This is a genomic window from Streptomyces sp. Ag109_G2-15, from assembly GCF_900215565.1.
GTDB classification, from domain to species: Bacteria; Actinomycetota; Actinomycetes; order Streptomycetales; family Streptomycetaceae; genus Streptomyces; species Streptomyces diastatochromogenes.
The window spans coordinates 1477341-1938713 of sequence record NZ_OCNI01000002.1; the positions used below are offsets into that span (position 1 = coordinate 1477341).

Annotated in this window: 375 protein-coding genes, 3 tRNA genes, 11 pseudogenes and 1 riboswitch (1 of these 390 cut by a window edge); of the genes and pseudogenes, 176 read left to right on the plus strand and 213 right to left on the minus strand. The window is 71.0% G+C overall.

Annotation, left to right across the window (positions count from 1 at the left end):
- Positions 1-415: 415 nt before the first annotated feature.
- Positions 416-489 (minus strand) — tRNA-Pro (locus CRP49_RS43050).
- Between the two features lie 99 nt (positions 490-588).
- Between CRP49_RS43050 and CRP49_RS43055 the strand changes: the two genes are divergently transcribed.
- The gene (locus CRP49_RS43055) at positions 589-1098 is read left to right on the plus strand and encodes a DUF309 domain-containing protein (RefSeq protein WP_097258774.1); all 510 of its coding nucleotides are present in this window, start codon (positions 589-591) and stop codon (positions 1096-1098) included.
- Positions 1099-1148: 50 nt separating this feature from the next.
- Positions 1149-1928, plus strand: coding sequence for a precorrin-6A synthase (deacetylating) (gene cobF, locus CRP49_RS43060; protein ID WP_179852037.1), 780 nt, complete (start codon positions 1149-1151; stop codon positions 1926-1928).
- 40 nt (positions 1929-1968) lie between these two features.
- On the opposite strand, the gene CRP49_RS43065 is transcribed toward cobF, so the two are convergent.
- Entirely contained in the window at positions 1969-2724 is a 756-nt protein-coding gene (locus CRP49_RS43065; protein WP_097258775.1) for a cobalt-precorrin-6A reductase, read from the minus strand.
- A gap of 60 nt (positions 2725-2784) precedes the next feature.
- Between CRP49_RS43065 and CRP49_RS43070 the strand changes: the two genes are divergently transcribed.
- The gene (locus CRP49_RS43070) at positions 2785-3564 is read left to right on the plus strand and encodes a TIGR01458 family HAD-type hydrolase (protein WP_097258776.1); all 780 of its coding nucleotides are present in this window, start codon (positions 2785-2787) and stop codon (positions 3562-3564) included.
- Here the strand turns inward: CRP49_RS43070 and CRP49_RS43075 are convergent.
- The 3 genes from CRP49_RS43075 to CRP49_RS43085 all read right to left on the minus strand — a co-directional run bounded on the left by CRP49_RS43075 (position 3553) and on the right by CRP49_RS43085 (position 7166).
- Positions 3553-4326 (minus strand): sulfite exporter TauE/SafE family protein, encoded by a 774-nt coding sequence (locus tag CRP49_RS43075; protein WP_097258777.1) that lies wholly within the window; start codon positions 4324-4326, stop codon positions 3553-3555. The genes CRP49_RS43070 and CRP49_RS43075 overlap by 12 nt on opposite strands.
- Before the next feature lie 67 nt (positions 4327-4393).
- Entirely contained in the window at positions 4394-5905 is a 1512-nt protein-coding gene (locus CRP49_RS43080; protein WP_097258778.1) for a long-chain fatty acid--CoA ligase, read from the minus strand.
- A gap of 73 nt (positions 5906-5978) precedes the next feature.
- Positions 5979-7166 (minus strand): thiolase family protein, encoded by a 1188-nt coding sequence (locus CRP49_RS43085; RefSeq protein ID WP_097258779.1) that lies wholly within the window; start codon positions 7164-7166, stop codon positions 5979-5981.
- A gap of 156 nt (positions 7167-7322) precedes the next feature.
- Here CRP49_RS43085 and CRP49_RS43090 point away from each other — a divergent pair, with 156 nt between their 5' ends.
- Complete coding sequence (locus CRP49_RS43090; RefSeq protein WP_097258780.1) at positions 7323-8183, plus strand: alpha/beta hydrolase; 861 nt, start codon at positions 7323-7325, stop codon at positions 8181-8183.
- A 120-nt stretch (positions 8184-8303) separates the two neighbouring features.
- The gene (locus tag CRP49_RS43095; RefSeq protein ID WP_097258781.1) at positions 8304-9101 is read left to right on the plus strand and encodes an SAM-dependent methyltransferase; all 798 of its coding nucleotides are present in this window, start codon (positions 8304-8306) and stop codon (positions 9099-9101) included.
- A 52-nt stretch (positions 9102-9153) separates the two neighbouring features.
- Here CRP49_RS43095 and CRP49_RS43100 read toward each other — a convergent pair whose 3' ends face one another.
- Positions 9154-10014: a Cof-type HAD-IIB family hydrolase gene (locus CRP49_RS43100; RefSeq protein WP_097259334.1), complete on the minus strand. Its 861-nt coding sequence runs from the start codon at positions 10012-10014 to the stop codon at positions 9154-9156.
- Positions 10015-10160: 146 nt separating this feature from the next.
- Between CRP49_RS43100 and CRP49_RS43105 the strand changes: the two genes are divergently transcribed.
- The 7 genes from CRP49_RS43105 (at position 10161) to CRP49_RS43135 (ending at position 17754) form a co-directional block, all read left to right on the plus strand.
- Positions 10161-11006, plus strand: coding sequence for an SAM-dependent methyltransferase (locus tag CRP49_RS43105; protein ID WP_373560432.1), 846 nt, complete (start codon positions 10161-10163; stop codon positions 11004-11006).
- Positions 11007-11045: 39 nt separating this feature from the next.
- Positions 11046-12449, plus strand: a complete 1404-nt coding sequence (locus CRP49_RS43110) for a glutamine synthetase family protein (RefSeq protein WP_097258782.1) — start codon at positions 11046-11048, stop codon at positions 12447-12449.
- A gap of 2 nt (positions 12450-12451) precedes the next feature.
- The gene (locus CRP49_RS43115) at positions 12452-13600 is read left to right on the plus strand and encodes an amidohydrolase family protein (RefSeq protein WP_097258783.1); all 1149 of its coding nucleotides are present in this window, start codon (positions 12452-12454) and stop codon (positions 13598-13600) included.
- Between the two features lie 42 nt (positions 13601-13642).
- Positions 13643-14170: an NUDIX hydrolase family protein gene (locus CRP49_RS43120; RefSeq protein WP_179852086.1), complete on the plus strand. Its 528-nt coding sequence runs from the start codon at positions 13643-13645 to the stop codon at positions 14168-14170.
- Between the two features lie 184 nt (positions 14171-14354).
- Positions 14355-15155 (plus strand): hypothetical protein, encoded by an 801-nt coding sequence (locus CRP49_RS43125; protein WP_097258785.1) that lies wholly within the window; start codon positions 14355-14357, stop codon positions 15153-15155.
- A gap of 125 nt (positions 15156-15280) precedes the next feature.
- On the plus strand, positions 15281-16615 hold the full coding sequence (locus tag CRP49_RS43130) for a PP2C family protein-serine/threonine phosphatase (protein ID WP_097258786.1): 1335 nt from the start codon (positions 15281-15283) through the stop codon (positions 16613-16615).
- 71 nt (positions 16616-16686) lie between these two features.
- Positions 16687-17754 (plus strand): MASE1 domain-containing protein, encoded by a 1068-nt coding sequence (locus tag CRP49_RS43135; protein ID WP_097258787.1) that lies wholly within the window; start codon positions 16687-16689, stop codon positions 17752-17754.
- Here the strand turns inward: CRP49_RS43135 and CRP49_RS43140 are convergent.
- Positions 17733-17809 (minus strand) — tRNA-Pro (locus CRP49_RS43140). The genes CRP49_RS43135 and CRP49_RS43140 overlap by 22 nt on opposite strands.
- A gap of 124 nt (positions 17810-17933) precedes the next feature.
- Here CRP49_RS43140 and CRP49_RS43145 point away from each other — a divergent pair.
- Both CRP49_RS43145 and CRP49_RS43150 read left to right on the plus strand, forming a co-directional pair.
- The gene (locus tag CRP49_RS43145; protein ID WP_097258788.1) at positions 17934-18641 is read left to right on the plus strand and encodes a transketolase; all 708 of its coding nucleotides are present in this window, start codon (positions 17934-17936) and stop codon (positions 18639-18641) included.
- Positions 18642-18673: 32 nt separating this feature from the next.
- Positions 18674-19594 carry a transketolase family protein gene (locus CRP49_RS43150; RefSeq protein WP_097258789.1) on the plus strand — a complete coding sequence of 307 codons (921 nt, stop codon included), beginning with the start codon at positions 18674-18676 and terminating at the stop codon, positions 19592-19594.
- A gap of 16 nt (positions 19595-19610) precedes the next feature.
- Here the strand turns inward: CRP49_RS43150 and CRP49_RS43155 are convergent, their stop codons facing one another.
- From CRP49_RS43155 to CRP49_RS43205, 11 genes are all read right to left on the minus strand, one after another.
- Positions 19611-19970 carry an MmcQ/YjbR family DNA-binding protein gene (locus CRP49_RS43155; RefSeq protein ID WP_097258790.1) on the minus strand — a complete coding sequence of 120 codons (360 nt, stop codon included), beginning with the start codon at positions 19968-19970 and terminating at the stop codon, positions 19611-19613.
- Positions 19971-20000: 30 nt separating this feature from the next.
- Positions 20001-20531, minus strand: a complete 531-nt coding sequence (locus CRP49_RS43160) for a GNAT family N-acetyltransferase (RefSeq protein ID WP_097258791.1) — start codon at positions 20529-20531, stop codon at positions 20001-20003.
- Complete coding sequence (locus CRP49_RS43165; protein WP_097258792.1) at positions 20528-21100, minus strand: helix-turn-helix domain-containing protein; 573 nt, start codon at positions 21098-21100, stop codon at positions 20528-20530. The genes CRP49_RS43160 and CRP49_RS43165 overlap by 4 nt, the downstream gene beginning before the upstream one ends.
- Positions 21101-21146: 46 nt before the next feature.
- A complete protein-coding gene (locus CRP49_RS43170) occupies positions 21147-22049 on the minus strand; it encodes a LysR family transcriptional regulator (protein ID WP_097258793.1) in 903 nt (300 codons plus the stop codon).
- A gap of 31 nt (positions 22050-22080) precedes the next feature.
- On the minus strand, positions 22081-23274 hold the full coding sequence (locus CRP49_RS43175; protein ID WP_097258794.1) for a glycine C-acetyltransferase: 1194 nt from the start codon (positions 23272-23274) through the stop codon (positions 22081-22083).
- Between the two features lie 26 nt (positions 23275-23300).
- Positions 23301-24329 carry an L-threonine 3-dehydrogenase gene (tdh, locus tag CRP49_RS43180; protein WP_097258795.1) on the minus strand — a complete coding sequence of 343 codons (1029 nt, stop codon included), beginning with the start codon at positions 24327-24329 and terminating at the stop codon, positions 23301-23303.
- A gap of 192 nt (positions 24330-24521) precedes the next feature.
- Complete coding sequence (locus tag CRP49_RS43185; protein WP_097258796.1) at positions 24522-25097, minus strand: GAF domain-containing protein; 576 nt, start codon at positions 25095-25097, stop codon at positions 24522-24524.
- 61 nt (positions 25098-25158) lie between these two features.
- Positions 25159-25758, minus strand: coding sequence for an ATP/GTP-binding protein (locus CRP49_RS43190; protein WP_097258797.1), 600 nt, complete (start codon positions 25756-25758; stop codon positions 25159-25161).
- The gene (locus CRP49_RS43195) at positions 25736-26107 is read right to left on the minus strand and encodes a DUF742 domain-containing protein (protein ID WP_094217538.1); all 372 of its coding nucleotides are present in this window, start codon (positions 26105-26107) and stop codon (positions 25736-25738) included. Before CRP49_RS43195 ends, CRP49_RS43190 begins: the two co-directional genes overlap by 23 nt.
- 2 nt (positions 26108-26109) lie before the next feature.
- A complete protein-coding gene (locus tag CRP49_RS43200) occupies positions 26110-26544 on the minus strand; it encodes a roadblock/LC7 domain-containing protein (RefSeq protein ID WP_094217537.1) in 435 nt (144 codons plus the stop codon).
- A 77-nt stretch (positions 26545-26621) separates the two neighbouring features.
- Positions 26622-28784, minus strand: a complete 2163-nt coding sequence (locus CRP49_RS43205) for an ATP-binding protein (protein ID WP_107487143.1) — start codon at positions 28782-28784, stop codon at positions 26622-26624.
- Positions 28785-29229: 445 nt separating this feature from the next.
- Here CRP49_RS43205 and CRP49_RS43215 point away from each other — a divergent pair, with 445 nt between their 5' ends.
- Entirely contained in the window at positions 29230-29706 is a 477-nt protein-coding gene (locus tag CRP49_RS43215) for a RidA family protein (protein WP_097258799.1), read from the plus strand.
- Between the two features lie 16 nt (positions 29707-29722).
- Here CRP49_RS43215 and CRP49_RS43220 read toward each other — a convergent pair whose 3' ends face one another.
- The 5 genes and pseudogenes from CRP49_RS43220 to CRP49_RS43240 form a co-directional block, all read right to left on the minus strand.
- Positions 29723-30562 (minus strand): PhzF family phenazine biosynthesis protein, encoded by an 840-nt coding sequence (locus CRP49_RS43220; protein WP_097258800.1) that lies wholly within the window; start codon positions 30560-30562, stop codon positions 29723-29725.
- 98 nt (positions 30563-30660) lie between these two features.
- A complete protein-coding gene (locus tag CRP49_RS43225; RefSeq protein ID WP_097258801.1) occupies positions 30661-31491 on the minus strand; it encodes a proline hydroxylase in 831 nt (276 codons plus the stop codon).
- Positions 31492-31537: 46 nt separating this feature from the next.
- Complete coding sequence (locus tag CRP49_RS43230; RefSeq protein WP_094217531.1) at positions 31538-31729, minus strand: hypothetical protein; 192 nt, start codon at positions 31727-31729, stop codon at positions 31538-31540.
- A 122-nt stretch (positions 31730-31851) separates the two neighbouring features.
- Entirely contained in the window at positions 31852-34851 is a 3000-nt protein-coding gene (locus CRP49_RS43235) for an alpha/beta fold hydrolase (RefSeq protein WP_097258802.1), read from the minus strand.
- Positions 34852-35147: 296 nt separating this feature from the next.
- Positions 35148-36331: pseudogene (locus CRP49_RS43240) on the minus strand (MBL fold metallo-hydrolase).
- 182 nt (positions 36332-36513) lie between these two features.
- Between CRP49_RS43240 and CRP49_RS43245 the strand changes: the two are divergent.
- Positions 36514-37692: a glutamate dehydrogenase gene (locus CRP49_RS43245; protein WP_097258803.1), complete on the plus strand. Its 1179-nt coding sequence runs from the start codon at positions 36514-36516 to the stop codon at positions 37690-37692.
- 94 nt (positions 37693-37786) lie between these two features.
- Positions 37787-38395: a TetR/AcrR family transcriptional regulator gene (locus tag CRP49_RS43250; RefSeq protein WP_097258804.1), complete on the plus strand. Its 609-nt coding sequence runs from the start codon at positions 37787-37789 to the stop codon at positions 38393-38395.
- 198 nt (positions 38396-38593) lie between these two features.
- Here the strand turns inward: CRP49_RS43250 and CRP49_RS43255 are convergent, their stop codons facing one another.
- The 4 genes from CRP49_RS43255 to CRP49_RS43270 form a co-directional block, all read right to left on the minus strand.
- Positions 38594-39379, minus strand: a complete 786-nt coding sequence (locus tag CRP49_RS43255) for an SGNH/GDSL hydrolase family protein (protein ID WP_097258805.1) — start codon at positions 39377-39379, stop codon at positions 38594-38596.
- A gap of 145 nt (positions 39380-39524) precedes the next feature.
- Positions 39525-40241, minus strand: a complete 717-nt coding sequence (locus CRP49_RS43260; RefSeq protein WP_097258806.1) for a DUF6250 domain-containing protein — start codon at positions 40239-40241, stop codon at positions 39525-39527.
- Between the two features lie 252 nt (positions 40242-40493).
- Entirely contained in the window at positions 40494-41378 is an 885-nt protein-coding gene (locus tag CRP49_RS43265; RefSeq protein ID WP_097258807.1) for a LysM peptidoglycan-binding domain-containing M23 family metallopeptidase, read from the minus strand.
- A 4-nt stretch (positions 41379-41382) separates the two neighbouring features.
- Positions 41383-41546: riboswitch (cyclic di-AMP (ydaO/yuaA leader) on the minus strand.
- A gap of 303 nt (positions 41547-41849) precedes the next feature.
- Positions 41850-43922: an alpha-galactosidase gene (locus CRP49_RS43270; protein WP_097258808.1), complete on the minus strand. Its 2073-nt coding sequence runs from the start codon at positions 43920-43922 to the stop codon at positions 41850-41852.
- 171 nt (positions 43923-44093) lie between these two features.
- On the opposite strand from CRP49_RS43270, the gene CRP49_RS43275 reads away from it, so the two are divergent.
- On the plus strand, positions 44094-44891 hold the full coding sequence (locus CRP49_RS43275; protein WP_097258809.1) for a tyrosine-protein phosphatase: 798 nt from the start codon (positions 44094-44096) through the stop codon (positions 44889-44891).
- Between the two features lie 6 nt (positions 44892-44897).
- On the opposite strand, the gene CRP49_RS43280 is transcribed toward CRP49_RS43275, so the two are convergent.
- The 20 genes and pseudogenes from CRP49_RS43280 to CRP49_RS43370 all read right to left on the minus strand — a co-directional run bounded on the left by CRP49_RS43280 (position 44898) and on the right by CRP49_RS43370 (position 66117).
- Positions 44898-45020 (minus strand): DUF6126 family protein, encoded by a 123-nt coding sequence (locus tag CRP49_RS43280; protein WP_097258810.1) that lies wholly within the window; start codon positions 45018-45020, stop codon positions 44898-44900.
- On the minus strand, positions 45017-45640 hold the full coding sequence (locus CRP49_RS43285; RefSeq protein ID WP_097258811.1) for a helix-turn-helix domain-containing protein: 624 nt from the start codon (positions 45638-45640) through the stop codon (positions 45017-45019). The genes CRP49_RS43280 and CRP49_RS43285 overlap by 4 nt, the downstream gene beginning before the upstream one ends.
- A gap of 65 nt (positions 45641-45705) precedes the next feature.
- On the minus strand, positions 45706-47091 hold the full coding sequence (locus CRP49_RS43290; RefSeq protein ID WP_097258812.1) for an aspartate aminotransferase family protein: 1386 nt from the start codon (positions 47089-47091) through the stop codon (positions 45706-45708).
- Positions 47088-49031 carry a 1-deoxy-D-xylulose-5-phosphate synthase gene (dxs, locus tag CRP49_RS43295; RefSeq protein WP_097258813.1) on the minus strand — a complete coding sequence of 648 codons (1944 nt, stop codon included), beginning with the start codon at positions 49029-49031 and terminating at the stop codon, positions 47088-47090. The genes CRP49_RS43290 and dxs overlap by 4 nt, the downstream gene beginning before the upstream one ends.
- A gap of 41 nt (positions 49032-49072) precedes the next feature.
- Positions 49073-50188 carry a flavodoxin-dependent (E)-4-hydroxy-3-methylbut-2-enyl-diphosphate synthase gene (ispG, locus tag CRP49_RS43300; protein ID WP_097258814.1) on the minus strand — a complete coding sequence of 372 codons (1116 nt, stop codon included), beginning with the start codon at positions 50186-50188 and terminating at the stop codon, positions 49073-49075.
- A gap of 4 nt (positions 50189-50192) precedes the next feature.
- Positions 50193-51215: an adenosyl-hopene transferase HpnH gene (gene hpnH, locus CRP49_RS43305; RefSeq protein ID WP_094217517.1), complete on the minus strand. Its 1023-nt coding sequence runs from the start codon at positions 51213-51215 to the stop codon at positions 50193-50195.
- A gap of 5 nt (positions 51216-51220) precedes the next feature.
- Positions 51221-51862 (minus strand): 1-hydroxy-2-methyl-2-butenyl 4-diphosphate reductase, encoded by a 642-nt coding sequence (locus tag CRP49_RS43310; protein ID WP_097258815.1) that lies wholly within the window; start codon positions 51860-51862, stop codon positions 51221-51223.
- Positions 51863-53911, minus strand: coding sequence for a squalene--hopene cyclase (gene shc / locus CRP49_RS43315; protein WP_097258816.1), 2049 nt, complete (start codon positions 53909-53911; stop codon positions 51863-51865).
- 116 nt (positions 53912-54027) lie between these two features.
- A complete protein-coding gene (locus CRP49_RS43320) occupies positions 54028-55092 on the minus strand; it encodes a polyprenyl synthetase family protein (RefSeq protein ID WP_179852087.1) in 1065 nt (354 codons plus the stop codon).
- 71 nt (positions 55093-55163) lie between these two features.
- Complete coding sequence (hpnE, locus tag CRP49_RS43325) at positions 55164-56591, minus strand: hydroxysqualene dehydroxylase HpnE (protein WP_097258818.1); 1428 nt, start codon at positions 56589-56591, stop codon at positions 55164-55166.
- Complete coding sequence (locus CRP49_RS49490; RefSeq protein ID WP_373560433.1) at positions 56588-56881, minus strand: DUF6380 family protein; 294 nt, start codon at positions 56879-56881, stop codon at positions 56588-56590. The genes hpnE and CRP49_RS49490 overlap by 4 nt, the downstream gene beginning before the upstream one ends.
- Positions 56881-57831 carry a presqualene diphosphate synthase HpnD gene (gene hpnD / locus CRP49_RS43330; RefSeq protein ID WP_179852038.1) on the minus strand — a complete coding sequence of 317 codons (951 nt, stop codon included), beginning with the start codon at positions 57829-57831 and terminating at the stop codon, positions 56881-56883. Before hpnD ends, CRP49_RS49490 begins: the two co-directional genes overlap by 1 nt.
- Positions 57828-58753 (minus strand): annotated as a pseudogene (gene hpnC / locus CRP49_RS43335) (squalene synthase HpnC). Before hpnC ends, hpnD begins: the two are co-directional and overlap by 4 nt.
- Before the next feature lie 337 nt (positions 58754-59090).
- On the minus strand, positions 59091-59885 hold the full coding sequence (locus CRP49_RS43340) for an ABC transporter ATP-binding protein (RefSeq protein ID WP_094217511.1): 795 nt from the start codon (positions 59883-59885) through the stop codon (positions 59091-59093).
- A complete protein-coding gene (locus CRP49_RS43345) occupies positions 59878-60807 on the minus strand; it encodes an ABC transporter permease (protein WP_094217510.1) in 930 nt (309 codons plus the stop codon). The genes CRP49_RS43340 and CRP49_RS43345 overlap by 8 nt, the downstream gene beginning before the upstream one ends.
- 77 nt (positions 60808-60884) lie before the next feature.
- Positions 60885-61769, minus strand: a complete 885-nt coding sequence (locus CRP49_RS43350; protein ID WP_097258819.1) for a glycosyltransferase family 2 protein — start codon at positions 61767-61769, stop codon at positions 60885-60887.
- Positions 61770-61774: 5 nt separating this feature from the next.
- Positions 61775-62554: a CDP-alcohol phosphatidyltransferase family protein gene (locus CRP49_RS43355; RefSeq protein ID WP_097258820.1), complete on the minus strand. Its 780-nt coding sequence runs from the start codon at positions 62552-62554 to the stop codon at positions 61775-61777.
- Entirely contained in the window at positions 62532-63593 is a 1062-nt protein-coding gene (locus tag CRP49_RS43360; protein WP_094217508.1) for an iron-containing alcohol dehydrogenase family protein, read from the minus strand. The genes CRP49_RS43355 and CRP49_RS43360 overlap by 23 nt, the downstream gene beginning before the upstream one ends.
- The gene (locus CRP49_RS43365) at positions 63581-64333 is read right to left on the minus strand and encodes a sugar phosphate nucleotidyltransferase (RefSeq protein WP_094217507.1); all 753 of its coding nucleotides are present in this window, start codon (positions 64331-64333) and stop codon (positions 63581-63583) included. The genes CRP49_RS43360 and CRP49_RS43365 overlap by 13 nt, the downstream gene beginning before the upstream one ends.
- A complete protein-coding gene (locus CRP49_RS43370; protein ID WP_097258821.1) occupies positions 64330-66117 on the minus strand; it encodes a DUF5941 domain-containing protein in 1788 nt (595 codons plus the stop codon). Before CRP49_RS43370 ends, CRP49_RS43365 begins: the two co-directional genes overlap by 4 nt.
- A gap of 265 nt (positions 66118-66382) precedes the next feature.
- Here CRP49_RS43370 and galE point away from each other — a divergent pair, with 265 nt between their 5' ends.
- From galE to idi, 3 genes are all read left to right on the plus strand, one after another.
- Positions 66383-67354, plus strand: a complete 972-nt coding sequence (galE, locus tag CRP49_RS43375) for a UDP-glucose 4-epimerase GalE (protein ID WP_097258822.1) — start codon at positions 66383-66385, stop codon at positions 67352-67354.
- 136 nt (positions 67355-67490) lie between these two features.
- The gene (locus CRP49_RS43380; RefSeq protein ID WP_097258823.1) at positions 67491-68432 is read left to right on the plus strand and encodes a cation diffusion facilitator family transporter; all 942 of its coding nucleotides are present in this window, start codon (positions 67491-67493) and stop codon (positions 68430-68432) included.
- Between the two features lie 185 nt (positions 68433-68617).
- A complete protein-coding gene (gene idi, locus CRP49_RS43385; protein WP_094217503.1) occupies positions 68618-69211 on the plus strand; it encodes an isopentenyl-diphosphate Delta-isomerase in 594 nt (197 codons plus the stop codon).
- Between the two features lie 7 nt (positions 69212-69218).
- Here idi and CRP49_RS43390 read toward each other — a convergent pair whose 3' ends face one another.
- Positions 69219-69713 carry an ATP-binding protein gene (locus CRP49_RS43390; protein ID WP_097259337.1) on the minus strand — a complete coding sequence of 165 codons (495 nt, stop codon included), beginning with the start codon at positions 69711-69713 and terminating at the stop codon, positions 69219-69221.
- A 236-nt stretch (positions 69714-69949) separates the two neighbouring features.
- On the opposite strand from CRP49_RS43390, the gene CRP49_RS43395 reads away from it, so the two are divergent.
- On the plus strand, positions 69950-70699 hold the full coding sequence (locus CRP49_RS43395) for an enoyl-CoA hydratase/isomerase family protein (protein ID WP_097258824.1): 750 nt from the start codon (positions 69950-69952) through the stop codon (positions 70697-70699).
- Here the strand turns inward: CRP49_RS43395 and CRP49_RS43400 are convergent.
- Complete coding sequence (locus CRP49_RS43400) at positions 70686-71321, minus strand: DJ-1/PfpI family protein (RefSeq protein ID WP_097258825.1); 636 nt, start codon at positions 71319-71321, stop codon at positions 70686-70688. The two genes, CRP49_RS43395 and CRP49_RS43400, sit on opposite strands and share 14 nt — an antisense overlap.
- Positions 71322-71331: 10 nt before the next feature.
- A complete protein-coding gene (locus CRP49_RS43405) occupies positions 71332-72291 on the minus strand; it encodes a GlxA family transcriptional regulator (protein ID WP_097258826.1) in 960 nt (319 codons plus the stop codon).
- A gap of 186 nt (positions 72292-72477) precedes the next feature.
- Between CRP49_RS43405 and CRP49_RS43410 the strand changes: the two genes are divergently transcribed.
- The 4 genes from CRP49_RS43410 (at position 72478) to CRP49_RS43425 (ending at position 76977) form a co-directional block, all read left to right on the plus strand.
- Positions 72478-74883 carry a Tex family protein gene (locus CRP49_RS43410; RefSeq protein WP_097258827.1) on the plus strand — a complete coding sequence of 802 codons (2406 nt, stop codon included), beginning with the start codon at positions 72478-72480 and terminating at the stop codon, positions 74881-74883.
- A 100-nt stretch (positions 74884-74983) separates the two neighbouring features.
- A complete protein-coding gene (locus tag CRP49_RS43415; protein ID WP_097258828.1) occupies positions 74984-75562 on the plus strand; it encodes a DinB family protein in 579 nt (192 codons plus the stop codon).
- A 75-nt stretch (positions 75563-75637) separates the two neighbouring features.
- A complete protein-coding gene (locus tag CRP49_RS43420) occupies positions 75638-76375 on the plus strand; it encodes a DUF4232 domain-containing protein (RefSeq protein WP_179852039.1) in 738 nt (245 codons plus the stop codon).
- Positions 76376-76599: 224 nt separating this feature from the next.
- Complete coding sequence (locus CRP49_RS43425; RefSeq protein WP_097258830.1) at positions 76600-76977, plus strand: SRPBCC domain-containing protein; 378 nt, start codon at positions 76600-76602, stop codon at positions 76975-76977.
- 90 nt (positions 76978-77067) lie between these two features.
- On the opposite strand, the gene CRP49_RS43430 is transcribed toward CRP49_RS43425, so the two are convergent.
- Positions 77068-78708 (minus strand): ABC-F family ATP-binding cassette domain-containing protein, encoded by a 1641-nt coding sequence (locus CRP49_RS43430; protein WP_097258831.1) that lies wholly within the window; start codon positions 78706-78708, stop codon positions 77068-77070.
- Between the two features lie 67 nt (positions 78709-78775).
- Entirely contained in the window at positions 78776-79804 is a 1029-nt protein-coding gene (locus CRP49_RS43435) for an oxidoreductase (RefSeq protein ID WP_097258832.1), read from the minus strand.
- A 90-nt stretch (positions 79805-79894) separates the two neighbouring features.
- On the opposite strand from CRP49_RS43435, the gene CRP49_RS43440 reads away from it, so the two are divergent.
- Positions 79895-80803 carry an FAD-dependent oxidoreductase gene (locus tag CRP49_RS43440; protein ID WP_097259338.1) on the plus strand — a complete coding sequence of 303 codons (909 nt, stop codon included), beginning with the start codon at positions 79895-79897 and terminating at the stop codon, positions 80801-80803.
- A 310-nt stretch (positions 80804-81113) separates the two neighbouring features.
- On the opposite strand, the gene CRP49_RS43445 is transcribed toward CRP49_RS43440, so the two are convergent.
- Positions 81114-83078, minus strand: a complete 1965-nt coding sequence (locus CRP49_RS43445; protein WP_097258833.1) for a Xaa-Pro dipeptidyl-peptidase — start codon at positions 83076-83078, stop codon at positions 81114-81116.
- 173 nt (positions 83079-83251) lie between these two features.
- Between CRP49_RS43445 and CRP49_RS43450 the strand changes: the two genes are divergently transcribed.
- Positions 83252-84745 (plus strand): M1 family metallopeptidase, encoded by a 1494-nt coding sequence (locus CRP49_RS43450; RefSeq protein WP_097258834.1) that lies wholly within the window; start codon positions 83252-83254, stop codon positions 84743-84745.
- 12 nt (positions 84746-84757) lie between these two features.
- Here CRP49_RS43450 and CRP49_RS43455 read toward each other — a convergent pair whose 3' ends face one another.
- The 3 genes and pseudogenes from CRP49_RS43455 to CRP49_RS43465 all read right to left on the minus strand — a co-directional run bounded on the left by CRP49_RS43455 (position 84758) and on the right by CRP49_RS43465 (position 87529).
- Positions 84758-85678 (minus strand): adenosine kinase, encoded by a 921-nt coding sequence (locus tag CRP49_RS43455; RefSeq protein ID WP_097258835.1) that lies wholly within the window; start codon positions 85676-85678, stop codon positions 84758-84760.
- A gap of 205 nt (positions 85679-85883) precedes the next feature.
- Positions 85884-85997: pseudogene (locus tag CRP49_RS43460) on the minus strand (Appr-1-p processing protein); the annotation flags it as partial.
- Positions 85998-86062: 65 nt separating this feature from the next.
- Complete coding sequence (locus tag CRP49_RS43465) at positions 86063-87529, minus strand: amino acid permease (RefSeq protein ID WP_097258836.1); 1467 nt, start codon at positions 87527-87529, stop codon at positions 86063-86065.
- A gap of 235 nt (positions 87530-87764) precedes the next feature.
- Here CRP49_RS43465 and CRP49_RS43475 point away from each other — a divergent pair, with 235 nt between their 5' ends.
- Complete coding sequence (locus CRP49_RS43475; protein WP_097258837.1) at positions 87765-88487, plus strand: MerR family transcriptional regulator; 723 nt, start codon at positions 87765-87767, stop codon at positions 88485-88487.
- Here CRP49_RS43475 and CRP49_RS43480 read toward each other — a convergent pair.
- The 3 genes from CRP49_RS43480 to CRP49_RS43490 form a co-directional block, all read right to left on the minus strand.
- Positions 88473-90656, minus strand: a complete 2184-nt coding sequence (locus tag CRP49_RS43480) for a 3-hydroxyacyl-CoA dehydrogenase NAD-binding domain-containing protein (RefSeq protein ID WP_097258838.1) — start codon at positions 90654-90656, stop codon at positions 88473-88475. The two genes, CRP49_RS43475 and CRP49_RS43480, sit on opposite strands and share 15 nt — an antisense overlap.
- A 48-nt stretch (positions 90657-90704) precedes the next feature.
- Positions 90705-91919: an acetyl-CoA C-acetyltransferase gene (locus CRP49_RS43485; protein WP_094217482.1), complete on the minus strand. Its 1215-nt coding sequence runs from the start codon at positions 91917-91919 to the stop codon at positions 90705-90707.
- 107 nt (positions 91920-92026) lie between these two features.
- A complete protein-coding gene (locus CRP49_RS43490) occupies positions 92027-93187 on the minus strand; it encodes a CaiB/BaiF CoA-transferase family protein (protein ID WP_179852040.1) in 1161 nt (386 codons plus the stop codon).
- A 203-nt stretch (positions 93188-93390) separates the two neighbouring features.
- Between CRP49_RS43490 and CRP49_RS43495 the strand changes: the two genes are divergently transcribed.
- Positions 93391-94569, plus strand: coding sequence for a trans-acting enoyl reductase family protein (locus tag CRP49_RS43495; protein ID WP_097258840.1), 1179 nt, complete (start codon positions 93391-93393; stop codon positions 94567-94569).
- Positions 94570-94579: 10 nt separating this feature from the next.
- On the opposite strand, the gene mmpA is transcribed toward CRP49_RS43495, so the two are convergent.
- Positions 94580-94726 (minus strand): morphogenic membrane protein MmpA, encoded by a 147-nt coding sequence (mmpA, locus tag CRP49_RS43500; RefSeq protein ID WP_257033834.1) that lies wholly within the window; start codon positions 94724-94726, stop codon positions 94580-94582.
- Positions 94727-94929: 203 nt separating this feature from the next.
- On the opposite strand from mmpA, the gene CRP49_RS43505 reads away from it, so the two are divergent.
- Positions 94930-95118 carry a hypothetical protein gene (locus CRP49_RS43505; RefSeq protein WP_094217478.1) on the plus strand — a complete coding sequence of 63 codons (189 nt, stop codon included), beginning with the start codon at positions 94930-94932 and terminating at the stop codon, positions 95116-95118.
- On the opposite strand, the gene CRP49_RS43510 is transcribed toward CRP49_RS43505, so the two are convergent.
- Positions 95082-95789 (minus strand): endonuclease V, encoded by a 708-nt coding sequence (locus CRP49_RS43510; RefSeq protein ID WP_097258842.1) that lies wholly within the window; start codon positions 95787-95789, stop codon positions 95082-95084. The two genes, CRP49_RS43505 and CRP49_RS43510, sit on opposite strands and share 37 nt — an antisense overlap.
- Positions 95790-95850: 61 nt before the next feature.
- Here CRP49_RS43510 and CRP49_RS43515 point away from each other — a divergent pair, with 61 nt between their 5' ends.
- On the plus strand, positions 95851-96147 hold the full coding sequence (locus tag CRP49_RS43515) for a YciI family protein (RefSeq protein WP_097259339.1): 297 nt from the start codon (positions 95851-95853) through the stop codon (positions 96145-96147).
- Positions 96148-96157: 10 nt separating this feature from the next.
- On the opposite strand, the gene CRP49_RS43520 is transcribed toward CRP49_RS43515, so the two are convergent.
- Both CRP49_RS43520 and CRP49_RS43525 read right to left on the minus strand, forming a co-directional pair.
- Positions 96158-96490 carry a plasmid stabilization protein gene (locus CRP49_RS43520; RefSeq protein ID WP_097258843.1) on the minus strand — a complete coding sequence of 111 codons (333 nt, stop codon included), beginning with the start codon at positions 96488-96490 and terminating at the stop codon, positions 96158-96160.
- Between the two features lie 57 nt (positions 96491-96547).
- Positions 96548-97660 (minus strand): oxidoreductase, encoded by a 1113-nt coding sequence (locus tag CRP49_RS43525; RefSeq protein ID WP_179852041.1) that lies wholly within the window; start codon positions 97658-97660, stop codon positions 96548-96550.
- A 187-nt stretch (positions 97661-97847) separates the two neighbouring features.
- Between CRP49_RS43525 and CRP49_RS43530 the strand changes: the two genes are divergently transcribed.
- Positions 97848-98264, plus strand: coding sequence for an SsgA family sporulation/cell division regulator (locus CRP49_RS43530; protein ID WP_097258844.1), 417 nt, complete (start codon positions 97848-97850; stop codon positions 98262-98264).
- A 160-nt stretch (positions 98265-98424) separates the two neighbouring features.
- Here CRP49_RS43530 and CRP49_RS49495 read toward each other — a convergent pair.
- Positions 98425-98484: pseudogene (locus tag CRP49_RS49495) on the minus strand (hypothetical protein); the annotation flags it as partial.
- A 400-nt stretch (positions 98485-98884) separates the two neighbouring features.
- Between CRP49_RS49495 and CRP49_RS43540 the strand changes: the two are divergent.
- From CRP49_RS43540 to CRP49_RS43550, 3 genes are all read left to right on the plus strand, one after another.
- Positions 98885-100510 (plus strand): ABC-F family ATP-binding cassette domain-containing protein, encoded by a 1626-nt coding sequence (locus tag CRP49_RS43540; RefSeq protein ID WP_097258845.1) that lies wholly within the window; start codon positions 98885-98887, stop codon positions 100508-100510.
- A 136-nt stretch (positions 100511-100646) separates the two neighbouring features.
- Positions 100647-101423: a dimethylargininase gene (gene ddaH, locus CRP49_RS43545; protein ID WP_094217472.1), complete on the plus strand. Its 777-nt coding sequence runs from the start codon at positions 100647-100649 to the stop codon at positions 101421-101423.
- A gap of 227 nt (positions 101424-101650) precedes the next feature.
- On the plus strand, positions 101651-102625 hold the full coding sequence (locus tag CRP49_RS43550) for an acyl-ACP desaturase (protein WP_097258846.1): 975 nt from the start codon (positions 101651-101653) through the stop codon (positions 102623-102625).
- 52 nt (positions 102626-102677) lie between these two features.
- Here CRP49_RS43550 and CRP49_RS43555 read toward each other — a convergent pair whose 3' ends face one another.
- Positions 102678-102923 (minus strand): WhiB family transcriptional regulator, encoded by a 246-nt coding sequence (locus tag CRP49_RS43555; RefSeq protein WP_097259341.1) that lies wholly within the window; start codon positions 102921-102923, stop codon positions 102678-102680.
- Between the two features lie 357 nt (positions 102924-103280).
- On the opposite strand from CRP49_RS43555, the gene CRP49_RS43560 reads away from it, so the two are divergent.
- Entirely contained in the window at positions 103281-104072 is a 792-nt protein-coding gene (locus tag CRP49_RS43560; RefSeq protein WP_097258847.1) for a VOC family protein, read from the plus strand.
- Positions 104073-104097: 25 nt separating this feature from the next.
- Here the strand turns inward: CRP49_RS43560 and CRP49_RS43565 are convergent, their stop codons facing one another.
- A complete protein-coding gene (locus CRP49_RS43565) occupies positions 104098-105138 on the minus strand; it encodes a LacI family DNA-binding transcriptional regulator (protein WP_097258848.1) in 1041 nt (346 codons plus the stop codon).
- Positions 105139-105267: 129 nt separating this feature from the next.
- Between CRP49_RS43565 and CRP49_RS43570 the strand changes: the two genes are divergently transcribed.
- Together CRP49_RS43570 and CRP49_RS43575 are read left to right on the plus strand one after the other, a co-directional pair.
- Entirely contained in the window at positions 105268-106149 is an 882-nt protein-coding gene (locus CRP49_RS43570) for a hypothetical protein (RefSeq protein ID WP_097258849.1), read from the plus strand.
- A gap of 91 nt (positions 106150-106240) precedes the next feature.
- Positions 106241-108361 (plus strand): abaA protein, encoded by a 2121-nt coding sequence (locus tag CRP49_RS43575; protein ID WP_097259342.1) that lies wholly within the window; start codon positions 106241-106243, stop codon positions 108359-108361.
- Between the two features lie 31 nt (positions 108362-108392).
- Here the strand turns inward: CRP49_RS43575 and ligD are convergent, their stop codons facing one another.
- Entirely contained in the window at positions 108393-109412 is a 1020-nt protein-coding gene (gene ligD / locus CRP49_RS43580; RefSeq protein ID WP_179852042.1) for a non-homologous end-joining DNA ligase, read from the minus strand.
- Between the two features lie 74 nt (positions 109413-109486).
- Here ligD and CRP49_RS43585 point away from each other — a divergent pair, with 74 nt between their 5' ends.
- Together CRP49_RS43585 and CRP49_RS43590 are read left to right on the plus strand one after the other, a co-directional pair.
- A complete protein-coding gene (locus tag CRP49_RS43585; RefSeq protein ID WP_097258850.1) occupies positions 109487-110566 on the plus strand; it encodes an ATP-dependent DNA ligase in 1080 nt (359 codons plus the stop codon).
- Between the two features lie 184 nt (positions 110567-110750).
- On the plus strand, positions 110751-111671 hold the full coding sequence (locus CRP49_RS43590) for a DUF3048 domain-containing protein (protein WP_097258851.1): 921 nt from the start codon (positions 110751-110753) through the stop codon (positions 111669-111671).
- A 31-nt stretch (positions 111672-111702) separates the two neighbouring features.
- Here the strand turns inward: CRP49_RS43590 and CRP49_RS43595 are convergent, their stop codons facing one another.
- Positions 111703-112170, minus strand: coding sequence for a MarR family winged helix-turn-helix transcriptional regulator (locus CRP49_RS43595; RefSeq protein ID WP_097258852.1), 468 nt, complete (start codon positions 112168-112170; stop codon positions 111703-111705).
- A 182-nt stretch (positions 112171-112352) separates the two neighbouring features.
- Between CRP49_RS43595 and CRP49_RS43600 the strand changes: the two genes are divergently transcribed.
- From CRP49_RS43600 to CRP49_RS43635, 8 genes are all read left to right on the plus strand, one after another.
- Positions 112353-113108, plus strand: a complete 756-nt coding sequence (locus tag CRP49_RS43600; protein ID WP_097258853.1) for a CoA transferase subunit A — start codon at positions 112353-112355, stop codon at positions 113106-113108.
- Positions 113108-113752: a CoA transferase subunit B gene (locus CRP49_RS43605; protein ID WP_097258854.1), complete on the plus strand. Its 645-nt coding sequence runs from the start codon at positions 113108-113110 to the stop codon at positions 113750-113752. The genes CRP49_RS43600 and CRP49_RS43605 overlap by 1 nt, the downstream gene beginning before the upstream one ends.
- The gene (locus tag CRP49_RS43610) at positions 113749-114951 is read left to right on the plus strand and encodes a thiolase family protein (protein ID WP_097258855.1); all 1203 of its coding nucleotides are present in this window, start codon (positions 113749-113751) and stop codon (positions 114949-114951) included. The genes CRP49_RS43605 and CRP49_RS43610 overlap by 4 nt, the downstream gene beginning before the upstream one ends.
- Positions 114952-115072: 121 nt before the next feature.
- Positions 115073-115846 (plus strand): protocatechuate 3,4-dioxygenase subunit beta, encoded by a 774-nt coding sequence (gene pcaH, locus CRP49_RS43615; protein ID WP_097258856.1) that lies wholly within the window; start codon positions 115073-115075, stop codon positions 115844-115846.
- 8 nt (positions 115847-115854) lie between these two features.
- Positions 115855-116457, plus strand: coding sequence for a protocatechuate 3,4-dioxygenase subunit alpha (pcaG, locus tag CRP49_RS43620; RefSeq protein WP_097258857.1), 603 nt, complete (start codon positions 115855-115857; stop codon positions 116455-116457).
- Positions 116454-117794 carry a 3-carboxy-cis,cis-muconate cycloisomerase gene (pcaB, locus tag CRP49_RS43625; RefSeq protein ID WP_097258858.1) on the plus strand — a complete coding sequence of 447 codons (1341 nt, stop codon included), beginning with the start codon at positions 116454-116456 and terminating at the stop codon, positions 117792-117794. The genes pcaG and pcaB overlap by 4 nt, the downstream gene beginning before the upstream one ends.
- Positions 117791-118915 carry a 3-oxoadipate enol-lactonase gene (gene pcaD, locus CRP49_RS43630; RefSeq protein WP_097258859.1) on the plus strand — a complete coding sequence of 375 codons (1125 nt, stop codon included), beginning with the start codon at positions 117791-117793 and terminating at the stop codon, positions 118913-118915. Before pcaB ends, pcaD begins: the two co-directional genes overlap by 4 nt.
- Positions 118916-118985: 70 nt before the next feature.
- The gene (locus CRP49_RS43635; protein WP_097258860.1) at positions 118986-119777 is read left to right on the plus strand and encodes an SDR family NAD(P)-dependent oxidoreductase; all 792 of its coding nucleotides are present in this window, start codon (positions 118986-118988) and stop codon (positions 119775-119777) included.
- Between the two features lies 1 nt (position 119778).
- Here CRP49_RS43635 and CRP49_RS43640 read toward each other — a convergent pair whose 3' ends face one another.
- Positions 119779-122463 (minus strand): AAA family ATPase, encoded by a 2685-nt coding sequence (locus tag CRP49_RS43640; protein WP_097258861.1) that lies wholly within the window; start codon positions 122461-122463, stop codon positions 119779-119781.
- 331 nt (positions 122464-122794) lie between these two features.
- Here CRP49_RS43640 and CRP49_RS43650 point away from each other — a divergent pair, with 331 nt between their 5' ends.
- The 3 genes from CRP49_RS43650 to CRP49_RS43660 all read left to right on the plus strand — a co-directional run bounded on the left by CRP49_RS43650 (position 122795) and on the right by CRP49_RS43660 (position 126355).
- Complete coding sequence (locus CRP49_RS43650; RefSeq protein ID WP_097258862.1) at positions 122795-124078, plus strand: MFS transporter; 1284 nt, start codon at positions 122795-122797, stop codon at positions 124076-124078.
- Positions 124069-125220, plus strand: a complete 1152-nt coding sequence (locus CRP49_RS43655; protein WP_097258863.1) for an anhydro-N-acetylmuramic acid kinase — start codon at positions 124069-124071, stop codon at positions 125218-125220. Before CRP49_RS43650 ends, CRP49_RS43655 begins: the two co-directional genes overlap by 10 nt.
- 106 nt (positions 125221-125326) lie before the next feature.
- Positions 125327-126355: a DUF2510 domain-containing protein gene (locus CRP49_RS43660; protein WP_097258864.1), complete on the plus strand. Its 1029-nt coding sequence runs from the start codon at positions 125327-125329 to the stop codon at positions 126353-126355.
- A 160-nt stretch (positions 126356-126515) separates the two neighbouring features.
- Here CRP49_RS43660 and CRP49_RS43665 read toward each other — a convergent pair whose 3' ends face one another.
- A complete protein-coding gene (locus tag CRP49_RS43665) occupies positions 126516-127130 on the minus strand; it encodes a TetR/AcrR family transcriptional regulator (protein ID WP_097258865.1) in 615 nt (204 codons plus the stop codon).
- 259 nt (positions 127131-127389) lie between these two features.
- On the opposite strand from CRP49_RS43665, the gene CRP49_RS43670 reads away from it, so the two are divergent.
- Together CRP49_RS43670 and CRP49_RS43675 are read left to right on the plus strand one after the other, a co-directional pair.
- Positions 127390-128184 (plus strand): phosphatase PAP2 family protein, encoded by a 795-nt coding sequence (locus tag CRP49_RS43670; protein WP_097258866.1) that lies wholly within the window; start codon positions 127390-127392, stop codon positions 128182-128184.
- Positions 128181-129143, plus strand: coding sequence for a hypothetical protein (locus CRP49_RS43675; protein WP_097258867.1), 963 nt, complete (start codon positions 128181-128183; stop codon positions 129141-129143). The genes CRP49_RS43670 and CRP49_RS43675 overlap by 4 nt, the downstream gene beginning before the upstream one ends.
- Positions 129144-129257: 114 nt before the next feature.
- On the opposite strand, the gene CRP49_RS43680 is transcribed toward CRP49_RS43675, so the two are convergent.
- Positions 129258-130112 carry a phospholipid scramblase-related protein gene (locus CRP49_RS43680; protein ID WP_097258868.1) on the minus strand — a complete coding sequence of 285 codons (855 nt, stop codon included), beginning with the start codon at positions 130110-130112 and terminating at the stop codon, positions 129258-129260.
- Between the two features lie 90 nt (positions 130113-130202).
- Positions 130203-132251, minus strand: coding sequence for a phosphocholine-specific phospholipase C (locus CRP49_RS43685; RefSeq protein WP_097258869.1), 2049 nt, complete (start codon positions 132249-132251; stop codon positions 130203-130205).
- A gap of 271 nt (positions 132252-132522) precedes the next feature.
- Here CRP49_RS43685 and CRP49_RS43690 point away from each other — a divergent pair, with 271 nt between their 5' ends.
- From CRP49_RS43690 to CRP49_RS43715, 6 genes are all read left to right on the plus strand, one after another.
- A complete protein-coding gene (locus tag CRP49_RS43690) occupies positions 132523-133248 on the plus strand; it encodes a hypothetical protein (protein ID WP_143670108.1) in 726 nt (241 codons plus the stop codon).
- A gap of 175 nt (positions 133249-133423) precedes the next feature.
- A complete protein-coding gene (locus CRP49_RS43695) occupies positions 133424-134233 on the plus strand; it encodes a hypothetical protein (protein WP_097258871.1) in 810 nt (269 codons plus the stop codon).
- Between the two features lie 70 nt (positions 134234-134303).
- Entirely contained in the window at positions 134304-134972 is a 669-nt protein-coding gene (locus tag CRP49_RS43700; RefSeq protein ID WP_097258872.1) for a hypothetical protein, read from the plus strand.
- Entirely contained in the window at positions 134969-137191 is a 2223-nt protein-coding gene (locus tag CRP49_RS43705; protein WP_097258873.1) for a M48 family metalloprotease, read from the plus strand. The genes CRP49_RS43700 and CRP49_RS43705 overlap by 4 nt, the downstream gene beginning before the upstream one ends.
- A gap of 43 nt (positions 137192-137234) precedes the next feature.
- The gene (locus CRP49_RS43710; protein WP_097258874.1) at positions 137235-137948 is read left to right on the plus strand and encodes a hypothetical protein; all 714 of its coding nucleotides are present in this window, start codon (positions 137235-137237) and stop codon (positions 137946-137948) included.
- A 57-nt stretch (positions 137949-138005) separates the two neighbouring features.
- The gene (locus CRP49_RS43715) at positions 138006-138497 is read left to right on the plus strand and encodes a PP2C family protein-serine/threonine phosphatase (protein ID WP_373560434.1); all 492 of its coding nucleotides are present in this window, start codon (positions 138006-138008) and stop codon (positions 138495-138497) included.
- A 438-nt stretch (positions 138498-138935) separates the two neighbouring features.
- On the opposite strand, the gene CRP49_RS43720 is transcribed toward CRP49_RS43715, so the two are convergent.
- Entirely contained in the window at positions 138936-139577 is a 642-nt protein-coding gene (locus CRP49_RS43720) for a hypothetical protein (RefSeq protein WP_218893026.1), read from the minus strand.
- 369 nt (positions 139578-139946) lie between these two features.
- Positions 139947-140420 carry a hemerythrin domain-containing protein gene (locus CRP49_RS43725; RefSeq protein WP_097258877.1) on the minus strand — a complete coding sequence of 158 codons (474 nt, stop codon included), beginning with the start codon at positions 140418-140420 and terminating at the stop codon, positions 139947-139949.
- A 515-nt stretch (positions 140421-140935) separates the two neighbouring features.
- Here CRP49_RS43725 and CRP49_RS43730 point away from each other — a divergent pair.
- The 5 genes from CRP49_RS43730 to CRP49_RS43745 all read left to right on the plus strand — a co-directional run bounded on the left by CRP49_RS43730 (position 140936) and on the right by CRP49_RS43745 (position 143433).
- Entirely contained in the window at positions 140936-141289 is a 354-nt protein-coding gene (locus tag CRP49_RS43730) for an STAS domain-containing protein (protein WP_097259344.1), read from the plus strand.
- The gene (locus CRP49_RS47590) at positions 141286-141423 is read left to right on the plus strand and encodes a hypothetical protein (protein ID WP_180360563.1); all 138 of its coding nucleotides are present in this window, start codon (positions 141286-141288) and stop codon (positions 141421-141423) included. The genes CRP49_RS43730 and CRP49_RS47590 overlap by 4 nt, the downstream gene beginning before the upstream one ends.
- A gap of 123 nt (positions 141424-141546) precedes the next feature.
- Positions 141547-142227 (plus strand): HemK2/MTQ2 family protein methyltransferase, encoded by a 681-nt coding sequence (locus tag CRP49_RS43735; RefSeq protein ID WP_097259345.1) that lies wholly within the window; start codon positions 141547-141549, stop codon positions 142225-142227.
- Positions 142208-142420, plus strand: a complete 213-nt coding sequence (locus tag CRP49_RS43740) for a CDGSH iron-sulfur domain-containing protein (RefSeq protein WP_097258878.1) — start codon at positions 142208-142210, stop codon at positions 142418-142420. Before CRP49_RS43735 ends, CRP49_RS43740 begins: the two co-directional genes overlap by 20 nt.
- Positions 142417-143433, plus strand: coding sequence for an iron-containing redox enzyme family protein (locus CRP49_RS43745; protein ID WP_097258879.1), 1017 nt, complete (start codon positions 142417-142419; stop codon positions 143431-143433). Before CRP49_RS43740 ends, CRP49_RS43745 begins: the two co-directional genes overlap by 4 nt.
- 394 nt (positions 143434-143827) lie before the next feature.
- Here the strand turns inward: CRP49_RS43745 and CRP49_RS43750 are convergent, their stop codons facing one another.
- Complete coding sequence (locus CRP49_RS43750; RefSeq protein ID WP_097258880.1) at positions 143828-144712, minus strand: SRPBCC family protein; 885 nt, start codon at positions 144710-144712, stop codon at positions 143828-143830.
- 4 nt (positions 144713-144716) lie between these two features.
- Complete coding sequence (locus tag CRP49_RS47415; protein ID WP_179852043.1) at positions 144717-145490, minus strand: histone protein; 774 nt, start codon at positions 145488-145490, stop codon at positions 144717-144719.
- A gap of 309 nt (positions 145491-145799) precedes the next feature.
- Between CRP49_RS47415 and CRP49_RS48720 the strand changes: the two are divergent.
- Positions 145800-145928, plus strand: a pseudogene (locus CRP49_RS48720) (cyclase); the annotation flags it as partial.
- A gap of 54 nt (positions 145929-145982) precedes the next feature.
- Here the strand turns inward: CRP49_RS48720 and CRP49_RS43765 are convergent.
- A complete protein-coding gene (locus tag CRP49_RS43765) occupies positions 145983-147572 on the minus strand; it encodes an NAD(P)/FAD-dependent oxidoreductase (RefSeq protein ID WP_097258881.1) in 1590 nt (529 codons plus the stop codon).
- Positions 147565-148035, minus strand: a complete 471-nt coding sequence (locus CRP49_RS43770; protein WP_097258882.1) for an SRPBCC family protein — start codon at positions 148033-148035, stop codon at positions 147565-147567. Before CRP49_RS43770 ends, CRP49_RS43765 begins: the two co-directional genes overlap by 8 nt.
- A gap of 457 nt (positions 148036-148492) precedes the next feature.
- Here CRP49_RS43770 and CRP49_RS43775 point away from each other — a divergent pair, with 457 nt between their 5' ends.
- The 11 genes from CRP49_RS43775 (at position 148493) to CRP49_RS43825 (ending at position 157767) form a co-directional block, all read left to right on the plus strand.
- The gene (locus CRP49_RS43775) at positions 148493-149161 is read left to right on the plus strand and encodes a GAF domain-containing protein (RefSeq protein WP_257033835.1); all 669 of its coding nucleotides are present in this window, start codon (positions 148493-148495) and stop codon (positions 149159-149161) included.
- On the plus strand, positions 149136-149696 hold the full coding sequence (locus CRP49_RS43780; protein WP_097258884.1) for a hemerythrin domain-containing protein: 561 nt from the start codon (positions 149136-149138) through the stop codon (positions 149694-149696). The genes CRP49_RS43775 and CRP49_RS43780 overlap by 26 nt, the downstream gene beginning before the upstream one ends.
- A gap of 226 nt (positions 149697-149922) precedes the next feature.
- Positions 149923-150447, plus strand: a complete 525-nt coding sequence (locus CRP49_RS43785; protein ID WP_097258885.1) for a hypothetical protein — start codon at positions 149923-149925, stop codon at positions 150445-150447.
- Positions 150448-150831: 384 nt separating this feature from the next.
- Entirely contained in the window at positions 150832-151389 is a 558-nt protein-coding gene (locus CRP49_RS43790; protein ID WP_097258886.1) for a hypothetical protein, read from the plus strand.
- A 32-nt stretch (positions 151390-151421) separates the two neighbouring features.
- A complete protein-coding gene (locus tag CRP49_RS43795; RefSeq protein ID WP_097258887.1) occupies positions 151422-151958 on the plus strand; it encodes a hypothetical protein in 537 nt (178 codons plus the stop codon).
- 262 nt (positions 151959-152220) lie between these two features.
- Positions 152221-153468 carry a peptide ligase PGM1-related protein gene (locus CRP49_RS43800; protein WP_143670109.1) on the plus strand — a complete coding sequence of 416 codons (1248 nt, stop codon included), beginning with the start codon at positions 152221-152223 and terminating at the stop codon, positions 153466-153468.
- A gap of 226 nt (positions 153469-153694) precedes the next feature.
- On the plus strand, positions 153695-154615 hold the full coding sequence (locus CRP49_RS43805; protein WP_097258889.1) for a Rieske (2Fe-2S) protein: 921 nt from the start codon (positions 153695-153697) through the stop codon (positions 154613-154615).
- 37 nt (positions 154616-154652) lie between these two features.
- Positions 154653-155288 carry a hypothetical protein gene (locus tag CRP49_RS43810; protein ID WP_097258890.1) on the plus strand — a complete coding sequence of 212 codons (636 nt, stop codon included), beginning with the start codon at positions 154653-154655 and terminating at the stop codon, positions 155286-155288.
- A gap of 321 nt (positions 155289-155609) precedes the next feature.
- Positions 155610-156674, plus strand: a complete 1065-nt coding sequence (locus CRP49_RS43815; protein WP_097258891.1) for an aromatic ring-hydroxylating dioxygenase subunit alpha — start codon at positions 155610-155612, stop codon at positions 156672-156674.
- A complete protein-coding gene (locus tag CRP49_RS47420) occupies positions 156671-156841 on the plus strand; it encodes a hypothetical protein (RefSeq protein ID WP_097258892.1) in 171 nt (56 codons plus the stop codon). Before CRP49_RS43815 ends, CRP49_RS47420 begins: the two co-directional genes overlap by 4 nt.
- Positions 156838-157767 (plus strand): PDR/VanB family oxidoreductase, encoded by a 930-nt coding sequence (locus CRP49_RS43825; protein WP_097258893.1) that lies wholly within the window; start codon positions 156838-156840, stop codon positions 157765-157767. Before CRP49_RS47420 ends, CRP49_RS43825 begins: the two co-directional genes overlap by 4 nt.
- Before the next feature lie 13 nt (positions 157768-157780).
- Here CRP49_RS43825 and CRP49_RS43830 read toward each other — a convergent pair whose 3' ends face one another.
- From CRP49_RS43830 to CRP49_RS43860, 7 genes and pseudogenes are all read right to left on the minus strand, one after another.
- Entirely contained in the window at positions 157781-159958 is a 2178-nt protein-coding gene (locus CRP49_RS43830; protein WP_097258894.1) for a discoidin domain-containing protein, read from the minus strand.
- Positions 159959-160016: 58 nt separating this feature from the next.
- Positions 160017-161624, minus strand: coding sequence for a glycoside hydrolase family 13 protein (locus CRP49_RS43835; RefSeq protein ID WP_097258895.1), 1608 nt, complete (start codon positions 161622-161624; stop codon positions 160017-160019).
- A gap of 33 nt (positions 161625-161657) precedes the next feature.
- On the minus strand, positions 161658-162533 hold the full coding sequence (locus CRP49_RS43840) for a carbohydrate ABC transporter permease (RefSeq protein WP_097258896.1): 876 nt from the start codon (positions 162531-162533) through the stop codon (positions 161658-161660).
- Entirely contained in the window at positions 162530-163483 is a 954-nt protein-coding gene (locus tag CRP49_RS43845) for a carbohydrate ABC transporter permease (protein ID WP_097258897.1), read from the minus strand. Before CRP49_RS43845 ends, CRP49_RS43840 begins: the two co-directional genes overlap by 4 nt.
- A 5-nt stretch (positions 163484-163488) precedes the next feature.
- Positions 163489-164840: pseudogene (locus CRP49_RS43850) on the minus strand (ABC transporter substrate-binding protein).
- A 120-nt stretch (positions 164841-164960) separates the two neighbouring features.
- Positions 164961-165959 (minus strand): LacI family DNA-binding transcriptional regulator, encoded by a 999-nt coding sequence (locus CRP49_RS43855; RefSeq protein WP_179852044.1) that lies wholly within the window; start codon positions 165957-165959, stop codon positions 164961-164963.
- 123 nt (positions 165960-166082) lie between these two features.
- Complete coding sequence (locus CRP49_RS43860) at positions 166083-166754, minus strand: hypothetical protein (RefSeq protein ID WP_179852045.1); 672 nt, start codon at positions 166752-166754, stop codon at positions 166083-166085.
- 240 nt (positions 166755-166994) lie between these two features.
- On the opposite strand from CRP49_RS43860, the gene CRP49_RS43865 reads away from it, so the two are divergent.
- Together CRP49_RS43865 and CRP49_RS43870 are read left to right on the plus strand one after the other, a co-directional pair.
- Positions 166995-167651: a helix-turn-helix transcriptional regulator gene (locus CRP49_RS43865; protein ID WP_094220991.1), complete on the plus strand. Its 657-nt coding sequence runs from the start codon at positions 166995-166997 to the stop codon at positions 167649-167651.
- 32 nt (positions 167652-167683) lie between these two features.
- The gene (locus tag CRP49_RS43870) at positions 167684-168229 is read left to right on the plus strand and encodes a toxin-antitoxin system, toxin component (RefSeq protein WP_097259346.1); all 546 of its coding nucleotides are present in this window, start codon (positions 167684-167686) and stop codon (positions 168227-168229) included.
- 26 nt (positions 168230-168255) lie between these two features.
- Here CRP49_RS43870 and CRP49_RS43875 read toward each other — a convergent pair whose 3' ends face one another.
- Positions 168256-169269: an alpha/beta fold hydrolase gene (locus tag CRP49_RS43875; protein WP_218893027.1), complete on the minus strand. Its 1014-nt coding sequence runs from the start codon at positions 169267-169269 to the stop codon at positions 168256-168258.
- A 260-nt stretch (positions 169270-169529) separates the two neighbouring features.
- On the opposite strand from CRP49_RS43875, the gene CRP49_RS43880 reads away from it, so the two are divergent.
- Positions 169530-169757 carry a hypothetical protein gene (locus CRP49_RS43880; RefSeq protein ID WP_097258901.1) on the plus strand — a complete coding sequence of 76 codons (228 nt, stop codon included), beginning with the start codon at positions 169530-169532 and terminating at the stop codon, positions 169755-169757.
- Between the two features lie 24 nt (positions 169758-169781).
- Here CRP49_RS43880 and CRP49_RS43885 read toward each other — a convergent pair whose 3' ends face one another.
- A complete protein-coding gene (locus CRP49_RS43885; RefSeq protein WP_097258902.1) occupies positions 169782-170462 on the minus strand; it encodes a 4'-phosphopantetheinyl transferase in 681 nt (226 codons plus the stop codon).
- On the minus strand, positions 170410-171315 hold the full coding sequence (locus CRP49_RS43890; protein ID WP_097258903.1) for a metallophosphoesterase: 906 nt from the start codon (positions 171313-171315) through the stop codon (positions 170410-170412). Before CRP49_RS43890 ends, CRP49_RS43885 begins: the two co-directional genes overlap by 53 nt.
- Before the next feature lie 291 nt (positions 171316-171606).
- Here CRP49_RS43890 and CRP49_RS43895 point away from each other — a divergent pair, with 291 nt between their 5' ends.
- Together CRP49_RS43895 and CRP49_RS43900 are read left to right on the plus strand one after the other, a co-directional pair.
- Positions 171607-172740: an ATP-grasp domain-containing protein gene (locus CRP49_RS43895; protein ID WP_097258904.1), complete on the plus strand. Its 1134-nt coding sequence runs from the start codon at positions 171607-171609 to the stop codon at positions 172738-172740.
- Positions 172741-172874: 134 nt separating this feature from the next.
- The gene (locus CRP49_RS43900) at positions 172875-174563 is read left to right on the plus strand and encodes a carbohydrate binding domain-containing protein (protein ID WP_097258905.1); all 1689 of its coding nucleotides are present in this window, start codon (positions 172875-172877) and stop codon (positions 174561-174563) included.
- A 250-nt stretch (positions 174564-174813) separates the two neighbouring features.
- Here the strand turns inward: CRP49_RS43900 and CRP49_RS43905 are convergent, their stop codons facing one another.
- From CRP49_RS43905 to CRP49_RS43920, 4 genes are read right to left on the minus strand one after another with little or no spacing between them, the layout of a single operon-like run.
- Entirely contained in the window at positions 174814-176064 is a 1251-nt protein-coding gene (locus tag CRP49_RS43905) for an alpha-L-fucosidase (protein WP_097258906.1), read from the minus strand.
- A gap of 3 nt (positions 176065-176067) precedes the next feature.
- The gene (locus CRP49_RS43910) at positions 176068-179121 is read right to left on the minus strand and encodes an alpha-mannosidase (RefSeq protein ID WP_097258907.1); all 3054 of its coding nucleotides are present in this window, start codon (positions 179119-179121) and stop codon (positions 176068-176070) included.
- A gap of 32 nt (positions 179122-179153) precedes the next feature.
- Positions 179154-180491 (minus strand): 6-phospho-beta-glucosidase, encoded by a 1338-nt coding sequence (locus tag CRP49_RS43915; RefSeq protein ID WP_097258908.1) that lies wholly within the window; start codon positions 180489-180491, stop codon positions 179154-179156.
- Complete coding sequence (locus CRP49_RS43920) at positions 180488-181252, minus strand: DeoR/GlpR family DNA-binding transcription regulator (protein WP_097258909.1); 765 nt, start codon at positions 181250-181252, stop codon at positions 180488-180490. The genes CRP49_RS43915 and CRP49_RS43920 overlap by 4 nt, the downstream gene beginning before the upstream one ends.
- Positions 181253-181403: 151 nt before the next feature.
- Between CRP49_RS43920 and CRP49_RS43925 the strand changes: the two genes are divergently transcribed.
- Genes CRP49_RS43925 through CRP49_RS43955 form a run of 7 tightly spaced genes read left to right on the plus strand, consistent with a single transcriptional unit; the run spans position 181404 to position 192152 of the window.
- On the plus strand, positions 181404-182459 hold the full coding sequence (locus CRP49_RS43925; RefSeq protein WP_097258910.1) for a carbohydrate kinase family protein: 1056 nt from the start codon (positions 181404-181406) through the stop codon (positions 182457-182459).
- Between the two features lie 56 nt (positions 182460-182515).
- Positions 182516-183802 carry an ABC transporter substrate-binding protein gene (locus CRP49_RS43930; protein ID WP_097258911.1) on the plus strand — a complete coding sequence of 429 codons (1287 nt, stop codon included), beginning with the start codon at positions 182516-182518 and terminating at the stop codon, positions 183800-183802.
- The gene (locus CRP49_RS43935) at positions 183802-184758 is read left to right on the plus strand and encodes a carbohydrate ABC transporter permease (RefSeq protein WP_097258912.1); all 957 of its coding nucleotides are present in this window, start codon (positions 183802-183804) and stop codon (positions 184756-184758) included. Before CRP49_RS43930 ends, CRP49_RS43935 begins: the two co-directional genes overlap by 1 nt.
- Positions 184759-184772: 14 nt before the next feature.
- On the plus strand, positions 184773-185609 hold the full coding sequence (locus CRP49_RS43940) for a carbohydrate ABC transporter permease (RefSeq protein WP_097258913.1): 837 nt from the start codon (positions 184773-184775) through the stop codon (positions 185607-185609).
- A complete protein-coding gene (locus CRP49_RS43945) occupies positions 185606-188536 on the plus strand; it encodes a glycoside hydrolase family 2 TIM barrel-domain containing protein (RefSeq protein WP_097258914.1) in 2931 nt (976 codons plus the stop codon). Before CRP49_RS43940 ends, CRP49_RS43945 begins: the two co-directional genes overlap by 4 nt.
- 46 nt (positions 188537-188582) lie before the next feature.
- Entirely contained in the window at positions 188583-190439 is a 1857-nt protein-coding gene (locus tag CRP49_RS43950) for a LamG-like jellyroll fold domain-containing protein (RefSeq protein ID WP_097258915.1), read from the plus strand.
- 27 nt (positions 190440-190466) lie between these two features.
- Positions 190467-192152, plus strand: a complete 1686-nt coding sequence (locus CRP49_RS43955; protein ID WP_097258916.1) for a PHP domain-containing protein — start codon at positions 190467-190469, stop codon at positions 192150-192152.
- Between the two features lie 4 nt (positions 192153-192156).
- Here CRP49_RS43955 and CRP49_RS43960 read toward each other — a convergent pair whose 3' ends face one another.
- Genes CRP49_RS43960 through CRP49_RS43975 form a run of 4 tightly spaced genes read right to left on the minus strand, consistent with a single transcriptional unit; the run spans position 192157 to position 195935 of the window.
- The gene (locus tag CRP49_RS43960) at positions 192157-192612 is read right to left on the minus strand and encodes a MaoC family dehydratase (protein WP_094220974.1); all 456 of its coding nucleotides are present in this window, start codon (positions 192610-192612) and stop codon (positions 192157-192159) included.
- A 14-nt stretch (positions 192613-192626) separates the two neighbouring features.
- A complete protein-coding gene (locus CRP49_RS43965; RefSeq protein ID WP_097258917.1) occupies positions 192627-194132 on the minus strand; it encodes a long-chain fatty acid--CoA ligase in 1506 nt (501 codons plus the stop codon).
- A 10-nt stretch (positions 194133-194142) separates the two neighbouring features.
- Positions 194143-195018: an amidohydrolase family protein gene (locus CRP49_RS43970; protein ID WP_097258918.1), complete on the minus strand. Its 876-nt coding sequence runs from the start codon at positions 195016-195018 to the stop codon at positions 194143-194145.
- Complete coding sequence (locus tag CRP49_RS43975) at positions 195018-195935, minus strand: SDR family NAD(P)-dependent oxidoreductase (protein ID WP_097258919.1); 918 nt, start codon at positions 195933-195935, stop codon at positions 195018-195020. Before CRP49_RS43975 ends, CRP49_RS43970 begins: the two co-directional genes overlap by 1 nt.
- A 193-nt stretch (positions 195936-196128) precedes the next feature.
- Between CRP49_RS43975 and CRP49_RS43980 the strand changes: the two genes are divergently transcribed.
- Both CRP49_RS43980 and CRP49_RS43985 read left to right on the plus strand, forming a co-directional pair.
- On the plus strand, positions 196129-196548 hold the full coding sequence (locus CRP49_RS43980; protein WP_097258920.1) for a MarR family winged helix-turn-helix transcriptional regulator: 420 nt from the start codon (positions 196129-196131) through the stop codon (positions 196546-196548).
- Entirely contained in the window at positions 196545-197321 is a 777-nt protein-coding gene (locus CRP49_RS43985; RefSeq protein WP_097258921.1) for an IclR family transcriptional regulator, read from the plus strand. Before CRP49_RS43980 ends, CRP49_RS43985 begins: the two co-directional genes overlap by 4 nt.
- A gap of 51 nt (positions 197322-197372) precedes the next feature.
- Here CRP49_RS43985 and CRP49_RS43990 read toward each other — a convergent pair whose 3' ends face one another.
- Complete coding sequence (locus CRP49_RS43990; protein ID WP_257033836.1) at positions 197373-198671, minus strand: lipase family protein; 1299 nt, start codon at positions 198669-198671, stop codon at positions 197373-197375.
- Between the two features lie 181 nt (positions 198672-198852).
- Here CRP49_RS43990 and CRP49_RS43995 point away from each other — a divergent pair, with 181 nt between their 5' ends.
- Positions 198853-199656: a DUF817 domain-containing protein gene (locus CRP49_RS43995; protein WP_097258922.1), complete on the plus strand. Its 804-nt coding sequence runs from the start codon at positions 198853-198855 to the stop codon at positions 199654-199656.
- A gap of 19 nt (positions 199657-199675) precedes the next feature.
- Here the strand turns inward: CRP49_RS43995 and CRP49_RS44000 are convergent, their stop codons facing one another.
- Positions 199676-202345, minus strand: coding sequence for an FAD/NAD(P)-binding protein (locus CRP49_RS44000; RefSeq protein WP_179852046.1), 2670 nt, complete (start codon positions 202343-202345; stop codon positions 199676-199678).
- 196 nt (positions 202346-202541) lie between these two features.
- On the opposite strand from CRP49_RS44000, the gene CRP49_RS44005 reads away from it, so the two are divergent.
- The gene (locus CRP49_RS44005; protein ID WP_097258923.1) at positions 202542-203789 is read left to right on the plus strand and encodes an Ig-like domain-containing protein; all 1248 of its coding nucleotides are present in this window, start codon (positions 202542-202544) and stop codon (positions 203787-203789) included.
- A 183-nt stretch (positions 203790-203972) separates the two neighbouring features.
- Positions 203973-205373: a glycoside hydrolase family 16 protein gene (locus tag CRP49_RS44010; RefSeq protein ID WP_097258924.1), complete on the plus strand. Its 1401-nt coding sequence runs from the start codon at positions 203973-203975 to the stop codon at positions 205371-205373.
- A 58-nt stretch (positions 205374-205431) separates the two neighbouring features.
- Here the strand turns inward: CRP49_RS44010 and CRP49_RS44015 are convergent, their stop codons facing one another.
- The 4 genes from CRP49_RS44015 to CRP49_RS44030 form a co-directional block, all read right to left on the minus strand.
- Positions 205432-206454, minus strand: a complete 1023-nt coding sequence (locus CRP49_RS44015) for a PD40 domain-containing protein (protein WP_097258925.1) — start codon at positions 206452-206454, stop codon at positions 205432-205434.
- Positions 206451-207746, minus strand: coding sequence for an MFS transporter (locus CRP49_RS44020; protein WP_097258926.1), 1296 nt, complete (start codon positions 207744-207746; stop codon positions 206451-206453). Before CRP49_RS44020 ends, CRP49_RS44015 begins: the two co-directional genes overlap by 4 nt.
- Before the next feature lie 5 nt (positions 207747-207751).
- Positions 207752-208642, minus strand: coding sequence for an alkaline phosphatase family protein (locus CRP49_RS44025; protein WP_097258927.1), 891 nt, complete (start codon positions 208640-208642; stop codon positions 207752-207754).
- Between the two features lie 251 nt (positions 208643-208893).
- Positions 208894-209781 (minus strand): AraC family transcriptional regulator, encoded by an 888-nt coding sequence (locus tag CRP49_RS44030; RefSeq protein WP_097258928.1) that lies wholly within the window; start codon positions 209779-209781, stop codon positions 208894-208896.
- 146 nt (positions 209782-209927) lie between these two features.
- Here CRP49_RS44030 and tkt point away from each other — a divergent pair, with 146 nt between their 5' ends.
- The 7 genes from tkt to CRP49_RS44065 are packed head-to-tail and all read left to right on the plus strand — an operon-like array spanning position 209928 to position 218836.
- Complete coding sequence (gene tkt / locus CRP49_RS44035; RefSeq protein WP_097258929.1) at positions 209928-212003, plus strand: transketolase; 2076 nt, start codon at positions 209928-209930, stop codon at positions 212001-212003.
- Positions 212004-212022: 19 nt separating this feature from the next.
- On the plus strand, positions 212023-213165 hold the full coding sequence (gene tal, locus CRP49_RS44040) for a transaldolase (RefSeq protein ID WP_097258930.1): 1143 nt from the start codon (positions 212023-212025) through the stop codon (positions 213163-213165).
- Positions 213165-214766 (plus strand): glucose-6-phosphate dehydrogenase, encoded by a 1602-nt coding sequence (zwf, locus tag CRP49_RS44045; RefSeq protein ID WP_097258931.1) that lies wholly within the window; start codon positions 213165-213167, stop codon positions 214764-214766. The genes tal and zwf overlap by 1 nt, the downstream gene beginning before the upstream one ends.
- Positions 214763-215689, plus strand: coding sequence for a glucose-6-phosphate dehydrogenase assembly protein OpcA (opcA, locus tag CRP49_RS44050; RefSeq protein WP_097258932.1), 927 nt, complete (start codon positions 214763-214765; stop codon positions 215687-215689). Before zwf ends, opcA begins: the two co-directional genes overlap by 4 nt.
- Before the next feature lies 1 nt (position 215690).
- The gene (pgi, locus tag CRP49_RS44055) at positions 215691-217355 is read left to right on the plus strand and encodes a glucose-6-phosphate isomerase (protein ID WP_097258933.1); all 1665 of its coding nucleotides are present in this window, start codon (positions 215691-215693) and stop codon (positions 217353-217355) included.
- 2 nt (positions 217356-217357) lie between these two features.
- The gene (gene gnd / locus CRP49_RS44060) at positions 217358-218236 is read left to right on the plus strand and encodes a phosphogluconate dehydrogenase (NAD(+)-dependent, decarboxylating) (RefSeq protein WP_097258934.1); all 879 of its coding nucleotides are present in this window, start codon (positions 217358-217360) and stop codon (positions 218234-218236) included.
- A gap of 6 nt (positions 218237-218242) precedes the next feature.
- Positions 218243-218836, plus strand: a complete 594-nt coding sequence (locus CRP49_RS44065; RefSeq protein ID WP_097258935.1) for a histidine phosphatase family protein — start codon at positions 218243-218245, stop codon at positions 218834-218836.
- A gap of 21 nt (positions 218837-218857) precedes the next feature.
- On the opposite strand, the gene CRP49_RS44070 is transcribed toward CRP49_RS44065, so the two are convergent.
- Both CRP49_RS44070 and CRP49_RS44075 read right to left on the minus strand, forming a co-directional pair.
- A complete protein-coding gene (locus CRP49_RS44070; RefSeq protein WP_097258936.1) occupies positions 218858-220759 on the minus strand; it encodes a glycosyltransferase family 39 protein in 1902 nt (633 codons plus the stop codon).
- 227 nt (positions 220760-220986) lie between these two features.
- The gene (locus CRP49_RS44075) at positions 220987-221874 is read right to left on the minus strand and encodes a shikimate dehydrogenase (protein ID WP_097258937.1); all 888 of its coding nucleotides are present in this window, start codon (positions 221872-221874) and stop codon (positions 220987-220989) included.
- A gap of 144 nt (positions 221875-222018) precedes the next feature.
- On the opposite strand from CRP49_RS44075, the gene CRP49_RS44080 reads away from it, so the two are divergent.
- Positions 222019-222684, plus strand: coding sequence for a TetR/AcrR family transcriptional regulator (locus CRP49_RS44080; RefSeq protein WP_097258938.1), 666 nt, complete (start codon positions 222019-222021; stop codon positions 222682-222684).
- A 163-nt stretch (positions 222685-222847) separates the two neighbouring features.
- Positions 222848-224206: an MFS transporter gene (locus CRP49_RS44085; protein WP_097258939.1), complete on the plus strand. Its 1359-nt coding sequence runs from the start codon at positions 222848-222850 to the stop codon at positions 224204-224206.
- 236 nt (positions 224207-224442) lie between these two features.
- Here the strand turns inward: CRP49_RS44085 and CRP49_RS44090 are convergent, their stop codons facing one another.
- Together CRP49_RS44090 and CRP49_RS44095 are read right to left on the minus strand one after the other, a co-directional pair.
- Positions 224443-224784: a VOC family protein gene (locus tag CRP49_RS44090; protein WP_097258940.1), complete on the minus strand. Its 342-nt coding sequence runs from the start codon at positions 224782-224784 to the stop codon at positions 224443-224445.
- Positions 224785-224837: 53 nt separating this feature from the next.
- A complete protein-coding gene (locus CRP49_RS44095; RefSeq protein ID WP_097258941.1) occupies positions 224838-225434 on the minus strand; it encodes a TetR/AcrR family transcriptional regulator in 597 nt (198 codons plus the stop codon).
- A 144-nt stretch (positions 225435-225578) separates the two neighbouring features.
- On the opposite strand from CRP49_RS44095, the gene CRP49_RS44100 reads away from it, so the two are divergent.
- Positions 225579-226478: an NAD(P)-dependent oxidoreductase gene (locus CRP49_RS44100; RefSeq protein ID WP_097258942.1), complete on the plus strand. Its 900-nt coding sequence runs from the start codon at positions 225579-225581 to the stop codon at positions 226476-226478.
- Between the two features lies 1 nt (position 226479).
- On the opposite strand, the gene CRP49_RS44105 is transcribed toward CRP49_RS44100, so the two are convergent.
- Entirely contained in the window at positions 226480-226920 is a 441-nt protein-coding gene (locus CRP49_RS44105) for a PPOX class F420-dependent oxidoreductase (RefSeq protein ID WP_097258943.1), read from the minus strand.
- 101 nt (positions 226921-227021) lie between these two features.
- Between CRP49_RS44105 and CRP49_RS44110 the strand changes: the two genes are divergently transcribed.
- The 3 genes from CRP49_RS44110 (at position 227022) to CRP49_RS44120 (ending at position 230256) form a co-directional block, all read left to right on the plus strand.
- Positions 227022-227600, plus strand: coding sequence for a TetR/AcrR family transcriptional regulator (locus CRP49_RS44110; protein WP_097258944.1), 579 nt, complete (start codon positions 227022-227024; stop codon positions 227598-227600).
- Positions 227597-228967 carry an MFS transporter gene (locus CRP49_RS44115; protein WP_097258945.1) on the plus strand — a complete coding sequence of 457 codons (1371 nt, stop codon included), beginning with the start codon at positions 227597-227599 and terminating at the stop codon, positions 228965-228967. The genes CRP49_RS44110 and CRP49_RS44115 overlap by 4 nt, the downstream gene beginning before the upstream one ends.
- Positions 228968-229032: 65 nt before the next feature.
- Entirely contained in the window at positions 229033-230256 is a 1224-nt protein-coding gene (locus CRP49_RS44120) for a serine hydrolase (protein WP_097258946.1), read from the plus strand.
- A gap of 22 nt (positions 230257-230278) precedes the next feature.
- Here CRP49_RS44120 and CRP49_RS44125 read toward each other — a convergent pair whose 3' ends face one another.
- The 7 genes from CRP49_RS44125 to ribA form a co-directional block, all read right to left on the minus strand.
- Complete coding sequence (locus CRP49_RS44125; protein WP_097258947.1) at positions 230279-230887, minus strand: DJ-1/PfpI family protein; 609 nt, start codon at positions 230885-230887, stop codon at positions 230279-230281.
- A 76-nt stretch (positions 230888-230963) separates the two neighbouring features.
- Positions 230964-231371 (minus strand): hypothetical protein, encoded by a 408-nt coding sequence (locus CRP49_RS44130; protein WP_097258948.1) that lies wholly within the window; start codon positions 231369-231371, stop codon positions 230964-230966.
- A gap of 75 nt (positions 231372-231446) precedes the next feature.
- On the minus strand, positions 231447-232601 hold the full coding sequence (locus CRP49_RS44135; protein ID WP_097258949.1) for a saccharopine dehydrogenase family protein: 1155 nt from the start codon (positions 232599-232601) through the stop codon (positions 231447-231449).
- Positions 232594-233661 (minus strand): saccharopine dehydrogenase, encoded by a 1068-nt coding sequence (locus tag CRP49_RS44140; RefSeq protein WP_097258950.1) that lies wholly within the window; start codon positions 233659-233661, stop codon positions 232594-232596. Before CRP49_RS44140 ends, CRP49_RS44135 begins: the two co-directional genes overlap by 8 nt.
- The gene (locus CRP49_RS44145; RefSeq protein WP_097258951.1) at positions 233658-234803 is read right to left on the minus strand and encodes an FAD-binding oxidoreductase; all 1146 of its coding nucleotides are present in this window, start codon (positions 234801-234803) and stop codon (positions 233658-233660) included. The genes CRP49_RS44140 and CRP49_RS44145 overlap by 4 nt, the downstream gene beginning before the upstream one ends.
- Entirely contained in the window at positions 234800-235774 is a 975-nt protein-coding gene (locus CRP49_RS44150) for an ornithine cyclodeaminase family protein (protein WP_097258952.1), read from the minus strand. The genes CRP49_RS44145 and CRP49_RS44150 overlap by 4 nt, the downstream gene beginning before the upstream one ends.
- Positions 235775-235807: 33 nt before the next feature.
- Positions 235808-236467 carry a GTP cyclohydrolase II gene (ribA, locus tag CRP49_RS44155; protein WP_097258953.1) on the minus strand — a complete coding sequence of 220 codons (660 nt, stop codon included), beginning with the start codon at positions 236465-236467 and terminating at the stop codon, positions 235808-235810.
- A 38-nt stretch (positions 236468-236505) separates the two neighbouring features.
- On the opposite strand from ribA, the gene CRP49_RS44160 reads away from it, so the two are divergent.
- Positions 236506-237282 (plus strand): creatininase family protein, encoded by a 777-nt coding sequence (locus tag CRP49_RS44160; protein ID WP_094220935.1) that lies wholly within the window; start codon positions 236506-236508, stop codon positions 237280-237282.
- Positions 237283-237383: 101 nt separating this feature from the next.
- On the opposite strand, the pseudogene CRP49_RS48730 reads toward CRP49_RS44160, so the two are convergent.
- The 5 genes and pseudogenes from CRP49_RS48730 to CRP49_RS44185 all read right to left on the minus strand — a co-directional run.
- Positions 237384-238679, minus strand: a pseudogene (locus tag CRP49_RS48730) (lysylphosphatidylglycerol synthase domain-containing protein); the annotation flags it as partial.
- The gene (locus CRP49_RS44170) at positions 238676-239620 is read right to left on the minus strand and encodes a class I SAM-dependent methyltransferase (RefSeq protein ID WP_257033884.1); all 945 of its coding nucleotides are present in this window, start codon (positions 239618-239620) and stop codon (positions 238676-238678) included. The gene CRP49_RS44170 and the pseudogene CRP49_RS48730, both read right to left, overlap by 4 nt.
- Positions 239621-239742: 122 nt before the next feature.
- Positions 239743-240924 (minus strand): glycosyltransferase family 4 protein, encoded by a 1182-nt coding sequence (locus CRP49_RS44175; RefSeq protein ID WP_097258955.1) that lies wholly within the window; start codon positions 240922-240924, stop codon positions 239743-239745.
- On the minus strand, positions 240921-241319 hold the full coding sequence (locus CRP49_RS44180; RefSeq protein ID WP_097258956.1) for a 6-carboxytetrahydropterin synthase: 399 nt from the start codon (positions 241317-241319) through the stop codon (positions 240921-240923). The genes CRP49_RS44175 and CRP49_RS44180 overlap by 4 nt, the downstream gene beginning before the upstream one ends.
- 113 nt (positions 241320-241432) lie before the next feature.
- Positions 241433-242422, minus strand: a complete 990-nt coding sequence (locus tag CRP49_RS44185) for a zinc-binding alcohol dehydrogenase (RefSeq protein ID WP_097258957.1) — start codon at positions 242420-242422, stop codon at positions 241433-241435.
- Between the two features lie 108 nt (positions 242423-242530).
- On the opposite strand from CRP49_RS44185, the gene CRP49_RS44190 reads away from it, so the two are divergent.
- The gene (locus CRP49_RS44190; RefSeq protein WP_097258958.1) at positions 242531-243301 is read left to right on the plus strand and encodes a CDP-alcohol phosphatidyltransferase family protein; all 771 of its coding nucleotides are present in this window, start codon (positions 242531-242533) and stop codon (positions 243299-243301) included.
- A gap of 343 nt (positions 243302-243644) precedes the next feature.
- Here the strand turns inward: CRP49_RS44190 and CRP49_RS44195 are convergent, their stop codons facing one another.
- Positions 243645-244211, minus strand: coding sequence for a GNAT family N-acetyltransferase (locus CRP49_RS44195; RefSeq protein ID WP_097258959.1), 567 nt, complete (start codon positions 244209-244211; stop codon positions 243645-243647).
- A gap of 155 nt (positions 244212-244366) precedes the next feature.
- Between CRP49_RS44195 and CRP49_RS44200 the strand changes: the two genes are divergently transcribed.
- A complete protein-coding gene (locus CRP49_RS44200) occupies positions 244367-246316 on the plus strand; it encodes a DUF262 domain-containing protein (protein ID WP_097258960.1) in 1950 nt (649 codons plus the stop codon).
- A gap of 6 nt (positions 246317-246322) precedes the next feature.
- Here the strand turns inward: CRP49_RS44200 and CRP49_RS44205 are convergent, their stop codons facing one another.
- The 5 genes from CRP49_RS44205 to CRP49_RS44225 form a co-directional block, all read right to left on the minus strand.
- The gene (locus CRP49_RS44205; RefSeq protein WP_097258961.1) at positions 246323-248191 is read right to left on the minus strand and encodes a discoidin domain-containing protein; all 1869 of its coding nucleotides are present in this window, start codon (positions 248189-248191) and stop codon (positions 246323-246325) included.
- 121 nt (positions 248192-248312) lie between these two features.
- The gene (locus CRP49_RS44210; RefSeq protein ID WP_097258962.1) at positions 248313-249677 is read right to left on the minus strand and encodes a GH1 family beta-glucosidase; all 1365 of its coding nucleotides are present in this window, start codon (positions 249675-249677) and stop codon (positions 248313-248315) included.
- A 29-nt stretch (positions 249678-249706) separates the two neighbouring features.
- Entirely contained in the window at positions 249707-250546 is an 840-nt protein-coding gene (locus tag CRP49_RS44215; protein ID WP_094220926.1) for a carbohydrate ABC transporter permease, read from the minus strand.
- Positions 250547-250553: 7 nt separating this feature from the next.
- Positions 250554-251540 (minus strand): carbohydrate ABC transporter permease, encoded by a 987-nt coding sequence (locus tag CRP49_RS44220; protein ID WP_097258963.1) that lies wholly within the window; start codon positions 251538-251540, stop codon positions 250554-250556.
- Positions 251541-251545: 5 nt separating this feature from the next.
- Positions 251546-252862, minus strand: coding sequence for a sugar ABC transporter substrate-binding protein (locus CRP49_RS44225; RefSeq protein WP_097258964.1), 1317 nt, complete (start codon positions 252860-252862; stop codon positions 251546-251548).
- Between the two features lie 194 nt (positions 252863-253056).
- Here CRP49_RS44225 and CRP49_RS44230 point away from each other — a divergent pair, with 194 nt between their 5' ends.
- A complete protein-coding gene (locus CRP49_RS44230; RefSeq protein WP_097258965.1) occupies positions 253057-254343 on the plus strand; it encodes an ROK family transcriptional regulator in 1287 nt (428 codons plus the stop codon).
- A gap of 260 nt (positions 254344-254603) precedes the next feature.
- Here the strand turns inward: CRP49_RS44230 and fusA are convergent, their stop codons facing one another.
- On the minus strand, positions 254604-256661 hold the full coding sequence (fusA, locus tag CRP49_RS44235; protein ID WP_097258966.1) for an elongation factor G: 2058 nt from the start codon (positions 256659-256661) through the stop codon (positions 254604-254606).
- 468 nt (positions 256662-257129) lie between these two features.
- Here fusA and CRP49_RS44240 point away from each other — a divergent pair, with 468 nt between their 5' ends.
- Both CRP49_RS44240 and CRP49_RS44245 read left to right on the plus strand, forming a co-directional pair.
- On the plus strand, positions 257130-257444 hold the full coding sequence (locus CRP49_RS44240; protein WP_257033837.1) for a trypco2 family protein: 315 nt from the start codon (positions 257130-257132) through the stop codon (positions 257442-257444).
- Between the two features lie 90 nt (positions 257445-257534).
- A complete protein-coding gene (locus CRP49_RS44245; protein ID WP_097258968.1) occupies positions 257535-262361 on the plus strand; it encodes a tetratricopeptide repeat protein in 4827 nt (1608 codons plus the stop codon).
- On the opposite strand, the gene CRP49_RS44250 is transcribed toward CRP49_RS44245, so the two are convergent.
- The 3 genes from CRP49_RS44250 to CRP49_RS44260 form a co-directional block, all read right to left on the minus strand.
- On the minus strand, positions 262354-264798 hold the full coding sequence (locus CRP49_RS44250; RefSeq protein WP_097258969.1) for a SpoIIE family protein phosphatase: 2445 nt from the start codon (positions 264796-264798) through the stop codon (positions 262354-262356). The two genes, CRP49_RS44245 and CRP49_RS44250, sit on opposite strands and share 8 nt — an antisense overlap.
- Positions 264799-265146: 348 nt before the next feature.
- Positions 265147-265458, minus strand: a complete 312-nt coding sequence (locus CRP49_RS44255; protein ID WP_097258970.1) for a hypothetical protein — start codon at positions 265456-265458, stop codon at positions 265147-265149.
- 406 nt (positions 265459-265864) lie between these two features.
- On the minus strand, positions 265865-266140 hold the full coding sequence (locus CRP49_RS44260) for a hypothetical protein (protein ID WP_097258971.1): 276 nt from the start codon (positions 266138-266140) through the stop codon (positions 265865-265867).
- Between the two features lie 246 nt (positions 266141-266386).
- Between CRP49_RS44260 and CRP49_RS48740 the strand changes: the two genes are divergently transcribed.
- Positions 266387-266530, plus strand: coding sequence for a DUF6177 family protein (locus CRP49_RS48740; RefSeq protein ID WP_257033885.1), 144 nt, complete (start codon positions 266387-266389; stop codon positions 266528-266530).
- Between the two features lie 225 nt (positions 266531-266755).
- Here the strand turns inward: CRP49_RS48740 and CRP49_RS44270 are convergent, their stop codons facing one another.
- Positions 266756-271450 (minus strand): DEAD/DEAH box helicase, encoded by a 4695-nt coding sequence (locus CRP49_RS44270; RefSeq protein WP_097258972.1) that lies wholly within the window; start codon positions 271448-271450, stop codon positions 266756-266758.
- Between the two features lie 81 nt (positions 271451-271531).
- Complete coding sequence (locus CRP49_RS44275) at positions 271532-274522, minus strand: hypothetical protein (RefSeq protein WP_143670111.1); 2991 nt, start codon at positions 274520-274522, stop codon at positions 271532-271534.
- Between the two features lie 208 nt (positions 274523-274730).
- Here CRP49_RS44275 and CRP49_RS44280 point away from each other — a divergent pair, with 208 nt between their 5' ends.
- On the plus strand, positions 274731-276530 hold the full coding sequence (locus tag CRP49_RS44280) for an RNA polymerase sigma factor RpoD/SigA (protein WP_097258974.1): 1800 nt from the start codon (positions 274731-274733) through the stop codon (positions 276528-276530).
- 21 nt (positions 276531-276551) lie between these two features.
- Here CRP49_RS44280 and CRP49_RS44285 read toward each other — a convergent pair whose 3' ends face one another.
- On the minus strand, positions 276552-278714 hold the full coding sequence (locus CRP49_RS44285; protein WP_097258975.1) for a UvrD-helicase domain-containing protein: 2163 nt from the start codon (positions 278712-278714) through the stop codon (positions 276552-276554).
- A gap of 127 nt (positions 278715-278841) precedes the next feature.
- On the opposite strand from CRP49_RS44285, the gene CRP49_RS44290 reads away from it, so the two are divergent.
- Positions 278842-279528: a hypothetical protein gene (locus CRP49_RS44290; protein WP_097258976.1), complete on the plus strand. Its 687-nt coding sequence runs from the start codon at positions 278842-278844 to the stop codon at positions 279526-279528.
- Between the two features lie 67 nt (positions 279529-279595).
- A complete protein-coding gene (locus tag CRP49_RS44295; RefSeq protein WP_097258977.1) occupies positions 279596-282223 on the plus strand; it encodes a DUF262 domain-containing protein in 2628 nt (875 codons plus the stop codon).
- Positions 282224-282496: 273 nt separating this feature from the next.
- On the opposite strand, the gene CRP49_RS44305 is transcribed toward CRP49_RS44295, so the two are convergent.
- The 3 genes from CRP49_RS44305 to CRP49_RS44315 all read right to left on the minus strand — a co-directional run bounded on the left by CRP49_RS44305 (position 282497) and on the right by CRP49_RS44315 (position 284706).
- Positions 282497-283045, minus strand: coding sequence for a hypothetical protein (locus CRP49_RS44305; RefSeq protein ID WP_097258978.1), 549 nt, complete (start codon positions 283043-283045; stop codon positions 282497-282499).
- Entirely contained in the window at positions 283042-284112 is a 1071-nt protein-coding gene (locus CRP49_RS44310; RefSeq protein ID WP_218893028.1) for a ParA family protein, read from the minus strand. Before CRP49_RS44310 ends, CRP49_RS44305 begins: the two co-directional genes overlap by 4 nt.
- A gap of 102 nt (positions 284113-284214) precedes the next feature.
- The gene (locus tag CRP49_RS44315; protein WP_097258980.1) at positions 284215-284706 is read right to left on the minus strand and encodes an ATP-binding protein; all 492 of its coding nucleotides are present in this window, start codon (positions 284704-284706) and stop codon (positions 284215-284217) included.
- 163 nt (positions 284707-284869) lie between these two features.
- Here CRP49_RS44315 and CRP49_RS44320 point away from each other — a divergent pair.
- A pseudogene (locus CRP49_RS44320) lies at positions 284870-285746 on the plus strand (Scr1 family TA system antitoxin-like transcriptional regulator).
- The gene (locus CRP49_RS44325) at positions 285743-285946 is read left to right on the plus strand and encodes a DUF397 domain-containing protein (RefSeq protein WP_097258981.1); all 204 of its coding nucleotides are present in this window, start codon (positions 285743-285745) and stop codon (positions 285944-285946) included. The pseudogene CRP49_RS44320 and the gene CRP49_RS44325 overlap by 4 nt, the downstream one beginning before the upstream one ends.
- Before the next feature lie 24 nt (positions 285947-285970).
- Here CRP49_RS44325 and CRP49_RS44330 read toward each other — a convergent pair whose 3' ends face one another.
- The 3 genes from CRP49_RS44330 to CRP49_RS49005 all read right to left on the minus strand — a co-directional run bounded on the left by CRP49_RS44330 (position 285971) and on the right by CRP49_RS49005 (position 298505).
- The gene (locus tag CRP49_RS44330; protein ID WP_097258982.1) at positions 285971-290128 is read right to left on the minus strand and encodes an Eco57I restriction-modification methylase domain-containing protein; all 4158 of its coding nucleotides are present in this window, start codon (positions 290126-290128) and stop codon (positions 285971-285973) included.
- Entirely contained in the window at positions 290125-293106 is a 2982-nt protein-coding gene (locus CRP49_RS44335; protein WP_097258983.1) for a helicase-related protein, read from the minus strand. Before CRP49_RS44335 ends, CRP49_RS44330 begins: the two co-directional genes overlap by 4 nt.
- 119 nt (positions 293107-293225) lie before the next feature.
- On the minus strand, positions 293226-298505 hold the full coding sequence (locus tag CRP49_RS49005; RefSeq protein WP_097258984.1) for a DEAD/DEAH box helicase: 5280 nt from the start codon (positions 298503-298505) through the stop codon (positions 293226-293228).
- 223 nt (positions 298506-298728) lie between these two features.
- Here CRP49_RS49005 and CRP49_RS44345 point away from each other — a divergent pair, with 223 nt between their 5' ends.
- A complete protein-coding gene (locus CRP49_RS44345) occupies positions 298729-299742 on the plus strand; it encodes a serine/threonine-protein kinase (RefSeq protein ID WP_097258985.1) in 1014 nt (337 codons plus the stop codon).
- 178 nt (positions 299743-299920) lie between these two features.
- A complete protein-coding gene (locus tag CRP49_RS44350; RefSeq protein ID WP_097258986.1) occupies positions 299921-301972 on the plus strand; it encodes an N-6 DNA methylase in 2052 nt (683 codons plus the stop codon).
- Positions 301973-302001: 29 nt separating this feature from the next.
- Here CRP49_RS44350 and CRP49_RS44355 read toward each other — a convergent pair whose 3' ends face one another.
- Positions 302002-303483 carry a serine/threonine-protein kinase gene (locus tag CRP49_RS44355; protein WP_097258987.1) on the minus strand — a complete coding sequence of 494 codons (1482 nt, stop codon included), beginning with the start codon at positions 303481-303483 and terminating at the stop codon, positions 302002-302004.
- Between the two features lie 182 nt (positions 303484-303665).
- Here CRP49_RS44355 and CRP49_RS44360 point away from each other — a divergent pair, with 182 nt between their 5' ends.
- From CRP49_RS44360 to CRP49_RS44380, 5 genes are all read left to right on the plus strand, one after another.
- Positions 303666-305411 (plus strand): PD-(D/E)XK nuclease family protein, encoded by a 1746-nt coding sequence (locus CRP49_RS44360; RefSeq protein ID WP_257033839.1) that lies wholly within the window; start codon positions 303666-303668, stop codon positions 305409-305411.
- Complete coding sequence (locus tag CRP49_RS44365; RefSeq protein ID WP_097258989.1) at positions 305404-306672, plus strand: HU-CCDC81 and SPOR domain-containing protein; 1269 nt, start codon at positions 305404-305406, stop codon at positions 306670-306672. The genes CRP49_RS44360 and CRP49_RS44365 overlap by 8 nt, the downstream gene beginning before the upstream one ends.
- Positions 306665-310435, plus strand: coding sequence for a hypothetical protein (locus CRP49_RS44370; protein ID WP_097258990.1), 3771 nt, complete (start codon positions 306665-306667; stop codon positions 310433-310435). Before CRP49_RS44365 ends, CRP49_RS44370 begins: the two co-directional genes overlap by 8 nt.
- 81 nt (positions 310436-310516) lie before the next feature.
- Positions 310517-313564 carry a pPIWI_RE module domain-containing protein gene (locus tag CRP49_RS44375; RefSeq protein ID WP_097258991.1) on the plus strand — a complete coding sequence of 1016 codons (3048 nt, stop codon included), beginning with the start codon at positions 310517-310519 and terminating at the stop codon, positions 313562-313564.
- A gap of 411 nt (positions 313565-313975) precedes the next feature.
- Positions 313976-314784 (plus strand): IS5 family transposase gene (locus CRP49_RS44380; protein ID WP_097259349.1). Its coding sequence is split into 2 segments (ribosomal slippage): positions 313976-314315 and positions 314315-314784, totalling 810 coding nucleotides; the frame shifts between segments, so codons are not numbered across the junction.
- Between the two features lie 576 nt (positions 314785-315360).
- On the opposite strand, the gene CRP49_RS44385 is transcribed toward CRP49_RS44380, so the two are convergent.
- Both CRP49_RS44385 and pglX read right to left on the minus strand, forming a co-directional pair.
- Entirely contained in the window at positions 315361-316314 is a 954-nt protein-coding gene (locus CRP49_RS44385) for a hypothetical protein (RefSeq protein WP_257033840.1), read from the minus strand.
- A 349-nt stretch (positions 316315-316663) separates the two neighbouring features.
- The gene (gene pglX / locus CRP49_RS44390; protein WP_257033841.1) at positions 316664-320245 is read right to left on the minus strand and encodes a BREX-2 system adenine-specific DNA-methyltransferase PglX; all 3582 of its coding nucleotides are present in this window, start codon (positions 320243-320245) and stop codon (positions 316664-316666) included.
- A gap of 293 nt (positions 320246-320538) precedes the next feature.
- Here pglX and CRP49_RS44395 point away from each other — a divergent pair, with 293 nt between their 5' ends.
- The 3 genes from CRP49_RS44395 to CRP49_RS49500 all read left to right on the plus strand — a co-directional run bounded on the left by CRP49_RS44395 (position 320539) and on the right by CRP49_RS49500 (position 323610).
- Entirely contained in the window at positions 320539-321954 is a 1416-nt protein-coding gene (locus CRP49_RS44395) for an AAA family ATPase (protein ID WP_097258993.1), read from the plus strand.
- Entirely contained in the window at positions 321951-322589 is a 639-nt protein-coding gene (locus CRP49_RS44400) for a DUF4276 family protein (protein WP_097258994.1), read from the plus strand. The genes CRP49_RS44395 and CRP49_RS44400 overlap by 4 nt, the downstream gene beginning before the upstream one ends.
- Positions 322590-323175: 586 nt before the next feature.
- A complete protein-coding gene (locus CRP49_RS49500) occupies positions 323176-323610 on the plus strand; it encodes an NUDIX hydrolase (RefSeq protein ID WP_373560448.1) in 435 nt (144 codons plus the stop codon).
- Between the two features lie 24 nt (positions 323611-323634).
- On the opposite strand, the gene CRP49_RS44405 is transcribed toward CRP49_RS49500, so the two are convergent.
- On the minus strand, positions 323635-323937 hold the full coding sequence (locus CRP49_RS44405; protein WP_097258995.1) for an IclR family transcriptional regulator C-terminal domain-containing protein: 303 nt from the start codon (positions 323935-323937) through the stop codon (positions 323635-323637).
- Here CRP49_RS44405 and CRP49_RS44410 point away from each other — a divergent pair.
- The 3 genes from CRP49_RS44410 (at position 323936) to CRP49_RS46660 (ending at position 327895) form a co-directional block, all read left to right on the plus strand.
- A complete protein-coding gene (locus CRP49_RS44410) occupies positions 323936-324616 on the plus strand; it encodes a hypothetical protein (protein ID WP_097258996.1) in 681 nt (226 codons plus the stop codon). The two genes, CRP49_RS44405 and CRP49_RS44410, sit on opposite strands and share 2 nt — an antisense overlap.
- Positions 324613-326514, plus strand: coding sequence for a hypothetical protein (locus CRP49_RS44415; RefSeq protein ID WP_143670112.1), 1902 nt, complete (start codon positions 324613-324615; stop codon positions 326512-326514). Before CRP49_RS44410 ends, CRP49_RS44415 begins: the two co-directional genes overlap by 4 nt.
- Positions 326515-327346: 832 nt before the next feature.
- The gene (locus CRP49_RS46660; protein ID WP_143670113.1) at positions 327347-327895 is read left to right on the plus strand and encodes a hypothetical protein; all 549 of its coding nucleotides are present in this window, start codon (positions 327347-327349) and stop codon (positions 327893-327895) included.
- A gap of 198 nt (positions 327896-328093) precedes the next feature.
- Here CRP49_RS46660 and CRP49_RS44420 read toward each other — a convergent pair whose 3' ends face one another.
- The 4 genes from CRP49_RS44420 to CRP49_RS44435 are packed head-to-tail and all read right to left on the minus strand — an operon-like array spanning position 328094 to position 330057.
- Positions 328094-328279, minus strand: coding sequence for a DUF397 domain-containing protein (locus tag CRP49_RS44420; RefSeq protein WP_097258998.1), 186 nt, complete (start codon positions 328277-328279; stop codon positions 328094-328096).
- A 12-nt stretch (positions 328280-328291) separates the two neighbouring features.
- On the minus strand, positions 328292-329146 hold the full coding sequence (locus CRP49_RS44425; RefSeq protein ID WP_179852049.1) for a helix-turn-helix transcriptional regulator: 855 nt from the start codon (positions 329144-329146) through the stop codon (positions 328292-328294).
- A gap of 7 nt (positions 329147-329153) precedes the next feature.
- Positions 329154-329678: a DUF6879 family protein gene (locus CRP49_RS44430; RefSeq protein WP_097259000.1), complete on the minus strand. Its 525-nt coding sequence runs from the start codon at positions 329676-329678 to the stop codon at positions 329154-329156.
- Complete coding sequence (locus tag CRP49_RS44435) at positions 329638-330057, minus strand: hypothetical protein (RefSeq protein WP_097259001.1); 420 nt, start codon at positions 330055-330057, stop codon at positions 329638-329640. The genes CRP49_RS44430 and CRP49_RS44435 overlap by 41 nt, the downstream gene beginning before the upstream one ends.
- A 183-nt stretch (positions 330058-330240) precedes the next feature.
- Between CRP49_RS44435 and CRP49_RS44440 the strand changes: the two genes are divergently transcribed.
- The 4 genes from CRP49_RS44440 (at position 330241) to CRP49_RS44455 (ending at position 332123) form a co-directional block, all read left to right on the plus strand.
- Positions 330241-330618, plus strand: a complete 378-nt coding sequence (locus tag CRP49_RS44440; RefSeq protein WP_143670114.1) for a hypothetical protein — start codon at positions 330241-330243, stop codon at positions 330616-330618.
- Between the two features lie 17 nt (positions 330619-330635).
- Entirely contained in the window at positions 330636-330848 is a 213-nt protein-coding gene (locus CRP49_RS44445) for a hypothetical protein (RefSeq protein ID WP_143670115.1), read from the plus strand.
- A 330-nt stretch (positions 330849-331178) separates the two neighbouring features.
- Complete coding sequence (locus tag CRP49_RS44450) at positions 331179-331616, plus strand: hypothetical protein (RefSeq protein WP_097259004.1); 438 nt, start codon at positions 331179-331181, stop codon at positions 331614-331616.
- 78 nt (positions 331617-331694) lie between these two features.
- Positions 331695-332123 (plus strand): hypothetical protein, encoded by a 429-nt coding sequence (locus CRP49_RS44455; protein ID WP_097259005.1) that lies wholly within the window; start codon positions 331695-331697, stop codon positions 332121-332123.
- 357 nt (positions 332124-332480) lie between these two features.
- Here the strand turns inward: CRP49_RS44455 and CRP49_RS44460 are convergent, their stop codons facing one another.
- The 9 genes from CRP49_RS44460 to CRP49_RS44495 all read right to left on the minus strand — a co-directional run bounded on the left by CRP49_RS44460 (position 332481) and on the right by CRP49_RS44495 (position 338381).
- Complete coding sequence (locus CRP49_RS44460) at positions 332481-333866, minus strand: DUF3987 domain-containing protein (RefSeq protein WP_097259006.1); 1386 nt, start codon at positions 333864-333866, stop codon at positions 332481-332483.
- A gap of 397 nt (positions 333867-334263) precedes the next feature.
- Entirely contained in the window at positions 334264-335022 is a 759-nt protein-coding gene (locus tag CRP49_RS44470) for a histone-like nucleoid-structuring protein Lsr2 (protein ID WP_097259008.1), read from the minus strand.
- A gap of 441 nt (positions 335023-335463) precedes the next feature.
- Complete coding sequence (locus tag CRP49_RS46665; RefSeq protein ID WP_143670117.1) at positions 335464-335796, minus strand: hypothetical protein; 333 nt, start codon at positions 335794-335796, stop codon at positions 335464-335466.
- A gap of 153 nt (positions 335797-335949) precedes the next feature.
- A complete protein-coding gene (locus CRP49_RS44475; RefSeq protein WP_097259009.1) occupies positions 335950-336660 on the minus strand; it encodes a hypothetical protein in 711 nt (236 codons plus the stop codon).
- Between the two features lie 16 nt (positions 336661-336676).
- Positions 336677-336847, minus strand: a complete 171-nt coding sequence (locus CRP49_RS47430) for a hypothetical protein (protein ID WP_179852050.1) — start codon at positions 336845-336847, stop codon at positions 336677-336679.
- Positions 336840-337247: a helix-turn-helix transcriptional regulator gene (locus CRP49_RS49505; RefSeq protein WP_179852051.1), complete on the minus strand. Its 408-nt coding sequence runs from the start codon at positions 337245-337247 to the stop codon at positions 336840-336842. Before CRP49_RS49505 ends, CRP49_RS47430 begins: the two co-directional genes overlap by 8 nt.
- Before the next feature lie 254 nt (positions 337248-337501).
- Complete coding sequence (locus CRP49_RS44485) at positions 337502-338029, minus strand: hypothetical protein (RefSeq protein WP_097259011.1); 528 nt, start codon at positions 338027-338029, stop codon at positions 337502-337504.
- Positions 338026-338202, minus strand: a complete 177-nt coding sequence (locus CRP49_RS44490; protein WP_257033842.1) for a helix-turn-helix domain-containing protein — start codon at positions 338200-338202, stop codon at positions 338026-338028. Before CRP49_RS44490 ends, CRP49_RS44485 begins: the two co-directional genes overlap by 4 nt.
- A complete protein-coding gene (locus CRP49_RS44495; RefSeq protein WP_097259012.1) occupies positions 338199-338381 on the minus strand; it encodes a hypothetical protein in 183 nt (60 codons plus the stop codon). The genes CRP49_RS44490 and CRP49_RS44495 overlap by 4 nt, the downstream gene beginning before the upstream one ends.
- A 131-nt stretch (positions 338382-338512) precedes the next feature.
- Between CRP49_RS44495 and CRP49_RS44500 the strand changes: the two genes are divergently transcribed.
- Together CRP49_RS44500 and CRP49_RS44505 are read left to right on the plus strand one after the other, a co-directional pair.
- On the plus strand, positions 338513-339064 hold the full coding sequence (locus tag CRP49_RS44500; RefSeq protein ID WP_097259013.1) for a hypothetical protein: 552 nt from the start codon (positions 338513-338515) through the stop codon (positions 339062-339064).
- 18 nt (positions 339065-339082) lie between these two features.
- Positions 339083-340354 carry a tyrosine-type recombinase/integrase gene (locus tag CRP49_RS44505; protein WP_143670118.1) on the plus strand — a complete coding sequence of 424 codons (1272 nt, stop codon included), beginning with the start codon at positions 339083-339085 and terminating at the stop codon, positions 340352-340354.
- 87 nt (positions 340355-340441) lie between these two features.
- Here CRP49_RS44505 and CRP49_RS44510 read toward each other — a convergent pair.
- The 4 genes from CRP49_RS44510 to sucC all read right to left on the minus strand — a co-directional run bounded on the left by CRP49_RS44510 (position 340442) and on the right by sucC (position 344510).
- Positions 340442-340529, minus strand: a tRNA-Leu gene (locus CRP49_RS44510).
- A gap of 175 nt (positions 340530-340704) precedes the next feature.
- Entirely contained in the window at positions 340705-342246 is a 1542-nt protein-coding gene (locus tag CRP49_RS44515; protein ID WP_097259015.1) for an aldehyde dehydrogenase family protein, read from the minus strand.
- A gap of 237 nt (positions 342247-342483) precedes the next feature.
- Positions 342484-343368, minus strand: coding sequence for a succinate--CoA ligase subunit alpha (sucD, locus tag CRP49_RS44520; protein WP_097259016.1), 885 nt, complete (start codon positions 343366-343368; stop codon positions 342484-342486).
- Positions 343369-343379: 11 nt separating this feature from the next.
- Positions 343380-344510 carry an ADP-forming succinate--CoA ligase subunit beta gene (gene sucC / locus CRP49_RS44525; protein ID WP_097259017.1) on the minus strand — a complete coding sequence of 377 codons (1131 nt, stop codon included), beginning with the start codon at positions 344508-344510 and terminating at the stop codon, positions 343380-343382.
- Between the two features lie 167 nt (positions 344511-344677).
- Here sucC and CRP49_RS44530 point away from each other — a divergent pair, with 167 nt between their 5' ends.
- The 5 genes from CRP49_RS44530 to CRP49_RS44550 all read left to right on the plus strand — a co-directional run bounded on the left by CRP49_RS44530 (position 344678) and on the right by CRP49_RS44550 (position 352700).
- On the plus strand, positions 344678-346360 hold the full coding sequence (locus CRP49_RS44530; protein ID WP_097259018.1) for a thiamine pyrophosphate-binding protein: 1683 nt from the start codon (positions 344678-344680) through the stop codon (positions 346358-346360).
- Positions 346361-346370: 10 nt separating this feature from the next.
- Entirely contained in the window at positions 346371-347603 is a 1233-nt protein-coding gene (gene frc, locus CRP49_RS44535) for a formyl-CoA transferase (RefSeq protein WP_097259352.1), read from the plus strand.
- 4 nt (positions 347604-347607) lie between these two features.
- The gene (locus CRP49_RS44540) at positions 347608-349752 is read left to right on the plus strand and encodes an acetate--CoA ligase family protein (RefSeq protein ID WP_097259353.1); all 2145 of its coding nucleotides are present in this window, start codon (positions 347608-347610) and stop codon (positions 349750-349752) included.
- Positions 349753-349873: 121 nt separating this feature from the next.
- Positions 349874-351298, plus strand: a complete 1425-nt coding sequence (locus CRP49_RS44545; RefSeq protein WP_097259019.1) for an OFA family MFS transporter — start codon at positions 349874-349876, stop codon at positions 351296-351298.
- A gap of 1 nt (position 351299) precedes the next feature.
- Positions 351300-352700, plus strand: a complete 1401-nt coding sequence (locus CRP49_RS44550) for an OFA family MFS transporter (RefSeq protein WP_179852052.1) — start codon at positions 351300-351302, stop codon at positions 352698-352700.
- Positions 352701-352785: 85 nt separating this feature from the next.
- Here the strand turns inward: CRP49_RS44550 and CRP49_RS44555 are convergent, their stop codons facing one another.
- The 3 genes from CRP49_RS44555 to CRP49_RS44565 all read right to left on the minus strand — a co-directional run bounded on the left by CRP49_RS44555 (position 352786) and on the right by CRP49_RS44565 (position 356153).
- On the minus strand, positions 352786-353463 hold the full coding sequence (locus tag CRP49_RS44555; protein WP_097259020.1) for a GntR family transcriptional regulator: 678 nt from the start codon (positions 353461-353463) through the stop codon (positions 352786-352788).
- A 133-nt stretch (positions 353464-353596) separates the two neighbouring features.
- Complete coding sequence (locus CRP49_RS44560) at positions 353597-354544, minus strand: beta-ketoacyl-ACP synthase III (RefSeq protein WP_097259355.1); 948 nt, start codon at positions 354542-354544, stop codon at positions 353597-353599.
- Between the two features lie 277 nt (positions 354545-354821).
- Positions 354822-356153, minus strand: a complete 1332-nt coding sequence (locus tag CRP49_RS44565; protein ID WP_097259021.1) for an OFA family MFS transporter — start codon at positions 356151-356153, stop codon at positions 354822-354824.
- 241 nt (positions 356154-356394) lie between these two features.
- On the opposite strand from CRP49_RS44565, the gene CRP49_RS44570 reads away from it, so the two are divergent.
- From CRP49_RS44570 to fdhD, 5 genes and pseudogenes are all read left to right on the plus strand, one after another.
- Positions 356395-357366 (plus strand): 2-dehydropantoate 2-reductase, encoded by a 972-nt coding sequence (locus tag CRP49_RS44570; protein ID WP_097259022.1) that lies wholly within the window; start codon positions 356395-356397, stop codon positions 357364-357366.
- The gene (locus tag CRP49_RS44575) at positions 357363-359282 is read left to right on the plus strand and encodes a molybdopterin oxidoreductase family protein (protein WP_097259023.1); all 1920 of its coding nucleotides are present in this window, start codon (positions 357363-357365) and stop codon (positions 359280-359282) included. The genes CRP49_RS44570 and CRP49_RS44575 overlap by 4 nt, the downstream gene beginning before the upstream one ends.
- 4 nt (positions 359283-359286) lie before the next feature.
- Positions 359287-361110 carry an NAD(P)H-dependent oxidoreductase subunit E gene (locus tag CRP49_RS44580; RefSeq protein ID WP_097259024.1) on the plus strand — a complete coding sequence of 608 codons (1824 nt, stop codon included), beginning with the start codon at positions 359287-359289 and terminating at the stop codon, positions 361108-361110.
- A pseudogene (locus tag CRP49_RS44585) lies at positions 361107-361969 on the plus strand (2Fe-2S iron-sulfur cluster-binding protein). The gene CRP49_RS44580 and the pseudogene CRP49_RS44585 overlap by 4 nt, the downstream one beginning before the upstream one ends.
- 7 nt (positions 361970-361976) lie before the next feature.
- Positions 361977-362825 (plus strand): formate dehydrogenase accessory sulfurtransferase FdhD, encoded by an 849-nt coding sequence (gene fdhD / locus CRP49_RS44590; RefSeq protein WP_097259025.1) that lies wholly within the window; start codon positions 361977-361979, stop codon positions 362823-362825.
- Positions 362826-362896: 71 nt separating this feature from the next.
- Here fdhD and CRP49_RS44595 read toward each other — a convergent pair whose 3' ends face one another.
- The gene (locus CRP49_RS44595) at positions 362897-363724 is read right to left on the minus strand and encodes a LysR family transcriptional regulator (protein WP_097259026.1); all 828 of its coding nucleotides are present in this window, start codon (positions 363722-363724) and stop codon (positions 362897-362899) included.
- Between the two features lie 127 nt (positions 363725-363851).
- On the opposite strand from CRP49_RS44595, the gene CRP49_RS44600 reads away from it, so the two are divergent.
- On the plus strand, positions 363852-364571 hold the full coding sequence (locus CRP49_RS44600; RefSeq protein WP_097259027.1) for an SDR family oxidoreductase: 720 nt from the start codon (positions 363852-363854) through the stop codon (positions 364569-364571).
- A gap of 4 nt (positions 364572-364575) precedes the next feature.
- Here CRP49_RS44600 and CRP49_RS44605 read toward each other — a convergent pair whose 3' ends face one another.
- Positions 364576-365103, minus strand: coding sequence for an isochorismatase family protein (locus tag CRP49_RS44605; RefSeq protein WP_179852053.1), 528 nt, complete (start codon positions 365101-365103; stop codon positions 364576-364578).
- Positions 365104-365122: 19 nt separating this feature from the next.
- A complete protein-coding gene (locus tag CRP49_RS44610) occupies positions 365123-365560 on the minus strand; it encodes a MarR family winged helix-turn-helix transcriptional regulator (protein ID WP_097259028.1) in 438 nt (145 codons plus the stop codon).
- A 113-nt stretch (positions 365561-365673) separates the two neighbouring features.
- On the opposite strand from CRP49_RS44610, the gene CRP49_RS44615 reads away from it, so the two are divergent.
- Positions 365674-366591 (plus strand): zinc-binding dehydrogenase, encoded by a 918-nt coding sequence (locus CRP49_RS44615; protein ID WP_097259029.1) that lies wholly within the window; start codon positions 365674-365676, stop codon positions 366589-366591.
- Between the two features lie 127 nt (positions 366592-366718).
- Positions 366719-368584 (plus strand): sialidase family protein, encoded by a 1866-nt coding sequence (locus tag CRP49_RS44620; RefSeq protein WP_097259030.1) that lies wholly within the window; start codon positions 366719-366721, stop codon positions 368582-368584.
- Here CRP49_RS44620 and CRP49_RS44625 read toward each other — a convergent pair.
- Positions 368534-369595 carry a bile acid:sodium symporter family protein gene (locus CRP49_RS44625; protein WP_179852088.1) on the minus strand — a complete coding sequence of 354 codons (1062 nt, stop codon included), beginning with the start codon at positions 369593-369595 and terminating at the stop codon, positions 368534-368536. The two genes, CRP49_RS44620 and CRP49_RS44625, sit on opposite strands and share 51 nt — an antisense overlap.
- Before the next feature lie 170 nt (positions 369596-369765).
- Between CRP49_RS44625 and CRP49_RS44630 the strand changes: the two genes are divergently transcribed.
- Complete coding sequence (locus CRP49_RS44630; RefSeq protein ID WP_094221018.1) at positions 369766-370644, plus strand: LysR substrate-binding domain-containing protein; 879 nt, start codon at positions 369766-369768, stop codon at positions 370642-370644.
- On the opposite strand, the gene CRP49_RS44635 is transcribed toward CRP49_RS44630, so the two are convergent.
- Positions 370626-371609: an Lrp/AsnC family transcriptional regulator gene (locus CRP49_RS44635; protein WP_179852054.1), complete on the minus strand. Its 984-nt coding sequence runs from the start codon at positions 371607-371609 to the stop codon at positions 370626-370628. The genes CRP49_RS44630 and CRP49_RS44635 overlap by 19 nt on opposite strands.
- A gap of 109 nt (positions 371610-371718) precedes the next feature.
- On the opposite strand from CRP49_RS44635, the gene CRP49_RS44640 reads away from it, so the two are divergent.
- Complete coding sequence (locus CRP49_RS44640) at positions 371719-373218, plus strand: MFS transporter (RefSeq protein ID WP_097259031.1); 1500 nt, start codon at positions 371719-371721, stop codon at positions 373216-373218.
- Positions 373219-373457: 239 nt separating this feature from the next.
- A complete protein-coding gene (locus tag CRP49_RS44645) occupies positions 373458-375284 on the plus strand; it encodes a long-chain fatty acid--CoA ligase (protein ID WP_094220896.1) in 1827 nt (608 codons plus the stop codon).
- Positions 375285-375291: 7 nt separating this feature from the next.
- Here CRP49_RS44645 and CRP49_RS44650 read toward each other — a convergent pair whose 3' ends face one another.
- From CRP49_RS44650 to pqqA, 7 genes are read right to left on the minus strand one after another with little or no spacing between them, the layout of a single operon-like run.
- Complete coding sequence (locus CRP49_RS44650; RefSeq protein WP_097259032.1) at positions 375292-377322, minus strand: PQQ-dependent sugar dehydrogenase; 2031 nt, start codon at positions 377320-377322, stop codon at positions 375292-375294.
- On the minus strand, positions 377319-381851 hold the full coding sequence (locus CRP49_RS44655; RefSeq protein WP_097259033.1) for a glycosyl hydrolase family 28 protein: 4533 nt from the start codon (positions 381849-381851) through the stop codon (positions 377319-377321). Before CRP49_RS44655 ends, CRP49_RS44650 begins: the two co-directional genes overlap by 4 nt.
- A gap of 4 nt (positions 381852-381855) precedes the next feature.
- Positions 381856-383040, minus strand: a complete 1185-nt coding sequence (locus tag CRP49_RS44660; RefSeq protein WP_097259034.1) for a glycoside hydrolase family 105 protein — start codon at positions 383038-383040, stop codon at positions 381856-381858.
- Positions 383037-384221 carry a pyrroloquinoline quinone biosynthesis protein PqqE gene (gene pqqE, locus CRP49_RS44665; RefSeq protein ID WP_097259035.1) on the minus strand — a complete coding sequence of 395 codons (1185 nt, stop codon included), beginning with the start codon at positions 384219-384221 and terminating at the stop codon, positions 383037-383039. The genes CRP49_RS44660 and pqqE overlap by 4 nt, the downstream gene beginning before the upstream one ends.
- Positions 384218-384541: a pyrroloquinoline quinone biosynthesis peptide chaperone PqqD gene (gene pqqD / locus CRP49_RS44670; RefSeq protein ID WP_097259036.1), complete on the minus strand. Its 324-nt coding sequence runs from the start codon at positions 384539-384541 to the stop codon at positions 384218-384220. Before pqqD ends, pqqE begins: the two co-directional genes overlap by 4 nt.
- Positions 384538-385311: a pyrroloquinoline-quinone synthase PqqC gene (pqqC, locus tag CRP49_RS44675; RefSeq protein WP_097259037.1), complete on the minus strand. Its 774-nt coding sequence runs from the start codon at positions 385309-385311 to the stop codon at positions 384538-384540. The genes pqqD and pqqC overlap by 4 nt, the downstream gene beginning before the upstream one ends.
- On the minus strand, positions 385308-385475 hold the full coding sequence (gene pqqA / locus CRP49_RS46200) for a pyrroloquinoline quinone precursor peptide PqqA (RefSeq protein ID WP_101418793.1): 168 nt from the start codon (positions 385473-385475) through the stop codon (positions 385308-385310). Before pqqA ends, pqqC begins: the two co-directional genes overlap by 4 nt.
- A gap of 317 nt (positions 385476-385792) precedes the next feature.
- On the opposite strand from pqqA, the gene CRP49_RS44680 reads away from it, so the two are divergent.
- Positions 385793-386629, plus strand: coding sequence for an aldo/keto reductase (locus CRP49_RS44680; RefSeq protein WP_097259038.1), 837 nt, complete (start codon positions 385793-385795; stop codon positions 386627-386629).
- Positions 386630-386756: 127 nt separating this feature from the next.
- Here the strand turns inward: CRP49_RS44680 and CRP49_RS44685 are convergent, their stop codons facing one another.
- Entirely contained in the window at positions 386757-387368 is a 612-nt protein-coding gene (locus tag CRP49_RS44685; protein WP_097259039.1) for a hypothetical protein, read from the minus strand.
- A 149-nt stretch (positions 387369-387517) separates the two neighbouring features.
- On the opposite strand from CRP49_RS44685, the gene CRP49_RS44690 reads away from it, so the two are divergent.
- Entirely contained in the window at positions 387518-388213 is a 696-nt protein-coding gene (locus CRP49_RS44690) for a glycoside hydrolase family 75 protein (protein WP_097259040.1), read from the plus strand.
- 13 nt (positions 388214-388226) lie between these two features.
- On the opposite strand, the gene CRP49_RS44695 is transcribed toward CRP49_RS44690, so the two are convergent.
- Entirely contained in the window at positions 388227-388928 is a 702-nt protein-coding gene (locus CRP49_RS44695; RefSeq protein WP_097259041.1) for an SDR family oxidoreductase, read from the minus strand.
- A 58-nt stretch (positions 388929-388986) separates the two neighbouring features.
- Positions 388987-392364 (minus strand): hypothetical protein, encoded by a 3378-nt coding sequence (locus CRP49_RS44700; protein WP_097259042.1) that lies wholly within the window; start codon positions 392362-392364, stop codon positions 388987-388989.
- A 115-nt stretch (positions 392365-392479) separates the two neighbouring features.
- On the opposite strand from CRP49_RS44700, the gene CRP49_RS44705 reads away from it, so the two are divergent.
- Entirely contained in the window at positions 392480-394018 is a 1539-nt protein-coding gene (locus CRP49_RS44705) for a hypothetical protein (protein WP_257033844.1), read from the plus strand.
- Positions 394019-394030: 12 nt separating this feature from the next.
- Here CRP49_RS44705 and CRP49_RS44710 read toward each other — a convergent pair whose 3' ends face one another.
- The 3 genes from CRP49_RS44710 to CRP49_RS44720 form a co-directional block, all read right to left on the minus strand.
- Positions 394031-394903: a trans-aconitate 2-methyltransferase gene (locus CRP49_RS44710; protein ID WP_097259043.1), complete on the minus strand. Its 873-nt coding sequence runs from the start codon at positions 394901-394903 to the stop codon at positions 394031-394033.
- Positions 394904-395090: 187 nt separating this feature from the next.
- The gene (locus tag CRP49_RS44715) at positions 395091-396809 is read right to left on the minus strand and encodes a glycoside hydrolase family 6 protein (RefSeq protein ID WP_097259044.1); all 1719 of its coding nucleotides are present in this window, start codon (positions 396807-396809) and stop codon (positions 395091-395093) included.
- 61 nt (positions 396810-396870) lie between these two features.
- The gene (locus CRP49_RS44720) at positions 396871-398346 is read right to left on the minus strand and encodes a cellulase family glycosylhydrolase (protein ID WP_097259045.1); all 1476 of its coding nucleotides are present in this window, start codon (positions 398344-398346) and stop codon (positions 396871-396873) included.
- A 262-nt stretch (positions 398347-398608) separates the two neighbouring features.
- Here CRP49_RS44720 and CRP49_RS44725 point away from each other — a divergent pair, with 262 nt between their 5' ends.
- Together CRP49_RS44725 and CRP49_RS44730 are read left to right on the plus strand one after the other, a co-directional pair.
- Complete coding sequence (locus CRP49_RS44725) at positions 398609-401524, plus strand: glycoside hydrolase family 48 protein (RefSeq protein ID WP_097259046.1); 2916 nt, start codon at positions 398609-398611, stop codon at positions 401522-401524.
- A gap of 100 nt (positions 401525-401624) precedes the next feature.
- Complete coding sequence (locus CRP49_RS44730; RefSeq protein ID WP_097259047.1) at positions 401625-404294, plus strand: cellulose binding domain-containing protein; 2670 nt, start codon at positions 401625-401627, stop codon at positions 404292-404294.
- Between the two features lie 112 nt (positions 404295-404406).
- Here CRP49_RS44730 and CRP49_RS44735 read toward each other — a convergent pair whose 3' ends face one another.
- Positions 404407-406284, minus strand: coding sequence for a rhamnogalacturonan lyase (locus CRP49_RS44735; protein WP_179852055.1), 1878 nt, complete (start codon positions 406282-406284; stop codon positions 404407-404409).
- Between the two features lie 39 nt (positions 406285-406323).
- Positions 406324-407274, minus strand: coding sequence for a YafY family protein (locus CRP49_RS44740; RefSeq protein WP_097259359.1), 951 nt, complete (start codon positions 407272-407274; stop codon positions 406324-406326).
- 40 nt (positions 407275-407314) lie between these two features.
- On the opposite strand from CRP49_RS44740, the gene CRP49_RS44745 reads away from it, so the two are divergent.
- The 8 genes and pseudogenes from CRP49_RS44745 to CRP49_RS44775 all read left to right on the plus strand — a co-directional run.
- Complete coding sequence (locus tag CRP49_RS44745) at positions 407315-407794, plus strand: hypothetical protein (RefSeq protein ID WP_097259048.1); 480 nt, start codon at positions 407315-407317, stop codon at positions 407792-407794.
- A 208-nt stretch (positions 407795-408002) separates the two neighbouring features.
- Positions 408003-408428, plus strand: coding sequence for a hypothetical protein (locus CRP49_RS47595; protein ID WP_218893029.1), 426 nt, complete (start codon positions 408003-408005; stop codon positions 408426-408428).
- The gene (locus tag CRP49_RS47600) at positions 408425-408577 is read left to right on the plus strand and encodes a hypothetical protein (protein WP_218893030.1); all 153 of its coding nucleotides are present in this window, start codon (positions 408425-408427) and stop codon (positions 408575-408577) included. The genes CRP49_RS47595 and CRP49_RS47600 overlap by 4 nt, the downstream gene beginning before the upstream one ends.
- Before the next feature lie 60 nt (positions 408578-408637).
- A complete protein-coding gene (locus tag CRP49_RS47605) occupies positions 408638-409378 on the plus strand; it encodes a hypothetical protein (RefSeq protein ID WP_218893031.1) in 741 nt (246 codons plus the stop codon).
- Positions 409378-410523, plus strand: coding sequence for a hypothetical protein (locus CRP49_RS44760; RefSeq protein ID WP_097259049.1), 1146 nt, complete (start codon positions 409378-409380; stop codon positions 410521-410523). The genes CRP49_RS47605 and CRP49_RS44760 overlap by 1 nt, the downstream gene beginning before the upstream one ends.
- 323 nt (positions 410524-410846) lie before the next feature.
- A complete protein-coding gene (locus CRP49_RS44765; RefSeq protein ID WP_097259050.1) occupies positions 410847-411212 on the plus strand; it encodes a CU044_2847 family protein in 366 nt (121 codons plus the stop codon).
- Positions 411209-416101: a trypsin-like peptidase domain-containing protein gene (locus CRP49_RS44770; protein ID WP_179852057.1), complete on the plus strand. Its 4893-nt coding sequence runs from the start codon at positions 411209-411211 to the stop codon at positions 416099-416101. Before CRP49_RS44765 ends, CRP49_RS44770 begins: the two co-directional genes overlap by 4 nt.
- Before the next feature lie 276 nt (positions 416102-416377).
- Positions 416378-416740 (plus strand): annotated as a pseudogene (locus tag CRP49_RS44775) (hypothetical protein); the annotation flags it as partial.
- Here CRP49_RS44775 and CRP49_RS44780 read toward each other — a convergent pair.
- The 3 genes from CRP49_RS44780 to CRP49_RS44790 are packed head-to-tail and all read right to left on the minus strand — an operon-like array spanning position 416718 to position 418903.
- Positions 416718-417467 (minus strand): class I SAM-dependent methyltransferase, encoded by a 750-nt coding sequence (locus CRP49_RS44780; protein ID WP_097259052.1) that lies wholly within the window; start codon positions 417465-417467, stop codon positions 416718-416720. The pseudogene CRP49_RS44775 and the gene CRP49_RS44780 overlap by 23 nt on opposite strands.
- A gap of 5 nt (positions 417468-417472) precedes the next feature.
- Positions 417473-417778 (minus strand): 4a-hydroxytetrahydrobiopterin dehydratase, encoded by a 306-nt coding sequence (locus tag CRP49_RS44785; RefSeq protein ID WP_097259053.1) that lies wholly within the window; start codon positions 417776-417778, stop codon positions 417473-417475.
- A 48-nt stretch (positions 417779-417826) separates the two neighbouring features.
- A complete protein-coding gene (locus CRP49_RS44790; protein ID WP_097259054.1) occupies positions 417827-418903 on the minus strand; it encodes an ADP-ribosylglycohydrolase family protein in 1077 nt (358 codons plus the stop codon).
- 68 nt (positions 418904-418971) lie between these two features.
- Between CRP49_RS44790 and CRP49_RS44795 the strand changes: the two genes are divergently transcribed.
- Both CRP49_RS44795 and CRP49_RS44800 read left to right on the plus strand, forming a co-directional pair.
- Positions 418972-419838 (plus strand): helix-turn-helix domain-containing protein, encoded by an 867-nt coding sequence (locus tag CRP49_RS44795; RefSeq protein ID WP_097259055.1) that lies wholly within the window; start codon positions 418972-418974, stop codon positions 419836-419838.
- 96 nt (positions 419839-419934) lie between these two features.
- Positions 419935-420798 carry a helix-turn-helix transcriptional regulator gene (locus tag CRP49_RS44800; protein ID WP_097259056.1) on the plus strand — a complete coding sequence of 288 codons (864 nt, stop codon included), beginning with the start codon at positions 419935-419937 and terminating at the stop codon, positions 420796-420798.
- Positions 420799-420905: 107 nt separating this feature from the next.
- Here CRP49_RS44800 and CRP49_RS44805 read toward each other — a convergent pair whose 3' ends face one another.
- The 8 genes and pseudogenes from CRP49_RS44805 to CRP49_RS44840 all read right to left on the minus strand — a co-directional run bounded on the left by CRP49_RS44805 (position 420906) and on the right by CRP49_RS44840 (position 432518).
- Positions 420906-423737 (minus strand): M48 family metallopeptidase, encoded by a 2832-nt coding sequence (locus CRP49_RS44805; protein WP_097259057.1) that lies wholly within the window; start codon positions 423735-423737, stop codon positions 420906-420908.
- Positions 423734-424258: a hypothetical protein gene (locus CRP49_RS44810; RefSeq protein WP_257033845.1), complete on the minus strand. Its 525-nt coding sequence runs from the start codon at positions 424256-424258 to the stop codon at positions 423734-423736. Before CRP49_RS44810 ends, CRP49_RS44805 begins: the two co-directional genes overlap by 4 nt.
- A gap of 96 nt (positions 424259-424354) precedes the next feature.
- Positions 424355-426229, minus strand: coding sequence for a molecular chaperone DnaK (gene dnaK, locus CRP49_RS44815; RefSeq protein ID WP_097259058.1), 1875 nt, complete (start codon positions 426227-426229; stop codon positions 424355-424357).
- Between the two features lie 139 nt (positions 426230-426368).
- Entirely contained in the window at positions 426369-426794 is a 426-nt protein-coding gene (locus CRP49_RS44820) for an OsmC family protein (RefSeq protein ID WP_094220867.1), read from the minus strand.
- 67 nt (positions 426795-426861) lie between these two features.
- Positions 426862-428664 carry a hypothetical protein gene (locus tag CRP49_RS44825; RefSeq protein WP_097259059.1) on the minus strand — a complete coding sequence of 601 codons (1803 nt, stop codon included), beginning with the start codon at positions 428662-428664 and terminating at the stop codon, positions 426862-426864.
- Positions 428661-429724, minus strand: a pseudogene (locus tag CRP49_RS44830) (ATP-binding protein). Before CRP49_RS44830 ends, CRP49_RS44825 begins: the two are co-directional and overlap by 4 nt.
- Positions 429725-429858: 134 nt before the next feature.
- Positions 429859-431991 carry a phage holin family protein gene (locus CRP49_RS44835; protein WP_097259060.1) on the minus strand — a complete coding sequence of 711 codons (2133 nt, stop codon included), beginning with the start codon at positions 431989-431991 and terminating at the stop codon, positions 429859-429861.
- Between the two features lie 95 nt (positions 431992-432086).
- On the minus strand, positions 432087-432518 hold the full coding sequence (locus CRP49_RS44840; RefSeq protein WP_097259061.1) for a hypothetical protein: 432 nt from the start codon (positions 432516-432518) through the stop codon (positions 432087-432089).
- Between the two features lie 84 nt (positions 432519-432602).
- Between CRP49_RS44840 and CRP49_RS44845 the strand changes: the two genes are divergently transcribed.
- A complete protein-coding gene (locus tag CRP49_RS44845) occupies positions 432603-433376 on the plus strand; it encodes an MBL fold metallo-hydrolase (protein WP_097259062.1) in 774 nt (257 codons plus the stop codon).
- Between the two features lie 14 nt (positions 433377-433390).
- Complete coding sequence (locus CRP49_RS44850; RefSeq protein ID WP_097259361.1) at positions 433391-434005, plus strand: DedA family protein; 615 nt, start codon at positions 433391-433393, stop codon at positions 434003-434005.
- Positions 434006-434024: 19 nt separating this feature from the next.
- Here the strand turns inward: CRP49_RS44850 and CRP49_RS44855 are convergent, their stop codons facing one another.
- From CRP49_RS44855 to CRP49_RS44865, 3 genes are all read right to left on the minus strand, one after another.
- Positions 434025-435122, minus strand: a complete 1098-nt coding sequence (locus tag CRP49_RS44855; protein WP_097259063.1) for an MBL fold metallo-hydrolase — start codon at positions 435120-435122, stop codon at positions 434025-434027.
- The gene (locus CRP49_RS44860; protein ID WP_097259064.1) at positions 435119-436375 is read right to left on the minus strand and encodes an aminotransferase class I/II-fold pyridoxal phosphate-dependent enzyme; all 1257 of its coding nucleotides are present in this window, start codon (positions 436373-436375) and stop codon (positions 435119-435121) included. Before CRP49_RS44860 ends, CRP49_RS44855 begins: the two co-directional genes overlap by 4 nt.
- A 241-nt stretch (positions 436376-436616) precedes the next feature.
- A complete protein-coding gene (locus tag CRP49_RS44865; RefSeq protein WP_097259065.1) occupies positions 436617-437468 on the minus strand; it encodes a hypothetical protein in 852 nt (283 codons plus the stop codon).
- A 250-nt stretch (positions 437469-437718) separates the two neighbouring features.
- Between CRP49_RS44865 and CRP49_RS44870 the strand changes: the two genes are divergently transcribed.
- Together CRP49_RS44870 and CRP49_RS44875 are read left to right on the plus strand one after the other, a co-directional pair.
- Positions 437719-438093 (plus strand): DUF2795 domain-containing protein, encoded by a 375-nt coding sequence (locus CRP49_RS44870; protein ID WP_097259362.1) that lies wholly within the window; start codon positions 437719-437721, stop codon positions 438091-438093.
- 67 nt (positions 438094-438160) lie between these two features.
- Positions 438161-438703, plus strand: coding sequence for a type 1 glutamine amidotransferase domain-containing protein (locus CRP49_RS44875; RefSeq protein ID WP_097259363.1), 543 nt, complete (start codon positions 438161-438163; stop codon positions 438701-438703).
- 21 nt (positions 438704-438724) lie between these two features.
- Here CRP49_RS44875 and CRP49_RS44880 read toward each other — a convergent pair whose 3' ends face one another.
- The 3 genes from CRP49_RS44880 to CRP49_RS44890 form a co-directional block, all read right to left on the minus strand.
- A complete protein-coding gene (locus CRP49_RS44880) occupies positions 438725-439012 on the minus strand; it encodes a DUF6158 family protein (RefSeq protein ID WP_094220859.1) in 288 nt (95 codons plus the stop codon).
- A gap of 126 nt (positions 439013-439138) precedes the next feature.
- Positions 439139-440758, minus strand: coding sequence for an ABC-F family ATP-binding cassette domain-containing protein (locus CRP49_RS44885; protein WP_097259066.1), 1620 nt, complete (start codon positions 440756-440758; stop codon positions 439139-439141).
- Positions 440759-440800: 42 nt separating this feature from the next.
- Positions 440801-441487, minus strand: coding sequence for a histidine phosphatase family protein (locus CRP49_RS44890; RefSeq protein ID WP_097259067.1), 687 nt, complete (start codon positions 441485-441487; stop codon positions 440801-440803).
- Positions 441488-441560: 73 nt separating this feature from the next.
- Between CRP49_RS44890 and CRP49_RS44895 the strand changes: the two genes are divergently transcribed.
- A complete protein-coding gene (locus tag CRP49_RS44895; RefSeq protein WP_097259068.1) occupies positions 441561-443054 on the plus strand; it encodes a bifunctional phosphatase PAP2/diacylglycerol kinase family protein in 1494 nt (497 codons plus the stop codon).
- Between the two features lie 99 nt (positions 443055-443153).
- Positions 443154-444005 carry a class I SAM-dependent methyltransferase gene (locus CRP49_RS44900; RefSeq protein ID WP_097259069.1) on the plus strand — a complete coding sequence of 284 codons (852 nt, stop codon included), beginning with the start codon at positions 443154-443156 and terminating at the stop codon, positions 444003-444005.
- On the opposite strand, the gene CRP49_RS44905 is transcribed toward CRP49_RS44900, so the two are convergent.
- The 4 genes from CRP49_RS44905 to CRP49_RS44920 all read right to left on the minus strand — a co-directional run bounded on the left by CRP49_RS44905 (position 443986) and on the right by CRP49_RS44920 (position 448406).
- Positions 443986-444660: a GvpL/GvpF family gas vesicle protein gene (locus tag CRP49_RS44905; protein WP_097259070.1), complete on the minus strand. Its 675-nt coding sequence runs from the start codon at positions 444658-444660 to the stop codon at positions 443986-443988. The genes CRP49_RS44900 and CRP49_RS44905 overlap by 20 nt on opposite strands.
- Before the next feature lie 51 nt (positions 444661-444711).
- Entirely contained in the window at positions 444712-446559 is a 1848-nt protein-coding gene (locus tag CRP49_RS44910) for a transketolase (protein WP_097259071.1), read from the minus strand.
- Positions 446556-447875, minus strand: a complete 1320-nt coding sequence (locus CRP49_RS44915) for an NAD(P)/FAD-dependent oxidoreductase (RefSeq protein ID WP_179852058.1) — start codon at positions 447873-447875, stop codon at positions 446556-446558. Before CRP49_RS44915 ends, CRP49_RS44910 begins: the two co-directional genes overlap by 4 nt.
- A 117-nt stretch (positions 447876-447992) precedes the next feature.
- Entirely contained in the window at positions 447993-448406 is a 414-nt protein-coding gene (locus CRP49_RS44920; protein ID WP_097259073.1) for a phage holin family protein, read from the minus strand.
- Between the two features lie 101 nt (positions 448407-448507).
- On the opposite strand from CRP49_RS44920, the gene CRP49_RS44925 reads away from it, so the two are divergent.
- Positions 448508-448855: a VOC family protein gene (locus CRP49_RS44925; RefSeq protein WP_097259074.1), complete on the plus strand. Its 348-nt coding sequence runs from the start codon at positions 448508-448510 to the stop codon at positions 448853-448855.
- A 9-nt stretch (positions 448856-448864) separates the two neighbouring features.
- Here the strand turns inward: CRP49_RS44925 and CRP49_RS44930 are convergent, their stop codons facing one another.
- From CRP49_RS44930 to CRP49_RS44975, 10 genes are all read right to left on the minus strand, one after another.
- Positions 448865-450859, minus strand: a complete 1995-nt coding sequence (locus CRP49_RS44930) for a DUF5107 domain-containing protein (protein ID WP_097259075.1) — start codon at positions 450857-450859, stop codon at positions 448865-448867.
- A gap of 40 nt (positions 450860-450899) precedes the next feature.
- Positions 450900-451472, minus strand: a complete 573-nt coding sequence (locus CRP49_RS44935) for a GNAT family N-acetyltransferase (protein ID WP_097259076.1) — start codon at positions 451470-451472, stop codon at positions 450900-450902.
- 22 nt (positions 451473-451494) lie between these two features.
- Entirely contained in the window at positions 451495-453270 is a 1776-nt protein-coding gene (locus CRP49_RS44940; RefSeq protein WP_097259077.1) for a CocE/NonD family hydrolase, read from the minus strand.
- Between the two features lie 130 nt (positions 453271-453400).
- Positions 453401-454324: an LD-carboxypeptidase gene (locus tag CRP49_RS44945; protein WP_097259078.1), complete on the minus strand. Its 924-nt coding sequence runs from the start codon at positions 454322-454324 to the stop codon at positions 453401-453403.
- Positions 454321-456285 (minus strand): prolyl oligopeptidase family serine peptidase, encoded by a 1965-nt coding sequence (locus tag CRP49_RS44950; RefSeq protein WP_097259079.1) that lies wholly within the window; start codon positions 456283-456285, stop codon positions 454321-454323. Before CRP49_RS44950 ends, CRP49_RS44945 begins: the two co-directional genes overlap by 4 nt.
- Positions 456286-456288: 3 nt before the next feature.
- Positions 456289-457596 (minus strand): M20/M25/M40 family metallo-hydrolase, encoded by a 1308-nt coding sequence (locus CRP49_RS44955; RefSeq protein WP_097259080.1) that lies wholly within the window; start codon positions 457594-457596, stop codon positions 456289-456291.
- Positions 457589-458422, minus strand: a complete 834-nt coding sequence (locus CRP49_RS44960; RefSeq protein ID WP_097259081.1) for a M55 family metallopeptidase — start codon at positions 458420-458422, stop codon at positions 457589-457591. Before CRP49_RS44960 ends, CRP49_RS44955 begins: the two co-directional genes overlap by 8 nt.
- Before the next feature lie 57 nt (positions 458423-458479).
- Complete coding sequence (locus CRP49_RS44965; RefSeq protein WP_257033846.1) at positions 458480-460156, minus strand: glycosyltransferase family 39 protein; 1677 nt, start codon at positions 460154-460156, stop codon at positions 458480-458482.
- 44 nt (positions 460157-460200) lie between these two features.
- Positions 460201-461223: a glycoside hydrolase family 26 protein gene (locus CRP49_RS44970; RefSeq protein WP_097259082.1), complete on the minus strand. Its 1023-nt coding sequence runs from the start codon at positions 461221-461223 to the stop codon at positions 460201-460203.
- A protein-coding gene (locus CRP49_RS44975) for a glycosyltransferase family 2 protein (protein ID WP_373560435.1) crosses the window boundary here: on the minus strand, positions 461220-461373 show its end. 1442 nt of this gene lie beyond the right edge of the window; only the last 154 of its 1596 coding nucleotides appear in the window; its start codon lies off the right edge, out of view; its stop codon occupies positions 461220-461222. The genes CRP49_RS44970 and CRP49_RS44975 overlap by 4 nt, the downstream gene beginning before the upstream one ends.

Genomic DNA, 461373 nt, shown 5'->3' on the forward strand with positions numbered 1-461373 from the left:
CGTTCCAGAACAGCTGGATCCAAGCCGGACGCTCAGTCTGCCCCGGCCTTGCTCCTTCGCCTGGTCATGCACTGCGAGCAACTCACCCAAGAGCAAGCTCGGGCCGCCGTCACACTCGCGTTCACGTGGCTCGACAGCCGCCCGGAGCACGAGGGGGTCAGTTCGGTGCCAGGGCCCCTCCTGCGCGTGCCTGACCTGCCGTCCACGCAGCTACGGCGTGCCATCCGTCTCGGGTATGCCGCGCTCCTCGCGCGTCGGAACAGGCACGCTTCGGCATCGAGCCCTCGATGAGGACGCTGGCTGCAGAATGACCGCGCAACCCCTCGGGGAAACAGCTGCCCAGCTGGTCCCCAAAAACAACCAGGGGCTGTTCCAGATTGATCTGAAACAGCCCCTGACGTACGACTTCGAAAAGTCGGGACGACAGGATTTGAACCTGCGACCCCTTGACCCCCAGTCAAGTGCGCTACCAAGCTGCGCCACGTCCCGATGCGCTCACTCGTGGTGACCCACGTGATCGCGCGAACAGAACTTTACCCCACGGGCGGGGGTGCGCCGAAGTGGGACCGGGCGGGGACAATCGGTCGTATGGGAGACGTGGGCGCGGCGCCGGGCAGCCGGGACCGGGATGTGGCGGGGCGGGCGCGGAACGCCCGGCCGCGGGACGGGCTGGGGCGGCCGTTGCCGTACGGGGCGCAGGGGGTCGAGCGCCAGCCGGAGGGAGTCGTGCGGACCCCGCGGGAGACGGTCGCCGAGGCGCAGGCGCTGCTGGACGCGGGGAAGCCGTTCCATGCCCACGAGGTGTTCGAGGACGCCTGGAAGTCGGGGCCCGAGTCCGAGCGGACGCTGTGGCGGGGACTGGCACAGCTGGCGGTGGGGCTCACCCACGCGGCCCGCGGCAACACCACCGGCGGGGCGCGGCTGCTGCGGCGCGGCGCGGGGGCGATCGAGGAGTGGGCGGCCGAGCGGGGCGACGCGCGGCCGTACGGGATGGATCTTGCCGGGCTGGCCGGGTGGGCCCGGGAGCTGGCCGGGCGGGTGGAGCGCGGGGCGGGCCCCGTCGACGCGGGGACCGAGGCGCCGCGGCTCGGTTCCTGAGCGAGGCACCGCCTCCTCAGGGCCCCGACGGCATACGGCAGACTCGGGGTGTGCGAAAGATTCATGTCATCGGTATCGGTGCGGGCGATCCCGACCAGCTGACCCTGCAGGCGGTCAAGGCGCTGCGGAGCACGGACGTGTTCTTCCTGCTCGACAAGGGCGAGGTGAAGAGCGATCTGACCCAGCTCCGCCGGGACATGGTGGACGCGCACCGGCCCGAGGGCGGGTACCGGGTGGTGGAGGCCCGTGACCCGGAGCGGGACCGCGGAGCGGGCGGGGCCGCGTACTCGCCGGCCGTGGAGGACTGGCGCAGTGCGCGCGCCGGCATCTACGAGCGGCTGATCGCCGAGGAGCTGGGCGAGGACGACACCGGGGCGTTCCTGGTGTGGGGGGACCCGTCGCTGTACGACAGCACGCTGGGGATCCTGGAGGAGGTGCTGGACCGGGGCGCGGTGGAGTTCGAGTACGACGTGGTGCCCGGCATCAGCAGCGTCTCCTCGCTCGTGGCCCGGCATCGTACGGGGCTGAACCGGGTGGCCCGGCCGGTGCAGATCACCACCGGGCGGCGGCTGGCCGAGGGCTTCCCGGAGGGGGTGGACGACGTCGTCGTGATGCTGGACGCGCACCAGACCTTCCGGAAGTACGCCGAGGACGACATCGACATCTACTGGGGCGCGTACCTGGGCACCCCGGACGAGATCCTGGTCTCCGGTCCCCTCGCCGAGGCGGGCCCGCGCATCGAGCGGCTGCGCGCCGAGGCCCGGGAGCGCAAGGGCTGGATCATGGACACCTATCTGCTGCGCAGGCATCCCGGTCCTGGCGAGGCGTGACCGACGGGCACGGTCGAGGCCTGACCGACGGGCGCGGTGATCAGGGGCCGTCGGTCCCCAGCCGGTCGAGTGTGTCGAGTGCGCCCGCCACGTCCGGTACCGCCGTCACGCCGTCCGGGAGCGGGGGGCGTCGTACGACGACCACGGGCAGCCCTAGTTCCCGTGCGGCCGTCAGCTTGGCGGCCGTGGCCTCGCCGCCGCTGTCCTTCGTCACCAGCACGTCGATGGCGTGGGCGCGCAGCAGCTCGGTCTCCTCGGCGAGGGTGAAGGGGCCGCGGGCCAGGATCACTTCGGTGTGCGGCGGCAGGGGCGCCGCGGGCGGGTCGACCGACCGTACGACGAAGTGCAGGTCCGTCAGGTGGGCGAAGGTGGCGAGGCCCAGTCGGCCGGTGCTGAGGAACACCCGGCGGCCCAGGCCGGGCAGGGCCTCGGCGGCCGCGGCCAGGGACTCGACGTCGTACCAGCGGTCGCCGGGGCCCGGGCGCCAGCCGGGGCGGCGCAGGACGACCGCGGGAACTCCGGTGGCCGTCGCCGCGCGGGCGGCGTTCGCCGTGATCGACTCGGCGAAGGGGTGCGTGGCGTCGACGACGGCGTCCACGTCGTGCGTGCGCAGCCAGTCGGCAAGGCCCTCGGCGCCGCCGAACCCGCCGATCCGCACCTCGCCGGCCAGGGTTCCGGGGCGGGTGACCCGGCCCGCCAGCGACGTGGTGACCCTGACTCCGGGGCGGGCGGCGAGGTCGGCGGCGAGGCGCCGGGCCTCGGTGGTGCCGCCGAGGATCAGGATGTGCGGGGACATGGGGGTGAGGGTACGAGGTCGTCCGCGTCGATCCGCCGCCCGGGTCGCTAGGGTCCAGCCATGGAATCCGTGCGTGCCGTCCTGATCGACATCGACGGTGTCCTCACCGTCTCCTGGGAGCCGCTGCCGGGTGCGGTGGAGGCGCTGCGGGAGATCCGCGCGGCCGGTCTCGGCGTGGCCCTGGTGACCAACACGACGTCCAGGACGCGGGCGTCGATCGCCGAAGCCCTGGCGGGGGCCGGTTTCGAGGTGGGCGCCGAGGACGTCCTCACCGCGCCCGCGCTCACCGCCGCCCACCTCGCCGAGCACTTTCCGGGTGCCCGGTGCGCCCTCCTCAACAGCGGGGACATCGAGGCGGATCTCAGTGGCATCACCCTGGTCGACGACCGTCCCGATGTGGTCGTCGTGGGCGGTGCCGGGCCCGAGTTCGACTACGCGGCGCTCAACCGGGCCTTCGGGTATCTGCAGCGGGGTGCGCGACTGCTCGCCGTGCACCGCAACCTGTACTGGCGGACCGAGGCCGGGCTGCAGCTGGACTCGGGCGCCTTCCTGCTCGGGCTGGAGAAGGCCGCGCGGGTCGAGGCGGAGGTCATGGGCAAGCCGTCCCCGGCGTTCTTCGAGGCGGCGCTGGCCCGGCTGGGGGTGACCGCGGACCAGGCGCTGATGGTCGGCGACGACATCGAGTCGGACGTTCTCGGGGCACAGCGCATCGGCATCACGGGGGTGCTGGTCCGTACGGGGAAGTACCAGCCGGAGACGCTCGCGAGCGCGAGCGGCACACCGGACCACGTCGTGGACTCCTTCGCGGACCTCCCGGCGCTGCTCGGGCTAACGCAGTAGCAGCTGCAGGCCGCCCACGATCGTCGCGGCGATCACCAACTGCTCGAACAGCCGCTGGTTGATCCGGTTCACAGCCCAGGTGCCGAACAACGCGCCGGGCACGACGAACACCGCGAGTGCCGCGTCAAGGAGCAGGGAGCGGCCGTCGATCAGGCCGAGTCCGGCGCTGAAGGGCACCTTGGACACGTTGACGATGAGGAAGAAGAAGGCCGACGTGCCGAGGAAGCCGAGCTTCCGGAAACCCGCCGACAGGAGATACATCGACATGACCGGCCCGCCCGCGTTCGCGACCATCGTCGTGAACCCGCCGAGGACGCCGTACGAGCGGGCCTTCGCCCGGCCCGTCCGGGTGGTCACCGCGTCCGGCTCGTCCCCCGCCTCGGCCTGGCGCCGCCGCCACAGCGTGACCCCGGCCATCAGCAGCAGGATCGCGCCGATCGAGGTCCGTACGACCCCGTCGTCGGCCCACACCAGGAACAGCGTGCCGAACACCACTCCGGCCGCCACCGCCGGGAAGAGCCGCCACAGCGTGGGCCAGTGGGCGTGCCGCCGGTAGGTGAGGACGGCGAGGACGTCGCCCGCGATCAGGACCGGCAGCAGCACGCCGGTCGAGGCGCGGGCGGGCAGGACCGCCGCGAAGATCGCGAGGCTGACCGTGTTGGCCCCGCTGACGGCGGTCTTGGAGAAGCCCACGAGCAGGGCCGCGAAGGCGAGGGCGGCGAACTCCCAGCCGGATATGTGCCAGAGCGTCATCGTGTTCATGCGGGGACCGATGCTATGCGCACGCATCCGGCGGCGTAAGGACCGTCTCGCAGGGCGGTCGGCGTCCCTAACGGCCGGTGTAGCGGGCCCGCAGCTCCCGCTTGAGCACCTTCATGCTCGGCCCGAGCGGCAGCTCGTCCGCGAACTCCACGCGGCGCGGGTACTTGTGCCGGCCCAGGTGCTCCTTGGACCACTCGGTGATGCCGGCCGGGTCGGGGGCGGCGTCCGGTGCCGGGACGACGACGGCGCACACCTCCTCGCCGTGCAGTTCGTCGGGCAGGCCGATGACGGCCGCCTGGGCGACCTCGGGGTGCCGCATCAGGACCTCCTCGACCTCCCGCGGGTACACGTTGTAGCCGCCGCGGATGATGACGTCCTTCTTGCGGTCGACGATCCTGAGGAAGCCCTCCTCGTCCTTGGTGCCGAGGTCCCCGGTGCGGAACCAGCCGTCGACCAGGGCCTCGGCGGTGGCCTCGGGGCGGCCGAGGTAGCCGGAGAAGACGTTGTGGCCGCGGATGACGACCTCGCCCAGTTCGCCGGGCGGCAGGAGTTCGACGCTGCCCTCCACCTCGGCACGGGCGATCTCCACGTCGACGCCCCACAGCGGGTGCCCGATGGTGCCGGCCCTGGTGCCGAAGACGGGCTGGTTGACGGTGGCCGTCGGTGAGGTCTCCGACAGCCCGTACCCCTCGTAGATCCTCGCCCCGAACGCCGCCTCGAACCGCTCCAGTACGGCCACCGGCAGCGAGGCCCCGCCGGAGATGCACACCCGCAGCCCGGGCAGGGCGGCCGCGTCCGCGGCCGCCGCGGCGAGGGCCACGAACATGGTCGGCACGCCGTGGAAGGTGTTCACGCCCTCCTTCGCCATCAGCTCGATGGCGCGGGCCGCGTCGAAGCGGGGCAGCAGGACGAGGGTGGCGCCCGCCCGCCAGGTGGAGTTGAGCGACACGGTCTGACCGAAGGCGTGGAACAGCGGCAGTGCGCCGAGCGCGATGTCGTCGGCGCGGATGTCGTTGGCGTCGAAGGCGTTGACGGTGGCGTTCATCACCAGGTTGAAGTGGCTCAGCACGGCCCCCTTGGGGACGCCGGTCGTACCGCTGGTGTAGAAGATCACAGCGGGGTCGTCGGCGGCCCGGGTGAGGTAGGAGGGCAGCGGCTCGGCGGCCGCGGCGAGCCGCTCGAACTCCTCGCCCAGGGCGACCGCCCGGACGCCGGTGGCGGCGGCCGCGGCCCGGCCGGTCTCGGCCTGGGCCGGGTGGACGAGGAGCAGCGTCGCACCGCTGTCCCGCAGGACGTGCTCGACCTCCCCGGTCGACAGCAGCAGGTGCACGGGGACCACGACACCGCCGGCCGCGGCGATCGCGTAGTAGGCGACCGGGAACTCGGCGGTGTTGGGGGCCATCAGCGCCACCCGGTCTCCCGGTCGTACGCCGAGGCCGGCGAGCGCGCCCGCCCGGGCCAGCGCCTTCCGCCACACCTCGGCGAAGGTGAGCCGCAGATCACCTTCGACCAGAGCCGTCTTCTCGGGACGGCGCCGGGCGTTCTCGGCGAGGATGGTGGCGACGGACAGGGTTGCCATGCAGTGGTGCTCCGTTTCCTTGCTGCGGCTCGTGTACCGGATCCCCTTGCGGGGAGCCCCCGTTGGCGCGTCGCTAGTGCCTCTCGACCAGCACCGCGCTCCCCTGCCCCACCCCCACGCACATGGTCGCGAGGCCCCGCTCCGCGCCCGTGCGCCGCATCCGGTGCAGCAGGGTCGTCAGGATGCGGGCGCCGGAGCAGCCGAGCGGGTGGCCGAGGGCGATGGCACCGCCGCTCGGGTTCACCAGGTCCGGGTCGATGCCCAGCTGGTCGACGCACGCGAGTGCCTGGGCGGCGAACGCCTCGTTGAACTCGGCCTCCTGGACGTCGCCGGTCTCCCAGCCGGCCCGGGCGAGCGCCTTGCGGGTGGCGGGGACCGGGCCGATGCCCATCACGTCGGGGTGGACGCCCGCCGAGGCACCGGCGACATAGCGGCCGAGGGACTCCAGGCCCAGCTCGTTCAGGGCCTCCTCGCTGACCAGCAGAAGCCCGGCGGCGCCGTCGTTCATCGGCGAGGCGTTGCCCGCCGTGACCGTGCCGCCCTCACGGAAGACCGGCTTGAGGCGGGACAGCTTCTCCAGCGAGGTGTCCTCGCGGACGCACTCGTCCTGCTCGACCGTGATGCCGTCCGGGCGCTCCACGGGCAGGAGTTCGTCGTCGAAGTGGCCGTTCTTGCGTGCGGCGGCGGCCAGTTGGTGGCTGCGCAGCGCGAACTCGTCCTGTCGGGCACGGGAGATGCCGTACCGTCCGGCGACCTCCTCGGCCGTCTCGCCCATGGCCAGCAGACCGTGCAGGTCCTTCATGGCCGGGTTGACCAGGCGCCAGCCGAGCCGGGTGTCGTAGGTCTCGATGCGGTGCGGCAGGGCCTCGTCGGGGCGGGGCAGGACGAAGGGGGCGCGGCTCATCGACTCGGAGCCGCCCGCGACCACGATGTCGGCCTCGCCCGCGGCGATGGTGCGGGCCGCGGTGGTGACCGCTTCGAGGCCCGACGCGCACAGCCGGTTGACGGTGGCGCCGGGCACGGACTCGGGCAGGCCGGCCAGCAGCGCGGCCATGCGGGCGACGTTGCGGTTGTCCTCGCCGGCCTGGTTGGCGGCGCCCCAGTAGACGTCGTCGATGCGGGCGGGGTCGAGCGCGGGCACGTCGGCCACCAGGTGGCGGATCACGGTCGCCGCCAGGTCGTCGGGCCGCACGGTGGACAGGGCTCCGCGGAGCTTGCCGATGGGGGTGCGGCGGGCGGCCGCGAAGTGGACGGGACGCACGGCTGGGACTCCTGACCTACGACGCTGTGGATCAGCACGAATCTACGGGTGTGCGGCGGAACCGCTTAATTAGCACTGCTAGTTTTGGACTATAGACCTCCCGACGGCTCCCTGGGAAGATCCCCCGGAACCTTCCCTCAGGCACCCGGAGGAGACATGGCCGACGTCCGCGAGCACATCCTCGACGGCATCGTCGTACGCGAGTGGCCGCACCCGAAGCCGCGCTATCTGGCCCTCGTGGTGCACGGGTACGGGGAGCACGCCGGTCGCTACGACGAGCTGGCGGGCGTTCTCAACGGGCACGGGGCGGCGGTGTACGGGCCCGATCACGTCGGGCACGGAAAGTCGACGGGTGAGCGGGTGGTGATCGAGGACTTCGAGGACGTCGTCACCGACGTGCAGGCGGCGGCGGACCTCGCTCGCGCCGCGCATCCGGGCCTGCCGCTCGTCGTGGTCGGCCACTCCATGGGCGGCCTGATCGCGGCCCGGCACGCCCAGCGGTACGGCGCGGAGCTGAGCGCGCTGATCCTGTCCGGGCCGGTGATCGGCGTCTGGGAGCTGCCCGGGCGGCTGCTGGCCCTGGACGAGATCCCCGACACCCCGATCAGCCTGGCCGCGCTCTCCCGCGACCCGGCGGTGGGAGCCGCGTACGCCGACGACCCCCTGGTCTGGCACGGCCCGATGAAGCGGCCGACGCTGGAGGCGTTCGTACGCACCCTGGAGACGGTCGCCGAGGGCGGGGACGTCGGCCCGCTGCCGCTGCTGTGGCTGCACGGGGAGGACGACCGGCTGGTTCCGCTGCCGGGGAGCCGGGTCGGGGTGGAGCGGCTCAGCGGCGGCCGGCTGACCGAGCGGATCTTCGCCGGGGCGCGGCACGAGGTGTTCAACGAGACGGACAAGGCGGACGTCTTCGCGGAGGTGCTCGGCTTCCTCGACTTCCTCGACGCGGAGTTGCGTCCGGATCCGGCGCACCCGGCCGGTCCGGAGTGCCCGGCAGATCCGGCACTCCCCCGCTGACCAGAGCCCCAACCGGCCGCGCCCGCACCCGCGTTGGCGCGGCGCCCGGACTTGCATCATGTCAGACTGATCGCACGCCCCCCGGATGGCACGGGGGCCTGTCGAACGGAGGAGCAGGACGTGACGGGGACCGAGCCGGCCGCCCAGGAGATCGACACCACCCGACCGCATCCGGCGCGGGTGTACGACTGGTTCCTCGGCGGCAAGGACAACTACCCCGTCGACGAGCAACTCGGCCGGCAGATCGCGGCGATCGACGGGGGTGCCCCGCGGGCCGCCCGCGCCAACCGGGCGTTCATGCGCCGGGCCACGCGGGCGCTGGCCGAGGAGACGGGCATCCGCCAGTTCCTGGACATCGGCACCGGCATACCCACCGAGCCCAACCTGCACCAGATCGCCCAGTCCGTCGCCCCGGACGCCCGCGTCGTCTACGTCGACAACGACCCGATCGTGCTGGCCCACGCGAACGCGCTGCTGCGCGGCACCCCCGAGGGCGTGACCGAGTACGTCCAGGCCGACGCCCGCGATCCGCGCGCCATCCTCGAACAGGCGGCCCGCGTCCTGGACTTCGACCGCCCGGTCGCGCTGTCCCTGATCGCCCTGCTGCACTTCGTCGCCGACGAGGACGGCGCCCACGAACTGGTCGGCACACTGGTCGACGCGCTGGCTCCGGGCAGCTGTCTGGTGCTGTCGACGATGACGGCCGACTTCGAACCGGAGAACGTCCACCGGGGCATAGCGGCGTACGCGGCGGGCGGGGTGACCCTGGTGGCCCGCTCGCAGGCCGAAGTGGGCGTGTTCTTCGAGGGACTTCGGCTGCTGGAGCCGGGCATCGTGTCCGTGGCCGACTGGCGGCCCGAGGACGCACCCGACGGCGACGGGCCGATCTCGCTGTACGGCGGCGTCGGACTCAAGTAGGCGTACTCGAGCAGCCGCGCTCAAGCAGCCGCACCGGCCTGCAGCGCACTGCCTACAGCGGTATCCCGATCACCCCGGCGATCGTGCGCAGCACCCCGTTCTCGTTGTTGGACGGGGCGAGATGGCGGGCCCGGCGGACGACCTCCGGGTGCGCGTTGGACATGGCGAAGGACCACTCGGCCGCGTCCAGCATCTCCAGGTCGTTGAGGTAGTCGCCGAACACCATGGTCTGCGCGGGCGTGATGCCCAGCTCGCGCTGCAGGCCGCGCAGGGCGGCACCCTTGTTGGCGGTGCGGTTCATGACGTCGACCCAGTGCTCGCCGGAGACGACGACCTGGTGGGTGGCGGTGAACGCCTCCAGGGCCGGGGCGGTGGTGCCCTCGGCCGGCCCGAAGTCGAACAGCGCCACCTTGATCACGTCGTCCTCGACCGCGGTGACGTCCTCGACGATCCGGTGCTCGACGTAGTACTTGCGCACCTCCGCCAGGAACGCCTCGTCGGTCCGCTCCACGTACGCCGACCGCTTGCCGCAGACCACGGCGCCCACGTCGACGCCGTCCGCGACCAGGCGCCGTACCGTACGGGCTATGTCCGCGGCGACGGACCGGTCGAGCACGTCGGAGCTCAGCTCCACACCGTCGCGGACCACATAGGTGCCGTTCTCCGCGATGAACACCATGCCCTCGGCGACCTCGGCGAACTGCCGGGCCAGCGTGGCGTACTGACGACCGCTCGCCGGGCTGAACAGCACTCCGCGGCGGCGCAGTTCGGCGAGCATCGGCCACAGCCCCTCGGGTATCCGCTTGGCGTCGTCCAGCAGGGTGCCGTCCATGTCGGTGACGACGAGCCGGATGTCGGCGGAGCCGGCGGGCAGGCCGGGGGTTTCGAGCAGGGACGCGGGCGTGGCGGGCATGTCCTTCTTCCGGTCGGGAACGGGATACCGGGTGCGCTTGGTGAACACCCGGAGTCCAGTGTTCCCCATGCGCCTGGGCGCCCCGGAGGGTGGCCCAGCTCTCACGCTGTGCGTTTCCCGGGACAGCGCGATCAAGGGGCGGCACAATGACGGCGGACAACGCATGGGAGAAGGGCGGCGACGTGAGCGCGGGCGATTCCCCGACGGCCGGACCGGCGAGGCTGAACACCTCCGTGGCGCACAACGCGCGGGTCTGGAACTACTGGATCGGCGGCAAGGACAACTACGAGGTCGACCAGGGGGTCGGCGAGCACGTGGCCGGGATGTTCCCGGTGATCCGGGAGGTGGCCCGGGCGGACCGGGACTTCCTGGGGCGGGCGGTGCGCTTCCTGACCGCCGAGCGCGGGGTGCGCCAGTTCCTCGACGTCGGTACCGGACTGCCGACGGTCGACAACACCCACGAGATCGCGCAGCGGATCGCTCCCGAGTCGCGGATCGTGTACGTCGACAACGACCCGATCGTGCTCGCGCACGCCCGCTCCCTGCTCACCAGCTCCCCCGAGGGTGTCACCGACTACATCGACGCCGACGTGCACGACCCGGACGCCATCGTGCGGCGCGCCGTCGACACGCTCGACCTGGACCGGCCGGTCGCGGTGATGATGCTGGGCATCCTGAACTTCGTCCTGGACACCGACGAGGCCCGGGACATCGTGCGGCGGATCATGGCGGCGGTCCCCTCCGGCAGCCACCTGGTGCTCACCCACCCGACGTACGACGCCGAGGTGGGCGGCGAGGGCAACATCGCCGCGATGGAGTTCTGGAACGCCAACGCCACCCCGCCGATCACCGCCCGCAGCGGCGCGGAGATCGCCTCGTTCCTCGACGGTCTGGAGCCGGTCGAGCCGGGCCTGGTGCCGTGTTCCCAGTGGCGCGCCGAGACCGAGGCCGCCGCGGTACCGCAGTACGGCGCGGTGGCCGTGAAACCCTGAGCCCGACGACACCGGGGCCGAGCCCGTCGAGGAGGACGTATGACCACCCTTGCCGACCCGGTGCCCGGCGGACGCCCCGGCGACCGCCTCCGGGCCGCCGGGCTCACCGCCGACCTGGCCGCCCAGGGCGTGCACGGGATCGTCCTGGCCTATGTGGACACAGCGGGCATCGGCCGGGTCAAGACGATTCCGACGGCACGCCTGGAGGCCGCCGTGGCCTGGGGTGTCGGCATGTCGCCGGTGTTCGACACGTTCCTCGCCGACGACTCGATCGTCACCACCGACGTCCTCGGCTCCCCGGACGGTGATCTCAGGCTCTACCCAGACCTCGACCGGCTGGTGGTCCTGGCCGGGCAGCCCGGCTGGGCGTGGGCGCCCGTGGACCGGATCACCCAGGAGGGCGAGCGGCACCCCGGCTGTGCCCGGACCTTTCTGCGCCGGATCGTCGCGGACGCCGCCGACCGGCACGGCCTAGCCTTCAAGGCGGCCGTCGAGGTCGAGTGGGCGGTCGGGCTCGACTCGGCGCCCGGCGCGGAGTTCGTCCCGGCGGTCTCCGGGCCGGCGTACGGCGCGGCCCGGCAGGTCGAGCTGAGCGACTGCACGGCCGACCTGCTGGCGGCGCTCGCGGCACAGGGCGTGGACGTCGACCAGGTCCACCCCGAGTACGCGGCCGGGCAGTTCGAGGTGTCGGTGGGCGCGCTGGACCCGGTGGCGGCGGCCGACCGCAGCGTGCTGGTGCGGCAGACGATCCGGGCAGTGGCGCAGCGGCACCGGCTGCGGGTCTCCTTCGCGCCCGCGTTCCTCGCCGAGGGGGTCGGCAACGGCGGCCATCTGCACCTGTCCTGCTGGCGCGACGGGGTGAACCTGCACTCCGGCGGCGCGGGCCGGTACGGCATGACGGCCGAGGCGGAGTCGTTCGCGGCCGGGGTGCTCGCCCACCTGCCGGCGCTGACGGCGGTGACCGCACCGAGCCCGGCCAGCTATCTGCGGCTCAAGCCCGCCCAGTGGGCGGGGGTGTTCACCGCCTGGGGCCGGGAGACCCGCGAGGCCGCGCTGCGGGTCGTCACGGGCACGACGGGCCGCGGGGACCAGGACGCCAACATGGAGATCAAGCCCGTCGACCTGGCCGCCAACCCGTATCTCGCGCTGGGCTGCGTCATCGCAGCCGGCCTCGACGGGATGACCACGTCCCGGCCGCTGCCCGAGGAGATCACCGGGGACCCGGCCCGGTACGGGCCAAAGGAGGCGGCTGCCCGCGGGGTGGAGCGCCTGCCGACCTCGCTGCCGCGGGCCGTCGAGGAGTTCCGGGCCGACCAGGTGCTGCGGGCCGCGCTGGGCCCGGTCCTCGCGGACGCGGTGAGCGCCGTACGGCTCGGGGAGGCGGCCGCCGTGGACGGCCTGGACGACGCGCAGGTGGCGGCCGCCTACCGCTGGAAGTACTGACGATGCCCGCCCCCGGCCCGGTCCACGAGGCCCTCGCCGCGCTGCCGCTGGTCGACCACCACTGCCACGGCGCCGTCACGGCCGATCTCGCACCCGAGCAGTTCGAGTCGCTGATCACCGAGGGCGAGGCCTGGCCCGGCGTCTCGGCCTTCGACAGCCCGGTCGGCGTGGCCGTACGCCGGCACTGCGCACCCCTGCTGGACCTGCCCCGGCACGCGTCCCCCGGCGACTATCTGGCCCGGCGGACCGCACTGGGCTGGCGCGAGGTCAACCGCCGCTTTCTGACCGCCGCGGGGGCCGAGGTCTTCTGCGTCGACACCGGCTACGCCCCGCACCCCGTCACCTCCCCCGCCGAACTGGCCGAGGCGGCGGGCGCCGCCGCCTTCGAGGTCGTACGGCTGGAACAGGTCGCCGAGGCCGTGGCCGCGCGGGGCGTCGAGGCGGGCGAGTACGCGGCCCGGTTCCGGGCGGCCGCAGAGGAGGCCGTACGACAGCCCGGAGTGGTCGCCGTGAAGTCGGTGGCCGCCTACCGCACGGGCTTCGCCCTGGCCCCCGAGCGCCCCACGGACGCGGAGGTGACCGAGGCCGCCCGGCACTGGCTCGCGCACGGCGGCCGCCTGACCGACCCGGTCCTGGTACGCCACCTGCTGTGGACGGCCGTCGACCTGGGCCTGCCGCTCCAGCTGCACACCGGCTTCGGCGACGCCGACGTACGGCTGCACCGCGCCGACCCCGCCCTGCTCACCGACTGGCTGCACCTGACGGCCGGCACGATCCCGGTGCTGCTGCTGCACTGCTGGCCCTACCAGCGCCAGGCGGCCTACCTGGCCACGGTGTTCGAGCACGTGTACCTCGACGTCGGCCTGGCCCTGCACTACACCGGGCCGGCCCGCTCCCGGGCGGTGCTGGAGGAGGCCCTGGAGATCACCCCGTTCCGCAAACTGCTGTACAGCTCGGACGCCTACGGTGTGGCCGAGTTCCACCACCTGGGCGCGCTGTCCTTCCGGCAGGGGCTGGCCGGAATGCTCCAGTCCCGGGTGGACGCCGACGAGTTGAGCCTGCCCGACGCCCTGCGCATCGCTGCCTGGACAGGCCGTGACAACGCCCACCGCCTGTACGGACTCCCCGCAAACGATCCGGCCCGCGACTGAGCGCGCGCCCCACCCGGAAAGTATGATCAAGCAATGTCTGACATGACCGAAACCACGCCCGGCTGGCTGACCAGCGACGAGCTGGAAATGGCCAGGGCCCGGATGCCGATCCTGTACGTCGAGGCCGTGCCCGTGCGCGTGGACGACAGCGGCGAAGTCACGAGCATCGGACTGCTGCTGCGCATCGGCCCGGACGGAACGGTCAGCCGGACGCTGGTCTCCGGCCGCGTCCTGCACCACGAGCGGGTCCGTGACGCCCTGCTGCGCCACCTGGAGAAGGACCTCGGCCCGGTCGCGCTGCCCCGGGTGCCGGCCTCCCTGCAGCCGTTCACGGTCGCGGAGTACTTCCCGACGGCCGGCATCACGCCGTACCACGACCCGCGCCAGCACGCGGTGTCCCTCGCCTACGTCGTCCCGGTGACCGGCGACTGCCGGCCCCGGCAGGACGCGCTGGACCTGGTGTGGTTCAGCCCGCAGGATGCCGCCTCGGCGGCCGTGCAGGGCGAGATGCCGGGCGGGCACGGGGTGCTGCTGAAGCAGGCCCTCGCCCACGTGGGTGTCGTGTCCTGACGTCGGCCACCCGGGTGACTGGCCTGTCTATCAGGCCGGTCAGGTCGCTGACCAGCGCCTTCCTGGTTGCGTTCAGGTTGTGTTCAGTCCCGCGGCGGCCCATGGCAACACCTGCACCAGAAGCCCCAAAACAATGGCAAAGGGGGCTGGGACAGAGGCAGTTGACCATGCGAGGGTGCGGGCCATGAGCACAGAGCACGTCCTCGATCAGCGGCCCCGCGACCCTGCCCGCGCCCGCGCGCGCATCCGCGAGAGCGCGAACAAGGTGCCCGAGGTCACCGTCTACTTCTGGATCATCAAGGTCCTCACCACCGGCATGGGCGAGACCGCGTCCGACTTCCTGGCCCACCTCCTCGGCCCGATCCCGGCGGTCGGTCTCGGCGGTCTGGCCTTCGTGGCGTCGCTGGTGCTCCAGTTCGCCGTCCGCCGGTACGTGGCCTGGGTCTACTGGACGGCGATCGTCATGGTCAGCGTGTTCGGCACGATGGCGGCCGACGTCCTGCACGTCGGCCTCGGCGTCCCCTACACCCTCTCGACGCCCCTCTTCATGGTCGCCCTGGCCGCCGTCTTCGCCCTCTGGTACGCGAGCGAGCGGACCCTGTCGATCCACGGCATCCGCACCCGCCGCCGCGAGACGTTCTACTGGGCGGCCGTCCTCGCCACGTTCGCGCTCGGCACGGCCGCGGGCGACCTCACCGCGTCCATCGGCCTCGGCTACCTCGGCTCGGCGGTCCTGTTCGCCGTGGCGATCTGCGTCCCGGCCCTCGCCCACGGGGCGGGCACGCTCGGCCCGGTGACGGCGTTCTGGGCGGCGTACGTCATCACCCGCCCCCTCGGCGCCTCGCTCGCCGACTGGATGGCCCTGGAGCCGCACCGGGGCGGCCTGGGCCTCGGCCTCGGCCCGGTGACGCTGTCCTGGACGGTGGCCATTCTCGGGCTGGTCGGCTACCTCACGCTGTCCCGGCGGGACGTCCGGACCGCCTGACTCCGCCCGCGACACGGGAAAGGGCCTCGCGCGTCACTGCTCGCGAGGCCCTTTCCCGTGCACCGATGCCACAATCGAAGGCGACGCAGCCGCTTGATCGGATCGTGTCGGGAGGCCGGAACGTGATGGCGCGAGAGAGGGAGGGGAAGCCGCCGAGGCAGCCGCACCTGCCCGACCTGCATGTGCGCCTGCGCTCCGAGCTGGGCCGGATCGACGAGCAGCTGCGCGACCTGCTGTCCGCCATGGACCGGCTGCAGGGCCTGCTGGACGCGGTGGTGGCCATCAGCCGTGAGGTGGAACTTCCGGCGGTGTTGCACCGCATCGTGACCACCGCCATGGACCTGGTCGGGGCCCGCTACGGGGCGCTGGGCGTGCTCAACGAGTCCGGGGAGCGCCTGGAGCAGTTCATCTCGGCCGGACTGTCCGAGCAGGAACGCAATTATCTGGCCAACGTCGGCCTGCCCCGTGGTCGAGGTGTCCTCGGCCATCTGATCCGCCACCCCGAACCCCTGCGGGTCGACGACATCCCGGCCCATCCGTCCTCCACCGGGTTCCCGCCGGGGCATCCGTGCATGCAGACCCTGCTCGGCGTCGCCATCAGCGTGCGCGGCGAGATCTACGGCGATCTCTACCTCTCCGAGCGGCGCGACGGACACCCCTTCGACGTGCACGACGAGAACGTCGTCGTCGCCCTGGCCAGCGCCGCCGGCATCGCGATCGAGAACGTCCGCCTGTTCGAACGGGTACGCGCCGGTGGCGAGCAGTTCCAGCGGCTTCTGCTGCCCACCCTGCCCGACCTGCGGCCCTTCACCGCCGCCGCCATCTACCGGCCCGCCGCCGAGCCGAGCCAGCTCGGCGGGGACTGGTACGACGCCATCCCCCTGCGCGACAACGTCGTGGCGGTCGTCATCGGCGACGTGGTCGGCCACGATCTGCACGCCGCGGCCGCCATGGCCTCCACCCGCAACATGCTGCGCGCTCTGCTCTTCGACCAGAGCAATCCGCCCGGCGCGGTCCTCACCCAGCTCGACCGGACTCTGCAGGCCATCACGGACAATCCGGTCACGACCACCACCCTGGCCCGTATCGAGCCGGACGGACCGGGCTGGCGGCTCCGCTGGAGCACCGCGGGCCATGTCCCGCCCCTGCTGATCACCCGTGAGCGTGGGGCGGAGTTCCTGCTCGCCGAGCCCGGGCTGCCGCTCGGGGTCGACACCGAGCAGGCGCGCCCCGACCACTCCCGCTTCCTGCCCCCGTCCGCCACCGTGGTCTTCTTCACCGACGGGCTGATCGAGCATCCCGAGCACCCCATCGACGAGAGCCTGGCCGAGCTGGCCCGGCTCGCCGCGGCACACGCCTCCCTGCCCCTGCCGAAGTTCGTCCAGGCACTGGCCGATCACCACCCCAGCGACGGCCACGACGACATGGCCATCCTCGCCCTGCGCGCCCCGCACGGCTGAGCGGTGCCGTGGAGGATCCGCGGGATCCGACGGATGATGGGCTACGGGGCGATGGACACGGAGGTCGCCCGATGGCTGTGGCGCGGCATGACCGGCTCCGGCGCGCCGGCCTGGCCGTTCTGGAGATCTGTGCCATTGCCGGGCTGTATTTCGGCGCGGCCAAGGTAGGACTGCTCCAGCAGCTGGTGCGCGGCCAGGTCACCCCGCTGTGGCCACCCAGCGGTATCGCGGTGGCGAGCCTGCTGCTGCGCGGCCCGTGGGTCTGGCCCGGGATCGCGCTCGGCGCGTTCCTGGTCAACTTCCCGCTGGGGCCGTCGCTCCCGGCCGTGCTGGCGATCGTGGCGGGAAACACCCTGGCGCCCCTCTGCTCCTACGGACTGCTGCGCCGTACCGGGTTCCGCAACGATCTGGACCGCTTCCGGGACGCGCTCGCCCTGATCTTTCTCGGTGCGTTCACCGGGATGCTGGTCAGCGCGACCGTGGGCACCGGGACCCTGGCCCTCTCCGGCGTGTTGACCACCGGCGACTTCTGGCCCACGTGGTCGGTCTGGTGGACCGGCGACGCGATGGGTGTTCTGGTGGTCACGCCGGTCCTGCTCGTGCTGCGCTCGGCCCGCTGGCCGAAGGACGTGCCAGGGTTCCGGTGGATGGAGGGGCTGCTGCTCCTGGCGGCCACCGCCTGCATCGGCTTCATCGAGACCAGTAACACGCCGCTGCTGTTCCTCGGCTTCCCGCTGCTGTTCTGGGCGGCCTTCCGCTTCCAGCTGGCCGGGGCCGCGCCCTGCGCGCTGGCCGTGTCGACCTTCGCGATCATCGCCGCCGGCCGGCACACAGGCCCGTTCTCCGGTCACAACCTGCTCACCGACATGATCACCCTGCAGGCGTTCAACGGTTCCGCCGCGCTGACCGCGCTGCTGCTCGCGGCGGTCGTCAGCGAGCGGAACACGACCCAGCGGGAGATCGCGCGAGCCTGCAGGCAGCTCGCCGCGATGGCGGCCAGGATCGCCACCGGCGACCACCGCCCGCTGCTCCCCGACGGGGAGGGCGAGAGACCCGCGGACGCGGAAAAGGCCGCCTCCTCATTCCTGAGAAGACGGCCTCCGACCGGCAACAGAGCTGGTCGGGACGACAGGATTTGAACCTGCGACCCCTTGACCCCCAGTCAAGTGCGCTACCAAGCTGCGCCACGTCCCGGTGCCGTTTGACCTGGGGTTTCCCCGGTCGAAACGCGCAGGGAAACAATACCGCACTCGGGTCGGTGGTCGCGCACCCGTTTCCGGTTGACCTCAAGCTTGGTTGAGGTTGCACGATCTTCGGCATGAAGATCGCAGCGGACGAGACCCGCGCCTACGGCTACGACGACCTGCCCGGGTTCATGGCGCTCATGACGGGCGACGAGAAGCACGGCCCCGCGGCCACCTCCACGCTGGACGCGCTGTGGGTGCTGTACGACCGGGTGCTCCGGGTCACGCCGGAGCGGCGGGCGGATCCCGCCCGGGACCGGTTCCTGCTGAGCAAGGGGCACGGGCCGATGGCGTACTACGCGGTACTGGCCGCGAAGGGCTTCGTGCCCGTCGAGTGGCTGCCGGGGTTCGGGGCGTACGACTCCCCGCTCGGGCATCACCCCGACCGGGTGCTGGTGCCGGGGGCCGAGATCGGCAGCGGCTCGCTCGGGCACGGGCTGCCGATCGCCGTGGGCACCGCGCTGGGCCTGCGCGCCCAGGGGCGGCACGAGCCGGCCGTGTGGGTGCTGATCGGCGACGCCGAACTGGACGAGGGCAGCAACCACGAGGCGATCGCCTTCGCCGGGCCCGCCGGGCTCGAACGGCTGCACACCGTCGTGATCGACAACTCCTCCGCCAGCCATGCCCGGCCCGGCGGGATCGCCGCCCGGTTCGAGGCCGCGGGCTGGTCCGCGGCGACCGTCAACGGGCGGGACCACGAGGCCCTGTACGCCGCGTTCACCGCCCCGCATCCCGGGCGCCCGCATGTGGTCGTGGCCCGCGTCGAGCCGAAGAACGCCTGACTCTCCCCTCCTCCCTGGAAAGGGTCCATCCCATGGACACCATGCGTGACCGTTTCGCCCCCGTCGCCTCCCGGCTGCTGGACGAGGATCCGCGGGTCGCGGTCGTGCTCGCCGAGATCGGCAAGGACGGCTTCGCCGAGGCCCTGCGCCGCCATCCGGACCGGGTGATCAACGTCGGCATCCGCGAGCAGCTGCTGGTCGGGGCCGCCGCCGGTCTCGCGCTCACCGGGCTCAGGCCGGTCGTGCACACCTTCGCCAGCTTCCTGGTGGAGCGGCCCTTCGAGCAGGTCAAGCTGGACCTCGGACACCAGGACACCGGGGCGGTACTGGTGAGCGCGGCCGCCTCCTTCGACTGGCCGGCCGGCGGCTACACACACATGGCGCCCGGCGACGTGGCGCTGCTCGACACCCTGGACGGCTGGACCGTGCACGTGCCCGGCCATCCCGACGAGGCCGAGACACTGCTGCGGCACGCGATCGCCGCCGGGGACGACAAGGTGTACGTCCGCCTCTCCGTGCAGGCCAACGGACAGGGGCTGGCGGTCGACGGGCAGCACTTCCTGACGGTCCGCCAGGGGCGCTCCGGAGTGGTCGTCGCGGTCGGGCCGATGCTGGACACGGTGCTCGCCGCCACGGAGGGCCTGGACGTGACCGTGCTGTACGCGACGACCGTGCGCCCCTTCGACGCGGCCGGGCTGCGCCGGGCCACGGAGGCCGCGGGCACGGACGTCGTACTCGTGGAGCCGTACCTCGCGGGAACGTCGACGACGGCCGTGAGCGAGGCACTGGCCGACGTCCCGCACCGGATACTCGGCCTCGGCGTGGGACGACGCGAGCTGCGGCGGTACGGGACGATCGAGGAGCACGTCGCCGCCCATGGGCTCGACGCCCGGAGCCTGCGGGAGCGGATCGGCGGGTTCGTGAGGGCGGGACGGGTGTCCGTACGGCCGTGACCGGGGCGAGGGATGTTCAGCGGCCGCCGGGCAGGCCCAACTCGGGGTAGGCGTCCAGGAGCCGGGGCGGGGCGGCCTGGCGCCAGGAGTCGGCGAGGATGTCGCGCAGCTCGGCCTCGTTCTCCAGTGCGGCGAGTCTCGCTCTCACCCAGGCGAACTGGGCCTCGTGGTCGGCGATCCAGAACTTCCCCGGCTCGGCCATGACCAGTTCGTCGCGCTCCTCCTTGGGGCAGCGCACGGCGATGGACGTCTCGTCCTCGGGCAGCGTGGCGAACATCTTCCCGGCCACCCGGAACGTGGGCATGCTCCAGGCGATCTTCTCCGTGGTGTCCGGCAGGGACAGGGCGATACGGCGTACGTCTTCGGCATCCGGCATGCCACGCACGGTAGCCCCTGCCACTGACAGTCACCCGGTCGGCGGAACCACCCGCTTGTAGTAGAGGGTCGTCGGGCGCAGTTCGCCCGCCGGGTTCGCCGCGTAGTCGGGGATGGTGCCGGCCCGGGTCCAGCCGGCCGAGCGGTAGAGGTGCTCGGCGGGGCTGCCGGTCTCGGTGTCGAGGTGGAGCAGGGTGATGCCGGTGGCGGCGGCCGCGTGCTCGGCGGTGGTGAGGAGTCTGCGGCCGAGGCCCTGCCCGCGCGCGGAGCGGTGCACCATCAGCTTCACCAGTTCGGCGCGGTGGCGGCCGTTGGGCTTGTCGGGCAGGGCCAGACTGACCGTGCCCGCGACCCGGTCGGTGTCGTCCGCGGCCACCCACACCGTCAGCAGGCCGGTCGCCACCGCGTCGGCCCGCTCCCGCCACCAGGTGGCGGCCGCCGCCCGCCCGAGCGGCGCGAGGAAGCCGACCGAGGCGCCCCCGGCCACGGTGTCGGCCAGCAGTCCGGCCAGCTCCTCGCTGCCGTCCCGCACTTGGGCCTCGCTCCAGCGCAGCACCCTCATGGCCGCACCACCGCCAGCACATAGCGCGCCTCTTCCGGCCCGGCGCACCGGAACCTCGTCGGCCCGAACACCCGCATCCGCAGGCAGTCGCCCGCGTCGAGACGGTGGCCCGTGTCGCCGACGGTCACCTCCAGCGCGCCCTCGAGGACCCACAGGTGCTGTTCCAGCCCGGACACGGGCGGGCGGTCGTACGCGATGTCGGCGCCCGGGGCGAGCCGGCCCTCGACCAGTTCGCCGCGCAGACCGGCGTGCGGCGGGGACACGGACCGGCGTACGAAGCCGGAGGCGCGGTCCTGCCACACCTGCTGGTCGGCCGCCCGCACCAGCGGGGCCGGTTCCGCCTCGACCTCGCTGAGCAGCTGGGACATGGTGCGCCCGTAGACGTGGCAGAGGCGGTTCAGGACGGCCGCGGTGGCGCTGATCTCGGCGCGCTCGGCCCGGGACAGGGTCGACCTGCTCACTCCGCTGCGCTCGGCCAACTCGCCCAGGGACCAGCCGTGCTGGGCCCGGAGTTCGGCCAGCCGGGCGCCGATCCGGGTGTCGACGGGGTCGGGATCCTCGATTCTCATATCCGGGACGCTATCCCGGATATGAGACGAGCGTGTTACCGAAGGCTCACGCCTGCGCCGCCTCCCCCAGTGCCTGAATCACCTGGCGGATCAGCGGGTGCCCCTCGGCTCCTCGCCGTACCGCCGCGAAGACCCGGCGGGTCGGGGCCACGCCGTCGACGGGGCGGACGACCACGCCGGTGAGGTCCATGCCGCGCAGGGCCGAGCGCGGTACGAGGGCCACGCCCGCGTCGGCCGAGGCCAGCGCCACGACGGCGCGGAAGTCGTCCGAGGAGTGTTCGAGGCGGGGCTGGAACCCGGCGCTCTCGCAGGCGAGGACCACCACGTCGTGGCAGGGGTTGCCGGGGTACGGGCCGATCCACGGGTCCTTGGCCAGTTCGGCGAGCGGAACCTCGGGGGCGTCGGCGAGGCGGTGGCCGACCGGGACGACCGCGTCGAAGGGCTCGGCGTACAGCGGCACATGGGTGAGCCGGGGGTCGTCGGCCGGCGGGGCCCCGCGGTACTCGACGGCGACCGCGACGTCCACCTGCCGGTCCAGGACCATGGGCAGGCTGGCGTCGCCCTCGGCGTCCTGGACGCGGATGCGTATGCCGGGCGCGGCGGCCGAGAGGCGGGCCACGGCGGGCGCCACCACCTGGGCGATGCCGGTCGCGAAGGCGGCCACGGTGACCGTGCCGGCCTCCCCCGAGCCATAGGCCGCCAACTCGGCCTCGGCCCGCTCCAGCTGGGCCAGGACCGCGTTGGTGTGGCTGAGCAGGATCTCGCCGGCCGGGGTGAGCCGTACGCCCTTGGCGCTGCGCTCGACCAGACGGTGCCCGGTCTCCTGCTCCAGGGCCGCCAACTGCTGGGAGACGGCGGAGGGAGTGAGATAGAGCGCGGCGGCTGCCGCGGTGACCGTGCGGTGGTCGGCCACCGCACGGAGGATGTGGAGCCGCCGTGCTTCGATCATGGGACCAATTATCTCAAGGTGTCCGCGCCGGTCAGGCCGCCAGCTCCGCCCGGGCGGCCACGAAGGCGTCCACGGCCCGGTCGACGTCCTCGGTCGAGTGCGCGGCGGACAGCTGGACGCGGATGCGGGCCTGGCCCTGCGGGACGACCGGGTAGGAGAAGCCGATCACGTACACGCCCCGCTCCAGCAGCAGTTCCGCCAGGCGGCTCGCCTTCGCCGCGTCACCGATCATCACCGGCGCGATGGCGTGGTCGCCGGGAAGGATCTCGAAGCCCTCCTCGGTCATCCGGCGGCGGAAGAGCGCCGTGTTCTCGGTGAGGCGGACGCGCAGGTCGTCGGCGGACTCCAGCAGGTCGAGCACCTTCAGGGAGGCGGCGGCGATCACCGGGGCCAGGGTGTTGGAGAACAGGTACGGGCGGGAGCGCTGGCGCAGCAGGGCGACGATCTCGGCGCGGGCGGCGACATAGCCGCCGGAGGCGCCGCCGAGGGCCTTGCCGAGGGTGCCGGTGATGATGTCGACGCGGTCCATGACGCCGTGCAGCTCGGGGGTGCCGCGACCGGAGGGGCCGACGAAGCCGACGGCGTGCGAGTCGTCGACCATGACCATCGCGTCGTAGCGGTCGGCGAGGTCGCAGATCTCGGCGAGCGGCGCCACATAGCCGTCCATGGAGAAGACGCCGTCGGTGACGATCAGGCGGCGCCGGGCGTCGGAGGCCTCCTTGAGCTTGGCCTCCAGGTCCGCGAGGTCGCGGTTGGCGTAGCGGAAGCGGCGGGCCTTGGACAGGCGGATGCCGTCGATGATGGAGGCGTGGTTGAGGGCGTCGGAGATCACCGCGTCCTCCTCGCCGAGCAGGGTCTCGAAGACACCGCCGTTGGCGTCGAAGCAGGAGGAGTACAGGATCGTGTCCTCCTGGCCGAGGAACGCGGACAGCCGCGCCTCCAGCTCCTTGTGCACCTCCTGGGTGCCGCAGATGAAGCGCACGGAGGCCATGCCGTAGCCCCAGCGGTCCAGGGCCTGGTGGGCGGCGGCGACCACCTCGGGGTGGTCGGCGAGGCCGAGGTAGTTGTTGGCGCAGAAGTTGAGGACCTCGCCGGGGCGGCCGCCGGCGCTGACATTGACGGTCGCGGACTGCGGGGTGTCGATGACCCGCTCGGGCTTGTGCAGGCCGGCGGCGCGGATCTCGTCGAGCGTGACGCGCAGGTCGTCGCGGACGGAGTCGAACATGAGGAAGCTCCTAAGCTGTACGAGAGTTACGCGGTCCAGTCGAGGATGATCTTGCCGCCGGTGCCGCTCGCCGCGTCGGCGAAGGCCGCCTCGTAGTCGCGGTAGCCGTACCGGCCGGTGATCACCGGGGCGAGGTCCAGGCCGCCCTCCAGCAGGACCGACATCGCGTACCAGGTCTCGAACATCTCGCGGCCGTAGATGCCCTTGATGGTGATCATCGAGGTGACGATCCGGGACCAGTCGACCGGGAACTCCTCGGCGGGCAGGCCCAGCATGGCGATCCGGCCGCCGTGCGTCATGTTGGCGATCATGTCCCGCATGGCCTCGGGGCGGCCGGACATCTCCAGACCGATGTCGAAGCCCTCGCGCAGGCCCAGCTCCCGCTGCCCGTCGGCGATCGTGGTCCGGGAGACGTTCAGGGCGAGGCTCACGCCGATCTTGCGGGCGAGTTCGAGGCGCTCCTCGCTGACGTCGGTGACGACGACGTTGCGGGCGCCCGCGTGCCGGGCCACCGCCGCCGCCATGAGGCCGATCGGCCCCGCGCCGGTGATCAGGACGTCCTCGCCGACCAGCGGGAAGGACAGCGCGGTGTGCACGGCGTTGCCGAACGGGTCGAAGATCGCGGCGACGTCGAGGTCGACGGGGACGCGGTGCACCCAGACGTTGGACGCGGGCAGCGCCACGTACTCGGCGAAGGCGCCGTCCCGGCCGACGCCGAGGCCGACGGTGGCCCGGCACAGATGACGGCGGCCGGCCAGGCAGTTGCGGCACTTGCCGCACACCAGGTGGCCTTCGCCGCTGACCCGGTCGCCGACCCGGATGTCGGTGACGTCGCGGCCGGTCTCGACGACCTGCCCGACGAACTCGTGCCCGAGCACGAGCGGAGTGCTGATGGCCTGCTGCGCCCAGCCGTCCCAGGCCCGGATGTGCAGGTCGGTGCCGCAGATACCGGTCCGCATGACCTTGATCAGTACGTCACTGTGACCGATTTCGGGCTCGGGTACGTCCGCGAGCCAGAGCCCGGGCTCCGCCTTCTGCTTGACCAGCGCCTTCAACGCTACGACTCCCGTGGGTGAGGTCCCGGCCGCGGGCATGCCGAAGGAGCCCGCAGCGGGTCAGAGGGGTGGAATCACCCTGCAATCTGCCGTATGCGCGGGCCGGGGTCCATCGAGCTTTTCTTAACCGCCGCCTCAGCTTTCCTTCACGCCTCCCGGATCCCCGCGGCCAGCCCGTGTCCCGCGGGCGCCTCAGATCGGCAGTCCGTCGTCCGCGGACCGTTCGATGCGTACGACGAGTTCCGCGGCCAGCGCCTTGATGGTCTCCAGCCCGGACCGCCCCCAGGCCCGGGGTGCGACATCGGAGGCGCACACGGTGCCGAGCGCCATGCCGGAGCTGTCGATGAGCGGGGCGCCGAGGTAGGAGCGGATGCCGTACTCGTCGACGACCGGGTTGCCGGCGAAACGGGGATAGTCGCGGACGTCCTCCAGCACCAGGGCCTTGCGGCGGACCACCACATGGGGGCAGAAGCCGTGGTCGCGCGGCAGGACACGGCCGACCTCGGGCCTGCTGCCGTCCTCCCGGACCACCGGCGCGGTCACCGGGGTGCGCAGGCCCGCGAAGAACTGGTGGTCCGCGCCGATGAAGTTGACCATGGCGTACGGCGCGCCGGTGAGCTGGGCGAGATGGCACGCGAAGGCGTCGAGACCGGGTTCGGGACGCTCCCCCAGACCGAGGCGGCGCAGTCTGGAGATGCGGGCGGGTGCCTCCCTGTCCTCGGGGGTGAGCAGCAGACCCCGGACCGGACGGGGCGGCTCGTAGGTCATGGCCGGGCTCCGGCGCTGTGGGCGTATCTCATATGGCGGCTCCGTGGGCTGTATGGCTGGATCACATGTGGGCGCCGTGGCTCGGCGCGGTCGCCGGGGCGTGGGCGATGAGGTGGCGTACGAGGGTCAGCAGGGTCTGCACACCGGAGCTGGAGATGCGGGCGTCGCAGCAGACGACCGGGATCCCCGGGTCGAGGTCGAGGGCCGCGCGGACCTCCTCCGGGTCGTAGCGGAAGCCGCCGTCGAACTCGTTGATGGCGACGATGAAGGCGAGGCCGCGCTCCTCGAAGAAGTCCACGGCCGCGAAGCACTCCTCCAGGCGACGGGTGTCGGCGAGGATGACCGCGCCGAGCGCCCCTTCCGACAGCTCGTCCCACATGAACCAGAACCGCTCCTGCCCCGGCGTGCCGAACAGGTACAGGACGTGCTCCGGATCGAGTGTGATCCGGCCGAAGTCCATGGCGACCGTCGTCTCGACCTTGTTCTCGATGCCGTCGAGGTTGTCCGTGGCGGCGCTGACCGTGGTGAGCAGCTCCTCGGTGCTGAGCGGGGCGATCTCGCTGACCGCCCCCACGAAGGTGGTCTTGCCGACCCCGAACCCGCCCGCCACCAGGATCTTGAGGGCGGTGGGAAACGGGTCAGAGCTGTCGTCGTAGTCCATCGAGCACTGCCTCCAGCAGAGACCGGTCAGTGGGGTTGTGGTGGAACACGGGGGGCTTGGTGGTCAGCGCCCCGCAGTCGACGAGGTCCGAGAGGAGCACCTTGGTGACCACCGCGGGCAGCTTCAGATGCGCGGCCACCTCGGCCACCGAGACCGGCGCACGGCACAGGTCGAGTGCCTGGGCGTGCTCGGGGCCGAGGTAGCCGAGCGGGGTGACGCCGGTGGCCATCACCTGTGACATCAGGTCGAGGGCGATGCTGGGCTCGGTCCGGCCGTTGCTGACCGTGAACGGGCGCACCAGCCGTCCGGCCGCGTCGTCGAGCCAGGGCCCGTCGCCGGCTGCGGCCACGTTCAAGGCCTCATCGCCGTGGATTCGACGGCGTGCTGCCTGGGCGCGGTCACCAGGTACGGACGGACGCTCTTGACCAGCATCGCCATCTCGTAGCCGAGCACGGCGGCGTCGGCCTCGCGGCCGGCGAGCACCGCGAGGCAGGTGCCGGAACCGGCGGTGGTGACGAACAGCAGCGTCGAGTCCAGTTCCACGACGACCTGGCGGACGTCCCCGCCGTCGCCGAACCGGACGCCGGCGCTGCGGCCGAGGGAGTACAGGCCGGAGGCCAGGGCCGCCATGTGGTCGGCGCTGTCGGGATCGAGGCCGTGCACGGACTTCACCAGTCCGTCGCAGGACAGGAGCACCGCGCTGGTGGTGTGGGGTACGCGCTGTACTAGGCCGCTCAGCAGCCAGTCGAGGTCGGATGCCTGGGCGGTCGGCGCGTCGCTCGCCATGGTGGATCGACTCCTTGGGATACGAAGGTCAACGGGAGCGCTGGGGGTGGGGGTGGGTACGGGACTGTGGAGGGCGGTCATCCGGCCGGTGCGCTCCCGTCGGATCGGCCGGTGCCCTCGGATACGGGGCTGTGCGTGTGCAGTTGGGATATGGGCGTCGGGGCCAGGGGGTTGGCCGCGTCCATGGGGTGTGCATCCATGTGTGCGGGGCTCATATGGGGCGTGACCGTGGCCGGTGCCCTGTGTGCCGGGCCCATAGCGATGGATCCGGTCACCCCGGGTGCGGCCTCCGTACGAGGTGCGTCCCCGTAGGCCGACTCCATGTTCTGCTGAGCCTCGGCGAGTCCGATCCCCCGCTGGAAGGCCGCCATCAGGCCGGGGTCGTGGCCCGGGACGACATCGCCGTCCTGGCGGGGGGCCGGGCCGCCGCGCAGCTGGGGAACGATGTGCTCCTGGGCACGCCGGCGGGGCAGTTGGGGCTTGCCCATGGTGCCCCGGACCGCACCGGTGCGGGGGGTGGGCAGGGTGCCCGCGTGTCCCTCGAGCACCGGCCGGTCCTCGGCGCTGATCCCGGGCACGGCCTCGGCGATGGCGGGCCGCTGCTCATGGACGCCGCGGACGGGGAGCGGGGGCGGGGGTGAGCCCGCGCCCTGCGAAGGCCCGCTGAGGGCGCCCGCGTTCTGGATGCCCTCGTTCTGGGCTCCCTCGTTCTGGATGCCCCTGCCCTGGATGGCCCCGCTCTGGGCACCCCCGCTCCCGAGGTCGCCGCTGTGTCCGGATCCGTGCTGTGCGTGCCGCCGTCGGCCGGTCGCCGGGGCCTGTCCGGTCCCGACCGGCCCTCCGGCCGGCGCACTGCCCGAGCCACTAGTACCGACGGTGCCGTTCATGCCCACGGCGCCAACGGGGCCCGCCCCTGCTCCGGGTCCCGGCCGGTGCTCCGCGGATGCGGATGCGGATGCGATACGCCCCACCTGCGGCGACTGGCCGCTCCCCGCCGGGCCCTGGGGCTGCGGTGCGACCCCTGGTACGCCCGGCCTCGGGCCCAACAGCGCCTGCGGGACGACGAGTACGGCCTGCACACCACCGTAGATGTTGGTCTGCAGGCGCACGCCGATGCCGTGGCGCCGGGCGAGCTGGGAGACGACGTAGAGGCCGATACGGCCGTCGGCCAGCAGGCTCGCGACATTGACCTGGTCGGGGTCGGCGAGCAGGGCGTTCATCTTGTTCTGCTCGCCGACCGGCATGCCGAGTCCGCGGTCCTCGACCTCCACGGCGAGCCCGGAGGTGACGAGGTTGGCGCGGAGCAGCACCTGGGTGTGCGGGGCGGAGAACACCGTGGCGTTCTCGACGAGTTCGGCGAGCAGGTGGATGACGTCGGCGACGGCGTGGCCGCGCAGTTCGCCGTCGATGGGCGGCACCAGCTTGACCCGGGAGTACTGCTCGACCTCGGCGATGGCGGAGCGCAGCACCTCGGTCATGTTCACCGGGTTGCTCCACTGCCGGCGGGAGACGGCGCCGCCGAGCACGGCGAGGTTCTCGGCGTGGCGCCGGATGCGGGTGGCCAAGTGGTCCACGTGGAACAGGCCTTTGAGGAGTTCCGGGTCCTCGATCTCGTGCTCCAGGTCGTCCAGGATCGAGATCTCCCGATGCACCAGGGACTGGAGCCGTCGCGCGAGGTTGACGAAGACCTCGAGCTTCTGCTCGCTGCCCGCCTGGCTGGAGAGCTGGGCGGCCTGCACGACGGCGGTGACGGCGCCGTCGTACGCGTGGGCCAGGTCGGCGGCGAGCAGCTCGAAGTCGTCGGCGTCCTCGGGCGGCCGGCGGCGCGAGCCGCGCTGCGGCGGGGTCTCGCCGTGGCGCAGCGCCTCGACGAGGGACCGCAGATCCGCCTCGCCCTGGGCGGCGCTGCGGCGCAGCGCATCGACGCGGTCGCTGACCGAGCGGGCGGCGCGGTCCGCGGCGACGGCGGCGATCACGATGCCCGCGACGGTCACCGCGACCGCTCCGGCGAGCACGGCCCACAGGGTGGGGCCGGGGCGTGCGCCGGTGGAGCGGATGCTGAACAGGACGGCCGCGCTGGCGCTGAGCGCGACCGCGACGGGCGGCAGCACGGCGAGCCGCATGAGCTGAGGCCGTATGTGCGTCTCGGGCAGTGCGGGAGCGGGTCGGGCGACCGGTCGTCCGTGCCGGCCGCCCTCACGGCGGTCGGCATGGGCGGCCGGTGCACGGAGGTGAGACATCTGCGTCCTCGTACTGGTCCGTCGGGCTGCCATCCGGACACTCACAGTAGTCGCCTACGCATCATGTGCGGTGGGCAGTTGACAAAGTCCCCCGCCAAGGGTCCCGCTCTGGTATGAGGCTTCGTACGACAGACCGATAACCTCGCCGCACCCATCGAACCAACCCGAAAAAGATCGAAACTACCTGCTCAAAAGCGGTCACGGGAACCGACGGGCGATCGAGGGTTTCACGACGGCCCGGGCCCCCTCGCGCACCTCGCACCCGGCACCCCCATCCCCCCCGAGGGTGCCCGCACACCGCGGGCACACCCCCACAAGACCTTACGGAAAGTAACCGCTTTGGCCTTGCCTCTGTAGGCCCAGCGGGCGCATGGAGTGAGTCCGCCCCGCGGGGGCCGGGGCGGTGGGACGATGACTCCCGTCGTCCAGGTCACCAGGAGGGCCCATGACCACTGACGTCCGCGAGCGGCTTGCCGGGCTCGGTCTGCGACTGCCGGAGGTGAGTGCCCCGAAGGGGACCTACGTGCCCGCCGTGCGCAGCGGCAGCTATGTCTTCGTCGCCGGCCAGATCCCTTTGACCGACGGGGAGTTGACCGCGACCGGACGGGTCGGCGCAGAGGTGTCGCTGGAGCGGGCGAAGGAGCTCAGCAGGCAGTGCGCGCTGGCGGCGCTGGCAGCCGCGGACTCGGTCGCACCCCTGGAGACGGTGGTCCGGGTGGTGAAGGTGGTCGGGTACGTGTCCTCCGCCCCCGGCTTCGTCCGGCAGACCACGGTGGTGGACGGGGCCAGCGAGCTGCTCGTCGACCTGTTCGGTGCGGCGGGCCGGCATGCGCGCAGCGCGGTCGGCATGAACGTCCTGCCGCTCGACTCGCCCGTGGAGATCGAGGTCGTTCTGGAGGTCTCCGAGGACGGTGGGCGGTAGCGCCACCGGCGCCCGCTCAGGCGAGGCGAACCGCCGTGCCCGTCACCTCGATACCGCTCGACGGGTCCGCCGGGACGCCCACCGTGAGGAGGCTCGGACGGCCCATGTCCACGCCCTGATGGATCGTCAGCACGGCCGGTGGGTCGATGAGGCCCATGCTCCGGAGATAGCCGCCGAGGGCCGCCGCCGCGGCGCCGGTGGCCGGGTCCTCGACGACGCCACCGGGCGGGAAGGGGTTGCGGACGTGGAAGACGGTGTCCGTCTCGCGTCGGACCAGGGCGACGGTGACCCATTCCCGGCGCGCCATGAGGGCGCCCAGCGCGGACAGGTCGTAGTCGAGGTCGGCGAGGCGCTCCCGGCTGGCGGCCGCGATGACCGGATGCCAGGCGCCGGCGTAGGCGACCCGGGGCGGCAGTGCGGGGTCGAGTTCGGCGGCGGACCAGCGGAGGGCGGCGAGCAGCTCGGCCAGGTCGGGTCCGGTGATCTCCGCCGTGCGGGGCTCGACGCTCACCAGGGTGGCGACGACCGAGCCGTCCGGGCGCGTCGAGGTGGTCACGGGGACCGGTCCGGCCATGGTGTGCAGCAGCAGGTCGCCGACACCGTGCTGGTGGGCGTGAGCGACGGCGGTGGCGATGGTGGCGTGGCCGCAGAAGGGTACTTCGGCCTTCGGGCTGAAGTAGCGAATGTCGAATGCCCCGTCCGGCCGGGGTGCGGCGAAGGCCGTCTCCGAGTAGCCGACCTCGGCCGCGATGGCACCCATCGTCGCCTCGTCGATGCCTGCGGCGTTCAGCACCACACCCGCCGGGTTTCCGCCCAGCGGGTCGGTGCTGAAGGCCACGTAGCGCAGGATGTCCATCACCCGAACCTAGCCACTCCGTCACTTGAGCGTCAAAGGGCTTGCTCGAACGAATAGTTGACGTCACCTCAAAGGGAATGGCCAGGTCGGCCCGGTGTTCAGGCCCAGGTGAGCAACTGGCCGGACGCGGCGAGTCCCACCGCGAATCCCAGTGCGATTCGGCGGGCGCCCCGACTGGGCCGTACCGCGTGGAAGTAGCGCGGGTCGATCAGCAGGGCCTCGCCCACCTGCGGTGCGATCTCGAGGAATTCGGCGTCCCGCACCACCGCCTCGTCGTACCCGTAGGAGGCCGGCAGCCGGTACGCCTCGTCCTCGGGTTGCCACCGGTGCCGCCACAGGACCGTCTCGCCTCCCGAGGGAGGCACGCTGAGGTAGAGGTTGAACGCGAACTGGCCGACCAGGGGTTCGTCCAGCAGGTCCCCCGCGTACTCGCGCAGCGCGTCGTCGAAGTGGACCTGGAAGCCCTGGTTGGGTTCCCTGGCCACGCCGTCGCCGAGTTGCCGCCCGCCCCTTCGGCCGACCGCCACGCCACCGGGCCAGTGCGCGCCGAGCCCTTCCCGGCAGACGCGGAAGGGGTCGAAGGAAAGGCCGAGGCCCTGCCAGACCTCGTGGTGCCCCTCCAGTGCCCTCCAGTAGCTCTCGGAGACCCCACCGTCCGCCATGTGGTCGCTGATTCCCACGCCGAACCGCATCACCGGCGGCTGGACGCGGGCCTTCCCGTACGAGTCGAAAGCCCGCGCCTCCAGGGCGGCGAGCACCTCGTCGCACCGCTCCCGGGGCAGGAAACCGGGCACCCGGACCGCCGCGTACCGTCCGGCGGCGAGACCGGCGAGCAGGTCATGGGTGAAGGCGTGCGCGGTGGCGGCGCGGAAGAACGGGTCGTGCGACGTGGTCGGCGGTAACCCCTGCGTGGATTTCCCTGATGTCATTCGTGAGCCCCCGACATGGTGAAAGACAGCGGAAATACATCGGCGCCTATCCGGGATGCGCTCCGCCGGTGGCGCGGAACGCGGTCTTCGCGTCGAGTTCGAGTGCCTGGCGTCCTGCCTCCAGCGCTTCCATCGCGATTCGCCGGCCGAACTCCGCCTGCATCTCCTCCAGGTCGCTCCCCGGAGCGCCCCATGTCAGGGCCTGGTCGTCGTGGGTATCAGGGGGGAGAGAAGTCATCGGCGAACCTCCGAGCGTTTCGGTAGGGGACGCGTCACACAGGGTGAGGCACCGTCAGGCTACGCGCAAGCCCGCCACCCCCGGCGAAGGTTCCGCTCAACTATGCGTGAATAGCGGAGGTTTCAGGTCGGCATCTCCCGAACGGCTGTTTCGAGGAGCGCCCTGGCCTGCACGGAAAGCGGGTGCTCCGAGGTCACCACCCGGTCGAGGTCGCGCACCAGTGCCCGCAACTCCTTCACCGCTTCGGGTGTACGCCCACGTATGCCGAGAAGTACCAGGACGAAGGTGAATCGGAGCCGCATCACGAGGTTGGAGTCCGCAGGCTGGGAGGCGTGCTGCAGCGCCTCGCGGATGACCTGCTCCGCGTCACGGGCGCGGTCCTGGCGCAGCAGCGAGTGCGTCAGGGTCTCCTCTACCCGCAGGATCTCCGGTGTGGCGGGCGGCCAGTGGTTGCGGCGGCTGATGCTCAGTATCTCCCGGGCCTCCGCCTCGGCCTCGCGGTGTGCCCCGCGGGCGAGCATCGTCCGCGCCAGGGTGTGGCGCACCACGAGGGTGTCGTAGTGCTCGGGGCCGCGCACCTCGTTCTCCGCCTCGACGATGGAGCGCAGCATGACCTCGGCCTCGGCCTCCCGACCGGCCTGCTCGTTGATCGCGCGGGCCAGCTTGTGCCTGCTCGCCAGGGTGTCGGCGTGGTTCTCCCCCAGGATCCGGGTCCGCACCCGCACCACACGGCCCAGCACCCGCTCGGCCAGGGGCAACTGCTCCCTGTCCAGGTGAACACGCCCTTGTTCGTGGCGCAGACCCAGGATCTCGCGGTCGTCGCTGTCGAAGCCGAACGAGGAACAGCGCTCGACGAGGGGGAGGACGAGGTCGTACGCGGGCCCCAGCAGCCCCGTGGCTATGAGGTAGCGGGCGGTCAGCCGGGCCAGTTCCAGGGCCTCGGTGCGCACGGAGCGGTCGGACAGCCTGAGGTCGCCGAGCAGGCAGGCCCGGGACACCTCCAGCGCGTGCGGGGAGAGCGCGGCCCACAGGGGCCAGTTGGCGGGGTGGTCGGGGTTGCTGTGCTGGATGGCCGACCGGAGCATGCGCACGGCCAGTCCGTAGTAGTCCGCGGGCCGCTTGCGCACCTCCTCGTCCTCGCGCAGGACACCGTGCACGACGGGATGCAGGGTCAGTACGCCGGCCAGTCGGCGGTCGGCGACGCCCTCACGTTCGTAGGCGTCCACGAGACCGAGTTCCTCCAGACCCGCCAGGAAGGCGCTGGTGCGTGCGGGGGTGGCGCCGGGGAAGAGCGGGGACTGGGCGAGGGCGGAGTCGGTGAGGAGGCAGCGGTAGGGGATGGGGGCGATGCTCAGGCAGGCGAAGACCTTCAGCAGGGTCGGCGCCTGGGGCAGTTCGTGCTGGGTGAGCAGGTCCATGCCGATCCCGCAGACCTTTTCCACGATCTCCCGGCCCAGCAGCTCACTCAGGTGCGGTCCGTCCTGGTCCGCGGCGGTGTCGACGCGAGGCGCGACGGTACGGCGGAAGGTCTCGAAGTCCCTGATGTCGCTGTCCAGTGAGATCTGGCTCTGGTGAACGGCCTTGATCACGTCGGCGGCCTGTCGCAGGGCGAGTGGCAGCCCGCCCAACTGCCGCGACAGCCTGCGCGCGTCCTCGTTGGTACCGCCGAGGCCCCCGGTCCGTTCCAGCAGCATGGAGGCACCGTCGTTGTCGTCCAGGGGCAGCACCTGATGGACGCGGCTGGCGTCGCCCCAGGCGTGCCGGCTGCGTACCCGGCTGGTGACGATCACGGTGCCCTTGGCGTTCTGCGGTGTGCGCAGCCAGCCGGTCCCGCTGGCGGCCGGGCCGTCGCGGGAGCCGAGCCGCTCGGGGTCGTCGACGTTGTCGAAGATCAGCAGCCAGGGTTCGGGGCAGGCGTCGAGGAGGGTCCAGACCAGGTCCATGGCCGTGCCGACGAGCCAGGCCCGTTCCACGGTGATCGACGGGGCGCCCAGATCTCGGGCGATCATGCGCATGCGGAGGCTCAGCTCGGGTGCCGACACCCACCAGACGCGGTGTCCGGCACGCCGGGCGCGGTCGGCGGCCTCCAGGGCGATCCGGCTCTTCCCCGACCCGCCCAGGCCCGCCACGACGTGGACGCGCCGGCGGGCCTGCTCGGACAGGAGGTGGGCGACGAGGCTGTGCCGGTCCTCCCCCTTCAGCTGGCCTTCGTCCAGCTGCCAGTACGGCGGGGGCGGCGGCGGGGCGAGGTCCGGGTCCTCGGCGGCGGGGGGCGGGTGCGAGGGGCCGTCGGCGGCTTCGGCGTACGTCGCGATCCGGGCGTCGTCGGCGGTGTCACCCGTCCCCGTGGTGGAGCGGGGTCGCGCGGCTGTCGGTGCGAGAGGAGGTAAGGCGTTCTCCCGCACGGACGCCGCTCGGGCCACCTCCAGCAGGGCCCCGCGCACGGCTCGGTAGGAGGCGGCGGTGCGGTCCGCGGGCTGGATGATGGAGAAGTGGTCGGCGGTGACCACCCCGCCCTTGGGGAAGACGCCGCGGGCGACGATCGGCGGCACGATGTCGTCGGCGGAGCCCCCGTAGGCGCGGACCGGTATGGGGCACTCCTTGTCGCTGTGCCCCCGGGCGTGCACCACCGCGCTCAGGACGGTCCGCTGGGCCTCCGTCACGGCCCGGTCGAAGGGCCTCAGCTGCTGCTCCTGCGGATTGCGCCAGAGTTTGAGGAACTTGCGGACGGTGAGGAAGAAGCCGGAGCCGGTGTTGGGGCAGGAGAACATCGTGAAGTGCTTGATCCGGGCCAGCTCGTGGCCCTCGCCGTTCCACAGTTTGCGGGCCAGGAAGCGCTGTACGACCAGGCCGCCCTGGCTGTGGGTGACGAGCACGATCCGCTCGGCGTCGGCGAGTTCGGTCTCCAAGAAGGTCCCCAGCTGGTCCGCGACGTCATCGGTCTCGGCGACCCGGCGGTCGGGCCGGAGCCGGATGAGAGGGGAGTCGTACTCGAAGGGGTGGACGCTGACCCAGTCGGCCAGTTCGGGGTCGGTTCCGATGAGCGTTTCGAACGCCTTCCACACCTTGGCGGAGGAGAAGAGGCCGTGCACCAGCACGAGGTGGACACGTGTCGACGCCATCGCGAACCTCCGCAGTCAGAACAGGTGTTGAAGCAGAAGGGTTCGATCAAAGATGAATGAGCAACCGGGTCAATGATGCACGAGGGGTGACCGTTCGAGCCATAACGAGACAGCCGCACCAGGGCCTAGGCCCCAGGTCCAGGACGGGCGCGGCAGGCTGGGGGGGTCCGGCGCACGTCGGCTACTCCAGTTCGAGCCACCCGTCGACGCGGCCGTCGCCGCGGGTGCCCTCGCCGCAGGCAGCGCCGCGGTGGCCCAACCCCGTGTGCCCTGGCTCTGCGGGCCCGCCTCAGCCGTCAGTCCGTGTGGCCGAGTCCTTTGCGCACGCCGGGCTCGGCGGCCAGCGCCCCCATCGCGCGCCAGGTGCGGCGGACGGTTCCGGAGACGCCTCGCCACCAGGGCTCGGCGGGGAGCTTGCCGGCCGGCTCGAAGGGCTCGCCGGGGCGGGGCAGCGCCACGGCCTGGCCGACCTCCTCGGCGGCCTCCTTGGTCCACTCGCCGGGCTCGGCCCACGGGTGCGGGGCGAGGTTGAAGGTGCCCCAGTGGATCGGCATCAGCACTCCGTGCGGGGCCCCGCCCTGGAGGTCGAGGTGGGCACGCAGGCCCTCCTCGGGGTCATGTGGATGTCCGGCCAGAACTCGCTGTACGCGCCGATCTGGATCATCGTGGCGTCGAACGGGCCGTGGGCCGCGCCGATGTCCTTGAAGCCCTCGAAGTAGCCGGTGTCACCGCTGTGGTAGATCCGGTGCTCCTCGCCCGCCACGGCCCAGGACGCCCACAGGGTGTGCTGGGTGTTGCGCAGGCCGCGGCCGCAGAAGTGGCGGGCCGGGGTGGCGGTGAGGGTGAGTCCGCCGATCTTGGTGTCCTCGTGCCAGTCGAGTTCGCGCAGCCGGTCCGCGGACACGCCCCAGTGCTCCAGGTGGGCACCGACACCGAGCGGCACGGCGAACACGGTGTCCGTGCCGGCCAGCGCCTTGATCGTGGGCATGTCCAGGTGGTCGTAGTGGTCGTGCGAGATGACCACCACGTCGACCGGGCCGAGCGCGGCCAGCGGCAGCGGCACCGGGTGCAGCCGCTTGGGCCCGGCGAAGGGGAACGGGGAGCAGCGCTCACCCCAGACCGGGTCGAACAGGACGCGGTGGCCGTCGATCTCCACGAGCACGCTGGAGTGGCCCATCCAGGTCACCCGCAGCCCGGTGGCCGGCGGTTTGGCGAGGTCGGCCAGGGTGGTGGCGTGCACGGGGACCGTGCCGCGGGGGGCGCGCAGGGGCCGGGTGTCCTTGTCGAGGAACACCTTGGCGAAGTCCAGCATGGAACCGGAGGGCCGGGTGCGGGCCGTGCCGCCGGGGTTCTGGAAGACGCCGTCCTTGAAGTGCGGGGAGCGGCGGATCCGGGCCAGGCGCTCACCGCTCGGTTCCGCGCCGAAGGCCTCGGGCTGAAGCATGCCGAGCCCGAAGCTCTGGGAACGCAAACCGGTCACGGTACCTCCAGGTGGAGTCGCTGAGGTCCTCCATTATGGTCGGCGCCTCCGACAGTCAGGGGTGGCCGGGGTCACAGGCCGGCCTCCGGCGTTCGCCGCTGAGGATCCGTCGCACGTTGACAGGCCGTCCACCGGCTCCGAATACTGACTCGCGATTCAGTAACCCTCACCCGGGAGACCCCATGACCGCCCCCCTGATGTCGCTCGTCTGGACCGACCACATCACCGGCCGCCGGGGTTTCCTCGTCGTGGACCGCCTGGTGCGCGGCGTGGCCAGCGGCGGGCTGCGGATGCGGCCCGGCTGCACCCTGGAGGAGGTCACCGGACTCGCCCGGGGCATGACGATGAAGGAGGCCCTGCACTACGACCCCGAGAGCCGTTACGTCCCGCTCGGCGGAGCCAAGGGCGGCATCGACTGCGATCCGCGGGACCCCGGGGCGTACGGGCTGCTCGTGCGCTACCTGCGGGCCATGCGGCCGTACATCGAGAGTTTCTGGACCACCGGCGAGGATCTGGGCCTCACCCAGGACCTGGTGGACCGTGCGGCGGCGGAGGCGGGCCTGGTCTCCTCCGTGCAGGCCGTGTTCCCGCTGCTGGACGACGAGACGGCGGCCCGGGGGCGGCTCGCGGACGCCTTCGCGGTCGAGGTGGACGGCATCGGCCTGGACGAGCTGGCGGGCGGCTGCGGGGTCGCCGAGTCGGTGCTGGCCGCCCTGGACCGGGCGTCGGTGCCGTACCGGGGCACCCGGGTGGCCGTGCAGGGCCTGGGCACGATGGGCGGCGCCACGGCCCGCTTCCTCGCGCGCGCGGGCCTCACGGTGGTGGCCGTGGCCGACGTCAAGGGGGCGATCGCCAACCCGGCGGGCCTCGATGTGGAGGCGCTGCTGGATGCGCGGGACGCGTACGGCACGGTCGACCGCTCCGTGCTGCGCCCCGGCGACCGTGAACTGCCCGGCGACGCGTGGCTGTCCGCGGACGCGGAGGTGCTGGTGCCCGCGGCGGTGTCGTACGCGATCGGTACCGCCGAGCAGGAGCGGATCACCGCCCGCTGGATCGTCGAGGCCGCGAACATGCCCGTCCTGCCCGAGGCGGAGGCGCTGCTGGCCGCGCGCGGGGTGACCGTGCTGCCGGACGTGGTGGTCAACTCGGCCACCAACGCCTGGTGGTGGTGGACCCTGTTCGGCGACATCGGTCCGGACGCCGACGAGGCATTCGCGCACATCCGCCGCTCGATGCGCGCCCTGGTCGATCTGATGCTCACGCGCGCGGAGGCCGACGGTACGACCCCGCGCGCCGCCGCCCACGCCCTGGTGACCGACCGCCTGCCGGTGATCGCGGAGCGCTTCGGGTGGTACCGCTGACCCCGGCGGGCGCCCCTCTGCCCACGGCACGCGAAGTGGCCGAAGGAACCAGGGCCTTTCGGCACGGCCCTGAGCGACGGATTAGGGTGACCGCGTGGCAAGAGTGCGGTTGAGCGTGGCGGAGCGGCGGGAGGAGTTGCTGCGGGCCGCCATCGAGCAGATCGAGGTGCGGGGCGTGGCGGCGGTCAGGATCGCCGACGTGGCCTCCGCGCTCGGTGTGAGCAACGCGCTGGTGCTGTATCACTTCTCGACCAAGGAGAAGCTGGTCGCCGCCGCCTTCACCTACGCGGCCGAGGACGACCTCGCGCATCTGCGGGGGCTGCTGGGCCGGCGGACCTCCGCGCTGCGCCGGCTGCGGGCCGCCGTGCGCTGGTACGCGCCCACGGGCCAGGCCAAGGGCTGGCGGCTGTGGATCGAGGGCTGGGCGGTGTCGCTGCGCGAACCCACCCTCCGCCAGGTCACCCGCGACCTGGACCAGCAGTGGAAGGCGGCGATCACCGAGGTCATCGCGGAGGGCGTGGCGGCGGGCGAGTTCGAGTGCGCCGACCCGGCCGGAGCGGCCCTACGACTCACCGCACTCCTCGACGGCCTCGCCGTACAGCTCACGTCGTACCCGGGCGCGATACCACGCTCCCGCGCGCAGCAGTGGGCGGACGAGGCCCTGGCCCGGGAACTCGGGCTGCAGCGGGAGGCGCTGACCTAGCCGAAACGGTAGACCGCACGGCCGGGACAACCCTGCGACACATCGGACTTCTCGACGACCTCGCTGTACAGCTCGCCCGGAACTCGAACTGCGCAGAGAGACGTTGACCGAGCGGGAGCGGTGAGGGTCCGGCCGGGGCAGTCGTACGTCCGTGCCCCGCACCGTCGCGCTCGCGGTGCGGGGCACGGACCGTGGCCGTCACGCCACCGACGCGATCCGCATCTTGATGTCGTCCGGCGACAGGGTGCCCTTCGCCGTCACATGGTCCCCGGAGGACTCACCGCGCAGCCGGCGGCCGATCCACGGGACCAGGTACTCACGGGCCCAGTGGACGTCGTCGCGACGGATCTCCAGGGTGCCCCGGGGCGGGAGCGCCGGCCAGGGCTGCTCCGGGTCGGCCGGGACCTGCAGGCCGAGGGCCTGGCCGGCGCGCAGCGCCACGCGCGTGTGGCCCTCGGGTGAGAGGTGGAGCCGGTCGTCGTCCCACGCCCTGCGGTCCTGGATGGACTTCAGGGACCACAGGTCGAGCACGGGACAGCCGTACCGGTCGGCGATGGCGCGGACGTGCCCGTTGTAGGTGGCGATCTTGCCGCGCAGATGCTTGAGAAGGGGGACGCCACGGGTGTCGAAGCCGGTCGTCACCAGCACCGTGCCCACGGCCTCGGTGAGCTGGACCACCGCCCGCTCGAAGCGCTCGGCCACCTCGTCCGGGTCGGTGCCGGGCCGGATGATGTCGTTGCCGCCCGCGCAGAAGGAGACGAGGTCCGGGGCCAGTTCGACGGCCTTCGGGAGCTGGTCCGCCACGATCTGGTCGAGCAGCTTTCCGCGCACGGCCAGGTTGGTGTACGCGAAGTCGCCCTCGGGGCGCCGGTCCGCGAGCAGTACCGCGAACCGGTCGGCCCAGCCCACGAACGCCCCGTCGGGTCCGGGGTCGCCCACGCCCTCGGTGAAGCTGTCCCCCACCGCCACGTACGACCCGATCACTGATCTGTTGTCATTCTTCGAATCGTCTGCCACGTCGGACCATGATTCACCTTCGGATGTGACCTACGCGACCGTAAGCAGGGGTTGACGGACGGTGAGATGAGACACCCTTAAATAATTTGCCAATCCAGGAATAGCGGCCCGGTCAGGCGCGTTGACCGTGCGATCGCCACACCCGGAAGCCGCTGACCCGGAAGTGGCTCCACACGGTCCGGAAGGCGAAGTGTCCGCCGGTGTACGGCTCCGGGTCCGTGTAGTCGAACACGAGCCGCCCGTTGTTCCACCACTGCACGAGCGAGCCGTCCGACACGATCCGCACATGGTTGGGCCGGCCGGGGACCAGCAGGGGTTCGGTGTAGTCGTAGACGAGCGGGCGGACGCCGGGCTCGCCGACGTAGCGGCGCAGCCGGGTCGTGGTGTTGGAGTTGGCGCCGTAGCCGACGTAGTAGGTCGTGAGGTAGTCGTACTCGGCGAGCGCGCCGCCCCGGCGGGCGGCGAACAGGTCGTCCGGAGAACGGACGTCGGTGGCGTTCCAGAAGTTGTTCAGGTCGGAGACCCGGTCGTTGGCGCCGCCCGCCGAGACCGCGGTGGCGGTGTACTCGAGGACGTACGGCCCGTCGAGCCGCTGCCGGAACCAGACCGTGGCGCCGCTCGGCACGTCGATGTCCAGGACGCCGTCGGCGGCGGTGACGCTGCCGCCGTCCTGGAGTTCGGTGACCCACTGGCCGAGCCCGTGCCGGAAGTCGTCATGGGCGAGGAGGCGGCGGTGGCGGGGTGCGGCGTGGGCGGCCGGTGCGGGGGCGAGGGCGGTGAGGGCGGCCGAGGCCGCGAGGGCCGCGAAGCCGCGGCGGGTGGTCGTCACGTCGGGTGGCTCCTTCACAGACGGGAAGCGGAGACGGAAAACGGAGACAGAAAGCGCTTGCATCCCACGCAGGCCACTGTGTCCGCACCCCACCTCTCCTGTCGACACCCTGGGCGCGGCCGCCACAGGACCGCAACGAGACGGGTGGTACGAGCGCACATGCCGAAGGCCGGACCCGTGGATCGGGGTCCGGCCTTCGACTGCGTATCAGGCAGGTGATTCTCGAGGAGTGGGTCCCTGGAAGCCGGAGCCTCAGACGGCGACGCCGTGCGTGCGGAGGTAGCCGACGGGGTCGATGTCCGAGCCGTAGTTCGGCGTGGTGCGGATCTCGAAGTGCAGGTGCGGGCCGGTCACGTTGCCGGTCGCACCGGAGAGGCCGATCTGCTGGCCCGCGGTCACGGTCTGGCCGGCCGAGACGGAGAGCTGCGAGAGGTGGCCGTACTGGGCGTAGTAGCCGTCGTTCAGCTTGATGACGACCTGGTTGCCGTACGCGCCGCCCCACCCGGCGGAGACGACGGTGCCGGCGGCGACGGCCTTGAGCGAGGTGCCGGTCGGCACGACGAAGTCGACGCCGGTGTGGTAGCCGCTGGACCACATGCTGCCGGCCACGTGGTAGCCGGTGCCGATGGTGGCGCCGGTGACCGGGAGGGTGTAGCCGGTGGAGGGGGCGGTGGCGGCACCGGAGGTGTCGGCGGCCTGGGACTGCGGCGCCCGCGCGGGGGCGGGAGCGGAGGGCTCGGTGTGCGTCTGGGCGGCCTGCCCGCCGAGCGACAGCTTCAGACCCGGGTGGATCAGCGAGGGGTCCTGGCCGACGGCCTGCCGGTTGTCGTCGTAGAGCCGCTGCCAGCCGCCGCTGACGTGCTGGTCGTCGGCGATCTTCGCGAGCCAGTCACCGGACTGCACCGTGTAGGTGCGCACGCCCGAATTCTGCTGTGCGGCCGCCTTCTTCGCGGCCGTCTTCGCCACGGACGGAAGGGACTGCACGGCCTTTCCGGAAACGGACTGCGCGGTGGCGGCGTGCGCTCCGGTGGCCCCGAAGAACGGCAGGACCAGCGCGGCGCCACCGGTTCCGGCGACGGCGATCGAGCGGGTGAAACGCGGGGCCTTGGGACGGCGGTGCTTACCCTTCGCGGGCATGGCGCATTCCTCTCCGGCGCCTGCGAGGTGAGCTGTCGGGTTCGGGCTGGAGCTGCCCGGCCGCGCGCTGCGCGGCTACACCCCCAGCCTGTCGCGGAGACCGGGACAGGCAGTCATACCTGGTGGGTCCCCCGCTCCTGCCGAACACGGGTGAAGTGTGTGGGGACTCCGGGCGGCGGCAGGATTCGGCGTTCCGTCCGGATTGGTGGCGAACGTAAGCGAGCAAGACGGACCCGGACAAGCGACCGGTTCCCGACGTCGGGGTCTCAAGTGATCCAATTCGGGAATTCACGGTCACTCTCCGTGAATTCCCGAATCTCTCCCCTTTTCAATTCCCTTTGCCGCTATCGGAATTACGTGGACATGACGCGCGACGCACGGTCACGAATATGACGCTCCTCACGCCCCGACTCCCCACGCCCCCTCATTCCAGAGCGAGTTGGAATGAAGGCTCCAATTCGGACAGAAAGCTCAGATGCGACGCAGTCGGAGAACCGTCGCATCCAGGTCACCCTTCAGTCCGGTGCGCAGCCCGTGGTGCAGCAGGACCGCCCCGCGGTGCACTTCACCCGTTTCGCGGCATTCGTACGACGCCGTCGGGTCGAGTCCGCGCAGCCGCAGCGCCGGGACCGGCTCGCCGTAGTGCTGCGCCTGCAGGCAGGCGAGGACCACGGTCTCGTCCCCGAGGACGTACTGGACGGCACTGAGGCCGCCCGCCGGGGGCCGCAGCCGGTACTGGTCGCCGCGCTGGACGACCGGGCGGATCTCCTTGTACAGCTCCACCCACCGGTGGGCTTCGGCCAGCTCCTCCCCGGTCCACTCGGTGAGGTCGCCGCCGACGCCGAGCACCCCGGCCATCGAGCTGACGAAGCGGAACCGCAGCGAGCTTTCCCGCCCGTTGAGCTGGGTGTTCGGGCTGTCGGTGACCCAGGCCGCCATGACCCGCGCGGGGTGGATCTGGCTGAAGCCGTGCTGGATGGCGAGCCGGTCGAGCGGGTCGGTGTTGTCGGAGGTCCACACCTGGTCGGTGCGGCTCATCACGCCCAGGTCGATCCTCCCGCCGCCGCCCGAGCAGGACTCGAAGGCGACCGAGGGATGGGCGGCGCGCAGCCGGTCCAGCAGGGCGTACAGGGCGCGGACGTGGTCGACCCACAGGCGCTGCGGGTACGGCTCCCCGGGCCAGCCGGCGTCGGTGAAGCAGCGGTTGAAGTCCCACTTCACGTAGTCGATCGGGGCGCTGGACAGGAGCGTGTCCAGCTGCTCCCAGAGGTACTCCTGAACATCCTCGCGGGCGAGGTTGAGGACGAGCTGGTTGCGTAGTTCCGTCCGCTTCCGTCCCGGTTGGTACTGCACCCAGTCGGGGTGGGCGCGGTAGAGGTCGCTGTCGGGGTTGACCATCTCGGGCTCGACCCAGATCCCGAACTGCATGCCGAGGTCGTGCACCTGGTCGGCGAGGGGCTTGAGGCCGTGCGGGAAGCGGTCGGGGTTGGGCGTCCAGTCACCGAGGCCGGCCCGGTCGCTGGTGCGGGCACCGAACCAGCCGTCGTCCACGACGAACAGCTCCACGCCGATGTCGGCGGCCCGCCGGGCGAGGGCGGCCTGCTGCTCCTCGGAGATGTCGAAGTTGGTCGCCTCCCAGGAGTTGAACAGCACCGGCCGGTCCTGGTCCGCGTCCGGGATGACGTACGCCCGCTGGTAGGCGTGCCAGGTGCGGCTGGCCCCGCCGAAACCGCCGTCGCTCCACAGGCCCGCGAAGACGGGGGTGGTGTACGACTCGCCCGGCTGGAGCAGCAGCAGGCCCGAGTCGTCGTAGCCGGCGCCACCGGTGATCTGCACGCGCCCGTCGGGGAGTTGGGCGACGGCGATCCGCCAGGAGCCGGACCAGCCGAGCGCGCAGCCGTAGACCTCGCCGCGCTCCTCGGTCGCGTCGGTGTCCAGCGCGACCCAGGGCAGGTGCTGGTGGCCGGTGTGGCCGCGGCGGCTGCCGATGATCTTCTCGCCGTAGGTGAGCGGCGCGGTGGCGAGCAGGGACTCGGCGGCCCAGCGGCCGTGCAGCTGGGACAGCCGCCAGCCCTCGCGGTCGGGCAGGGTCCAGGTGGCGGCGTCGGCGCGCAGCAGCTCCACGCGCGCGTGCCCGCCGTTCGCCACGGTCACCCAGCGCTCCAGGACATCCCCGCGCATCCGGTAGTGGAGGGTGACGGCGAGCCCGTCGTCGTCGAAGGCCAGCCGCAGCTCGTCATCCTCGGACTGGTGGGACACGAAGCGCCACTCGGTGCCGCGCCGCTCCTCGGTGCGCACGGACAGGGCCGGGCGGACGAAGCGGGGGCCGCCCTCGACGGGGTACTCCTCGCGGCCGTCGAGCGGGGACTCGAAGGGCCAGTAGGCGGGCAGCGGACTCACCGCCAGGGCCTCCGCGTCGGCGAGCGCGATCCGTGGTCCCCAATGGAGGTGCAGCAGTTCGTCCGCCTCGGAGAGATGCAGCGCATAGCTGCTTGTGGGCCCCGACAGGAGCCACGTACGACCGTTTTCGGCGATGTCCACCATCGAGACCTCACAGGTGCCAACAGATCCGCTCAAGTGCGAACATCATTAGGCCCCACAGCCCCTGGTGGCAACGCCTGTGGACAACTCATTGCCCGAGGTAATCGATGTCGTATCGTCGACGGAGTGCCCGTCGACGAGCCGCGCCGGCGGGGCTGACCGGGAGGAGCCCCCGTGACGCAGCAGGTCCCCTCGACCGAGCCCGAGCTGGCCGGAGTGCGTAATTTCCGTGACGTGGGCGGGCTGCCCACCGTGGACGGACGGCGGGTGCGCCCCGGATTGCTGTTCCGCAGCGGCCATCTCGCGCACGCGACCGAGGACGACGCGGCCTTCCTCGCGTCCCTGGGCCTGCACACGATCTTCGACTTCCGCAACGCGGCCGACCAGAAGCTGGAGGGCCCGGACGTCGCCCTGCCCGGCGTGCGGAACGTGAACCTGCCGCTGAGCGACCCGGCGGACGGCGCCGAGTTCTGGAAGATGGTCCGCGACGGCGACCTCGACCAGCTGCGCGGCATCCTCGCGGACGGCAAGGCGGCGGCCCGGATGGTCGCCTCGTACCGGACGATCGTCAAGGAGCGCACCGCCGAGCACTCCCGGGTGCTGCACGCGATCGCCGAGGACAGCGTGCCCGCGCTGATGCACTGCGCGGCAGGCAAGGACCGCGCGGGCATCTCCATAGCCGTCACGCTCCTCGCCGTGGGCGTGGAGCGCGAGGCCGTCATCGCCGACTACCTGGAGTCCAACGCCAAGCACCGGCGCTACAAGGTCCGTCGCAACGGCAGTGCGGACACCGCGTACACACCCGAGGTGATGGAGCTGCTCAGTCCGCTCTTCGACGCGCGCGCCGAGTATCTTCAGGCGGCCTTCGCGAGCATCGAGGAGACGTGGGGCGGCGTCGACACCTACTTCGAGCAGGGCCTGGGGCTCACCCCCGCGACCCGGGAGCGGCTGCGGGAGCGCCTGCTGGACTGACGGCGGTCAGCCCTTGCCACCCAGCTCGAACAGCAGGTAGAGGAACGCGGCGAACACGTGGCCCACGGCGATGTAGATGACCAGCCGGATCCACAGGGCGCGGGGGAACCTCTCCTCGAAATTGCTCATGGCAGCTCTCCAGTCAGCGGGCCCAGGCACAGCGTGGCCGTGGGGCTCTGCAGCAGGGTGTGGACGAACAGCAGCTCCACGCCGTCGTGGTCCTCGGCGGCGAGGCGGTGCGGGGTGAGCGAGTCGAAGTGCGCGCTGTCGCCGGGCGCGAGCAGATGCGCGGTGTCCCCCAGGCGCAGCCGGAGCCGTCCCTTGAGGACGTACAGCCACTCCTCACCCGGGTGGACGCGCACGATGTCGCCCTGGGTGCCGTACGGCACCCGGACGCGCAGCGCCTGCATGCCGCGGCCGGGGGCTCCGGCCTGGACGTACGTCCAGCCGCCCGCGTGGGTCGGCTCCATGTCGGCGGCGCGCACGACGGCGTCCCGGTCGGCGACCGTCTCGCCGAGCAGCTCCGAGACGGTCGTACCGTAGATGCGGGCGAGCGCGAGCAGCATCGGCAGCGAGGGCTGGCGCTGCCCGGTCTCCAGCCGGGAGAGGTGGGCCGGCGAGAGCCCGGCGGAGCGGGCCGCGGCCTCCAGGGTGAGGCCCGTGCGCCGGCGCAGGGCGCGCAGCTGCGGCGCCACGGCGCGCAGGTCGTCGCCCTGGCCCGCCGGCGGCGCGGCTTCTGAGGCGTTCATGCCTCCATTCAGCCGGAGTGTTGCCCCTGGGGCAAATTTCTTGCCTCAGAGGCAAAAACCCGGCCTCAGCGGTTGGCCACCGCCTGCTTGATCAGCGTCTTGCCGAAGTCCCACATCAGGCCGCCGCCGCTGTGCGCGTCGTCCATCACCGCCGTGAAGGCGTCGACGAACCGGTCCACGTCCGCCTCGTTCAGGACCAGCGGCGGGATGAGCTTGATGACCTCCAGGTGGTCGCCGGAGACCTGGGTGAGGATCCGGTGCCGCTGCAGCAGCGGTACGACCACCATCTGGGCGAACAGGCCCTTGCGCGCGGCCTGCAGCATGGTCCAGCGGCTGCGCAGCTTCAGCGAGCTGGGCCTGCCGAACTCGATGCCGATCATCAGGCCCCGGCCGCGGACGTCGGCGAGCAGCTCGTACTTGTCGATCAGCGCGGTGAGCCGGGACTTCAGCAGCCCGCCCGTCGTCCGCACCCCGGCGACGATCTGCTCGTTCTCCATCACCGACAGCACGGCGAGGCCGGCCGCCATCGCCTGCGCGTTGGACCCGAAGCTCGCCGAGTGGACCAGGACGCGGTCCATGGACGAGTAGACCTTCTTGAAGATCCAGTCCTTGCCCAGGGTGGCGCCGACCGGGACATAGCCGCCGGAGAGCGCCTTGGCCACGCACACCAGGTCCGGTTCGACGCCGTCCTCGTGCTGGTAGGCGTAGAAGTCGCCGGTGCGTCCGAGGCCGGTCTGCACCTCGTCGGCGATGAGCAGCGCCTTGTGCCGGTGGAGCAGCTCCTGCGCGGCGCGCAGATAGCCGGGCGGGGCCTCCTGCACGCCCTTGCCCTGGATCGGCTCCACGATCAGGGCGGCCACATCGCCCTTCTTCAGCTCCCGGGCGAGCGCGTCGAGATCGCCGAGGGGTACGGCGGTGTCGGGCAGCAGCGGGGCGAAGCCGTCGCGGAAGCCGTCCTCGCCGTTGACCGACAGGGAGCCGGTGGTCAGGCCGTGGAAGGCGTGGTCGCAGTAGAGGACGCGCGGCCTGCCGGTGGCGTACCGGGCGAACTTCAGGGCGGTCTCGACCGCTTCGGTGCCGCTGTTGCCGAAGAAGACCCGGTCCAGGTGCGGGCTGTGGGCGAGCAGCCGCTCCGCGAGCAGGCCGGGCAGCGGCTGGCAGTCGAAGCGGGTGAGGTCGGCGAGGTTCAGGTCCAGGACGTCGTGCAGCGCCTGACGGACGACCGGGTGGTGGCGGCCGAGGCCCATCACCCCGAACCCGGCGAGCATGTCCAGGTAGTCGTTGCCGTCCGCGTCGTAGAAGTGGGCGCCCTCGGCGCGCTCGTAGACCTTGTCGAAGCCGATGGTGTGCAGCATGCGCGGGAGCTGCGGGTTCAGGTACTTGGTGTGCAGCTCGTAGCGCTCGGCTCCGCGGTCGGCGAGGAGGGCGCCGAGGTCGAACTCCTTGGTCATTCAGCTTTCTCCTTGACTGAGCCCCCCGCGTCCCTGACGGCGAAATCCGTGTCCTTGACGGCGAAACCCTCGTCCCCCGCGGCCAGGCTCGCGCCGATCCGTCCGGCGATCTCGACCGGCGTGAGGCCGATGTCGGCCAGCACCTCGCCGCGCTTGGCGTGCGCGAGGAACTGCTCCGGGATGCCGAACCGCCGTACCGGCACGTCCACGTCGGCGTCGCCGAGGGCGAGTGCCACGGCCGAACCGACCCCGGCGGCCCGGCTGTTGTCCTCCACGACGGCCACCAGCCGGTGTGCGGCGGCCAGCCCCGGCAGCGCCGGGTCGACGGGCTTGACCCAACGGGGGTCCACGACCGTGCAGGTGATGCCCCGGGCCGCCAGCAGCTCGGCGGCCTGGAGGCACACCGGCGCCATCACGCCGACGGCCACCAGCAGCACCTCGGGGTCTTCGCCGCGGTGCAGGACGTCCATGCCGCCGACGTGGCCGATCGCCGGGATCTCGGGGCCGACCGACTCCTTCGGGAAGCGGACCAGGGTGGGCGCGTCGTCCACGGCGACGGCCTCCCGCAGCTGGGCGCGCAACTGGTCGGCGTCACGCGGGGCGGCGATCCTGAGGCCCGGGACGACCTGGAGGACCGACATGTCCCACATGCCGTTGTGGGACGCCCCGTCGACACCGGTGACACCGGCCCGGTCCAGCACGAAGGTCACCCCGCACCGGTGCAGGGCGACGTCCATCAGCAGCTGGTCGAAGGCACGGTTGAGGAAGGTGGCATAGACGGCGACGACCGGGTGCAGTCCGCCGGTGGCGAGGCCCGCCGCGGAGACGGCCGCGTGCTGCTCGGCGATGCCCACGTCCCACACCCGGTCGGGGAAGCGCTCGGCGAACGGGCCGAGGCCCACCGGGTGCAGCATGGCCGCCGTGATCGCCACGACGTCCTCCCGCTCCTCGCCGATCCGGACGATCTCGTCGCCGAACACCGAGGTCCAGGACGGCCCGTTGGACGGCACGAGCGGTGCGCAGGTGAGCGGGTCCATCACGCCGACGGTGTGGAAGTGGTCCTCCTCGTGGGCGAGGGCGGGTTCGTAGCCACGGCCCTTCTCCGTGAGGCAGTGGACCAGGACGGGCCCGTGGAAGCGTTTGGCCCGGCGCAGCGCCGACTCGACGGCCTTGATGTCGTGACCGTCGATCGGACCGACGTACTTCAGGCCCAGGTCCTCGAACATGCCCTGCGGGGCGAAGGCGTCCTTGAAGCCCTTCTTCGCGCCGTGCAGGGACTCGTAGAGGGTGTGGCCGACGACCGGAGTGCGCAGCAGGACGTCCTTGCCCCAGGCGAGGACCTTCTCGTAGCCGTCGGTGGTGCGCAGGGTGGCCAGGTGGTTGGCCAGGCCCCCGATGGTCGGGGCGTACGACCGCTCGTTGTCGTTGACGACGATGATCAGCGGCCGGTCCTTGGCGGCCGCGATGTTGTTCAGCGCCTCCCAGGCCATGCCGCCGGTCAGCGCGCCGTCGCCGATGACCGCGACCACATGGCCCTTCTCCCCCTGCACCTGGTTGGCCTTGGCGAGGCCGTCGGCCCAGCCGAGCGCGGTGGAGGCGTGGCTGTTCTCGATGACGTCGTGCTCGGACTCCTCGCGCGAGGGATAGCCGGACAGGCCCCCCTTGCCGCGCAGCTTGGAGAAGTCCTGACGCCCGGTCAGCAGCTTGTGGACATAGCTCTGGTGACCGGTGTCCCACAGGATGCGGTCGACCGGCGACTCGAAGACCCGGTGGAGCGCGATGGAGAGTTCCACCACCCCCAGATTGGGCCCGAGGTGACCGCCGGTTCTCGCCACCGCGTGCACCAGGAACTCACGGATCTCCTCGGACAGTTCGCCGAGCTCCGCCTCGGACAGCGCCTTCAGGTCGCGTGGTCCCCTGATGCTCTCCAGAATCGTCACGCTGGGCCCCCTCTCGGTCCGTGCCGTGCTTTAACCCCAACTCACTTCGTCCGCTCTGCGAGCTTCATGGCCTCCTCGATGAGGGTCTCCACGATCCGGGACTCGGGGACGGTCTTGACGACCTCGCCCCTGACGAAGATCTGGCCCTTGCCGTTGCCCGAGGCAACCCCGAGGTCGGCCTCGCGGGCCTCACCCGGTCCGTTGACGACACAGCCCATCACCGCGACCCGCAGGGGCACGTCCATGCCGTCCAGCCCCGCCGTGACCTCGTCGGCCAGCTTGTACACATCGACCTGGGCCCGCCCGCAGGACGGGCAGGAGACGATCTCCAGGCGCCGCTGCCGCAGCCCCAGGGACTCCAGGATCTGGATGCCGACCTTGACCTCCTCGGCGGGCGGGGCGCTCAGCGAGACCCTGATGGTGTCGCCGATCCCCCGCGACAGCAGCGCCCCGAAGGCCACTGCCGACTTGATCGTGCCCTGGAAGGCGGGGCCGGCCTCGGTGACGCCCAGGTGCAGCGGGTAGTCGCACTGCTCGGCGAGTTGCCGGTACGCCTCGATCATCACGACCGGGTCGTTGTGCTTGACCGAGATCTTGATGTCGCGGAAGTCGTGCTCCTCGAAGAGCGACGCCTCCCACAGCGCGCTCTCGACCAGCGCCTCCGGAGTCGCCTTTCCGTACTTCTGCAGCAGCCGCCGGTCCAGCGAGCCGGCGTTGACGCCGATCCGGACCGGGGTGCCGTGGTCCCTCGCGGCCCGCGCGATCTCCTTCACCTGGTCGTCGAACTTCTTGATGTTGCCCGGGTTCACCCGGACCGCCGCGCAGCCCGCCTCGATCGCCGCGAACACGTACTTCGGCTGGAAGTGGATGTCCGCGATCACCGGGATCTGCGACTTGCGGGCGATGGTCGCGAGAGCGTCCGCGTCGTCCTGCGTGGGGCAGGCGACGCGGACGATCTGGCAGCCGGACGCGGTGAGTTCGGCTATCTGCTGCAGGGTGGCGCCGATGTCCGACGTACGGGTCGTCGTCATCGACTGCACCGACACCGGGGCTCCGCCCCCGACCGCCACCGGCCCGACGTGGATCTGCCGCGACACGCGCCGCGGTGCGACCGGCCGGGCCGGTACCTCGGGGACTCCCAAGGGGACGGCGGTCATGGCGTCACTCCCGGTTTCCGGAGACGGTCTCGCGCATGGCCCGCAGCGACTCCTTCAGGGAGCCCATGGTGGCGAGGACGGCGGTGGGCTCGTAGCCGCAGTGCGCCATGCAGTTGGCGCAGCGCGGGTCCTTGCCGCGGCCGTACTTGTCCCAGTCGGTCTTCTCGATGAGTTCGCGGTACGTCGGCACGTACCCGTCGCTCATCAGGTAGCAGGGGCGCTGCCAGCCGAAGAGCGAGTAGTTCGGGATCGCCCACGCCGTGCACGGGAAGTCGACCTTGCCCTCCAGGAAGTCCAGGAAGAGCGGGGAGTGGTTGAGCCGCCACTTCTTGCGGTTGCCGCCCGCGAAGGCCTTCTTGAACAGCTCGCGGGTCTGCTCGACGCCGAGGAAGTGCTCCTGGTCCGGTGCCTTCTCGTAGGCGTAGGCGGGCGAGATCATCATCTCGTCCACCTGCAGGTCGTCATTGAGGAAGTTGAGCACCTCGATGATGGTCTGCGGGGTGTCGGTGTTGAAGAAGGTGGAGTTGGTGGTCACCCGGAAGCCACGCCGCTTGGCCTCCTTGATGGCCTCCACCGCCTCGTCGAACACACCCTCCTTCGCCACGGACTCGTCGTGCCGCTCGCGCAGCCCGTCGATGTGCACCGCGAAGGCGAAGTAGGGCGAGGGCGTGAACTTGTCCATCTTCTTGCGCATCAACAGGGCGTTGGTGCAGAGGAAGACGTACTTCCGCCTGGCCACCAACTGGCGGACGATCTCGTCGATCTGAGGGTGCATCAGCGGCTCGCCACCGGCGATGGACACCATCGGCGCACCGGACTCCAGCACCGCGCCCACGGCCTGGGCCACCGGCATGCGCTGCTTGAGCACACCCGCCGGGTGCTGGATCTTGCCGCAGCCCTCGCACTTGAGGTTGCAGGCGAAGAGCGGTTCCAGCTCGACGATGAGCGGAAACTTGTCCCGCCTGCGGATCTTCTGTTCAGCCAGGTAAGTAGCGACCTTGATGGACTGACGCAGCGGCATGGCCATCTGGCTCACCTCCGGGGGAGCAACAAAGAACGGTGCCATTCGAAAAAAGCGGGAAGGACGGTACGAAGAACGCGGAAAGCTGATATTCCACCGCGCACCGTGCCGATCCGGACGAGTTCATGTTCTGGAGCGTCCACGACCACCCGTACGGCCGCAACCGGGCGCTCACCCGCGCGGACGGCGCTCAGGAGCGTGGCCGCGGACTCCATGTCGACCGCGATCGCGCCGGTCGCGAGCAGGTCGGACCGCTCATGGCCGCGCACGACATGGTCGGAGCCGGTGACCGGCCCCGTGTGGACGGTGCGCCCGGGCAGGATGCGCACGAGTTCCTTGACGAGCAGGTCGGTGCCCACGCACGGGACGGTCCCGTGCGTGTCCCGGGTCTCCTCGGCGACGACCAGGTCGCCGGGGTGCATACCGGGTGCGAGCCCGGCGCAGAAGCCGGTGGCCAGGACGGCCGCGTCGGCCAGCGCCGGGTCCGCGAGGAGCCGGTTGACGGAGCGTTCCGCCGCCTTGGGGCCCATGCCCGTACGGACGACGGAGAAGGGCCCGCCCGCACCGCCGCGGTCGCCGGTGCGCAGGGCGAGGTGCTCGATGCCGAGCGCGCAGGCGATCAGCAGCGGGGCCGGGGCGGGCTGGGCGCTCATTCAGCCCCCCTTGACCTCGGAGAGCGGCTTCTTGACCTCGGAGAGCGGCTTGGTCCTGGCGAGCAACTGCCGCTCGAAGGGGTCGCCGTGCAGATACCGGCCGAGCGCGGTGAGCGGGAAGACCTGCCGGTAGAGGTGGTAGTTGATGGAGAAGTCCCACGGGAAGCCGGTGCCGGTGAAGTACGGCTCGTCCCAGGAACCGTCCTCCCGCTGGGTCTCGGCCAGCCACCGGACGCCGCGCTCGACCGCCTTGGAGCCCTGCTCCCCCGCCGCGAGCAGGGCCATCAGCGCCCACGCGGTCTGCGAGGCGGTGGAGGCGCCGCGACCGCTCCACTCCTTGACGTACTTGTAGGAGCGCAGGTCCTCGCCCCAGCCGCCGTCGTCGTTCTGGACGTTCTCCAGCCAGGTCACCGCCCGTCGGATCGCCGGGTGGGAGCCGGGCAGCCCGGCCGCGGTCAGGGCGGGCACCACCGAGCCGGTGCCGTAGACGTAGTTGACGCCCCAGCGCCCGAACCACGAGCCGTCCGGCTCCTGTTCGGCGAGCAGCCACTCGATGCCGCGCCGGGTGCGCGGGTCGTGGGCGAGTCCCTCGGCGGCGAGCATCTCGACCACGTGCGCGGTGACGTCCGCGGAGGGCGGGTCGATGACCTCGCCGAAGTCGCAGAACGGCAGCCGGTTCGGGAACGGGCTGGTGTTGTCGACGTCGAAGGCGCCCCACGCGCCGTTCTTCGACTGCATTCCGAGGTTCCAGCGCACCGCGCGCCCGATCGCCCCGTCCACCCGGTCCGGGTCGTGGTGCCGGACCCGGCGCAGCGCGAGCGCGACCTCGGCGGTGTCGTCGATGTCCGGGTAGTTGTCGTTGTGGAACTCGAACGCCCAGCCGCCGGGCGGCAGTCCGGGCCGCTTCACGGCCCAGTCGCCGGGCCGGACGATCTCCTCGCCGAGCATCCAGTCGGCGGCCTTGACCAGTTGCGGGTGGTCGGTGGGCAGTCCGGCGTCGACCAGCGCGATGGCGGCGAGGCAGGTGTCCCACACCGGGGACTGGCAGGCCTCGATCATCCGGGCGCCGTCCTCGCGCCACACGGCGAAACGGTCCAGCGACGCGAGGCCCTCGCGCATCACCGGGTGCTGGAGGTCGTAGCCGAGCAGGTGCAGGGCGATGATCGAGTACACGGCGGGGGGCTGGATGCCGCCCCAGCAGCCGTCGTTCTCCTGGCGCTCGATGATCCAGCGGGCCGCCGCGTTCATCGCGGCCTTGCGCAGCCGGCGCGGGGCGACCTTGCGCAGCTGGTGCAGCGCCTTGTCCAGGCGCTGGAAGGCGCCGTCCCAACTCGCCACCGGGGCGAGCGGCTTGGCCGGGTTTGGGTCGGCCGGATCGGTGTGCAGCTCGTCCAGCGGGAAGGGCGCGGGGCGGACCGGGCGCTTGGCCGAGACCACGGTCAGCGGCACGACGGTCTGCCGGGCCCAGCAGCCGAAGTCGTAGATGTTGAGCGGCATCCAGCTGGGGAAGTAGATCAGCTCCGGCGGGAGTTCGGGCAGGTCCTCCCACTTCCACCAGCCGAACAGGGCCAGCCAGATCCGGGTGAACACGCGGGCGGCGGCGATGCCGCCGCGCTCACGGATCCAGGCGGAGGCCTTCGCCATGTGCGGGGCGTCGGGTGCGTCGCCGGCCAGGCGGAGGGCGACGTACGCCTCGATGGTGGTGGAGAGTTCGCCGGGCCCGCCGTAGAAGGTGGCCCAGGTCCCGTCCTCGCGCTGCTCGCCGCGGATGAACAGGGCGGCGGCCCGGGTCGTCGCCTCGTCGCGGATCCCCAGGAACTGACGGAGCAGCAGGTCCTCGGCGTCCATCGTGACGTTCGTCTCGAGGTCGCCCTTCCACCAGCCCTGGGCGTCCTGCCGTGCCAGCAGGAAATCGGTGGCGCGCCGCGCGGCGCGTTCGGCGGCTTCTTGTACCCCGGCCGCCGCGGGGGTGGTGATGTCGGTGTCGCTGGCCGCGGCAGCGCGGGGCGGGATGGTCGCCCCGGTGCTTCCGTCGGTCGTCGCTGTCATGGCTTCCCCTTCGTGCAGTCGTACGAGTCGTGCTGCTGTGGGTCCGCCGTCGGCCGGTGTCCGTCGTCCCTCGACACCGGCCGGCGACTACGCGAGGGCTATTCGACCGATAGGGATCATCTCTTTCGTACGACGACGAAGTCGGCGAGCGCCGTGAAGGCGGCCCGCACCTGGTCGGGCATGTCGACGGCGTCGAGGGCTTCGATGGCGATGGTGTGCTGACGGCGTGCTTCCTCGGCCGTCCACTCGCGGCCGCCGGCCTCCTCGATGAGGGCGGCGCGTGCCGCGAACTCCTCCTCGGAGAAGTTCTCGAAGTCGCTGCTCTTGGCGTCGGCGGCGAGGATCTCGCCGAGCTGCTCCGAAGCGGAGCCGCCCGCCGCGAGCGCGGCCACCACCGGCAGGGACTTCTTGCGCTGGCGCAGGTCGCTCCAGGTCTGCTTGCCGGTGGACTCCGGGTCGCCCCAGATGCCGAGCAGGTCGTCGACGGCCTGGAAGGCGAGGCCGAGGTGGTAGCCGTACTTCTCCAGGGTGTCGGCGGTGCGGTCGTCGGCGCCGCCGAGCACCGCGCCGATGGAGCTGGAGGCGGCGAGCAGGGCGCCGGTCTTGTTGCCCTCCATCTCCAGGCACTCCTCGACGCTGACCCGGTCGCGGTGCTCGTAGGAGATGTCCTGCGCCTGACCGTCGATCAGGGCGCGGGTGGCGGTGGTCAGACGGCGGGTGGCGCGGCCGGCCTCGACGGTGCCGAGTTCCAGCAGAATCTCGTTGGCGAGGGCGAACAGGGCGTCGCCGACCAGGATGGCCTGGGCGGGGCCGTGCACCTTCCAGACCGTGTCGCGGTGGCGGCGCTGCTCGTCGCCGTCCATCAGGTCGTCGTGCAGCAGCGAGAAGTTGTGGACGAGTTCGACGGCGACGGCCCCGGGGATGCCCACCTCGGGTGCGGCGCCGGTGACCTCGGCGGAGAGAACGGCCAGGGCGGGACGCACGGCCTTGCCGCCGTCGCCGTCGGCCGGGTTGCCTGCGGCGTCGATCCAGCCGAAGTGGTAGGCGGCGACGGTGTCCATGGGAGGAGCCAGACGGTCGACGGCCGCACGCAGGACCGGTGTGGCCAGGGTCCGCCCGCGCTCCAGAAGCGCGGTCACGTCCACCGCGGTCCTCCGAGCGGGCGTCGAGGCCGGGGGCACAGTGGGCACAGTCTCTCCTCTTGTTGCGGTACCGGGGGTGCGGGGGCCTGCCGCCGGCTGCTGATCGAGCATCAGGCCGCCTCCTCGAACTCGAAGAGGTGGCGGGGGCGGGGCCGGCCCAGGGCGCTCAGCGCGGCGTCGGCCGCGCTCACTCCACTGCGGACCGCACTCTCCATGGTCGCGGGCCACCCGGTGGCGGTCCACGCTCCGGCCAGGTACAGGCCGGGGGCCTTGGTGCGGGCGCCGGGCCGCAGCCGCCCGACGCCAGGGGTGGGAGCGAACGTCGCCGTGCGCTCCCGGGTCACGAAGAAGTCCTTCACCACCGCGCCGCGGGTGCCCGGAAGCAGTCGCTCCAGCTCGGGCAGGTAGCGCTCGCGGAGCTCGGCGACCGGCGCGTCGATCTCGTCCTGTGCCGCCGACTGGGACAGGGCCAGGTACTGCCCCTCGCCGAGGCCGGACGCGGCCGTCCGGTCGAAGACCCACTGCACGGGGGTGCCGAGGGCGGCGAAGAAGGGCCGGGCGAGCACCTTGCGGTCGTAGACGACATGCACGTTGAGGATCGGCGCGGTGCCGATCCTCAGAAGCTGTTCGGGGGCGTCGAGGGCGCCGGGTGGCAGCAGGTCGTGCGTCTCGCGCTGGGGTACGGCGAGGACGACCGCGTCGGTCTGGATCGTCTCGTCGGGAACCTGAACGCTCCAGGTCCCGTTTTCGTTGGTGGAGACGGAGGTGACGCGTGTACGGACCTCGGTACGGACGCCCGCGGAGTCGAGCGCCTTGCGGGCCAGCCGGTCGTGCAGTTCGCCCAGCGGGACGTGGGCCCAGCCGATGTCGGCCGCGCCCGGGTCGGACAGCAGACCGGTCTTGAACACCATCGCGGCGAGCCCCAGCGAGGCGTCGCCCGCGACCGCGTTGAGGGTGGCGACCCCGACCAGGTCCCACAGGGCCTCGATGGCACGCGCCGACTGGCCGTGGGCGGCCAGCCAGCTGCCGAAGTCCTGGGTGTCCAGGGTCGGATCGGCGAGGTCGAGCCCCTTGAGCGCGAGCGCGGCACGCCCGACCGCGGCACGCTCGGCGAGCGACAGGTGCGGGTAGGTCGCGAGGCTCCGGCCCAGGTGCAGGGGTACGGGCAGCGCGTCGCGCCGCAGTCTGCCGAGCCGCCGTCCCTCGGGGCGGTTCACGTCGAGTACGGGCACGTCGAGACGATCCTGCAGCGGTGCCAGCGCCGTGCCCTCGATGCGGTCGAGGAACCAGCGGTAGGCGGTGCAGCAGCGCAGGTACACGTGCTGGCCGTTGTCGACGGTCAGGTCGCCGCGCTGGAAGGAGAAGGCGAGGCCGCCCAGTCTCGGCCTGCCTTCGAGCAGGGTGACCCGGACGCCCGCGTCGGCGAGCGCGAGCGCCGCGGTGATCCCGGCCAGGCCGCCGCCGACCACGACGGCACTGCGCCCTGCCGGTGCCGGGGTGTCGGCGTGCGCCTCCGCGGGGTGTGCGCCGTCGCTCATCGTGCGTCCCTCCGTGCGTGCCCAAGCGCTCCGCTGGACGTGCCGCGATGGGCCGTCGCTCGTCCGCGGCGCCATCGTGGCTGGTCGTGCCCACGCGGCGGTAGCCGCATGTCCCGCACAGCCCCGCGCCCCTTCAGGGCGCTGTCGAACCTCAGCGGACTTCGCCTGGCCTGCTTGGCGTGCTGGATGAACGGTGCACGCTCAGCCGTCGCAGTCAGGGACGCCACGCCGCAGCGGAGGGTTGCCCGCCGCATCGGGCCGTCGGAGTCCTCCTGGTCCACAGAGCCCATCAGGCGCGCCTCCTGACGGTCCGCCGGGACACGTGCCGGGTGTCGAGGCCGGACAGTCCGCGTACGGCGACGTAGGCCTTCTCGCGTCCGGGCAGCGAGACGCGGCCGCGCAGCACGGCCTCCGGGTCGCGCTCGATGCGGTCGAGCAGGCGGCGGTAGATGCCGGCCATGGCGGCGACGCAGGCGCCGCTGCGCCGGTCGAGCATGGGGAGCAGCCGGTAGCCCTCGGCGAAAAGGGCGCGGGCCCGTCGCACTTCGAAGTGCACGAGGCCCGCGAAGTCGGAGCCCTCCGGTGGGGTCGGCCCGCCGAATCCGGCCGAGCAGCCGAACTTGGCGAGGTCGTCGGCGGGCAGATAGGTACGGCCGCCCTCGGCGTCCTCGCGGACGTCTCTGAGGATGTTGGTGAGCTGGAGCGCGAGCCCGAGCGTGTCGGCGTACTCGGACGCGCGCTCGGCGCCGCGCGCCCCCGGTTCCGTACCGAACACGCCGAGCGAGAGGCGGCCGATGGCGCCGGCCACACAGCGGCAGTAGACCTTCAGGTCGTCCCAGGTCTCGTAGCTCTCCCCGCGCACGTCCATCTGGACGCCGTCGATCAGCTCGTCCAGGCCGCCGAGCGGGATCGGGAAGGCGCCGGCGGCATGGGTGAGGGCGACGGCCACCGGGTCGGTGTCGTCCTCCTCGACCTGGCCCTCGCGGATGCGGGTGAGCAGCGCCCGGGTGTCCTCGAGGCGCGCGACCTTGACCTCGCCGGGCAGGTCGCCGTCGCCGATGTCGTCGACACGCCGGGAGAAGGCGTACAGCGCCGACATGGCGCGGCGCTTGGGCGTCGGCAGCAGCCGGATGCCGTACGCGAAGTTACGGGCCTGCTGCCCGGTGACGGCCTCGCAGTAGCTGTAGGCGGCGAGTACCGGTGCGGACACGTGTGGCACAGACTCCACGGTCCGGATCACCCCTCTCCTCGCAGGGTCACGCCCACCTCACGCAGCAACTGGACCTTGCCGGGTTTGGGCGGGCCGGGAAGTACGTCGTATTCGGCGGCGGCGATCGCCCGGATCGCCGCCCTTCCCCCCGCCACGAACCCCGCGAGCAGCAGCTTCAACCTGCCGTGGACGCTACCCACCAGGGGGGCGCCTTCATTCAGCAGATCGCGGGCGCGTTGTGCTTCGTATGCAACCAGAGCGCGCACCGATGCGCCCGTGGTTTTCGTGGCGAGATCCGTTTCCTGGACGTGGAAGCGTTTCATGTCCTCGGCGGGCAGATAGATCCGGTCACGGCCGAGGTCCTCGGCCACGTCCTGGAGGTGTTCCACGATCTGCAACGCGGTGCAGATGGCGTCGGAGAGGCGGATCCGCTCGGGGGTCGAGGTACCGGTGACGGAGAGGACGAGGCGGCCGACGGGGTTGGCGGACAGTTCGCAGTAGGCGAGCAGGTCGTCGTAGGTCTCGTACCGCGCGACCAGCTGGTCCTGGCGGTTGGCGGCGATCAGGCCGAGGAAGGGCTCGGGAGTGAGGGCGCGGCGGCGGACGGTGGGCTGCAGGCGGCGGAGCAGGGGGTGGCGGGGCGTGCCGTCGAAGACACGCCGCAGGTCGGCCTCGAACGCGTCGAGGAGGGCCAGCCGGTCCTCGGCCTCGGCGGCCGGCACGCCCAGGACGCGCGCGTCGGCCCCGCCGGGGCCAGGTCGCCGTCGCCGATGTCGTCCACGAGGCGGGCGAAGCCGTACACGGCCATGAGGTCGGCGCGCCAGGCCCGGGGCAGGAAAAAGGGGGCCACGGGGAAGTTCTCGCTCGCGGCCTTGTCCAGCGTGGCGCGCTCCAGTTCCGGCGCCGTGTCGGTTCCCGTCACCGCGCGCTGCCCGGGGCGAGGACGGCACATGCTGCGTTGAGCTGGGGAGTTTCCGTAGCCATTGCCGTCACATCTCCCGTTCTACACTGCCGACCCAATACACACTATTTCGGACACGCCGCCCGGCCCTCCGCGGGGCCGTCGCCGGGAGGGTGTCGCGCATTATGGCCCTACTTGCCGCTTTCCGGCACCCGTACAGCTTACGTTGTACAACGCGGCACGGTCCGTCGGGGTGTCCTGCGCATCACAACAACACACCGATTGGCGTCAAGATTCCTAAGGCCGCCGGGAGTTGACGTTTCCTTTGCAGACGCAGGGCCCCACCGGACGGTTGCCGACGGGGCCCTGGCCGAAACGGCTCGACGGGTCACTTGCCCGTGAACTTCTCGTACTCCTTGAGGACCTCTTCGGTCGGGCCGTCCATGCGCAGTTCGCCGCGTTCCAGCCACAGGACGCGGTTGCAGGTGTCGCGAATGGACTTGTTGTTGTGACTGACCAGAAACACGGTGCCGGCCTCCTTGCGCAGTTCCCGGATCCGCTCCTCGGAGCGCTTCTGGAACTTGCGGTCACCGGTGGCCAGCGCCTCGTCGATCATGAGGACGTCGTGGTCCTTGGCGGCGGCGATGGAGAAACGCAGCCGGGCCGCCATACCGGAGGAGTAGGTGCGCATCGGCAGGGTGATGAAGTCGCCCTTCTCGTTGATGCCCGAGAAGTCGACGATCTCCTGGTAGCGCTCCTTGACCTGCTCACGGGACATCCCCATGGCGAGACCGCCGAGGATCACGTTGCGCTCGCCGGTGAGGTCGTTCATCAGCGCCGCGTTCACACCGAGCAGCGAGGGCTGGCCGTCGGTGTAGACCTTGCCCTTCTCCGCGGGCAGCAGGCCGGCGATGGCGCGCAGCAGGGTGGACTTGCCCGAGCCGTTGGAGCCGATCAGGCCGATCGCCTCACCGCGGTAGGCGACGAAGGAGACGCCCCGCACGGCGTGCACCTTGCGCACGCCCCGCTCCTCGCCGCGCTTGACTATGCGGCTGAGGGCGGCCGTCGCACTGCCCTTGCCCGTCTTCGCGCCGTTGACCCGGTAGACGATGTGCAGGTCGTCCGCGATGACCGTCGGGCGCCGCTCGGCGTTGTCGTCGGTCTGGGGGTTCTGCTCAGCCACGGCCGTACCTCTCCTCCGCCTTCCAGAAGTACACGAACCCGCCCGCGAAGACGACCACGGCCCAGAACAGGGCGATGGCCCACACATGGGGCGGCAGGTTCGAGGCGTCGTACCCGTCGATCAGCGCGAAGCGCATCAGGTCCATGTAGACGGCGGCCGGGTTCACCTGCAGCAGGCGGACCGCCAGCTCGGATCGGCCCTCCATCATCTTGTTGATGGAGAACATGACGCCGGACGTGTACATCCACGTACGCAGGATGAACGGCATCAGCTGGGCGAGGTCCGGCGTCTTCGCGCCCATCCGCGCCACGATCAGCGCGAGCCCGGTGTTGAACAGGAACTGCAGCACCAGGACCGGCACGATCAGCAGCCAGGACAGACTCGGGTAGCTGCCGAAACCGATCGCCACGATGAACATCACGATCATCGAGAAGAGCAGCTGCTGCAGCTGCTGCAGCGAGAAGGAGACGGGCAGCGAGGCGCGCGGGAAGTGCAGGGCGCGCACCAGGCCCAGGTTGCCGGAGATCGCGCGGACGCCCGACATGATCGAGCTCTGCGTGAAGGTGAACACGAACACGCCCGTGACCAGGAACGGGATGTACACGTCCTTGGACATGCCCCGGCTCGCGTGCAGGATGACGCCGAAGATGAAGTAGTAGACCGCCGCGTTCAGCAGCGGGGTCGCCACCTGCCACAGCTGGCCGAGCTTGGCCTGGCTGTACTGCGCGGTCAGCTTCGCCTGGGAGAAGGCGAGGATGAAGTGGCGCCGCCCCCACAGCTCCCGGATGTACTCGGTGAGCGAGGGCCGGGCACCGCTCACGGCGAGCCCGTACTTGGCGGCGAGCTGTGCCGCCGTCAGTCCCTCGTCGGGCGACGGGGCCGCGGTCACCGCGACACCGCCGTCGTGCGTTGTCTCACTCACAGGTGGAAGCTTTCGTCTTCGAGTACGTCGGGGCTTCGGGCGCGCCCAGAAGTGCGCGGCCCGCACGGTCGAGCTTGTCAGATGACGGGAGGCCGGCCCAGTCGGGTGAGCCGCCACACCGTACGCCACCGCATGGGGCGGCGGGGTCCGCACGAGGTGGTCCAGCCCTCCTTGAAGCCGCCGAACCAGGCCTTCAGAGCCGGTCCCGAAGGGCGGCGCAGCAGGGTGAGCAGCAGCCAGACCCCGAGGTAGACGGGGACCAGGAGCGCGGGGAGGTTGCGCCGGGCCAGCCAGACCCGGTTGCGGGCGACCATGCGGTGGTACACCGCGTGCCGCGAGGGCGCGGTCGTCGGGTGGTACAGCACCATGTCGGACCGGTAGTCGATCATCCAGCCCGCGTCGAGGGCCCGCCAGGCCAGGTCGGTCTCCTCGTGGGCGTAGAAGAACTCGTCGGGGAGCACGCCGGCTTCGGCGAACACCCGGGTGCGGACCGCGTTGGCGCCGCCGAGGAAGGTGGTGACCCGGGAGGAGCGCATCGGGTCGGAGGCGCGCAGCCGCGGTACGTGCCGGCGCTGGGTCTCGCCCGTCTCCGGGTCGGCGATGCGGAAGCTGACGATGCCGAGCTTCGGGTCGGCCGCGAACGCCTGGCGGCACAGCTCGGCGGTGTCGTGGCGGGCGAGCAGGCCGTCGTCGTCGAGGAAGAGCAGTATGTCGACGTCGCGGCCGCTGGGGCCGAAGGCCTCTATGCCGACGTTGCGGCCGCCGGGGATGCCCAGGTTCTCGGGCAGTTCCATGGTCCGTACGCCCTCGGGGACGTCCGGGACGGGCGAGCCGTTGCCGACGACGACCACCTCGACGCGGTCGCCGTCCTGCTTGGCGACGGAGTCGAGGAGGGCCCGCAGTTCGTCGGGCCTGTTGCCCATCGTGATGATGACCGCGCCGACCTTGAGAGAAGCAGTCATGCCGCTCACCTCAGCCTGCTGGAGGCGAGGATGGACACCAGGTGCAGCACGGTCTGCAGCAGGGCGATGCCGGCCAGGACGGCGGTGCCGAGCCGGGTGAAGAACAGGTCGCCGTGGATCTGGTCCGCGATCGCGAGGACCAGGATCAGCAGCGAGGCCTCGATGCCGAGGATGAGGCGGTGGAACTTGAACGCCGAGGCGGCCCGGCGGGCCAGCGCCATGCCGGAGGAACGCGGCTCGGACGCGGCCTCCTTGACCGGCGCCATCCCGGCCTGGTGCCGGGCGACACCGACGAGGTCGGTCTCGGCCTTGATCAGGATCGCGCCGAGGGCGGCGAGGGTGCCGAGGAAGGCCCACAGCCAGTCGATACGGCCGCTGCCCCACAGGTCGGCGGCGCGCAGGCCGAGGCCGACCAGGACGGCCGCGTCGGTCAGGTAGGCGCCGACGCGGTCCAGGTAGACCCCGCCGAGCGAGTACTGCTTCTTCCAGCGGGCGATCTCGCCGTCGACGCAGTCCAGCAGCAGGTACAGCTGGGTGGCGACCACGCCGAGCACGGCGCCCGCGATCCCCGGCACCAGCAGGGCCGGGGCCGCGAGCACACCGCAGACGGTCATCAGGTACGTGAGCTGGTTGGGCGTGACCCTGGTGTTCACCAGGTAGCGGTCGACGCGCAGGGACACCTCGCGCATGTAGAGGCGTCCCGCCCAGTGCTCACCGCTGCGCCGGTCCTTCACCCCGGCGGGGTGGACGACCGGTCGGAGTTCAGCTACCGATGGCCTTGACATAGTCGGCGTAGATGTCCTTGATCTGGTTCGTCTTGAGGTCGAGGTGTTCGAGGATCGTGTAGCGGCCGGGCCTGGTCTCCGGGGCGAACTCCACGGCGCGGACGAACTCGTCCAGCGTGAAGCCGATCTCCTCCGGCAGCACCGGAAGCCCGTGCCGGCGCAGCACCTCGGCCATGTACGCCGACTCCTCGTGCGCTCCGCGCAGGTACATCGCGAAGGCGGCGCCGAGCCCGCACTGCTCGCCGTGGCTCGCGGCGCGCTTGGGGAAGAGCAGGTCGAAGGCGTGGTTGATCTCGTGGCAGGAGCCTGAGGCGGGCCGGGAGTCGCCCGAGATCGACATGGAGATGCCGGTGAGGACCAGCGCCTCGGCGAGTACCTGGAGGAAGTCGTTGTCCCCGATGCCGCCGGGGTGCCTGAGCACCGCCTCGCCGGCCTGGCGGGCCATCGCGGCGGCGAGACCGTCGATCTTCTCGCCGTTGACGCGGTTGGACAGCTCCCAGTCCGCGACCGAGTTGATGTTGGAGATGGCGTCACCGATGCCGGAGCGCACGAAGCGCGCCGGTGCCTCGCGGATCACGTCCAGGTCGATGAGGACGGCGATCGGGTTCGGCACACCGTAGGAGCCGCGCCCGGCGTCGTTGTCGAGGGTGGCGACCGGCGAGCACAGACCATCGTGCGCGAGGTTCGTCGGTACGGCGACCAGGGGCAGGCCGACGCGCGCCGCGGCGAACTTGGCGCAGTCGATGATCTTGCCGCCGCCGAGCCCCACGACGGCGTCGAAGTGGCCGGCCTTCATGTCACCGGCCAGCCGGATCGCGTCGTCGAGGGTGCCGCCGCCGACCTCGTACCAGGTGGCGCCGGGCAGCGAGGGCGCGATCCGCTCGCGCAGCTTGGCACCGGAGCCGCCGCTGACGGCGACGGCGAGCCGGCCCGACTGCGAGATGCGCTCGTCGGCGAGGACCCCGGCCAGGTCGTCGAGGGCACCCGGGCGGATGTCCACGACGACCGGCGAGGGAATCAGCCGCGTCAGTACTGGCACGCGATCTCCCGCCCGCGCGCGAGGTCGTCGTGGTTGTCGATCTCGACCCACTTGACGTCGCCGATCGGCGCGACGTCGATCTTGAAGCCGCGGTTCACCAGCTCCTGGTAGCCGTGCTCGTAGAACTGCTGCGGGTCGGTCTCCCAGACCGTCTTCAGCGCGTCGGCCAGGTCGGGAGCGGCGTCGCCCTCGATCAGGGTGACGCCGATGTACTCGCCGGTGGCCTCGGCGGGGTCCATCAGCTTGGTGATCTTCGTCATGCCCTTCTCGGGGTCGACGACGACCTTCATCTCCTCGTCGGCGAGGTTCTTCACCGTGTCCAGGGCGAGGATGATCTTCTTGCCGTCGCCGCGGGCGGCGAGCAGCGTCTTCTCGACGGAGACCGGGTGCACGGTGTCGCCGTTGGCGAGGATCACACCGTCCTTGAGGGCGTCACGGCCGCACCACAGGGAGTAGGCGTTGTTCCACTCCTCGGCCTTGTCGTTGTCGATGAGGGTGAGCTTGAGGCCGTACTTCGCCTCCAGCGCCGCCTTGCGCTCGTACACGGCCTCCTTGCGGTAGCCGACGATGATCGCGACCTCGGTCAGACCGATCTCGGCGAAGTTGCCGAGCGTGAGGTCGAGCACGGTGATGCTGTCCTCTATGCCGTCGGGCCCCACCGGCACCAGCGCCTTGGGAAGGGTGTCGGTGTAGGGGCGAAGACGCCGTCCGGCGCCGGCCGCCAGCACGAGGCCGATCATGCGGGTTCTCCTTCATCGTGTACGGCGGGCGCCCCAGCGGACACCCAGAAGCGGATGCTCTCGACGAGCACCACCAGGGCGACGGCCACGGCGAGGACCGTGAGCGCGACCTTGAACTGCGAGGCGGTGAGCAGCGCGGCGAGGACGGTGACGAGCAGCGTCCGCCCCTCCTGCCCCCCGATGGCGCGCACCAGCCAGGCCGGGGGCGCTCCGGCGTTTCCGCGGATGCGGTACACCGTGTCGTAGTGATGGTAGGCGACGGCGGCCACCAGGCCGAAAGCCGCAGGAAGGGCCCCGTTTACCCCTGCTTTACTCGCGAGGACCAGCACCGTGCCGTACTCGGCGGCCCGGAACAGCGGGGGGACCAGCCAGTCGAGGGCGCCCTTGAGGGGGCGGCACAGTGCCTGTCCGGAGGTGGCGGCGTAGACGACGGCACCGGCGACGGGTGCCCAGGTCACGCCGGAGAAGAGGGACACGGCGAGAATCGCCGTACCGGCCAGGGCCACCAGCAGCGGGGCGCCGATGCGGGCGCGAGTGGCACGCGCCACGAGCGAGGCGACCGGTCCGTTGTCGGCGAGGTCCGCCAGCGCCTGCGCGGCCCGGTCGGTGCGCTCGGCCTTGCGGGTCAGCGAGCGCAGCACACGGCCGGCCGTGGTGTACGTCGCGGCGAAGGCGCAGCCGACGAGGAGCACGTAGAAGGTGATGCGGGGGGTGGTGGCCGCGGTGAGGACGGCGATCATGGCCCAGCGTTCACCGATGGGCAGGACTATCATCCGCCGCAGCCAGACCGTCCACCCGACGCTGTCCAGCTTGTCGGAGAGGGCGGCGGTGGGGCTGGTGTTGGCCGTGGCGTCGTGGTTGGCCTCGTTGAAGGAGAAGTCCACGACGTGCCGGCAGGTCTGCAGGATCATCGCGCCGAGGGCGAGGGCCCACACGTCGTCGCCGCCGCGGGCCGCGCCGAGGGCGAGGCCGGCGTAGTAGGCGTACTCCTTGGCCCGGTCGAAGGTGGCGTCCAGCCAGGCGCCGAGCGTGGAGTACTGCAGGGAGTAGCGGGCGAGCTGGCCGTCGGTGCAGTCCAGCACGAAGGAGGCGATCAGCAGCACGCCGGCCGCGATGAAACCGGCCCGGGTGCCGGTCGCCGCGCAGCCCGCGGCTATCAGGGCGGTGAGCAGCGAGGCGGTGGTGACCTGGTTGGGGGTCAGGCCCCGGCGGGCGCACCAGCGGGCGATGTAGCGCGAGTACGGGCTGATGAAGAACGTGGTGAAGAAGCCGTCGCGGGCCTTCACGGCCGACTTCAGGCGTACGGCCTCGTCGTCGACGGCGGCGACGGCCTGCCGGGCCTCGTTGCGGGCCTGCGGGTCGTCCGGCACGGCGGCGACCAGGCTGCCCAGCTCGGGGCGGTGGACCGCGCTGCCGTCGGCGTCGAGGGCGGTGACCACGCGGTCGGCGAGGCTGTCCACCGCCAGGGCCGTACCGCCGCCGGCAGAGGTCTCACGGGCCAGGGCCCGGGTCAGCGCCTGCCGGGCGGCGGGCTGGGCGGTGACGGCGCCGGGGACGGCGGCGAGCGGGAAGCGCGGGTCGGTGAGGCCGAGGCGCAGGGCGTGCGGGTGGCCGACGAAGCGGGCGTCGACCAGGGCGACGCGCCGGTCGGCCGGGACGGCGGCGAGCAGGGCCTCCGCCTCGGAGGCGTCGGTGGCCGCGCGCACGTCGAAGCCGAGGGACCGCAGATCGTTCTCGAGCGACGATCCGGGCACCGGCTGACCGGTGACGATGGCGGTCGACAACCGAACTCACTCCCTGGGTGCCGGCGCGTCGGCGCCGGTCTTCTGCGTGATGGGGCGCCCCGGCCTGCGGCTCCCGGGCGGCATGTCGGCGAAGGGTATCCGATGGGCTCGAGCCCTTGTTCACCGGCCGTTCACGGTCCGGTCCACGGGAACTGCCCAGGCCTTTGCCGCGATCATCATCGGTGATCCGGGGCCCGCCCCACAAACCGTGGCCCCAGACCCGGGCATCAGGGACATGCGGACGGGCCGCATAGGGTGGGCGACCATGACGTGGCTGATCACCGGCGGAGCCGGATACATCGGGGCGCATGTGGCACGGGCCATGGCGGGCGCCGGGGAGAGTGTCGTGGCGCTGGACGACCTGTCGGCCGCCGTGCCCGCGCGGCTCCCGGCGGACGTCCCGCTCGTCGAGGGCTCGACACTGGACGGGGACCTGCTCAAGCGGGTCTTCGCGGAGTACGGCGTGACCGGCGTCGTCCATCTCGCGGCGCGCAAGCAGGTCGCCGAGTCGGTGGCCGAACCCACCCGCTACTACCGGGAGAACGTGGGCGGCCTGGCCACGCTGCTGGACGCGATGGCCGAGGCGGGCGTCCGCCGGCTGCTGTTCTCCTCGTCGGCGGCCGTGTACGGCAACCCGGACGTGGACCTGATCACCGAGGACACCCCGTGCGCACCGGTGAACCCGTACGGCGAGACCAAGCTGACCGGGGAGTGGCTGGTGCGGGCGGCGGGCCGGGCGCACGGGATCTCCACGGTGTGCCTGCGCTACTTCAACGTGGCGGGCGCGGCAGCGCCGGAACTCTCGGACACGGGCGTGTTCAACATCGTGCCGATGGTCTTCGACCGGCTCACCCGCGACGAGGCCCCGCGGATCTTCGGTGCCGACTATCCGACGCCCGACGGCACCTGCATCCGCGACTACATCCACGTGGCCGACCTCGCCGAAGCGCATCTCGCGGCGGCCCGGCGGCTCTCCGACGGGGACTCGACAGGCGATCTGACGCTGAACATCGGACGCGGCGAGGGCGTCTCGGTGCGCGAGCTGATCACGGTCATCGGTGAGGTCACCGGCGACCGGCGACCGCCGCTGGTGGAGGGGCGCCGCCCGGGGGACGCGCCGCGCGCGGTCGCCTCGGCCGAGCGGGCCGCCGAGACGCTCGGCTGGCGGGCCCGGCGCGGGGTGCGCGAGATGGTGGAGTCGGCCTGGCAGGGCTGGCAGCTGCACCACGGGAAGTGAGCCGGCACCGCCCTGACCAGCGGTTCGTTTGCGCAGGTCAGGGCACATGACAACGGTGTTCAGTGCCGCGTTGCCCGATACCCCCCGCCCGTAGTTCACTGTCAGCTCGGGAGCAACACGGAAGGGTGGTCCTCTCATGGGGGCAGGGCACGACCACGGGCATACGCACAGCCATGCGCCGCCCACGGGTACGGCCGCGGCCGCGTACCGTGGCCGGCTGCGCGTGGCGCTGGGCATCACGCTCACGATCATGCTGGTGGAGATCGCCGGCGGTCTCCTCGCGGACTCGCTCGCCCTGATCGCGGACGCGGCCCACATGGCGACCGACGGGGTGGGTCTGGGCATGGCGCTGCTGGCCATCCACTTCGCGAACCGCCCGCCGAGCACCAACCGCACCTTCGGCTACGCCCGCGCCGAGATCCTCGCCGCCCTGGCCAACTGTCTGCTGCTGCTCTGCGTCGGCGGCTACGTCCTGTACGAGGCGATCCAGCGGTTCGTCACGCCCGCGGAGACCCGGGGCGGCCTGATGATCGTGTTCGGTCTGATCGGCCTGGTCGCGAACACGGTGTCGCTCACCCTGCTGATGCGCGGGCAGAAGGAGAGCCTGAACGTGCGCGGCGCCTTCCTGGAGGTGGCCGCGGACGCGCTGGGCTCGGTCGCGGTGCTGATCTCCGCGACCGTGATCCTCACCACGGGCTGGCAGGCGGCCGACCCGATCGCCTCGCTGGTCATCGGGCTGATGATCGTACCGAGGACGCTGAAGCTGATGCGCGAGACGCTGGACGTGCTGCTGGAGGCGGCTCCGAAGGACGTCGACATGGCGGAGGTGCGGGCGCACATCCTGGCCCTGGACGGCGTGGAGGACGTACACGACCTGCACGCCTGGACGATCACCTCGGGCCTGCCCGTGCTGTCCGCGCACGTGGTGGTCAGCTCGGAGGTGCTGAACGCCATCGGGAACGAGAAGATGCTGCACGAGCTGCAGGGCTGCCTGGGCGGCCACTTCGACGTGGAGCACTGCACGTTCCAGCTGGAGCCGGGCGGTCACGCGGAGCACGAGGCACGGCTCTGCCACTAACCCTGCGCACTGCTGTTCGGCGCACCCCCGGACGGTTCCAGGCGCCGGGCGCCGGGCACGATGATCTACCGGGTCCCCCTTCCGGTTCTGCCCGTGCCCGGGACATGCGGACGTGCCGGGAAGTGCCGGGAGTGCCGGATTCGTACGGCAGACTTGGGGTGCGAAGACCGAGGCGAAGGATGGGTATGCCGATCACACCTGCCACCGAGACGCACAGCTCGTCGAACGGCACCGCAGAGGCGATTTTGCTGGAACTGGTCGACGAGAAGGGCGTGACGATCGGCACGGCGGAGAAGCTCGCCGCCCATCAGCCACCGGGACAGCTGCACCGGGCCTTCTCGGTGTTCCTCTTCGACGAGCAGGGCCGGCTGCTGCTCCAGCAGCGGGCGCTCGGCAAGTACCACTCCCCCGGTGTGTGGTCCAACACCTGCTGCGGCCACCCCTACCCCGGCGAGGCGCCCTTCGCGGCGGCGGCCCGGCGGACGTACGAGGAGCTGGGCGTCTCGCCGTCACTGCTCGCCGAGGCGGGCACGGTGCGCTACAACCACCCGGACCCGGCCTCGGGCCTGGTCGAGCAGGAGTTCAACCACCTGTTCGTCGGCCTGGTGCAGGCACCGCTCGTGCCGGACCCGGAGGAGGTCGGCCAGACCGCCTTCGTGACGGCGGCCGAGCTGGCGGAGCGGCACGCCCGGGACCCGTTCTCGGCGTGGTTCATGACCGTGCTGGACGCGGCCCGCCCGGCGGTCAGGGAGCTGACGGGCGAGTCCGCGGGCTGGTAGTCCGCCGTCAGGTGAAGGTCACGGGCTTGAGCGGCAGGGCGGCCCAGATCACCTTGCCGCCACTCGCCGTGTGCTCCACATCGACCACCCCGCCCGCCTCCCGGGCCACCTCACGGACCAGGAGCAGCCCGCGGCCGCCGGTCTGGCCGTGGTCGGCCTCCAGGGCGGTGGGGCGATAGGGGTGGTTGTCCTCCACCGAGACCCGCACCCACTCGGCCCCGACGGCCACCTCCACGGCGAGCACCGGCGACAGCAGCGCCGCGTGCCGGACCGCGTTCGTGACCAGCTCGGAGACGATCAGCAGCAGCCCGTACACCAGGTCGTCGGAGACCGGTACACCCTGGCGCAGCAGCAGGTCCCGTACGGCGCGCCGCGCCTGCGGGACCGAGGCGTCCACGGCGGCCGCGGTGAACCGCCACACTCCCTCGTAGGGCAGTGGATGAGGCGGCCTCTCGGCGCCCCCCGCTGGGCGCGGGCCGTCCCCGCGCCCATGGTTGTCCATCGTCCGGTCGCCACCCTCGCGCTCGATTGTCACCACACGTCGAGTGTTGGTAACGATCCGCTCCGCTCCGGATGACTGAACACAAGTCAGCACTTATCGAACGGTTCTGACCGCGTGCGTATGACAACGGCAGTTGTGGGACCGCTCCTGGCCTCCCTGGCGCCGGTTCGCGAACTATTCGTGTTGTGGGAAAACTCCCAAAGGGCGCGAGGAGTCCTCCGGATAGCATCCACCGCATGGAGCCCCAGCTGTCGTACCAGGTCGTCGACTCCGTCGCCACGGTCGTCATCCGTCACCCGGCCAAGCGCAACGCCATGACGGCCGCGATGTGGCGGTCCCTGCCGCCGCTGCTGGCCGAGCTGGCAGGGGACCGACGTGTGCGGGCCCTGGTGCTCACCGGGGAAGGCACGACCTTCTGCGCGGGCGCGGACATCTCCACGCTCCAGGGCTCGCCCGCCGAGGCTCAGGGGCTGGCGGTGGCGGCCGAGGAGGCCCTCGCCGCGTTTCCCAAGCCGACGCTCGTCGCGATCCGCGGCCACTGCGTGGGCGGCGGGGCCCAGCTCGCCGCGGCCTGCGATCTGCGGCTGGCGGAGGAGGGCGCGCTGTTCGGGGTGACGCCGGCGAAGCTCGGGATCGTGTACCCGGCCTCGTCCACCCGGCGGCTGGTCTCTCTGGTGGGACCGGCCACCGCCAAGTACCTACTGTTCTCGGCCGAGTTGATCGACACTCAGCGGGCGCTGCGCACCGGGCTCGTGGACGAGGTGCTGCCCGAGGGCGAACTGGACAAGCGGGTGGCCGAGCTGACCCGGATCCTGGTGTCGCGTTCCCAGCTCACCCAGGCCGCCGCGAAGGAGTTCGCGAACGGCCGCACCGACCGGGACGCCCACTGGGCGGAGCAGGCACTTGGCAGCGGCGACACCGCGGAGGGGGTCGCCGCGTTCCTGGAGCGCAGGCAGCCCCGCTTCACCTGGACTACGACACGATGAAGCGGCTCCGCGCGCGCAGCTGGTCGACGATGTGCGCGGGTGCCTTCTCCGGCGAGCCCGCGTCGTAGGGCGGCTGCGGGTCGTACTCGGTCGCCAGCTGGACCGCCTGGGCGTGCTCGTCACCCGCGATCCGGCCGAGCAGGGCGAGCCCCATGTCGATGCCGGAGGACACACCGGCCGCGGTGACGTACTTTCCGTCGAAGACGACGCGTTCGCCCGTGGGCTCGGCCCCGAACCGGGTCAGCTGACCGAGGGCCAGCCAGTGGGAGGTGGCGCGGCGCCCCTCGAGGAGTCCGGCGGCGGCCAGGAGCAGGGAGCCGGTGCAGACGGACGTCGTCCAGGTGCTGGTGGCGTCGGCGGCGCGCAGCCAGTCCAGGAGGGGCTCGTGGTCCATCAGCGCGCTCTGGCCGGGGCCGCCGGACACCAGCACGATGTCCGGGCTCGGCACCTCCGAGAGTGCCTTGTCGGCGCTGATCGCGAGAGATCCGGTGTCCGTGCGCACGAGGCCGGCCTGCTCGGCGACGAACACCGTCTGCGCGTCCGGGAGCCGGGAGAGGATCTCGTACGGGCCGACGACGTCGAGGGCGGTGAAGCGGTCGTAGACGACGATGGCGATCTGCATCGGATTCCTTTCAGTGGGCGGATGCGGGCCGGAAGCGGCGGCGGTACTCGGCCGGGGCCGTGCCGAGGGCCCTGACGAAGGCGCGGCGCATGGCCTCGGGGGTGCCGTACCCGCTGGCACGGGAGATCTCCTCGATCCCGTCGCCCGTGTCCTCCAGGAGGCGGCGGGCGTGTTCGAGACGGACCCGGTCGACGAAGCGTCCGGGCGTCATGCCCGTCTCGGCCTGGAACGCGCGGGCGAAGTGGCGCGGTGAGAGGCTCGCCCGGGCTGCGAGCGCCTCCACGGTGAGGTCACCGGCCGGGTACTCGGTGATCCACTGCTGGACCTCCCGGAGCGGGTCGCGCTGCGCGGTCTGGGCGGCGAGCTGGGCGCTGAACTGGGCCTGGTTTCCGGGCCGCCGCAGGAAGACCACCAGGTGGCGGGCGATGGCCAGCGCAGCCTGGCGGCCCAGGTCGTCCTCCACCAGGGCGAGGGCGAGGTCGATGCCCGAGGTGACGCCGGCCGAGGTGGAGACGTGTCCGTCGCGGACGTAGATGGGGTCGGGATCGACCTCGACGGCCGGGTGGTCGCGGGCGAGCTTCTCGCAGTACGCCCAGTGGGTCGTGACGCGGCGGCCGTCGAGCAGCCCCGCCTCGGCCAGCAGGATCGCACCGGTGCAGACGGAGACGAGGCGCCGCGCGCGCGGGCCGTGCGTGCGCAGCCACTCGGTCAGCAGCGGATCGGAGCCGCGGGTGCCCTGACCGCCGGGGACCAGCAGGGTGTGCGGGTCGGGCACCTCCTTGAGCGCCTCGTCCGGTACGAGGGTCAGACCGCTGGAGGTGCGCACGGGGCCGCCGCCCAGGGAGGCGGTGCGGATGCGGTACGTCCCCGGCGTGTGCGTCTCGGCGCCGTTGAACACCTCGAGAGGGCCGGTGACGTCGAGGCTCTGCACGCCGTCGAAGAGGACGAAGAGGAGGGTGCGCTGCGGCATGTCCCGATTCTTCGAGGGCCGGGGCGTGGCCGCAATGACGGAGACCCCACCTTTCCTGCCATGCGGCACGAGGCAGGCACGGCTTCCGGGCCGCGCGGCCCGCCGTGTGGCGCCCTGATCCCCGGTTGTCGGTGTCACCTGCCACAATTGCCGCGCAAGCTGACGTGGAGAAGGCGGTACGGGATCGTGACGACACCCCTCGTAGGGTCCATCGAAGGCAGGATCGCCGAGGAGCTCGGCGTACGGGAGCGGCAGGTGAAGGCCGCGGTGGAGCTGCTCGACGGCGGCTCGACGGTGCCCTTCATCGCCCGCTACCGCAAGGAAGCGACCGAGATGCTCGACGACGCGCAGCTGCGCACGATCGAGGAGCGGCTGCGCTATCTGCGGGAGCTGGAGGAGCGGCGGACCGCGATCCTGGAGTCGGTCCGCGAGCAGGGCAAGCTCACCGAGGAGCTGGAGGCGCAGATCCGCGGCGCCGAGACCAAGGCGCGCCTCGAGGACATCTACCTGCCCTACAAGCCCAAGCGGCGCACCAAGGCGCAGATCGCGCGGGAGGCGGGCCTGGAGCCGCTCGCCGAGGGGCTGCTGGGCGACCCGACGGTCGAACCGCTGGCCGCGGCGGCCGCGTTCGTGGACGCCGACAAGGGCGTCGCCGATCCGCAGGCCGCGCTGGAGGGCGCCCGGGCGATCCTCACCGAGCGGTTCTCGGAGGACGCCGACCTGATCGGCGAGGTCCGCGAGCGCATGTGGGTGCGCGGGCGGCTGGCCGCCAAGGTGAAGGACGGCAAGGAGGAGGCGGGCGCCAAGTTCGCCGACTACTTCGACTTCGCCGAGCCGTTCACCGAGCTGCCCTCGCACCGCATCCTGGCGATGCTGCGCGGTGAGAAGGAGGAGGTCCTGGACCTCGTCCTGGAGCCGGAGGAGCCCACGGAGGGCCCGTCCTCGTACGAGGGAATCATCGCGCACCGCTTCGGGATCGCCGACCGCGGCCGCCCCGCCGACAAGTGGCTGACGGACACGGTCCGCTGGGCCTGGCGCACCCGCGTCCTGGTGCATCTCGGCATCGACCTGCGCCTCAGGCTGCGTACGGCGGCCGAGGACGAGGCGGTGAACGTGTTCGCCGCGAACCTGCGCGACCTGCTGCTGGCCGCCCCGGCCGGCACGCGCGCGACGCTCGGCCTGGACCCCGGCTTCCGTACGGGCGTGAAGGTCGCCGTGGTCGACGCCACCGGCAAGGTCGTCGCCACGGACGTGATCTACCCGCACGTCCCGGCCAACAAGTGGGACGAGGCGATCGCCAAGCTGGCGCGGCTGGCGAAGGAGCACGCGGTCGATCTGGTCGCCATCGGCAACGGCACGGCGTCCCGGGAGACCGACAAGCTCGCCGGTGAACTCATCTCCAAGCACCCGGAGTTGAAGCTCACCAAGGTGATGGTGTCCGAGGCGGGCGCGTCCGTGTACTCGGCGTCGCAGTACGCCTCGCAGGAATTCCCCGACATGGACGTCTCGCTGCGCGGCGCGGTCTCCATCGCCCGCCGGCTGCAGGACCCGCTGGCCGAGCTGGTGAAGATCGACCCGAAGTCCATCGGCGTCGGCCAGTACCAGCACGACCTGTCCGAGGTGAAGCTGTCCCGCTCGCTGGACGCGGTCGTCGAGGACTGTGTGAACGGCGTCGGTGTGGACGTCAACACCGCGTCCGTGCCGTTGCTCTCGCGGGTGTCCGGCATCTCCTCGGGGCTTGCCGAGAACATCGTCGCGCACCGGGACGCGAACGGGCCGTTCACCTCGCGCTCCGAGCTGAAGAAGGTGGCGCGGCTCGGCCCGAAGGCGTACGAGCAGTGCGCGGGCTTCCTGCGCATCCGCGGCGGCACCGACCCGCTGGACGCCTCCAGCGTGCACCCGGAGGCGTACCCGGTGGTGCGGCGCATGGTGAAGACCTCGGGCCAGGAGGTCGCTTCCCTGATCGGCAACACCGGTGCGCTGCGCTCGTTGCGCCCGGCGGACTTCGTGGACGACACCTTCGGTCTGCCGACCGTCACCGACATCCTCAAGGAGCTGGAGAAGCCCGGGCGCGACCCGCGGCCCGCCTTCAAGACGGCCACCTTCAAGGAGGGCGTGGAGAAGATCTCCGACCTGTCGTCCGGGATGGTCCTGGAGGGCGTGGTCACGAACGTGGCGGCCTTCGGGGCGTTCGTCGACATCGGCGTCCACCAGGACGGCCTCGTCCACGTCTCCGCGATGTCGAAGACGTTCGTGAAGGACCCGCGGGACGTGGTCAAGCCCGGTGACATCGTCAAGGTGAAGGTCCTCGACGTGGACATCCCGCGTAAGCGGATCGCGCTGACGCTGCGGCTGGACGACGAGGCCGCGCCGCAGGGGCAGGGCGGCAAGCAGCAGCGGGGCGGCGGTTCCCGGCCGCCTCAGCAGCGGCAGGGCGGCCAGGGCCAGCGGCAGGGCGGTCAGGGCCAGGGCCAGCGGCAGGGCCGTGGTGGTGACCGGGGCGGGCGTCAGGCACCGGCACCGGCCAACAGCGCCATGGCGGACGCGCTGCGGCGGGCGGGCCTGCTGAACCCCAAGGACGGGCGCCGCTGAGTCACCGGGGCGGGGGCGTACGGCAGGCCACGCACGCCCCCGCCCCGCCCCCGGGGTGAAAACCGGTGGACAGTGATCATCCGATCGGGAGACTTGCCGCATGACCGCATCGGATCCCAAGGAAGACCTTCGGGTGTATCTCCAGGACGCCCGTGACGTGCTGTTGTGGAAGCTTGAGGGCCTGTCGGAGTACGACGTCCGGCGCCCGCTGACCCCGACCGGCACCAATCTGCTGGGCCTGGTCAAGCACATGACCGGCGCCGAGTCGCTGTACTTCGGGGCCACCTTCGGCCGGCCCTGCGACGGGACACCGCTGTGGATCACCGGGGACGCCGAGCCGGACGCCGATCTGTGGGCGCGGCCGGAGGAGAGCCGGGAGGAGATCGTGGGGCGGTACCGCACGGCGTGGGAGCACTCCGACGAGACGATCGCCGCGCTACCGCTGGACGCGGTCGGCCGGCTGCCGGGGGGCACGCGGAGCGAGGTGACGCTGCACCGGATCCTGACGCACATGGTCGCCGAGACCCAGCGCCACGCCGGACACGCCGACATCGTGCGGGAGTTGATCGACGGGGCCGTGGGGCAGCGGCGGGACGACCTCAACACGGCACCGTTCGATCCCGGGCACGTGGAGCGGGTCGAGCGGGCGGCGAAGGAGGCCGGGCGGCACGGCGGGTGAACGGCGGGCGGCGCGATCATGTACGTTCGCCGCCGCGCCTCCGCAGCCTCTGCACACGCGGATACCGTTCGCGTCGTGAGAGTGCGGGGGACACAACTTCTGGTGATCGGACTCCTGGTGGCCGCGACCACGGCCTGCGGCGGTGGCCTCGGCTCGGCGACCTCCACCCCCGACGCCGTCGCGACGTCGGCCTCTCCGGAAGGCGGTCCCGCCGCGCGGCTCGGCGGTTCGCCTGTCCCGGCCGGGAGGCCGACGCCGAGCCGTACGACGCCCGGCCGCACAGCGGCACCCGTGAACAGACCGGCCCGAACGACGGCACCCGCGGCGCCGCCCGCACCCGCCTGTGCCGCGAGGGACCTCACGGCGTCGGAGGGACGCACCGGCCTGCCGGCCGGCGGCGAATCCGGCTGGTTCGGCACCCCGATCCGGCTGCGCAACCACTCCGGCTCGGTGTGCCGCCTGCGCGGCTGGCCCGGCCTCACCTTCTTCGGCGACAGAACCGTCCGCGTCTGCGCCAAGGGCGACCCGTCACCGTCCTGCGGCAGGCCGGCGAGCACGTCGGGAACCCGCCCCTTCGCGATCACCCGGTCGTCCGCGCACAGCCTTCCCGACATCGCGCTCGCCCCGGGGCACTCGACCTCGTTCACGCTGGTCTGGCAGGGGTCCTACTTCTGCGGCGCCCTGGTGGACGCGCCTTACGGAGTCGACATTCGGGTGCCGGGCGACTCCCATACGCTGACCCTGCTTCCCGCTGCGCAGATCTCCCCCTGTGAGGGACGCATCGAGGTCACCCCGTTCGGAGTGGTCGGCTGACCGGTCCGGTAGAGGGAGCCCGCGTCGCCACGGACCCGGATACGGGCCAGGGTGCCCTGCGGATGCTCGTCGAAGGTGTACGTGACGTGCATGGGCATGGGCCCCGCGACGGACACCATGTCCAGCAGCCCCGGCGGCTCGTACGCGGCGACCCGCAGGACGTAGTCGATACGTCGGCCGAGGAAGTGGGCGGAACGGGCGGAGCGATCCGAAGGGACGGACTCGTGATCAACAACGCGGTCACCGTGGAACGGCGCATCGCGGCGCGCCCCGAGACGGTGTTCTCCTTCTTCACCGACCGGGACAAGTGGCTGTCCTGGATGGGCCAGGACGGCGAGTTCAGCTTCGAGCCCGGCGGCGCCTACCGGACGCGGGTCACCGGCGAGCACGTCGCCGAGGGCCGCTTCGTCGAGATCGACCCGCCCAGGCGAATCGTCTTCACCTGGGGCTGGGTCGACGACGAGATGCCCGTGCCGCCCGGCTCCTCGACGGTCGAGATCACCCTGGAGCCGGTGCCCGAGGGCACCCTCCTGCGGCTGGAGCCGTGGGCGGAGCCGTTCGTGCGGGCGCGGTTCTCCGCGAGGTGTTCCTGGCGGTTCTGACTCAGGGCCTGGCCGAACACGCCGTCGTTGCACACGGTCCACCGGGGACACGCCCGAAGACGACACGCAGCGGTGCGGGGCCGGGTGCGGTCAGCGTTCCGTGACCTTGCCCGCCGCCACCTCCAGGCGGCGGGTCACCGAGACCGCGTCCAGCATGCGGCGGTCGTGGGTGACCAGGAGGAGGGTGCCCTCGTAGGCGTCGAGGGCCGACTCCAGTTGCTCGATGGCGGGCAGGTCCAGGTGGTTCGTCGGCTCGTCGAGGACGAGGAGGTTCACTCCTCGGCCCTGGAGCAGGGCCAGGGCCGCCCGGGTGCGCTCGCCCGGGGACAGGGTCGCGGCCGGGCGCAGTACGTGGTCCGACTTCAGGCCGAACTTGGCGAGGAGGGTGCGGACCTCCACCGGCTCGGTGTCCGGGACGGCCGCGTAGAACGCGTCGAGCAGGGACTCGGGACCGTGGAACAGCTTGCGCGCCTGGTCGACCTCGCCGACCAGGACACCGGAGCCGAGGGCGGCATGTCCGGAGTCGAGCGGGACACGGCCCAGCAGTGCGCCGAGCAGGGTCGACTTGCCGGCACCGTTGGCTCCGGTGACCGCGACCCGGTCGGCCCAGTCGATCTGCAGGGACACCGGGCCGAAGGTGAAGTCGCCGCGCCGGACCTCGGCCTCCCGCAGGGTGGCCACGACCGCGCCGGAGCGCGGGGCGGCCGCGATCTCCATGCGCAGCTCCCACTCCTTGCGCGGCTCGTCGACCACCTCGAGGCGCTCGATCATGCGCTGGGTCTGCCGGGCCTTGGCGGCCTGCTTCTCGCTGGCCTCGCTGCGGAACTTGCGGCCGATCTTGTCGTTGTCGTTGCTCGCCTTTCGACGGGCGTTCTTGACGCCCTTGTCCATCCAGCCGCGCTGCATCTGCGCCCGGTCCTGGAGGGCGGCACGCTTGTCGGCGTACTCCTCGTAGTCCTCGCGGGCGTGCCTGCGGGCGACGTCCCGCTCCTCCAGATAGGCCTCGTAGCCGCCGCCGTAGAGGTTGATCTGCCGCTGGGCGAGGTCGAGTTCGAGGACCTTGGTGACCGTGCGGGTGAGGAACTCGCGGTCGTGGCTGACGACCACCGTGCCCGCGCGCAGGCCGGTCACGAAGCGTTCGAGGCGCTCCAGGCCGTCCAGGTCGAGGTCGTTGGTCGGCTCGTCGAGCAGGAAGACGTCGTAGCGGGAGAGCAGGAGCGAGGCGAGACCGGCGCGGGCCGCCTGGCCGCCGGAGAGGGAGGTCATCGGCTGGTCCAGGTCGACGGCCAGACCGAGGGAGTCGGCGACCTCCTCGGCCCGCTCCTCCAGGTCGGCGCCGCCGAGGTTCAGCCAGCGCTCCAGGCTGGTCGCGTACGCGTCGTCGGCGCCGGGCGCGCCGTCCACCAGGGCCTGCGTGGCCTCGTCCATGACGCGCTGTGCCTCGGCGACGCCGGTGCGGCGGGCGAGGAACTCCCGGACGGTCTCCCCCGGCCTGCGCTCCGGCTCCTGCGGGAGATGGCCGACGGTCGCGGTGGGCGGGGACAGCCGCAGCTCGCCCTGCTCGGGCGCGGTCAGCCCGGCGAGCAGCCGCAGCAGGGTGGACTTGCCCGCGCCGTTGGCACCGACCAGCCCGATCACATCGCCGGGCGCGACGACGAGGTCGAGCCCGGAGAAGAGCGAGCGGTCGCCGTGCCCGGCGGCGAGGTTCTTGGCGACGAGGGTGGCAGTCATCAGAAGGCCGATCCTAATGTCCCGGGCACCTGGCGATCAGCGGGGTTTCCCGGGGGCCGCCCGGCCTTCACTTCCCCACCGGCTGCACCAGCACGCTCCCCGACGTTCTGGCCACCACGAACGACTCCCCCTTCACCGCCTTCGGGTCCAGCGGAATGCGGTGGCGGCCGGGCTCCAGGATGCCGTCGAAGACCTCCTGGGTGTGGGTGCGGTAGAGGCGGTCGAGGCGGTAGGCGGTGACCCGGACCCGGCAGGCGGAGGTGACGTCGACGGCTGCCTCGCCGTCGGCCGCGACCAGGCCGGTCAGCCGGCGCTGTGGGAGCGGGCTGCGGTCCAGGGCGTGTTCGATCTGCGCGACGAGCAGGGGGACGATCGGGGCCAGGCCGCTGACATAGGCGACCTCGACCCCGGCGCGCTCGAACGCCTCTCGTACGGCGGCCCGTTCCGCCTCGCCGACCGCGCGGCCGAAGGCGACCGCGCCGTAGCCGCGCAGCTCCTCCGCGGGGACGGCACGGGCGTCCTGGGTGATGTCCGCGCCTATGCCGATGGTGCGCAGCGCGGCGGCGAGCTTGGCGAGGACGGCGACGCGGGCACCGATCAGGAGCACACGGCGGCGGGGCGCGGGCGGGCCGTCGGCGGACTCGATCAGGGCGGCGAGGGCGGCCCGGTACTCGGGGCCGGCGAAGCGGAACGGGCCTATGCCGTGGTAGCCGTTGAGGTCCAGGTCGGCGTGTTCCTCGGTCTGCCAGGCGAAGTCCCGCCAGATGTAGTCGTCGCCGTCCCGCTCGATCACGGCGGTGACCGCACCACAGGCCAGGTCCGCGCACTCGGGGCAGCCGTAGATCACGAACCGGCCGTCCGGGAGCGGTGGTTCGGTCTCCAGCAGCAGGCTGCGCACCTGCTCGGTGAAGATGGCGGGCGGGATGTCCGAGGCGAGTGGGGAGACGGCGTCCAGGTCGGAGAGCTGGAACAGCAGCGGACGCCCGTCCACGATGAAGTCCACGAAGTCGCGGTGAACCTGATAGCCGCCGTCGGCGAGGACACCGCCGGCGCGTGTCGCCGGTGCCAGGCCGAAGGTCGCGTATGCGGCAGACATGCTGTGAGTATTCCCACACCGGGACGGATGTGAGCGCGGCATGACATATTCCGTTAGCGTCCTGGCGTGAAGCGCACGTCGAGTGACGAAGTGATCGTGGTCGGCAGCGGGGTCGCCGGGCTGACTACGGCCGTGGTGCTGGCCGAGTCCGGCCGCCGGGTACGGGTGTGGGCCCGGGAGCCCGCCGAGCGCACGACCTCGGCGGTCGCCGGCGGGCTGTGGTGGCCCTACCGGATCGAGCCCGAGCCACTGGTCGGTGCGTGGGCGCTGGACTCCCTCGGCGTGTACGAGGAGTTGGCCGGCCGACCTGAGGAGACGGGCGTACGCCTGGTCGAGGGTGTACACCAGGGGACCCGGCTGGACGAGCTGGGTGCGTGGGCGAGCCGGGTGCCGGGGCTGCGGGCGGTGCCCGGCGGGCTGGCGGCGCGGTTGCCGTTGATCGACATGCCGGTGCATCTGGCGTGGCTGCGGGAGCGGTTCGCGAAGGCGGGCGGCACGGTGGAGGTACGGGAGGTGGCCGATCTCGCCGCCGTGCCCGCCGGAGCGGTGGTCAACTGCACGGGGCTGGGGGCGCGTTCGCTGGTGCCCGATCCGGCGGTGCATCCGGTGCGCGGGCAGCTGGTCGTGGTGGAGAACCCGGGGATCTCGACCTGGTTCACCTCCGTCGACCACTCCTCGGACACCTCGACCTACTTCTTCCCGCAGCCCGGCGGGCTGCTCCTGGGCGGTACGGCGGACGAGGACTCCTGGTCGCTGGAACCGGATCCGGCGACCGCCGCGGGAATCGTCGCGCGGTGCGCGGCCGTCCGGCCGGAGATCGCCGGGGCGCGGGTGCTGGCGCACCGCGTGGGGCTGCGGCCCGCCCGGGACGCCGTACGGCTGGAACGGCAGCCGCTGCCCGGCGGGCGCCTGCTGGTGCACAACTACGGGCACGGCGGGGCCGGGATCACGGTGGCCTGGGGCTGCGCCCGGGAGGCGGCGGGGCTGGCCGGGGCCTGAGCCGGAGGGGCGCGCCGGGGCCGGCCGGAGCCTGAGCCGGAAGGACGCGCCGGGGCCGGCCGGAGCCTGAGCCGGAAGGACGCGCCGGGGCCGGCCCAAACCCAAGCACGAAACACCCGCCAAAGCCGACCCGAGCCCGAGCCGAAAGGACCCGCCAAGGCCAACCCGAACCCAAGCACGAAACACCCGCCAAAGCCGACCCAAGCCCGAGCCGAAAGGACCCGCCAAGGCTAGGCGGGCGACCGCGTGAACGGTCGGCCGCCCAGCACTGGCTGATGTGCCTCCAAAGGGAACGCGTACTTCCTGGTGATCAGCTCGCCGGGACGTGCAGGGTGGTGCGCGGGGCGCGGACGCCGTCCAGGGTGCGCGCCGTGGGTGCGGTGGTCGCACTGCCGGAGGTGGCCTGGGTGAACGCCGTCGTGCCGCCGACCAGCGGGACCCGGGCCGTCGTACGGGACAGGTCCAGGGTGAGGGTCGGCGTGGTGGACGGAGGGTCGATGAGGTCCTTGTCCGTGCCGGCCACGATCAGTGCCAGGCGGTGCCCCTTGGGGACGACGTGGTCGGTCGCCGCCAGGGACAGGGTGATCGTGTACGCCTTGCCCGGGGTGAGCGGGACGCCGTGGTCGAGGGAGGCGTAGTGGCCGAGGTCGGCCCAGCCGCGGCTGAACACCGTGGCGTCGACCTTGGCCGTCTTCGCCTTGGTCGTCTTGAAGCAGGCGCTGTCCCCGGCCGTGCTCTTGCCCCAGCAGGTGCGGTTGGTCAGCGTGGTGATGCCCTCGGCGCTGTCGGCGTAGTCGCGGATGGTGTCCGGGCCGAGGTCCACCAGGACGGCGGAGAGGTGGGCCGAGGAGGTGGTCGGGGTGGCGGTCACGGTCACGCTGGAGGAGCCGGACAGGCGCAGGTCGCGGCTGAGCGGCGCCGTGATGAATCCGGCCTTCTCGGGTGTGGCCGTGGTGAGGTGGGCGGCCCAGTCGGTCTCGCTCAGCTTCGGGTCGTCGGCGAACGTCTCGGTGCCGGTGGCTGGGGCGAGGCCGAGGGTGCCGACACCGGGCTGGGTGCCGGGGGCCGGGCGGAGCGTGGTGGCCCGGGTGCCGTGCGGCGGCCAGACCTTGGAGGTGACCCACTGGTCGGGGTGGCGTTCGATATCGGCCATCGGCTCGCGGTCGATGCCGTTGTCGTAGCCGAGGAGTTCGTGGTCGAACCAGCGGTGCAGGGTGTCGACCCAGGCGCCGCGCCGGTAGTCGAAGGGGTCGACGTGCCCGGTCTGGGAGAGCCAGATCTTACGCTCGACACCATGCTTGGCCAGGGCGTTCCACCACTGCCCGAAGTGCTTGGTGCGCACGTTGAGGTCCTGCATGCCGTGCACGAGGAACACGCTGGCCCGTACCTTGGCCGCGTCCTTGACGTAGTTCCGCTCGGTCCACAGCGGGGTCCAGTCCCCGGTGCGCGGGCTGCCGTCGGCGAGCTTCTTCTGTACGGCCGCGCAGTGGGCCGTCGCGCCGTCGCTCTCGACGTAGCCGGCCAGCTCGTCGGGGCCGCCGTCGTACAGCGGGGCGCCCTGGGCGAAGTAGTAGTCGTACCAGGAGGAGATGCCGCTGATCGGGACGATCGTCTTCAGGCCCTTGACGCCGGTGGCCGCGACGCCGTTGGCGATCGTGCCGTCCCAGCTCTTGCCGATCATGCCGGTCCGGCCGTTGGTCCAGCTCGCCTTGACGGTTCGCGTGCCGGTACGGGTCGTGTACGCCCTGGCGCGGCCGTTGAGCCAGTCGACGACGGCCTTCGCGGACTGGATGTCGGAGCGGCCGCCGACGTCGACGCAGCCGTCGGAGCGGTTGGTGCCGGCCAGGTCCACGCCGACGAAGGCGTAGCCGCGGGGCACGAAGTAGTTGTCGTAGAACAGCGGCATCTGGAGGACGTGGCCGCGCGCGTCGTACGTCTTCTTCTGGCTCTCGTTGCCGCGTCCGCAGCAGGAGTAGTAGGGGCTGGCGTCCATGATGACCGGCACCTTGCGGCCCTGGCGGGCAGGTTCGGCGGGCCGGACGATGTCGGCGGCGACGCGGTCCTTCTTCCCGTCGCCGTCCTCGTCGAGGCCGGTGTCCACCCAGACCGCCTCGCGGATGGCGTGTGCGTACGAGTAGACGGGGCGGCTTTCGCGGGGCGGCGCGGCCTGTGCGGCGGCGGGGCTGAGGAAGGCGGCCAGCAGGGCTGTGACGGCCGCGGCCGCGAGCGGTCTCCAGATCGTGAAGCGCGTGCGGATGTGCGTGCGAATCGGCATGCGCGGACGGTACTCCGGTCAACCCCTGTACAAAAGAGGACACCTGACGGTGTGTCGGGGCGCGTGACGGCTGAATGGCGATCGTGTGACAGGAGGGGCCGTGGACAGGCCAGGTGACACAGGGACTGAATAGGCTCCGAACAGACTTCCTGTCCCAACGACTTGGAGCTGACGTGCACCGCAGAATCATCGCGCCGGGCGCACTCGCTGCGGCCTCCCTCCTGCTGGCGATCCCGGCATCGGCCGCGAGCTACGCCCCCGGCGCGCCGGGCATCGGCGACCCCTACTACCCCGACTACGGCAACGGCGGCTACGACGTCTCGCACTACGACCTGAGGCTGCAGTACCAGCCGAAGACGGACGAGTTGCAGGGCACGGCGACCATCCTGGCGAAGACCACGCAGGACCTGTCCAGCTTCGACCTGGACTTCCTGCTGGACGTGAGCGAGGTGCGGGTCAACGGCGTCAAGGCGTCCTTCGCGGCCTCCGGCCAGCACGAGCTGGTCGTCACCCCGAAGACGCCGCTGGCCAAGGGCACGCCGGTCACCGTCGTCGTCCGCTACAGCGGGGTGCCGTCGGCGAAGAGCGCCTACGGGTTCACCACCTGGCACCGCACACCGGACGGCGCGGTCGCCGCGGACGAGCCCGAGGCCGCCTGGTGGTGGTTCCCGAGCAACGACCACCCGAGCGACAAGGCCACCTACGACGTGTCGGTGGCCGTCCCGGACGGCACCCAGGCCATCTCCAACGGCACGCTCCAGTCCACCAGCTCGAAGCTGGGCTGGACCCGCTACAACTGGCGGGAGAACAAACCGCAGGCGACGTATCTGGCCACCCTCGCTCTCGGGAAGTTCGACATCACCACCAGCACCTCCGAGGGCGGCGTGCCCGTCATCAACGCCTACAGCAAGGACCTCGGCGACAACGACGGTGCCGCGCGGGCCAGCGTGGAGCGCACCGGGGAGCTGGTGGACTGGCTGAGCGGCTACTTCGGGCCGTATCCGTTCAGCTCGGCCGGCGGCTACGTGCCGAACACCACCACCGGGTACGCGCTGGAGACGCAGACCCGCGTGTACTACAGCCCCAAGCAGTTCGCGAACGGCACCAACACCTCGGTGGTCGTGCACGAGCTGGCCCACCAGTGGTACGGCGACGACGTGTCGCTGAAGGGCTGGAAGGACATCTGGATCAACGAGGGCTTCGCGCGCTACGCGCAGTGGCTGTGGTCCGAGCACGAGGGCGAGGGCACCACCCAGGAACTCGCCGACTACGTGTACGGCTCCCACCCGGCCGACGACGCGTTCTGGACGGTCAAGCCCGGCGACCCGGGCCCGGACGACCAGTTCGACATCGCCGTCTACGACCGGGGCGCGCTCGCCATCCAAGCGCTGCGCAACGAGATCGGTGACGACGCCTTCTTCGCCGTCCTGAAGGGCTGGCCGAAGGAGCACGCCTACGGCAACGCCTCCGTGGCCGACTTCCAGAGGTACGCCGAGCAGGTGTCCGGCAAGCCCCTGGCCGCTCTGTTCGACACCTGGCTGTTCCAGCCGTCGAAGCCGGCCGCGCCCGCGGCCCGCACGGCGTCCCTGGCGAAGGCGGGTACGGCGGTCGCGCAGCCGAAGTCGTGGAAGAAGATCGAGGCGACGAACGACGTGCACGGGCACTGACGCCCGGGCGCCTCAGGGTCTCGACCCGGCCGCCGCCTGCTTGAGCAGCTCGTCCCGGCCTATCGCCTCCGCGCGGGCGGCCGGGACCGTGCAGGCGTACGCCCCGGCGACCGCCCCGTACCGGGCGCACCGCCGGGGTGGCTCGCCGGTGAGGCGGCCGTAGAGGAACGCGGCGGCGAAGGCGTCGCCCGCGCCGTTGGAGTCGACCACCGGCGCGGGCGGGTCCGCCGCCGGTATCCGGGTCAGCTCGCCGTCGGCCAGCAGATACGCGCCCTCGGCGCCCGCGGTGGCGACAACCACCTCGGCCCGGCCGCGCTCGGCGATGCGCCGCATGGTCCGCTCGGGGTCGGCGAGTGCGGCCGCGGAGAGGAAGACCACGTCCGCCGCGAGCGCGAACGGCTCGTGGTACGGGTTCTCGCCGTCCCAGTCGTGCAGGTCGGTGGAGAGGGGTACGCCCGACTCGGCCAGCACCGGCAGCGCGTGGGCGCAGGGCTGGGTGATGGTCACGTGGACGTGCCGGCTCGCCGTGGCCAGCGTGCGCAGGGTCTCCTCGGGGAAGCGGTCGTCGGGGTGGGCGCGGCTGGTGTCGTACAGGGACAGGCGACGCCCGTCCGGGCCGACGAGGTTCACCGCGCGCTTGGTCCCGGCGGGCTGCGGGAGCGCGGTCAGCCCGACGCCCCGCTCCTGGTGCAGGACCCGGACGAGGTCGCCCTCGGGGTCGTCGCCGAGCAGGTCGAGGTGGTGGGTGCGCAGTCCCAGCGCGGCCAGTCCCAGGGCGACGAAGTCACCGGTCTGCCCGGCGCGGGTACGGATCCCGGAGTCGATCATGTAGCTGTCGGCGTACGGGAGCGGCAGCTCCGGGACGTACACGATCGTGTCGACACCGGCTCCGCCCAGCACCAGAACGTCGTGGGCACCTTCCTGTACGGTCATCCCCCGCCCTCCCCGTGGTCGTAGACCGTCACTGCTATACCGCGCTTCACCAGTCGCATGCCGCTCCGCTGGTGGGCCGGGTTCCCTGCGTCGTGGGTCTTCCGGCCAGTTGGTGTCTGCAGAACGTACGTGGCTGGTCGCGCAGTTCCCCGCGCCCCTTCAGGGCGCTCCCCCGACCGTACGACGACAGGTTCTGGACCGCGCCCAGGACGAAGCCCTTCCCCCAGCCCCCGATGTCGTTGCAGACATGGGCGATCACCTTGGCGCCCTTGACCGATGGAACGGTGGCGTCACCCCGGACATACGTGATCTCCGACATGACGCCACCGTAGGCGATGCCACTGACAGTGGCGGTGAGCTGCTCTTTCGTCAGCTCAGAAGCTGCTACTTCGTCAGCTCCGACAGTTCCGTGTCGGTGTCCTTGGACACCCGGCGGCGTACCCCGAACCAGCCGGCGACCAGCAGCAGGGCGATCACCGGGATGAGCAGCAGGGTCTTGCGGCCGACCTCGGGGTCGTTCCACATCATGCCGAGGCAGACCAGCAGGAAGACGATCGTCGCGATCTCCGTGACGGGGCTGAACTTCAGCTGGAAGTGCGGCCGGGTCACCAGGCCCGCGCGGGCGCGGCGGACGAAGACCAGGTGGCAGATCATGATGATCACCCAGGTGCTGATGATGCCGAGGGAGGCGACGTTCAGCACGATCTCGAAGGCCTGGCTGGGCATCAGGTAGTTCAGGCCGACGCCGAGCACGCAGACCGCGCAGGTCAGCAGGATGCCGCCGTAGGGGACCTGGCTGCGGTTCATCCGGGCGGTGAACTTCGGCGCGGAGCCCGCCATGGCCATGGAGCGCAGGATGCGGCCGGTGGAGTACAGGCCGGAGTTGAGCGAGGACATGGCGGCGGTCAGGACGACCAGGTTCATCACGTCACCGGCCGCCGGGACGCCGATCTTCGACAGGACCGTGACGAACGGGCTCTGGTCGGCGGAGTAGACCGAGCCGGGCAGCAGCAGGGCGAGCAGCACGACCGAGCCGACGTAGAACAGGCCCACGCGCCACATGATCGAGTTCACCGCGCGCGGGACGACCTTCTCCGGCTCGGCGGTCTCGCCGGCGGCGACGCCGACCAGTTCGAGGGCGGCGTACGCGAAGATCACGCCCTGCATGACGAGGACGACCGGCATCAGGCCGTGCGGGAAGACGCCGCCGTGGTCGGTGATGACGCTCAGACCCGGCTTCTGGCCGCCGACCTCGTGCTGGGTGGCGAGCAGGAAGATGCCGACGAACATGAAGCTCACCAGGGTGGCGACCTTGATGATCGCGAACCAGAACTCCATCTCGCCGAAGATCTTCACCGAGATCAGGTTCACGGCGAGGACCACCGCGAGGGCGATCAGCGCCAGCACCCACTGCGGGATGGACGTGAACATGCTCCAGTAGTGCGTGTAGAGCGCGATCGCGGTGATGTCGGCGATGCCGGTGGTCGACCAGTTCAGGAAGTACATCCAGCCGGCGACGTAGGCGCCCTTCTCGCCGAGGAACTCGCGCGCGTACGACACGAACGAGCCGGAGGACGGCCGGTACAGGACCAGCTCGCCGAGGGCCCGGACGACGAAGAAGGCGAAGACGCCGCAGACCAGGTAGGCCAGGGCGAGCGCCGGGCCCGCGTTGTGGAGGCGGCCGCCGGCGCCCAGGAAGAGGCCGGTGCCGATGGCGCCGCCGATGGCGATCATGTTGACGTGGCGGGCCTTGAGGTCCTTGCTGTAGCCGGCGTCGCCCGCGTCCGCGGGCGTCTGGGCCGCCTGGGGATGGGCGGCGGCCTGTGCCGACTGCACTGCGTCCTTGCTCACGGGTGGTACCACTTCCTGGTGCGCCCGGACCTCGTGGGCCCGGGTGTCCGTATGTTCTCGGCCCGCACCACCCTGGTTGGTCGCGGCACAGACCAAGGCAGCAGCTTCCCAGAGAGATCACCGGGTATGCGATGGCCCATGTCACAGAGCGTTACTTCTCACATGATCCATACAGGGTTCACCCGGTGTTCACCAGAGGTGTCACAGCGATGGTGAGACAGCGATACTGCTGCACATGACAACCGAGGCCGAGGAGCCGACCCTCACCATCGACGAGCTGGCCGCCCGTGCGGGCGTCACGGTCCGCACCGTGCGCTTCTACAGCAGCAAGGGGCTGCTCCCGCCGCCGGTGATCGGTGCACGCCGAGTGGGTCACTACGGGCCCGGGCACGTGGCACGGCTGGCCCTCATCGAGGAGTTGCAGCAGCAGGGCATGACGCTCGCGGCGATCGAGCGGTACCTGGGGCAGCTACCACCGGACCTCACCCCGCACGACCTGGCCATCCACCGCGCGGTGGTCGCGTCCTGGGCGCCGGACCTGGTGGAGACGGTGTCCCGGCGGGAACTCGAGCGGCGCGCCGGACGGCCGCTCGCCCCCGAGGACATCGAGCGGCTGACGGCGATGAGTGTCGTCGTACACGAGGACGGGGACGGCGACGGCGGGGACACGTTCCGTGTCGACTCCGGGCTGCTCCGGCTCGGCGTCCAGTTGCTGGACGTACCGCTGTCGCAGGACGCGATCCTCGCGGCGCGCAAGGTGCTCACCGAGCACTCGCGCGCCGCGGCCCATGAGCTGGCTCAGCTCTTCCGTGGCGAGGTGGCGGAGCGTGACGCCCGGGATGTGAAGTCCCTGTCGGCGCACATGCACCCCCTGGTGGTGCAGGCGCTGCTGACGACGTTCCAGCGGTCGCTGCGGGAAGAGCTGAGCGAGTGGCTCAGAGGGTCAGGAGCGGGCTGAGTCGCTGAACCGCTCCCCCTGCTCCGCCTTCTGCACGAGCAGCGCGGGCGGGGTGAACCGCTCGCCGTAGCGCTCGGCGAGTTCACGCGCGCGTGCCACGAATCCCGGCAGGCCGCCTTCGTAGCCGTTGATGTACTGGAGCACACCGCCGGTCCAGCCCGGGAAGCCGATGCCGAAGATGGAGCCGATGTTGGCGTCGGCGACCGAGGTCAGCACACCCTCTTCGACGAGCCGTACGGTGTCGAGCGCCTCGGAGAAGAGCATCCGCTCCTGCATGTCGCGGAACGGGATCTCGTACCCGGGCTTGGTGAAGTGCTCGCGCAGCCCCGGCCACAGCCCGGCCCGCTTGCCGTCCTCCGCGTAGTCGTAGAAGCCGGCGCCGCCGCTGCGGCCGGGGCGGCCGAACTCGTCGACCATGCGGTCGATGACCGCCTCCGCCGGGTGCGCGGACCAGGTGCCGCCTGCCTCCTCCACGGCCCGCTTCGACTCGTTGCGGATCTTGCGCGGGAGGGTGAGGGTCAGCTCGTCCATCAGGGAGAGCACCTTGGCCGGGTAGCCGGCCTGGGCGGCGGCCTGCTCCACGGAGGCGGGCTCGATGCCCTCGCCGACCATGGCGACGCCCTCGTTGATGAAGTGGCCGATCACCCGGGAGGTGAAGAAGCCGCGCGAGTCGTTGACGACGATCGGCGTCTTGTTGATCTGCCGGACCAGGTCGAAGGCGCGCGCGAGGGCCTCGTCACCGGTGCGCTCGCCCTTGATGATCTCGACCAGGGGCATCTTGTCGACCGGCGAGAAGAAGTGCAGGCCGATGAAGTCGGTCTGGCGCTCCACGCCCTCGGCGAGGGCGGTGATGGGCAGGGTGGAGGTGTTGGAGCACAGCAGCGCGTCCGGTGCGACGACCGACTCGATCTCCTGGAACACCTTGTGCTTGAGCGTGGTGTCCTCGAAGACGGCCTCGATCACCGCGTCGCAGCCCGCGAGGTCGGACACCTCGGCGGAGGGGGTGATGCGGGCGAGGAGCGCGTCGGCCTTCTCCTGGCTGGTACGGCCCTTGGCGACGGCCTTGGCGCACAGCTTCTCGGAGTAGTCCTTGCCCTTGACGGCCGCCTCCAGGGAGACGTCCTTCAGCACGACCTCGATGCCCGCGCGGGCGCACGAGTAAGCGATGCCGGCGCCCATCATGCCGGCGCCGAGGACGGCGACCTTGCGGACCTGGCGGGGCTCGATGCCCTTGGGGCGGTTGGCGCCGGAGTTGACGGCCTGGAGGTCGAAGAAGAACGCCTGGATCATGTTCTTCGAGGTCTGCCCGGCGGCCAGCTCCACGAAGTAGCGGGCCTCGATGACCTGGGCGGTCTCGAAGTCGACCTGGGAGCCCTCGACGGCCGCGGCGAGGATGTTGCGCGGGGCCGGGTAGGGGGCGCCGTTGGTCTGCTTGCGCAGGGTGGCCGGGAAGGCCGGCAGGTTGGCGGCGAACTTCGGGTTGGCGGGCGTGCCGCCGGGGATCTTGTAGCCCGGCTTGTCCCAGGGCTGCTGCGACTCGGGGTTGGCGTCGATGAAGGCGCGGGCCTTGGCCAGCAGCTCCTCCGGCGTCGCGGCGACCTCGTGGACGAGACCGTTCTCCTGGGCGCGTCGCGCGTTGTACTGCTGGCCCTGGAGGAGCACCTTCAGCAGGGCGTCCGCGATGCCCAGCAGCCGTACGGTGCGGGCGACTCCGCCGCCACCGGGCAGCAGGCCGAGGGTGACCTCGGGGCAGCCGATCTTGGTGCCGGAGGTGTCGAGGGCGACCCGGTGGTGGCAGGCGAGGGCCAGTTCGAAACCGCCGCCCAGGGCCGCGCCGTTGATCGCCGCGACGACCGGCTTGCCGAGGGTCTCGATGCGGCGCAGGTTGCGCTTGATGGCGAGGCCGCCGTCGAAGAGGTCCTGCGCGGTCTCGGGCGTGACCCGGATCAGGTCGCGCAGGTCGCCGCCCGCGAAGAAGGTCTTCTTGGCGGAGGTGAAGATGATGCCGCGGATGGATTCCTGCTCGGCCTCCAGGCGGTCGGTGATCGCGGCGAGGGAGTCGCGGAACGCCTGGTTCATGGTGTTCGCGGACTGGTTGGGGTCGTCGAGGACGAGGGTGACGACACCGGTGTCGTCCTGCTCCCAGCGGATGGTGGTGCTCTCGGTCATGACAGTCGTCTCCGTTGAAGTCTGAAGTCTCGTGGTTCCGCGGGGAGTTCAGATGCGCTCGACGATGGTGGCGATGCCCATGCCGCCGCCCACGCAGAGGGTGGCGAGGCCGTACCGCTTGTCCTGGCGCTCCAGTTCGTCCACGAGCGAGCCGAGGATCATCGCGCCGGTCGCGCCGAGCGGGTGGCCGAGGGCGATGGCGCCGCCGTTGACGTTGACCTTGTCCAGGGACAGGCCCATGTCCTTCACGAAGCGCAGCACGACCGCGGCGAACGCCTCGTTGATCTCGACCAGGTCGATGTCGTCGATGGTCAGGCCGGCCTTGGCGAGCGCCTTGCGGGTGGCGGGCGCGGGTCCGGTGAGCATGATGGTGGGCTCGGAGCCGGAGACCGCCGCGGAGACGATCCGCGCGCGCGGGGTGAGGCCGTAGCGCTCGCCGACCTCCTTGGAGCCGATCGCGACGAGCGAGGCGCCGTCCACGATGCCGGAGGAGTTGCCCGCGTGGTGGACGTGGTCGATCTTCTCCACCCAGTGGTACTTCTGCAGCGCGACGGCGTCGAAGCCGCCCAGCTCGCCGATGTCCGCGAACGACGGCTTGAGCTTCGCGAGGGAGTCGGCGGTGGTGCCGGGACGCGGGTGCTCGTCGTGGTCGAGGACGACCAGGCCGCTGCGGTCCTTGACGGGGACCACGGAGCGGTCGAAGCGGCCCTCCTTCCAGGCGGTCGCGGCGCGCTCCTGGGACAGGGCCGCGTACTCGTCGACGTCCCGCCGGGAGAATCCCTCGATGGTGGCGATGAGGTCGGCGCCGATGCCCTGCGGCACGAAGTTGACGGCCAGGTTGGTCATCGGGTCGTTGAACCAGGCGCCGCCGTCCGAGGCCATCGGCACACGGGACATGGACTCCACGCCACCGGCGAGCACCAGGTCCTCCCAGCCCGAGCGGACCTTCATGGCGGCCAGGTTGACGGCCTCCAGGCCCGAGGCACAGAAGCGGTTCTCCTGGACGCCCGCGACCGTGTCCGGCAGTCCGGCGGCGATCGCGGCGATCCGGGCGATGTCGGAGCCCTGGTCACCGACCGGGCCGACGACGCCGAGCACGATGTCGTCGATCGCGGCCGGGTCGAGGCCCGGGAAGCGGTCGCGGATCTCGTGGATGAGGCCGACGACCAGGTCGATGGGCTTCGTGCCGTGCAGGGCGCCGTTCGCCTTGCCGCGGCCGCGCGGGGTGCGGATCGCGTCGTACACGTACGCTTCGGTGCTCACTGAAGTGCCTTTCGGGAGGGTGGGCCGAGCGGGAGTCGGTCGCCGAGGGCGGGTGGTCGTCCGGTGGACGCTCGTCAGGCGGGCGGAGTCGGTCGCCTTCTCCGGAGTCAGTCGCCTTCGCTGACGAGGTCGTCGTTCACGAGGTCAGGTATGCCCCAGTCCCGCGCCACCGTCTCGGTGTCGGCGCCCGGCAGGGCCGGGCCGGTGCGGACCGTGGTCGGGGTCGCGGAGAAGCGCGGGGCGGGGGCGGGCTGGGTGATGCCGCCGTGGTCCGTGAAGGTGCCGCGGGCGGCCAGGTGCGGGTGGTGCGGGGCCTCACGGAGGGAGAGGACGGGGGCCACGCAGGCGTCGGAGCCCTCGAAGAGGGCAGTCCACTCGTCCCGCGTGCGGGATTTGAAGCGGGCCGCGACCCGTTCGCGCAGCTCGCCCCAGCGGGTCCAGTCCTTGCGGGCCGGGACCAGGTCGTCGAGGCCGAGCAGGTGCAGGAACTCCTCGTAGAACCGCGCCTCCAGCGCGCCGACCGCCATGTGGCCGCCGTCGGCGGTCTCGTAGGTGCCGTAGTACGGGCAGCCGCCGTCCAGGAGGTTGGCGCCGCGCCGGTCCTGCCAGCCGCCGGCGGCCAGCATGCCGTGGATCATCGCGGACAGGTGCGCGGCGCCGTCCACGATGGCCGTGTCCACGACCTGACCGGTGCCGGTCGCGCGCGCGTGGTGCAGGGCGGCGAGCACGCCGACGACCAGGTAGAGGGAGCCGCCCGCGTAGTCGCCGAGCAGGTTGGCGGGGACGGCCGGGGGCTCGTCCGGGCGGCCGATCATGCCGAGGGTCCCGGTGAGGGCGATGTACGCCACGTCGTGCCCGGCGCGGTCGGCGAGGGGCCCTTCCTGGCCCCAGCCGGTCATCCGGCCGTAGACCAGGCGGGGGTTGCGGGCGTGGCAGTCCTCGGGGCCGACGCCGAGCCGCTCGGCGACCCCGGGGCGGTAGCCCTCGATGAGGATGTCGGCCCGAGCGGCGAGGTCCAGGACGCGTGCGGGGCCGTCCGGCGCCTTGAGGTCGACGACGACCGAGCGCTTGTTGCGGTTCGTCACGTCGTACTCAGGGTCGATCGCGAGGCCCGGACCGGCCGGGCGGTCCACCCGGACCACGTCGGCGCCCAGGTCGGCGAGGAGCATGGCGGCGAACGGGCCCGGCCCGATGCCGGCCAGCTCCACCACGCGCACGCCTGAGAGCGGGCCGTCCCCCGACGTCCTCGGCGTCCCTGCCGTCGTCATGCCGTCCTGCCCCCAAGCACATGTGACACCAATGATGTAACACCGGTGATGCTAAGAACACGTTCCACCGGACACAAGACCTCAACGAGCAAGCGCTTAGACAAGTGCCCGGCCGGCCCTGCCGAGGCCGTGTCCGGGGTCCGCACACTTCACGCTAGCCTCAGCCACCGACAGCGGCGCGGGCTGCACGACCAAGGGGTGTCATGAGCAGGCTGAAAAGGACGGACCGTCCCTACGACATCGTGCTCTTCGGGGCCACCGGCTTCGTCGGCACGCTCACCGCGGAGTACCTCGCCGCGCACGCTCCCGAGGACCTGCGCTGGGCGATCGCCGGCCGCGACGAGGGCAGACTGGAGCGGCTGCGCGACCGGCTGCCCGGCGGCTCCGGCATCGGGGTGCTGCGGGCCGACGTGCGCGAACCGGCCACCCTGCGCACACTCGCCGAGCACGCGCGCGTGGTGGCCACGACCGTCGGGCCGTACGTCACCTACGGCGAGGAACTCGTCGCCGCCTGCGCGGACACCGGGGCCGACTACCTCGACCTCACCGGCGAGCCCGAGTTCGTGGACCTGATGTACGTCCGGCACGACGCACGCGCGCGGGAGACCGGCGCCCGCCTCGTGCACGCGTGCGGTTTCGACTCCGTACCGCACGACCTGGGCGTGTACTTCACGGTCCGGCAGCTGCCCGAGGGCGTGCCGCTGACCGTGGACGGGTTCGTCACCGCCGACGCGGCCTTCTCCGGGGGCACCCTGGCCTCGGCGCTGAACCAGTTCGCGCGCGGGCGGCAGATGGTGGCCGCGGCCCGCGAACGCGGCCGGCACGAGCCGCGCCTGATGGGACGCCGGGTGGCGGCACCGACGGGCGCGCCGCGGTTCGCCAGGGAGGTCGGCGCCTGGGCGGTGCCGCTGCCGACCATCGACCCGCAGATCGTGCGCCGCTCGGCCAAGGCCCTGGACCGGTACGGCCCCGACTTCCGTTACCGGCACTATGCGGCGGTCCGGCACCTTCCGGTCGCCGCGGGCGGCATCGCCGCCGTCGGCGCGGTCGCGGCCGCCGCCCAACTGCCGCCCGCCCGGCGCTGGCTGTCGGACCGGCTGCGGCCCGGGGACGGCCCTGACCCGGAGAAGCGGGCGAAGAGCTGGTTCCGGGTTCGCTTCGTCGGCGAGGGCGGCGGGCAGCGCGTCCTCACCGAGGTCGCGGGCGGCGACCCGGGCTACGACGAGACGGCGAAGATGTTCGCGGAGGCGGCCCTCAGCCTGGCCTTCGACGAGCTGCCGCCGACCGCCGGCCAGGTCACCACGGCCGCCGCGATGGGCGACGCCCTGACCGAGCGACTGCGCGCGGCGGGGATCACTTTCCGGGTGGCCGCCAAGCAGTAGCTCACCGGCGCTACATCTGCCATCCCAGCAGGGTCCAGAACATCCCGCCGATCCAGGCGAGCCCCGCCACCACGGCGAGGACCAGGGCGGCCGTCACGGCGCGCTCGACGGGCTGGGCGGGGCGGGTCACGGTCCTGGCGGAACGGTGCGTCGTCATGCGGGCCAGCCTGCCGCCGGGGCGGCAGGGGCACATCCGTACGCGTACTCAGACGACGTACTCACCCGGCTCCGGCTCCCCTTCTCCTGCATTTGAGGCTTTCCGCACCAGGAATGGCCAGCCACCTGCGGCCACTCGCTCAAAGTTTCACCGGGAACTTCAATGAGACGCTTGAAGCCCAGGCCGAAGGAGGCGGAACAGAAGTGAAGTTCGTACTCGAAGTGACCGTGGACGAGGGCGCGTCGGCGGCGGACCGGGCGGGCGAGCTGGGGCGGATCCTGCGTTACTGGGGCGGGAACCTCCACCACTACGCCCTCGAGCCGGGCGACGGCTCCGCCGTCTACGACGCGCGGTATCAGGAGGTGGGCGCCTGGCGGATCGACGCCTCCTGAAGCGCGCGCCGGCACAGCGCGTCGGCCCTGCGCGTGGTCTCCGGCAGGCGGTACTGCGGGGTCAGCACCAGGGTGTGCGCCAGGGCGTTGTGGAGGCTCACCCGGTGGCCGACGGAGACGAACACCGGTTTGACGCCGTCCCGGGTGCGCAGGGCGCGGCCGACGTCCTCGGTGCCCGCGAGGAGTGGTGCGGAGCTGCCCCGCGCGGGCCCGGGGTCGTCGTACGTGAACGTGAACGGGTTCTTGGCGACGCCGATGGTCGGCAGGTCCGTGAGTACGCCCAGGTGGCTTGCGAGGCCGAAGCGGCGCGGGTGGGCGAGGCCGTAGCCGTCGCACACCACCAGGCCCGGCGGGCAGGGCAGGGCGTCCAGGGCGGCGCGCACGGTCGGGATCTCGCGGAAGGCGAGCAGTCCGGGAACGTACGGGAAGGAGATCCGGCCGATGGCCGTCGTCTCCGCGACGACCTCCAGGGTGGCCGCGTCCAGGACGACGGCCGCCGCGGCGACGAGGTCGCGGTCGTCGTCGTAGGCGACGTCGACGCCCGTGACGTGCCCCGTCCCGGGCGGCGGCCCCGGCTCGTCGAGCACCACCCGCGCGCGTAGCTCGTCCTGTACGGCGCGGGCCTCTTCCTCGGTCGCGGGCCAGCCCGCTGGTACGCCTACGGTCGTCATGATGGCCAAGACTGTACGGCTCACCGACGCCCGTCCGGGGCCCGGGGGTAGGCTCGCGATCATGTTCGTACTGGAGCTGTCCTACACCGCCCCGCTCGACGCCGTGGACGCCGTGATTCCGGCCCATGTGGCCTGGCTCGACGAGCAGTACGAGAAAGGTTTCTTCCTCGCCTCCGGGCGTAAGACCCCCCGCGACGGCGGGGTGATCCTGGCCGTGGCGGAGAACCGGGCCCGCATCGAGGAGGTCGCCGCCGGCGACCCGTTCATCGCCGCCGGGGTCTGCGAGTACCGCATCACGGAGTTCGTCGCCACCAAGACGGCCCCCGAACTGGCGCAGCACCGGCAGACGCTGAGCTGAGTCCCCGGGCTCAGCTCTTCTTCGCGTTCAGCGCGCGCTGCAGCTCCGCCTTGTTCATGTGCGAACGGCCCTCGACGCCCCGCTGCCTGGCCTCGTTGTACAGCTGATCGTAGGTGGGCCCCTGGGAGCCCTTGCCCGACCTCTGGCCGCCCCGCTTGCCGGACGACATGTCCTGGGTGGAGGTGCGGCTGGCGGTCTTCGACTCGCCGGACCGGGCGCGTTCCTTGTTCACCGTCCGCGCGGCGATCTCCTCGGCGCGCTGCGTGCTCTCTCCCCGGTCCAGCGCGCTCTGCTTGATGTGTTCGTACTGGCGTTCCCGCTTGGGGCTGGAACCGCGTGGCATGACCGCTCACTTCCTCTCGTGCGCGGTGACCGGGTACCCGCGATCAGGCCTCCCGCATCAGCGCTCCAGCCGCGCCACGCGCCCCTTCTCCCCCGCCGCCCAGCAGCCGAGGTCGGCGGTGCAGTCCACGGTGTCGTACGAGCCCGTGTCGATGGTCCGCCAGGTGCGGCCGCCGTCGGTGGTCAGGTCAGTGCCCGTGGGGCCGACGGCGAGGGCGGCGCCGCGGCTGTGCGGAAGCCAGGCGGCGCCGGAGCGGTAGGCGGGCGGCGGAGTGGCGGCGGGGCGCCAGGTGCGGCCGCCGTCGGCGGTGACAGCGGCCGCCTGTGGCGAGGTCTGGTCGGGCCGGTAGTCGCCGCCGACCGCGAGTCCGTGAGTGCGGTCGCGGAAGGCGAGCGCGAAGACGCCCTTGGCCGGATCGGCCGCCGGAATCGGCGTGTCGGCGGCCGTCCAGGTCAGTCCGCGGTCCGCGGAATGCAGCACGCGCGCGTGGGCGCCGCCGCCGGTCGCCAGCCAGACGTCCCTCGGCCCGGAGGTGACCAGGCACTGGCCGCTCGCGGCGAAGCCGGCCTCGCCGTCCAGGGCGGCGGGCATGCCGTCGGCGGGCAGTACCCGCCAGGAGCGGCCGCCGTCGCTGGTGGACAGGATGCGGAACCTGCCGTCCACGGGGTCGCTCATGGCGAGGCCGTGACGGCGGTCGAAGAAGGCGAGGCAGTCGTAGAAGGCCTTCGGGTCGGTGTTGCGGAAGGACTCCGTCCACGTCGCGCCGCCGTCGTCGGTGCGGTAGACGCGGGAGGCCTCGCCCTCGCCGATGGCAAGCACCACCGCGCGCCGCGCGTCGAACGCCTCGACATCCCGGAACTGCAGATCGGCCGCGCCCGGCGGAGAGACGTTCCGCCAGCTCGCCCCGCCGTCGGTGGTGCGCAGCACGGTGCCCGCCGTACCGGCCAGCCAGGCGGTGTCACGGTCGACGGCGGACAGGCCACGGAAGCGCACCTGCGGGGTGCCGCTGTTCTTCGCCTCCCAGTGCACGGTTCCCCGGCCTCCCCGGTCGAGCGGGCCCGCCTCGGCGGCCGGAACCGTCAGCGCGGCCAGCGCCGCCCCGGACGCCACCCCCGCCGCCACCAGCCGGCCCGTCCGTCCCCTGCGTCGCGTGCTCCCCAAGCGCCTCATGGCGGGCGAAGCTAGCCCACCGGCCCGCCGCCGTCCAGAGGACCTCACGGCCGTAGGCCTGTGCATGAATGCGGTGACCGAGGTCACTCGTTCCCGGCGTGCACGGATTGGCCGATTCTCTCGTCTCTTCCAGTGCCAGGCCTCACCCGCCCGGAAGCACGTCCAGCCGTCACAAGGGAGCAAGGCGTTGTCCACCGTCATCGAGCAGCCCGTAGAGGCCCGCCTCGTCGCCGCCGCACCGCGCATGCCGAGCATTCCCGCCAAGCTGCGCTACGACCGGAGCGACCCGTTCGCCGTCCGCATGACCTTCCCCGCGCCCGCCACCCTGGAGGGCGTCGAGGTCTGCTGGACCTTCTCCCGCGAGCTGCTCGCGGCCGGGCTGCACGGCCCCGAGGGCTGCGGCGACGTGCGCGTGCGGCCGTACGGCTACGACCGCACCGTACTGGAGTTCCACGCCCCCGAGGGCACCGCGATCGTGCATGTGCGTTCCGGCGAGATACGGCGTTTCCTGCAGGCGACCAGCGACCTGGTGCCGGTCGGCCTGGAGCATCTGCAGCTGGACCTCGACCACGACCTGGCCGAGCTGATGCGGGACGCCTGCTGATCGCCTGCGCGCTACGCACTACGCGCGCGTGAGCAGCGCGTTCAGCTCGCCGTAGGCGAACCCGTCGGCCGGCGCCCCCGTACGTCCCCTCCCGCAGCGGCTCCCGCGCGGCGCGGCGGACCAGGGCGTGGGCGGCCTGGGCGAGACCCGCGCCCGCGCTGATCCGGGCGACGCCGAGTACAGCCGACTCGGCGACCGTCGGTGCGCCGGGGCCCACCATCACGTTGAGCGGCCCGTCGGCGCCCGCGGCGATCACCGCATGGCCGGTGTCGGCGACCCCGGCAGGGCGGACACTGGCAGAAATCCGACACGAGCGAGGGCCGTGTCAGGAGCACGCGATCAGCCACCAGGAGCGCGTGAATCAATCGCGTTGACACCCTCGCCGACCCCTCGTACGGTCTACAACGTTCCTGTTGCCGTCGATTGGAGAAGGACGTTGCTCGTCTGAGGTCCTGAGACACCGCGTTCACACCGGTGAGGTGTGCGTGGCGTTCGACCTCGGCGTCCGAGCCGTCCCCCCAGGCACAGGCCCTTCTCAGTGCCCCAGGTTCTTCGGTCTACGCCTCGCGGTGTCTCGACATGCGCCCGCCCAGACCGCATCCAGCAACCGCGAGGCCCTTATGTCTACTTCCCTCACCTGCACGTCCCTGTCCTTCGCCTGGCCCGACGGCACCTCCGTCTTCGACGGCCTCGACATCGCCTTCGGCCCGGGCAGGACCGGACTCGTCGGCGTCAACGGATCAGGGAAGTCAACCCTGTTGAAGCTGCTCGCCGGTGACCTCAATCCGGCCGACGGCACCGTCAAGGTGACCGGCGAGGTCGGCTATCTGCCGCAGAACGTCACGCTCGACACCACGCTCCGCGTCGACGAGGCCCTCGGCATCGCCGCCCTGCGGGCCGCCCTGCACGCCATCGAGGCGGGCGACGTGTCCGAGGAGCACTTCGAGACGCTCGGCGACGACTGGGACGTCGAGGAGCGCGCCCTCGTCACGCTCGGCGAACTCGGCCTCGGCCACATCGGCCTGGACCGCACCGTCGGCGAGGTGTCCGGCGGCGAGTCGGTGCTGCTGCGCCTGGCCGCACTGCTGCTGCGCCGCCCGGACGTCCTGCTCCTCGACGAGCCCACCAACAACCTGGACCTGTACGCGCGCCGGCGGCTCTACGCGGCCGTCGCCTCCTGGCCGGGCGTGCTGGTGCTCGTCAGCCACGACCGCGAACTCCTGGACCTGGTCGACCAGATCGCGGAGCTGCGCTCCGGGGAGGTCACCTGGTACGGCGGCAACTTCTCGGCCTACGAGGACGCCCTCGAGGTCGAGCAGGAGGCGGCGGAGCGGATGGTGCGGGTCGCCGAGGCGGATCTCAAGAAGCAGAAACGCGAACTCGTTGAAGCGCACTCGAAGCTGGCCAAGCGGACGCGTTACGCCGACAAGATGTACGAGAACAAGCGCGAGCCCAGGGCCGTGATGAAGCTCAGGAAGCGCGCGGCACAGGTCTCCGCGGGCAAGCACCGCATCATGCACGAGGAGAAGCTCGCCGAGGCCAGGGAGCGGCTGGACGAGGCGGTGGAGGCCGTACGGGACGACGCCGAGATCCGCGTCGACCTGCCGTACACGGCCGTACCGCCCGGCCGGGAGGTGCTCACCCTGGAGAACCTGGAGCTGGCCTACGGGGCGCGTGTCGAGGGGATCCTCGATCTGCGCGGCCCGGAGCGGATCGCCCTCGTCGGGCGCAATGGTGCGGGCAAGACGACACTGCTGCGGACCGTCGCCGGGGAGCTGGCGGCGGTGGCCGGCGAGGCACGGGTGCACGTCCCGCTGCGGTTCCTGCCGCAGCGCCTGGACGTGCTGGACGACGGGCTGACGGTCGCCGAGAACGTGGCCCGGTTCGCGCCGGGCGCCACGAACAACCGGATCCGGGCGCGCCTGGCCCGCTTCCTGTTCCGGGGCGCACGGGCCGACCAGAGCGCAGGGACGCTCTCCGGCGGCGAGCGGTTCCGGGCGGCCCTGGCCGCGCTGATGCTCGCCGAGCCCGCACCCCAGCTGCTCCTGCTGGACGAGCCGACCAACAACCTCGACATGGCGAGCGTCCGGCAGCTGACCACGGCCCTGGAGTCGTACGAAGGTGCCCTGCTCGTCGCCAGCCACGACCTGCCGTTCCTGGAGTCGATCGGGATCACCCGGTGGCTGCTGATGGAGGAGGGAGGACTGAAGGAGACCACACCCGAGGCCCTGGGGGATCCGGTCTAGGCGGACCGGCGGGGGTCTCAGGAGGGGCACAGCCTGACAACGAGGGTTTTGTCCTGGCCTCGGTGCCCTGCATGATGGCGGACCGGCGCCGCATCACGGGCGCCGGAACCGCACCGCCGATATCGAAAGGCCCCTAGTGCCCAGCAAGAAGGCCCTCGTCCGCCGCCCCAGCCCGCGCCTCGCCGAAGGCCTGGTGACGCACATCGAGCGGGAGAAGGTCGACGTGGACCTCGCCGTCGAGCAGTGGGAGGCGTACGTAGAGGCGCTCGGCACGCACGGCTGGAAGACGATCGAGGTCGACCCGGCCGACGACTGCCCGGACTCGGTGTTCGTCGAGGACACCGTCGTCATGTACAAGAACGTGGCGTTGATCACCCGGCCCGGCGCCGACTCCCGGCGCGCGGAGACCGCGGGCGTCGAGGAGGCTGTGGCCCGGCTCGGCTGCTCGGTGAACTGGATATGGGAGCCGGGCACCCTGGACGGCGGCGATGTCCTCAAGGTCGGCGACACGATCTACGTCGGCCGGGGCGGGCGCACCAACGCGGCCGGCGTGCAGCAGCTGCGGGCCGCCTTCGAGCCGCTGGGCGCGCGCGTGGTCGCCGTACCGGTGAGCAAGGTGCTGCACCTGAAGTCGGCGGTCACCGCGCTGCCGGACGGGACGGTCATCGGGCACATCCCGATGGTCGACCGGCCGTCGCTGTTCCCGGGCTTCCTGTCGGTGCCGGAGGAGTCCGGCGCGCACGTGGTGCTGCTCGGCGGCCACAAGCTGCTCATGGCGACGAGCGCCCCGAAGACGGCGGAGCTGCTCACCGATCTCGGCCACGAGGTGGTCACGGTGGACATCGGCGAGTTCGAGAAGCTCGAGGGCTGTGTGACGTGCCTCTCGGTGCGCATGCGGGACTTGTATGCCTGACGGGTGATCCCGTGGCTCCGACAGCCCTGGGACCTGCGGGTCCCGGGGCCGTTTGGCATGCCCTCAATGAGCCGGGCCGCGGGCGCTGATCAGCGATCTTTACAGCGAACTTAACCTACGGCTTCGTAACCTACGGATTCGTAGCCTACGATCTCGTAGGTTTCCGGCACCGCTCGCCGGACCGTCCCCGTCTCTCCCCCTTAGTTCGGCGTCCCCCTGGAGTTCCTGTGACGATCACTTCCCCTCACCTCGGCAGCCCGTCCGTGTGGACCGACGCGCGGCTGCTGTACGCGCTGGAGGAAGTCGTCGAGAAGGAACTGAACCGGCATCTGCAGGTCGCCAAGGACTGGATGCCGCACGAGTACGTGCCCTGGAGCGACGGCCGCAACTTCCCCGGCCTCTTCGAGGACGGCGAGGCCTGGGACAAGGAGCAGTCCAAGGTCACGGAGATCGGCCGCATCGCCCTCGTCGTGAACCTCCTGACCGAGGACAACCTGCCCAGCTACCACCACGAGATCGCCTCGCTCTTCGGCCGCGACGGCGCCTGGGGCACCTGGGTGCACCGCTGGACGGCCGAGGAGGGCCGGCACGGCATCGTGATGCGCGACTACCTGCTCACCTCGCGCGCGGTGGACCCGGACAAGCTGGAGCAGTTCCGCATGTCCCACATGAGCGAGGGCTTCGAGTCCGACAACCGGCACTCGATGCTGCACTCGATCGCCTACGTGGCCTTCCAGGAGCTGGCGACCCGGATCTCGCACCGCAACACCGGCCACCAGTCGGGCGACCCGGTCTGCGACCGCATGCTGGCGCGCATCGCGACCGACGAGAACCTGCACATGGTCTTCTACCGCAACCTGCTGAAGGCCGCCTTCGAACTCGCTCCCGACCTGACCATGCAGGCGGTCCGGGACGTGGTGGTCAACTTCCGTATGCCCGGTCACGGCATCCCCGGCTTCGAGCGGGCCGCCGCGCAGATGGCGATCGGTGAGGTCTACAACCTGCGCATCCACCACGACGACGTGCTCCAGCCCGTGCTGCGCTTCCTGAAGATCATGGAGATCGACGGCCTCGGCCCGGAGGGCCGCCAGGCGCAGGAGGAACTCGGCCTCTTCATGGGCGGCCTGGACGCGGAGGCCCTCAAGTTCGACGAGAAGCTGGCGGCCCGCAAGGCGCGGATGGCGGCGCGGGCCGCGGGCTGAGCGGCTCTCGGGCCGACGCCCGAGACGGGTGTCGGTACGACGTGCGGCGCGGTCAGTTGGACGTACGGCGCAGGGCGAGGCGCTCCTTCTCGGAGAGTCCGCCCCAGACGCCGAAACGCTCGTCGTTGGTGAGCGCGTAGTCGAGGCAGGCGGAGCGCATCTCGCACATGGCGCAGATGCGCTTCGCCTCGCGCACCGAGCTGCCGGGCTCGGGGAAGAAGAAGTCCGCCCCGGTCTGCGCGCACAGAGCCTGTGCCTGCCAGGCGGAGTCGGCCGGGGTGATCGTGTCGATGTGCATGAGCAGGATCGTGCCGGGCGGCGAAAAACGTTCGATCAACGCCGGGTCAACGGCACGGCCGCGACCCGGGTCGTCCGTTGACGCCCCGCCCGCCGGAGCCCTGGGCCGCCCCGATGATGCTCCGCGCGCGAACGCCCGCGCACGGCGGCGCGCGGAAGCGGCGTGAAAACGAAGCGGTGTAAAGACCCGGAGAACCCGACGCGGCGCCCAGGGCGACCGGAGGCATCGGTCCGGCGTGCGGCGGCGCTCCGGCAGCGGTTGTCAGTGGGCGGTGCCAGACTCGGCAGTGCAGAGGACGGGACCCGCTTCCGGACCCCCTTTCAGGGGTTTCCGGACCCCCTTTCAAGGAGGGCGAAGATGCTCACCACCCGTTTCGTCAACGGCGCTCCGAACTGGATCGACGTCGGCACCCCCGACCTCGACGGCGCACTCTCCTTCTACGGCGGTCTCTTCGGCTGGCAGTTCCAGTCGGCGGGGCCGGACGCCGGCGGCTACGGCTTCTTCCAGCTGGCCGGCAAGACCGTCGCCGGCGGCATGCAGACCGGACCCGACCAGGGACCGCCGGCCTGGACGGTGTACTTCCAGAGCGAGGACGCACAGGCCACGGCCAAGGCGGCCGAACAGGCGCACGGCAGCGTGCTGTTCCAGCCCATGGACGTGATGGGCCAGGGGCACATGGCGGTCCTCGCCGACCAGGCGGGCGTGCCGTTCGGGATCTGGCAGCCCGGGCAGACCAAGGGTGTGGACGTGGCGAACGAACCGGGCGCGCTGTGCTGGGTCGAGCTGTACACGCCGGACATCGCGGCGGCCGCCGCGTTCTACCAGAGGGTCCTGGGCCTGGAGACGTCGGCCGTGCCGTTCCCGGGCGGCTCGTACACCTGTGTGAACCCGGGCGGTGCCGGGGAGGATGCGATGTTCGGCGGGTTCGTCCCGCTGGCCGACGACCCGACGGAGGCGGAGGCGGGCCCGTACTGGCTGCCGTACTTCGAGGTCGAGGACACCGACGCCGTGGTCGAGAAGGCACAGCAGCTGGGCGGCACGGTACGCATGCCGGCGACGACCATGGAGGGCGTAGGCCGGATGGCCAAGCTCGCCGACCCGTACGGCGTCCGCTTCGCGGTGATCAAGAGCGAGCCGCCGCAGGGCTGAGCCGTCACCGGCGGCGGCACACCCCCTAGGCGGACGCGCGTCGGATCAGAGTCGTCGGCAGGACGACGCTGGAGACGGCCGCGTCCGCCGGGGCCGCGCCGCGCGCCCGGCCGGCCAGGCCGCGCAGCAGGAGGCGGGCCATCAGCCGGCCCATCTCCTCGATGTCCTGACGGACCGTGGTGAGCGGCGGATCGGCCTCTTCGGCGACGGGCAGCACGTCGTCGAACCCGATCACGGCCACGTCCTCGGGCACGCGCCGCCCCCGCTCGCGCAGCACGCGCAGGGCGCCGAGCGCGGTGAGGTCGTTGGCGGCGAACACCGCGTCCACGTCCGGGCAGCGGTCGAGCAGTTCCCGCATGGCGCGTTCACCGCCGCCCGGGGTGAAGTCGCTCTCCACGACGAGCCTGGGGTCGGCCTCGCCCATGACGTCCCGGTAGCCGTCGAGCCGGTCCACCGCCGAGGTCTGGTCCAGTGCGCCGGTGATGTGCGCGATCCGGGTCCGGCCGAGGTCCACGAGGTGGCGTACGGCCTCGCGGGCGCCGCCCCGGTTGTCGCTGTCCACGTACAGCGGACCGGGGGTGCCGTCGCTCCAGTCGGGGCGGCCGCCGAACACGGTGGGCACGCCCGCGTTGCGGATCAGGCCGGGCAGCGGGTCGTCGAGGTGGAGGGAGAAGACCAGCGCGCCGTCGACATGGCCTCCGGCGAGATAGCGGGCCACACGGGCATGGTCGGCGCGGCCCTCGGTCAGCAGCAGCACGAGCTGGTTGTCGTGGGCCGTCAGCTCCTTGCTGATGCCGCGCAGTTGCAGCGCGAAGAAGGGGTCGGCGAAGACCCGGGCCTCGGGTTCGGCGATGACGACGGCGACGGCGTCGTGCCGCTTGGTGACCAGGCTGCGTGCGGCCTGGTTGGGCACGTACCCGAGTTCCTCGACCGCCTGCCGGACCCGTTCGACCAGGGGCTCCCGGACCCCGTCCCCGCCGTTGACGACCCGTGACACGGTGGCCCGGGACACCCCGGCCCGCGCGGCCACGGCCTCCAGCGTGGGACGGGACACTGCCTCGGTCACTTCGGGACTCCTCATCGGCGGCTGGCGATCAGGATAACCGCGGTGCGGTGGGGCCGTCGGGGCCGGAAAAGGGGTTGCTCTCCGGCATCCCGCCCGGTGAGGATCGCCGTATGAAGACGAGAAAGGCTCATGCGGGCTGAGCGCCCCGAGACGCGGCTCGTGCCCTACGCACGACTGCCGCGCGGCTACCGCGACCGGCACATCGTCCACAGCTCGGTCGACGCGTTCGGCCGGGCACACTGGCTGCTCACCGAACGGGACCCCGAGGACCAGGGCACCGATCCGTACGACGCGCTGGTGGTGACTGTCGAGGACGGCGCGTGCCAGGAGACCTACCTGCATACGGTGTTGCCCTGGCGCCCTCGCGTCGAGGCCCTGCCGGACGGCGGGTTCGTGCTGGCGGCGTCCCGGGCGGACAAGGACGACGAGCAGCAGGTCCAGGTCTTCGACGCACTGGGCCGGGCGACCGGCACGTTCCGTGTGGGAGACGGCATCAAACACCTCCTGGCCGACCGGGCGGGAGACCTCTGGCTCGGCTATTTCGACGAGGGCATCTACGGCGACGCGCTGAGCGCGTCCGGTCTGCGCCGCTGGAGCATCACGGGCGAGCCCCTGTGGTCCTACAGCCCGGTGCCCGGCGCGGGATGGATCTCCGACTGCTACACCCTGAACGTGGCGGGGCGCACCGCCTGGGCGTGTCCGTACACCGACTTCCCGCTCCTGGAGGTGGGCGAGGACCAGGTCGTGCGGGTGCGACAGAACCCGGTGCGGGGTGCGAGCGGGCTCGCCGTCCTGGGCGAACAGGCGGTGTTCTTCAGCGGGTACGGTGACGAGCACGACCGGATCGTCGACTGCCGTCTGACGGAGACCTGCGTGGAGCCGGTCGCCGAGAGCCGCCTGGTCCGCCCCGACGGCGGCCGGCTCGGTCGGCGTCGGATCGTCTCCCGGGGCTCCCGGCTCTATGTCCAGGTCGAACCACTCGCAGAGTGGTTCTTGCTCGACCTCGCCTGAGGGTTATCCACAGGCCCGGCCCGTTGTCCGTGGCGTGCGGCATCCTGTGATCAGTGGCGGAACACGCGCCATGAACCACGGGGAGGGCAGGATGTTCAGGGGGATCGACGACGTCGACTGGGCGTCGATGGGGCATGCGTACACGGACTCGGCGACCGATGTGCCGGAGCTGCTGCGGGGGTTGGCGTCGGACGACCCGGAGCGCCGGGAGATCGCGCTGGACGGCATGTACGGCGCGGTGCACCACCAGGGGGATGTGTACGACAGCACGGTCGCCTGCGTCCCGTTCCTGTTCGAGCTGATCGCGAACCCCTCGATCGCGGACCGGGGTGCCGTGATCGGCCTGCTGTCCAGCATCGCCCACGCCTCGGACGAGGACGAGTGGGACGAGGAGGAGGCCGAGGCCTTCGCCGAGTTCGACGAGGACCAACACGAGGAGTGGCTGCGGCACTTCTTCGTGGCGCGTGACCTGGTCCGCGAGCGCGCCGGGGCCTTCCTCGGTCTGCTCGGCGATCCGGATCCCGGGGTGCGGGCCGCCGTGCCGGGTGCGCTGGCGCGGCTGCACCCGGACCCGGTGCGGGTGTTCGGCGCCCTGCGCGATCGGGTGCCCGTGGAGACCGACCCGGAGGCCGCCCGGTCGCTGGCGCGCGCCCTGGGCACGCTGGCCGGGCGGCACCCCGCCGAGCTGGGCACCCAGGCGGTCAGCGTGCTGAAGGATCTCGTGTCCGGCACCCCCGATCCCCAGCTGCGGATGACGGCACTGGCCCGGCTGGCGCACAGTGCGCCGGGTGAACTGCCGCCGGACACCGCGGAGATCACGCTGGACGTGATGCGGCTCGCCCGGGAGGCGGACGAGCTGGGCCCGCCGCCCGCCGCCCCCGAGCGGCCGCGTACGGACACCCTGATCTCCCATGTGCGCGAGCTGCACGTGGAGCACCGCCGCAGCCTGGACCTGGACGACGCGGCGGACCTGCTCGAAGAGCTGCACACGGAGCTGCGCGACCGGGTCGACCTGCGCTTCCCGCTCCTCGTCGGCCAGTTGGGCAGCCCCAGCCGGCGCCAGCGCAGGCACGCCGTCTCGATGGCGGGACGGCTGCTGACCGGGTGGCGGGCTCCCGACGACGAGCCGGTGCTGGCGCTCGCCCGGCTGCTGGCCGACGACGATCTGCGGCTGCAGAAGGAGGTGCTGTCGGAACTGCGGTATCTCGCACCGGTGGCACACCGGGTGTCCGAGGGGCTGGCGGCTTACGTAGAGAGCTGGGAGGGCCGCCCGTTGGAGACCGACACGGTCTTCCGGGACATGGCCATCGGCATGGCGTTCGAGGCGCTGGCGCTGCAGGGCGACGACCGGATCGTGCCGGCGCTGACCCATGTTCTCGAGGTGGTCGAGCTTCCCGAGAAGCTGTCCCGGTGGCTCGAGGCGCTCGGCCGCGAGGCGGCGGCCCCGCTCGGCCCCGTGCTCCACGACCGGCTGGCGCGACTCGACCACCGCACACCGTCCGCGGAACTGGACGGCCTCATCGAGGCCCTGGGCACGCTCCGGCACGCCGAGTCCCTGCCTCTGCTGACCCGCATCCTGGATGAAGCCGAGGCCTTCCGCACGACACGGGAGGTCCTGGACGCCCTCCGCGCCTACGGCCCCCAGGCGTCCGAAGCAGCCCCGCTGGTGCGGCGGTTGTGGGAGGACGGCGCTCTCGCGGACGAGCACCGCATCCATGTCGCACACGCCCTGTGGGCCCTGACCGGCGAAGCCGAGAGGGTGCTCCCCGTCGTCCGCGACTGCCTGCGGTCGCGGACGTGGAGCCAGTGGTACGCGGCCCTGAACCTGACCGAGGCCCTGGGCAGATCCGGCGCCGCGCTCGCACCCACGTTCCACGAGATGCTCGCGGAAGGCCACACGCCCGCCCGGGCGGCCGTCGGCCTGTGGCAGGTCACCGGGGAGACGGACGAGACGCTCCCCGTGCTCCTGACCGAGTGGTCGGCCACACCCGCCCAACGCCCCGCCATAGCCGCCGGCCTGGCGGACATGGGCCCGGCGGCCGCACCGGCGCTACCGCTGATACGCACGGAACTGGCCTCCTCCCGCCGCCACAACAACGACGATTCCACCGGCAACATGCGCTACGACGTCCTCACCGACGTGGCCCTCCAGAAGGACTGCAGACGCGTGCTGGCCGGGTTCGGCGAGCGGATCGACACCCCGGTGCGCTAGGGCCTGCCCGGCAGATCGGGCCCAGGTCGGGTCAGGAGTCCTGCTCCCGCCGTGCCCGGCTCGGCTGGACCCGCTTGGGCTCCCCGGGCATCTTCGGGTACTCGGGCGGGTACGGCAGGTCGCCCAGGCCGTGGTCGTGTTCGTCGCGGCGGGCCAGTTCCAGGAGGGCGTCGAGGGCGTAGGCGTGGTCGTCCATGTCGGCGTGCACGTCGCCGAGTTCGGCGAAGCGGGCCGGCATGGTGGCGAGGTCGAAGTCGCGGGGGTGGGCCACGCCGACCTCCTCCCAGCGCAGGGGCGCGGAGACGGGGGCGTGCGGGCGGGGTCGTACGGAGTAGGCGGAGGCGATGGTGCGGTCGCGGGCGGTCTGGTTGTAGTCGAGGAAGATGCGCTCGCCGCGTTCCTCCTTCCACCACTTGATCGTCACCTGGTCGGGCATCCGGCGTTCCATCTCCCGGCCGACCGCGATCGCGGCGCGCCGCACCTGGGTGAAGGTCCAGCGGGGTTCGATGGGCACGAAGACGTGCAGGCCGCGGCCGCCCGAGGTCTTGGGCCAGCCGCGCAGGCCGCCGAACTCGTCGAGGACGGCGCGCAGTTCGTGGGCGGCACGGACGGCGTCGGCGTAGTCGGTGCCGGGTTGCGGGTCGAGGTCGATGCGGAGCTCGTCGGGGTGGTCGACTTGGGTGCGGCGCACCGGCCAGGGGTGGAAGGTGAGGGTGCCGTACTGGGCGGCCCACACCACGGCGGCCTCCTCCGTGGGGCACATCTCGTCGGCGCTGCGCCCGCTGGGGAAGGTGATGTGGGCGGTCGGGATCCAGTCGGGCATGCCCTTGGGCGCGCGCTTCTGGTAAAACCACTCGCCGTCGACACCGTCCGGGTAGCGCTGGAGGGTGGTGGGGCGGTCGCGGAGGGCGCGCAGGATGCCGGGGCCGACGGCGGCGTAGTACTGGGCGACGTCCAGCTTGGTGAATCCGCGCTCCGGGAAGAAGACCTTGCCTGGACTGGACAGCCGTACGGTCCGGCCGGCCACGTCCAGTTCCACCGCATCACCCATGCGGCCACGGTAGGCGTACCCGGCACACCCCGCATACCGGGCGACAGGTGAGGTATGCGAGCAGAATCGTACGCATGGATCTGCCGGTGATGCCTCCCGTGAAGCCGATGCTCGCCAAGTCGGTGGCGAAGATCCCGCCGGGCATGCACTACGAGGCGAAGTGGGACGGGTTCCGCGCGATCGTGTTCCGGGACGGGGACGAGGTCGAGTTGGGCAGCCGTACCGGGAAGCCGCTGACCAGGTACTTCCCGGAGCTGGTGGTGGCGCTGAAGGAGCGGGTGCCCGAGCGGTGCGTACTGGACGGGGAGATCGTGATCGCGCGGGGTGGGCGGCTGGACTTCGACGCGCTGACCGAGCGGATCCATCCGGCGGACTCGCGGGTGCGGATGCTGGCCGAGAAGACCCCGGCCTCCTTCGTCACCTTCGACCTGCTGGCGCTGGACGACCACTCCCTGCTCGACGTGCCACTGACCGACCGGCGGGCCCTGCTGGAGCGGGCCTTGTCCGGGGTGAGCGCACCGGTCCATCTGGCGCCGGCGACGACCGATGTGGAGGTGGCGCACCGGTGGTTCGAGCAGTACGAGGGCGCCGGTCTGGACGGGGTCGTCGCCAAGCCGCTCGATCTGCGCTATCGGCAGGACGAGCGGGTCATGTTCAAGATCAAGCACGAGCGGACGGCGGACGTCGTCGTGGCGGGTTACCGGTTCCACAAGAGCGGACCGGTGGTGGGTTCACTGCTGCTGGGCCTGTACGACCACCGGGGCGCCCTGCAGCACGTGGGCGTGTCGGCGGCCTTCGCCATGAAGAAGCGCGCCGAGCTGGTCGAAGAGCTGGAACCGCTGCGGATGGACGACGTGACCGGGCATCCGTGGGCGGCCTGGGGAGAGGAGGCGGCGCATGAGACGGCCCGGCTGCCGGGGGCGCCGAGCCGCTGGTCGGGCAAGAAGGACCTGTCCTGGGTGCCGATCCGGCCGGAGCGGGTCGCCGAGGTGGCCTACGACCACATGGAGAACGGCGCCCGCTTCCGGCACACGGCCCGCTTCCGCCGTTGGCGCCCGGACCGGACCCCGGAGAGCTGCACCTACGCACAGCTGGAGGAGCCGGTGCGCTACGACCTCGCGGAGATCCTGGGAGCCAAGGAGAACGGCCATTAGGGCTGCGTCCCGATCCTGGGCCGGACCGGCCCGCGGAACGCGCGACCGATACCCACCAGGGATAGCCCGCGACGACCCGACGAGCACACAATCGACCCATAAGAACGGGGGTTCAAGGGTGGGCAGGGGACACGGGGCACGCACACGACGTACCGCGCTGACGGCGACGCTGCTCGCCGCCTTGATGACGGCCTCCCTGACGGCGGGCTGCACACGGCACGGCCAGACCGACGACGCCCGTGCACCGCACCGGACCCCGTCACCGACCCGCACGGCCGCATCCGCGGACGGCTCGGTGCTCGCCGTGAAGATCGACAACGTGCCGGCGGCCCGCCCGCAGACGGGACTCGACGCGGCGGACGTCGTGTACGCGGAACAGGTCGAGGGCGGCCTGAGCCGTCTGATGGCGGTGTACGCCACCACGCTCCCCGCGGCCGTCGGTCCGGTGCGCAGCGCCCGCGAGTCCGACCTGGAGCTGCTGCGCCAGTTCCACGAGCCGACGCTGGCGTTCTCCGGGGCCCAGAGCAAGCTGCTGCCGCTGATCCACCAGGCTCCGCTGCGGGCCGAGTCGCCCGACGAGGCAGCGGATGCCTACTACCGGGGCACCGACAGGGCCGCTCCGCACAACCTGTATCTGCATCCGGACCGGGTACTGCCCTCCGCGCCGGGGAAGGCCGCGCTGACCACCGGGTTCCGCTATGGCCCGGCGCCTTCGGGCGGCACTCCCGAGGCCTCGCGGACCGTGCGCTATCCGTCGGCGCGCTTCGCGTTCACCTGGTCCGCGCGGCGGGGCGGCTGGCTGGTCGCGATGGACGGCACGCCCACGGTGACGACCGAGGGCGATCGGCCCGCGCCGGCGACGGTCGTCGTGCAGTACGTGAAGATCCGGTCGTCCCGGTACCACGACGCGCTCGGCAACCCCACGCCGTTCACCGAGACGGTCGGCTCCGGGAAGGCCGAAGTGCTGCGGGACGGGCGGTCCTTCGACGCCACCTGGTCCCGGCCGGGCGCCACGGACGGTACGGCGTTCACGGCGGCGGACGGCAGCCCGATGAACTTCGCCGCCGGTCAGGTGTGGGTGGTGTTCGCCCCGGCCTCTTCCTGACACCGAGGCCTCCCCCTGACCGGGCCGCTGTTCAGCCCTGCTGGGCGACCAGCGGCTCGGCGGGGTTGCGCAGGTCCTCGGCGGCGTCCGCGACCCGGCGGATCAGGTCGAAGAAGACGGTCTGCTCCTCGGGGGAGAGCGGGGCGAGGAAGACCTGGTTCATCCGCGCGGTGCGCACGGTCAGCTTGCGGTGGACGCGCAGGCCCTCGTCGGTGAGGCGGAGCAGGGAGCGGCGGCCGTCCTGCGGGTCGCGCACCTTGTGCAGCAGCTCGCGGCGGCTGAGCCGGCTGATGACCTCGGCGATGGTCGAGCGGTCCAGGCCCACCCGCTCCCCCACGGTCCGCTGGTCGAGGCCCGGCTCGGCGACGAGCGCGTTCATGACCGCGAACTGCGGTGAGGTGGTCTCCTCGGAGACCATGGTGTTCCACAGCAGGTAGTGCGCCTGCTGGAGCCGCCGGGCCAGGTGCCCGGGATGGGTGGCGAGGTCCACCGCGGCCATGTGAACTCCCCTGATCGATTAGTTGGTGTACTGAACGATACTCGCCCTTCGGCCCACCTGTCTGCCTAGGGAATCACAAGTACCACGAGGTCTTGACGGGCTTCAGGGTCCGGTGGCAGCGTGAGGGACACCTCGCTGAAATACTCAGTGCGCTGATTAATTGCAGAGATGAGGCTTCACGGATGGACAAGGTGGTCGCCACTGCCCTGGAGGCGGTGGCCGATGTGCCGGACGGCGCGTCCCTCGCGGTCGGCGGATTCGGGCTGAGCGGTGTGCCGAACGTACTGATCCAGGCGCTGTACGAGCGCGGGACGACCGGTCTGAGCGTGGTGTCGAACAATTGCGGCGCGATGGAGTCCGGCCTCGCGGTGCTGCTGGCCGCCGGCCGGATCGCCCGCGTCACCGGCTCCTACATCGGGGCGAACAAGGAGTTCGCCCGCCAGTACCTGTCCGGCGAGCTGGAGGTCGAGCTGATCCCGCAGGGCACGCTGGCCGAGCGGCTGCGCGCGGGCGGCGCCGGGATCCCCGCCTTCTACACCCCGGCGGGCGTGGGCACGCAGGTGGCCGAGGGCGGGCTGCCGTGGCGGTACGACGGAGAGGGCGGGGTCGCGCTCGCTTCGCCGCCCAAGGAGGTCCGGGAGTTCGACGGCGTGGAGTACGTCCTGGAGCGGGGCATCCGCACCGACTTCGCGCTGGTCCGCGCCGCCAAGGGCGACCGGCACGGCAACCTCGTCTTCAACAAGTCCTCCCGGAACTTCAACCCGCTGGCCGCGATGGCCGGCCGCGTGACGGTCGCCGAGGTGGAGCAACTGGTGGAGCCCGGGGAGATCGACCCGGACGCGGTGCATCTGCCCGGCGTCTTCGTGCAGCGCGTGGTGGCCCTGACCGCCGAGCAGGCGGCGGACAAGAAGATCGAGCAGCGGACGGTGAGGTCCTGATGGCCTGGACACGCGAGGAGATGGCCGCCCGCGCGGCCCGCGAACTGAGGGACGGCCAGTACGTCAACCTCGGCATCGGCCTGCCGACGCTGATCCCGAACCATCTGCCGCCGGGCGTCGAGGTGGTCCTGGAGTCGGAGAACGGCATCCTGGGCACCGGCCCGTATCCCGCCGACGACGCGGTCGACCCGGACCTGATCAACGCCGGCAAGGAGACCGTGACGGTCCTGCCGGGCGCCTCCTACTTCGACTCGGCGCTGAGCTTCGCGATGATCCGGGGCGGGCACATCGACGTCGCCGTACTCGGGGCGATGCAGGTGTCCGCGGGCGGCGACCTGGCCAACTGGGCGGTCCCGGGGAAGCTGGTCACCGGGATCGGCGGGGCGATGGACCTGGTGCACGGCGCCCGTAAGGTCGTCGTCGTCATGACGCACACGGCCAAGGACGGCTCCCCGAAGATCCTGGAGCAGTGCACGCTGCCGCTCACGGGCAAGGCGTGTGTGAACCGAGTCATCACGGATCTCGCGGTGCTGGACGTCACGGATGCGGGGCTCATGCTGGTGGAGACCGCGCCGGGCGTGACCGTCGAAGACGTCGTCGTCCGGACCGACGCCGAACTGACCATCGGGGAGAACGTGCTGTGAACCCGGTTTACATCGTCGACGCCGTTCGCACCCCGATCGGCCGCTACAACGGCGGGCTGTCCTCCGTACGACCCGACGATCTCGCCGCCCACGCCATCCGCGAACTCCTCGCCCGCACGCCCGACCTGGACCCCTCCCGCATCGAGGACGTCTACTTCGGCAACGCCAACGGCGCCGGCGAGGAGAACCGCAACGTCGCCCGCATGGCCGCCCTGCTCGCGGGCCTGCCGACCTCGGTACCGGGGGTGACCGTCAACCGGCTGTGCGCCTCCGGCCTCGAAGCGGTGATCCAGGCGGCCCGCGCCATCGCGGTCGGCGACGCGCGGATCGCCGTAGCGGGCGGTGTGGAGTCGATGACCCGCGCGCCGTACGTCCTGCCCAAGTCGGACAAGCCGTTCCCCGCCGCACACACCGAGCTGTACTCGACCACGCTCGGCTGGCGCATGGTCAACCCGGGGATGGACCCGCAGTGGACCATCCCGCTCGGGGAGAGCGCGGAACTGATCGCCGACAAGCACAAGATCAGCCGCGAGCAGCAGGACGAGTACGCGCTGCACAGCCACCAGAAGGCGGCCGCAGCCCAGCGACAGGGCCTGTTCGACGCCGAGTTGGCGCCCGTGCCGGTCCCGCAGCGCAAGGGCGAGCCGGTCGGCTTCGCCGCCGACGAGTGCGTACGGCCCGACGCCTCCCTCGCCGCCATGGCGAAGCTCAGGCCGTCGTTCCGCACCGAGGGCGGCACGGTCACCGCGGGCAACGCCTCCCCGCTCAACGACGGCGCCGCCGCCCTGCTCCTCACCGACGAGGAAGGGCTGAAGGCCATCGGCCGTGCACCCCTCGCCCGGGTCACCGCGACCGGAGTGTCGGGAATCGACCCGCAGTACTTCGGGCTCGCCCCCGTCGAGGCCGTCAACCGCGCCCTCGCCAAGGCGGGCAAGGGTTTCGCCGACCTGTCCGTGCTGGAACTCAACGAGGCGTTCGCCGCCCAGGTCCTCGGCTGTGTCGCCGAATGGCCCGAGTTCGACCCGGCCCTCCTCAACCCCCAGGGCGGGGCGATCGCCCTCGGCCACCCGCTCGGCGCCTCCGGCGCCCGGCTCGCGGGCACCGTGGCCCACCAGCTCGCCCGCCGTGGCTCCGGCACCGGCGTGGCCACCCTCTGCATCGGCGTGGGCCAGGGCCTCGCCCTCGTCCTCGAACGCTAGGCGCTCCGGGGGACGGCCCGTGCGCCACCTGCGGGTGCGTTGTGGCTGGTCGCGCACACGCGGCGGAGCCGCATATGGATACAGTCCCGAGCCCCTTGGGGCGCTGCCACCTAGGAATCTCATGACCCTCACGCAAGCAGACATCGACCTGGAAATGGCCGCAGAGCGTGCTGCCTACGAGAAGCGGGTCGCCGACGGCGCGCCCGTCGAGCACCATCCGCGCCGCGACTACGCGCCCTACCGCTCCTCCGTGCTCCGCCACCCCAAGCAGCCCCTGGTCGCCATGGACATCGGCCAGGACCCCGAACTGGTGGAACTGCACTCCCCCGCCTTCGGGGAGCGCGACCTCACCGAGATCGACAACGACCTCACCCGGCAGCACACCGGCCCGCCGGTCGGCGAGCGGATCACCGTGTCCGGACGGCTCCTGGACCGTGCCGGACGCCCGGTCCGCGGCCAGCTCGTCGAGATCTGGCAGGCCAACTCGGCCGGACGCTACGCCCACCAGCGCGAGCAGCACGACGCCCCGCTGGACCCCAACTTCACCGGCGTCGGCCGCACCCTCACGGACGCCGAGGGCCGCTACCACTTCACCACCATCCAGCCGGGCCCCTACCCCTGGCGCAACCATGTCAACGCCTGGCGCCCTGCGCACATCCACTTCTCGGTCTTCGGTTCGGCGTTCACCCAGCGGCTGGTGACGCAGATGTACTTCCCGAACGACCCGCTCTTCCCGTACGACCCGATCCTGCAGTCCGTGACGGACGACGCGGCCCGGCAACGGCTGGTCGCCACCTACGACCACGGTCTGTCGGTGCCGGAGTTCTCCCTCGGCTACCACTGGGACATCGTGCTGGACGGCCCCGCCGCCACCTGGATCGAGGAAGGACGCTGACCCCAGCGATGACGAAGATCGACACGAGCAGCCCGGAGAGCGTGCTGCCCACCCCGTCCCACACGGTCGGCCCCTTCTACGGGTACGCGCTGCCGTTCCGCGGCGGCGAGGACATCGCACCCCTGGGGCACCCCGACACGATCACCGTCCACGGGTACGTCCTCGACGGCGACGGGAAACCGCTTCCTGACGCCCTCGTCGAGCTGTGGGGGCCGCGCCCCGACGGCACCGTCCCCCAGGTGGACGGCTCCATCCGGCGGGACCCCGCAACCAGCGACTATCTGGGCCGCAACGGTGTGGAGTTCACCGGCTGGGGCCGCATCCAGACCGACACGAACGGCCACTGGTACGCGCGGACGCTGCGGCCCGGCGCGCGCGGGAACAGCGCCCCGTACCTGAGCGTGTGCGTCTTCGCGCGCGGCCTGCTCGTGCACCTGTTCACCCGGATCTATCTGCCGGGCGACGAGGCCGCGCTCGCCGCGGACCCGCTGCTCACCCGAGTGGGCGACCGGCGCGACACGCTGATCGCCGGCGACGAGGGCAGTGGCACCTACCGTTTCGACATCCGCCTTCAGGGCGAAGGCGAGACGGTCTTCCTGGAGTTCCAGTGACATCTGCGTCCCCTCCGTACGCCGACACGGGTCTGATCGCCCCCGAGTGGGGGCTGTCCGGCGCCGCCGCCGAGACCGGCGACCACGCCTATCTGCGGGCCCTGCTCGACGCCGAGGCCGCGCTGACCCGGGCGCTGGCCGCGCTGGGGCTGGCCCCGGCCGAGGCCGCGGCGGCGGTGACCGAGGCGGCCGTCCCGGCGAACTTCGGCATCCGTTCGCTGGCGGCACGCACCCCGGCCGGCGGCAACCCGGTCATCCCGCTGGTCGCCGACCTGACGGCGGCGGTCGGCGAGCCGTACGGCCCGTACGTCCACCGGGGTGCGACCAGCCAGGACATCATGGACACGGCGACGATGCTGGTCGCCGTACGCACCCTGGAGCTGATCCTCGCCGACCTGGGCCGGACCGAGCGGGCGCTGGCCGGGCTGGGGCTGGAGCACCGGGACACCCCGATGCCCGGGCGGACGCTCACCCAGCACGCCGTACCCACGACCTTCGGGTTGAAGGCGGCCGGCTGGCGCTCACTGGTCCTGGACGCGCGCGACCGCATCACCCGGGTACAGGACTCGCTCCCCGCCCAACTCGGCGGCGCGGCAGGGACCTTGGCGGCCTTCGAAGCCTACGGCGCCCAGGACGTGGACGCGCTGACGGAGGCGTACGCCCGCGAAGTCGGCCTCGCGGCACCGGCGTTGCCCTGGCACACGCTCCGCACGCCGGTCGCCGACCTGGCCGGCTGCCTGGCCTTCACCGCGGGGGCGCTGGGCAAGCTCGCCGTGGACGTGCTGACGCTGTCGCGCACCGAGATCGGCGAGGTGAGCGAGGGCAGTGGCGGCGGCTCCTCCGCCATGCCGCACAAGGCGAACCCGGTGCGGTCCACGCTCCTCGCGGCCGCCGCCCGGCGCGCCCCGCAGCTCGCGGCCACCCTGTACGGCTCCCTCGCCGCCGAGGACGAGCGGCCGGCCGGCGCCTGGCACGCCGAGTGGGAGCCGCTGCGCGACCTGCTCCGGCTGGTGGGCGGCGCGGCCGCCCACGCGGCCGAGCTGACCGAGGGGCTTCGGGTGCACCCCGCCGCGATGCGCCGGAACCTCGATGCGACCCGGGGTCTGATCGTGTCCGAACGGCTGTCCGCCGCGCTGGCACCCGTCCTCGGCCGTGCGCGCGCCAAGGAGCTGCTGACCGAACTGGCCCGTCGCGCCCACGAGGAGAACCGTCCGCTGCGTGAACTCCTCGCGGAGGAAGCCGATTTGAAGGACGTCGAGCTGGACGACCTCACCGACCCCGCCCGCTACACCGGCTTCGCCGGTGCCCTCACCGACCGTGCCCTGGAGCGACGTTGACCGTGCACCTCCTCAACCACCTGGAAGAAGGCCCGGCTTCCGCTCCCCCGCTGCTGCTCGGCCCCTCGCTCGGCACCTCGTACGCCCTGTGGGACGCGGTCGCGCCCGAGCTGTCGATCACCCACCGGGTGGTGCGCTGGGACCTGCCGGGGCATGGCGGTTCGGCCCCGGATCTGATCGGGCCGGGTGCCACCGTCGGCGACCTCGGCGCGCTGGTGCTGGCCCTCGCCGACGCGCTCGGCATCGAGCGGTTCGCCTATGCGGGTGTGTCACTGGGCGGCGCGGTCGGCCTGCACCTGGCCGTGCACCATCCCGAGCGCCTGACCTCGCTGGCCGTCATCTGCTCGTCCGCGCACTTCGGCGGCAGCGCGCCCTGGCGGGAGCGTGCCGAGCGGGTGCGCCGGGAGGGGATGGAGTGGCTGGTGGAGAGCGCCGACGCGCGGTGGTTCACGCCCGGTTTCACCGTGCCGCGGCTGGTGCGGGACCACCGCGAGGCCGACCCCGAGGCGTACGCCGCCTGCTGCGACGCGCTGGCCGCGTTCGACCTGCGCGACCGGCTCGCCGACATCGCCGTACCGACCCTGCTCGTGGCGGGACGGCAGGATCCCGCGACGCCGCCCGCGCATCTGCGGGAGATCGCGGACGCGGTGCCCGGGGCCGCGCTGGTGGAGCTGCCCGGGGCCTCGCACCTGGCGCCCGCGCAGTGCCCGCAGGCCGTCCTGACCGCCCTGCGCACCCAGCTGAACGGAGCCCAGGCGAGCGGGATGGCGGTGCGCCGGGAGGTGCTGGGCGATGCGCACGTCGACCGGGCGCAGGCGCGGCAGACTCCGTTCACCGCGCGGTTCCAGGACTTCATCTCCCGCTATGCCTGGGGGGAGATCTGGACCGACCCGACCCTCTCGCGCCGCGAGCGCAGCATGATCACGCTGACCGCGCTGGTCGCGCACGGCCACTACGACGAGCTGGCCATGCACGTCCGGGCGGCGCGGCGCAACGGGCTGACACCGCAGGAGATCGGGGCGGTGCTGCTGCAGACCGCCGTGTACTGCGGGGTGCCGGCGGCCAACTCGGCGTTCGCGGCGGCCCAGCGGGTGCTCGCCGAGGAGGACGAAGCGCGCTGAGGGTGACCCTGCCGGTCGTAGCTTCAGCAGCACCTCCCTCCCTTCGGCGGGCCGTGCCTAGGGTGGGGGCATGTCGACTGTTCTGATCACGGGCGCCACCTCCGGGCTCGGCCGGTACATCGCCTTCGAACTGGTCCGGGACGGCCATCTCGTCCTCGCCCACGGCCGCGACCGGACGCGCACCGAGCAGCTGGTCGCGGAGCTGCGCACCGAGGGCCGGGCGGAGGGGTTCGTCGCCGACCTGGCCTCGCTCGCCGAGGTCCGCGAGCTGGGCGCCCGGGTCGCCCAGGCGCATCCCGAGCTGGACGTGCTGATCAACAACGCGGGCGTCGGCGGCGGTCCGAGCGGCTCCGGGCGTGAGCTGAGCGCCGACGGGCACGAGCTGCGGCTCGCGGTGAACTATCTGGCGCCGGTCGCACTCACCCGCACCCTGCTGCCGGTCCTGCGGGCCAACCCGCCCGCCCGGATCGTGAACGTCGGCTCGGCCGGCCAGGAGCCGCTGGACTTCGCCGACCCGGAACTGACCCGCGGCTACAACGGCGTGTCGGCCTACTGCCGCAGCAAGTTCGCCCTCGCCGCGCACACCTTCACGCTCGCCGAGGAGCTGGCCGGCACCGGGGTGTCCGTCAACGTGCTGCACCCGGCGACCTACATGGACACGACGATGGTGCGCGACGCGGGCGTGACGCCCTGGCACACGGTCGCCGACGGCGCGCCAGGCGTGCTGGCACTGGCCACCCAGGACCTGGGCACGAGCCGCTACTTCGACGGCACGAGCCCGGCACGCGCGCACGAGGCGACGTACGACCGCGAGGTGCAAAAGCGGCTGACGGCGGTCACCGACCAGCTGCTGGCCGTCTGACCTAGCGCAGCCCCCGCCCCGTCTCCAGCACCTCCCGCGCCTGCGCCACCAGTCCGTCCGCCCCGATCGAACGGGCCAGCGCCAGGCCCCGGTTGAGTTCCGCGACCGAGCGGATCGCGATGCCGTACTCGACCCGGGCCGCCGCGTGCTCGTACTGGCAGGGTGAGGCCTCCAGATAGGCGACGGCCTGGGCGGCGAGCCGGACCGCGCGCTGGCCGGTCTCCAGGGCGGCCGCGCAGCGCAGGGCCTCGCCGATGGCGGTGTCCGTGCCGAACCGCTCGGCCTGCCGGCGGGCGTCCGCGGCGAGCTGGGCGGCCCGGGCGGGGTCCTGCGTGGCGAGGGCCTTGGCGAGGTCGATGGACCAGGGTGCGAGGACGGGGTTGTGGCCGCCGCGGGAGGCGGCGGTCTTCTCGGCGGCCTCCAGTTCGTTGATGCCCTCCTCGGTGCGGCCCACCGCGAGCAGCAGCCGGCCGCGCACGGAGCGGATGTCGGGCAGCACGATCGTGGACGGGTAGGGCGGGGCGAAGCCGTACTGCTCGGCGATCGACCAGGCCTCCTCGACATGGCCGCGGGCCAGCAGGGTGTCGACGAGTCCGCAGGTCGACGACCAGTACAGCGGCAGGCCGCGGCCGACGCGCTCGGCCAGGTTCAGCGCCTCGCGCAGCGTGGTCTCGGCGTCGCGCAGCCGGCCCTGTCTGCGGTAGGCGAGGCCGAGGAAGGCGTTGGCCAGGGAGAGGTGGCCGCCGCGCCAGCCGGCGCCGGTGTAGGCGCGCAGGGCCTCGGCGAAGAGGCTCTCGGCGCGGTCGAGCCGGTCGGCGTAGGCGTACGCGCTGCCGAGCATCATCAGCAGTTCGATGCCCCACTCGCCGTCGGTCCAGCCGAGGCCGGGTGCGAGGCGGCCGTTGACGAGGGCGCGGTCGCACAGCTGGAGGACCTCCTCCGCGTTCTCGCCGTGGGTCATCGCGTCGAAGCCGCGCAGGATCAGCAGGGCGCGCTCGGAGTTGTCCCGGCCGGTGCAGGTGCCGGCCAGTTCGGCCAGGCGCCGGGAGCGTTCCTGGGAGACGGTCTCGCCGTGGATGCCCTCCCACATGAACTGCACGGCCTGCAGCCGCAGTTTGACCGGGCCCGCGTCGTGCCGGGCGGCCTCGGCCTCGACGGTGCGGACGGCCTCCTCCAGCTGGTCGTTGTGGAGCAGCGCCTGGGAGAGCCGGACCACTGCGTCGACCCGCTGGCCGCCGTCGAGGCCGGGCATGACGAGCGCGGACTGCAGGTGCTCGATGGTGACGGAGGGTGCGGTCAGCAGGGTGGCGTGGCCCAGTTCGAGGAGCACGTGCGCGTGGACCTCGGGGCGCGGCGGCTCCTCCAGAGCGCGCTCCAGGCAGCGGCGGGCCGCGTCGGGCGCGCCGACGGCCAGGTGTTCGCGGGCCGCCTCGCGCAGCTGCTCGACGAGTTCCTCGTCGTCGTCCGGGTGCACCTTCAGCAGGTGCCGGGAGGCCTCGGCGGCGCCGTGTCCCGTCTCGGTGAGGATCTGCGCGGCGACGCCGTGCATGGCGGTGCACACGGCGGGCGGGATGGAGTTGTAGACGGCGGAGGCGATCAGCGGGTGGACGAACTCCAGCTCGCCGCCCTCCGTTTCGGTGCCGGCCGCCGGGTCGGGTTCGGTGAGGATGCGGGCGGTGCGCAGCAGTTCGGCACAGCGCTCGGCGACGTCGGTGCTCATGGAGGCGAGCCGTGCGACGAGGTCGACGGAGATGCCGGTGCCGAGGATGGCGGCGGCCCAGGCGAACTGGGTGGCGTCGATGCCGAGTCCGTTGAGCCGGTCGACCAGGCCGCCGCCCCGGGCGGCGCGGTTCAGGGCGCGCAGTTCGCCGGCCCTGGACTCGACCGGCTGGACCTCGCTGTCCAGCACCTTGGCGAGGAGTTCGACGGTGTCGTACGGATTGCCGCCGGTGACGGCCCAGACCTCGCGGCAGAACGGGTCGTCGGCATGGCGGCCGACGGTGGCGCGGGTGAGTCCGGCGGTGGCCTCCGGGGTGAGGGCGCTGAGGTTGTTGACGGGACGGCCCGCGGCGGCGGCGATCGCTTCGAGGTGGCGGGCGCTCTCGCCGCTCACCTCGCCGGGGCGGCGGGCGACCACGACCAGCACGGACAGGTCGTCCAGGCGTTCGGCGAACGCGGCCAGCCAGCGCAGGGTCTCCTGGTCGGCCCAGTGTGCGTCGTCGATGATCAGCACCAGCGGCCACTCGCGGCGGGCGAGCCGGCGCACGGCCGCGACGAGTCCGTCGCAGACGTACTGCGGGTCGACGCTGCCCTCCCCCGGGTCGACTATCCCGAGGGCGGGGCCGGCGATGTCGTACCAGTCGCCGAGGTACTCGCGGGCCTCCTCCGGCAGCAGGGAGACCAGCGCCGGCTGCAGCAGCTGCCGTACCACGTTGAACGGCACGGACTTCAGGGTCTCGCCGCCGCGGGCGGACCACACCGTGCAGCCGCGGCGCTCGGCGATGCGGCGCGTCTCGGTGAGCAGCGCGGTCTTGCCGAGTCCGGCCTCGCCCCGGAAGACCAGCAGGCTGCCCGCGGACGACTGATCGGCACGCAGGACGTCGAGCGTCCGCGTGACGGTGGCGATCTCCGCGTCCCGCTCCCACAGGGAAGCCGCGGCGGCCGCCGACGACCGTCCCTCCGTCATCCCGTTACCTCCCCAGGTCGCCCGAATGACGTACAGACCACGAGCGTAGCCGTCCGATGGGATGTGTGGTGGCCGGTCGGGGCAGGTGTTGCCCCGCCGGGTGAACGAAGAGGCGATCGGGCGACGCGCATGCCGCCCGACCAGCCGCTGTACAGCCGACGAACCGTCAACAGGGCCTGGAATGAAGCTGATTTTCGAACGCCCCGGAGATCACGGGGATCGGGAGGACCGCGGGGATCGCGAGGATCGCGGGGATCGCGGGGATCGCGGGAGTCGTGGGGATCGCGGGAGTCGTGGGGGTCGCGGCGATACGGCCGCCCGTGCGCCGACGGTGCGGGCGGTGGCGGCGGGGTCGGTGGGCAATCTCGTCGAGTGGTACGAGTTCGGCGTCTACGGCTATCTGGCGACGGTCCTCGCCGAGCGGTTCTTCACCCCGATGGGCGGGAGTCCGGCCGAGGGACTGGTGCGCACATACGTCTCCTTCGCGCTGGCGTTCTTCTTCCGGCCCCTGGGCGCGGCCCTGTTCGGCAGGCTGGGCGACCGGATCGGGCGGCGGCCGGTGCTGATCGGGGTGGTCGCGCTGATGACGGCCGCGACGACACTGATCGGGGTGCTGCCGACGTACGCCACGGCGGGGGCTCTGGCACCGTGGCTGCTGACGTTTCTGAGGGTGCTTCAGGGGCTGTCGGCAGGCGGGGAGTTCGGCGGAGCCGTGGCACTGATGACGGAGTTCGCCCCGCCGGGACGGCGCGGACTGTACGGCGCGTGGCAGTCGTTCACGGTGGCGCTGGGTCTGCTGGGCGGTGCGGGCGTCGCGGCGGCCACGGCCACGGTGCTCGGCGAGGCTCAACTCGTCGGCTGGGGCTGGCGGTTGCCGTTCCTTCTGGCCCTGCCACTGGGGCTGGTGGCGCTGTGGCTGCGGGTCGGGCTGGAGGAGACGCCGGAGTTCCGGGAGCGGAAGCGGGCGGGTGCCGGCCCGGGTGGTGCCGGGGTGGTCGCGTCGGCGGTGCTGCTGGGTGCTGGGCGGGTCATGGGCTGGTCGGCGGCCGGATACACCTTTCTCGTCGTCCTGCCGTCGTACCTCCAGGCCTCGCTGCACACCGACCTCCGGCAGGCACTGCTCGCCACCGTCCCGGCCAACGTCGGGTTCGCCGTGGCGATCCTCCCGGCGGGGCTGCTCAGCGACCGGGTCGGGCGGCGGCCGGTGATGCTCACGGGTGCGGTGCTGGTGGCCGGGCTGGCGGTGCCGTTGTTCAACCTGCTGCAGAGCGACGGGACTTCGGCCGTGACCAAGGCCGTGGCCACGTGCGCCGCGGGCGCCGTGGTGGGGCTGATGGCCGGTCCCGGACCCGCGCTGCTCTCGGAGATGTTCCCGGCTCGGGTGCGCTGGACGGGCCTCGGGCTGGCCTACTCCCTGTCGAACGCGGTGTTCTCCGGGTGCGCGGGACTGATCATCACGGAGGCCGTACGCCGGACCGGGGACGTGGACGTGCCCGCGTACTACGCGGCGGGGGCGTGTGCGGTGAGTGCGCTGGCGCTCTTGAAACCGACCTTGACCGGCGCACCGCGCTCCGGAAACCACCCTCAGGAAAGGCAAGTTGACCCATGCGAGTGATCGGACTGATGTCGGGCACGTCGTACGACGCGGTCGACGCGGCGGCTGCGGACCTGCGGCTGGACGGCGACACGCTGGTGCTGAAGCCGCTGGGGATGGTGAGCACACCGTACGACGGCGGGCTGCGCGAAGCGCTCGCCACGGCGCTGCCGCCGGCCGCCGTGGCGCTCGCCGAGGTGTGCCGGCTCGACACCCGGATCGGGCAGGCGTTCGCCGCGGCGGCGGTCCGGGCGGAGCGTGAACTGTGCGGTGGGCGTGGCGAGTTGGTGGCCTCCCACGGGCAGACCGTCTACCACTGGGTGGACGGCGACCGGGTGCACGGCACGCTCCAGCTGGGGCAGCCGGCGTGGATCGCCGAGGCGACGGGGCTGCCGGTGGTCGCCGACTTCCGCGCCCGGGACGTCGCCGCCGGCGGCCAGGGCGCACCCCTGGTGAGCCTGGTCGACCTGCTGTGGCTGCGGGGCAGGGCGGGCACGCCGGTCGCGCTGAACATCGGCGGTATCGCCAACCTGACCGCGCCGGACGGGACCGCGTTCGACACCGGGCCGGGCTGCGCGCTGCTCGACGCGGCGGCCAGGGAGTTCAGCGGCGGGCGCCTGGCCTACGACGCCGACGGGGCGCTGGCCGCGCGGGGCCGGGTGCACCGGCCGCTGCTGGACCGGCTGCTCGCGGAGCCGTACTACACGCTGGCGCCGCCCAAGACGACCGGCAAGGAGCTGTTCCACTCCGGGTACCTGCGGGGGTCCGGGGCGGACGGCCTGTCCGCGGAGGACACGCTGGCGACGCTCAACCTGCTGACGGCCCGGACGGTCGCCGACGCGGCACGGTCCGTCGGTGCCACGGAGGTGATCGCCTCCGGCGGGGGCACCCGCAACCCGGTGCTCATGTCCCACATCCGGGACCTCCTCCCGAGGACCGCCGTACGCACCTCGGACGAGCTGGGCCTGCCGGCCGCCGCGAAGGAGGCGTACGCCTTCGCGGTCCTCGGTTTCCTCACCGCCCACGGCCTCCCCGGCACCGACCCACGCAGCACGGGCGCCCGACACCCGAGCGTGCTGGGCTCGGTGACCCCGGGGCGGGAGGGCCTGCGCCTGCCACCGGCTCCGCGCGGCGGGCCGGTGCGGTTGGTGGTGGAGGCGTGAGGTGGTCGAGGCGCGAGGCGATGTGAGGCGTGAGAAAGCCCACGTCCGAGGAATTGGCGGCTGATCCTCTCATCCGGCTTTCACCGACGCCTCATACGGTGGAGTCATGACGCAGGTGACTCCTCCCGGGTGGTACCCCGACCCCGGGCAGACGAATGACGGTCCGCCCACCGAGCGCTGGTGGGACGGCAAGGCCTGGACGGACCAGACCCGCCCCGCCGGGACGGCCGCCGCCTGGGGTCCCCCGGCGCAGCAGCTTCCCGGGGGCCCTCAGCCGGCTCCTCCGGCGTACGGGGCCGCCTACCCGGGCTATCCGACGTATCCCGTCCAGCCGCCGGCCGCGCCCCGGCGCGGTCTGCGCACGGGCATAGCCGTCGCGGCGGCGGCCGCGGTACTGGCGAGCATCGGGGTCGGCGTGTACGCCCTCACCAAGGACGACGGCAGCGGCGCCGGCAGCGACCGCGCCGGTACCCAGCAGGGACAGGGCGGGCAGAACGGCGGGCAGGGCGGGCCCGGCGGCGGTTCCGGTGGCCCTGGCGGGTCGGGCGGCTCCGGCGGTGAGGGCGAGTCGCCGTCCCCGGGGCAGTCCGCGGCGCCCAAGATCAAGGGCGGCGGCACGGTGCCGGACCCGGTGAACGGGATCAGCCTGCCCGTGCCGACGGGCTGGACCGGGCAGACGATCAGCGTCGGCGCGCAGGTCACGTCCGACGACTCCTACAAGTGCCCCGGCAACAAGGAGCAGACGTGCACCGCGGGCGGCGCCTACTCGGCGCCGGCCGTCGCGCTCGGCACGGAAGGCGCGACGGCCGAGGCGGTCGCCAAGGCGGACATCGCGGCCAATGCCAAGGAGTCCTACGGCGGCTCCAGCTACGGCAGCATCACCTCGCACAAGGTGCTGGCCTCCGAGGCGGTGACGGTGGCCGGGCAGAAGGGCTACCTGGTGCGCTGGAAGGCGGTCACCGCCAACGGCGCCGACGGCTACGTCGAGTCGGTCGCCTTCCCCTCGCCCAACGACACCAAGCAGATCGTCGTGGTGCGCTTCGGCGTGGACGTCGGCCAGAAGGTGTCCGTCATCGACGACATCGTCAAGGGCATCAAGGTCTCGTCCGGCGGTGGTAACGGCCAGAACGTCTGAGGTCGCCGTCCGAGGTCACCCGCGGACATAAGTCGGCCGGGTGGGATTCCCCTCCGCTCAAGAGGAATCCCACCCGGCCGGGGGTGCGCGCCGCCCCCGTCCCCACGGTGCGGCGCCGGCAGGTCGCCGTTCAGTCATCCCGTGAACGGCGGCCTGGGTCCTAGGTCAGTCCGAGTGCGGGCAGCACGGTGGAGTCCACGAACCGGACGAGATAGTCGGCGTCGGCGTACTCGCCGCTCAGCACCGGGCGTACGCGCAGGACGCCGAACATCATGGCCGGGACGTACTCCAGGGCGGGGTGGCCGGCGGGCACCTCACCCCGTTCCACACCCCGGACCAGCATCTTCTGGAGCGCGGCGATCTCGGGCTGGACGAGCGCCTCGCGCAGCGCCTGTGCCAGTTCGTGGTCGCCGGTGACCGCGTGGCCGAGCGCCTGCATGAGCCGGGCGTCCTTGTTGGACCAGTCGCCCGCCGCCCGCGCCGCCTGGCGCAGGTCCTCGGCGAGCGAGCCGGTGTCGATACCGGCGAAGCGCACCTTGCGGTTGGCGCGCAGCGCGGCCGCGACGAACTGCGGCTTGGTCTTCCACTGCCGGTAGAGCGTGGACTTGCTGCACCGGGTGCTGGCGGCGACGCCCTCCATGGTCACGGAGTCGTAGCCGCACTCCCGGATCTGTTCCAGCACGGCGTCGAAGAACTCCCGCTCACGCTCGGGCGTGATCTTGGAGCGGCTCGAGGCGGCGACCGTCTCCGGTCCGTCCGCGGCCTGCGACGTCATGCGTGGCTTCTCCTCACTCGTCCACGGTCCGCTGAAGATCCGCGCAAGGGCGGCTGCGGAACCTGTCTCCAGTGTGTCGCACATCAATCGATACGCAAGTGTACCGGTACTCAAGCGTATCGGTACACTGCCGTATCGGTACAGTCGCGTATCGGTACACTTTCGTATCGGTACGAGGACGTATCGATGAGCCCCGGGCCCCGGTCCGGGTCTCAGCCCGCACCACCACACGCACCACCGTCAGCGAAGGGGCCGGGGGATGAATGCCCGAACCGAGCCTGCAGAAGCGGAGCCGGACGCGATAACGCGCCCGCCGCTCGTCCGTGAGTTCCTGCTCGTCGCAGGGCTCTTCCTCGTCTACAAACTCGGACGACAGCTGGCCACCGGCCACACCGCCGACGCCTTCCGCAACGCCCACCGCGTGTGGGACCTCGAGCGGACCGTGCACCTTCCCCACGAGACCGCCGTGCAGTCCGCACTGCTGCACGGCGACACCCTCGCGCACCTGGCGAACACCTACTACGCGACCGTCCACTTCCCGGCCACGCTCGCCTTCCTGGTGTGGCTGTACCTCCGGCGGCCCGCGCACTACGTGTGGGCCCGCCGGGTGCTGGCCGTGGTCACCAGCGCGGCCCTGGTGCTGCCGTTCGTGTTCCCGCTGGCCCCGCCGCGGATGCTGACCGGCACCGGCCTGGTGGACACCGCCCGGCTCTACGGCCCCTCCGTCTACGGCCCGCCGTCCAGCGACCACCTCTCCAACCAGTTCGCGGCGATGCCGTCACTGCACTTCGGCTGGGCCCTGATGCTGGCGATCGGCCTGATCGCGGCCACCCGGTCGCGCCGGCGCTGGCTGTGGCTGCTGCACCCGCTGATCACCCTGCTGGTGATCGTGGGCACGGCGAACCACTACTGGCTCGACGCGATCGTGGCGACCGCCATGCTCGGCATCGCACTCGCGGTCGTCCATCAGCCGAACCGGACGTCCAGTACGGCCGGACGCGGTACGCGGCGGCTCGCCCCGAAGGAGCCCGTCCTGGTGGGAGCGGGCCGATGAGCGTCGCCGCACTCCTCGCCGTCGGCCTGTCCCTGATCTCGGCCGTCGCCTACGCCGCGGCCGCCGTCGCCCAGGAGCGCCTCGCCTCCCGCAGCCCCGGCACGGGCCTGCTACGGCTGCTCGGCACCGGCGCCTGGTGGTCGGCGGTCGGACTGAACGCGGCCGCCGCGCTGCTGCATGTCGTGGCCCTCAAGTACGGCCCGCTCACCGTCGTACAGCCACTCGGCGCGCTCACCCTCGTCGCGGCCGTGCCGCTCGGGGCGCGGGCGGCCGGGCGGCGGGTCAGCGCGGTGGAGTGGCGCGGTACGGCGCTCACGCTGCTGGGGCTGGCAGCGCTGCTGGTCACCGCGTCGGGTCCGGCGCCCGAGCGGGTGCTGAGCCTGACCGAGGCGGTGGCCGTCGCCGGTACGACCGCTGCCCTGATCGGCATGCTCTCCTGGCCCGGCGCCCGGCCGGGCCTCAGGCACGCGACCGCCTCCGGCTTCGCCTCGGGTGTCGCCTCCGCCCTCACCCAGACGGTGACGGTGGCGGCCACGGATCGCACGGGCCCGGTGCTCAGTGCCGGGGTGATCGTGGTCGCCGTCCTGGTCGCCGCGTTCGCCACCGGCGGGCTGCTGCTCTCGCAGACGGCCTACCGCGGCGGTCTCGGCGGCCCGCTGGCCGTGGTCACCCTGGCCAACCCGACGGCCGCCGCGGTCATCGGACTGACCCTGCTCGGTCAGGGCCTGCAGGGCGGGGCCGGCGGCGTGCTGCTGGCGCTGGCGGGGGCGGGGCTTGCGGCCTGGGGCGTGGTCCTGCTGACCCGGGCGGCACCCGAACCCGACCGGTCCGACGAGCACGCCGAGCACGACGAGCACCCCGTCGCGGCGGTCCTGGCCCTGGGACCGGGCACAGCGGCGGCGGAACCGGTGCTGGTGCCCCGGCAGCCGGAGCAGCCCGGGCATCTCACGGCACTCTGACCGGACCTACGACCCGTGGTCCGACCGGACACACGACGGCGGCCGGTGCGCGCGAAGTCCGCGTGCACCGGCCGCCGTTGCCGTACTCCCCGTAGCTCCCCGTGTGAGGGCCGCTCAGTTCCAGCCCCGGGAGTCCTGCTTGAGCGCGGTGTCGACGGTCAGCGCCGTCGCCACGACCAGGCTCAGCAGCGGCTCGGGCAGCTGGTAGTGGATCTGCAGGACGTAGTTGTCCGCCGACGTGAACAGCGTCTTGGCGAGGCCTTCCCAGGTCTTGGTGATCCGGGCCACCTCGTTGTCCGCGTGGTCGACGATCGCGAAGTTCCACGCCCGCCAGTTCTCCGCCTTGATCGCGCCGACCTGCTGGCCGTTCGCGTTCATCGCGAAGTTGATCTTCCCGATCATGTTCTGCTGGACGATCTCGCCGACCTGCGAACCGTCCGGGCGGGTCACGATGACCCGGGACTTGAAGATCTTCGCGGGCCGGGTCAGCAGCAACTGCGGCTGGCCGTAGGCGTCGCGGATCTCCAGCTTGTGCGTCAGGAACTGGTCCCAGCTGGAGAGGAAGCGGAAGATCTTCCGCAGCGCGCTCTGCCCGACCTCGGTGACCGCGCCGATCTCGCGGCCGCCCTGATCCATGACCTTGTACTCGTTGGTCAGCTCGATCAGCTTGGCCTTCTGGTTCACGACCAGGACCGGCTCGGTGAAGAGGGTGCCGCCGCCGGCACCGCCGGCCGCGACCCCGGCCTGCTGCTGCACCTGGCGCTGCACCTTGGGGTCGGCGGCCTGCTGGTGCGGGATGTGGGCGGCGGGCTGCTGGGGCGCGGCCTGCTGCTGCGGAACCTGTCCGGCGGCCTGCTGGGCCGGGTTCGTGTGCTCGGTCCACTGCGCGCCGTCCCAGTAACGGAGCGTCTGGGCGGCCCCGTGCGGATCGGGGTACCAGCCTGCAGGTGTGTTCGATTGCGTGGTCACCGGGGCACACTACCCTGATGTGACCGGTACCTGACCAGTCCGCACGGAGCGGTGTTCATCGCCCGTTCACCCCGTTCTTCCTCACCCCGTTCATCCCGTGATGATGGCCGGGTCGCTGACGCCGGGGTGCCCGTTCTCGACGTGGCCGGCGAAGGAGCGCAGGAAGGCCGGGTCGGCGTCCGAGGTGACCGTGAGGTCGTACCAGCACTTGCTCCCGGCGAGGCCGACGGTGTGCCGCACGGTGGCACCGGGCCGGACCGTGACGCCGACCGGGCCGCCGCCGTAGCCGTCGACCAGCCTCAGCTTCACCGTGCCGGAGCCCTTGTTGGTGAAGGTGAGTTCGACGCTGTCGCCGACGTGCCGGGCGGTGACCTCGGGTCCGGCGACCTTGTTACGGCCCTTGAAGACGCGCAGGAAGCCGTTCGGGCCGTGCACGGCGAGGTCGTACGAGCCGCCGGAGTAGGCCGAGTTCCAGGTGTCGGAGAGGGTCTTGCCGGCCTCGGTGGTGTAGGTCCAGGGGCCGTCGGTGCGGCTGTTGGAGGTGACCAGGAACGCGGCGCCCGCCTGCGCGCCGGAGGCGAAGCTGAGCGTGAACTTCCCGGCCGCCGTGTCCGCCGAACCGTCCACCACCGGGGTGTACTTGAGGGGGCGGGTGCGGCGGCTGCCGCGCTCCTGCTTGGGCAGCGACGGGTTGGCGGGCGGAGTGGGCTTGTAGTCGGGGTGCCGGTCGTGGTCCGGAGGCTCGTATCCGGCCGTGGACGGCAGCGTGACCGGTGCGGTGTCCTTGCGGGAGAAGTCGAAGGCGGCCGTCAGGTCGCCGCAGACCGCCCGGCGCCAGGGCGAGATGTTCGGCTCCTGGACGCCGAAGCGGCGCTCGATGAACCGGATGATCGAGGTGTGGTCGAAGGTCTCGGAGCAGACGTAACCGCCCTTGCTCCACGGCGAGACGACCAGCATGGGCACCCGCTGGCCGAGCCCGTAGGGGCCGGCGGGGTGGCCGGCGTCACCCTTGAACAGGTCGAGGGCGGGGTCCACGGTCGACTTGCCCTGGGCGGCGGAGGCCGGCGGGAAGGCCGGGATCACGTGGTCGAAGAAGCCGTCGTTCTCGTCGTAGGTGATGAACAGCGCGGTCTTGCCCCACACCTCGGGGTTGGAGGTGAGCGCGTCCAGGACCTGGGCGACGTACCAGGCGCCGTAGTTGGCGGGCCAGTTGGGGTGCTCGGTGAAGGCCTCGGGGGCGACGATCCAGGAGACCTGGGGCAGCTTGTCCGCCTTCACGTCGGCCGTGAGCTGCTCGAAGAAGCCCTCGCCCTTGCGCGCGTCGGTGCCGGTGCGGGCCTTGTCGTAGAGCGGGTCGCCGGGCTTGGCGTTCTGGTACTGCTTGAAGTAGAGCAGCGAGTTGTCACCGTAGTTGCCGCGGTAGGCGTCCTGGATCCAGCCCCAGGAGCCGTTCGCGTCCAGGCCGTCGCCGACGTCCTGGTAGATCTTCCAGGAGACGCCGGCCTGCTCCAGGCGCTCCGGGTACGTCGTCCAGGAGTAGCCGGCCTCGTCGTTGCCGAGGACCGGGCCGCCGCCCTTGCCGTCGTTGCCGGTGTACCCCGTCCACATGTAGTAGCGGTTGGGGTCGGTCGAGCCTATGAAGGAGCAGTGGTAGGCGTCGCAGATGGTGAAGGCGTCGGCGAGCGCGTAGTGGAAGGGGATGTCCTCGCGCGTCAGGTACGCCATCGTCGTCGACGACTTGGCGGGCACCCACTTGTCGTACTTACCCCCGTTGAAGGCGGCGTGGCCGTCGTTCCAGCCGTGCGGGAGGTCCTGGATGAAGGCCAGGCCCAGGTCGTCGGCGTCCGGGTGGAACGGGAGGATGTCCTTCGTACCGTCGGACTGCTTCCAGACCGACCTGCCGTTCTGCGTCACCGGGCGCGGGTCGCCGAAGCCCCGCACACCCCGCAGCGAGCCGAAGTAGTGGTCGAACGAACGGTTCTCCTGCATCAGGACGACGATGTGCTCGACGTCCTCGACCGAACCCGTGCGGTGGTGGGCGGGCAGAGCGGCCGCGCGCTGGATGCTGCTGGACAGCGCGGTGAACGCCGTCGTGGCGCCCGCGAGTTGGAGGAAGCGCCGCCGGTTTACTTCGGGCATGAGTGAGGGTCCTCTCGTCCTGCGTCCTGACGTACGCGATGCCGCCGAATGACGGAATCTGCGCGCAGCGAGTGTTCCAAGAGCAGCAAACGTCAGGGAAGGGTCTGATGGCGCCCATGTGAAAGTCGTCGGTACGGCAGGGGGTGGGGCCCGCCGGGACGCTTCGGAGAAGTCCTCATATCAGGGGATCGAAGGGCTGAAGAGATGTAATATCCCGCGCACATGCCGCCTGCCGACCGATTTCCGGCAGTGCGCGAGGGGGAGGAAATCCATGATCAGAAAATGCGCGCTGGCGCTCGGGGCAATAGTGCTGGCGAGCGGTTGCGGCGGTTCGTCGGACCACCGTTCGAGTGCGGCGGAGTCCCCGTCGACGGACGTCTCCACGTCCGCTCCCGACACCGCCTCGGCGACGCCGGATCTCAGCAGTCCCACCCCGGAGCCCACCCCCACCACGCAGGAACCCGTCGAGGAGACCCCCACCGAGGAGAGTGCGACCTCCGATGCTCCGGACACCTGGAGCGGGGGCGACACGACGGACGACGGCGACCAGTCGACCGGAGACGGGGACCGGGACTGCGGGAGCCTCGCGGGGAGCGGTACCTTCACCGACCCGCTGCAACTCGGCGCCGTGGACGGCCTCGTGACCGCCCGGAACTGCGCCCCGCTGACCTCCGGCTCACCGTTCAACGTCCGCTACTTCTCGTTCACCCTGTCCGGTACGCCCGGCACGGACGCCCACGCCGGGGCGTCCTTCACCCTCACCCAGGACGCGCTCGGTCCGGTGTACCCGGCGGTCGTCCAGCCGAACGGATGGGTCCTCAAGCCCAGCCTCGGCTCCGGGTACTGGACCGGAACGGAGCCCGACTTCACCGGCCGCTACCAGCAGATCTCGGACCTGGCTCCGGGCACCTACATTCTCCGCACCGAGAAACTCGACTCCCCCCTGCACTCCCTGTCCACGCCTTCGTACGACGTGGTCGTCGACCCCGGGTACTGAAAAACCTCAAGCGGCACAGGAATTCACTTCTGTTCTTTATTGACCGAATGTGAATGGACAGCTCTTTAAGGCGCATTATCCCTTAAACTCTCCGGCATCACGCCAGGAAGCGCGCTGGGGGGCGCGCCGGGGGGAGCTGGTTCTCGTGCGCCGTAGACCTTTGTGCGCAACCCTCTTGAGCTGCGCCGCGTCAATCGTCCCGCTGCACCTGTCCGCAGCGCCGGCGTACGCGGCGGACCCGGCCGCACCCTACGCCGAACTCACCCCGGACTCAGGCGAGTTGGTACCCGGTGGCGACCCGCTGACCGTGGACGCCACGTTCCACAACACGCTGGACACCGACATCACGGACAGCTTCATCGTCGCCGTCGGCATCCGACTCGCGCCGCCCGCTGCCCGGCTGACGTCCGATCAGGTCACCGTGGAGTGGTTCGACGCCGGCCCGTCCGTATGGCGGCCGGTGCAGTTGACACCAGGGGACACCGCGCTCAGCGGCTACCTCAGCACGGACGCCGGACTGCCGTCCGTCGGGTCGCTCCCGGCGGGCGACTCCGCCCGCATCCCGCTGCGCGTCTCGCTGGCCTCCGGAGTACCGGCGCCGTCCACGCTCCAGTTCGTCACGCAGGGCCTGATCCAGCCCACGGCCTCGGTCGACCCGGCGGCCCTGATGGACGGCAAGGCGTCGTACTCCGTGATCGAGCGGACGGCGGCGCCGGCGCCGGACGCTGCCTCGGAGAGCCTCGCGCAGGGCAGTCCGGCGAGCGACACGACGGCACCGACCGACACCCCGTCCGCCGTGTCCTCCTCCGCTCCCCCGTCCGCCACCACCCCCGCCCCGTCGGCGCTGTCCGACGGCACCGGAGGGGACGGGTTCGCGGACACCGGGACATCCGCACCGATCGTGGCGGGCAGTGTGGCCGCCCTCGTCTTCGCCGCCGTTGTCGCCGTCGGCGTGACCTGGCGTCGTCGTCGCGGCCGGCGCTGAACCCGCACGCGGTCGAGGCCGCCCCTCTCCGCACGAGCCCACCGCCGGTCCGTCCTCACGGGAGGAACTCATGTACCACCGCACGGGCCAGGATGTCCTGCGCGACGTGGTCCGCCACGTCGCTCCGGCCGAACTGGAAAAGCTGGACGAGACCTGCCGGGTGTACCTGGTCCGGCCCCATCCCCCGCAGCGCCTGCACCGGCCGGCCGGGGACCCGCTGGGCATCGGCTTCGAGTCGGATGTGGTGCTGCCGGTTCTGGTGGCGGTGGTCGCGCAGGTCCTCGCCGACCTCGCCTCCGGGCGCATCCGGGCGGGCGGCAGCCGGCTCAAGCGGTGGTGGCGGCGCCGGCGCGGGACCGACACCGAGGGCAGACGAGCCGCGCTGACCTCGGCCGTGCCGGAACTCTCCGAGGTGACCCGCCAGGAACTCGCGGACTGGACCATCGCCCAGGGCCGTGCCGCCGGACTGTCCGCGCCCCAGGCGGAAACCTGCGCCCAGGTCATCGTCGTGGCGGTGGTGCGCGGGAACGCGGGGCCGCAGCCGGTGCCGGACGCGCCGGCGGAACCCGAGCACCGCGCGGAACCGGCACCTGAGCACCACGCGGAACCGGAGCCCGAGCACCGCACCGCGCCGGACCCGCGCACCGCAGTCGCCGGTCCGGGCGACGACACGGGGGCGGGACTCCGGTCGTCGGAGAGCGGTGACACGCCGGCGGCCACGAGCCCGTCGCCGTCGTGAACGCCGTACCGGACCCCGACGGCCCACCCTCCCCCACCCCCACCGCCACCGCCACCGAGCGACCCGATGTGGCCCGCGCACTGGTCTCCAGCCCCCTGCCGCTGCCGACCACCACCCGACTGGCCCTGCTGGTCCTCGTCGCGGGCGCCGGTGCCTCGTTCGCCACCTGGTGGTGGCTGGTCCTCGGCCGGGACAACTGGCCGGACGCGCAACTCGCCTGCCTGCCCACCACCGACGCCGCGCCCGACGAGGTTCTCACCCGCTTCACCGGCTGCGTGGGCGACGTACGACTGGCGCAGTCGGCGGTGGTGTTGTGCGGGCCACTTGCCCTGCTGGCCCTCGCCCTGCTCTGCCGAGCCGCCGGGCGCCGGCTGAGCCTGTGGCGGTGGCGGGCCGAGCCGGAGCACTGCTCACCGCTCGCCCGGCGCCTGGCTGCCGTGGCGCCCGAAGGAGAAGGGCCCCGGCCGGTGCTGTGGGTGCGTCACGGCCGGCGCGTCGGGGTCCGGGCGCGTGCCTCGGGTACCGTCCACCGGCCCCGCATCGTGGCCGACTCCCACTTCTTCAACGAGAACGACCGGCACGTGGACGCGGTCTTCCGACATGAACTGGCCCACCTTCGGCTGCGGGACGTGGGCCGGGTACGGCTGGCCATCGCGGCCTCGTGGCTTCTGCTCCTCGGCGTCACCCTGCCGATGGCGGTCGCGCTGGCCCGCGACCCCGGACTGCTGGGCGCCGGTCTGCTGGTGCGCATGGCGGTCGTCCTGGCCGTCGTACTGCTCACCCTGTGCGCCGTGCTGCGCGTGCGGGAGCACGACGCCGACCTCGGCGCGGCGGCGGATCCCCGCGCACCACGGAACGCCACCGCCGACCACCTCGGCTCGGCCCTCCCGCCACGCCGCGTCGAGCACCTCAGGCGGTACCTGGGCCTCGCCACGCATCCGACACCCGCGGTCCGGCTGGCCGTGCTCGCCGATCCGGCGCGGTCCTGGGGGCTGTCGTCCCTGGAGTGCCTGACCACCGGGCTCGCCGCGGGCCTGGTGTTCACCGACCTCACTCTGCTGGTGGCCGCTCTGATGCCCGATCACACCCAACTCGCCTACATGGCGGGCGGGTTGCTGACCGGCTGGGCCGTGGCTGGGGTGGTGACCGTGGCATGGTGGCGGGCCGTGGCCGTGGGACACCGGGACGCATCCGGCCGGCGCGCGGCGCAGGCCGGAGCAGCGCTCGGTCTCGGTGTGCTCCTGGGCAGCCAGCTCGCCGGGCGGGCGGCCGGTGACTGGGTACGGGACACCGGCACGGCGGACGGGCTGGCGACCGCGCTCTCCCTGACCGACGTGCCGCGCGAGCAGGTGCTGGCCCTGGGCGTGGTGCTCGTGGCAGGTGGGGCGCTGTTCGCCCTCTGGACCACCTCCCTCGCCAGAGCCCTGGGGGCCACGGTGGACGGCCCCCGTTCAGCACCCGCCTGCGCGGCGGCCGTAGGACTGTCCGGGCTCCTGCTGGCCGTGCCGCTGGGCAGCTGGTTCCTGTTCGCCCGGCTGACGGCGGCCCGCGCCGCCCCTGACATCCGGTGGGCCGTGATCGACACGCCCTGGTGGGTGGCGGGGGTGCTGACGACCGTCGTCGGCGCGCTGGTACCGGCGGCCGCCGCCCGCGCATCGAGGCACCCCGGACCTAGGGGGTGTCTTCTGGATCGGGTCGGCCGGAACGCACCGGTACTTCCCGCCGACCCGATCCAGAAGACATCCCCGAGCGGCGCCGGGCGGATCGGGCCCCTGGCCCTGCTGGCCGCCGCCACGGTCCTGGTCGCGGCCGGGGCCGGATGGGCGGCCTTCGGCAGTGGGCCGGGCCGAGCACCGGCCGCAGCCCGCTCCGGCGACTCGGCGGTGTCCGCGGCTCCGACGGACTCGTCGGTCTCCCACAGCGGTGACCGGACCGTCCCCCTGGACCAACTCCCCGTGCTCCCGCCCGAGGAAGAGCGGACGGCCGCCCTGCGGACGAACACCGCCCTCGTCTGCCGGTCGCTGTCCCTGGGCGGCACCGCCATCTGGACCGACCCCCAACGCCGCGCCGACACGGCCGAGTTGCTCGGCGGCCTCGACGACACCGTACTGCGGGCCGCAGCCGCCGTCCTCCAGCGCGACCCGGCGGGAGCCGTGGACCGCCACGCACTGGTCGCCTCCGTCCTGCGCTGCGACCTGTACTTCCGCTACGGCCGCTGACCGGCCACGCACGACGATCCGCCCGCTGTCCGAGGAGACGCCCGTGAGCCCGAGATCCGCTACGACGTCCGCCACCGGCCGACGACGGCTCGCCACCCTGCCGGTCGTGGTGGCGGTGCTGGCGGGTACGGCCCTCGCCGGCTGCGACGGCGCACGCCACCGGCCGGACAACGCAGTGCCTGCGCACGCACCCGCGACCACCACGTCCACCGGCACCGCAGCCCTGTCCGCCGCCCTGCTCACCACAGCCGAGTTGCCGGCCGGCTATGTGAAGACCGTCCTGCGCGACGATCCCCCGACGCGCTCCGACCGTCCCGGATGCCTCACCGCGCTCAACTCATTGGAGTCGTCCCGCAGTTCCCACCCCGGCGCGGTCGAGGCCAGGGTCACCTTCGCCATGAGCCAGAGCGGCCCGTTCCTCCAGCAGGTGCTGCGCCGGCTGCCGGGATCCGGGGCACGGCAGGAGCTGAAGCAGGCGACGAGTGTGCTGTCCGGCTGCCCCGAGTTCACCATCGGCTGGAGCGACGGGACCACCGGTACGGAGCGTGTGGTGCCGCACGGCTCGGCGGGGATCGGGGACGCGTCCTGGCACGCCACGGTCACCGCGACCACCGGGACGTTCACCGTCCAGGAGACCCTCGTCCTGGCCGCCGTGGGCAGGACCCTCCTCGTGATCAGCGACGCGGGCAGCCCCACGGCACCCGAACGCTCCCGGACGCTGGCCCTGGCCCGTACCGCCGCGTCGCGGATCGTCTGACCCCGGGACAATCATTAGGTCGACCAATCATGCTTGGTCGGCCGAGTAATGCGCTTCGTGACGGTGTACGACCCGGTCTCGCGCCGTTGCACCCTCGCCCGCGCCGGGCATCCGCTCCCGCTGCTGGTGAGCCCGGACGGCGCTGTGGAACTGGTCGATCTTCCCGCGGGACCCCCGCTGGGCCTGGGCGGACCGCCCTTCGAGGCTGCCGAGATCGACGTACCGGAAGGCAGCCTGCTCGTGCTCTACACCGACGGCCTGGTCGAATGGCGTGACCTCGACATCGATGACGGCATCACACGGCTGTGCCGAGCCCTGGATCCCGCGGTCTCCCTGGACGCCTCGCAGGTCGCCACCTGGGACGTGGAGCCCGAGGCCCGCAAGGAAGCCGTTCGCCAGATGGAGGCGTGGGGGCCGGCCGACGCCGTCTTCGTCACCGAACCGGTCGTCAGCGAGCTGGTCACCAACTCACGACACAGGAATCCCGGCAGTGGACCACCCACGCCGGCGTTTTCCTGGTCTGGCTCGCCGCCCGGCACGTCACGCTGACGGGGATCGGTGGACACCGTCCTGACCAGGTTGAAGACCTCGCGGGCGGCGTATCGCTTCAGGCAACGGATGGTCTCACGCCGGGTTTGCCCTCCTGAGTGCGGCGTTCGCCCAGACCCTTCTCATCGCCAGATCCCGGCCTGGCAATCCAGCAGTGATTCGCTGTTCTTGCCGCTCAGGGTCGGAGTATCGGGAGCGACGGGCAGCAACCTGACGGGACCATACAAGTCTGCGGCAGGCCGGAAGGCCAAGATCCGCGAGATCCATGAGGGGTTGGCGGGGCACGGCGGCCCGGCCATCCCGTCAGACCCGTCCGCGCAACCGGGTCCACGTCGAGGGCTGAGTGCTGCCCGGCGCCGGGAGAACGAGGCGTGTGTCGGAGAGGCAGACTGGATCGCGCCGGAAGTGTCCGTCCGTGAATGCGGGCCGAAAGCGCCTTCAGTGCAGAATGCTGACCGCGCGGGCGATCACCAGGAGCGAAGTCAGGAGAGCGGCGACGCTCTCCACGCCCATCAGGAACTTGGCGCGTGAGGAGAGCGGCATGGTGTCGGTGGGGCTGAACGCCGTGGAGTTGGTCACCGACACGTAGAGGTAGTCCATCAGGGTGGGCACCCAGTCGGATGTCTTGCTGGAGCCGTCGGAGACCTCCTGGACGGCGTCGTCGTTCTCGTCCTGCGAGAATCGGAAGTCCGCCAATGGCAGTTCCTCACGGGGCACTTGGGTCCGGCTGACCGGGCCGCCACGGTCCAGCTCCCAATAGGCCAGACCGAAGACGATGACGTTGGTGAGCCAGATCTGCAACGAGGCCACCAACAGCGACTGGCCGTCCTTCACCTCGGCGGACACCAGCTCATGGACCAGGGTGCCCAGCGCGAGGAGGTTGCTCGCCGCGATCACGGCCACGAGCGTCAGCGACAGGACACGGAAGGCCCGCGTCTGTCGAGTCAGCCGTCGAGGGTTGATCGCTACGAGGGGTACGAGGAGCACACACTCCAGGGCGGGCAGTACGTAGCGGGGGGTGATCAGGAGCTGCTGGGGCAGGAGCAGGTACAGCGCGATGGCGACGAGTGTCGCTGCCACAGCCGGTAGCCGAGCCTCTCCGCGGCGCTCGTGCCGCGGATGTCTGAAACGGGCTTCTTCACGCGCTCGCGGCATGGCTGGACCTCCACCTTGTCCTCACCTGGGCATGTAATGCGGCTCGTCCGGATCACGGTGTGCGTCGCAGGGGCCGGGCGCGGCGACGCTTCCACGCTCGGGCCCTCACCGGTGACTACGGGGTCCGCCATGTGCGGGTGGACGACCGGCGCCTGATGGGGGGCTGAGTTCCGGCGCCGGCAGCCCGCGCCTCCGGAGCCCCGGGGCCAAGCGGAGGCGGAGGGTGTTCATGATCCGGCTGCGGGCGCGGGGGCCTGGCCGATGAACGTCGAAGGTATCGCTGCACCATGGAGGTCATTCGTGCGCGCTGGGCACCCGGAGCGGGTCGTGAGGAGCGTCGGGCTTGGCGGCGGCGAGTTGCTCGCCCAGTTCGCCCAGCCGGCTGCGGCCGAGAGCGGAGCGGACCTTGGGGAACCACTCCTCCTCTTCCTCCTCGACGTGGTGCCGCACATTCTCGATGAGAACGGTCATCTTGGCGTCGAACCGCTCGTCCTCGGGATCCAGGCCCGCCAGCTCGGAGAGCATCCACAGGACGACGTGGTGTTCCTCGACGCTCTCCAGTACGTGGTCGGTGGTGTCCGGCACGGCGGCACGTGCGGCGGGGTAGAAGATCTCCTCCTCGATCCAGGCGTGGACCGTCAGCTCCTCGATCACCTTGTCGGCGATCTTCCGCTTGGTCTTGTAGGCACGGTCCCCGGCCTGCTCGAACTCCTTGAACAGGTTCTCGACCGTCTGGTGGTCGTCCTTGAGCAGCACAATCGCGTCCATGGGCCCGCCTTCGTGTTGTCCGGCACGTCCCGCAAGGAGCGTGGGTGTTTCGCCGGTGGAAATGCCGAAAGCCGATCGGCTCCCACGCTCCGGTTACCCCGGGCAGTGCGTCCGACTCATCTGAAGCGCGCCTTTTGCCGCGTTGGTCACGTCGTGAACGGGGTGGGTGTACTGGCTGTAATCACTGCCGGTCAAGACGCACGTCCGCACCATGTCCCGGCTGCTGGTACGCCGTGGGTTGCGAAGTGAAAGCGAACTGCTGTGCGCCGACCTCGACGCGGCGTACGCTCAATCTGCGTCCTTGACCCCGGCGCTCCCCGTCGACAGACGGCGTCGTCCTTCGGCAAGCGGACCGGCTTCCCTGTTGTGTGCTCAGGTGGTTCTCCTGCCGGCGGTAGCACCGATCCCTCGGCGAACTCGCTGCTCACCTTTCGAGCGCGCCCGCACGGATGCGGCCTTTGCGGTGGCTTCGGTACGGGCGGGGAAGCCGAGACGCTGTGCAATTTGTGCATACGATGATCCGGTACCGAGGCAATGGCCGGGCGACCGTCGTCCTGGAGGGTGAGATCGATCGGACCACCGTTCCTGCCGTAGGCGCCGCCCTGGCGGCATGTTTGGCCAACAGGGTGACGGAGATCGACGTCGAGCTCGCCGCCGTCGGGTTCTGCGACGCCAGCGGTCTGAACGTCTTCCTCGAAGTCTCCCAGCACCTGGCCGCCTCGGAGGGCGAGCTGCGGCTGCACCATCCAGCCCCGGTGGTGAGTCGGCTCCTGGACGTCACAGGCACGGGGTTCCTCCTGGCAGAGGAGGACCCGGGCGTGGAACAGCCGCCGGCCGAGACAGCTCAGCCGTCCAGCGGAGCCGCATGATCAGCGATCGGATGGCGGAGATCCTGCGGCTGCTGCAAACCGAGGAGCCGGTCTGCGGCCGCGGCGCCCGGATGATCGTAAAAGTGTCCGCTCTGCCGTGTGAGGTCCATTTCGCCGGGCACTCGGAGCAGTGACGCATTGGTCGGGTGGGCCCTGCGAGGCTCGCCCGTGAGGCGCCCCCTCGCACTTGAGCCACCCACCGGGTGAGTCCGGTGACACGCTCGGGGCGCGAGCTGCGAGGTGTACGTGTGATCGACATGACGACCCGGAATGACAGCGAGGGCGGCTCGGTGCTGGCCCCGTGGCGGGTGTACGCCCCCCAGGACGACACCGAGTTGCTGACCCGGGCCATGGACCGGGAGCACCTGTCCGCGGGAGCCGCTGTCCTGGACATGGGAACCGGTGCCGGTGCCCTCGCGCTGGCCGCCGCCCGGAGAGGCGCCCACGTCACCGCTGTCGACAGGACCTACCGGGCGGTCCTGGCCACCCGACTCAACGCCCGGCTCGCCCGGCTGCCCGTCGAAGTCCTCCACGGTGACCTCTTCGGCCCGGTCGCCGGCCGCCGGTTCGACCTGGTCGTGAGCAATCCGCCCTACGTCCCGGCGCCCGGGCCCGTCCCGCGCCGCCACCGCGCCGCGGTGGCGTGGGACGCGGGTGCCGACGGACGCCTCCTGCTGGACCGGATCTGCCGCCGCGCGCACACGGCACTGGTTCCCGGCGGTGTGCTGCTGCTCGTGCACTCCGCGCTGTGTGGCATCGCACCGACCCTGGCCGCGTTGGCGCGGTCGGGACTCGAAGCCCGGGTGACCGACCGGCGTCTCGTGCCGTTCGGTCCGGTGCTCCGCTCGCGCCGGTCGTGGCTGCGCGAACGGGGGCTCGTCGACGCCGACGAGGAGAAGGAAGAGCTGGTGATCATCCGTGCCGAACGAACCCGCTGAACAGTCGCGCCGCGTCACGCTGACAAGCGACGGTCCGATCCTCGTGGAAGGACCGGTCGAGGTGGTGCTCGACGACGGGCGCACCGCGCGTTCGGACCGGTTCACCGTCGCGCTCTGCGTCTGCCGGCGCAGCCGGGCCTATCCCTGGTGCGACACCAGCCACCGCGCCCGGCAGCAGAGGCGGACCGCATGACCAGCACCGCACCGGCCGCCCACGACCGCGCCACCGGCCCCGCGCTGCCGCGCAGCAGGGGCGAACTCTCCCGTACGGTCCGCCGGGCCCTGACCCGTCCCGCCGGGACCCCGCTGCCACAGCGGGTGACAGCGGCGCACGCGGACCCGTACGGGGACGATCTGCAACTGGCGCTCTACCTCTGCTACGAACTCCACTACCGGGGCTTCGCCGGCGTCGACTCCGGGTGGGAGTGGGAGCCCGGCCTGCTGCGGCTGCGGGCGGAGATGGAGCACCGCTTCCTGTCCGCGCTCCGCGCCGACGCCGGCCCGCCCAGAAAGGCCGAAGAAGCCCTCGCGGACCTCCTCGTTGAACCCGTCGACGCCGACGGACCCTCCCACTTCCTCAAGAATCGAGGAGAGTTGTGGCAGTTCCGTGAGTACGCGGCCCAACGCTCCCTCTACCACCTGAAGGAAGCCGATCCGCATGCCTGGGTCATCCCGAGACTGACGGGACGCGCGAAGGCAGCGATGGTCGCCGTGGAGTACGACGAGTTCGGCGCCGGACGGGCCGAGCGCATCCACGCCCGGCTGTTCGCCGACCTGATGGCCGACCTCGAACTGGACACCACCTACGGACGTTACGTGGACACGACCGGTGCGCAGATGCTGACCAGCGTCAACCTCATGTCCCTGTTCGGACTCCACCGCGCGCTGCGCGGGGCCCTGGTGGGCCACTTCGCAGCCGTGGAGACCACCTCGTCACCCGGCTCACGGCGCCTCGCCCACGGGCTGCGACGGGTCGGTGCGGGCCCCGCCGCCGTCCACTTCTACGCCGAGCACGTGGAGGCCGACGCGGTCCACGAGCAGATCGTCCGCCGGGACGTCGTCGGCGGCCTCCTTGAAGCGGAGCCCGCTCTCGACGGGGACGTCGCCTTCGGTGTGGACGCCACCGAATGGACCGAGGAGCGGCTCGGCAACCATCTCCTCACCGCTTGGCGCGACGGCCGTACCTCACTGCGCACACCGTTGTGACCGCTCTCAACGCATCGGCTGGACAGGCGAACCCTGCGCGTCTGCGGTACGAGCGGAGTGCCTGGGTACCTGGGAACGGTGCCACCCTCTTCGTCTCGCACCAACTACCCTCTTCGTCTCGCACCAACTACTCGTCGGCTACGGCGCAGGGTGGGTGGTGGTCAGGGGCGCCCCGCGACGACATCCACGCCCATACGAGGCAGTCGAGGAGAGGGGCATCGCGATGTCTGCGCAGTCTCTTCTTCGCCGCCCGCAGCCCCGGCGCTGGCTCACCGGTTCGCCACGGCCCTGAACGCCAGGAATGCCCAGCACAATCCCTGCCCCTGGCACCCACCACAGTGGTCGCGCGACGCTTCCCCCACCCTGCCCGCATCGTCGTGACGTGGACCAGGGATTACTGGTTCTCCCCTTCGTCCTGCTCCTCTTCCTCCTCCTCGTCCTCTTCCTCGGGGTATTCGTCCTCGGTGTCTTCCTCGCCGGTGTCGTCCTCGACGTCTTCCTCTTCGCCGGCGGCCTCTTCTTCCTCGATGGCTTCTTCGTGGGTGCGGACCACTTCACCATCGCGGATTTCACCGCGCCAGCCTTCCGGTTCCTTGTCGGTCAAAGTGACGTAGCGCTGGAAGTGCTTGAAATCCAGCCGCAGGCGCCGCCCCTGAGCACGCCAGATGTTGCCGGTCTTCTCGAAGAAGCCGGAAGGGTAGTACTCGACGACCAGGACGATGCGCGTCAGGGTGGGAGTCAGTTCGTGGAAGCTGACGCAGCCGCGCGTGGTGCCCTTGGCCCCCTCCGAGGTCCACACGATGCGTTCATCCGGGATCTGTTCCTGGGTTGTGGCCTTCCAGCCGCGGGTGGAGGGCCCGACCTTCACCTTCCAGTCGCTGTCGGCGTCCTTGCCCTTGGAGGCGCTGCGGACGCCCTTGGTGAAGCTGCTGAACTTCTCGTACTGGGTCCAGTGGTCGTAAGCGTCGCGTATCGGTATGCCTACATCCAGCACTTCGATGATGTTCATGACCTTGGTGGTGCCGGACCCACGGCCCTTGCCACCTCCCCCGCCGCCGAACGTGTCTTTGATCTTGCCGAACACGTTGTCCTTGACGCTCGGGAGCACGCCGCCGTTCTCCGCCACGCCCGTGAGTCCGCAGGTGATGTCGCCCAGTTTGTCGCCGGCCTTGTCCGCCAGGTTCTCCATCTGGGCGCCCAGGAAGCCCTTGAACGCGCCGCGCAGCTGATCAAGTCCCGAGCTCTGCTCGCTCCCGGTGCCGCGTGCCGTGTCGGCCATGGGTCTACCTCCGCCGCCCGGGGGATGCCCTTTTCGCCGTCGTCTTCTTTGCTGCGGTCTTCTTGTGCGGAGCCGTGGACTTCCTCGCCGCTGGTGTCTTCTTCGCAGGCGCCGTCTTCTTCGCGGGAGTCGACTTCTTGGCCGGTGCCTCGCGAGCAGCGGCCTTCTCGGGACGACGCTCACGACCGCGACCGCGCCGGGCACCACTCCCGTCGTGGTCCGTGTCCGGCTTCCGGGCTGCGCGGCTGCGCCGGAGCGCCGGCTTTTGCGGCTCCTCCTCTTCTTCCGGCTCCTGCTCCTCCTCGGGCTCTTCCTCTTCGTCCTCCAGCTCCTCCTCGGGTTCTTCTTCCTCGTCCTCTTCGTACTCGTCTTCGGCTTGCTCTCCTTCTTCCTCCGGCTCCTCCTCTTCCTCCTCGTACTCGTCCTCCGGTTCTTCGTCTTCGTCCTGCAGCTCCTCCTCGTCCTTGCTGCCTATGCGCTCGGTGCGCTGGTGCAAGGAGTCGGCCAGATCGGCGAGCTTGCGGTCGGCGACCGCGCTCAGCGCTTTACGCCCTGCGTCCAGGGCCTCGCCACGGAGCTGCTCGTTGAGGTCGGCGAACTGGGGAAGCTCGCGCAACCTCTTGACTCCCTCCGTCAGCAGCTGTTGTGGTTCCAGCCCGAACCGACGGCCGGCGAGGTAGGTCGCCGCCCCGAACGCGACCCGTCCCTTCCTCGTCCGGCCCAGGACATACCCGCCGAGAACCGCGGCGGCAAGGGCGATCTTGGGTACATCAGCCATGAGATTTCCCTTTCAAATGGCTGGCGAGCAGATGTTCCGGCTGGCGTGTGACGCCTACGCAAGAGACCCGCACCTCGCAGGCGGAGGATCCGAATGGAGCAGCAGCCCGTGGGCGCGCTCATCACTCCGCTTCTCTCAGTCTGGGCGGCGACTCCAGCAGCCGCACGCGGAGAGCAGAACTTCACGGGACAGCCGCTGACTCGCCTCACTGAACCGGCTGTGGTTACACATGACGGAATAGCTGGTTCGCTCTCCTGCGCGCACTCTCCCTGCGCCATCCCGCTCGCCCTGATCCTGGGCGTCTCCCCGACCCACTCGGGCTTCTTCGAGAAGACCGGCAACCTGTGGCGCGCCCAAGTCCGCCGTTTGCGGCTGGACTTCAAGAACTTCCAGCGCCACGTCACGTTCGCCGACGAAGAGTCGGCCGGCGTTCCCGGACTCTCACACCCGAACCACCCATCACACCCACCAGGACTTGTACTGCCAGGCGGTTCAGAGCCGTTGTGCACGGTGGAGGAGGGTGTGCAGTCCGTAGGGCCGCAGGGCGGCTCGGGCGGCGTTCGCTCCCGGAGCTCCGTGGACTCCTCCGCCGGGGTGGGCGGCCGCGGAGGCGAGGTAGAGGCCCTTGACGGGCGTCTCGGGCCGGCCTGTGCCGGGAACGGGGCGGAAGATCGCCTGCTGGTGCAGGGCGGTGGTGCCGTTGTTGATGGCACCGTTGTGGAGGTTCTCGTCCATGGCCTGAAGGGTGGTGGGAGCCAGGATCCGGCGGGCGAGGATCCGGGCGCGGAAGCCGGGCGCGAACCGCTCCACCTGGGCCTCGATGCGGTCCGCCATGGCTTCCTGTTCGCGGGCGTCCCAACGGCCGGTGATGCGGTCGGGGCCGGCGTCGGAGGTGATGCGCTGCGGGACGTGGGTGTAGGCCCACGCCGACTCCGTGCCGGCGGGTGAGCGGCTGGGATCCGCCGTGGTCATCTGTCCGAACAGGGCGAACGGCTCGTCGGGGACCTGTCCCATGGCGATCTGCGAGGCGAACCGGGTCAGGCTGTCCATGCCGTCGGCCACGTGGACCGTCCCCGCACCGGCGGCCTGCGGGGCCGTCCACGGCACCGGGCCGGTCAGCGCCCAGTCGACCTTGAAGGTCGCGAAATCCCACTGGAAGCGCTCCAGGTCCCGCAGGAGGCGGGAGGGAAGGTGTTCCTCGCCCACGAGCTCCCGGTACAAGTCTGGCGCCGACGTGTCGGCGAGCACGGCGCGCCGCGCGCTGACGGTCTCCCCGCCGGCCGTCCTGACGCCCACTGCCTTGCCGCCCCGTACGACGACGGACACGACGCGCTCTCCGCAGCGCAGGACGCCCTCGCGGTGCCGTAGCCGGCTCACGAGCGCCGCGGTCAGGGCGCCGGCACCGCCGACGGGTACCGGGAAGCCGTGGCTCTGTCCGAGCATCGACATAAGCCAGCCGAATCCGCCGCTGCCCACCGCCTCGGGAGCCAGGTCGGCGTGCAGGGCGTTCCCGGCCAGCAGGAGCCGTCCTGCCTCGCCCCGGAACTCCTCGTCGCCCAGGCGGCGCACCGGCAGGGCCAGCTTCCGGGCCAGCCGCAGTCCGCCCGCGGCCCGCAACCTCGCCGCCAGACGGAGCCCCGGGCGGACCGGCGGGAAGGGCGTGAACATGGCCTGCACCAGGTCCTGCCCGACACGGCTCCACACCTCGTACATGTCCCGCCAGGCATCACCATCACCCGACGCGAACACCTCCAGCCCCGATGCGGTCTCCTGCACGCGGCGCTCCAGCACGGCGCACCTCCCGTCCCTTAACGGGTGGGCCAGCACGCGCGGGGCATGGCTCCATCGCAGCCCCTCCGCGGCGAGATCCAGGCGGGCCAGGACCGGGGACACGGCGGCCAGCGGGTAGAAGGCGCTGAAAAGATCGGAGACGTAGTCGGGATGGACGCCGCGGTCGCTGCGCACCGCACCGCCAGGCTCCTGCTGCGCCTCCAGGACTTCCACGCTCCACCCGGCATCCGCGAGCACATTGGCCGCCACCAGCCCGTTGGGCCCGGCGCCGATCACCACCGCGTCAGGCATGGCGGGCCCCGGCGTGATCCTGCTCGACGGAATCCTGTTCCACGAGCCTGGCCAGGCGGGCCAGCATGCCCCGGTGCCGCAGCAGGAACAGCGCTTCACTCATGGCGTTGTGGAGGGTGCCGCCCAGGCCGCGCAGGGGATGCTCGTCACAGATGACCAGGGTTTCCTCCTCACCCCACGGCCTGAGCTGGAGGAAGATCCTCGCAGTGCCCAGCTTCTTGAACGAGGCTTCCAGTTCCAGCTCACTTCCGGATTCCTGGTGACGGACAGTCGTCACCCCGTCGGCCGACCAAGGCCCCAGCCGCACGGTGTAGCGGAGCCTGGATCCGACAGCCGGCCAGGTCTGGTCGAGCGGCACGGACTCGGAAGGCCCCACCACCCACTCCCCGTAACAGGCCGGATCCGCCAGCACCGCCCATACCGCGTACGGGGGACGCCGGATCAACTGATGGTGGACGGCCATGGAGGGGCCCCTTCCACGGGAACGGTCGATGTGCCGCCCAGCCGCGTCACGCGGCACTCGGCGCCTGCCTGTGTTCGTGACGGCGCTCGCACTGGGCTGGAACACTCGGGCACGGCTGACGTCTTCATCCGCCATGCGGCGTCACGGCCATGGTGCGCGCACTCGCATGCCCTCGCATCTCACCCAGGCCGGAGGAGCCTCCGTGGAAGGTGCGCCTCGGCCTCCGCCGGCGAACTCCGTCTGCGCCTGCCCGCCCGGTACCGAAACAGCGGCCTCGACCGAGCACCGGTCAGCACGCCCCCGCTGTTCTACGATGCCGTTGAGAACGGCCTCGGGCGGTGGTACCGGAGGGCAGATGGCGGAGCAGATCCGGAAGCCCAAAACGGAGACGGGCCCGGACGCCGCACGGCAACAGGCGGTGCGACTAGCCGGTCTTTCGTCCGCCCCCGATACCGACATGGACCGGTTCGCCCTGCTGGTGACACGACTGCTCCGCGTGTCCGTGGCCCTCGTATCACTCATGGAGCGGGACAGGGTGATCCTGCCCGGGATGACAGGTCTGCCCGAACCCCGGGCGGGCAGGCGCGCGCTGCCGCCGTCGCATTCGCTGTGCCGGTACGTGGTGGCCTCCGGGCAGCCACTGATCGTGCCCGATGCCCGTGCCGACGACCGGTTGCACACCGACCCGGCGATCGCGGCCCTCGGGGTGATCGCGTACGCCGGAATGCCACTCACCGACGCCGACGGGCTCGTCCTGGGATCCGTGTGCGCCCTCGCCCACAAGCCCCGGACCTGGACCGACGGGGAACAGGGTGACCTGGCTGACCTCACCGCGGCCTGCTCCGCCGAACACCGACGGTACGAGCCGGGGGGCGAGATCAGGCGAGGTGCCACCTGGCGGCGCTCCGGCGGGCGGCCGAGGTACGTGCCGCGGGGGTGCTCACTGAGCTTCCCGCGCTCGCGGCCGAGATGGTCTGCGACATCCGGCCGACCGGGTGGACCTCGCGCAGAGCGGCGCCGGCTCCACCCGGACAGGGAACCACTGTCTGCTGGGCGGGACGGACCCGGCCCAGAGGCGACCAGCGAGAGGCGGACAGGCGATGGGGCACGGCGGAGACGCGCTTGAGGAATTGATGACCGACCACCGGGAGGTCGAGGAGATGTTCGCCCGGATCCAGGAGATGGCGGGCGGCGGGCAGGAACTCCGTGATCTCGTGGACGACGTCACGATCGAACTGGTACGGCATTCGGTCGCCGAGGAGCAGTACCTGTACCCGGCGGTGCGCGAGCACATCGACGGCGGCGACCGGATCGCGGACAAGGAGATCGCGGATCACGGCCGGGTCGAGAAGCTCCTCAAACAGTTGGAGGGGACGGACACCGAGGACCCCAAGATGAGCCCGCTGCTGCAGCAGCTCATGGACGAGGTCGCCGCCCACGTCCAGGACGAGGAGAACGACCTCTTCCCGATGCTGCGCCGGTCCTGCTCTCCCGAGGCGTTGAACGACCTCGGGGACAAGATCCGCCGGGCCAAGTCCATGGCACCGACCCGTCCGCACCCCTCAGCCCCCGACACCCCTCCCGCGAACAAGCTCCTCGCTCCGGGCGTCGGCCTGGTGGACCGGGCCCGCGACTTCATCACCGGCCGTGGCAAGTCCTGACCCCCGCAGGCCCTACGGCGGGTGATACGAGCTGGTTCCAGGCCGGACCGCATGCCTTCGGTCCGGCCCGGGCCCCGGACGGGCACCCTGTGACGCGGCTCATTTCCTCTTCCGGGCCGACTGCCTACGCTGTTACGCCACGAGCGGGGCAGCGCGGCTCCGCGAAACAGCTCGCGGGACCGATCGACCGGGCACAGGCGAGCACGTTCCCAAGGGACCGACCGCCGTGACCGATGATCCGACGACCGACGATCTGGCACCTGTCATAGCCGCCTCCGCCCGCTGGCTGCTGACCGCCTACCCCGCCCCCGCCGGCGCGCTCAGCCGGGCGCTGGCCGAGGCTCAGGCCCGACAGGCCGCCACGCTCGCCGCCACATTGCGTTACCCCACCAGCCTCGACGTGCAACTGCTCCACCTGCTCGCACCCAGCGGATCCCATCGGCTGGACTGGCTCACCGGACGCGACACGCAGCCCGACGAAACCGCGTGGCGGACCTGGGTCGACGAAACCGTCGTCAGCTGGGCAGCCTGCCTCCTGGCCGACCCCACCCTGGCCGCCCGCGCCCAGCAGGCCCTCCCCATGAGCGAGCACCACCCCGCCGGCGGCCTGCGACGGCTGACCGACCCCGGCCAGTGGGACACCGAAGCCGCCGCTCTGCTCCGCCATCCCGACCTGCTCGAGACCATAGCCGACCTGCACCGGCCCCAGCTCATGGAACTGCTCAGCGTCGACAGCGCCGAACTGCCCTGATCTCGCCCTCCGGCTTGCCCCGAGCGCCGGACTCGCTGCCCTCAGCGCCCGAGGGTCTGCTGCTGGGCCGGGCATCGACGATCTCACCAGCCAGGGCAACGGCGCCTCCGGATCGGAGTCGATCACCGGCCCGGTGAACGCTCCGTTCACGGACCGGGTGGCCCGCACCTCACGCTGGAACCGCGACCGGAACTCAGGCCGCCGCAACAGCCCGGCGTGCACCACCTTCACTTCCGTGAGGGTGCCGCCCGCGTGGGACACATGTGGCACCGGCCACCTGACGTCGATCGCCGCACAGAGCCGATCGGCATAAAAGGGATGAAAGGCTGATAGGCGGGCACTCGGAAGACGTGAATCCCTACTTCCACGAGGAGCGTCTAGCCCATGTCCACGGGAACGCTTTTGGCAATCATCATTGCGATCGTGGTGGTGCTCGCCCTGGCCGCTGTCGCGGTCTCACTCATGAGGCGACGCCGTCATCTCCGTGATCGCTTCGGCCCGGAGTACGAACGGACCGTCGAGGAGTCCGACGGCCGGCGCGCCGCCGAGCGTGAACTCAGGGAACGCGAGAAGCGGCACGATGCACTGGACATCAAACCGCTCCCCCCGGTCTCGCGTGACCGCTACACACGGGAATGGAGCAGCGTCCAGGAGGAGTTCGTGGACCGGCCGCAGGACGCGGTCCACGACGCGGACCGGCTGGTGACCTCCCTGATGCACGAGCGCGGCTACCCGACCGAAGGGTTCGACCAGCAGATGAAGGACCTCTCGGTAGAACACGGGCGCACCCTCGAGCACTACCGCGCCGCACACGAGGTGGAATCCCTCAGCACCCACAGCCGGGCGACGACCGAGCAACTGCGGGGTGCCATGGTGCACTACCGCGCGCTGTTCGACGAGTTGCTCACCGACGGCGGCCGGGCACAGCCCGCCCGTTCCTGATGCCGGCCCCGACCCGGCATGGAGGAAACACCATGCACAGCAACGACGACACGGGCCGCACCACCGGCGGCCTGACCACCGAGGATCTCGCACAGCCCTCCGGCGCCACCACCGGGACGCCCGCAGAAACAGAGGGAGCCTCCGAGGGAGCCCCGATGTACCCAGGTGAGAGTACCGCGACGCCGCAGACACGGAACCCGGCCGACGAGGCCGACGGGGACCGGTCCGCTGCCGGATCCGACGCGCCGGCCGCCGCCACGGACGCCGCGCCTGCCCCGGACACCTCGGACGACGACGAGGCTCCACAGCTGCTCACGGAGGACGAGGACCAGGGCTTCCGTGACCGCTGGCAGAAGATCCAGAACAAGTTCGTGGACGACCCCCGCGAGGCCGTGCAGGACGCCGACGCTCTCGTCGCAGACGTCATGCAGACCCTGGCCACCACGTTCGCTCAGCACAAGAAGGACCTGGAGGACCAGTGGGGGCAGGGCGAGCAGGTCGACACGGAGGAGCTGCGCAGGGCTCTGCGTCGCTATCGCTCCTTCTTCAACCGGCTGCTCACCACGTGAGACTCCTTCCGCTGTCCGTCCGACCCGGTCGCCATCGCCCGGGTCCAGGTCCTCACCCAGTCCACGTCCGCGACCACTGACATGCCGCGGTCCACCGCTGAGGCAGAGGGCGCACCGCTTCAGAAGGGGGCAGTTGCACTTTCGTCGGTGGGGACACCAGTACCGTGGGCTCCCAACGCCCCAACACCCGAGACAACTCCAGGCAGGCAGCTTGCGCCGCTTCACGGGTAGACATGGCAGGGCGGAGCCCCAGCGCACTCCTTTGATCGTTTACGCGAACTTCCACTCCGACCTCGCCGTACACCTGGCTGCCCACGAGGTATTGGATCGCTGGGCAGAGCATGCCTCGCGCGAAATCTGGCTGACACGGCCCGGGGACGTACTGGTCACCCCGGTCCCGTTGAGCCTCGCGTTCCGACGCTACGCGGGCGAACTCACCGCAACACCACATGAATCCGTCACCGTCCTCAACGTACCCCCAGTGGCCGGAGCCCCCTTTGCGGAAGCCGTGCATCGTACCGGTCTCATGGGCACGCTCCGTTCCCTCGCGGCGACCCGGCCAGGCATACAGTTGCTTCCCATCGCGCTGGACGTCTCGACAGCCGGACTCGCCGCTCAACTGGGCGTGCCCGTGGCCCCATATGGGCCCAGGGGCATCACCCCAGGCGCCCTGAGCATCGCGTACCACCTGAACACGAAAGCAGCATTCCGGGCGCTTGCCGCCGACCTGGGAATACGCATACCGGCCGGGCGGTGCTGCGACGGTACCGAACTCGAAGGTGTCGTGAGTGCGATGCTGACCCGCCACAAGCGCGTTGTGGTGAAGCCGAACCGGTCCGCCGGGGGGTATCAACTGCACTTTGTCACCCGCACCGAGCCCTGGTCGGCACCGGGCCCGCTGTCCGGCGAGTGGGTGGTGGAGGAACATCTCGACGCGGCCCGTTCCCTGAGCGTCCAGATGGATGTGCGCAAGACCGGTCCGCGCGTGGTGTTCTGCGGCGAGATGCATACAGCGGGCGGCGCATACGACGGCTACTTCTCGCCCGTGGAGAAGAGTACGGATGCCACGACGAAGGAGCTGACACGATGGGCATCGGCGCTGGGCAGCCATCTGGCCGGGCACGGTTACGCCGGGAGCTGCGGGATCGATGCGGTTCTGGACCCGCGAAGTCGGCTGTTCGCCACGGAAAGCAATGTCCGGCGGACCGCAACGACTGCGCCACACGCCCTGGTGGACCGCCTCAGCCGTGCCGCGGGCCTTCGCGAGCCCGCATGGCTGCTGGCGACAGGCCGGTCACGAGCACCACATACCTTCACCGCGGTCGCTGAGCTGCTACGGGAGGCAGGGCTGGCCTGGACACCGAGCCGGGCCGAAGGAGTTGTGCTGTACAGGGACACGGCCTCCGACGGCCAAGCCTGGCCCTACGCCGTGATCGCGGCAGGTCACAGAAGGGTGAGAGAGCTGCAGGCGCAACTCGGCGACGTCATGCAGTTCGACGCCCCGTCGTGAGACGTCGCTCAAGCTCCCATCCCAGGGGGCAACGGGCGCGCCACGAGCGGAGTACTGCGCGGGTCACACTCGAAGCCGGTGCAGACGGCCGGCCGGCAACTCCTCCGGTCAGCGATTACTCTCCTCAAGCCGCTCGGTCATCGCGTCGAAGGCCAGATCACGAGGCGTTTTCGGCTTCGGCAGAGGCCGGCTGATTACGGCACGGTCAAGTGGCTACTCGGAGCACATGAGACTCAGCACCCTCCCCCGCCGAATTCCCCCGGCGGCCAGAGGGCTCCTGCCCGAAGCAGGAGGCCCTGGCCATGTCCTGAAAGCCGTCGACCGCTTGGAACGCTTCTCCGGCGCCGACAAGCTGCTCGCGGTCGTGCAGCGGATGGTGCAGGCGGCTCCACTCGGCCGGGCCAGAGACGGTCTGCACGGGCGCTGGCTGGGTCACCCGGTACACCCACTGCTGGTCCAGATACCCCTCGGCAGCTGGTTGTCGGCCGCGGTGCTCGACGCAATGCCGGGCCAGCGAACCGCGGTGCGCACATTGATCGCCACCGGCCTGCTCGCTGCAGCCCCGGCCGCGGCGTCAGGCTGGGTGGACTGGGCGGAACTGAACCCCCGCCAGATGCGCGTCGGCATCGTCCATGCCGCAGTGAACATCACCGGTGTCGCCCTGTACGTCACATCCCTGACCGCTCGTCTGCGCGGGCATGAAATCTCCGGCAAGATGTACGGCTGGGCGGGGCTCGGCGTCATGGGTATGGGTGGTGCGCTCGGCGGCCACCTCGCCTACCGACTGGCAGCCGGCGCCAACCATGCCGAAGCCGTCCCGCAGCTGGTGGAGCCGGGCTGGCACTACGTCGCCGACCTGTCCGACCTTCCGCAAGGCCGACCGACGCACCGTGATCTCGACGGCGTGGCCGTGGTCGCCGTCCGCCAGCCGGGCGACAGGGTGCACGTGCTGGCCGAACACTGCAGTCACCTGGCGGGCCCGCTGTCACAGGGCACCCTGGAAGACGGCTGCCTACGCTGTCCCTGGCACGGCAGCACCTTCCGGCTGACCGACGGCTGGAACATCACTGGTCCGGCCACCGCACCCCAGCCCGCCTTCGACACCCGCATAACCGACGGCAAGGTAGAAGCACGGCTCCGCACCTGACACCGACCCAACGGGCAGCGCCCCCACTGGCACCCCATTGGCAGCGCAGGCACGACGACAGCCGTACCAATTCAGTTCACCCGCCTGCAACAGCGGGCGCGCGGGAGCGACGCATCTCCATCGACAGACACCCCAGCCCCGCGCCGCTCTCTTCGAGGAGTACGTCGGCCGCCAGCTCCGCCTGATACCGGATGCTGAGGTCATCGGTGAGATCACCTACCGGGTCAGGCGCGACGAGCTGCTCAGCGTCGACTGGATCGTCGTCCTCGACGACCTCGTGCTGCTGGTGGAGGTCAAGTCCATGATGCCGACCGAGAACGCCCGGCTGGGCCTGGAAGAGGGAGTGGCAGAGACCGACGGCAAACTGGCCCGCGCCTACCGACAGGTCAACACCACCACGGTCGTCGGCGCCCAGGAGATCGAACGCCTGGTGACCCTGACCGACATCACGCCCAGCTCGCTGCTCCTGGAACGGGCCGCAAACCCCCAGCGCTCCACCTGGGCGCTCAACGAATGCCTCACCGGACACGAAGGAGGCCGCAACCCGGTCCTTGATCAGGGATGGGCGTCCTCCCCCTGGGCGACAGCCCGGCTGCCATCCGTCCCGGAGCGGTTCACAGGCGATCAGCCCGAATACAACGGAGCCGTCAGCACGAGCACCAATCCACCCTGACGAGCCGCACGACGAAGCCCCGACCGACGGGGCTTCGTCGTGCTGTCAGGTGTCACGCGCGAATCACAGACCCCGTGGACAATCCGGATCATTCCAGGGCCCACTCGTTGCAAATCATCGGTGCTGCAGCGACACGGGCCGCAGGCGAACAAGAGAAGACACGACGGCATCCACCGCTGACGTCGAGCACCGAGGCGTATCCAGATCAACCCTCTGAACAGGCCTTTTACATCGAACCTTCCGTGAGGCGGAAGCCGTATTGCGCCCCCGTGACGCCCTTCCGGACGATGTCGCCACCACCCAACGACGGGAGCCGCAGCCATGCCTCACATGACCGCCTTCGCCAGGAACCAGTGGTACGTCGCCGCCTACAGCGAGGAGGTCGGGCGCGAGTTGCTCGGCCGGACGATCCTCGGTGAGCCGCTCGTGTTCTACCGCGCCGAGGAGGACGGCGTCCCGGTCGCCCTGTACGACCGCTGTGTGCACCGGCGTTACCCGCTCTCCGAGAGCGGCCTGTTCGGCGACCGGATCGTGTGCGGGTACCACGGGTTCACCTACGACCGCACCGGCGCCTGTGTGCACGTGCCGGGCCAGAACCGTGTGCCGCGCACCGCCCGTGTCGCCGCCTACCCGCTCGTGGAGCAGGACTCGCTGGTCTGGGTGTGGATCGGCGACCCGGCCCTCGCGGACCCGCGGACGATCCCCCGGGCCCGGCACCTGGACGCGCCGGGCTGGGTGACGGTCCGGGGCATGGAGCCGATCGACGCCGACTACGGCCTGCTGGTGGACAACCTGCTCGACCTCTCCCACGAGACCTATCTGCACGGCGGCTACATCGGCACCCCGGAGGTGGCCGAGACGCCCATCACCACCGAGGTGGACGAGGGCGCGGGCGTCGTCCGGGTCAGCCGGCACATGGACGACGCCGAGTGCCCGCCGTTCTACGCCCGTTCTACCGGTATCGAGGGCCGGATCACCCGCTGGCAGGACATCGAGTACCACGCGCCCTGTCTGTACCTGCTGCACAGCCGCATCGCCCCGGTGGGCGTCGTACCCGAGCCGGACGGCAGCGACCCGAACGGCTTCCACACCGAGATCACCTACGCCATCACGCCGTCGTCTCAGGGGAAGGTGTACGACTTCTGGGCCGTCTCCCGGGACTGGGCGACCGGGGACGCCGAGGTCACCGAGTTCCTGCGGGGCAACAACCACACCGTGGTGATGCAGGACGTGGACGCGCTCAACCTGCTCCAGCGCACGCTCGGCACCGAGCGCACCGGCTACCAGGAGCTGAGCATCAACATCGACACCGGCGGTCTGGCCGCCCGCCGCATCCTGACCCGGCTGGTCGAGGAGGGTGCCAAGCCCGTGGAGAAGGTCCAGTGAGCACACCCACCGGGGAGATCTACCGCATCGACTGGCTGCCCGGCACCGACCTGCTGCACGGCACCTGCCACTGCGGGGCCCAGCACACCGCGCAGGATCCGGTCGAGATGTGGGAGTGGATGCTTGGGCATCCCGAAGGGCACCGGCCGCAGGGGGCGTCGCGATGAACGAGTTCGAAGTCGTCGTCGACGCGAGGGAGTTCGCCGCCGACGGCGTTCTCGCCCTGACCCTGCGCGACCCCCTCGGCGGGGACCTGCCCGTCTGGGAGCCCGGCGCGCATGTGGACCTGCTGCTCGGGCCCGGACTGGAACGGCAGTACTCGCTGTGCTCGGACCCGGCGGACCGGTCCGCGTGGCGGGTCGCGGTGCTGCGGGAGCCGGCCGGGCGGGGTGGATCGGCTCATGTGCACGGCCAGTTGGGCGTGGGCGACAAGATACGGGTGCGGGGGCCGCGCAACCACTTCCGGCTGGAGCCCGCGCCGCGCTACCGGTTCGTCGCGGGCGGCATCGGCATCACCCCGATCCTGCCGATGCTCGCGGCGGCCGAGGCCGCGGGCGCCGAGTGGTCCCTGCTGTACGGCGGCCGCAGCCGCGGCTCCATGGCCTTCACCGCGGAGCTGGCGCGCTACGGCGATCGGGTCGCCCTCGCCCCGCAGGACGAGAGCGGGCTCCTCGACCTGGGCCCGGTGCTGGACGAGATCCCCGACGGCACCCTGGTCTACTGCTGCGGTCCGGCGCCCCTGCTGGACGCGGTCGAGGAGCGCTGCCCGGGCGGGGCGCTGCGGGTGGAGCGGTTCCAGCCGAAGGCTCAACAGGGCGCTGCCGACGGTGAGTTCGAGGTCGAGCTGGCGCGCAGCGGCCGTACTCTCGTCGTCCCGGCGGACGTCTCCGTGCTGGACGCGGTGCGCGGCGCCGGGGTCGAGGTGCTGTACTCCTGCACCGAGGGCACCTGCGGTACCTGTGAGACGGATGTCCTGGACGGCGACCCGGATCACCGGGACTCGGTCCTCACTGAGGAGGAGCGGGCAGCGGGCGAGACGATGACGATCTGCGTGTCCCGGTGCCAGGGCGCTCGTCTGGTGCTCGATCTGTGACGCTCGGGCCGGGTCAGGAGGTGAGGTAGGCCTCCACCTCGCTGAACTGCCCGGCCGGCCAGCCCGTGTTGGCGCTGACGCTCAGGCGCAGGTAGCGCAGGTTGGTGCTGCCGGGCAGGGAGACGGTGGCCGTGTTGCCGGTGGCCGGGTCGAAGCGGTAGCCCTGCGAGCCGACCACGGTCGAGTAGGCCGAGCCGTCGGTGCTGCCGAGCACCGTGATGGTCTGGGTGCGGGCGCCCCAGGCCGAGGACGGGGGCAGCTTCAGCACCAGTCGGCGGACCGCGTAGGACGAGCCGAGGTCGACCGTCCAGGACTGCGGGAAGGCGTTGTTGGTGGACTCCCAGTAGGAGTTCGCGTCGCCGTCGACCGCCTTGCCGGGGGTGTAGACGTCCTGGGAGCCGGTCGCGGTGGCCGGGCGGCCCTTGGCGAGGTTGCGGTTCGGGTCGGGGTCGGGATTGCCCTGGCCGGGCTGGGGCCAGGTGGAGCAGTCCGTCCAGGTGCTGGACCAGCCGGAGTTGCCGCCGCCGTCGGTGAGCGTGAAGGAGCCGGAGTTCGCCGGGTAGGGGCAGTTGTAGATGCCGGCGGCGCCGACCTGGGTGGCGGTGACGTTGCGGAAGGTGGCGGCGCCCTGAGCCTCGGCCTGGACCACGACCGTCCCGGTGTTCTTCACGGTCGCCCCGGTCACGTTGACGCTCCTGACCGGATACCCCTGCCCGCCGCCGGAGACGAACTCGAAGGCGCTGTAGGGGCTGTCGGTGATGGTCGTGTTGGTGATGTTGACGGTGGCGTTGATCGCGCTGTCGTAGGAGTCGACGCGCAGCGCGCCCATCGGGTGGTTCCAGTTGGGGTTCATCGCGCCGGCGCGGACGAGGGTGTTGCCGTCGACGGTGATGGTGCCGGACAGGGGGTTGAAGGGGTCGAGGAACTTCTGGTTGGAGATCGCGATGCCGCTGCCGAGGGCGTTGGTGTCGGAGATCAGGTTGTTCTTCACCGAGATGTCGGTGCCGCCGTAGACGGCGATGCCGTTGGCGAGGTTGGGCTGCGAGATGGTGTTGTTCTCGAAGCTGGAGTTCGTGTCCGGGGAGTACAGCGACCACATGGCGAGCGCGTCGTCGCCCTGGTTGCGCAGGAAGTTGTTGCTGACCCGGACGCCCTTGGCGGTGCCGTTGAGGTTGAGGCCGTCGGCGGTGGTGTCGAGGATGCGGTTGTTCTCGACGACCAGGTTGTCGTTGTTGCCCATCAGCCAGAGGCCGACCTTCATGTGCTGGATCCACATGCCGGAGACCGAACTGCCGGGCCCCAGTGAGCCGTTGACGAAGTTGTCCGGGCTGGAGTCGACGCGCTCGGTGACCTCGCCGATCACCGCGAAGTCCTTGATGTGCACGCCTCCGGAGGAGCTGGACTGGTCGATGAACCGGGAGGTGTGCACGACCGAGTACCAGCTGCCCGCGCCCTGCAGGGTCACGTTCTGGACCCCGCCCAGGGAGGAGGTGATCCGGTAGTCGCCCGGCGGGATCCACACCACTGAGCCCTGGGCCGCGGCGATGGCGTCCCGGAAGGCCTGGGTGGAGTCGCCGTTGCCGCTGGGGTCGGCGCCCTTGGACACGACGGACACCGAACCGGCGGGCTGGGCGGCGGCCGCGGCGACCTGCTCGAAGTCGGCGACGTCCACGGTGACCTGGGTGCCGGTCGACTCGAAAGCGATCTTGTCGCCTGCCTGGACGTTCTGCCCCAGCAGCAGCCGGGCGTTGTCGAAGAAGTGGTGGGTCTTGGCTCCCGGGATCCAGCCGGTGTCGATGTAGGAGTACTTGGAGGTCACCGGGAGCGTCTTGGCGAGCTTGGTGCCGTTGACGTAGACGTTGAGCGAGCCGGACTGACCGTCCGGGACGCTGTAGGCGACGTTCACGGCGTTGGACGCACGCGGCACGGTGAACTCCACCCGCTGTCCGGAGGTCAGCCGTACGGCCTGCCGGCCGGAGGCCTCCGAGGCGAGCGTGCCCTGGGTGTAGTCGGGGCCGATCTTCGTGCCGGTGGTGCTCGCCGACTCGGCCTCGACGGAGGTGAAGGGGAGCGTGGCGCCGGCGGCCGCGTGGGCGGCGGGGGCCACGGCGACGAGCATGCCGGCGGCGAGGGCGATGACCGCCCCGATCGCTGGCATGCGCCTGACATGTCTGGCGGTGCTGCTGTGCATGTGCTGATCCCTTCGTGGTGGGGGTGCGTGGGATAGCAGGGGGTGCGGGGGGGGCGGCTCAGGCCCGCAGCCAGGCCGCCGTGTCCTGCGGCAGCCGGCCCTGGTCGTCCAACGGGCCGCTGCTGAGCAGGAGTCGGGAGTGCGCGGGGAGTTCGGCGGGTGCGGCGGCGAGGTTCACGACGCATGTCACGCCCTGCGCACGGGAGAAGGCGAGCACACCCTCGGGGGCGGGCAGCCAGGTCAGGGGGCCGTCGCCGAAGACCGGGCGGGCGGCGATGGCCTCGCGGTAGAGGGAGAGCATGGAGTATGCGTTCTGCTGCTGAAGGTCGACCGCATACGATGTCCAGTCGACCGGCTGCGGCAGCCACGGCTCCTCGCGTGAGCCGAATCCCGCGTACGGCGCGTCGGCCGCCCAGGGCAGCGGCACCCGGCAGCCGTCCCGGCCCGGGGCGACACCCCGCGATCGGAAGTACATCGGATCCTGTATGCGGTCGGCCGGGATCTCGGCCTCGGGCAGCCCCAGCTCCTCCCCCTGGTAGAGGTACACCGCCCCGGGCAGCGCCAGCGACAGCAGGGCCGCCGCCCGGGCCCGGCGGGTGCCGAGCGCCAGGTCCGTCGGGGTGCCGAAAGCCTTGGTGGCGAAGTCGAAGGCGGTGTCCTCGCGGCCGTAGCGGGTGACCGTGCGCGTCACGTCGTGGTTGCACAGCACCCAGGTGGCCGGGGCGCCGACGGGGGCGTACTCGGCGAGGGTGCTGTCGATGGCGGCGCGCAGCCGGTCGGCGTCCCAGGGGCAGGACAGGAAGGAGAAGTTGAAGGCGGTGTGGAGTTCGTCGGGGCGCAGGTAGCGGGCGAAGCGTTCGGGGTCGGGGAGCCAGACCTCGCCGACGAACACGCCGTCGTAGGCGTCGGCGACGGCGCGCCAGGAGCGGTAGATGTCGTGGAGTTCGTCGCGGTCGACGAACGGGTGCGGCTCGGGGTGGGTGGCGAGGTCGGGCAGGTCCGGGTCCTTGGCGAGCAGGGCCGCCGAGTCGATGCGGACGCCGGCCACACCGCGCTCGAACCAGAAGCGCAGGATGTCCTCGTGTTCCTGGCGAACCGCCGGGTGGGCCCAGTTGAGGTCGGGCTGCTCGGGGGTGAACAGGTGCAGGTACCAGTCGCCGTCGGGCAGCCGGGTCCAGACCGGTTCGGTGGAGCCGACGAACTGCGAGGGCCAGTCGTTGGGCGGGAGTTCGCCGTGCGGCCCGCGTCCGGGCCGGAAGTGGAACAGCTCGCGCTCGGGGCTGCCGGGCCCTGCGGCGAGCGCCGCCCGGAACCAGGGGTGCTGGTCGGAGACGTGGTTGGGCACGATGTCGACGATCGTGCGGATGCCCAGCTCGCGCGCCTCGGAGATGAGTTTCTCGGCTTCGGCGAGGGTGCCGAAGGCCGGGTCGACGGCACGATAGTCGGCGACGTCGTAGCCGCCGTCCTTCATCGGTGACAGGTACCAGGGGTTGAACCACAGGGCGTCCACGCCGAGTTCAGCGAGGTACGGCAGCCGGGCGCGGACCCCCGCGAGGTCGCCGGTGCCGTCGCCGTCGCCGTCCGCGAAGCTGCGGACGTACACCTGGTAGATGACGGCCGAGCGCCACCAGTCAGGGTCCTTCGGGGCATGGGTGGGCTGTCCCACTGAGCTTCCCTTTCTGTAGACGGGGCGGCGGCGTCAGCCCTTGGTGCTGCCCGCGCTGATCCCGGCGATGATGTGCCGCTGGAAGACGAGGAACAGCGCCACCATCGGGATGCTGGCGATCACCATCGCGGCGATGAGCACGGTGAGCTGGATGTTCTGCGACAGCTGGACCAGGGCCACGCTGATCGGCTGCTTGCCGGTGTCGGAGAAGACCATCAGCGGCCACAGGAAGTCCTGCCACACCGCGACCAGGGCGAAGATCGACACCACGCCGAGGACCGGCCGGGACATGGGGAGGACGACCGACCACAGGATGCGCAGTCTGCCCGCGCCGTCGATCTCGGCGGCCTCCAGGACGTCATGCGGCAGCTGGTCGAAGAACCGCTTCAGCAGATACAGGTTGAAGGCGTTGGCCACGGCCGGGAGCCAGATGGCGAGGGGGTCGTTGAGCAGGCTGGTGTGGATCAGCGGGAGGTCTGCGACGGTCAGGTACTTGGGTACGACCAGTGCCTGGGCCGGGACCATCAGGGTGGCGAGGATGCCGCCGAGGACCACCTTGCCGAAGGCCGGCTTCAGCTTGGACAGGGCGTAGGCGGCCGCCGTGCAGAAGACCAGCTGGAACGCCCAGGCGCCGGCCGCCTGCACGACCGTGTTCCACAGGTGCTGGGGCAGCTGCATCAGGTCCCAGGCGTCGGTGTAGCCGCCGGTGTGCCAGTGCTGCGGGATCAGTGTCGGCGGGGTCCGGGCCACCTCGTCCGGGGACTTCATCGCGCCGGTCACCATCCAGTAGACCGGGAAGAGGAAGGCGAGCGCGAAGAGCAGGACGACGCCGGTGAACACGGTCCAGTAGGCGGCCTTGCCGCGGGGGCGGGCGAGCGTGGCCGGGGAGATCAGGGTCCGGGTGCTCATGCGTCCCCCTCGGAGCGGGTGAGCCGCAGATAGACGGCGGAGAAGGCGCCGAGCAGGACGAGGAGCATCACGCTGAGCGCGCAGGCGCCGCCGAAGTCGTTGTAGAGGAAGGCGTACTTGTAGATGAGGTAGAGGACGGTGACCGTGGCGTTCTCCGGTCCGCCGCCCGTGATGACGAACGGTTCGGTGAACACCTGCATGGTGGCGATGATCTGAAGGAGCATCAGCATCAGGATGACGAACCGGGTCTGCGGGATCGTCACGTGCCGGATGCGCTGGAGCAGGTTCGCGCCGTCGAGTTCGGCGGCCTCGTACAGCTCGCCGGGGATGGACTGCAGGGCGGCCAGGTAGATGAGGACGGTGCCGCCCATGTTGGCCCAAGTGGCCACGATCACCAGTGACACGAGTGCGGTGTCGGTGCCGTTGGACCAGTTCGAGGTGGGCAGGTGCAGGAAGCGCAGCGCCTCGTTGGCGAGGCCGGCTCCGGGGTCGTAGAACCACTTCCACAGCAGGGCGCTGACCACCGGCGGGATCATCACCGGCAGGTAGACCACGACCCGGAAGAAGGCCTTCGCGTGCCGCAGCTCGTTGAGGACGAGGGCGAGGACGAAGGGGACGGCGAAGCCCAGCAGCAGGGCCAGCAGGGTGAAGGTGAGGGTGTTGCGCCAGGCCGCCGTGAACTCGGGGTCGTGCCAGACGCGGGTGAAGTTGGCGGTGCCGACCCACTCGGGCGAGGAACCGGGCGTGTACTTCTGGAAGGCGATGACGACCGCGCGGATCGCCGGGTACCAGGAGAACAGCACGAAGCAGATCAGGCCGCCGAGGAGGAAGCCGTAGGCACGGGCCTGGTCGGCGAGGCGGCGCCGCCCCCGGCCCCCTACCGGGGGCGGCGCCTGCACCGGGTGGACGGCGGCCTCCTCGGCCGGGCGCCGCTCGGCCGTCTTCGTCATGGCCGTCAGCTCCGGGCCAGAATGCTGTCGATCTTGCCTGACGCGTCCTTCAGGAGCTGGTCGATGTCCGCGTCCTTCTTGGTGAGGACGGCGGAGACGACACCGTCGAGGACGGAGTAGATCTGCTGGGCGTCCGGCGGCTCGATCTTCATCTGAAGCTGCTGGTTGCCGTCGAGGAAGGCCTGGTAGTTCTCCACCGGCACGTTGGCGTTGGCCTTCTTGACCTGCTGGTCCTTGGCGTCGGCGGCGCCGGTGAACAGGCGCGGCTCGGGCAGGCCGACCGGCGCGTCGTTCTTCTTGGCGCGGGCGTAGTCGCCGAGGAAGCCCGATCCCGGGGTGAGGAACATGTGATCCAGCCACTTCAGGCCGGCGCGGATCTGGGCGGGCGTGTCCTTCTTGTTGAACATGTAGCCGTCGCCGCCGATGAGGGTGCCCTTGCCGCCGGGCATGGGGGCGAGGGCGAGGTCCCTGTAGTTTCCGCCCTTCTCCTTGACCAGGATCGGGATGTTGTCGGGGGCGCTGAGGTACATGCCGAGCTTGCCCGAACCCATCATCTGCTGCACGTCGTTGATGATGAGGAGCTGCTTGCTGCCCATCGAGTCGTCGGTCCACCGCATGTCGTGCAGGTTCTGCAGGACGGCGTGGCCCTCGGGGTGTCGACGGTGGCCTTCTTGCCGTCGGCGTTGACGACGTCGCCGCCCTGCGAGTACAGCTCCGCGGTGAAGTGCCAGCCGCCCTGGTTCTGTGCGCTGTAGTCGGCGTATCCGACGGTGCCGTTGCCGAGAGCAGCGATCTTCTTGGCGTCGGCACGGACCTCGTCCCAGGTCGCCGGGGGCTTGTCGGGGTCGAGTCCGGCCTTCTCGAAGAGCTTGCGGTTGTAGATCAGCCCCATGCTGTATCCGGTACGCGGTATGCCGTAGACCTTTCCGTCCACGGTGTAGATGTCCCGCAGCTGCTTCTGGATGGTGTCGTAGCTCTTCAGTTCCTTGAGGTACGGCGTGAGGTCGGCGGCCTGGTTGATGTCGACGACGTGCCTGGCGTCGGTGAAGTACGTGTAGAAGACGTCCTCCATCTGGCCGCCGGCGAGCTTGGCGTCGAACGTCTTCGGGTCCTGGCAGGGGAAGGCGTCGTGCGCGACGACGTCGATGTGCGGGTTCCGCTTCTCGAACGAGGCGATGTCCTCCTCGAAGAACCGCCGGTCGACCTTGGCGCTCTTGGGTGGCTCGCAGTTGACCGTGATGCGGGTCTTGCCGCTCGCCGAGCCGTCGTCGCCCGACCCACAGGCGGACGCGGCGAGGGCGAGCGAGGAACAGACGCCGATCGCGGCGACGGTACGGCGGAACCCGGTGCTTCTCATCGGTGGACCCCCAGATGGCACTCATGGCAGGAGCGGTGGGCGCCGCACACTCAAGCACCGACGACATCGGGCCGCAAGATGTCGCGCAGAATCTGTAATTATTCAACAGTCGCGTGGATCTCAGGGGCGTGGCACTTGCGCGGTCGACCCGCGGACCACCAGTTCCGGTTCGAACAGCAGCTCCTCGGCCGGTACGGCCGTCCCGCCGATCTGCGCGTTCAGCAGCTCGACCGCCGCCCGGCCCATGGCCTCGATGGGCTGGCGGACGGTGGTCAGCGGGGGTTCGGTGCAGTTCATGAACGCGGAGTCGTCGTAGCCGACCACGGAGACCTGGGACGGGACGTCGAGCCCCTTGCGGCGGGCCGCCCTGATCGCGCCGAGCGCGAGCGGGTCGCTGGCGCAGATGATGCCCGTGACGCCTTGGTCCATCAGCCGGGCGGCCGCCGCGTGGCCGCCCTCGATGGAGAAGATGGCCCGGGCGACGAAGGCGTCCGGCAGCTCCCCGGCGACCGCCCGCGCCGCCGCCAGCTTCCGTGCCGACGGCACATGGTCACCCGGCCCGAGCACGAGGCCGATCCGCTCGTGCCCCAGGGAGGCCAGGTGCCGCCAGGCCTGCTCGACGGCGACGGCGTCGTCGCAGGACACGCCCGGGAAGCCGAGGTGTTCAATGGCCGCGTTGACCAGCACCACCGGGATGTTGCGGTCGGCGAGCAGCCGGTAGTGGTCGTGCGGGGCGTCGGCCTGCGCATACAGGCCGCCGGCGAAGACGACACCGGAGACCTGCTGCTGCAGCAGCAGTTCCACGTAGTCCGCTTCCGAGACCCCGCCCTTGGTCTGGGTGCACAGCACCGGGGTGAGTCCCAGCTGGGCGAGGGCGCCCCCGATGACCTCGGCGAACGCCGGGAAGATGGGGTTCTGCAGCTCGGGCAGGACCAGGCCGACGAGCCGGGCGCGTTCGCCGCGGAGCTGGGTGGGGCGCTCGTAGCCGAGGACGTCGAGGGCCGTCAGCACGGCCTGCCGGGTGGCCTCGGAGACGCCGGGCTTGCCGTTGAGCACCCGGCTGACCGTGGCCTCGCTGACCCCGACCTTCTTCGCCACTTCCGCAAGTCGTCGCGTCATGCGCGCAAGAGTAGCGCAAGTTATGCAAGCTGCTTGCGTAAGCGCGGGCGTGGGGTGCCGTAGGACGGAGAGACGGGTTTCCTGCCCGGCCCCGTCGGCGACCTGAACGCCGACGGAGCCGGGTCAGTCCTGGGGGTCCGGGACGACCGTCAGATGCGTGCCCGCTCCGCGCGGCCGGCGCGGACGGCGCGAGGTCGCGGCCGGGCGGCGGGCGTCACGCAGGACCATGGTCAGGCGGGTGCAGCCGATCTCCTGGAGCGTCAGGGGCGTCTCCTCGACGATCCGGCACTCGGTCGGGCCCCGGCGCGGATCGGGGTGGAGCAGGAGGCGTACGGCACCGTCAAGCTGGGTGCCGGCCTCGCCGACGGCGCGGATCCAGTGCGGCAGGCCCTGCCGGTAGGCGGCCTCCATGATCGGGTCCTGGGCGATGTCCCGGCGGACGGCCTGGAGTTCGTGGTCGTGGCCGTAGCGCTCGACGGCGGTCTTGAAGTGGGCCAGCATCGGCAGGCACCAGCCCGCCTCGTGGTCGCCGAGGATCTCGGCGGCATCGGGGTGGAACAGGACGAACCGCAGGAAGTTGCCCCCGGGCATGGCCGTCGGATGAGGGCGCACGCCCCGGAAAAGTGTCTCGAAAGCGCCGTTGGCGATCACCACGTTCCACCGGTGGTCGACGACCAGGGACGGGAGCGGAACGGCCTCCAGAAGGGTGGCGTAGTCCTGCAGATACGCCTGGACCTCACAGCCCTCGGGGACGGGCCGCGGCGCCGGCCACTGCCCTCCTGCCTGATGTGCCATCGGGAGGTCACCCCTCTTGCCTCTGCGGCCTTCACGCGGCGAAGCGATCCTGCTGCCCCGACGAGATCCATGTCAACTATCGTGGCATTTCATGCCGGTTGACGGCCGAAATTCGCCACAGTTGTGGCGAGACCTGGATGTGAGTTCGAAGCACCCGCTACTCTCCGGGAAGTTCACGACAACCGCTTGTGAGAAGCACGGACGCACCTCAAGCCCTCGAGAGACGTAGGAGTTCTGTCGGTGACGGATGGCTACGAGGATCCGGGCGCCACGGAGACCGCTCAGCTGCCGGCCGTCGTCGCCCGCGTCACCGCACTCGCCGGCCGGCTCGGCGTACCGCAGGCCGAAGTCTTCGACACAGGGCGGCTCTCCGTCGCCTGCGGTGTCCCGGAGCCGGTGGTCAAGGCCCTGCTCAGCGGCCGCCCGGCGGGCGAGCCGGACGTCCAGGCCCGCTTTCTGCAGCGCCTGGACCTGCTGCGCCGCACCCGGCTGAAGCCCAATGGCCGCAAGTACACCCAGCAGGAGATCGCCGACGGCGCGGGCATGTCCCGGCAGCAGGCCGGCGCGCTCATCAACGGCGACCGGCGGCCCACCATGGAGCACTGCGACGCCTTGCAGCGGTTCTTCCGGGTGCACGCCGGTTTCCTGACCGCGGAGGACCCCGAGGCCCTCGCGGGTGCGCTGCAGCGCACCGAGCAGGAGCTGCTGCAGAAGCTCGCCGACCGGGAGCGGGCCGCGGCCGAGGCGGCGGACGATCCGCTGGAGCGGCTGCTGCAGGACCACGGCGTGCGGGGGATCGCCTGGCGGGCCGCGCAACTGCCCACCGACCAGCACCGGGACAAGGTCGCGGAGTGGCTCGACATGCTGCTGGAGAGCGTCAAGCGGCCCGAGTCGTGAACCAGGGGAGGACTGTGGGCATCGGCAGGGACATGCGCCGGCTGTGCGCCGAGCTGGTCGGGGAACTCACCCTGCCGGCACCGGCCCCGCCGCACGAGCTGTACCGCGCGCTGTGCGAGACGATGAGCCGCCGCCGCGGCCGCCCCGTCCACTTCCGTACGGCCGCCTTCCCGCCCGGTACGGCCAGCGGGCTGTGGCTGGACATGGCCGACCGCGATCTGATCGTCGTGGAGGAACGCACCGCGCCCGCCCACCAGTTGGTCATCCTCGGTCACGAGCTGTGGCACATGCAGGCCGACCACTGCGGCCACCACCTCGACCACGCCGGGATCGGCGTCGCGACCCGTCTGCTGAGCGACGACACGGACCAGGCCGCCCTGCAGGCCACGATCCACCGCGTCGCCGCCCGCACCCGCTTCGACCAGGCCGAGGAACGCGAGGCCGAGACCTTCGGCCTGCTCCTCGCCAGCAAGTGCCGTACCTGGCTGGCCGGTTCGGCCCTGCGCGGCCCGGGCCGGCGGGACGACGTGGCGGGCCGCATCGAGGCGTCGCTCGGGTACCCGGGGCCCCAGGGCTGACCCCCGGCACCCCACCACCGCGGACCTCACGTCGCGCTGCGTTCGCTCGCCTCGCGCAGTTCCCGCTGCCGTGCGTCGGCGCGGGCCGTGCCCGGGCCGCCCTCCAGGAGGAGTTCTCGCCAGCGTTCCCGGCTCCAGGCGGCCGGTGCGGTGGTGGAGGTGAACTCCTGGACCAGGGCGAGGAAGCGGGCCGGGTCGGTGTGGAAGGGGAAGTGGCCGGCGCCCTCGAAGATCTCCAGACGGCTGCCGGGCATGGCCGCGTGGGCGCCGTACGCGTGCCGGACCGGCACCACGCTGTCCCGGTCGCCCCAGAGCAGCAGGGTGGGCATGCCCTGGGTGAGGTAGCAGCGGTCCAGCATGGTGACCACCTGGCCGCGCCAGTCGACGACCGCACGCAGGGTGCGGATGAAGGCGTTGCGGGAGGTGCCGTCCGGCAACGCGTCCACCAGGGTGAGCAGTTCGGGCGCGTCCTGGCCGAGGTCGGTGTCCAGCAGCTTCAGCAGCCGGGCGGCGAGGCCGATGTTCAGGCGCATGCCGGGCAGCCGCAGCGCGGAGAGCATCAGGTCGGCGCCGGGCAGCGAGACCAGCCGCAGCACGGGGTTGACCTCACGGCCCACTCCGCCCGCGCTGACCAGGATGAGGCGTTCGGTGCGCTCGGGGAACTGGTAGGCGAACTGCATCGCCACTCCCCCGCCCAGCGAGTGCCCGACCAGCGTCGCCGACTCGATGCCCAGCGCGGTGAGCAGATCGCGCAGGCCGTTGGCGTACGCGGCCACCGAGTAGTCGGCGCGCGGCCGGTCGGAGCCGCCGTGCCCGAGCAGGTCGGGCGCGATCACGGTGTGAGTACGGGCGAGGTCCGGGATCAGGTCGGCCCAGGTGGCCGAGGAGTCGCCGATGCCGTGGACGAGGACCAGGGCCGGGCCCCGGCCCGCCATGCGGAAGGCGCGCCGGTAGCCGTGCACGACCCGGTGGTGCGGCTGGAGTTCGGTGTCGCCCACCGGACGCAGCCGTACGGCCCGCACCGGGCGCGGTCGCGGCATGTCGGCCACCCTGCGTCCTCCCTCCGTCGACCGGGCCGGACGATCACGCGTACGCGGCCGCCGGCCCCCTCCTTCCAGCGTAGGCAGGCCTGCGCACTGGGGGTTTCGGTGGCGTTTCGCCTCGGCTAAGCGGGCGAACCGAGGCAGAGCCGAACGGCGTTGTCAGTGGTGGACGGCAAGCTGGTGGTGTGCGCCGCGCGACGCGGTGCACGGCGCCGCAGGGCGCGTGACCGTGACGCCGAACCGGGGAGAGCCGACCGATGCCCACCGCCGTACTGACCGACCGTGAGCGCACCGCCGTACAGGCCTATCTGAGGCTGCTGCACACCGTGCGCGCCGCCTTCGACGGGCCTGTGGACGGCGGCCGGCCCGTCGTGGTGCCGCCCGCCGTGCTCGCCGAGGCGGACGGGGCCCTGGCGCGGGCGGGACTCGCGGGCAACGAGGAGGAGTTCTTCAGGTTGCTGCGCCACTGGTGCCCACAGGAGTGAGGCGGCGGTGCGGGGCCGTCCCGTTCAGTGGTGCGGGACGGCCACCGTCGTCAGGACGAGACCGTCCGCGACCAGCCAGCGACCGTCGAACCCGGTCAGGCGTACGCCGTCCACCACCGGCCCCGGGACGAGGAGCCGGGCGTGGAAGCGGCCGCGTGTCCCCGGGCCCGGTTCGGTGATCAGCTCGATGTCGGCCTCGGAGAAGTCCAGCCAGGCGCGGGCGAGCGGAAACCACGCCTTGTAGACGGACTCCTTGGCGCTGAACAGCACCCGGCCCCAGTGCACGCCGGGCCGGGTGGCGCACAGCCGGCGGTGCCGGTCCTGCTCGGCGGGCAGGGCGATGCTCTCGAACACACCCTCCGGCAGCGGTCCGTGCACCTCGGCGTCGATCCCGAGGGAGGCCAGATCCGCGGCGCGGACCAGTGCGGCGGCGCGGTACCCGTCGCAGTGGGTCATGCTGCCGACGAGCCCGGCCGGCCAGCGGGGCGAACCGCGCTCGCCGGTCAGCACGGGCTGCGGCGGCACCCCGAGCTTCTCCATGGCGCGCCGGGCGCAGACCCGTACGGCCGCGAACTCCCGGCGACGCTTGGCCACCGCCCGTGCGACGAGCTGCTGCTCCTCCGGGTACAGCGAGGTCTCCTGGTCCTCGTGGTCACCGAACGCTTCCACGGCCACCACCGACTCCGGGAGCAGCTCCTCGATCACCGGGTCCGACCTCCATCGGCAGAATGCGGCGCGGCTTCCCCGGGGGTACCGAGCGCTTGCGCCATTCACGTGGGTATCCGACGGACACCTCTTCGAAGCGGACGCCCTCGTGCCAGGTCGTCCGCGGTATGTGCAGATGTCCGTAGACCATCGTCTCGACCCGGAACCGGCGGTGCCAGTCGGCGGTCAGGGCGGTGCCGCACCACATGGCGAACTCCGGGTGCCAGAGCACGTCCATCGGGTGCCGGTCGAGCGGATAGTGGTTCGCGAGGACGGTGGGCAGGTCCGCCGGCAGCTCGGCGAGTCTGCGCTCGGTCTGGGCGACGCGGGCCCGGCACCAGTCCTCGCGGGTCGGGTAGGGGTCCGGGTGGAGCAGGTACTCGTCGTTGCAGACGATGCCGGTGCTCTCCGCGTAGGCCAGGCCCTCCGCCTTGGTGGCGCAGCCGGCCGGCAGGAAGGAGTAGTCGTACAGCAGGAACAGCGGGGCGACGACGACCGGTCCGCCCGGGCCGCGCCAGACCGGGTACGGATCCTCGGGCGTGGTCACGCCCAGTTCCCGGCACAGGGCGACGAGGTGCTCGTACCGGGCGACGCCGCGCAGGGTGACGGTGTCCCTCGGATGGGTCCACAGGTCGTGGTTGCCGGGGGCCCACAGGACCTTGCTGAAGCGGTCCGCGAGGGTGGCGAGGGTCCAGTGGATGTCCTCCACGGTCTCCGCGATGTCCCCGGCGACGATCAGCCAGTCGTCGTCCGTCCCTGGCCGCATGCGCTCGACGAGCGCGCGGTTCTCCGGATAGGAGATGTGCAGGTCACTGATGGCCAGTAGCTGTCCGGCCCCGGCCGTCGAATCCACCCCGCACCCCTTCCGATCATCCTGTCCGCACCACGACAACACATTCACCGGCCCGGGGACAAGGGGAACCCGCGTCGGGCGGGTGCCCCTGGCCGGCTCCGGACGGCCCTGGACAGCCCCGGGAAATCCGTAACATGCGCGTTGCACGCGCGGGCTCTTGAAAGCCGTATGATCGCCCCAACGCCAACGCCCTTAATTCCCCTTCGCACAGGGTTGTTTGGTGTCCCTTCCTTCCTCCTGCCCGGGCACGGGCCGCTGAGCCCTGCCCGAAAACCCTGAAAGGCGGCCTGCATGCTCTCTCGCGTACGCGTCTGGCTCAACCGCACGTACGCGGAGAACGTGTTCTTCATGGATCAGCTGCGGAGAAATCCCAGCGACCGGGCGGTCGAGATCCATGCCACGCACGGGGACGCCGACTCCCCCGTGCTGGCCGCCGCCGACACCGCCGACCTGGAGCCGGAGGGCCTGTCCCCGGCCGCGTACGTCGAGTACGCCCTCGACCAGTGCGCACGGCGCGGCATCGACGTGTTCGTGCCCCGGCTGCACCAGACGGCGATCGTGGCGCACCGGGCCGAGTTCGCGGCGGTGGGTACGGCGCTGCTGGCGCCGACCCCCGAGGCGGTGGCCGTGTTCGAGGACAAGGCGACCGCGTACGAGGCGGTCCGCTCGGTCGGCGTGCCGGTGCCGCCGTGGTGGCGGGTGCGTACGGCCGACGAACTCGTCGCCGCCGTCGAGGAGTTGGAGGCGGCCGGGCACCGGGCGTGCTTCAAGCCGGCCGCCGGCGCGGGCGGGGTCGGCTTCCGTGTGATCACGCGCGCCCCCTTCTCGCTCATGCACCTCAACGGCTTCCCGGGCCCGTACGTCCAGCTGGACCTGGTCGTCGAGGCGCTGGAGCGGGCCGAGGAGAAGGTGGACTGGCTGGTGATGCCGCGCCTGGAGCAGCCGGAGGTGTCCGTCGACTGCCTGACCGGGCCGGACAACCGCCTCCGGCTGTCCGTGGGCCGCACCAAGAACGGCCGCCGCCGGGGCTTCACCCTGCACGAGCAGTGGCTGGAGCCGGCCCGGCTGATCGCGGAGGGCTTCGGGCTGCACTACCTGTCCAACATCCAGTTCCGGATGCTCGGGGACCGCCCGGTGCTGCTGGACGTCAACACGCGGCCCGCGGGCGGGCTGCACCAGCTGTCGCTCTGTGGGGTGAACGCGCCTTGGGCGGCCGTGCAGTTGGCCCTCGGCGAAGACCCGGGCGTGGTCGAGCCGCCGTTCCTCGGGCAGGACTACACGGTGGTGTCGGGGCCGCGGCCGTTGCGGCCGGTGACTCTGCCCCAGCAGCGGGTCGAGGAGCCGGAGGTTCTGCTGCCGGCCGTACCGGCACCCGCTCACGAAGTCACCACGGAGGCCGGCGCTCCCGCCACCGCCCCCGCATAGCCACATCCCCCACACCGGTCTGGACCAATTCGGGCTCACCCTCTTGACACCCGGATTGGTCCATACCAACTTGGTTGGCGCACCTCCGCACTCCCCTGCACTCCCGAACACCCCATTCCCCACAGGGAGATCGCGTGCGCCACATACTCGGGCGTCCCAGACGCCGGTTTCTCGCCCTCCTCGGCACCGCCGCCCTCGCGCTCGGCGGAGCCATCGCCCTCCCCGGCACCGCTCAAGCCGCGAACATCCTCACCAACCCCGGCTTCGAGTCGGGCAGCCTCTCCCCCTGGAGCTGCACCGGCAACCTCGGTTCGGTCGTCTCCTCCCCCGTGCACGGCGGCTCCAAGGCCCTGCAGGGGGCGGTGACGTCGAGCGACAACGCGCAGTGCAGCCAGACGGTCGCGGTCCAGCCGAACACGACGTACTCCCTCAGCGGCTGGGTCCGCGGCTCGTACGTCTATCTCGGCGTCAACGGCGGCGCCTCCACCTGGACGACGTCCCCGTCCGCCTACAGCCAGCTCAGCGTCTCCTTCACCACCGGCGCCTCGCAGACCAGCGCCACCATCTATGTGCACGGCTGGTACGCGCAGGGCACGTACTACGCCGACGACATCAGCCTGGACGGCCCGGGCGGCGGCGGAGGCGGCGGGGACACCCAGGCGCCGACCGCGCCCAGCGGGCTCACCTCGACCGGCAAGACCTCGTCGAGCGTGTCGCTGCAGTGGAACGCCTCCTCGGACAACGTGGGCGTGACAGCGTACGACATCTACAGCGGATCGAGCCAGGTCCTCAGCGTCTCCGGTACGTCCGCCACGGTCAGCGGGCTGTCGCCGAGCACGTCGTACACCTTCAGCGTGAAGGCGCGGGACGCGGCCGGGAACGTGTCGGCGGCCTCCAACTCCGTCTCCGTCACCACGGACGCGGGCAGCGGCGGCGGCACCGGCTTCAAGCAGGCGGCGCCGTACCTGTACGAGGGCTGGGGCGATCCGCCGAGCCCGAGCACGGTGATGAGCGCGACCGGCATCAAGTGGTTCACGATGGCGTTCGTGCTGGACTCGGGCGGCTGCACCCCCGCCTGGGACGGCAGCCGGGCGCTGACCGGCGGTGTCGATCAGACCGCCATCAACCAGATCCGTTCGGCGGGCGGTGACATCGTCCCGTCGTTCGGCGGCTGGCAGGGCAGCAAGCTGGGCGCGAACTGCTCCTCGTCGAGTGCGCTGGCCGGGGCCCTGCAGAAGGTGATCGACGCCTACTCGCTCAAGGCGATCGACATGGACATCGAGAACACGGACGAGTTCGAGAACGAGGCCGTCCAGGCGAAGATCCTCACCGCCCTGAAGACGGTCAAGGCCAACAACCCCGGCCTGAAGACCATCGTCACCTTCGGCACCTCGACCACCGGCCCGACCTACTACGGCAACCGGCTCATCGAGCAGGCGCAGTCGCTCGGCGCCAACATCGACGTCTTCACCATCATGCCGTTCGACTTCGGCGGCGGCTCCGACATGTACGGCAACACCGTCAACGCGGCCGAGGGGCTGAAGGCCAAGCTCAAGTCGACCTTCGGCTGGGACGACGCGACCGCCTACTCGCACATCGGCATCTCCGGCATGAACGGCCTGTCCGACCAGCAGGAGAACACCACTCCGGCGATCTGGACCCAGATCCGCGACTGGGCGAACTCGCACCACATCGCCCGGCTCGCCTACTGGGCCGTCAACCGCGACCGGCCGTGCCCCGGCGGTGGCGTGGTGAGCAACTGCTCCGGCATCAGCCAGAACAACTGGCAGTTCACCTCGATCACGGCCGGGTTCACCGGCTGAGCACGGCCCCGGTGCACCCGGAATCCCCCCGGCTCCCGGGCCGGGGGGATTTTTTTCCGCCCGGGGTGTATCAGGGTGCGGCCCGGCCGCTCTCACTATCAGGAACGGGAAACACGGGGGACAACGGGGGAAGCACCGACGGGGGAAGCACCAACGGGGGTACGGGGGATCGGGTCGGTCGGTCGCGGTCACGGGGAGCGACCGGCCGACCCGATGCACATCTCCCGGGGCGCAAGCAGGTGCACCGCCGTCAGAAGCGGCCCGCCCCCCGGTAGAGCTCCAGCTCACCGTCCAGCTCCACCGCGAGCACCGTGGCGTGCGGGTCGAGGTCGGCCCCGCCGGGCGGCTCGATCCACAGCACCCCGGGCGTCTCGTGCAGACCGCCGGTGACCCGGTGGGCCAGCTCCCTGCCGGTGCCGAGCACGCTGACCCGGCGCACCTTGCCGAGCAGCCCGCGTACGTTGATCTCGGCGCGCGGGGCGTCGAACAGGACCAGGTACAGGGTGCGGCGGTCCGCGGACAGGGTGCTCGGGCCGTAGTGGTGCCCGGCGGGCAGCCCCCGCACGGTTCCGTACACGGCCTCCGCATGCTTGCGGATCCAGTCGCCGAGCCCTTCGAGGCGTTCGGCCTGCTCGGCCGGGATCGTCCCGTCCTCCCGCGGGCCGACGTCGAGCAGCAGGTTGCCTCCGCCGCCGATGGTCTCCGTGAAGTACCGGATCAGCTGGTCGACCGACTTGTGGTTGTGGTCGTGGTGCTGGAAACCCCAGGAGTCGTTGACCGTCAGGCACAGCTCCCAGGGGCCCTCCGGCGGGACCACCGGGGCGCCCTGCTCGGGCGTGGCGTAGTCGCCCTCGCTCAGCATGCGGGCGTTGAAGACGACGTCCGGCGAGTACGAGCGGATCAGCGCGGCGAGTTCGGGGATGCGCCACTGCTCCTCGCTGCGGTCCCACTCGCCGTCGAACCACATCAGGTCGGGCCGGTAGCGGGAGGCCAGCTCCCGGATCTGGCCGTCCCGGTAGGCGATGAACCGCTCCCAGGCGTCCAGGTCCTCGAACTCGGCCGCGACCTCGGAGTACCGGTTGTCCTCCTGCTCCGGCGGGCGGCCCGGCCTGCGCGTGGAGGCGTAGTCCGGGTGGCTCCAGTCGGAGTGGGAGTAGTAGAGGCCGACCTTGAGTCCCTGTTCGCGCAGGGCCTCGGCGTACGGCCCGACGAGGTCGCGGCCCAGGCCGAGGTCGCCGTACGCGGTGTCCCACAGGGCGACGCCGTCGTGGTGCCGGCTGGTCAGCACGGCGTACCGGGCGCCCGCGCGGGCGAACAGGGCCGCCCAGTCGCGCGGGTGGTAGCGCGCGGCCGTGAACCGGCCGAGCTGGGACATGTACCGGTCGTACGGCACGATGTCGTCGTAGAACGACCAGGACTCCTGGACGCCGTCGACGGCGTAGATGCCCCAGTGGACGAAGATCCCCAACTTGGCGTCGGTGAACCAGGGTTGTACGGCCATGGGTCAGCTCACCTCGGCACGCCGCAGCCGCAGGGTCAGGATCTGGAAGGGCCGCAGCGCGACGGAGACGCCACCGTCGGCCGCCACGGCCGCGTCCTCCAGCGGCCGCTCCAGCAGGTCGGCGACCTGGGCGCCGGCGAGCGGGAATCCGGTGCGCAGCACACCGCTCGCCCGGCCGCCCCGGGACTCGTAGAGCCGTACGACGACGTCACCGGAGTGGTCGTCGGCGAGCTTGACCGCCTCGACCGTCACGCCCTCGCCGTCCACCGAGACCACCGGCTCCGGTGCACCCGCCGCCTCGGCCACCCGCAGCGGGAGGTTCAGCGCGTAGCCCTCGGCGACCGCGTCCGCGATGTCCGCGCCGGGCAGCAGGGAGTAGGTGAAGCGGTGCCGGCCCTGGTCGGCGCCCGGGTCCGGGACGCGCGGGGCGCGCACCAGGCTCAGGCGGACCGTGGTGGTCGTACCGCCGTCCTCGCGGACCGTGCGGGAGACGTCGTGGCCGTACGTCGAGTCGTTGAGGACCGCGACGCCGTAGCCGGGCTCGGCGATGTGCACCCAGCGGTGGCCGGAGACCTCGAAACGGGCCGCCTCCCAGCTGGTGTTGGTGTGGGTGGGGCGCTGGACGTGGCCGAACTGGATCTCGGCCGAGGAGTGCGGGGCGCGGACGTCCACCGGGAAGGCGGCCTTGAGGATCTTCTCGGCCTCGTGCCAGTCGATGTCCGTCTCGATGTCGATACGGGGGCTGCCCGCGCGGACGGTGATCGTCTGGGTGATGGTCGAGCCCTTGCCGAAGGAGCGCGTGACGCGGATCGCGCCGACGAGCGGGGACTCCTCGACGACGGTGACGGAGTCGGCGTCCAGGAGGTCCGTGTACCGGTTCTTGTAGTGCTTGTCGATGTCCCAGGCGTCCCAGTAGTTGGGGAGGTCGGTATGGAGGCGCAGGAGGTTGCCCGGCTCGGCGAGGACTTCGCGATGCGCCCGTAGATCGTATACAGACGACAGTGTTCCGTCTTCCGCCACCTGTACCCGGACCAGACCGTTGTCGAGGACGCGGCCGCCGACCGTGACCGGCTGCGGGGGCTCCGTGTCCCCGAGGGGCGCGCTGCCGTTCGCGGGCACCCGCACGTACGCCGGTGCGCCCTCGGGCGTGCGGACGACCTCGGCGCGGTCGTACGGGCTGGTGTTGAAGGCGCGGGTCCCGCCGGCGCCGAGCGCGGCCACCGCCTCGGCGGTCAGCTCCTCCAGCTCCCCGGCCACGCGGGCGTATTCGGCCTCCGCCTCACGGTGCACCCAGGCGATGGACGAGCCGGGCAGGATGTCGTGGAACTGGTGCAGCAGGACCGTCTTCCAGAGGCGGTCGAGCTTCTCGTACGGGTAGGAGTAGCCCGGCGCGTGCAGCGCGGCCGTCGTCGCCCACAACTCGGCCTCGCGCAGCCGGTGTTCGCTGCGTCGGTTGCCCTGCTTGGTGCGGGCCTGGGAGGTGTAGGTGGCGCGGTGCAGCTCCAGGTACAGCTCGCCGACCCAGACCGGGGCGTCCGGGTACTCGGCGCGGGCCTTCGCGAAGAACGCGTCGGGGTGCTCGATCTCGACCTTCGGGGAGCCCTCCAGGTCCTTCAGCCGCCGGGCCCGTTCCATGATCTCGCGGGTGGGGCCGCCACCGCCGTCGCCCCAGCCGAAGGGCGCGAGCGAGCGCGTGGCGCCGCCCTTCTCGCTGTAGTTGCGGACCGCGCGGGACATCTCCTCGCCGCTGAAGCGGGCGTTGTAGGTGTCGATCGGCGGGAAGTGGGTGAAGATGCGGGTGCCGTCGATGCCCTCCCACCAGAAGGTGTGGTGGGGGAACTTGTTGGTCTGGTTCCAGGAGATCTTCTGGGTGAGGAACCAGTCGTTGCCGGCGAGCTTGGCGAGCTGCGGGTAGGCGGCGGTGTAGCCGAAGGAGTCCGGTAGCCAGACGCCCTTGGTCTCGATGCCGAAGTGCTCGATGAAGAACCGCTTGCCGTGGATGAGCTGGCGGGCGATGGCCTCGCCGCCGGGCAGGTTGCCGTCGGCCTCCACCCACATGCCGCCGACCGGCGCCCACTGGCCCTTCTTCACGGACTCCTGGATCCGGGCCCACACGTGCGGGTAGTTGTCGCGCACCCACTCGTACTGCTGGGCCTGCGAGCAGGCGAAGACGAACTCCTCGTACTCGTCGGCCAGGGAGGTCACGTTGGAGAAGGTGCGGGACGTCTTGCGCTTGGTCTCGCGGATCGGCCACAGCCAGGCCGAGTCGATGTGGGCGTGGCCGACACCGGAGAGGCGGTGCGCGCTCGCGTTCGCGGGCTTGGACAGGGCCGGCTTCAGCGCCTCGCGCACGGCGGCCGCCGAGCCGGGGATGTCGTCCAGGTCGAGCAGGTCCATGGCCCGGTCGAGGGCGTGCATGATCTCGTGCCGGCGCGGGTCGTGCTCGCCCAGCTCCAGCATCAGCTCGCGCAGCACCTGGACGTCGAGGTCGAGGTGCCAGACCTCCTCGTCGAGGACGGCGATGTCGGCGCGCCGGAACGTGTACAGCGGACGGTCGCCCGCCGTCAGCACATCGCCGAGCGGGGTCGGGCCCGCGAAGTCGTTGGCGAGGATGTCCGGGTTCGAGGCCGCCTCGACCAGGTAGTCCACCGTCTCACCGCCCGCCGCCGGGTTGGCGATGGGCACGTACTGGTTGAGCGGGTTGACCGCCTTCAGCGGTGTCCCGTTCGTCAGGTGCACCAGCGCCTCGGCCTGGTTGCCGGGCCAGTCGCCCACGAAGCCGAGGTCGATGACGGCCTCGACGCGCCGGCCCGCGAACCCGTCGGGCACCCGGCCGCGCATCCGGAACCAGGTCGTACCCCAGGGCGGGCCCCACGGGGTGCCCATCGCGAAGGGCTCGTACGGCGCGGCCGCGGCCTCCTCGAAGGAGACCGGCTCCCCCGGGGCCTGCCAGGACTCCACCTCGAAGGGGACGGTGGCCGCGTAGGTCGCGGGCTTGATCCGCTGGTTGTGGAGGCGCTCAACGCGCTCCTCGATCCGACGGCGTTCGTCGTGCATGGAAGTCTCCAGGAAGCGGGGAGGGAAAGCGCTTACTTAAGATACGCCAGGCCGGGATGGACCTCGGTGTAGCCCTCGACCAGCCTGCGGGCCACGTTCACCGAGTCGACCAGCGGGTGCAGCGCGAAGGCCTTCACGGCCGTCGTGCGCGAACCGGACTCGGCGGCGGCGAGCACCTCGCGCTCGACCGCCTTGACCGCGCACACCAGGCCGGTGGCGTGGCCGGGCAGCGGATCGACGGCGACCGGGTGGGCGCCGTTGGCGTCGACCAGGCACGGCACCTCGATGACGGCGTCCGCGTCGAGGACCGACAGGGTGGACCGGTTGCGCACGTTGAGGATCAGGGTCGTGCGCTCGTCCCGGGCGATGGCCCGCATCAGCGCCAGGGCCACCTTCTCGTAGCCGCCGGAGAGGTCGTCGGCGTCGCGTTCGCCGGCGCCGGCCGTCTCCCGGTTCTCGGCCATGTAGGTCGCCTCGCGTTCTGCGCGGGTGCGGTCCCAGGCGTCGAGGGCGGAGGCGTCCGACCGCTTGACCTCCTCGTAGAAGTGCGCCTGCTGGTCGCGCAGGAAGGCACCGCGGGTCTTCTCGGCCTGCTGGTAGGCGCGTACGGCCTCGCGGTTGAAGTAGTAGTAGTGCAGGTACTCGTTGGGGATCGCGCCGAGGGACTGCAGCCAGTCGACGCCGAAGAGCTTGCCCTCCTCGAAGGAGCCGAGCAGGCCCGGGTCGGCGAGCAGGCGCGGGAGTTCGTCGCGGCCCGCGACGCGCAGGCCGCGCACCCAGCCGAGGTGGTTGAGGCCGACGTAGTCGATCCATGCCTCGTTCGGGTTCGCGCCGAGGACCCGGGCGATACGGCGGCCGAGGCCGACCGGCGAGTCGCAGATGCCGATGACCCGGTCGCCGAGGTGGCGGGACATGGCCTCGGTGACCAGTCCGGCCGGGTTGGTGAAGTTGATGACCCAGGCGTCGGGGGCCAGGCGGGCCACCCGCCGGGCGATGTCGACGGCGACCGGGACGGTCCGCAGACCGTATGCGATCCCGCCCGCGCCGACCGTCTCCTGCCCGAGGACTCCCTCGGCCAGGGCCACCCGTTCGTCGTTCGCCCTGCCCTCCAGGCCGCCGACGCGGATCGCGGAGAAGACGAAGTCGGCGCCGCGCAGGGCCTCGTCGAGGTCGGTCGTGGCGGTCACACGGGGGGCGTCGTCGACGGTCGACGCCTGTTCATCCAGTACACGGGCGACCGCATACAGTCGACTGTCGTCCAGATCATGCAGCACGACCTCGGTGACCCGCCCCTCGGCGCGGTCCGTCAGCAGCGCCCCGTACACGAGCGGCACGCGGAATCCGCCGCCGCCCAGAATCGTCAGCTTCACGTCTGCACCCTTCCGGCCAGGACCACCTCGACGCCCGCCTCCTCCAGTGCGGAGCGGGTCGCCGGGTCGACCGGCTCGTTCGTCACCACCACGTCCAGGTCCTCCGGGCCGCAGACCTTCGCCATCCCCGTACCCGGGAACTTCGCCGCGTCGGCGAGCAGCACGACCCGGTCGCCGGCCTTGATCATCGCGCGCTTGACCGGCACCTCGACGACCGTCGTGTCCATCACCTGCCCGCCCGGGCGCACCCCACTGGTGCCGAGGAAGAGCCAGTCGGCGTGCAGCTGGCGCAGGTTGTCCTCGGTGAGGAAGCCGACCAGGGAGCGGTACTCGCGGCGGACCATGCCGCCGAGCAGCACCAGTTCGATGCCCTCGTCGTCGGCCAGCTCCTCGTAGACCACCAGGTTGCTGGTGATCACGGTGAGCCGGCGGCCGTGCAGTTGGCGGGCGAGCCGGTAGGCGGTGGTGCCGATGTCGAGCAGCACCGACTGCCCGTCCTCGACCATCGCCGCCGCGCGCGCCGCTATGGCGTCCTTTTCGGCCACCCGCATCTCGGCGACCTCGGCGAAGGGCTGGTCGCCCTCCTCCACGACCGCGCCGCCATGGACCCGGGTGAGCAGGCCGTCCTCCTCCAGCTTCACCAGGTCGCGCCTGATGGTGGCGGGGCTCACGCCCAGCTGTTCGGAGAGATCGGTCACGGCCGCGGGGCCACCGGAGCGCAGGGCCCGCAGGATGAGTTGATGTCGTCGTTCTGCCAGCACGGCATGAACACTACTCGTCATCTTCAATCAAATCCATGCTCACTTCTGCTCGGGTATTGACCAAACTCCCGGAGCGGCGCACGATTCCGTGCACCGAATTTGAACAGTTCTGACGAGCGGTTCTGAACGACTCCGACGAGAGGACGCCTCCGTGGACGACGACCGGCCCGATGTGCTCCTGACCGGGCTGCTCTTCTACGACCTCGTCCTCACGGGTCTGGGCAGACCGCCGACGCCGGGCGAGGAGATCTGGACGGCGGGCATGGGCTGCGGCCCCGGCGGCATAGCCAACCTCGCGGTGGCCGCCGCCCGGTTCGGCCTGCGCACCTCGCTCGCCACCGTCTTCGGCGACGACTTCTACGGCGCCTACTGCCAGGAGATCCTCGCCGGCCAGGAGGGCGTCGACCTCACCCTCTCCCGCCGGGCGGACGGCTGGCCCACCCCGGTCACCGTCTCCCTCGCACTCCCCCACTCTCGGCTGCGCTCGAGCGGAGGGACCCCCATCTCCGACCGGGCCCTGGTCACCCACGGCAGCGAGCCGCCGTACTCGCAGGACGCGCTCATGGGCGACCCGCCCGAGGCGCGCACCGCCCTCGTCCACATCGAGGCGGAGCCCCGCGCCTGGCTCGCCAAGGCCGCCGCCAACGGCACCCACATCTACGCCGACGTCGGCTGGGACCCCACCCAGCAGTGGTCCCGTGACCTCCTCGACCAGCTCTCCCTGTGCCACGCCTTCCTCCCCAACGAGGCCGAGGCGATGGCCTACACCCGCACCGACAGCGCCGTCGCCGCCCTCGGCACGCTGGCCGAGCTGGTCCCGGTGGCGGTCGTGACGCGCGGCGGCGACGGGGCGATCGCCGTCGACCAGACCACCGGCGAGTACGCGGACGTCCCGGCCCTCGACATCGATGTCCTGGACGCGACGGGCGCCGGTGACGTGTTCGGGGCGAGCTTCGTCGCCGCCACGCTCGCGGGCTGGCCCCTGGAGGAACGGCTGCGGTTCGCCGTCCTGGCCGCCGGCCTCTCCGTCCAGCGGCACGGCGGGGCACTGGCGGCACCCGGCTGGTACGGGGTCGACCGCTGGTGGCGCTCACTGACCGACCCGGACCTCGGGCGCGCGTACGGGTTCCTCGCGGACCGCCTCCCGGCGGACCCGGGCCCGCCCGTGCGGTACGCCCCCGTCACTCCCCCCGCACGGCAGTACTGACCCCCACTCCCGCACCCATGCGAAGTCCCGAACAGATCCGAAAGGCGGTGGGAGCTGTGCGGCTCTCACGAAGAGGCCTGCTGCGCGCGGGCCTGGCCACCGGGGCCGCCACGGCGCTCGGCGGCCTGGCGTCCGGCTGTGCCGTTCCGACCGGCTCCACCGGCCGGAACATGGTCCTGTGGTACTGGGACGGCGGCCTCGGCGACACGGTCCTGAAGAAGGCCAAGGCCCGTTACGACTCCACGGTGAACCTGCAGGCCGTCAAGATCGGCGGCTACTACCGGTCAAAACTGATCACCACGATGACCGGGAACGCCCATGTCCCCGACATCGCGGGCCTCAAGGGCGAGGACATGGCGTCCTATCTGCCCAACGCGGACCAGTTCGTGGACCTGCGCACGCTGGGGGCGGAGAAGTACAAGAGCCGGTACCTGGCGTGGAAGTGGGAGCAGGGCATCGCCGACGACGGCTCGATGGTCGGCTTCCCGATCGACTGCGGACCGGTCGCGCACTTCTACCAGTACCAGGTGTTCCGGAAGGCGGGACTGCCGTACGAACCCGCCGACGTCTCCAAGGAGTTGGACACCTGGGAGAAGTACTTCGCGGCGGGCGAGCAGCTCAGGAAGCGGATCCCGGGCACGTATCTGCTCACCGACGTCAACGCCGTCTTCGAGAACGCGGTGCAGCAGGGCAGCAAGCGGTACGTCGACAAGGACCGGCACTTCATCGGCGACCAGGCGCACGTCCGGCGCGCCTGGTCGCTGGCCGTGGAGGCCAAGCGGCGCGGCATCGTCTCGAACCTCGTCACCGGCACCCCGGACCAGATCTCCGCGGTGGACGACGGCAAGCTGCCCAGTCAGCTCGGCGCTTCCTGGGCGACGTACGACATCAAGAACGGCAACCCGAAGACCAAGGGCAAGTGGCGGATCGCCGACATGCCGGTGCGGCCCTCCAACAACGGCGGCTCGTTCCTGTCGATCACCAAGGAGTGCCGGGAGCCCGAGCAGGCCTTCGAGATCATCGCGTGGATGCTCGACGCGGCCAACCAGGCCTCGGGCTACGTCGACGCGGGTCTGTTCCCCTCCACGCCCGCCTCCTACGGCCTGAAGCAACTGCGCGAGCCCGACCCCTTCTTCGGCGGCCAGGTGACGACGGACGTCTTCGGGCCGGCCGCGCAGAAGATCGCGGTCGCCTACAACAGCCCGTACGACGTGGCGCTCGGGCAGCCCATCAAGGACGAGATCAAGAACGTCGGCGTCCTCGGCAAGGACCCGGACAAGGCCTGGAGTGACGCCATGAGCAAGTGCCGGCGCATCGCGAAGCACCTGGGGGTGAGCTACTGATGGCCACCGCTCTGGAGAAGCCTCCCGTCATCGCGGAACAGACCTCGACTGCCGGACCCCGCACGGGCTTCCGCAAGTACTGGCACCTGTACGCCGCGATCTCCCCCTTCTATCTGCTGTTCCTCGCCTTCGGCCTGATCCCCGTCGGCTTCTCGCTCTATCTGTCCTTCCACCGCTGGGACGGCCTCGGCTCGATGGAGTGGGCGGGTCTGTCGCAGTACCGGTACCTGCTGAGCGACAGCGACTTCTGGAGCTCGATCGGGAACACGATCATCATCTGGGCGCTGGCCACCTTCCCCATGATCTTCCTGGCGATGGTCACGGCCGTGATGCTCAACTCGGCGGTCCGCTTCAAGAACGTCTACCGCTTCGCCTACTTCCTGCCGAACGTGACCTCCGTCGTCGCCATCGCGATCGTCTTCGGCTCGGCCTTCTCCACCAACTTCGGCCTGATGAACGCCCTGTTGCAGGCGGTGGGCCTGGACCAGGTGGCGTGGCTGAACACCCCTTGGGGCATCAAGGTCGCCATCGCGACACTGATGACCTGGCAGTGGACCGGCTACAACGCGATCATCTTCCTCGCCGGCCTGCAGACCATCCCGAGCGAGCTGTACGAAGCGGCGCGGGTGGACGGCGCCGGTCCCGTGCAGACGTTCTTCCGGATCACACTGCCCCAGCTGCGGCCGACCCTGCTCTTCGTGCTCGTCGTCTCGACGGTCACCGGCCTGCAGAGCTTCACCGAGGCACAGGTGCTGCTGCAGAACACCTCGAACGACTCGACGTTCTCCGGCGGCCCGGGCCACGCCGGCCGGACCATGGTCCTCTACTTCTTCCAGCAGACCTTCGACAACAACGACTTCGGCTACGGCGCCGCCGTGGCCTGGGGGATCTTCCTCGTCGTCGTCCTCTTCTCGATCATCAACTGGCGGCTGGTGCAGCGCCGGGGCGAAGAATAGGCAGGCCCGTCACCATGGCATCCATCAAGGGAACCCGCGGCAGAGGGATCGCGCTGCACGCCGTACTCGTCATCGGACTGCTGCTGTCGGCCTTCCCGTTCTACTGGGCCGTCATCATGTCGACGCACACGGCGACCGAGATCTTCTCCTACCCGCCGAAGCTGCTGCCGGGCTCGCACTTCCTGCAGAACGTCCGCAGCCTCTTCGACAACATCGACTTCTTCGGCTCGATGCTGAACTCGCTGCTGGTGGCGTCGTCGGTGACCTTCCTGGTCCTGCTGTTCGACTCGCTGGCAGCGTTCGTCTTCGCCAAGTTCGAGTTCCCGGGCCGCAGGCTGCTGTTCGGGCTGCTCATGCTGATCTTCATGGTGCCGACGCAGCTGGCGATCATCCCGCAGTTCGTGATGATGGCGAAGATCGGCTGGATCGGCTCGATGACGGCGCTGATCGTGCCGGCGGCGGCCAACGCCTTCGGCATCTTCTGGATGCGCCAGTACATGCGGAGCGCGATCCACGACGAACTCCTCGACGCCTCGCGCATCGACGGGGCGAACTTCCTGCGCCAGTACTGGCACGTGGCCCTCCCGGTGGTCCGGCCGGGGCTCGCCTTCCTCGGCATCTTCACCTTCATGGGCACCTGGAACGACTACGCCTGGCCCCTGGTCGCCCTCACCAACCCGGACAACGTCACCCTCCAGGTGGCGCTGTCCCAGCTCAACGGCGTCCACGGCACCACGGACTACGGAATGGTCATGACCGGCGCACTCCTCGCCCTCATCCCCCTGCTGATCGTCTTCGCGATCGGCGCCAAGCAGATCATCGGCGACCTGGGCAAGGGAGCCGTCAAGTGACGGACCCGCTGTCCGCGCTGCGCCCCTGGGAGGCACCCGAGGTGACCTCCCGGGGGCGGCTGCCCATGAACGCCGTCGACCGGCGCTCCGGAGCACTCCCCCTGGACGGCGACTGGCGATTCCAGCTGCTGCCCGCTCCGGACGCGCCGGTCGGCGGTGCCTGGTCGTCGTCGTACGTCCCGGGCGTCTGGACCATGCAGTCCGCCGGTGCCGACGACCTTCCGCAGTACACGAACGTCCGTATGCCGTACACAGAATTCCCGCCACAGTCGCCCGCGGCCAATCCGACGGGCGTCTACGAGCGCGAGATGGACGTCCCCGACGACTGGGCCGGACGCCGGATCGTGCTTCAGGTCGGGGCCGCCGAGAGCGTGCTCCTCGTGCACGTGGACGGTCGGCCCGTCGGGATCTCCAAGGACTCCCACCTGGCCGCCGAGTTCGACCTCACGGACGTCGTGCGCCCCGGCGAGCGGTCCGTCGTACGACTCACCGTCGTGAAGTGGTCGGACGCCTCGCACATCGAGGACCAGGACCAGTGGTGGCACGGCGGGATCACCCGGTCCGTGCTGCTGTACGCCACCGATCCCCTGTACCTCGCCGACGTGACCGTGCGGGCCGCGTACGACGGTGATCTGCGCGTCGACTGCCGGGTGCGGGACACACGCGGCGCGCTGCCCGAGGGGTGGTACGTCAGCGGCGATCTGGACGGCCGGCTCCTCGCCCAGGACACGGAGTTCGACCGCGTCAACGCCGAGGACGACCGCGTCTCCGACTTCCTCGGAGAGGCCCGTGTCCACGCCACGATCCCCGACGTGCGCACCTGGAACGCCGAGACCCCCGAGCTGTACGACCTCACCGTCCGCCTGCACCGCCCGGACGGAACGGTCGCCGACACCTCGCGGCACCGCGTCGGCTTCCGCGACGTCGAGATCGTCGGCCGGGACCTGCTGGTCAACGGCGAGCGTGTGTTCATCCGGGGCGTGAACCGGCACGACTTCCATCCGCTGACCGGGCGGACGGTGTCGTACAACGACATGCGTGCGGACCTTGTCCTGCTCAAGCGGTTCGGCTTCAACGCGATCCGCACCTCCCACTACCCGAACGACCCGGCCCTCTACGACCTCGCCGACGAGCTGGGCCTCTACGTCGTCGACGAGGCCGACATCGAGTCGCACGACCACGCGCACGAGATCGCCGACGACCCGCGCTATCTGAACGCGTTCGTGGACCGGGTCTCCCGGATGGTGCTGCGCGACAAGAACCACCCGTCGGTCATCATCTGGTCGCTGGGCAACGAGTCCGACTACGGCGCGAACCACGACGCGGCGGCCGGCTGGGTGCGACGGCACGATCCGACCCGGCCCCTCCAGTACGAGGGGGCCGCCAAGCGCGGCTGGGCGGATCCGGACGTGGCGTCCGACATCGCGTGCCCGATGTACGCGCCGATCGAGGACTGTGTGGCGCACGCCCTGTCCGGGGAGCAGACCAAGCCGCTGATCCAGTGCGAGTACTCGCACGCGATGGGCAACAGCAACGGCACCCTGGCCGACCACTGGGCGGCCATCGAGTCAACGCCGGGTCTTCAGGGCGGCTTCATCTGGGAGTTCTGGGACCACGGAATTCTGCAGCGCGTGAGCGATGGAAGACCGGCCGGGCGCGCGGGCGCCGGGCTGTATGACAACGGTGTCGCCGCGCCCGGCCATCGCTGGGCGTACGGCGGCGACTTCGGCGAGCCCCTCCACGACGGTGCCTTCATCGCCGACGGGGTCGTCTTCCCGGACCGCACGCCCAAGCCCGTGCTGTACGAGCACCGGGAGCTGGCGGCGCCGGTCCGCATCCGGTGCTACCGGCACGAGGGGATCGTCCTCGCCAACCATCAGCACTTCCGCGGCCTGGACTGGCTGGCGGCCGGCTGGGAGCTGTCCCTGGCCGACGGTCGCGTGCTGACCGGGCCGGCCGAGCTGCCGGATCTGCGGCCCGGCGAGACGGCCGCCGTACCGCTGCCGTTCACGCTGCCCGAGGACGGCGGCGAGGCGTGGCTGACGCTGCGGGTGACGACCGCCGAGGACGAGGCGTGGGCGCCGCGCGGTACGGAGGTGTGCGCGCCCCAGGTGCGGCTGCGGGCGGCCGCCGTACCGGAGCCGGGGCCGGCCGTGCCCGGGCGGACGGTGCGGGTGGACGACGACGGGCTGCTGGTGCATCCGCTACTGACGGCCGCGCCGGTGCTGTCCCTGTGGCGGGCGCCCACCGACAACGACGAACTGGGCGGCATCGCCCGCCGCTGGCGCACCTGGGGCCTGGACGCCCTGGTCCGCAAGGTCGTCTCGGTGCGCCGCGAGGGCGAGACGGTGACCGTGCTCGCCGAGTACGCCGGGACGGCCGGTGTCGTACGGCACCGGCAGGAGTTCACGCCGGTCGAGGGCGGCGTCCGGGTGGCCGAGTCGGCCGAACTGCCTCCCGAGTTCGACGATGTGGCCCGGGTCGGCTCGGTGTTCGAGACGGTGCCGGGGCTCGATCTGCTGGAGTGGTTCGGGCAGGGGCCCTGGGAGTCGTACCCGGACCGCTCGACGGGTGCGCCGGTCGGCCATTACGCGCTGCCCGTGGACGAGCTGTTCACGCCGTATCTGCGCCCGCAGGAGAGCGGCGGCCGGCACGGGGTACGGCGGTTCACGCTGTCGGCGTCCGACGCGACCGGGATCGCGGTCGAGCTGGACGAGCCACGGCAGGTGTCCGTCACCCGCTACCGCGCCGAGGACCTGACCGCCGCCGCGCACCACGACGAACTGGTGCCGCGCCAGGGCTGCGTGGTGCACCTGGACGCCGCGCACCGGGGCCTCGGCACGGCGTCCTGCGGCCCGGACACCGCCCCCTCCTACCTCGTCCCCGCCGGGATCCACCGCTGGAGCTGGACCCTGCGCGCTCTCTGACTCCCCCCACGCCTCCTCTCCCCTTCACCCCTCTCACGGAGCAGACGTGTGTACTTCGCATGACCACCCCCAGGGCGAGGCCGCGCAGGCCGGAGCCGGAAGGCGCGGCTTCCTCAGGGCCACGGCGCTGCTCGGCGCCGCCGCCACGGCCGGCGTCGCGCTGCCGACCGCCGCCGAGGCGGCGCCCGCGTCGGCCTCCCACTGGCGGCCCGATCCGGAGAGCCGCCGCTTCACCATCGCGGTGATGCCCGACACCCAGTACCTCTTCGACGGACCGAGCATCGACAAGGCGCCCGTCGAGGCGTCCCTGCGCTATCTGCTGGAGCACGGCAGGGAGGAGAACATCGTCTTCCTGTCCCACCTCGGTGACCTCACCCAGAACGGTGCCAAGGACGAATGCGCCGCGATCGGCGAGGCGTTCGGGATCCTCGACCGGCGGGGCGTCGGCTACAGCGTCCTCGCCGGCAACCACGACGTGCGGTCCTCGACGGACGACCAGCGCGGTGCGACGGCGTACCTGGACACCTTCGGGCCGCAGCGGTTCCAGGGCAGGAAGACGTTCGGCGGGGCCTCGCCCGACGGCTACAACACCTACCACCTCTTCCGGGCCGGCGGACGGGAGTGGATGGTGCTGGCGCTGGACTGGCGGCTGTCGGCGAAGGGGTACGCCTGGGCGAAGGACGTCCTCGCCCAGCACCCGAAGACGCCCGTCATCCTCACCACGCACGAACTGGTCGTCGAGGACGACACCTTGTCGGCCTACGGGCAGCAGCTGTGGGACCGGCTGATCGAGGACCACGACCAGATCTTCCTGACCCTGAACGGCCACTACTGGCCCGCGGGCCGCGCGACCCGCAAGAACGCGGCCGGCAACGAGGTGCACCTGCACCTGACCAACTACCAGAACCGGTACTTCGGCGGCGCGGCGATGATCCGCCTGTACCGCTTCGACCTGGACCGGGGCGTCATCGACGTGGAGACGGTCTCGCCCTGGATCCTGGGCCGGGCCGCGAAGGGGCTCAACGAGCTGGAGCGGCAGGAGATCGAGCTGAGCGGGGACGCCGACCGGTTCTCCGTCGGCATCGACTTCACCGCCCGCTTCTCCGGCTTCGCCCCGGTCCCCGCACGTCCGGCGCGCCCCGCGTCCCGGATGGTCGTCCCCGGCACGGTCGCCTACTGGCGCTTCGACGAACACGAGAACGAGGGCGCCGGTACGGGCGTGAGCGGTACGGTCCGTGACCTGTCCGGGCGCGGCAACGACCTCACGCTCGTCACGGTCGGCGGCGGCACGCTGACCTGGTCGGCGGACCACCACCCCGACCAGCCGGGCCACGGCAGCCTGGAGTTCCAGGGCTTCAAGTCCCCGCTGAAGGGGGCGTATCTGCGCACGGTCGACGGCGCGCCCCTCAACTCGGCAACGTTCAAGGCGGGTTACACCATCGAGGCCTTCTACCGCCTCCCCGCCGACTGGGACCCCTCGCACCACGCCTGGTCCGGCGTCGTCAGCCGCACCGGCACGGGCGGCGCCGCCGGGAAGACCGGCGACGACCCCGACGAGCCGCTGGCCACGCTGTCCCTGTCGAACGACCGGGAGCCACAGTGGGCGATGCGTCCGCTCAACCAGGAGGGGATCGCCACCAACTGGGGGCAGGAGACGCCGCTGGAGACCTGGTGGCATCTGGCGGTCGTCAACGACGGGCAGCACACCACGCTGTACGTCGAGGGCTGCCCGGTCGTCCGCAACCCCACGGCGCCGGCCGTCGGGATCACCTCCGTCGGTCTGCCCTGGCTGCTCGGCGGCTACGAGTACGCAGGCAAGATCGACCAGATCCTGCACGGCCGCCTCGGCGACGTGCGCATCGTCGAACGGGCGCTGCCCGTCACCTCCTTCATGAACCACTGACGCCCTCGAAGAGGACTTTTCACGATCATGACCGAGCAGCAGCTGCCCTCCTGGGCCGACCCGTCCGTCTCCCCCGCATCCCTCGACGCGCAGGGCGTGTCGAGACGCGGACTCCTCCACCGCGCCGGCCTGTTCGGGGCCGCGTTCGCCCTGGGTCCGGCCGCGACGCCGGCCTTCGCCTCGGCCTCCGCCTCCGCCTCCGACAAGAAGGGCTTCGGCGGCGACGACCCGCGCCTCGCCTACCTCGTGGGCGACCACCACGTCCACTCCGTCTACAGCCACGACGCCAAGTACACGTTCTCGCAGCAGGCCCAGGCCGCCGCCAGGTACGGCCTGGACTGGATGGTGTTCAACGAGCACTCCAACTTCGGCCACGCCCACTACGGCGCCGCGCTGGAGCACCAGGAGATCCTCAAGGCCCGCGCCGAGAACCCGCGCCAGCTGATCTTCCAGGGCCTGGAGTGGTACATCCCGGCCGCCGAACACTGCACGATCTTCGCGGCCCCGGGCCCCCACGAGGTCGACCTGCTCACCCAGTTCGAGCTGGCCTACGACGGCAAGCTGCTCGGCTACACCGACGGCGCCCCGGGCAACGCCAACACCGCCCGCAACGAGGCCCATGCCGTCAAGGCCATCCAGTGGCTGGCCGAGCAGCGCCGCACCGGCTACGTCGACGACGTCCTCGTCCTCGCGAACCACCCGCTGCGCCTCGGCATCGACTCCCCGCACGAGATGCGCAACTGGCGCGACGCGGCCCCCGAGATCATGATCGGCATGGAGGGCGCGCCCGGCGCCCAGGGCGCGGCCATCCCCGGCTGGCGCGGCGCGACGTCGATCCGCGGCGAGTACGAGAACAAGCCCTCCGCGAACTCCTTCGCCGGCTACCCGACGGACGCCTACCTCACCTACGGCGGCTTCGACTGGGCCACCGCGACGGTCGGCGGTCTGTGGGACTCGATGCTGGCCGAGGGCCGGCTGTTCTCGATCACCACCAACTCCGACAACCACCGCACCGTCTTCGACACCTGGAAGAACGGCGACTGGCAGCCCGGCCAGAACTTCGACAACACCGGGAAGCTGCCCGACCCGGTCGACACCGACACCCCGCAGCCCGGCAGCGACTTCTGGCCCGGCGAGTTCAGCCGGACCCACGTCGGCGTGACCCGCTACGGCTACCGCGCCGTGATGGCGGGCCTGCGCGCGGGCCGCGTCTGGCTGGACCACGGGCATCTGCTCGACGGGCTCGACGTGCGGCTGAAGCGGGACTGCGACTTCGGGCGGGGGGTCACGCTGGGCGGCCGGCTCCGCGTGCGCAAGGGCGAGAAGATCACGCTGTACGTGACGGTGACCACCGCCTCCCGGGCCAACCCGCAGGGAATCCTGCCCAAGTTGGCGCACGTCGACGTGATCCGGGGCGCGGTGCGCGGCCCGGTCGCCGACCGCGACAGCTGGCAGGCGCCGGACACCAAGGTCGTCGAGACCAGGGACGTCAGCGGCCGCACCGGCACGTACACCCTGCGCATCCCGCTGACCGCCGGGGACGAGTCGTTCTACGTACGCCTGCGCGGCAGCGACGGCAACCGGCACGGCGCCGGCTACCTCGGCGCCGCGATCGACCCGCACGGGCCGGTCCCCCACGAGCCCGGAAACGGTGACCCGTGGGCCGACACGTGGTTCTATTCCAACCCCGTCTTCGTCGACGTGCAGCGGTGACCGCTCACGCGTAGAAGCGGGAGAGACTCTGCAGGACGGCGGCGGGCTTCCCGCCGCCGTCGATCTCTATCGTGCCGTCGACGGCGATCTGCACCCCGCCCGGCACGTCCTCCACGGAGGCGAGCCGCGCGGTGAGCCGGATGCGCGAGCCCACCTTCACCGGGGAGGGGAAACGGACCTTGTTCAGCCCGTAGTTGACCTTCGTGGTCACGCCCTGGACGTCCAGCAGCTCGGTGAAGAGCGGGATGAACAGGGAGAGGGTGAGGTAGCCGTGGGCGATCGGGGCGCCGAAGGGGCCCTCCTTGGCGCGTTCGGGGTCCACGTGGATCCACTGGTGGTCGCCGGTGGCGTCGGCGAAGGTGTCGATGCGCTCCTGGGTGACCTCGATCCACTCGCTGGTGCCCAGGTCGCTGCCCGCGAGCTTCTTCAGTTCGTCGATGCCGTTGACGGTGACGCTCATATGGCTTTCCTTCGCTAGGAGTTGGTGCCGTAGCGCTTGCGCACGCGGGACTTGAGGAGCTTCCCGGAGGCGGTGCGCGGGAGTTCGTCCGCGAGGACCACCGACTTCGGGATCTTGTACTTGGCGAGGCGTCCGGCCAGCGAGGCCAGTACCTCGTCGGGGTCGACCGAGGCACCCTCGCGGGGCACCACGACCGCGCGCGGCACCTCGCCCCACTTGTCGTCCGGCACGCCGATGACCGCGCACTCGACGATGTCGGGGTGGGAGAGCAGCAGGTCCTCGATCTCGGCCGGGTAGATGTTCTCGCCGCCGGAAATGATCATGTCCTTGATGCGGTCGACGACATGGACGTACCCGTCCTCGTCGACCTGGGCCGCGTCCCCGCTGCGGAACCAGCCGTCCGCGAACGAGGCGGCCGTCTCCTCGGGCAGCCCCCAGTAGCCGGGCATGACATGCGGACCACGGACCACGACCTCGCCGGTCTCACCGACGTCGACCGGCGTGAAGTCAGGCCGCACGACGCGTACGTCGCTGAAGAAGTGCTGGACTCCGGCCGACCCGGCCTTGCTGACCGCGTGTTCCGCGTCCAGGAAGAGCGTGCCGGGGGACGCCTCCGTCATGCCGTAGCCCTGGAGGAAGGTGAGCCCGCGCTCCTGGTAGGCGGCGATGAGCGGGGTCGAGACCGGGGAGCCGCCGCAGGTCAGGATCCTCAGCGACGACAGGTCGGCGTCCGGCCAGCGCGGGTGCCGGGCCACCTGCTCGAACATCGTCGGCACCCCGAACATGAAGGTGATCCGGTGCTCTTCGATCAGGTCGAAGGTGGCGTTGGGGTCGAAGGACTCGACCAGGACGCAGGTGCCGCCCTTCAGCAGCACGGGCAGCGTCAGCATGTTCAGGCCGGCCGTGTGGAACAACGGCGCGGAGACCAGGGCGCGTTCGTCGGCGATCAGGTCGGTGTCGACGAGGACGTTGATCGCGTTCCAGGTCAGGTTGGAGTGGGTGAGCATCGCGCCCTTGGGGCGGCCGGTCGTCCCCGAGGTGTACATGATGATGCAGGTGTCGTCGGGGGTGACCGGCTCGTCGATCGGGTCGGTCGCCGCGGAGGTGATCGCCGCCTCGTACTCGGCGCCCACCTCGACATACTCACGCACGTCGGTGTCGCCCGGCAGTCCGGCGACCAGGCCCGCGTGCGAGGGGCCGTAGACGAGTGCCCTCGCGCCCGAGTCGGTGAGCTGGAAGGCGATCTCCGGGCCCGCCAGGCGGGTGTTGAGCGGGACGAAGACCGCGCCGAGCGTGCCGGCCGCGAAGAGGGTCTCCAGGTAGGAGGGGTGGTTGGGGCCGAGGTAGGCGATGCGGTCGCCGCGCCGGACGCCCCGGGAGCGCAGGGCGTGGGCGAGGCGGGTGGTGCGGTCGTACAGCTGCGCGTACGTGAGCGAGGTGCCGCCGTGGATCAGGGCGGTACGGTGCGGGGTCTTGCGGGCCCGGCGTGCGGGCCACGACCCCAGTCCCTCATTGCGCATCTACGGCCCCTTATGGCTTGGTCAGCCCGAGCAGGCGGGCGGCGTTCTCCTTGAGGATCCTCGGCCTGACCTCGTCCTTGACGGACAGCTTCGCGAAGTCGGCGAGCCAGCGGTCCGGGGTGAGGACGGGGAAGTCGGAGCCGAACAGGACCTTGTCCTTCAGCAGCGTGTTGGCGTACTGCACCAGTTGCGGCGGGAAGTACTTCGGCGACCAGCCGGACAGGTCGATGTGCACGCCCGGCTTGTGCGTGGCGACGGCCAGGGCCTCGTCCTGCCAGGGGAACGAGGGATGCGCCAGGATGATCTTCAGCTGCGGGAAGTCGGCGGCGACGTCGTCCACGTGCAGGGGGTTGGAGTACTTCAGGCGGATGCCGCCCCCGCCGGGCACGCCCGCGCCGATGCCGGTCTGGCCGGTGTGGAACAGGGCGATCGTGCCGGTCTCCTCGATCACCTCGTACAGCGCGTACGCCACCGCGCGGTCGTTGGGGAAGAAGCCCTGGATGCTGGGGTGGAACTTGAAGCCCTTCACCCCGTACTCCTCCACCAGCCGCCGGGCCTGCCGCACGCCGGCCTTCCCGCGGAAGGGGTCGATGGAGGCGAAGGGGATGAGGACGTCGGAGTTGGCGGCCGCGGCCTCGGCGACCTCCTCGTTCGGGACGGGCGCGGTGCCGGTGGCGGACTCGGCGTCCACCGTGAAGATCACCGCGGCCATCTTCCGCTCGCGGTAGTAGGCGGCCGTCTCCTCCAGGGTGGGCTTCCGCTTGCCCTCGACCTTGAAGTAGGCGCAGGAGGCGTCGTGCAGGTCGTCGTCCAGGGAGGAGTGGCCTTTCGAGGACACCTCCGCATGGGTGTGGACGTCGATCGCGACCAGGTCGTCGATGTCCATCACGCCTCCGGGATCTTCGGAGCGGGAATGCCGACCGTCTGGGGTTCGGCGCCCACCGACGTGTGCCAGGCGTCGGCCAGCGCCTCGGGGCTCCAGCCGCCGTTCGCGTACGCCGCCCGGATCTCCTGCGGATGCGACCAGAGTGCCACCTTGTCCCCGCCGATACCGATGGCCTGGCCGGTGATGCCGCGCGCCGCCTCGGAGGCGAGGAAGGGCACGAGGGCCGCACAGTCCTCGGGGGTGCCGAATCCCTCGCCCTTGCGCAGGAAGTCCGGCAGCGGCGCGCCGTCCCGCATCGCCTCGACGTAGGGGGCGAAGGCCGGGATCGTCTCGGTCATCGCGGTCGCGGCGACCGGCACGATCGCGTTGACGGTGATCTGCGCGCGGGCCAGCTCCATCGACCAGGTACGGGCCATGGCGGCGATGCCGGCCTTGGCGGCGGCGTAGTTGGTCTGCCCGAAGTTGCCGCGCTGCCCGGCCGGGGAGCCGACCAGGATCAGGGTGCCGCCCTCGCCCTGCTCGCGCATCCGGACGGCGGCGGCGCGGGCGCAGGTGAAGGTGCCCTTGAGGTGGGTGGTGACCACGGCGTCGAAGTCGTCGTCGGTCATCTTCCACAGCACCTTGTCGCGCAGGATGCCGGCGTTGGTGACCAGGACGTCGAGCCGGCCGAACTCCTCGACCGCGCGGGCGACCAGCCGGTCGGCGGCCTCGGCGGTGCCGACCGGGACCACCTCGGCCACGGCGGTGCCGCCGGCCTCGGTGATCGACTTCACGGCCTGCTCGGCCACGGCCTCGTCGACGTCGTTGACGACCACCGAGGCGCCGTGGGCGGCGAGGGCGTGGGCGTAGGCGAGGCCGAGGCCCCGGCCGCTGCCGGTGACGACAGCGGCCTTGCCGGTGAGATCGATGGGGGGCACGTGCGGGTCCCTTCGGCTGGGAAGCGGGTGAGATCGAAGCTAAGAGCAATAATTGTTGTCGTCAATAGTTGTTGCGAACCTTCGGATGCGGCATGCTGGGATCCGTACCGCTCGCAGGAACCGAGACAGGGAGTCCGTCATCAGCCCCCGGCACACGAACGACCCGACACCGATCGACGCGGACGAGCCGTGGATGCGCGGGCTGCACGCGGACACCGGCTACCTGCTGTACCGTCTGGGCCTGCGCTCCGGGCAGCTGTTCAACGCCTTTCTGCAGGAGTCGGGGCTGCGGCTGCGCCACTACGCGGTGCTGCGGTTCCTGGCCGGCTCCGACGGCGCCCTGCAGCGCGAGCTGAGCATCCGGCTCGGCTACGACCCGAGCGCCATCGTGGGCCTGGTCGACGATCTGGAGAAGCTCGGCTTCACCGAACGGCGCCCCTCTCCCGACGACCGCCGCAGCAAGATCGTCGTCCTCACCGAGGACGGGCGTGCCTTCCTGCGCGGCACGGACGAGGCGGGCCGGCGCGTCACCAACGACCTGCTGGGCCCGCTCGACCCCGCGGAGCGCGAGACGCTGCACTCCCTGCTGCTACGGGTCGCCGACCGGCCATGACCGGTGAGCCGGTCCGCTCCGCCCGCTCCGCACCCGAGCGGCTGCTGGCCGTGCTCGCCGCGTTCGACCACGCGCACCCGGCGCTGTCCCTGACGGACATCAGCCGCCGGGCCGGGCTCAGCCTGACCACCGCGCACCGGCTGGTGCACGCGCTCACCACGTGGGGTGCCCTGGAGCGGGACGACGACGGGGTCTACCACGTGGGCCTGCGGCTGTGGGAGGTGGCCGCCCTCGCCCCGCGCGGCCTGGCACTGCGGCAGATCGCGCTGCCGTACCTGGAGGACCTGTACGAAGCGACCCACGAGAACGTGCAGTTGGCGGTCCGCGACGGAGCGCAGGTCGTCTACATCGAGTGGCTGTCGGGGCGTTCGGCGGTCGGCGTGCACATCCGGGTCGGCGCCCGCTGGCCGCTGCACGCCACCGGAGTCGGCCTCGCCCTCCTCGCCCACGGCGACCCCGGCTTCCAGGAGGAGTACTGCACCGGCCCGCTCACCTCCTTCACCCCGTACACGATCACCGACCCGGCACACCTGCGCCGCACCCTGGCCGGAGTACGCCGCACCGGCGCTGCGGTGAGCAACCGTCAGATCACCGACGACGCCCTGTCGGTGGCGTCCGCGGTGCGCGGAGCGGGCGGCGGTGTGGTCGCGGCGGTATCCGTCGTGGTGCCCCAAGAGAGCGCTCAGGTACCGGTGTTGATACCGGCGGTGCGGCTGGCTGCGCGGGGGATCTCGCGGGCACTGGGCTGGCGGCCCGAGCGGGCGGACGCGTGAGGTCCCCGCGCCGTGGGGTTCCGGCGCGGGGACCTCTGCGGGGTACGGGGGTCAGCAGTTCCCGGCGTCCGCCTTGCCTGCGAAACGGTCGCCGAGCCAGGCCACCACGTCACCGATCGCCTGGGCGTCGCCGGTGAGGTGGTCGCCGGCGTACGAGGTCCAGCGGGTGGTGACACCGGCGGCGCAGTAGGCGCGACGGGTGGCGCTCGCCGTCTGCGCGGGGATCACCTCGTCCAGCAGGCCGCGGTACTGCAGCACCGGGAAGCCGATCTCGTAACGGGCGCCGGATCCGGGGGTGCCGACCCCGGTGCCCAGCTCGTTGGCCTCGACCGCGTCGCCCCAGGTGGTGCCGTCGGAGCCGTGCAGGGCGTAGATCTGGTCGATGGTCAGCCCGTCCTTGGTGTACTGCTCGATCCGCGTGCCCGGGAAGCGGCTCACGGTGCCGAGCGCGCAGAGCGACTCGGCGTCCTTGACGCCCTTGCGGCCGTTGTCGTTGAGGAGGCTGTCGAACGGCATGTCCGGATGAGTGACGGACAGACCGATGAACGCGTCCACCAGGAACCCGGCGAAGAACTGTCCGTCGAGGTTGCTCGCCACCTGCTTGAGGTCGGCGGGGATCCCGCCGGAGGCCGAGCCGACGACGTTCAGTTCGGGGGCGTACGACTTGGCGAGCTGGGCCGCCCAGAGGCTGCCGGAGCCGCCCTCCGAGTAGCCCCAGATCCCGACCTCGGCATCGGGGCTCACCCCGGCGCCGGGCACCCGGGAGGCCGCGCGGGCCACGTCGAGGACGGCGTGACCGGCCTCGGCCCCGGAGGCGTACGGGTGGACCTGGCCGTCCATGTAACCCTGGCCGTCCGTCGCGGCGACGGCGTAACCGGCGTTGAGCAGTGCCGCGATGTTCGGGCCCTCGTAGGCGTCCTGGTACTGGCCCGCGAGCTGCTTGGAGAACGCGCACTGCGGTCCGATGCCGAGGGTGCCGGGCACGAACGCGACCAGCGGCCGCTCGCCCGGTCCGGTCCACGGCTTCTGCGGTACGACGACGGTGCCGACGACGGAGACCCGCCGGCCGCGCCCGTCGGTGGAGCCGTACTGCACCTTCCACGCGTTCAGCGGGGGGCCGCCGACCACCATGGGCAGCGAGTCGACCCGGCGGCAGGCGACGACGGCGCCCGGTGCGGCGGTGGCGCTGTCCGGGGGCCGGTAGATGTCGGCGTCCGCGGCGGAGCACGCCTCCGGCGTCCCGGCCGCCGCGGTCACCGCCGGCACCGCCAGCAGTCCGCCGAGCAGACCCGCGGCGGCGAGCAGTGCGGCTCTCTTCGGCAGGGGCTTCCTCGACCTGTGGGAGTTCACCTCAGAGCGTCCCTTCTGTGGGGTGAAGAGGTACGTGAAGCTGAGCAGGCCGAGAGGTTACGGAGGCGTAGGTAAGCACTGATAGTTAAAGGACGACGAACCGGCGGGGGCAGAGCTGTGCGCCGGTGACTAGCGTGGCCGGGCAACCGCCGGAGGGCCGGGCGTCGTCCCCCTGATCATCATGCCCACTACACATCCGGCCGGTCTGCCGGCCTCCCCCGTCGGCCAGTTGCTCGATTTCACCTGGACACAGGCCCGGTCCTGCGCCTTCGCCATCGCCCTGCTGTCCGGGGTGGCGGCATCGGCCCTGCTGCCGCACCTGCCGGTGGCCCGCTACGACCTGCTCCTCGGCTACGGCGTGCTGCTCACGCTGCTGTTCTGGCGGCGCGGCTGGGAGAGCGGGCGGGACGTCGCCGTCATCGCCGCCTGCCATGTCGTCGGCCTCGCCTTCGAGCTGGTGAAGGTCTCGCTCGGCTCGTGGAGCTACCCGGAGCCGGCCGTGCTGAAGTTCGCGGGCGTCCCGCTGTACGGGGGCTTCCTCTACGCGGCCGTCGGCAGCTATGTCTGCCGGGCCTGGCACCTGTTCGACCTGGAGCTGGTCCGCTACCGGCCCCGGGCGACGGCCCTGGTGGCCGCCGCCGTCTACGTCAACTTCTTCAGCCACCACTGGCTGCCCGACGCCCGCTGGCCCCTCACGGCCCTCCTCGTGGCCGTCACCGCGGGCACCTGGGTGCGCTACACGGTGCGCGGGGTACGGCGGCGCATGCCGCTCGCGCTGTCGTTCACCCTGATCGGCTTCTTCCTGTGGCTGGCGGAGAACCTCGCCACCTATGTGGGCGCCTGGCGCTACCCGTACCAGCTGCACGGCTGGCAGCCCGTCGACGTCGGCAAGTTCGGCGCCTGGTCCCTGCTCATCAGCGTCACGTTCGTCCTCGCGGCACTCGGCAGGTCGAGGTCACCGTCACCGTCCCCGACGGCACGCTGACCTCGCGACGGGCGTCCGGTCAGCCGGGCAGGGCGGCCAGCAACCGCCGGTCGCGCGGGGCCGGTTTGCGGTCCAGGCGGGCGTCCAGCAGGCTGCGGGCCGCGTCGCAGCGGCCCGCGGCCACCAGGGCGTACAGCAGCGTCTCCTCGACGACCTCCCGCTGGGCCGCGCTGCCGCCGACCCCGCGCAGCACGGGCAGCAGCGCGTCGAGGCCACGGGCCGCCTCCCCGAAGCGTTCCTCGACGAGCGCGGCGAACGCCTCGCACAGCGGCCCGACGACCTCGCGTTGCACCAGGTCCGCCCCCAGGGCGTGGTCGCGCAGCCGACGCAGGCCGGGCAGGTCCCCGGCGGCGGTGAGGGCGACCGCGACGTGCAGCGCGGTGAACGCGGTCGCCGGCCGCTCCAGCACCTCCCGCTCGACCGAGTCCAGCACGTCGGCCGCGGGAAGTTCGCCCCGCCAGCTGTCGCTCAGCCGCGCCCGCCACAGCAGCGACCCCGAGTCGACCAGGGCCCGTACACCGGTCACCCGGCCGGGCGCGAGCTGCGCGAACCAGCGCTTGCGGACCGCCGCCGGGTCGTCGAGGGCGAGTTCGTGCAGGGCGATGTGCCAGGAGAAGTGCGCCCGGTGGACCGCGCCCCGGCCCCGGCCGGACACCCAGCGGTCCAGCCAGTCACGGCCGGCCTCGTGCGCGCCCGACTCGTAGTGCACGTGCGCCAGGGCGTGCACGGCGTGCCCGGAGGCGGGTTCGACGGCCAGCGCCCGGTGCGCCAGCTCGCCCGCCTCGTACAGGCGGCCCTGCTCCTGGCGCAGGAAGGCGAGCAGCGAGGTGTGGAACCAGTGCCCGTCGTACGCCGGTGACGTCAGCGCGAGCAGACCGAGCGCGTCGTCGTCGTGCAGGTCGCTGACCCCGGAGAAGGCGATGGTGGGCACGGCGGCGGCGAGCGCGAGGGCGTCGGCGGGGTACGTCCGCAGGTGTCGTACGAGCGCCTCGTCGCCGTCGCCGCCGGTGATCCGGCGCGTGACCACGTCCACGAAGGACCGCTCGCGTTCGTCGGACCGCTCGCGGGCCGAGCGCTGTGCCTCGGCGAGGGCGCGGGGCACGTCGACGGCGGCCCCGCCCTCGTGGCCCAGCAGGGCGAGGGCCGCGTGGCCGAGGGCGAAGCCGGGGTCGAGGGCGACCGCGCGGGCGAAGGCGTCCTGGGCTCCGGAGCGGACCTTCAGGACCCGGTCGAGCCCGCCGCGGTAGGCGGCGGCCGCCTCGGCGTGCGTGGTGAGGGCGAGGCCGTGCCCGTCGACCGGGCGGCGAGTCGTACGCCGCCTCGGGGTGAGCGGGGCCAGCAGCTGCTGGGCCAACTCGGCTGCCTGGACGCGGATTTCGGGGATCGCCGTGGTCTCCCACAGCTCGCCCCGGCGCGGGGCGCCGAGCGTGAACAGAGGGAGCCCGGCCTCTCCCCGGGCGTCGAGAAGGCGGCCGTCCCGGGTCGCGGCACCCATGCCCTGCGGGCCGGGAACCGCCGTCCCGGACGCGAACAGCGCGCGCCACAGCGGGTCGTCGGGGCGCCGTCCCGGGCCGGTGCAGTCGACCACCCAGCCCACGTGCAGCGTACGGCCGTCCGACAGCTCGACGGCGAGCGGTCCGCCGTCCGACGCGGTGGCCCGTACGACCGTGCCCGTGTGGACCTGGAGACGGCGGGCGGTGCGGGCCCGCAGCACGTGTTCGGCGGTGGCGGGGGCCATGCGGTGGCGGTGGGTGTTCCACAGGGCGCCCTCGCGGGCGAGGAACTCCTCGCGCTCCTCGGGGGTGAGGCTGCGCCACAGGCGCGTGGTGTGCGGGCGGAGGCTGTCGAGGCCGGGGCGCCAGTCGCCGTGGGTGCGGACCGAGCGGCTGAGGTGCCGGTAGACGGCGCGGCGCAGTAGGCCCAGGGACGTGTCGTACAGGTCCTGAGGCGCGGGCATCACGGCGGCCGGACCGAGCGCGTGCGGCTGGGGCAGCAGGCCGTTGCGGGAGAGGGCGTGCACGGTGCGGCCGGGACGGTCGAGGGTCAGGGCGAGGTCGACGGCGGTCAGGCCCGTGCCGACGAGGAGCACGTCGTCGGTGCCGTCGCGGGCGCCGTCCAGGGCACCCGGCACCCACGGCGCGCCGACGAAGCGGGGCGAGGCGTGCAGGGCGGGCGGGGCCCATGCGGCGGTCGGGGCGGCGGGGCCGGTGGCGAGGACGGCGGCGTCGGCGGTCAGGGGTCCCCCGTCGGCGAGGCGCAGCTCCACCCGCCCGTCGGGGGTGCCGGTACAGCTCTCCGCCCGGGTGCGCAGCCGGCGTACGGCCACCGTGCCGTGGGCGCGGACGATCGCCTGGCCGAGGGTGTCGGCGAGGTACGCGCCGTAGCGGTAGCGGGTGGCGTAGTCGGCGCCGGTCACCTCGGGTTCGCCGTGCCGGCACAGCCAGCGGATGAAATGGCCGGAATCATCCGGGTAGGCGCTCATATTGCCCGCGGGCACGTTCAGTCGGTGGCGTGGGTCATGGGTGGCGTAGGCGGTGCCGCGGCCCGCTTCGGGGGCCGCGTCGATCAGGACCACGTCGAGGGGAGTCCGGCGGCGCGTCGCCGTCTCGCAGAGCTGGACGGCGGTCAGGGCGCCGGCCGCGCCGGCTCCGACGATGGCCACGGTCTGCCGCTTGCGGACTTCGGTCACGGATACCTCCGGCGGGTCGGTGAAAGTGCTTCTTCACTCTTCCGATCGGGTCCCGGCCCCCACAACCACGACTTCCAGCCGTCTCTCCGCATGTCCTCATGGGAATCTCAGGCAGCACCCCACGGATTCAAAGGGCCGGCCCAGACAACCGGCGCAGGATGCCCACGCACGGACGGACAACTCAGAAAGGCGTGTCGTGGGCGTCTCGCACATATCGAACCGGTCCGGACAGCGGTCGCGCGGGTGGTCCCGGCGCGGGATCCTCGCCGCTCTCGGGGCGGTACCGGCCGCCGCCCTCGCGGGCTGCAGTTCCTCGGCGGACGCCTCGGCGGCCTCGGACGGCAAGGGCGCGACCGCGACCGCCCGGGCAGCCACGACCAAGAAGGCGACGATCACGGTCACGCCCGCGCCCGGCACCCGGAAGGCCGGCTTCACCAGTCCGGTCGAGGTCACCGTGGCCGACGGCACGCTGACCTCGGTCACGGTCACCGGAAACGACGGCTCCACCCTCTCGGGCTCGTTCAACGACGCCCGCACGAAGTGGACTTCGGCGAGGAACCCGTACTCCGGCACGAAGTACACGGTCACGGCGAAGGCGGAGGGCGCCGCCGAGGCGTCGGTGACGACGTTCACCACACGGTCGCCCGGTGCCACGTTCGTCGGCTACTTCACCCCCGAGGCGGGCGCCACCTCCGGCGTCGGCATGCCCGTGTCGATCAACTTCACCCACGCCGTCGCCGACCGGGCCGCCGTCCAGAAGGCGATCACGGTGACCGCCGAACCGGCCGTCGAGGTGGTCGGGCACTGGTTCAGCGACACCCGGCTGGACTTCAGGCCGGAGACGTACTGGGTGCCCGGCACGAAGATCACGCTGAGCCTGCGTCTGAAGGACGTCGTGGGAGCGGACGGCGTCTACGGCATCCAGCACAAGGACGTCACCTTCCACATCGGCCGCGAGCAGATCAGCACGGTGGACCTGTCGGCGAAGACGATGACGGTCAAGCGGAACGGCGAGACCGTAGCCGCCTACCCGGTCACCGGTGGCGACTCCAGCCACACCACCTGGTCCGGGATCATGGTGATCAGCGAGCGGTTCCAGCAGACCCGGATGGAGTCGTCCACGGTCGGCCTCGGTGACGAGTACGACATCCCGGACGTGCCGCACGCCCAGCGGCTCACCACCTCCGGCACCTTCGTGCACGGCAACTACTGGGCGTCCACGACGGTGTTCGGTCAGCAGAACACCAGTCATGGCTGCATCGGCCTGCACGACGCCAAGGGCGCGGGCGACAGCTCCGTGGCCGGCTACAAGTTCTACGAGAGTTCGATGCTCGGCGACGTGGTGATCGTGAAGAACTCCGGCGAGAAGACGGTGGACCCGGCCAACGGGCTCAACGGGTGGAACCTGTCGTGGGCCGACTGGAAGGCGGGCAGCGCGGTCTGAGCCGGTACGGGTGGCTTCATGGGGTGAACTCCCGTACAGCAAAAGGAGTTTCTCTGCTTTAACTCTTGACGACCGCAGGGCCGGGGAGCACATTGGCGGCACCTTGAGAGCGCTCTCAATAGATCGTGGGAGCGCTCTCCCAGGTCTCCCGCACACCCCTCCGTACCCGAGAGGCCCTCCCTCATGAGCGATTCCTCCGGCATACCCAGACCCCGTGCCCTCCGCCGCGCACTCGTCGCCGCCGTCGCCACGCTCGGTCTGGCCGCCGCCGTCGCGACGGCCGCCACCGCACCCGCCAACGCCTCCGCCCCCACACCCCCGTCCGGCTGGACACAGGTCTTCCTGGACGACTTCAACGGCTCGGCCGGCTCCGGCGTCAACACCTCCGACTGGCAGTACGACACCGGCACTTCGTACCCGGGCGGCGCCGCCAACTGGGGCACCGGCGAGGTCGAGACGATGACCTCCAGCACCAACAACGTCTCCCTGGACGGCAACGGCAACCTGCTCATCACCCCGCGCCGCGACGCGTCCGGCAACTGGACCTCCGGGCGCATCGAGACCACCCGCACCGACTTCCAGCCACCGGCCGGCGGCAAGCTGCGCGTGCAGGCCCGTATCCAGCTGCCCAACGTCACCGGCGCGGCCGCCAAGGGCTACTGGCCGGCGTTCTGGATGCTGGGCGCGCCCTACCGCGGCAACTACCAGAACTGGCCGAGCGTCGGCGAGCTGGACATCATGGAGAACGTCCAGGGCCTGAACACCGACTGGGCCACCGTGCACTGCGGCACCAACCCGGGCGGCCCCTGCAACGAGACGTCGGGCATCGGCGGCAACACCCCGTGTTCCGGTACGACCTGCCAGGCGGGCTTCCACACCTACGCGATGGAGTGGGACCGCTCGACCAGCCCCGAGGAGATCCGCTTCTACCTCGACGGCGTCAACTTCCACACGGTCAAGGCCAACCAGGTCGACGCGACGACCTGGGCCAACGCCACCAACCACGGCTTCTTCGTCATCCTGAACGTGGCGATGGGCGGCGGCTTCCCGGCCGCCTTCGGCGGCGGCCCGGACAGCGGCACCGAGCCCAACCACCCGATGACCGTGGACTACGTCCAGGTGCTCCAGTCCACGGGCAGCGGCGGCGGCACCACTCCCCCGCCCTCCGGCAACCGGGACGCCTACAGCGCGATCCAGGCCGAGTCCTACGACAGCCAGGCCGGCGTGATCCCCGAGACCACCACGGACACCGGAGGCGGCCAGGACATCGGCTCCCTGGCCAACGGTGCCTGGGCCCTCTACAAGGGAGTCAACTTCGGTTCCACGGCGGCCACCCAGTTCTACGCACGCGTGGCCAGCGGCGCCGCGGGCGGCGTGAGCGGACTGGTCGAGGTCCGCCTCGACAGCCGCAGCAACGCCCCCGTCGGCAGCTTCGCGCTGGCCAACACCGGGGGCTGGCAGAGCTGGAAGACGATCCCGGCGAACATCAGCTCGGTGACCGGCACGCACGACGTGTACCTGACGTTCACCAGCGGCCAGCCGGCCGACTTCGTGAACGTGAACTGGTTCGACTTCGGTCACTGACCGGTGTGTCGACGCTGCCCCCGTGAGGCCGGTGCGGCCTCACGGGGGCAGCGGCCCGTCACCCCAGATAGGCGGGGGCCAGGGCCGAGGTCATCAGGCGGCGGGCCCTGCCGCTGCCGTCGGCGGGGACGGTCCACAGGTCCGAGCCGTAGTCGCCGGGGAGGGCGTAGACGAGGGTGGAGCCGTCGGCCCACAGGGCCTGGTCGTCGATGTTGCGCCGCTCGGCGGTCGCGGTCTCCTTCATGGTGCGCAGGTTCAGGACGTACAGGCGCCAGGGGGCGTCGGGCGAGGCCCCCTTGACGCGTTTCTTGTAGGCGATCCGCGTGCCGTCGGGTGAGAGGGAGGGGCATTCCACGTTGCGGTGCAGGGTGGTGAGGGTGCGTGCGGTGACGTCGCCCCGGACGAGGTAGGTCTGGCCGCCGGTCGCCAGCGTGGCGTAGAAGCGGTTGTCGTCGGCGAAGGTGACGCCCCAGATGTTGGTGTCGGCGGCGCGGTAGGGGCGGCCGTCCTTGACGACGTGGAAGGTCTCCAGGTTGTCGTCGATCTTCCAGGTGCGGGTGTCGACGATGGCGGTGCGGGTGGAGAAGTCGGTGCCGGAGTACGAGTCTCCGCTGACGAACACCGTCCAGGCGACCATGTGGCCTGAGGGTGAGACCCGGGCCCGGGTGGGAATGCCGGGTACGGGGAAGCGGTGCAGCTCGCGCAGGTGTGAGTCGAGCACCACCGCTCGGTAGGTGTCCTCCAGCGCGCCGTGCACGGCCTGCAGGCAGATGCCGGTACCGGCTGCCGCGTGGAAGCGCAGGCACTTCACGCCCGACACGGTGCGCGGACCCTGCGGATCGTCGGCGGGCACGGTCGCGATCTCGTCGCGCTTCGGGCCCCAGGCCAGGTTGCGCACCAGCAGACGGCGGCCGTCCGTAGGCCGGAGCGAGACGGTACCGGTCCGCACGGTCGGGCCGTCCGCCTGCTGCTGGTCCCGCATGCCCGACCGGTGGGCGGCGTACAGCACCGACCCGGTGCCGACCGCGCCGAGCAGGACAACGGCGACCAGCAGGACGACCAGGCGGGTTGTTCGGGTCATACGGGCACCTCATCGGTGGTACGGAGGACGAACGAGGCCACGACGGCGCTGACGGCCAGTGCGGCGGCGGTGACGGCCAGCGCGGTCCGCCCGCCCCACAGGCTCCAGGCCGCGCCGAAGGCGAGCGAGCAGGCGAACCGGGCCAGCGCCTGGCCGGTGCCCACGAGTGCCTGCCCGGCGCCCTGGTGCTGTGCCGGGACGACCCCGGCGGTGGCGGCCGCGAGCACTCCGTCGGTGGCCGCGTAGAAGGTGCCGTGCAGCACGAGGACGGCGACCACGGCCGGGGCGCCGTGCCACGGGGAGAGCACCAGGCCGTAGCCGAGCAGCAGGACGCCGTGGCCGGCCAGGAAGAGCCGGCGGCGGCTGACGCGGTCGGCGAGTGCGCCGAGCGGGACGGCGAGCAGCAGGAAGAAGGCGGCGGTGCCCAGGGGCAGGAGCGGGAACAGGTGGGCGGGCAGGTCCCCTTCGCGCTGGAGCAGCAGATAGAGGAAGGAGTCGCTGACGGTGGTCAGACCGAGCAGGGCCGCGCACAGGGTGAGCCGGCGCAGTTCCGGGCGGCGCAGCAGCCCGAGCGCATCGCGCAGCTCGGGCCGGGCCGGCTCGGGCAGCTCGGGCCGGGCCGGCTCGGGCGGCCGTACGGCATCGGCGGGGGCGGCGATGCGGCGGGGCACGAAGAGCACCAGCACCAGGACGCCGAGGACGGCGACGCAGCCGCTGACCGCGAAGACCGCGTCGTAGCCGTCGACGGTGGCCCGCAGCACGGCGAAGGCGACGAGCGGGCCGAGCAGCGCGCCGGTGGTGTCCATGGCGCGGTGCACCCCGAACGCCCGCCCCCGGTGCTCGGGTTCGGTGGCCAGCGAGATCATCGCGTCCCGGGGAGCGGTGCGCAGTCCTTTTCCGGTGCGGTCGGCCGCGAGTACGGCGCTGATCACCGGGAGGGTGTGGGCGAGCAGCAGCAGTGGCTTGCACACCGCCGACAGGCCGTAGCCGATGCCCGCGACGACCTTGTGCCGACGGCCTCCCCGGTCGGCGAGGTGGCCGCCGGCCAGCCGGACCAGGGCTCCGACGCCGTTGTTGATGCCGTCCAGCAGCCCGAAGCCGAGCGGTGACAGGCCGAGGCCCGCGACCACGTACAGCGGCAGGACGGCCGTGACCATCTCCGAGGAGACGTCCGTGATCAGGCTGACCGCACCCAGGGCCAGCACAGTGCCGGGCACAGCGGCCGGCCGCCGCCCCGGACGGGAGTCCGGGACGACGGCGGCCTTGTTGCTGCGGGAGTCCGCGAGGTACACGGGCGTCAGTTCCAGATGCCGGTGATGTCGGACGCCGACGCGGCGTTGCCCGCGTGCGTGGTCAGACCGGCGAGGTCCTCCACCGTGCGCAGGACGTTGTAGTGGTTGTAGGTGGTGGCGGTGGAGCTGCCGGGGGTGACGTGCTGCCCGTAGACGACGGTCGGGATGCGGTTGCCGGACTGCTTGTTGTCCTCGTCGAAGGTGACGAGGAGGATGCTGTTGTGGGTCTGGGCCCAGGTGGCGTAGGCGCCCAGGTTGTTCTGGATCCAGGTGTCGCCCGTGGAGACCGAACAGTCGTGCATGTCGCTGCACAGGTTCGGGACGACGAAGGAGACCTTCGGCAGGGTCGTGTAGTCGGTCGGGAACTGCGCGAAGGTCATGGCGGTGTTCGTCGGCACGTTGGAGAAGCCGAACCACGGGTTGTGCTTCTGCGCGTAGTTGCCGCTGCTGCAGACCGTCGAACCCTGGCTGGGCAGCGACTCGTTGTAGCTCTTCCAGGTCTTGCCCGCGGCGATCAGCTCGGAGCCGAGGTTCGGCGCGGAGATGGAGCCGACCGGAACGCAGCTGTCGTCGGTGCGGCCCTGGTTGGAGCCCGAGAAGAGCATGTAGTAGTTCGGCTCACTGGGGTGGGTGAGGCCGTAGGACTGAGTGAGGTTGGCGCCACCCGCCTTGAGGGTGTTGTTGATGTACGGGGCGCTGGAACTGCCGATCACCTGCGAGTAGGCGTGGTTCTCCATCACCACGACCACCACGTGGTCGGGGGTCGGGAGAGCGGCGGCGGAAGCGGTGGTGGACGTGGTGGCCCACAGCCCGATCGACGCGGCGGTGAGGGCGACGGCCCCGGCGAGAGCGGAGAGGGAACGTCGGTTACGCTGGGGAGCCTTTACGGCGGCCATGACTGTCCTCCGGACAGAAGCGACGGACGTACACGGGGGAGCGGCGCCGCAACCCTAGAAGCCCCCGCCCGGCCTTGGGTGAAGCCCAGACGAACCGTGGACCCCACCGGGCGAACATCACGCCACGCACAGGTCACGCACAGCCAAAGCCGCCTGCAGCGGGTATCACAAAGACCCTATTTCCACTCGGAGTTGAGCGAAGGGGCCACGGGGCGACAGTCCGGTGAGGGGGACGACAACAGCCCGCCCTCTCACCGCAGTTCCGCCCGGAACGCCGCCGGCGTCACCCCCGTGTGCAGATGGAAGAACTTGGAGAAGTTCGCCGCGTCGGGAAAGCCCACCGCAGCCCCGACGCGGCCGATCGGCGTGTCCGTGTGGGCGAGGAGGCGCTTGGCCTCCAGGACCACCCGCTTGTCGATGAAGCCCTTCGGCGTCTCGCCGGTGGCCGCGCGGACCGCGCGGACGAGGGTGCGGCGGGAGTAACCGAGCGCGTCGGCGTACGCGCTGACGCTGTGATTGGTGGCGAAGCCCTGCTCCACCGCGTCCCGGAAGAGGGTGAAGGTGGTGTCCGCCTGTTCCCGGGACGCCTCGGCGGAGCTGGCCGCGAGGTGGGCGAGGCGCAGCAGGAACGCGGTCAGGGTGTGCCGGAGGACGGCCGTGTGCAGGCTCAGGGGGAGGGTCGCGGTGTCCTCGTACTCGCGGCGCAGCTGGTCGAGGGCGGCCCGGAGTGCGGCGAGCTGGGGCGGGGAGGGGTGCAGGAGCGGTGGCAGGTCGTAGCGGTACAGGCCGGTGGCCTCGACCGTGGCGCGGGGGAGGAAGCCGGGTTGCATGGACAGGACGGTGCCGCGGTACTCACTCGCCGGGGAGAACCGGTGGACCTGTCCGGGGCGGATCCACAACAGGTCGCCGGCCGCGGCCTCGTACTCGGTGAAGTCGACCACGTGCCGGACGGGGCCCTCGGTGAAGAGCATGACGACGTGGAAGTCGATGCGGTGGAACCGGTGCAGCGGGGCGTCGACGGTCCAGGTCTCGGTCCCCATGGTGCCGATCCGCATGCCGACGCCGCCGACGGCCAGCTCCGCCGGGAAGGGGAAGGTCTTGATGCCCTCGCCGTCGCCTTGGTGTGTTCTGTCCGCCATGTCCTGCTCGTGCCGTCCCTGTCGCGCGACCACTGTCCCAGATTCACCACAGGCTGACACACCCCGCCCTTCCCCCTAAAAAGTCAGACTTTTACTTTTGAACGCGTCCGGCCAGCAATCACGCATCGAACGAGGACTTCTTGAAGATGAGCACGCAGACATCCGATGGCTTCGAGTGGACCGACCTCGACCGGCGTGCCGTGGACACGGCCCGGCTTCTCGCGGCAGATGCCGTACAGAAGGTCGGCAACGGCCATCCGGGCACCGCGATGAGCCTGGCTCCCGCCGCGTACACGATCTTTCAGAAGGTGATGCGACACGACCCGGCCGACCCGGAGTGGACCGGCCGTGACCGCTTCGTCCTGTCCCCCGGCCACACCTCGCTGACCCTCTACACCCAGCTCTTCCTCGCCGGGTACGAGCTGGGGCTGGACGACCTGAAGGCGTTCCGGACGCACGGGTCGAAGACGCCCGGTCACCCCGAGTACGGGCACACCGCCGGCGTCGAGACCACCACCGGCCCGCTCGGGCAGGGCGCCGCCAACGCCGTGGGCATGGCGATGGCCGCGCGGTACGAGCGCGGTCTGTTCGACCCGGAGGCGCCCGAGGGCACCTCCCCCTTCGACCACACCATCTGGGCGATCGTCTCCGACGGCGACCTGGAGGAGGGCGTCTCCGCCGAGGCCTCCTCGCTCGCCGGCCACCAGAAGCTCGGCAACCTGGTCTTCCTCTACGACGACAACCACATCTCCATCGAGGGCGACACCGAGACCGCCTTCTCGGAGGACGTGCTGAAGCGGTACGAGGCCTACGGCTGGCACACCCAGCGCATCGAGCCCACCGCCGACGGCGACGTCGACGTGCCCGCCCTGTACGCGGCGCTGAAGGCGGCGCAGGCCGAGACCGGGCGGCCCTCGATCATCGCGATGCGCACGATCATCGCCTGGCCGGCTCCGAACGCGCAGAACACCGAGGCCTCCCACGGCTCCGCGCTCGGCGCGGACGAGATCGCCGCCACCAAGCGCGTCCTCGGCTTCGACCCGGAGCGGTCCTTCGAGGTCACGGACGAGGTTCTCCGGCACACCCGCCGGGCCCTGGACCGGGGTGCCGAGGCGCACGCGGCCTGGGACAAGCGGATCGCCGAGTGGCGCGCGGCCGACGAGGAGCGGGCGCAGCTGTTCGACCGGATCAGCAAGGGCGAGCTGCCCGAGGGCTGGGAGGACGCCCTGCCCGTGTTCGAGGAGGGCAAGTCGGTCGCCACCCGCGCCGCCTCCGGCAAGGTGCTGCAGGCGCTCGGCCCGGTCCTCCCCGAGCTGTGGGGCGGCTCCGCCGACCTCGCCGGCTCGAACAACACCACCATCGACAAGACCAGCTCCTTCCTGCCGAAGGGCAACCCGCTGCCCGAGGCGGACCCGTACGGCCGAACCGTCCACTTCGGCATCCGCGAGTTCTCGATGGCCGCGGAGATGAACGGCATCGCCCTGCACGGCAACACCCGCATCTACGGCGGCACCTTCCTGGTCTTCTCCGACTACATGCGCAACGCCGTCCGGATGTCGGCCCTGATGCAGCTGCCGGTGACGTACGTGTGGACGCACGACTCCATCGGTCTCGGCGAGGACGGGCCCACCCACCAGCCGGTGGAGCACCTGGCCGCGCTGCGCGCGATCCCGGGCCTGAACGTCGTCCGCCCGGCGGACGCCAACGAGACCGCGGTGGCCTGGGCCGAGATCCTGAGGAGGCACGCCACCGACCCCGCCCCGCACGGGCTCGCGCTCACCCGCCAGGGCGTGCCGACGTACGCGCCCCACGAGGACGCGGCCAAGGGCGGCTATGTACTGCGCGAGTCGTCGACCGAGACCCCGGAGGTGATCATCATCGCGACCGGTTCCGAGGTGCACCTGGCCGTCGCCGCGCGGGAGCGGCTGGAGGCCGAGGGGATCGGCACGCGGGTGGTGTCGATGCCGTCCGTGGAGTGGTTCGAGGAGCAGCCGCGCGCCTACCGCGAGAGCGTGCTGCCGCCGGCCGTGAGGGCCCGTGTCGCCGTCGAGGCCGGTATCGGTCTGACGTGGTACCGGTTCGTGGGCGACGCAGGTCGGATTGTCTCCCTCGAACATTTCGGTGCCTCCGCCGATGCGACGACACTGTTCGCCGAGTTCGGCTTCACCCCCGAGAACGTCGCCGCCGCTGCCCGCGAGTCGCTGGCCGCCGCGCGCGCCTGATACCGACGCGACTAGAAAGATGATCACTGTGACCGAAGCAATCGCGACCCCGGGAGCCCTGAAGCGCCTCGCCGACGAGGGCGTGTCGATCTGGCTGGACGACCTGTCGCGCAAGCGGATCACCTCGGGCGGCCTGGCCGAGCTGGTGCAGAGCGGTGGCGTCGTCGGCGTCACCACCAACCCGTCGATCTTCCAGGCGGCCATCGGCTCCGGTGAGGGGTACGAGGAGCAGCTGACCGACCTCGCCGTACGGGGTGTCACGGTCGACGAGGCCGTACGGATGATGACGACCGCCGATGTGCGGGCGGCCGCCGACATCCTGCGTCCGGTGTACGACGCCTCCGAGGGCCGCGACGGCCGGGTCTCCATCGAGGTCGACCCCCGGCTCGCCCACCAGAGCGTGGCGACGGTCGCCGAGGCCAGGCAGCTGGCCTGGCTGGTCGACCGTCCCAACGTGATGATCAAGATCCCGGCGACCGAGGCGGGTCTTCCGGCCATCACCGAGGTCATCGGCCTCGGCATCAGCGTGAACGTGACGCTGATCTTCTCCCTGGAGCGCTACCGCGAGGTCATGGCCGCCTACCTGGCCGGTCTGGAGAAGGCCCGCGAGCGGGGTCTGGACCTGTCGGGGATCCACTCGGTGGCGTCCTTCTTCGTCTCCCGGGTGGACAGCGAGATCGACAAGCGGCTGACCGCCCAGGGCACGGACGAGGCCCTCGCGCTCAAGGGCCGGGCGGCGCTCGCCAACGCGCGGCTCGCCTACGAGGCGTACGAGGAGGTCTTCGGCTCCGAGCGCTGGCTGGCGCTCGCCGGTGACCGGGCGAACAAGCAGCGCCCGCTGTGGGCCTCCACCGGCGTGAAGGACCCCGCGTACAAGGACACACTGTATGTGGACGAGCTGGTCGCGCCCGGCACGGTGAACACCATGCCGGAGGCCACCCTGAAGGCCACCGCCGACCACGGCGAGATCACCGGCGACACGGTGACCGGCGGCTACGCCCGGGCCCGCGCCGACCTGGCCGCCGTGGAGCGGCTCGGCATCTCCTACGACGAGGTCGTCCAGCAGCTGGAGGACGAGGGCGTCGCCAAGTTCGAGACGGCCTGGCAGGAGCTGCTGGACGCCGTCACCAAGTCCCTGGACAGCAAGGGAGTTGACGCGTAATGACGACCAAGGCTCCGGAACCCGAGACGCCCCCCGTCGAGGCGGTCGGCGTCCCGGTCACCCCGGCCACCCCGGCCACCGACTGGGACAACCCGCTGCGGGACACCCGCGACCGCCGGCTCCCCCGCATCGCGGGCCCCTCCGGCCTGGTCATCTTCGGTGTGACCGGCGACCTGTCCCGCAAGAAGCTGATGCCGGCCGTGTACGACCTGGCCAACCGCGGCCTGCTGCCGCCGGGCTTCTCCCTCGTCGGCTTCGCCCGCCGGGACTGGGAGGACCAGGACTTCGCGCAGGTCGTCCATGACGCGGTGCGCGAGCACTCCCGCACCCCGTTCCGCGAGGAGGTGTGGCAGCAGCTCGCCGAGGGCATGCGGTTCATCCCCGGCGACTTCGACGACGACACCGCCTTCAAGCAGCTGAAGCAGGCCGTCGAGGAGCTGGACGCCTCCCGCGGCACCGGCGGCAACTTCGCCTTCTACCTCTCCGTCCCGCCGAAGTTCTTCCCCAAGGTCGTGCAGCAGCTGAAGAAGCACGGCCTGGCCAGTCCGCCGCAGGGCTCCTGGCGCCGGGCGGTCATCGAGAAGCCGTTCGGCCACGACCTGGCGTCGGCCCAGCAGCTGAACGCGGTCGTGCACGACGTATTCGAACCCGACCAGGTCTTCCGCATCGACCACTACCTCGGCAAGGAGACGGTCCAGAACATCCTGGCCCTCCGCTTCGCCAACCAGATGTACGAGCCGATCTGGAACCGCAGTTACGTCGACCACGTGCAGATCACCATGGCCGAGGACATCGGCATCGGCGGCCGCGCGGGCTACTACGACGGCATCGGGTCGGCCCGTGACGTCATCCAGAACCACCTCCTGCAGCTGATGGCGCTGACCGCCATGGAGGAGCCCATCGCGTTCGACGCGGAGGCGCTGCTCACCGAGAAGCTGAAGGTGCTCAAGTCGGTGCGGCTGCCGGAGGAGCTGGGCGAGCACACCGTGCGCGGCCAGTACGCGACCGGCTGGCAGGGCGGCGAGAAGGTCGTCGGCTACCTCGAGGAGGACGGCATCGACCCCAAGTCGAAGACCGACACCTTCGCCGCGATCAAGCTGAGCATCGACAACCGCCGCTGGGCGGGCGTCCCGTTCTACCTGCGCACCGGCAAGCGTCTGGGCCGCCGGGTCACCGAGATCGCGGTGGTCTTCAAGCGGGCCCCGCACTCCCCGTTCGACTCCACCGCCACCGAGGAGCTGGGCCAGAACGCGATCGTCATCCGCGTCCAGCCCGACGAGGGCATGACCGTCCGGTTCGGCTCCAAGGTGCCGGGCACCTCGATGGAGATCCGGGACGTGTCCATGGACTTCGCCTACGGCGAGTCGTTCACCGAGTCGAGCCCGGAGGCGTACGAGCGGCTCATCCTGGACGTACTGCTCGGCGACGCCAATTTGTTCCCCCGTCACCAGGAAGTGGAAGAGTCCTGGAAGATCCTCGACCCGATCGAGGAGTACTGGGCGGCGCACGGCAGGCCGGCGCAGTACGCGTCGGGCAGCTGGGGACCCAGGGAAGCGGACGAGATGCTCGCACGAGACGGACGGAGCTGGCGCAGGCCATGAAGATCGACCTGACCGACACCACGGCAAGCAAGATCAACAAGGCGCTGGTGCAGGGCCGCCGCGCCATCGGCACCCCCGCCGTGGGCATGGTCCTGACGATGGTCATCGTCACGGACGAGGAGAACGCCTACGACTCGATCAAGGCGGCCGAGGAGGCCTCGCACGAGCACCCCTCGCGCACCCTGGTCGTCATCAAGCGGCACGCCCGCACCCTGCGCGACCGCACCACCTCGCGGCTGGACGCCGAGGTCCGGGTCGGCTCCGAGGCCGGCACCGGCGAGACGGTCGTGCTGCGGACCTACGGCGAGGTGTCCGACCACGCCGACTCGGTGGTCCTGCCGCTGCTGCTGCCGGACGCCCCGGTGGTCGTGTGGTGGCCGGTGGAGGCGCCGGACACCCCGTCCAAGGACCCGCTCGGCGCGCTCGCCCAGCGCCGGATCACCGACCTGTACGCGGTCGAGCGGCCGATGGAGGTCCTGGAGACCCGGGCCGGCAACTACGCGCCCGGCGACACCGACCTCGCCTGGACCCGGCTCACGCTGTGGCGGTCCATGCTGGCCGCCGCCCTGGACCAGGCCCGCGCGAAGGTGACGTCGGCGGCCGTGGAGGCCGAGGCGGACAACCCCAGCGCCGAACTCCTCGCCCGCTGGCTGGAGGCCCGCCTGAACGTCCGGGTGGACCGCGTGGTCACCGCGGGCCCGGTCGTCACGGCCGTACGCCTCGGCACCGCGAACGGCGAGATCGTCATCGACCGCCCCGAAGGGCCCCTCGCCACGCTGACCCTGCCGGGCCAGCCGCCGCGCACCCTCGCCCTGAAGGTCCGCTCCACCTCCGAACTCATCGCCGAGGAGCTGCGCCGCCTCGACGCCGACGAGATGTACGCCATCGCCCTCAAGGGCGAGGCCACCAAGGAGAACGCCTGAGATGTCCGACGCACCGTCAGACTCCCCCAAGCTCACCCGCCGGCCCGAGTGGACGGCCCTCGCCGACCACCGCGCCGAGGGGCAGCCGCACCTGCGTGAGCTGTTCGCGACGGACCCCGGCCGCGCCGAGCGGTACGTCGTCCGGGTCGGCGATCTGCACATCGACTACAGCAAGCACCTGATCACGGACGAGACCCTGGCCCTCCTCCAGGAACTCGCCACCGCCACCGGTGTGTTCGCGCTGCGGGACGCCATGTTCCGCGGCGAGAAGATCAACATCACCGAGCGGCGGGCCGTCCTGCACACCGCACTGCGCGCCTCGCGGGACGCGGTGGTCGAGGTCGACGGCGAGAACGTCGTACCGGCCGTGCACGCCGTGCTGGACAAGATGGCCGGCTTCGCCGAGCGGGTCCGCTCGGGCGAGTGGACCGGCCACACCGGCAAGCGGATCCGCAACGTCGTCAACATCGGCATCGGCGGCTCCGACCTCGGTCCGGCGATGGCGTACGAGGCCCTGCGCGCCTACACGGCACGGGAGTTGACGTTCCGGTTCGTGTCGAACGTGGACGGCGCCGACCTGCACGAGGCGGTACGGGACCTGGATCCGTCCGAGACCCTGTTCATCGTCGCCTCGAAGACCTTCGCCACCATCGAGACGATCACCAACGCCACCTCGGCCCGCTCCTGGCTCCTCGCGGGCCTGGACGGCGACGAGAAGGCCGTGGCGAAGCACTTCGTGGCGCTGTCCACGAACGCCGGGAAGGTCACCGAGTTCGGCATCGACCCGGACAACATGTTCGAGTTCTGGGACTGGGTCGGCGGACGGTACTCGTACGACTCCGCGATCGGCCTGTCGCTGATGATCGCCATCGGCCCGGACCGGTTCCGGGAGATGCTGGACGGCTTCCGGCTCGTCGACGACCACTTCCGCACCGCGCCCGCCGAGGCCAACGCGCCGCTGCTGCTGGGCCTGTTGGGGATCTGGTACGACAACTTCCACGACGCCCAGTCGCACGCGGTGCTGCCGTACAGCCACTACCTGTCGAAGTTCACGGCCTACTTGCAGCAGCTGGACATGGAGTCCAACGGCAAGTCGGTGGACCGGGACGGCAACCCGGTGGAGTGGCAGACCGGTCCGGTCGTGTGGGGCACGCCCGGCACCAACGGACAGCACGCCTACTACCAGTTGATCCACCAGGGCACCAAGCTCATCCCGGCGGACTTCATCGGCTTCGCCGAGCCGGTCGCCGAGCTGAGCGGTGAACCCAGGGCCCAGCACGACCTGTTGATGGCCAACTTCTTCGCCCAGACCCAGGCCCTCGCCTTCGGCAAGACGGCCGAGGAGGTCCGCGCGGAGGGCGTGTCCGAGGAGCAGGTGGCGCACCGCACCTTCCGCGGCAACCACCCCACCACCACGATCCTCGCGCGCGAGCTGACCCCGTCCGTGCTCGGCCAGCTGGTCGCCCTCTACGAGCACAAGGTGTTCGTCCAGGGCGCGGTCTGGAACATCGACTCCTTCGACCAGTGGGGCGTGGAGCTGGGCAAGGTCCTCGCCAAGCGCATCGAGCCCGCCCTGACCACGGGCGCCGCGGTGCCCGGTCTCGACCCGTCCACCACGGCCCTCGTCGCCGCCTACCGCACTCTCAAGAACGCTCAGGAGAACTGATCATGCAGCTCGGTCTCATCGGTCTCGGCAAGATGGGCGGCAACATGCGCGAGCGGATCCGCCGCGCCGGCCACACCGTCGTCGGCTACGACCGCAACCCGGACGTCTCCGACGTCAAGAACCTGGAAGAACTGGTCCAGAAGCTCGACGCGCCGCGCACGGTCTGGGTGATGGTCCCGGCCGGCACCGCCACCCAGACGGTCGTCGACGAGCTCAAGGACCTCCTCTCCCCCGGTGACGTGGTCGTCGACGGCGGCAACTCCCGCTGGACGGACGACGAGAAGCACGCCGCCGAACTCGGCATCAAGGGCATCGGCTTCGTAGACGCGGGCGTCTCCGGTGGTGTGTGGGGCCTGCAGAACGGCTACGCGCTGATGGTCGGCGGCGACAAGGAGCACGTGGAGCGGCTCCAGCCCATCTTCGAGGCGCTCAAGCCGGAGGGCCCGTACGGTTACGTGCACGCGGGCCGGGTCGGCGCCGGGCACTTCTCGAAGATGGTCCACAACGGCATCGAGTACGCCATGATGCAGGCGTACGCCGAGGGCTGGGAGCTGCTGGAGAAGGTCCACTCCGTGGAGAACGTCCGCGAGGTGTTCCGCTCCTGGCAGGAGGGCACCGTCATCCGCTCCTGGCTCCTCGACCTCGCGGTCAACGCCCTGGACGAGGACGAGCACCTGGAGGAGCTGCGCGGGTACGCGGAGGACTCCGGCGAGGGCCGCTGGACCGTCGAGGCCGCCATCGACAACGCGGTCCCGCTCCCGGCGATCACCGCCTCCCTCTTCGCCCGGTTCGCCTCCCGGCAGGACGACTCCCCGCAGATGAAGATGATCGCCGCGCTGCGCAACCAGTTCGGCGGCCACGCCGTGGAGAAGAAGGACTGAGCAACCGTGGGTGACCTCCTCCTGGTCCGCCACGGCGAGACGGAGTGGAGCCTGTCGGGCCAGCACACCAGCTGGACCGACCTGCCCCTCACCACGCACGGTGAGGAACAGGCCAAGTCCCTCGCCCCGCTCCTCACCGAACGGACCTACGCCCTCGCGCTGACCAGCCCACTGGGCCGCGCGATACGCACCGCCGAACTGGCGGGCCTGACCGGGGCCGTACCCGACCCCGATCTGCACGAGTGGGACTACGGCGGCTACGAGGGTGTCACCACCGTCGACATCCATCGCGCCCGCCCCGCCTGGGACCTGTGGACCGACGGCGTACCGCCCGGCCCCGAGGGGCACCCCGGCGAGTCGCCCGAGCAGATCGGGGCGCGCGCCGACCGGGTGCTGGCCCGGGTGGAGTCGGCGCTCGCCACGGACAGCGGTGACGTGATCCTGGTGGCGCACGCCCACTTCCTGCGGGTGCTCACCGCCCGCCGGCTGGGTCTGCCGCCCGCCGAGGGCCGGCTGTTCCAGCTGGCGACCGGCACGGTCAGCCGGCTCTCCACGGAGCACGGCCGGCCGGTCGTCGCCGAGTGGAACAAGCGCCCCTGACCGGCCCTTCCCCGGCCCGGGTCACCCCGTGTGACCCGGGCCGCAGTCGTACAGCAGCCGGGTCCGGTCGCCGGGGTCGTAGGCGGCGGGCGGGACGAGCCGGCAGTGGACGGCGGTCCAGCGCACCAGCGTCCCGTCGGGGATGCGTGCGGTACGGGCGCCCGGGCGCAGGTCGGCGCGCGACAGGACGACGTAGCGCAGTCGCCCGGAGCCGATCAGACGGTGGAAGGCCGCCGGTGCCGGGTACGGGACGCGGCCGGTGAAGCCGCCCATGGGCAGCACGGGCGCGTTCGCGGCGATGACGTAGGGCGCGGCGGCCTGCCAGCCGGGGACGGCCGCCAGGTAGCGGGCGCCGTCGCGGTGCGCGGTCAGGTAGGCGAGGAGGCGCTGCTGCTCGGGGCCTAGCGTGGACAGCGCGGAACCGGTACGGGTGCTGGTGGGGCCGACCCGGCCGAAGCCGCCGGGCTGGTTGTAGCGCGGGGACAGGGCGGAGGCCGACCAGACGGCGGGGATGAGCAGGACGGCACAGAGGCCGGCGGCGAGTGCGGCCGGCCGGCGGCGGGTGCCGGCCAGCAGCAGGGCGAGCAGGCCCAGGGCCACGGCGTACGCCGCCGACCAGACGAAGAAGCGCGGGTACCACAGCGTCAGGGCCGCGCACCAGAACACGTTGACCAGCAACACCACCGGCAGCACGCGACTGCGCCGCGCCCGCACGACCCCGGCCGCGGCGAGCGCGCACACGGCCACCGCGACGACGCCCATGTAATAGGTGTGGCCGGTCACGCTGCCGAAGCTGAACACCAGGAAGAACGTCGCCAGCCACACCCCCCACAGCAGATACCCGGCGAGCAGCGGGTCCGTGCGCGGCAGGCCCCGCCGGCGCAGCGCCAGCAGGCCGCCGACCAGCCCGAACGCGGCCAGCGGGTACAGCCAGCCCGTCTGGGTGGCCAGGCCCGGGCCGAACATCTTCCAGACGCCGTCCCCCATGCCGGGCGGCAACCGGTGCCCGGCCCGGCTCGTGACGATGCTGCCGGTGCCGGCCGCGTCGACGCCGACGGCGTGGAAGCGGGTCAGGAAGTTGTAGCCGACGACCATCCCGAACGGCGAGTCGTCGGTGGTGCCGTCGAGGTACGGGCGGGCCCCGGACGGGGTGAACGCGGCCACCAGCATCCACGACAGCGACACCGCGACCGTGACCGCCGCGGCCAGGGCGAGATGGCCGACGCGGCGGCGGAGCGTGGCGGGGGCGGCGACGGCATAGGTCACGGCCAGGGCGGGCAGCACCGCCCACGCCTCCAGCATCTTGCACTGGAAGGCGAGCCCCACCCAGGCCGCCGCGAGCAGCAGGGTGCGCGGCCGGGCGTGTGCGGTGGCCCGCCAGGTGGCCTCGGCGGCCAGCAGCAGGAGCAGCACGAACGGCGCGTCCTCGGTGACCGAGCGGCCCAGGCCCACGGTCACCGGGGTCAGGGCGAGGAACGCTGCGGCGAGCAGCCCGGCCGGCACCCCGGCCCAGCGGCGCACCAGCACGTGGAGGAGCAGCACACAGCCCACCATCTCCAGCGCCTGCGGCAGCACCAGCGCCCACGGGTGGAAGCCGAAGGCCAGCGCGGAGAGCGCCTGCGGCCACAGGAAACCGGGCAGCTTGTCCAGGGTGATGGAGTTCGCCGGGTCGAAGGAGCCGTAGAAGAAGGCGACCGGGTTGTCGGTCATGCTGCGTACGGCGGCCGCGTAGAAGGAGTGGTAGGCGCTGTGGCCGAGTCCCCACAGGCACAGCACCCCCGCGAGTGCGCCGAGGGCCGCGAGCAGGGGACGTTCGTGGCGCTCGGCGGCGGTGCGCACGGCCGTGCCGGGTATGGGCGGCGGGCCGTGGCGGACGAGGAGCGGCTTACTGGCGGGGCTCGGCATGAACGGCCTTCCAGGCATCCCGGGAATCTCACGGCCCGGGACGCTGGGAAACGCCCCGGACCGTGGTGAGTATCGGCCGGGGTACCGGGGCCGGTGACGGTGGCACGACCGTGTCTCACCGAGGTCTCACCGGGGGCACACCTGGTGCTTGGGCTGCTCTCACCGGGGGCGAGCCGCTGCGTGGGGCGCGGTCACGGGGGGCGAACGCGGCCTGCGGCCGCCCCTGTCCCACCGCCCGACCCGCGTCACACCGCCCGACCCGCGGAGCGCTCCGCTCCGGCCAGTTCCGCGATGTCCGTCAGCAGGTGGGCCGTGTCGGGTTCGCGGCCCGTGAACAGGCGGAAGGCGTCCGCGGCCTGGAAGACCGCCATCCCGCCGCCGTCCAGGGTGGCGCAGCCGGCCGCTCGGGCGGTGCGCAGCAGCTCGGTCTCCAGGGGGCGGTAGACGACCTCGGCGACCCACAGCCCGGGGTGCAGGAGGTCCGCCGGCAGGGGCAGGCCGGGGTGGGCGGCCATGCCGGTGGGGGTTGCGTGGACGAGGCCGTCGGCGCCGGTCAGCAGGTGCGCGAGACGATCCGGGGTCGCAAAGGCCGCTCGGCCGGCGCCGAAGTGCCGGTTCAGGGACGCGGCGAGGGCGGCGGCGCGCTCCGGCAGGGCGTCGACGACCGTGACCCGCTCGGCGCCGAGGGTGAGGGTGGCGTGGGCGACGGCCGCGCCCGCTCCTCCGGCGCCGAGCTGCACGATCTCCCGCAGGGGCGCGTCGGGCAGGCCGCGCGCGAAGGAGGCGGCGAAGCCGGTGACGTCCGTGTTGTGACCGACCGCTCGTCCCTGCGGCGCGAAGACGACCGTGTTGACCGCGCCCAGCGCCTCGGCCTGCGGGGAGAGCGCGTCGAGGTGCTCGATGACGAGCTGCTTGCACGGGTGGGTGATGTTGAGCCCGTCGAAGCCCAGGTCACGGGCGGCCCGGACGAGGTCCCCCACGGCCTCGGGTCGTACGCCGAGCGCGTCGATGTCGATGAGCCGGTACAGGTAGCGCAGTCCCTGGCGGTCGGCCTCGCGTTCGTGCAGCGCGGGACTGAGCGACGGACCGATGCCGGAACCGATCAGCCCGACGAGATACGCGTCCTTGGCCACGGGGACCTCCTGGTGCGACCCAACTAATGTACGAACTAGTACGTTAGCTATATCAGCCCCCGCCTTCTTCGGGAAGGCCCGGACCGCTCCGGCGGGCCCTGCTTCTACAATCACCGGCACTGGCCCCATGCCCGAAGGAACCCGATGACCAGCGTCGAAGAACCGGTACGCCCCGGCGGGCGGACGCGTGACGCCGTCCGCACCAAGGCCGAGATCCTCGACGTGGCCACGCAGGAGTTCGCCCGGGCCGGCTACGACGGCGCCCGGGTGGACGAGATCGCGGCCCGCACCCGCACCACCAAGCGGATGATCTACTACTACTTCGGCGGCAAGGAGCAGCTGTTCACGGCCGTGCTGGAGCGGGCGTACGGCGTGATCCGCGAGGCCGAGCAGGAGCTGGACGTCGACCATCTGGACCCGGTCGCGGCGATCCGGCGCCTGGCGGAGCTGACCTTCGACCACCACGAGCAGCACCCGGACTTCATCCGCCTGGTCAGCATCGAGAACATCCACGGCGCCGAGCACATCGCGGCCTCCGAGAAGCTCGGCCGGATCGGCTCGCCTGCGCTGGACGTGATCCGCCGCATCCTGGCCGCGGGGCAGGAGTCCGGCCTGTTCACGGCGGACGTGGACGCCGTCGACCTGCACGCGATGATCAGCTCGTTCTGCTTCTTCCGGGTCGCCAACCGGCACACCTTCGGCGCCCTGTTCGGCCGCGACCTGGTGGACCCGGCGCAGCGCGAGCACTACCGGACCATGCTCGGCGACATGGTGATCGCCTACCTCACCGCGGAGCGGGCCGCGGACTGAGCGCCTCGCGCACGACCTCTTGACACGGCGGAAACACGGGCGCAACATCCCACCCACCACAACTAACTACCCAGTGGGTTAATTAGCTGCCGAGATCCGGCCCTTCGCCCCGCCGCCCACTCCACCCCTCCGTAGGGTGGAGTTCCCCCGAAGGAGCACCGCCGTGTCCGTCCCCACCCCTGCTCCCGCCGCCGAGGCCCCACCCGGCCAGCCCAGGAAGGCCGCCACGGCCGCCTGGATCGGCAGCGCGCTCGAGTACTACGACTTCTTCATCTACGGCAGCGCCGCCGCGCTGATCTTCCCGAAGGTGTTCTTCGACTCCTCCGACCCGGCCACCGCGACCCTGCTGTCGCTGGCCACGTTCGGGGTGGCCTATGCGGCCCGGCCCATCGGCGCGCTCTTCCTCGGGCATGTCGGGGACCGGGTCGGCCGCAAGAAGATCATGGTGTTCACACTGATCCTGATGGGTCTGTCGACGTTCCTCATCGGCTGTCTGCCCACCCGCGCCCAGGTCGGCGGCCTGGCACCCGTCCTGCTGGTGCTGTGCCGGGTCCTGCAGGGCATATCGGCCGCCGGCGAGCAGGCGAGCGCCAGTTCCATGACCCTGGAGCACGCGCCACCGGACCGGCGGGGTTTCTTCACGAGCTTCACGCTCAGCGGCACCCAGGGCGGCCAGCTCATCGCCACCCTCGTCTTCATCGCGGTCGCCCAGCTCCCCGAGGACCAGCTGCTGTCCTGGGGCTGGCGGGTGCCGTTCTGGCTGAGCGTGGCGGTCGCCGTCGTCGGCTACGGCATCCGGCGCCGGCTCCGGGAGACCCCGGCCTTCGCCCGGCAGGCGGCGACCGAGGGCGTGGTCCGGCTGCCGCTGGTGGTGCTGCTGCGGGAGCACTGGGCGGACGTTCTGCGGGTGATCGCGGGCGCGCTGATCGCCTCGGTGAGCACGATCTTCACGGTGTGGGCCCTGGCCTACGCGACCAGCGACGCGGTCGGCATGTCCCGTACGTCGATGCTGTGGGTGGGCGCCCTGGCCAACCTGGTCGCACTGGCCGCGATCCCGCTGTGGGCGACACTCTCCGACCGGATCGGGCGCCGCCCCGTCTACCTGATCGGCGCGGTGGGCAGCGCGGCCGCCATGGCCGGCTACCTCTGGGCCATCTCCACCGGCTCCTACCCCCTCACCCTGACCCTCGGGATCATCGCCTTCGGCATCGTCTACAGCGCCGCGAACGGCGTCTGGCCCGCCTTCTACGGCGAGATGTTCGCGACCCGGGTCCGGCTGTCCGGCATGGCGATCGGCACCCAGATCGGCTTCGCGGTGGCGGGATTCGCGGTCACCTTCGCCGCCGAGATCGCCGGCCCCGGCGGCGACGACTGGCCGGCGGTCGCCCTGTTCACCGCGGCCCTGTGCATCCCCCCGACCCTCGCAGCCCTCACCGCCCGCGAGACCCACACGACCCCGACGGAACTCCTGGGCGAACGCCCGGACCGCAACCAGTCACGCCCGGAGAGGGTGTCGGCCTGACACCACCCCGGCCGCCCGGGCCGCCACGGTGCGGGCCCGGTGGCCGGACGGGCAACCTGCCGCTGGGACGGACGGCCCCCGGCCGAGGCCGGCCTCGGCCGGGCACCACCTCGGCCTCACGGCCGCCGTACTCCCCATCGAACCGACGTACAGACCTGCCGGGCCGCCGCGGCGCGCGCCCGGCTACCGGACGGGCAACCTGCGACCGGGACCGACGGCGCGGCCCGCCCGCAGCCCTACGGCCGTGGATGGCGCGGCTCGTACAACCCGAGTCGGCCGCCGCTCGGCAGGCGGAGTGCCGTGAGTCGGCCCCAGCGGGCCTCCTCGACCGGCTCGGCGAACTCCACGCCCTGCTGGGCGAGTTGTTCCCGTGTCGCGTCGAGGTCGTCGCACATCAGCATCAGCTCGTGCGACGGGTCGCCGTCCGTGGGATGGCAGGCCACCTCCGCGGGTGGTGCCTGGAAGATCAGCCAGCCGTGGCCGGCGTCGACGTACGCCCATCCGAGGACGTCCCGCAGGAAGGCCCGGTCGGCCTCGGCGTCCCGGCTGTAGATCACCACATGTGCCCCATTGATCACGCGCGGAGGCTAGTGCGGGAGGGGGCGCGGAACAAGCACCCACATGCCCGGAGTCACGCGGAAGAGACCACCGCGGCGTCGAGCAGCGGCCCGAGTTCGCGGACCGCGGTCACCAGCGGGCGTACGTCCTGTTCGGCGCGGGCCATCAGGATCGCGCCCTCCAGGGTGCTGATCATCAGGGTGGCCAGGGCGTCGGCGCGGGCGGCGGGGACGCCCATGCCGGCCAGGGCCTCGGCGACCGGGGCGCGCCAGGTCGCGAACGCGGCGGCCGCCGCCTCGCGGGTGGAAGGGCCCATGGCGGCGCAGTCCACGGTCGCCGCGGCGACCGGGCAGCCCCCGGCGAAGCCTTCCGCCTCGTACTCGTCCGTCCACTGGGCCGCCATCGCCGCGAACAGTCCGCTCGGCGTCGGCTCGTCCAGGCCCGCGAGGAAGCGGGCGACGCGCTTGCCGGCGTACCGTCCGGCCCAGCCCACGGCCTCGTTGACCAGCTGTTCCTTGCCGCCCGGGAAATAGTGCTGGAGCGAACCGCGCGGCGCACCGGCATGGGCGGCGACGTCCCGCATGCCGGTCGCGCCGACCCCGTCGCGCCGGATCAGCTGGGCCGCGCTGAACACCATCCGCTCGCGCGGTCCACGCCCCGACTCCGTCATGGACAACCACCTACCTCCGATCACCCTCAGCCTCCACCCTCGCCCCTCACCCTATGACCGCTGTCATAACACTCGCTACTATGACAGCGGTCATAGTCGGCCCGGAGAGGAAAGGGCCCCGGAGGAGAGGAAGGGACGGCCCCCGTGAATGTCGGATTCATCGGTCTCGGAGTGATGGGTCAGCCGATGGCGCTGCGGCTGGCGGCATGCGGCACCCCCCTCGTGGTGTGGAACCGGACACCGGAGCGCACCGAGCCGTTGCGCGCGGCCGGCGCCGAGGTCGCGGCGGATGCCGACGAGGTCTTCGCGCGGGCGGAGGTGGTACTGCTGATGCTCGCCGACGAGGCGTCGGTCGACACCGTCCTCGGCCGCGGCACCCCCGCCCTCGCCGCGCGCGTCGCCGGACGAGTCGTCGTCCACATGGGCACGACCTCACCCGAGTACTCCCACGCCCTGGAGTCGGACGTCCGCGCGGCCGGCGGCCGGTACGTCGAGGCGCCCGTCTCCGGGTCCCGGGTACCGGCCGAGCAGGGGCAACTGGTGGCGATGCTGGCCGGCGAGGAGTCCGCCGTGGACGTCGTACGACCGCTGCTCGCACCCCTGTGCCGGGAGACCTTCACGTGCGGCGCGGCACCGGGCGCGCTGCTGATGAAGCTGTCCGTGAACCTGTTCCTGATCACCCTGGTGACCGGACTGACCGAGGCCTTCCACTTCGCCGAACGGCACGGTCTGGACCGGCGCCTGTTCCTGGACGTCCTGGACGCGGGCCCCATGGCCAGCGGGGTCTCCCGGATGAAGGCGCCCAAGCTGCGCGAGCGGGACTTCGCCGTGCAGGCGGCCGCCCTGGACGTGCTGAAGAACAACCGGCTCATCGCCGAGGCCGCCCGCCAGGCACACCTGGCCTCGCCGCTGCTCGACGTGTGTCACGCCCTTTTCGAGGAGACGGTGGCACAGGGGCACGGCGGCGAGGACATGGTGGCGGTGCTGCGGGCGATCGAGACGCGGACCGCCGCGGCGGCGTACGTCAGCCCCGACGCGCCGTGACTCAGCCCTTCGGGATGCCGTACACCCGCTCGACGGGCAGCCGCAGCACCAGCCGCCGGTCGCGGACCATCGCGGCCCGGTAGTCGTCCCAGTCCGGGTGTTCGCCCAGGACGTCCCGGTAGAGCCGGATCAGCTCCTCGACGGTCTCGTCGTGCGGGTCCTCGGCGACCGGCGACAGCTCGGCCGTGCCCTCGGCGACCGTGTACGCCCAGCGGTCCTGACTGGTGACGTGGTAGGAGGCGCGGGGGTCGCGACGGAGGTTGCGGGTCTTGGCGCGGCCGTCGGTGACCGAGATCCGGATGACCCGCTCGTCGGGGTAGTAGGCGTGGCTGACGTTGGACAGCTGGGGGCGGCCGTCGCTCTTGAGGGTGACCAGCACCCCCCCGCCTCTCGTGTCGGAGAGCAGCTTGAGCAGGGCGTCCTGCGTCGGGTCCTGAGTCATATGAGGGTCAACTGGCCCGACGGTACGGGCATTCCCCGCACGGACGCGACCAGCGGACCCTGCAGTAGACACTGTCTACGCAAGCCTGGTAGACAGTGTCTATGACTGAATCCGGCACGGGACTGCGGGCCCGTCTGATCGACGTCGGCGTGGAACTGGTCGCCGCCGAGGGCGCCCAGGCGCTCACGCTCCGGGAGATCGCCCGGCGCGCGGGGGTCTCGCACGGGGCGCCGCGCCGCTACTTCCCCACCCATCTGGAGCTGCTGTCCGCCATCGCCCGGCGGGGATTCGCCGATCTGGGCGACCGGGTCCGGCCGGCGCTCGACGGCGGCGACGGTCCACGCGCACAGGTGAGGGAACTGGCCCGCGTCTACCTGGAGTTCGCTCTGGACAACCCGGGCATGTATGAACTGATGTTCCGTCACGATCTGCTGGAGAGCGGACACTTGGGTCTGCGGGACACGAGCCTGCCGCTCTTCGGGCTGCTCGCGGACCTGGTCGGTCAGGCCCGCCCGGAGGCCGACGCACGGCGCACGGCGGGCGCCCTGTGGGGCAACCTGCACGGCATCGCCCAGCTGTGGCGCTGGGGCAGCCTCCAACTCGCCACGGGCGACGAGGACTTCGGTCCGCTGCTGGACGCGGCCCTGCTCGCCCACCTGGGCCCGGAGGGCGGGCGGTGAACCGCCGGCAAACCCGGCTGACCCTGGTGAGCAGTGTGGCGGGCGCCGTGCTCGTCGCCCTGGACGGTACGGTCCTCACGGTCGCCCAGCCCTCCCTGCAACGGGCGCTGCACGCGTCGTACGCGCAGGTGCAGTGGACCAGTACCGCCTATCTCGTGGCGGTGGCGAGCCTGCTGGTGTTCGCGGGGCGGCTCGGCGACCGGTACGGGCAGCGGCGGATGTTCGCGCTCGGCATGCTGGGGTTCGGCGCGGCCTCGGCGGGCGTGGGACTTGCACCCTCGATCGGCTGGGTGATCGGACTGCGGGCGGCGCAGGGCGTGTTCGGGGCGCTGCTGCAGCCGGCCACGCTCGGGATGCTGCGGGCCGCGTTCCCGCCGGACCGGCTGGCGATGCCGCTCGCGGTGCGCACCAGCGCGATCGGCCTGGCGGCGGCAGCGGGGCCGCTGGTGGGCGGGGCGCTGGTGAACGGGCTGGGCTGGCGTGCGGTGTTCTTCCTGAGCGTGCTGCCGGCCGTGGGCTTCGGGGTGGCGGCAGTGGTCGTGCCCGCACCGGACCGGGTACCTGTCTCCCGTACCCCGTTGGACCTGCCGGGGGCGCTGCTCCTCGCCGTGGCCCTCGCCTGTCTCGTACAGACGCTGGTCGCGCTGCCCGCCTCCCCTGCGGCCATCGCGGCCGGGCTCGGGGGCGCCGCGCTCGCCGCTGCCGCCTTCGTGCGGCACGAGCGGCACGCCGCGAGCCCTCTGCTGCCACCCGACGTGATCCGCTCGCCCGCGGTCGGGGCGGCCCTCGCCCTGCTGGTCGCCGCGTCGGCCTCGCTCTTCGGCACCCTGTTCGTCGAGACGTACGTGCTGCAGCGCCGGCTCGGCCTCGACCCGTTCCACAGCGCCCTGCGCAGCCTGCCGTTGGCGGTGCTGATGGTGCTGTCCGCGCCTGTGTGCCCGGTGCTGCTGCGCCGGGCAGGTGCGCGGCGAACGACGGCACTGGCGACGACGCTGCTCGCGCTCGGCGTCCTCGTCCTGTCCGGGGCCACCGGCGCACTCGCCCAGGGCTTCGGCTTCGCGCTGCTGGGTGCCGGGTTCGGCACGGTGATGGTGGCGGCCACCCATGTGGTCGTACGGCGGGCGGGGGTGGACGTGGCCGGAGTGGCAGGGGGTCTGCAGCAGACCGCGCTCAACGTGGGGCCGGTGCTCGGCGTGGCCGCCGGCACGGCCCTCATGGATGCGGGCCCGCGAACGGCGCTGCTCGTGCTCGCCGCCGTGGCCGCGATCGCCGTGCCGGCCGCCCGCGCGCTGCCGGGGCCCGGCGTCGCGTCGATCACACACACCCCTGATGAGCGGGCCCATCCCGGGGTTCCTGCGCAACGATGAGGTGTGCGCCCGGCGTCCCAGCGGGTACGCCGACCGCACGCGTACGACGCGACCGGAGGAGAGCGATGGCACAGCTGCGACAGGACGTCGACCCGGACGAGGCCGGGCTGGACGCGAAGGCCCTGGACCGCCTCGACCAGCACTTCGCCCACTACGTCGACGAAGGGCGCCTGCCCGGCTACCTGGTGGCCGTGGCCCGCGGCGGCCGCGTCGCCCACCTCACCACGCACGGCCACCGGGACCTCGCGGCCGGGCTGCCGGTCGAGGCGGACACCCTGTGGCGGATCTACTCCATGACCAAGCCCGTCACCGCGGTCGCCGTGCTGCAACTGGTTGAGGAAGGCCGCCTGTCCCTGGACGACCCGCTCGACCGCTACCTGCCGGAGTTCGCGGACCCCCAGGTCTACGAAAGCGGTGCGGGAACCGACGTACGCACCCGCCCCGCCTCCGGCCCCATCCTCATCCGGCATCTGCTCACCCACACGGCGGGCCTGACCTTCGGCTTCTACTACAAACACCCCGTGGACGCCCTCTACCGCGAGGCCGGCCTGGAGTCGTCCGTGCCACCGGGCGCGAACCTCGCCGAGACGATGAAGGTGTACGCGCGCCTGCCCCTCCAGTTCGATCCCGGCACGCAGTGGAACTACTCGGTCGCCTCCAACGTGCTGGGCAGGGTCATCGAGGTGATCTCCGCACAACCCCTCGACCAGTACTTCACGGAGCGCGTCTTCCGCCCGCTCGGCATGACCGACGCCGGCTTCCACATCACCGACGAACAGGCCGGGCGACTGGCCGAGATGTACGGCGAGACGGAGGACGCCGGCATCGCACCGATCCCCGGACTGCCGCTGCGCGGCCGCCCGCGGTTCCTGTCCGGCAGCGGCGGCATGGTCGCCACGGCACAGGACTTCCACCGCTTCATGGAGATGCTGCGCCGCGGCGGCGAACTGGACGGCACCCGCCTGCTCTCCTCGGACACGCTCGCCCTGATGACCCACAACCAGCTGCCGGGCGGTGCCGAGCTGCGCACCTTCGGCGCCCCCACCCACCAGGAGCGCGCCAACGAAGGCCTCGGCTTCGGCTTCAACGTCTCCGTCGTCACCGACCCCGCCCGCACCCTGGCCCCCCAGGGCCTCGGCACCTACGGCTGGACCGGCGTGGCCACCACCGCCTTCTGGATCGACCCGACCCACGACCTGACCGTCCAGTTCATGACCCAGGTCCGCCCGAAGACACTGAAGATCTTCCCGGAGCTACGGCGACTGGTGCACGAGGCGCTGGTGGACTGACCGCTCGGTTGCGCAGGGGGCGTCAGCGCAGCGCGACCTCGCCCGCCCGGACGGCACGCAGGGCGCGCTCGACGGTCTCCTGGTTCTCGCCGACCGGTGCCACATAGCCGAGGACGTCGCGCGCCGCGTCCTCGCCGAGCGTGCGGGTGATCACCCAGGTGGCGAGGTACTGCGACGCCAGACAGCCGCCCGCCGTAGCGATGTTTCCCTCGGCGTGGAACGGCGCGTCCAGCACGGTGACGTCGCAGGCTTCGACGAAGGGCCGGCTCGTCATGTCCGTACAGGCGGGCATGCCGTCCAGGAATCCGAGCCGGGCGAGCACCAGCGCGCCGGAGCACTGCGCACCGATCAGCTGTCGCGCGGGGTCGAGCGGCAGCCTGGAGATCAGGCGGTCGTCGGCGACCACGTCCCGCGTCTTCACCCCGCTGCCGATCAGCACCACGTCGGCTTCGGTCACGAACTCCATCGGGCGCTGCCCGGTCACCTCGACACCGTTCATGGACGTGACCACCGGCGTCGGTGTCGTGATGAACGCCTCCAAGCCGTCCTTTCGGCACCGGTTGATCAGCGCGGAGGCGATGAAGCTGTCCAACTCGTTGAATCCATCAAAGGTGACCACGGCTACCTGCATGGTGTCTCCTCAAGGTTCGGTGCTGGAGGCACAGGTTCTCAGGCTCACTGTGTCCAGGTCGCGGGCCAATCGGCGATCAGTGGACCGCGGCCTGTCGCCCGTCTTGTGTCGCGGAGGCGATCACGGCGGACAGAGCGGCGGTCACAACGAAGCTCCCCAGCATGACCATCCCCACGCCGACCATGAAGAGGCCGCTCGAGTCGTCCGACCAGTCGACGTAGGCCGCAACCGTCAGACCGAGCGTGGTGCCGAGCACAGCGCCCGCGTTGTAGCGCCGGAAGGCCGCCCAGCACACCGGTGCCAGCAGAGTCAGCACCAGCCCGATCACTTGCCACGCCTCGTACGGGCCGGTCGTCGAACCGTCGGGGTGCACGTCGCGCTGCTGGTCCCAGCCCAGCCAGGCAGCCCACAGCGCCGGCGACACCCCGGCCAGCACGGGGATCGACAACAGCTGGAGAACGGGTTTCGGTGATCCTTGCCTCATGGCCCAAGCGTCCCGGCGCGCCCTGTCACCGACCAGAGCGCACGTACTCAGACCCACCTGAGTAGCCCGACCCTTCTACTGACCGAGCCGCAGAGTGAAGTCCAGTCCCTCCTCGGAGAGTTCGGCGAGCCACACGTCCGACCGCTCCGCCGTCTCCGCCGCCCGGTTCAGCCCCGCCGGCAGGCTGCCGTCCAGGATGTGGCGGACGCCGAGGGCGAGGGGGCGGGAGACGCAGCGGGCCATGGCCGACTCCTCGGTGTCGCCCACGAGGTCGAGGAGGTAGGTGCCCGTCCAGGTGTGGTCCGGGGCGGTCTCGACCTCCAGGGAGACGGAGAGCACCACGCGGTCGCGGTCCGTGTCGGTGGTCGGGTAAGCCGCCGCCAGCTCCCTCGCCAGGGCGGCGATGCTCTCGTCGTCGCCCGACCTCAGTTCCTCGAAGACCGGCTCCCACGCCTTCAGCCAGCCGTCCAGGCGCAGGGTGCCACGGACGAAGGTGCTTGGGGCCCAGGCGGAGGGGAGCCCGTACTGGGCGATGAAGGGGATGCTGTCCCGGTTGGGGTAGGCCTCGAAGGTCTCCCCGGAGAGGATGTGCGGCCTGGTGGCCTCCCAGGGGCGGGTGGCCGTGGTCTCGGTGCCGTTCTCGAGGTAACGGGCGGGTGAGCGGAGGGCGTTGAGGACGCCGAGGGGTGCCCAGCTGAAGCGGTACCGGAAGTCGTTCGGGACCGCCGGGACGCCGCCGCAGTAGGAGGTGAGGCGGTACGTCGCCGGGGTGTCCGCGCCGAACTCCGTGCGCGCCCTGCCGATGAGGCTGTGTGCGAAGAGGTGGTCGATGCCCGGGTCCAGGCCCGACTCGGTGAGGACGACCAGGCCGGCCGCCTCGGCCAAGGGCACGCGCTCCAGCACCTCGGGCGAGACATAGCTGGAGCAGGCGAAGTGGGCCCGTGCGTCCACGCACGCGGCCAGGAGTCCGGCGTGTTCGGGTGCGGGCAGCATGGAGACGACGATGTCGCCGGGCGCGAGTTCGGCGGCGAGCGCGGGGAGCGTGAAGGCTCGGGGCTCGGCGCGGTCGGTCAGGCCCAGGGCGGCGAGGGCGGCGGACGCCCGTTCCTCGGTGCGGTGCCACAGCCGTACCCGCTCGGCCGTGTCGCAGAGGACGGCCAGTCCGCTGCCGGTGGACAGGCCCGCACCGACCCAGTGGACGGTGCCGGACGCCGGGACGCGGTCAGTCATGGGGCAACTCCCTTTCGTCGGCGATGCCCAGCTCACGGCAGGCCTGGTGGAAGCGGTCGAGGCAGCGGCCCCAGGGGCCCGAGGCACCGAAGTCGAGCAGCTGGGGCACGAGGGCCGCCGAGAAGTCGGTGCTGGACTCGCGGGGCAGGAGCGAGGGCAGGTTGTCGATGGCGATCAGGTCCAGCGGCGGCTCCTTGCGCAGCCGGCGCACCGGGTCCGTCCAGTCGGTGGTGCGGTCGTAGACGGGCAGGACGTTCAGCGGGGAGCCCACGTCGCAGGTGACGTCGCACAGGGTGCGCAGGCGGCGGGCCGGGTCGTCCAGGTCCGCCTCGCGCAGGAAGGGCGGCACGAGGGTGGTGGCGAGGACACAGTTCACCATCACGTCGTGGCCGAGCAGGGCCGGGCGGTCGAGGGTGCGGGTCTCGGCGAGGTCCCAGTGGGTCGCCCGCACGCCCGCGGTGTCGAGGGCGGCCGCCGCGCCCCGGCCGCTGCGGCCCAGCGCACCGATGACCAGAGCCGTGAAGTCCTCGTCCCCGGCGACCGGTTCGAGGGTGGCGTCCAGCTCCTCCTTCGCGGTGGGGCGCAGCGGTGCCACCAGGCGGCCCCGGTGCTGGAGCACGGCGAGCGCGGCGCCCAGATAGCCTGCCCAGAAGCCGAACGCGGCCAGCCTGCGACCCTGGTCGTCCACCAGGTACTCCAGGTCCAGCAGCGCCCCTCCCCCGGCCGCGAACCGGCACAACAGCGCGGCCGCGCCCGGTTGTTGCTTGTAGGCGTGCCCGAAGAAGATGTGCCGGTGCGTCAACGTCGCTGGTTCGTCGTCCGGGAGTTCCTTCAGGCCCAGGATCACGGACTCCGGTGGTGCCGTCACCCAGGAGCCCGTGGCAGCGCGCCCGCAGCCGGCCGCCTCGTACTCCTCGATGGGGAAGATCCGCTGCGGGGACTCCTCGACGGTCAGTCGCACCCCGCTCTCGATCAGGCGGCGGGCGTCGGCGGGGACGACCGGCGTGCGCCGCTCGGTCGTACGGGCCTCGTGGCGCAGCCACAGGTGGAGCTCGCTCATACCAGGTTGGCCTCCGGGCGCGGGGCGTCGGCCGCGAACCGGCCGGCGCTCAGGGGGCGGACGTCCAGGAAGGGTACGCGGCCCAGGTACAGGTCGCGGACGATCTCGCCCACGGCGGGTCCCTGCAGGAAGCCGTGGCCGGAGAATCCGGTCGCATACAGAAAACGGGATACCGAAGACGCCTCGCCGATCAGGGCGTTGTGGTCGGGGGTGTTCTCGTACAGGCCCGCCCAGGTGGCGGTGCGGCGCAGGTCGAGCAGGGCGGGGGCGCGGTGCTGCATCGCCTCGTACAGCCGGGGGATCCAGCGGTCGTGGGTGTCGGTGGCGAAGCCCGGTTTCTCGTCCGGGTCGGACATGCCGAGCAGCAGGCCGGGGCCCTCGGCGTGGAAGTAGAGGCTGGTGGTGAAGTCGATGGTCATGGGGAGCGACGGCGGGAGCCCGGGGACGGGTTCGGTGACCGCGATCTGGCGGCGCAGCGGCTGCACCGGCAGGTCCACGCCCACCATGGCGCCGACCGCCTTCGACCAGGCGCCGGCCGCGCAGATCACCGTGTCGGTGGCGATGCGGCCGAGGGTGGTGCTGACGGCGGTGATCGCGTCGCCGCGCAGTTCGATGCCGGTCACTTCGGTGTGGCGCAGGATGCGGGCGCCGTGGGCGCGGGCGGCGGCCGCATACCCGTGGACGACGGCCTCGGGTGTGCAGTGGCCGTCGTCCGGGGAGTGGGCGGCGGCCAGCAGTCCGTCGGTGGTGATCAGCGGGGAGAGCCGGCGGGCCTCCTGCGGGGTGAGCATGCGGCTGGGCACCCCGAGGGAGTTCTGGAGCCGTACGCTCGCCTCGAAGGAGGCGACCTCCTCGGGCGTGGACAGCAGGAACAGATAGCCGACCCGGTGCAGCCCGATGTCCTGCCCGATCTCGTCGGCGAACCGGCCGAAGGCCTCCAGGCTGCGCGCACCGAGCCGGATGTTCAGCTCGTCGGAGAACTGCGCGCGTACTCCGCCCGCGGCCTTGGAGGTGGAGCCGGCGGCGAGTTCATCGCGTTCGACCAGGACGACGTCACGTACTCCGGCGCGCGCCAGGTGGTAGGCGATGCTCGTGCCCATCACCCCGCCGCCGACGATGACCACCCGGGCCTGAAGGTTCACTCGGCTGCCTCCTTCGCCGCGCGGATCACGGCCCAGGCCGCCGCGGCGTCCTGGATGCCGAGTCCGGTGCTGTTGTAGTAGACGATGTCCTCCGGTGCGGTACGGGCGCCACGGCGTCCGGTGAGCACCTCGCCCAGCGGGATCAGGGCGTCGGGGGTGAGCAGCCCGTCGCGCAGGGCGTCCACGACCGGCCCGGCGTGCCCGGCCGCAGTACCAGCGTCGTCCACGACGACGGCCGCGGCACGTCGTACGACGTCGGGGTCGACCTCCCGGCGGGTGGGCTCGAAGGAGCCGACGCTGACCACCGTGCAGCCCGGGGCCAGCCAGGCGCCGCGCACCACGGGCGTCGTACTGAGCGTGCAGGCGGCGACGACGCCGGCGCCGGTCACGGCCTCCTCCGGGCTGTCCACCGCCCGGGCGGGGACACCGAGTTCGGCGGCGAGGGTGTCCGCGGCGGCAGTGCGGCGGCCCGGGGTCGGGCTCCACAGCCGTACCGCCGTCACCTCCCGCACCCGGGCGATCATGTGGGCGTGGGCGAGGGCCTGGGTGCCGGAGCCGAGCAGCGCCAGCTCGGTGCGGCCGGGGACGGCCAGGGCGTCCACGGCCACGGCGCTGCCCGCGGCCGTACGCAGCGTGGTCACCGCCGTACCGTCCAGGACGGCGGTGAGCCGCCCGGTGTCGGGGTCGAGCGCGGTGACGACCGCGTGCACGGTGGGCAGCCCGGCGGCCGCGTTGCCCGGGTTGACGCTGCCGAACTTCGCCACCGCCCCGGTGTCCTTGGACAGCCGGGAGACGTAGGCGAAGACCACGCTGTCGTCGAAGCGGCTCGGCTCCATGATCTTGCCGGGCAGGTCGGCCTCGCCGGTGCCGAGCGCGGTGAAGGCCGCTCGCTGCGAGGCGATCGCCGCGTCCGCGCCGAGCAGCCGTGTCACCTCGGCGGCGGAGAGGAAGAGGACGTCGTCGTCGGTCATCCCCTGATCCTGTCCGGACGGCCGCCCGCCGAATCAGGAGCCGTGCGCGACCGCGTCCAGATGGGGCAGGTGGTGGTCCAGACGCTCCCGCTTCGTGCGCAGATACGTGATGTTGCTCTCGCACGGCTCGATCAGCAGCGGCACCTGTTCGGCGACCTGGATGCCGTGCGTCACCAGCGCCTCCCGCTTACGCGGGTTGTTGGACATCAGCCGCACCGAACGCACCCCGAGGTCGTGCAGGATCTGCGCGGCGACGCCGTAGTCGCGGGCGTCGACCGGCAGCCCGAGCGCCAGGTTCGCCTCGACCGTGTCCAGGCCCTCCGCCTGCAGGGCCATCGCGCGCAGCTTCGCCAGCAGACCGATGCCGCGGCCCTCGTGGCCCCTCAAGTACACGACGACACCGCTGCCTTCGGCGACCACCGCGCGCAGCGCCGCGGCCAGCTGGTCGCCGCACTCGCAGTGCTGGGAGCCGAACGCGTCGCCGGTCAGGCACTCCGAGTGCAGCCGGACCAGAACGTTCTCGGCGCCGATCTCCCCGTACACCAGGGCGACTTGCTCGTCACCGCGGTCGTGGTCCAGGTAGCCGATCGCCTGGAATTTCCCGTACACGGTGGGCAGCGGGGCATTCACTACGCGTTCCGCGCCCGAACGCCGCGGGGACTTCTTGCCGAGGATGCCGATGTTTTCTGTCATGATCTGATTCCTAAGCAGAGACGAAAGGCCGGGAAAAGATGAGTGGTTCGGGCGCGCGGGCGGCGGCATACGGGGTGGTGCCTGCGGACACCACGGAAGACGTACGGATGCGGGGGGCGGGCGTTTCAACTCAGGTCGCCGTCCTTCCCGTCGGCAGCTTCGAACAGCATGGCCCGTTCCTTCCGCTGGCGACCGACACGCTGGTCGCCTGTGCCGTGGCACGGGAGATCGCCGCCGCGTACCCGGTGCACCTCCTTCCTCCGGTGACGGTCTCCTGCTCGCACGAGCACGCGGCCTGGCCGGGGACCGTCAGCATCTCGTCCGTGACCCTCCATGCGGTGGTCCGGGACATCGCGGCGTCGCTGCGCCGCTCCGGTGTCGACGCGCTCGTCGTGGTCAACGGGCACGGCGGCAACTACGTGCTGGGCAACGTCGTACAGGAGGCCTCCGCGCGCGGGGAGCGGATGGGCCTGTTCCCGGCCGCCGAGGACTGGGAAGCGGCGCGGGAGGCGGCGGGGGTGCACACCTCGCTGCTCACCGACATGCACGCGGGGGAAATCGAGACCTCCATTCTGCTGCACGCTCATCCCGAATTCGTCCGCCCTGGATACGAGTCCGCCGATTTCACCGCGGACGACCGTCGTCATCTGCTCACCGTGGGAATGTCCGCCTATACCGAATCGGGCGTCATCGGCCGTCCTTCCCTGGGGTCGGCGGAAAAGGGGAAGGAACTGCTGGCGAGCCTGACGGAATCGTTCGGCGCGATTTTCGCGCTGCTGACGTCCGCCGAAGGCTCAGGGGCCGTGGACGGGTAGCCGCGCAGTCCGGTGTACCAGCGGGCGACCAGGACGACGACGCCGGGCAGGCTCGCCACGAAGCTGAGCACGCCGTACACGACGGCGACGGCCACCCCGCTGCTCGCGCCGAGCCCGGCGGCGCCGAACGCCCAGGCGGTGACGCCCTCGCGGGGGCCGAAACCGCCGACGTTCAGCGGCAGGCCCATGGCGACCAGGGCGAGGACCGCGAGCGGGAGCAGCACCGCCACGGAGGCGGCGGAGCCGGCGACGCGGGCCGCCACGACGAACATCGCGACGTGCCCGGCCAGGATGACCGCCGAGGACAGGGCGACACCGGGCCCGGCCTGACGGGACAGCAGCCCCTCCCGCACCTCGCCGAGGCCCCTGCGCAGGGCGCCGCCGCCGCGGCGGGAGGCCGCGCGGTTCATCCGGACAGCGAGGAGCACGGCGAGCACGCCCGCCGCGGCGAGGGCCGTCGGCGCGGCGAAGGTGCGGACGTCGTCCCGGACGGGCGAGGGCAGGGTCAGCAGCACGGCCGCGCCGAACACGGTCAGCGCGATCTGCCCGGCGACCCGCTCCAGGACGACCGCCTTCACCCCGCGCCGCAGGTCACCGGCGCTCTGCCCGTGCCGGACCGCCCGGTGCACATCGCCCAGGACCCCGCCGGGCAGGGCCGCGTTCAGGAACAGCGCCCGGTAGTAGTCGGCCACCGCGGGGCCCAGCGGCAGCCGGATGCGCAGCCCCCGGGCCACCAACTGCCAGCGCCACGCGCTGAACACGGTGGTGACCACACCGATGCCCAGCGCCACCAGCAGCGTCATCGTGTCGATCCGCCGCAGCCCGTCGAGCAGCACACCGGTACCCAGCCGCCAGAGGAGGGCGCCGAGGATGGCCACGCCGGCGATCGTGCCGATGTGGGTGCGGAGGGCGCGGGAGCCGAAGCGGCGGGGGGTGGGCTGCTCGGGCTGGGGAGTGGTGCGCTGCTCGGGCTGGGGGTTGATGTGCTGCTCGGGTTCGGGGGCGAGGTGCTGTGCGGGCTCGGCGGCGTTACGCCCCGCAGGCACGGCGGCATTACGCCCCGCAGGCCCGACAACACGCCCCGCAGGCTCGACGGCAACACCCCCCGCAGGCACGGCGGCGCTACGCCCCAGGGGCTCGACGGCATTACGCCCCGCAGGCACCGCGGCGTTACGCCCCGCAGGCTCAGCGACGCGCCCCGCAGGCTCGGCGGCAACACGCCCCGCAGCCACGCCGGCAACACGCTCCACGTGCTCGGCGGCATTGCGCCGCGCGGGCGCGACGGCGATGCGCTCCGCAGGCTCGGAGCCGCATGCGTGCGTCGCCTCGCCGACCGGCGGTTCCAGCAGGGCCGTTACGGCGTCCGGGGCCGAAACCGCGCCCGCCTGCCCGCTCATGACTCCCGTCCCGTCGGCCGCGGCAGCGCCAGCAGGTCGCTGTGGTGGAGCACCACCCGCAGCTCACCGGCCTCGCAGGCGGCCAGGCGTTCGCGCAGGTAGCGCTCGGCGGGCTCGCGCAGTTCGGGCCGCTGTTCGACGGCCGCGCCCACCCAGCCCCGTAGCCACTGGGCGGTCAGCGCGGCCTCCTCGGGGCCGAGCCGCCACGGGCTCGGATGCACCCGTACCGTCGCCCCGCGCTCGGCGAACGCCTCGAAGGCCACCGTGACCGCGTCCGGACCGAGCAGGCCGGTACGGCGCTGGTGGGCGTTGAACGCCTCGGCGATCTCGGCGTCCAGCGGGTCGGACGGGGTGAGTTCGACGCGTCCGGCGACGGACAGCGTGAGCAGGGCCGGGCAGCCCGCTCCCGCGCAGGCGGCGGCCAGGGCCTCGATCTCCTCGCGGGTGAGGACGTCCAGCAGGGCCGAGGCCGTCACCAGGGAGGCCCCGGTCAGCGCGTCCGGGGTGAGCCGGGCGACGTCGCCGCGCCGCGTCTCGACCGAGACCCGGCTGCCGTCGGCGGCGGAGCGCGGGGAGGCCACGGCGGCGAAGTGCAGCAGGTACGGGTCGCGGTCGTGCAGGATCCAGTGCTGGGCGCCGTCCAGGCGGGGCGCGAGCCAGCGGCCCATCGAGCCGGTTCCACAGCCCAGGTCGTGCACGACGAGACCGCCCGTGCGGCCCGGCAGATCGGCCAGCCGGATCCGCAGCGGGTCCAGCAGCTCCTGGGCCCGGGCGTCCGCGTCGGCCCCTTCGCGCAGCTGCAGCCACTCGGGCGCGTAGCGCGGCGGCTCCTCTTCCCCGCCCTCCCGCAGCCGTACGGTGGCCCGCTCGCCGGGGCGGGCGACGGGGCCGGCGCCGGCGATCACGTCGGTGGGTTCAATGTCCTGGGGCGCGGCATCCATGAGCTGCTCCTCACCGCCACGGGATCCGGCGCCCATCGGCTGCGCGCCCTCTCCCCGGGCGAACTCCGCCTCGCTCGGCCCGGGCTGGGCCGGGATCCCCCCGGTCACCGTCGTCATGTCTGTCATGCCGCCCTCCTCGGTGCCTCGGGCAGTCGGCCGAGGACTCCGGCCAGGCTGCGCGCGGTGGTCGCCCAGCCGTCCAGGGCCGCGCGGCGACTGCGGGCGGCGGCCTTCAGACGGCGGCGTACGTCGGGTTCGCCGAACCAGCCGCGCAGTTCGGCGGCGAGTGCGGCGGGGTCCTCCGGTGGGACGAGGATGCCGGGGACGCCGCCGTCGGGGGCGCGGCCGACCGCCTCGGGGACACCGCCGACGTCGGTCGCCAGCACCGGGATGCCACGGGCGAGGGCCTCGGTGATGGCCATGCCGTACGTCTCGGCGTACGAGGTGAGGACCATCAGGTCGGCCGTGGCGTAGGCGGCGTCGAGTGCGGCGCCGGCCTGCGGTCCGGCGAGCCGCAGCCGGTCTTCGAGGCCGTGCCGCCGGATCAGCTCGCGCAGATGGGCGACGTACTCCGGGTCCTGGGTGAGCCCGCCGACGCAGACACAGTTCCACGGCAGGTCGGTCACCGCGGCCAGTGCCTCCACCAGCCGGTGCTGGCCCTTGCGCGGGGTGACGGCGGCGACGCACACCAGCTGGGAGACGCCGTCGGTGCCGGGTGCGAGGGGCGCGATGTCGGCGCCGGGGGCGGCGACGTGCACCCGGTCGGGGGCGAGGCCGTGGTGCGAGACGAGGCGGCGGACCGCCCAGTCGCTGGTGGCGACGACCGCGGGCACCGCCCGCAGCACCGCCCGCTCGCGGGCGTCGAGGTCGGCGGCCACGGCCGCGTCCAGGCCGGTCTCGTCACCGAGGGGCAGGTGCACCAGCACGGCGAGCCGCAGGCGTTCGGCCTCGGGGACGACGACCTCCGGGACGCCGCAGGCGACCAGGCCGTCGAGGAGGACGACGGTGTCGTCCGGCAGGTCCCGGAGGATGCGGGCGAGCACGTCGCGGTCGGTGCGGCCGGGGCGCGGCCAGCTGCCGGGCACGGAGTGCCGCACGGCCTGCCAGCCGAAGCCGGGCAGGTCCAGGCAGACCCGGCGGTCGTAGGCGTTGCCGCCGCTGGGCGCGGCCGGGTCGTCGACACCGCCCGGCATGACGAAGTGCACGGTGCGCAGGGACATGGGGATGATCCCGGCCTTCTCGGAAGCGGTGGGCTGCGCGGGCACGTAGGCGAGCCGCGCCTTCGCCACGGTCGTCTCGGTCACAGGCCACGCTCGTAGCTCGCCCAGGCGATGTGCGACTCGTGCAGGGTGACCGAGATGCTCTTCAGGCCCTTGGCACCCTCGCCCAGGGCGCCCTTGTGGACGCGTTCGGCGAGCCGGTCGGCGATGACCTTGGCCAGGAACTCCGTGGACGTGTTGATCCCGGCGAACTCGGGCTCGTCGTCGAGGTTGCGGTAGTTCAGCTCGGCGGTGATGGCGCCCAGTTCCTGTGTGGCCAGGCCGATGTCGACGACGATGTTGTCCTCGTCCAGCTGTTCGCGGCGGAACGTCGCGTCCACGAGGAACGTGGCGCCGTGCAGTCGCTGCGCGGGCCCGAACACCTCGCCGCGGAAGCTGTGGGCGATCATGATGTGATCGCGGACGGTGATGCTGAACAACGGACGACCCTCCAGGTGCGGCGCGTCTGGTGCCCCCTGCGGTTCCCTGCCGGGGGGATGCCGTGTAGTACGGCTCTTCGCTTCCCCGTGTTCAGCCTCCTCTCACTCTTTTCTCAGGTCAGGCCGCTGCCGGTGTAGTTGATGCGGTGGCACAGGGCCGGGATCTCGCCGGCGGCGAGCCTCGGCATCAGCTCCGGCAGCTCCTCGAAGGCGCTTTCGCCGGTGATGAGCGCGTCCAGGGCCGGGTCGGCGAGCAGGTCGAGGGCGAGCGCCATCCGTTCGGCGTAGCCGCGGCCGGCGCGGGCGGCCGGGGAGACGGTGCCGACCTGGCTGCTGCGCACGGTGAGCCGGCGCGAGTGGAAGGCCTCGCCGAGCGGCAGGGCGACGCGCCGGTCGCCGTACCAGCTCAGTTCGACGACCGTGCCCTCGGCGGCGAGGAGTTCGAGGGAGCGGGTGAGGCCCTGTTCGGTGGCGCTGGCATGGACGACGAGGTCGCAGTCGCCGAGGGCGTCGCCGGGTGCGGCGAAGTCCACGCCGAGGGCCTCGGCGGTCTTCGCGCGGGCCGGGTCGGCGTCGACCAGCTGGAGCCGTACGCCGGGGAAGCGGGCGAGCAGCGCGGCCACCGAGCAGCCGACCATGCCGCCGCCGACCACCGCGATCCGGTCGCCGATCAGCGGCGCCGCGTCCCAGACGGCGTTCACCGCGGTCTCCACGGTCCCCGCGAGCACGGCCCGCTCGGCGGGTACCCGCTCGGGTACGACGGTCACGGCGCTCACCGGAACGGCGTAACGGCTCTGGTGCGGATACAGGCAGAACACCGTGCGGCCGACCAGCTCCCGCGGCCCCTCCTCGACGACGCCGACGTTCAGGTAGCCGTACTTCACCGGCCCGGGGAAGTCGCCCTCCTGGAACGGTGCCCGCATCGCGGCGTGTTGGGACTCCGGCACCCCGCCCCGGAACACCAGGGTCTCGGTGCCGCGGCTGACTCCGGAGTACAGCGTGCGCACCAGCACCTCGCCCTCGGCCGGCCCCGCGAGGGCGACGTCGCGGATCTCGCCGTGCCCCGGTGAGCGGAGCCAGAACGCGCGGGCCGAGTGGTTCATCGGCATCCTCCTGAACGATAGGGAAGTTGTTCACGTACCGAGAAGTGCACAGGCCGCGCACAGTACGCGGCGTTGATCGACTCTGTCACTCGGCCGGAGGAATGCGCGGTGGCCCTGAACAACACGTATGACGCGAGGCTCCAGCAGGAGACCGCCGTGGGAGCGGGCGTCCAGATCCTGCTGCTGGCCCTGCTCGGCACGGCCATCGGCATGGGGCCGGCCGGCTGGCTGACCGGGCTCGCCTTCGCGTTCGCCACCTGGGCGGTCCTCTCCCGCGCCCTGCACCGCTCCCGGCTCAGGTCCTTCGGTCCCGCCAACCGGGTCACCCTCGGCCGGGCCACCCTGGTCGGCGGGGTGACCGCGCTGGTCGCGGACTCCTTCGAGAGCGCACCGCCGGTGACCCTGCTGGTCGCCCTGACCGCCGTCGCCCTGCTCCTGGACGGCGTGGACGGCAAGGTGGCCCGCCGCACCGGCACCTCCAGCGCGCTCGGGGCCCGCTTCGACATGGAGGTCGACGCGTTCCTGATCCTGGTGCTGAGCGTGTACGTGTCCATGCAGCTCGGCCCGTGGGTGCTGCTGATCGGCGGGATGCGCTACGCGTTCGTCGCCGCGGCCCGCGTCGCCCCCTGGCTGAAAGCCCCGCTGCCGCCGTCCTTCGCGCGCAAGACGGTCGCCGCGCTCCAGGGCATCTGCCTGCTGCTGGCGGGCGCCGAACTGCTGCCGCACGCGGCCAACCTGGCGGTGGCCCTGCTGGCGCTGGGCTCGCTGGTGTGGTCGTTCGGCCGGGATGTGCTGTGGCTGTGGCGGAACTCGCGTACGACCGCGGAGGAGACGGTCACCGCGCCTGAGCCGATGGTGCTGGAGCTGGCGGCGCGCTGAGGGATGACGCGAAGGGCCCGGACCGGTTGCCGGTCCGGGCCCTTCTGCACCCCGCCCGCCGCACCGTCGTGGAAGGAGGCCCCGCGTGTGAACACCCAGTTCCGTGCGCCTGCCTGACGCCAGGAGGAGGCGAATGTGGGCGAGGCGGCGGCCGTTGCCGTCCAGGGCCTCAGCCCCTCGGTGACGCCGAGCCGGCTGAGGATGGTGGCGTCGGCACCGTACGGGGAGAGCCGCTCGGCGGGCGGGAAGGCGAGGGCGACCCGGAGCCGGGACCCGTTCGCCGCGCCTTCCCGGCCGAGGTCTGCGCCGGAGGCGAGGCAGCCGGCCGGCAGCGGGACGAGAGTCAGCCCGGCGAGCACACGGGAGAGACGCATCCCCTCTCGCCCAGCGCTATCTCGAAGTGCACGATGCCCTGTTCACCGCCGTCGTCCCGGCGCTCGTCGTGCACGACTGTCCCGATCGACCGCCAGAACGCCTCGGCGCCCGGCACGGCGGGATCGGTGTGCAGATACACGGCCCGGTACCCGCCGTCCGCGACGGCGAACTCCACCAGCCGCGCCACCAACTCCCGTGCCATTCCCCGCCGTCGATGCCCGGGCCGCACGTACACCCGCCGCAGCTGCGCCGTCTCCCCCGACGGATACCGCTCGGCCAGCCACCGCGGATTCGGGGGCGCCCCCGGCCCCCGCGAGTCCAGCGCCCCGGTCCCGACGACGCCCCCCTCGCCGTCCACCGCGACCAGCAGGGTGTGCCGCGGCGACGCGAGATAGGCCCCGGCGGGATCGACGATGTCCGCATGCCACCGAGGCACGTATCCGGTACCGAAATCCCGGTAGACGGTGTCGAGCATGACGGCACGGGCGCCATCGAGGTCGTCGGGGGTCGCCGTCCTAATGCTGAACTGATGCACTTGCACATCATATGCATTAAGTCTCCCCGCTTGATCGCCGCAGCACCGCACGCCTCCGTTCCACCCGTGTCGACGTGGGACGACTGATACTTTGTGCAGATCGCATGGAAATCCTGGTGGGGGGGAAGCCGCCGGGCTCGGAGAGCAGGAAGCAAGTGCGTATTTCCCAGATTCTCGACAAGGTGGACTCCGGCGACATCGCGCTGCCGGAATTCCAGCGCGGCTACGTCTGGACGCGCGACCAGGTGCGCGGCTTCTTCCAGTCCCTGTACCGCGGTTATCCGATCGGCGGCTTCCTGACGTGGAGCACCAAGGCCGAGACGACCCAGACGCGCGGGGGCGACTTCGGCAGGGACGGTACGGTCCATCTCCTCCTGGACGGCCAGCAGCGGGTCACCACGCTCTACGGGGTCACCCGCGGCCACCTTCCCCGCTTCTTCGAGGGCAACCCGGCCACGCTGACCGGTCTTCACTTCAACCTGGAGACCGAGGCGTTCGAGTTCTACGCGCCGGCGAAGATGAAGGACAACCCCCAGTGGGTCGACGTGACCGCGCTGCTCCAGGGCGGTCTCGGCAGCCAGTTGCTGACCGTGACCCAGCTCGCCGAGGGTGACACGCAGGTGCAGGCCGTCTACGTGGAGCGGCTGAACCGCATCACCCAGATCAAGGAACGCGACGTCCACATCGACGAGGTGACGGGCGAGGACAAGACGATCGACGTGGTCGTCGAGATCTTCAACCGGGTCAACTCGGGCGGCACCAAGCTCTCCAAGGGCGATCTCGCGCTGGCCGCGATCTGCGCCTCGTGGCCCGAGGCCCGGCCCACCATGAACGAGGCCCTGGCGAGCTGGTCCGCCGCGGGATTCGACTTCAAGCTCGACTGGCTGCTGCGCAACGTCAACGCGGTCCTCACCGGGGAGGCGCAGTTCTCGAAGCTCGCCGAGGTGAAGGTCCCGCACTTCCAGGCGGGCCTGAAGGAGACCATCGACTCCGTCGCCCACGTCCTCAACACGCTCGGCGGCCGGCTCGGCCTCGACCACGGCAAGGTGCTGAGCGGCCGGGGCGCCTTCCCGGTCATGAGCCGTCTGCTGCACCTGCACGGCGGCCGCTTCCCCGACGCGCTCACCCGTGACCGGCTGTTCTACTGGTACGTACACAGCTTCCTGTGGGGCCGGCACACCGGCGCGACCGAAACGGCCCTCAACCAGGACCTGCAGGCGCTGGACGACGGCGGGGTGGAGCGGCTCATCGACGTGCTGCGGCGCAGCCGCGGGGGCGCCCTGGAGGTGCGCCCCGACGACTTCGTGGGCTCCAGCATGGGGTCGCGCTTCTATCCGCTGCTCTACATGCTCACGCGTGTCCACAAGGCTCAGGACCTCGGCAGCGGAGTGCCGCTGCGCGACGGCATGCTCGGCCGGCTGAACTCCCTCCAGGTGCACCACATCTTTCCCAAGGCGCGCCTGCGCGAGCACGGCTACAACCGGGCCGAGATCAACGCGGTCGCCAACTTCTGCTTCCTCACGCAGGACACCAACCTGCGGGTCGGGGCGAGGAATCCGGCGGACTACCTCCCGGAGATCACGATGCGGGCACCCGGGGCGCTCGAGTCCCAGTGGATCCCGATGGATCCGGAACTGTGGCGCGTGGAGAACTACCCGGACTTCCTGGCGGCGCGGCGCGAGTTGCTGTCCTATGCCGCGAACGACTTCCTGGAGACGCTGCACGACGGCCCGGCCCCCGTGGACCTTGTCCCGTCCACGCGCAGCGCTCTCCCGCCGACCGCCGTGGCCGTGACCGAGCCCTCCGCGGTGGACGAGGTCCCCGGACTCGCCGCGCTCCTCGGTGAACTGGCGGAAGCCGGATTCGCCCACCCCGAGCTGGACAGCGAGGTCATCGATCCGCGCAGCGGCGAGGCCATCACCATCGCCGCCGCCTACTGGCCGCACGGTCTCCAGGAAGAGGTGGGCACGCCCGTCGTGCTCGCGACCGACACCACCGCCGCGGAGCAGGAGGCGCTGGAGGCGAGCGACTACCGCGTCTTCCACAGCGCCGACGCCCTGAGCCGGTACGTCAGGAACATGCGCGACGAGCACACGGCGGCGTGAACACGGTCAGCCCTTCTGCTCCACCCGCACCCAGTCCACCTCCGCCTGCACTCCCCCACCCGCGACCTTGTCCACACTCGCCTGCGGCAGTCCCCAGTAGGGACTGGTCACCTTGTTCCAGCCGGCCGGGTACGCGCCTCCCAGGGCCAGGTTGAGGATCACGTACTGGTTGTGGTCATAGACCCACTGGCCCCGGGTCGACTCGAGCACGTTGCGGCTCGTCTCCTGGACCAGGCGGTCGTCGACGTAGAACCGCATCGCCGTCGGCGTCCACTCGACGGCGTACGTGTGCCACTGGTCCGCGGTGCCGCCGTTCGGGTAGGTCTGGCGGGCGCCTATGTTGCCGTCCGCCGAGTAGCCGGGGCCGTGCAGGGAGGTGCTCGTCCAGTCCGGGTAGCCGATGTTCTCCATGATGTCGGTCTCGCCGGAGGCCGGCCAGGAGACGGAGGGGTCGTCGACGTTGCTGCCGAGCAGCCAGAAGGCGGGCCAGAACCCGTCGCCGACCGGCAACTTCATCCGGGCGCTGACCCTCCCGTACGTGAAGTCGAACTTCGTATGCGTGTCGATGCGGCCCGACGTGAAGTCGTACGTGCCGCCGCCCGCCTGCGTGCAGCCCTTGCAGTACTTGGCCTTCAGGATCAGGCTGCCGTTCGCGGTGCGGACGTTGTCCGTGGAGTCGACGTACGCCTGGGACTCGCCGTTCACCGGGCCCATCTCCGTGCCGGTGCGCACCACCCGCCATTTCGAGCGGTCGAGCGAGGCGCCCGTGAAGTCGTCGAAGAACGTGGTGCGGTACGTGCCCGACTGGTCGGCGGGGAGAGCCGGGTAGGCGGCCGCGGCGCCGCCGCCGGTGCCCCAGACCTGGAACTCGTAGAGGGAGTAGCCGAACTGGGCCGTGGCGGGGGCCGGGTTGTAGAAGGAGCGGCGTTCCTTGCCGAGCATCCGGACGTAGCGGCCGGTCACGGGCGAGGGCAGCTTGACCGTGTCGTGCAGGCCGGCCGCGTCGGACGGGGACTTGACGTCGGCGCGGCGGGCGGCGATGTCGGCGGACGACGGCTCGTAGACCGTGCGCCAGGTGCGGTTGTCGTCGGAGACCTGGAGGAGGTAGTCGACGGCGTAGGCCGACTCCCAGTACAGGTCGACCGTGTCGATCGTCGACTGCGCGCCCAGGTCCACGGACACCCACCGGTCCGCGTTCCAGTCGCTCGACCAGCGGGTCAGGTCTCCCTTGAGATCGGCCGGCCAGCCGCCGTCCGTGACGAACGCCGGTGAATTTCCCGCGTGCTGGTAGTAGTTCGAGTACGCCGGGTGGTTCAGCGCGAGGTTGGTGCGGGTCGTGGACGCCGGGGCCGGTTCGCCGCCGTAGACCTTGAAGCTCCACAGGGAGTAGCCGTAGGGCGTGGCGCGTTCGACGCCTCGCAGGCGGACGTAGCGGCCGGTGACCTCCTGCGGGTAGGTGTGGGCCGTGACGGAGCCGCCGGTGCCTGCGGTCTCCGTGTAGAAGGGGGTCCAGTCCGTGCCGTTCCTGGAGACCTCCAGGACGTAGCGCTTGCCGTAGGCGGCCTCCCAGTCCAGGACGACCCGGTCGATGCGGATCGTGGAGCCGAGGTCGACGCGGATCCAGGCGTCGTCGGCGAAGTTGCTGGACCAGCGGGTGGCACCGTTGCCGTCGACGGCGAGGTCGGGGGTGGTGCCGGCGTTCTCGCTGCCGGAGGCGGTGACGGAAGCCGGGTTGACGGCGTAGGCGGCGGCCGCGCGGTCGGTGTCCCAGGAGACGGTGGCGGCGTGGGCGGGGGTGGCCAGCAGCGGGCCCGATGCCAGCAGGGCCACGGTGGACAGGGCGGCGAGCAGGGTGCGCGGGATACGGGATGGCATGCGGATCTCCTCACGAGATGGATGATTGGCGCGTGCATGACAGTCCAGAAGTTCCAGGAGAGGTACGGGCCGGTGGGCACGGGCTCCCGCACCCGCGCCCACCGGCCTTCCGGGCCCCGGCTCAGGCGGCCCGGCGCACCTGGCCGCGGTGGGCACGCACGATGTCGGCGTACCGGTGTCCGCTGCCCTTGATGGTGCGCACCTGGGTGCGGTAGTCGACGTGGACCAGCCCGAACCGCTTGGCGTACCCGTACGCCCACTCGAAGTTGTCCAGCAGCGACCAGGCGAAGTAGCCGGCGAGCGGGGCACCCTTGCGGGCCGCCGAGGCGCAGGCGGCGAGGTGCCGCTCCAGGTAGTCCTGGCGCTCCGGGTCGTCGACGGTGCCGTCGGGGTGGACCACGTCCGGGTAGGCCGAGCCGTTCTCGGTGACGTAGATCTTCCGTGCGCCGTACTCCTCGGTGAGGCGCAGCAGCAGGGTCTCGATGCCGCTCGGGTCGATCTCCCAGTCCATGCCGGTGCGCGGGACGTCCGGGCGGCGTACGGAACGGACTCGGGGGGCGGGCCCCTCGGGGTCGTCGGCGACGTACGCCGGGAAGTAGTAGTTCAGGCCGAGCCAGTCCAGCGGAGCGGCGATCGTCTCCAGATCACCGGCGGCGATGGGCAGTTCGACTCCGTAGGCCTCGACCATGTCGGCGGGGAAGCCACGGCCGTGCACCGGGTCGAGCCACCAGCGGTTCACATGGCCGTCGTGGCGGCGGGCGGCCGCCAGGTCCTCGGGGCGGTCGGTGGCGGGGTGCACGGTGGAGAGGTTGTTGACGATGCCGACCTGGGCGTCGGGGACGGCGGCGCGGATCGCCTGGGTGGCGAGGCCGTGGCCGAGGAGCAGGTGGTAGGAGGCGCGTACGGCTGCGGTGAGGTCGGTCCAGCCGGGGGCCATCTTGCCCTCCAGGTGGCCGATCCAGGCCGAGCAGGAGGGCTCGTTGAGCGTGGCCCACAACTTGACGCGGTCGCCGAGGCGTTCGGCGACGGTCGAGGCGTACTCGGCGAACGCGAGGGCGGTCGCCCGCTCCGGCCAGCCGCCGCGGTCCTGGAGCACCTGCGGCAGGTCCCAGTGGTAGAGGGTGACGGACGGGGTGATGCCCGCCTCCAGCAGGGCGTCCACCAACTCGTCGTAGAAGGCCAGGCCCTTGGGGTTGACCGGTCCGTCCCCGCCGGGCAGCACCCGCGGCCAGGCGACGGACAACCGGTAGGCGTCGGTGCCGAGTTGGCGCATCAGGCCGATGTCCTCGCGCCAGCGGTGGTAGTGGTCGCAGGCGACGTCGCCGTTGTCGTCGTTCGCGATCTTCCCCGGGGTGTGCGAGAAGGTGTCCCAGATCGACGGTGAACGGCCGTCCTCGGCGACGGCCCCCTCGATCTGGTACGCCGCTGTGGCCGTGCCCCACAGGAAGTCGTGCGGGAGTGCGGCGAGGTCGATGCGTTCGGACACGGAAGTCCCTTCGGAATGCGGGGTGTTGGTCACTTGACGGCGCCCGCCGTCAGTCCGGCGACGAGATAGCGCTGAAGGAGGAGGAACCCGGCGACCACCGGCACGCTCACCACGAGCGAGGCGGCCATGATCTGGTTCCAGTACACGTCGTTGAGGGTGGAGTAGCCCTGGAGGCCGACGGCGAGGGTGCGGGTGGTGTCGTTGGTCATGACGGACGCGAAGAGCACCTCACCCCACGCGGTCATGAAGGCGTACACGGCGACCGCGACGATGCCGGGGACGGCGGCCGGTACGACGATCCTGAGCAGCGCGCCGAGCGGGCCGCAGCCGTCCACCAGCGCCGCCTCGTCCAGGTCGCGCGGCACCGAGTCGAAGTAGCCGATCAGCATCCAGATCGAGAACGGGAGGGAGAAGGTCAGATACGTCAGGATCAGGCCGCCGCGGGAGCCGAACAGGGCGATGCCGGTGGCGTTGCCGATGTTGACGTAGATCAGGAACAGCGGGAGGAGGAAGAGGATGCCCGGGAGCATCTGCGTCGACAGCACGGTCACCGTGAAGACCCGTTTGCCGCGGAAGTCGTAGCGGCTGACGGCGTAGGCGGCGAACACGGCGATGACCACCGAGCAGACCGTGGCCGCGCCCGCCACGATCAGCGAGTTCACGAAGTACTTCGCGAGCGGGACCGTCGACCAGATGTCGATGTACGGCCGGAAGGTCAGCCCGCTGGGCAGCCAGCGGAACTTGCCCGTGACGTCCGCGAGCGGCTTCAGCGAGCTGGAGACCATCACGTACACCGGCACCAGCACGAATCCGGTGAGCAGGGTGAGGAAGATCCGCCGGGACCACAGGAACGAACGGGGCGGCGCCATCGGGGAGTCAGACATCGGCGGCCCTCCGTCCGCGCGAGGTGAACAGGAGGTACAGGCCCGTCACGACCAGCAGGAACAGCAGCAGCAGAACGGACATGGCGGATCCGGTGCCGAAGTTCCAGGTGACGAAGGAGGCCTGGTAGATGTGCACCGAGATGAGGTCGGCCGCCTCGGGAGCGGCCTTGCCGAACAGCACGTACGGCGTGTTGAAGTCGTTGAACGTCCAGAGGAACAGCACGAGGACCAGCACCTGGTTGACCGGGCGCAGGGACGGCAGGGTGATGCGGCGGATCTGCTGCCACATGCCGGCGCCGTCCAGCGCGGCCGCCTCGTACAGTTCGCGCGGGATGTTCTGCAGTCCGGCCATCACGATGAGGAAGGCGAACGGCCAGCCCTTCCACACGGACACGGTCAGCAGGGCGTAGAAGCTGTTGTCGCCGATCAGCCAGAACGACGGCTTGTCGGTGAGGTGCAGCTGGTCGTGCAGGACGTGGTTCACCAGGCCGTTGTCGTGCTGGAACATGAACACCCAGGTGATGACGGCCGCGTAGACGGGCAGCGCGTACGGCACCAGGAACAGGGCGCGCAGCAGACCGCGGCCGCGGAAGGCGTCCTGCATGAAGACCGCGGCGGCGGTGCCGATCAGCCAGCACAGGGCGACCGACAGCAGGGTGAAGCCGACGGTGACGAAGAAGGAGTGCAGCAGGGCCTCGCCGACGGGGGCGTCGAAGTCCACCGACACCTTGTAGTTGCCGAGGCCGGACCAGGGGGCGCTGCCCCAGTCGCGGATGTAGAACTGGGTGAGTTCCTTGAAGCTCATCACGATGCCGATGACCATCGGCACCAGGTGGACGAGGAGTTCGAGGAGCAAGGCGGGCAGGAGCAGCAGGTACGGCAGTCCGACGCGGCGGATCCGCCCGGCGCGGCGGCGGGGTTCGCGCGCCGCACCGGGGGAGGTATCGCGCACCGGCTCCTTCAGAGCGGTGGTCGTCATCGTGCTCAGGCCGCCGGCATCTGCTGCTGGGCCTTCTCCAGCGCGGCCTTGACGGAGTCGGCGGTCACCGCGCGTCCGCCGGCGGCGTCGGCGAACAGCTCCTTGACGGCCGTACCGACCGCCGTCTCGAACTGCGACTCGGCGGCGACCTGCGGCAGCGCGGCCGCGCTGGTGGCGAGGGTCTGCTTCAGCACCGCGGTGTCCGGGGAGTTGAAGGCGGCGTCCTCCTGGGCGGCCTTGACCGGCGGTACGGTGCTGTAGGCCGTGTTGAGGACCTTCTGCTCCTCGTCACTCGTCATGAACTTCACGAACTTCGTGGCGCCGTCGAGGTTGTGGCTGTTCTTGAAGACCGCCATGTTGATGCCGGCGACCATCGAGTTGGTCTGGGCGCCGGCCCCGGGGGTGCCGGACTGCACGGGTACGGGGGCGATGCCGTAGGCGTCCTCGCTCATGCCCTGGGACTTGAGGTTGGCGGCGGCGGACTGCCACAGCAGCATGGCCTGCTTGCCCTTGGCGAAGTCGCTGACGGACTGGTTCTGCGCGTACTCGGCGTCGCCGGTCGGGATGACCTTGTCCTTGGCCATCAGGTCGACGTACTGCTTGACCGCGTCGACCACCTTGGGATTGGTGAAGTCCGGCTTGCCGTCGGCGGTGAAGAAGTCGGCGCCGTGCTGCTTGGCGAAGACGAAGACGTGGTGGATGTTCTCCGACACGTTCGCGCCCTCGGCGCCGAGGACCGACTTGCCCTTCGCCTTGATCTTCTTCCCGTCGGCGATCAGCTCGTCCCAGGTGGCCGGGGGCTTGGAGATGCCGGCGTCGGCGAAGATCTGCTTGTTGTAGTAGAGCGCGTACGCCATCGAGTACAGCGGCACCGCGGCCGGGTCCTTGCCCTGGGCGCCCGTGGACCCGAGCGCGGAGTCGACGAACCGCTCCTTCCCCCCGATCTTCTCGAAGTTCTTCGCGTCCCACGGCAGCAGCGCGCCGGTGGCCTGCAGGGAGGCGCTCCAGGTGTTGCCGATGTTCAGCACGTCCGGGCCCTGACCGGACGTGGTCGCCGTCAGAATCCGGTTGAGCAGATCGGACCAGGGGACGACCTCAAGCTTCACCTTGATGCCGGTCTGCTTCTCGAACTTGTCGAGTTCGGGCTGCAGGACCTTCTTGTCGACCGCGATACTGGCCCCCTGGTTGGAGGCCCAGTAGGTGAGCGTCTTCGGCGAGTCGTTGGACCCTCCACCGCTGGACGAACCGCCTCCGCAGGCCGTGGCCGCGAGGGCGAGAGACATGGTGACGGCGCCTACGGCCGCGGCTCGGATGCTGCGCATGGCTCCTGGTGTCCCTTTCGGGGAGTCGAGAACCCCGAGGGCGCTCGCAGAAGCCGACACCCCGTTCGGCTCCCGAAGCCCCTCATGGCTTAATTTAGGATGTGAGTTAAACCTCAAGAGAAACGCTCGTCAAGGGATCCGGCAACGACATCCGGTCCGGCGGGCCGACATTGGGCGTGAACCAGGGAGGTCGGGTGGCAGGGCAGGGCGGCCGTACGGTGCGTGACCTGCGGCGGGAGAGCCGGAGCGCCGTTCTGCAACGGTTGTATTTCGACGGCCCGATGAGCCGGCACGCCCTCGGTCCGGCGACCGGGCTGAGTTCGGGCTCCGTCAGCAACGTCGTGGCCGAGCTGCTGGCCGACGGCCTGGTGGAGGAGGCGGGCAGCGTCGGCTCCGACGCCGGCCGACCGCGCCGGCTGCTGCGGATACGGCCGGACAGCGGCCGGCTCATCGGGGTCGACGTGGGCGAGACCCGGGTGCGCGTGGAGCTGTTCGACCTCGGACTACGTGAACTGGCCCGCACGGAACGCCCGTTGGGTCCACACGGCTACGACGTCGACGCCGTCGTCGGTCATGTGCACGAGGGCATCACCGAGGTGCTCACCACGGCCCGCCTCTCCCCCGCCGACCTGCTGGGCGTCGGCATCGGCGTGCCCGGCATCATCGAGGACGCGGGCGAGGACGGCGCCGTCGTACACGGCCAGACGATCGGCTGGGACGCGGTCCCACTGGAGAGGATGCTCCGCTGGACCGGACAACTCCCCGCTGATGTGCCGTACTTCATCGACAACGGGGCGAAGACCCTGGGGCAGGCGGAGATGTGGTTCGGCGCCGGACGCGGCGCCCGCAACGCGGTGGTCATCCTGTTCGGCTCCGGCGTCGGCGCCTGTGTGGTCACCGAGGAGGCGGCCCAGGGCCGGGCGGTGGAGTGGGGACATCTGACGGTACGGGTCGGCGGGCGCCGATGCCGGTGCGGCGCCCGGGGCTGCCTGGAGGCGTACGCGGGCGCGGAGGCCCTGGTGGCACGCTGGCGGGAGGCAGGCGGGCAGCCGTCGGCCGAAGCCGACGAGGAGACGGCCCTCACCGAACTGCTCGCCGCGGCCCGCCCCTCGAATGACCGCGCGCCCGACCGGGTGGCGACGGCCGTCCTCACCGAGACCGCCGAGTACCTGGGCGCCGGCCTCTCCGACCTGATCAACCTCTTCCAGCCCGAACGCGTCCTGATCGGCGGCTGGGCGGGCCTCCAACTGGGCGGCACCTTCCTGGACGAGGTCCGCGCCCACGCCCACGCACACGCCCTCCGTTTCCCCTCAAGCCGGGTAGGCATCGAACTGGGCCACCTGGGACCGGACGCGGTGACCGTGGGCGCGGCGGTCCTTCCGCTGGCGGCGTTCTTCACCCGGGGCGGGCAGCGGCTGCCGACGGCCGGTTCGATGCCTTCACCGGCTTGGCGGGCAGCGCTGGACGGACGGTTGGCCTGACGCGGCGCGCCCGTACGGCGCCGCACCCGCGTACGGCGGGAAGGGGACGTGTCGGGGGGTGTCCGCCCGCAGCGGCCGGCGCAAACCCGGGGTACCTTTCGGACCCACAGTGCGCCGGACCGAGGACGGACACCCCCCGGCGCGGCCCCGACCCACGACACACCGCAGGCGCTGCCCAAGCCCCCACGCACCCGCAGCTGCGCCGCAGGCATGGAGCCGCACTACGCACGGCGCGTGGCGCGGCCCACACAGGCGAGGGACTACCGGACCGGCACCGGCTGCGGCGCCGCCGCATACCCCGCGGGCCGGGCGGCGAACGTACCCCGCCCCTGAGTCCGGCTCCGCAACCGAGTCGCGTAGCCGAACAGTTCGGCCAGCGGCACGGTGGCGGTCAGCACCGCCGAGCCGCCCCGGCTCTCGGACCCCGTGACCCGGCCACGCCGAGCGGCCAGGTCACCGAGCACCCCGCCGACCGCGTCCTCCGGCACGGTGACCGTGACCTCGGCCACCGGTTCCAGCAGGGCGACCGCACAGACGCGCAGCGCCTCGCGCAGTCCCAGCCGCCCTGCGGTGCGGAAGGCCATGTCGGAGGAGTCCTTCACATGGGTGGAGCCGTCGGTCAGCGTGACCCGCAGCCCGGTCACCGGGTGACCACCGAGCGGCCCCTCGGCCAGCGCGTCCCGACAGCCGGCCTCCACCGCCCGCACGTACTCCTGAGGCACCCGCCCGCCGACCACGACGGACCGGAACTCGAAGCCCGTGGCCCCGACTTCGGCCCCGAGCGGCTCGACATCGAACACGACATGCGCGAACTGTCCGGCCCCGCCATCCTGTTTGACGTGCCGGTGGACCAGCCCGCTCACCCCACTCACGACGGTCTCCCGATGCGCGACGCGCGGACGCCCCACGACAACCTCCGGTCCACCGTCACGACGGATCTTCTCCACCGCGACCTCCAGATGCAGTTCGCCCATCCCGGACAGCACGGTCTGCCCGGTCTCGTCGTCGGTGCGCACCACCAGCGAGGGATCCTCCTCAGCCAGCCGCGCCAGCGCATTCACCAGCCGCCCGGTGTCGGTGCCACGGCGCGCCTCGACGGCGACGGACACCACGGGCTCGGCGACCACGGCCGGCTCCAGCAGCAACGGGGCACCGGCATCGCAGAGCGTCGAACCGGCCCGCGCCGACTTCAGGCCCGCGAGCGCGACGATGTCACCGGCGACCGCCCGGTCCATCTGGACATGCCGGTCCGCCATGAGCCGCAGGATCCGCGCGACCCGCTCGGTGCGCCCGGTGCCGGGGTCCCACACGGTGTCTCCCTTCTCGATCGTGCCCGAGTAGACGCGCACACAGGTCAGCCGCCCGGTGCTGCCCGCGTTCACCTTGAACGCGAGCGCCGCGAACGGTGCTTCGGGGTCGGCGGCCCGCCGCTGTTCGGTGCCCTCGTGGACACCACGTACGGCGGGCACGTCCAGCGGCGACGGCAGATAGGCGACCACCGCGTCCAGCAGCGGTTCGATGCCACGGTTGCGATAGGCGGAGCCACACAGCACGACCACACCGTCCCCGGTACGGGTGAGGTCCCGGAGCGCGGCAACCAGAGTCGGCTCGGACAGAACCGACCGAGCGCAGAACTCCTCCAACGCCGCCGGATGCAGCTCCGCGACCGCCTCCTCCAGCACCCGGCGCCGCCGCCGGGCCTCTTCGGCCAGCACCTCGGGAACAGGTCCCTCCACCGCCGTACCGCCACCGCCGTCCCAGACCAGGGAGCGCATGCGCACCAGGTCCACGACTCCGGTGAAGCCGTCCTCGGCCCCGATCGGCAACTGGACGACGAGCGGGGCGGGATGCAACCGCTCCCGGATCGAGTCGACGGCCCGGTCGAGGTCGGCGCCCGCACGGTCCAGCTTGTTGACGAACGCGATTCTGGGTACGCCGTGCCGGTCGGCCTGCCGCCACACCGACTCGCTCTGCGGCTCGACGCCGGCGACCGCGTCGAAGACGGCGATCGCCCCGTCGAGGACGCGTAGCGAACGCTCGACCTCGTCGGCGAAGTCGACGTGGCCCGGGGTGTCGATGAGGTTGATGCGGTGGCCGTCCCAGCCACAGCTGACGGCGGCGGCGAAGATGGTGATGCCACGGTCGCGTTCCTGGGGGTCGAAGTCGGTGACGGTGGTGCCGTCGTGAACCTCGCCGCGCTTGTGGGTGGTCCCCGTCGCATACAGGAACCGCTCGGTGACGGTGGTCTTGCCGGCGTCGACGTGGGCGAGGATGCCGAGGTTGCGGACGACGGCGAGGTTGCTGAGGTTGGTGCGCACGGCCCAGGGCCTTTCTGAGGATCAGGAAAAAGGGCAGCGCGATTTCCCGGACGAGGACACACCGAGCCTGACCGGCCCGCACAACGGGTCGTACGAGCGAGCGAACGGGGTCAGAGCGTCGTCACGGGCATCCGGTGCCGGCCGCGCAGCGGGCACCGGACGGACGAGGACACCAGGATCACCTCGGACCGCGAAGGGGGAACGACGACGGCGGTACGGTCACGCACGGCCGGGCTCCCCTCTTGAATCACGGAGGCGCACCGTCCCACAGGGCAGCGCGCGATGTTCTGTCGCCGTCGACAGTACGGAAGACACAAGGAAGAGGTCCACGCATTTTCCCTGTGGACGGCGTCACCGCCCATGAGATCGCCGGGTGTTGCCATTTCGGCACTGTGACCGCCACCAGGCTTCTACGCTGTGCGACAGGGCTGCTGGATCAACGCTGGGGGGCGTTCCATGGAGATCGGCTTGGCTGACGCGGTCACTGCGGTGCGGGAGGAGCTGACCAGGGCCGCCGCGCAAGGGGCGGGACAGGACTGGCAGTTCAGCGTCGGACCGGTACAGATGGAGTTCGAGGTCGAGCTGCGCGCGGACGCGCGGGCGAAGGGCGGCTTCCGGGTCTGGGCGGTCACGGCGGACGCGGAAGCCGGTGTGGCCCGAGCCCGCACGCACCGGATCTCGTTCACGCTGACGCCCCGCCGTGCGGACGGTACCGAAGTGCGTATCGCAGAGGCCGCGAGCGACGCCTTCGGACCGGGTGACGTGAGCGAGACCGTGGAGTAGCACCCCCGAACCTCCGACTCCGCCGTGGCGGACCCGAGTCGGAGCTCGGCAGTTCGATCGAGTCCAACAGATCCTGTGGGGGGGGAGACCATGGATCGGAACCGCGTGGTGGCGGTCGGTTCGTCGGAGGCCCAGGGTTCCGGCTATGTCGTCGGTCCAGAACTGGTGCTGACATCCGCTCATGTGGTCGGCCCTGAGGGCACGCCCGTAAAGCTGTTCCACCCCGGACGGAACCTCGTCTACCGCGGGACCGTCGTCTGGCGCGGCACGCCGAACGGACGCGACGACGCGGCCCTGGCCCTGATCGACGACCCCGACTGGCGGCCCCTCGCGGGCAAAGCCGAGCCGTGGGGGCGGCTGGGCACCTGGCTGCCCCAGCAGGAGTGCCAGACCTGGGGCGTGCCCAAGGTGGCCGAGCTGAAGCACCCCCCGGCATCCGGTGACGCGCAGGGAGAGAAGGTCACACCCGAGCTGAAACAGCTGAGCGGTCGGATCAACCCCGGCAGCGGTCTCGTCGCCAACCGCTACGTCATGGATCTGAGCCAGACCCCGCCGACCTGGACGGACGCCGAAGGGTCCCGGTCCCCGTGGGCGCGTCTGTCCGGCGCCGCCCTGGTCTGCGATGAGCAGATCATCGGTGTGATCGCGGTCGACCCGGCCCACTCCGGATTCGGGGCACTGCACGCCGTCCCCGCCTACATGCTCCACCGCAGCGACTCCTTCCGCAGCGCCCTGAAGGAGTACGGGGCGGACTCCACGACTCTGGAGGTCACCGAGTTCCGCGAACTCGGCGGGGTGGCAGGGGCGGGTGCGGGACAGCATGAGGAGAGGCTGCTCTCGCCGGCGGCGTTGCTGGAGCCCTCACGTCAGGTGGTGGGTTTTCACGGACGTAAGGAACTGCTCCAACGCCTTGAGGACTGGTGCGCGCAGGACGGGCCCGGTATCTGGCTCGTCCATGCCCCGGGCGGGCAGGGCAAGACCCGCCTGGCACTCCAGTTGCAGGCGAACCTCGGCCGCAGGGGTCGGCAAGGGCCGGGGGCGGAGGAACCACGGCCGTGGCAGGTGATCTGGCCCAGGTTCGACGCCGAGCCGGAGGAACTGGACCGGTTGCGACACGCGGTCGATCCAGTGCTGGTGGTGCTGGACCTGGCGGAGATCAGGGCCCTTCAGCTCGACGCCCTGCTGAAGGCCGCCGCCGATCCGGTGCGCGCGGAGCCGTTCAAACTGCTGTTGCTGGCCCGCACCGCAGGCGAATGGTGGCAGAGCGCCCGGCGCGGCCCGGGGAGGGGCAAGCACCTGCTGGAGGCCGCCGAGGTCACCGACCTCCCGGCGCTGCTGCCCGACCCCACGGCCCGCGAAGCGGCGTACCGGGAGGCGCTCCAGGCCTTCGCGGACACGCTGCCCTCGGTCGGGCCGCGGCCTCGCGGCGACTGGGCGGAGCTGGCCGCGTCGATCACGCCCCCGGAGCTGCGCGGCAGCGGCTGGAGCAACGCGCTCACCCTCCACATGACCGCCCTGGCGGACCTTCTGGATGCCGCGTCAAGGCGATCCGGCTCGGCGACCGAGGCTGCGCCGGGACCGGATGACCGGTCACTGGATGCGGAAGACCGACTGCTGAACCACCAGACGTGGTACTGGGAGCAGGCTGCCCTCGCCCACGGCCTGGGACTCGACCCGGAGAGCCTCGAGGACGCCATGGCACTCGCCATGCTGGTCGAGCCGGCCGACGAGATGCAGGCTCTCGGCCTGCTCCGCCGCGCACCCGCGCTCGAGGACCAGACCTACGACATCCGGCGGAGGGTCAGCCGCTGGATCCGCGCCCTGTGCCCGGGGGATCCCGGCCGTCCCTGGGGCACTCTGCAGCCGGACCGACTGGCGGAGCGCCTCGTCGGCCGCCGTGTGCTGGCCTGTCCGCCCCTGGCCACCGCTGTCATCGACAGCCCGGACCTCACGGACCCGCAGGCCGCCCGGCTGCTGGCCTTTGTGACCCGAGCCGCCGCGCACCCGCCACTGCGTGAGAGGCTGGCCCCGCAGGTGACGCAGATATGTGGAGCTCACCTGCCCCGGCTGGCGCACCCCGCGATGGACGCCGCCACCCAGGTGGAGATCCCCGAGCCGCTGATCACGGCGCTGTCCCGCCACGCGGCGGCCCCTGACACCACGGTCACGGAGCTGGAGCGCCTGGCCGACCACCTGCCGGAGTCCACCTACAACCTGACCGCACTGGGTGTCCAACTGCTCGAGAAAATCGTGGAGTTGCACCTCGCCACGAAGGCAGGTGCGCCGGACTCCCCAGGGCCGCTGCAGGCGGTCGCGCAGGAACGGGCCGCACAGGCCGGACGCGAACTGGAGCTGTCCCGGCGACTGCGGCAACTCTCCAAGAACCGACTGGAGATGGGACTTCGAGCAGAAGGGCTCGCGGCGGCGCAGGCGGCGGTGGATCTGCTCCGGCCGCTGGTGGCCGAGGGCCTGGACGGCGCGCGGGCGGAGCTGGCCGCCGCGCTCAACAACGTGTCCGTCGGCCAGAGGAAACTCGGTCTACGGGCCGAGGCGTTCGCCTCCGCCGCCGAAGCCGTGGACATCGCCCAGGCCATCTTCGACGCCGAGGGGCCAGCCCCCGTCGACCTCAGTCCGCGCGGCCCGCGCCGGCGCCTGGCCCAGTCCCTGAACACCCGGGCGACCGCCGAGGATGATCTCGGCCGGCCCCAGGACGCTCGGAAAACGTCCGAGTGCGCGGTGGAGCACCTTCAGGAACTGGTGGCTCTGGGCGCTGAGAGCGCGAAGGACGTGCTCGGGAACAGTCTGCAGAACCTCTCCAACTACCTCGCCGACACAGGGCTTCTTCCGGAGGCATTGCAAGCCGCCCAAGATTCGGTACGGATCTACGAGAAGCTGGCGGAGGACCATCCGGACGCGTACGGCGTGGCTCTGGCCGGCTGCGTGGGCGTCCATGCCCAGCGTCTGGGGGAGCTGGGCCGGTCGGAGGAGTCGCTGGCCGAGACGCGGCGTAGCGTCGCCCTGCGCAGGAGGCTGGCGAGTGAGCGGCCCAAGGCATACGGCTCACATCTTGTGAACGGCCTCAACTCGCTCGCGCTGGAACTCGGTGATGCCGGCCTCCGTGACGAGGCGGAGAAGGCCCTTCGCGAGGCGGTCGACCTGTGTGAGCGCCTGGTCGCCGACGAGCCCGGCGCCTTCCGCCACCAGCAGGCCATGGTTCTCCACAACCTGGCCAACCAGCGTGAGGAAAGGGGCGATCCGGACGGTGCGGTATCGGTCGCCAGACAGGCCGCCGCCATCTACGCCGCCTTGGAGGCGGAGCACCCCACGGCGTTCCTGGGTGACGTCGCGATGAGCCTCACCACCCTGGCCGGATGTCTGGCCGCGACCGGGCGGCACGAAGAGGCTGTCGCCCATTACCTCTCCGCGGCAGAGACGTACCGCAGCCTGGCGGCCAAGGCACCGACGAGCACGAACCCGGATCTCGCCCTGTGCCTCAACAACCTCGCAGTCCAGCAGCGCACGCTCGGTCGGGGTGTGCAGGCGCTCGCCACGGTGCGGGAGACCATCGAGCTGCAGCGCCCCCTGGCCGAGGCCACCCCCGACGCACACCTTCCGGCACTGTCGCGCTACTGCATGCACGAGGCCGTCTGCCTCAACTCCCTCGGCCGCCAGGCCGAGGCCGTGGCCGCATTGCAGCGGGCCGTGGACATCGACGAGAGGCTGGCGGAGAGGTCTCCTGCGCGGTTCGAGGCCCAACTGGTCGAGCGCCTCGCCATGATCGGAGGGCTCGCCGGGACCCGCTCGCAGCGGCCGCAGGGGCTGCGGGCAGTGGAGCGCGCCCTGACGATCCGCCGGAAGCGCGCCGAGGCCGAGGGCCTCCTCCACGATCCGCAGCGGGCACAGCTGCTGGAACTCCTGAGCAACCAACTGCACAACGGCGGCCGCTTCGACGAGTCCGTCGACGCCGCCGGGGAGGCCGTCGCGATCCGGCGTGCGCTGGTGGAGCGGGCCGATTCACCCGAGACCCGTCTCGCACTCGCCGAAGCGCTCTCGAATCTGGGGCTGCGCCGCGTGCAGGCGGGGCTGCGCCCGCAGGCGGTCCCGCCACTCGAGGAGGCGGAGCACGAGCTGCGGCGACTCGGGGAGCAGCCGAGTGCTGCCCCAAAGTCCGCCCTGGGCATGGTCCGGATCCTGCTGACGGTGTCCTACCTCGCCCTCGACTCGGCCGATGCGGCCCTGGCAGCGGCCGAGGAGGCGGCGGAGATCTTCGAACGGCACCCGGCGCCCGGCCCCGTGGGCGAGCTCAACCTCGCGGGCGCGTTGAGCGGCTTGGGCGCGGCGCGCAGCGAGCTGGGCGAGCCGGCGGAGGGACTGCCCCTGCTCGAACGCGGCCTCGAGATCGCACGCCGTCTCGCCCTCGGCGATGCCGCCCCCTTGCGCAGCTTCCTCGGCCACCAGCTCACCAGCTCGGGCACCCAGCTTCTGCGGCTCCCCCGACGGTTGGAGGAGGCGATCGAGACCTCCGAGGAGGCGGTCGCCGTGGCCGCTCCTCTCGCCGAGGAGGACCCGATCCCCTACGAGCCGCAACTGATCGCCGCTCAGGCCAATCTGGGCATCTGTCTGGCGCTGGCAGGACGCGCCGACGAGGCCGTACAGCTCACCGATCAGGCCCTGGCCCGCGTACGCCCCCTCGCGGCGGCCTCGCCCACGGCCCGGGCACTGGAACTCGGCACCGCCCTCCATGCCTTCGCCTTCGCCCGTTCGCATGCCGGGGTCGAGCTGGCGGAGGCGGCAGCGGCCGCGCAGGAGGCCGTCGAGCTGTTGACGCGGCTGGCGGAGCAGGAGCCCGGATTCCTGCGCCGTGCGCTGCCGGAAGCACAACAGACGCTGAGTCGGCTCACCGCCAGGCTCACGTAGTACCGGACGTCGACGCCACGGGGGCCGCCGACGGCAACGGCAACTCGGCCCAGATGGTCTTGCCGGTGGCGGCGTGCCGCGTGCCCCAGCGCTCGGTGAGCTGGGCGACCAGCATCAGCCCGCGTCCGCCCTCGTCGAAGATGCGGGCGCGGCGCAGGTGCGGTGCCGTGTTGCTGGCGTCGCAGACCTCGCAGATCAGCGTGCGGTCCTTGATGAGCCGCAGCCGGATGGGCGGGGCGGCGTGCCGGATCGCGTTGGTGACCAGCTCGCTGACCACGAGTTCGGTGACGAAGGCCAACTCGTCCAGATCCCAGGTGTGGAGCTGGGCGGCCGTCATCAAGCGGGCCTCGGCGACGAAGGCCGGATCGGCGGGCAGGTCCCATTGGACGATGCGCCGGCTGTCCAGGGCCCGGGTGCGGGCGATGAGCAGCGCGACATCGTCGGCGGGACGCCCGTCGAGCAGCGCCTTGAGGACGATGTCGCAGGTGGTCTCGAGCGAGGGAGCAGCGTCGGCGAGGGCGGAGCGCAGGGCGCGCAGCCCGGCGTCGACGTCCTGGCCGCGGGCCTCGATCAGGCCGTCGGTGTAGAGCGCGAGGAGGCTGCCTTCGGGAAGTTCGACGTCGACGGACTCGAAGGGCAGTCCGCCGAGGCCCAGGGGTGGGCCGGTGGGCAGTTCGAGGAAGTCCACCGTGCCGTCAGGGGTGACCAGAGCGGGCCAGGGGTGGCCGGCGCTGGCGAGGGAGCAGGTGCGGGAGGCCGGGTCGTAGACCGCGTACAGGCACGTGGCTCCGAGGTCGGAGGTCGGTGGCTCGGCCGCGGTCTCCAGGCCGGTGCTGAGGCGGATGACCAGGTCGTCCAGGTGCGCGAGCAGTTCGTCCGGGGGCAGGTCGACGTCGGCGAGCGTGCGTACGGCCGTACGCAGGCGTCCCATGGCGGCGGAGGCGTGGAGTCCGTGGCCGACGACGTCGCCGACGACCAGGGCGACGCGGGCGCCGGAGAGCGGGATCACGTCGAACCAGTCGCCTCCGACCCCGGCCTGCGACCCCGCGGGCAGATAGCGGCCGGCGGCCTCGACGGCGGCCTGCTCGGGAATCCCCTGGGGCAGCAGGCTGTGCTGCAGGGCGAGGGTGGTGGTGCGCTCGCGCGTGTAGCGGCGGGCGTTGTCGATGCAGACCGCTGCCCGCGCCGCGAGTTCCTCGACGATCCGCAGGTCGTCCTCCGTGCACGGCGGGGTCGACGGGTCCAGACGGGTGAAGAGGGCGGCGCCGAGGTTCACGCCGCGGGCGCGCAGCGGCACCGCCATGAGCGAGTGCGGGCGGTTCCGGTTCACCCAGGCGGCCCGGTCGGGGTCCTGGGCCAGCCACCGTACGACCTCGGGGTCGGTGATCCGGTGCACGGTGCCGCGGCCGGTGGCCAGGCAGCGTTCGAGGGGTGAGAACGCCGGGTAGTGGGCCAGGTCGCCGACCTCTACGACGCCCGGCACGCCGGAGCGGATCGCCGTGCGCCGCAGCATCAGGCGGGCGCCGACGGGGATGGGCGCGGGTTCGTCGCCGTGCAGCACGGCATCGAGCAGATCGACCGAGGCGAAGTCCGCGCACGCGGGCACGGCCACGTCGGCCAGCTCCTGGGCGGTGCGGGCCACGTCCAGGCTGCTGCCGATGCGCGTGCTGGCCTCGTTGAGCAGCGCCAGCCGCTCACGGGCCGCGGACTGCTCCGAGAAGTCGAGCGCGGCCACCTGCACGCCCTGCACCACTCCCGCCGCGTCCTTGAGGGGGTCCACGTGCACGATCCAGGCGTGCGCGTACGGTTCACCCGGGACGCGCACATGGTTCTCGATGTGCTCCGGCACACCGGTCGCCGCCACCCGGTCGACGGCCTGCTCAGGACGCTGGAACCGGGGGTCCGGCATGTGCTCGGTGATCCGGAGCCCCCGAAGCTCCCGCTCCGACGCTCCGAGCTGCTGCTCCATGCGGTGATTGACCCGGAGGAACCGGCCCTCGGGGTCGTAGAGGGCCAGGGCGAACGGGGACTGATCGAACGACCAGCGCAGCAGCGGGTCCGTGTCGCGGCTGTCCTCTCTTATCTCTCTGTCCTGCTCTGGTACGGCCTCCAGGCACCAGCCGGTCCGCCCGTCACCGGTGGCCAGCGGACGCGCCCGAAGGCTGCACTCCACGGAGCGTCCGCCACGGTCGCGGAGCACCACCGGCCCGGCCCAGCCCGCCTGCCCGGCAAGTCTCTCGAGAGCGGCCCCGGGGAGGGGCGACGCGAGCAGGTCCGCCGCCGGCCGGCCCACAGCCTCGGCGGCGGAGTACCCGAGCAACCGCTGCGCACCGGCACTCCAGCCCGTCAGCACTCCGTCCGGAGCCGTCACCGCCACGGCCTCTGCGGTGTCGAGGGGATCACTCGGTTCATGGTGGCCGACCGCCGGTGCATCCATGATCCTCAGCTCCCCTCGAATCCTCGCCGACTCAAGAATCCCTCAGGAGCACGAAAAAGGCCTGGTCACCATGTTGACCAGGCCTTTTTCTCTGTTTTTCTCTGTCAGCCGTTCACGAGTTCCCTTGACCAGCCGCAACAGGGCTAATTGATGTTGAGGTTCCCGCGAGCCGCAAGATCATCCCCCGAGAATATGCACACGCAATTGTTTTGATGGGATGCGCTGTGCCCCTGAGGTGGCACGCCCGCGCAGCTTCCATGCAGGCACTCTCTGCGTCTCACAGCTCGCACAGGCAGCATGAGCTGGAGCGTCCCATGCCCGATTGCACCTTGAACCAAGCTAGGCCGGTCACAAAAGGCCAGCATCACCCTCAGTGTAGGCATCGTGGAGCGCGTCGGCCTCGTCGAAGTTTCCCAACCGTCCCGTCGGCAGGGCGCCGTCCGCGATCCTGTGCGGGGCAGCCTTCGACTTCTCCAGCCGAGTCAGGAGGTCGTTCACCCGGTTCTTGAAGGTAGTCAGAGTTTCGGCCTCGACCCGCAGTTCCTGGGCCATGACGGCACCCGCACCTGCGATCGGGCCGATGCCGGACGCGGCCAGCGCGCCAGCCACCGATTCCAGCGCAGCCGCAGTTGCCTGCGGATCCCCCGTGTTGTCGGCCATCGAGTCCTCCCCCGTGCGGTCAGCCCCTCAGCAGCACCTTAGCCACTCGCTTGTGGTGCCCCTGCCATCTCCATCCGTAACAGAAGCAACCCAGGCGCGATAGTCGTGATCTTGCCTGGTCACGGAATTTTGACGCCGCTCCTAGCCCGCGACTGACCGGAAAGTGACCATGCCGCACGTCACAGCCACGCCGCTACCCCCGTCTAACTCCTTGTCGCACCCAGAAACGGGGCAAGGCCGGCGTCCGCCGTCAGACGCAGGGGCGTCTCGCGAATGACTGGTACGGAAGGAGCCCCTACCTCGGCCTTGGCAGGAGCTCCGCTACGCTACCGTTCGGGCAGCCCGGTCAGCGCATGACGGGCGTAGCCATCCGTTCAAGGGATCACCTCACTACCCACTCAGACCTTCATGGCCCTGGCGAATACACCGACGCCGACGGAGTTGGCGCGTGTGGATCCTCTGTCGGCGGCGCCCACCGTGACATGTCCGGCGCCGGACTCCACGACGTGTCCGGCGGCGCAAATGGCCCTGCGTGGTTGTGCATCAGGAGCAGCATCACCACAGCGAAGCCGATGGCCACCACGATCAGGGTGAAGCCCATGGGGTTCCGCGGGTTGTACTCGTAACGGTTCGTCCCCCACTTGCTCCGCTTGAAGGCGGGCTCATTGTCGTCGAAGCGCACGGCTACGACCGTATGGCGAGCGCTCGAAGCGCTTGAAGGAGGGGGTCGATTTCAGAGCGATGCGATGGCCATCACCACCGACCAACGCGTGCCCTCCAGTGCCGACCCGGCTGTCCACGTTCTGCCGCCCGCAACACCGCACCGGCCGTCACGGCCGAGGCGGCGGTAATCAACGGCACCGCGACGTCGCTCTCGTAGCCACGCTGCCACGACATCACGCTCGTCCTCACGGGACGGTCCGGCCCCCTGGCCACCGCACCCGCCGACGTTCACGGTCTGACGACCATGCTGACCACCCTGACAGCCGCCAGCGCGGACCTGACCCTGGCTCCCCACCTCACCGCCCCACCGATTCCCATCACGTTCACTCTCGGCACCAGAGACGTCTGAGCCATGGGCCTCACCCATGCTCGGCGGCCTCCGCTCGCAGTGAAGCCCGTGCAGCTCGGGACCGCCACGGACCCGGCCCTGCACTGCCCCCTCGGCAACGGAACCGACGCTGCCGCCTGGAGGGCGCTCCAGGCCCTCACCGCACACCTCAAGGTCGGCACTCCAGAGACGGGAGGCACACGTGATGCACCGAGTCTCGTCCCGATGTTCAGCGGAACTGCACCATCAGCTCACGTTGCCCGTAAGGGCATCGAGGAGTGCGACAGCCTCACGGCGGCTCAGCAGCTCGTGGAAACGCTCATTGCGGAAGTTCCGCAGGCACGCGTAGCAGCTGCTCTCCGGGCCGCACTCGCAGGCCGCCACCCGGGCAAGCGCGGCAGAAACAACCGGTTCGAGCCGCTCGCCCATGGACACGGCGTTGCCCGCGCCCCCCGGAGTGGTGTCGAAGAGCAGCAGGGACGGCATGCCGTCGGTGCCGGTGTGAACCGTGCCGTCGATGTCGTCGCGGCTGATCTCCAGGTGGGCGGCGGCGCCTTCGAGCAGTGCGTACAGGCCGGAGCGCAGACGGGCCGCGGTGGCGGTCAGGGCTGTGAGCGGGTCCAGATGGATCTGGAGGAAGTCGGTCTGGTACCGGTGAGCGAGGGAGACGACGCGGAGGGGGCCCGTGCACTGGGTGTCTTTCAGCAGGTGCGGGTGGCCGCCGCGCGGAGGCCCGGCCTGGGCGTGCGGACGGCCCCAGCCGCACCAGTCGCAGATCTGGTATCCGGCGCCGGCCGGTCCCTCGGAGACGACCACCATCTCTCCCCGGGTGCCCGCCGACCAGGGTGTGGTGTGGCCGGAGACGAAGGTGGTCGCGCCTTCCTGGAGGTCGGCCGTGTCGGTGGACATATGGACGTCGCCGTACCAGGACCGTCGTGGCGGGACCTGCCCCGGGCGGCGCTGGGGTCCGCGCGCGGCGACGAAGCCGTAGACCGGTTCGACGTAACGGCGTTGCACGGCCGCGGACTGCGTGCCGCAGGCGGCGCAGACGGGGTCCACGGGTTCGGTGGCCTCCCGGTAGCGGCCGCAAGTCGCGCACACGGCGTAGTGGCGGCTGACCAGTTCGCGGTCCGGCAGCCGGTAGACGCCGGCGGACGCCCACAGGTGGCCGCCCGCCACGATCTCGGCCCCCGGGGCGTATTCGTGGACGGCGGCGCTCAGGTCACGGGTGAGTTCGAGTTGCCCCGAGACGGCGCCGCCCTCCTGGGGGATGCGCAGTTCGACGGTGTCCACGGGGAAGCCGTACTTGGGCAGCACGTTGCGGTTGGCGAGGACGCCGAGCAGTTCGCGTTGGGTGAGGTTGCGGATGACTTTCTCGTACATCTCCGCCTGCCGGTACTTGCGGGCGGCCGCGGCCTGGTCGCGGCGTTCGCGGTACGAGGTGACGTCCTGGTCGAGGATCTGCTGTGCGGCACGCAGGAGCCGGTCCAGTTCGGCGACCCAGTCGCCGGAGTCGATGCCGATCTCTTTCTGGACCTGGTCGGGGAGAACCCGGCGCAGGGAGGCCATGACGCTGTCCGGAACGGGGGTCAGCCAGTCGCGCACCGTGTGGGCGGCGATCTCGCCGGTGGTGTCGTCGGGAAGGAAGAACTCTCCCGCCTTGCGCCAGATCCGGCCCCGCTCGTCCTTCATGGCGCGGAAGAAGGCGGCGAGCGCGATGGAGTGGGCGTGGCGGCGGTCGATCCGGACGTTGTCGACGGGGACGATCGGGGCCCGTACCTCCCCGGCGATCATCCGCTCGGGCTCCGCGAACCGGGCGAGGTCGTGGGGCCGCCGCTGCGCGTAGGTGAGGACCAGCGCGGCCGAGTCGGCGCGGCGGCCGGCGCGGCCGGCGCGCTGGACGTAGTTGGCGGTGGAGGGCGGCATGTTGCGCAGGACGACGGCCTGGAGTTCACCGACGTCGACGCCGAGTTCGAAGGTGGTGGAGCAGGACAGGGCGTTGACCTGTCCTCGGACGAACTCCCCCTGGATCTCGGCGGCCTTCTCCCCGGTCCACTGGGCGGTGTGCTCCTGGGCGCGCAGGGGAACGGGGTCGAAGGTCAGGTAGAGGCGCCGCAGGTGCTCGTCCGTCTCGGGCGACGGCTTGAAGTCCTCAAGGCGTCCTGTGCAGCGCAGCGTCGGGCACACACCGCGCACGGACACCGTGGTGATGCGGCGGCAGCGGTCGCAGGCGTACAGCGGACGGCTGTCCGCCGTCACCGGCCGCAACCGCAGCCAGGCGTGGTCGAGTCGGCGGACGACGCCGATCCCCGGTTGGCTTTCGGACGGCAGCCAGTCGGCGAGGTGACCTGTCGTAAGGTCGGTCCACAGGCGGTTCAGGACATCGAGGGCGGTGGCCCGTCGTTCGCCCTGGTGGCCGAGGGCGTCGAGTACGCGTACGAGGTAGTCGACGCGTCGGTTCGAGGCACTCGCGGCGCTGGGCAGCCAGCTGATCACCTTGCGCTTGGCCTCGGAGCCCTGGGAGCGGACCCAGATGGGCCCCTTGCGTGGGGCGAAGGACTCGTCGCCCGCGTCGACGTCCTCGGGCATGGTGAGCGCGCCCTGGTTGCGCAGGGTGCGCAGGAGTTCCTGCAGCAGCAGCCATGCCTCGTCATCCGTGAGGCCGAGTGAGGTGAGGGCGGCGGGCGGCTGCCAGAAGGGCTCGCGGTCGATGTCGATCCGGAGCAGGCCGAGGCCTTCGAGTGACTGTCGGTCGTCGAGGCTGAGCACTTCCTGCATCACCCACAGGGCCACTTCGCGCTGCTTGGCCTGGCGGGAGTCGTTGCGGCGGAAGACTCCGGCGCGGTCGGCGGCGCGGATGGTGTGGGCGACGAGGTCGTCGATGTGCAGGGGCTCATCGGGGTCGGGGCAGCCCTGCCGGACGGCCTGGGTGATCAGGCGCCGGTGCTGGATGCGGGTGTAGGAGTCCTCCAGGTAGGGCGCGAAGTACGCGGCGGCCTGTCGGCTGTCGCTGAAGAACAGCAGCTTGCGGCCCTGTCCGGGCAGTGCGGCGGCCGGGCCGTCGGTCGCCGGAGGCAGCGCCTGGTAGAGGGCGGTGCTGAGGACGGCGGCCGAAGCCTCGTTGCCTGCCTCGAACAGGCGGATCATGCCGTGACCGCGCGCTCCACAGGCGAGGCATGCGGCTGGGGTGCCCTCGTGGGTGTCGAGCTGGTGGACGCGGCGCAGTTCGGTGCCACCGCATCCGGGAGCGGTGCAGGATGCCGTGGCCGCGGGGTGCACGGCCGCGCAGCGGGTGCACAGTCTGCGTTCCTTGAGGCCGCCCTTGGCGCTGTCGCCGAGTGTCTCGTCGTCCTCGTCGGCACCGGTGTCCGAGCCGTCCCCGTCGAGGAGCAGCCAGGTGTGGGGGCTGTCGGGAGACTTGCGGTGTGCGAGGCGGGCTTGTGCCCCCTTGCCGGTGAAGGTGCCGTGCAGGTGTACGGCACCGCAGCGGCGGCAGGCGCCCAGCTCGAAGGAGGGGCGGGCACACCGCGCGCAGGTCTCGTGGCGGGCCAGGTCGAGGTGGGGGCCTGCCGGGTCGAGGCAGGTGAAGGCGCCTTCCGTGGCGCGTGCGAAGAGGTGGTAGCGGGCGGAGAGCACGGGAGCGCCGTCGGTGTCGGTCACCTGGCTGGCGAGTTGGACGAGCGCGGTGATCGCCGCGGGTCCGACAGGGTCACCGGGGAAGACGTCGCGGGCGATCTCGTTCACGGGCCGGGGTCCGTCGGCGAGGGCCCGGCGCAGAGCCGCGGTGCCGGCCTCGACGGCGAGGGCGGTGGCCGCGGTCGTGCCGGCGGGCAGGCCGTGCATGCGCGCGGCCGACACGATCTCCGGTTCGGGGTCGGCGGTCGTGGCCAGGCGCAGGTACTCGGCGGTCGGCAGCGGCCCCCAGTGCGGGCCGTCGGGTGTGGCGACCCGGGTTGCGGTGACCAGGTCCTGGGCGGCCGGGTCACTCGCGTCCCAGCGGAAGGGGACGTCGAAGAGGGCCTGGGCGAAGGCGGTGACGGCGGCCGGGTTCTCCTCCGCGCCGACGGTGGCACTGGTGGCGATGGCCTGGATCTCCCGCCCCTGCCCCACACGGTCCTTCAAGCGGCGCAGCAGCATGGCGAGTTCCGCGCCGCGCGCTCCGTCGTAGACGTGGGCCTCGTCGACGACGACGAACCGCCAGGATCCCGCCTGCTCTCCCTCGAAGAGGTCCATGTCCTGGGGGCGGAGCAGCAGGTACTCCAGCATGGCGTAGTTGGTGAGCAGGATGTGGGGCGGTGTGGCGCGCATCTCGCGTCGGCTGAGCAGTTCGTTGGGCAGGCGCGGTTCGCCGGGGTTGAGCTGCTCGAAGGTGTCGGCGGCGCGCTGCGGATCGTCCTTGGTGTCGCCGGTGTAGCGGCCGAAGGTGATGTGGGGGGTGTCGGCGAGCAGTCGGCGCAGTCGCTTCATCTGGTCGTTGGCCAGGGCGTTCATCGGGTAGAGCAGCAGGGCGCGGACGCCGGGTCCGAGAGTGCCGCGGGCGTGTTCGGCGGCCAGGGCGTTGAGGACGGGCAGGAGGAAGCTCTCGGTCTTGCCGGAACCGGTACCGGTGGCCACGACGAGGTTGCGTCCGGCGACGGCCTTGCGCAGCGCCTGTTCCTGGTGCCGGTACAGGGGACGGTCGGCGGGCAGTGCGGGGCCGGTCAGCTGCTGGAACGCGGGGTCGAGTACGCCCTCTGCGACGAGCTCGTTCAGGGTGGCGCCCGGCGCGTAGGCGGGGGTGGCCTCCAGCAGGGGCCCCTTGGTGAGCAGCGGGCTGGTGTCGATGGCGTGGGCGAGGGCCTCGGCCAGGCGGGGCTCGCGCAGGGGCAGCAAGGAACGCAAATAGCGGCGGTAGGCGTCGCTGATCATGCTGGAGGTGGCGAGCGGGTCGAGGCTGTGCACGGGAGGCTCCGATGTGACGGTTGGCTTCGGACGAGCGGTGGGGCGGTACCGCTGCGGTACGGGCTGGACGGGAACCGGTGGTCAGCCGGTGCTGTGCACGGCCTCCGCGGTGACCAGGCATTCCGCGAGGGCGATGTCGACGGCGGTGAGATCCGGTGCGTGGGAGGCGACGGGCGTCCACAGGTGGCGAAGCCCCCGTTCCAGGCCGGCGGCACGGGCGTCGCCGGCAGCGGCGAGCCTCGCGATCAGCGCGCATCCCAGAGACAGTTGAGGGATCCGCATCCAGGCTTCGCCCGGCCCGTGCAACTGGCCGGGGTCCCGTCCGCGGAAGGCCTGGGCCAGGTCGGGGTGTCCGTCGTCCAGGAAGATCGCTACGGCGTCCAGGCCGTCGCGGAACTCCTCACGTGTGGCGTGGTACTGGAGGTCCTTGCGGGCACGGAACGCCTGCCAGGCCGCGTCGGCACGGGTGTCGGGGTCCAGGAGGCCTCGCGGGACGACACGGGCGCTGCGCCACACGGCCTGCTGTTGGGGTTCGGGGAGCTGGCCGAGGGCTCGGGTCGGGGCGGCGAACCGGCCGACCGCGGCGCTCGGATCCGCCTGCCCGGCCAGCAACGCGATGGCGGCGTCGCCCAGGAACTGGCCCACCTCGCCGAGGAGTTCCGCTTCCTCCGGGTACAACTCCCCCACGTCGTAGGCGAGGTCACCGGAGAGGTACGGCAGCAACGGGGCCGTGAGCAGCAGCGCACACAGGGGCGCCTGCCGCCAGACGTGACGTACGGCGGCAGGGTTCGCCACCTCTCGTATCCGCAGGGCGGCGAGACCGCTGCCGGCGAGCACGGAGGCGAGTTCGCCGGAGCGCAGTGCGCTGTCGGCCGCTCCCGTGAGGGCGGTGGGCCCGGCGTCCACGAGGGCGCTGCGGCATTCCGCCGGTGCCGTCTCTCTGGCTCCGCACGCCTGCAGGTCGCGTCCGCGGGCGGCCACGATCCACTGGTAGGGGATCGCGTCGGTGTCGCGCGGCAGCGCGCCGTGCCCAGCCAGGTACTCCGAGACCCTGGAGCCGGATCCGTGGCCAGCGGCGTAGGTCCAGGGGGAGCGGCGCAGCACGAGGGTGTCGGGATCGCGCAGGCGGGGCCATCCGGGAGCTGTGGGTGTGGGGGCGCCCGCGTTTAGGTGCACGATCAGGGGGCCGAGCGACCGCCAGGCCGCGGGCAGCGGGATACGGCCGCTCTGGTCGACGTTGGCCGTCAACGGCTGTTCCCACGGTGCGAAGACGGCGTACAGGCGGGCGGTCAGTTCGCCCGGGTGGCGCAGCCCCCGCAGCAGCAGTCCGCCGCCGTCGGGTACGACGTTTTCCGCGATGGGCTGGGTGCGCACGGTCGCGACATGGACGCTCTCCCCCGCGACCAGCAGCCGTATCTCGGCTTTCGCACAGTCGCGCACGGTGTCCGCCAGGGCCGCCAGTGAGTACCGGAGGTCTCCTCTGCGCGTGCGAGTGCGGCGTTCTGGACGCAGCGTGAGCAAGGTCGTCCCCTCGACGACCAGTGCCAGCAAGGGTGTCACCGCCACCGCCTGTTCCGGCAGGCGGACGGTCAGGGCGCTCTCGCCGGCCAGGTCCGCCGCGTCGATGTCGAGCGGCCGGATGGACCAGGTCAGGGGCTGGCCGCCGAGTTCGAGGCGGACCTCGGAGTGCGGGATGCACGCCTCGACGGCGAACCGACGGACCCCGTCGCCCAGGACCAGCCTCTTGGTGATCTCGTGCGGAGAGAACGCGACGGCGTGCGCGGAGGCGGTGACCGATCCGCCGGCGCCGAGCGTCAGCCGAGCGGGGGCCAGGCCTCCGTGCGGGGCGAGCAGACGCCACTCGGCGGTGGGTTCGGCCGTGATGCCCTCGGCGAGGAAGGCCGCCCGTCGCCGCCTGCGCCGGGAGCCGACGCGGTGGACCAGGATCTCGTACGGTCCCAGAAGCGGGCGGGTTACGTCCTTCCACGGGTCGAGGAGCGCCCCGGGGGCGCCGGTGTGACGGGCGAGAGGTTCCACGTGGCCGGGGCGGCGCACCTCGGCCTGCCAGAGTCGCGCGTCCGGTTCGCCCGGCCGCCGCGGGAGCCGGAGAGCGGGCGGACGGTGCCACACGGGTGCCCCGTCGTCACCCGTGATCCAGGGCAACGTCGCACCGCCCTCCCAGCCGAGCGGCCGTCCGGCGGCGACGTCCAGCCAGCTTCCCGGGACCGCGGCCAAGGCCCGCACCCGCGTCACCCCGGTCAGCGACACCCTGCTCAGGGTCCAGCCGCTCCAGCCGTACGGGGTGGGCAGTTCCACGACGCCGGGGTCGGCGCCCTCGGTCTGCAGGGTGCCCGCGTGCAAGAGGCAGATCTCGGCGGCGGGCAGGGGCTCGTCCGGGGGGATGCGGTGGCCGTCGGCATCGAAGGCCAGCAGGGCGGTGTCCGGGTCCACGACGGCCGAGACATGGGTGGCCCCCGTCGCATCCGTCGCCTCTACGCGGCGCACGGGGCCGGGCAGCACCCAGTAAGGCGGCCGGACCGTGAACGCCTCACCGTCGGCGGACAGTTGCCAGCCCCCCGCGTCCGGATCGCCGGGCAGGGTTAGCAGCACGGTGCCCGCGCCGGGGCCGAGACGGAGCTCGGGAGGGGCGACGCTGCCGGACGGGGCGACCGGATCGTCCGCCGCGGTCGGCGCGCGCCATGTCCAGCCCAGCGAGCGGGCGGCCTCGTGCGCGGCGCGACTCCATTCGCCGGCGCTCTCCGGGGCGGCTCCGTGTGACCCCAGGTCGGGACGCGCCGCGAGCACGCGCGCGCGGGCTTCGCCCACCAGACGCGCGAGTTCCGGACCGTCGGCCTGTGCCACGGTGTGGACCGCGCAGGCGGGCCAGCGTACGAAGACCGAGTCGCGCGAGAAGCCGGAGTGGTCGGCGAGCATCCGGTACGCCACCAGCGCCTCCAGGACGAGCGCGGTCCGTACGGCGGCGGCCGGCTCCGCTGAGCCGAAGCCCGGTTCCCCCGCCTCGCGCCAGGCCCGCTCGCAGTCGTCCAGCAGCTGCGTGGGATCAACCAGCATGTCCCGCCCCCCTCCCCCGCCCCGGACGTACGCGATCTCGCCCGGACCGACCATCGTTGTACGTTCTACCATTCCTTCACATAAGGAGCAGGGGGAATCCGCAGGTGAACGGTGCGCCCTCCAGCGGGGGTGTGGCTGATTGTCAGTGGCGGGTGATGCAATGCGAGAAGGCTCGTCGCACCGCTGCAGGACACATGGGGGCACGCTGATGACGACGGACATCGAGGCCGGGGCACAGGCCGTACTGCATGAGGCCCTGGTGGCTGCCGCGGGATCACAGCGAGCCCTGACTCCGGTGGCCTTGCGGGGGCTGCTGGTCGGAGTGGATTCCGCGGTGGTGGCCGAGGTGCTGAGCCAGGTGATGGCGGAAGGGATTGCATTGCCTCCGGCCGCGGTGGCCGCGTTCGCTCTGCACGGCGGCCCAGCAGTTGCGTCCCGTCCGTCCTCCCTGACGCCCATGGGCACGGCGGCCAAAGTCCCTGCTCAGCCGCGGGTCCTGACCGGACCGGTAGCAGGAACACCGACGCCCCGATTCACCATCGAGGTGGGCCCGGACAGCAGGCTGGACCTCGCCGCGCTGACCATACGAGCGCTGCGCCCTGACCCCGATCCGGTGCCTCCGGCGCAAGTGGAGGACCCCGAGGAGACGTCCGCCGAGCAGGCGGCTACTCCCGTCCCTAGCGTGCAGCCGATTCCTATGCGCATGCACCCAGTTGAGCCGGAAGACCCTGAAGGGGCTCCGTGGCAAGCGGAGTTCAATGCGTACTGGTATTACCGTGACCAGATCGCGACGTTCCCGCTGTTGTCCCGGCAGCGCGAAGCCGAATTGGCAAGAGCCATCGAGGCGGGAGTCCTGGCGCGGGAGAAACTGGCCCAGGACCACGTACGGCTGGCTCCGAAACTGCGCCGAGAGCTGAAGCTGATCCAAGCCCTCGGGGAACAAGCGTTCCACGAATTCACAGAGGCGAACCTGCGCCTCGTGGTGAGCGTAGCCCTCAAGCACACGTGGTGTGGCTTCGAGCTGCTGGATCTGATCCAGGAGGGAAACCTGGGCCTGCTCCATGCCGTCGAGATGTTCGACTACCAGAAGGGCAACAAGTTCTCGACCTACGCTGTGCATTGGATCCGTCAGGCCATCACACGCGCCATAGCCGACCAGAGCCGCACTATCCGGGTACCGGTGCACGCTCACGAGACCTTGAACACGCTGCACCGCGCCGCTCGCGAGCTGGGGCACGACTCACCGGCCGACGCCCTTGCCGAGGTGGCTGCCCGTGCCGGGACATCCGCCGAGGAAGCAGGGAAACTGTTGTCGCGGGTGCGCTGCACAGTCCCGCTGGAGGCACTGGCCGAGGCGATCGGTGACGACGCGCTGCATGAGGAGTTCGACCGTACGACGCGGGAGCCGCAGAGTTTGGAAGACGAACCCGACTACATGAACTTGACACCGGACGAAGTGCATCGCCTGCTCGGCCGACTGTCCCCGCGTGAGGCACAGGTACTCGCTCTACGCCATGGTCTGCAAAAGGGTGGCTCCGGCCTGACCCTCGACGCCATCGGCTGGCAGCTCGGGGTCACCCGAGAGCGGGTGCGCCAGATCGAGAAGGTGGCCACCGAGGTACTGCGCGACCTGGTCGTCGCCTACAAGTTGTCCGGTTCCGTTCTCCCGGCTCGTGCGGTGGCACCGAGCCGCGTCCGTCCTCTCCCCACCAGGAAGGCGGCCGTACCTACGGTAGCGAAGTCCTCTGTCCTTCCCGCGACCGCCGCCTCTTTCTCCGATTCCACCGTCCCACTGACTTTCACCAGCGAGCGACACCGTGTGGACTCCTCCGGGCACATCACGGTCGAGGGCCGGAAGATCAGCATTGGCGCCGGTCTGAGAGGGGGGACGGTCGTGGTGCTGGTGGAGGAGGGACTGTTCCGGGTCATCCACGACGGCCGCCAGCTCACCACCGCACCCCGACGGCGGCAGGTCCCCAGGGGCGGGAACTCCGTGGCGACCGGTTGAGATGCAGCGCTGCTCAGGGCGTCAGCTCGCCCCGTCGAGGAACTCACTGGCCCGCCCGCTGTACGACACATACAGCGCCTCCCGCGCCCGGGTGCAGGCGACGAACAGCAGGCATCGCTCGGCGGCCAGGTCGGTGGTGTGCTGGATGCGGTCCACCTCGGCCGGGGTGACGGCCGGCGCGAACGGGAAGGCGGAGCGGGTGACCCCGGCGACGGCGACGCACCGGTATTCCAGCCCCTTCATGCTGTGCAGCGTCGACACCCGTACCCCGACCGCGCTCTCCGGTTCCCCGTCCCGCACCCGCACCACGGGGATGCCGGCCGCGGCGAGGCGGTCGCCGAGCTTGCCCGCCAGGGTGTTGAAGCGGACGCAGACGGCGATGTCCGAGGGCGCGACCCCGGCGTCCATCCAGTCGCGCACTCGGCGCACGACGGCGTCGGCCTCCTCGTTCTCACTCCCGTGCCCCTCACACACGGGCTGTGCGCCGTGCAGCAGCGAGCGGTATCCGGTGAGGGTGTCGTGGGCGTCGCCGGTCAGGTCGGCGACGGGCTCGCTGTCGAGCAGGCCGCGGGCCCAGCGCAGGATCTCCTCGGTGGAGCGGTAGTTGACGCGCAGTCGTCCGCTGCGTCCCGCGACGGAGATACCGAGGGAGCGCAGCGAGACCCGGGCGTCGTAGATCCGCTGATGCGGGTCGCCGGTGACGAACAGGTCGTCAGGTCCGTCGGGGGCCAGGACCCGCAGCAGGCGCCACTGCGCCGGGTGCAGGTCCTGCGCCTCGTCCACGACGACATGGTCGTACGACGGTCCCGCACCCGGCTTGTCGCGCAGCAGCCGGGTGGCCTCGGCGCAGACCTGGAGCCAGGTATGCGCCCGGTCACGGGCCAGGCCGTCCTCGAACAGGGTCACGGCCTCCCACACGCGCCGCCGCTGGGCCTGCCCGAGCGCGCTGCCGCGTCCACGCCGTTCGCAGGCCAGGTACTGCTCCTCGCTCCGCAGGTCCTGGGCGAGGACCACATGCCGGTACTCCTGGGACAGGAACGCCTCGTTCCAGGGCAGTTCGAGGCGGCGGGCCACGCGCTGCCAGCGGGTGCGCTCGTCCCGGTCGCCGAGCGTGGTCCCCGGGTTGCCGCGCAGTTGCCGTACGGCGCGGTGGGCGACGGCGTCGACGGTGGTGACGTCGACACGGGCGAGCAGCGCCGGGTCGTGGTCGAGCAGCAGGGCGAGGCTGCTCTGGAGGGAGCGAGCCAGGGCTCCGGTGTAGGTGGTGAGGAGGACGCGTGTGTCGGGTGCCCGGTCCAGGAGGTGCTTGACCCGGTGCAGGGCGACGACCGTCTTTCCGGTGCCGGGGCCTCCGGTGATCTGGGCGGGACCGGCATAGGCGGGCCGGTAAGCGATGCGCCGCTGGGTGGGGTGGAGGAAGATCCGCCACGCGGCGAAGGGCTTGGTCAGGATGTCGGCGAGTTCGTCGGGGCCGGTGACGAGCGCGATGCGGCTGCGGGTGCGGGTGACGGCGGCGGCCAGGTCGTCCCCGGCGGTGTCCTCCCCCGCCGCGCTCTCGGCGACGGTCGTCTTCTGGCGTACGGCCACGAGGTCCCGGTAGATGTCGTCGGGGTCGAGGCCCTCGGCGAGCAGCCACAGCGCCTCGTACTGGTCCTCCGGCATCAGCGACCCGAACGCCTCCAGCTGCGCCTTGCCGGTGACGGTGCGTGCGGCGCGCAGGGTGACGTCGTCGACGCCGAGGTGCCGCAGGACGGTGTCCGACCAGGGGGCGAACAGGAGTTGGGGGGCCGCGGCGGCCTCCTGAGCGAAGAGCGGGGTGATCTGCTCCATGGCGGTCAGGTCGCGTACTTCGAGGCAGCGGGTCACGGAGTTGACCGTGTAGAGCCGTCGGCGGGCCCAGGAGTAGGCCTTGTCGTGGGGGACGACGTGGACGAAGACGAAGAGGTCGCTGCCGTCGTCTGGCGCGAGCAGCACTATCCGCAGGCCGTCGTCGACGCGGATGGTCCGCATCCGCGGGTCGCGCGAGCTCACCACCGATTCCAGGTGCAGCCCCTTGTCCGCGTGGAGTTGTGGGACCGTCAGCTGCTGGAACTTGGCCATCGCCTTGTGGACGCGGGCGCGGGCCGGCTTGTCCAGCCGGTCGACGCCCTCCCAGAACGTGTTGGTGATCGCGATCTGCGGCATGTTCCCCACCCTTCGACAACACCGACCGACAGAGTATCTGTTGACTCAGTTTACGAAAACCTCCATGATTCGTCACAGGAGTGCCGCACGACACAGGGGCATCGCGAGCGCGGGGGTTGTTGGGGAGATGACACTGCTGGAACCGGATACGGACGGCCAACTCGCCCTGGAAGACGACTGCGTGGACCTGGACGCGGCTGTGACCCGGCTGAAGGCGGGCGTGAAGCCGACCGCCGAGGACATCACCCTGCTCACCGAGGCGGCCCGCACCGCGCAGCGCGCCTTCGAGGAGGTCGGCGCGGCGAACGACGTACTTGACGACGCCTCGGACCTGGGCGAGGACCTGACGACCGCACTCGCGGAGACCCTGCGGCGCCGGGCCCGGGCCGAGGTCCCGGCACTGCTCGGCGCCCTGCGGGCCCAGGCGGCGCGCGTCGAACGCTCCGAGGCCGTCCGTACGATCGCCAACCGCATCCTCGGCAACGATGGACCGGACGAGCCGGCCACCCTGGACTCCGTCCCCGCTCTCACCGCCGACCTGCTGCCCCGCGTGCCGTCCGTGTACGACGACGAGGAAGAGCTGGGCGCGAGCCTCGCCGACCTGTGGGAACGTCAGGAACGCCTGGAACGGGTTCAGGACCGGGTGCGCGGGGAGCGGGTGGAACAGGTCGCGGCGCACCTGGTCTCACTCACGGCACGGATCGTCGACCGAGCCTTCATGGAAGCCCGGTTCACCCGGGCGGCACTGGACGAGATGGACCGGGCCCACGCGCTGTGGTGCGCATGCCTGGACGAGGGCTTGAAACGCCCCTGACTGTCAGCGGGAAGCCCTAAGGTCCTTCCCACGCGCTACGACCGAACCGATCACCGAGGGGGACGCCGTGCAGGCGAAGGAGACGCTGTTCGCCGATCTCGTCCAGGGCAGGGCACAGCAGTTCCAGGTGCCGCTCTATCAGCGGACTTACTCCTGGACGGAGAAGCAGCTCAGACAGTTGTGGACCGACATCCTGGAGCAGGCCGAGCTGCTGGAGTCCGGGGAGAAGGCGAGCACACACTTCCTGGGGTCCGTGGTGCTCGCGCCGTCGCCGCAGAACGAAGCGACGTTCCCCCGCTGGCTCGTCGTCGACGGTCAGCAGCGGCTGACCACGCTGTCGCTCGCCCTGGCCGCGATCCGCGACCACATAGCGGACGGCGAGCCCGATGAGGCCGAGCGCATCGACGAGGAATACCTCATCAACAAGCGCAAGAACGGCAGCGATCGCCTCCGGCTACTGCCGACCCAGGCTGACCGGGCGCAGTTCGCGGCATACGTTCGCGGGCCGCTCTCGGAGCAGGCCGCCGGCGGAGCCGTCGCCGCCGCCTACGGCTTCTTCCGCCGCAAGCTCGTCGAGGCCGCCGATCCGGCCGCCCCGCAGGACGTGCTCCGCATCGAGGAGGCCATCACCTCCCGGCTCACCTTGGTGGCGGTGACAGCCGAACGCGCGGACAACGTGCACCGCATCTTCGAGTCCCTCAACAACACCGGCCTCAAGCTGAGCCAGGCCGACCTGCTGCGCAACTACCTGTTCATGCGGCTGCCCACCCGCGGTGAGCACATCTACGAGACCTACTGGCTTCCGCTGCAGGACAGTCTGAGCAACGACGAGCTGGAACAGCTCATGTGGCTTCAGTTGGTGCTCGACGGGGACGACCGGGTTCGCCGCCAGGACCTGTACGCGGCTCAGCAGCAGCGCTTCGAGCGGGGTGAGGTCAGCGAGGCGGAGATCGAGGCGTACATCAAGGAGTTGTACCGGCGCGGCGCCCTCTTCCGTCGGCTTCTCCACCCCGAGGAGGAGGCGAACGAAGCGGTCCGCGCCCATTTGCACCGGCTGGACACCTGGCAGGCCCAGGTCACCTATCCCGCGCTGATGCTGCTGCTCGACCGGCGTCAGCGCGGGGAGCTGAACTCTGCGGACACGGCCCGCGCGATGTCGTACATCGAGAGCTTCCTGGTGCGCCGGATGATGTGCCGGGTGCCGACGAACAACCTCAACAGGATTTTCCAGGCAGTGCCTGGGCAGCTCCCGCTGGACGTGGCTGTCGCCGACGGGCTGCACCAGCTCCTCTCCGCAGAGAACCGCTTCTGGCCCGATGACGACGAGCTGCGCGAGAAGGTCCGGACGGCGCCCTTCTACAAGTTCGGCCGCGGGCACCAGCGCAAGATGGTGCTCCAGCGGCTGGAGGAAAGCTACGAGCATCCCGAACCGGTCGACTTCGCCACCGCGCAGCTCACCATCGAGCATGTCATGCCGCAGTCGCCGGGCGACGAGTGGCTCCGGATGCTGAGCGAGGACGTGGTCGACGGCGAGAGCGCGGAGGACCTGCACTCCCGGCTTCAGCACACGCTTGGGAACCTGACGCTCACCGCGGTCAACTCGGAGCTGTCCAATCACCCCTTCGAGCGCAAGCAGGGCCTGCTCCAGGGCAGCCATCTGGAGATGAACCGCCGCATCGCCACCACAGAGCGGTGGGGCGCGGACGAGATCCGCGCCCGTGCCGACGAACTCGCCGACCGCGCGATCGCGCTGTGGCCGGCCCCGCTGCGCGGAGTCGGCCGAGCGGAGCGGAGCCGGGACTGGAACCTGGCCCACCAGGTGCTCGCCGCGCTCCCCCACGGCACCTGGACGTCGTACGGCGATCTCGCGGCCTTCATCGGCTCCGGCGCCCAGGCCGTGGGCAATCATCTGGCTAATACGCCAGGGGTGGCCAACGCGTACCGGGTGCTCACCTCCGAGGGCAAGGTCTCCGACGGCTTCCGCTGGGCGCCTCAGGACGCGGGAGGAGACGTCCGCGCCCGGCTGAGCGACGACGGCGTGCGCTTCACGGCCGGCGGGGCAGCCGATCCGGCGCAGCGCCTCTCCGCCGACGAGCTTGCGTCGCTGGTCAGCGAAGCCGACGACCCGGCCGACAGCGAGGAGGACACAGCGCAGAGCGCCCCGGAGAGCCAGGGTGAGGAGACGGACGCCGACTCGTTCTACCTGCAGCTCGTGGCGGAGAACTCCCCCGAGAGGCGGTTCTTCCGTGAGCTCGCGGAGGACAATTCGCCGGGGACGGTGGAGGCGGTGCGCGGCCTCCTCGCACGCTGGGAAGAAATCGGCGGCACCGTGTACCACCCCGGCGGCACGAAGGCCAGCGGCAGCGGTGCGATACTCACCCTGGAGGAGGCGGGCGCCCCAGACAGTGTGATCTCACCGATGGGCTTCACCCCTGGCTGCGGACTGGGCGGCACGGCCTATCTCAACTTCCAGTGGCTGGCGGTAACGGAGCCGTCCGCCCACCCCGCCCTGCGTGCCGAATTCCTCAGGCTTCTCAACGAACTTGAAGGTATCGACCTTCAGGAGAGAGAGCCGGGCCGGGGACCGGACCCCAGCTTCCCTCTGTCCGTTCTGGAGAAGGATCGCAACCGAGAGCTGCTCGTCGAGGCTCTGATGTGGGTCCGGGACCGCTGGGAGAGCCGGGACACGGTCTGAGTCGGGGACCCAGGGGGCACCAGTCGACCGTCACGAGTCGAAGAGCGCCCCCTGGCGGTCCGCCCCTCGCCAAGGGGCGCGAGCGAGGACCAAGCCCCTCACCTCGGTCGCGCCCGCCTCCCGCAACAGGCAGGCAACGGCCTGCATCTGCCGATCGGTGGTGAACAGATCGTCGAACAGCAGGACGGTGCGGTCCTGTACGCGCCGCTCGATGCGGATGGCCTTGGCCTGGGTGGCGGACGCGAGGCGTTTGCCGCGTCGCGCCCGGTTGCCTCAGGGCGACGAGTCCTCGGCCGCCGGGCCGACGGCCTCGTCGTGTCGCAGCGCGGGCTGCTCCGGCCGTCCCCGGAAGGCGGCTCCCTTGGCTGTCCGCGATTCGACGCGTTCCACGATGCGGTCGATGACCCGTTGAGGGTCCTTCCACTTCAGCGCCAGCCGGTCGTGGTCCATCCCATGTTCGGAGACGATGTCCCGCAATTGTTCGAGGCCGAGCTCACTCAGGCTCGAACGGAGTCCCGTCTCGCCGGTTTCGGCGAACACCGCGAACGGGTCGATCACTCCCGGAGCTCGTCGGCTACGCCTCGGGCGTTCTGCCGGCCGAGGTGCGGTCTGCGAATCGGGAGGTGTCAGCGCCTTGGCCAGTGCTCGGGCGAAGCGTGTCGTGCGTGCGGCTTCGGACGCCACCACGCCGAGGACACGTGCGAGCGTCGCCGCGAGCTCCGGGTCGGAGGCGCCGAGCTTGGTCAGGGCTTCTTCGGCCTCCCGCACCTGGGCGTTCAGGAGACCGTTGCCGTCAGGCCGACTGTCGCTCTGCTCGGTCACGCCTTCTCCTCGACCAGTTCGATGAACTCCTGCGTCATGCCGCGGAAAGCGTCGAACCCGCCCTGGTAGCCGTACTTCTGCCGCAGGGTACCGCGACCGACGAACTCCGCCGAACCGGCGATGTCGTTCTTCTCGGGGATGAAGGTCGGCAGCACGGCGGGGAGCTTCTTGTCGCCCTGAAGTCGCCTGACGGTGTTCCAGTGGACCGTCGAATTGGCCTTGTATTTCGTGATGACGATGCCGATCTCTTTGATGGTCTCCCCCAGGTCGTCCGCGAAGGCCCGCACTCGCCGCTGGATCTGAGGAATGCCGTAGGTGGACAGGACATCAGGGATGGTCGGGATGATGTATCCCTCGGAGATGCGCAGACCGTTCAGAGTGACGATGCCGAGGTTGGGAGGGCAGTCGACGAGCACGTAGTCATAGTCATCAATGATCTTCCGGATCGCCTTGCGCAGGAGATCGGTGGGGTTGTTGGCGTGGAAACGCCCCCTGGGCATGGACGCCAGGCGATCCTGGACGTCGATGAGGTCCAGCGAAGAAGGCAGGAGGTCCACCTTCGTCACCGCATCCACCGAAGAGACATTGCGCTGGAGTGTCTTCTCCAGGTCGAACTCGAGAGGCTCGTCCTCGGGCCGGAGGGCGTCCTTGAATAGGGTCGCCAGGGTGTATCCCTCGTCGTTGAGCTCCTCCCACTTCTCCTCCCCGATCAGGACCGTGGTCAGATTGGTCTGCGGGTCGAGATCGACCACCAGGACCCGCTTGCGGAACTCCGCAGAGAGGAACTCCGCGAGTCCGGCCGTGGTGGTGGTCTTCCCGACGCCGCCCTTGAGATTGATGGTCGAGATGACATGAGCTTTGGCGGCCATGTGCTTATTCCTCCGTTTGAGGTAGCGCTGAATCTGACTCGCCCGGAAAACCGGCCCGCTTCGCAGGTCCGCGACGGGAGCGGGAAAGTGTTTGTCACGGGCGCGCCAATTCGCTACGACCGTCCGACCGACCCCCGCCATCTCCGCCACTTCGAACAGTCCGACGAGTTGGTCATTCGCCTCGGGCATGCCTTCCATGACATCTCCCCGTGAACGGCCTTCACGATTACCTGTTAAGCGTGAAGGCCGTTCACGATCACCGTCAATACCCAACTTCTGCGAGCAGATGCATAGTTGAGGTCACGCGCCCCCCTTGAGCGCGGGTTCACGCCGGCCGCACTCCGCCCAGACTGTCTTGCCGCCGGGATGGTGGGGCTCGCATCCCCAGGCATCGGCAAGCGAGGCGACGAGGAGCAGGCCGCGCCCCGACTCACCGTCCCCATCTCCGTCGCCGTCTCTGCCTGGTGCCGGTTCGGGCAGGCGGTCACCCCGGGCGTCCGTGACCTCGATGCGCAGGGTGGCGGGCGTGAGGGTCAGGGCGAGGCGGGCGTGGCGGCCCCGTTCGCGGCCGTGCAGGGCGGCGTTCGCGGCGAGTTCCGCGATGAGGAGGGAGGCCGTGGCCGCGCCCTCGTCGCCGGCCGCGACCTTCGGGCAGTCCCGCTGGTCGGCGAGCCAGCGCTCGGCTGCGTGGCGAGCGGTGTGGGCGCCATGTCTGCTGGTGGGGAACGTGAGGCGGAAGTGGTGGGTGGTGGCGGTCGGTTCACCGGTGACGGTGACGGTTTGCTGGATCACCTCACCGAGAGTGACGGAGTGCTTCTACTGTGTGGAGGGTGCGGGGCGGTACGGAGGGTGACTGTCCCGGGGCGGAGGGCGGGATGTACGGGCGTACGGCCGTGACCTGGCCGGACATTCGGCGGTTCGCCCCTGGTACGACGGAAGTGGGCGGTGGTACGGGATGGCGGCACAGGCGGGCGGTTCGGGGGTTCCCACCGGCGGTGAGGCGGACGGCACGGACGAGGTGGCCGACCTGTTCCAGGCGCTCGGGCGACAGATCAAGGTCGCGCGGGTGCGGGCCGGGATGAGCCAAAAGGAGCTGGGCGACCGGCTCGGGTACGGGAAGGAGACCATCTCGTCCGTGGAGCGGGGGCGGCGGACACCTCAGCCTGAACTGCTGGTCGCGGTGGATGAGTTGCTGGAGTGCGGGGGGGCTGCTGGCGTCTGCGGCGGAGGATGTGGAGCGGGCGCGGGCTAGGAGGAGGGTGCGGCATCCGGAGTGGTTCAGGGATTATGCGCGTTTGGAGGCGGAGGCGGTTGAGCTCCACGACTACAGCGCGCTCGCCGTTCCCGGGCTCTTGCAGACCAAGGCGCACGCTCAGGTGGTGTTCCGGACGCGGCAACCCCTGTTGGACGAGGAGACCGTCGAACAGCGCGTGGCCGCACGGTTGGACCGCCAGGAGATCTTCAAGCGTTGGCCACCGCCGTTCACGACGTTCACCATCGAGGAATCAGTCTTGCGCCGCCCGCTCGGTGGGTGGGACGTTCATTACGAGCAACTTGAAGCACTGCTGAGGTTCGGCAGACTGCGCAGCGTCGAACTCCAGGTGCTGCCGATGGACCGCAAGGAACACCCCAGCCTGGGCGGGCCGTTCATCATGCTCACGCCGAAGGGCAAGCCACAGGTGGCCTATCTGGAGGTGCAGCACATCAGCCGTCTGATCACCGACCCGGACGAGGTCCGTATCCTTGCCACACGCTACGGCAGCATCAGGGCGCAGGCGCTCACGCCAGAAGAGTCACTGACCCTGATCGAGAAGATGCTGGGAGACCGATGAACGCCGAACAGCCCGCACGGCTGGACTGGTTCAAGAGCAGCTACAGCAGCGGCGAAGGAGGTGCGTGCGTCGAGGTCGCCGCCAACGGGACCGCCGTCCGCGTACGGGACTCCAAGGAACGGAGCGACGGTCCGCAACTCGCGTTCACCCACGATGCGTGGGCCGGGTTCGTCGCGGACCTCGGGCGGGACGGGTTCTGACCCACCCGCCCGAGGCTGCGGCGCTCAGGCCTCGTGACGCGGGCCCTTCCCCGGCGGCGGGTCCAGCACCGTTCGGTACTCGTCGCCAGCCGCTCGCGCGTTCTCCATACGGTCGTAGATGTCGAGGATGAGGTCCTTGGTTCGGTAAGTCCCCTGTAGGGCCTCCTCCCGCTTTCTGACCGTGGGGAACGTGTCCATCACGTACTCCACGTCCGCGTGACTGAGTCCGTACACATGGAACAGGGCCGCGTCCAGCTCCGCACGGAGAAGTTCGCGGCGTGCGCCGTCCCACCGGAAGGGGGCGCCCTCGTCTCTGTGGTGCCTGGCGAAGGGAAGCATGTCTTGGGATGTGTACGAGAGTTCCAACGAGCGTGAGGTAATCCAGCTCATCGCGTTACCGCCGAGCAGTCCATCCAACGCCGCGATTTCAACCCGCGTGGCGGCAGGGAGCTGGCGCAGCACGAAGTACTTCAACGCGGTGCCGGACAGCTTCTGCCTGGTCACGTAGTCGAAGACGAACGAGTTGAAGACCGAGAGCAGAACGGCAGCATCGTCGGGCGCGAAGGCCAGCAGGAACTTGTCTCCTACCCCATAAGCGGGAAGCGCCGAGCTGATCATGGTTCGGGTGTCGGTGGACCGAGCCACGTCACGCCACCCCAGAAGCCAGTTCTCGTACCACTTCTTGTCTGCCAGCCGCGTCTCCACCCCCGCCCACATGATCCGGTTCCCCTTCTTGTCCCGCTTGCCGGAGTCCACATCCTGCTCCGGCACCCAGTAGCGGGGCATTGGAGCGAAGTCGGGGTCGTCGTGCTGTTCCGGCGTCACGCGCGGGAGGGTGCCGACGTTGGCCTGGGCCTGGGTCTGGCCCTCGTACGTGCCGAGGCGGTGGTCGAAGTGGTGGAGCATCTTCGCCTCGTACAGCGGGAGATAGCGGCGTTTCTTCCCCTCTTCATCGACGCGCGTGTAGACGTTGCCGGTCAACTGCCAGCCCTCGTCCGCCAGTTCCTGCTTGCCCTTGAACAGGTAGGAGTCGTTGGACATGTGGAACATGGCCATGAACGTCAGACCCCACGGGTTGGTCCCGCCCCAGCCGTTCTCGTCCGGCTCCTTCATCAGCACCGGGACCCGGCGGTAGATCCCGAGGGTAATTTCCGCGTCCCGCCGGGTGCGGAACACCGGAAGGGTGCCCGTGTTGGGGTTGACAAGCAGGATCTCCTCCGGGGGCATGGCGAACCGCCGGCCGTCCAGGTCCTCCATGTACCGGGTACCGAAGGCGAAGGACGCCTCGTCGACGCGCGCGCCGACGCCGGTGACGGTGAACAGGGAGAAACGCACCGAGTGGTGCACGTCCCGGCTGAGGATGAACGCCTCGTTCTCGAAGTCCAGGAACGACGCGAGCCGCGCGGTACGCACCAGGTCCGAGAAGAACGGCGCCGTCGTGGCGTCGGTGGCGATACCGGTCGGCAGGACCAGGCCCAGCCGCCCGGTCGGCGCGATGCCCAGGGAGGCGGCCTCGGCAAAGACGGCGTACGTGTTGACGTCGCCGCGTCCGGCCAGTGGGAAGCGGCCCGAGTCGCGCAGCAGATGGCTGACGCCCTCGGAGAGGCGGCGCGCATCGATGAACTCGGTGTGCAGCGTGCGGTCCGTCTCCTCCTCGCTCTCGGCTAGCGCGTCGATCATGCGCTCGCGGGCAGCCTTGTTCGCGGCGTTCGCGATCTTCTCGTCACGGGTGGCGAAGAACTCCTGCTCCTGGAGCTTGACCCGCTCCCACGGCGGATTCCCCAGCACACAACTGAACCCGCCCTTCCACCCGGTCCGCTCGTCCACTCCCGGCGCCCCCGCATCCGCCGGAACCCGGAACACCTCCGGGAACTCCAGGTGCCAGTGGAAGAACCGGTACTCCTCCCGCAGCCGCAGGACCTCCTTCACCGTGCCGTCCGGCAGGCTCGCGCCGCCGTCCTCGGAGTGCAGGGTCAGCAGGGACTTCGTGGTCAGCGCGGGCGGCGTCGCCGTCTTCGTCTTCTTCCAGACGAACGCCGCGCACCAGGCGTCGGCCAGCTCCAGTGCCCGGATGTAGTCCGGGGAGGTGGTCAGCTCGCGGTACGCCTTGGCCTGGTTCCGGACGTCCTCCAGTTCCTGCGAGTCCGTCTCCGTGATCGCCGAGACCGTCTCGCCGAACGCCGAGTTGGACTCGGCCAGCACTTCCTCCTCCGCGAACAGGGCGTCCTGGTTCGCCCCGTGGCGCAACGCGATTTTCCACGCGGTCCGCTCCGCGGCGTTGCGCTTCTTCAGATCGGTGACGTGCTTCGGCTCGTCGCCCTCCAGCGGCTTGAACGCGTCGTCGGGCAGGCCCTCGGCCAGCAGCTTCGGGGTCGTGCCCAGCAACCCGTTGCCGTGCTTGATGTGGGCGTCGAGGAAGGTGAGCGGACGGCCCGGCCTCATCGCCTCGATCCACAACGACACCTTGGCCAGCTCCACGGCCATCTCGTTGAGGTCGACGCCGTACACGCACCGCGCGATGACGTCGCGGAGCGCGTGCCGTACGTCCTCGGCGCTCGGCTCGGGATCGTCCGTGCGGATCTCGGCGAGGCGGCGGGCGATACGGCGGGCGGCGGCGACCAGGAAGTGGCCGGAGCCGCAGGCCGGGTCGCACACCGTCAGGGCGAGCAGTGCGTCCTCGCGCTCCTTCTTCGTCGTACCCGACTTGACGGCCTGGTCGATGACCGGGTCGAGGGTGGAGTCGAGGAGGCAGTCGATGAGGGGGGACGGGGTGTAGTAGGAGCCGGACGTCTTGCGGTCGTTGCCGTCCAGCTTGGCCAGGACGTACTCGTTGCCCTCGCCGAGGCGCGGCTCCAGTTCGAGCAGGGACTCGTAGACCGAGCCGAGCTCGTCGGCGCCGAGGTGGCGGTAGTCGACCTTGCGGGGGCGGCCCAGCTTGGCGTCGTACACCTCGGATAGGGCGCGTACGGCCTCGTACAGGGACTGGTTGGACAGGCTGAGGCCGTCCAGGATCGCGTCCGTGGCGGTGGGCTCGAACAGGCCGCCCAGCGCCGGGAGTCCGAGTTCGGGGCGGCCGCCGGGGGTGCCGAGGCCCTCGATGACCAGCCGCAGCGCCTGCCACTGGTCGCCGTGGAGGGTGCCGGTGCGGCGGGCGACGCGGCGCAGGCGGGCCGTGGAGAAGTACTTCTCGTACGTCTCGCGGGCCTGCTCCGTGGCCTCGGGGTGCAGGAGCAGGTCGCGGTCCTCGGTGACGAAGAGGAACAGCAGGCGGTAGGCGAGGCGCAGCAGGGCCGGGTGGAGGTCGTCGCGGACGTTCTTGTCGCGGGTTCGCAGGGCGTCGCGCAGGTCGGCATTGTCGGGGTGGGCGATCAGGCCCGTGCCGATCACGGTCAGGGCCTTCTCTACGCCCTTGCGGAGTTCCTTCAGCGCGCGGGTGCCGCTGTCGATGGCCTCGGTGCGCCACTTCTCCAGCGGGCAGGTCGCGGCCGGCTCGCCCTCGGTGCGGGGCTCGAAGCGGGTGCGGTGCAGCAGGCGCCACAGGAGGACGAAGTCGTCGGAGCGGTCGCCGTCGAAGATCGCCTGGAGGTCGAACTCGATGAAGGCGGCGCCGGTGAGGGAGGCGGACTCGCGCAGCAGGCGCAGCTGGCGGCCGTTGGAGAGGACGCCCCAGAGGGTGGAGTCCGCCGAGCGGTTGAGGTACTCCTGCACCATCGACTGGGGGGCCTGCTTGGCCAGTTCGGTGGTGCGCGTGTCGAGGGGGACGTTCCAGCCGGTGAGGTGGACGGGGACGTGCGCCCAGTGGTGGCTGACCTCGAAGTCCTTCTCGCCGTCGTGGGAGGGCAGGCCGGGCGCGGGGACGGGGGTGAGGGCGCCGAAGCCGAGCTGCTCGAAGAGGGGCAGCAGCCAGCGTTCGGTGGTGACGCCGACCGCGTGCACGCCGGGGTCGGCGTCGGCGCCGTCGCGGGTCAGGGCGTCCTGGTAGGCGGCCCACACGCCGCGCAGATAGCCCCAGGAGCGCTCGGCGGCGTCCCGTACCGAGTCGCCCTTGGCGTACAGGCGGTAGTCGGCGGGCTTGGAGCCGGTCTGCTCCTTACCCTCCTTGATCCGGACCAGGAGGTCGTACGGCAGGAGGCCGCCGACGGTGGCGACGGAGTCGGTGACGAGGGTCCTGGCGGTACTCATGCGCCCACTCCCTGGGGGAACGTCGGGGCCGGGCGGTAGTGGTACACGCCCAGGATGTCCGGGTCGCCCTGGGGGACGACCTTCAGGCCCGCGAGGCGGGCGCGGGAGGCGGTGCGGACCCTGCGGTGCGAAGCTTCCAGGGTGCGGCCCAACTCGGCCGACTGGTTCCGTAGTTGGGGCATGATCGCGGGCAGGGCAGCCAGGATCTCGGCGATGTGCTCGGTGGCGAACCTGGGGTCGGTGTTCTGTGTGGCACGGGCGTCGAGGAGGGCCACGGCCTCGTCCTCCGGCAGCCACTCGGGGGCGTCGGGCCTGCCTCGGTAGGCGACCACGCGGGCATCCTCGGCGAGCTGCTCGCGCACCGAGCCGTCACGGGCGGGCAGGTTCAGCTGGAAGCGGTGGCGCACCAGCAGGAGCGTGGTGTTCCGCTCCACGGCCTTCGTACGGACGACTCCGCAGCGGCGGGCCGGGCGCTGCCACTCGGGGACCTTGCCGGCGTCGTCGAGGGCCGCATCCAGGACGAAGCGGGCGACGGCGGCGACCACCGGGTCGGTGCGGGTGAGGGCGGCCTCGCCGCGCGGGGCGCTGGGGGCGTCGTGGAAGACGACCGGGCGGGGGTGCCGGGGGCCGAGCGCGTGCGAGACGGTGTCGCGCAGGCCCTGCGGGAGGGCGTCGGTGTGCGCGGTGAAGCCGCCCTGCTTCGTGGGGGCGGGCATGCCGCGCAGGGCGCCCAGGGCGCGGCGGGTGAAGTCCCTCACCTCCTCGCCGGTGCCGAGCGCGGCGCGGATCTCGTCGACCTCGGCGGCCACCTCGTCCTTCTTGATGGTGAGCTGGGCGTAGCGGGAGCGGTAGCGCTTCTCCCGCTCGGCGGAGGACTGCCAGGCGATCTCCAGCTGCTCGGCCACCTCCTCCTGCGCGAACAGCCCCTCCTGCTCGTACGGCGACCGCTCGCCGCGCAGGATCAGTCCCTCGAAGACGGCCTGCATGGCGCTCTCGGACTCCTGCGGCACGGGCACGGAGATGCCGGTGACGCGGCGGATGCGCTCGTGCTTGCGGAGCAGGACGTTGAGGACGATGCCGTCGACGGGGTTGTCGGCGCCGTACAGGGTGAGCGCCTTGACGACGTCGGTGCGCTGGCCGAAGCGGTCCACGCGGCCCTCGCGCTGTTCGTGGCGGGTCGGGTTCCAGGCGAGGTCGTAGTGGAGGACCGCGTCGAAGGACTCCTGGAGGTTGACGCCCTCGGAGAGGCAGTCGGTGGCGACCAGGACGCGGCGCTCGGGCGCGGGGTTGCCTTCCTCGTCGGTGCCGGTCAGCTCGGCGATGCGGGTGACACGCTGGTCGGGCGAGAGTTCGCCGGTGACGGAGGCGACCGCGACCGGGTGTTCGGTGCCCTTCTTGTTGAGGATTTTCTTGAGGTGGTCGGCCACGTAGTCGGCGGTCGCGATATAGCGGCAGAAGACGATGGGGCGGTAGCCCTGGTCGAGGAGGTCGGAGACGGTGGTGATCAGCTTCTTCAGCTTGGCGTCGCGGGTCGGGCCATAGAGCTTCTTGGCCGATTCGGCCATGGCGACCAGGCGGGCCTTCTCCTCGTCGTCGGCCTCGACGTCGACCTCGGTGCTGGTGGCCTCGGTGCCGGCGGCCGTGGGACCGGTGGCGGTGGGGAGGCGGGTGCCCGGTACGGCGTCCGCGGACTCGGGGGTCTCGCTGTCGGCCGGGTCGGAGACGGTGCGCTCCCCGGTGCGGTCAGCCTCTGCGGGGGTGTCCGCCTCCTCGACGCCGGCGCGCGTGTTCAGGGACTGCACGGCGGCGGCCGGAGAGGAGGACAGGGTGCGCAGCAGGGCGAGGGTGGACCACCAGCGCTGGCGCTGCTGGAGGGCGCCGTCGGCCGCGCGTACGGTCTCGCGGGCGTACGCCAGGACCTCGTCGAGGAGCTTCTTGTAGTCGCGGTGCAGGGTGTAGGCGGTCTCGGCGGTGTCCCGGGAGGACGGGAAGTGCGCGCCGTCCTGGAAGTCCTCGCGGATGTCGGCGCGGCGGCGCTGCACGAAGAACTCGGCGAGCAGCCTGCGGCCCGCGTCGGTGTCGAGGGGGACGGCGGCCAGGCGGTCGTCGAGCAGGCCGATCAGTCGGCGGAAGGGCTCTTCCTTGCCGCTGTGCGGGGTGGCCGTGACCAGCAGGAGGTGGCGGTCGGTCCGGTCGGCGAGGGCGCGCAGCAGCGCGTACCGCTGCTGGGAGGAGCGGGCGGACGCGCCGACCGTGGTGTCGGAGACGCAGGAGTGCGCCTCGTCGACGATCACCAGGTCGGGGCAGTGGCGCAGGAAGTCCTCCCGGTGGCGGGGGGACTTGATGAAGTCGGTGGAGACGACGTACGCGCCGTCCGGGCGGAACACCGACTGGCCGTACGGGGTCTCACGCTCCAGACGGCCGATCGTGGACGGCAGCACGAGACGGGCATCGACGCCGAACTTGCCGTACAGCTCGGCCCGCCACTGCTCGGCCAGGGCGGGCGAGCACAGCACGACCAGGCCTCGGGCGTCGCCTTGCGCCAGCAGCTCGGCGGCGATCAGCCCGGCCTCCACGGTCTTGCCGATACCGACGTCGTCGGCGATCAGCAGCCGGACGGTGTCCTGACGCAGCGCCATCAGCAGCGGGACCAGCTGGTAGGGGCGGGGGTCGACGGCGATCGAGGCGAGCGACCGGAAGGGGCCCGCGCCGGAGCGGAAGCCGATGCGCAGGGCGGTGCGCAGCAGCCCGGCGGCCTGCTGGTCGCCGAGGTCGGAGGGGGTGGGCGGGGCGAAGGTGGCGGGGGCGACGGTCTCCAGGCCGGGCAGGACGCCCGCGATGTCGTCGTCGGCGCCCCCGAGCGGGCGCAGGACGAGCAGGTCGGGTGTGGAGTCGGGCAGCACGACCCACTCACGGCCCCGGGCGTGGACGAGGGAGCCGACGGCGTACTGCCGGGTCGGCTGGGCGGCGGTGGTCATGCGGGCCTTCCGGGGTCGGGCGGGCAGGGTCGGGCGCGGGCGAAACGGGTGCGGTCGGACGGCTCGTCGGCAGGCCATGGGACGGGGCGGGACGTTAGGGCGCGCCCCCGTCCCCGAGGTCAGCGGCGTGCTTCGCCGAACACAGAAGGGTAGTCGGCGACGGCCTTCGACCAGTCGTCGTCGTAGCGGATGCGGATGACCTCCCAGCCGATCTCCTTCAGCCGCTCGGCGGCCTCCTCGTCGCGCAGCGTCGTCTCCGCGTGGTCGTGGTGCGGGCCGTCGACGAAGACCGCGACGGGGCCGAAGGAGGTGTCGTAGACGAAGTCCGGCTTGGACAGGGCCGCGCTCAGCCTGACCTGCTGGTGGTCGGGCAGGCGGTGGCCGTGAGTCCTGAGGTAGGCGACGAACCGCTCCTCCAGGGAGGAGTCGGCGCCCTCGATGAGCGCGGCGGCCTGCTCGTCGCGGGTGCGGCCCGCGTGGCTGGAGCCGACTTCGCCGCCCGCGAAGTCCATCAGCAGCTGCTTCACCAGGTGGCGGTCGATCATCCGGTGGTGGCGCTGGTTGCCGAAGGAGAGCAGACAGTCGTAGCAGCCCTTCTCGCACGGGTCTCCGTTGCGCTTCTCGGCTCCCCGGTCGCGCCCGACCTGGTCGAAGTGCGCGATCTCCAGGGCCCGGCGGGCGGCGCGGGCGAGCGCGTCGGGCTCGGCCTGGAGGCGGCGCAGGACGCCCGCGCCGCCCTCGGCGCTCTCGATGAACAGCAGCCGCTCGCGGGGCCCGTCGTGCGGCGGCAGCTCCTCGGTGTCCAGCTCGGAGTCCTCCAGCTGGAACTCGGCCTCGATGCCCCGCTCCAGCGCGTACTGGAGGGTGATCGCGGTGTCCTTGTCGACGGGGGCCGCGAGCTTGAGGACGAGGATGTTGCGGGTGTCCTGGACGTACGGGATGACGGGGATCTTGCGCACGACCTTCTCCGCGTCGGCGAGGCCCTCGTCCTCCACCGGGGTCTCCCGGCCGGGCGCGCTCGTGCTCGGCCTGCCGGTGGAGCCGGCCAGCCACTGGCCGGTGACCGGGTCGAGCCAGAAGCCGATGTCGCCCTTGGCGACCGAGCGGCGGTAGCCCAGGTTGGTGAGCCGGACGGTGGCGCTGTCGCCGTAGACCAGTTCGGCGAGGAGGCGGCCGGCCGCGGCCTTCGCCTCGGCGCGCAGCGAACCATCCCGGCCGTCCTCGTGCTGCTTGAAACGGTAGGAGATCTCCACCGCGTAGCCCGTGCGCTGGCGCTCCTCCTCGTCGGAGGAGATCCGGTCGCGACGGTGGGTGAAGACGGTGTGCAGGTGCAGCAGCCCGGTGCGGGGGTCGCCGTACGAGCTGCCGCAGCCCAGGCAGGTGTCCTCGCGCCGCTCCTCGGGGGACAGATAGCCGCAGCCCTGGCACACCTTGGCGCTCTCGGTGGTCAGTTCGCCGCTGGTGTCCGGGGGCAGCTGCACCCGGTCCACCTTGAACCTGCTGCCCTCGTGGTAGATCAGCGCGCCCGGCCCGAACTCGCGGATCGCGATGAACCGGGACCGCTGGAGGTAGTCGCCGTCGTAGCCGCGGCTGGTGCGGCCGGTGCCGGGGATGTACGCGGCGAGCGGCAGCCGGGGGAAAGAATAGCCGGGCAGGAAGCCCTCGGAGGCGAAGTAGCGGTACGGATAGAAGTCGGACAGCACCGTGCGCTCACCTCCCTGCCTGTTCTCCAGGAGGGCGATCTGGTTCTCCGCCTGGGCGCGGCGGCGGACGGCCTGGGCCTGGGAACGGCCAGTCGCCGTGCGGTTGCGGATGTTGTCGTGCTGGATCTCCCGCTCCTCCAGGGCCTTGCGGTAGAGGTTCCGCCATCGTCCGCACTTCTCGTCGAAACGCCCGGGGGCCTTGGCGACGGTGTCCTCCAGCCACTGCTCGTGCCACCATGACGTCTCGCGCAGGGCGTCGACGCAGCCCGCGAGGACGGTGCGGGCCCGCACGAGGGCGCGCTGCTGGGCGGCCGGTCCGCCGATCTGCTCCCGCACCTCGGGCAGCAGCTCCAGCGAGGGGGTCTTGCCGTCGGTGTCGAGGATCTTGGTCATGGTGCGGCCGAGTTCCAGGCGGGTCTCGGCGAGCCAGATGGCGTGCACGTGCGAGGCGAGCAGGTCCTCGTTGGCCAGGTCGAGGCGTGGCGCGGCGACGGTGCCCGCAACCATCTGGTCGGAGCGGGTGAAGTAGTACTGGTCGTGGCTGTTGCCGGTCGCGCAGTACGTGGTGACCAGCGCGGGCTGGCCCGAGCGGCCCGCGCGGCCCGAGCGCTGGGCGTAGTTCGCGGGGGTCGGCGGGACGTTGCGGAGGTTGACGGCGTTGAGGCTGGCGATGTCGACGCCGAGCTCCATCGTGGGCGAGCAGTACAGCAGGGGCAGCGGCAGCCCCTTGCTGAACAGCTTCTCCCGCTCCTCGCGGACGTCGGGGTGGACCTGGGCGGTGTGCTCTGCGGCGTGCAGTCCGGCGAAGGTGGACGCGACCTCCTTGTAGAGACCCTTGAAGAAGGCGTTGACTCGGGGGCCCCGGCCGGTGCGGTAGGTGCGGCGCAGCCGGTCCACCGCGCCGTGCTCGTCGTCGCGGGCGTGCCAGCGGATCACCGGGTGGTGGATCTGGTAGCCGGGGTCCTCGCCCCGGCCCTGGGTGATCCGGCTCAGGACACCGCCGTCGGCGAGGACCTCCAGCAGGTCGCGGATCACCTTCTGGGCGTCGTCGAGGGAGAGGTCGTGGCTCCAGTCCGGGAAGGTCTCCGGCTTGCGGACGTGGCGGCCGAAGGCGGTGCGGCCGGTGAGGTTCAGCTCGCTGCGGGTGCGCCCGGAGCGACCAGGCCGGCCGGGGCGGGCCACCGCGACGCCGGGCGCGGGGGGCGCGGACTCGGTCTCGGCGATGGCCCATGCGTCGTTGAGCTTGGCGGACTCCTTGCGCAGTTCGTTGAACTTGCCCTCGGTGAAGTACGGGGTGTCCACGGCGCGCTGGCGGCGCAGCTCGTCCATGAGGACGCGGGCCAGGTCGAGCCGGGTGGCAGGGGTCGCGGTGCGCAGCGGCCCGGCGGCGCGCTGCCAGCGCTCTTCGTCCTGGGCGATCTGGTCGAGCCCCGCGTACTCCAGGCCCAGCAGACCGGTCTGCTCCAGGTTGGGCATGGTGATCCGCCAGCCGCGCTCCAGGTCGAGGAAGAGCCGGTACTCGGCCACCTGGGCCAGCGCGTTCAGCGTCTCCTCGGCGAGCGCCTCCACCTCGGTGGGGTTGTTGGCGTACTCGTGACGGGCCAGCCCCATGGCGGCCACGACCTCTTCGCCCAGCCGCTTCCAGCGCAGGCCCGCCTCTCCCGCCTTCAGCATGGCGCGGTAGAGGGCGCCGCGCAGCTGGGTGACCATGACGAAGTCGTTGAAGTGCCCTGCCTGCAGGCTGGCATCCTGCCTGTTGTCGACGAAGGTGAGCAACTTGCGTGCGTCCTCGCCGAGTTCGTCCGCGGGCAGACTCTTGAGGTGGCGGACGATGGAAGCGCTGACGACCGAGGTGGCGGTGGAACGGCCCTCCTGGTCGAGCGTCATCAGCTTGGCGAAGTCGCGCTCCTTGACCTGCTCGTAGCTGACGCCGCACTCCAGGCAGAACAGGAACGGGGCGGGCACGTAGGCGGCGTACAGGCCGTCCCCGTCCTTGTTCACCGCCGTGCCGTCGGGCCTCACCCACACGGGCTGCGGGGCGCGCTTCTTGCGGCTCGGGGTGAGGACGGGCGTGCCCTTCTTGGGGTCGAGGGTGAGCCAGCTGTCGGGGAAGCGGCGCTGGTCGATCGCGTCCGTGACACGCTCGGGCCACGGGTTGGTGGCCGAGAGGTAGAGGTAGCCCTGCTCGTCGTCCGCGTCCTCACGGGTGCGGAAGGCGACCGTGCCGTCGTCGCTCTGCTCGCGGGCCACGGTGAGGTACTCCTGGCCGCACTCGCGGCAGAAGGACAGCGGCAGCAGGAGCTTCTCCGGCTCTCCGGGCACCCGCTGCTGGTAGGTGCGGGTGATGTGGCGGCTGTCCGCCGGCTCCAGGGAGACGTATGCCGAGCCGCCCTTGGAGAGGAACTGGTGGAGGCGGAACGCGAACAGCGCGCGGTCGTCGGCGTCGCGGACCTGTGTGCCGGCCCGGAGGGTGGACCGGATGGCCTTGGCGCAGGCGGTGTACGGCTCGTCCTCGGGGGCGTCGCGCGGGATGTCGAAGGCGTCCTCGCGTAGGACGCGCGCGGCGAGCTCCACGGTGGTGGGCTTGGCGCGCACCAGCAAGCGGGTGCCGTCATCGTCGGTGGTCTCGGTGAGGCCGAAGGCGGTCTCAACCCAACGGGCCAGCGGGTCGGCCTTGAGTGCGTCGTACTCCAGCGGAGGGTTGTTCTCCCTTACGCGGGCGGCGAGTTCGGCACGTGTGGGGGTCGTGTCGCCGGTCGCGCGGACCAGGGTCTCGCCCACCACCCGGTCTGGGGAGATCTCCGTGTCGAACAGGGTGGAGGCGACCTCGGCGACCTCACGGCGGCGGGCGGCGGGGGTGCCCTTGGTGGACATGGTGGCGGAGGTGCCGACGCACTGCAGGGCGGGCGACTCGCAGGCCTCGCGCACGCGCCGGACCAGCAGGGCGACGTCGGCGCCCTGACGGCCGCGGTAGGTGTGCAGTTCGTCCAGGACGAGGAAGCGCAGGCCCTTGGCCCGGCCGATGAGACGCTTGCGCTCCTCGGGGCGGGTGAGCATCAGCTCCAGCATCACGTAGTTGGTGAGCAGGATGTCCGGGGGGGTGTCGAGGACCGCGTCCTTCTCGGACTGCTTCTCCTGGCCGGTGTAACGGGCGTACGTGACGGGCTCGTTGCCCTCGCCGTATCCGGCGGTGAGGAACTTCCTCAGCTCGCCCCGCTGGCTGTTGGCCAGCGCGTTCATCGGGTAAACGATGATCGCCTTGATGCTCGGGGGGTCTCCGGGCCGCTTCTCGCTCAGGATCCGGCTGACGATGGGCACGATGTAGCCGAGGCTCTTTCCGGAGCCGGTGCCGGTCGTCAGGACGTACGAGTCCTTCGAGTCGGCGGCCTCGATGGCGTCGCGCTGGTGCCGGTGGAAGCGGATGGGACGGATCGTCGCACCCCGCTTGTCCTTGCCGGTACGGAAGATCCGCTTGCACTCGGGGTGGAGGAGGCCGAGGTCGTCGGCGAGGTGGTCGACGGTGCCGCCGCTCGCGAAGCTCGGGTTGAGCGAGAGCCAGGGGTCGGGCCACTGGTCGCCGTCGGCAAGGGACTTGGACACCTTCTCGCCGATCCGCGGGTCGTCGATCACCACCGATCCGGACGTGTATTCCTTGTAGTCCCGGATGAGCCGACGGTGCACATCGAAGACGTCCACGTGATCCTCACTAGCTCCCGACGTAATCCACGCATCACCGTAGCGGGTGAGGCGCACGGGACGAACCGCCCCGCCTTCACTCCATTAGAGCAAGAGCATGTGAACTTAGTCAACGAATAAAGCGTCGCGCGGGCGGCATTCGGAGCACCACCGTGTCACACTCTCCCTGACACCAGCCCGGGCAGGGCGCGGCAGGGCACGGAGGGGACGGGCCGCAGCGCAAATGGAAACCGGAACACTGATCGCCGGTCGCTACCGGATCAAGCGCCTCATCGGCCGGGGCGGCATGGGAGTCGTCTGGCTCGCCCACGACGAGAACCTGGGCCGCGACGTGGCGCTGAAGACCATGAACGTCGATCCGGGACTCACCGAGGAGCAGCGCGCACGCGACGCCGAAAGGTTCCGCCGGGAGGCGCAGGCCGTCGCGCGACTCGACCACGCGGGCCTCGCCACCGTCTACGACCTCGGCGAGGAGAACGGCACCCGCTTTCTCGTCATGCAGTACGTGATCGGGCCCCCGCTCGACGACCGGATCGTCGAGGAGGGCCCGCTCTCCATCGAGGAGACCGCGTCGATCGGCGTCCAGATCGCCTCGGTCCTGGGTTCAGTGCACGCCCGCGACGTCGTGCACCGCGACCTCAAGGGCAGCAACGTCGTGATCCGCACGGACGGCGTGGTCAAGGTCCTGGACTTCGGCGTCGCCGCCTTCCTCGACCCGGACACGACAGGCCTCACCACGACCGGTGAGCGCCCTGGCAGCCTGGAATGCATGGCGCCGGAACAGGTGCGGGGCAAGCCGGTCGACCCCCGCACCGATCTGTACGCCCTGGGCTGCCTGCTGTACGCGATGCTGACGGGCGAGCCGGTCTTCACGCACGAGTCCGAACTGATGCTGCCCGGCATGATCCTTGAGCAGCCGCCCGTACCGCCCGGAAGGCTCCGCGCGGGCATCCCCTCCGAACTGGAGGACCTGGTGCTCCAGTTACTGGCCAAGGACCCCGACGAGCGACCCGCCCACGCCGGCGAGGTGTGGCGGCGCCTCGCCGTGTGGCTGCCCGAGCGCCGCACCCCCGAACAGGCACTCCTCCCGTGGGCCGAAGTGGACCCGCTGCGACCCTTCACCCACCCAATGGGACCCGAGGCCCGGCCGGTGAGGGCATGGGCAACATCGGGGCGGAGCGGCCGACCCGGGCGGACGGGGGCGGCGTCCGGGCGGAACGGCCGGCCGTCGCGCTGACCCGCGCGCCTCGCCGACCGGAACGCGACGTACGCCCCAAAACCGCACTGACGTATCTGTGAACAAAGTCAATGGTCATGTACGCTGACCGATGCAGTTCGGAGGAAGGGTGACTTGATCACACACCCATGACCGAGGGGAAAGTCCTCCCTCCACCAGAAATGCCCTGGGAGTGTAGATGTCCACGTCGCGTGCCGTACCGGTGACCCTGGCCGAAATCGCCCGCCTTGCGGGTGTGGGACGAGCCGCGGTGAGCAACTGGCGGCGGCGGCATCCGTCCTTCCCCGAGCGGATCGCCGGCACCGACACCAACCCTCAGTTCTCCTTGACCGACATCGAGGGCTGGCTGCGCGACAACAAGAAGTTGAAGAAGTCCGCCGAGAGGGAATGGCTCTGGCCCGGTTTCGAGGCGCTCGGCGGGCGTGACGAGACCGGGGCCGCAATCGCCGAGGTAGGACGGCTCCTCGCCGGGCGGGCGAGCGACGAAGGCGAAGAGATCCGTGCCGAGACACGGGAGCTGATCGAACGGGCCGTGGATCTCGGACAGCGTGAAGGGGGCACGGAAACGTTCGCGTTTCTGCTGCGCCGCTGGCTCGACGTCCATGTGCGCCAGATCGCCACGACCCCGGAACCGCTGGCATCCCTCATGGCAGAAATCGCCCTCAGGGCGGCCAACGGCGTGGCGGGCGACAGTCCGGGCAGCTCCGGCGGCATCACGGTCATGGACCCTGCTTGCGGCCCAGGGCATCTCCTCCTGGCCGGGGCCGACGCCGCGAGGGCATCCGGCGCCGAGGCACTCACACTGCTCGGCAGTGACCGGGACGCCGTCCTCGCCTTGCTGGCGGACTCCCGCATGGCCCTCGCCGAGAGAGAGGGCCACAGGGAGAAGGAGTGGGCGCAGGTCTCCGTACGGGCTGCGGACTCCCTGCGCGACGACCCGTTCTACGGCACCCCCGCCGACATCGTCCTGTGCAACCCGCCCTTCAACGAACGGGACTGGGGATACGAGGAGTTGGCCACCGACGCACGCTGGAGCCACGGCCTTCCCCCTCGCACCGAACCCGAACTCGCCTGGGTCCAGCACTGCCTGGCCCAGCTGCGGCCCGGCGGCGCCGCGGTACTGTTGCTGCCGCCCGCCGTCGCGGCCAGGAAGGCCGGCCGCCGCATCCGCGGCTCGCTGCTGCGCACCGGGCAACTGCGGGCCGTCGTAGCGTTGCCACCGGGCTGCGCCGCACCGCACAGCGTCTCCCTCCACCTGTGGGTGCTGCGGATGCCCGTCCACGGGGAAGGCACACCGGTGGGCGATCGGCTGCTGGTCGCCGACGCGGCCTCGCGGTTCCCCCGAGACGCGGAGGAGAAGTGGACCCCCGACTGGGCGGCGATCAGCGCTTTCGTGCGCGAGGCCGTCGAAGAGGCGGACTCCCCACAGGCCCCTGCCTGTGTACGACAGGTGCCCGTCATCGAACTCCTCAACGACGAGGTCGACCTGACCCCTGGACGCCACATTGCCCCGCACCCGGCGGACACGGCCCCCCGACTGGCCGAATCCTGGCGGGAGTTCACCGGGCTCACCGCGAACGTGAACAAGTCGGCCAGGCTGCTCGCGGCGCTCGACCTCGCCACGGCCGAGGCGGACACACCGACGGCAACCACAGTCGCCGAGCTCGCCCGGGCCGGGGCGCTCACCCTGCGCGGCGGCCAGCAACCGCCGGAGGAATCGATCCACGCCGGCCCGCCGTCCGACGACGGCATCCCCCTCCTCACCGTCCCCGATCTTCTGGTGGACGGCGAACCCCGCAGCTGGCTCGCTCCCGGCACCGCGGCGGCCGGCGAGGCCGTGATCGCCGACCCCGGGGACATCGTGGTGGTGGGCGTCGCCCGTGCCTTCTCGGCCTGGGTCCACGAGGGGCCGCCGACCGCCCTCGGCCCACAACTGCATGCTGTGCGGGTACAGCCCGAACAGCTGGACGCCTGGTTCCTCGCCGGTTCACTGCGGGCTCCCGCCAATGCCCGGCAGGCCGGAACCCACACCACGAACTCCTCCCGCATCGACGTCCGCCGTCTTCAGATCCGCCAGGTTCCCCTCGGAGAACAACGGCGCTACGGAGAGGCGTTCCGCGAACTCATCGCCTTCGAACGGCTGTTGCGCCGCGCGGCCGACCTCGGCACCAGCCTTGCCCGCGACCTTGGCGACGAACTGGCGGCCGGACACCTGGCCAACCAGGCGTAGCACATCGGCTCGCCCGCACCGGCTGGCCGTCACGCCTCCCCGCGTCTGGGTTCGGCCAGACGGGCCGTGAGCTGGGCGTCGACCGCGTGGCGTACGGCCTCGACACGAGCCGCGAGTTCCGGTGGCAGTCCGGCGGCGGTGCGGCCCGCCGTGTCAACCGCCGCGATGGCCGCCTCCAGTTCCCCGAACGTGAGCCGGCACTCGGCCGTGCGCAGCCGGATCAGCGCGCGATCGGCCCGCTCGGCCGGGCCGTCCCCGTGAATGAGATCGTTGTCGACGGCCTGGTAGAGGCGGGCCGCAGCGCCGAAGTTGCCGGAGAGGCGGAATCCGTCCGCAGCCCCCTGCCACACGCGACGCACCAGAGGGCGCCGCTCACCCCACTCCTTGCGGACCCGTTCTGTCAGACCGTGCAGCCGGTCGGTCGCGTCGCCCGGCTCACCGGACGCGATCTCTGACTCGGCCTGCACGCAGAGCTGTTCCACCACACGGGCGTCCAGCCACTCAACGGCCGGTGCGGACGCGACAGGCAGCGTGAGACCAACCGGGCGCGGACCAACAGCCCGGTCCCGCGGCCGACGCATGGGGGCGGTGGGGTCGGGGCGGGTGCGGGGCCGAGGCTCGGGATCGCCGACCCCCGGGGCGAACGGGTCGAGGACCTCCGGGACCTCGTCAACGGCGGGGCGCTGCTCGGGCTTCTTGGCGAGCATCCGCAGCACCAGATCGTCGATCGGCTCCGGGATGCCCGCGGCGTACGTGCTCGGTGGCAGCGGCTCCTCGTTGAGGTGCTTGTCGGTCAGGCCGGACTCCGCGCCGAGCGGGAACGGGGGCCGCCCGGTGAGGAGTTCGTAGAAGATGCAGCCGAAGCAGTAGACATCCGTGCGCGTGGTGGGCTCGCGCTCCAGGAGCTGCTCCGGCGCCAGATAACCGCGGGTGCCAAGCGTCGAACCGTGCGCCGTGTAACGGGTGGCGTCGGCGTGCAGCGGCTTGGCGATGCCGAAGTCGATGAGGACGACCCACCCCTCTTCATCGATCATGATGTTCGCGGGCTTGAGGTCCCGGTGTACGACCGGCAGCGTGTGTGCGCAGGCCAACGCCCCTGCCACCTGGATGGCGACGGCAACCGCCGTGGCCAGAGGCAGGGGGCTGTGCTCGTCGAGGAAGGTCCGCAGACTCACTCCGGTCACCAGGCGCATGGCGATGTAGGGGACGCCCCGGTGCGATCCGCTCCCGTACAGTTCGGTGATTCCCGGGTGGTCGAGCGTGCCCAGGAGGTTGGCCTCGCGCCGGAACCGGGCGTTCCTGACGGCGAGTTCGGCATCTCGCTCGTACGGGTCGAGGCAGTACAGGGCCTCGGAGTCGTGGCGCAGGAACTTCACCGCGACCTCCCGCCCCCCGGACACCTCTCGGGCCCGCCAGACCTGGGCCATCCCGCCCTTGCCCAGAGAGTCCTTCAACTCGTAGCGCCCGTCGACCAGGTCACCCACGCCGGGCTTGTACGTATCCGCGTCCACCACCGTGCCCCTTCGCACCGCTGCGCATCAGACCCACCAGCGTAGCGTGAAAGACTCTGAACGCGAGCCGTCCATGGACTCAGTTCACAACTTTGTGCCATGCTCAAGTGGTGCCCGGACGTCCTCGGACTCCCGTTGCTCTGGGCACCCTCCTGCCCATACCGCCTGCCACGGGGGTCACCATGCAGAACCCACCCGGTGTCGCCGGCCACGACTGGTTGATCAGGGCGAGCCCCCGGATGGCCCGGCCCGACGACGCGGCCTGTCCCACCCACCGACGCACCGCAATGCGGCCCCTGCTCGTCGCCGACCCGGCCGTGCCGTTCCGGCGGCCACCCCGCGAGGAGTTCGGGTTCGGCCCGCTGTTCACCGCCCTCGACCTTATGGAACACGACGGATGGTCCGTGGAGCGGGTACGCGAGGAACTCCGGGGCACCCGCGGCCCCTTCCGGGGATGGGGCGCCCCGGTCCACCCCGCCCACCTGGCCTGGACCGCGTACGCCCTGGAACGGTACGTGGGCGCCCGTACCCGCGAACAGGCAGCCGCCGTCGAGGCCGGGCTGCCTGAGACCAAGCCGGTGAAGCAGCCATGGACGTGGCGCACTTCCCGCACGGACGCTCCCGACGCGCGTGGCGCCCGGCAGTACGAGCACACACTCTGGGGCCGCATGTACGCCTCCTCCGACGGAAGGGTGCGCGACCTGTGGCTGCCCTCCATGGGCCGGGCCAAGACCGGCCGCCCCGACGCGGAACTCGGTGCCGTGGCACAGGTGATGGCCTTCGGCGCGCCCACACCTCGCCGCAAGCAACGCGCCCAGCCTCCGCCCACCGCGACCGAGAGCACCAGCTTGCCCCGATTGGTCCGTGTCTTCGACGTCGGGTGCGCCGACGGGTCCGTGGAGGAGCTGCTCTCCGAAAGCCCCGCCGAGGCGAGGCAGCGGTTCAGGGACGACGCTGTGCCTGCCTTCGTCACGGCTGCCACGGAACTCGGCATGCAGCCCGGGGAGAGCTGTGTCGACTGCAAGTCGATCGCCGGCTGCACGGATCTGAAACGCACCCCGCGGCTGTGGGGCGGGCGCCCTCCGGCTGTCGCACGCCAACGCCGCTCCGTCTCCGTCTGGGACCTGCGGCTGCATGCCGAGTGCCCCGCCCAGTACCACCTGGTGCGGCGACTGCACCTCAACGACCTCTCGGCCGAGGATCGGGGGGCACGGCGCGGCAGAGCCGTCGACGCCTGGCTCGACGCAGAGCACGCCGAACGCCCGGTGCGCGGCTGCCGGGACCGCGAGATCCCCGAGCCGACGGCGGTACGGGCAAGGGCCGGACTCGACGACACCTCCGCACGCGAGGCTGCCGGGATGCTCGCGGAACACCGGCTCCTGTGCCCTCTCAACGGACTTGACGCCGACGAGCAGGTGCTCGTACAGCATCGGGTCACGGCCTACGTGCCCGAACTCGACATCGTCGTCCTCGCCGTACCCGACCTGGTCTACACCCACCGCGGCCGGTGGATCTGGCGCGAGACCAAGACGTCGACCCGCCCGCTGTGGGAACGCGACTCCCTGCTCCACACCTATCCCCAACTCGCCCTGGGCGTGCTGCTGTTCCACGCGGGTGCGCTCGGCGACGACCCGCGCCGCTCCTGGGTCGAGCTGGAGCACCTACGTGAAGGCCACGGGGAGAGTCGACTCGAACCCATCGACCCCGGCCGCGCCGAGAACGTCGACGAAGCCCGGGCCGTCATCGCCGGACTCGCCCAGCCGCTCCTGGACGACACCGCCTACGAACCGAGGACCGGACGCCACTGCCATGGCTGTCAGGCCCGGACCTGGTGTCGGCCCGGCACCGCCTACGTCACCGACCATCCGCGCCCGCCGAGCCCCGACACGCAGACCTCGCCCCAAGGAGACGCCACGCCCCATGCCTGACCAACAGCTCGTACCGGACTGGCTGTCCAACCCCGATGTCGTCCTCCTGCGGGACGTGGCCACCGCCGTACTGCACCTGGCGGCCGTCGACCGCCTCGACTCCTTCGCTCTGCCCTACCCGGCCGGCGCGCAGCGGGCCCTGGATGCCCTGGTACTCCAGTGCCTGCGCAACGGCGCCAAGCCCCCGGCCGGGGTGCCCGAGATGATGCGCTGGGCCCGCGCCCGCCCCTTGGGCAGCTGGCCCTTGGACCGACTGCCCACCGACCTGTTCGACACCACGGACAGGCTGATCGACGAGGATTCCGGAGAGCCCTCGCAGCTTTGCCACGAGCTCGCCGTGCAGGGGTACGGCGACAGCACCGGACGGCAGTACGACCGCCTGGTGATCCACGAGGCCCTGCGCGCCTGCCGGGCCGTGTCGTCACCCGAGTCGTACACGGCCTTCCGTCGCCTCCTCGTGAACCAGCCCGTCCTCACCGAGGCGGACTGGGCTGAGGTGAGCACCGACCTCTTCCTCGACCCCGTGCGCTTCCTCGTCGAGGAGATCTATGCCCCCGTCCCGCTCGGGTTCCGCCGGGACGGCGCGTACCTGTGCTGTCATCGCTGCCTGACCCTGCTCCATCCGGTGTCCGACACCGAGTGGTGGTGCGAGCGCGACCAGTGCCGGCACCAAGGTCCCCCACCGCACGGCCGGGAACTCGTCGCGTCCGAGGTGGGCGAGCTGCGTCAACTGCGGAAACCCCTGCGGCAGTTCGTCACCGGGCCCGGACGCGCCGAGGTCTTTCTGGAGGGCGAGCTACGCGCCCTGGGCCTCACCGTCGAGATGTGGCCCGGCTTCGACGCGTACGACCTTCGCATCACTTTCCCCGACGGTCACGTGTGGGCCGTCGACGTCAAGGACTGGGCACACCCCGCCTTCCTCGGACGCGCCGCCACCACCGTCCGCCCCGAGCCCCCGTACGACGAAGCCTGTTGGGTGGTGCCCGCATTCCGGGTGCGTACCCGCCGTGACTACCTGGCCATGTACGCCAAGGAGCGGGGCGCGGGGGCGGGCGGTCTGCGGCTGCTGACGGACGACCAGTTGAAACGGACCGCGCGGCTGCGGCTGTCCGGCGAACGCGGGCCGGACGCGTCCATCGCACCTCTGCACACCGTGCCCCGTGCCAGGGAGCACGGTGTGGCACACACAGCGTCGTCCCGGTCCGGAAACCAGACCGCGGCGACCGACGGCGCCGGGATGACGGGAGCAGACCATGCGTGACCGCAGCAGCTGGTACCAGCCGGTCGTCGCCGCGCTGAGGCCTTGGCCCGAAGAACACGCCGGGACCCGGCCCGCTCTGCTCTGCCAGGTCGAGCTTGCTCTGCGGCTGATGGAGACCGTGGCGCCCGGTCACGCTGCCGACGGGGCGTGGACGCTCCTCGGCGGCTACGGCCTCGCCTTCGCACGGGCCTCGAAGCTCCCCACTGGCACCACCGAACAGGTCGCGCTGGCCGCGGCCCGGCACCTGCTCTGGCCGATGCGCCGCGGCCGGATGTGGCAGCAGAGCCTGGACGCCTACCTGGAACTGCCCGAACGTCTGCGCGCGTACCGCGTCCCGGCGGCCGGGGAGCCCGCCCATCGTGTCCCCCTCAAGGTGGCGGCCGACCGCTTCACCACCTACGACGACGCGCTCGCGAACCTCCCCGGCTTCGCCACGAATGCACTTCCCCCGGCGGAGGCGGGCGAACACCGCTTCATGGACCGCCGCCACCGGCGCACTTCCGTCACGATCCCCGCCGATCTCGTGCGGGACCCCTTCACCGGCCACCCCCTCACCGCCGAACGCCCGGCCACCGCAGGCCCCCTCGACGTGCCACTCGACGAACTCGCCTACGTCGCACGGTGGATGGACGCTGAGGAGCAGCGGCGCGGGCTCAAGGCGGGGAACTGGGAGCAGCGTCTCACCCAACTCGACCTCGACACCCGTACCCCGGACGGGACAGACTTCGAAGCGGCGTCCGCGCTGCCGCTCGACCGGCTCACCCACCTCGTCGGCATGGTCGGCGCCGGTAAATCGACCTTGATGACCCTGCTCGCCGTCTGGGCGTACCACAACGGCCTGCGCATCACTCTCGTCGTCGGCGACGTGGCCGAACAGCTGACGCTGACCGAGCTGTTCCGCACACTCGGCCTGAGCGCCGCCCTGGTGCAGGGGGGAACGACGCGGCCCCAGCACACCCAGCGGCTGCACCGCAGACTCGCCGCACGGGGAGAACACTCCCTACTGGCTCACACCGGACCCGTCTTCGCCCACCTCAGCACCGCCTGCCCGCTGGACGCCCTGCGCGCACTCGACACGTCCGAGCCCCTGCGCTACACCGACGCGCCCTGCGGTGCCCTTCACCCCGCTCGGCGCCAGGAGACCGCCGAGGAGCCCCCGGCCGAGCGCGCGGTACGCGAGCTCGAACGAGCCCGAGGCGCCGGCAACAGGGAGGCCGCCACGGACGACACCGACACCGACGAGGAGGACCTGGGCACCCCGCACGCCTGCCCACTGTGGAGCGTCTGCCCCCGGCACTCCGCCGCCCGTGACCTCGTGGACGCGCTGATCTGGGTAGCCAACCCGGCCAGTCTCGTCCAGACCGCGGTTCCGCGTCAGCTCAACGCCGAGCGCCTGCGCTATCTGGAGCTGGCCTGCCTGCGCAGCGACATCGTCGTCGTCGACGAGGCCGACCGCGTACAGATGCAGCTCGACCAAATGTTCGCCCCGTCGGCCACGCTCGTCACCACCGGTGTCTCCGACTCCTGGCTTGACCAGCTACAGACCCACGAGATCGCCGAACTCGCCCGGCAGGGACGGCTGCAGCTCTCCGACCAGGACGTGGAACGGTGGTCCGCCGCCCTGGACGTCGTTGGTTCCGCCGCGGACCGGCTGTACGCCATGCTCATCGACGACGGAGGCCTGCGGGACTGGGCGCAGATCGACTACTTCAGCGCCTGGACCCTCCAGGAGAAGCTGCTGCAAGCCTGGTACCCGCTGACGCGAGGCCAGGCCGCCGGGTGGCCGGACAGCACGAACGAAGGGGATGTCGAGGACGAGAGCGCACTCTACGAGGACGAGGAAGGGCTCGGGGCCGATGGCGACTCCCACATCCCCGACGCTCCGTGGGCGCAGCGACGCACCGAGATCACCGGGTTCTTCGACACGTTCCGCGACGATCCGCTCGGCGGACGCGGCCCCTACGTAACCCCCGCCGACGAGCTCACGGCCCTCGCCCACGACGTCCTGCACACCCTCGACGAGAAGCGGACACGACGCCGAGTCCGCGCGCTCCTCGACTCCTTCCTCGTCGGAGCGCCAGGCCCGGAACAGCGCCCCATGCCCGCTGCCAAGCGAGGCAAGGAACCTGCCCCCGAGGACGTGCCACTCACCGAGCAGTGGCGTGAACTCAACGCACAGCGGCTGGAGTTCACCCTCGTCCTCGCCGCCCTGCACCAACGCCTTGACCGGGTGACGTTCCTGTGGCCTCAGGTGGAGGCAGCGCTACGGCTGGACTCGGCGGCCCACGAGCTGACCCGCCGCCCGCCCCTCGACTACGCGCCACTGCTGCCCGAAGCGCCCATGGGCAACGTCCTGGGCTTCCAATACCTGGTGGACGAACGGGCCGCCGCCCGCAACAAGGACGGACACCGTACCGGCACCCTGCGCTTCTTCCGTTGCGCGGGCGTGGGCCGGGAACTGCTCCTGGGTCTTCCCCAGCTCGGCGCCGACCCAGGCCTCGGCAAAGCCGGCCCACACGTGCTGTTGATGTCCGGCACCAGTTGGGCCGGCACCTCTACCCGGGCCCACGTCCTCGCACCTGTCCGCGCCGTACTGAAACCGCAGCCCAAGGCTCTCGACGCCATCCGGAAGACCGTGTTCCGCACCGAGTTCCTGTACGACGCCGCAGGACAGCCGATCCGGCTCTCCGGCCAGGACCCCGACCAGCGCGAGGACGTCCTGCGCCTGATGATCGACCGGCTCGCCCGGTCCCGGAGCGACGGCAACTCCTCCCCTCTCCAGAGCGAACTCGCCCGAATCCCCGACCAGCGCCGCAGACGTGCCCTGCTCCTGGTGGGCAGCTACGCGGAAGCCAAAGTGGCCGCCACCGCCCTGAACGAGATCCCGCGCTGGCGTGGCCGCGTACGCGTCCTGGCCGCCGACGACGCCGAACTAGAGGCCGCCGTCAACGGGACTGCGTCGGCACGAAGCCAGGCGCCGGCCACGGAATCGGGCGCAGGAGCGGTCCGGCGTGGGGACCTCGCGTCCTTCGCCGACGACCCGGACGCCGAACTGCTCGTGGCGCCCCTCCTCGCCGTGGAGCGAGGACACAACATCCTCACCGCCCCCCAACGGCCCGGCGAGGAGAAGGTGGCGGCGTTCGGGACGGTGTTCTTCCTGGTCCGCCCGCACCCCCGCCCCGACGACCTCTCCCTGGCGGTCTTCGCCATCAACGACTGGGCGACACGGTTCGTACGCGGTCAACTGAAGCTGCCGGACGAAGGGACGTTCAGCGACATGGTCACCCAGGCCGGGGACCTGGACGCGGCAGGCAGTGCTTTCAGGACCGCCGCACGCGGCGTGTGGCGGCACGTACTGTCACGGCCCTACATCTACTCCTCGCTCTCCGATGACGAGAAGAAGTCCTTCGTCTGGGACCAGCTCGTCACCATCTGGCAGGTCATCGGGCGCCTCGTCCGCGGTGGCGTACCCGCCCGCGTCGTGTTCGTCGACGCGGCCTTCGCACCGCGACTCGCCGAGGCACAGGCGCCCTTCACCGGCCAGAACCGGCGTCCACGCCGCGCAGGCGACCCCGGGCTGCTGGTCAGGCTACGGGACGTTCTGGCGCCGTACTTCGCGCACACCGACACGGACACCGGCACCGTCGGGTACGGCGCGCGCACCGATCCCGCCGACGCCGCACTTGTCAAGCTGCTCTACCGCCCGCTGTACGAAGCACTGTGCGCCATGGGGACGTCACCCGGCCCGCGATCGGTCGACTGAAGCACGCCAACCACCGCCCTGGGCAGCACTGTTAGCGGGCAACCGCACCCGCCACGTACGGACATCGCAGGGAGAACCGACATGTACAAGAACATCCGCCGATCCGCGTACCACCTGGCCGAGGAGGGCACCCCCTGGACCGAGGACTTCCACGCACTCCCTTTCCCCGAACACTGGCACGCCGGACTCCTCGAACTGCACAACCACGGGCGGGACGAGGAGAAGCGGCAGCCGACGCTGCCCACCCGCCGACTCGACGGTGTGCTCCAGACCCTCGCCCCCGACGTGATCGTCCGCCCCCGGCCGCGGATCCCCGTGGAACCGGGGCCGCAGGCCGCCGAGGACTTCTGGATGTATGTACCGGCCTCGGCGCCCGACCCCCTCCCGGGCCGTTCCATGCAGCAACTCCTCGACGCCTGGCTGCGTACCCTCGGTCCCAAGGACTCCGCACAGGATCCCCGGTTCCGCTCGCTGTTGCTCGCGAGCAGCACCGAGCTGAAGCAGAACCTGCCCGAGTGGCAGCCGGTCAGCGGCGTCGAACTCCTCACCACCCCGACCACCCGGGGTGGCACTGCCGCCCCGGAACCGCGCCAGTTCCAACTCGCCACCGACGCCCTGGCACGCCGCATCCTGACCCTCGCCCCCTTCCCGTTCGAGGGCGGGGAGCTGCGGCTCCGGGCGCTGCCCCGCGGACCTCGCGACCAGGGCGCGGAACTCATGTCGCAGCCCCTGGGCCGGACCGTCAAACGCAAGGAGTGGTGGTTCTCCGTCCTTCTGAACATCTCCCTGCACACCACGCCGTTCGACCCTAGGCCGCGCCTCCACCTGCATTGGGGTGTACGCCGCTGGGCGACCCACCCTCGGACCACCACCAAACGCCTCAACCTGCCCTACCGGGAGGCCACTACCGTCTACCTGCGGCCCACCATCCCCTGGCTGCCCGGCGCACCGGCCACCGAACGCTACGCACTGGCACGCCTGCGCCGCGACCGGGCCGCCGACACTTTCGTCTGGTCGGAGAACGACACCGCCGGCATCCTGCGCGGACTCAGCCTCGCCGGCAACTTTCCCGACCCCGAACAGCTCCTCACCGAACCGGTCTCCTGGATCGGCGAAGGCCGTGGCGTCCGAGCCGCCGTGGTCCACAGCACCAGGATGGGCAATCACGAGATCGGCCCCGGCTTCATGCCCAACCAGCGGGCCCAGCTCACCGAATGGGCCGAGCAAGCCCTCCCTGAAACACTGGCCCGGGTACCCGACCTCACGCGCGGACGCGGGAAGGGCATCGGCGCGCCGCAGAACCGGCGGCCCAAGCCCAGGACCGACGAGGCCAAGAAAGCCGAGCTGCTGCGCGAGACCCAGGCACGCCGCGTGGCACTCGCGGCGCAGGCCCGGATCGCCTCCCACGGCCCGGAACAGGCCAGCCCGCCCGTGGTGGAGGCCCGGCTGCTATGGCAGTCGCCCGAGGTACGCAGCGAGGCAGTGAAACAGTTCGCCAAGGCACTGGGCCTCGACGGCGACGGCGGCGCCAGTGCCGCCCACGTCACGGACCGGAACTTCGACGAGGCCACGCCCGGAGCACCGGTCGTCCTGGAGTGGCGGACGGCGGAGGTCACACTCCGGCTGCGCTGCCTGCCCCTCGCCGACGGACTGGGCGACCGGCTCGTGCCCGACGCGGCGGTCAAGGGCAAAGGCGCGGCGCTCGCGGCGGCCGTCGCCGAACGGCGCCGCGCCCTGCGCGCCTGGCTCCGCGCGGACGGCGCGGACCCCTCCCGCCCCGAACTCGCCCTCGTGGAAGTCGCACACCGCAGCACGTTCCGCCCAGCGTCGACGGACCCCAAGTTCGCCATCCGCCTCGGGTGCGCCGACGCGGGCCTGCTGACTCAGTTCGTCGTCACCCCGTCCATCGACCGGCAGATCGACAATGCGGAGAGCCTCGACCACCGCACGTGCAGCTCGTGGCTCGACGGACTGCGCCAGCTCGGCGTCCGCGTCCTGCCCCAGCACACCCTCGGTGACGATCTTCCGGACTCGCTGCAATACGCGGCGGTGTGGATGGTGAAACGTCGCAAGGACGGCCCGACCCGGTTGCCCAAGCACCTGCCTGTGGCCGTTCTCGTCACCCCGCTCCCGGCCGGGGAAGGCCTCGCAGCCGTACGCGGCTGGGATGACACCGCGGGGGAATGGGTGCCCTATCCGCAGTTCCTCCTCGGTCTGGTGAAACAGGCGGAGATCGACCCCGAAGCGTTCACGGAACCCGGGACTCCAGACGATGACGCACGTCCCGATGCCCCTAGGGTCACCGGCAAGCAGTGGCGCAGCAACCTCGCCCAACAGCGCAGGGAGACCGCGGCATTCCTCCAACGCGTGCTGCACTCCCTCCGAGGGCAACCCACCGCACTGATCACCCACGCTCAGAACAGCCGACTGCACTGGCCATGGCTCCAGGACGGCCAGACCGAACGCGATCTGATCAAGACCGGCCACGCCCCGGCAGGACGACTGGACGACGAACTGCGCCTCGTACGTGTGCGCGGATGCGGCGGTCGCGAGAGCGCCCAGTGGTGGGGGCTGGCCGACCCGGGCAAGCCCCACGGACAGCCGGCCGGCTTCTGGGCACAGGATCCCCAGCAGCGGTACGGGGACGGGGCTTCGTCGCGCGAGCGGGTCTTCTACAGCACTACCGAACGCCCCGGAACCCATGCGATCTCCCCCGCACTCGACCGCCTCGCCACCCGGGTCAACGCGGCAGGCAACCTCACCTCGCAGGCGGGTACCAGCGCCTGGAACCCGACCCTGGTGGAGATCGCGGTACTGGGCTGCCACGAAGACGACGACTCCGCGGCCCCCGTACTGGAAAAGCCCGACGACCCCGAGGCGCTGGCCCTCGCCATGCACCAGCTCCGCCAGGCCCCGGACTACGCCGCCGCCCTGTCTCTCCCCCTCCCCCTCCACCTCGCGGGGCTGGCCCAGGCATACGTCCTCCCGACACTCGCCGACGGCGAACGGACTTCGAACGAGGACTCGGACGCACCTGCTGGAAACCAGAGCATGGAGGACCCAGATCTCGCCGACGCGGCCGGACTGTCCACGACGCCGGACGACGAGGCCGAGGCTGCCCACGGCTGAGGACGGGATCGACACATGCGCACCGGTATCCCCAGGACCTGTGTCCTAAGAGACCAACCACAGCCCCTCACGCTCCCTTCTGTGCTTGTGTGCGCGGTCCAGCGGAGGAACGCGGAGCCCTGGAGCGACCGTGACCGGTTCGGGTCTGGCCGCGACGTCGGCCACGTCGCCATGGGTCCACCTCGCCGCCGGCGCGGTCAGGCCGTTCTCCTCGCTCATCCCACCATGTCCACCCGGCCGGATCACCCCGACAAGCTTTACCAACGAGTACCTCGGGGCTGCTTCCGGGGCGATACGACAAAGATGGTCGAGCAGTTCTAAAAGATGGTCGAGCAGTTCTAACTGATCGTTTCAGAATGAGTTTCGCTCACTGGCTTGGCAGTTGGGCTGGTGGGCGGCAGAGTTCTGCGGGTGTCGGATGATCTTGTGCCTGATGATCTGTGGGATCGTGTCGCTCCGCTGCTCTCGCCTCGCCCGCCGCGGCGTCGGCGGTATCCGGGCCGGCTGCCGGCGGATGACCGTGCAGCTCTGCGCGGGATCGTCTACGTGCTGCGCACGGGTATGACCTGGGCGGACGTGCCGACCGAGACGATCGGCTGCAGCGGAGTGACGTGCTGGCGGCGCCTGCGGGACTGGACCGGAGCCGGCGTCTGGCCCCGCCTGCACGAGATCCTCCTCGCGGAACTCCGCAAGGCCGGACTGTTGGACATGGAGGACGCCGCGGTCGACGGCTCGCACATCCGGGCCCTGAAAGGGGGGCTCACACCGGACCTTCGCCGGTCGACCGCGGCCGCCGGGGCAGCAAGCACCATCTGATCACCGACCGGCACGGAACACCCCTCGCGGTGTCGTTGACCAGCGGAAACCGCCACGACGTCACCCAGCTCATCCCCCTGCTGGAAGCGATACCCCGCATCCGCGGCCTGGTGGGCAGACCACGCCACCGGCCACGGCGGGTGTTCGCCGACCGCGGCTACGACTACGACAAGTACCGGCGGCTCCTCCGCGCTCGCGGCATCACGCCGAAGATCGCCCGCAAGGGCACCGCCCACGGATCCGGCCTGGGCAGGACCAGGTGGGTCGTCGAGCGCACCTTCGCCTGGCTCCACCAGTTCAAACGCCTGCGGATCCGCTACGAGATACGAGCAGACCTCCACCTCGGACTGCTCCAACTCGCCTGCAGCATCATCTGCTTGAGACGACTCCGAACCTCATTCTGAAATGATCAGTAAGACCCCGGCTCGACTACGCGAGCTGGGGCAGCCGCCGCCTTCTCCTGCGCCTGCCCGCCACCCTGCTCACGACCAAGGCAGCCGCCCCCTACGCGCTGGAGGAATCGCTGCGCGTGTGGCCCGCTCCCAGAACTCGATCCTGCGGCCAAGCGACATCGGCCTCCCGCTTCAACTGGACGACCGTCTGGATCACCAGCCGCCCGCCCCCGACCGGCGGCTTCACTCGTTCCCATGCTCCGCGTCCCCCGCCAGGGACTCGAACCGCAATCGCCGACGATCTACCGATTTGGCCGGGAAGCTGCTCGATCACCAGCTGCCCGCTCTTGACCAAGCACTGCCCATCTCATGCTCTGGATCACCCGCCCAGGGCCCCCTACTGGCCAGGGTGGAGAGCCCTGAGACAAAACCCCGTGCACCGCGGCCGGCGTGCACATCGCGTGCACGACCACGCGGGAACTCCCAGGAAACCGCAGATACGGGCCGGAACTGCGGCAGCATGCCCTGACCAGGAAGTTTCCCCTGGTCAGAGCCCCAATGGCAGACGAGTCGGGCTGTATGCCGGGTTCAGTTGGTCCCGGCGTTGTATCGGTGGTCGCCGAAGAATCCGATGACGAGCTGACCGCTCCTGTTGGTGTCGTCGAGATAGTGCAGTCGCGGCGCAGGAGGAGCACCGTCGCCGATGCGAATGTGCTCGAGCATCAGGGCCTTACCTGAGGGGTCGATGTACTCAGGGACGCGGAGGGTTCGTTGCGTCTTGCCTCGGGGGCTGCTGCTGGCGGTCTGTCCCTCACTGAGAATCACCTTGTCCTCAGCCAGTAGCGGGAGCGGCTGGCTCGTGCAGTACGCCTTAAGGTTGGCCAGCTCGGGGCCGGCCCTGCCACCACGCGCCTGAGCAAGGTCCTTGGTCTCGGCGTAGACCTGCATGGTGGCCAGCGTTGCCGCCAGACGGCCACGCCAGTGCGGGGCCTTCTGGTGGTGCTCCAGCTTCTTGGCCTCATCCATATCTGCAGTGATGACGAGCGAGGAGCAGTGCCGCTGTGCTTGTTCGAGCACGCCTCGGAAGGTGGACGCATGCAGCCGTGCCTTCAACGCCTCCGCGTCCCCCGGCGACTGCTCGTCCTCCCTCCGGCGAGGCTGCAGCCGGGCAATAGCGGCATCGCGCGCCCGCAACGCCGCGTCCCGCTCCTTCGTTGCAGTGTCCAGCAACTCAGCGAACGCGTCTCGGTCCTTCTCCGTTACCTCAAGCCGCGTCTGAAGTTCGGATACCTCAGGTGGCGAGGGAAGACTCGCCGCTGCTTGTACCAGGTCAGGAATCATGGAGTTGAGCTTCGCTTCGAGGTCCGGCCCTTCATCAAGCAGCTTGGAGCAGGCCCTCAACCGCGCCTCGACCTCACGACGCCGACCGCGCTCCATCTCGGCGAGCCGCTGGTACTTGTCTGCTTCCTTCCTGTAGTGCTCGACCAGCTTCTTGGCTGCGTCGGCGGCCTCCTTGCCTACTTCGACGGTCTCTTCCAGCACGCGACCCACTTGGGCGCAAGATTCTTCGTCGCGGGCCCTATCTGCTGCCGGGCCGAACGGACTGATGGATATCGACCTCACCCCCCCAAGTCTCAAAGCCAAAATGAGCATAGGGGTAGTGCGAGTGCCGAGCAGCGTGCGCTGCAAGCAGTCCACAGGTGGGCTACCTGCAGCCACCGCCGCGCGAGTCGATCCCACTTCAGCCTGGCAGGCTGTGATATGTGAGAGCCTGGGCACGGACCCGGTCACGCCGCGGGTTCGGCCCAGGCTTCACCGCTCATGTGTGTCGTCAGTGAACCGTTTCTCGTTGCCTCTCAAGGGTGAGGCAACGCTGAAGACGCTCAATCGGTCAATTCCTCTTCGAAGTGGCTTTCCGCGGCCGCCAAGAGACCAAGTCGTGGGTGCTGAGCCCAAAGGCGGTGCGCAGGTCGTCGAGCTCGTGTTGGTACGTCTCGGGGTGAACGAGGTTTGGGCGTGGCTCTGTCAGCGCCTCCCATTGGCGAACCCAAGGCATCAGTTCCTGGATGCCGGCAAGCAGGGGAGCGATCTGGTCGACGCTCGACTGAGGCTGGTTCTGGAGCATGCCGACCAGATCCAGCAGCACTCGGACCCTGTCTGTATAACTCCAGCCGGACCAGCCGACCAGCAGGCTGTCCCCCGCAGCAACTGCACCCGGGTAGGAGACGAAGCGTTCCCGAGGAATGTCAAGGCTGCCTCTGAGGGACCAGTACGAGGCATGCCGGAAGTCGGCGGCACTGAACTTCGGTGGCACGGGGATACCCAGAGCCTGTCCTGTCCTGTCCTCGCTGCGCTGCAGTTGCCACACCTGCTCCCACTGAGCGCGTTTGCGCAGTCCCGACTCCTTGTACCTCAGCGCAGCCACGTAGGGCACATGCTCATCGGCCAGGATCGCCGCGAGCACATCACGGAGCGTCGCGCCCCGCCTCTTGAGGTGGGAGGACGCATACAGCGCGGCCGCGGAACGCACCGCGGTATCGGCACCGAGATCCCGTGCGAGCTGGTCGATGGTCCGGGGACGCGGGCGCCTGACGCCGTTCCTGTGTTCAAACCAGAGTCGGTCGTCCTCGCAGCGGTCGAGCAGCCAGGTACGTAGCGCTAGTTCCTCGCGGCGCTCCCATGGCTCCGACAACCACCGCCGCTTGTACTCCGGGCGCTCGACAATGGCGATCCCGCGATGGGATTCAATGGCGTCGATTCTGGCCTGCACGACCTCTTTGTAAGCAGCGGGCCAGTGCTGCGGGATCTCGGTGATCAGTGTTGCTCTGTGACTCTCGAACCAGAAGTTCCTCACGGACCATGAGTCCGAAGCCTCACCGGCGGCGATTCTGCGTGCGAGCACGATTTCGAAGGCACGCTCGCCTAGCCGCAGCGGAGGCGGTGGAAAATCAAGGGGGGTGGTCAGGCGTGCCTGCTCATCGTCGGACAACAGTCCGTAGGTGCCATAGACCTCCCAGTCCAGCTCCTCCTGAAGGGCAATCAACTGACTGTGTGTCTTTTCATGGGCGACCCTGGCCGCGTCCAAGGCGGTTCGGACAGGCGGATGCTCTTGTGAGCAGATGGTGCTCGGTTCGTGGGCATCAAGCTCCTGGGCCAGGGCATGCAGATCCCGCGCGCGGGCGAGTGGACTACTAGTCGGCAGCGGAAGCCGCGAGAGGGCCGCCGGAGTAAAACGATAGACACGTGCCCAGTCCTCACCGGGCGCGGAGACGCCCGACCCGTCGGCGCCGACGGCGAAGCTGGTCTGCTTGAGCCAGAAGCAGACCGTCGAGGAGTTGAGCACCCCCAGCAGCGCGATGTACTCGTCCTCGTCAGCGGCGGGGGACAGTCTCAGTACGGGCGCGGTCCTGCTGAGCACCCGTCCGCCGCGCTCCAAGGCGAAGCGATTGTGCGTGGCGACGGATGCGAACGTGATCGCCGACCCCCGATGAGCACCGTGAGACCAGTGCCTCCAGGCCCACCAAGGTCCACCTCCGGTCCTGGATGATTCCCGCGCCCCGGGCGCTGCTCGAAGGACCTGTTGCATCGTCCAGAGGTGCCGTCCCCACGAACTGCTGACATCCAGAGGGAGCAGTGTGTCGTCATCGTCGTAGGGGGCCAGTACGTCCGTCGCCACCCCCGCACGCCAGTCGCCCACCGTCTCGCCGGTCACCATGCCGCGGGCCAGCCGGGCCGAGTCCGGGTGGCGGAGGAACCAGGGCCGACCGAGGGCGAAGACGTCTCGCTGTCCAGGATCCGAGACAACGCCCACCCGGCCGGCGAGGAGGTCGGCCAATCGCTGGGGAGCCTGCGAGAGAAGGTCCATGAGGTCCACGCCCCCGCCGCCCGTCATTGTCCACGGGAAGCGGAAGAAACGCTGCAGTGGTTCGTTCTGAACGCTCACCCATTCCGAGATGCTGCCGGGCTGGTCGATCTGGTCGAGGATCGATTTCCATACGATCCCCTGGGCCGGATGCATCGGCCGCGCCGGCTCACCGCGCACACCGAGGACTGAACGCACGGGGGCGTCATGCATGGTCGGATCGTTCCGGCCGATCAGGATCAGGGTAGGGGTCCCATGGCCCGGAGAATAGACGCCAGAGGTGTCGATGACATGGGTCAGGGCAACACGTGGAAAGAACTCACCGATCAGCTTCTCGCCAAATTCACGCCTCGTGAAGGAACTCGATGTGTACTGACCGACGTAACCTCCGGCTGTTCTGCCGGTTTTCCTCAATGCCAACTGGAACATGCGCTCCGCGAAGAGGACCGAGAGCGGGAAAATTCCAGAGGCTACGTCATACGCCTGCCGGTATGCCTCGCTTTTCGCCTTGTCGTGCTCGACGGTGAAAGGAGGCTCTGAAATGACAACGTGATAGGAGTTCCGGCCCAGGAGATCGCATTCCTCGGCGAACTCATCGACGTCCTCCACCGTTCCTGCGCTGTCGCGCTCCTCCTCTGCGAGCAGCCACAACGACGACCCACCAGGCGCACCGCGTCCGTCCAGCAGTGCATCGCCCACCGCCACGTTGATCACGTGCCCCGGCAGCTCGCTCAGCATCCTGCGGCCACTCGCCCGCGCGGCGGCCATGAGTAGCCTGAACCGCGTGATGCTCACGGCAAAGGGGTTCGCGTCGCAGCCGTGGACGGAGTCCAAGGCGCGGTAGACCAGTTCGTCATTGGGGGTTTCAGGCTCCATCGACCGCCAGGCATCCAGAAGTCGCACGAAGAGCCCCAACGGAAACGTTCCTGATCCACAGGCGGGGTCGATCGCACGGAAGCCTCGGGGGCCGAACTCCGCGACAGCCGGATCGACGGTGAGGTCCAAGAGAAATTGCGCGATGAAATCCGGCGTCCGGACCAGCGCGTAGGTTTTTCGGGATGTCTCACTGATATCCTGATACAAGTCCCCAAGGAAGTCGGTATCGAGTTCCGAATCAGTGAAGTCAATTCGAAGGGACCCATCTTCGCCCCGCCGCCTCCAGAATGCGATCAATTCGGCCGCGGCTTGCGGAGACGGCGACAGTTCCCAGAGGGGATTGCGCGCCCTGTCGAAGATGCGGGCCATCGCCACGTGGGATCGCGCCAGGTACCTGAACGCCTCCACCAGCCAGTCCTGGTCATTGGCCCTGGGGTGTTCGGCACGATGGGCGGCCTGCAGGTCCTCCGCCTCCGTTAGCCGCCGTCCCGGACCCGCGATGAAGAGTTGATCGATGAGTCCGTTGTCCTCGCTGAAGCGCACGAACACTGTACCCATCACCCACGCCACCGCAGCCTGGGTGATGCGCTCGTCCCGCCAGGCACCATAGGTGGCGGCTGTGCGACCGGATGCCCGCGCGTGCTCGTACATGGCCCGTAGCCGGTCGCGGTACCGGTCGATGTCGTCACTGCGCTCACGGAGGTCCGCCTCCAGCGCCCGAACCTGTTTGCGCACGCCTGTGACGAGCGCGCCCCTGTCCAGTGAGGACGTCCCCGTATCAGCTCCGCCAATCGGAGGCACAGCGGCGACCTCTCCTCTGTACGTCGTAGACGTCCACGATTCCCTGTCTCGTCGGATACATCCTGCCAGCTCTCCTGCAGGCAAGCCGTCTCCGTCGCCGGTCACCACCGATGCGCCCGGTCGGGCACGGCCTGACGCTCTATCATTCCTGTGCGCACCGGCCCGGCCGCCAGCCGGGCATCACACGTGCCGAGGGCGCGTCGGGGTAGGACCAACGAGGGGGGCATATGCTGACGCGGCTCGAAGTCAGTGGATTCAAGAACCTTCTGGATCTCAGGGTCGAGTTCGGTCCCTTCACCTGCATCGCGGGAGAGAACGGCACGGGGAAGTCGAACGTCTTCGACGCGATCCAGTTCCTGAGCCTGCTCACCGACTTCTCCATGATCGAGGCGGCCCAGACCGTTCGCGGGACCCATGGCACGTTGCACGGTGACGCACGCGACCTCTTCTGGAACGGCTACACCGGTGGCGAGCACTTGATGACGTTCGCTGCAGAGATGATCGTCCCGGGTGAGGTGGAAGACGACTTCGGCAGGCTGGCCGAGCCCACGTCCACATTCCTCCGCTATGAGCTCCACCTCGGATACCAACCTCCCCAGCGCGGGGAGCGGGGCGGGAGGCTAACACTGCGCTACGAGGACCTCAGCCGAATCAGACCCAGCGAGGCCCTGTCGCATCTGCGCTTTCCGCACCGCGCCGCGGACTTCCGCAAGGCCGTGGTCCGCGCTCGTCGCTCGAACGCTCCCTACATCTCCACGTCTCTTGAGACGGGCGACGCCGTCGTCAGCATCCATGCCGACGGCAGCCGCAGAGGCCAGCCGCGTCCGGCACCTGCAAGCCGGGCGCCGCAGACCATGCTCTCCACGATCAACCGAAACGACGACCCGACCATCCTGGCCGCTAGGCGGGAAATGCAGTCCTGGCGCCGGCTGGCCCTCGAACCCTCCGCGCTGCGCACCTCCGACCGCTATACGGACCCCAGTGAAATGCAGCCCGACGGCCTGCACCTGCCTCGGAACCTGGACCGAATCGCGCGGGAGAAGTCCCCAGACGACCCCGCGCGGGTCTACTCGCGAGTCGCCGGGCGCCTATCCGACCTGTCGGGACTGCATGTCAAGACGCTGCACGTAGAGGCCGACGACACTCGTGAGCTGCTGACCATCAAGCTCCACGAGATCGACGGCATGGTATTGCCGGCCCGCAGCCTGTCGGAGGGGACGCTGCGCTTCCTCGCCTTGTGTGTCCTGCTAGAGGACCCGCAGGTACACGGTCTGCTCTGCATGGAAGAGCCGGAGAACGGCATCCATCCGGCCAACCTCTCCGCGATGGTGGACCTGGTCCGTGACTTGGCGGTGGACCCCTCCCTGCCGGTGGACGAGGACAACCCCTTCCGGCAAGTCCTTATCAACACGCACTCGCCGGGCGTCGTGCAACTCGTCGATCCGGCGGACCTGCTGATCGCCGACACCACTACCGTCCCGGGGGCCGATGGCAGAGCCGCGCGTGGTCTGCGACTGCGCCCCCTTGCCGATACGTGGCGCGCTGGCGGCGCCGGAAAGGGCTACGGCACCAAGGCCGACATCCTCGCGTACCTCACAGCCCCGCCCGAGGCCCGGCTGACCCTCGAGGAGAACGCTTCGTGACCGTTCGTGCCCTCTACCTCCACGAGGGGCCCAGTGACACAGGCCTGCGCTTCCACATCGAAGGGATCGCAGGCGAGGTGGGCCGGGAAATCCTCGTGACGGTCCCCGACTTGAACCGCCTACCGAACAAGCCCGGTCACTCGGTCGTGGACAAGCTGCGAGCCGCCCAGCAGCTCAGCGACGGTGGGCATGCGTACGACATCGTCATCATCCACCGTGACTCGGACCGCGAGCGCCCGGATAATCGCCGCAGGGAGATCGCGGAAGCCGTGGCAGCGGTGAGCCCGGACTTGGCACATGTGCCAGTGATCCCCGTGCGTATGCTGGAGGCATGGCTACTGCTCGACCAGTCAGCCATCCGCGAAGTTGCAGGGAACCCCAACGGCAGGACGCCACTTGACCTTCCGAAACCGACACGGGCGGAATCGGTGGCGGACCCCAAGGCACTGCTCAAACAAGCGATCGCCACGGCCAGCGAGGAAAGAGGGCGCGGTCTGCAGAAGCTCCAGAAGCGCTTCCCGGCCAACCGCGCGCGGCTTTTGGAGATGCTGGATCGCGAAGGGCCGGTCAAGCACCTCGCGTCCTGGCAGGCGTTCACGGACGACCTGCGTGAGGTGCTCGGGAGCAGTCGCTGACCTACCGACGCCAGGTGCACTCCTCGCCCCCCGCCCAGCGAACGAAGCTCGCCACCGAGGAGTGGACCGCACGCGTGCAGTAGACGCCGCGCCCTGCCGGGTGCCGCGCGGCACCCGGCAGGCGAGTAGGCCCCTGCCCGTGATCACGTCGGCTCGTACTGTCTTCCCCGTCCGGCCTTCGCCGCCCCTGTCCACCTCAACGGCATTCCGGGACACAAGACCGATCTGAGCCGGCGTTGCTCGCCCGAGCAGACCTTTCCGGGATAGTGAGGCTTCGTTCGTCTCTGTACGAGAGTCACCGCACCGGAATCGTCTGTGCGGCGGGACAGCAGGCCCAGCGTCTGGAGAAGAAAGCTGGCTGCACAATTCTCAGGCAGCGGCCATTGCAGTATCCGTGCGGCTTGTGGGCTGCCCAGGCGCGGATCACATTCACCGCATTGAGCTCCGAGATGAAACTTGCGCCAGCTCAGGATCCGAGTGGCCGGTTAAGCGGCCACATGTCAGGATCGGACTGTGCCTGCTTTCCTGGACGCCGCCGAAAGTTCGAGGTGCCCTACCGTGCCGCCTCCCAGGATTGCGGCGGGTGGTGTTCGTCGCGTTGCTGAGCTCGGACGGGCGGCTCGCTCTGGTGGCAGACGACTTGCCTGGAGCTGTTCCCCGATGGGTGCTCCCTTCAGGATCCGTCCGAGCTGCAGAGTCCTACCGTGAGGCGGCAGCGCGCATACTCCGCGATGCGGTCGGCGCGATGCAGGTGCGCGAGGGCGCTGTTGAAGGATGCCGCTGGGCTCAGGTGCCTGTGCCCGTAGGCCGGAGCCGTCGAGAGGCACACGTGTTCATCTTTCGTCTCGCTGCGGCTGGTGCTCCGCCGGAGCATCTGCCCTGGAGGGGAGCGACACGCTGGACGGGACCTGAACAGTGGCAGGCATTGTGCACACGGTGCGATCTGCCAGATGTGGATGTGCTGTTGACGGGATACCTGGAGGGGTGGATCCCGGACGGGCGGATCACGTTGGGGCCTTGAGTCCTGGCACCTCGGCGCCCGCTGTCACGCTGCCCTGGCGATCGTGGTGGCGGTCTCCTGCAGGGCCGTGGCAATCGCTGGCATGTCCTGTTCACGCAGACGTACGGCGGGTGCGTACACGGAGATCGCGGCGAGCGGTTCCCCGATGCGGTTGCGGATGGCCACGCCTACGCCGTGCAGGTCGTGTGCACTTTCCTCGAGGTCTGCCGCCCATCCCCGGGCTCTAACTTCCTCCAACTTCGAGGCCCAGGGCCTCCCGCTCGAACCCTCGGTGATCCTTGACCAGAGCACCGTCGAACGGTTCATCCTGGTCGGCTGCCGCGACATGGCCGCCAACAGCCGCCGAACCTGCAGCAGCCAGCTGCGCCGGGCCTCCGAAGCACTCCTGCTGGACCAACTCGGACAGCATCCGCCGATCCGGCTGAAGGCCACCGCCGCCCCAGTGGCCCCCTACCCGCCGGCAGTAATCGCCTACTGGCTGATCTGGGCGCAGAGCCTGCCCACCCCCGCCCAGCGGCGCAACGCCTGTCTTCTGTTCTGTCTCGGCCTGGGTTGCGGGCTCGCCGTTGAGGATCTTGTGTACGTTCAGGGGCGGGACATCCTCGCGGGCCCCACCGGCCGGGCACTGGTCAAGGTGCACGGGCGCCGTCCGCGCACTGTCGTATGCCGGTACGCCTACGAGGAACTGCTGCTGGCGGAAGCCGCCCACATCCCGGCAGACGCGTACGCCTTCCGGCCGGACTGGCAGGACCGCACCAGCAAGCACATCGCATCGGACTGGCTGGCCAGGTACCCGCGGATCATCGGCCGTTGTGACGGTGCAGTGCTGCAGACCCAGCGGCTGCGCACGACCTGGCTCGTCGATCTGCTGAATGCAGGTATTCCGCTGAAGGTGGTCCTCAAAGCGTCCGGACTCGGGACCCTGCACAGCCTCTCGCGCTACCTCGTCTTCCTCCGCGACGTGCCCGAAGCGGAGGCATCCGATCTGCTGCGGGGGGCGGCATGAGCAGGAAGAACCCGGAGGACAAACCTTACCGACGTACCGGCCTCGCTTTACGCCCTGCACCGCAGGCCCCCGGCCGTACCCTCAGCGACCGCGTTGTGAGGCAGGTCTTCGACCTCGTGCGCCACAGCGCAGTACTGGAACGCCTTCCCTCCAACGAGCACCGGCCAGGCCCGAAGGGCTTTCCGTTCCGCACAGTGCTGATCGGCCTGATCTTGTCGCAGTACATGGGCAAGAGCGCGAACATCAACGACGCGTGGGAGACGCTCTTCTTCGCCTTGTCTCCAGGGTCCAAAGCCCTCCTTGACGTCCCCGACGTCGACCTGCACATCCGCGAGGGCGCAACCCGAGAAGAAATCGACCGCGTCGCGCACCACCAGTACGCGACGTCGAAGCGCGTCTACCGGTCCTGGTCCTCGATGACCCGGCGCCTCGACCCTGCACCGCACGACCGCCGCAAGCGGCTGTCCCTCAGCGAGGCCAAGAAGATCCGACGGAAGTGGAATGCCCGCGACAACCAGGACACCGTGCGCAACCTGGAGGCCATCGCCCAGGATCTGATTCTCGCTCCGGTGATGGCTTCCTACCAGCGCGGCGACTTCGCTCGGTGGCCCGGCCACATTGCGGTCGACGACACTCCGGTTCCAGTCTGGGGCAAAGAGCCGGACTACCACCAGGATCGGGCCTCGCTTGAGATCACCGCCGGGATGTACGTGAAGGGAGGAACGCAGAAGAAGTCGGGGCCCAGCGGCAAAGCTGCGGCCTCCATGAACACTGGCACCCGGCGCGGCACGGCAGACAAGCCAGTGCCTCGCAAGACCAAGTCGGCACGGGAGAAGAAGGCCAAGGCGCCGGAGAAGAGAGAGTTCCGCTACGCCATGATGGCCGCGTTCCCAGGCCATGGCCATGGCGACCTCGCTGGCGCCTACCCCGCGGTCTGCCTCGGCATGATCCTTCACACCCCGGGCACCGAACCCGGCCCGGCCGCCCTGCGCGCCATCCAGCCGGCCTTCGAACGAGGCCTGGTCAAAGACCTGTTCTGCGCCGACCGGGGCATCACCCAGGCCAAGCCTCACAACCTGCATCTGCAGCTGCTCACGCTCGGCCTCAACGCGGTGAAGCACTACAACGACGACAAGGTCGACCGGCAGGGAGAGTTCCGCGGCATGCAGCTGGTCGGCGGCGAGTTCTACTGCCCGCTGATGCCCACCCCGCTCATCACTGCAGGCGCCACATACATCGACGGCCGCACGGACGAGGAACGCGCCCACGCACTCAACCTGATCCAGTCCCGGAAGGACTACCAGACCAAGATCAAGGAGTACGGGCCCGCAGGGGACCAGCGTCGACAGTGCCCCGCCCTCGGGCCGCACGCCACGGTCACCTGCTACCGCCGGCCCCAGCCACGCCCATCCACCGTCGTCGACCTCGACGCCCCCACTGTCCGTACCCCGGCAGCCCTGCCCACCATCCCCAGGCCCAAGCGGGACACCCCCGTCTACCCCGACATCTGCAGGGGGAAGAGCATCACCGTCCCGGGCACCGTGTTGGCCAAGTGGCGGCAGAAATACCCCCTGTTCACCCCTCTGTGGCAGGAAGCCTGGTCCGGACTGCGCAGTCAGAACGAGGGCGGCAACGGCAACCTCAAGAAGTCCGCCCTCGACAGCATCGACAATCCCCAGCTCCGCCTGCCGCACGGACGCGTCGCACAGACCCTGCTCAATGCCGTCATCATCTTCGTGGCGAACCTCAGAGCCATCCGACATTTCCTCCGTGATCAGAGCATCCAGCCCCGCAAAGCCAGCAGGCAGAGCGCCGCAACCCAACCCGGTGAGCCTTCCGCCCCGCTCCAGGCGCGACCGCTTCCGACCGAGCAGGTCGAGCCTCCGCCACGCGAGTGACACACCTCCGCCGCGCTCCGCCCCCTGAAAACCCCACATGCCTGCGCCACGGCTACCAGCCGTCGCACAGGCATGTCCTGTTTCCGCAGGTGAGAGGCGCAGTACCTGGACCGCCACCGCCTCACCCCCTCGCCGAGCCGATCACGAGGCCTGACGGCCCCAGAAACGACGAAATACCGGTGAGTCACATGACTCGACCGGTAATTCGTGAACGCTTCGGGACGATCTCGTGAACGTCCCACTCTGTGTCCGAGGGGGGACTTGAACTCTCCACTCGGGCACCAGCCCATTAGTTCGCTGACCTGCGAGAACGTACCCTCTGAGCCCCCCTCGGGACTGTGAGGGTTGGTCATGCTCACCTGCTGTTTCTGCCCGTTCCTGGCCGCTGTTGGTCATGCGTTGGTCACGAGGCCAACCGGTCCAGCTCAGGACAGCTTGACACCGACATCTCTTGTGGAGGGGGTTGTACACCCTCACTCAGGGGGACTGCTCTGGGCGCTTCATCAGCAACCAGTAGCTGAGGTGGCTCCTACTACAGCCTCACATCCAGAGCCGCCGGATCAGATCCGGCCGGAAGCCACTGCCCGGAGGCGCGCCCCGGGACCGCTACAGGCGCCCATACGCTCTCCTTCGCGAATGAATGAAATGAGCCCGCCCCGTGGTCGTGGCCGGCCACCCACTTGAACCTGCACTCGCGCAACTCAAGATGCGCCGTTCGGGTGGAAATGCTGTAATGGAACTATTCGCGGATGTGTCCATGACTCCGCGGCGGGCGAGACCATCCGCAGAAGATGAAGCGTTAATAATTGAACGAGAACTTAGAGGATGTCTCATGCCTACTGATCAGCAATTCCAGCAGGCGCATCAGGCATGGGTCGAGCACTTCGCGGATAAACCAGACGCTCCAGGTGGCCCCAGCGGAGCGCCACTCCAAGACGTAAGACGACAAATGCCTTGCAAGAACTGCGGAGTGGCGATGGACCCTATTGCGTGGTGCGTGAACTGCCGCTGGGAGCCTGGGTTAATTCCAGTTGCTCAAATGACGGCTGGCGGATCAACTGGGACGACGTTCGTATCCGAACAGCGACACAAGTTCATGGCTGCATCCATCATGCTGCTTACTTTCGTGAGTATCATAGGCGTATTTGCTGGATTCCGCAGCGGGGCAGGGGTCGTCATAATCAGCCTGATTGGAGTAGTGGCGGGAATCGCCGCATGGAAATACACGCGACTCGGTCGAGTCTGGTGGGGACTTTCCACTCAGAGGAAAATGGCATCCATACCCGCGATAACTGTCGGCGGCTTCTTCGCCATCGTGATGCTGCCTATTACTCTCTTCTTCGTTTTCGTCATATGGCAAGTGTCGACGCGACGGTTCTGATCCCACCTTGCTCGAAGACTGGCCAGCTTACGGCCGTGCCAGTTGGGCTCCGCTCATGGTCGGCGGCTCCCGAGGTGTACTCGACACCGCCGCCGAGCACGAAACGAACAGATTCTGTCGCGAACTCGAAGATCTGAGGCTGTAGTACTCGGCCCCCTCCCCGCATGGGGGCCGGATCCCACAAGTGATGATGCAGTGCTACTGAGACGCCTGCTTCGCCGCCTCGATGAACCGGCTCCAGGAGGCCGGATTGAGACTCAGGTGAGCCCCTTCCCGGTGCTTGGTGTCCCTCACCATCACCCTCTGTGAGTCGTTGTCGGCCACCTCCACGCAGCTGTCGGACTTGGTGTAGGTGCTGGTGCGCCAGTTAGGTTCGATTGTCAAGTTGATCGTCTCCTAGTCGGTTGCCATGCGGTCAAAGTGCTGGATTGCAGCCAGTATCAGGTCCCTGGCGGTCTGCCCGTACACCGCAGCCCGCCTGTGGGACTCGAAGACCCTCATGTAGATGTCGATCTCCCGTGGCTGAGTCACAACCATTTCTGCGGAGAACGTCTCCAACATGACGCGCCTGTCGTCAAACATCACGAAACCGTGCCCGATCCACGTGTTGAGCAGCGCAGAACGAGGGACGATGCCCAGGCTGAGCCGCGGAAGCGCCAGAACGGCCAATAGCCGGTCGAGCTGGGCTCTCATTACCCCGGAGCCACCGTGGTTCGAGTAGAGGGCCTGCTCGCCAAGGAGGACGTTGAAGATCCGGTCGCCCTGGTACAGGTACTGCTGTCGTTCGAGCCGCTTCGCCACGGCGGCTTCCATGTCCCCTGGGGTGTCGTACAGGCGTGACACCTCATCGAAGATGGCCTCGGCGTACTCGGCGGTCTGGAGCGTGCCCCAGACGACGTTCGGTTCCCAGATGCGGAAGACCTTGGTCTTCCTGTAGAGCGGTAGGGACTGCTTTTGGCGTCCTTCAGCCCCGGTCTGGAGCAATCGCCGCCACTCCAACCACAGCTCGTCAATGTGGCGGACCGTCGCGATGAGGTCTTGGACTTCGGCCTCGTGCCCGGTCTTCTCGCACCAGACACGGATGTCGTCCTCGGAAGCGTTCTGCTTGCCGTTCTCGATGCGAGAGACCTTGGATTCCTGCCAACCGGTCGCAGCGGCGAAGGCCCGGCCGCTACTGAATCCCGCGTCCTTGCGGAATCCACGCAGCCGGGCTCCCAACGCCTCTCGTGTCTCTTGTGCTTGGTTGTTCACGGAAGGATCAGGGCTTGTACTCGGGGTGGGGAACGGCGGAGGCCCAGAGCAGATCCCGCACGCGGACGCATTCGGCGACGACAGCAGGGGTGTCGATCAGCTCGTTCCCGATGAACCTTCCGGAGTCGTTGAAGTGCCCCACAGCGATGATCGAGTCATCGAACAGCCACCAGTCATTTCCGCCTACGGGGAAGGTCAACCCCTCGGGCAACTGGTGCCGCGGATACCACCTGACGGACTCGCCGGCCTCCTCGTTGACGTGCGCTGTGACGTACTCCCACTGGATGTACGGAGTGTGCGGTTCGGTGACGACTCGCACCCGACGCATGGTCTTGCCTGCGCCGGTGACGCGCCTTACGAGCTGTGTCCACGGCTCCATGTACGAGTGGTCCAGGGGCTCGCCTCGAAGCCAGCTCGCGTAGGGGCCGTCCTCTACTGGGACTGAGTAGTCGTCCCTCAGCTCCAGATGGAAGGCGCCGTGCTCACAGCTATCAAACAGCTGGTTGCGCTCGGCGCTGGAGATCAGCTCCACGCGGTTCCTCCAGTAGCGCGGTGATCGCGGCCTTGGGGACCTCGACCACGGTTTCATAGTCCGGGATTTCCATCTGTGCCAGTGCCTCGGTGTCGGTCACCTCCTGGCCCTGCACAACGTACGTACCTCCAGGAGTGAGGACCATAAGGGGGTCCTCAAGGCGCTTGAACTCCCCGGAGGGAAGCCCGTCCTTCGTCAGGTGCTCGAACAGCTCGGTGGGCACCTCCACGGCCGTCTCGCCCTCGCGGATGGTGAGCTGCATCAGCAGGTCATTCGCGAAGATCTTCCAGCCCTGGACGAGGTACGTGTCCCGATCCGTGGCGTAGAGGGTCGGGCACTCTCCCCCTTGGGAGTTCTTACCAAGGAACCGTAGCTTCATGGCTGCTCTCCTGTCCGCTGCCTTGCGCCGGATTGCGCGGCCCTCCAAGCGTCGAGCAGGGGTTCTACGCCGTCAATCTTCCGGCTGCAAACTGGCGCAATCTTCTTGGGGGTTGGGCTCTGGCCGCTCTACGGTCATCAGCGAACCCAAACCCGCCCTGGCGGCACCGAGGGGAGACGTGTGGTGGCGAGCGTGACTGACGAATGTGAGATGTCGGAGGCTGAAGCCGCGCGCTTGCCCGTCGACGTGGAGAAGATCACCGAAGTCGTAGACCGGGCGCTTGGGATGAGTATCAGCACATCGAAACGTACGGACATCGACACCAGAGTGGGCCAGTTGACCGGGATGTTGAGCCTGCTCAAGGGCCAGTGCCTCGGCGAGGACGAGGACTCGAACGTCTTGAGGCTCTTGGGCCTGGTGGACAGGCACCTGGCCCTGAACAATCGGCCGACCGCCCGTTCGCAGGCTCACGAGGCGTTCTTCTTCATGCAGGACGCCGCCATGTTCACCAGAGCCCTACTGACGGCCTACATCAAGAAGAACGAGGTCAGCACACCATGAGGGCTGTCCTGCGGTTCATGGACTACGAGACCTTGCGCGACCCCCACGGGGAGATCACCTTCAAGGCCCGCTGCGTCTCCGGGGACGACGAGGAGTGCGGAGCCGAGTCCGATGTGTCCGGCAGCGACGAGGCCGCGAACAAATGGATGGCCGAGCACACTGCCGGGACCGGCCACAAGCGGTTCAAGCGCACCTTCGAGGACTACGCGCTTGTGGAACGCAAGCCGTGACTGCTGTTCGGAAGACGTGGCAACAGGGTCTCTGCTGGCTTTGTCGTAGGACAGACCAGCTCGTGACCTTCATAGGCCCCATCACTGTGAACGGCATCACTGCCCCTGGCTTCGCCTGCGCAGGCTGCTGCAACTGGTCGAAGCAATACATCGATGCCTACACGCGGCAGTACGACGCACGCTCCGCCTCATAGCTCCTCGTCCGTCCGTCGTTCCCCCGTGGCGGACGGGCGAGGTCTAAGACCCCCGCCCTCGACCCTTGGACGTCACAGTCGGGCCGGGGGTGGGTCAGCAAGTGCGCATCAGATCAGAGGAAGAGAGGACTTCCGAATGACTGTGGCACCCGAAAGGCCCGTCTCCCTGCTCCAGGGCAGGGACCTGGTGTCGCCCGAGTTGTTCGAGCGCCTGGTGGACTTCTGCGCCGAGGAGTACGGACACGAGCGCTCGATGGCCGACCGCATCATGAACGAGGCCCTGGCGTTCATCGACGTCATGGGCAAGACCGGGGAGGGCATGTCGCCCTCTCAGGTCGTCGATCCCGGCTGGCACACGTTCATGCTCCACACGGAGGAGTACGCCGCCTTCTGCACGGAGCGGTACGGCCGGTTCATCCACCACGCCCCGAAGAGCCGCTACCGGGACAAGGCCACGATGGTCGACGTCGTGTCCAAGATCCGCGCCCATGGCTTCGAGGTGGACGAGTCCCTGTGGGGCACCAAGGCCGAGTGCAACGAGCCGACGTGCTGCGGCGACGGCCCGTGCTGCTGATGCGGGCCGCTGTCAGTGGCAGCCGCTAGAGTCCGGCCCCCTCACAATCCTGGACTCTAAGTAAAAAAGGGAGTTTTCATGGCAACTGTCGAAGGAACCAAGGGCCGGGGACGGGTAACCGTCTTTTCCATGTTCGGGCCCGTCTTCGGCTATGCGAGCACTCTTGTGGATGACCAACAGGTCGCCTACATCGGTCCGCTCACTCCGGCCGTCAATTGGCGGAAGCTCTGGCAGATGGCCGAGCGCTGCCACAACGACGGAGCCTCGGAGGCCAGGAAGGCCCAGTGGATCGTCTCGCAGGCGTCCCGTGCGTTCATCTGCGGCAGTGACGTTGTCGTGAAGCTCCCCGACGCCGATTGGGAGATGGAGCCTGGTGGTTGGCTCGTGGAGCTTGGCGACTCCTGGTGCAACCAAGACGTATTGGTTACTGGCAACCTCACGGTGCCGGACCTCACCGCCGAGCAGATCGCCCCGAAGTTCACCTACTACCCGCAGTACGCGGGATGACGCCCCGACCACTCTCGCTCTCGCAAAGGTCAAGTGGCCGAGGCGTCTGGCTCCCAGCCACCATCAGATGAAGGGAACACACCAATGAGGGTAGACGTTCCGGCGACCACGCCGGGCCCTGATCCGCCGGGCGGTCCGGCCGGGCCGCAAGGTACCCAGCACAAGCCCCGCTGAGCCGCCCTCGGGGCATCAGCCTCTGAAGGAGTGAATTAGGCTCCATGACTGCCAATGGGACGCCGCCGTGTCCCGGAGCCCAGAAACCCCCCGCAGTTCGGATGCGGGGGGTTCTGCATTGTGACGCCTGCCAGAAGCCAGGACACAGCAGCCGGAGGTGGTACCGGCTGCGGGCTTTGTTTGCTAGAGCAGTGCGCGGAACGGGTTCTCTTCGAGGGGTTCGAGCCGCTGGGTCACGGAAACCGGCGGGCGAACCGACCGCTTCGGTTCCGGCGCAGGCTCCGGGGCACGGTTCGGTTCCGGACGGTAAGCGTCCAGGCGGACGACGGTGGGCCGCCGCGCCTCCCGTTCGGCTGCGGCCGGCATGAGGGCGGGAGAATGGGAGGCCGGTTCTGGCTCGGACTCGGAATCGTCACCGCGGAGTGTGAAAACGGTGGCCGGCCGACCCGTCTTGCCTGACCGTTCTACGGTCACCACAACTTCCGGAAGTGCTCGGACCTCAGCGGCCGTCGCTCCCACATACGGGAGAATCTGCGAGGACGTGGCCGATCCTCCATGAAGTTCGATCCTGGCCCGGACCTTCTCCGCGAGGATGAGCGGCTGACACTTCCTGGTCTTGCTCCCGCTTCCGGTGGCAATGGCCTCCACGGTGTTCATGGCGTATGTGACCAGAGAGGCCGCTGCGTGCAGGTCATCAGAGGTGATCTCAGGGCGCAGGTCAAAGAGCGCGAACAGAGCAGCGATCCGGCGTACTTGCTCATTGCAGCGTGCGGCGAACGGTTTCAGATCTTCCGACTCACGGGCCTTGCTCAACAGGTCCTGTCGGATCGTGTCGGCCACGTCGTACGCTTCGTCGGCCAGGGTGACCGTGCCAACGCGCTGTCCGAACCGGACGGCCCTCGCGAAGAGTTCGCCTGCCTCCGGGATCAGGTGCGCGGGCATGCGCTCCCGTTCGCTCAGCCAGCGGACTTGAGACACGGGCAGGGTCAACAGCCGGTTGTACGATCCGCCGTCGCGGTCGGTCCCTGAGAGGTTCGCTGAAAACTCCTCCGGCGTGATGTGCCCCATGATCGCGACTCGGGGAGCGTCCACCTGGACGGGATCCTTGGCCCTGGACGTGGCGACTGGCGCGCCGTCCCACAGATCACGGAGGACCTGAGAGAGGTTGGCCTGTCTGCGTCCGGCCCGCAGGACACGGGCGTACTCGGTATCGATGATCAGGGCGTGTTCTCCGCAGTCAGCCACGGCCTGAATGAGTCCCGCCCCGCCCACCACACCGTGAATCACGTTGCCAGTCATGAAGGTTCGGTTGGCGTCCCTGGCAATGGACTCGGCGATACCCCACGACTGCCCCTTGCCCTCACCGGTGCCGCCGCACAGCAGGATGTGAAGCATGAGCGGCATGGAACCGGAACCGCGCTGAACTCGGGTCTCCGGCAACATGGCGGAGAACACGCACAGCAGGCCACCGAGCAGACCGACTGGGGACCACTCCACATGGGGAGCAAGGGAGGTCACCATTTCCCTCAGTCGACCGGTGCTCATCGCGCGGAAATCGGGGGTGCTCATGCTGCCTGCGCCTTCTGGGAGTTGGTTTGGTTGCGGAGGGAGACGACGGGGCGCCACCGGCCCCCGTCCTTGGTCTGAAAGTTGGGTTCCTTGGCTGACTTCCTCAGCAGGGGAAGCGCGTCTCCCCCGTCCGCAGGAACGATCACAGAGGTACAGCGGGACACCTTGTCCATCGGGACATGGCGGCGGACAGCGGCCACCGATAGCGGGTCGTTGCTCACGATTCCGGTACGGCGCTTGCCCTTGGGCGTGGTCCAGGTGACCCAGGAACCGGGCGTGCAGTCACCCTTGGAAGGCTTGCTCCCTGCCCCGTATCCCGTGGCGCTCTTCCAGGCGCTCAGGTCAGTGGGCCGGGGATGACGGCCGCAGTCAGCGGCCGTCACAGTGGGCGCGGCGCTCAGGCCGCTATTCCTTTTCCCTCCGACGCTTCCTTGTGCGTCAGTTCGTATGCGTGCCTCACGTTGGCCGGGATTCTGCCCTTTGTGGGCACGGTGAAGCCGTTCTCTCGTGCCCAGGCTCGTACAGCACGGTTCCGCTCACGCTCACTCATCCCGGAACGGTCCACCTTGACAGGGGCCGGAAGCGGGTCGTTTCCAATCAGTTCACCGGCCCGAATCGCGTCACGGAACCGGCCCGGCTTCCGCACGTCCATTACAGGAATGCCACGCTCGGAAGCGTCACGCAGCTTGGTCGCATTCCGGTCGCCACCATCGCCCAGGATGAGCAGGACCGTGCTCTCATCGGCCCGCCCCACTACCTCGTAGCCCATGCGGCGAACGGCGTCACGAGCATCCGTCCAGTCGTAACCCGGAACCTCTCCGGCCAGCATCACGGACGGGACCGGCTCAGGGCCGGGCTCCGCCACGGGCGCCGCATCCGGCTTCGGCTCCGGCTCCGGCTCTGGCTCTGGCTCTGGCTCCGAGACAGGTTCCACAACCGGCAGAGTCTCAGGCTCAACCGGTCCACCCTTGGCACTCTCAGGCACACCAAGTGCGTCCATCAGGTACCTGCCGAATGCAAAATCGTGATCTGCGCAGAGATCCCACACATGCGCGCCAAGAGTGAGCGTAGTGGTCGCCGCTTCTTCAGACCCATCACGCGCTATGTGGGCGTCGCACAGAACCTTTTCCACGGGCATGAGCACGGTCTTACGCATAGCGCTGCATTCCTTTGCTAGGGCGGAAGTCTCAACGGGTTTCCGGAGCGTTGCTCTGACGGTTTCCCCGCTTGAAAACCATTCTTCCGTACCCCTATCACGGAACGGTAACTATAGAATTTCTTACGCATTACTCAAATGTTTACGAACCCGGGGGTAATAGGGGATTCGATAAAGAAAGGACCCACCGGGGGTGCCTCCCTTCCATCGCGTTTGCCAATCAAATCCCCAAAGCCTCGGAACGGCACACATAACACTTCTTCGACTGGTGCTTCAATTCGTCGTCCCAGGGCTTCACTTTTCCGGTCAGTTGCCAGCCGATGTGAATAGCGAACTCCTGGACGCATCCCGGGCACTGGGGCTCATCCCACGGACACTCGAAGCCAGCCCGGTGTATGCCGTCGTGGGCGCCTGCGGCCCCGGCCTTGGCCGCTCGCCTGCTCATTCGTCCCCCTCAAAGGCCCAACCCAGCCGCTTCATGCCGTCAGCTGTCAGGCCAAGAGATGTGGCCAACTGTCGGAATTCAGTCAGATGGTCACGGGTGGCAGTGCCATCGAGGATCTTGCCATAATAGGTCAGCATGACCGCCACAGTCGGGACGTAGGACTCATCCCAGCGTGCTGACTGGGGGCTGCTCCACCATTGGTGCCACTGCTCGCATTCAGCATCCGACCATTCCCGCACGGAGGGAAGATCAGGAACGGGAAGGCCATGGTCGTTCGGCAGCACATCAAGCCCCTTATAGCGGGAGTGCGGCGAGTTCGGGTTACGCATCCTAGGCATGCTTCCTCCGGGAGAAACGGACAGTCACGGCCGGCTGGGCCGTGCGTAATCGACGGGCAGCGAAGAGGATCGGGCCCCCGCATGAGCGAGGGCCCGAGAAAATCGAGAATCAGGAACAGTAACGGCTGTGCGCACATTTCCCGGTTAAACGGCATCCTCCTCGGGCGGCGCGACAAAGTCTCCGAACTCAGCCCGGTTGCCTCGGTACTGGTCGATCAGGCCCAGATCCTTGGCACTCTCGAAGGCAAGTCGGCCGTCTGACGTGGTCCGCCAGGCGTTCACCTCTTCCCCGAGAGCCCCTGAGAATCCTCGCCACTTCGGCCGGGTCAGCTCTCCCCCGGTTGCGGCCCACAGAAAGCGGCTGACGCTGCCTGCCAACTGTGCGCGTGCCGCTTCCGCCTTGGCGATTGCGGTCCGGTACTGCTTCAGTGCCCGCTCAGACTGCTCGAACCCCTGGCGGGCCAGTTCCGGCAGTTCCTTCACAATGGCATCCGTTACTGCCGATTCGGCCTGCTCCACAGCACGGGCTAGGGCAGGCTCTATGCGCTCATACTCCTTGACTCTGGAACGGACCTCGGCCAGATACTCATCCCGATCAGGAAGCGATCGGCCGTCGGCTACGGCCTGCATCTCCTGCTCCCTGAGTTCCCTATCCGCCTTGCGCAACGCGGGAACGTAGTAATCACGCGACGCGCGGCCGTGGTTGTCATCGATGTACTGGCGAGCGCAGTCCGCATTCTCCATTCTGTACTTACGGTGGCGTTCCTCCAGCGCGTCACGCTTGCGAATCAGTTCCAGAGTCTCGTCAGAGAGCTGGAATGCAGACAGGTCAAATCCCCTGTGAATGATGGTCATCGGGTCTCCTCGAATATCAGTTACGGCCGAACAGCAGGTCATCAAAATGGCCCGCACGTCGGGCCTCGGCAATCTGCTCCGGCGACATGTGTGCGAGATCGTCCCGCGTGTACTGCGCGGGCCTGGCCTCCTGCATCGCCGTCAAAATCTCGTCTCGGATCAATGCGCGCATCGGGTCATCAGTCATTGTTGTTCTCCTTGGCTATTCGGTGAATCTCGGCAAGCTGAATCGCTCGCACCGCGTTCTCGTCCCCTTCGGCCTGTTCCACCAGGGCAAGGAGCGGCACACACAGGCTGCGGCTAACGCGGATGAGCGTTCGCAGATTCGGGGAGGTCTCCCCAGACTCCCACCGGTACACGGTGGAGGGGGCGACCATGATTTCACCCGCCAGTTCCTCGACAGACAGGCCGAGAGCGAGACGACGGGTAGTGAAGTAATGGCGATTGAATATGGGGGACTCCTGTTGGTCCTTCGCAGAGAAGCGAAAAAGTGGGGTGGCTGCGCGCCAGCCTTGGCCGCGCTCCGACGCGAGGAGTTTTCCTCCCGTACCCTGCCCCGGGGAGGAAAAACCGCAGTGGCTGAGCAAGGCTGAGGAAGACTCGACAGTATCGAGGCGGAGACGAGATCCGATTCCCCGAGCGTCAGCGAGGCAACGGACAAACTAAACCCGTCCGGGCCATGAGAGGCCCGTTCCGGTACTTCACTGAACTGGATCAGGTAACAAAATGCCGCCCCCATGAAAGAGGGCGGCCTCTTGACGTAAAAGGAGCAGCCAGGGCTCAGACCGCCCCGGCTGGAGTCAACCTTATTTAAGAAGGGGCGTAGGACTCGCCCTTGGTATCAAGCGGCCGAGGGCGCCGTTTCGTTAACGCCTTCCTCGATGCTCATCCGGATGTTCTCGGCCCAGACCGCAGAGGGGAACGGGCTGCCGCCCCTGGCGATGTTGTCGCATTCTGCCTCCCAACGCTGGGCGTCCTCTGCGGCATTGAACAGCCAGTCACCGTGTCTGCCGTCCCACGGGATGTTGTGCCCATGCGTTGCGCACTCCTCCCGCTTCCGTTTCGACGGTGCGTCCATCGCTGCGACAGTGGACGGAATGAGCAGGCATCGAGCCGAGGATGACGGGGCCAGCAGTCCCGCCCTGGCCAGATTGAGCCGTGCTTGCCGGTATCGGCTTGGGTTGTAGGGCTCCCCCTTCTCGTTGGTCAGGATGAGTTGCAATTCGCCGGAACCCAACGGCGCATGCCCGCCCCGCTGCATGCGGTCCAGAGCCAACAGCCACATACGCGTTTCCAGGTGGAGGACGGCGCTGCCGATCGCGGGGTTGGAGTGTTCCGGCCGGTAGACCTTCGCAAAGTGGTAGCTCACTCGGCCCCCTGCTCGTCCAGCCAGCGGTCAAGATCCGTAGGGCGGCACCGAAGCGACTGCCCGACCTTGCGGAACGGAATCTGTTCGGCCTTCCAGTTCCCGTACACCCATCCCTTGGGCTTGTTCAGGTAGTCGGCCACGTCGTCAACGGTCATGAGCTTGCGGGTGATCAATTAGTCACCCCCGCGCGCCGCTTCAGAAGAGCAAGGTGCGCCCTCACCGTGTCGTAAATCATGTGAGCGCCATCGATGGTGAGTTCTCCTGCGTGCAGAGCCGTGATGATGCCGTCTTGGTAAGCCCCGATGACTTCGTCAGCAAATTCCTCGTTGAGCTTGCGGTAATTGATCTTCACGGCGTGCACTCCCTGTCGGTCCGGTGGGCGGCCGGTTCTGCCCGTTGCTGACCGGCCTACTTCCAGATGTACGCCTGGCCACCCTGACTGTCAAACCTAGGTATGTCCACCCGGGGTGTTATGGTGAGGGTGTGAGTGAACACATCGAGATCACCCAGGACGTAGGACCGTGGCGCGTACTCATGCGCTGGGCCGCCAACGCCGACCCGGCCAGCGGCCCCACACGCGTGCTGATCACCCCGCACCCGGACGCCGATCCCGCCACCACACAAGGCGGCGTGGCCTCCACAGTGCTGCGACAGATCGACTTCAAAAAGGCAGGAGACCAGTTCCGTGTCGCCCGGCCGGCCGACTCTGAGCAGCAGGTCACGCAGGACACAGAGGCAGAGGCGCTGCGGTGGCTGCTCGGTAATGAAGGCATCTCGGATGCCTACCTGGCGTTCCTCGCCGAGTCCTACGTCCGGGCCGTTGCACGGGCCGTGCCCAACGTCACGGCGCACCTGGCCGAACTAACCCACAAGCGTCCCGAGACGATCCGGGGCCACCTCAAAGAGGCCCGGAAGCGGGATCTGCTGACCACCGTGCCCGGCAAGGCCGGGGGGCAGCTCACCCCCAAGGCAAGGGAGATCACGACAGGCGAATACCTCGACAAGGTCACTGACTACCTCATGGGCAACGAGTAGAAGGGCAAACCGTCACACGTGGCAAAGCGCGGTAACGGGCTCGGGGGGACTCCGGTGGAGATCCCGCGCAAGGGCAGACCGAACACCTGGGGTGTGCGCACCCCGCTCCATTTCAACAAGGCGACAGGGAAGAAGGAGCGCTACTGGATCGGTCGGGAGTACCCGACCAAGACCGCAGCAGAGAAGGCGCTGCGGGAGTGGCACAGCAACTACGAGGCGGGCAAGATCGCGGCCCGCTCTGACATGAAGCTGGGTGACTGGCTCGACAAGTGGCTGTCGAATCTCAGGAAGGAGGGAACGACCGTGGCCGGGTACGAGGCGAAGATCCGTCTGCACATCAAGCCGCACATCGGCAGTGTGAAGCTGTGCGAAGTCACCGACGACACGCTTGATGATCTGTACCGGCTGCTGGAGACCGCGCCGTGCCCGACCAACAAGGGCAAGCCGCTCGGGGCCAAGAGCGTCCGGCACGTGCACAACATCCTCTCCGGCGCTCTCGGGGCCGCCGTGCCCAAGCTGATCCCCGCCAATCCGGCGGCGACGGCGCACCCGCCTACGTCGCGGGAGATACGGGCGCAGGAGCAGAGGTACCCCACCGTGGACGATGGCCAGACGGCCCGCTTCCTGGCTGCCGTGTGGGAGCCGTGCGGGAACCGGGGCTGTGACGGTGGTCTGACCCATCACTGCCTTCGGGATGCTCCGCTGTGGACCGTCTACGCGGCTACCGGTGTCCGGCGCAGTGAGGCGCTGGGGATGAAGTGGTCTCTCGTGAAGTGGGAAGAGGGGGCCATCCAACTGGGCTGGGTCGTGGTCGAAGAGGGCAACACCTACCGTCTCCGCAAGCTCACCAAGGATGGCGACGACAACGCGGTGATCTACGTGGATCAGTCCGTGATGAACGTCCTGAAGTGGCAGAAGGAACGGCAGGATGCCGAGCGTGCACGGCTCGGCTCCGCGTGGGTGGATCACGACCTGGTGTTCGCCCGGGACGGCTTCAAGCTGTACCGGGGCGAGGCTGGAGGGCCGCAGGACCCCGAGAAGGTGTCGGCACGCTGGCGCACCCTGCGCAACCGTCTGCACCTGCCCGACGACTTCCGGATTCACGACTGGAGGCACAGCAAGGTCACGAACGACCTGGAGGCCGGAGAGAACCCTGTAGAGGTCTCCGCCAACGTCCGGCACCACTCGCCGGGCTACACCATGGCCAAGTACGGCCACTCTCGTAAGGACGGAGCGCGGAAGCTCGCCGCCTCCGGTGCGGGCCGACTCGGCCTGTCATCCCTGGTCTGACCTGGGGAATCTCCAGGCTGTTGGTCACGTGGTTGGACACGCACATTCCTGGAAAGCAGAAAACCCCTGATCAACAGGGGTCTTAGCTGGTGTCCGAGGGGGGACTTGAACCCCCACGCCCGATAAAGGGCACTAGCACCTCAAGCTAGCGCGTCTGCCATTCCGCCACCCGGACTAGGTGTCTGTCGCCTTGCGGGGGCTGTTCCCCGCGGCGACATGGACAACAATACCAAGGTTTCGGAGTGCGTTTCACCTGCGTATCCGTCCCGTGGAGCGGTGGCCGGGGCGCCTGGAGCACCCCGGCCGCGGTTCATACCTGACGTGACGGAATGCGTACGGTCCGCACCCGATCAGGGCATGAGCTGGTACTCCGGGAAGTTCCCGGGCAGCCGCTCCCCCGCCGGGCCCCGGGTGACGGCCCGCACCAGCAGCTCGCCGCCGACGAAGGCGCCGCGCCAGGAGGCGCCGAACCCGCCGAACAGCTCGTCGCGGTCCCCGCGGGAGCGGGGCGTGCCGTGGCCGACCTTGAAGGCGCGGATCTGCGGCGCCAGCCTCTCGAACGTGGCCCTGTCGTCCGTGGAGAGCGTCGCGACCAGGGCGCCGTTGGAGGCGTTCATCGCGGCCAGCAGCTCCGCCTCCGTGTCGACCAGGACAATGGTGTCGACCGGCCCGAAGGGTTCCGCGTGGTGGAGCGGGGAGGAGCGGGGCGGGTTGAGCAGGGTGACCGGGTGGACGTAGGCGGAGGTGTCCTGGCCGGGCAGGAAGTGGGCGTCGGCCTCCTTGCCGCGGTACAGGGGGACGGCGCCGCGGTCGATGGCCTCCGTGACCTGGTCGCGCAGCTCCTTGGCTTTGGCCGCGTTGATCACCGGGCCGAAGTCCAGCTCCGGGCACGGGTCGCCGCTTTGTTCCACCGCCAGGGGGTGGCCGACCCTGAGCCTGCGGACCGCCGGCAGGTACGCCGAGAGGAACGCGTCGAAGAGGTCACGCTGGACCACGAAGCGCGGGTAGGCCGTGCACCGCTGCTTGCCGTAGTCGAAGAGTTTCGGGACGACCGCGGTGAGCGTGTCCCAGTCCGAGTAGTTCCAGATACCCCAGGTGTTCAGGCCCTCCTGCTCCAGTACGTGCCGTTTGCCGAGGTCGGCGACGGCCGTGGCGACGGCGGCGCCGGTGTCGCGGCCGCCGACGAAGGAGACGCAGCCGATCTCGGGCGCGCGCACCAGCGCCTGGGACAGCTCGCCCCCGCTGCCGCTGACCAGGGTGACGGGGATCCCCTCGCGGGCGGCGAGCGCGCAGGCGAGGGTCAGGCAGGCGACCCCGCCGTCGGTCGGGGTCTTGGCGATGACCGCGTTGCCCGCGAGCGCCTGGACCAGCAGGGCGTGGGCGAGGACGCTCATCGGGTAGTTCCAGCTCGCGATGTTGGACACCGGGCCGTCCAGCGGTGCCCGGCCGGCGAGCATCGGCTCGATGCCGTCCACGTACCAGCGCACCCCGTCGATCGCGCGGTCGACGTCTGCCTGGGCGAGCCGCCACGGCTTGCCGATCTCCCAGACGAGCAGCAGTGCGAGGAGTTCGCGGTGGTGCGTGAGCGCGTCGAGGGTGGCGGCGACCCGGGCCCGGCGTTCGGCCGGCGGGATGTGCCGCCAGGCGCGGTGCTGGTCGAGCGAGGCCCGCACGGCCTGCCGGGCGGTGGCCCGGTCCAGCCGGGGCGGGCCCGCGATGGGGGTGCCGTCGACCGGACTGATGGCGGGCAGCGCCCGGCCGTCCGCGTGCCAGGCGGCGTCCCAGAGGTTGAGGACACGGTCGTCCCGGAACGCCTCGGGCGCGGCGGCGAGACAGCGCTGCCAGGCCTCGGCCCAGGACGTTCCGGCTTTGAGGGTGAGGGTGAGTGCCATTCGGATACTCCGCTCTCGGTGCACGGTCGAGAGGAAAGGGCCGCGGGACCTTCCTTGGACCCGTGGGCCTTCCTTGGAAGGGTGGTTGGCGGAGGGTGCAGGAGGTGCGGGGCCGTCCGGCGCACGGCTCGCACCGTCGTGCGCCGGACGTCTTGCGCGGGAGCCGCGGTCAAGACCGAAGAAGGTATCGACGGACCGGGGAAGCCGACAGTCACCGAACACGAACTATGAGTGAAGTCACTGCGCTCCGGTAAGCCGGGCGAGGACGAGTGCCGCCGTCTCGGTCGGGGTCCTGCCCACCTGAACGCCGGCCGCCTCCAGCGCCTCCTGCTTGGCACGGGCCGTGCCCGCCGAGCCGGAGACGATGGCGCCCGCGTGGCCCATGGTCCGGCCCTCGGGTGCGGTGAACCCGGCGATGTAGCCGACGACCGGCTTGGTGACGTGCTCGCGGACGTACGCGGCCGCGCGTTCCTCCGCGTCGCCGCCGATCTCCCCGATGAGGACGACGAGTTCGGTGTCGGGGTCGTCCTGGAACGCGGCGAGGCAGTCGATGTGGCTGGTGCCGACGACGGGGTCACCGCCGATGCCGACGCAGGTGGAGAAGCCGATGTCGCGCAGCTCGTACATGAGCTGGTAGGTGAGCGTGCCCGACTTGGAGACGAGCCCGACGGGGCCCGGCTTGGTGATGTCGGCGGGGATGATGCCCGCGTTGGACTGGCCGGGGGTGATCAGGCCGGGGCAGTTGGGCCCGATCACGCGGGTACCGCGTTCGGCGGCGTACGTGGTGAAGGCGACGGTGTCGTGGACCGGGATGCCCTCGGTGATGACGACGGCGAGGGGGATGCGGGCGTCGGCGGCCTCGGTGACGGCCGCCCTGGCGAAGGCGGGCGGGACGAAGACGACGGTGACATCGGCTCCGGTCGACCGCATACCGTCGGCTACCGACCCGAAGACGGGAACGACCTGCCCGTCGAAGTCGACGGTCCGCCCGGCCTTGCGCGGGTTGACGCCGCCGACGACGTTCGTGCCGGCCGCGAGCATGCGCCGGGTGTGCTTCATGCCCTCGCCGCCCGTCATGCCCTGGACGAGGACCTTGCTCTCCTTGGTGAGGTGGATGGCCATGTTCCCTCTCCTCAGGCGGTGCGGGCGAGTTCGGCGGCCCGGCGGGCGGCGCCGTCCATGGTGGTGGCCCGTTCGACCAGCGGGTGCGCGCGCTCCTGGAGGATCGCGCGGCCGCGGGCGGCGTTGTTGCCGTCGAGGCGGACCACCAGCGGCTTGGTCAGCCGGATGCTGTCGACAGCCGCCACGATCCCGTCGGCGACCGCGTCGCAGGCGGTGATCCCGCCGAAGACGTTGACGAAGACGGACTTCACGGCCGGGTCGGAGAGGATCACCGAAAGGCCGTCGGCCATGATCCGGGCGGAGGCGCCGCCGCCGATGTCCAGGAAGTTGGCGGGCCGCGCACCGCTGCCGGCGACCACGTCGAGGGTCGACATGACCAGGCCCGCGCCGTTGCCGATGATGCCGACCTCGCCGTCGAGCTTGACGTAGTTGAGGCCGCGGGCGGCGGCCGCCGCCTCCAGCGGATCGTGGTGCTCCTGCGTCCCGTCCCCCCAACGTGCCTGTCGGAAGCGGGCGTTGTCGTCCAGGGTGACCTTGCCGTCGAGGGCGAGGATGTGCCCCTGGGCGGTGCGCACGAGCGGGTTGACCTCGACGAGCAGCGCGTCCTCGCGGACCAGCACCTGCCACAGCCGTACGAGGACGTCGACGGTCTGCGGCGGCAGCCCGGCCGCCTCGGCGATCTGACCCGCCTTGGCGGAGGTGACGCCCTCGGCCGGGTCGATGGGGATCCGCGCGACCGCTTCCGGCCGGGTAGCGGCCACCTCCTCGATCTCCATGCCGCCCTCGGCCGAGGCGATGGCGAGGAAGCGGCCCGCCGCGCGGTCGAGGACGTAGGAGACGTAGAACTCGCTGTCGATGTCGACGGGTTGGGCCAGCATCACCTTGCCGACCGTATGGCCCTTGATGTCCATGCCGAGGATCTGACGTGTCGTCAATTCCGCTGCGGCCGGGTCGGCGGCGAGTTTCACACCGCCCGCCTTGCCCCGGCCGCCGGTCTTGACCTGCGCCTTCACTACGACCCGGCCGCCGAGCCTGCGGGCGATCTCGCGGGCCTCCTTGGGTGAGTCCGTCACCTCGGCCCTCGGCACCAAGACGCCGTGTTCCTCGAAGAGTTCCCTTGCCTGGTGTTCGTACAGGTCCATTCCGGCTCCTGTCTTGAAAGTGCCGCACGCCCCCTGGACACCACCCACTGGATGCGGGATAACAAGCTTCATACAGTATTCGTCGACTGTATGCAATGTACTGCCGACAGTCGACGACGTACGACGAGTGTGTTCCCAACCCCGTACGAAGGGACAAGGACCTCGCCATGCCCGACGACACCCAGGACGTGATCTCCGGTGGTCATCTCGTTGCCAAGGCACTGAAGGCGGAGGGGGTCGACCGCATCTACACCCTGTGCGGCGGCCACATCATCGACATCTACGACGGCTGCGTCGACGAGGGCATAGAAGTCGTCGACGTACGCCACGAGCAGGTGGCCGCCCACGCCGCCGACGGCTACGCCCGCATCACCGGCAAGCCGGGCTGCGCGGTCGTCACCGCCGGTCCGGGGACGACCGACGCCGTCACCGGGGTCGCCAACGCCTTCCGCGCGGAGTCGCCGATGCTGCTGATCGGCGGCCAAGGGGCGCTCACCCAGCACAAGATGGGGTCACTCCAGGACCTGCCGCACGTCGACATGATGGCGCCGATCACCAAGTTCGCGGCGACCGTACCCGACACCGCGCGCGCCGCCGACATGGTGTCCATGGCGTTCCGCGAGTGCTACCACGGCGCGCCCGGCCCCTCCTTCCTGGAGATACCGCGCGACGTACTGGACGCCAAGGTCCCGGCGGACAGGGCGCGCATACCGAAGGCCGGCGCCTACCGCGCCTCGACCCGCTCGGCCGGCGACCCGGAGGCCGTCGAGAAGCTCGCCGACCTGCTGGTGCACGCCGAGAAGCCCGCGATCCTGCTGGGCAGCCAGGTGTGGACGACCCGCGGCACCGAGGCCGCCATCGACCTGGTCCGCACCCTGAACATCCCGGCGTACATGAACGGCGCCGGACGTGGCACCCTCCCGCCCGGGGACCCGCACCACTTCCAGCTCTCCCGCCGGTACGCCTTCTCCAACGCCGACGTCATCGTGATCGTCGGCACCCCGTTCGACTTCCGCATGGGCTACGGCAAGCGCCTCTCCCCCGACGCCACGGTCGTACAGATCGACCTGGACTACCGGACCGTCGGCAAGAACCGGGACATCGACCTCGGCATCGTCGGCGACGCCGGTCTGGTGCTGAAGTCGGTGGCCGAGGCGGCCTCGGGACGCCTCAACGGGGGCGCGTCGAAGCGCAAGGAGTGGCTGGACGAGCTGCGCGCCGCCGAGCAGACCGCCCTCGAGAAGCGGCTGCCGAGCCTCCGGTCGGACGCCTCGCCCATCCACCCGTACCGCCTGGTCAGCGAGATCAACGACTTCCTCACCGAGGACTCGATCTACATCGGCGACGGCGGCGACATCGTCACCTTCTCCGGGCAGGTCGTGCAGCCCAAGTCCCCCGGCCACTGGATGGACCCGGGCCCGCTCGGCACCCTCGGCGTCGGCGTGCCCTTCGTGCTCGCCGCCAAGCAGGCACGCCCCGACAAGGAGGTCGTGGCCCTGTTCGGCGACGGCGCGTTCTCCCTCACCGGCTGGGACTTCGAGACCCTCGTCCGCTACGACCTCCCGTTCGTCGGCATCGTCGGCAACAACTCCTCGATGAACCAGATCCGTTACGGCCAGGCCGCCAAGTACGGCAAGGAGCGCGAGCGGGTCGGCAACACCCTCGGCGACGTGGCGTACGACAAATTCGCGCAGATGCTGGGCGGTTACGGCGAGGAGGTCCGCGACCCGGCCGACATCGGCCCCGCACTGCGCCGGGCCCGCGAGTCGGGCAGGCCGTCGCTGATCAACGTCTGGGTCGACCCGGACGCGTACGCCCCCGGAACCATGAACCAGACCATGTACAAGTGAGGTGACCCCGGTGACCAACAAGGCACTGACCGGCATCCGCGTCCTGGACATGACGCACGTGCAGTCCGGTCCCTCCGCCACCCAGCTGCTCGCCTGGCTCGGCGCCGACGTCGTCAAGCTGGAGGCGCCGAGCGGCGACATCACCCGCAAGCAACTGCGGGACCTGCCGGACGTCGACTCGCTGTACTTCACGATGCTCAACTGCAACAAGCGGAGCATCACGCTGAACACCAAGACCGAGCGCGGCAAGGAGATCCTCACCGAGCTGATCCGGCGCTCGGACGTCATGGTCGAGAACTTCGGGCCGGGCGCGGTCGACCGGATGGGGTTCACCTGGGACCGGATCAGGGAGATCAACCCTCGGATCGTCTATGCCTCCATCAAGGGGTTCGGGGACGGCCCGTACACCGACTTCAAGGCGTACGAGGTCGTCGCGCAGGCCATGGGCGGGTCGATGTCGACCACCGGTTTCGAGGACGGGCCGCCGCTGGCGACGGGGGCCCAGATCGGGGACTCGGGCACGGGCGTCCACGCCGTGGCGGGGATACTCGCGGCGCTGTACCAGCGGGAGCACACCGGGCGCGGTCAGCGGGTCAATGTGGCCATGCAGCACGCCGTGCTCAACCTCTGCCGGGTGAAGCTGCGCGACCAGCAGCGCCTGGCACACGGCCCGCTCGCCGAATATCCCAACGAGGACTTCGGCACCGAGGTTCCCAGGTCCGGCAACGCGTCCGGCGGCGGTCAGCCCGGCTGGGCCGTCAAGTGCGCGCCGGGCGGCCCGAACGACTACGTGTACGTCATCGTGCAGCCCGTCGGCTGGCAGCCGATCAGCGAACTCATCGGCCGGCCCGAACTCGCCGGCGACCCCGAGTGGGCGACGCCCGAGGCCCGGCTGCCGAAGCTGAACAAGATGTTCCAGCTGATCGAGGAGTGGTCGTCCACGCTCCCCAAGTGGGAGGTGCTGGAGAGGCTGAACGCGCACAACATCCCGTGCGGGCCGATCCTGTCCACCAAGGAGATCATCGAGGACGAGTCGCTGGCCGCCAACGAGATGGTGGTGCGCGTCCCGCACCCCGAGCGCGGCGAGTTCGTCACGGTCGGCAGCCCGCTCAAGCTCTCCGACTCCCCCGTCGAGGTGACCGGTTCACCGCTGCTCGGCGAGCACAACGCAGAGGTCTACATCGGCGAACTCGGCCTCAACGACGACGAGTTGCGCCTGTTGAAGTCGAACGGAGTGATCTGACGTGATGGCCGAAGACCGGGTGCTGAAGGTGCGCTCGCTCCTCGACGCCGTGCGGGCCGAGGGCCGTACCGCGCTGACCGCGCCCGAGGGCAAGGTGATCGCCGACGCGTACGGGATCGCCGTACCCGGCGAGGAGCTGGCGACCGACGTCGACGAGGCCGTGGCGTACGCGGCACGCTTCGGCGGGCCCGTCGTGATGAAGATCGTCTCCCCGGACATCCTGCACAAGACCGACGCCGGCGGTGTGGTCGTCGGGGTGGAGGGCGCGGCGGACGTACGGGCCGCGTTCCACCGGATCATCGAGAACGCGCGGGCGTACGACGCGGACGCACGCATCAAGGGCGTGCAGGTGCAGGAGCTGCTGCCGCAGGGGCAGGAGGTCATCGTCGGCGCAGTCACCGACCCCACGTTCGGGAAGGTCGTGGCGTTCGGGCTCGGCGGGGTGCTGGTCGAGGTGCTGAAGGACGTGACGTTCCGGCTCGCGCCGGTGTCGGCCGACGAGGCGCTGTCGATGCTCGACTCCATCCGGGCGGCGGAGATCCTGCGCGGGGTGCGCGGGCAGTCGGGCGTGGACCGGTGGGCGGTCGCCGAGCAGATCCGGCGGGTGTCCCAACTGGTCGCCGACTTCCCGGAGATCGCCGAGGTGGACCTCAACCCGGTGATCGCGACGGCGGAGGGAGCGGTCGCCGCCGACATCCGGGTGATCCTCGCCGAGAAGCAGCCGGTACCGAGGAGGACGTACACCCGCGACCAGATCCTCACGTCCATGCGCCGGCTGATGCAGCCCTCCTCCGTCGCCGTCATCGGCGCCTCCAACGAGCAGGGCAAGATCGGCAATTCGGTGATGCGCAACCTCATCGACGGCGGTTTCTCCGGGGAGATCCACCCGGTGAACCCCAAGGCCGATGACATTCTGGGCCGCAAGGCGTACAAGAGTGTCACGGACGTTCCCGGTGAGGTGGATGTGGCCGTCTTCGCCATTCCCGCCCAGTTCGTGGCCGCGGCCCTGGAGGAGGTGGGACGGAAGAAGATCCCCAACGCCGTCCTCATCCCGTCCGGTTTCGCGGAGACCGGCGAGCACGAACTCCAGGCGGAGATCGTGCGGATCGCCGAGCGGCACGGCATCCGCCTGCTCGGCCCGAACATCTACGGCTACTACTCCACCTGGCAGGACCTGTGCGCCACGTTCTGCACGCCGTACGACGTGAAGGGGGGCGTGGCGCTGACCTCGCAGTCCGGTGGCATCGGCATGGCCATCCTGGGCTTCGCCCGCACCACGAAGACGGGCGTGTCGGCGATCGTCGGCCTCGGCAACAAGTCGGACCTGGACGAGGACGACCTGCTGACCTGGTTCGGCGAGGACCCGCACACCGAGTGCATCGCCATGCACCTGGAGGACCTCAAGGACGGGCGGGCGTTCGTGGCGGCGGCCCGCGCGACCGTGCCGAAGAAGCCGGTCGTGGTGCTGAAGGCGGGCCGTACGGCGGCGGGCGCGAAGGCGGCCGGTTCGCACACCGGGGCGCTCGCGGGCGACGACGCGGTGTACGACGACATTCTGCGGCAGGCGGGCGTCATCCGGGCGCCGGGCCTGAACGACATGCTGGAGTACGCCCGCGCCCTCCCCGTCCTGCCCGCTCCCCAGGGCGACAACGTCGTGATCATCACCGGGGCGGGCGGCAGCGGCGTGCTGCTGTCCGACGCGGTGACCGACAACGGGCTGTCCCTGATGGAGATCCCGCCCGACCTGGACGAGGCGTTCCGCCGGTACATCCCGCCGTTCGGGGCGGCCGGCAACCCCGTGGACATCACCGGGGGCGAGCCGCCGTCGACGTACGAGGCGACGATCCGGCTCGGCCTGGAGGACCCGCGGATCCACGCGCTCGTCCTCGGCTACTGGCACACCATCGTCACCCCGCCGATGGTGTTCGCCGAACTGACCGCGCGCGTGGTCGCCGAGTTCCGCGAGCGGGGCGTCGAGAAGCCGGTCGTGGCGTCTCTCGCGGGGGACGTCGAGGTCGAGGAGGCCTGCCAGTACCTGTTCGAGCGGGGGGTCGTGGCGTACCCGTACACCACCGAGCGGCCGGTGGCCGTGCTCGGCGCGAAGTACCGGTGGGCGCGGGCGGCAGGACTGTTGGGGGGCGGTTCATGAGGTGAGTGAGGAGGGCCCGGCCGACGGTGCGCGTCGGCCGGGCCCGGGACCCGTGCGCGCACGAAAGGCATTGGACAGGGGGCGCTGGCCAGAGCTTTCGACGCAAGGGGTGCTAGCAGGGATGAGAACCACCGACTGCACGACGTCCGTCCCCTACCGGGAGGTGACGGACCGCAACGGCCGCGTGTACCGGATCGGCGAGTCGGACGTCGATCTGATGGGCCGGACCCGGAAGTGGATGGTCGTCCTGCCCTGGGTGGGCATGATGGGCATCAGCTCCGCCGAGTACGCGTTCACGTCGGCGGAGGACACGCTCCACGAGGCGCATCTGTGGAGCAGTGGGCACATCTTCTGGCTGCTGGGCGTCTGGGTGTTCTTCCAGGCGGCCGTGGCCTTTCCGGCCGGGCGGCTGCGGGAGAGCGGACGGCTTCCCGCCCGTACGGCCATGCTGATCGGCGCGGTGGGCACGCTGCTGGGTTATCTGGCGCTGGCGTTCGCGCCGAACGTGGTCGTCGTCTATCTCGGCTTCGGCATGTGCAGCGGCATCGGCGCGGGCCTGGTCTACGCGACCTGCGTGAACATGGTCGGCAAGTGGTATCCGGAGCGCAAGGGCGGCAAGACGGGCTTCGTGAACGGCGGTTTCGCCTACGGGTCCGTGCCGTTCGTGTTCCTCTTCACCTCGGTGCTGGACCTGAGCAACTACCGGGTGCTGCTGGCCTCGGTCGGTGTCGGACTGTGTCTGGTGGTGGCCTCGGCGGGCTGGTTCTTCAAGGACCCGCCGATGAACTGGTGGCCGCCGCACGTCGATCCGCTCAAGGCCACCGAAGACCCCAGGATCCGGCGGGCGTTGGAGAAGAACCCGCCGGCGATCAAGCAGTACACGCCGAAGGAGGCAGCCCGCACGCCCGTGCTGTGGATGATGTGGTTCTGTCTGCTGTGCACGGCAGGCATCAACATCTTCGGCATCGCCTTCCAGGTGCCGTTCGGCAAGGACATGGGCTTCGCCGGCGGGATCGTGGCCACGGCGATGTCCCTGAAGGCCATCGTGAACGGCACCGGGTGCGGGGTCATCGGCTGGATCTCCGACCTCCCCCACGCTCGAACAAACTCGCGCGGGGGCACCCCCATCGGCCGCCGCAACACGCTGATCATCGTGTGTCTGGTGCTGGGTGCCGCGCAGTTCGGGGTGCTGGTCTCGGGCCAGATGGGCAGCGTGCCGTTCTTCCTGTTCTGCTCGATGGTCTCCGGGTTCGGCGGCGGGGCGATCTTCCCGCTGTTCGCGGCCATGACGGCGGACTACTTCGGTGAGAACAACAACGCCACCAACTACGGGATGGTCTACAGCTCGAAGCTGATCTCGGGCCTGGTCGGCTCCGGTCTGGGCGCGGTCGTCGTCGGCGAGTGGGACTACCACGGCGCGTTCGTCCTCGCGGGCTCCATCGGCCTGGCCTCCGCAGTGCTGGCCCTCTTCCTCAAGGCACCGGGCAGGCCGAACGCCCGGCGCATCGTCCCCAACCCGCACCCGCTCGGCGAGGAGATGGCGTGACATGACGGCAGACCCGATAGCCACGAACAGCACCGGCGCAGGCGCGCGGCCGTACCGTGAAGTGACCGACGCGCACGGGCGCGTGTACCGGATCGGGGAGAGCGACCGGGACATCCTCGGCCACTCCCGCAAGCTGATGGTGTACCTGCCGTGGATCGCCATGATGGCGATCAGCGTCTTCGAGTACGCCTACGGCTCCGCGGAGGACACCCTCTCCCACGCGCACGGCTGGACGCAGTCCAACACCTTCTGGATCCTGAGCGTCTGGGTGTTCTTCCAGGCCGGCATCGCCTTCCCGGCGGGCTGGCTGCGGGAGAAGGGAATCCTGACCGCGCGCCGGGCGATGTACACGGGGTCCGGGATGTGCCTGGTCGGCTTCCTCGCCCTCTCGCACCTCGGCAACGTGTGGCTGGCGATCCTCGGCTTCGGCGTGGTCGGCGGGATCGGCGCCGGGCTGGTGTACGCGACGTGCATCAACATGGTCGGCAAATGGTTCCCCGAACGGCGCGGCGCCCGCACGGGCTTCGTCAACGGCGGCTTCGCGTACGGCTCCCTGCCGTTCATCTTCATCTTCAACTACGCGTTCGACACAGCGAACTACCACCCGGTCCTGGACCTCATCGGCTGCTACATCATGATCGTGGTCCTCGCCACGGCGTTCTTCTTCAAGGACCCGCCGAAGAACTGGTGGCCGGCCGACATCGACCCCCTGACGTTCTCCGGTGACACCAAGAACGCGACAAGCCTCGCCAAGAACCCCCCTGCCGTACGGCAGTTCACGCCTCGGGAGGCCATCCGCACGGGCATGCTCCCGCTGATGTGGATCTCCATCGTGATGACCGCCGGAGTCTCCATCTTCGGTATCTCGTTCCAGGTCGACTTCGCCAAGGACGTGGGCTTCGGCCCGCTGGTCGCGGCCTCCTCGATGGGCGTGATGGCGGTCATCAACGGCGTCGGCCGGGGTGTCGTGGGCTGGCTGTCCGACCGCTGGGGCCGCAAGCCGACCCTCGTGTTCGTCATCGTCGTCCTGGGTCTGGCCCAGTTCGGGGTGATCTGGGCGGGCGACATCAAGAGCGAGTGGCTGTTCCTGTTCTTCGCCTTCCTCTCCGGCTTCGGCGGCGGCGCCTTCTACCCGCTCTTCGCCGCACTCACCCCGGACTACTTCGGCGAGAACTACAACGCCACCAACTACGGCCTGGTGTACAGCGGCAAACTCGTCAGCGGCCTGTTCGGCGGCGGCCTGGGCTCGATGGTGGTCGGCGCCTGGGGCTACAACGGGGCGTACGCACTGGCCGGTTGCGTGTCGATGGTGGCAGCGGCCATCGCCCTGCTGCTGCGGCAGCCGGGCCGGGACAGCGGAGCGGCGGCCGTACCGGGGGTGAGCCTGCGGACCTCGTCCTGACAACAGGACCTCCCGCTGCTCCACCCAGGACAACGGTGAGCAGGCCCGAGAAGCCCCCGGAGGTGTCTCCGGGGGCCTCTCGAGCTCAGGCGTTGTTGCTCTCGTGGTACGACCGCCGCGTGTGCTCCGTGTGCTCGCGCATCAGGTGGGTGGCGCGCTGTGCGTCGTTGAAGGCGATCGCGGTGATCAGCTCGCGGTGCTCGATCCACGACTGCCGGCCGCGCTGCCGCGCCACCGGCGTGTAGTACCAGCGAACCCGGCGGTCGACCTGGGCGGCCAGTTCGGCGAGGACCGTGTTGCCCGCCATCTCCATCACCTTGGCGTGGAAGGCCGCGTTGAGGGCGACGGCACGGTCCACGTCCTCGGCCGCGACCGCCTTCTCACCCTCGGTGCAAAGCTCCTCCAGGGCGTTGATGCCCGCCTTGTCGGCGTTGATGGCTGCCAGTCGGGCGGCCTCCGCCTCCAGGAGGGTGCGGACGGTCAGGAGTTGGTCGGCCTCCTCCTGGGTGGGCTCGTGGACGAACGCGCCCTGGGCGGGGCGCAGGTCGACCCAGCCCTCGGTGTTGAGCCGCTGCAGCGCCTCGCGGACCGGCTGCCGGGAGACGCCCAGGTGTCCGGCGAGTTCGCTCTCGACCAGGTGCTGGCCGGGCTGCAGGGCGCGGGTGGTGATCAGCTCCAGCAGTGCCTCGTAGACACGGTCGCGCAACGGGCCGGGCCGTTCCAGCTTGGGCACGGCTCCCTGCGGCAGTCCGGTCGGCAACATCGCGGTCCCCCTCCTGGTCGGGCAGCCGTAGACAGCAGCCTGTATGCAGTACACGGTGGACTGCCCACTATGGATTGTCTTTCGTCTACAGTCTACGGTGCACAAAAGCCAGAGGCAGCGGGAGTCGAGTACGTCACGGGCACCGTACGACCTGCCCGGCGTACGACAGGTTGCCGCCGAAGCCGAACAGCAGGGCCGGGTCGCCGCTGCGGACCGCACCCTGTTCGATCAGCTTGGACAGCGCGAGCGGAATGCTGGCCGCCGAGGTGTTGCCCGATTCGGTGACGTCGCGGGCGATCACGGCGTTGACGGCGCCGATCTTCTGCGCGAGCGGCTCGATGATGCGCAGGTTGGCCTGGTGCAGCACCACCGCGGCGAGGTCGGCGGGTTCGATGCCGGCCTTCTCGCAGGCGCGCCGGGCGATGGGCGGCAGCTGGGTGGTGGCCCAGCGGTAGACGCTCTGCCCCTCCTGCGCGAACCGGGGCGGCGTGCCCTCGATGCGCACCGCGTTGCCCATCTCCGGCACCGACCCCCACAGCACCGGCCCGATCCCCGGCTCCTGCCCCGGCGCGCACGCCTCGATCACGGCGGCCCCGGCGCCGTCGCCGACCAGGACGCAGGTGGTGCGGTCGCTCCAGTCGGTGACCTCGGACATCTTGTCGGCGCCGATCACCAGCGCGCGGCTCGCGGCGCCCGCCCGGACGGTGTGGTCGGCGGTGGCCAGCGCGTGGGTGAAGCCGGCGCAGACAACGTTGACGTCCATCGCGGCCGGCTGCGGGATGCCGAGGCGGGCGGCCACCCGGGCGGCGGTGTTCGGGGAGCGGTCGATCGCCGTGGACGTGGCCACCAGCACCAGGTCGATGTCCTGGGCGGTGAGCCCGGCGGCGGCCAGGGCCTTGGCGGCGGCGTGCGCGGCGAGTTCGTCGACCGGTTCGTCCGGGCCCGCGATGTGCCGGGTCCGGATGCCCACCCGGCTGCGGATCCACTCGTCACTGGTGTCGACCATGCCCGCCAGGTCGTCGTTGGTGAGCACCTTGGCGGGCTGGTAGTGACCGATGGCGGCGATGCGCGTGCCGTGCATGTCGGGGATCCCCTTGTTGCCGTGGGTAGCGGGATCCACCAGTCTGATCAGTGACTCGCGAGTACGACGGCAGGTGAAGCCACAGGAATCGCGCGCCCGGGTTGTCGGCTTCCCTCAGACGCTCGGACGCCCGAGCACTCACCCCGTGAACAGCTGTGTCGCCTTCTGTACCAGCTCGTACACCCCGTAGGCGAGGGGCGCCCCGACCCACAGCCAGGCGAGGGCGATCAGGGCGGTGGGGGTCCCCCCGCTCGAGCGAAGCCGAGAGTGGGGGAGGCTAGGCGGCGGGCTGCTGTCGCTGGTCATCGGCGGCCTCCCTCTGGGCGGGGATGTGGTGGCGGGCATGGACGGGGCGGACGAGCTCGTTGGCGACGAAGCCGATGACGATCAGGCCGATCATGATGCCGAAGGACAGCCCGTACAGCGCCGAGCCGTGCTTCCCGGCCTCCTTCTGCCGGTCGGCGATCCAGTTGACGATCAGCGGGCCGAGCACCCCGGCCGTGGACCAGGCGGTGAGCAGCCGGCCGTGGATGGCACCGACCTGGTACGTGCCGAAGAGGTCCTTCAGATAGGCGGGGATCGTGGCGAAGCCGCCGCCGTAGAAGGAGAGGATCACCAGCGCGCACAGCACGAACAGGGGCTTCGCCGAGTCCCCGACCAGGGCGATCAGCAGGTACATCAGCGCGCCGACGCCGAGGTAGACGCGGTAGATGTTCTTGCGCCCGATGAGGTCGGAGGTGAACGACCAGCCGATCCGGCCGGCCATGTTGGCGGCCGACAGGAGCGCGACGAATCCGGCGGCCGCGGAGGCCGACACGGGGGTGGAGCTGTCCGCGAAGAAGTCCGTGATCATCGGTGCGGCCTTCTCCAGGATGCCGATGCCGGCCGTCACGTTCATGCACAGGACGACCCACAGGCACCAGAACTGCGGGGTGCGCACCGCGCTGCGGGCGGACACCTGCACACCGCCGACCACGGCCGGTACGCCCTCGACGGGCCTCTCGGTGCGTGGCACGCGCACGAGGAGCACGCCGAGCGTCATGAAGACGGCGTACGACAGCCCGTGCACGAGGAAGGCGAGCGCGATCCCGGAGTGGTCGGTGCCGAAGGACTCGAGCATCTGCGCCGACCAGGGCGAGGCGATCAGCGCGCCGCCGCCGAAGCCCATGATGGCGATGCCGGTGGCCATGCCGGGCCGCTCCGGGAACCACTTGATCAGGGTGGAGACGGGCGAGATGTAGCCGATGCCGAGGCCGATCCCGCCGACGAAGCCGTAACCGAGGACGATCAGCCAGAACTGCTTCGTCTGGGCGCCGAGCGCGGAGATCAGGAAGCCGGAGGAGAAGCAGACGAGGGCCACGGTCATCGCCCAGCGCGGCCCGTTGCGCTCGACGAGCGTGCCGCCGAACGCGGCCGACAGTCCGAGCATCACGATCGCCAGCTGGAAGGGCAGCGCGCTCTGGGTGCCGTCGAGCTTCAGCGCGGACTCGAGGGGCGGCTTGAACACGCTCCAGGCGTAGGCCTGGCCGATGGACAGGTGGACGGAGAGGGCGGCGGGCGGGACGAGCCAGCGGCTCCAGCCCGGGGGTGCCAGTGGGGGGCTGCTCATGAACCCCGAACGGTAGGGCGGGCCGCGGGAGTTGAGAAGGCGCAGGGTCGACCGTATGCGGTGAACGGTATGCGGAATGCGCTCAACGGTCGCCGCACGACCCTTGCTGGCGCGTAGCTCCATACTGTAGACAATATTTCGTCGACAGGATTCAGCCGTCGGGCTGACTGCCGGCCCTCACAGGTTCCGGATCCTCCTCCCCCACCTCCGCGGTATCCCTCAAACCGAACGGAGTGCTCCCGTGAAAGTCGCAGTCCTCGGCGCCGGTGCGATCGGCGCCTACGTCGGTGCCGCGCTCCACCGCGCGGGCGCCGATGTGCACCTCATCGCCCGTGGACCGCATCTCGCGGCCATGAGGCAGCACGGCGTACGCGTGCTCAGCCCGCGCGGCGACTTCACCGCGCACGCCCACGCCACCGACGACCCGGCCGAGGTCGGCCCGGCCGACTTCGTCTTCCTCGGGCTGAAGGCCAACGCGTACGCGGCGTGCGGGCCGCTGATCAAGCCGCTGCTGCACGAGCGCACGGCGGTGGTGGCCGCCCAGAACGGCATCCCGTGGTGGTACTTCCACCGGCACGGCGGCCCCTACGACGGCCACCGCGTCGAGAGCGTCGACCCGGGCGGCGCCGTCAGCGCCGTCCTCGCGCCCGAACGGGCCGTCGGCTGCGTCGTCTACGCCGCGACCGAACTCCAGTCGCCGGGTGTCGTACGGCACCTGGAGGGCACCAGGTTCTCCGTCGGCGAGCCCGACCGCAGCATCTCCCCGCGCTGTCTCGACTTCAGCGAGGCGATGAGGGCCGGCGGCCTGAAGTGCCCGGTCGAGCAGGACCTGCGCGGCGACATCTGGGTCAAGCTGCTCGGCAACATCTCCTTCAACCCGATCAGCGCCCTGTCCCGCGCCACGATGCGGCAGATGTGCCTGCACGGCGGCACCCGCCGGGTCATCGAGACGATGATGCGCGAGACCCTCGCCGTCGCCGAGGCGCTGGGCTGCGAGGTCGGCGTCTCCATCGAACGGCGGCTCGCGGGCGCGGAACGCGTCGGCGACCACCGCACCTCCACGCTCCAGGACCTGGAGCGAGGCAAGCCGCTGGAACTCGACGTGCTGCTCGCGGCCGTCGTCGAGCTGGCGGAGATCACCGGCGTGCCGGTGCCCACCCTGCGCACGGTGCACGCCATCTCGGACCTGCTCGCGCTGAGGAGCGCCGCATGAGGAACCGGCAACCGAAGACGTACACCCGGCTCACCCGCCCCCTGGTGCGCGACTCCCGCGACGAACCGTTCCGGGAGGCGAGCTGGGAGGAGGCGCTGGACCGGGCCGCGCGAGGCCTCGACCGGCACCGGGGGGCGTTCGGGATGTTCTCCTGTGCCCGCGCCACCAACGAGATGAACTATGTGGCGCAGAAGTTCGCCCGGGTCGTGATGGGCACCAACAACGTCGACTCCTGCAACCGGACGTGCCACGCACCCAGCGTCGCGGGTCTGTCGGCCGCCTTCGGCTCCGGCGGCGGCACGTCGTCGTACGAGGAGATCGAGCACACCGACGTCATCGTCATGTGGGGCTCCAACGCCCGCTTCGCCCACCCGATCTTCTTCCAGCACGCGCTGAAGGGGATCAGGAACGGCGCCCGGATGTACGCGGTAGACCCGCGTCGGACGTCCACCGCCGAATGGGCCGAGAGCTGGCTCGGGCTGAACGTCGGCACCGACATCCCGATGGCGCACGCGATCGGCCGGGAGATCATCCACGCGGGCCTGGTCAACGAGGCGTTCGTCGAGCGGGCGACCTCGGGCTTCGAGGAGTACCGCAAGCTGGTGGAGCCCTGGACACTGTCACTCGCCCAGAAGGTGACGGGCGTGCCGGCCCGCGCCATCAGGGAGTTGGCTCACGCCTACGCCCGGGCCGAGCGGGCCCAGCTGTGCTGGACGCTCGGCATCACCGAGCACCACAACGGCACCGACAACGTCCGCGCCCTGATCAACCTGTCCCTGCTCACCGGCCATGTCGGCCGGTACGGCTCCGGACTGCAGCCGCTGCGCGGGCAGAACAACGTGCAGGGCGGCGGCGACATGGGCGCGATCCCCAACCGGCTGCCCGGCTTCCAGGACATCCTCGACGCGGACGTCCGGCTGAAGTTCGAGTCGGCCTGGGACACCGTCATCCAGCCGCACTACGGGCTGAACCTGACGGAGATGTTCGAGGCGATGGAGGAGGGCTCGCTGCGGGCCGTGTACTGCATCGGGGAGAACCCGGCGCAGTCGGAGGCCGACAGCGAGCAGGCCGTACGGCGGCTCAGGGTGCTGGACTTCCTCGTGGTGCAGGACATCTTCCTGACGAAGACCGCCGAGTTGGCGGACGTGGTGCTGCCCGCCACCGCGGGCTGGGCGGAGACCGACGGCACCACCACCAACAGCGAGCGGCGAGTTCAGCGCGTCCGGCGTGCGGTCACCCCGCCCGGCGAGGCCCGCGAGGACATCGACATCATCTGCGAGCTGGCGGCCCGGCTCGGCCACGACTGGAAGTACGCCGACGCCCAGGCCGTCTGGAACGAGCTGCGCTCGGTGTCGCCGGACCACTACGGGATGACGTACGAGCGGCTGGCGGAGCACCAGGGCATCCAGTGGCCGTGCCCGAGCACCCAGCGGCTCGAACCCACCTATCTGCACGGCCGGTTGTGGGAGAAGACCCCCGAGAGGCGGGGAGCGGCGGCACCCTTCGGGCTGGTGCAGCACGATCCGCCGGTGGACCTCACGGACGAGGAGTACCCGATCCGGCTCACCACCGGCCGGCGCCTGGACTCGTACAACACCGGTGTGCAGAGCGGTGGTTTCGCCTCTCCGCTCAGGCGCGGCGAGTACGTCGAGCTGTGCCCGGAGGACGCCGAGCGGTACGGGGTCGTGGTCGGCGAGGAGGTGCGGGTGTCCTCGCGGCGCGGGTCGGTGGTGGCGCCGGTGTGGGTCGACACCGCGCTGCGGCCCGGCCTCGCCTTCATGACCATGCACTTTCCCGACGAGGTGGACACCAACCAGCTGACGATCGAGGCGAACTGCCCGATCGCGGGGACGGCGGAGTTCAAGGCGTCGGCGATCCGGATCGAGAAGCTGCCGGCCGTTACGTACGTGAGGTGAGGGCGTGGATCTGCACTTCGGCGACAGCAAGCCGACGGACGAGGAACGGGCCGCCGTGGACGCCTTGTTGGGCCCTCCGGAGTCCTCCTGGGAGGGCGCCGACCGTACGGACGCCGACCTGAGGTGGGCGCGCGGCGGCCGTGCGGCCCGCGACCGGCGCGATCTGCTGCTGCCGGGGCTGCACGCGATCAACGACCGGATCGGCTGGATCAGCGAGAGCGCCCTCGACTACCTGTGCCGGCGGCTGACCGTGCCGCCCGCGGAGGCGTACGGGGTGGCCACGTTCTACGCCATGTTCTCCGTCCGGCCCCGCCCGGCCACCGTGCTGCACGTCTGCACCGACCTCGCCTGCACGGCGGCCGGGGCGGGCGAGGTGTGCGCCGGGATCGAGGCGCGGCTCGGCCCGGGCAGCGGGGTGAGTGTCGAGCGCAGCCCGTGTCTTGGCCTTTGCGAACGGGCCCCGGCGGCCCTGGCGATCCGGGCGGGCGATCCGGTGCGTACGGCCGTGTCGGCGCCGGCGGCGGTCGAGGCGGCCGTCCTCGCGGCGAGCGCGCCGGACGCGGCGCCCGAGGAGCCGCAGGCGGTGGCGGCCGTGCCCCGGGCGGGCGATCCGTCGCTGGTGCTGCTACGCCGGGTCGGTGTCGTGGATCCGTCCTCGCTGGACGACTACCGGGCGCACGGCGGCTACACGGCGCTGCGCCGGGCCTTCGAGCTGGGTCCCGCCGGGGTGATCCGCGAGGTCACCGACTCGGGGCTGGTCGGGCGCGGCGGTGCGGCCTTCCCGACCGGCCGCAAGTGGCAGGCCACGGCGTCCCAGCCGGACCGTCCGCACTACCTGGTGTGCAACGCCGACGAGTCCGAGCCGGGCACCTTCAAGGACCGGGTGCTCATGGAGGGCGATCCGTACGCGCTCGTGGAGGCGATCACGATCGCGTCGTATGCGATATCCGCGCACCGGGCTTTCGTCTACATCCGCGGCGAGTACCCGCGAGCCGTACACCGTCTGCAGTATGCGATCGACCAGGCCCGGGCCCGTGGTCTGCTCGGCGACGACATCCTCGGCCAGGGATACCGCCTGGACATCGAGATCCGGCGCGGTGCCGGCGCATACATCTGCGGTGAGGAGACGGCCCTGTTCAACTCCATCGAGGGCTACCGGGGCGAACCCCGCTCCAAGCCGCCGTTCCCGGTGGAGAAGGGCCTGTTCGGCAAGCCCACGGTCGAGAACAACGTGGAGACGCTGGTCAACGTCCTGCCGATCCTCACCATGGGCGCCCCGGCGTACGCGGCGATCGGCACCGGCCGGTCCACCGGCCCCAAGCTGTTCTGCGTGTCGGGCAGTGTGGAGCGGCCCGGCGTGTACGAGCTGCCGTTCGGGGCGACGCTCGGCGAGCTGCTGGACCTGGCCGGTGTGCGGGACGGGCTGCGGGCGGTGCTGCTGGGCGGGGCGGCCGGCGGCTTCGTACGGCCGGACGAACTCGGGGTCCCGCTCACCTTCGAGGGCACCCGGGAGGCCGGGACCACGCTCGGTTCCGGCGTGGTCATGGCCTTCGACGACACCGTGCCGCTCCCCCGCCTGCTGCTGCGCATCGCCGAGTTCTTCCGCGACGAGTCCTGCGGGCAGTGCGTGCCGTGCCGGGTCGGAACGGTCCGGCAGGAGGAGGCGCTGCGCCGGATCGTGGAGCGCACGGGGGCCGGGGCCGCCGACGACATCGCCCTGCTGCGCGAGGTGGGCCGGGCGATGCGGGACGCCTCGATCTGCGGTCTGGGGCAGACCGCGTGGAACGCCGTGGAATCCGCCATCGACCGTCTGGGGGCGTACGAATGACCGTCACACCGCTGGGGATCCCGCGCCGTCTGCTGGAGTTCACGATCGACGGCGAGCCCGTTCGGGTCCCGGAGGGCTCGACCATCCTGGACGCGTGCCGTGCGGCGGGGAAGGACATCCCCACCCTCTGCGAGGGCGACACGCTGCGGCCGAAGAACGCCTGCCGGGTGTGCGTGGTGGAGGTGGAGGGGTCGCGGACGCTGGTGCCGGCCTGCTCGCGCAGGGCGGAGCCCGGGATGGAGGTCCGTACGGACACGGAGCGGGCCCGGCACAGCAGGAAGATCGTGCTGGAGCTGCTGGCGTCCTCGGTCGACTTGTCGACCACTCCGAAGGTCGCCGAGTGGATCAAGGAGTACGAGGCGAAGCCGGACCGTTTCGGCCCCTCCGGTGTGGCCCGGCTGAACGAGGAGCCGAAGGTCGACAACGAGCTGTATGTGCGTGACTACGACAAGTGCATCCTGTGCTACAAGTGCGTCGACGCCTGCGGCGACCAGTGGCAGAACACCTTCGCGATCTCGGTCGCCGGGCGCGGTTCGACGCGCGGATCGCCGTCGAGCACGAGGCGCCTCTCACCGACTCCGCCTGCGTGTACTGCGGGAACTGCATCGAGGTGTGCCCGACGGGGGCGCTGTCGTTCAGGTCCGAGTTCGACATGCGGGCGGCGGGTACCTGGGACGAGTCGAGGCAGTCGGAGACGACCACGGTGTGCGCCTACTGCGGGGTGGGCTGCAACCTCACGCTCCATGTGCAGGACAATGAGATCGTGAAGGTCACCTCACCGCACGACAATCCGGTGACCCACGGCAACCTCTGCATCAAGGGCCGTTTCGGCTACCAGCACGTACAGAACCGGGGCTGATCAGGACATGGGACGAGTCACGGAACGACGCAAGGTGCTCCGCATCCGGGACGGGGCGGTCTCCACCCGGCCGGACACGCTCGTCGCCGAGGAACCTCTGGAGATCCGGCTGAACGGGAAGCCGCTGGCGATCACCATGCGCACACCGGGCGACGACTTCGCGCTGGCGGCGGGGTTCCTGGTGAGCGAGGGTGTACTGGCGACCGCATCCGATCTGCAGAACATCGTCTACTGCGCGGGGGCGACCGTAGACGGTTCGAACACCTACAACGTGGTCGACGTGCGGACCGCCCCGGGCATCGCCCTCCCCGATTTCACCCTGGAGCGGAACGTCTACACGTCGTCCTCCTGCGGGCTGTGCGGCAAGGCCAGCCTGGACGCCGTACGGACGACCGCTCGCTGGCCGATCGCCGACACTCCCCCGGTCCGGGTGACCCCCGAGCTGCTGGCGAGCCTCCCCGACCGGCTGCGGGCGGCCCAGCGGGTGTTCGACCGGACCGGGGGGCTGCACGCGGCCGCCCTGTTCACCGAGGACGGGGAGCTGCTCGACATACGGGAGGACGTGGGCCGGCACAACGCGGTCGACAAGCTGGTCGGGCGGGCGCTGCAGAACGGGGATCTGCCGCTGTCGCGGACGATCCTGCTGGTCTCGGGCCGGGCCTCGTTCGAGCTGGCGCAGAAGGCCGTGATGGCGGGGATCCCGGTGCTGGCGGCGGTGTCGGCGCCCTCGTCGCTGGCGGTGGACCTGGCCGCCGAGACGGGTCTGACCCTGGTGGGTTTCCTGCGGGGCAGCTCGATGAACGTGTACGCGGGCGAGGACCGCATCGCCCTGCGGGCTGCGGCCGCCCAGGGCTGACCGGTCCCCCGCGGCACGGCGGCGGGGCCCCGAACGGCGGGGAGCGCCCCCTGCGCCGCAGGGGCCCCGCCTCAGCCGACCGCGTCCGCCTGGGCCTGGGCGGCGGTGACGAAGCCGGCGATCAGCGGTGACCGTCGGCGTGCCTCCCAGGCCAGGAGCACCTCGTCGGGCTCCGCGTCCGGCACCGGCACGTAGGTGATGTCCGGGCGGGAGTACTGCAGGGCGACGGACTCCGGTACGAGCGTGATGCCGGCTCCGCTCGCCACGCACTCGAACTTCTCCTCGATCGTGCGGATCGGCAGGTCGTCGGGGCCCGGGTGGGCGTAGCTGAGCCTCGGCTCGTCCACCAGGTCGGCGAGGCACAGCTCCTGCTTGCCGGCGAGCCGGTGGTCGGCGGGGAGCATCGCCACGCGTGCCTCGCTGTACAGCGGCAGCAGCCTCAGTCCCCGGTCCCGGACCGGGCGTCGTACGTAGGCGATGTCGACGGTGCCGTCGAGAATCAGCTCCTCCTGGTCGTCCCACTCGACTCGGCGCGCGTGGACGTCGACGTCCGGGTGGGCGGCCCCGAAGTCCCGCAGCGCGCGGGTGACGACCACCCCGGCGCGGAACCCGACGACGAAGCGCCCCGGGCCGCGGGCGGCCCGCCGCACCCGACGACGTGCGGCGTCCGCGCTCGCGAGCAGATGCCGTGCGTCGTCCAGGAGTTGACGACCGGCCGACGTCAACGTCACGCCGTGGCTGTCGCGTGCGAACAGCTCCGCGCCCAAGTCCTTCTCCAGTGCGCGGATCTGACGGCTGAGGACCGGCTGGGCGATGTGCAGTTGCTCGGCGGCGCGGCCGAAGTGCAGCAGTTCGGCGACCGCCACGAAGTAGCGGACCTTCCGCAGGTCCAGGTCCATGGCCGCCCCTTCCGTCGTGCCGGTGGCGATGCCTTCAGGGTATCGCCACGGGCGAAGGAGGTCTTGGACGGCGAGGTGGGCGCGATCGCAGGCTGGACGCACCAGGCGGACAAGGAAGGAACGCATCATGGATCTGCAGGGACAGCGCGTCGTCGTCATCGGGGGTACGTCGGGCATCGGGCTCGCGGTCGCCGAGGGTGCGGCGCGGGAGGGCGCCGAGGTGGTGGTCGCCTCACGTCGGCAGGAGAGCGTGGACGCGGCGCTGAAGCGGCTGCCCGGGAACGCCGAGGGCCGGGTGCTGGACGCGAACGACGAGGCCGCGGTGCGCGGCTTGTTCGAGAGGATCGGCAGCTTCGACCACCTGGTGTACACGGCCGGTGAGTCGCTGCTGCTGCAGAGCCTGGCCGAGACGGATCTCGGGCGGGCCCGGCGGTTCCTCGACACGCGGCTGTGGGGTGCGTACACGGCCGTGAAGTACGGCGCAGGCTCGATTCGCGAGGGCGGCTCGGTGGTGCTGACCACCGGGACGGCAGGCCGGCGTCCGCTGCCGGGGACGACGGCCGCGGCTGCGCTGTGCGGGGCGATGGAGTCGCTGACCCGGGCGCTGGCCCTGGAGCTGGCGCCGGTCCGGGTCAACGTGGTCTCGCCGGGGGTGGTGCGTACAAAGCTGTGGCGGGAACTGCCGGAGGCCGAGCGGGAGGGGCTGTTCCGGTCGTCCGCCGAGTCGCTGCCGGTGGGGCGGGTCGGCGAGCCGGCGGATGTGGCGGAGGCGTACCTGTACCTGATGCGCGGCGGTTACAGCACCGGGTCGGTGGTGACCGTGGACGGGGGCGGGCTGCTGGTGTGAGGGGTCAGCGGGTCGCGAGGCGCACCTGGGAGGCGGTCACGACCGTGCCGAGCCGCGGGAAGTCGAGCCTCACCGACGCCTCGTGCTCCGCCGCGGTGAACGCGGCCATGGCGTCCTCGACGAAGACGAGGTCGTAGCCGAGGTCGGCGGCGGCGCGGGCGGTGGACTCGACGCCGAGGTTGGTGGCGATGCCGCCGAACAGCAGGGTGCGGATGCCGCGTTCACGCAGCCGCTCGTCCAGGCCCGTGCCCTGGAAGCCGCCGATGGTGCGCTTGACGACCTCCAGGTCGCCGTCCCTGAGCAGCCCCGCCACCAGCCCGCTGCCGGGCGGCTGCTCGGCGACCGCGGGGCGTTCGACCCGGATCAGGACGACGAACGCGCCGGCGGCGCGGAAGGCGGCCGCCAACTCCTCGGCGGTGGCGAGCACTTCGGTGCCTTTGCGGGGTTCCAGGGGCAGCGCGACGATGCGGTCCATCAGGTCGACGAGGACGAGGGCGGTGCGCTGCGGATCGAGCACGGGAGCTGCGGTCATGACGGAACGTTAGCCTCCATCAGCCGTCCGTGCCGGAAATCCGGATCAACAGTCCCATGAACTGATCGCGTTCGGCCGGCGACAGCGGGGCGAGCAGTTCGTCGTTGGCCTCGCGCGCGGCCTTCTCGCAGCGGGTGAGCAGGCGGGCGCCGTCGTCGGTGAGGGACACGGCGTTCTTGCGCCGGTCCTTGGGGTCGGGGGCGCGTACGGCGAGGCCGGCGGACTGCAGGTCGTTGAGGACGCCGACCAGGTCCTTGGGGTCGAGGCCCACGCCGCGGCCGAGGTCCGCCTGGGCGACGGGGGCGAGATCACGGACGGCGGAGAGGACCACGTGGTGCCACATCTTCATGCCCTCGGCCGCCAGGGCGTCGGCGACCAGGGAGCGGCCGCGGGCCGCGGCCCGGCCGAGGAGCCAGCTGGGCAGGGCGCGGATGGCGGGGAGGGGTGCTTCGGCCATATGGGCAGCCTACCGAAGAATCATTGGACTTCCCAACGAACCATCGCTACCGTTGGGGCTCCCAACGAATTCATGGGTACTCCCAACGACCATCCCCGTTCCTGGAGGTTGCGATGCGTCGCGTCCGGTACGAGTCCACCGGCGGTCCCCTGTTCCTGGAGGAGGCACCTGTCCCCGAGCCCGGCGCAGGTGAGCTGCTGGTGCGCTGCGAGGCGGTCGGCGTGACCCTGCCCGTCGTCCGCAAGGTCACCGAGGCCGCCGAACCGATCCCGCTGGGCGGCGAGATCGCCGGTGAGGTGGTGGCCGTCGGCGAGGGCGTGACCCGCTTCCGCGCCGGCGACCGGGTCACCGGGCTGTGCTTCGGCCACGGGTACGCCGACTTCGCCCTGCTGCACGAGGCCATGGCCTCCCCCGTGCCCGATGGCGCCACCCCTGTCGACGCGGTCGCACTGGTGCGCGCCGGACTGGTGGCGCTCGGCGCGCTGGAGGCGGCGCGCCCCGTGGCGGGCGAGGCGGTGCTGGTCACGGCCGCGGCGAGCGGGGTCGGGCACCTCGCGGTGCAGCTGGCGCGGGCGCGGGGTGCGGGCCGGGTGGTGGGCGCCGTCTCCGATCCGGCCAAGGCGGACTTCGTCCGCTCGCTGGGCGCGGACGACTGTATTCGATATGGCGACGACAGTTGGGGAGAGCCTGTCGACTGTGTACTGGATGCGGTCGGCGGCGATCTGCTCACCCCCGCCCTCGCCGCGCTCGCCCCGCACGGCCGTCTGGTCGCCTACAGCTCGGGCGGCGGCACGATCCAGGCGTACGACCTGCCGGTCGGTGCCAAGTCGGTGATCGGCTTCCAGATGGCGCTGATCGCCCGCGGCCGGCCGGAACTGTACGAGCAGTGGCGGCAGGAGCTGTGGCGGCTGTTCACCGACGGCACCCTGAAGCCCGCCGTGCACGGCGAGTTCGCGCTGGAGGACGCGGCGAAGGCGCACGAGGTGATCGAGACACGGGCCAACCTCGGCAAGGTCGTTCTGCGCCCGTGAGCCCTCTGAAGTAGCTGCACGCTTCTTGTGAGGCGCCAGAGGTCCCAACTACCGTCTGAGAGGCGCATGTTGGACGTTGGATGTCCGGATGTCCACATGTCTCGACGCATGAAGGGCAGGTCGCACCATGCCGTCAAGAATCAGCGCCCGTCTCAGAAGCTGCCTGGCCGCCGCCCTCACGGCGGCCGCTCTGCTCGTGCTGCCGAACCCGGCACACGCCCAACCCGCCACCGAGGCAACCGACTTCGAGCAGCAGATCCTCTTCAAGGCGTCCCAGGACCCCGGCTACGCCTGCTTCCGCATACCGGCGATCGTCCGGACGACCGACGGCACGCTGCTCGCGTTCGCCGAGGGCCGGGTGCTCAACTGCGGAGACGCGGCCGACATCGACATCGTGGTCAAGCGCTCCACCGACGGCGGCCGCACCTGGGGCCCGCTGCGGGTGGTCAACGAGGGAGCGGGCGACACCCACGGCAACCCGGCACCGATGGTGGACCGCGACACCGGCCGGATCTGGCTGGCGGAGACGTACAACACCGGCCGTACGGACAGCGCCAGTTGCTCGGTCCCCTGTGACCGCAGCCCGCATCTGCAGTACAGCGACGACGACGGACTGACCTGGTCCGAGCCGCGCGATCTGAGCCCGGAGATCCTGCCCGCCGACTGGAACTCCTGGTACGCGACCGGACCCGTGCACGGCATCCAGCTCACCCGCGGCCGGTACGCCGGCCGGCTGGTCTTCGGGGTCAACGCCGAGACGTGGAACGGCAGCCGGGTCAGCGCCAACCACGCCGCGCTCATCGTCAGCGACGACCACGGCGGCCACTGGCGGATCGGCGCCACCGACACCTGGCCGATCGCCGCCGACGGCACCTTCCGGCAGAAGCCCTCCGAACTCACCCTCGCCGAACGCACGGACGGCTCGGTCCTGGTCAGCGGCCGGGAGCAGGACGGCACCGACCTCGGCCACCGCACCCAGGCCGTCAGCCGGGACGGCGGCGACAGCTTCGCCGCGCCCTTCCACGACCTCCCGGACCTCTACACCCCGCAGGTGCAGGGCTCGATCCTGCGCCTGGGCGACCGCATCCTGCTCTCCTGCCCCGCCGACCCCGACCGGCGCCGCACGATGATGATCCGCTCCTCCTACGACGGCGGCCGCACGTGGGACAGCGTGGACCGCGGCACGGTCGTCACCACGGACTGGTCCGGCTACTCCGACCTGGTGCGCGTCGACCACGACACGGTGGGCCTGATGTACGAGGGCGGGGCGGTCGACGCACGCGACGAGATCCGCTTCGCCCGCTTCACCGAGGACTGGCTCGCCCCGCGCCGCGGCCCCGACCCGCACACCACCGACCTCGCCCCGCACGCCCGCCCGGCCGCGGTGCTCGGCGGCGCCGAGGAGACGGACGGCGTGGTGGGCGGCGCGCTGGAGTTCGACGGCACCGACGATGCCGTACGCCTGCCGTACCGCCCCGGGCTTCCGCTCGGCAGCGGGGACTTCACGGCCTCCCTGTGGTTCCGGTACACGGCCACGACGGGCGAGCAGCCGCTGCTCTGGATGGGTGGCGTCGGCACCACCCAGCCGCAGGTGTGGGTGCGCGGCGAGCCGGCGAACCACCGTCTGCAGGGCCTGATCACCGTGCGGAACGGTGCGGCCGCACCGCAGACCGCGTACGTGCGCACGGATACCGCGTACAACGACGGCCAGTGGCATCACGCCGTCCTCAGGCGCGGCGGAGGCCTGCTGTCGCTGTCCGTCGACGGTATGCAGTCCACCGTCGCCGATGTGCCGGGTTCCGTCAGCCGCAACTCACCCTTCGGTGTGCACATCGGCCAGCGCAATGACAGCCGGGCCTTCTTCACCGGAGCGATCGACGACGTCCATGTCTGGGACCGCGCCCTGACCGACGACGAGCTGTCCGACCCGAAGGTGTCGCGGTCAGCGAAGGACACGGTCCTGTGGCTGCCCCTGGACCACGTGAGCGGCTGACGCCTGCGTGGGCTCGTCCAGGTCGTGGGAGCGCCGCTTGGCGATGACCGCGCACACCATCAGCTGCATCTGGTGGAAGAGCATCAGCGGCAGCACGGCCAGGGAGGCATGGGCGCCGAACAGGACGCTCGCCATCGGCAGACCGGAGGCGAGGGACTTCTTGGACCCGGCGAACTGGATGGCGATCCGGTCCTCCCGGCCGAAGCCGAGCGCCCGGCCGCCGTACCAGGTCAGGACGAGCATGACGGCCAGCAGGGCGGCCTCGACGCCGAGCAGCGCGGCCAGCCGGACGGGGCTGACCTGGTGCCAGATGCCCCGGGTCATGCCCTCGCTGAACGCCGTGTAGACGACCAGCAGGATCGAGCCGCGGTCGACCAGACCGAGGACCTTCTTGTGCCGGGCGACGAAGTCGCCCGCCCGTCGCCCGCCACCACCCTGCTCGACGCGCTCCGCGCGGCCCCTTTTGACTCCGCAACGGCGCAGCACCTGCCCGGCCAGGAACGGCACCAGCAGCTGGAGCACGATCTTCACCACTGAGTCCGCGGAGAACCCGCCGCCGTCGTTGCCCAGCAGCCCGGCCGCCAGCAGCGGGGTGACGAGGATGCCGACCAGCGAGGAGAACGAGCCCGCGCAGATGGCGGCAGGCACGTTTCCGCGAGCGATCGAGGTGAACGCGATCGACGACTGGATCGTGGACGGCACCAGGGTGAGGAACAGCAGCCCCTGGTACAGCGGCTGGGTCAGCACCACCGGCACCAGGCCGCGGGCCGCCACACCGAGCACCGGGAAGATGACGAAAGTGCAGGCCAGGACGGTGACGTGGAGCCGCCAGTGCCTCAGGCCGTCCAGCGCCTCACGGGTGGAGAGCCGGGCGCCGTAGAGGAAGAAGAGGAAGGCGATCGCTGCGGTGGACGCCCCGGAGGCGACGTCGGCGCCGGTGCCCCGGGCCGGGAGGAGCGCCGCCAGGCCCACCGTGCCGAGCAGCAGCACGATGTAGGGGTCGATCGGCATCCAGCTCGGCCAGCGCAGGCGTTTCACGGTGCTCCACTTGCAGTTCGTCACGTACGTGCGGGAGCCCGGAGGACCCCTCTCCATCGTCCTCTTCCCCGCACCGATCGGGAATCCCGCATACCACTCTGACTGCCATCGTGTTCCGCGATGACAGGCGGTACGCTGCCGCCGTGTACGACCCCACCCACCTGCGCACGTTCCTGGCGGTGGCGCAGACGCTGAGTTTCACGCAGGCCGCCCGGCGGCTCGGGCTGCGCCAGTCCACGGTCAGCCAGCATGTGCGCCGGCTGGAGGAGGCCACCGGTCGGCAGCTGTTCTCCCGGGACACCCACTCCGTGGAGCTGACCGAGGACGGCGAGGCGATGCTGGGCTTCGCCCGCCGGCTTTTGGAGGTGCACGAGCAGGCGACGGCGTTCTTCACCGGCACCCGGGTGCGGGGCCGGCTGCGCTTCGGCGCCTCGGAGGACTTCGTCCTCACCCGGCTGCCGGAGATCCTGGAGGGCTTCCGCCACGACCACCCGGAGGTCGACCTGGAGCTGACGGTGGAGCTGTCGGGCACCCTGCACGAGCAGCTGGCGGCGGGGAAGCTCGATCTGGTGCTGGCCAAGCGGCGCCCGCAGGATCCGCGCGGCGAGCTGGTGTGGCGCGACGACCTGGTGTGGGTGGGCTCCGAACACGTCCGTCTGGAGCCCGACCGGCCGGTCCCGCTGATCGTGTATCCCCCGCCCGGTATCACCCGCGCCCGCGCCCTGGAGGCGCTGGAGGAGCAGGGGCGCGAGTGGCGGATCGTGTGCACCAGCGGCAGCCTCAACGGTCTGATCGCCGCCGCGCGCGCGGGGCTCGGCGTGATGGCCCACTCGCGGCGGCTGATCCCGCCGGGGCTGTTCCGGGTGCCGGACCGTTCGGGCCTGCCGGAGCTGGGCAAGGTGGACTTCGTCCTCGTGCACGGCCGGCGGCGGGGCGCGGCGGAGGGCGCGGCGAACGCGCTGGCGGCGGCGGTCCTGGCGGGCGGGGACCGGCTGCACCGGGGTCAGCGCGGCGGCCGCTGATACGTCAGCTGCTTGACCCGGCGCAGGAACGGCGTGGTCTCCACGTGCTGGACGCCCTCCAGCCGGCCGAGCGGTCCGCTGAGGTAGCCGTACAGGCTGGTCGTGTCGCGGACGACCGCGGTGACGACGATGTGCGAGGGGCCGGCGGTGGCGGAGGCGAAGGCGATCTCGTCGTGGGTCGCGAGGGCCTCGCCGACGGTGTGCAGGGCGGCGGGGGCGGTGGTGATCCACAGGGCGGCGGCCCGGGAGTAGCCGAGGATCTCCGAGTGGTACTCGACGTCGATGTACACGGCGCCGGAGGCGAGCAGTGCGGCGAGGCGGCGTTTGACGGCGGACTCGGAGCGGCCGGTGGCGCGCTGCAGTTCGGGGTAGCCGGCCCGGCCGTCGCGGTGCAGGACGGCGAGGAGCGGCTCGTCCTCGGGGTCGATGCGGGCCGGTCCGGCCGGGGCCTGGGGTGCGGGAAGCAGGGCGGCGATCTGGTCGTCGTCGAGCGCCCGGAACTTGCGCAGCCAGCCGGTGGGTCCGCCGTAGAAGCGGTGCAGGAGCTGCTGGGCGCGGATCTCCACCACGCTCGGGGTGCGCGGCAGCTTGCCGAGGAGGAGGTCGTCGTGGTCGCCGGGGCTGCGCGGCCGGGTCATGCAGACGACCTCCGTGCCGCCGGCGGCCAGGCCGATCCAGGCGGTGTCGGGGCGTTTGGCGAGTGCGTCGGCGATGACGGAGGCGCTGTCGGGGGCGCAGCGCAGGCGGAGCATCCACTGGTCCTGGCCGAGGGCCTCGGCGTCGCGCAGGGCGACGACCCTGAGTCCGCCCTCGGCGGACAGCCGGCGGAAGCGGCGCGCGATCGTCTGGTCGGAGACGCCGAGCACCTGCCCGATCCGGCTGAAGGAGGCCCGGCCGTCGACCTCCAGGGCGGACAGCAGCTGGAGGTCCAGATGGTCGAAGGTGTCGGATTCCCTCTTCAACATGCGCTCCCCCGTCGGATTTCGTCGCTATGGCGGCCTGTTCCGGGTTGATCGGCCGCGTCCTACGCATCGTACGGAGCGATACGCAGCCGTCGTACAGGGAGTTGAGGACATGCGTACATGGGGGACGCTCACGGCCGTGTGCCTGGGCACGTTCATGTTGCTGCTGGACGTGACGATCGTGGTGGTGGCACTGCCGGACATGGCCGGTGCCCTGCATGCGTCGCTGAGCGATCTGCAATGGGTGGTCGACGGGTACGCGCTGGCGCTCGCGGCGCTGCTGCTCGGGGTGGGAGCGGCCGCGGACGTGCTGGGGCGGCGCCGAGTGCATGTGGCGGGTGTGGTGCTGTTCGCGGTGGCGTCGCTGCTGTGCGGGCTGGCGTCCGGGCCGGGTGTGCTGGTGGCCGCGCGGGCGTTGCAGGGTGTGGGTGCGGCGGCGATGTTCGCGACGACGCTGCCGTTGCTGGGCTCGGTCTACCAGGGGCAGCGGCGGTCGGCGGCGCTCGGGGTGTGGGGCGCGGTGAGCGGCGGGGCCGCGGCGGTCGGCCCGATTGTGGGCGGTCTGCTCACCGAGGGACCGGGCTGGCGGTGGATCTTCTTCGTGAACCTGCCGGTGAGCGTGGTCGAGGTGTGGCTGACGCTGCGGGTGGTGCCGGAGTCGCGGGGTCCGCGCGGGATGCGCGTCGACTGGGCGGGTACGGCGGCCTTCGCCGGCTTCGCGGGCGGGCTGACGTACGCGGTGGTGCGGGCCGGGGAGGACGGCTGGACGGCGCCGGCGGCGCTCACGGCGTTCGCCTGCGCGGCGCTGGCCCTGCTGGTCTTCGTACTGGTGGAGCGGCGGGCGGCGCATCCGCTGCTCGACCTGCGGCTGCTGCGCAAGACCGCGTTCGTTGGGGTGATGGCGGGGGCGTTCGCGTTCAACGGTGTGGCGTTCGGGGTGACACCGTACGTGTCGATCTGGATGCAGACGCTACTGGGCATGAGTCCGGTGCGCGGCGGGCTGACGCTGCTGCCGCTGACGGTCGCGGCGATGATCGTCGCCCTGCTGGTGGGGAAGCTGCTGCACGGGGTGCCTGCCCGGCTGACCATCGGCGGCGGGCTGCTGCTGATCGGCTCCGGGAACATCTGCCAGGCGGTGCTGGACGCGGGCTCCGGCTGGTCGGCGCTGGTGCCGGGGTTCGTGCTGGTGGGCGTCGGCACCGGGTTCGTGTCGCCGACCGTGGCGGGTGCGGCGCTGGCGTCGGTGCCGCCGGAGCGGGCCGGGATGGCGGGCGGTGCGGTCAACACCGTACGGCAGCTGGGGTACGCGCTGGGGGTCGCGGTGTTCGGCACCGTCCTGACGTCCCGGATGCGGGACTCGCTCCCGGACGGTGCGGCGCACACGCTGGCGGGCGGCGGCGCGGGCGGGCTGCGCGGCTCGATCCCCGAGCACACGCTGCGGGCCGCCTTCACCTCCGGCCTCGACACGGCGCTGGTGACCGCGGGCCTTGCCGGGCTCGTGGCGGGCGCGCTGGTCCTGGCCCTGGTCAGGGAACCCCGCGCACGGCGGACCGGAGTGACGGAATCGGCCGCCGCGACGCAGACGAAAGAGACGACTGTGCCGCGCGTCTGACCCCCTCGGGAGGCGGATGCCGGCCGTAATCGGGTCGTACAGATTCGGTGGAGATTACGGCACCGAAACTTACTGAACCGTAAGTATTCTGTCCGACCCTTCCGCATGTGAGCGCATTTTCCGGGCACCGGCCAGACCGTTGGTGAGCATGGGCCGATTTCGCACCCCCTCCCGCCCCGTCTGTGCGTGGGGTAGCTTTCACGGCGCTGCGGAGCGTCACAGGAACGGGGAGCGAGGGTTTGCGCGAGTTCACCACCCCTCCGTTGGCGTCGGCGCCGCCGGTGGGCGGTCTGGCCGATGTCGTCTTCGAGCATGCCCGGACGGACCCGCTGCACATCGCGCTGGGCCGCAAGGACGAGTCGGGCCAGTGGCGGGACGTGACCTCCGCCGAGTTCCGCGACGAGGTCCTCGCCCTGGCCAAGGGACTCCTCGCCCGGGGCATCCGGTTCGGCGACCGGGTCGCGATCATGTCCCGCACCCGCTACGAGTGGACCCTGTTCGACTTCGCGCTGTGGACGATCGGCGCCCAGGTGATCCCCGTCTACCCGACCTCCTCGGCCGAGCAGTGCTTCTGGATGCTGTACGACGCCGAGGTGTCGGCGGCGATCGTGGAGCACGAGGACCACGCGATGACCATCGCCACCGTCATCGACCGGCTCCCGCAGCTGCGGGAGCTGTGGCAGCTGGACTCGGGCTGCGTGCAGGAGCTGTACGACGCCGGCGCGCACCTGGACGACGAGGTGGTGCACCGGCACCGGCAGGCGGTCACCCCGGACTCGGTCGCCACGATCATCTACACCTCGGGCACGACCGGCCGCCCCAAGGGCTGTGTGCTCTCGCACGGGAACTTCATGTACGAGGCGGACACCGTCATCGAGCGGTGGGAGCCGGTGTTCCACTCCAAGAAGGGCGACGAGGCCTCCACCCTGCTGTTCCTGCCGCTGGCGCACGTCTTCGGGCGGATGGTGGAGGTCGCCGCGATCCGTGGCCGGGTCCGTTTCGGGCACCAGCCGCAGCTGCACGCGGCGGCGCTGCTGCCGGACCTGGCCGCGTTCCGGCCGACGTTCATCCTCGCGGTGCCGTACATCTTCGAGAAGGTGTTCAACGCGGCCCGGCGCAAGGCGGAGAAGGACGGCAAGGCGGGGCCGTTCGAGAAGGCGGTCGAGGTCGCCGTGAAGTACGCCGACGCCGTCGAGGCCAAGGCATGGGGCATCGGACCGGGACCGTCGGCGGCCCTCAGGATGCAGCACCAGCTCTTCGACAAGCTCGTGTACGCGAAGGTCCGCGCGGCGATGGGCGGGCGGATCCGGAACGCTATGTCCGGCGGATCGGCGATGGACCGCCGCCTCGGCCTGTTCTTCGCGGGCGCGGGCGTGCAGATCTACGAGGGCTACGGCCTGACCGAGTCGACGGCGGCGGCGACCGCGAACCCGCCCGACCGCACCCGCTACGGCACCGTCGGCCAGACCATCCCGGGTGTCACCGTGCACATCGCGGACGACGGGGAGATCTGGCTGCACGGCGGCAACGTCTTCCAGGGCTACCTCAACAACCAGAAGGCCACCGACGCGACCCTGCACGACGGCTGGCTCGCCACCGGCGACCTCGGCTCCCTCGACGAGGACGGCTATCTGACCATCACCGGCCGCAAGAAGGAGATCCTGGTGACCTCCGGCGGCAAGAGCGTCTCCCCCGGTGTCCTGGAGGAGCGGGTCCGCGACCATCCGCTGGTCAACCAGTGCATCGTCGTCGGCAACGACCGCCCCTACATCGCCGCCCTGGTCACCCTCGACCAGGAGGCGGTGGAGCACTGGCTGCAGATGCGTGGCAAGCCGCATCTGACGGCCGCTCAGCTGGTCCGGGACCCGGACCTGGAGACGGAGGTGCGGCGGGCGGTGGTCGCCGCCAACACCCTCGTCTCCCAGGCCGAGTCCATCCGCACCTTCCGCATCCTGGCGCAGCCGTTCACCGAGGAACACGGTCTGCTGACACCGTCGTTGAAGCTGAAGCGGAAGGCGATCGAGAAGGCGTACGAGAACGAGGTCGAGGCCCTCTACCGGGCCTGACGACCCGTCAACCGATCGTCACCTTGAAGATCTTGTCGGATCCGTCCGCCGCACCTCCGTTGTTGTCGCAGTTGGTGGTGGACAACCACAGCTGATCGGCGCCCGGCACCTTGGTGACGGTACGCAGTCGACCGTAGGTACCGACGTAGTACGCGGTCGGCGTGCCGACGCTCTCGTTGTCGCCGTTGATCGGGATGCGCCAGAGGCGCTCGCCGCGCAGGGAGGCCATGTAGATCACGTTGCGGACGACGGCGATGCCGCTGGGCGAGGCCTCGGAGACGTTCCAGGTGGCCTTGGGGTTGGTCATCCCGGCGACGGAGCAGCTGCCTTCGCAGGTCGGCCAGCCGTAGTTGGCGCCGGGCTTGATGAGGTTCAGCTCGTCCTTGGAGCTGTTGCCGAACTCGGCTTCCCACAGGCGCCCGTTGCGGTCGAAGGCGAGGCCCTGCGGGTTGCGGTGGCCCAGGGAGTAGACGTAGTTGCCGAAGGGGTTGCCGGGGGCCGGCTTTCCGTCGGTCGTCATACGCAGGATCTTGCCGTTGAGGGAGTTCTTGTCCTGCGCGAGGTCGGGCGTCTGGGCCTCGCCGGTGGAGACGTACAGATATCCGTCGGGGCCGAAGGCGAGGCGTCCGCCGTTGTGGTAGCGGTTCTTCTTGATGCCCTGGACCAGGATCTTGTAGTCAGTGAGCCGGGTGCCGTCGTACGTCATGCGGACGACCCGGTTGCCTTCGGACGCGGTGTGCATGAAGTAGACGTAGTGGTTGGTGTCCCACTTCGGGTCGACGGCGACCCCGAGCAGGCCGCCCTCGCCGTTGGTGGTCACGGCGTTGGGGACGGTGCCCACCTGGGTGCGGGTGCCGCTCTTGGTCAGCTTCCAGACCCGGAAGTCGTCCCGTTCGGTGACCAGCGCGGACTGGCCGTCGGGCAGCCAGTAGGTGCCCCAGGGGATCGTCCAGCCGCTGGAAAGCGTGGCGACGGAGGACGGGACACCGCCGTCGGTGGCACAGGCCTTGGTGGTGAAGGTGACGGTGTTGCTCGGCTGCGAGACGTTCCCGGCGGCGTCGCGGGCGACGACGTTCAGCGCGTACGGGCTGTTGCAGGCGAGACCGGTGAGGGTGGTCGACGTACCGCTGGTGACGGTCTTGTAGACGGTGGTGTCGCTGCGGATGTCGTAGGCGACGACCGCGCGGTCGTCCGTCGACGCGCCCCAGCCGAGGTCGACCGTATTCGATGTGATGTCGGCTGTGGACAGTGTGCCGGGTGCGGTCGGCGGTGTGGTGTCGGAGCTGGGCTTGGTCGTGCAGTCGACGACGGGGCTGGCCGGCGAGGTGTTGCCGGCCGCGTCCCGGGCGATGACGGTGAGGTTGTAGGTGGTGTTCGGGGTGAGTCCGGTCAGCGCCTTGCTGGTCGAACTCCCGGGCGCTTCACCGATCTTGTTGCCGTGCTCGTAGATGTCGTACGCCGTCACACCCACGTTGTCGGTGGACGCGCCCCAGCCGAGGGTGAGGCCGTTCTCGCCGATGTCGGAGCAGTTGGGCTGGCCGGGGCGGGTGGGGGCCTGGGTGTCGGTGGCGGCGTCGACGCTGATGCGGTCGAGGTTGGGGCCGCCGTCGGCCGTGGTGGCGGTCGCGCGGATCTTGTTGGATCCGGCGGTGAGCGGCACGGTGACGGTCCTGGTGGCCCAGGTGTTCCAGTCGGCGGTGGCCGGGAAGGAGACGGCGGGCGCGACGATCGTGCCGCCCACGGAGATGTCCATGGGCCGGTCGGTGGAGGTGCCGTTGGCGTAGCGGAGGGTGACCGCTGCGGTGCCCGCGGAGGCCGCGTTCACCGTGAACTCCACGGAGGAGCCCTTGATGTTGGTGTAGTCGACGAAGCCGGTGCCCGTGTAGCCGGTGTGGTTGGTGGCCACGGTGCCCTGGGAGATCTGGGCGTCCTCGGCCTGGTAGTCGGTGGCCGCGCGGGCGACCCCGCCGGTCAGGCCGGTCAGTGGTGCGGCCAGGGCCAGGGAGAGGCCCCAGACGAGAACTCTGTCGCGTTTCATGATTCTCCCCTCAGCGCGCTGTTGACTGGGTTCACACGGATCAGCCGTGTTTCGCCCGGCCGCAGCGTCGCGCTGTACGAGTCCGTGATCACACCCTTGTGAGAGCCGGACCAGAGGTCCGTGACGTCACCGGAGCCGGTGAAACCCACCTGCGACCAGTTCACGGTGACCGTGGCGTTGCCGGACGTACCGGTGTTGAACAGTGCGACCACGTAGTCGCCGCTGTTCTCCTGTTTGCTCCAGACCTGCTTGACACCACTGTTCACAACCCGCTTCGCCGCGACCCCGTCCTGGTCGACGCCGGTCAGCCGGTCGTTGGTGAGCATCGCCTTGTCGACGGGGTCGAGGTGGGTGAGGTCGGTGCCGAGCAGCAGGGGCGCACCCGCCATCGCCCACAGGGTGAAGTGCGAGCGCCGCTGGTCGGCGGTGAGCCCGGCCTGGTCGCCGTTGCCGATCTCCAGGGAGTCCAGGTCGTTCCAGCCGCCGGGTCCGGCGTACTGCTGCCAGGAGGCCGCCGAGTTGAAGCGGGCGGAGACGTGCGACCAGTCCGTGAGCGGGTAGCCACTGCCGTTCGCGCCCGACCCGCAGTAGCACTCCACATCGCCCTGGGTGCGCCAGCTGTTGGCCAGCTGCCGCCAGGTGGGAGCGTTCGCGATCGGCAAGTTGTTGGAGAGGGCGAAGGTGATGGGCCGCCCGGTGGCCCGCAGGGCCTTGTCCCAGGCCTGGACGTCGGGGATGTCCTGGCTGCCCACACCGTCGATCTTCAGGTAGTCGACTCCCCAGGACGCGAACTGCTTCGCCCACGAGTTCACGAACTCCTGCGCGCCCGGCTTGGAGTAGTCGATGTAGTACATGTTCTTGCAGTTGTAGTTCTTCTCCGTCTTCGAGGTGTCCACGATGTCCTTCGCGTGGTACGGAGTCCCTTCGATCGGCGTATTCGCGGTGACCGCGTTCTTGGCGATGCCCGGGGTGACGTAGAAGCCGAACTTCAGCCCCTTGGAGTGGACGTGGTCCGCGAGCGCCCTGATCCCGGACGGGAACTTGGCGGTGTCCACGGCCCAGCGGCCGTAGGAGTCGACGACGAAGCCGTTGGAGTCGCACTTCTGCCAGAAGTCGTCGAGGTTGACGTACACGAACCCGTGATCCTTGAGACCGCTCGCCACCAGCGCGTCCGCCTGCGCCTTGATCTTTGCCTCGGTCGGCCCGCGGCGCACGAAGCTCCAGCTGCTCCAGCCCATGGCGGGGCGCAGGGACTGGCCGTTGTCCGACGTGACGGTGACAGGCGCTGGTGTCGCGTACGCGGTGCCGATCCACGCCTCGTCGATCCGCAGCCGCTGATAGCGGGTGGTGTCGGTCGACGCGGCCCAGGTGGTGTCGACCTCCAGGCGTACGTGGCGGGCGTGCGCGGAGGTGAGGTCGATGCCCTGGATGCCCCGCCGGCTGGGGAGCTGCCCGGTCTTCACGGGGCTGCCCCAGGTGGTGCCGTCATCGCTCAGGAACACCTTGTAGTCCTTGATGCGGGCGGACTGCTCGGTGGCGGAGCGGGCGTAGGCGACGGAGTCCTCGCGCTGGTTGAGGCCGATGTACTGCACCTTCTTCGGCGCGCCGAGGTCGAAGGTGAGGTTGACGGGCAGGGTCTTGTTGTTGTCCCAGTAGGTGAGGTGGTCGCCGTCTCCGACGGCCTGGCCCGCGTGGCCGCTCGCGGAGGCGCTCGCGGTGACCTTGGCCCCGGTGGCGATTCCCTGGCGGCCGGCAGTCGTGACCTTGAAGACGGTGTCGTACGGGTCCCAGGAGCCGAGACCGGTCAGCGTCAGCACGCCACCGGACTGCGACCATGAAACCGCCGCGCCCGTACGGAGGTTGGCTACGGACGCGATCCTGTAGCCGTTGTCGCGGATGCGCAGGGTGCTGGTGCCGGGCGGGGTCAGGACGTGGATGTACTGGCGGTTCGGGTCCGTCTTGCTGATCGTGGTCACGCCGTGGGCGCCGTCGTTCCAGAAGCCGGGCTTGAGGCCGCCGTACATATAGCCGCCGCCTTCGGTTCCGTGCAGGGACTCCCAGACGGTGTCGAGGTAGGTGTCGGCGAAGTTGTTGAAGGCGGCCTGGTTGGCCGGGAACTTGCCGTTGACCTGGGCGGTTTCGGCCATCAGTGACTTGACCGAGGAGCCGGCGTCGGTGACGAGGCGGCCGAGGGTGAGCTTACGGTCGACGGACGGGTCGGAGCCGTCGTACCACCAGGCGCCGGTCGAGGGGAGCTTGAAGTCGGCCTCGGTCAGGCGGGGCTGGGCGGTGTAGACAGCCTGCGGGTAGTCGTAGGCGGGCGTCATGCCGGTCTTCTGCTCGTTGCTGATCATGTCCATGATCGGCGTGTCTTCGTTGTTGTTGCTGAGCGTGTAGTGGGGGCGCTTGGCATAGATCTGCGCGTAGAGGTCGTGGCTCTCCCAGTACGCGTTGTCGTTGTCGATCCAGAAGCCGCCGAGGTCGGGGTAGCGGTCCATGACCTCGAAGAAGTTGTCGTAGCTGAACTGCCCGAAGCCGTCGCGGGTGGTCAGGTCGACGTTCTTGCCCTTGTAGGCGGAGTAGGCGGCCGAGTCGAGCCACTCGTGACCGCCCTCGGCGTGCCACTGGGGGTCGTCGGTCATGTAGAGGATGACCTTCATACCTTTGGCCTTGGCAGCGGTGATCAGCTCACCGAGGAAGTCCCGCTTGGTGGAGCAGGAACCGGGGATCTTCGAGGGCCAGGGGCGGGCGTAGCCCAGTCGGCTGTGGAAGGTAGCCAGTACAAGGTATTGCGTATGCAGTTTGCGGGCTTCGTTCACCCAGTAGTCCGGTGTCCAGCCGCCGCCGGTGACGTCGTTCTCCCACGCGCCGCAGCTGGTGTGGGCGGGGGCGGTGCGCAGGCCCCAGTGCAGGAAGAGGCCGCCGATCGAGCCCCGGAGGAAGTCCTGGCGGGGGTTCTCCAGGTCCAGGGGCCTGGCCGCCGTACCGCAGTTCTCGGTGGATCCGGTGGACGAGATCCGCAGGGCGCCGCCGGAGGTGGTGTGGCTGTCCGTCAGACAGTAGCCGGTCACGTTCTGGAAGCCGGCGTCGTGCGGGGAGTGCCCGCCGCGCTGTGCGGTGAAGCGGGTGAAGCGGATGTCGCTCGCCGCGTCGGCGATGACCGCGGGGCGGCCGTCGTCCGCGGCGAACCTCACCGAGCTGTCGGTGAACCGCACGTCGTCGGCGTTGTGCAGGTACCAGCCGTAGGCCGGGCGGGTGCCGATGCTCTTGGGGTTGTAGTCGTTCGGGTCGTTGCTCGGCACCGCGGTGGACAGGGTGCCGTTGCCGCCGGGCACGGTGATGTCGACGTGGTTGAAGGTGACGCCGCTGATCCGGTGACCGGTCTCGCCCCACAGGGTCGGGCTGAAGGACGGGCTGCTGCCGGTGGCGGTGATGTCGTCGTACGTCACGTCGCTGATCGAGCCGACGCCCGGGCTGTTGCCGCAGCGTTTGCGCGTGCCGATCTTCTGCATGATCGGCGAGTGGACGTCGGTCATGGTGATGTCGCGGTAGTGGACGTCGGAGATCTTCGCGCCGTCCATGGAGACCATGCCGAGCCCGGACTTGTCGGCGCCCTCGATGCGGATCTTCTCGAACTGGTAGTCCGAGAAGTCGCCGCAGGTCTCGGAGCCGAACATCAGGGCGTTGCAGCACCTCGCCGAGAGGTATGAATCACTCACCCGGACATGGCCGTTGGGGAGCTTGGCGCCGAGGGCGTAGTCGCTCTTGAAGACGAGCGCGTCGTCGTTCGCCTTGATGTGCGCGTGGTTCACCGTGACGTTGGTGGTGGAGATGATGTTCCAGCCGTCGCGGTCGCTCGCGGTGTCGATGGTCAGGTGGTCCGACGTCACGTTCTTGCAGCCGTTGATGAGGGCCGCGAAGTGGCCACCGCGTCGGAGGGTGAGGCCGTCGCCGATGCGCAGGCCGTCGCAGCGGGTCAGCGAGAGGATCTTGTCGGCCTCGCCCGACTTCGGGTTCCCGGTGATCAGGTTGCCGGCGCCGTCGATGACCCCGCCGCCGACGAAGCCGATGTTCGTGAGCCGGTCGCCGTGGATCATCGCGTTGTGGAAGTGGCTGTGCCCGTAGTCCTGGTACTTGTCGTAGGGGTTGGACTCGGGCGGGTCGTAGGTGTCCGCGGAGGAGCCCTGGATCGTGGCGCCCGTGTCGACCTGGAGCGTCACGTTGCTCTTCATGTGGATGGTGTTCTTGGACTTGTAGGTGCCGGACGGGAAGCGGACGGTGCCTCCGCCGGCCGAACTGGCCGCTGTGATGGCCTTGTTGACGGCGGGGGTGTCGTTGGTGGAGCCGTCGCCCTTGGCGCCGTAGGCGCGTACGTCGAAGACGGCGGCGGCGTGGGGCGGTGGCTGGGGGGCCGCGAGGGCGGCGGGGTGGGTGAGGCCGAGGACGACGGCGAGGACGAACAGGACGATCGCCGCCGCACCTCTGCCGCCCGGCGCGGCGCCGAGCACCGCTCTCCTGGACGTGCTCATGACACTATTCACCTCGCAGCTGCTCGTTCATGATCAGGAAGGCGCCCAGGCCGTGGAAGTCGTTGACGGCCCGGGTACGGGCGGCGTAGTACGCGTAGTCGCCGACGTTCGTGCCGACGGAGATGTCGGCGAGGTTGGTGCGGCCGTCGGCGCCGACCGAGATCTTCGCCAGCACGCCCTCGTAGCCGCGCCGGGCGACGGCCGCGTAGTGCGGGTCGAGATAGCCCTGCTGCGCACCGCGCGAGAGGGCGTAGGTGAACATGCTGGAGCAGGACGTCTCGGTCCAGTCGTCGCTCCTCGTCCCCTTGTCCATGACCTGGAACCAGCGGCCGCCGGCCGGGTCCTGGTACCGCTCCAGGCCTGCCGCCAAGTGCCGGAAGATGGTGAGGAGTTGGGGCCGTCGCGGCTGGTTCTCCGGGATCGCGTCGAGGACGTTCACGATCGCCATCGCGTACCAGCCGACCGCGCGGCACCAGTGCTCGGGGGCGAGCCCGGTCTGCGGGTCGGCCCAGCTCGCGGTTCTCGACTCGTCGTAGGCGTGCCTCAACAGGCCGTTGCCGACCTGGAGATGGCTGCCGTAGACAGCGAGCTGCCTGGCCGCCTCGTCGTTCGTGTACGCGCTGTCGCCGAACTCCCTGCCGTACTCGACGAGGAACGGGTTCACCATGTAGACGCCGTCCGCCCAGAGTTGGTGGGCGCGGCTGCTGTTGTCCGCGTGCCAGAAGCCGCCGTCACTGGTGCGCGGGTAGGTGGTGAGGCGGTCGCGGATCTTCTTCGCCGCCTTGCGGTAGCGGTCCTGGCCGGTCTCGTGGTGCAGGATGACCAGCAGGCGGCCGGCCTGCATGCTGTCCAGGCTGTTGAAGGACTGGTCGATGGACCCGTCGCTCTTCACGAAGCGGTCGACGTAGCTCTTGATGTAGGTGAGGTAGCGCGCGTCGTGGGTGCGGCGGTAGGTGAGGTACTGGCCGTAGAGGTAGAGCCCGACCGGGTACGACCAGCCGCCGATGCCGGCCGGCGTGTAGCGGGCCATGGTGGAGTCGACCACGGCCGTGGACCAGTCCGGGGCGGCGGCCGGCCGGGGCAGGGCGGGGGCGGCGGCCGCCGGAGGTACGGTCGCGGGGAGTGCGGCCAGGCCGGCGGTGGTGAGCGCGAGTGCCGTCAGGGCTGCGCGCAGGGATCGGCGTCTCATGGTCCTTCCTCTCGCTGGAGGTCTCGGATGCCTCGCCGGAGGTCTCGCGGGACTTCTCGCTGGGCTTGCTGGGCTTGCTGGGCTTGCTGGGCTTCTCGCGGGGCCTCTCGGTAGGCGTACGCGAGCCGCCTGGGCCCGCCCGCGAGGTCACGCACGAGGTCGCGTACGAGGTGGTGGTCCGGGGCGTGCCGGCAGGCCGGGTCGGTGCGGGCGGGGTCGCCGGTGAGGGCGTAGGCCTGGCAGCGGCAGCCGCCGTGGTCGGTGGTGCGCAGGGCGCAGCCACGGCAGGGATCGGGCATCCAGGACTCGCCCCGGAAGGCGTTGAAAGCCTTCGACTCCCGCCAGATCGTGCCCAGTCGGTGCTCCCGGACGTTCGGCGGGTCCAGGCCGGGCAGGCCGCCCGCGGCCGGACAGGGCAGGACCGTGCCGTCGGGACCGACGGTGAGCGAGATACGGCCCCAGCCGCCCATGCACGGTTTCGCGGTGGCGTCCAGCAGATCGGGGGCCACCCACACCAACTCCAGTGAGTCGCCAAGTCGTTCACGCCAGCGGGCGACCGTCGAGCGGGCCCGTTCGACCTGGCCGGGTGTGGGCAGCAGGGCGGCACGGTTGCGCAGCGCCCAGCCGTGGTACTGGGTGTGGGCCAGTTCGAGCCGGTCCGCGCCCCAGGCCACGGCGAGCCGGATCAGCTCGTCCAGGGCGTCGAGGTTGCCGCGGTGCAGGACGGCGTTGAGCCCGAGGGGCAGCCCCGCCTCGCGGATCAGCCGGGCCGCACGCTCCTTCGCCGCGAACGACCGTACGCCCGCGATGCGTTCGGCGACGGCGGGGTTCGCGTGCTGCACGGACAGCTGGACACTGCGCAGACCGGACACGACCAGCCCGGCCAGCCGCCGCTCCCCCAGGCCCACCCCGCTGGTGACGAGCTGGGTGTACAGGCCGACCGCGTCGGCGGCGGCCACCAGGTCGGGCAGGTCGCGGCGCAGCAGCGGTTCACCGCCGGACAGATGGGTGTGGACGACCCCCAGGGCGCCGGCCTGTGCGAACACCCCGGCCCACTGTTCCGTGGTCAGCTCCGTTGATCGACCGACCAGTTCGACGGGATTGGAGCAGTATCCGCAGCGCAGCGGGCAGGCGTGGGTGAGTTCGGCGAGCAGGGCCCACGGTGGAGCGACCGTCGTCATGTCAGCCAGCCCTCCTTCCGCAACCCCGCCAGGAAGTCCGGGACTTCGGCGGCGACGGGTGCGCCGGGATACTCAGCTGACAGCTCGGCGACGATGCCGGCCACGGTCCGGCTGCCGTCGCACCGCGCGAGGACGGCGCCCGCGCGGCCGTGCAGGACGACCACGCGCTCCGGCAGCAGCAACAGATCCGCGTCCCGCACCGGGTCGTGCCGCAGCAGCACGCCCCGGGCGAGGGCGGGACGCCAGACGGTGACGTTCGGGACGAGGGCGGGAGCCCAGCCGGCCGCGTTCTGGCGGGCTACGGGACGCGACGAGGTCACGGGGCGCCCCCGTCCACCGCGTCCAGCAGCGCCCACAGCACCTCGCACTTGAAGGCGAGCGCGGCCACCGCCCGTTCTTGCTGCTCACGGGTGCGGGCGGAGGCGAGGACCAGGGCGAGGGCCTCCTCCCCGTCGCGGGCGCCCTGGGTGACACGGGTGCGGAAGTAGGCGAGACCGGCCGGGTCGATCCACGGGTAGTGGCGTTCGAAGGCGGCGATGCGGGTGCGCATCAGGTCCGGGGCGGACAGCTCGGTCAGGGAGGCGGCGACGGCGTCCAGCGTGGGGCGCAGCCGGCAGAAGGTGACGTACCCCTCGACCGCGAACCGCACCCCGGGCGGCACCCGGGAGGTGTCCCACAGCTGCTCACGGCTGAGCCCGGCCGCCTCGCCGAGCCGCAGCCAGCGCTCGATCCCGCCCTCGCTCCCGGGGCCGCCGTCCCCCGTGCCGTCGTGGTCGCGGATGCGCCGCAGCCAGAGTCGGCGCTGCTCGGGCCGGTCGAGCCCCGCGAGGATCAGGGCGTCCTTGACGGGGATGTGCCGCTGGTAGTGGAAGCGTGCGGCGATCCAGCGGCGCAGCTCGGCGGGGGTCAGCTCGCCGCGGTGCATCCGCAGGTTGAAGGGGTGCCGGTCGTGGTAGCGGGCCGCGGTGACGGCGCGCAGCCGGTCGGCGAACTCCGGGGGCGACCAGGCGGCCGCGGCGGCGTCATGGCGAGGGACGGTCGAGGTGTCCGCGAGGCGCGGGACGGCCGTACTCGGGACCGTCGTACTCATGAGGCCCGGGGCGGCTCGGGTGCGCGGCGGTCGGCGAGCGCGTAGGCGGTCACTTCGAGGGCGGTCTCCACGACCTGGTAGCCGGGGCTTTCCCAGACCTTTTCATCCGATGTCTTCGGGTCCGGGAGGGCCGTACGAGGAGTCGGGGACAGGGATTTGTTCATGTGCGCGTACCCGCTTTCCTGAGGGTGGGGGTTCTCAGAGGGCAGCCAGAGGCAGACAGAGGCCATGGTCAGAAGCCGTTCACATGTGTGCACCGGGTTCAGCGACACGTCCGGTGGCGCGATACAGAGTCCCGGGACGAAGGGCCGCGGTCAATGGTCCGGACCGATAACGTCGGATGCGTTTCCGGCCAATCTGCGGCTCCGAAGACTGACTCGCCGGTCAGTTGATGCGGATTCCGCGGTCAGGAATGCAAGGTGGCGCGTGATCGTTGACGATGGGAGTACCACCTGTCGACAACCGAAGGATCAAGAAGCTCGTGAGCAGCAAGGTCCCCCCGATCATCCTCAACAACGGCGTCGAGATGCCCCAGCTGGGCTTCGGCGTCTGGCAGGTGCCGGACGACGAGGCCGAGCAGGCCGTCGCCACGGCGCTCGAGGCCGGGTACCGCAGCATCGACACAGCGGCGATCTACGGCAACGAAGCGGGCACCGGCAAGGCCATCGCCGCCTCCGGACTGCCCCGTGAGGACATCTTCGTCACCACCAAGCTCTGGAACAGCGACCAGGGGTACGACTCCACGCTGCGCGCGTTCGACGTGTCGCTGGAGAAGCTGGGTCTCGACTATCTGGACCTGTACCTGATCCACTGGCCGCTGCCGACCCGGGACAAGTACCTCGACACCTACAAGGCGTTCGAGAAGCTGTACGCCGAAGGCCGCGTCAAGGCGATCGGCGTGTCCAACTTCCTGCCCGAGCACCTGCGGCGGCTGATCGAGGAGACCTCGGTCATCCCGGCGGTCAACCAGATCGAGCTGCACCCGCACCTGCAGCAGCGCGCGGCGCGCGAGTTCCACGCGGAGCAGGGCATCAGGACCGAGGCCTGGTCGCCGCTCGGCCAGGGCAAGGGCCTGCTGGAGGTGCCAGCCATCGTCGCCATCGGACAGAAGCACAACCGCACTCCGGCCCAGGTCGTGCTGCGCTGGCACATCCAGCGCGGCAACATCGTGATCCCGAAGTCCGTGACGCCGTCCCGGATCAAGGAGAACATCGAGGTGTTCGACTTCAGCCTGGACGACGAGGACCTCGCGGCGATCAGCGCCCTGAACGAGGACCGCCGCATCGGCCCGGACCCGGCCACCTTCGACATGGGCTGAACACCCACCCGGCGCACGGCCGTCGGCCCCACCCGAGCGGTGGGGCCGACGGCCGTTTCTCGAGCTTGCCTGCGGGAGGAGGCGTGTCCGGACGCCAGCGGAACGGGTCGGGGCAGGTCGGAACGGGTCAGCCGACGTGCACGTCCGTGTGCACGACCTCGAACTCCTCCAGGCCGACGACGCTCACATGCGCCTTGGCCACGCCCTCGTGCCGGGCCGCCGCCTGGCCGGCCCGCGACACCACCATCGAGTCGCGGTCGACGAAGAGGGTGCCGACCTGGCCCGTGCCGCGTTCGCGGTCGATGAGCAGGCCGGCCGTGGCCAGGCCGGGCAGGGTCTCAAGACGCGGGAGGACGGTCGACCGGAAGGTCTCGGCGACCAGATCGGCGTCCGCGGGGTCGAACTCCACCCGCGTGACACGCAGTCCGCCGCCCATGCGCGGCGGCTGGAGCGGCTGGTACACCACCGCCTCGAAGTTCTCCACCGCCAGAGTGCCGGCGAACGGCCCCAGCAGCGCGTCCCTGCGGTTCCGCATGACCTCGTCGCTGTTGTGCCGTGCCTCGGCCGTTTCCCACCAGCTCACGCCCAGCAGCTTGCCGAGATCCCGGTCCACGAAGACCCCGGCTCCGCGGTAGCCCGGACGCTCCTCGAGCAGTTCCCGCCCCTCGGTGTTCAGCGCTCTGATGGCCGCGTCGATCTTCGTGGGGTCGCCGGTCACATAGACGGTGCGTACGAACATGACGATTCACCTCCCAGTTCGACATGACCAGTGTTCCCCGGGGGGCAATGCACTGCATCCGGTGCCAGGACTTGACGGGGACATGCGGGAGGGGCCACCTTGTACGACACCCGGTAAGGAAACTTTCCTAACAGAAGGGCTCCCCCACAGTGCGCCTTCGAACACTGACCCTCGCCGCGGCCTCCGGGGCCGCCCTCCTCGCCGCCGGAGTGCTGCCCGCCAACGCCTCCGGCAACCGCGCACCCACCTCCGCTCAGGAGGGCTCGGTCAGCGCGGCCGACCTGCTCGCCAAGGTGACGTCCTGTTCGCAGATATCGAACGGCAAGTACAAGACCGACGACGAGACCTCGGCCACGATCCCCGTGTGCGGCAAGAACGGCGCGGTGTTCTGGAAGGCCGACATGGACATCGACTGCGACGGCCAGCGCACCACCAACTGCAACGAGAACCGCGACCCCTGGTACCAGGACGACACCGCCTTCCACCAGTCCGACGGCAAGCCCCTGAAGGCCGAGTCGCTGCCGTACGTCGTGGTGCCCAGCTCCAGCAGCATCTGGAACTACTCCGGTGCCGGCATCAAGGGCGGCGGTGTCGTCGCCGTCATCTACAACAACAAGGTCGAGTACGCCGTCGTCGGCGACACCGGCCCCACGAAGATCATCGGCGAGGCCTCCTACGCCACCGCCAAGGCGCTCGGCATCGACCCCGACCCGGCCACCGGCGGGGTCGACTCCGGCGTGACCTACATCCTGTTCAAGAACTCCAAGGTCTCCCCCATCGAGAGCCACAGCGCGGCCGTCTCCCTCGGGGACCAGCTGGCCAAGCAGTTCCTCGCGAACAACTGAGGCCGTGCGTACGTCAGTTGGGCTGGCCCAGCGGACGTATGACCACGGTGTTGACATCGACCCCGGCCGGCTGCCGGATCGCCCAGACCACCGAGTCGGCGATCTGGTCCGCGGTCAGGAGGTGCCCCGGGGGCAGGCTGCCGTAGCTGTCCCAGAACGGGGTCTCCACCCGGCCGGGGGCGACCAGCGTGACACCGATGCCGAACTCCGTGACCTGGCGCCGGGTGTTCTCGGCGAGTCCGGTGACCGCCCACTTGGTGGCGCCGTAGAGGTTGCCCGGCGTGTTCACGAACCCGGCGACACTGCCGATGAGGACGATCCGGCCACCGGTCTCCTTCAGCGCGTCGACGGAGGCACGGATGAGCAGGGCGGGGCCGAGGACGTTGGTGAGGACCATCTCGGTCCAGCCGGACGGGTCGCCGTCGGCGACGGAGTCGTGGGTGGCGAAGCCGGCGTTGGCGACGACGGTATCCAGTCGACCGTATGCCTTGAGCGTGCGGTCGACCGCATCCTGTATGTCCTCGAAGGTCGACGCACTACCGGCGACCGTCAGCAGGTCGTCGGGATTTCCCAGACTGTCGGCGAAGTCCCGCAGCCGCTGCTCGCCGCGCCCGGTGACCGTGACCCTGTATCCGGCGTCCAGCAGCTGCCGGGCGATGCCGGCGCCGATACCGCTGCCGCCGCCGGTGATGAGCGCGACCGGAGCGTCGTTCATGGTTTCCCCCTGTGTGTCGGTGAACGTCCGCAGTCCATCACTTCGAGCGTTCTCCAAGTCAAGGGCGGTCGCAGGTGGGGCGGTACGACACCGAGGGGAGGTAGCGGTGCCATTCCGCCTTGGTCAGCCCCCTTCCGGTCCGCGCACACACCGTGGCCGCGGCCCGGCGTGGCTCCAACGGGCCGGTTCGGTCCGTCAGATGAGCGGTAGCGATGTGCAATTCCTCGCCGTGCTGGGGAAATCCGAGGGCCAGGACCGGCCCGTCGCCGACCGGCAGTCTGGCTGCCGGCAGGCGGGGTGAGGCCGTCTCCCACACCTCGACGGACCCGTCGGGCGCCCCGGCCGTGACCAGTGAGCCGTCGGCGGAGAACGCCAGGGCCGTCCGCTGCACCGTGGAGCCGACCGCCCGCAGCACAGCGGTCCGGCGCCAGGTGCGCGCGTCCCACAGCGTGACCCGGCCCTGGAAGTCGGCGACCACGGCATACCTCCCGTCGGGGCTGAAGGCTCCCGCCACCAGCAGGTCCTCCCCTCTCACTCCCCCGACTCCCTTGCGCTGCCTACCCGTTGAGGCGTCGACAAGCGTGCCGTCGGTGGTCAGGGCGTAACGGCCGGACGGGTCGAGGGCCATGCGATCCTCCGTCGGCGCGGGTCCGGGCCGCACGGGCCGGCCCTCCCGGTCGAACGCGGCCCGGGTCACCGCCTTCTGCCGCCACGCACCGCCCACGAGCCCGTGCAGCGCGACGGTACCGACGACAGCGGTACGCGTCTGCTCCGCGTAGCGCAGCACGCCGTCGGCGAGGTCCAGGCGCAGGCCCGTGAGGGACGGGGTGGCGAGGGGGACGGTCAGCAGGGGTTCGCGCGGGCCGTCGTCGGCGGGAGCCGGCAGGTCCGTGCGCCACAGGGCGAGGGAGGAGTACGCCGTCCAGGTCAGTGCGTAGTCGCCGACGAACTCCACGGCGGTGCCGCCCGGCAGGGGCAGCCGGAGGCGTTCCCGACCGGTGTGGAAGTCCCAGCTCACGACCGCGTCGGAGACCACGGTCGCCACGGCCCGGCCGTCGGAGGTGAAGGTCAGCCCGTCGCCCCGGCACAGCAGGTGTTCGGTCGCCGCGGGCACCGGGACGGTCACCAGGCGCCGCTCGGCGACGTCGAGGACACGCAGCCGCTCGCCGTAGCCGGTGCACCAGGCGATGTGGCGCTCGTCGGGGCTGAGCACCGGCAGCGGGCCGTCGCGCTCGGCCCGGTCGTAGCGGAGCAGAACGCGTTGTGTGCGGACGTCCCACAGTGTCAGCGTCGCGCGCTCGCCGGTCGTCTGTCCCCGTAGCAGGAAGGTGCGGCCGCTCGGCCCGAACGCGCCGTCGGTGTCGGTCCAGGAGCCGGTGGCGAGGCGGTGGGTGCTGCCGTTCCTCAGGTCGGCGATCACCAGGTCCTGGTGGTGCGGGCCGCGGTAGGCGATCAGCCGGCCGTCGCCGCTGACACTGCTCACACCCGCGGAGAGCCCGTCGCGTCGTACGACGCGGATGCGCTGGTGGGTGCGCACGTCCCACTGTGTCGCTCGGTCGTGCGCGACCGTCGTCAGGATCCGGCCGTCGGAACTGAGCCAATATGGCGCGTTGAGCGAGCGGCCGCCCTCTTCGGGCGCGGTGAACACGTCCTGTTCGCTCTGTGCGGCGGCGCCGCGTAGGGCCTGCCGGGTCTCGGGCAGGTCGGCGGTGTGCCAGGCGGCGAGGGCGAGGCGCATGGCGGTGCGGGGTTCGGTGGCGCGCAGGGTGCCGGCGAGGGCGGCGACCCGGCGGGCCTCGGCCTCGTCGCGCTGCCGGGCGCTGACCCCGCTCTGCCGCCAGGCGACCGCGCCGGTGACCAGGGCCGCGCAGAGCAGCACCGCGAGCGCGACGATGAGCCCGCGCAGCCGGCGCGCGGCCCGTACGGCACTGCGCCGACCGCGTTCGTACGACTCGACGCTCGCCGTGAGGAAGTCGCGTTCGAGCCGGTTCAACTCCCCTTCCCGCTCGTGCTCCTGGAACATCTCGCGGGCCTCGGTGAGCCGCACCCCGCGATACAGCGCTCCCGCGTCCTGGTCCAACTCCGCCCAGGCGAGCGCTGCTTCGGTGAGGCGGCGGTGCGCCCGCAGGCGTTCGCGGTCGGCGTCGATCCAGCCGCGCAGCCGGGGCCAGGCCTGCAGCAGGGCCTCGTGGGCGAGGTCGACCGTGCTGCCGTCGACGGTCAGCAGACGGGCCCGGACCAGGCGTTCGAGGACGCGGGCGGTGGTGTCGTCCGTGCCGAGTTCGGTGCGGTCGGCCGGGCGGCGGGTGTCCTCGGTGCCGTCGCCGGGGGTGACCAGGCGCAGCAGCAGGGCGCGGAGGGCGGTGGCTTCGGCCGCGGTGCAGCGGGCGTGGACGTCCTCGGCGGTGTGGGCGACCGCGCCGCGGACCCCGCCGACGGCCTCGTACGCGGCGAGGGTGAGGGTCTTGGCGGTGCGGCGGCGCCAGACCTCGCGCAGGGCGTGGGCCATCAGTGGGAGTCCGCCCGGCTCGCCGGCGATGTCCGCCACGATCCGTGCGCTCAGGGCGCGTTCGACGACGAGCCGGTGCGCGGCGGCGGGCCGTACGACCGCCTCGCGCAGCTGCTGGTCGGTCATCGGGCCGAGCAGGAGCGTGGAGTCGCGCAGTGCGCGGGCCAGTTCGGCGTGGTCGGCGCAGCGGCCGTAGAAGTCGGCGCGCACGGCCAGGACGACGCGGAGCCGGGAGGCGGGGTCGAGCGCGGTGAGCAGCCGGCCGAGGAACAGTTCGCGTTCGGCCGGGTCCGGGCAGAGGGCGAAGACCTCCTCGAACTGGTCGACGACGAGGACGGTGTCGCCGGGTCCGCCGTGCGGGGTGAACAGGGCCTCGTGGGTGCGGGCGGGGTGGGGACCTGGGGTGAGGACACGGATGGCGGCGGGCCGCTCCACGGGGTCGCTCCGTTCGCTCAGTTCGGGGATGAGTCCGGCCCGGAGCAGGGACGACTTGCCGCTGCCGGAGGCTCCGACGACGGCGCAGACGCGGGTGCGGCGGGTGTGGGCGGCGAGTTCGGCGATCAGGTCGTCACGGCCGTGGAAGTGGTCCCGGTCCGCGGTGCCGAACCGGGTAAGCCCCGGATAGGGGCTGTCGGCCTCCTCGTCGGGGGCCGGAGCGGAGGCGGCCTCGGCGACCGCCGTGTGCCAACGGCGCTCCCACTCCTCGGGGTCGCCGCCGCACGCGGTGACGAAGGCGCGCAGGACAGGCAGGGTGGGCAGCCGTTCCCCGGCCGCCGCGGCGGACAGGGTGGGACCGGAGTAGCCGGACCGCGCGGCCATGGCGCGGTAGGTCGGGGTGCCCGCCTCGTCGCGCAGCTTGCGCAGCTCGTACGCGAGCCGCTGCGCCACCCCCGCCGCCGGATCCAGCGGTTTCTCCCGGCGCCCCATGCAACGTCTCCCCCGTCGACCGTGACCGTCCTCCACGTTAACAACGCCCGTACGGCGATTGATTGGTGAGCCGGACAGGGGCTGCCCATCAATCGTCCGGCGCCTGAACTCGTCGGTGCACGTCGGCGCGGACCCTTCTCGCGGGGTCGCGCCTCCCCGACACGCACCGGAGTCCGTCATCGCCACCGTCCAGAGCCCCAGGACCGCGCGCCCGCCCGCCCCGCCGGCCGTCCCACGCCCGACCGGTCCCGTCCCCGTACTCGTCGTACTCGTCCCCGTCCTGCTGTCGCTCGCCCTCGGTCTGTGGGGTGTCCGGCGGGGCGGCAGCCTGTGGCGGGACGAGGTGGTGACGTACGACATGGCGCGGCGCCCGCTGCCGGACCTGGGCCGGACCCTGGAGCACGCCGACGCGGTGCACGGCCTGTACTACCTGCTGATGCACGGCCTGTTCCGCGCGTTCGGGGCAGCCGATCCGCTGCTGGTGCTGCGGCTGCCGTCGGTGCTGGCGACCGCGGTGGCGGCCGGGCTGCTCGCCCTGCTCGGGCTGCGGCTTGCGGGACCGGGGGCGGGATTGCCCGCCGGGGTGGTGTTCGGGATGCTGCCGCCGGTGCAGCGGTACGCGCAGGAAGGCAGATCGTATGCGGTCGTCTGCATGCTGGTGGTCTGGGCGTCCTGCCTGTTGGTCCGCGCGGTGCGGCTGGGGACCGGCCGGGCCTGGGCCGGCTACGCCGGCGTCCTGCTGGGCGCCTGTCTGCTGCACGAGTTCGCCGTACTGGCCCTGCTCGCACACGCCGTGGCCGTCCCCCGTGCGGTCCGGCGCAGGTGGGCGCTCGCCGCGGGCGCGGTGATCGTCGGCATGACGCCGTTGGCTGTATGCAGTATGCGCCAAACCGAGCAGGTCGCCTGGATCGGCGGCCCGGGGAGCGGGGCGCTGCTGTGCCTCGCCGGGGTCACCCTGCTCGGGGCCGCCTGCGCCGCGCTGCTGCCGAGGCAGCGCACGCCCGGCCGGGCGGTGGGCCCGGTCGCCCTCGCCCTGCCGCTGTGCGCGCTGCCCGGGCTGCTGCTGATGCTGGTGTCCCTGGTCAAGCCGCTGTACGTGGACCGGTACGTGCTGTACGGCCAGGCGGGAACCGCGTTGCTGGTCGGCGCGGCCCTGGACCGGCTGCTGCGGGCCGGCGGCCGGATCCGGGCCGGAGCGGTGCTGGCGGCCTCGGCCGCGGTGGCCGCGCTGCTGCCCGTCACCCTGTACCTGCGCACCCCGGACAGCCGCCTGGATGACGTGACCGCCGTCGCCACCGCCGTCCGCTCGGCGGGCGAGGGGGCCGACGGGGTGCTGTACCTGCCCGGCCGGCGCCGGGTGTGGTCGCTGGCCGACCCGCAGGCGGTACACGGTCTGCGCGACCTCGCCCTGGAGCGGGCCCCGCGGGACTCCGGCACGTTGTACGGCACGGAGGCCGGGCCGTCCGTCATCCGTGCCCGACTGCTCGCCGCCCGGCGGATCGTCGTCCTGCGCGATCCGGCCGGACAGCCGCTGGGCCCGGACCCGCGGGAGGCGGTGAAGCGGCAGGTGCTCTCCGCGGCCTTCGAGGAGTGCGGGACCCGGACGGTCCGCGGGGCCCGGGTGAGCGTGTACGCCCGGCCGGGGCGGTGCTGAGCGCGGCCCCGGCTAGACCGGTCGTACCGCCGTGTGGACCGTGTACGCGCCCAGGACGAACACGTCCGGCCTGCGGTGCACGCTCGCCGGGTCGGCCGGGTCGAGGAGGCGGTCCAGGGTGGCCAGGTCCTCGGCGTCCAGGCTCTCGCCGATCTCCTGGCGGAACCGGGACAGGATGGCGGCGACATAGGTGCGGGCCCGGTCGGTCGCCGGGGCGGGCAGGTCGAGCAGGAAACTGCGGGTGCGGGTGTGCTTCAGACCGACGGAGGTCAGCAGGGCCGGCCAGTCCTCGGTCACCGCGACCGAGCCGGGCAGGTCGGCGCGCATCCGCGCGAACCACTCCGCCTGCACCACGTCCAGCCGCTCCTGCAGTCCGGGGCGTCCGATGCCGATGTCCCGGGGCAGGAAGCGGGAGGGGAGGCCGCCTTCGAGCAGGGCCAGGGTGCCGCCGGGGGCGAGCCGGGCGGCGAACGCGGTGAGCGCGGCCCGCTGGTCGCCGAGGTGGTGCAGGCTGCGGCTGGCCCACAGCAGATCGGCCGGGTAGTCCAACTCGCCCAGTACGCCCGGAAGTTCACCCGCGAGGATGTCGAAGCGGTCCGCCACGCCCTGTCGTGCGGCGCGGTCGCGGGCGCGCTCCAGCAGCGGCTCGGTGCTGTCGACGGCCACGATCCGCGCTCCGGGGAATGCCTCGGCGAACAGGCAGGCGACGACCCCGGGTCCGCTGCCCGCGTCGACGATCAGCCCCGGCTCGGTCACCTCCTTCCCGAGCCAGGCCATCACACGCTCGTAGACGGGGGTGAACAGCTCCGCCTGGGCCTCGAGGTGCGGGCCCATCTCGGCCCAGTCGACGTCGGTGAGTCCGTGCTCGTGGTGGTGGTGCGCCATGGTGGTCAGCCTCTCGTCCTGGTGCGGTCAGCGTGCGCCGACGCACCGCGCGCGGGCCAGTCCTGTTGCCGGGACGGCAAAAAACCGGGTGCACACCAACCTGCGGTCCAGAGAGCGTGCGCTGGAGTTCGCGATCCGCCGGGGCCTGTCCCTGGAGGACTGACCCCGGCGGGGTGTCACCGTGCCGTCAGGGCAGCGGCGGGTACGCGTTCTGCATCAGCTGCTGGAACTGGGCGGAGAACCAGTGTCCGGACAGCGGGGCGTTCGGCAGGGCGCCGGACATGTTGTTGTTGTTGCGCGCGTTGCCCGTGTACGTCGGGTCGCACATGCGGTCGAAGCCCTTGCCCTCGTCGTTCGCGATGGCGCTGCTGGAGCCGTCGGACTCGCCCGGGGGCTTCATCCAGACGTAGGCGTCGATCCCGGCGGCCGGGCTGGCCTGGGGGCGTTCGCCGAGGCCGGCGCCGGACTGGTTGCACCAGTTGCCGACGTGGATACGACGGTCGTACCGGCCGCCGTCGACGTAGGTGTCCACGCTGGTCTTCGGGCCGGGGCCGGTCGGGCGGGCGGTGCCGCCCCAGCCGTTGCGGGAGGTGTCGATCAGCATGCCGATGTTCGAGTTGAAGCCGACCGAGACCAGCTGGTTGCGGAAGGCCTGGGCGAAGGACAGCTCGTCGACGTACCGGTTCCAGTCGACCCACTTGGACTGGCGTACCGAGGTGCCGTTGACGCTGTCGTTGATGGTGAAGTTGTCCTCCTTCAGGGCGCTGTAGTTGGCCGTGTTGGTGATGAAGCCCTGGACGTCGTCGACCGTCGCCCCCTCACTGGTGGCGGCCTGCTTGAACACGTTGGCGGCCGCGCCGAAGTTGTCGTCCCAGCCGAGCCAGCCGTGGTGGCCGGCGTCGAGGTAGTTGTAGACGTTGGGGATGGCGCCGAGCTTGGCGAGGGCGTAGCCGACGCCCTTCACGTAGTTGCCGTTGGCGAGCATGGTGTCGCAGTTGGCGGTGGCGGTGGCGCGGCTGCCGGTGTTGGTGACGAGGTTGGGCAGCGAGTCGATCTCGATGGTGGTGACGATCCTGAGGGAGGCGTACTTCGGGTCGGACAGGATCGTCGCGATCGGGTCGATGAACTGCGTCTTGTACTTGTCGATCTCGGTCGGGCCGAGTTCGCCGTTGGAGGCCAGTGCCGCGCAGTCCCGGCCAGGCAGGTCGTAGACGACCAGCTGGACGACCTCTTCGCCGCTGCCCTTCTGGGCGAGGGCAGCGTCCAGGTGGGCGCGCAGCCCCATGCCTCCGCCCACTCCGTTGATCGCGGCGATGCGGTCCAGCCAGACGCCGGTGGGCTGGTTGGAGACGCGGCTGCCGCCCGGTTCGGCGGCGGCCTTCGCCGACCACTCCGGGTTCACGTACACCTTGGCGCCCGTGTAGGGGTTGTCGACGCGGGTGCCGGTGCCGCCCCCGCCGCCTCCTCCGCCGCCACCGCTGCCGCCGTCGTCGACGTTGCAGGTGACGCCGTCGAGGGTGAACGTGGTGGGTACGGCGTTGGCGCCGCTGTAGGAGCCGTTGAAGCCGAAGCTGACCGAACCACCGTTCGCCAGCGTGCCGTTGTAGGTCTCGTTGTCGGCGGTGACGGCGGTGCCGCTCTGCGTGAGCTTCGTGTTCCAGTAGCTGGTGACCTTCTGGTTCCCGGCGTACGACCACTTCAGCGACCAACTCGACTTGGCGGCCGCGTTGTTGGTGATGGTCACGGCGGCGGTGAAGCCGGTGTCCCACTGGTTCTGCACCTTGTAGTCGACGGTGCAGGGGATGGAGGTGGTGGCGGCGCCGGCCGGTGCGGCGGTGAGCGCCGCCCCGGAGGCCCCGGCGACCAGCGCCAGGGCGGCGAGCAGTGACGTTCTGGTACGACTCATGAGTGCGGGTTTCCTTCTTCCGTGAGTCTGCTGGGAGTCTTCGGTGAGTCCTGTGCGGGGCTTACGGGTTGAGGGCGCGCAGATGGTCACGCAGCCCGATGCCGTACGCGGTGGGTGTCCCGTCGTAGGCGGAGATCAGGGACGGGCCGGAGGAGCAGTCCCAGGTGTTCCAGGTCCAGCCGAGGTAGGACAGGCCCCGGTCGTCGAACCACTTCATGACCTGGTCGACGAACCCGTGCGAGCAGGTGTTCTCGCCGATCTCCCCGGCGACCAGCGGCACTTGGGCCGCGACCGGGGCGAGCGTGGAGTTCCAGCAGCTCTCGCTCGCGCAGGTGTTGAAGTTGTAGACGTGGTAGGCGGCGGCGAGATTGCCCGTCGGGTCGGTGGGCTTGTACGTCAGCCACTGGCTCAGGTCGTTCGAGTACGCGAGCCCGCCGGCCATGATGACGTTCTTCGCCCCGGCGTCGCGGATACTGTCGACAAGATCCTGCACACCGGCGACCTCGTACGAGATCTCGGGGCAGGTGCCGCCGTCCCGCCAGCACGTCCAGGCGTCCGTCGTGCTGGAGGTCGCCCGGTCCGGATAGGGCTCGTTGAACAGGTCGAACACGGCCGCCTGGTCGTCCTTGAAGGTGCCGGCCACCGACGCCCAGAAGGACGGTGCGTACTGCATGTCGGGCATCGGCTTCTGGCAGGTGGCGTGTACGTCGGAGCAGCCGGACGAGTTGCCGGTGTACTGGCCGTAGGACCAGTGCATCTCGAGGATCGGCGTCATGCCGTGCGCCTCGACCCGGGCCACCAGCTCCTTGACGGCGTTGATGTAGTTCGTGCCGCCGTACTCGGGCTTGATGTTGGAAAGGCCCAGCCAGCACTCCTCGTTGAGCGGGATACGGACGGCGTTGGCCTTCCAGTCGGCGATCGCCTTGATCGCCGCGTCGTCCACCGGGCCGTCCCAGATGCCGTAGCCCTGCACGCACATGAACTCGCCGCCGGAGCGGTTCACGCCGAGCAGGCGGTGGGTCTTGCCGGCCGCGTCCACGAGCTTGGTGCCCGCGACGTGCAGGGCGGGCGCGGTGCCGGTGGACGGGGGCGGATCGGTCGGCGGGGGTGTCGTCGGGTCGGAATCCACGTTGCACGTGGTGCCGTTGAGCCTGAACGTCGTCGGTACGGCGTTGCTCCCCGACCAGGAGCCGAGGAACCCGGCGCTGACGCTCGCGCCGGAGCCGAGGGAGCCGTTCCAGCTTTCGTTGGCGGCGGTCACGGTCGCACCGGACTGGGACCACTTGGCGTTCCAGCCCTGGGTGACCTTCTGGCCGCCCGCGAAGTCGAAGGTGAGCTGCCAACTGCTCAGCGCGGACCGGTTGTTGGTGATCTTCACGGATCCCTGGAAGCCGGTGTCCCACTGGCTGATGACGGCGTACTCCACCGTGCAGGCGGGCGTGGCTCCCTGGGCCGTGACCACCGGGACGACCACGCTCCCGAGGAGCGCGACCGCACCGGCGACGGCTAAAAGTACTGAACGCGGGGGGTGTCGCATGAGCGACTCCTTGCAGCTTGGCGCGTCGTGACGGACGCGTCGACTGAACGGAATCGCTCCCACTGGTGCGAAGGAAGGTAGCGCCAAGTGGCTTGAATGCCCATACGCGGCGCTTGACTTTTCCTCAACCGGATCCGTCGAATCTTTTCGACTCTTCAAGCACCTTGACCGCCCTCACCCCCATCCTCACTATGGGAGCGCTCCCACTGGTTCAAGCCTTGACTTCTTTCCGAGCCGCAAGCCCGCAAGGAGGAACCAGCACATGGATCCCGGACGCAGACGCAGAGCCGCGCGGCGGTGGTGGACCGCCGCACTGGCCGCGCTCGCCCTGCCCCTGACGATGCTCGCCACCGGCACGACCCCCGCGCAGGCGGCGACCGTCCAGTGCAGCGTCGACTACAAGACGAACGACTGGGGTTCCGGCTTCACGGCCGACCTCACGATCACCAACCGCGGCACGGCCGCGATCGACGGCTGGACCCTGACCTACGGCTACACGGGCAACCAGAAGCTGACGAACGGCTGGAACGGCACCTGGTCCCAGTCCGGTCAGACCGTCACCGTGCAGAACGCCTCGTACAACGGCACGATCGCCGCCGGAGCCGCGGTCTCCACGGGGGCGCAGTTCACCTACAGAGGCGCCAACGCGGCCCCCACCTCCTTCGCGGTCAACGGCACCACCTGCGCCGGCGCGCACCAGCCGCCGGTCACCGTGCTGACCAGCCCCGGCGCGGGCGCGGTCTACACGCAGGGGGACGCGGTGCCGCTCGCGGCGACCGCGGCGGCGGCCGACAACGCGACGATCAGCAAGGTGGAGTTCTACGACGACACCACGCTGCTGGGCACCGACACGAGCGCGCCGTACTCGCTCTCGGTCTCCAGCTTGTCCGTGGGCAGTCATTCGCTGGTGGCGAAGGCGTACGACAGCCTCGGCGCCTCCGCCGAGTCCACACCGGTCGGCATCACGGTCGCCTCGGGACCGGCGGTCGTGGCCTCGCCGGCCCAGCTGGGCATCCAGCAGGGCAAGACGGGCTCGTTCTCGGTGAAGCTGTCGACGCAGCCGAGCGCCAGTGTGACAGTAAGCGTGGCCCGCACGGACGGCAACACGGGGCTGTCCGTCACCGGTGGCTCCTCGCTGACCTTCACCCCGTCGAACTGGAGCACCGCGCAGCCGGTGACCATCACGGCCGACGCCTCCGGCACCGGGAGCGCCACCTTCACGGCCTCGGCGACCGGCCACACCAAGGCGACGGTCACGGTGACCGAGCTGGCGGCGACGAAGGCGTACGACGCCCGCTTCCTGGACCTGTACGGGAAGATCACCAACCCGGCGAACGGCTACTTCTCCCCCGAGGGCATCCCCTACCACTCGGTGGAGACGCTGATCGTCGAGGCCCCGGACCAGGGCCACGAGACCACGTCGGAGGCGTACAGCTACCTTCTCTGGCTGCAGGCCATGTACGGCAAGGTCACCGGTGACTGGTCGAAGTTCAACGGCGCGTGGGACCTCATGGAGAAGTACATGATCCCGACCCACGCCGACCAGCCGACCAGCTCCTTCTACAACGCCTCGAAGCCGGCGACGTACGCGCCGGAGCTGGACACGCCGAACGAGTATCCGGCGAAGCTGGACACGTCGGTGTCGGTCGGTTCGGACCCGATCGCCGGCGAGCTGAAGTCGGCCTACGGCACGGACGACGTCTACGGCATGCACTGGATCCAGGACGTGGACAACGTCTACGGCTACGGCAACGAGCCCGGCAAGTGCGAGGCGGGGCCGACGGCCACCGGACCGTCGTACATCAACACGTTCCAGCGCGGTCCGCAGGAGTCGGTCTGGGAGACCGTCCCGCAGCCGACCTGCGACGCCTTCAAGTACGGCGGCACCAACGGCTACCTGGACCTGTTCACCGGCGACTCCTCCTACGCCAAGCAGTGGAAGTACACGGACGCCCCGGACGCGGACGCGCGCGCGGTGCAGGCCGCGTACTGGGCGGACGTGTGGGCGAAGGGGCAGGGCAAGGGCGGTGACGTGTCCGCGACGGTCGCCAAGGCCGCGAAGATGGGCGACTACCTGCGGTACGCGATGTACGACAAGTACTTCAAGAAGATCGGCAACTGTGTGGGGGCCTCGTCCTGCCCGGCCGGCACCGGCAAGGACGCCTCGCACTACCTGCTCTCCTGGTACTACGCCTGGGGCGGCGCCACCGACACCAGCGCGGGCTGGGCCTGGCGGATCGGCTCCAGCCATGTCCACGGCGGCTACCAGAACCCCCTTGCGGCGTACGCGCTCAGCTCGTACGCCGACCTGAAGCCGAAGTCGGCGACCGGCGCCGCCGACTGGGGCAAGTCGCTGCAGCGGCAGCTGGAGTTCTACCAGTGGCTGCAGTCGTCCGAGGGCGCGATCGCGGGCGGCGCCACCAACAGCTGGCAGGGCCGGTACGCCACCCCGCCGGCGGGCACGCCGACGTTCTACGGCATGTACTACGACTGGCAGCCCGTCTACCACGACCCGCCCTCCAACCAGTGGTTCGGGTTCCAGGCCTGGTCGATGGAGCGGGTCGCCGAGTACTACCAGCAGACCGGGAACGCCACCGCGAAGGCGATCCTCGACAAGTGGGTGAAGTGGGCGCTGTCCAAGACCACGATCAACCCGGACGGCACCTACCGGATCCCCTCCACCCTCCAGTGGTCGGGCCAGCCCGACACCTGGAACGCGTCGAGTCCCGGCGGCAACAGCGGACTTCACGTCACCGTCGCCGACTACACGAACGACGTCGGCGTGACGGCCGCCTACGCCAAGACGCTCACCTACTACGCCGCCAAGTCCGGTGACACGACGGCGAAGTCGACGGCGAAGGCCCTGCTGGACGGCATGTGGTCCAACTACCAGGACAGCCTCGGCATCGCGGTCCCCGAGACCCGCAGCGACTACAGCAGGTTCGGCGACAGCGTGTACGTGCCGAGCGGCTGGAGCGGCAAGATGCCGAACGGCGACGCGATCACCTCGTCCTCGACGTTCTCCTCGATCCGGTCCTTCTACAAGAACGACCCGGCCTGGTCGAAGATCGAGGCCTACCTCAAGGGCGGCGCGGCGCCCGTGTTCACGTACCACCGCTTCTGGGCCGAGGCGGACATCGCGTTGGCCATGGGCTCGTACGCGGAGCTTCTCGAATAACCAGTCCCCGCCAAGGCTCCGTGTACCGCGACGGGCGGTCCCCACCCGCACTGGGGGCCGCCCGGTCGTCGCGCGTTCCCCTCAAGGAAGGACCCCCACCGTGCGAAGAACCCGCATCCTCACCGCCGTACTGGCCCTCGCGGCCGGCTTACTCGCGGGCACCCCGCCCGCACTGGCCGCCGGCAGCACCGCGAAAGTCACCCTCGCCGCCGACACCTACACCTGGAAGAACGCCCGGATCGACGGCGGCGGCTTCGTCCCCGGGATCGTGTTCAACCGGTCCGAGAAGAACCTGATCTACGCCCGTACCGACATCGGCGGCGCCTACCGCTGGCAGGAGGCGTCGAAGACCTGGACACCGCTGCTGGACTCGGTCGGCTGGAACGACTGGGGCCACACCGGAGTCGTCAGCCTGGCCTCGGACTCCGTCGATCCGAACAAGGTGTACGCGGCGGTCGGCACGTACACCAACAACTGGGACCCCGGGAACGGCGCGGTGCTGCGCTCCGCCGACCGGGGCGCGAGCTGGCAGAAGACGGATCTGCCGTTCAAGCTGGGCGGCAACATGCCCGGCCGGGGCATGGGCGAGCGCCTCGCGATCGACCCGAACAAGGACAGCGTGCTGTATCTGGGGGCGCCCAGCGGCAAGGGCCTGTGGCGGTCGACGGACTCCGGGGTGACCTGGTCGCAGGTGACCGGCTTCCCCAACCCGGGCAACTACCAGCAGGACCCAAGCGATTCGACCGGGTACGCCAGCGACAACCAGGGGATCGTCTGGGTCACGTTCGACGAGTCGACGGGGACGTCGGGCAGCGCGACGAAGACGATCTACGTCGGGGTCGCCGACAAGGACAACGCGGTGTACCGGTCGACGGACGCGGGCGCGACCTGGCAGCGGGTGGCCGGCCAGCCCACCGGCTATCTGCCGCACAAGGGGGTGCTGGATGCGAAGAACGGGTTTCTGTATGTCGCATACAGCGACAAGGGCGGCCCGTACGACGGCGGCAAGGGCCGGCTGTGGCGGTACGCGACCGCGACCGGCACCTGGACGAACATCAGCCCGGTGGCGGAGGCCGACACCTACTACGGCTTCAGCGGGTTGACGGTCGACCGTCAGCACCCGTCCACCCTCATGGCGACCGCATACAGTTCCTGGTGGCCGGACACCCAGATCTTCCGCTCGACGGACAGCGGCGCGACCTGGACCAAGGCCTGGGACTACACCTCGTACCCCAACCGCTCGAACCGCTACACGGTCGACGTCTCCACCTCCCCCTGGCTGACCTTCGGCGCGACCCCGTCCCCGCCCGAACAGACCCCGAAACTGGGCTGGATGACGGAGTCCCTGGAGATCGACCCGTTCAACTCCTCCCGCATGATGTACGGGACGGGCGCCACGCTCTACGGCACCGAGAACCTGGCCAACTGGGACAGCGGCGGCCAGTTCACGGTCAAGCCGATGGTGCAGGGCCTGGAGGAGACCGCGGTCAACGACCTGGCCGCTCCCCCGTCCGGCGGCGCTCAGCTCTTCAGCGCCCTCGGTGACATCGGCGGCTTCCGCCACACGGACCTCACCAAGGTCCCGTCGATGATGTACACCTCCCCCACCTTCACCACGACCACCAGCCTGGACTTCGCCGAGACCAACCCGGACACGGTGGTCCGCGTGGGCAACCTGGACTCCGGCCCGCACATCGCGTTCTCGACGGACAACGGCGCCAACTGGTTTGCGGGGACCGACCCTTCGGGCGTCTCGGGCGGCGGCACGGTGGCGGCGGCCGCGGACGGCAGCCGCTTCGTGTGGAGCCCGGCGGGTACGGGCGTGCAGTACACGACCGGCTTCGGCTCGGCGTGGTCGGCGTCGAGCGGCATCCCTTCCGGCGCGGTCGTCGAGTCGGACCGGGTCGACCCGAAGACCTTCTACGGCTTCAAGTCCGGCAAGTTCTACGTGAGTACGGACGGCGGAGCGACCTTCACGGCGTCCTCCGCGACCGGGCTCCCCAGCGGCGACAGCGTCCGCTTCAAGGCGCTGCCCGGCACGAAGGGCGATGTGTGGCTGGCGGGCGGGGCGAGTGACGGCGCGTACGGCCTGTGGCACTCCACGGACAGCGGCGCGAGCTTCACCAAGCTGGCAGGCGTCGACCAGGCCGACACCATCGGCTTCGGCAGGGCGGCGAGCGGGGCGTCGTACCAGACCCTCTACACCAGCGCGAAGATCGGTGGCGTACGCGGGATCTTCCGCTCCACCGACAAGGGCGCGACCTGGACCCGCATCAACGACGATGCCCACCAGTGGGGTTGGACGGGCGCGGCCATCACGGGCGACCCGCGGGTGTACGGCCGGGTGTACGTCTCGACCAACGGCCGGGGGGTCATCTACGGCGACACCTCCGACACCGGCGGCGGTGACGGCGGGGGTGGCGGCACCGACCCGACACCGACGCCGACCGGAGCCTGCACGGTGACGTACAAGATCACGAACCAGCGGTCGGGCGGCTTCCAGGCGGACGTGCAGCTCGGCAACACCGGCTCAACCGCCTGGACCGGCTGGTCACTTGGCTGGGCCTTCGCCGACGGCCAGAAGATCACGCAGCTGTGGAACGCCGACTACACCCAGTCGGGCACGGCGGTGACCGCGAAGAACCTGGGCTGGAACGCCAACGTGGCGGCCGGCTCGTCCGTGAGCTTCGGGTTCACCGGGAGCTGGTCGGGGTCGAACACGAAACCGACGTCGTTCAAGCTGGGTCCCCAGACCTGCACGGTGGCCTGACCGGCAGTAGGTGTCACCACCCGGTGCGTCAGGGAGGCGGACGAGGGGCGGCCGCGTGACGGATGTCGGCGGCCGCCTTCGACGTCTCACCGGCGCGGGGTTGCCACGCGGTTCAGGGGGTGTACACCACGGGCCTGGGCGCCGTCGCCATTCCGTCCCCGATGAAGAAGCTCGGGTGCGGGGGCTGGTTGTAGGCCGTGTTCTGCCAGGCCAGGGCCGTGCGGTACTGCGTGTCGTGGAGGAGGGTCGTGATGCGTGTGGTGGTGTCGTACGGGGTGGAGTAGATGCGCAGGGCCGTGTTGTCGGACGTCGGCCAGACGACCTCCTCGCGCCAGTCGCCGAGGATGTCGCCGGACAGGGACGGGGTCGCCTTGGTGCCGTTGTCGGAGCGGACGGAGACGCCGGTCAGCAGGCGGGTGTCGGACGACGTGCCGTACTTGTCGATGTGGGTGCCGTCGAGGAGTTCGCGTACCGGGTCGCCGTCCCACCAGGACAGGAAGTTGGTGCTGGACGGTTTACGGCTCGCGACCACCGTGCCCTTCGGGTCGCGGATGCCGCTCTCGGCCGACGACCAGGACTCGGCGCCCGCGCTGCCCGACCAGATGTCCCCGGACACGCCCCGGCCGTTGTCGCCGTTGGGGGCGGTGGACCACAGCACCTGGCCGGTCTTCGCGTCGGCCATCCAGGAGGACGGTTTCGAGGAGTCCTCGTCGACCTTGAACTCCTCCAGGCCGGGCCGGGACGGGTCCAGGTCGCCCACGTGCAGGGCGTCGCCGTGGCCGTTCTTCGTGGTCCACAGGGCGTTGCCGTTGTCGTCGACGGCCATCGAGCCGTACACGATCTCGTCCTTGCCGTCGCCGTCGACGTCGGCGACGGACAGCTGGTGGTTGCCCTGGCTGTCGTAGCCCTTGCCGCTGTTGGTGGAGGAGTTGGTGTCGAAGGTCCAGCGGCGCGTGAAGGAGCCGTCGCGCCAGTCCCAGGCCGCGATCACCGTACGGGTGTAGTAGCCGCGGGCCATGACGAGCGACGGGCGGGAGCCGTCCAGGTACGCCGTCCCGGCCAGGAAGCGGTCGACGCGGTTGCCGTAGGAGTCGCCCCAGGAGGAGACCGTGCCACGCGCGGGGACGTAGTCGACGGTCTGCATCGCATTGCCCGTCTGCCCGTTGAACATGGTCAGGTATTCGGGGCCGGAGAGGACGTAGCCGCTGGAGTTGCGGTGGTCGGCGGACGCGCTGCCGATCACCGCGCCCGTGCCGTCGACCGTGCCGTCGGCGGTCTTCATGGCGACCTCGGCCTTGCCGTCGCCGTCGTAGTCGTACACCTGGAACTGCGTGTAGTGCGCGCCGGAGCGGATGTTGCGGCCCAGGTCGATGCGCCACAGGCGGGTGCCGTCGAGTTTGACGCCGTCCAGGTAGGTGTCGCCGGTGTAGCCGGACTGGGAGTTGTCCTTGGCGTTGGTCGGCTGCCATTTCAGGACGAAGTCCAGCTGTCCGTCGTCGTCGAGGTCGCCGACGGAGGCGTCGTTGGCCTCGTAGGTGTACGACACCCCGTCGGGGGTGGTGCCGCCAGCGGGTGGGCTGATCGGCACGTCCTTGTAGCCGGTGCGGAACTGGATGGCGTGGACGGAGTCGGGCTGCTCGGCGCCGTTCACGATCGCGCGGACCGTGTAGTCGGCCTGGGCGGGGGCGCCGGCGTGGAAGAAGGTCGTGGAGCCGGTGACCGGGGCCGGGTTGACCTTCGTACCGGCGCGGTAGACGTTGAAGGAGACGTTGTCGGGGTCGGTGCCGAGCCAGCGCCAGCTGACCAGGTTGCCGCTGTCGGTGTGGACGCTGACCACGCCCCGGTCGAGCTTCTCGACCTGGCGGGCGGTGGCGGCCTCGGCGGTACCGGAGGCGGTCATTGCGGTGAGGCCGGCGGCGACCAGGGCCGCGGCCGTTGTCACTGCCGAGAGGAGGGCTCGGCGTCTGCGGTGCCTGTGCGGGTGCTGCACGTGACGAACCTCCAGAGAGAACGGACGGTTTCCGCCCACTCAGTCGCCGCCGCCCCGGGTCGAGTTGCCGTACATTCCGGCCAGTTCGGCCACGGTGCGGGTGATGCTCGCGCGCAGTTCAGGCGGTTGGAGCACCTCGATGTCCGCGCCCAGGCGCAGAAACTCGCCAAGGGCGTGGTCGACGGACTCGATGGGGACCCTGGCGAGGGTCCAACCGTCGTCGCCCGTACCTTCGTCGACCGCCCTCGGCAGCGTCACACCCGGCGCCAGCCGGACCACCGCCTCGGCGCGGTACAGCCGGTCGTGGAAGTCACGCTGGTACGCCGTCCAGTAGGCGGCCAGGTCGAAGTCGTCGGGGCGGGTGAACTCCTCGTCCAGGGAGGCGAGTTCGAGGATCTGGTCGACGCGAAAGGTGCGCGGTCCGGGACCTGCGACGACGTACCAGCGGCCCGCCTTCAGGACCAGTCCGTACGGTTCCAGGATGCGCTCGACGTCAGTGGGTTCGCGCCAGCGCCGGTAGACGACGTGCAGGACACGGCTCGTCCACACCGCGTCGGCCACCGCCGGCAGATGCGGCGTCGCCTCGGCGTCCGCGTACCAGCCGGGTGCGTCCAGGTGGAAGCGCCCGCTGATCCGGTCGGCGTGGCCGCGGAGTTCGGGCGGCAGGGCGGCGCGGACCTTGAGCTGGGCGGCGGCCAGGAACGGGCCGAGTCCGAGGTCGGCGGCGGGGCCGGGGGCGCCGGCCAGGAACAGGGCCTCGGCCTCGGTGGCGGTGAGACCCGTCAGTCGGGTGCGGTAGCCGTCGAGGAGGCGGTAGCCGCCCGCGTGGCCCGCGTCGCCGTACAGCGGGACGCCTGCCGCGCTCAGCGCCTCGACATCGCGGTAGACGGTGCGCACGGAGACCTCCAGTTCCTCGGCGAGCTGGGCTGCGGTCATCCGGCCCCGGGTCTGGAGCAGGAGCAGGATCGAGACGAGACGGCTGGACTTCACTGACATAGGGTGTCAGTGAAGCGGGCCTAGCGTCGCGCTCATGGCCTTCCGAGAGAAACTGCTGACCGTGCCGCCGCCGATCGAGGTGGCCGGACGGCACGTCAAGCGCTACCACGTCACCGCCGACCCGGCGGGCATCGCGCCCGAGGTGGAGCGGGCGGCGTACGCGATCCTGCCCGAGCTGCTGCCGGAGCCGGACGGCACTCCGCCGGCGACGTTCGTGGTGCTGCACCGCGGCGGCGACGACGGCGCCTACCTCAACGCGTACAGCTGGGTGTGGGACAACGTGCTGCACTTCCGGGGAGCCGCGGCCGGCCAGCCGGTGCTCGGCTGCCCGGACCGCGATCCCGCGCACTTCGTCCGGCCGGACCTGCCGTGGATCGGCTGCGTCTGGGAGCTGCCGCCGATCCGGCACGAACGGGACGCCTGGGTACGGCACCTGCTGACCCCCGAAGTCCCGGATCTGGACGCCTACTTGACCGACAGCCTGCCCGAGGGAACCACAGGAGACCGCGCATGAGCGGCCCGCACGACTTCGACTTCTTCCACGGCGCGTGGCAGGTCCTCAACCGCCGCCGCACCGACTTCCTCGACCCCGGCAGCGACTGGGAGGAGTTCTGTTAGGACAAGGAATTCTGGTTGTCTCAGGCTTCCTCTGAAGCCGGAACGGCCGGGCAGGCCAGCTGTTAGGTTCCCCCACCTCTCGTTGTCTCGGGGAGGGAGTTGGGGTGCACCACTTCTTTGTGTCACCCAGCAAGGTGCGTCGCTACTACGAGGCGCCAGCTGGGGTCGACCTCGATGCCGAGGCGTACGTACAGCGGCCGGGGGCGGTGAAGGAGGGCACGCCGTTCTTCCTCGGTTCCGACATGCGTCCGGTGGAACCGCTGTGCTCGTTCTTCCTGGAGCTGTCGAAGTCGCTGAAGGCGAAGTCCCTGGAGGACTACGCGTACGACGCGCTGGACCTGGTCGACTTCCTGGACCAGCTCCCGGTGCCGACAGACCTGTTGTCGGCCAGGGAGGACGATCTGGTGGCCTACCGTGAGGACTGCACCACGCACCGCGAAGCGCCGGACGGCGTCCGTATTTCCGGCGCCGAGGCGGCCGGGACGTGCTCGCCTGGGGCGCGACGACCGAGCTGGATGTGCGGCATATGACCTGGCGGCAGTGGCGGTTCCTCAAGCAGGTGGGATTGCGCGGCTACCTGCCCGACGGCCTGATCAACCCGGCCTTCCGGGTCGGCTCTCCGCTGCGCGACGGCGCGGCCGCCGAGTTGGCGATCACGACGGGGATGCGGCTGCGGTAGTTCAGTTGCCTGCTGGACATCGAGGTCGGCCCGCCGCGCCGGGACGCTTCCCCGGCCGAGGTGCTGTTGCAGGCGATCGCCAAGTTCGGGCTGCCGCGGATGGTGGCCGTCCAGCACTCGACGCTGCAGGAACTTGATCTGTATCGCCGGACCGAGCGGGCCGCGATGGTGAGGGCGTCGGCGAAGGCACTTGGCCGGCGCCGCCATGAGTTGTTCCTCGTCGACGACATCGACCTTCGGCAGATGAAGCTCCGCGGCACCCTGCACGGGCGGCGGCGGACCTTCCGCGTCGAGGCGATGCCCGCCGAGCTCCGTCGGCGCGCTGTCATCGAGCGCGATCACGGCCTGGAGCCGATGGCGTTGTTCGTCGGCCGCGGCGGGCGGATGCCGTCGAAGCAACGTTGGGAGCAGATCTTTGACGCGTCTCATCTGCGCAGTCTGCGGATCAGTGACGAGCACGCGTGCGACCTGGCGATGCCGTCCCGGTTGCGGATCCACGACACGCGTCACACGTTCGCGATCTACATGCTGCAGATGCTGACGCAGCTGATCTTGAGGGAGGAGTCCGAGCGGCTGGCCGCCAGCGGGCACGCGGCCTACCTCACCGATCACCTCTCCCGGGATCCGCTGCTCATCCTGCAGCGGTTGCTGGGCCACCGCCGCCCGAGTTCCACACCTCGGTATCTCACCTACATCCGCACCACTAACCTGCTGGTCAGCCAAGCGATCGCGGAGTGGAACGATCAGGACAAGACCTACGCCGACTACGCGGCCACTCTGGTCGGGACGGGGGCCGCGTGATGGCCCGCCGGGGAGAACGCAAGGTCCGTGTCCGCGCTCACGTTCCGCCGCCGAGGGCCGCCCTGGACTACGCCGGCGTCCGGGTCGTCACCTCGGAACGCCGGGGCAGGATGAAGCACCACAGCATCAACCCCGCCGACTATCGGTGCTCGGTGCTGGCGGCACAGCTCGCCGACGAATGGGTGAAGATCACTCGCGCCCTGGGGATCGGCGACGGCGGCGCCAACTATGGCAGCGTCGTGAGGAAGTTCACCGCCTTCACGGACGAGTACGCACCGACGCTCGGCCTGGACCCGGCCGACGCCCGGGTGGATGGTGACGAGATCGACCTCGTCGAGGTGATCTACGCCTGGGAGGAGGCCCTGCGCCGCGAGTTTCCGCACTTCAAGCACCCCTACACACTGGTCAAGGCCCTGCTGGCCCTGATCGAGCAACGCGCCCTGGCGGGCGGGCGGGTCGGCGAGAAACTGAAGGCCCGTACCCAGGCCCCCACCGCTTTCCGCGCTCCGCGCGGCAAGCCGCTGGATGAGTTCACCAACGCCGAGCGGATCGCCCTGCGGGATGCGGCCCGGGGCCAAGTACGGGCGACGGAAGCCCGGCTCGCCCACGGGAGCGGGCTGTTGGCCACCGGACAGGACCCCCGCGAGGGCGGCTGGCGAAACGTGCCAAACCTGCTTTGGGCCGCCCGCGCCGGACTGATCACCTCGAAGGTCCTGAAGCGGGAACTGCCGTCCGAGCCCAAGTGGTGGCCGCCGGAGATCCGCGACCTGCTGCCCGCCTGGACAGACGACGGCAGGTCCCGGCGTCCCGGTGTCCGGGCCCTGGTCCGCGCTCTGGGTCGCATGCTGTTCGCCGACGAGATGGACCTGCACGCTTTCCGGGTCCTGCTCCTCCTGGGCATGTCCGACACCACGCCGGAGGAACTGCACGATCTCAAGGTCGGCGACATCGAGTTCACCGACGGCGGGGTGCGACTGGTCCAGAAGAAGATGCGGGCCGGCCGCATCCGGGCCGACATGCACCCCGAACAGCCCGCCCCGCCGGTCGAGGCGGGACCGTACTTCGCCGGGGCGGGCGCCTGGGACGTGCCCGGGCTGGTGCGCCGTCTGCTGGCCGTCACGAACCCGAACCGTGGCTGTTCCTAGCGGTGGATTACCGCAAGGACACCGGCGGACTCGGCGCTTTATGCGCCGATTTCACGCACGAGCAACGGCGGTTCACTCATTGGATCGCCGCCCAGCGCGACAGCGGGGGGGAGCCCGCTGGCCATTTCCGAGCCGCACGATGTCCGGCGCCTACGCAAGACGGCCAAGGTGGTCCGCGCGGTCGTCCTGGGCGGGTCGCAGCGTGCGCAGAGGACGCCGTGGACTGATCTGATGCAATTCCTGCACATTCCGCACCCGGGCCGCCGTGTTTCCCCTACGGTGCCGTTCAGGAGAGCCGTGGTATATCGGCAAGGGGGTCCGCGATGTGGGAAGCGGTGGGGCAGCAGTCGTCGCAGGAGGGCACGGAGACGCTGGTTCCACTCACGGTGGAGGGGCAGACCGTCTACCTGTCTGTGCGCAGCCTGGGGCCCGGTGCCGGGTACCCGGCACCGGGTGAGGAGTCGGATATCTCCGCGCGGCGGCCGACTCTGGAGCAGGCCCTGGACGGCCTGATGTGCCTGGCGCGGGCGATGGGCGCCAGGCTGCAGCAGAGCGGCGCGTCGAAGGCCATCGTGCAGTTCGGGTGCGAGTTCGCCCTCGAGTCCGGCACGTTCGTCGCGGTGGTGGGCAAGGCGACTGCCAAGTCCACGTTTACCGTGGGCTTGGAATGGGAGAAGCCGAGCTCGTGAACCCCGTCGGGACGACTTCCGGGACGGGGTGGGAAGGGCTGCTGCGGGCGGCGACCGTGGCGCTGGAAGTGCCGCTCGGCGGCGGACTCTCGCTGGGCACGGGGTTCTTCGTGGCGCCCGGCGTCGTGGCGACCTGCGCCCACGTCATCGCCGACAGTGCCGCCGCGCTGCCAGCGCGGGTCCGCGCCCGGGCCGTCGCACTAGGGTACGACATGGAACTGGAGCCCGTTGCGCAGTGGTACTTCCGCGAGCCGGACGGCCTGGACCTGGCCTTCCTGCGTCTCGTCCAGACCGACACCCCGAAGGTGCCGGACGCCGCGGAGGCGGTGTCGCCCGTCCTGCTGTCCAGCCGCGTGGAGGTGGGTGACGTGCTGTGGACCTATGGGCATCCAGACGGCATGTTCCGGGCCGGGCAGTCGGCCACGTTTACCTACCAGGGGACCTCGCGGCGCAGTGTGCTGACACCGTTCGAACTGCTGCGGGTGAAGGGAACCCGGGTGGGTGGCGGCTTCAGCGGGAGCGCCGTCATCAACCGCCGTACCGGCGCGGTGTGCGGGATGCTGTGCACCTCGGACCAAGCGGGCAGCGCCCATATGGTTCCGGCGGCCGTCGTTCTGGACATTTGCTCACCCGCCCGCCAGGCCCACGCCACCACCGAGGCCCACCGCGCCTGGCTGAGGTTGCTCACCGACTCCCAGCTCGGTGCCGGGGGTTGGTGCTTTCCGGGGCACCAGCTGCGGCGCTACCTCAAGGCCGCAGCCAGGGCCGCGCGCTCCCACCCGTATCCCGTCGTCAAGAGCGGCTCGGTGCCGCCGTTGTCGACCGTCTACGTCCCCCAGCGGGTGGAGGAGCAGGAGCGTGACGCCGCCGACGGTGCCGCGTGGGTTCCCGTGCCTGGCGACGACGCGCTTGCGCATGAGACCCTGCTGAGCCTGGACCGCGACAGTGTGCTGGTCGGCGGCCCGGGCGCGGGAAAGTCGAGCCTGCTGCGCTTCGTGACGAGCACGCTCGCCGAACGGTGGCTGAGTGGCGAGACATGCCCGCTGGTCCCCGTGCTGGTGCCGGCAGCCGAACTCGTCGGGAATCGCACACTGGCCGACGCGATCGCTGCGGCGGTACGAGCCGATCTCAGCAAGAGCGGGCTGACAGAAGCCTGGCCCGCGGGGTTCTTCCGCGACCGGCCGGTCGCTGGGGCGAGGTGGCTGGTCCTCGTTGACGGCTTGGACGAGGTGGTGGGCGCCAATCGGCGCCGCGACGTGTTGGAAAAGCTGGCCGGGTTCCTCCGCAATGTCCACGACGGCGACCTGGGCGCGGACCAGGATCCGGTGGCCGTGACCCACCGGTTCGTGGTGGCCACCCGGCCGGTCCCTGAGGTGGAGCCGGCCGTCATGTCCACATGGACCGTCCGGCGCTACGAACTGCTGCCGTTCGCTCCCGAGCAGCTGCCCGCGTTCGCCGCCGACTGGTTCGCCGCCCGAGGGGTCGACGAGCCTGGGCGCACCGCCAACCGCTTCGCCGCACAGATCGAGCGGCTGGGGCTCACGGCGCTGATCCGCGTGCCGCTGATCGCCACCATGCTGTGCCAGCTGTTCGCCGAGGAGCCCAGCAAGCCGCTGCCCGCCAACCGGTACGCCCTCTACGACAGGTACGTGAACCTGGTGCGGGAGCGCCGGTTCGAGGGCGCCGAAGGCATCGTCCCGCAGGCCCGCGCCGCCGTTCGGAACTACGGCACCGTAATTTCCCAGGCCGTCGAGGACCTCTACCTCGGGGCGTTCGAATATATCGCCGAGTTCGCCCTGGCCCGCCACACCGGACAGACGGTCCACGCCGTCGACCTACTGGCCGCACGGTTCGTCCAGCCGGAGTCGCAGTTGCGCCGTGTTTCGGACACGGTCCTGCGGAACCTGGTCCGCGATGTCCTGCGGCGCAGCGGCCTGCTGGTCGAGCACGGCGACAACTTTGACTTCCTCCACCAGAGTCTCGGTGAATTCCTCGCCGCACAGCATGTGGCCGACGACGACGACCGCTCCGCCGACGTCTTCCGCGCGGTCTTTGGCCGCGGCGGCGCGGCACGGCCACCCCTGGCGGGGCAGGACAACGACTCGTTCAGCCGTTTCCTCATCGCCGCCTGGCAGGGCAGGCGCGACGTGGCCAAGGTGCTGCTTCGCTGGGCCGCGGACCCCCGGGGGGCCTCGTACGTCGCCGCCCTCACCGCGGACGGCGTTGTGCTGGACCCCGAGGTGACAAGGACCGCCGCGGCGACTCTGCGAGCCGCGACGGAGCCGGGGCGCAGCAGCCTGGCCCGGCTGCGGGCGGCAGATGCCCTGGCTCTGCTGGGGGACCCGCATCACGTGGAGGCGTTCGCCCAGCTCGCCACCGGCGCCGACACCCACGAAGTCCAGGTCCGTCTGCGGGCGGCACATAGCCTTGCGGCTGTCGAGGACCAGCGCGGCTCAGCCGCGCTGGTCGCCCTCGCCTCCTCACCGAGCCTGCGCGTCGAGGACCGCCAGCAGGCGGCGGCCAAACTGGAACGGCTCGGGGACCCGCTGTACAACGACGCCCTTGCCGCTCTTGCCGAGGACGCCTCCGTGGACGACTTCAACCGTCTGTGGGCGGCCGAAGCGCTGGGGCGGCTCGGGGATCCCCGGGGAGCGGAAGCGCTCGCCGCCCTGGCCCCCGACCCCGGCCTCGGCGGATCCGTCTGCCTTGAGGCGGCGGAGGCGCTGGGGCGGCTTGGGGACCCCCGGGGCGCGGACGCACTGACAAGTGTCGCCCTGATGGCGGATACGGATTTCGTCTGCCTTGAGGCGGCAGGCGCCCTGGGGAGGCTGGGAGACGCGCGCTGTGCGGATGCCCTGGCCGTGCCCGCGGCCCGCGGGAACGTCACTGCGGCGGAGGTGCTAGTAGCGTTGGGTGATCCACGTGGTATGGAAGCGCTGGTGAACGGGGCTGACAAGGGCGACATTGCCGCAGCGGAAGTACTGGCGACGCTGGGTGACGCGAGAGGGTTGGAGACACTGGCCCGCTGTGCCAGGGGCCCCGCTCCCGTCGCCACCCGCGCCAGCGTCGGCCTTCACCGCCCTTGGCCCAGCGAGTCCGATGACGAGGAGCGCCGGTGGTCGCGCCCGTCGGGAGACGGACGCGCGGTGGACGCCCTGGCCGCCCTGGCCAACCTCGCCAGCGAGGGCGCCTCCGCCGTCGACGCTGCCACCCTCTTCCGACGCGCCTACGGGTCGGACGCCGTCCAGGCCGTCCAGGCCCTGGCGAGGCTGGGGGACCCCCGAGGCGTCGAGACGCTGACCTCCCTGCTCACCCGGGTCAGCCCCGATCCCGACTCCGCTTCCGACCTTCGCCTCCGAAAGTTCCTCCACTACTTCGAGATGGAACGCGTCGTCGAAGACCGGGGGAGCAGCACACGTTCCGTGTGGCGGACCGTGTGGCATGGGTTAGCGGTGCGCGGCACGAAGGAGCTGGTCGCGCTGGCCGCGGAAGCCAATCCGCCCGGCGGCCGGGTCAGCGTGTGGGTGCGGGCGGCAGAAGCGCTGGCGGCCTCGGGCGATGTACGCGGCGTCATCGCGCTGGCCGCGTTGGCCGCCGGATCCGCCCCATCCGGCGGCCGCCTCTCGCCGCGCGTGCGGGCGGGGGAGACGCTGATGGCCCTGGGTGACGCCCGTGGCGCGGACATTCTGGCCTCCCTGACCGACCTCGTAGGACATGCCAACGCCCCTGTCACGAGCCATGCCACAGGCCTCGCCACCTGGCCTCTCCAGACTCACGACACCGCCGATCCCCGCGAGGCCGAGGCTGTCCAGGCAGCCGCGGCACTGGCGAGACTCGGAGATCCACGCGGAGTGGAGGCCCTAGTCGCGGGAACGGTCCGGCGCGATACCGCTGCGGCGGAGGCGCTCGCTGAGCTGGGGGACCCACGGGGTCCGGAGGCGCTGTTCACGCTGGCCACCGAGCCCGGCCTCACCTCCTCGACACGCTTCCGGAGGATCCAGACCCTGGAGGACCTGGGTGATCTGCGTGGCCGGGACGCACTGTTCGCCACTGCCACCGATCGCGGACTCGTCACGCGACCCGACGCCCACCCCGACGACGCCTACCTCACCCGGCCCGCCCGCAGCCGTGGCTGGAGAGCCGACGCAGCGAGCGTCCTTTCCATCCGGTTCGACCCCGACTCACCCTTCGATCTCGGCCACGTCCACCCTTCCGTCGACGGCATCCGCTCCGCACGGGTCCGGGCGGCGGAGAAGCTGGCCGCTCTGGGCGACACGCGTGCTCGGGACGCCCTCGCCGCCCTCGCCACCGGGTCCGCTCCCGGAAGGATCCTGAACGTCTTCGCCCGTCTCCGGGCGACCATGGCGCTGTGGGAGACGGGGGAGCAGGAGTACGCGGACGCGCTGGCGGCTGCTCCGTTGAGGCGTCGTGTCGTGTGGGGTCCCCTGTGGTCCGTCGGCGTGTGGATGCGCCGCTGCCAGCACGACTACCACCGTGTGGACAAATGCAACGACAGCGACGGGCTGGCGGCCCTGGTCGTGGCGCCCGGGCTCAACCCTTTCTTGCGCGCCTTCGCAGCCGTGAAGCTGGAGGAGATGGGGGATTCGCGGTACGCGGACATGGCCGCGTCCGCCCCCTTGACACGCCGCGTCCTGTGGGCCTCCTGTGTGCGGCTGCGCCGGTTCCAGCACCAGCTCATCCGCGTGGACGAATGTGATGACGCCGACGGGCTGGCCGCCCTGGTCGCGGCGCCCGGGCTCAACGTGTTCGCGCGGGCGGCCGCGGCCGCAAAGCTGGACGAGATGGGGGATTCGCGGTACGCGGACATGGCCGCGTCCGCCCCCTTGACACGCCGCGTCCTGTGGGCCCTCGCGGCCCGGCTGCTGTGATCAGGCGGCGGTCAGAAGGGCATGAGGCGGGAGCGTAGTGGGGGGATAGAAGCGGAAGGCCTGGCGGCGAAGTCACGCAGGCGTGCGGAGGTTTGGCCAACGAACGGAGGGCACCGACCAGGGCGAACAGGCTGAAAATGTTGCGGTCAGATAACGTTCGCCAAGCTCTCCTGAGACACAAGGGTCGAATGGCAGCAGGAGTGAACTGGCCCCAGCGCCGCGCCTTCGCTGAGACAGCAGAGCCCCTGAGACACCCGAACTGTTCCTAAGGTACGGGCCACGAGTCGCTGCCAGCCGTTGTTCGACGGCGCCGCGAACATCGACGAGATCGACATGCCCCACCTGGGCGCCAAGGGGCTCACGCTGCGGCTCTTCGACCCGGAGACCGGACAGTGGTCCCTTAACTGGTCCGCCAGCCGCAGCGGCAAGCTCTTCCCGCCCGTGACCGGCCACTTCGAGGGCGACCGCGGCGAGTTCTACGGCGACGACAAGCACGACGGCAAGGACGTACGGGTACGGTTCGTCTGGTCGGGGGTCTCTCCGACCGGTGCCCGCTGGGCGCAGGCGTTCTCGGTGGACGGCGAGAGGACCTGGGTGACCAACTGGACGATGGACTTCAGGCGGCCGCCGGCTTCCTGAAGGCGCGCACGCGGAAGACGGGGTCAGGGCGCGGGCGGTCCTGGTGGGGGAGGCGGGCCAGGTCTTCGGCGAACGTCTGGATGCGGGGATCGCCGGGCTGCAGCGCGGTGAACCAGCCGCGCCGCAGGTCGGCGATGGTGGAGCGGGGGCTGCGGCCCTGGCCGAGGCCGGGGAAGGAGGCCTGTCCGGCCGGCTGCAGGCGGTGCTCGGCCGCGTGGGCCGTGACCGCTTCGGCGGCGTCCTGGGCGGGGCGGCGGGGGCGCGGGGCGAGGACGGTGTCGATGTCGCTGCCGACGTCGTGCGCGGCGGCCTTGTCGACGGTGGTGACGTAGACCCCGCCGGGCCGCAGCACGCGGGCGCACTCGGCGACGACGGCGCGGACGTCGGCGGGGTCGGAGAGCAGGTGCAGCAGCCAGATGCTGGTGACCGCGTCGAAGGTGGCGTCGGCGAAGGGCAGCCGGCGGCTGTCGGCCAGCAGGACCGCGCCGGGCAGGCGGGCCGCGGCCATGCGGGCCATGCCGGGGGCGAGGTCCGCGCCCGTCACCCGCAGCGCGGGGTTGGCCGCGGCGAACCGCCGGGTGACGATGCCGGTGCCGCAGGCGACGTCGAGGAGGCGGCCCTGGCGGTCGGGGATCAGGCCGAGGACGGCTTCCGTGGCGGCTTCGGCGCGCGGCTCGCCGCCGCGGGACGCGTCGTAGGCGTCGGCTTCCTTGTCGTAGTTCAGCACGCCCCTCAGTGTGGTCCGTGACCTGGGGCGATGTCCTCCACCCTGCGGGCGAGCGCGAAGTCCTTCTCGGTGACGGCGCCGCCCGCGCTGTGGGTGTTCACGCTGAGGGAGACGGTGTTGTAGCCGAGGGTCAGGTCGGAGTGGTGGTCCAGTTCGTCCTGGATGCGCGCGATGTGGACGACCAGCGCCGTGGCCGCGAAGTGCGAGCCGAGCCGGTAGGTGCGGGTGAGGCGGTCGCCGTCCACGGACCAGCCGGGCAGTTCGGCCAGCCGGTCCTCGATCTCCTTCTGCGACAGCGGTTCGACGGCCATGACCGGTCTCCCTTCGGGGCGGGCTGGTACGCGTTCAGCCTGCCACGGTCAGCCCCGTACGCGCTCCGCCGCGAGGTCGTCCGCCAGTGCGGCGATGCGGGCGCGCCCCTCCACCCGCTCGACCCAGGCGTGCGGCAGGCCGACGTCGCCGTGCCGGGCGCCGAGCAGGTTGCCGCAGATCGAACCGGTGGAGTCGCTGTCACCCGAGTGGTTGACGGACAGCAGCAGGGCGTCCTTGACGCGGGGCTCGGCCAGGGCGCAGTAGACGCCGATGGCGAGGGCCTCCTCGGCGACCCAGCCCGCGCCGAGGGACTCGGTCTTCTCCGCGGTCGGCGACCCGTCCGCGGCCAGGTCGAGGGCCTCGCGCAGGGCGGCCGAGGTCTCCTCGTGGCCGGGGTGCCGTTCCAGCAGGCGCAGGGTGCGCAGCACCGCGCCCTCCAGGGAGTCCCCGGCGACGAGGTGGGCCACGATCGCGGCCAGGGCGCCCGCCGCGTAGTAGCCGGTGGGGTGGCCGTGGGTGATCTGGGCGCCGCGGGCGGCCATGGCGAAGGCCGCGCCGGCGGGGTTGACGAGGCCGAAGGGGGCCGAGCGCATCACCGCGCCGCAGCCCTTGGAGTCCGGGTTGACCTGCCCCGGCCTGCCGTCGAGCGGGAGCTGGGGGTCGGGGTGGTACATCTGGGCGACCCCGGACAGGCAGGCGTTGCCGGGGGCGCGGCGGGCGTACAGCCAGGCCTCGGCGAGCAGGCCTGCGCCGTGCGGCGGTTCGGCCTCCTCGGGGCCCGGCCTCGACTGGGTCTGGAGCCAGCGCTCGTACGCCTGGCGCAGCAGCAGGGACCAGCCGCCGCCGATCCCCTTCTCCCGCTCCCGGGCCTGGGCCTGGACGAGGGCCTCGACGGTGAACAGGGTCATCTGCGTGTCGTCGCTGATCCGGCCGACCACCCCGTGCGCGCCGGGGACGAGGCCGGTGACCCCGCGCTCGCCGTGCAGGGAGCGGATCCGGTCGAGGGAGGCGAACTCGACGGGGTAGCCGAGGGCGTCGCCGACGGCTCCGCCGAGCAGACAGCCGCGGACCCTGGACCGGTACACCGCCGCGGCTTCCCAGGACGGCTGCCACGGCTGGTTCATGCGGATGCTCCTCAACTCCGGTGCCCGGTTGCGGTCGTCGGACGCACTCCTCGACTACGGTCGTCCGTATGACCATTGTCGCGACCGGCCTCCACGCATCCGCCGCCACCCCCGCCGACAGGACCGACAAGGCCAACAGGGCAGACAAAGCCGACAAGGGCGTCGGCCCGCTGCTGCGCGCCTGGCGGGAGCGGCGCAGGACCTCGCAGCTGGAGCTGGCGCTGCGCGCCGACTCCTCCGCCCGGCACATCAGTTTCATCGAGACCGGCCGCTCCCGGCCCAGCGAGGAGATGGTGCTGCGGCTGGCCGAGCACCTGGACGTGCCGGTGCGCGAGCGCAACGCCCTGCTGCTGGCGGCCGGTTACGCCCCGCACTACCCGGAGACCCCGCTGGACGACCCGGCGCTGGACGCGCTGCGCGACGGCATGGAGCGCCTCATCCAGGGGTACGAGCCGTATCCGGCGCTGGTGGTCGACGCCGGGTACACCGTGGTGGCCGCCAACCGGGGCATCACGATGCTGCTGGAGGGCGTCCCCGAGAAGCTGATGACGCCGGCGCCGAACGCGATGCGGCTGACCCTGCACCCGGAAGGGCTCGCGCCGCGCATCCGCAACCTGCGCGAGTGGCGCGGGCATCTGCTGGCGCAGATGGAGCGGGAGATCGCCCTGCACCGCTCGGACCAACTGCGCGCCCTGTACGAGGAGGTGGCCGCCTACCCGGTGCCCGAGGACGCGCCCGGCGTCGAACCGGCCGAGCCGGTGCCGTACTTCGCCCTGCCGATGCAGATCGAGCACGATGGCCGGATCCTGTCGTTCGTGTCGTCGATCTCCACCTTCAACACGCCCATGGACGTCACGGTCGCCGAGCTGGCCATCGAGACGTTCCTGCCCGCGGACCCGGCGACCACCAAGTACCTGCACACGCTGGCCGGTTGACGAACTCGCCCGAGCCGACTCTCTTCGACCGACTGTGCGAGACGGCGTCGCATGGCAGACTGCGCGCATACTTCGGCGCGTAGGGGAGGGCGTGGCGTGAGTGAGCGGCGGGCCGCGCCCACCGTGGGCCAGGTGGTGCTCGGCAAGCGGTTGCAGGAGCTGCGGGAGGCGGCCGGTCTCAGCCGCGAGGAGGCCGCCCGGGTGCTCCGGGTGGCGTCGGCGACCGTACGGCGGATGGAGATGGCCGAGGTCGCGCTGAAGATCCCGTACGTGCAGGTGCTGCTGACCACCTACGGGGTGTCCGAGGAGGAGTCGGCCGCGTTCGTGCGGCTGGCCGAGGAGGCGAACCAGCCCGGCTGGTGGCAGCGGTTCCACGATGTGCTGCCCGACTGGTTCAGCCTGTATGTGAGCCTGGAGGGCGCCGCCCGGATCATCCGCTCCTACGAGCCGCACTTCGTGCCCGGCCTGCTGCAGACCGAGGAGTACGCGCGCGAGGTGATGGAGGCCGGGACGATAGGGCAGACCGGCCCGGAGACCGTGGAGCGGCATGTGTCGCTGCGCATGGAGCGGCAGCGGCTGCTGGAGCGGGACGATCCGCCCCACCTGTGGGTGATCATGGACGAGACGGTGCTGCGGCGCCCGGTGAGCATCCGGCCCGAGGTGATGCGCGACCAGCTGGACCGGCTGCTGGAGTACGCCGAGCGGGACCGGGTCACCCTGCAGCTCGCCGAGTTCGCGGCCGGTCCGCACCCGGGGACGTACGCCCCCTTCACACTGTTCCGGTTCGCCGAGCCGGAGCTGCCGGACATGGTGTTCACCGAGTACCTGACCGGCGCCCTGTACCTGGACTCCCGCCAGGAGGTCTCGGCGCATCTTGAGGTACTGGACCACATGACGGCCCGGGCCGCCTCCGCGCAGCGCACGATGAAGCTGCTGCGGGAGTACCGCGAGAGCCTCTGACCCCCGTGGGACCTCCGACAACCCGGTGAGACCCCTGACCGCCATGTGAGACCTCCGACCGCCCCGTGACCAGCCGAGGAGCGGCTGGGCAGCTGACCCGAGACCGGTCAAGCGGCCTTCCACTCCGGCCACCTCTTCAGCGCGGCGGAGACACGGTCCGTCAGGGGCGGCAGAGTCACCTGTGCCTGTTTGAAGGCTGCGACGAGTTGCTGCAGCATCTTGGTGTTGCGATCGACGTCGTCCCCCGAGCCGTCGAGGACCGCCTTGCACTCCCCGGCCGCGTCCCCGCCGCGGTCCAGCAGGGTGGACCACTTCCGGTCCAGGCCGGGGTCGGGCACCCGCAGATGGCGGCGGGCGGTGGCCGTGTCGCGAGCCAGGTCGTCGCACAGGGGGTGAAGGGTGTCGCCGTCGAAGGACCCCTTGTCGGCGTTCAAACCCTTGAACCACTTTGCGAATTCGTCGTACCGGCTGGCCAGCGCCACGATGTCGGCCTGGCCACCCACCTTGAACCAGGCCAGGAGCTGGAAGTCGCGCACCTTTTCGGCGGTGCCGGCCGGTTCGGGTCGGGCCGGCACGGCCGAGGGCGTGCTGCCGTCACCCGGCATCGGGTTCGTGACGACGGCCGTGAGGACGATCCCGGCCACCCCCGCGACGGCCACCACGGTCCGAGCCGGCCAGGAGCGTCGTACGGCGCCCGAGGACACCGACTCGCGTTCCGCGCGGGGCAGTTGGGCTGCGGCGGTCGCGGCGAGGGCGGCTCCGAAGAAGGCCGGTGTCACCGGTTGGGCGAGCAGCTCGGTCAGCGTCCAGGAGGCGTCGGGCAGCACGTGGCAGGTGTTGCCCATGACCCGCAGCGGGCCGAGGCAGCCGTCGGCGGCCTGGAGGGCGAACTGTCCGGCCAGCACGACGACCTGCGCGATGGCCGCCGCCGTCAGGGCACGGGGCAGGCGGTGGGTGCGGGTGGTCGCGGCGACCACGGCCGCCGTGCCCACCACCCCGGCCCACAGGGCGACCACCCGCCACCACAGGTAGACCGCTCCGTAGGCGAGGGTCCGTTCCTCCAGCGGAGGGCGCCAGGAGTGGACGTACGCCATCACCGCCGCCACGGCGGCGACGCCCGCGACGCCTCCGGCCAGCCCGGCGAGGAGGGTGGAGCGCAGCCCCTCCGCCCTCGGCCGCCGTAACAGCAGCACCGCCGGATAGGCCCACAGCGCCACCGCGGCGGCGGCGATCGTCGGGGACGCGCCCGCGATGGCCAGGCTGATCAGCACCGAGCCGATCCAGGGCAGCACGGACTCGTACGGGGGGAAGCTGTCCCAGGGGCCCGGGAAGGAGTGCCGGGCCAGTTCCGACACGCCGCCGGCCGCGAGGATGTCCCCCGTCATCCACAGCTGACCCTCGTGCAGCCACCAGTCCAGCCCCGCCGCCGCCACGACGGACCCGGCGACGGTCGCGCCGAGGACGGCCCGGCGCGGCACGGCAGGCCCGCTCGGTGCGGCCCGCAGGTGCAGCCGGACACACTGGGCGAGCCAGGCGACGAAGACGACGGAGCCGAGGAGCGGGAAGAGGAGCGGTTCCACGTGCTCGGGCCACCAGCCGGGCTGTACGGTCGGCCCGGACAGCAGCTCCCCGCAGACCAGGCCGAGCCCGAGGGCGAGCCCCGCCCGTATGCCCCTGGGGCCGGGCGCCTGGGCGTGGACGGCGTACAGGACCGCCCGCCAGACCGCGACCGTCAGCACGCACGCGGCGAGAGACCCGACGATCCAGGCGGCCGCGTCCCTGTTCCACACCGCCGCCAGCGCGTTCCCGGTGACGAGCGTGACCACGCCGAGCAGGAACAGCGGCACGTCCGTCAGCGTGAACAACCCCGCCGGGTTGCGCAGCGACTGCCACCGCTCGGCCCAGGAGGGGTGGCTGCGCCACAGCGAGGTGACGGCCCGGGTCGCCGAGCGGCCCTGGGTACGCCCTTCGGCCTGCGCCTGCCAGACGGCCGGGGTGGCGCCCAGGGCGACCGCGCCCCGGTCGGCGTACAGCTCACGGTGGCGCAGGGTGTCGGCGCGGGCCAGGACGACCAGCAGGAACAGGAACGCGGCGATGGCGATCGCCTTGATCGTGGCCGGCCGGCTGGCCGGCCAGAAGACCTCGTCGGCGCCCAGGAACACATGGAAGAACTGCGCCGCGACCAGGCTTCCGCCGATCAGGAGTGTGTACGGGACGACGACCAGCGCCAGGAAGACCCGCCACAGTGCCGTCACCGCGTAGGCGATGTCCACGTCCCGGTGGCGGAGGTGGGCCAGTTCGTGCAGGACCACGGCCTCGAAGCGGGCGGAGTCCACGCGGCGGGCGTGCAGCAGGCCGCTGTTCAGACAGAGCGTGCGGCGGCCGGCCCGGCCGTAGACGACCGCGCCGGGATCGAGGGCGAGCCGGTCGACCACGAGGTCGGGCAGGGACCGCACCCCGGCACGCTGTGCGAGCCGTACGACCTCGGCACGCACCTCGCCCTGCGGATCCCGTGTGTGCAGCGGCTCCACGCCGCGTCGGCTCCGCTTCCAGCGCGGCAGCAGCAGATACAGCCCACCCGCCGCCAGCAGCACGGTGCCGGTCCCGGCCAGCCCGTACCAGCGCGGGATCTCCTCCGCCCCCTCGGCACACGCCCGCACCGCCTGGGCCTGCGCCGGGTCCCGCACCAACTCGTCGATCAGCTTGCCGCCGGGGTCGAACCCGGCGGCGAAGTCGCACACCAGCTGCACGTCCTGGTACGGCAACGGCCGCAGAATGCCGCTCAGCATCTCGACCATGGCCACCACCATGGCGACGACCAGCACGAGGAAGCGCAGGGTGGTGCCCGCGGGCAGTGCGCCGGGGTCGGGGCCGGCGGGAGTGGGCGGGGCGGACTCGGGATCCGGGCGAGGCGCCGGGGTCTGAGTGGCCCCGCTCATGTCGCTGAGGCTCCGTCCTGTTCGGAGCCCTCCGCCTGTTCGGAGCCCTCCGCCTGTTCGGAGCCCTCCGTTCCGGCCAGCGCCAGCCTCGCGACCACGCTGTCCGCCAGGGCCTCCGCGTCCGGCTCGGGGAGTCCGCGGCGTACCGCCTCCGTGCGCACCCGGCGTCGTACGGCCGCCAGTTGGTTCCGGTCGAGGTCCGGGACCTCGGGCGGGGCGGTCGGGCGACGGCTCGGCGGGCGCAGGCGGCCCAGGGCGCGGGACAGCAGGCGGCCGGTCGCCTCCGCCACGGCGGCCCGGCAGGCCTCGTCGACCGCCAGCAGCACGACAGGCGTGACGAATGCCGTGACCTCGGAAAGGCCGAAGCCGAGGGGGTCGCCGCCTCTTCCGTCGTTCGCCTGTCGCAGCCGCCGTACGACGAGCCCGTAGTCCATCCCCGTCAGATCGTCGACCAACGGGCGTTCGTCCGGCGCCCGTTGGTCCACGACGTCCCGCACCACGTCCAGCACGGTCGCGCGCATGCGTCCCCTCCCTGACTGTCCCGCACGTCTCTGCCGCCCAGCAACACCAGCATCACTGCTGTACGGGCTTTGCGGTAGCGGGCGCGGGCGCGACGACTAGGCGGCGCCGCCCTTCGTGTCCCGTTCGTCGTCGACGATCTCCGCGTCCACCACGCCTTCTTCGTCGGTCCCGGTGCTCTGTTCCTCGGCGGAACCGGCCGAACCGGCGGAGGCCGAGGGCTGGGCCTGGGCGTACATGGCCTGGCCCATCTTCTGGCTGACCGTGGCGAGTTTCTCGACTCCCGTGCGCAGGGCGGCCGTGTCGGCGTTCTGCTCCAGCAGGGTCTTGAGTTCCGTGGCCGCCTCCTCGACCTCGGTGCGGGTGTCGGCGGGCACGCGGTCCTGGTTGTCGCGGATGAACTTCTCGGTCTGGTAGACGAGTTGCTCGGCCTGGTTGCGGGTCTCCGCGGCCTCCTTGCGCTGCCGGTCATCCTCGGCGTACTGCTCGGCCTCCCGCATCATGCGGTCGATGTCGTCCTTGGGGAGGGCGGAGCCGCCGGTGACGGTCATCTTCTGTTCCCGTCCGGTCGCGAGGTCCTTCGCGGAGACGTGCATGATGCCGTTGGCGTCGATGTCGAAGGCCACCTCGATCTGCGGGACGCCGCGCGGGGCGGGCGGCAGGCCGGTGAGGTCGAAGACGCCGAGCTTCTTGTTGTAGGCGGCGATCTCGCGTTCGCCCTGGTAGACCTGGATGCCGACCGAGGGCTGGTTGTCGGTGGCGGTGGTGAAGATCTCCGAACGGCGGGTCGGGATCGTGGTGTTCCGCTCGATCAGCTTGGTCATGATGCCGCCCTTGGTCTCGATGCCCAGGGACAGCGGGGTGACGTCCAGGAGGAGGACGTCCTTGACGTCGCCGCGGAGCACGCCCGCCTGGAGGGTGGCGCCGACCGCCACCACCTCGTCGGGGTTGACGCCCTTGTGCGGGTCCTTGCCGGTCAGCTCCTTGACCAGGTCGGTGACCGCGGGCATCCGGGTCGAGCCGCCGACGAGGATGACGTGGTCGATGGCGGAGAGCTTCAGGTTGGCGTCCTTGACCGCCTGGTGGAAGGGGGTCTTGCAGCGGTCCAGCAGGTCCGCGGTCAGCTCCTGGAACTGGGCGCGGGTCAGCTTCTCCTCCAGGTGCAGCGGGCCCTCGGCGGAGGCGGTGATGTAGGGCAGGTTGATCGAGGTCTCCGAGGACGAGGACAGCTCGATCTTGGCCTTCTCGGCGGCCTCGCGCAGCCGCTGCACCGCCATCTTGTCGCCGCCGAGGTCGATGCCGTACTGCCCCTTGAACCGCTTGACCAGGTGGTCGACGACCCGCTGGTCCCAGTCGTCGCCGCCGAGGTGGGTGTCGCCGTTCGTGGCCTTCACCTCGATGACGCCGTCGCCGATGTCCAGCAGGGACACGTCGAAGGTGCCGCCGCCCAGGTCGAAGACGAGCACGGTCTGCTCCTCGCCGCGGTCCAGGCCGTAGGCGAGGGCGGCGGCCGTGGGCTCGTTGATGATCCGGAGCACCTTCAGGCCGGCGATCTCCCCGGCCTCCTTGGTGGCCTGCCGCTGGGCGTCGTCGAAGTACGCCGGTACGGTGATCACCGCGTCCGTGACGTCCTCGCCGAGGTAGGCCTCCGCATCCCGCTTCAGCTTCTGCAGCACCCGTGCCGACAGCTCCTGGGCGCGCAGCCGGGCGCCGTCCACCGTGCCCTGCTCGGGGAAGCGCCAGCTCCCGTCGCCCATGTGCCGCTTCACCGAGCGGGCGGTGCGCTCCACGTTCGTCACGGCCTGCCGTTTGGCGACCTCGCCGACCAGCACCTCGCCGTTCTTCGCGAACGCCACCACGGAGGGGGTGGTCCGCGCGCCCTCCGCGTTGGTGACGACGGTGGGCTCGCCGCCCTCCAGGACGGCCACCACCGAGTTCGTCGTCCCGAGATCGATCCCGACCGCATGTGCCATGGTCCGTCCCCTTCCGCCAGGGCGCCTCGCACCCTTCCAGCACAAAGCGCGCGTACGGCGCTGTCAATGGACGAATACCCGGAAACGGCGATGCCGCGCCCCTGCGGGGGAGCGCGGCATCGTGGAGGTCGTACGGCGGTCAGGCCAGCTCGGCCGTCAGGGTGATGGTCGTACCGGTCAGGGCCTGGCTGACCGGGCAGTTCTTCTTGGCGTCCTCGGCCGCCGAGGCGAAGCCCTCCGCGTCCAGGCCCGGCACCTCGCCGCGGACGGTGAGGTGGATGCCGGTGATGCCCTCGCCGGGCTGGAAGGTGACGTCGGCGTTGGTCTCCAGGCGGGTGGGCGGGGTGCCGGCGCCGGCCAGGGCGTGCGAGAGCGCCATGGAGAAGCAGCTGGAGTGGGCAGCCGCGATCAGCTCCTCCGGGCTGGTCTTGCCGTTCGCCTCCTGGGAGCGCGAGGCCCACGTGACCGGCTGACCCGCGATGCCGGAGGAGTCGAAGGTGATGTCGCCCTTGCCGTGGAGCAGGTCGCCTTCCCAGACGGTGTGTGCGGTGCGCGTGGTGGCCACGGTGGTTCCTTTCGCGTGTGGGTCCCGTGTGCGGGTTCCTGCGTTCCCCATCCGATCACATCCGGGCTCACTGCACCCTGAAGACCGGGCCACGCGGGGTGAACGGAAGGCGACCACCCCGCGGGATCAGATAGGCGTGCTCGCGCCGCACCCGCAGCACGTCGCACCAGCCGTCGGTGATCACCAGCACCGGCGCGCCCGGCGGGAAGTCGTCGGCGCGGTGCAGCAGGTCGATGCCGGGCTGCAGGACCGTACCGCCGCGCCCGTGCACCCGTACCCGGCCGGCGATCTCGGTGACCGGTACATAGCCCGCGTCGTGCGGGGCGGCGTCGCAGAACACCACGCGGGCGGCCGGTACGTCGCGGGCCTCGGCGTAGGAGGCGATGGCGCCGAGGGCCTTGCCGAGCAGGGTGCGGTCCATGGAGCCGGAGGTGTCGAGGACGACACCGAAGGTGCAGCGGGCGATCTCCTCGGGCGGGAAGTAGCGGCCCGCGCGGGGGATGTCGGGGGTGGCGGACTGGCGGCGCGAGGGACGGGCGTAGGACCGGACCGACTGCGGGCTCGGCACGAACTCGTCGAACCAGCGGGCCAGTCGGGCGTCCCAGGGCAGCGGCGGGTGGCTGAGCGCGCGGATCTCCTCGACCAGCCCGCCGGGCAGGAAGCCTCGTTCCTGCCCCTGGTGCAGGTCGAGGCCCCGGACCAGGCCGCGGCGGTAGAACTCGTCCAGGTCGACGGGGGCGCCGGGCGGGCCGAGCGGGGCGCCGAGGACGTCGCCGAGGCCCTTGCCGCGCAGGGTGGCGAGTCGGCGCATGCGGCGCAGGTCGCCGGCGATGCGGTCGTAGACCTCCTCGGCGGACAGACCAGCCAGCTGCGGGTCGTGCAGCAGCCCGTCGGGCATGGTGCCGACCTGCATCTCGGCGAGCCAGCCGTTGATGACGTAGTCGCAGGCGACGTTGAACAGGTAGGGGTCGCGGGTGCCGCAGCGGTCGCCGTGGCGCAGGGCGGCGTGCAGCATCTCGTGGGCGAGGATGAACCGCCACTCCTCGTCCTCGAAGGTGCGCAGCGGGTTGACGTAGATCTCGCCGGCCTCGGCGTTGACGGCGGCGACGGCGATGCCGTGGGCGCGGGCGAGTTCGGCGTCGGCGACCAGGGTGATGCCGGCCGCGATGCCGCCGAGCAGTGGGTAGGAGGAGACGAACCAGCTCAGGGCCCGCTCCCAGGGGCGCAGCCGGGTGGGGCCGCCGGTCATGGAGTCGCGGCGGCCGCCGGCCAGGTCCATGGCGGTGGCCATGGTGCGGGTGAGGCCGTGGGCGAAGGCGAGCTGCCAGTCGCGGGGCTTCGCGAGGTATCCGGTCCAGGGCACGAGGAGCTGGTCGGGTTCGGTGCCGGCCGTGCCGCAGCGCTCGTACCGGGCCGGGATGTGCTCGTCGCGGCGCCAGCGGGCGGCGATCTGCTCCTCGTCGCCGTCGGGGTAGGAGGCGGGCAGGTCGTCGGGGGTGCGGCCGACGGGGAAGGTGAGCAGGAAGCGGTTGACGACGGCGCAGCGCGCGGCGAGGTCGTAGCGGTCCGGCTGGACGCGTTCGCCCTTGGCGGCGGGGACGTGACCGAAGCCGAGGTGGATCAGGCCGTGGGCGATGGCCCAGGCCCACTCGTCGGGCTCCGCCCGGCGGGTGGGGTGCAGGTGGACGCGGCCGCCGGAGTCGATGCGGACGAGGCCCTGGCGGGGCGAGGCGGGGCAGTCCTCGCGGCGGCACATGTCGGCCTCGATCGCGGCGAGCGCAGGGTTGGCCCACACCAGCTGGACGCCCTTGGCGCAGTCCTCGGCGGCCGGATCCGGCTTCTTTTTGGTCTTCGCGCTGCGGCTGCTCATCGCCGGGCCTCGACCAGCCGGGGCATGTCCCGGGCGGCCTCGATGAGGAACCAGCCGGGCAGGACGGGGTTGCCGTCGGCGTCGGAGGCGATGACGCTCTGGGCGACCTCGACGGAGATCTCGGCGAGCTGCACCAGCAGGGACTTGGCGCGGTAGGCGGTCTGCCGGCCGTTCGCCGACATGTGCTCCTTGCTGACCGGCAGCTCCTTGACCAGGCGGCCGCGGAAGGACTCGGCGAGGTAGTACAGCAGGTCGCGGTCCTCCAGGCGGTGCGGCCAGCGGGCGTCGCCCTTGAGGATCGCCTCGATGCCGAACCGGCTGCGGACGATCTTGACGTAGCCGCAGAAGGCGGTGGCGTGCGTGGGGGTGAGGGTGCCGTGCGCGAGGACGCTCAGGGTGGGCTCGTCGGAGAGCATGTGCCAGGAGCGGGGCGTGGAGAAGGGCTCCTCGGTCTTCGGCGGCTTGGACCACAGGTGGTCGGGCCGGTCGGTGAGGTGGTCCAGGATCCACGGGTGGATGCCGTGGCCCGCGGCCCAGGCGAGCCAGTCCTTCGGGGAGGCCTCGAGATGGACGTGGGCGAGCCGGTTGACCAGGGCGGAGGCGATGGGCCGGGCGAGGGCGTTGTCGGTGGCGCGGTTGCCGGCGCCGATGACGATGGATCCCTCGGGCAGCTCGTAGCTGCCGATGCGGCAGTCGAGGATGAGCGAGTAGAAGGCCTTCTGCACGTCCGGGGTGGCCGCGTTCAGCTCGTCCAGGAACAGGCAGTACGGCTCGTCTCGGGCGATGGTCTCCGGCGGGCAGAACACGGAGCGCCCGTCGCGGATCTGCGGCACACCGATCAGGTCCTCGGGGGCGAGCTGGGTACCGAGCAGGCTCACGCTCCCCCACTGCCTTAAGGGCGTGGGGGGACCCCCATCAGTCCGAGCGAGGCGGCGAACTCCCGTACCAGGGAGGACTTTCCGATGCCGGGGGCGCCCCAGACGAAGACGGGCCGGACGGTGGCGAGGCCGAGCAGCAGCTCGGGGAGACGGGCAGGGGTGACCGTGACGGCAGCCTGCAAAACCAAGACTCCCTTCTTTGCGCCTAAATCGGCGCCGCTCTCGCGGACGTGGTTGCTCGCCGTCGAGGTTCTCAATTGATGGTTGCGGCCGTCACGTCATTTTTCTGCACGTCCGGCGCTGAGAGCTGCCACGCTCAGGCGGCCCGCTCCTCCTCCGCCGCCTCGGTGATCGGCACCTGGGGTCCGTTCAGCTCGCTCAGCCACCGGCGCAGTACGTGGTGCACGTCCTCGGCGCCGGTCAGTTCCCCGTCCGGCGCGGACAGGGTGAGCGGGGAGAGCAGGAAGGGGTGGGACTGGGCGCCGCCGAGGCCGCCGTGGGAGCCGATCTGCTCCTCGAAGGCGAGGACTTCGCCGTCGGCGGGGTCGTGGAAGGAGTTGACCATGATGTCGGCGGCGTGCGGGAAGGAGTGGGTGCGGCGCACGGCGTCGGCGGCGCCGGGGCCGAACCGGGCCAGCGGGCCGGGCTGGTGGTCCAGGTCGGCCAGCGGGATCTCGGTGCCGTACGGGCCGAGCACCACGCCGTCGTGTTCCTCGCTGCGCACCAGCAGGAAGCCGATGCCGGGGTGGTTGGCGAGGGTGGTGAGCAGGGCGGGGTGGCGGGCCTCGATCTCCTCCTTGGTCATGCGGTGCGGCACGTCCGGGAAGGAGACCAGGCCGAGGTTGCCGGAGGCCAGCACGATGGGTTCCGAGCCGCGGGCGGGCCGGTGCCGCTCGCCCTTCTCCTCCACGGGGCGGCCCAGGGCCGCGCGGACGGCGGTGCGGGCCTCGGCGCCGCTGTGCGTCCGCTCGGCCCGGCGGGGCACGGGCAGCCCGCAGCCGGCGCGGACGAGGTCGGTGAGGGTGAGGCCGTAGCGGGCGCGGAAGGTCTCGCCGGGGCTCTGGCCGTGGTCGGACAGGACGACGATCCGGTAGGGGCGCGGGGCGTGTTCGGCGGCCTTCTCGATGAGCGCGAGGGACCGGTCCAGGCGCTGCAGGACCTTCTCGGCGTCCCGGCTGCGCGGTCCGGAGTGGTGGGCGACCTCGTCGTAGGCGACGAGGTCGGCGTAGACCGAGGTGCGGCCGGCGAGCAGGTCGCCCATCACGGCGGCGACCACGACGTCCCGTTCGACGACGGTGGCGAAGGCGCGCACGAAGGGGTAAAGGCCGCCGCGGCTCACGCGGGGCCGCTGTCTGCGGATGCGGGCCCGGGTGGACTGGACGATCTCGCGGGCGACCTCGGCGACGAAGGACAGGGCGGTGCGCACCGCGTTGGCGGGGTCGGAGAAGTAGGCGAAGTAGCCGGCGCGGGAGCGGTTGTCCCGGCCGCGGCGGCGGGTGGCGATGGACAGCACGAGGGCCTGTTCACCCGCGCCGCCGCCGAACAGGTTGCCTCGGCTGGCTCCGTCGACGGTGAGCAGTCCACCGTCGCCTGTACGCAGCAGGGCGCGGTGCTGCAGTTCGGCGGCGCTCGTCGGCCGGTTGCACACCATCACCTCGCCCCGGTCCTTCTCGTACCAGCGGAAGGCCGGCACGTCGAAGGTGCTGCCGTGCAGGATGCCGAGCTGACTGGCGCCGGTCTGGCTGGACCAGTCGGTGCGCCAGGGGACGAGCCGGTGGGTCGGCTGTATACCGTCGACAGACTCCTGCGTACCGTCGACCGTCTCCCGCGTACCATCAACGGCCTCCTGCGTACCGTCACCTGTCGCCAGCCAGCGGCCGACGGTCGGCATCAGACCCTTGCGGACGGCATCGGTCAGCACGTCGTGACCGACGCCGTCGAGCTGGACGCAGACCAGGCCGGGCGTGGCCGCGCACGGCGGACCGGCTCTGCGGCGGCGGTCGGCCAGCCGCAGCAGCCGGCGGCGGTAGGCGTCGTCGTCGCGTACGGCGAGGGCGGCGCCGGTGGCCGAGGCGACGGCGGACATCACGGCGGCCACGACGACGGCGGTCTCCGGGGCGACCTCGCCCCGCCCGGAGGGGTTGATGCGCAGGGCGACCAGCAGCAGGGAGCCGTTGAGGAAGAAGACCAGCAGGCCGAGGACGAACGCGGGCACGAGCAGCAGCAGCCGTACCAGGAGCGGCCACACCACGGCCGAGAGCACACCGAAGGCCCCGGCCCCGCACGCGGCGGTGACGGCTATCTGCGTGGCGCTGTCGCCGTCGGCGGACTGGAGCCTGAAGTCGGGCAGGAGCCCTGCGAGCACGAGCATCGTGAGCGTGGAGACCGCCCACACCGTGACGCTCCGCCCGACCTGACTGGCGATCCGCCGCCACCGCACGCCCCGCACGCCCCCTGCACCTCGCGTCCCGGCCCGCTCGGTCGCCGGGCCTCACTCCACCTTGTCACACGGGACGGAGCCCGGCCGGACGGTGCGTCAGGCCCTCACCGCCCGTCGTAGCCCGCCGTCGGCATGGACAGCCTGCGGTGCACCCGCGCCTTCATCTGCGCGTCGTACGACGGCTCGGCCCGCCCCACCGTCTCCACCCGCACCCCGCGCCGCGCGCACTCGGCGGTGAACTCCTCCACCGAGGACAGGGCACGCTCCAGCACGCGCCGGCTGGGTGCGACGAACACGTCCACACCGGGCCGGACGCCGTCCCACAGTGCGCAATGGTCGAAACGCAGCCCGCCGACGAGAAGTTCCCGCACGACCACGTAGCCGCGCTCCGCCGCCCACCGGGCGCACATGGCGTGCTGGCTGCGGGAGTCGACCAGGAACGGGTCGGCCTCCAGCTCCTCCAGAGGCGTCAGGCTCGCGATGGCGGTGACCCGCACCTGCGCGAGCCCGCCGGAGGCACCCCGCAGTTGTCCCATGGCGTCCCCCTCACCTCCGGGTTTCGCCGCCGACCCTACTCCTGCCCGTAGGCTTCGGGGGAGTCGCGCGAGGAGGCGAAGAAGGTGCCGGTGGAGATCACCTGGTGGGGTCACGCCACCTGCACGCTCCTGGATTCGAACATACGGGTGCTCACCGATCCCCTGTTCGCGAACAGGCTCGCGCATCTGCGCCGTCGCCGGGGCGCGGTGCCCCCCGCCGAGGCCCACCGCGCGGACGTGGCGCTCGTCTCCCATCTGCACGCCGACCATCTGCACGTGCCCTCGCTGGCCACCCTCGCCCCGGGCACGCGCCTGCTCGTGCCCCGGGGCGCACGACGGGCGGTCCCCGGGCTGCGCCGGCTGCGGCATCTGGAGATCACCGAGGTGGGCCCCGGGGACGCGGTCCGGGTCGGGGACCTGGTGGTCCGGGCGGTGCCCGCGCGGCACGACGGGCGCCGGCTGCCGGTCGGCCCGCACCGCTCCCCCGCGCTCGGATACGTCGTCGAGGGCGAGGCGCGGACCTACTTCGCCGGGGACACGGGGCTGTTCGACGGCATGGCCGAGCAGGTCGGGCCGGTGGACGTGGCCCTGCTGCCGGTGGGCGGCTGGGGGCCGTACCTCGGCGAGGGGCACCTGGACGCGGGGCGGGCGGCACGGGCGCTGGCCCGGCTGGCGCCGCGGGTCGCGGTGCCGGTGCACTACGGAACGTACTGGCCGATCGGCATGGACGCGGTGCGCCCGCACGAATTCCACGCGCCGGGCGACGAGTTCGTACGCCTGGCGGCCGCGACGGCGCCGCAGGTGGCCGTGCACAAGCTCGGGCACGGGGAGAGTGTGCGGCTGGAGGTCGCGCGGTGAGATGGTCCGCCGCGGTGGCGCTGGCCGCTGCTTCGACGTCCACGGTGCCGCCGGAGTCGACGCAGCAGGCGATCGGGTATCCGTCTCTGTTTCTGCTGGTGCTCATCGGGGCGTTGGTGCCGGTGGTGCCTACAGGGGCGCTGGTGAGTTCGGCCGCGGTGGTGGCGTTTCATCAGACGGCGCCGTTCTCTTTGCTGCTGGTGTTCGTCACGGCTTCGCTGGCGGCCTTTCTGGGGGATGCGACGCTGTACTGGCTGGGGCAGCGGGGGATGCGGTCGCGGAACGGGTCGCGGTGGCTGGAGGCGATTCGGGCCCGTGCTCCGGAGGAGCGGCTTGCTCAGTCCCGGGAGAAGTTGGCCGAGCATGGGGTGGCTGTGCTGGTGCTGTCCCGGCTGGTGCCGGCTGGGCGGTTGCCGGTGATGTTGGCTTGTCTGGTGGCCGAGTGGCCCTTGCGGCGGTTCAGTCGGGGGAACTTGCCGGCTTGTCTGGCTTGGGCGTTGACGTATCAGGTGATCGGGATTCTGGGGGGTTCCTTGTTTCCGGAGCCTTGGGAGGGGGTGGTGGCTGCGGTGGGGTTGACGGTGGTGATCAGTGTGGTTCCGAGTGTGGTGCGGCGGGTCTCGCGGTAGCGCCGCTGGTATAGGGAGTTCAGTCCAGCACCCTTGAGCCGCCTACCGGCATGTCCCACAGGTCCTCCCGGTCCAGCCCCGCCTTCTCCCAGGCCGTCTGCACCCTGGTCAGCGGTTCCAGGACCGGCTCGGCGGAGAGGATGAACGTGCCCCAGTGCATCGGGGCCATTCTTCGGGCGCCCACGTCCTGGGTGGCCTGGACTGCCTCCTCCGGGTCGCAGTGGACGTCGCTGAGCCACCAGCGGGGGTCGTAGGCGCCGATGGGCATGAGGGCCAGGTCGATTCCGGGGTAGCGGCGGCCGATGCGGGAGAACCAGTGGCCGTAGCCGGTGTCCCCGGCGAAGTAGAGGCGTTGTCCGTCGCGGTCGGTGAGGACCCAGCCGCCCCAGAGGCTGTGGCAGGTGTCGGTGAGGGTGCGCTTGGACCAGTGGTGGGCGGGCACGAAGTCGAAGCGGACGCCGGACAGTTCGGCGCCCTCCCACCAGTCCAGCTCGGTGACGTGGGTGAACCGGCGCCGCTGGAACCAGCGGCCGAGGCCGGCGGGCACGAACACCGGTGTGGTGCGCGGGAGTCGGCGCAGCGTGGGGGCGTCCAGGTGGTCGTAGTGGTTGTGGCTGATGACGACCGCGTCCACGTGCGGCAGGTCCTCCCAGGGGACGCCGACGGGGGTGATGCGGGCCGGGGTGCCGAGGATGCGGCGGGACCACACGGGGTCGGTGAGGACGGTCAGCCCGCCGATCCGGACGATCCAACTCGCGTGTCCCGCCCAGGTGACGGCGAGCGTACGGGTGTCCGTGCGGGGCAACGGGGCGGGGGCGTAAGGGAGCCGGGGGATGTCGGCGAGGCCCACGGGACCGGGGCGTACGGCGCCCTCGCGGGCGAAGCGGGCGAGGGCCTTGAGGCCGGGCAGGGGCGCGGTGAGCCGGTCGTGGAAGGTCCGCGGCCACACCCGGTGTTCGCCCAGCGGGCGGGGCTCGGCCAGTGGAGGGAACGGCGGCGCGAGGGGGGTCGGGGTCACGGGGGCGCCGGCCTCGGCGCCGGTCGAATTCGTGGTCGCGGGCGTGGGCGTCGTCGCGGTCGGGGTGGCGGACTCGGGCTCATGCGTCTGCTGCGTCATCGAGGAGGCTCCCGTCGCTGAGCGTCGTCGCGGAGATCGTCGAAGGCCGACCTCAAGGACATCAACGCGCGTTGCACGTGTGGCAGTTCCAACGGTGAGGGTGACATGAGACATTCCGTGCGCTCCTCGTCCGTGCCGCCCAGCAGGGGCCCCGTGGCGAGCCGTACGCGCAGCGCCCCGAGGTCGTCGCCGAAGCGGTGGCCGCCGGGCGCGGGCATGCCGAGCCGGGCGGTGAGGAAGTCCTCCAGTTCCTGGGCGTCGCCGACGCCCTGCTCGGCGAGCGCCTCGCGCAACGGGCCGAGGTCGGCGTACAGATGGCGGCCGGCCTGCGGCGGCCGGGCGAGCCCGCCGGCCGCGACGACCTCGCCGTGCACGGCGGCCGCCACGCGCGCGTGGAGGCGTACGGCGGCTTCGCGGCGCTCGGTGACGGGCGCGGGTTCGTCGAGGGCGTACCCGGCGGCCGCGGCGACCGGTACGGCGATCCGGGCACCGAGCGCGGTGAGGATGTCGAGCACGCGCGCGTGGAGGTGCTCCCCCGCCTCTCCTGCGGGGAAGCGGGCGACGGCCGCGGGCCAGCCGGTCGGCAGCAGGGCACCGGCCAGGTCGGTGACGACGGTGACCCCGTCGGGCACCATCTCGGCGGGGCTGAGCAGGACCGTCTGGTGCGGGTCGTGCACGGTGTCGCGCCAGGTCTCGTCGCTGACCAGGTGCAGGCCCTCGGCGGCCGCCGCCTCGACGGTCTCGTGCAGCAGTTCGGGCGGGGCGACGGTGGCGGTGGGGTCGTCGGCGACGGACAGCACCAGCAGCCGGGGGTCCCCGCCCTCGGTACGGACCCTGCGGACGGTCTCCAGCAGGGCGTACGGGTCGGGGACCCCGCCGCTCTCGGCCGGGGTCGGCACGGAGAAGACGGGCCTCCCGAGCAGGCGGGCGTAGGGCGCCCACCAGGCGGCGCACGGCCGGGGCACGAGCACGTCACCGGTGTCACCGGCGACCGCGGCGGTCAGGGCCAGCAGCAACTGGGGGGCGCCGGGGCCGGCGGCCACCCGGTCGGGGACGCAGGGCAGTCCGCGCCGGGTCCAGTAGCCGCAGGCCGCCTCCAGCAGCGCGGGGGCGCCGCCGACCGGCTGCGCCTCGGCGCGGCCCGCAGCGGCGGCCAGGACGGCGGAGAGTTCCGGGAGGACGGGCAGGCCGTCGCCGGGCAGCGGAGGCCCGTAGCGGACCGGGCCGTGGCCCTCCGGGTCCGTCCGCCGCATGTCCGCCTCCGCGCAGTCCGTGGTGCCGTGTGGTGTTCCCGTCCGGGCCGTGCTCTCCTCGCCCTCCTCGTCGGCTGTTCCTGTGTCTGCTGCTGTGCTTCTTCTGTGGTGCCGGCTGTGTGGCCGGCTGGTGCGTGTGGTGCCTGCTGTCGTGCCCTCGGGATGTGTACCCGGCGGACGGCCCGCCATGGCCGGTGACCGGATTTGGTCCCCGTCACGGGCCCCGGCCCCGGGGCCCGCGTCAGCCGTCCATGGACCTCCTGCGGCCGCACAGCCGGTAGCCGGCTCCTGCGCAGGCGGTGGCGATCAGCACACCGCCCGCGACCAGCGCCGGAACCGAGTCGCTGAAAGATCCGCCCGCCCCTGCCTCGACCCCGTGCCCTCCCGTCGCCTGGCCGCAGTCACCGTCGTCGGCCGCACCGTGGGAGTCGCCGTGAAAGTCGCCGTGGGAGTCCTCGCACTGGTGGTCATCGGTGCACGACCGTGCCGCCGCGCACTTCTGTCCGTCGCTGTCGTCCCCGTGACACTGCCCGGGCTCGCGGCACTGGGCGGACCCGTCGGAACAGGTGCGCGTGCCCCCCTGGCACTCCCGCCCCTGATCCGGCCGCTGTCCCTGCCCCTGCCCTTGGCCCTCCTCTCGCCCCTGCCCCTGCCCTTGACCCGACCCCGTCGTCCCCTGCGCCGCCCCGGGCTCCTGCCACTGCCCCTGCCCCGTCTCCTGCCCTGCACCCGAATCCTGCCGCTCCCCCTGCGTCGCCCCGGGCTCCTGCCACTGCCCCACCCCCGGCTCCTCCCGCTCCCCCGGCACCAGCCCCGGCGTCTCGCCCTGCCCCAGTCCCCGCCCCTGCCCCTGCCCCTGGCCCTCGTCGCACTGCGCGCTGCCGTCCGCAGAGGCCGGAGGCGCGGCGTCCGTGGTGTCCGGTACCAGCCCGGCGAGGGCATCGCACGGCACGGACACACTGGGCGTGCCACCCGGCTGGACGGTGCCGGAGCTCGCCCCGGGCGTGGGGTCCGCGGACGCGGCGGGCCCCGCTATGACGAGCGCGGCCCCGGCCAGGACGGCGACGGACAGAGCACGGGCGGTGCGGCGCATGGGGCGGGCTCCCTCGGCGGTACGGCCACGGGACACGGCTCTCGTGCCCTGCGGGACACGGCTGTCGTGCCCTCGCTGCCATCACAGCCCGGCGAACGCCGCCGCGCGCGCGGCCGGGCCCCATTCGCGGGACGCGAACGGCCTAACGGGTGACCTGAGGGCGACGGCCGTCGAACCGCTCCGCACAGGTTTTCCGCCCCCCGTGCAGGTGACTCGGGAGGTGCTGACCCTCGACCCTCTGGAGGAAGTCATGCAGCGAGGCAGTGACCGACTGAGCGTCCACCGGGACGACGAGATGAAACACGAGCTGCAGGAGCTGCTCAGGTCAGGGCACCCGACACGCACCGAGGAATGGCACGATCCGGAACCGACCGCCGACGACGACCCGGAGGTCTGGAGCGGGCCGGTGGGCGGCCTCGGATCACCGGCGTCGCTGGAACGGGTACGGCTGGCGCTGGCCCGGAACCTGAACCGGCACGCCTTCCCCGCCGACGCGCACGAACTGGCCCGGGCCCTGCGCCGGGGCAACGCACCGGGCGCGCTGATCGACGCGGTGGCCGGCCTGCCGCGCTCGCATCGGTACGCCAATGTGCAGCAGCTGGCCGAGGCGCTGGCGAGCGGCTGACGAGCCGGGACCAGAGCGCTGCGCGCACCGGGAGGAGCAGGTGAGGAACAGGTGAGGAGTCATGCACATGCGCATCGCGTTTCTGGCGGCGCCCGAGGGCGTCGAGCAGATCGAACTGGCCCAGCCGTGGAAGGCCGTGCGGTCCCACGGCCATGAGCCGGTCCTCGTGTCGACGCGGGCCGGCGAGGTCCGGGCCTTCCACCACCTGGACAGGGCGGACGCGTTTCCCGTGGACGAGGTGGTCGGCCGGACCTCGGCCGACGCCTTCGACGCGCTGGTCCTGCCGGGTGGCCTGGCCAATCCCGACTTCCTGCGCATGGACGAGGGAGCCGTGGCCTTCGTGCGGGAGTTCTTCGACCGGGGCCGGCCCGTCGCCGCGATCTGCCACGCCCCGTGGACGCTGGTCGAGGCGGATGTCGTACGCGGCCGGACACTGACCTCCTGGCCGAGCCTGCGGACGGACATCCGCAACGCGGGCGGCACCTGGGTGGACGAGGAGGTGACGATCTGCGACAACGGTCCGAACACGCTCGTGACCAGCCGCAGGCCGCGCGACCTGAAGGCGTTCTGCGACGCGTTCCTGCGGGTCCTCTCCGGCGTGGCGGCCTGACCCGTGCCGCGTGCGGCCGCCTCAGCTGCCGGACGTGCCCGGAGTCGCCGCCTCGCCGCAGCCGCGCTCACGGGCGCCCTCGCGGGTGCGGCCCGCGCTGACGAGGCGGCGCGGGTTGCGGCGCAGGTACTCGCCCTCGAGCTGCGCCATGCGCTCGTTGTGGGCCCGTAGCGCGTCGTTCGAGCCGTACAGGAGGGTGTCGTGGCGCGTGCGGTGGATCGTCTCCAGCTCTTTCATGAGCTGCTGGTCGTCCAGTCGGCTGGGGTCGACTCCGGTCATGGTGGTGCCCCGCTCGTCGTGTTCGTTCATCCGGTTCGGGTACCCGCCCGGGCACGCACTGCCCCCGAGCGTTTCCGGGAGGGAGCCGTGGAGCTCGTTTCCTGAGTCCACTGTACGAACATCCGGCTCCCCGGGCCCTCCGGCGGAGCCACGGGGCTACCGGGCCCGTTCCACCCGGCGTTCGTCCCAGACCGGCTCGGGGGTCTCGCGGACCCGGCCGTCGCTGCCGAAGACCAGGAAGCGGTCGAAGGAGCGGGCGAACCAGCGGTCGTGGGTGACCGCGAGGACCGTGCCGTCGAAGGCCTCCAGCCCCTCCTGGAGGGCCTCGGCGGACTCCAGGTCGAGGTTGTCGGTCGGCTCGTCCAGCAGCAGCGCGGTGACTCCCTGGAGTTCCAGCAGCAGGATCTGGAAGCGGGCCTGCTGGCCGCCCGAGAGCCGGTCGAAGGGCTGTTCGGCCTGGCCGGTCAGCTCGTAGCGGCGCAGCCGGGACATGGCCGCGCCCCGGTCCTGCGAGTGTTCCTTCCACAGGATGTCGAGCAGGGTGCGGCCCTGCAGCTCGGGGTGGGCGTGGGTCTGGGCGAAGTGGCCGGGGACGACCCGCGCGCCGAGCTTCCACCGCCCGGTGTGCGCCACGTCCTCGCCGGCGAGCAGCCGGAGGAAGTGCGACTTGCCCGAGCCGTTGGAGCCGAGCACGGCGACCCGTTCGCCGTAGAAGACCTCCAGGTCGAAGGGGTTCATCAGGCCGGTCAGTTCCAGCTGCTCGCAGGTGACGGCCCTTACGCCGGTACGGCCGCCCTTGAGCCGCATGGTGATGTCCTGCTCGCGCGGCGGCTCGGGCGGCGGACCGGCCTCCTCGAACTTGCGCAGGCGGGTCTGCGCGGCCTGGTAGCGGGACGCCAGCTCGTGGCTGATGGAGGCCGCCTGGCGGAGGTTGAGCACCAGCTTCTTCAGCTGGGCGTGCTTCTCGTCCCAGCGGCGGCGCAACTCCTCGAAGCGGGCGAAGCGTTCGCGGCGGGCCTCGTGGTAGGTGGCGAAGCCGCCGCCGTGCACCCAGGCGTCGGCGCCGGCCGGGCCGGGCTCCACGGAGACGATCTTCTCGGCGGCGCGGGCGAGGAGTTCGCGGTCGTGGGAGACGAACAGGACGGTCTTGCGGGTCTCCTTAAGCTGCTGTTCCAGCCAGCGCTTGCCGGGCACGTCCAGGTAGTTGTCCGGCTCGTCCAGCAGCAGGACCTCGTCGGTGCCGCGCAGCAGCGCCTCCAGCACCAGACGCTTCTGCTCGCCGCCGGAGAGGGTGCTCACCTGCCGCCACTGGGCCCGCTCGTACGGCATGCCGAGTGCGGCGGTGGTGCACATGTCCCACAGGGTCTCGGCCTCGTAGCCGCGCACCTCGGCCCAGTCGGCGAGGGCCTGGGCATACGCCAGCTGGGCGGCCTCGTCGTCGACGGTCATGATGGCGTGCTCGGCCCGGTCCACGGCCTTGGCGGCCTCGCGGATGCGCGGCGGGGCGACGGAGACGAGCAGGTCGCGGACGGTCGACTCGTCCCGTACGGAGCCCACGAACTGGCGCATCACACCGAGGCCGCCACTGACGGTGACCGTGCCGCCGTGCGGCTTCAGCTCGCCGGAGATCAGGCGCAGGAGGGTCGTCTTGCCGGCGCCGTTCGGGCCGACCAGGGCGACGGACGCCCCTTCGCCGACCCGGAAGGAGACATCGCCGAGCAGCGTCCTCCCGTCGGGGAGGTGGTACTCGAGGTGCGCGGCTTCCAGATGTCCCATGAGGAGGCATTCTGTGGGGCGCTGCCGACCTGGGGCAAACGCTTATGCGGGCTCCGACGGTCCCCCGCCCATGCGTCCCGCCGTGTCCAGCGGCGCCCCGGTCGGCCCGCCCTCGCCCGCCGGTACGACCGTGGCGTCGGCCCAGGACAGCGCCTTGAAGCCGTCGGACGGGGAGCCCTCCAGGATCACCACGCCGGCGTTGTCCAGCGGGCGGGCGGCGGCGAAGGCCACGTCGACGTTGTCGGCGCGGGCGGCGGTCCACATGCGGATGGCGGCGCCGTGGCTGATCATCGCGACGGTGCCGGCGCCGCTCCCGGCGGCCTCGGCGATCACGGCGTCGTACCGGGCCAGGACCTCCTCGCCGTTCTCCCCGCCGGGGATCCTGAGCGCGGTGTCCCCGGCCGCCCACGCGAACACCGTGCGCATGTAACGCCGGCCCTCCGGGGAGTCGCCGGGCACCATCTCCAGGTCGCCGGCGGAGATCTCGCGGATGCCGTCGCGGACGGTCACCTCCAGGCCGCGGGCGGCGGCCAGCGGGGCGGCCGTGAGCTGGGTGCGGATCAGGGTGGAGGCGTAGAGGGCCTCGATGTCCTCGGCCGCGAGCGCCGTGGGCAGGGCGGCGGCCTGCGCCTCGCCGAGCGGGGTCAGGCCCGGGCCGGGTACGGCGGTGTCCAGCAGATGGTCCAGGTTGGACGGGGTCTCGCCGTGGCGGACGAGGAGCAGACGCATGGCAGGGGCCCTCCGGGTGTCGATCATCGCCCGCCGGTCGGGAAAACGTCCGGTTCAGGGTACCCGGCAGCCTATGAGCCCAGACGTCGATCTCACCGTCGCGAAGCCCGGCCCCCATCCCCTGCGCAACCGGCTGCTCGCTCTCGACAGCCGGCTGTTCGAGTTCGCGGCCGAGCAGCACTGGCCGTTCGCCGAGCCCGTGCTGCCACGGCTGAGCCGGAGCGCGAACCACGGTCTCCTGTGGTTCGCGACGGCCGCCGCGATGGCGGCGAGCCGTACGCCGCGGGCCCGCCGGGCGGCCGCCCGCGGGCTGGCCTCGCTGAGCCTGGCCTCGCTGGCCATCAACACGCTCGGCAAGCGCTCGGTACGCCGTCCACGGCCCGTCCTGGATCCGGTCCCGCCGGTCCGGCACCTGAAGCGGCAGCCGATCACCACGTCGTTCCCGTCCGGTCACTCCGCGTCGGCGGCCGCGTTCGCGACCGGCGTCGCCCTGGAGTCGCCGGCGTGGGGCGCGGCGGTGGCTCCCGTCGCCTGGTCCGTCGCGCTCTCCCGTGTCTACACCGGCGTCCACTTCCCGAGCGACGTGCTCGCGGGCGCGGTGCTGGGCGCGGGTGCCGCGTTCGCGGTACGGAGCCTGGTGCCGACCCGCGCCCAGGCCGTGCCGCCGGCCCGGCCCCGCGCCGAGGTCCCGGCGCTGCCCGACGGGGCGGGGCTGGTCGTCGTGGCCAACTCCGGCTCCGGCACCGCGGACCGGGTGCGCACCCTGCGCGCCGGCCTGCCGCTCGCCGAGGTCGTCGAGTGCGAACCTGACGATGTGCCGACCGAGTTGGAGAAGGCGGCGGCCCGTGCGCGGGTGCTCGGCGTGTGCGGCGGGGACGGGACGGTGAACGCGGCCGCCGAGGTCGCCCTGCGCCACGGCCTGCCCCTCGCGGTGCTGCCCGGCGGCACCATGAACCACTTCGCCTACGACCTCGGCGTGGAGGACGTCCGCGACCTCGCGCGGGCGGTCCGGCGGGGCGAGGCGGTGCGCGTGGGCGTCGGCCGGTTCACCTGCGGCGACACGCGGGGCATCTTCCTCAACACCTGCAGCCTGGGCGTGTACCCGGAGCTGGTGCGGGAGCGGGAGGACTGGTCGCGCCGGATCGGCGGCTGGCCGGCCGGGGTGCTCGCGGCGCTGCGCGTGCTGCGCGCGCACGGGCATCCGATGGAGGCCGAGTTCCGCGGCCGGGCACGCCCGTTGTGGCTGCTGTTCGCCGGCAACGGCACCTACCACCGGATGGGCCTGGCCCCCGGCCGCCGCGTCGACCTGGCCGACGGGCAGCTCGACGTGCGGGTGGTGCACGGCGGCCGCCGCCCCGCACTGCGTCTGCTGGCGGCGGCGCTGGCCGGCCCGCTGACCCGCTCCCCCGCGCATGCGGCGGTCCGGGTGAGCCGTCTGCACGTCGCGGGTGTCGCGCCCGGCACGCTTCTCGCCCATGACGGCGAAGTCACCGAGGTCGCGGGCGAAGTGACGCTGGAGAAGCTCCCCGAGGCGCTCACGGTGTACCGCCCACTGGACGGCTTCTGACACCCCATCAGTCCACATGGCAAAACACAGGTCTCACCATGCGACATGCAGGCATACGGTGAGGTGTAGCGACAGGACGTCGAACAGGGGAGTTCAGCCATGCCGAAAACGCAGGAGACCGCCGTCTACACGCACGGCCACCACGAGTCGGTACTGCGGTCGCACACCTGGCGGACCGCCGCCAACTCCGCGGCCTATCTGCTCGGTTCGCTGAAGCCGCACATGAAGATCCTGGACATCGGCTGCGGCCCGGGCACCATCACCGCCGACCTGGCGGAACTGGTCCCCGACGGCCATGTCACCGGCGTCGACCACGCCCCGGGAATCCTGGAGCAGGCCCGCAAGGCCGCGGCCGAACGCGGCCTGGCCAACGTGGACTTCGCGGTCGCCGACGTGCACGCCCTGGACTACCCCGACGACACCTTCTGCGTGGTCCACGCCCACCAGGTGCTCCAGCACGTCGGCGACCCGGTGCAGGCGCTGCGCGAGATGCACCGGGTGACGAAGCCGGGCGGCTTCATCGCCGTACGCGACGCGGACTACGAGGCGATGACCTGGTATCCGGCGGTGCCGGGCCTGGAGGACTGGCTGGACCTGTACAGGCGGGTCGCCCGGGCCAACGGCGGCGAGCCCGACGCGGGGCGCCGGCTGAAGGCCTGGGCGCTGGCCGCGGGCCTGAGGGACATCACGGCCACCTCCGGCACCTGGACGTTCGCCACGCCCGAGGAGCGGGCCTGGTGGAGCGGGCTGTGGGCGGACCGCACCCTCGCCTCGGCCTACGCCGACCGAGCCACGCAGGGCGGTCACGCCTCGCCGGAGCACCTGCGGGCGGTGTCCGAGGCGTGGCGGGAGTGGGGCCGGCGGGAGGACGGCTGGTTCACCGTCCTGCACGGGGAGATCCTGTGCCGCAAGGAACGCCAGGAAGCGGCGGTCACGTCTCGTCCCCGCTGAACTCCCCGGAGAACGAGTAGGCGGCCCAGGGCCCGGTGAGGTGCACCCTCAGTCCGGGCACCTCGGCCTTCGTACGCCGCACCAGTTCCACGAACTCCTCGGAGTCCGCCCGGCGCACGAGATAGGCCGCGTCGAGCACCGGCCGGCCCGGTGCCGCGGCGGGCGGGGCGTGCCGCGGCGGCAGCAGCCGGGAGTCCTCGGCGTGCCGGGAGAGCCGTTCGTGCAGGTCCCGGGCGGGCACGGCGGGCCCGCTGTCGCCGCGGTCGACGTAGGCCTGGACGCGCCACTCCACCCGGCCCTCCAGCCGGTCGAGGACGCGCCGGAAGTCGTCCTCGCGGGCCTCGACCATCGTCCGGACCCCGCTGTCGTCCCGGAAGACGGTGACGGGCCTGAGCGGCAGCGGGGTGGTGACGGTGGTGAGCGCGTCGACCACGCCCTGGTGGGCGCGGGTGGTCGCGGCCAGCCAGTCGTGGTCGCCCTGGCGGGCCCGCAGGGCCTCCTCGCCGAAGTCGCCCTCCGGGACCGTGCTGACGACCACGACCAGCCCGTGGTGGTGCAGCAGCGCCGGCGGGGCGCCGCCGATGCCGGTCAGCTGGACCTGCAGCGGCGCTCCGAGCGGGCGGCAGACGGCGTAGACGTAGCGCAGTCCGGGCATGGGGCCTCCTTCGGCGACCCGGCGCTTCCTGGGCGGATCGGGGTGCCTCGCTCAGCGCACGATCGCCTCCTCGACCAGCAGTTTCGCCGTGGCCGCGATGCCCAGGGCGTCGATGCCGGCCGCGTGCAGCTGTTCGTCGGGCGCGGCCGAGCCCGGCATGGTGCGCACCGCGAGCCGGACCAGGCGGGGCGCGGGCCGGCCGTCGCCGAACGCCTCCGCGACGGCGTCGCCGAGCCCGCCCTGCTCGTGGTGGTCCTCGACGGTCACCAGACAGCCGGTCTCCTCGGCGGCCCGGCGCAGGGTCGCCACGTCGACGGGCTTGACGGAGTACAGGTCGATCACCCGCACCGCGATGTCCTCCTCCGCGAGCCGGTCGGCGGCGGCGAGCGCCTCGTGCACGGTGACGCCGGCCGCGACGACCGTCAGCCGGTCCTGGTCGCCGGAGCGCAGCACCTTGCTGCCGCCGATGGGGAACTCCTCCTCGGGGCCGTAGATCACCGGGGTCGCGCCGCGCGAGGTGCGCAGATAGCGGATGCCGTCGAGTGCGGCCATCTCCGCGACCAGCCGGGCGGTCTGGTTGGCGTCGCACGGGTAGAGCACGGTCGAGCCGTACAGCGCCCGGAACATCGCCAGGTCCTCCAGGCCCATCTGCGAGGGCCCGTCCTGCCCGATCGCGACCCCCGCGTGCGAGCCGACCAGGTTGATGCCGGAGCCGCTGATCGAGGCCATCCGCAGGAAGTCGTGGGCGCGGGTGAAGAACGCCGCGAACGTGGCGGCGTACGGCACCCAGCCGCGGGCCGCGATGCCGACGGCCGAGGCGACGAGCTGCTGTTCGGCGATGTAGCACTCGAAGAAGCGGTCCGGGTGCTCCTTGGCGAACACCTCGGTACGGGTGGAGTCGCCGACCTCGCCGTCCAGGGCTACGACGTCGGCGCGGGCGGTTCCGAGCGCCGCGAGGGCCTTGCCGAAGGCGTCGCGGGTGGCGACCTCGTCCCCCTGGTCGTAGTGCGGGAGTTGGACGACCTCGGTGGTGAGGGAGCGGAGCATCGCGGCGGCGGGCGGCTCGCCGACGCGGACGCGCACGTCACGCGGTCCGCCCAGTTCGGCGATGGCCTCCTCGGGTTCGGGCAGCGGCTTGCCGTGCAGGCCCTCGCGGTCCTCGACCGAGGCGACGCCCTTGCCCTTGAGGGTGCGGGCGAGGATCACCGTGGGCTGCCCGGTCCGGGCCAGCGCGTCGCCGTAGGCCCGGTCGACGGCGTCGACGTCGTGTCCGTCGATCTCCATCGTGTGCCAGCCGAAGGCCGCGAAGCGGCGGGCGTAGGCGTCCAGGTCGTGGCCGTGCCGGGTCGGGCCGCGCTGACCGAGCCGGTTGACGTCCACGATCATCGTCAGGTTGTCGAGGTGTTCGTACGCGGCGTGTTCGGCGGCCTCCCACACCGAGCCCTCGGCCAGCTCGCTGTCCCCGCACAGCACCCACACGCGGTAGCCGACGCGGTCCAGGCGTTTGCCGGTGAGCGCGATGCCGACACCGACCGGCAGGCCCTGGCCGAGCGAGCCGGTGGCCGTTTCCACCCACGGCAGCCGGCGCGGGGTCGGGTGGCCTTCGAGGCGGCTGCCGAGCTTGCGGAAGGTGAGCAGCTCGCCGTCCTCGATGACACCGGCCGCCTTGTACGCGGCGTACAGCAGCGGCGAGGCGTGTCCCTTGGAGAGCACGAAGCGGTCGTTGGCGGGGTGTTCGGGGCGTTCGAAGTCGTAGCGCAGATGGTGGGCGAGCAGGACGGCCATCAGATCGGCGGCGGACATCGAGGAGGTCGGATGCCCGGAGCCCGCCGCGGCGGCGGCCCGCACACTGTCGACGCGCAACTGCTGGCCGAGTTCGGCGAGTTCGGCGGTGTTCATGAGACTCCTTCGGGGTGTTGCGGGAGAGGGTGCTCCGGTGACGCCGTGTCCAGGGGCACCGCCCAGGACCGGACGAGCCCCAACTGGACGGCCTGGCGCGGGAGTACGGCGTCCAGGAGCCAGTCGGCGGCGACGCGGACGCGGTTGCCGGGCAGCGCGGCCAGGTGGTAGCCGCGGGTGACCGCGCCGGCCGGCAGCCCGGACAGCGGGATGCCGAACGGGTTGGCGGCGGCCTGGACGCCGCCGAGGTCGACGGCGAAGCCCAGGTCGCGGTGGCGGTAGGCGCGCCGGCGCCGGCCGAGGCCGAGCGAGGCGGCCACGTTCTCGCCGGCCACCCGGCCCTGCCGCCAGGCGTGCTGGGCCGTCATCGGCGTGAACTCGCCCGGGTGCTCCAGATCGGGTACGGCGGCCGCGTCCCCGCAGGCGAACACGTCCGCGCTCCCCGGCACCCGGAGGTACGGATCGACGATCAGCCGGCCCCGCTCCAGCGGCTGTCCGACGGCCTCGACCAGCGGATCCGGCCGGACCCCGACGCACCACACCAGGGTCCGCGACGCGACGAACTCGCCGTCGGTGAGCAGCACCCCGTCCCGGCCGGCCTCCTTCACGGAGGTCTCCGTCCGTACGTCGACGCCCCGCGACCGCAGCACCCGGCCGGCCGTGCGGGAGAGCCGCTCGTCCAGCTCCGGCAGCACCCGCGGTGCGGTGTCCAGCAGGATCCAGCGGGGCCGCCCGGCGCCCGCCGGGTGCCGGCGCGCGAGGCTGTCGGTGAGCAGCTGCATCTGCGCGGCCACCTCGGTGCCGGTGTAGCCCGCGCCGACCACGACGAACGTGCACCGGGCGGCGCGGATCCGCGGGTCTTCGGCCGTGGCGGCCAGCTCCACCTGCCGGGTCACGTGGTCGCGCAGGTACAGCGCCTCGGGCAGTCCGCGGAACCCGTGCGCGTGCTCGGCGACCCCCGGGATCGGCAACAGTTTGTTGACGCTGCCGACGGCCAGCACCAGCCGTTCGTAGCCGACGGTCCCGGTGCCGCCCTCGGGGTCCGTGTAGTGGACGGTGCAGCCGTCCAGGTCGACGTGGTGCGCCTCGCCGAGCAGCAGCCGCACCCCGCGCAGGGTGCCGGGCAGCGACACGGTGATCCTGCGGGGTTCCAGGATCCCGGCGGCCACCTGGGGCAGCAGGGGCAGATACAGGAAGTAGTCGGTCGGGTTGAGCAGGGTGATCAGGGCCCGGCCCCGGGTCACACGGGCGAGGGTGCGGGCGGCCCGGTACCCGGCGAAACCGGCGCCGACGATCACGACGCGTGGTCGACTCACGGTGTGCCTCCGGCGGTGTGGCTCCTCCGAGGCTTTCCGCGTAACCGACCCCGCGCCACCCAAACGCCCCTCAGCTCACCCGGACGCCGGTGCGGCCCCCGTTCCCCCCTGTGGGGGTCAGGCGCGGTGGTGCGGGCCCTCGGGGTCGATGCCCGGCCGGAGGGGGGCCTCGGACGGCATCGGCGGGTACGGCGTGCCGGGCGGGACGGCGGCCTCACCCACGGCGGCCGCATGCGGGTGCTTCGGGTGGGCGGCGCCGCGCAGCAGGTAGGCGATGACGCCGAGGATCGCCGCGGTGATCAGTGCGGCGGCCCAGCCGGGCAGGCCGGCGGCGAGGCCGAGGCCCAGGGCGAGCGCGAGCGCGCCGCCCGCGTACAGGGCGACTGCGCCCGAGGCGGCGTAGAGCAGGGCGGTACGGCGCTGCCTGCGGGTCTGCTCGCGCAGCTCGTCGCGTACCGTCTCGCGTGCCACCTGAGCCAGCTCTTCGACGAGGTGCTTGTCCAGATGTTCCAGGTGATCCAGGTGATCCATGTGCTCCATGAACTGCGGGTACCCACCGCACACGATGCGTAACAGCGACGGCCACGGCCCTGGCCTGTGCGCGCCCGGCCGCCCCAACTAGGCTCGTCCGCATGGAGATTCTGGGCGCCTCGCTGCGCATCTGCGTCGACGACCTCGAAGCCGCGATCCCCTTCTACGAGCGTCTCGCGGGCGGCAGAGCGCTCCGGTTCGAACGCGGGGGCGTACAGGTCGCCGCGATCGGCTCCTTCCTGCTGATGAGCGGCCCCGAGTCCGAGCTGGAGCTGCTGCGCAAGGTGACGGCCACGATCGCCGTGAAGGACGTGGACGAGGCCCACCGGCTGCTCACGGAGCTGGGCGCCCGGATCGTCGCGGGACCGGTGCCGACGCCGGTGGGCCGGAATCTGCTCGCGGTGCACCCGGACGGCTCGGTCTTCGAGTACGTCGACCACGGCGGCTGACACAGGCTCTCAGGGCGTGTCCGGGCGCATCCGGAAATCGTAGCGGGCGGGCAGGGGCTCGTCGGTGAGACGGGCCCACAGCCGCCCGATCACCTCCGCGCCCTCCCGCAGGTCCGCGACCTCGAAGCCCGCGTCGAAGACGGCCCGGGCGTCGGCGCGCCGCCCCTCGGCGAGCAGCAGCTCGGCCTCCAGCAGCCGGAACCGGCCGCGCCGCCGCACGGCGGGCAGCAGCCGCTCCCACACCGCGCGGGCGTCCGCCGGCCGCCGGGCCCGCAGCAGCGCCGCCAGGGCCTCCCGGCCGAGCGCGGCCACGGCGGCCGTCCAGGCCTCGCCGTCGTCGCGCCGCTCGCGGCACAGGTCGTCGAAGGCCTCCGCGTACCGCTCGGCGGCCCGCTCGTGGTGCCCGGACTCCTGGTCGGCCACGGCGAGGCAGCGCAGCAGGGGCCACAGGGACGGGGCGAGCGGGAGGGCGCGTTCCCAGCTGCGGACCGCCTGGGCGCGGTCGCCGGCGTGCCACTGGGCGACGCCGAGGTGGTACTCGGTGTGGGGGTCGGCGGGCGCGGTCTCCAGCATGTCCCGCCAGTGCGGGGCGACCGGTGTCTCGCCGGGCGGGCGGACCCGGCGCGGCTCGGGCAGGGAGCCGGTGCGCAGCAGCTCCCGCCAGGGCGTCTGTGCCTCGCCGAGGGTGGACTCGGGGAAGGGGGTGCCGGGCAGTTTCCAGTCGGCACGCAGCACTTCGAGCGCGCCCCAGCCGGAGCCGGTGGCGAGGATCTCACCGGGTTCGGTGTCGGCGTACGGCTTCCAGGCCGCGTGCGCCTCCTCGACACGGGCGCGCGGCAGCACCGCGGCGAGCCGCTCCTCGGCGCCCCGGACGACCTCCGGCCACGCGCCCTCGGAGGGGGTGTCGAGCGGGCCGTACGCCTCCAGCCAGGACACCTCGCTCTCCGGCTCCAGCCGGACGTGCTCCAGCTGGGTGCGGGCGAGCCCCGCCTGGATCTCGCAGTAGCCGCCGGTGCCGGGCTCGGTCAGCCACTCCTGCCAGCGCCGGCCGCCGGGCCCGCTGCCCCACACGAACAGCTTGCGGCCGCGCAGCCTGTCGGTGGAGGTCTGCACCAGCCCGTGCCCGTCCGCGTCCAGCGCGGCGATCCAGCGGCGCCGGCCGTCCGGGACCTCGTAGAAGTAGTCGGCGGCGTAAGGGCTGTTGAGCGGGTACGTACGGTCGATGCCGTCGTACGAGGGCACGGGCACCCGGCGCAGGCGGCGCTCGTAGCCGAAGTGCCAGGCTTCCTCGGCGGGGGCGAGGATCCGGCGCTCCTCGGGTACGGCGGTGTTGGACCACCAGTACGTGGGCACCGGGCGCTCGTGCGGGTTGCGGATCCGGACGCCGACGTACAGGAAGTCGGAGCCCTCCGGGAGCCACAGGTCGACCTGGAAGGGCAGGTCGCGCAGCCGCTCCCACTCCCACAGCCGCAGCATCTCGCCGCCGTCGGGGGCGGGGACGCGGGCGGCGTGCAGGGGGGCGCAGGAGAGGGCGGTGTGGCCGGTGGCGCCGATGTTCCACTCGATGCCGCCGGAGTACCAGGCGCCGTTGAGAGCGAAGTCGGCGGGCTGGAACACCGGGTTGCGGTAGAGGAGTTCGCGTCCGGTGGGCAGGTGGACCAGGGAGGCGATCCGGCCGCCGAGGGCGGGCAGGACGGTGGCGCGCAGCCGGTCGTTCTCGATCACCAGCGCGTCCAGGGCGCGGGGTTCACGGGTTCTGCCGTACCCGTCGCGGACGCGCACCGGCAACAGGCTGTGCAGCGGCTCGTAGCCGAGTTGCCGGGCCATGTCCCGGGGCATGTCGCCCCGCTCCCGGCCGCCGATGCGGTGGTCCCCCACTGCCTCAAGGGCGTGGGCGGTGCCCCCATCGTCGAGAGGCCGGAGCGGGGGCAGGGGGTTGTCGGGGCCCAACTGCGCGGCGGGCAGGGTCAGTACCTCACGTCGGATCCTCGTCACGATGACCATGGAACCCGGGGTGCGGGGAGTCGGCCAGGGGCGCTGCCGGTCAGGATTGCGCAAAGGCGGGGTCGGAAGTGGCGCGCATCTCGACGGTGAGCGCCCAGCGTTCATGGTCCCGCCAGGCCCCGTCGATGAAGATCATGTCGGGCGAGAAGCCCTCCAGCCGGAAGCCGGCGCCCCGCGCCATCGCGACGGAGGGGACGTTGTCGGGCTGCGCGTTGATCTCCAGCCGGTGCAGCCCCAGCGGCCCGAACGCGTACCCGATCACCAGGTCGAGGCCCTCGCGCATCAGCCCCCGGCCGGCCGCGTGCGCGAAGGCGCCGTAGCCGAGGGCGCCGCACTGGAAGCCGCCCCGGACGATGTTGTTGATGTTGATGAACCCGGCGATGTCCCCGGAGTCCTTCTCGCACACGAGGAACCCGGCCTTGCTCGGATCCTCGATGAGCGGCTTGGCGTAGGCGGCGTAGCCCTCGTCGGTGTCCGGCGGGAACAGCCACGGCCGGTGCAGGTCCTTGCTCTCCCTGGCCCGGGCGGTGAACTCGGGGCCGTCGTCCAGGGTGAAGGGGCGGATGCCCACGCGGGGGCCTTCGGCGAGGTAGCGGGATGTGGTGTGCGGCATCCCGCCAGCCTACGGGCCGGACTCAGCCGCCGAGCACCGGAAGTTCCAGCACCCCGGTGTCGTCGGGCGTGCTGACCACGGTGACCGGTTTGATCCCGCGGTTGCCGAAGTACGCGTCGTCGCTCGCCGCGATCACGAACCGCAGCCGGTGGCCCTTCTCGTACCGGTGCACGATGCCCGGCAGGGACACGGTGAAGCTCCGGGTCACGTCGGGCACCCGGACCGGCGCGACCAGCCGGTGCACCAGCGTCTGCGTGCCGTCGGGCGCGACGTCGTACAGCTTGGCGAACAGGACCAGCCTGTCGGCGGCGTTGCCCGAGTTCTGCGTCCGCTCGGCCTGCGGGGACACCACCTTCAGGGTGGCCCGGGGTGCGCCGACGACATCCGTGGCGCGGGTCAGCGGTGCGCTGCTCCAGCCCAGGTAGGTGCCCTCGGTGTCGTACGGCGCCGGGTCCGGCAGCCCGACCGTCCCGGTCAGCAGGCTCTCCGAATGGCTCGTGGGGACAGGCCCGTTGCGGTAGGTACGGCTCCCTCGCGCCACCTTCCTGCGGTTGTCGACGAGCTTGCCGTCGCCGGAGAGGTAGAGCTTCCGGGTGCGGGCGGGCAGGTGGGCGGCGGTGGCGTAGGCACGGTTCGGGTCGGTGATCCAGTCGCGGTAGTAGGCGAAGGCCGGGCCGGTGTCGGCGTCCGTGCGCCGGTGGAGGTAGCGGTCGAACCAGGCGAGGATGCGCCGACCGACGTAGCTCGACTCCAAGTTGCCCTGGGTCAGGTCGAGTTCACCGGCGGCCGGGTCGGTCATGCCGCCGCTGTGACCCCAGGACTGCCAGATCATCCGGGTGGGCACGCCCTGGGCCTTGAGCGTCTGGTACGTCGCCGTCGCCTCGTTGAGGTTGAAGAGGCTGTCGGCCTGTCCCTGGACCAGCAGGGTGGGTGCCTCGACCCGGTTCAGGTACGACACCGGGGAGACGCTGCGGAGGTAGGCGAGCAGCTCGGCGGTGGCGCGCGCCGGGTAGCTGCCGGAGTTGAGGGTGCGGATCGTCTCGCAGGCCTCGGTGACGAAGTGGCGGCAGGCGAGGGAGTTGATCCGGGACGGGTCGAGGTTCGGCACGGTCAGCGGCCGGCTCTCGCCGATGAGGTAGAAGCCGTTGGTCCACTGCCACTTGAAGGCGCCGGGGACACCGCCGGCGGTGTTGTTCGGATCCAGCGAGTAGGCGAGGTCGTTCCAGGTGATCAGGGGGACGAGCGCGTCGACCCGGTGGTCCACGGCGGCCGTCGCCAGCTGGATGGCACCCCCGTAGGAGCCGCCGACCATGCCGACGCGCGGGTCACCGGCGGAGTCGAGGGTGACGAAGTCGGCCCTGGTGCCGTCGTCGGCGGCCCGCTCTCCGCCGAGGAAGTCGACGAGCCGGGAAGCGGCGGTGCCGTCGATTCCGGGGTCGTCGAGTGAGATGAGGCAGCCGGACCGGCCGAAGCCGAGTCCGGAGTAGACGAGCGAGACGTATCCGCGCCGGGCGAAGGCCTTGCCGATCGCGTCGGTCGAGCCGTCGGACTTGCTCCCGCCGAAGCCGTTCGTGGCGAGCACGGCGGGTGCGGGGTGGGAGCGGTCCACGCCCGCCGGGCGGTAGAGGTCGGCGTCGACCGTGCAGGTACGGCCGCCCGCCCGGACGGTGAACTTCAGCGCGGTGACGGAGAACGGGCCGGTCGCGGCCGCGGGAGCGGTGAGCGCGAGGGGGACGGTGAGCGCGGCGCCCAGGGCGAGAGCGAGCGGGGCTCGGAATCTGGGCACGCGTCGGGGCACGGAAACCTCCACACCGAGGCAACGCGGATACCGGCCTGTAGGTAACGGCCGGTCCTCATGCTGTGACCCCTGTCAGACCATGGTCAATCGGCCTGTGCGTGGTTTCTTGACGGAGATTCGGTAGGGGATCTCAGCGCAGGGCGGGCTCGTCCAGCGTCAACGTGCCCGTGTCCGCGTCGAGTTCGGCCGCGACACCGAAGGGAATCGTCAACGCGCCCTCGCAGTGCCCGAATCCGAACTCCTCCACGACGGGGACACCGAGCGGACCGAGGCGGTCGGCGAGCATGGGCCGCACCCGCTCGTAGGGATCGCACTTCGCCCAGGAGCCGAGCAGCACCCCGCTCACCCCCTCCAGCCAGCCAGCGCGCAGGAGTTGGGTGAGGTAGCGGTCGAGCCGGTACGTCTCCTCGCCCACGTCCTCCAGGCACAGCAGCCCGCCGCTCGCCGAGGGACGGGCGTGCGGGGTGCCGAGATCCGCGGCGAGCAGGCTCAGGCAACCGCCGAGGGTGACCCCGCGGGCGCGGCCGGGGACGAGGGCCGTGCCGCCGGAGGCGATGGTGCGGACGGTCTCCGGGGCCAGGAGCGTGGCCTTCAGGTGCTCCTGCGCCCGGTCGTTCTTGATGAAGTCGATGCCGGCCGCCATCGGCCCGTACAGGGTGGCGAGCCCCAGACGGGTGGCGAAGGCCTCGTGCAGGACCGTGATGTCGCTGAAGCCGACGAACACCTTCGGCCCGGCCTTGCGCATCGCCTCCCAGTCGAGCAGGTCGATCATCCGCTGCACGCCGTACCCGCCGCGGGCGCACAGGACCGCGTCCACCGCCGGGTCGCACCAGGCGCTCTGGAAGTCGGCGGCACGGTCGGCGTCCGCGCCCGCCAGGTAGGCGAACTCCCCGTGCCGGTCCAGCACATGGGGTGCGGCCACCGGGTCGAGGTCCCAGCCGCGCAGCACGTCCAGTCCCGCCTGCAGCCGCTCCTCGGGCACCGGCCCGCTGGGGGCCACCACGGCCACGCGGGCCCCGGGGGCCAGCCGGGCCGGCCGTACCAGCTCTCTCACGTGCGCAACTCCAACTCCGGGACCCCGGGAACATCCAGCTCGAACACCTGAGCGTACAGGGACAGCTCGGCCTCCAGCGCGCGCACCATGGTCTCGGCCCGCCGGAACCCGTGCCCCTCCCCCGCGAAGGTGAGGTAGGCGTGCGGCACGCCCCGGCCCGCGATCCCGGCGAGGAAGCGTTCGCACTGGGCGGGCGGGCAGATCACGTCGTCCAGGCCCTGGAGCAGCAGGAAGGGCACCGTGAGCCGGTCGGCGTGCGCGGTGGGCGAACGCTCGGCGTACCGCGCGGGTACCTCGGTGAGCGGGCCGATCAGCGACTCCAGGTACCGCGACTCGAAGTCGTGGGTCTCCCCCGGCCCCCAGGTGGCGAGGTCGAGGACGGGGTAGACGATGGTGCCGCAGGCGTAGACGTCGGTCGTGGTCAGGGAGGCGGCGGTGGTCCAGCCGCCGGCGCTGCCGCCCCTGATCGCGAGCCGGCCCGGGTCGGCGGCGCCCTCCTCGGCGAGCGCGCGGGCGACGGCCGCGCAGTCCTCGACGTCGACCACGCCCCACCGCTCGCGCAGCCGCTCCCGGTAGGCGCGGCCGTATCCGGTGGAGCCGCCGTAGTTGACCTCGGCGACCCCGATGCCCCGCGAGGTGAAGTAGGCGATCTCCAGGTCCAGCACGAGCGGCACCCTGCTGGTGGGGCCGCCGTGCGCCCAGATGACGTACGGCGGCAGCTCGCCGTCCAGGGCGGTGCGGCCGGGGTGGTGCGGCGGGTAGACGTGGGCGTGCACCTCGCGGCCGCCGGGTCCGGTGAAGGTGCGGATCTGCGGTTCGGGGTAGTAGGCCGGGTCGACGGGATCCCGGTGCCGGGCGCCGATCACGCGGGCGCGTCCGCTGCTGGTGTCCAGCTCGACCACTTCGTATCCGGTGCGCGGGCCGGCGCCCACCGCGACGACCCGTCCGCCATGGGCCGCGAGGCCGGGCGCGAACTCGCTCCAGGGTCCGGCGGCGTCGACCACCTCGCCGGATTCTGGATCCAGTATCCCGAGCACGGTCGCCCCTCGACCGTGTACGACCGCGATCAGCCCGTTGTCGAGCGGCGCGAACCAGCGCAGGCCGAGCTTCCACAGCGGCCCGGCGAACTCCTCCTCGCGCGGGCACAGCGGGGTTTCGTCGCGGTACAGGTTCCACCAGCCGCTGCGGTCGCTCGCATACAGAAGACGGCCGTCCGCAGACCACTCCACCTGGGCCACGGCCTCGTCCGGACCGCCGGCGACCGTGTGGACGGTATGCAGTGTGCCGTCGTCACCGACCTCGCCGACGAGCAGTTCCGTGCCGTCCCACGGCATCCGCGGATGGTCCCAGGCCAGCCACGCGGCCCGGCGCCCGTCGGGCGAGAGCCGGGGTCCGGTGACGAACCGGTGCCGCCCGTCGTTGAGTTCGCGTACGGCGGCCCGGTCGTCGGCGGCCGAGCCGTCCAGCGGTACGGCGGCCAGGACGCGCCGTACGTCGTCCGGACCGTCCCCGGTGAACTCCTCCAGCACGCACCAGACCTCGCCGCGGGCGAGGTCCACCTGCGGCTCCGCCCAGCGCAGCCCGCCGCCCACCGGCGAGACGGGGGTCAGCGGGCGCGGCTCGCCGCCGGGCTCGTACCGGTACAGGCGCTGGTCGGCGAAGTGCGTGAACACCACCAGGGGCCCGTCTTCCCGCATCACGCCGTCCCAGGGCCGACCGCCGTACTCGATGACCCGGCTGCGCACGTTCCACGGCGCCGGCAGCACCGACTCCTCCGCACCGTCTGTGCCACGCCGCACCAAGGCCCGGCGCCCGCCCTCGGCGGGCCGGGGCTCGGTCCACCACACCTCGTCCCCGACGAAGCCCACCCACTCCGGGTGCCCGTCGTGCGCGGCGGCCAGCGCCGCGTCGATGGGCGAGGGCCAGGAACCGTACGCCTGCTGGTGCACCTCGTCCCCCATCGCCTAGGCCGTCCGCAGGAAGCGGTCGAGGACCCGGACGCCGAAGTGCAGCGCCTCGACCGGGACGCGCTCGTCGACGCCGTGGAACATCGCCTGGTAGTCGAAGCCCTCGGGGAGCCTCAACGGAGCGAATCCGTAGGCGGCGGTGATGCCGAGCAGCGAGAACTGCTTGGCGTCCGTGCCGCCGGTCATGCAGTACGGCACCACGTGTCCCTCGGGTGCGAACTCCTCGACGGCCGCCCGCATCCCGGCGAACGTGGGCGAGTCGACGGGCGCCTGCAGCGCGACCGACCGGTGGTGGAACTCCCAGTCCACGTCCGGCCCGGTCAGCTGGTCCAGGGTGGCGCGGAACTCCTCCTCGCCGCCGGCCAGATAGCGTCCGTCCACGAACGCGACCGCCTCGCCCGGGATGACGTTGACCTTGTAACCGGCGTCCAGCATGGTCGGGTTGGCGCTGTTGCGGACGGTCGCCTCGACCAGCTTGGCGGCCGGGCCGAGCTTGTCCAGCAGCCCGTCCACGTCGCCGAAGTCCGGTTCGATGCCGTAGACGGCGGCGAGTTCGGTGAGGGCGGCCCGTACGGTCGGGGTGAGCCTCAGCGGCCACTCGTGCTCGCCGATCCGGGTGACGGCGGCGGCGAGCCGGGTCACCGCGTTCTCCTTGTTCACCTTGGAGCCGTGCCCGGCCCGGCCGCGCGCGGTGAGCTTCAGCCAGCCGGTGCCGCGCTCCCCCGCGGCGATGGGGTAGATCTCCCGGCCGGCGCCGTCGTGAAAGGTGAAGGCGCCCGACTCGCCGATGGCCTCCGTGCAGCCCTCGAACAGCTCCGGGTGCCGGCCGGCGAGGAACCCGGCGCCGTCCTCGGCGCTGTCCTCCTCGTCCGCGGTGAACGCGATGACGAGGTCACGGCGGGGCCGTACGCCCTGCCGGGCCCAGGAGCGGACGACCGCGAGGATCATCGCGTCCATGTTCTTCATGTCGACGGCGCCGCGCCCCCACACGACGCCGTCACGGATCTCGCCCGAGAACGGGTGCACGCTCCAGTCGGCGGCCTCGGCCGGCACCACGTCCAGATGACCGTGCACCAGCAGGGCGTCGGCGGACGGGTCGGTGCCCTCGATCCGGGCGACGACGTTGGTCCGCCCCGGGGTCCGCTCCAGCAGCAGGGGTTCCAGGCCCGCCCCGGCCAGCCGCTCGGCCGCGTACTCGGCGGCGGGCCGCTCCCGGCAGTCGCCGCCGCCCCGGTTGGTGGTGTCGATCCGGATCAGACCGGAGGTGAACTCGACCACCTCGTCCAGTGCCTGCTGGTCAGCCATACTGCTCCTCCACCGCGGCCGAGACGATCGTGGTGACCGCCTTGAAGGTCCGGATTCCCTCGTACATGGTGTCGCTGGTGTACGCCACCTTCCGCTCGCCGATGCGGGCGACACCCGGGACGACGGTCGCCGCCATCGCCAGGTGCTCGGCGTCGAACTCGACGGCGACGGTGAACGGCCCGCCGTGCACGGGCTCGTGGCGGACGGCCAGCTGTGCGGCCTCCTTGGCGGCCGCGCGGATGTCGGCGGCGGTCCGGGCCGGGGTGCGGCACACCGCCGCGTACCGGGACACATGGTCCTTGACCGCGACCTTCAGCGCCTCGGGCGCGTACCCGAGCGCGTCCTCGCAGGCCAGGTCGTCGCCGGTGACGAGCACGACCGGTACGCCGTACTCGGCGACGACATGCGCGTTGAGCAGACCCTCGCTGGCGCGGACGTCGTTCACCCACACCCCGGTGATCTGGTTCGCGAGGTAGGTGTGGGCGAGGACGCCCTCCATGCCGGCGCCCGCGTGGTAGCCGACGAACGCGATGCCGTCCACGTCGCCGTGCTGCACGCCCTCCACCATGGTCAGCTCCTTGTGCCGCCCGGTGAGCATCTCGACCCGCTCGTCGAGCCGTTCCAGCAGCAGGTTGCGCATGGTCCAGTGGGCCTCGTTGACGAGCACCTGGTCGGCGCCGCCGTCGAAGAAGCCGAGCACGGCGGCGTTCACGTCCGAGGTGAACATCGACCGGCACCGCTCCCACTGCGGTGTGCCCGGGAGCACGTCGGCCGGCCAGGTGACGCCGGTGGCACCCTCCATATCCGCACTGATCAGGATCTTCATGCCGGGCACGTTACGCGTCTGGGCCGGGCGAGGCCACGACGGGGCGGCGCCGCGTCCTCACGACCGGCCGGCGCTCTGCCTGACCCAGATCTCGAAGTGCCCGCCGCCCGTGGACGTCCGGTACGGCAGCGAACTGGTCAGGCGGTAGCGGCCGCTGGTGCGCATCTCCTGGCGTACGGCCTCCTGCGCCGCGGGCAGGCCGCCGGAGTAGTTCAGCACCACACCGTCGAAGTAGCCCGCGCGGACGGCCGCGCGGTAGCCGGGCACGCCCGACAGGTGGCGGCCGTCGGGGGCCTTGTAGTCGATGAAGAAGAAGGACGTCCAGTCCTGGTACGAGGAGCGGCGCTCACGGCTGAGGTAGTACACCGGGCCCTCCTTCGGATCGCCCAGCCAGTGCTGGCCCGGACGCACCGTGTAGGAGAGCTGCGGGATCAGGTAGCGGGTGTCCGGCCAGCTGCCGAAGTAGGCGGCGGACTGGCTCAGGCCGAGGGTGAGCGCGACGACCCCGATGGCGATGGCCCACTGCGGGAACTTGAAGTGGGCGCCCATGAGCCGGGTGATCCCGACGCCCGCCATGGGCGCGGCGAAGAACAGCCCGAAGCCGATGTGCTTCTGCAGGGACGTCTCGGTCTGCAGATGGATCTGGTAGGCGGGCGCGAGCAGCGCCGTGCCGGTGAGCAGCACGCCCAGGCAGGTGCGCCAGCGCCGGCCCGGGACGGCCCGCCGCCACCCCGGGATCTCGCTCAGCCGGGCGGTGCGGGCGTAGGTGACCGTGCCGACCAGGGCGACGGCGATCAGCAGCCCCGCCCAGCGGGTGGTGTCCTGGAGGATCTGCCAGGCGGGCGTGTCCCCGTGGGCGCGCGCCGTGGTGGTGCTCTGGATCGCCGTCAGATAGCCGCTGGCCGCGAGGCCGCCGAGGAGCGCGCCGATGGTGGCCACGCTGAAGAGGGCGCCGCGCAGCAGGGCGCGGCGCACATGGTGGTGCCGGTAGGCGGCCAGCACGAACAGCAGCACCAGCGTCGGCAGGAACAGCGCGGAGGCGTACTTCACGGCGACGGCGAGCGCGGCGACCAGCCCGACGGGGACGGCCAGGAGCCAGTGTCGCGGTGCGATCACCACCAGGAGCCAGGCGGTGAGGGCCAGCAGGCAGACGGCCAGGGCGTCGTAGGTGGCGAAGTGGCCGAGGAACAGCGTCGGCATGGAGACGGCGAACAGCGCGCTGGCGCACAGGCCCGCGCGCTCGTTGAACAGGCGCCGGGTCAGCCCGTACAGACAGGCGGTGGCCGTCAGCATGAACAGCAGGCTGAGCGCGCGGACCCCGGCGAGGCCGAGGACGGAGTCCACGGCGGCCGCGAGCACGGGGTACAGGACGGGCGCGCCGGAGAAGTAGGTGTCGAAGCCGCCGTAGTCGGGGGACCCGTAGAAGAGGTGGCCGATCTCCACGTGCCCGGCGTAGACGTAGAGCGCCTCGTCCTCGAAGGCGGAGTTGGCCAGCCGCAGCGAGAGCGCGGCCTGGACGAGCAGGATCACGGCGAGCAGCGCGCGGCCGACCATGCGGCGCCGCCGTCCGGTGTCGGCGGCCCAGCCCATCTCGGCGACCGGCGGCAGGGTCCAGCCGGGCAGCGGCTGCTCGACGAAGGAGAAGCCGGGGTCGGCCTCGGCCGGGGGCGGCGGCAGGACCCGCAGTTGCAGGGTCTCGTCGTGCACCGGCCGCGGGTGCTCCGTATAGGTCATCGTGGTTTCTGTCTTGTCCGCTTCTTCTGCTTCGTCTGCTTCGGCTACTTCAGGGCGTCGAAGTCGAGGTCGTACCGGTGGTTCCGGGCTGCCGTGCGGAACGCGGCCAGCGTCTCGGGACTGCTGTCGACCCGCCAGTCCGTCTCCTTGTTCAGGTCGAACCAGATGAAGCCCACGACGTCGCTGCGGGTGGCGACGGTCTTCAGCAGTTCGGTGATCTGCGCGCTCTTGCGCGGATTGGGCTGGGCCCCCGTCTCGGCCAGCAGGAAGGGACGCTGGGTGAAGGTCCTGATCTGGCGGAAGGTGGGCCCGAAGAGGGTCTGGAAGTCCTGCGCCCCGGTGCGCGCGTAGTAGCCGACGACGCCGATCCAGTCGACGTACCCGTCGCCGGGGTAGTACGGCTTCAGGGCCACCTGGGGCACCGGGTTGATGATGTTCGGGCTCCAGACCCAGATGACCGTGGAGACGCCCTCGTCCTGGAAGACGTCGTGGACGTGGCGCCAGGCCTTGACGAACTGGGCGGCGGTCGCGCCCTTGGTGCCCCAGGGGTACCAGGCGCCGTTCATCTCGTGGGCCAGGCTCATCGCCACGGGCACGTTCAGGGCGCGCAGCGTACGGGCGGTGCTGACGATGTACGCGTCCTGGCTGCCGTCGGCGATCTGCGCGAGGGTGGCCTTGTGCGGCTCCCAGGCGATGTACGGCAGCTGGCCGTTCTCCCACACGGCCTCGGTCTGGTCCGTCTGCAACTCGTCGCCCCAGCCGAGGTAGTACTCCAGCATCGTCGGGGTGCGCCCGACCTGGGAGGCGTAGCGTGCGACGGGGCTCAGGTCCTTGGGGACGCCGTCGAAGGTGGCGCCGAAGTACTTGGCCTTCGGGTGCAGCAGCGGGGTGACGTCGTAGGGCTGCGCGGGCACGTACGACGCGCCGCCGCCGGGCCCGGTCGCGGCCGGCTGGGCGCCGTTGCCGCCGGCGCCGATGGGTGCCGGGCCGGAGCTGACACAGCCCGCCAGGCAGAGGATCCCGGTCAGCAGGGCAGCCAGCGTCCGGGCGAGGGCCGTGGCCTTCACTCGGTCACCTCCTTGGGCTGGATCAGCACCCGGCCGACGGCCACCGCGTAGAACAGGCCCAGGGCCAGCATCAGCGCGAAGTTCTCCGGGTGGGCGCCGTTCATGCGCCACACGGCGAGGACCGGCCACAGCACGGCCGTGGGGGCGCTC

Coding starts and splice junctions, on each gene's coding strand:
- CRP49_RS43055 (WP_097258774.1), top strand. CDS start 589: ATGGGAGACGTGGGCGCGGCGCCGGGCAGCCGGGACCGGGATGTGGCG.
- CRP49_RS43065 (WP_097258775.1), bottom strand. CDS start 2,724: ATGTCCCCGCACATCCTGATCCTCGGCGGCACCACCGAGGCCCGGCGC.
- CRP49_RS43070 (WP_097258776.1), top strand. CDS start 2,785: ATGGAATCCGTGCGTGCCGTCCTGATCGACATCGACGGTGTCCTCACC.
- CRP49_RS43075 (WP_097258777.1), bottom strand. CDS start 4,326: ATGAACACGATGACGCTCTGGCACATATCCGGCTGGGAGTTCGCCGCC.
- CRP49_RS43080 (WP_097258778.1), bottom strand. CDS start 5,905: ATGGCAACCCTGTCCGTCGCCACCATCCTCGCCGAGAACGCCCGGCGC.
- CRP49_RS43090 (WP_097258780.1), top strand. CDS start 7,323: ATGGCCGACGTCCGCGAGCACATCCTCGACGGCATCGTCGTACGCGAG.
- CRP49_RS43100 (WP_097259334.1), bottom strand. CDS start 10,014: ATGCCCGCCACGCCCGCGTCCCTGCTCGAAACCCCCGGCCTGCCCGCC.
- CRP49_RS43105 (WP_373560432.1), top strand. CDS start 10,161: ATGACGGCGGACAACGCATGGGAGAAGGGCGGCGACGTGAGCGCGGGC.
- CRP49_RS43110 (WP_097258782.1), top strand. CDS start 11,046: ATGACCACCCTTGCCGACCCGGTGCCCGGCGGACGCCCCGGCGACCGC.
- CRP49_RS43115 (WP_097258783.1), top strand. CDS start 12,452: ATGCCCGCCCCCGGCCCGGTCCACGAGGCCCTCGCCGCGCTGCCGCTG.
- CRP49_RS43120 (WP_179852086.1), top strand. CDS start 13,643: ATGACCGAAACCACGCCCGGCTGGCTGACCAGCGACGAGCTGGAAATG.
- CRP49_RS43125 (WP_097258785.1), top strand. CDS start 14,355: ATGAGCACAGAGCACGTCCTCGATCAGCGGCCCCGCGACCCTGCCCGC.
- CRP49_RS43130 (WP_097258786.1), top strand. CDS start 15,281: ATGGCGCGAGAGAGGGAGGGGAAGCCGCCGAGGCAGCCGCACCTGCCC.
- CRP49_RS43135 (WP_097258787.1), top strand. CDS start 16,687: ATGGCTGTGGCGCGGCATGACCGGCTCCGGCGCGCCGGCCTGGCCGTT.
- CRP49_RS43145 (WP_097258788.1), top strand. CDS start 17,934: ATGAAGATCGCAGCGGACGAGACCCGCGCCTACGGCTACGACGACCTG.
- CRP49_RS43150 (WP_097258789.1), top strand. CDS start 18,674: ATGGACACCATGCGTGACCGTTTCGCCCCCGTCGCCTCCCGGCTGCTG.
- CRP49_RS43155 (WP_097258790.1), bottom strand. CDS start 19,970: ATGCCGGATGCCGAAGACGTACGCCGTATCGCCCTGTCCCTGCCGGAC.
- CRP49_RS43160 (WP_097258791.1), bottom strand. CDS start 20,531: ATGAGGGTGCTGCGCTGGAGCGAGGCCCAAGTGCGGGACGGCAGCGAG.
- CRP49_RS43165 (WP_097258792.1), bottom strand. CDS start 21,100: ATGAGAATCGAGGATCCCGACCCCGTCGACACCCGGATCGGCGCCCGG.
- CRP49_RS43170 (WP_097258793.1), bottom strand. CDS start 22,049: ATGATCGAAGCACGGCGGCTCCACATCCTCCGTGCGGTGGCCGACCAC.
- CRP49_RS43175 (WP_097258794.1), bottom strand. CDS start 23,274: ATGTTCGACTCCGTCCGCGACGACCTGCGCGTCACGCTCGACGAGATC.
- CRP49_RS43185 (WP_097258796.1), bottom strand. CDS start 25,097: ATGACCTACGAGCCGCCCCGTCCGGTCCGGGGTCTGCTGCTCACCCCC.
- CRP49_RS43190 (WP_097258797.1), bottom strand. CDS start 25,758: ATGGACTACGACGACAGCTCTGACCCGTTTCCCACCGCCCTCAAGATC.
- CRP49_RS43200 (WP_094217537.1), bottom strand. CDS start 26,544: ATGGCGAGCGACGCGCCGACCGCCCAGGCATCCGACCTCGACTGGCTG.
- CRP49_RS43205 (WP_107487143.1), bottom strand. CDS start 28,784: ATGTCTCACCTCCGTGCACCGGCCGCCCATGCCGACCGCCGTGAGGGC.
- CRP49_RS43215 (WP_097258799.1), top strand. CDS start 29,230: ATGACCACTGACGTCCGCGAGCGGCTTGCCGGGCTCGGTCTGCGACTG.
- CRP49_RS43220 (WP_097258800.1), bottom strand. CDS start 30,562: ATGGACATCCTGCGCTACGTGGCCTTCAGCACCGACCCGCTGGGCGGA.
- CRP49_RS43225 (WP_097258801.1), bottom strand. CDS start 31,491: ATGACATCAGGGAAATCCACGCAGGGGTTACCGCCGACCACGTCGCAC.
- CRP49_RS43230 (WP_094217531.1), bottom strand. CDS start 31,729: ATGACTTCTCTCCCCCCTGATACCCACGACGACCAGGCCCTGACATGG.
- CRP49_RS43235 (WP_097258802.1), bottom strand. CDS start 34,851: ATGGCGTCGACACGTGTCCACCTCGTGCTGGTGCACGGCCTCTTCTCC.
- CRP49_RS43245 (WP_097258803.1), top strand. CDS start 36,514: ATGACCGCCCCCCTGATGTCGCTCGTCTGGACCGACCACATCACCGGC.
- CRP49_RS43265 (WP_097258807.1), bottom strand. CDS start 41,378: ATGCCCGCGAAGGGTAAGCACCGCCGTCCCAAGGCCCCGCGTTTCACC.
- CRP49_RS43270 (WP_097258808.1), bottom strand. CDS start 43,922: ATGGTGGACATCGCCGAAAACGGTCGTACGTGGCTCCTGTCGGGGCCC.
- CRP49_RS43280 (WP_097258810.1), bottom strand. CDS start 45,020: ATGAGCAATTTCGAGGAGAGGTTCCCCCGCGCCCTGTGGATCCGGCTG.
- CRP49_RS43285 (WP_097258811.1), bottom strand. CDS start 45,640: ATGAACGCCTCAGAAGCCGCGCCGCCGGCGGGCCAGGGCGACGACCTG.
- CRP49_RS43290 (WP_097258812.1), bottom strand. CDS start 47,091: ATGACCAAGGAGTTCGACCTCGGCGCCCTCCTCGCCGACCGCGGAGCC.
- ispG (WP_097258814.1), bottom strand. CDS start 50,188: ATGACCGCCGTCCCCTTGGGAGTCCCCGAGGTACCGGCCCGGCCGGTC.
- hpnH (WP_094217517.1), bottom strand. CDS start 51,215: ATGGCCATGCCGCTGCGTCAGTCCATCAAGGTCGCTACTTACCTGGCT.
- CRP49_RS43310 (WP_097258815.1), bottom strand. CDS start 51,862: ATGAGCGCCCAGCCCGCCCCGGCCCCGCTGCTGATCGCCTGCGCGCTC.
- shc (WP_097258816.1), bottom strand. CDS start 53,911: ATGACAGCGACGACCGACGGAAGCACCGGGGCGACCATCCCGCCCCGC.
- hpnE (WP_097258818.1), bottom strand. CDS start 56,591: ATGAGCGACGGCGCACACCCCGCGGAGGCGCACGCCGACACCCCGGCA.
- CRP49_RS49490 (WP_373560433.1), bottom strand. CDS start 56,881: ATGGGCTCTGTGGACCAGGAGGACTCCGACGGCCCGATGCGGCGGGCA.
- CRP49_RS43350 (WP_097258819.1), bottom strand. CDS start 61,769: ATGACTGCTTCTCTCAAGGTCGGCGCGGTCATCATCACGATGGGCAAC.
- CRP49_RS43355 (WP_097258820.1), bottom strand. CDS start 62,554: ATGTCAAGGCCATCGGTAGCTGAACTCCGACCGGTCGTCCACCCCGCC.
- CRP49_RS43365 (WP_094217507.1), bottom strand. CDS start 64,333: ATGATCGGCCTCGTGCTGGCGGCCGGCGCCGGACGGCGTCTTCGCCCC.
- galE (WP_097258822.1), top strand. CDS start 66,383: ATGACGTGGCTGATCACCGGCGGAGCCGGATACATCGGGGCGCATGTG.
- CRP49_RS43380 (WP_097258823.1), top strand. CDS start 67,491: ATGGGGGCAGGGCACGACCACGGGCATACGCACAGCCATGCGCCGCCC.
- idi (WP_094217503.1), top strand. CDS start 68,618: ATGCCGATCACACCTGCCACCGAGACGCACAGCTCGTCGAACGGCACC.
- CRP49_RS43390 (WP_097259337.1), bottom strand. CDS start 69,713: ATGGACAACCATGGGCGCGGGGACGGCCCGCGCCCAGCGGGGGGCGCC.
- CRP49_RS43395 (WP_097258824.1), top strand. CDS start 69,950: ATGGAGCCCCAGCTGTCGTACCAGGTCGTCGACTCCGTCGCCACGGTC.
- CRP49_RS43400 (WP_097258825.1), bottom strand. CDS start 71,321: ATGCAGATCGCCATCGTCGTCTACGACCGCTTCACCGCCCTCGACGTC.
- CRP49_RS43405 (WP_097258826.1), bottom strand. CDS start 72,291: ATGCCGCAGCGCACCCTCCTCTTCGTCCTCTTCGACGGCGTGCAGAGC.
- CRP49_RS43415 (WP_097258828.1), top strand. CDS start 74,984: ATGACCGCATCGGATCCCAAGGAAGACCTTCGGGTGTATCTCCAGGAC.
- CRP49_RS43430 (WP_097258831.1), bottom strand. CDS start 78,708: ATGACTGCCACCCTCGTCGCCAAGAACCTCGCCGCCGGGCACGGCGAC.
- CRP49_RS43435 (WP_097258832.1), bottom strand. CDS start 79,804: ATGTCTGCCGCATACGCGACCTTCGGCCTGGCACCGGCGACACGCGCC.
- CRP49_RS43445 (WP_097258833.1), bottom strand. CDS start 83,078: ATGCCGATTCGCACGCACATCCGCACGCGCTTCACGATCTGGAGACCG.
- CRP49_RS43455 (WP_097258835.1), bottom strand. CDS start 85,678: ATGACCGTACAGGAAGGTGCCCACGACGTTCTGGTGCTGGGCGGAGCC.
- CRP49_RS43475 (WP_097258837.1), top strand. CDS start 87,765: ATGACAACCGAGGCCGAGGAGCCGACCCTCACCATCGACGAGCTGGCC.
- CRP49_RS43480 (WP_097258838.1), bottom strand. CDS start 90,656: ATGACCGAGAGCACCACCATCCGCTGGGAGCAGGACGACACCGGTGTC.
- CRP49_RS43490 (WP_179852040.1), bottom strand. CDS start 93,187: ATGACGACGGCAGGGACGCCGAGGACGTCGGGGGACGGCCCGCTCTCA.
- CRP49_RS43495 (WP_097258840.1), top strand. CDS start 93,391: ATGAGCAGGCTGAAAAGGACGGACCGTCCCTACGACATCGTGCTCTTC.
- mmpA (WP_257033834.1), bottom strand. CDS start 94,726: ATGACGACGCACCGTTCCGCCAGGACCGTGACCCGCCCCGCCCAGCCC.
- CRP49_RS43510 (WP_097258842.1), bottom strand. CDS start 95,789: ATGACGACCGTAGGCGTACCAGCGGGCTGGCCCGCGACCGAGGAAGAG.
- CRP49_RS43515 (WP_097259339.1), top strand. CDS start 95,851: ATGTTCGTACTGGAGCTGTCCTACACCGCCCCGCTCGACGCCGTGGAC.
- CRP49_RS43520 (WP_097258843.1), bottom strand. CDS start 96,490: ATGCCACGCGGTTCCAGCCCCAAGCGGGAACGCCAGTACGAACACATC.
- CRP49_RS43525 (WP_179852041.1), bottom strand. CDS start 97,660: ATGAGGCGCTTGGGGAGCACGCGACGCAGGGGACGGACGGGCCGGCTG.
- CRP49_RS43540 (WP_097258845.1), top strand. CDS start 98,885: ATGTCTACTTCCCTCACCTGCACGTCCCTGTCCTTCGCCTGGCCCGAC.
- CRP49_RS43555 (WP_097259341.1), bottom strand. CDS start 102,923: ATGCACATCGACACGATCACCCCGGCCGACTCCGCCTGGCAGGCACAG.
- CRP49_RS43560 (WP_097258847.1), top strand. CDS start 103,281: ATGCTCACCACCCGTTTCGTCAACGGCGCTCCGAACTGGATCGACGTC.
- CRP49_RS43570 (WP_097258849.1), top strand. CDS start 105,268: ATGCGGGCTGAGCGCCCCGAGACGCGGCTCGTGCCCTACGCACGACTG.
- CRP49_RS43575 (WP_097259342.1), top strand. CDS start 106,241: ATGTTCAGGGGGATCGACGACGTCGACTGGGCGTCGATGGGGCATGCG.
- ligD (WP_179852042.1), bottom strand. CDS start 109,412: ATGGGTGATGCGGTGGAACTGGACGTGGCCGGCCGGACCGTACGGCTG.
- CRP49_RS43585 (WP_097258850.1), top strand. CDS start 109,487: ATGGATCTGCCGGTGATGCCTCCCGTGAAGCCGATGCTCGCCAAGTCG.
- CRP49_RS43590 (WP_097258851.1), top strand. CDS start 110,751: ATGACGGCCTCCCTGACGGCGGGCTGCACACGGCACGGCCAGACCGAC.
- CRP49_RS43595 (WP_097258852.1), bottom strand. CDS start 112,170: ATGGCCGCGGTGGACCTCGCCACCCATCCCGGGCACCTGGCCCGGCGG.
- CRP49_RS43600 (WP_097258853.1), top strand. CDS start 112,353: ATGGACAAGGTGGTCGCCACTGCCCTGGAGGCGGTGGCCGATGTGCCG.
- CRP49_RS43605 (WP_097258854.1), top strand. CDS start 113,108: ATGGCCTGGACACGCGAGGAGATGGCCGCCCGCGCGGCCCGCGAACTG.
- pcaH (WP_097258856.1), top strand. CDS start 115,073: ATGACCCTCACGCAAGCAGACATCGACCTGGAAATGGCCGCAGAGCGT.
- pcaG (WP_097258857.1), top strand. CDS start 115,855: ATGACGAAGATCGACACGAGCAGCCCGGAGAGCGTGCTGCCCACCCCG.
- CRP49_RS43635 (WP_097258860.1), top strand. CDS start 118,986: ATGTCGACTGTTCTGATCACGGGCGCCACCTCCGGGCTCGGCCGGTAC.
- CRP49_RS43640 (WP_097258861.1), bottom strand. CDS start 122,463: ATGACGGAGGGACGGTCGTCGGCGGCCGCCGCGGCTTCCCTGTGGGAG.
- CRP49_RS43655 (WP_097258863.1), top strand. CDS start 124,069: ATGCGAGTGATCGGACTGATGTCGGGCACGTCGTACGACGCGGTCGAC.
- CRP49_RS43660 (WP_097258864.1), top strand. CDS start 125,327: ATGACGCAGGTGACTCCTCCCGGGTGGTACCCCGACCCCGGGCAGACG.
- CRP49_RS43665 (WP_097258865.1), bottom strand. CDS start 127,130: ATGACGTCGCAGGCCGCGGACGGACCGGAGACGGTCGCCGCCTCGAGC.
- CRP49_RS43670 (WP_097258866.1), top strand. CDS start 127,390: ATGAATGCCCGAACCGAGCCTGCAGAAGCGGAGCCGGACGCGATAACG.
- CRP49_RS43675 (WP_097258867.1), top strand. CDS start 128,181: ATGAGCGTCGCCGCACTCCTCGCCGTCGGCCTGTCCCTGATCTCGGCC.
- CRP49_RS43685 (WP_097258869.1), bottom strand. CDS start 132,251: ATGCCCGAAGTAAACCGGCGGCGCTTCCTCCAACTCGCGGGCGCCACG.
- CRP49_RS43690 (WP_143670108.1), top strand. CDS start 132,523: ATGATCAGAAAATGCGCGCTGGCGCTCGGGGCAATAGTGCTGGCGAGC.
- CRP49_RS43700 (WP_097258872.1), top strand. CDS start 134,304: ATGTACCACCGCACGGGCCAGGATGTCCTGCGCGACGTGGTCCGCCAC.
- CRP49_RS43725 (WP_097258877.1), bottom strand. CDS start 140,420: ATGGACGCGATTGTGCTGCTCAAGGACGACCACCAGACGGTCGAGAAC.
- CRP49_RS43730 (WP_097259344.1), top strand. CDS start 140,936: ATGATCCGGTACCGAGGCAATGGCCGGGCGACCGTCGTCCTGGAGGGT.
- CRP49_RS47590 (WP_180360563.1), top strand. CDS start 141,286: ATGATCAGCGATCGGATGGCGGAGATCCTGCGGCTGCTGCAAACCGAG.
- CRP49_RS43735 (WP_097259345.1), top strand. CDS start 141,547: ATGACGACCCGGAATGACAGCGAGGGCGGCTCGGTGCTGGCCCCGTGG.
- CRP49_RS43745 (WP_097258879.1), top strand. CDS start 142,417: ATGACCAGCACCGCACCGGCCGCCCACGACCGCGCCACCGGCCCCGCG.
- CRP49_RS43750 (WP_097258880.1), bottom strand. CDS start 144,712: ATGGCCGACACGGCACGCGGCACCGGGAGCGAGCAGAGCTCGGGACTT.
- CRP49_RS47415 (WP_179852043.1), bottom strand. CDS start 145,490: ATGGCTGATGTACCCAAGATCGCCCTTGCCGCCGCGGTTCTCGGCGGG.
- CRP49_RS43765 (WP_097258881.1), bottom strand. CDS start 147,572: ATGCCTGACGCGGTGGTGATCGGCGCCGGGCCCAACGGGCTGGTGGCG.
- CRP49_RS43770 (WP_097258882.1), bottom strand. CDS start 148,035: ATGGCCGTCCACCATCAGTTGATCCGGCGTCCCCCGTACGCGGTATGG.
- CRP49_RS43775 (WP_257033835.1), top strand. CDS start 148,493: ATGGACCGGTTCGCCCTGCTGGTGACACGACTGCTCCGCGTGTCCGTG.
- CRP49_RS43780 (WP_097258884.1), top strand. CDS start 149,136: ATGGGGCACGGCGGAGACGCGCTTGAGGAATTGATGACCGACCACCGG.
- CRP49_RS43790 (WP_097258886.1), top strand. CDS start 150,832: ATGTCCACGGGAACGCTTTTGGCAATCATCATTGCGATCGTGGTGGTG.
- CRP49_RS43795 (WP_097258887.1), top strand. CDS start 151,422: ATGCACAGCAACGACGACACGGGCCGCACCACCGGCGGCCTGACCACC.
- CRP49_RS43805 (WP_097258889.1), top strand. CDS start 153,695: ATGAGACTCAGCACCCTCCCCCGCCGAATTCCCCCGGCGGCCAGAGGG.
- CRP49_RS43815 (WP_097258891.1), top strand. CDS start 155,610: ATGCCTCACATGACCGCCTTCGCCAGGAACCAGTGGTACGTCGCCGCC.
- CRP49_RS43825 (WP_097258893.1), top strand. CDS start 156,838: ATGAACGAGTTCGAAGTCGTCGTCGACGCGAGGGAGTTCGCCGCCGAC.
- CRP49_RS43830 (WP_097258894.1), bottom strand. CDS start 159,958: ATGCACAGCAGCACCGCCAGACATGTCAGGCGCATGCCAGCGATCGGG.
- CRP49_RS43840 (WP_097258896.1), bottom strand. CDS start 162,533: ATGAGCACCCGGACCCTGATCTCCCCGGCCACGCTCGCCCGCCCCCGC.
- CRP49_RS43845 (WP_097258897.1), bottom strand. CDS start 163,483: ATGACGAAGACGGCCGAGCGGCGCCCGGCCGAGGAGGCCGCCGTCCAC.
- CRP49_RS43855 (WP_179852044.1), bottom strand. CDS start 165,959: ATGACGCGACGACTTGCGGAAGTGGCGAAGAAGGTCGGGGTCAGCGAG.
- CRP49_RS43860 (WP_179852045.1), bottom strand. CDS start 166,754: ATGGCACATCAGGCAGGAGGGCAGTGGCCGGCGCCGCGGCCCGTCCCC.
- CRP49_RS43870 (WP_097259346.1), top strand. CDS start 167,684: ATGCGCCGGCTGTGCGCCGAGCTGGTCGGGGAACTCACCCTGCCGGCA.
- CRP49_RS43875 (WP_218893027.1), bottom strand. CDS start 169,269: ATGCCGCGACCGCGCCCGGTGCGGGCCGTACGGCTGCGTCCGGTGGGC.
- CRP49_RS43880 (WP_097258901.1), top strand. CDS start 169,530: ATGCCCACCGCCGTACTGACCGACCGTGAGCGCACCGCCGTACAGGCC.
- CRP49_RS43895 (WP_097258904.1), top strand. CDS start 171,607: ATGCTCTCTCGCGTACGCGTCTGGCTCAACCGCACGTACGCGGAGAAC.
- CRP49_RS43905 (WP_097258906.1), bottom strand. CDS start 176,064: ATGGCCGTACAACCCTGGTTCACCGACGCCAAGTTGGGGATCTTCGTC.
- CRP49_RS43910 (WP_097258907.1), bottom strand. CDS start 179,121: ATGCACGACGAACGCCGTCGGATCGAGGAGCGCGTTGAGCGCCTCCAC.
- CRP49_RS43935 (WP_097258912.1), top strand. CDS start 183,802: ATGGCCACCGCTCTGGAGAAGCCTCCCGTCATCGCGGAACAGACCTCG.
- CRP49_RS43940 (WP_097258913.1), top strand. CDS start 184,773: ATGGCATCCATCAAGGGAACCCGCGGCAGAGGGATCGCGCTGCACGCC.
- CRP49_RS43955 (WP_097258916.1), top strand. CDS start 190,467: ATGACCGAGCAGCAGCTGCCCTCCTGGGCCGACCCGTCCGTCTCCCCC.
- CRP49_RS43960 (WP_094220974.1), bottom strand. CDS start 192,612: ATGAGCGTCACCGTCAACGGCATCGACGAACTGAAGAAGCTCGCGGGC.
- CRP49_RS43965 (WP_097258917.1), bottom strand. CDS start 194,132: ATGCGCAATGAGGGACTGGGGTCGTGGCCCGCACGCCGGGCCCGCAAG.
- CRP49_RS43970 (WP_097258918.1), bottom strand. CDS start 195,018: ATGGACATCGACGACCTGGTCGCGATCGACGTCCACACCCATGCGGAG.
- CRP49_RS43980 (WP_097258920.1), top strand. CDS start 196,129: ATGCGCGGGCTGCACGCGGACACCGGCTACCTGCTGTACCGTCTGGGC.
- CRP49_RS43985 (WP_097258921.1), top strand. CDS start 196,545: ATGACCGGTGAGCCGGTCCGCTCCGCCCGCTCCGCACCCGAGCGGCTG.
- CRP49_RS43995 (WP_097258922.1), top strand. CDS start 198,853: ATGCCCACTACACATCCGGCCGGTCTGCCGGCCTCCCCCGTCGGCCAG.
- CRP49_RS44010 (WP_097258924.1), top strand. CDS start 203,973: ATGAGCGATTCCTCCGGCATACCCAGACCCCGTGCCCTCCGCCGCGCA.
- CRP49_RS44015 (WP_097258925.1), bottom strand. CDS start 206,454: ATGACCCGAACAACCCGCCTGGTCGTCCTGCTGGTCGCCGTTGTCCTG.
- CRP49_RS44025 (WP_097258927.1), bottom strand. CDS start 208,642: ATGGCCGCCGTAAAGGCTCCCCAGCGTAACCGACGTTCCCTCTCCGCT.
- CRP49_RS44030 (WP_097258928.1), bottom strand. CDS start 209,781: ATGGCGGACAGAACACACCAAGGCGACGGCGAGGGCATCAAGACCTTC.
- tkt (WP_097258929.1), top strand. CDS start 209,928: ATGAGCACGCAGACATCCGATGGCTTCGAGTGGACCGACCTCGACCGG.
- tal (WP_097258930.1), top strand. CDS start 212,023: ATGATCACTGTGACCGAAGCAATCGCGACCCCGGGAGCCCTGAAGCGC.
- zwf (WP_097258931.1), top strand. CDS start 213,165: ATGACGACCAAGGCTCCGGAACCCGAGACGCCCCCCGTCGAGGCGGTC.
- opcA (WP_097258932.1), top strand. CDS start 214,763: ATGAAGATCGACCTGACCGACACCACGGCAAGCAAGATCAACAAGGCG.
- pgi (WP_097258933.1), top strand. CDS start 215,691: ATGTCCGACGCACCGTCAGACTCCCCCAAGCTCACCCGCCGGCCCGAG.
- gnd (WP_097258934.1), top strand. CDS start 217,358: ATGCAGCTCGGTCTCATCGGTCTCGGCAAGATGGGCGGCAACATGCGC.
- CRP49_RS44070 (WP_097258936.1), bottom strand. CDS start 220,759: ATGCCTGGAAGGCCGTTCATGCCGAGCCCCGCCAGTAAGCCGCTCCTC.
- CRP49_RS44080 (WP_097258938.1), top strand. CDS start 222,019: ATGACCAGCGTCGAAGAACCGGTACGCCCCGGCGGGCGGACGCGTGAC.
- CRP49_RS44095 (WP_097258941.1), bottom strand. CDS start 225,434: ATGACGGAGTCGGGGCGTGGACCGCGCGAGCGGATGGTGTTCAGCGCG.
- CRP49_RS44105 (WP_097258943.1), bottom strand. CDS start 226,920: ATGACTCAGGACCCGACGCAGGACGCCCTGCTCAAGCTGCTCTCCGAC.
- CRP49_RS44110 (WP_097258944.1), top strand. CDS start 227,022: ATGACTGAATCCGGCACGGGACTGCGGGCCCGTCTGATCGACGTCGGC.
- CRP49_RS44120 (WP_097258946.1), top strand. CDS start 229,033: ATGGCACAGCTGCGACAGGACGTCGACCCGGACGAGGCCGGGCTGGAC.
- CRP49_RS44125 (WP_097258947.1), bottom strand. CDS start 230,887: ATGCAGGTAGCCGTGGTCACCTTTGATGGATTCAACGAGTTGGACAGC.
- CRP49_RS44130 (WP_097258948.1), bottom strand. CDS start 231,371: ATGAGGCAAGGATCACCGAAACCCGTTCTCCAGCTGTTGTCGATCCCC.
- CRP49_RS44135 (WP_097258949.1), bottom strand. CDS start 232,601: ATGACTGACCGCGTCCCGGCGTCCGGCACCGTCCACTGGGTCGGTGCG.
- CRP49_RS44140 (WP_097258950.1), bottom strand. CDS start 233,661: ATGAGCGAGCTCCACCTGTGGCTGCGCCACGAGGCCCGTACGACCGAG.
- CRP49_RS44150 (WP_097258952.1), bottom strand. CDS start 235,774: ATGACCGACGACGACGTCCTCTTCCTCTCCGCCGCCGAGGTGACACGG.
- ribA (WP_097258953.1), bottom strand. CDS start 236,467: ATGACAGAAAACATCGGCATCCTCGGCAAGAAGTCCCCGCGGCGTTCG.
- CRP49_RS44160 (WP_094220935.1), top strand. CDS start 236,506: ATGAGTGGTTCGGGCGCGCGGGCGGCGGCATACGGGGTGGTGCCTGCG.
- CRP49_RS44170 (WP_257033884.1), bottom strand. CDS start 239,620: ATGGATGCCGCGCCCCAGGACATTGAACCCACCGACGTGATCGCCGGC.
- CRP49_RS44185 (WP_097258957.1), bottom strand. CDS start 242,422: ATGAACCACTCGGCCCGCGCGTTCTGGCTCCGCTCACCGGGGCACGGC.
- CRP49_RS44205 (WP_097258961.1), bottom strand. CDS start 248,191: ATGCCATCCCGTATCCCGCGCACCCTGCTCGCCGCCCTGTCCACCGTG.
- CRP49_RS44215 (WP_094220926.1), bottom strand. CDS start 250,546: ATGGCGCCGCCCCGTTCGTTCCTGTGGTCCCGGCGGATCTTCCTCACC.
- CRP49_RS44220 (WP_097258963.1), bottom strand. CDS start 251,540: ATGACGACCACCGCTCTGAAGGAGCCGGTGCGCGATACCTCCCCCGGT.
- CRP49_RS44225 (WP_097258964.1), bottom strand. CDS start 252,862: ATGCGCAGCATCCGAGCCGCGGCCGTAGGCGCCGTCACCATGTCTCTC.
- CRP49_RS44245 (WP_097258968.1), top strand. CDS start 257,535: ATGGATCGGAACCGCGTGGTGGCGGTCGGTTCGTCGGAGGCCCAGGGT.
- CRP49_RS44250 (WP_097258969.1), bottom strand. CDS start 264,798: ATGGATGCACCGGCGGTCGGCCACCATGAACCGAGTGATCCCCTCGAC.
- CRP49_RS44255 (WP_097258970.1), bottom strand. CDS start 265,458: ATGGCCGACAACACGGGGGATCCGCAGGCAACTGCGGCTGCGCTGGAA.
- CRP49_RS44275 (WP_143670111.1), bottom strand. CDS start 274,522: ATGCTGGTTGATCCCACGCAGCTGCTGGACGACTGCGAGCGGGCCTGG.
- CRP49_RS44280 (WP_097258974.1), top strand. CDS start 274,731: ATGACGACGGACATCGAGGCCGGGGCACAGGCCGTACTGCATGAGGCC.
- CRP49_RS44285 (WP_097258975.1), bottom strand. CDS start 278,714: ATGCCGCAGATCGCGATCACCAACACGTTCTGGGAGGGCGTCGACCGG.
- CRP49_RS44290 (WP_097258976.1), top strand. CDS start 278,842: ATGACACTGCTGGAACCGGATACGGACGGCCAACTCGCCCTGGAAGAC.
- CRP49_RS44310 (WP_218893028.1), bottom strand. CDS start 284,112: ATGGAAGGCATGCCCGAGGCGAATGACCAACTCGTCGGACTGTTCGAA.
- CRP49_RS44325 (WP_097258981.1), top strand. CDS start 285,743: ATGAACGCCGAACAGCCCGCACGGCTGGACTGGTTCAAGAGCAGCTAC.
- CRP49_RS44330 (WP_097258982.1), bottom strand. CDS start 290,128: ATGAGTACCGCCAGGACCCTCGTCACCGACTCCGTCGCCACCGTCGGC.
- CRP49_RS44335 (WP_097258983.1), bottom strand. CDS start 293,106: ATGACCACCGCCGCCCAGCCGACCCGGCAGTACGCCGTCGGCTCCCTC.
- CRP49_RS44345 (WP_097258985.1), top strand. CDS start 298,729: ATGGAAACCGGAACACTGATCGCCGGTCGCTACCGGATCAAGCGCCTC.
- CRP49_RS44350 (WP_097258986.1), top strand. CDS start 299,921: ATGTCCACGTCGCGTGCCGTACCGGTGACCCTGGCCGAAATCGCCCGC.
- CRP49_RS44360 (WP_257033839.1), top strand. CDS start 303,666: ATGCAGAACCCACCCGGTGTCGCCGGCCACGACTGGTTGATCAGGGCG.
- CRP49_RS44365 (WP_097258989.1), top strand. CDS start 305,404: ATGCCTGACCAACAGCTCGTACCGGACTGGCTGTCCAACCCCGATGTC.
- CRP49_RS44370 (WP_097258990.1), top strand. CDS start 306,665: ATGCGTGACCGCAGCAGCTGGTACCAGCCGGTCGTCGCCGCGCTGAGG.
- CRP49_RS44375 (WP_097258991.1), top strand. CDS start 310,517: ATGTACAAGAACATCCGCCGATCCGCGTACCACCTGGCCGAGGAGGGC.
- CRP49_RS44395 (WP_097258993.1), top strand. CDS start 320,539: ATGCTGACGCGGCTCGAAGTCAGTGGATTCAAGAACCTTCTGGATCTC.
- CRP49_RS44410 (WP_097258996.1), top strand. CDS start 323,936: ATGGCCGCCAACAGCCGCCGAACCTGCAGCAGCCAGCTGCGCCGGGCC.
- CRP49_RS44405 (WP_097258995.1), bottom strand. CDS start 323,937: ATGTCGCGGCAGCCGACCAGGATGAACCGTTCGACGGTGCTCTGGTCA.
- CRP49_RS44415 (WP_143670112.1), top strand. CDS start 324,613: ATGAGCAGGAAGAACCCGGAGGACAAACCTTACCGACGTACCGGCCTC.
- CRP49_RS46660 (WP_143670113.1), top strand. CDS start 327,347: ATGCCTACTGATCAGCAATTCCAGCAGGCGCATCAGGCATGGGTCGAG.
- CRP49_RS44435 (WP_097259001.1), bottom strand. CDS start 330,057: ATGAAGCTACGGTTCCTTGGTAAGAACTCCCAAGGGGGAGAGTGCCCG.
- CRP49_RS44445 (WP_143670115.1), top strand. CDS start 330,636: ATGGACTACGAGACCTTGCGCGACCCCCACGGGGAGATCACCTTCAAG.
- CRP49_RS44450 (WP_097259004.1), top strand. CDS start 331,179: ATGACTGTGGCACCCGAAAGGCCCGTCTCCCTGCTCCAGGGCAGGGAC.
- CRP49_RS44455 (WP_097259005.1), top strand. CDS start 331,695: ATGGCAACTGTCGAAGGAACCAAGGGCCGGGGACGGGTAACCGTCTTT.
- CRP49_RS44460 (WP_097259006.1), bottom strand. CDS start 333,866: ATGAGCACCCCCGATTTCCGCGCGATGAGCACCGGTCGACTGAGGGAA.
- CRP49_RS44470 (WP_097259008.1), bottom strand. CDS start 335,022: ATGCGTAAGACCGTGCTCATGCCCGTGGAAAAGGTTCTGTGCGACGCC.
- CRP49_RS46665 (WP_143670117.1), bottom strand. CDS start 335,796: ATGCGTAACCCGAACTCGCCGCACTCCCGCTATAAGGGGCTTGATGTG.
- CRP49_RS44475 (WP_097259009.1), bottom strand. CDS start 336,660: ATGACCATCATTCACAGGGGATTTGACCTGTCTGCATTCCAGCTCTCT.
- CRP49_RS47430 (WP_179852050.1), bottom strand. CDS start 336,847: ATGACTGATGACCCGATGCGCGCATTGATCCGAGACGAGATTTTGACG.
- CRP49_RS44515 (WP_097259015.1), bottom strand. CDS start 342,246: ATGGCACTCACCCTCACCCTCAAAGCCGGAACGTCCTGGGCCGAGGCC.
- sucD (WP_097259016.1), bottom strand. CDS start 343,368: ATGGCCATCCACCTCACCAAGGAGAGCAAGGTCCTCGTCCAGGGCATG.
- sucC (WP_097259017.1), bottom strand. CDS start 344,510: ATGGACCTGTACGAACACCAGGCAAGGGAACTCTTCGAGGAACACGGC.
- CRP49_RS44530 (WP_097259018.1), top strand. CDS start 344,678: ATGCCCGACGACACCCAGGACGTGATCTCCGGTGGTCATCTCGTTGCC.
- CRP49_RS44540 (WP_097259353.1), top strand. CDS start 347,608: ATGGCCGAAGACCGGGTGCTGAAGGTGCGCTCGCTCCTCGACGCCGTG.
- CRP49_RS44545 (WP_097259019.1), top strand. CDS start 349,874: ATGAGAACCACCGACTGCACGACGTCCGTCCCCTACCGGGAGGTGACG.
- CRP49_RS44550 (WP_179852052.1), top strand. CDS start 351,300: ATGACGGCAGACCCGATAGCCACGAACAGCACCGGCGCAGGCGCGCGG.
- CRP49_RS44555 (WP_097259020.1), bottom strand. CDS start 353,463: ATGTTGCCGACCGGACTGCCGCAGGGAGCCGTGCCCAAGCTGGAACGG.
- CRP49_RS44560 (WP_097259355.1), bottom strand. CDS start 354,544: ATGCACGGCACGCGCATCGCCGCCATCGGTCACTACCAGCCCGCCAAG.
- CRP49_RS44565 (WP_097259021.1), bottom strand. CDS start 356,153: ATGAGCAGCCCCCCACTGGCACCCCCGGGCTGGAGCCGCTGGCTCGTC.
- CRP49_RS44575 (WP_097259023.1), top strand. CDS start 357,363: ATGAGGAACCGGCAACCGAAGACGTACACCCGGCTCACCCGCCCCCTG.
- fdhD (WP_097259025.1), top strand. CDS start 361,977: ATGGGACGAGTCACGGAACGACGCAAGGTGCTCCGCATCCGGGACGGG.
- CRP49_RS44595 (WP_097259026.1), bottom strand. CDS start 363,724: ATGGACCTGGACCTGCGGAAGGTCCGCTACTTCGTGGCGGTCGCCGAA.
- CRP49_RS44600 (WP_097259027.1), top strand. CDS start 363,852: ATGGATCTGCAGGGACAGCGCGTCGTCGTCATCGGGGGTACGTCGGGC.
- CRP49_RS44605 (WP_179852053.1), bottom strand. CDS start 365,103: ATGACCGCAGCTCCCGTGCTCGATCCGCAGCGCACCGCCCTCGTCCTC.
- CRP49_RS44610 (WP_097259028.1), bottom strand. CDS start 365,560: ATGGCCGAAGCACCCCTCCCCGCCATCCGCGCCCTGCCCAGCTGGCTC.
- CRP49_RS44615 (WP_097259029.1), top strand. CDS start 365,674: ATGCGTCGCGTCCGGTACGAGTCCACCGGCGGTCCCCTGTTCCTGGAG.
- CRP49_RS44620 (WP_097259030.1), top strand. CDS start 366,719: ATGCCGTCAAGAATCAGCGCCCGTCTCAGAAGCTGCCTGGCCGCCGCC.
- CRP49_RS44625 (WP_179852088.1), bottom strand. CDS start 369,595: ATGCCGATCGACCCCTACATCGTGCTGCTGCTCGGCACGGTGGGCCTG.
- CRP49_RS44635 (WP_179852054.1), bottom strand. CDS start 371,609: ATGTTGAAGAGGGAATCCGACACCTTCGACCATCTGGACCTCCAGCTG.
- CRP49_RS44640 (WP_097259031.1), top strand. CDS start 371,719: ATGCGTACATGGGGGACGCTCACGGCCGTGTGCCTGGGCACGTTCATG.
- CRP49_RS44650 (WP_097259032.1), bottom strand. CDS start 377,322: ATGAAACGCGACAGAGTTCTCGTCTGGGGCCTCTCCCTGGCCCTGGCC.
- CRP49_RS44655 (WP_097259033.1), bottom strand. CDS start 381,851: ATGAGCACGTCCAGGAGAGCGGTGCTCGGCGCCGCGCCGGGCGGCAGA.
- CRP49_RS44660 (WP_097259034.1), bottom strand. CDS start 383,040: ATGAGACGCCGATCCCTGCGCGCAGCCCTGACGGCACTCGCGCTCACC.
- pqqE (WP_097259035.1), bottom strand. CDS start 384,221: ATGACGACGGTCGCTCCACCGTGGGCCCTGCTCGCCGAACTCACCCAC.
- pqqC (WP_097259037.1), bottom strand. CDS start 385,311: ATGAGTACGACGGTCCCGAGTACGGCCGTCCCGCGCCTCGCGGACACC.
- pqqA (WP_101418793.1), bottom strand. CDS start 385,475: ATGAACAAATCCCTGTCCCCGACTCCTCGTACGGCCCTCCCGGACCCG.
- CRP49_RS44685 (WP_097259039.1), bottom strand. CDS start 387,368: ATGTTCGTACGCACCGTCTATGTGACCGGCGACCCCACGAAGATCGAC.
- CRP49_RS44695 (WP_097259041.1), bottom strand. CDS start 388,928: ATGAACGACGCTCCGGTCGCGCTCATCACCGGCGGCGGCAGCGGTATC.
- CRP49_RS44700 (WP_097259042.1), bottom strand. CDS start 392,364: ATGGGGCGCCGGGAGAAACCGCTGGATCCGGCGGCGGGGGTGGCGCAG.
- CRP49_RS44710 (WP_097259043.1), bottom strand. CDS start 394,903: ATGGCGCACCACCACCACGAGCACGGACTCACCGACGTCGACTGGGCC.
- CRP49_RS44715 (WP_097259044.1), bottom strand. CDS start 396,809: ATGAGTCGTACCAGAACGTCACTGCTCGCCGCCCTGGCGCTGGTCGCC.
- CRP49_RS44720 (WP_097259045.1), bottom strand. CDS start 398,346: ATGCGACACCCCCCGCGTTCAGTACTTTTAGCCGTCGCCGGTGCGGTC.
- CRP49_RS44725 (WP_097259046.1), top strand. CDS start 398,609: ATGGATCCCGGACGCAGACGCAGAGCCGCGCGGCGGTGGTGGACCGCC.
- CRP49_RS44745 (WP_097259048.1), top strand. CDS start 407,315: ATGGCCTTCCGAGAGAAACTGCTGACCGTGCCGCCGCCGATCGAGGTG.
- CRP49_RS47600 (WP_218893030.1), top strand. CDS start 408,425: ATGACCTGGCGGCAGTGGCGGTTCCTCAAGCAGGTGGGATTGCGCGGC.
- CRP49_RS44760 (WP_097259049.1), top strand. CDS start 409,378: ATGGCCCGCCGGGGAGAACGCAAGGTCCGTGTCCGCGCTCACGTTCCG.
- CRP49_RS44765 (WP_097259050.1), top strand. CDS start 410,847: ATGTGGGAAGCGGTGGGGCAGCAGTCGTCGCAGGAGGGCACGGAGACG.
- CRP49_RS44785 (WP_097259053.1), bottom strand. CDS start 417,778: ATGGCCGTCGAACCGCTGTCGCAGAAGGAGATCGAGGACCGGCTGGCC.
- CRP49_RS44790 (WP_097259054.1), bottom strand. CDS start 418,903: ATGAACCAGCCGTGGCAGCCGTCCTGGGAAGCCGCGGCGGTGTACCGG.
- CRP49_RS44795 (WP_097259055.1), top strand. CDS start 418,972: ATGACCATTGTCGCGACCGGCCTCCACGCATCCGCCGCCACCCCCGCC.
- CRP49_RS44805 (WP_097259057.1), bottom strand. CDS start 423,737: ATGAGCGGGGCCACTCAGACCCCGGCGCCTCGCCCGGATCCCGAGTCC.
- CRP49_RS44810 (WP_257033845.1), bottom strand. CDS start 424,258: ATGCGCGCGACCGTGCTGGACGTGGTGCGGGACGTCGTGGACCAACGG.
- dnaK (WP_097259058.1), bottom strand. CDS start 426,229: ATGGCACATGCGGTCGGGATCGATCTCGGGACGACGAACTCGGTGGTG.
- CRP49_RS44825 (WP_097259059.1), bottom strand. CDS start 428,664: ATGAGCAGCCGCAGCGCGAAGACCAAAAAGAAGCCGGATCCGGCCGCC.
- CRP49_RS44840 (WP_097259061.1), bottom strand. CDS start 432,518: ATGGGACAACTGCGGGGTGCCTCCGGCGGGCTCGCGCAGGTGCGGGTC.
- CRP49_RS44855 (WP_097259063.1), bottom strand. CDS start 435,122: ATGACGCAGCAGACGCATGAGCCCGAGTCCGCCACCCCGACCGCGACG.
- CRP49_RS44860 (WP_097259064.1), bottom strand. CDS start 436,375: ATGCGGCGGACGGACCCGGAGGGCCACGGCCCGGTCCGCTACGGGCCT.
- CRP49_RS44865 (WP_097259065.1), bottom strand. CDS start 437,468: ATGCGCCGCACCGCCCGTGCTCTGTCCGTCGCCGTCCTGGCCGGGGCC.
- CRP49_RS44870 (WP_097259362.1), top strand. CDS start 437,719: ATGCAGCGAGGCAGTGACCGACTGAGCGTCCACCGGGACGACGAGATG.
- CRP49_RS44875 (WP_097259363.1), top strand. CDS start 438,161: ATGCGCATCGCGTTTCTGGCGGCGCCCGAGGGCGTCGAGCAGATCGAA.
- CRP49_RS44880 (WP_094220859.1), bottom strand. CDS start 439,012: ATGAACGAACACGACGAGCGGGGCACCACCATGACCGGAGTCGACCCC.
- CRP49_RS44885 (WP_097259066.1), bottom strand. CDS start 440,758: ATGGGACATCTGGAAGCCGCGCACCTCGAGTACCACCTCCCCGACGGG.
- CRP49_RS44890 (WP_097259067.1), bottom strand. CDS start 441,487: ATGCGTCTGCTCCTCGTCCGCCACGGCGAGACCCCGTCCAACCTGGAC.
- CRP49_RS44895 (WP_097259068.1), top strand. CDS start 441,561: ATGAGCCCAGACGTCGATCTCACCGTCGCGAAGCCCGGCCCCCATCCC.
- CRP49_RS44900 (WP_097259069.1), top strand. CDS start 443,154: ATGCCGAAAACGCAGGAGACCGCCGTCTACACGCACGGCCACCACGAG.
- CRP49_RS44905 (WP_097259070.1), bottom strand. CDS start 444,660: ATGCCCGGACTGCGCTACGTCTACGCCGTCTGCCGCCCGCTCGGAGCG.
- CRP49_RS44910 (WP_097259071.1), bottom strand. CDS start 446,559: ATGAACACCGCCGAACTCGCCGAACTCGGCCAGCAGTTGCGCGTCGAC.
- CRP49_RS44920 (WP_097259073.1), bottom strand. CDS start 448,406: ATGGATCACCTGGATCACCTGGAACATCTGGACAAGCACCTCGTCGAA.
- CRP49_RS44925 (WP_097259074.1), top strand. CDS start 448,508: ATGGAGATTCTGGGCGCCTCGCTGCGCATCTGCGTCGACGACCTCGAA.
- CRP49_RS44930 (WP_097259075.1), bottom strand. CDS start 450,859: ATGGTCATCGTGACGAGGATCCGACGTGAGGTACTGACCCTGCCCGCC.
- CRP49_RS44935 (WP_097259076.1), bottom strand. CDS start 451,472: ATGCCGCACACCACATCCCGCTACCTCGCCGAAGGCCCCCGCGTGGGC.
- CRP49_RS44950 (WP_097259079.1), bottom strand. CDS start 456,285: ATGGGGGACGAGGTGCACCAGCAGGCGTACGGTTCCTGGCCCTCGCCC.
- CRP49_RS44955 (WP_097259080.1), bottom strand. CDS start 457,596: ATGGCTGACCAGCAGGCACTGGACGAGGTGGTCGAGTTCACCTCCGGT.
- CRP49_RS44960 (WP_097259081.1), bottom strand. CDS start 458,422: ATGAAGATCCTGATCAGTGCGGATATGGAGGGTGCCACCGGCGTCACC.
- CRP49_RS44965 (WP_257033846.1), bottom strand. CDS start 460,156: ATGACCTATACGGAGCACCCGCGGCCGGTGCACGACGAGACCCTGCAA.